Source organism: Mycolicibacterium celeriflavum, assembly GCF_010731795.1.
GTDB lineage: Bacteria > Actinomycetota > Actinomycetes > Mycobacteriales > Mycobacteriaceae > Mycobacterium > Mycobacterium celeriflavum.
In genome coordinates, this window is the sequence record NZ_AP022591.1 from 1,142,000 (window position 1) to 1,593,955 (window position 451,956).

470 protein-coding genes, 4 tRNA genes and 6 pseudogenes (2 of these 480 only partly in view) are annotated in these 451,956 nt (G+C 67.0%); 177 read left to right on the top strand and 303 right to left on the bottom strand.

What is annotated here, in order from left to right:
* The 6 genes from G6N18_RS05435 to G6N18_RS05460 all read right to left on the bottom strand — a co-directional run.
* On the bottom strand, positions 1-909 hold the 5' portion of the coding sequence (locus G6N18_RS05435; RefSeq protein WP_083001598.1) for a VWA domain-containing protein. 99 nt of this gene lie to the left of the window's left edge; 909 of the gene's 1,008 nt are visible here — the first part of the coding sequence; it begins with the start codon at positions 907-909; the stop codon falls past the left edge of the window.
* Between the two features lie 30 nt (positions 910-939).
* Entirely contained in the window at positions 940-1,887 is a 948-nt protein-coding gene (locus tag G6N18_RS05440; protein ID WP_067223635.1) for a DUF58 domain-containing protein, read from the bottom strand.
* Positions 1,884-3,035 (bottom strand): chaperone MoxR1, encoded by a 1,152-nt coding sequence (moxR1, locus tag G6N18_RS05445; protein WP_067223875.1) that lies wholly within the window; start codon positions 3,033-3,035, stop codon positions 1,884-1,886. The genes G6N18_RS05440 and moxR1 overlap by 4 nt, the downstream gene beginning before the upstream one ends.
* Before the next feature lie 135 nt (positions 3,036-3,170).
* The gene (gene ripB, locus G6N18_RS05450; protein WP_067223638.1) at positions 3,171-3,878 is read right to left on the bottom strand and encodes an NlpC/P60 family peptidoglycan endopeptidase RipB; all 708 of its coding nucleotides are present in this window, start codon (positions 3,876-3,878) and stop codon (positions 3,171-3,173) included.
* Between the two features lie 23 nt (positions 3,879-3,901).
* Positions 3,902-5,338, bottom strand: coding sequence for an NlpC/P60 family peptidoglycan endopeptidase RipA (gene ripA, locus G6N18_RS05455; RefSeq protein ID WP_083001596.1), 1,437 nt, complete (start codon positions 5,336-5,338; stop codon positions 3,902-3,904).
* A gap of 246 nt (positions 5,339-5,584) precedes the next feature.
* Positions 5,585-6,148 carry an Rv1476 family membrane protein gene (locus tag G6N18_RS05460; protein ID WP_067223647.1) on the bottom strand — a complete coding sequence of 188 codons (564 nt, stop codon included), beginning with the start codon at positions 6,146-6,148 and terminating at the stop codon, positions 5,585-5,587.
* A 160-nt stretch (positions 6,149-6,308) separates the two neighbouring features.
* Here G6N18_RS05460 and acnA point away from each other — a divergent pair, with 160 nt between their 5' ends.
* Positions 6,309-9,146, top strand: a complete 2,838-nt coding sequence (gene acnA / locus G6N18_RS05465; protein ID WP_083001594.1) for an aconitate hydratase AcnA — start codon at positions 6,309-6,311, stop codon at positions 9,144-9,146.
* 9 nt (positions 9,147-9,155) lie between these two features.
* Positions 9,156-9,725, top strand: a complete 570-nt coding sequence (locus G6N18_RS05470) for a TetR/AcrR family transcriptional regulator (RefSeq protein ID WP_067223655.1) — start codon at positions 9,156-9,158, stop codon at positions 9,723-9,725.
* Here G6N18_RS05470 and G6N18_RS05475 read toward each other — a convergent pair.
* From G6N18_RS05475 to G6N18_RS05525, 11 genes are all read right to left on the bottom strand, one after another.
* Complete coding sequence (locus G6N18_RS05475; RefSeq protein WP_067223879.1) at positions 9,722-9,916, bottom strand: helix-turn-helix domain-containing protein; 195 nt, start codon at positions 9,914-9,916, stop codon at positions 9,722-9,724. The genes G6N18_RS05470 and G6N18_RS05475 overlap by 4 nt on opposite strands.
* Positions 9,917-10,008: 92 nt before the next feature.
* A complete protein-coding gene (locus G6N18_RS05480; protein ID WP_067223658.1) occupies positions 10,009-11,637 on the bottom strand; it encodes an ABC-F family ATP-binding cassette domain-containing protein in 1,629 nt (542 codons plus the stop codon).
* 12 nt (positions 11,638-11,649) lie between these two features.
* Positions 11,650-12,486 (bottom strand): enoyl-CoA hydratase, encoded by an 837-nt coding sequence (locus tag G6N18_RS05485; protein ID WP_109749429.1) that lies wholly within the window; start codon positions 12,484-12,486, stop codon positions 11,650-11,652.
* A gap of 41 nt (positions 12,487-12,527) precedes the next feature.
* Positions 12,528-12,893: a thioredoxin gene (gene trxA, locus G6N18_RS05490; RefSeq protein WP_067223667.1), complete on the bottom strand. Its 366-nt coding sequence runs from the start codon at positions 12,891-12,893 to the stop codon at positions 12,528-12,530.
* 72 nt (positions 12,894-12,965) lie between these two features.
* Positions 12,966-13,313 carry a metal-sulfur cluster assembly factor gene (locus tag G6N18_RS05495; protein ID WP_067223683.1) on the bottom strand — a complete coding sequence of 116 codons (348 nt, stop codon included), beginning with the start codon at positions 13,311-13,313 and terminating at the stop codon, positions 12,966-12,968.
* Entirely contained in the window at positions 13,291-13,776 is a 486-nt protein-coding gene (gene sufU / locus G6N18_RS05500) for a Fe-S cluster assembly sulfur transfer protein SufU (RefSeq protein WP_067223687.1), read from the bottom strand. Before sufU ends, G6N18_RS05495 begins: the two co-directional genes overlap by 23 nt.
* A gap of 1 nt (position 13,777) precedes the next feature.
* On the bottom strand, positions 13,778-15,031 hold the full coding sequence (locus G6N18_RS05505) for a cysteine desulfurase (RefSeq protein ID WP_083001590.1): 1,254 nt from the start codon (positions 15,029-15,031) through the stop codon (positions 13,778-13,780).
* A gap of 3 nt (positions 15,032-15,034) precedes the next feature.
* Positions 15,035-15,805 carry a Fe-S cluster assembly ATPase SufC gene (gene sufC, locus G6N18_RS05510; protein ID WP_067223695.1) on the bottom strand — a complete coding sequence of 257 codons (771 nt, stop codon included), beginning with the start codon at positions 15,803-15,805 and terminating at the stop codon, positions 15,035-15,037.
* The gene (gene sufD / locus G6N18_RS05515) at positions 15,802-16,998 is read right to left on the bottom strand and encodes a Fe-S cluster assembly protein SufD (protein WP_083001588.1); all 1,197 of its coding nucleotides are present in this window, start codon (positions 16,996-16,998) and stop codon (positions 15,802-15,804) included. The genes sufC and sufD overlap by 4 nt, the downstream gene beginning before the upstream one ends.
* Positions 16,999-18,444, bottom strand: coding sequence for a Fe-S cluster assembly protein SufB (gene sufB / locus G6N18_RS05520; RefSeq protein ID WP_067223702.1), 1,446 nt, complete (start codon positions 18,442-18,444; stop codon positions 16,999-17,001).
* Complete coding sequence (locus G6N18_RS05525; RefSeq protein WP_067223706.1) at positions 18,441-19,205, bottom strand: helix-turn-helix transcriptional regulator; 765 nt, start codon at positions 19,203-19,205, stop codon at positions 18,441-18,443. Before G6N18_RS05525 ends, sufB begins: the two co-directional genes overlap by 4 nt.
* 92 nt (positions 19,206-19,297) lie before the next feature.
* Here G6N18_RS05525 and mptB point away from each other — a divergent pair, with 92 nt between their 5' ends.
* The 4 genes from mptB (at position 19,298) to G6N18_RS05545 (ending at position 23,708) form a co-directional block, all read left to right on the top strand.
* On the top strand, positions 19,298-20,992 hold the full coding sequence (mptB, locus tag G6N18_RS05530; RefSeq protein ID WP_083001586.1) for a polyprenol phosphomannose-dependent alpha 1,6 mannosyltransferase MptB: 1,695 nt from the start codon (positions 19,298-19,300) through the stop codon (positions 20,990-20,992).
* A complete protein-coding gene (locus G6N18_RS05535; RefSeq protein WP_308215035.1) occupies positions 20,989-21,933 on the top strand; it encodes an ABC transporter ATP-binding protein in 945 nt (314 codons plus the stop codon). Before mptB ends, G6N18_RS05535 begins: the two co-directional genes overlap by 4 nt.
* Positions 21,930-22,700, top strand: a complete 771-nt coding sequence (locus G6N18_RS05540) for an ABC transporter permease (RefSeq protein WP_083001583.1) — start codon at positions 21,930-21,932, stop codon at positions 22,698-22,700. The genes G6N18_RS05535 and G6N18_RS05540 overlap by 4 nt, the downstream gene beginning before the upstream one ends.
* 72 nt (positions 22,701-22,772) lie before the next feature.
* Complete coding sequence (locus G6N18_RS05545) at positions 22,773-23,708, top strand: COX15/CtaA family protein (RefSeq protein ID WP_083001581.1); 936 nt, start codon at positions 22,773-22,775, stop codon at positions 23,706-23,708.
* On the opposite strand, the gene G6N18_RS05550 is transcribed toward G6N18_RS05545, so the two are convergent.
* Positions 23,658-24,599, bottom strand: a complete 942-nt coding sequence (locus G6N18_RS05550) for an ATP-grasp domain-containing protein (protein ID WP_083001579.1) — start codon at positions 24,597-24,599, stop codon at positions 23,658-23,660. The two genes, G6N18_RS05545 and G6N18_RS05550, sit on opposite strands and share 51 nt — an antisense overlap.
* Positions 24,600-24,628: 29 nt before the next feature.
* Here G6N18_RS05550 and G6N18_RS05555 point away from each other — a divergent pair, with 29 nt between their 5' ends.
* Positions 24,629-25,600, top strand: a complete 972-nt coding sequence (locus G6N18_RS05555) for a quinone oxidoreductase family protein (RefSeq protein WP_083001577.1) — start codon at positions 24,629-24,631, stop codon at positions 25,598-25,600.
* Between the two features lie 3 nt (positions 25,601-25,603).
* Here G6N18_RS05555 and G6N18_RS05560 read toward each other — a convergent pair whose 3' ends face one another.
* A complete protein-coding gene (locus tag G6N18_RS05560; protein WP_083001575.1) occupies positions 25,604-26,560 on the bottom strand; it encodes a heme o synthase in 957 nt (318 codons plus the stop codon).
* A gap of 174 nt (positions 26,561-26,734) precedes the next feature.
* On the opposite strand from G6N18_RS05560, the gene tkt reads away from it, so the two are divergent.
* The 7 genes from tkt (at position 26,735) to G6N18_RS05595 (ending at position 34,109) form a co-directional block, all read left to right on the top strand.
* Positions 26,735-28,828 carry a transketolase gene (tkt, locus tag G6N18_RS05565; protein WP_083001574.1) on the top strand — a complete coding sequence of 698 codons (2,094 nt, stop codon included), beginning with the start codon at positions 26,735-26,737 and terminating at the stop codon, positions 28,826-28,828.
* 18 nt (positions 28,829-28,846) lie between these two features.
* A complete protein-coding gene (gene tal / locus G6N18_RS05570; protein ID WP_083001572.1) occupies positions 28,847-29,965 on the top strand; it encodes a transaldolase in 1,119 nt (372 codons plus the stop codon).
* On the top strand, positions 29,962-31,488 hold the full coding sequence (gene zwf / locus G6N18_RS05575; protein ID WP_083001570.1) for a glucose-6-phosphate dehydrogenase: 1,527 nt from the start codon (positions 29,962-29,964) through the stop codon (positions 31,486-31,488). Before tal ends, zwf begins: the two co-directional genes overlap by 4 nt.
* Positions 31,485-32,396: a glucose-6-phosphate dehydrogenase assembly protein OpcA gene (gene opcA, locus G6N18_RS05580; RefSeq protein WP_067223888.1), complete on the top strand. Its 912-nt coding sequence runs from the start codon at positions 31,485-31,487 to the stop codon at positions 32,394-32,396. The genes zwf and opcA overlap by 4 nt, the downstream gene beginning before the upstream one ends.
* Positions 32,393-33,130, top strand: a complete 738-nt coding sequence (pgl, locus tag G6N18_RS05585) for a 6-phosphogluconolactonase (RefSeq protein ID WP_083001568.1) — start codon at positions 32,393-32,395, stop codon at positions 33,128-33,130. Before opcA ends, pgl begins: the two co-directional genes overlap by 4 nt.
* Positions 33,131-33,380: 250 nt before the next feature.
* Positions 33,381-33,524 (top strand): hypothetical protein, encoded by a 144-nt coding sequence (locus tag G6N18_RS24495; RefSeq protein WP_234806144.1) that lies wholly within the window; start codon positions 33,381-33,383, stop codon positions 33,522-33,524.
* 213 nt (positions 33,525-33,737) lie between these two features.
* A complete protein-coding gene (locus tag G6N18_RS05595; protein ID WP_067223752.1) occupies positions 33,738-34,109 on the top strand; it encodes an ATPase in 372 nt (123 codons plus the stop codon).
* 45 nt (positions 34,110-34,154) lie between these two features.
* Here the strand turns inward: G6N18_RS05595 and G6N18_RS05600 are convergent, their stop codons facing one another.
* The 14 genes from G6N18_RS05600 to uvrC all read right to left on the bottom strand — a co-directional run bounded on the left by G6N18_RS05600 (position 34,155) and on the right by uvrC (position 49,923).
* Positions 34,155-34,958, bottom strand: a complete 804-nt coding sequence (locus G6N18_RS05600) for an SDR family NAD(P)-dependent oxidoreductase (protein WP_067223755.1) — start codon at positions 34,956-34,958, stop codon at positions 34,155-34,157.
* 4 nt (positions 34,959-34,962) lie between these two features.
* Entirely contained in the window at positions 34,963-35,598 is a 636-nt protein-coding gene (locus tag G6N18_RS05605; protein ID WP_083001566.1) for a TetR/AcrR family transcriptional regulator, read from the bottom strand.
* Positions 35,595-36,740 carry a sulfotransferase family protein gene (locus G6N18_RS05610; protein ID WP_083001564.1) on the bottom strand — a complete coding sequence of 382 codons (1,146 nt, stop codon included), beginning with the start codon at positions 36,738-36,740 and terminating at the stop codon, positions 35,595-35,597. The genes G6N18_RS05605 and G6N18_RS05610 overlap by 4 nt, the downstream gene beginning before the upstream one ends.
* Entirely contained in the window at positions 36,737-37,972 is a 1,236-nt protein-coding gene (locus G6N18_RS05615) for a DUF1214 domain-containing protein (RefSeq protein WP_234806143.1), read from the bottom strand. Before G6N18_RS05615 ends, G6N18_RS05610 begins: the two co-directional genes overlap by 4 nt.
* A 96-nt stretch (positions 37,973-38,068) precedes the next feature.
* Positions 38,069-40,867, bottom strand: coding sequence for a phosphoenolpyruvate carboxylase (ppc, locus tag G6N18_RS05620; protein WP_083001560.1), 2,799 nt, complete (start codon positions 40,865-40,867; stop codon positions 38,069-38,071).
* 57 nt (positions 40,868-40,924) lie between these two features.
* Positions 40,925-41,158, bottom strand: a complete 234-nt coding sequence (secG, locus tag G6N18_RS05625; protein ID WP_019348649.1) for a preprotein translocase subunit SecG — start codon at positions 41,156-41,158, stop codon at positions 40,925-40,927.
* Between the two features lie 31 nt (positions 41,159-41,189).
* Positions 41,190-41,975, bottom strand: coding sequence for a triose-phosphate isomerase (gene tpiA / locus G6N18_RS05630; protein ID WP_083001558.1), 786 nt, complete (start codon positions 41,973-41,975; stop codon positions 41,190-41,192).
* Between the two features lie 50 nt (positions 41,976-42,025).
* On the bottom strand, positions 42,026-43,240 hold the full coding sequence (locus G6N18_RS05635; RefSeq protein ID WP_067223778.1) for a phosphoglycerate kinase: 1,215 nt from the start codon (positions 43,238-43,240) through the stop codon (positions 42,026-42,028).
* A gap of 4 nt (positions 43,241-43,244) precedes the next feature.
* Positions 43,245-44,267 (bottom strand): type I glyceraldehyde-3-phosphate dehydrogenase, encoded by a 1,023-nt coding sequence (gene gap, locus G6N18_RS05640; protein ID WP_067223782.1) that lies wholly within the window; start codon positions 44,265-44,267, stop codon positions 43,245-43,247.
* A 79-nt stretch (positions 44,268-44,346) separates the two neighbouring features.
* Positions 44,347-44,991 (bottom strand): ABC transporter substrate-binding protein, encoded by a 645-nt coding sequence (locus tag G6N18_RS05645; RefSeq protein ID WP_083001556.1) that lies wholly within the window; start codon positions 44,989-44,991, stop codon positions 44,347-44,349.
* A gap of 25 nt (positions 44,992-45,016) precedes the next feature.
* Positions 45,017-45,994: a DNA-binding protein WhiA gene (gene whiA, locus G6N18_RS05650; protein WP_109749437.1), complete on the bottom strand. Its 978-nt coding sequence runs from the start codon at positions 45,992-45,994 to the stop codon at positions 45,017-45,019.
* Positions 45,991-47,004, bottom strand: coding sequence for a uridine diphosphate-N-acetylglucosamine-binding protein YvcK (gene yvcK, locus G6N18_RS05655; protein WP_067223792.1), 1,014 nt, complete (start codon positions 47,002-47,004; stop codon positions 45,991-45,993). Before yvcK ends, whiA begins: the two co-directional genes overlap by 4 nt.
* Before the next feature lie 25 nt (positions 47,005-47,029).
* Positions 47,030-47,944, bottom strand: a complete 915-nt coding sequence (gene rapZ / locus G6N18_RS05660; RefSeq protein ID WP_067223796.1) for an RNase adapter RapZ — start codon at positions 47,942-47,944, stop codon at positions 47,030-47,032.
* The gene (uvrC, locus tag G6N18_RS05665) at positions 47,941-49,923 is read right to left on the bottom strand and encodes an excinuclease ABC subunit UvrC (protein WP_083001554.1); all 1,983 of its coding nucleotides are present in this window, start codon (positions 49,921-49,923) and stop codon (positions 47,941-47,943) included. Before uvrC ends, rapZ begins: the two co-directional genes overlap by 4 nt.
* A 53-nt stretch (positions 49,924-49,976) precedes the next feature.
* Between uvrC and G6N18_RS05670 the strand changes: the two genes are divergently transcribed.
* Positions 49,977-51,947 carry a gamma-glutamyltransferase family protein gene (locus tag G6N18_RS05670; protein WP_179962368.1) on the top strand — a complete coding sequence of 657 codons (1,971 nt, stop codon included), beginning with the start codon at positions 49,977-49,979 and terminating at the stop codon, positions 51,945-51,947.
* Entirely contained in the window at positions 51,944-52,411 is a 468-nt protein-coding gene (locus G6N18_RS05675; protein ID WP_067223805.1) for a GNAT family N-acetyltransferase, read from the top strand. Before G6N18_RS05670 ends, G6N18_RS05675 begins: the two co-directional genes overlap by 4 nt.
* Here G6N18_RS05675 and G6N18_RS05680 read toward each other — a convergent pair.
* The 5 genes from G6N18_RS05680 to G6N18_RS05700 form a co-directional block, all read right to left on the bottom strand.
* Positions 52,398-52,847, bottom strand: a complete 450-nt coding sequence (locus G6N18_RS05680; protein ID WP_083001552.1) for a PH domain-containing protein — start codon at positions 52,845-52,847, stop codon at positions 52,398-52,400. The two genes, G6N18_RS05675 and G6N18_RS05680, sit on opposite strands and share 14 nt — an antisense overlap.
* Positions 52,840-53,319, bottom strand: a complete 480-nt coding sequence (gene ribH / locus G6N18_RS05685; RefSeq protein WP_067223812.1) for a 6,7-dimethyl-8-ribityllumazine synthase — start codon at positions 53,317-53,319, stop codon at positions 52,840-52,842. Before ribH ends, G6N18_RS05680 begins: the two co-directional genes overlap by 8 nt.
* Positions 53,316-54,635 (bottom strand): bifunctional 3,4-dihydroxy-2-butanone-4-phosphate synthase/GTP cyclohydrolase II, encoded by a 1,320-nt coding sequence (locus tag G6N18_RS05690; protein ID WP_067223894.1) that lies wholly within the window; start codon positions 54,633-54,635, stop codon positions 53,316-53,318. Before G6N18_RS05690 ends, ribH begins: the two co-directional genes overlap by 4 nt.
* Positions 54,636-54,757: 122 nt before the next feature.
* Complete coding sequence (locus G6N18_RS05695; protein WP_109749427.1) at positions 54,758-55,051, bottom strand: DUF732 domain-containing protein; 294 nt, start codon at positions 55,049-55,051, stop codon at positions 54,758-54,760.
* A 56-nt stretch (positions 55,052-55,107) separates the two neighbouring features.
* Positions 55,108-55,716, bottom strand: a complete 609-nt coding sequence (locus tag G6N18_RS05700) for a riboflavin synthase (protein ID WP_083001548.1) — start codon at positions 55,714-55,716, stop codon at positions 55,108-55,110.
* A 187-nt stretch (positions 55,717-55,903) separates the two neighbouring features.
* Here G6N18_RS05700 and G6N18_RS05705 point away from each other — a divergent pair, with 187 nt between their 5' ends.
* On the top strand, positions 55,904-56,605 hold the full coding sequence (locus tag G6N18_RS05705) for an LppX_LprAFG lipoprotein (protein ID WP_083001546.1): 702 nt from the start codon (positions 55,904-55,906) through the stop codon (positions 56,603-56,605).
* Complete coding sequence (locus G6N18_RS05710) at positions 56,563-58,212, top strand: MFS transporter (RefSeq protein WP_272937594.1); 1,650 nt, start codon at positions 56,563-56,565, stop codon at positions 58,210-58,212. Before G6N18_RS05705 ends, G6N18_RS05710 begins: the two co-directional genes overlap by 43 nt.
* Here G6N18_RS05710 and G6N18_RS24225 read toward each other — a convergent pair.
* Positions 58,209-58,361: a hypothetical protein gene (locus tag G6N18_RS24225; RefSeq protein ID WP_165757339.1), complete on the bottom strand. Its 153-nt coding sequence runs from the start codon at positions 58,359-58,361 to the stop codon at positions 58,209-58,211. The genes G6N18_RS05710 and G6N18_RS24225 overlap by 4 nt on opposite strands.
* Before the next feature lie 174 nt (positions 58,362-58,535).
* On the opposite strand from G6N18_RS24225, the gene G6N18_RS05715 reads away from it, so the two are divergent.
* Genes G6N18_RS05715 through G6N18_RS05725 form a run of 3 tightly spaced genes read left to right on the top strand, consistent with a single transcriptional unit; the run spans position 58,536 to position 61,206 of the window.
* Positions 58,536-59,090 carry a type 1 glutamine amidotransferase domain-containing protein gene (locus G6N18_RS05715; protein ID WP_179962369.1) on the top strand — a complete coding sequence of 185 codons (555 nt, stop codon included), beginning with the start codon at positions 58,536-58,538 and terminating at the stop codon, positions 59,088-59,090.
* Positions 59,091-59,136: 46 nt separating this feature from the next.
* Positions 59,137-60,186, top strand: coding sequence for an ABC transporter permease (locus tag G6N18_RS05720; protein ID WP_067223826.1), 1,050 nt, complete (start codon positions 59,137-59,139; stop codon positions 60,184-60,186).
* Positions 60,187-60,189: 3 nt separating this feature from the next.
* Positions 60,190-61,206, top strand: coding sequence for an ATP-binding cassette domain-containing protein (locus tag G6N18_RS05725; RefSeq protein ID WP_083001544.1), 1,017 nt, complete (start codon positions 60,190-60,192; stop codon positions 61,204-61,206).
* Here the strand turns inward: G6N18_RS05725 and ribD are convergent.
* From ribD to G6N18_RS05765, 8 genes are read right to left on the bottom strand one after another with little or no spacing between them, the layout of a single operon-like run.
* Entirely contained in the window at positions 61,187-62,188 is a 1,002-nt protein-coding gene (gene ribD, locus G6N18_RS05730) for a bifunctional diaminohydroxyphosphoribosylaminopyrimidine deaminase/5-amino-6-(5-phosphoribosylamino)uracil reductase RibD (protein WP_083001542.1), read from the bottom strand. The two genes, G6N18_RS05725 and ribD, sit on opposite strands and share 20 nt — an antisense overlap.
* Positions 62,185-62,862, bottom strand: coding sequence for a ribulose-phosphate 3-epimerase (gene rpe / locus G6N18_RS05735; RefSeq protein WP_067223906.1), 678 nt, complete (start codon positions 62,860-62,862; stop codon positions 62,185-62,187). Before rpe ends, ribD begins: the two co-directional genes overlap by 4 nt.
* A gap of 5 nt (positions 62,863-62,867) precedes the next feature.
* The gene (locus G6N18_RS05740; RefSeq protein ID WP_083001540.1) at positions 62,868-64,250 is read right to left on the bottom strand and encodes an RsmB/NOP family class I SAM-dependent RNA methyltransferase; all 1,383 of its coding nucleotides are present in this window, start codon (positions 64,248-64,250) and stop codon (positions 62,868-62,870) included.
* Complete coding sequence (gene fmt, locus G6N18_RS05745; protein WP_083001538.1) at positions 64,247-65,176, bottom strand: methionyl-tRNA formyltransferase; 930 nt, start codon at positions 65,174-65,176, stop codon at positions 64,247-64,249. The genes G6N18_RS05740 and fmt overlap by 4 nt, the downstream gene beginning before the upstream one ends.
* A 46-nt stretch (positions 65,177-65,222) precedes the next feature.
* Positions 65,223-65,759, bottom strand: coding sequence for a LemA family protein (locus G6N18_RS05750; protein WP_067223842.1), 537 nt, complete (start codon positions 65,757-65,759; stop codon positions 65,223-65,225).
* The gene (locus tag G6N18_RS05755; protein ID WP_083001537.1) at positions 65,753-67,570 is read right to left on the bottom strand and encodes a DUF2207 domain-containing protein; all 1,818 of its coding nucleotides are present in this window, start codon (positions 67,568-67,570) and stop codon (positions 65,753-65,755) included. Before G6N18_RS05755 ends, G6N18_RS05750 begins: the two co-directional genes overlap by 7 nt.
* Positions 67,571-67,607: 37 nt before the next feature.
* Entirely contained in the window at positions 67,608-69,557 is a 1,950-nt protein-coding gene (locus G6N18_RS05760) for a primosomal protein N' (protein WP_083001655.1), read from the bottom strand.
* Positions 69,558-69,611: 54 nt separating this feature from the next.
* Complete coding sequence (locus G6N18_RS05765; RefSeq protein ID WP_234806142.1) at positions 69,612-70,349, bottom strand: lysoplasmalogenase; 738 nt, start codon at positions 70,347-70,349, stop codon at positions 69,612-69,614.
* Between G6N18_RS05765 and G6N18_RS05770 the strand changes: the two genes are divergently transcribed.
* Complete coding sequence (locus G6N18_RS05770; RefSeq protein ID WP_083001536.1) at positions 70,348-71,307, top strand: alpha/beta hydrolase; 960 nt, start codon at positions 70,348-70,350, stop codon at positions 71,305-71,307. The two genes, G6N18_RS05765 and G6N18_RS05770, sit on opposite strands and share 2 nt — an antisense overlap.
* A gap of 86 nt (positions 71,308-71,393) precedes the next feature.
* Entirely contained in the window at positions 71,394-72,875 is a 1,482-nt protein-coding gene (locus G6N18_RS05775; RefSeq protein WP_083001535.1) for a flavin-containing monooxygenase, read from the top strand.
* An 85-nt stretch (positions 72,876-72,960) separates the two neighbouring features.
* On the opposite strand, the gene metK is transcribed toward G6N18_RS05775, so the two are convergent.
* The 12 genes from metK to pyrR all read right to left on the bottom strand — a co-directional run bounded on the left by metK (position 72,961) and on the right by pyrR (position 86,064).
* Complete coding sequence (metK, locus tag G6N18_RS05780) at positions 72,961-74,169, bottom strand: methionine adenosyltransferase (protein WP_067216260.1); 1,209 nt, start codon at positions 74,167-74,169, stop codon at positions 72,961-72,963.
* Between the two features lie 112 nt (positions 74,170-74,281).
* Complete coding sequence (coaBC, locus tag G6N18_RS05785) at positions 74,282-75,529, bottom strand: bifunctional phosphopantothenoylcysteine decarboxylase/phosphopantothenate--cysteine ligase CoaBC (protein ID WP_083001534.1); 1,248 nt, start codon at positions 75,527-75,529, stop codon at positions 74,282-74,284.
* A gap of 31 nt (positions 75,530-75,560) precedes the next feature.
* The gene (gene rpoZ / locus G6N18_RS05790) at positions 75,561-75,878 is read right to left on the bottom strand and encodes a DNA-directed RNA polymerase subunit omega (protein WP_067216267.1); all 318 of its coding nucleotides are present in this window, start codon (positions 75,876-75,878) and stop codon (positions 75,561-75,563) included.
* A gap of 60 nt (positions 75,879-75,938) precedes the next feature.
* Entirely contained in the window at positions 75,939-76,514 is a 576-nt protein-coding gene (gene gmk, locus G6N18_RS05795; protein WP_067216270.1) for a guanylate kinase, read from the bottom strand.
* Positions 76,515-76,523: 9 nt separating this feature from the next.
* Entirely contained in the window at positions 76,524-76,841 is a 318-nt protein-coding gene (mihF, locus tag G6N18_RS05800; RefSeq protein WP_003889986.1) for an integration host factor, actinobacterial type, read from the bottom strand.
* Between the two features lie 511 nt (positions 76,842-77,352).
* Positions 77,353-78,171 (bottom strand): orotidine-5'-phosphate decarboxylase, encoded by an 819-nt coding sequence (gene pyrF / locus G6N18_RS05805; RefSeq protein ID WP_083001533.1) that lies wholly within the window; start codon positions 78,169-78,171, stop codon positions 77,353-77,355.
* Positions 78,168-81,515 carry a carbamoyl-phosphate synthase large subunit gene (carB, locus tag G6N18_RS05810; protein ID WP_083001532.1) on the bottom strand — a complete coding sequence of 1,116 codons (3,348 nt, stop codon included), beginning with the start codon at positions 81,513-81,515 and terminating at the stop codon, positions 78,168-78,170. The genes pyrF and carB overlap by 4 nt, the downstream gene beginning before the upstream one ends.
* Before the next feature lie 98 nt (positions 81,516-81,613).
* The gene (gene carA, locus G6N18_RS05815; protein WP_109749425.1) at positions 81,614-82,744 is read right to left on the bottom strand and encodes a glutamine-hydrolyzing carbamoyl-phosphate synthase small subunit; all 1,131 of its coding nucleotides are present in this window, start codon (positions 82,742-82,744) and stop codon (positions 81,614-81,616) included.
* Complete coding sequence (locus tag G6N18_RS05820; protein WP_083001653.1) at positions 82,741-83,244, bottom strand: PH-like domain-containing protein; 504 nt, start codon at positions 83,242-83,244, stop codon at positions 82,741-82,743. The genes carA and G6N18_RS05820 overlap by 4 nt, the downstream gene beginning before the upstream one ends.
* On the bottom strand, positions 83,241-84,536 hold the full coding sequence (locus G6N18_RS05825) for a dihydroorotase (protein ID WP_083001530.1): 1,296 nt from the start codon (positions 84,534-84,536) through the stop codon (positions 83,241-83,243). The genes G6N18_RS05820 and G6N18_RS05825 overlap by 4 nt, the downstream gene beginning before the upstream one ends.
* Entirely contained in the window at positions 84,533-85,483 is a 951-nt protein-coding gene (locus tag G6N18_RS05830; RefSeq protein WP_083001528.1) for an aspartate carbamoyltransferase catalytic subunit, read from the bottom strand. The genes G6N18_RS05825 and G6N18_RS05830 overlap by 4 nt, the downstream gene beginning before the upstream one ends.
* Positions 85,480-86,064 (bottom strand): bifunctional pyr operon transcriptional regulator/uracil phosphoribosyltransferase PyrR, encoded by a 585-nt coding sequence (pyrR, locus tag G6N18_RS05835; RefSeq protein WP_083001526.1) that lies wholly within the window; start codon positions 86,062-86,064, stop codon positions 85,480-85,482. Before pyrR ends, G6N18_RS05830 begins: the two co-directional genes overlap by 4 nt.
* A 145-nt stretch (positions 86,065-86,209) precedes the next feature.
* Between pyrR and G6N18_RS05840 the strand changes: the two genes are divergently transcribed.
* Positions 86,210-87,412: a serine hydrolase domain-containing protein gene (locus G6N18_RS05840; RefSeq protein ID WP_083001525.1), complete on the top strand. Its 1,203-nt coding sequence runs from the start codon at positions 86,210-86,212 to the stop codon at positions 87,410-87,412.
* Here G6N18_RS05840 and G6N18_RS05845 read toward each other — a convergent pair.
* The 9 genes from G6N18_RS05845 to G6N18_RS05885 all read right to left on the bottom strand — a co-directional run bounded on the left by G6N18_RS05845 (position 87,409) and on the right by G6N18_RS05885 (position 96,482).
* Complete coding sequence (locus G6N18_RS05845) at positions 87,409-90,084, bottom strand: fumarate reductase/succinate dehydrogenase flavoprotein subunit (protein WP_179962370.1); 2,676 nt, start codon at positions 90,082-90,084, stop codon at positions 87,409-87,411. The two genes, G6N18_RS05840 and G6N18_RS05845, sit on opposite strands and share 4 nt — an antisense overlap.
* Complete coding sequence (locus G6N18_RS05850) at positions 90,081-90,839, bottom strand: ABC transporter ATP-binding protein (RefSeq protein WP_083001523.1); 759 nt, start codon at positions 90,837-90,839, stop codon at positions 90,081-90,083. Before G6N18_RS05850 ends, G6N18_RS05845 begins: the two co-directional genes overlap by 4 nt.
* Complete coding sequence (locus G6N18_RS05855) at positions 90,836-91,687, bottom strand: ABC transporter permease (RefSeq protein ID WP_083001521.1); 852 nt, start codon at positions 91,685-91,687, stop codon at positions 90,836-90,838. Before G6N18_RS05855 ends, G6N18_RS05850 begins: the two co-directional genes overlap by 4 nt.
* Complete coding sequence (locus tag G6N18_RS05860; protein WP_083001519.1) at positions 91,684-93,114, bottom strand: ABC transporter substrate-binding protein; 1,431 nt, start codon at positions 93,112-93,114, stop codon at positions 91,684-91,686. The genes G6N18_RS05855 and G6N18_RS05860 overlap by 4 nt, the downstream gene beginning before the upstream one ends.
* 11 nt (positions 93,115-93,125) lie before the next feature.
* Positions 93,126-93,353, bottom strand: coding sequence for a 4Fe-4S dicluster domain-containing protein (locus G6N18_RS05865; RefSeq protein WP_067216303.1), 228 nt, complete (start codon positions 93,351-93,353; stop codon positions 93,126-93,128).
* Positions 93,350-94,093, bottom strand: a complete 744-nt coding sequence (locus G6N18_RS05870) for a GntR family transcriptional regulator (RefSeq protein ID WP_083001517.1) — start codon at positions 94,091-94,093, stop codon at positions 93,350-93,352. Before G6N18_RS05870 ends, G6N18_RS05865 begins: the two co-directional genes overlap by 4 nt.
* Positions 94,094-94,292: 199 nt before the next feature.
* Complete coding sequence (gene nusB, locus G6N18_RS05875; RefSeq protein WP_083001516.1) at positions 94,293-94,805, bottom strand: transcription antitermination factor NusB; 513 nt, start codon at positions 94,803-94,805, stop codon at positions 94,293-94,295.
* Positions 94,798-95,361, bottom strand: a complete 564-nt coding sequence (gene efp / locus G6N18_RS05880; protein WP_067216314.1) for an elongation factor P — start codon at positions 95,359-95,361, stop codon at positions 94,798-94,800. The genes nusB and efp overlap by 8 nt, the downstream gene beginning before the upstream one ends.
* A gap of 17 nt (positions 95,362-95,378) precedes the next feature.
* Positions 95,379-96,482 carry a M24 family metallopeptidase gene (locus G6N18_RS05885; protein ID WP_083001514.1) on the bottom strand — a complete coding sequence of 368 codons (1,104 nt, stop codon included), beginning with the start codon at positions 96,480-96,482 and terminating at the stop codon, positions 95,379-95,381.
* 33 nt (positions 96,483-96,515) lie between these two features.
* Between G6N18_RS05885 and G6N18_RS05890 the strand changes: the two genes are divergently transcribed.
* The gene (locus tag G6N18_RS05890) at positions 96,516-97,061 is read left to right on the top strand and encodes a B-4DMT family transporter (protein WP_083001512.1); all 546 of its coding nucleotides are present in this window, start codon (positions 96,516-96,518) and stop codon (positions 97,059-97,061) included.
* On the opposite strand, the gene aroQ is transcribed toward G6N18_RS05890, so the two are convergent.
* From aroQ to G6N18_RS05960, 14 genes are all read right to left on the bottom strand, one after another.
* A complete protein-coding gene (gene aroQ, locus G6N18_RS05895; RefSeq protein WP_083001511.1) occupies positions 97,010-97,492 on the bottom strand; it encodes a type II 3-dehydroquinate dehydratase in 483 nt (160 codons plus the stop codon). The genes G6N18_RS05890 and aroQ overlap by 52 nt on opposite strands.
* Positions 97,489-98,583 carry a 3-dehydroquinate synthase gene (gene aroB, locus G6N18_RS05900; protein WP_083001509.1) on the bottom strand — a complete coding sequence of 365 codons (1,095 nt, stop codon included), beginning with the start codon at positions 98,581-98,583 and terminating at the stop codon, positions 97,489-97,491. Before aroB ends, aroQ begins: the two co-directional genes overlap by 4 nt.
* Positions 98,576-99,223, bottom strand: a complete 648-nt coding sequence (locus tag G6N18_RS05905; RefSeq protein ID WP_083001507.1) for a shikimate kinase — start codon at positions 99,221-99,223, stop codon at positions 98,576-98,578. Before G6N18_RS05905 ends, aroB begins: the two co-directional genes overlap by 8 nt.
* Entirely contained in the window at positions 99,223-100,431 is a 1,209-nt protein-coding gene (gene aroC, locus G6N18_RS05910) for a chorismate synthase (protein ID WP_083001648.1), read from the bottom strand. Before aroC ends, G6N18_RS05905 begins: the two co-directional genes overlap by 1 nt.
* A gap of 37 nt (positions 100,432-100,468) precedes the next feature.
* Positions 100,469-101,071, bottom strand: coding sequence for a TetR/AcrR family transcriptional regulator (locus G6N18_RS05915; protein ID WP_067216612.1), 603 nt, complete (start codon positions 101,069-101,071; stop codon positions 100,469-100,471).
* A gap of 17 nt (positions 101,072-101,088) precedes the next feature.
* Positions 101,089-101,523: a nitroreductase/quinone reductase family protein gene (locus G6N18_RS05920; RefSeq protein ID WP_163689811.1), complete on the bottom strand. Its 435-nt coding sequence runs from the start codon at positions 101,521-101,523 to the stop codon at positions 101,089-101,091.
* 35 nt (positions 101,524-101,558) lie between these two features.
* Positions 101,559-102,050 carry a DUF3237 domain-containing protein gene (locus tag G6N18_RS05925; RefSeq protein WP_083001503.1) on the bottom strand — a complete coding sequence of 164 codons (492 nt, stop codon included), beginning with the start codon at positions 102,048-102,050 and terminating at the stop codon, positions 101,559-101,561.
* On the bottom strand, positions 102,047-102,424 hold the full coding sequence (locus tag G6N18_RS05930) for a nuclear transport factor 2 family protein (RefSeq protein ID WP_083001502.1): 378 nt from the start codon (positions 102,422-102,424) through the stop codon (positions 102,047-102,049). Before G6N18_RS05930 ends, G6N18_RS05925 begins: the two co-directional genes overlap by 4 nt.
* A 52-nt stretch (positions 102,425-102,476) precedes the next feature.
* On the bottom strand, positions 102,477-102,905 hold the full coding sequence (locus tag G6N18_RS05935; protein WP_083001500.1) for a prepilin peptidase: 429 nt from the start codon (positions 102,903-102,905) through the stop codon (positions 102,477-102,479).
* 42 nt (positions 102,906-102,947) lie between these two features.
* Positions 102,948-103,754, bottom strand: a complete 807-nt coding sequence (locus G6N18_RS05940) for a shikimate dehydrogenase (RefSeq protein WP_083001498.1) — start codon at positions 103,752-103,754, stop codon at positions 102,948-102,950.
* Complete coding sequence (locus tag G6N18_RS05945) at positions 103,751-104,992, bottom strand: endolytic transglycosylase MltG (RefSeq protein ID WP_083001496.1); 1,242 nt, start codon at positions 104,990-104,992, stop codon at positions 103,751-103,753. The genes G6N18_RS05940 and G6N18_RS05945 overlap by 4 nt, the downstream gene beginning before the upstream one ends.
* The gene (ruvX, locus tag G6N18_RS05950) at positions 104,985-105,575 is read right to left on the bottom strand and encodes a Holliday junction resolvase RuvX (RefSeq protein ID WP_067216355.1); all 591 of its coding nucleotides are present in this window, start codon (positions 105,573-105,575) and stop codon (positions 104,985-104,987) included. The genes G6N18_RS05945 and ruvX overlap by 8 nt, the downstream gene beginning before the upstream one ends.
* Positions 105,576-105,579: 4 nt before the next feature.
* Entirely contained in the window at positions 105,580-108,276 is a 2,697-nt protein-coding gene (gene alaS, locus G6N18_RS05955; RefSeq protein WP_083001494.1) for an alanine--tRNA ligase, read from the bottom strand.
* Between the two features lie 151 nt (positions 108,277-108,427).
* Positions 108,428-108,832: a secondary thiamine-phosphate synthase enzyme YjbQ gene (locus tag G6N18_RS05960; protein WP_083001492.1), complete on the bottom strand. Its 405-nt coding sequence runs from the start codon at positions 108,830-108,832 to the stop codon at positions 108,428-108,430.
* Positions 108,833-108,929: 97 nt separating this feature from the next.
* Between G6N18_RS05960 and G6N18_RS05965 the strand changes: the two genes are divergently transcribed.
* On the top strand, positions 108,930-109,241 hold the full coding sequence (locus G6N18_RS05965) for a GlsB/YeaQ/YmgE family stress response membrane protein (protein ID WP_067216366.1): 312 nt from the start codon (positions 108,930-108,932) through the stop codon (positions 109,239-109,241).
* A 54-nt stretch (positions 109,242-109,295) separates the two neighbouring features.
* Here G6N18_RS05965 and G6N18_RS05970 read toward each other — a convergent pair whose 3' ends face one another.
* Positions 109,296-109,769: an SRPBCC family protein gene (locus G6N18_RS05970; protein WP_083001491.1), complete on the bottom strand. Its 474-nt coding sequence runs from the start codon at positions 109,767-109,769 to the stop codon at positions 109,296-109,298.
* Entirely contained in the window at positions 109,766-110,122 is a 357-nt protein-coding gene (locus G6N18_RS05975; RefSeq protein ID WP_067216373.1) for an ArsR/SmtB family transcription factor, read from the bottom strand. Before G6N18_RS05975 ends, G6N18_RS05970 begins: the two co-directional genes overlap by 4 nt.
* A 208-nt stretch (positions 110,123-110,330) precedes the next feature.
* Here G6N18_RS05975 and G6N18_RS05980 point away from each other — a divergent pair, with 208 nt between their 5' ends.
* On the top strand, positions 110,331-110,951 hold the full coding sequence (locus G6N18_RS05980) for an antibiotic biosynthesis monooxygenase (protein ID WP_067216376.1): 621 nt from the start codon (positions 110,331-110,333) through the stop codon (positions 110,949-110,951).
* Positions 110,952-110,956: 5 nt separating this feature from the next.
* Here the strand turns inward: G6N18_RS05980 and G6N18_RS05985 are convergent, their stop codons facing one another.
* From G6N18_RS05985 to G6N18_RS05995, 3 genes are all read right to left on the bottom strand, one after another.
* The gene (locus G6N18_RS05985) at positions 110,957-112,306 is read right to left on the bottom strand and encodes a replication-associated recombination protein A (RefSeq protein ID WP_083001489.1); all 1,350 of its coding nucleotides are present in this window, start codon (positions 112,304-112,306) and stop codon (positions 110,957-110,959) included.
* A 25-nt stretch (positions 112,307-112,331) separates the two neighbouring features.
* Positions 112,332-113,168, bottom strand: coding sequence for a DUF3097 domain-containing protein (locus tag G6N18_RS05990; protein WP_083001487.1), 837 nt, complete (start codon positions 113,166-113,168; stop codon positions 112,332-112,334).
* A 149-nt stretch (positions 113,169-113,317) separates the two neighbouring features.
* Complete coding sequence (locus tag G6N18_RS05995; protein ID WP_083001485.1) at positions 113,318-114,232, bottom strand: DUF389 domain-containing protein; 915 nt, start codon at positions 114,230-114,232, stop codon at positions 113,318-113,320.
* 32 nt (positions 114,233-114,264) lie between these two features.
* On the opposite strand from G6N18_RS05995, the gene G6N18_RS06000 reads away from it, so the two are divergent.
* Both G6N18_RS06000 and G6N18_RS06005 read left to right on the top strand, forming a co-directional pair.
* Positions 114,265-114,639: an MmcQ/YjbR family DNA-binding protein gene (locus G6N18_RS06000; RefSeq protein WP_067216388.1), complete on the top strand. Its 375-nt coding sequence runs from the start codon at positions 114,265-114,267 to the stop codon at positions 114,637-114,639.
* A gap of 21 nt (positions 114,640-114,660) precedes the next feature.
* Positions 114,661-115,752 carry a methyltransferase gene (locus tag G6N18_RS06005; protein ID WP_109749424.1) on the top strand — a complete coding sequence of 364 codons (1,092 nt, stop codon included), beginning with the start codon at positions 114,661-114,663 and terminating at the stop codon, positions 115,750-115,752.
* Here the strand turns inward: G6N18_RS06005 and G6N18_RS06010 are convergent.
* A complete protein-coding gene (locus G6N18_RS06010) occupies positions 115,724-116,203 on the bottom strand; it encodes a winged helix-turn-helix transcriptional regulator (RefSeq protein ID WP_083001483.1) in 480 nt (159 codons plus the stop codon). The two genes, G6N18_RS06005 and G6N18_RS06010, sit on opposite strands and share 29 nt — an antisense overlap.
* Before the next feature lie 94 nt (positions 116,204-116,297).
* On the opposite strand from G6N18_RS06010, the gene G6N18_RS06015 reads away from it, so the two are divergent.
* Entirely contained in the window at positions 116,298-117,476 is a 1,179-nt protein-coding gene (locus tag G6N18_RS06015) for a thiolase family protein (protein WP_083001481.1), read from the top strand.
* 53 nt (positions 117,477-117,529) lie between these two features.
* Here G6N18_RS06015 and G6N18_RS06020 read toward each other — a convergent pair whose 3' ends face one another.
* Complete coding sequence (locus G6N18_RS06020; protein ID WP_083001480.1) at positions 117,530-117,955, bottom strand: nitroreductase family deazaflavin-dependent oxidoreductase; 426 nt, start codon at positions 117,953-117,955, stop codon at positions 117,530-117,532.
* Between the two features lie 56 nt (positions 117,956-118,011).
* On the opposite strand from G6N18_RS06020, the gene G6N18_RS06025 reads away from it, so the two are divergent.
* The gene (locus G6N18_RS06025) at positions 118,012-118,803 is read left to right on the top strand and encodes an SDR family NAD(P)-dependent oxidoreductase (protein WP_067216404.1); all 792 of its coding nucleotides are present in this window, start codon (positions 118,012-118,014) and stop codon (positions 118,801-118,803) included.
* On the opposite strand, the gene aspS is transcribed toward G6N18_RS06025, so the two are convergent.
* Positions 118,800-120,578: an aspartate--tRNA ligase gene (gene aspS, locus G6N18_RS06030; protein WP_083001478.1), complete on the bottom strand. Its 1,779-nt coding sequence runs from the start codon at positions 120,576-120,578 to the stop codon at positions 118,800-118,802. The genes G6N18_RS06025 and aspS overlap by 4 nt on opposite strands.
* A 79-nt stretch (positions 120,579-120,657) precedes the next feature.
* On the opposite strand from aspS, the gene G6N18_RS06035 reads away from it, so the two are divergent.
* Entirely contained in the window at positions 120,658-121,545 is an 888-nt protein-coding gene (locus G6N18_RS06035) for an oxidoreductase (RefSeq protein WP_083001476.1), read from the top strand.
* Between the two features lie 79 nt (positions 121,546-121,624).
* Positions 121,625-122,128 (top strand): SRPBCC family protein, encoded by a 504-nt coding sequence (locus tag G6N18_RS06040; protein WP_067216414.1) that lies wholly within the window; start codon positions 121,625-121,627, stop codon positions 122,126-122,128.
* Between the two features lie 186 nt (positions 122,129-122,314).
* Here G6N18_RS06040 and G6N18_RS06045 read toward each other — a convergent pair whose 3' ends face one another.
* Positions 122,315-123,820: a carboxylesterase/lipase family protein gene (locus tag G6N18_RS06045; protein ID WP_083001645.1), complete on the bottom strand. Its 1,506-nt coding sequence runs from the start codon at positions 123,818-123,820 to the stop codon at positions 122,315-122,317.
* Positions 123,821-123,851: 31 nt separating this feature from the next.
* Between G6N18_RS06045 and ypfJ the strand changes: the two genes are divergently transcribed.
* The 5 genes from ypfJ to G6N18_RS06070 are packed head-to-tail and all read left to right on the top strand — an operon-like array spanning position 123,852 to position 128,723.
* Positions 123,852-124,748, top strand: coding sequence for a KPN_02809 family neutral zinc metallopeptidase (gene ypfJ, locus G6N18_RS06050; protein WP_083001475.1), 897 nt, complete (start codon positions 123,852-123,854; stop codon positions 124,746-124,748).
* Positions 124,741-126,387 carry a DUF885 domain-containing protein gene (locus tag G6N18_RS06055; RefSeq protein WP_083001473.1) on the top strand — a complete coding sequence of 549 codons (1,647 nt, stop codon included), beginning with the start codon at positions 124,741-124,743 and terminating at the stop codon, positions 126,385-126,387. Before ypfJ ends, G6N18_RS06055 begins: the two co-directional genes overlap by 8 nt.
* 40 nt (positions 126,388-126,427) lie before the next feature.
* Entirely contained in the window at positions 126,428-127,105 is a 678-nt protein-coding gene (locus G6N18_RS06060; protein WP_083001471.1) for an MBL fold metallo-hydrolase, read from the top strand.
* Positions 127,106-127,133: 28 nt separating this feature from the next.
* Positions 127,134-127,880, top strand: coding sequence for an SDR family oxidoreductase (locus tag G6N18_RS06065; protein WP_083001469.1), 747 nt, complete (start codon positions 127,134-127,136; stop codon positions 127,878-127,880).
* A gap of 15 nt (positions 127,881-127,895) precedes the next feature.
* Positions 127,896-128,723: a mycofactocin-coupled SDR family oxidoreductase gene (locus G6N18_RS06070; protein WP_083001468.1), complete on the top strand. Its 828-nt coding sequence runs from the start codon at positions 127,896-127,898 to the stop codon at positions 128,721-128,723.
* 27 nt (positions 128,724-128,750) lie between these two features.
* Here G6N18_RS06070 and G6N18_RS06075 read toward each other — a convergent pair whose 3' ends face one another.
* Positions 128,751-129,635 (bottom strand): acyl-CoA thioesterase, encoded by an 885-nt coding sequence (locus G6N18_RS06075; RefSeq protein ID WP_083001466.1) that lies wholly within the window; start codon positions 129,633-129,635, stop codon positions 128,751-128,753.
* Between the two features lie 81 nt (positions 129,636-129,716).
* Between G6N18_RS06075 and G6N18_RS06080 the strand changes: the two genes are divergently transcribed.
* The 4 genes from G6N18_RS06080 (at position 129,717) to G6N18_RS06095 (ending at position 134,183) form a co-directional block, all read left to right on the top strand.
* Positions 129,717-130,376, top strand: a complete 660-nt coding sequence (locus tag G6N18_RS06080) for a TetR/AcrR family transcriptional regulator (RefSeq protein WP_067216433.1) — start codon at positions 129,717-129,719, stop codon at positions 130,374-130,376.
* A gap of 110 nt (positions 130,377-130,486) precedes the next feature.
* Positions 130,487-131,710 carry an amidohydrolase family protein gene (locus G6N18_RS06085; RefSeq protein ID WP_067216436.1) on the top strand — a complete coding sequence of 408 codons (1,224 nt, stop codon included), beginning with the start codon at positions 130,487-130,489 and terminating at the stop codon, positions 131,708-131,710.
* A gap of 74 nt (positions 131,711-131,784) precedes the next feature.
* Positions 131,785-132,930, top strand: coding sequence for an acyl-CoA dehydrogenase family protein (locus G6N18_RS06090; RefSeq protein ID WP_083001464.1), 1,146 nt, complete (start codon positions 131,785-131,787; stop codon positions 132,928-132,930).
* Complete coding sequence (locus G6N18_RS06095) at positions 132,927-134,183, top strand: acyl-CoA dehydrogenase family protein (protein WP_083001462.1); 1,257 nt, start codon at positions 132,927-132,929, stop codon at positions 134,181-134,183. Before G6N18_RS06090 ends, G6N18_RS06095 begins: the two co-directional genes overlap by 4 nt.
* Here the strand turns inward: G6N18_RS06095 and G6N18_RS06100 are convergent.
* Positions 134,180-135,196, bottom strand: a complete 1,017-nt coding sequence (locus G6N18_RS06100; RefSeq protein WP_083001460.1) for an Rv2578c family radical SAM protein — start codon at positions 135,194-135,196, stop codon at positions 134,180-134,182. The two genes, G6N18_RS06095 and G6N18_RS06100, sit on opposite strands and share 4 nt — an antisense overlap.
* Positions 135,197-135,370: 174 nt before the next feature.
* Between G6N18_RS06100 and helR the strand changes: the two genes are divergently transcribed.
* Positions 135,371-137,548 carry an RNA polymerase recycling motor ATPase HelR gene (gene helR / locus G6N18_RS06105; RefSeq protein WP_179962372.1) on the top strand — a complete coding sequence of 726 codons (2,178 nt, stop codon included), beginning with the start codon at positions 135,371-135,373 and terminating at the stop codon, positions 137,546-137,548.
* Between the two features lie 27 nt (positions 137,549-137,575).
* On the opposite strand, the gene G6N18_RS06110 is transcribed toward helR, so the two are convergent.
* Entirely contained in the window at positions 137,576-137,995 is a 420-nt protein-coding gene (locus G6N18_RS06110) for an Rv2576c family protein (protein WP_109749436.1), read from the bottom strand.
* Positions 137,996-138,154: 159 nt separating this feature from the next.
* On the opposite strand from G6N18_RS06110, the gene G6N18_RS24325 reads away from it, so the two are divergent.
* Entirely contained in the window at positions 138,155-138,685 is a 531-nt protein-coding gene (locus G6N18_RS24325) for a hypothetical protein (protein ID WP_179962373.1), read from the top strand.
* Positions 138,686-138,703: 18 nt separating this feature from the next.
* A complete protein-coding gene (locus tag G6N18_RS06120) occupies positions 138,704-139,345 on the top strand; it encodes a carboxymuconolactone decarboxylase family protein (protein ID WP_083001458.1) in 642 nt (213 codons plus the stop codon).
* Positions 139,346-139,467: 122 nt separating this feature from the next.
* On the opposite strand, the gene hisS is transcribed toward G6N18_RS06120, so the two are convergent.
* Positions 139,468-140,733, bottom strand: a complete 1,266-nt coding sequence (hisS, locus tag G6N18_RS06125) for a histidine--tRNA ligase (protein WP_083001456.1) — start codon at positions 140,731-140,733, stop codon at positions 139,468-139,470.
* 9 nt (positions 140,734-140,742) lie between these two features.
* The gene (locus tag G6N18_RS06130; RefSeq protein WP_083001641.1) at positions 140,743-141,429 is read right to left on the bottom strand and encodes an MBL fold metallo-hydrolase; all 687 of its coding nucleotides are present in this window, start codon (positions 141,427-141,429) and stop codon (positions 140,743-140,745) included.
* Between the two features lie 103 nt (positions 141,430-141,532).
* Between G6N18_RS06130 and G6N18_RS06135 the strand changes: the two genes are divergently transcribed.
* Complete coding sequence (locus tag G6N18_RS06135) at positions 141,533-142,405, top strand: peptidylprolyl isomerase (protein WP_083001454.1); 873 nt, start codon at positions 141,533-141,535, stop codon at positions 142,403-142,405.
* Positions 142,406-142,409: 4 nt separating this feature from the next.
* Complete coding sequence (locus tag G6N18_RS06140; RefSeq protein WP_083001452.1) at positions 142,410-143,417, top strand: peptidylprolyl isomerase; 1,008 nt, start codon at positions 142,410-142,412, stop codon at positions 143,415-143,417.
* A gap of 15 nt (positions 143,418-143,432) precedes the next feature.
* On the opposite strand, the gene G6N18_RS06145 is transcribed toward G6N18_RS06140, so the two are convergent.
* The 9 genes from G6N18_RS06145 to G6N18_RS06185 form a co-directional block, all read right to left on the bottom strand.
* A complete protein-coding gene (locus G6N18_RS06145) occupies positions 143,433-143,726 on the bottom strand; it encodes a DUF4333 domain-containing protein (RefSeq protein WP_067216463.1) in 294 nt (97 codons plus the stop codon).
* 126 nt (positions 143,727-143,852) lie between these two features.
* Positions 143,853-146,204 (bottom strand): RelA/SpoT family protein, encoded by a 2,352-nt coding sequence (locus G6N18_RS06150; protein ID WP_083001640.1) that lies wholly within the window; start codon positions 146,202-146,204, stop codon positions 143,853-143,855.
* A gap of 43 nt (positions 146,205-146,247) precedes the next feature.
* Positions 146,248-146,829: an adenine phosphoribosyltransferase gene (locus G6N18_RS06155; RefSeq protein ID WP_083001450.1), complete on the bottom strand. Its 582-nt coding sequence runs from the start codon at positions 146,827-146,829 to the stop codon at positions 146,248-146,250.
* Positions 146,796-148,463: an ABC transporter substrate-binding protein gene (locus tag G6N18_RS06160; RefSeq protein ID WP_083001448.1), complete on the bottom strand. Its 1,668-nt coding sequence runs from the start codon at positions 148,461-148,463 to the stop codon at positions 146,796-146,798. The genes G6N18_RS06155 and G6N18_RS06160 overlap by 34 nt, the downstream gene beginning before the upstream one ends.
* Before the next feature lie 5 nt (positions 148,464-148,468).
* The gene (gene secF / locus G6N18_RS06165; protein ID WP_067216469.1) at positions 148,469-149,737 is read right to left on the bottom strand and encodes a protein translocase subunit SecF; all 1,269 of its coding nucleotides are present in this window, start codon (positions 149,735-149,737) and stop codon (positions 148,469-148,471) included.
* 4 nt (positions 149,738-149,741) lie between these two features.
* Positions 149,742-151,532, bottom strand: a complete 1,791-nt coding sequence (gene secD, locus G6N18_RS06170; RefSeq protein ID WP_083001446.1) for a protein translocase subunit SecD — start codon at positions 151,530-151,532, stop codon at positions 149,742-149,744.
* A gap of 78 nt (positions 151,533-151,610) precedes the next feature.
* Positions 151,611-151,946 (bottom strand): preprotein translocase subunit YajC, encoded by a 336-nt coding sequence (gene yajC / locus G6N18_RS06175; protein ID WP_067216476.1) that lies wholly within the window; start codon positions 151,944-151,946, stop codon positions 151,611-151,613.
* 176 nt (positions 151,947-152,122) lie between these two features.
* A complete protein-coding gene (locus tag G6N18_RS06180; RefSeq protein ID WP_067216480.1) occupies positions 152,123-152,431 on the bottom strand; it encodes a cytochrome P450 family protein in 309 nt (102 codons plus the stop codon).
* A 249-nt stretch (positions 152,432-152,680) separates the two neighbouring features.
* On the bottom strand, positions 152,681-153,424 hold the full coding sequence (locus tag G6N18_RS06185) for a hypothetical protein (protein ID WP_109749434.1): 744 nt from the start codon (positions 153,422-153,424) through the stop codon (positions 152,681-152,683).
* A 73-nt stretch (positions 153,425-153,497) separates the two neighbouring features.
* Here G6N18_RS06185 and G6N18_RS06190 point away from each other — a divergent pair, with 73 nt between their 5' ends.
* Together G6N18_RS06190 and car are read left to right on the top strand one after the other, a co-directional pair.
* Complete coding sequence (locus tag G6N18_RS06190) at positions 153,498-154,124, top strand: maleylpyruvate isomerase N-terminal domain-containing protein (protein WP_083001442.1); 627 nt, start codon at positions 153,498-153,500, stop codon at positions 154,122-154,124.
* 132 nt (positions 154,125-154,256) lie between these two features.
* A complete protein-coding gene (gene car, locus G6N18_RS06195; protein WP_083001440.1) occupies positions 154,257-157,775 on the top strand; it encodes a carboxylic acid reductase in 3,519 nt (1,172 codons plus the stop codon).
* An 18-nt stretch (positions 157,776-157,793) separates the two neighbouring features.
* Here car and ruvB read toward each other — a convergent pair whose 3' ends face one another.
* From ruvB to ruvC, 3 genes are read right to left on the bottom strand one after another with little or no spacing between them, the layout of a single operon-like run.
* A complete protein-coding gene (ruvB, locus tag G6N18_RS06200) occupies positions 157,794-158,849 on the bottom strand; it encodes a Holliday junction branch migration DNA helicase RuvB (RefSeq protein ID WP_067216491.1) in 1,056 nt (351 codons plus the stop codon).
* Positions 158,846-159,433 (bottom strand): Holliday junction branch migration protein RuvA, encoded by a 588-nt coding sequence (gene ruvA / locus G6N18_RS06205; protein ID WP_083001438.1) that lies wholly within the window; start codon positions 159,431-159,433, stop codon positions 158,846-158,848. Before ruvA ends, ruvB begins: the two co-directional genes overlap by 4 nt.
* Positions 159,430-159,996 (bottom strand): crossover junction endodeoxyribonuclease RuvC, encoded by a 567-nt coding sequence (ruvC, locus tag G6N18_RS06210; protein WP_059099895.1) that lies wholly within the window; start codon positions 159,994-159,996, stop codon positions 159,430-159,432. Before ruvC ends, ruvA begins: the two co-directional genes overlap by 4 nt.
* A 163-nt stretch (positions 159,997-160,159) precedes the next feature.
* Here ruvC and G6N18_RS06215 point away from each other — a divergent pair, with 163 nt between their 5' ends.
* Complete coding sequence (locus G6N18_RS06215) at positions 160,160-161,389, top strand: mechanosensitive ion channel family protein (RefSeq protein ID WP_083001436.1); 1,230 nt, start codon at positions 160,160-160,162, stop codon at positions 161,387-161,389.
* A 19-nt stretch (positions 161,390-161,408) separates the two neighbouring features.
* Here G6N18_RS06215 and G6N18_RS06220 read toward each other — a convergent pair whose 3' ends face one another.
* The gene (locus G6N18_RS06220) at positions 161,409-162,167 is read right to left on the bottom strand and encodes a YebC/PmpR family DNA-binding transcriptional regulator (protein WP_067216504.1); all 759 of its coding nucleotides are present in this window, start codon (positions 162,165-162,167) and stop codon (positions 161,409-161,411) included.
* An 84-nt stretch (positions 162,168-162,251) separates the two neighbouring features.
* The gene (locus G6N18_RS06225) at positions 162,252-162,686 is read right to left on the bottom strand and encodes a hypothetical protein (protein WP_067216507.1); all 435 of its coding nucleotides are present in this window, start codon (positions 162,684-162,686) and stop codon (positions 162,252-162,254) included.
* 82 nt (positions 162,687-162,768) lie between these two features.
* On the opposite strand from G6N18_RS06225, the pseudogene G6N18_RS06230 reads away from it, so the two are divergent.
* Positions 162,769-163,980, top strand: a pseudogene (locus tag G6N18_RS06230) (acyl-CoA dehydrogenase family protein).
* A gap of 66 nt (positions 163,981-164,046) precedes the next feature.
* Here G6N18_RS06230 and pdxT read toward each other — a convergent pair.
* From pdxT to G6N18_RS06285, 11 genes and pseudogenes are all read right to left on the bottom strand, one after another.
* A complete protein-coding gene (gene pdxT / locus G6N18_RS06235) occupies positions 164,047-164,631 on the bottom strand; it encodes a pyridoxal 5'-phosphate synthase glutaminase subunit PdxT (RefSeq protein ID WP_083001435.1) in 585 nt (194 codons plus the stop codon).
* Positions 164,628-165,464: an acyl-CoA thioesterase II gene (gene tesB, locus G6N18_RS06240; RefSeq protein WP_083001433.1), complete on the bottom strand. Its 837-nt coding sequence runs from the start codon at positions 165,462-165,464 to the stop codon at positions 164,628-164,630. Before tesB ends, pdxT begins: the two co-directional genes overlap by 4 nt.
* 10 nt (positions 165,465-165,474) lie before the next feature.
* Positions 165,475-166,383 (bottom strand): pyridoxal 5'-phosphate synthase lyase subunit PdxS, encoded by a 909-nt coding sequence (gene pdxS, locus G6N18_RS06245; protein WP_059164661.1) that lies wholly within the window; start codon positions 166,381-166,383, stop codon positions 165,475-165,477.
* Positions 166,384-166,449: 66 nt separating this feature from the next.
* Positions 166,450-167,480, bottom strand: a pseudogene (locus G6N18_RS06250) (NUDIX hydrolase).
* Positions 167,477-168,679 carry a glycosyltransferase family 4 protein gene (locus G6N18_RS06255; RefSeq protein WP_083001431.1) on the bottom strand — a complete coding sequence of 401 codons (1,203 nt, stop codon included), beginning with the start codon at positions 168,677-168,679 and terminating at the stop codon, positions 167,477-167,479. The pseudogene G6N18_RS06250 and the gene G6N18_RS06255 overlap by 4 nt, the downstream one beginning before the upstream one ends.
* Positions 168,679-169,617: a phosphatidylinositol mannoside acyltransferase gene (locus G6N18_RS06260; protein ID WP_264007128.1), complete on the bottom strand. Its 939-nt coding sequence runs from the start codon at positions 169,615-169,617 to the stop codon at positions 168,679-168,681. The genes G6N18_RS06255 and G6N18_RS06260 overlap by 1 nt, the downstream gene beginning before the upstream one ends.
* Positions 169,614-170,279 carry a phosphatidylinositol phosphate synthase gene (pgsA, locus tag G6N18_RS06265; RefSeq protein ID WP_067216643.1) on the bottom strand — a complete coding sequence of 222 codons (666 nt, stop codon included), beginning with the start codon at positions 170,277-170,279 and terminating at the stop codon, positions 169,614-169,616. Before pgsA (G6N18_RS06265) ends, G6N18_RS06260 begins: the two co-directional genes overlap by 4 nt.
* Positions 170,276-170,881, bottom strand: coding sequence for an ATP adenylyltransferase (locus tag G6N18_RS06270; protein WP_067216526.1), 606 nt, complete (start codon positions 170,879-170,881; stop codon positions 170,276-170,278). Before G6N18_RS06270 ends, pgsA (G6N18_RS06265) begins: the two co-directional genes overlap by 4 nt.
* Entirely contained in the window at positions 170,878-172,932 is a 2,055-nt protein-coding gene (gene thrS / locus G6N18_RS06275) for a threonine--tRNA ligase (protein ID WP_083001429.1), read from the bottom strand. The genes G6N18_RS06270 and thrS overlap by 4 nt, the downstream gene beginning before the upstream one ends.
* A 65-nt stretch (positions 172,933-172,997) precedes the next feature.
* Positions 172,998-173,417 (bottom strand): TIGR02611 family protein, encoded by a 420-nt coding sequence (locus G6N18_RS06280; RefSeq protein WP_083001427.1) that lies wholly within the window; start codon positions 173,415-173,417, stop codon positions 172,998-173,000.
* Positions 173,414-174,043 carry a PaaI family thioesterase gene (locus G6N18_RS06285; RefSeq protein ID WP_083001636.1) on the bottom strand — a complete coding sequence of 210 codons (630 nt, stop codon included), beginning with the start codon at positions 174,041-174,043 and terminating at the stop codon, positions 173,414-173,416. The genes G6N18_RS06280 and G6N18_RS06285 overlap by 4 nt, the downstream gene beginning before the upstream one ends.
* Positions 174,044-174,137: 94 nt before the next feature.
* Between G6N18_RS06285 and G6N18_RS06290 the strand changes: the two genes are divergently transcribed.
* Positions 174,138-174,635 carry a DUF1990 domain-containing protein gene (locus G6N18_RS06290; RefSeq protein ID WP_083001425.1) on the top strand — a complete coding sequence of 166 codons (498 nt, stop codon included), beginning with the start codon at positions 174,138-174,140 and terminating at the stop codon, positions 174,633-174,635.
* Positions 174,636-174,766: 131 nt separating this feature from the next.
* Positions 174,767-175,468, top strand: coding sequence for a GAF and ANTAR domain-containing protein (locus G6N18_RS06295; protein WP_109749423.1), 702 nt, complete (start codon positions 174,767-174,769; stop codon positions 175,466-175,468).
* A 6-nt stretch (positions 175,469-175,474) separates the two neighbouring features.
* Here G6N18_RS06295 and G6N18_RS06300 read toward each other — a convergent pair whose 3' ends face one another.
* The 3 genes from G6N18_RS06300 to G6N18_RS06310 all read right to left on the bottom strand — a co-directional run bounded on the left by G6N18_RS06300 (position 175,475) and on the right by G6N18_RS06310 (position 177,834).
* Positions 175,475-176,227 (bottom strand): alpha/beta hydrolase, encoded by a 753-nt coding sequence (locus G6N18_RS06300; protein ID WP_083001424.1) that lies wholly within the window; start codon positions 176,225-176,227, stop codon positions 175,475-175,477.
* Positions 176,228-176,270: 43 nt separating this feature from the next.
* Positions 176,271-177,146, bottom strand: a complete 876-nt coding sequence (locus G6N18_RS06305; RefSeq protein WP_083001422.1) for a L,D-transpeptidase — start codon at positions 177,144-177,146, stop codon at positions 176,271-176,273.
* Between the two features lie 235 nt (positions 177,147-177,381).
* Positions 177,382-177,834 carry a hypothetical protein gene (locus G6N18_RS06310; protein WP_083001633.1) on the bottom strand — a complete coding sequence of 151 codons (453 nt, stop codon included), beginning with the start codon at positions 177,832-177,834 and terminating at the stop codon, positions 177,382-177,384.
* 377 nt (positions 177,835-178,211) lie between these two features.
* Between G6N18_RS06310 and G6N18_RS06315 the strand changes: the two genes are divergently transcribed.
* The gene (locus G6N18_RS06315; protein ID WP_179962374.1) at positions 178,212-178,613 is read left to right on the top strand and encodes a phage holin family protein; all 402 of its coding nucleotides are present in this window, start codon (positions 178,212-178,214) and stop codon (positions 178,611-178,613) included.
* The gene (locus G6N18_RS06320) at positions 178,610-178,906 is read left to right on the top strand and encodes a DUF3618 domain-containing protein (RefSeq protein WP_083001418.1); all 297 of its coding nucleotides are present in this window, start codon (positions 178,610-178,612) and stop codon (positions 178,904-178,906) included. The genes G6N18_RS06315 and G6N18_RS06320 overlap by 4 nt, the downstream gene beginning before the upstream one ends.
* On the opposite strand, the pseudogene G6N18_RS06325 reads toward G6N18_RS06320, so the two are convergent.
* Both G6N18_RS06325 and G6N18_RS06330 read right to left on the bottom strand, forming a co-directional pair.
* Positions 178,903-179,190: pseudogene (locus G6N18_RS06325) on the bottom strand (pyridoxamine 5'-phosphate oxidase family protein); the annotation flags it as partial. The gene G6N18_RS06320 and the pseudogene G6N18_RS06325 overlap by 4 nt on opposite strands.
* Before the next feature lie 41 nt (positions 179,191-179,231).
* Positions 179,232-179,303: transfer RNA gene (locus G6N18_RS06330), tRNA-Val, on the bottom strand.
* Positions 179,304-179,581: 278 nt separating this feature from the next.
* Here G6N18_RS06330 and G6N18_RS06335 point away from each other — a divergent pair.
* From G6N18_RS06335 to G6N18_RS06345, 3 genes are all read left to right on the top strand, one after another.
* Positions 179,582-179,654: transfer RNA gene (locus G6N18_RS06335), tRNA-Gly, on the top strand.
* 27 nt (positions 179,655-179,681) lie between these two features.
* Positions 179,682-179,752: transfer RNA gene (locus G6N18_RS06340), tRNA-Cys, on the top strand.
* A 14-nt stretch (positions 179,753-179,766) separates the two neighbouring features.
* Positions 179,767-179,841 (top strand) — tRNA-Val (locus tag G6N18_RS06345).
* Between the two features lie 226 nt (positions 179,842-180,067).
* On the opposite strand, the gene G6N18_RS06350 is transcribed toward G6N18_RS06345, so the two are convergent.
* Positions 180,068-180,340: a WGxxGxxG family protein gene (locus G6N18_RS06350; RefSeq protein WP_083001414.1), complete on the bottom strand. Its 273-nt coding sequence runs from the start codon at positions 180,338-180,340 to the stop codon at positions 180,068-180,070.
* 496 nt (positions 180,341-180,836) lie between these two features.
* Here G6N18_RS06350 and G6N18_RS06355 point away from each other — a divergent pair, with 496 nt between their 5' ends.
* A complete protein-coding gene (locus G6N18_RS06355; protein WP_220096947.1) occupies positions 180,837-181,109 on the top strand; it encodes a DUF732 domain-containing protein in 273 nt (90 codons plus the stop codon).
* 46 nt (positions 181,110-181,155) lie between these two features.
* Here G6N18_RS06355 and G6N18_RS06360 read toward each other — a convergent pair whose 3' ends face one another.
* Entirely contained in the window at positions 181,156-182,118 is a 963-nt protein-coding gene (locus tag G6N18_RS06360) for an IS481 family transposase (RefSeq protein WP_083007457.1), read from the bottom strand.
* Positions 182,119-182,436: 318 nt separating this feature from the next.
* Between G6N18_RS06360 and G6N18_RS06365 the strand changes: the two genes are divergently transcribed.
* The gene (locus G6N18_RS06365) at positions 182,437-182,991 is read left to right on the top strand and encodes a thermonuclease family protein (protein WP_234806291.1); all 555 of its coding nucleotides are present in this window, start codon (positions 182,437-182,439) and stop codon (positions 182,989-182,991) included.
* A 164-nt stretch (positions 182,992-183,155) separates the two neighbouring features.
* On the opposite strand, the gene G6N18_RS06370 is transcribed toward G6N18_RS06365, so the two are convergent.
* The 3 genes from G6N18_RS06370 to G6N18_RS06380 form a co-directional block, all read right to left on the bottom strand.
* The gene (locus G6N18_RS06370) at positions 183,156-184,391 is read right to left on the bottom strand and encodes an IS256 family transposase (protein WP_234806289.1); all 1,236 of its coding nucleotides are present in this window, start codon (positions 184,389-184,391) and stop codon (positions 183,156-183,158) included.
* Positions 184,392-184,532: 141 nt separating this feature from the next.
* Entirely contained in the window at positions 184,533-185,201 is a 669-nt protein-coding gene (locus tag G6N18_RS06375) for a hypothetical protein (RefSeq protein WP_082999992.1), read from the bottom strand.
* Between the two features lie 192 nt (positions 185,202-185,393).
* Complete coding sequence (locus G6N18_RS06380) at positions 185,394-185,684, bottom strand: hypothetical protein (RefSeq protein ID WP_234806080.1); 291 nt, start codon at positions 185,682-185,684, stop codon at positions 185,394-185,396.
* Positions 185,685-185,941: 257 nt separating this feature from the next.
* Here G6N18_RS06380 and G6N18_RS06385 point away from each other — a divergent pair, with 257 nt between their 5' ends.
* Positions 185,942-186,112: a hypothetical protein gene (locus G6N18_RS06385; protein ID WP_163689813.1), complete on the top strand. Its 171-nt coding sequence runs from the start codon at positions 185,942-185,944 to the stop codon at positions 186,110-186,112.
* A gap of 81 nt (positions 186,113-186,193) precedes the next feature.
* On the top strand, positions 186,194-186,613 hold the full coding sequence (locus G6N18_RS06390; protein ID WP_082999990.1) for a hypothetical protein: 420 nt from the start codon (positions 186,194-186,196) through the stop codon (positions 186,611-186,613).
* Here the strand turns inward: G6N18_RS06390 and G6N18_RS06395 are convergent, their stop codons facing one another.
* A complete protein-coding gene (locus G6N18_RS06395) occupies positions 186,614-186,967 on the bottom strand; it encodes a helix-turn-helix transcriptional regulator (protein WP_082999989.1) in 354 nt (117 codons plus the stop codon).
* A 76-nt stretch (positions 186,968-187,043) separates the two neighbouring features.
* Between G6N18_RS06395 and G6N18_RS06400 the strand changes: the two genes are divergently transcribed.
* From G6N18_RS06400 to G6N18_RS06425, 6 genes are read left to right on the top strand one after another with little or no spacing between them, the layout of a single operon-like run.
* Positions 187,044-187,532, top strand: coding sequence for an SRPBCC family protein (locus G6N18_RS06400; RefSeq protein WP_082999988.1), 489 nt, complete (start codon positions 187,044-187,046; stop codon positions 187,530-187,532).
* Between the two features lie 32 nt (positions 187,533-187,564).
* Complete coding sequence (locus G6N18_RS06405) at positions 187,565-188,290, top strand: Clp protease N-terminal domain-containing protein (RefSeq protein WP_082999987.1); 726 nt, start codon at positions 187,565-187,567, stop codon at positions 188,288-188,290.
* Positions 188,291-188,325: 35 nt separating this feature from the next.
* The gene (locus G6N18_RS06410) at positions 188,326-188,808 is read left to right on the top strand and encodes an RNA polymerase sigma factor (RefSeq protein WP_234806079.1); all 483 of its coding nucleotides are present in this window, start codon (positions 188,326-188,328) and stop codon (positions 188,806-188,808) included.
* Positions 188,805-189,398: a methylated-DNA--[protein]-cysteine S-methyltransferase gene (locus G6N18_RS06415; RefSeq protein WP_082999985.1), complete on the top strand. Its 594-nt coding sequence runs from the start codon at positions 188,805-188,807 to the stop codon at positions 189,396-189,398. The genes G6N18_RS06410 and G6N18_RS06415 overlap by 4 nt, the downstream gene beginning before the upstream one ends.
* 56 nt (positions 189,399-189,454) lie before the next feature.
* On the top strand, positions 189,455-189,946 hold the full coding sequence (locus tag G6N18_RS06420) for a hypothetical protein (protein WP_082999984.1): 492 nt from the start codon (positions 189,455-189,457) through the stop codon (positions 189,944-189,946).
* 6 nt (positions 189,947-189,952) lie between these two features.
* Entirely contained in the window at positions 189,953-190,486 is a 534-nt protein-coding gene (locus tag G6N18_RS06425) for a GNAT family N-acetyltransferase (protein ID WP_067215196.1), read from the top strand.
* Here the strand turns inward: G6N18_RS06425 and zapE are convergent.
* A complete protein-coding gene (gene zapE / locus G6N18_RS06430) occupies positions 190,481-191,527 on the bottom strand; it encodes a cell division protein ZapE (protein ID WP_067215192.1) in 1,047 nt (348 codons plus the stop codon). The two genes, G6N18_RS06425 and zapE, sit on opposite strands and share 6 nt — an antisense overlap.
* Before the next feature lie 34 nt (positions 191,528-191,561).
* Here zapE and G6N18_RS06435 point away from each other — a divergent pair, with 34 nt between their 5' ends.
* The 4 genes from G6N18_RS06435 (at position 191,562) to msrB (ending at position 195,774) form a co-directional block, all read left to right on the top strand.
* Positions 191,562-192,344 (top strand): pyrimidine reductase family protein, encoded by a 783-nt coding sequence (locus tag G6N18_RS06435; RefSeq protein ID WP_179962375.1) that lies wholly within the window; start codon positions 191,562-191,564, stop codon positions 192,342-192,344.
* Between the two features lie 37 nt (positions 192,345-192,381).
* A complete protein-coding gene (locus G6N18_RS06440; RefSeq protein WP_082999983.1) occupies positions 192,382-193,947 on the top strand; it encodes an alpha/beta hydrolase in 1,566 nt (521 codons plus the stop codon).
* A 36-nt stretch (positions 193,948-193,983) separates the two neighbouring features.
* Positions 193,984-195,282: an arabinofuranan 3-O-arabinosyltransferase gene (aftC, locus tag G6N18_RS06445; protein WP_234806078.1), complete on the top strand. Its 1,299-nt coding sequence runs from the start codon at positions 193,984-193,986 to the stop codon at positions 195,280-195,282.
* 78 nt (positions 195,283-195,360) lie between these two features.
* Positions 195,361-195,774, top strand: coding sequence for a peptide-methionine (R)-S-oxide reductase MsrB (gene msrB / locus G6N18_RS06450; protein ID WP_082999981.1), 414 nt, complete (start codon positions 195,361-195,363; stop codon positions 195,772-195,774).
* A 70-nt stretch (positions 195,775-195,844) separates the two neighbouring features.
* Here the strand turns inward: msrB and G6N18_RS06455 are convergent, their stop codons facing one another.
* From G6N18_RS06455 to hemE, 4 genes are read right to left on the bottom strand one after another with little or no spacing between them, the layout of a single operon-like run.
* Positions 195,845-196,156, bottom strand: a complete 312-nt coding sequence (locus G6N18_RS06455) for a hypothetical protein (protein ID WP_109749345.1) — start codon at positions 196,154-196,156, stop codon at positions 195,845-195,847.
* 39 nt (positions 196,157-196,195) lie between these two features.
* Complete coding sequence (gene hemQ, locus G6N18_RS06460; RefSeq protein WP_067215166.1) at positions 196,196-196,891, bottom strand: hydrogen peroxide-dependent heme synthase; 696 nt, start codon at positions 196,889-196,891, stop codon at positions 196,196-196,198.
* 4 nt (positions 196,892-196,895) lie between these two features.
* Entirely contained in the window at positions 196,896-198,278 is a 1,383-nt protein-coding gene (locus G6N18_RS06465; protein WP_234806077.1) for a protoporphyrinogen oxidase, read from the bottom strand.
* Positions 198,275-199,339, bottom strand: a complete 1,065-nt coding sequence (hemE, locus tag G6N18_RS06470; RefSeq protein ID WP_082999980.1) for a uroporphyrinogen decarboxylase — start codon at positions 199,337-199,339, stop codon at positions 198,275-198,277. Before hemE ends, G6N18_RS06465 begins: the two co-directional genes overlap by 4 nt.
* Before the next feature lie 165 nt (positions 199,340-199,504).
* On the opposite strand from hemE, the gene G6N18_RS06475 reads away from it, so the two are divergent.
* Together G6N18_RS06475 and G6N18_RS06480 are read left to right on the top strand one after the other, a co-directional pair.
* The gene (locus G6N18_RS06475; protein WP_234783561.1) at positions 199,505-200,041 is read left to right on the top strand and encodes a DUF3000 domain-containing protein; all 537 of its coding nucleotides are present in this window, start codon (positions 199,505-199,507) and stop codon (positions 200,039-200,041) included.
* Positions 200,042-200,043: 2 nt separating this feature from the next.
* Positions 200,044-201,312: an HRDC domain-containing protein gene (locus G6N18_RS06480; RefSeq protein ID WP_082999979.1), complete on the top strand. Its 1,269-nt coding sequence runs from the start codon at positions 200,044-200,046 to the stop codon at positions 201,310-201,312.
* Here G6N18_RS06480 and G6N18_RS06485 read toward each other — a convergent pair.
* Both G6N18_RS06485 and G6N18_RS06490 read right to left on the bottom strand, forming a co-directional pair.
* Complete coding sequence (locus G6N18_RS06485; RefSeq protein ID WP_082999978.1) at positions 201,309-202,220, bottom strand: alpha/beta fold hydrolase; 912 nt, start codon at positions 202,218-202,220, stop codon at positions 201,309-201,311. The genes G6N18_RS06480 and G6N18_RS06485 overlap by 4 nt on opposite strands.
* A gap of 40 nt (positions 202,221-202,260) precedes the next feature.
* Positions 202,261-203,451 (bottom strand): alpha/beta hydrolase family protein, encoded by a 1,191-nt coding sequence (locus G6N18_RS06490; protein WP_082999977.1) that lies wholly within the window; start codon positions 203,449-203,451, stop codon positions 202,261-202,263.
* 105 nt (positions 203,452-203,556) lie between these two features.
* On the opposite strand from G6N18_RS06490, the gene G6N18_RS06495 reads away from it, so the two are divergent.
* On the top strand, positions 203,557-204,063 hold the full coding sequence (locus G6N18_RS06495) for a phosphate-starvation-inducible PsiE family protein (protein ID WP_067215136.1): 507 nt from the start codon (positions 203,557-203,559) through the stop codon (positions 204,061-204,063).
* Here G6N18_RS06495 and dxs read toward each other — a convergent pair.
* Both dxs and nhaA read right to left on the bottom strand, forming a co-directional pair.
* Positions 204,060-205,973 (bottom strand): 1-deoxy-D-xylulose-5-phosphate synthase, encoded by a 1,914-nt coding sequence (gene dxs, locus G6N18_RS06500; protein WP_082999976.1) that lies wholly within the window; start codon positions 205,971-205,973, stop codon positions 204,060-204,062. The two genes, G6N18_RS06495 and dxs, sit on opposite strands and share 4 nt — an antisense overlap.
* 29 nt (positions 205,974-206,002) lie before the next feature.
* Complete coding sequence (gene nhaA / locus G6N18_RS06505; RefSeq protein WP_082999975.1) at positions 206,003-207,280, bottom strand: Na+/H+ antiporter NhaA; 1,278 nt, start codon at positions 207,278-207,280, stop codon at positions 206,003-206,005.
* 436 nt (positions 207,281-207,716) lie between these two features.
* On the opposite strand from nhaA, the gene G6N18_RS06510 reads away from it, so the two are divergent.
* Together G6N18_RS06510 and G6N18_RS06515 are read left to right on the top strand one after the other, a co-directional pair.
* A complete protein-coding gene (locus G6N18_RS06510) occupies positions 207,717-208,160 on the top strand; it encodes a CBS domain-containing protein (RefSeq protein WP_067215128.1) in 444 nt (147 codons plus the stop codon).
* Positions 208,161-208,165: 5 nt separating this feature from the next.
* The gene (locus G6N18_RS06515) at positions 208,166-209,455 is read left to right on the top strand and encodes an ArsB/NhaD family transporter (protein WP_082999974.1); all 1,290 of its coding nucleotides are present in this window, start codon (positions 208,166-208,168) and stop codon (positions 209,453-209,455) included.
* Positions 209,456-209,620: 165 nt separating this feature from the next.
* On the opposite strand, the gene G6N18_RS06520 is transcribed toward G6N18_RS06515, so the two are convergent.
* From G6N18_RS06520 to G6N18_RS06530, 3 genes are read right to left on the bottom strand one after another with little or no spacing between them, the layout of a single operon-like run.
* Positions 209,621-210,376 (bottom strand): Rv2686c family ABC transporter permease subunit, encoded by a 756-nt coding sequence (locus tag G6N18_RS06520; protein ID WP_082999973.1) that lies wholly within the window; start codon positions 210,374-210,376, stop codon positions 209,621-209,623.
* Positions 210,376-211,116: a fluoroquinolone export ABC transporter permease subunit gene (locus tag G6N18_RS06525; RefSeq protein WP_082999972.1), complete on the bottom strand. Its 741-nt coding sequence runs from the start codon at positions 211,114-211,116 to the stop codon at positions 210,376-210,378. Before G6N18_RS06525 ends, G6N18_RS06520 begins: the two co-directional genes overlap by 1 nt.
* Complete coding sequence (locus G6N18_RS06530; protein ID WP_082999971.1) at positions 211,113-212,018, bottom strand: ABC transporter ATP-binding protein; 906 nt, start codon at positions 212,016-212,018, stop codon at positions 211,113-211,115. Before G6N18_RS06530 ends, G6N18_RS06525 begins: the two co-directional genes overlap by 4 nt.
* A 135-nt stretch (positions 212,019-212,153) precedes the next feature.
* Here G6N18_RS06530 and G6N18_RS06535 point away from each other — a divergent pair, with 135 nt between their 5' ends.
* Positions 212,154-212,681, top strand: a complete 528-nt coding sequence (locus G6N18_RS06535) for a GbsR/MarR family transcriptional regulator (protein WP_109749343.1) — start codon at positions 212,154-212,156, stop codon at positions 212,679-212,681.
* Here the strand turns inward: G6N18_RS06535 and G6N18_RS06540 are convergent.
* Genes G6N18_RS06540 through G6N18_RS06555 form a run of 4 tightly spaced genes read right to left on the bottom strand, consistent with a single transcriptional unit; the run spans position 212,597 to position 218,451 of the window.
* Entirely contained in the window at positions 212,597-213,076 is a 480-nt protein-coding gene (locus tag G6N18_RS06540; RefSeq protein ID WP_082999970.1) for an MSMEG_6728 family protein, read from the bottom strand. The two genes, G6N18_RS06535 and G6N18_RS06540, sit on opposite strands and share 85 nt — an antisense overlap.
* A gap of 9 nt (positions 213,077-213,085) precedes the next feature.
* Positions 213,086-215,194 carry a catalase gene (locus G6N18_RS06545; RefSeq protein ID WP_082999969.1) on the bottom strand — a complete coding sequence of 703 codons (2,109 nt, stop codon included), beginning with the start codon at positions 215,192-215,194 and terminating at the stop codon, positions 213,086-213,088.
* Between the two features lie 18 nt (positions 215,195-215,212).
* Positions 215,213-216,451 (bottom strand): class I SAM-dependent RNA methyltransferase, encoded by a 1,239-nt coding sequence (locus tag G6N18_RS06550; RefSeq protein ID WP_082999968.1) that lies wholly within the window; start codon positions 216,449-216,451, stop codon positions 215,213-215,215.
* Positions 216,448-218,451 carry an APC family permease gene (locus G6N18_RS06555; protein WP_197931654.1) on the bottom strand — a complete coding sequence of 668 codons (2,004 nt, stop codon included), beginning with the start codon at positions 218,449-218,451 and terminating at the stop codon, positions 216,448-216,450. The genes G6N18_RS06550 and G6N18_RS06555 overlap by 4 nt, the downstream gene beginning before the upstream one ends.
* 77 nt (positions 218,452-218,528) lie before the next feature.
* Between G6N18_RS06555 and G6N18_RS06560 the strand changes: the two genes are divergently transcribed.
* Both G6N18_RS06560 and G6N18_RS06565 read left to right on the top strand, forming a co-directional pair.
* Complete coding sequence (locus tag G6N18_RS06560) at positions 218,529-219,200, top strand: potassium channel family protein (RefSeq protein WP_067215091.1); 672 nt, start codon at positions 218,529-218,531, stop codon at positions 219,198-219,200.
* Between the two features lie 37 nt (positions 219,201-219,237).
* Positions 219,238-219,903, top strand: a complete 666-nt coding sequence (locus tag G6N18_RS06565; RefSeq protein ID WP_059099844.1) for a potassium channel family protein — start codon at positions 219,238-219,240, stop codon at positions 219,901-219,903.
* A 32-nt stretch (positions 219,904-219,935) separates the two neighbouring features.
* Here the strand turns inward: G6N18_RS06565 and G6N18_RS06570 are convergent, their stop codons facing one another.
* On the bottom strand, positions 219,936-220,640 hold the full coding sequence (locus G6N18_RS06570) for a DUF3159 domain-containing protein (RefSeq protein WP_179962376.1): 705 nt from the start codon (positions 220,638-220,640) through the stop codon (positions 219,936-219,938).
* Entirely contained in the window at positions 220,637-221,008 is a 372-nt protein-coding gene (locus G6N18_RS06575) for an OB-fold nucleic acid binding domain-containing protein (protein WP_067215083.1), read from the bottom strand. The genes G6N18_RS06570 and G6N18_RS06575 overlap by 4 nt, the downstream gene beginning before the upstream one ends.
* A 134-nt stretch (positions 221,009-221,142) precedes the next feature.
* Between G6N18_RS06575 and G6N18_RS06580 the strand changes: the two genes are divergently transcribed.
* Positions 221,143-221,841, top strand: coding sequence for an alpha/beta fold hydrolase (locus G6N18_RS06580; protein ID WP_082999967.1), 699 nt, complete (start codon positions 221,143-221,145; stop codon positions 221,839-221,841).
* A 108-nt stretch (positions 221,842-221,949) separates the two neighbouring features.
* On the opposite strand, the gene G6N18_RS06585 is transcribed toward G6N18_RS06580, so the two are convergent.
* On the bottom strand, positions 221,950-222,726 hold the full coding sequence (locus tag G6N18_RS06585; protein ID WP_082999966.1) for a DUF3710 domain-containing protein: 777 nt from the start codon (positions 222,724-222,726) through the stop codon (positions 221,950-221,952).
* Position 222,727: 1 nt separating this feature from the next.
* Entirely contained in the window at positions 222,728-223,192 is a 465-nt protein-coding gene (gene dut, locus G6N18_RS06590; RefSeq protein ID WP_082999965.1) for a dUTP diphosphatase, read from the bottom strand.
* 25 nt (positions 223,193-223,217) lie between these two features.
* Between dut and G6N18_RS06595 the strand changes: the two genes are divergently transcribed.
* Positions 223,218-223,694 (top strand): DUF3093 domain-containing protein, encoded by a 477-nt coding sequence (locus G6N18_RS06595; RefSeq protein WP_067215067.1) that lies wholly within the window; start codon positions 223,218-223,220, stop codon positions 223,692-223,694.
* 15 nt (positions 223,695-223,709) lie between these two features.
* Here the strand turns inward: G6N18_RS06595 and G6N18_RS06600 are convergent, their stop codons facing one another.
* Positions 223,710-224,012: a DUF4193 domain-containing protein gene (locus G6N18_RS06600; protein WP_066980415.1), complete on the bottom strand. Its 303-nt coding sequence runs from the start codon at positions 224,010-224,012 to the stop codon at positions 223,710-223,712.
* Positions 224,013-224,178: 166 nt separating this feature from the next.
* Between G6N18_RS06600 and cei the strand changes: the two genes are divergently transcribed.
* Positions 224,179-224,835, top strand: a complete 657-nt coding sequence (cei, locus tag G6N18_RS06605) for an envelope integrity protein Cei (RefSeq protein ID WP_067215062.1) — start codon at positions 224,179-224,181, stop codon at positions 224,833-224,835.
* Between the two features lie 38 nt (positions 224,836-224,873).
* Here the strand turns inward: cei and G6N18_RS06610 are convergent, their stop codons facing one another.
* Complete coding sequence (locus G6N18_RS06610; protein WP_067215058.1) at positions 224,874-225,722, bottom strand: inositol monophosphatase family protein; 849 nt, start codon at positions 225,720-225,722, stop codon at positions 224,874-224,876.
* Between the two features lie 136 nt (positions 225,723-225,858).
* Here G6N18_RS06610 and ppgK point away from each other — a divergent pair, with 136 nt between their 5' ends.
* Both ppgK and G6N18_RS06620 read left to right on the top strand, forming a co-directional pair.
* Positions 225,859-226,665, top strand: coding sequence for a polyphosphate--glucose phosphotransferase (gene ppgK / locus G6N18_RS06615; RefSeq protein ID WP_067215055.1), 807 nt, complete (start codon positions 225,859-225,861; stop codon positions 226,663-226,665).
* 179 nt (positions 226,666-226,844) lie between these two features.
* A complete protein-coding gene (locus G6N18_RS06620) occupies positions 226,845-228,374 on the top strand; it encodes an RNA polymerase sigma factor (protein ID WP_067215299.1) in 1,530 nt (509 codons plus the stop codon).
* 6 nt (positions 228,375-228,380) lie between these two features.
* On the opposite strand, the gene G6N18_RS06625 is transcribed toward G6N18_RS06620, so the two are convergent.
* The 3 genes from G6N18_RS06625 to G6N18_RS06635 form a co-directional block, all read right to left on the bottom strand.
* A complete protein-coding gene (locus tag G6N18_RS06625; protein ID WP_131805702.1) occupies positions 228,381-228,854 on the bottom strand; it encodes a hypothetical protein in 474 nt (157 codons plus the stop codon).
* Positions 228,855-228,993: 139 nt separating this feature from the next.
* The gene (locus tag G6N18_RS06630) at positions 228,994-229,776 is read right to left on the bottom strand and encodes a hypothetical protein (RefSeq protein ID WP_067215045.1); all 783 of its coding nucleotides are present in this window, start codon (positions 229,774-229,776) and stop codon (positions 228,994-228,996) included.
* A gap of 67 nt (positions 229,777-229,843) precedes the next feature.
* Positions 229,844-230,203 (bottom strand): DUF952 domain-containing protein, encoded by a 360-nt coding sequence (locus G6N18_RS06635; protein ID WP_067215042.1) that lies wholly within the window; start codon positions 230,201-230,203, stop codon positions 229,844-229,846.
* Between the two features lie 131 nt (positions 230,204-230,334).
* Between G6N18_RS06635 and G6N18_RS06640 the strand changes: the two genes are divergently transcribed.
* Entirely contained in the window at positions 230,335-230,529 is a 195-nt protein-coding gene (locus G6N18_RS06640) for a DUF7455 domain-containing protein (RefSeq protein ID WP_067215033.1), read from the top strand.
* 63 nt (positions 230,530-230,592) lie between these two features.
* Positions 230,593-231,618: a YihY/virulence factor BrkB family protein gene (locus G6N18_RS06645; protein ID WP_067215030.1), complete on the top strand. Its 1,026-nt coding sequence runs from the start codon at positions 230,593-230,595 to the stop codon at positions 231,616-231,618.
* On the opposite strand, the gene G6N18_RS06650 is transcribed toward G6N18_RS06645, so the two are convergent.
* Positions 231,608-231,844 carry a DUF3039 domain-containing protein gene (locus tag G6N18_RS06650; RefSeq protein WP_059099829.1) on the bottom strand — a complete coding sequence of 79 codons (237 nt, stop codon included), beginning with the start codon at positions 231,842-231,844 and terminating at the stop codon, positions 231,608-231,610. The genes G6N18_RS06645 and G6N18_RS06650 overlap by 11 nt on opposite strands.
* A 66-nt stretch (positions 231,845-231,910) precedes the next feature.
* On the opposite strand from G6N18_RS06650, the gene G6N18_RS06655 reads away from it, so the two are divergent.
* From G6N18_RS06655 to G6N18_RS06665, 3 genes are all read left to right on the top strand, one after another.
* Positions 231,911-232,312, top strand: a complete 402-nt coding sequence (locus tag G6N18_RS06655) for a DUF3099 domain-containing protein (RefSeq protein WP_234806076.1) — start codon at positions 231,911-231,913, stop codon at positions 232,310-232,312.
* 147 nt (positions 232,313-232,459) lie between these two features.
* Positions 232,460-233,419, top strand: coding sequence for a sigma-70 family RNA polymerase sigma factor SigB (sigB, locus tag G6N18_RS06660; protein ID WP_067215022.1), 960 nt, complete (start codon positions 232,460-232,462; stop codon positions 233,417-233,419).
* Positions 233,420-233,555: 136 nt separating this feature from the next.
* Positions 233,556-234,248 (top strand): iron-dependent transcriptional repressor DtxR, encoded by a 693-nt coding sequence (locus G6N18_RS06665; RefSeq protein WP_059099826.1) that lies wholly within the window; start codon positions 233,556-233,558, stop codon positions 234,246-234,248.
* A 56-nt stretch (positions 234,249-234,304) separates the two neighbouring features.
* Here G6N18_RS06665 and G6N18_RS06670 read toward each other — a convergent pair whose 3' ends face one another.
* Positions 234,305-235,345, bottom strand: a complete 1,041-nt coding sequence (locus tag G6N18_RS06670; protein ID WP_082999962.1) for a DUF4192 domain-containing protein — start codon at positions 235,343-235,345, stop codon at positions 234,305-234,307.
* Positions 235,346-235,517: 172 nt separating this feature from the next.
* Here G6N18_RS06670 and sthA point away from each other — a divergent pair, with 172 nt between their 5' ends.
* From sthA to G6N18_RS06690, 4 genes are all read left to right on the top strand, one after another.
* On the top strand, positions 235,518-236,924 hold the full coding sequence (gene sthA / locus G6N18_RS06675; RefSeq protein WP_179962418.1) for a Si-specific NAD(P)(+) transhydrogenase: 1,407 nt from the start codon (positions 235,518-235,520) through the stop codon (positions 236,922-236,924).
* Between the two features lie 214 nt (positions 236,925-237,138).
* On the top strand, positions 237,139-238,137 hold the full coding sequence (locus tag G6N18_RS06680) for a proteasome assembly chaperone family protein (protein ID WP_082999961.1): 999 nt from the start codon (positions 237,139-237,141) through the stop codon (positions 238,135-238,137).
* Between the two features lie 66 nt (positions 238,138-238,203).
* Complete coding sequence (locus G6N18_RS06685) at positions 238,204-239,226, top strand: alpha/beta fold hydrolase (RefSeq protein WP_067215009.1); 1,023 nt, start codon at positions 238,204-238,206, stop codon at positions 239,224-239,226.
* Positions 239,227-239,284: 58 nt separating this feature from the next.
* Positions 239,285-239,971 (top strand): PhzF family protein, encoded by a 687-nt coding sequence (locus G6N18_RS06690; protein ID WP_082999960.1) that lies wholly within the window; start codon positions 239,285-239,287, stop codon positions 239,969-239,971.
* A gap of 19 nt (positions 239,972-239,990) precedes the next feature.
* Here G6N18_RS06690 and nrdR read toward each other — a convergent pair whose 3' ends face one another.
* Entirely contained in the window at positions 239,991-240,461 is a 471-nt protein-coding gene (nrdR, locus tag G6N18_RS06695) for a transcriptional regulator NrdR (RefSeq protein WP_083000023.1), read from the bottom strand.
* Positions 240,462-240,620: 159 nt separating this feature from the next.
* Positions 240,621-241,073 (bottom strand): LysM peptidoglycan-binding domain-containing protein, encoded by a 453-nt coding sequence (locus G6N18_RS06700; RefSeq protein ID WP_083000022.1) that lies wholly within the window; start codon positions 241,071-241,073, stop codon positions 240,621-240,623.
* Between the two features lie 207 nt (positions 241,074-241,280).
* Here G6N18_RS06700 and lexA point away from each other — a divergent pair, with 207 nt between their 5' ends.
* Positions 241,281-241,976: a transcriptional repressor LexA gene (gene lexA, locus G6N18_RS06705; protein ID WP_067215277.1), complete on the top strand. Its 696-nt coding sequence runs from the start codon at positions 241,281-241,283 to the stop codon at positions 241,974-241,976.
* Here the strand turns inward: lexA and G6N18_RS06710 are convergent.
* Positions 241,973-244,045 (bottom strand): LGFP repeat-containing protein, encoded by a 2,073-nt coding sequence (locus G6N18_RS06710; RefSeq protein ID WP_179962377.1) that lies wholly within the window; start codon positions 244,043-244,045, stop codon positions 241,973-241,975. The two genes, lexA and G6N18_RS06710, sit on opposite strands and share 4 nt — an antisense overlap.
* A 70-nt stretch (positions 244,046-244,115) precedes the next feature.
* Positions 244,116-244,415, bottom strand: a complete 300-nt coding sequence (locus G6N18_RS06715; protein WP_133052436.1) for a hypothetical protein — start codon at positions 244,413-244,415, stop codon at positions 244,116-244,118.
* Between the two features lie 181 nt (positions 244,416-244,596).
* Between G6N18_RS06715 and mbp1 the strand changes: the two genes are divergently transcribed.
* Positions 244,597-244,857, top strand: a complete 261-nt coding sequence (gene mbp1 / locus G6N18_RS06720) for a microaggregate-binding protein 1 (protein WP_067215000.1) — start codon at positions 244,597-244,599, stop codon at positions 244,855-244,857.
* 64 nt (positions 244,858-244,921) lie between these two features.
* Here the strand turns inward: mbp1 and hflX are convergent, their stop codons facing one another.
* The 5 genes from hflX to G6N18_RS06745 are packed head-to-tail and all read right to left on the bottom strand — an operon-like array spanning position 244,922 to position 249,755.
* Entirely contained in the window at positions 244,922-246,364 is a 1,443-nt protein-coding gene (gene hflX, locus G6N18_RS06725) for a GTPase HflX (RefSeq protein ID WP_109749341.1), read from the bottom strand.
* 45 nt (positions 246,365-246,409) lie between these two features.
* Complete coding sequence (gene dapF / locus G6N18_RS06730) at positions 246,410-247,282, bottom strand: diaminopimelate epimerase (RefSeq protein WP_067214989.1); 873 nt, start codon at positions 247,280-247,282, stop codon at positions 246,410-246,412.
* Between the two features lie 4 nt (positions 247,283-247,286).
* The gene (gene miaA, locus G6N18_RS06735; protein WP_082999958.1) at positions 247,287-248,195 is read right to left on the bottom strand and encodes a tRNA (adenosine(37)-N6)-dimethylallyltransferase MiaA; all 909 of its coding nucleotides are present in this window, start codon (positions 248,193-248,195) and stop codon (positions 247,287-247,289) included.
* Positions 248,192-248,872, bottom strand: a complete 681-nt coding sequence (locus tag G6N18_RS06740; protein ID WP_083000020.1) for a class III extradiol ring-cleavage dioxygenase family protein — start codon at positions 248,870-248,872, stop codon at positions 248,192-248,194. Before G6N18_RS06740 ends, miaA begins: the two co-directional genes overlap by 4 nt.
* A 10-nt stretch (positions 248,873-248,882) precedes the next feature.
* Entirely contained in the window at positions 248,883-249,755 is an 873-nt protein-coding gene (locus G6N18_RS06745; protein ID WP_163689816.1) for a DMT family transporter, read from the bottom strand.
* A gap of 191 nt (positions 249,756-249,946) precedes the next feature.
* Here G6N18_RS06745 and G6N18_RS06750 point away from each other — a divergent pair, with 191 nt between their 5' ends.
* Positions 249,947-251,170, top strand: coding sequence for a DUF349 domain-containing protein (locus G6N18_RS06750; protein WP_163689819.1), 1,224 nt, complete (start codon positions 249,947-249,949; stop codon positions 251,168-251,170).
* A 4-nt stretch (positions 251,171-251,174) separates the two neighbouring features.
* Here the strand turns inward: G6N18_RS06750 and G6N18_RS06755 are convergent, their stop codons facing one another.
* Entirely contained in the window at positions 251,175-251,588 is a 414-nt protein-coding gene (locus G6N18_RS06755; RefSeq protein ID WP_082999955.1) for a lipoprotein LpqH, read from the bottom strand.
* 89 nt (positions 251,589-251,677) lie between these two features.
* On the opposite strand from G6N18_RS06755, the gene G6N18_RS06760 reads away from it, so the two are divergent.
* A complete protein-coding gene (locus tag G6N18_RS06760) occupies positions 251,678-252,169 on the top strand; it encodes a lipoprotein LpqH (RefSeq protein ID WP_082999954.1) in 492 nt (163 codons plus the stop codon).
* Positions 252,170-252,183: 14 nt separating this feature from the next.
* On the opposite strand, the gene G6N18_RS06765 is transcribed toward G6N18_RS06760, so the two are convergent.
* The 3 genes from G6N18_RS06765 to G6N18_RS06775 all read right to left on the bottom strand — a co-directional run bounded on the left by G6N18_RS06765 (position 252,184) and on the right by G6N18_RS06775 (position 254,543).
* On the bottom strand, positions 252,184-253,245 hold the full coding sequence (locus G6N18_RS06765; protein WP_082999953.1) for a S1C family serine protease: 1,062 nt from the start codon (positions 253,243-253,245) through the stop codon (positions 252,184-252,186).
* Positions 253,246-253,344: 99 nt separating this feature from the next.
* Complete coding sequence (locus G6N18_RS06770) at positions 253,345-253,689, bottom strand: LPXTG cell wall anchor domain-containing protein (protein ID WP_082999952.1); 345 nt, start codon at positions 253,687-253,689, stop codon at positions 253,345-253,347.
* A complete protein-coding gene (locus G6N18_RS06775; RefSeq protein WP_082999951.1) occupies positions 253,686-254,543 on the bottom strand; it encodes a SigB/SigF/SigG family RNA polymerase sigma factor in 858 nt (285 codons plus the stop codon). Before G6N18_RS06775 ends, G6N18_RS06770 begins: the two co-directional genes overlap by 4 nt.
* Positions 254,544-254,783: 240 nt before the next feature.
* Here G6N18_RS06775 and G6N18_RS06780 point away from each other — a divergent pair, with 240 nt between their 5' ends.
* Genes G6N18_RS06780 through G6N18_RS06790 form a run of 3 tightly spaced genes read left to right on the top strand, consistent with a single transcriptional unit; the run spans position 254,784 to position 258,200 of the window.
* Complete coding sequence (locus G6N18_RS06780; protein ID WP_082999950.1) at positions 254,784-255,845, top strand: glucose 1-dehydrogenase; 1,062 nt, start codon at positions 254,784-254,786, stop codon at positions 255,843-255,845.
* Between the two features lie 5 nt (positions 255,846-255,850).
* Entirely contained in the window at positions 255,851-257,668 is a 1,818-nt protein-coding gene (locus G6N18_RS06785; protein WP_083000019.1) for a glycoside hydrolase family 15 protein, read from the top strand.
* A gap of 10 nt (positions 257,669-257,678) precedes the next feature.
* Entirely contained in the window at positions 257,679-258,200 is a 522-nt protein-coding gene (locus G6N18_RS06790; protein ID WP_082999949.1) for a copper chaperone PCu(A)C domain-containing protein, read from the top strand.
* Between the two features lie 17 nt (positions 258,201-258,217).
* On the opposite strand, the gene G6N18_RS06795 is transcribed toward G6N18_RS06790, so the two are convergent.
* On the bottom strand, positions 258,218-258,814 hold the full coding sequence (locus tag G6N18_RS06795) for an Rv2732c family membrane protein (RefSeq protein ID WP_082999948.1): 597 nt from the start codon (positions 258,812-258,814) through the stop codon (positions 258,218-258,220).
* Positions 258,802-260,355 (bottom strand): tRNA (N6-isopentenyl adenosine(37)-C2)-methylthiotransferase MiaB, encoded by a 1,554-nt coding sequence (miaB, locus tag G6N18_RS06800; protein WP_083000018.1) that lies wholly within the window; start codon positions 260,353-260,355, stop codon positions 258,802-258,804. The genes G6N18_RS06795 and miaB overlap by 13 nt, the downstream gene beginning before the upstream one ends.
* Positions 260,356-260,512: 157 nt before the next feature.
* Here miaB and G6N18_RS06805 point away from each other — a divergent pair, with 157 nt between their 5' ends.
* From G6N18_RS06805 to G6N18_RS06820, 4 genes are read left to right on the top strand one after another with little or no spacing between them, the layout of a single operon-like run.
* Positions 260,513-261,241, top strand: a complete 729-nt coding sequence (locus tag G6N18_RS06805; RefSeq protein ID WP_165757331.1) for an amino acid ABC transporter ATP-binding protein — start codon at positions 260,513-260,515, stop codon at positions 261,239-261,241.
* A 14-nt stretch (positions 261,242-261,255) separates the two neighbouring features.
* Entirely contained in the window at positions 261,256-262,068 is an 813-nt protein-coding gene (locus tag G6N18_RS06810; RefSeq protein ID WP_082999946.1) for a glutamate ABC transporter substrate-binding protein, read from the top strand.
* A 27-nt stretch (positions 262,069-262,095) separates the two neighbouring features.
* The gene (locus G6N18_RS06815; protein WP_067214935.1) at positions 262,096-262,779 is read left to right on the top strand and encodes an amino acid ABC transporter permease; all 684 of its coding nucleotides are present in this window, start codon (positions 262,096-262,098) and stop codon (positions 262,777-262,779) included.
* Positions 262,776-263,657, top strand: a complete 882-nt coding sequence (locus G6N18_RS06820) for an amino acid ABC transporter permease (RefSeq protein WP_082999945.1) — start codon at positions 262,776-262,778, stop codon at positions 263,655-263,657. The genes G6N18_RS06815 and G6N18_RS06820 overlap by 4 nt, the downstream gene beginning before the upstream one ends.
* A gap of 19 nt (positions 263,658-263,676) precedes the next feature.
* Here G6N18_RS06820 and G6N18_RS06825 read toward each other — a convergent pair whose 3' ends face one another.
* The 4 genes from G6N18_RS06825 to recA form a co-directional block, all read right to left on the bottom strand.
* Positions 263,677-264,498, bottom strand: coding sequence for a TIGR03560 family F420-dependent LLM class oxidoreductase (locus G6N18_RS06825; RefSeq protein WP_082999944.1), 822 nt, complete (start codon positions 264,496-264,498; stop codon positions 263,677-263,679).
* Positions 264,499-264,507: 9 nt separating this feature from the next.
* A complete protein-coding gene (locus G6N18_RS06830; RefSeq protein ID WP_163689821.1) occupies positions 264,508-264,654 on the bottom strand; it encodes a hypothetical protein in 147 nt (48 codons plus the stop codon).
* 171 nt (positions 264,655-264,825) lie between these two features.
* Positions 264,826-265,350 (bottom strand): recombination regulator RecX, encoded by a 525-nt coding sequence (recX, locus tag G6N18_RS06835; RefSeq protein WP_082999943.1) that lies wholly within the window; start codon positions 265,348-265,350, stop codon positions 264,826-264,828.
* Positions 265,319-267,463: an intein-containing recombinase RecA gene (gene recA, locus G6N18_RS06840; RefSeq protein ID WP_082999942.1), complete on the bottom strand. Its 2,145-nt coding sequence runs from the start codon at positions 267,461-267,463 to the stop codon at positions 265,319-265,321. Before recA ends, recX begins: the two co-directional genes overlap by 32 nt.
* A gap of 294 nt (positions 267,464-267,757) precedes the next feature.
* Here recA and hypA point away from each other — a divergent pair, with 294 nt between their 5' ends.
* The 19 genes from hypA (at position 267,758) to G6N18_RS06930 (ending at position 283,827) form a co-directional block, all read left to right on the top strand.
* Entirely contained in the window at positions 267,758-268,087 is a 330-nt protein-coding gene (hypA, locus tag G6N18_RS06845) for a hydrogenase maturation nickel metallochaperone HypA (RefSeq protein WP_082999941.1), read from the top strand.
* Between the two features lie 2 nt (positions 268,088-268,089).
* A complete protein-coding gene (hypB, locus tag G6N18_RS06850; protein WP_082999940.1) occupies positions 268,090-268,881 on the top strand; it encodes a hydrogenase nickel incorporation protein HypB in 792 nt (263 codons plus the stop codon).
* A 142-nt stretch (positions 268,882-269,023) separates the two neighbouring features.
* A complete protein-coding gene (locus G6N18_RS06855) occupies positions 269,024-270,079 on the top strand; it encodes an NADH-quinone oxidoreductase subunit B family protein (protein WP_067214906.1) in 1,056 nt (351 codons plus the stop codon).
* A gap of 77 nt (positions 270,080-270,156) precedes the next feature.
* A complete protein-coding gene (locus G6N18_RS06860; protein WP_082999939.1) occupies positions 270,157-271,953 on the top strand; it encodes a nickel-dependent hydrogenase large subunit in 1,797 nt (598 codons plus the stop codon).
* Between the two features lie 3 nt (positions 271,954-271,956).
* Positions 271,957-272,907 carry a NifU family protein gene (locus G6N18_RS06865; RefSeq protein ID WP_082999938.1) on the top strand — a complete coding sequence of 317 codons (951 nt, stop codon included), beginning with the start codon at positions 271,957-271,959 and terminating at the stop codon, positions 272,905-272,907.
* Positions 272,904-273,536 carry a DUF5947 family protein gene (locus G6N18_RS06870; protein WP_082999937.1) on the top strand — a complete coding sequence of 211 codons (633 nt, stop codon included), beginning with the start codon at positions 272,904-272,906 and terminating at the stop codon, positions 273,534-273,536. The genes G6N18_RS06865 and G6N18_RS06870 overlap by 4 nt, the downstream gene beginning before the upstream one ends.
* Before the next feature lie 5 nt (positions 273,537-273,541).
* Complete coding sequence (locus tag G6N18_RS06875; RefSeq protein WP_083000017.1) at positions 273,542-274,177, top strand: DUF6084 family protein; 636 nt, start codon at positions 273,542-273,544, stop codon at positions 274,175-274,177.
* Positions 274,174-275,511, top strand: a complete 1,338-nt coding sequence (locus G6N18_RS06880; RefSeq protein WP_082999936.1) for a hypothetical protein — start codon at positions 274,174-274,176, stop codon at positions 275,509-275,511. The genes G6N18_RS06875 and G6N18_RS06880 overlap by 4 nt, the downstream gene beginning before the upstream one ends.
* Positions 275,502-275,621, top strand: a complete 120-nt coding sequence (locus G6N18_RS24880) for a DUF6893 family small protein (RefSeq protein WP_407663554.1) — start codon at positions 275,502-275,504, stop codon at positions 275,619-275,621. The genes G6N18_RS06880 and G6N18_RS24880 overlap by 10 nt, the downstream gene beginning before the upstream one ends.
* 13 nt (positions 275,622-275,634) lie before the next feature.
* Positions 275,635-276,111: a hydrogenase maturation protease gene (locus tag G6N18_RS06885; RefSeq protein ID WP_082999935.1), complete on the top strand. Its 477-nt coding sequence runs from the start codon at positions 275,635-275,637 to the stop codon at positions 276,109-276,111.
* Positions 276,112-276,114: 3 nt separating this feature from the next.
* Positions 276,115-276,369, top strand: coding sequence for a HypC/HybG/HupF family hydrogenase formation chaperone (locus G6N18_RS06890; protein ID WP_082999934.1), 255 nt, complete (start codon positions 276,115-276,117; stop codon positions 276,367-276,369).
* Positions 276,366-278,681, top strand: a complete 2,316-nt coding sequence (gene hypF, locus G6N18_RS06895) for a carbamoyltransferase HypF (protein WP_082999933.1) — start codon at positions 276,366-276,368, stop codon at positions 278,679-278,681. The genes G6N18_RS06890 and hypF overlap by 4 nt, the downstream gene beginning before the upstream one ends.
* Positions 278,678-279,400 carry a DUF6390 family protein gene (locus G6N18_RS06900; protein WP_082999932.1) on the top strand — a complete coding sequence of 241 codons (723 nt, stop codon included), beginning with the start codon at positions 278,678-278,680 and terminating at the stop codon, positions 279,398-279,400. The genes hypF and G6N18_RS06900 overlap by 4 nt, the downstream gene beginning before the upstream one ends.
* Positions 279,397-280,140 (top strand): hydrogenase assembly protein HupF, encoded by a 744-nt coding sequence (locus G6N18_RS06905; RefSeq protein WP_082999931.1) that lies wholly within the window; start codon positions 279,397-279,399, stop codon positions 280,138-280,140. Before G6N18_RS06900 ends, G6N18_RS06905 begins: the two co-directional genes overlap by 4 nt.
* The gene (locus G6N18_RS06910; RefSeq protein ID WP_082999930.1) at positions 280,137-280,811 is read left to right on the top strand and encodes a D-sedoheptulose-7-phosphate isomerase; all 675 of its coding nucleotides are present in this window, start codon (positions 280,137-280,139) and stop codon (positions 280,809-280,811) included. Before G6N18_RS06905 ends, G6N18_RS06910 begins: the two co-directional genes overlap by 4 nt.
* Complete coding sequence (gene hypE, locus G6N18_RS06915; RefSeq protein WP_082999929.1) at positions 280,808-281,902, top strand: hydrogenase expression/formation protein HypE; 1,095 nt, start codon at positions 280,808-280,810, stop codon at positions 281,900-281,902. The genes G6N18_RS06910 and hypE overlap by 4 nt, the downstream gene beginning before the upstream one ends.
* 13 nt (positions 281,903-281,915) lie before the next feature.
* Complete coding sequence (locus G6N18_RS06920; RefSeq protein ID WP_082999928.1) at positions 281,916-282,188, top strand: HypC/HybG/HupF family hydrogenase formation chaperone; 273 nt, start codon at positions 281,916-281,918, stop codon at positions 282,186-282,188.
* Between the two features lie 27 nt (positions 282,189-282,215).
* Positions 282,216-283,343: a hydrogenase formation protein HypD gene (hypD, locus tag G6N18_RS06925; protein WP_082999927.1), complete on the top strand. Its 1,128-nt coding sequence runs from the start codon at positions 282,216-282,218 to the stop codon at positions 283,341-283,343.
* Positions 283,344-283,395: 52 nt separating this feature from the next.
* Entirely contained in the window at positions 283,396-283,827 is a 432-nt protein-coding gene (locus G6N18_RS06930; protein WP_082999926.1) for a hypothetical protein, read from the top strand.
* Positions 283,828-283,832: 5 nt separating this feature from the next.
* Here the strand turns inward: G6N18_RS06930 and G6N18_RS06935 are convergent, their stop codons facing one another.
* Both G6N18_RS06935 and G6N18_RS06940 read right to left on the bottom strand, forming a co-directional pair.
* A complete protein-coding gene (locus tag G6N18_RS06935) occupies positions 283,833-284,027 on the bottom strand; it encodes a DUF3046 domain-containing protein (protein ID WP_082999925.1) in 195 nt (64 codons plus the stop codon).
* Between the two features lie 10 nt (positions 284,028-284,037).
* Complete coding sequence (locus G6N18_RS06940) at positions 284,038-285,210, bottom strand: glycosyltransferase (RefSeq protein ID WP_067214836.1); 1,173 nt, start codon at positions 285,208-285,210, stop codon at positions 284,038-284,040.
* A gap of 41 nt (positions 285,211-285,251) precedes the next feature.
* Here G6N18_RS06940 and G6N18_RS06945 point away from each other — a divergent pair, with 41 nt between their 5' ends.
* Entirely contained in the window at positions 285,252-285,692 is a 441-nt protein-coding gene (locus tag G6N18_RS06945; RefSeq protein WP_067214831.1) for a limonene-1,2-epoxide hydrolase family protein, read from the top strand.
* Between the two features lie 9 nt (positions 285,693-285,701).
* Here G6N18_RS06945 and pspM read toward each other — a convergent pair whose 3' ends face one another.
* The 4 genes from pspM to pgsA (G6N18_RS06965) all read right to left on the bottom strand — a co-directional run bounded on the left by pspM (position 285,702) and on the right by pgsA (G6N18_RS06965) (position 288,496).
* Positions 285,702-286,520, bottom strand: coding sequence for a phage shock envelope stress response protein PspM (gene pspM / locus G6N18_RS06950; protein WP_082999924.1), 819 nt, complete (start codon positions 286,518-286,520; stop codon positions 285,702-285,704).
* Positions 286,521-286,544: 24 nt separating this feature from the next.
* Positions 286,545-287,360 carry a phage shock protein PspA gene (gene pspA, locus G6N18_RS06955; protein ID WP_082999923.1) on the bottom strand — a complete coding sequence of 272 codons (816 nt, stop codon included), beginning with the start codon at positions 287,358-287,360 and terminating at the stop codon, positions 286,545-286,547.
* A 115-nt stretch (positions 287,361-287,475) separates the two neighbouring features.
* Positions 287,476-287,796 carry a transcriptional regulator ClgR gene (gene clgR / locus G6N18_RS06960; RefSeq protein ID WP_067214819.1) on the bottom strand — a complete coding sequence of 107 codons (321 nt, stop codon included), beginning with the start codon at positions 287,794-287,796 and terminating at the stop codon, positions 287,476-287,478.
* Positions 287,797-287,899: 103 nt separating this feature from the next.
* On the bottom strand, positions 287,900-288,496 hold the full coding sequence (gene pgsA, locus G6N18_RS06965) for a CDP-diacylglycerol--glycerol-3-phosphate 3-phosphatidyltransferase (RefSeq protein WP_082999922.1): 597 nt from the start codon (positions 288,494-288,496) through the stop codon (positions 287,900-287,902).
* A 41-nt stretch (positions 288,497-288,537) separates the two neighbouring features.
* Between pgsA (G6N18_RS06965) and G6N18_RS06970 the strand changes: the two genes are divergently transcribed.
* A complete protein-coding gene (locus G6N18_RS06970; protein WP_234806074.1) occupies positions 288,538-289,047 on the top strand; it encodes an amino-acid N-acetyltransferase in 510 nt (169 codons plus the stop codon).
* Between the two features lie 48 nt (positions 289,048-289,095).
* Here G6N18_RS06970 and G6N18_RS06975 read toward each other — a convergent pair whose 3' ends face one another.
* Positions 289,096-291,714: an FtsK/SpoIIIE family DNA translocase gene (locus tag G6N18_RS06975; RefSeq protein ID WP_109749337.1), complete on the bottom strand. Its 2,619-nt coding sequence runs from the start codon at positions 291,712-291,714 to the stop codon at positions 289,096-289,098.
* A gap of 17 nt (positions 291,715-291,731) precedes the next feature.
* Here G6N18_RS06975 and G6N18_RS06980 point away from each other — a divergent pair, with 17 nt between their 5' ends.
* Both G6N18_RS06980 and G6N18_RS06985 read left to right on the top strand, forming a co-directional pair.
* Positions 291,732-292,046 carry a putative quinol monooxygenase gene (locus G6N18_RS06980; RefSeq protein ID WP_082999920.1) on the top strand — a complete coding sequence of 105 codons (315 nt, stop codon included), beginning with the start codon at positions 291,732-291,734 and terminating at the stop codon, positions 292,044-292,046.
* Entirely contained in the window at positions 292,046-292,861 is an 816-nt protein-coding gene (locus G6N18_RS06985) for a mycofactocin-coupled SDR family oxidoreductase (RefSeq protein ID WP_082999919.1), read from the top strand. The genes G6N18_RS06980 and G6N18_RS06985 overlap by 1 nt, the downstream gene beginning before the upstream one ends.
* A 2-nt stretch (positions 292,862-292,863) precedes the next feature.
* On the opposite strand, the gene G6N18_RS06990 is transcribed toward G6N18_RS06985, so the two are convergent.
* From G6N18_RS06990 to thyX, 3 genes are all read right to left on the bottom strand, one after another.
* The gene (locus tag G6N18_RS06990) at positions 292,864-294,543 is read right to left on the bottom strand and encodes a ribonuclease J (RefSeq protein ID WP_082999918.1); all 1,680 of its coding nucleotides are present in this window, start codon (positions 294,541-294,543) and stop codon (positions 292,864-292,866) included.
* On the bottom strand, positions 294,543-295,391 hold the full coding sequence (gene dapA, locus G6N18_RS06995) for a 4-hydroxy-tetrahydrodipicolinate synthase (protein WP_234806082.1): 849 nt from the start codon (positions 295,389-295,391) through the stop codon (positions 294,543-294,545). Before dapA ends, G6N18_RS06990 begins: the two co-directional genes overlap by 1 nt.
* 78 nt (positions 295,392-295,469) lie before the next feature.
* Positions 295,470-296,222, bottom strand: coding sequence for an FAD-dependent thymidylate synthase (gene thyX / locus G6N18_RS07000; protein WP_082999916.1), 753 nt, complete (start codon positions 296,220-296,222; stop codon positions 295,470-295,472).
* 150 nt (positions 296,223-296,372) lie between these two features.
* Between thyX and G6N18_RS07005 the strand changes: the two genes are divergently transcribed.
* Positions 296,373-296,675, top strand: coding sequence for a DUF4193 domain-containing protein (locus G6N18_RS07005; RefSeq protein ID WP_067215235.1), 303 nt, complete (start codon positions 296,373-296,375; stop codon positions 296,673-296,675).
* A gap of 69 nt (positions 296,676-296,744) precedes the next feature.
* Here the strand turns inward: G6N18_RS07005 and G6N18_RS07010 are convergent, their stop codons facing one another.
* The 3 genes from G6N18_RS07010 to G6N18_RS07020 form a co-directional block, all read right to left on the bottom strand.
* Positions 296,745-297,968 carry a winged helix-turn-helix domain-containing protein gene (locus G6N18_RS07010; protein WP_082999915.1) on the bottom strand — a complete coding sequence of 408 codons (1,224 nt, stop codon included), beginning with the start codon at positions 297,966-297,968 and terminating at the stop codon, positions 296,745-296,747.
* A gap of 127 nt (positions 297,969-298,095) precedes the next feature.
* A complete protein-coding gene (locus G6N18_RS07015) occupies positions 298,096-298,584 on the bottom strand; it encodes a dihydrofolate reductase (RefSeq protein WP_082999914.1) in 489 nt (162 codons plus the stop codon).
* The gene (locus tag G6N18_RS07020; protein ID WP_082999913.1) at positions 298,574-299,374 is read right to left on the bottom strand and encodes a thymidylate synthase; all 801 of its coding nucleotides are present in this window, start codon (positions 299,372-299,374) and stop codon (positions 298,574-298,576) included. Before G6N18_RS07020 ends, G6N18_RS07015 begins: the two co-directional genes overlap by 11 nt.
* 43 nt (positions 299,375-299,417) lie before the next feature.
* Here G6N18_RS07020 and G6N18_RS07025 point away from each other — a divergent pair, with 43 nt between their 5' ends.
* Together G6N18_RS07025 and G6N18_RS07030 are read left to right on the top strand one after the other, a co-directional pair.
* A complete protein-coding gene (locus G6N18_RS07025; RefSeq protein ID WP_082999912.1) occupies positions 299,418-300,158 on the top strand; it encodes a dienelactone hydrolase family protein in 741 nt (246 codons plus the stop codon).
* A 57-nt stretch (positions 300,159-300,215) separates the two neighbouring features.
* The gene (locus tag G6N18_RS07030) at positions 300,216-301,139 is read left to right on the top strand and encodes an HpcH/HpaI aldolase/citrate lyase family protein (protein WP_082999911.1); all 924 of its coding nucleotides are present in this window, start codon (positions 300,216-300,218) and stop codon (positions 301,137-301,139) included.
* On the opposite strand, the gene G6N18_RS07035 is transcribed toward G6N18_RS07030, so the two are convergent.
* The 4 genes from G6N18_RS07035 to dapB are packed head-to-tail and all read right to left on the bottom strand — an operon-like array spanning position 301,133 to position 303,259.
* Positions 301,133-301,603 (bottom strand): hypothetical protein, encoded by a 471-nt coding sequence (locus tag G6N18_RS07035; RefSeq protein WP_067224948.1) that lies wholly within the window; start codon positions 301,601-301,603, stop codon positions 301,133-301,135. The genes G6N18_RS07030 and G6N18_RS07035 overlap by 7 nt on opposite strands.
* Positions 301,604-301,605: 2 nt before the next feature.
* The gene (locus G6N18_RS07040; RefSeq protein ID WP_067224949.1) at positions 301,606-302,064 is read right to left on the bottom strand and encodes a flavodoxin family protein; all 459 of its coding nucleotides are present in this window, start codon (positions 302,062-302,064) and stop codon (positions 301,606-301,608) included.
* Positions 302,061-302,525: a tetratricopeptide repeat protein gene (locus tag G6N18_RS07045; RefSeq protein WP_082999910.1), complete on the bottom strand. Its 465-nt coding sequence runs from the start codon at positions 302,523-302,525 to the stop codon at positions 302,061-302,063. The genes G6N18_RS07040 and G6N18_RS07045 overlap by 4 nt, the downstream gene beginning before the upstream one ends.
* Positions 302,525-303,259: a 4-hydroxy-tetrahydrodipicolinate reductase gene (gene dapB / locus G6N18_RS07050; protein WP_082999909.1), complete on the bottom strand. Its 735-nt coding sequence runs from the start codon at positions 303,257-303,259 to the stop codon at positions 302,525-302,527. The genes G6N18_RS07045 and dapB overlap by 1 nt, the downstream gene beginning before the upstream one ends.
* A gap of 52 nt (positions 303,260-303,311) precedes the next feature.
* Between dapB and G6N18_RS07055 the strand changes: the two genes are divergently transcribed.
* Positions 303,312-304,214, top strand: a complete 903-nt coding sequence (locus tag G6N18_RS07055; RefSeq protein ID WP_082999908.1) for an NAD-dependent epimerase/dehydratase family protein — start codon at positions 303,312-303,314, stop codon at positions 304,212-304,214.
* A 15-nt stretch (positions 304,215-304,229) separates the two neighbouring features.
* Here G6N18_RS07055 and G6N18_RS07060 read toward each other — a convergent pair whose 3' ends face one another.
* A complete protein-coding gene (locus G6N18_RS07060; protein ID WP_082999907.1) occupies positions 304,230-304,745 on the bottom strand; it encodes an HTH-type transcriptional regulator AldR in 516 nt (171 codons plus the stop codon).
* A gap of 92 nt (positions 304,746-304,837) precedes the next feature.
* On the opposite strand from G6N18_RS07060, the gene ald reads away from it, so the two are divergent.
* On the top strand, positions 304,838-305,953 hold the full coding sequence (ald, locus tag G6N18_RS07065; RefSeq protein WP_082999906.1) for an alanine dehydrogenase: 1,116 nt from the start codon (positions 304,838-304,840) through the stop codon (positions 305,951-305,953).
* A gap of 189 nt (positions 305,954-306,142) precedes the next feature.
* Here the strand turns inward: ald and bla are convergent, their stop codons facing one another.
* The 5 genes from bla to G6N18_RS07090 all read right to left on the bottom strand — a co-directional run bounded on the left by bla (position 306,143) and on the right by G6N18_RS07090 (position 312,378).
* Complete coding sequence (gene bla, locus G6N18_RS07070) at positions 306,143-307,036, bottom strand: class A beta-lactamase (RefSeq protein ID WP_067224955.1); 894 nt, start codon at positions 307,034-307,036, stop codon at positions 306,143-306,145.
* Between the two features lie 18 nt (positions 307,037-307,054).
* Entirely contained in the window at positions 307,055-308,395 is a 1,341-nt protein-coding gene (locus G6N18_RS07075) for a M16 family metallopeptidase (RefSeq protein WP_082949435.1), read from the bottom strand.
* The gene (locus tag G6N18_RS07080) at positions 308,373-310,634 is read right to left on the bottom strand and encodes a polyribonucleotide nucleotidyltransferase (RefSeq protein ID WP_067224956.1); all 2,262 of its coding nucleotides are present in this window, start codon (positions 310,632-310,634) and stop codon (positions 308,373-308,375) included. The genes G6N18_RS07075 and G6N18_RS07080 overlap by 23 nt, the downstream gene beginning before the upstream one ends.
* A gap of 290 nt (positions 310,635-310,924) precedes the next feature.
* Complete coding sequence (gene rpsO, locus G6N18_RS07085) at positions 310,925-311,194, bottom strand: 30S ribosomal protein S15 (RefSeq protein WP_067224957.1); 270 nt, start codon at positions 311,192-311,194, stop codon at positions 310,925-310,927.
* A gap of 203 nt (positions 311,195-311,397) precedes the next feature.
* Entirely contained in the window at positions 311,398-312,378 is a 981-nt protein-coding gene (locus G6N18_RS07090) for a bifunctional riboflavin kinase/FAD synthetase (RefSeq protein ID WP_067224958.1), read from the bottom strand.
* A gap of 82 nt (positions 312,379-312,460) precedes the next feature.
* Here G6N18_RS07090 and mntR point away from each other — a divergent pair, with 82 nt between their 5' ends.
* Positions 312,461-313,156, top strand: coding sequence for a manganese-binding transcriptional regulator MntR (mntR, locus tag G6N18_RS07095; RefSeq protein WP_082999905.1), 696 nt, complete (start codon positions 312,461-312,463; stop codon positions 313,154-313,156).
* Here mntR and G6N18_RS07100 read toward each other — a convergent pair.
* The 4 genes from G6N18_RS07100 to G6N18_RS07115 are packed head-to-tail and all read right to left on the bottom strand — an operon-like array spanning position 313,153 to position 316,128.
* Complete coding sequence (locus tag G6N18_RS07100) at positions 313,153-313,563, bottom strand: DUF6632 domain-containing protein (RefSeq protein WP_067224960.1); 411 nt, start codon at positions 313,561-313,563, stop codon at positions 313,153-313,155. The genes mntR and G6N18_RS07100 overlap by 4 nt on opposite strands.
* A 53-nt stretch (positions 313,564-313,616) precedes the next feature.
* Positions 313,617-314,498 (bottom strand): tRNA pseudouridine(55) synthase TruB, encoded by an 882-nt coding sequence (truB, locus tag G6N18_RS07105; RefSeq protein ID WP_082999904.1) that lies wholly within the window; start codon positions 314,496-314,498, stop codon positions 313,617-313,619.
* Positions 314,495-315,175 carry a 4'-phosphopantetheinyl transferase PptT gene (gene pptT, locus G6N18_RS07110; protein WP_082999903.1) on the bottom strand — a complete coding sequence of 227 codons (681 nt, stop codon included), beginning with the start codon at positions 315,173-315,175 and terminating at the stop codon, positions 314,495-314,497. The genes truB and pptT overlap by 4 nt, the downstream gene beginning before the upstream one ends.
* A complete protein-coding gene (locus G6N18_RS07115) occupies positions 315,172-316,128 on the bottom strand; it encodes an ACP phosphodiesterase PptH (protein ID WP_082999902.1) in 957 nt (318 codons plus the stop codon). The genes pptT and G6N18_RS07115 overlap by 4 nt, the downstream gene beginning before the upstream one ends.
* Positions 316,129-316,260: 132 nt before the next feature.
* On the opposite strand from G6N18_RS07115, the gene G6N18_RS07120 reads away from it, so the two are divergent.
* Both G6N18_RS07120 and G6N18_RS07125 read left to right on the top strand, forming a co-directional pair.
* Entirely contained in the window at positions 316,261-316,830 is a 570-nt protein-coding gene (locus G6N18_RS07120; RefSeq protein WP_082999901.1) for a DUF3558 domain-containing protein, read from the top strand.
* Positions 316,831-316,912: 82 nt separating this feature from the next.
* Positions 316,913-318,595 (top strand): CocE/NonD family hydrolase, encoded by a 1,683-nt coding sequence (locus G6N18_RS07125; protein WP_083000015.1) that lies wholly within the window; start codon positions 316,913-316,915, stop codon positions 318,593-318,595.
* 13 nt (positions 318,596-318,608) lie between these two features.
* On the opposite strand, the gene G6N18_RS07130 is transcribed toward G6N18_RS07125, so the two are convergent.
* Together G6N18_RS07130 and G6N18_RS07135 are read right to left on the bottom strand one after the other, a co-directional pair.
* Positions 318,609-319,154: a DUF1802 family protein gene (locus G6N18_RS07130; RefSeq protein ID WP_082999900.1), complete on the bottom strand. Its 546-nt coding sequence runs from the start codon at positions 319,152-319,154 to the stop codon at positions 318,609-318,611.
* A 6-nt stretch (positions 319,155-319,160) separates the two neighbouring features.
* On the bottom strand, positions 319,161-319,436 hold the full coding sequence (locus tag G6N18_RS07135; protein WP_067225123.1) for a DUF2277 domain-containing protein: 276 nt from the start codon (positions 319,434-319,436) through the stop codon (positions 319,161-319,163).
* Between the two features lie 22 nt (positions 319,437-319,458).
* Between G6N18_RS07135 and G6N18_RS07140 the strand changes: the two genes are divergently transcribed.
* A complete protein-coding gene (locus tag G6N18_RS07140) occupies positions 319,459-320,217 on the top strand; it encodes an enoyl-CoA hydratase (RefSeq protein WP_082999899.1) in 759 nt (252 codons plus the stop codon).
* Positions 320,218-320,306: 89 nt separating this feature from the next.
* Positions 320,307-320,870, top strand: coding sequence for a class I SAM-dependent methyltransferase (locus tag G6N18_RS07145; RefSeq protein WP_082999898.1), 564 nt, complete (start codon positions 320,307-320,309; stop codon positions 320,868-320,870).
* A gap of 76 nt (positions 320,871-320,946) precedes the next feature.
* Here G6N18_RS07145 and G6N18_RS07150 read toward each other — a convergent pair whose 3' ends face one another.
* From G6N18_RS07150 to rimP, 7 genes are all read right to left on the bottom strand, one after another.
* Complete coding sequence (locus tag G6N18_RS07150; RefSeq protein WP_407663555.1) at positions 320,947-322,305, bottom strand: MATE family efflux transporter; 1,359 nt, start codon at positions 322,303-322,305, stop codon at positions 320,947-320,949.
* A complete protein-coding gene (locus G6N18_RS07155) occupies positions 322,271-323,269 on the bottom strand; it encodes a DHH family phosphoesterase (RefSeq protein ID WP_082999896.1) in 999 nt (332 codons plus the stop codon). The genes G6N18_RS07150 and G6N18_RS07155 overlap by 35 nt, the downstream gene beginning before the upstream one ends.
* Positions 323,244-323,747, bottom strand: a complete 504-nt coding sequence (rbfA, locus tag G6N18_RS07160; protein ID WP_067224970.1) for a 30S ribosome-binding factor RbfA — start codon at positions 323,745-323,747, stop codon at positions 323,244-323,246. Before rbfA ends, G6N18_RS07155 begins: the two co-directional genes overlap by 26 nt.
* Positions 323,748-323,777: 30 nt before the next feature.
* Positions 323,778-326,477 carry a translation initiation factor IF-2 gene (gene infB, locus G6N18_RS07165; protein WP_082999895.1) on the bottom strand — a complete coding sequence of 900 codons (2,700 nt, stop codon included), beginning with the start codon at positions 326,475-326,477 and terminating at the stop codon, positions 323,778-323,780.
* A gap of 78 nt (positions 326,478-326,555) precedes the next feature.
* Positions 326,556-326,954, bottom strand: a complete 399-nt coding sequence (locus G6N18_RS07170) for a YlxR family protein (RefSeq protein WP_407663556.1) — start codon at positions 326,952-326,954, stop codon at positions 326,556-326,558.
* Between the two features lie 60 nt (positions 326,955-327,014).
* A complete protein-coding gene (gene nusA, locus G6N18_RS07175; RefSeq protein WP_067224974.1) occupies positions 327,015-328,058 on the bottom strand; it encodes a transcription termination factor NusA in 1,044 nt (347 codons plus the stop codon).
* Positions 328,055-328,594, bottom strand: a complete 540-nt coding sequence (gene rimP, locus G6N18_RS07180; RefSeq protein ID WP_067225124.1) for a ribosome maturation factor RimP — start codon at positions 328,592-328,594, stop codon at positions 328,055-328,057. Before rimP ends, nusA begins: the two co-directional genes overlap by 4 nt.
* Before the next feature lie 132 nt (positions 328,595-328,726).
* Between rimP and G6N18_RS07185 the strand changes: the two genes are divergently transcribed.
* Together G6N18_RS07185 and G6N18_RS07190 are read left to right on the top strand one after the other, a co-directional pair.
* Positions 328,727-329,236, top strand: a complete 510-nt coding sequence (locus G6N18_RS07185; protein ID WP_109749350.1) for a hypothetical protein — start codon at positions 328,727-328,729, stop codon at positions 329,234-329,236.
* Positions 329,233-329,703 (top strand): ferritin-like domain-containing protein, encoded by a 471-nt coding sequence (locus G6N18_RS07190; protein ID WP_067224975.1) that lies wholly within the window; start codon positions 329,233-329,235, stop codon positions 329,701-329,703. The genes G6N18_RS07185 and G6N18_RS07190 overlap by 4 nt, the downstream gene beginning before the upstream one ends.
* A gap of 3 nt (positions 329,704-329,706) precedes the next feature.
* Here the strand turns inward: G6N18_RS07190 and G6N18_RS07195 are convergent, their stop codons facing one another.
* From G6N18_RS07195 to mqo, 9 genes are all read right to left on the bottom strand, one after another.
* Positions 329,707-331,461 (bottom strand): proline--tRNA ligase, encoded by a 1,755-nt coding sequence (locus G6N18_RS07195; RefSeq protein ID WP_082999893.1) that lies wholly within the window; start codon positions 331,459-331,461, stop codon positions 329,707-329,709.
* Positions 331,462-331,488: 27 nt separating this feature from the next.
* On the bottom strand, positions 331,489-333,006 hold the full coding sequence (locus G6N18_RS07200) for an MFS transporter (protein ID WP_082999892.1): 1,518 nt from the start codon (positions 333,004-333,006) through the stop codon (positions 331,489-331,491).
* A 97-nt stretch (positions 333,007-333,103) separates the two neighbouring features.
* Complete coding sequence (locus tag G6N18_RS07205) at positions 333,104-334,696, bottom strand: MFS transporter (protein ID WP_082999891.1); 1,593 nt, start codon at positions 334,694-334,696, stop codon at positions 333,104-333,106.
* Positions 334,697-334,728: 32 nt separating this feature from the next.
* Positions 334,729-335,934, bottom strand: a complete 1,206-nt coding sequence (gene cobA / locus G6N18_RS07210; protein WP_067225126.1) for a uroporphyrinogen-III C-methyltransferase — start codon at positions 335,932-335,934, stop codon at positions 334,729-334,731.
* A gap of 22 nt (positions 335,935-335,956) precedes the next feature.
* Positions 335,957-337,363 carry a cobyrinic acid a,c-diamide synthase CobB gene (locus G6N18_RS07215; protein WP_083000013.1) on the bottom strand — a complete coding sequence of 469 codons (1,407 nt, stop codon included), beginning with the start codon at positions 337,361-337,363 and terminating at the stop codon, positions 335,957-335,959.
* A gap of 162 nt (positions 337,364-337,525) precedes the next feature.
* Complete coding sequence (gene cobO / locus G6N18_RS07220; protein WP_082999890.1) at positions 337,526-338,140, bottom strand: cob(I)yrinic acid a,c-diamide adenosyltransferase; 615 nt, start codon at positions 338,138-338,140, stop codon at positions 337,526-337,528.
* A gap of 34 nt (positions 338,141-338,174) precedes the next feature.
* Positions 338,175-339,995, bottom strand: coding sequence for a magnesium chelatase subunit D family protein (locus G6N18_RS07225; protein WP_082999889.1), 1,821 nt, complete (start codon positions 339,993-339,995; stop codon positions 338,175-338,177).
* The gene (locus G6N18_RS07230) at positions 339,992-340,438 is read right to left on the bottom strand and encodes a GNAT family N-acetyltransferase (RefSeq protein WP_067224982.1); all 447 of its coding nucleotides are present in this window, start codon (positions 340,436-340,438) and stop codon (positions 339,992-339,994) included. The genes G6N18_RS07225 and G6N18_RS07230 overlap by 4 nt, the downstream gene beginning before the upstream one ends.
* The gene (mqo, locus tag G6N18_RS07235) at positions 340,435-341,991 is read right to left on the bottom strand and encodes a malate dehydrogenase (quinone) (protein WP_082999888.1); all 1,557 of its coding nucleotides are present in this window, start codon (positions 341,989-341,991) and stop codon (positions 340,435-340,437) included. The genes G6N18_RS07230 and mqo overlap by 4 nt, the downstream gene beginning before the upstream one ends.
* A gap of 142 nt (positions 341,992-342,133) precedes the next feature.
* Between mqo and G6N18_RS07240 the strand changes: the two genes are divergently transcribed.
* Both G6N18_RS07240 and mtr read left to right on the top strand, forming a co-directional pair.
* The gene (locus G6N18_RS07240) at positions 342,134-343,096 is read left to right on the top strand and encodes an alpha/beta hydrolase (RefSeq protein WP_276060716.1); all 963 of its coding nucleotides are present in this window, start codon (positions 342,134-342,136) and stop codon (positions 343,094-343,096) included.
* A 3-nt stretch (positions 343,097-343,099) separates the two neighbouring features.
* On the top strand, positions 343,100-344,515 hold the full coding sequence (gene mtr, locus G6N18_RS07245; RefSeq protein ID WP_067224984.1) for a mycothione reductase: 1,416 nt from the start codon (positions 343,100-343,102) through the stop codon (positions 344,513-344,515).
* On the opposite strand, the gene G6N18_RS07250 is transcribed toward mtr, so the two are convergent.
* From G6N18_RS07250 to G6N18_RS07295, 10 genes are all read right to left on the bottom strand, one after another.
* Positions 344,512-345,246 carry an energy-coupling factor ABC transporter ATP-binding protein gene (locus tag G6N18_RS07250; RefSeq protein WP_082999886.1) on the bottom strand — a complete coding sequence of 245 codons (735 nt, stop codon included), beginning with the start codon at positions 345,244-345,246 and terminating at the stop codon, positions 344,512-344,514. The genes mtr and G6N18_RS07250 overlap by 4 nt on opposite strands.
* Positions 345,243-346,016 (bottom strand): cobalt ECF transporter T component CbiQ, encoded by a 774-nt coding sequence (gene cbiQ, locus G6N18_RS07255; protein WP_082999885.1) that lies wholly within the window; start codon positions 346,014-346,016, stop codon positions 345,243-345,245. The genes G6N18_RS07250 and cbiQ overlap by 4 nt, the downstream gene beginning before the upstream one ends.
* A gap of 2 nt (positions 346,017-346,018) precedes the next feature.
* Positions 346,019-346,378, bottom strand: coding sequence for a PDGLE domain-containing protein (locus G6N18_RS07260; RefSeq protein WP_082999884.1), 360 nt, complete (start codon positions 346,376-346,378; stop codon positions 346,019-346,021).
* Positions 346,375-347,052, bottom strand: a complete 678-nt coding sequence (locus G6N18_RS07265; RefSeq protein ID WP_083000012.1) for an energy-coupling factor ABC transporter permease — start codon at positions 347,050-347,052, stop codon at positions 346,375-346,377. Before G6N18_RS07265 ends, G6N18_RS07260 begins: the two co-directional genes overlap by 4 nt.
* Positions 347,053-347,196: 144 nt before the next feature.
* A complete protein-coding gene (locus G6N18_RS07270; protein WP_083000011.1) occupies positions 347,197-348,051 on the bottom strand; it encodes a class I SAM-dependent methyltransferase in 855 nt (284 codons plus the stop codon).
* Positions 348,052-348,159: 108 nt separating this feature from the next.
* Positions 348,160-348,489, bottom strand: coding sequence for an ArsR/SmtB family transcription factor (locus tag G6N18_RS07275; RefSeq protein WP_059099738.1), 330 nt, complete (start codon positions 348,487-348,489; stop codon positions 348,160-348,162).
* A 154-nt stretch (positions 348,490-348,643) separates the two neighbouring features.
* A complete protein-coding gene (locus G6N18_RS07280; protein ID WP_179962419.1) occupies positions 348,644-349,420 on the bottom strand; it encodes a 3-oxoacyl-ACP reductase in 777 nt (258 codons plus the stop codon).
* Entirely contained in the window at positions 349,417-350,781 is a 1,365-nt protein-coding gene (locus G6N18_RS07285; protein ID WP_082999882.1) for an aldehyde dehydrogenase family protein, read from the bottom strand. The genes G6N18_RS07280 and G6N18_RS07285 overlap by 4 nt, the downstream gene beginning before the upstream one ends.
* Entirely contained in the window at positions 350,778-351,503 is a 726-nt protein-coding gene (locus G6N18_RS07290; RefSeq protein ID WP_234806070.1) for a gamma-glutamyl-gamma-aminobutyrate hydrolase family protein, read from the bottom strand. Before G6N18_RS07290 ends, G6N18_RS07285 begins: the two co-directional genes overlap by 4 nt.
* Positions 351,504-351,528: 25 nt before the next feature.
* Positions 351,529-352,896: a glutamine synthetase family protein gene (locus tag G6N18_RS07295; RefSeq protein WP_082999880.1), complete on the bottom strand. Its 1,368-nt coding sequence runs from the start codon at positions 352,894-352,896 to the stop codon at positions 351,529-351,531.
* A gap of 270 nt (positions 352,897-353,166) precedes the next feature.
* On the opposite strand from G6N18_RS07295, the gene G6N18_RS07300 reads away from it, so the two are divergent.
* Positions 353,167-354,966: an N-acetylglutaminylglutamine amidotransferase gene (locus G6N18_RS07300; RefSeq protein ID WP_082999879.1), complete on the top strand. Its 1,800-nt coding sequence runs from the start codon at positions 353,167-353,169 to the stop codon at positions 354,964-354,966.
* On the top strand, positions 354,963-356,729 hold the full coding sequence (ngg, locus tag G6N18_RS07305; protein WP_082999878.1) for an N-acetylglutaminylglutamine synthetase: 1,767 nt from the start codon (positions 354,963-354,965) through the stop codon (positions 356,727-356,729). The genes G6N18_RS07300 and ngg overlap by 4 nt, the downstream gene beginning before the upstream one ends.
* 1 nt (position 356,730) lies before the next feature.
* Here ngg and G6N18_RS07310 read toward each other — a convergent pair whose 3' ends face one another.
* The 4 genes from G6N18_RS07310 to map all read right to left on the bottom strand — a co-directional run bounded on the left by G6N18_RS07310 (position 356,731) and on the right by map (position 360,446).
* Positions 356,731-357,294 carry an alpha/beta fold hydrolase gene (locus G6N18_RS07310; RefSeq protein WP_059099732.1) on the bottom strand — a complete coding sequence of 188 codons (564 nt, stop codon included), beginning with the start codon at positions 357,292-357,294 and terminating at the stop codon, positions 356,731-356,733.
* 62 nt (positions 357,295-357,356) lie between these two features.
* Entirely contained in the window at positions 357,357-358,019 is a 663-nt protein-coding gene (locus G6N18_RS07315) for a hypothetical protein (RefSeq protein ID WP_067224994.1), read from the bottom strand.
* A complete protein-coding gene (locus G6N18_RS07320) occupies positions 358,019-359,515 on the bottom strand; it encodes a cobyric acid synthase (RefSeq protein ID WP_082999877.1) in 1,497 nt (498 codons plus the stop codon). The genes G6N18_RS07315 and G6N18_RS07320 overlap by 1 nt, the downstream gene beginning before the upstream one ends.
* 70 nt (positions 359,516-359,585) lie before the next feature.
* Positions 359,586-360,446: a type I methionyl aminopeptidase gene (map, locus tag G6N18_RS07325; protein ID WP_067224996.1), complete on the bottom strand. Its 861-nt coding sequence runs from the start codon at positions 360,444-360,446 to the stop codon at positions 359,586-359,588.
* Positions 360,447-360,530: 84 nt separating this feature from the next.
* On the opposite strand from map, the gene G6N18_RS07330 reads away from it, so the two are divergent.
* Positions 360,531-360,917 carry a PaaI family thioesterase gene (locus G6N18_RS07330; RefSeq protein ID WP_067224997.1) on the top strand — a complete coding sequence of 129 codons (387 nt, stop codon included), beginning with the start codon at positions 360,531-360,533 and terminating at the stop codon, positions 360,915-360,917.
* Positions 360,918-360,927: 10 nt separating this feature from the next.
* Positions 360,928-361,374: a nuclear transport factor 2 family protein gene (locus G6N18_RS07335; protein ID WP_082999876.1), complete on the top strand. Its 447-nt coding sequence runs from the start codon at positions 360,928-360,930 to the stop codon at positions 361,372-361,374.
* Here the strand turns inward: G6N18_RS07335 and G6N18_RS07340 are convergent.
* The 7 genes from G6N18_RS07340 to dxr form a co-directional block, all read right to left on the bottom strand.
* Complete coding sequence (locus G6N18_RS07340) at positions 361,371-361,946, bottom strand: DUF1707 SHOCT-like domain-containing protein (RefSeq protein ID WP_067224999.1); 576 nt, start codon at positions 361,944-361,946, stop codon at positions 361,371-361,373. The genes G6N18_RS07335 and G6N18_RS07340 overlap by 4 nt on opposite strands.
* 21 nt (positions 361,947-361,967) lie before the next feature.
* The gene (locus tag G6N18_RS07345; RefSeq protein WP_067225000.1) at positions 361,968-363,776 is read right to left on the bottom strand and encodes a penicillin-binding transpeptidase domain-containing protein; all 1,809 of its coding nucleotides are present in this window, start codon (positions 363,774-363,776) and stop codon (positions 361,968-361,970) included.
* A gap of 141 nt (positions 363,777-363,917) precedes the next feature.
* Positions 363,918-364,577, bottom strand: a complete 660-nt coding sequence (locus G6N18_RS07350; RefSeq protein WP_067225001.1) for a GNAT family N-acetyltransferase — start codon at positions 364,575-364,577, stop codon at positions 363,918-363,920.
* 36 nt (positions 364,578-364,613) lie between these two features.
* Positions 364,614-365,468 (bottom strand): GNAT family N-acetyltransferase, encoded by an 855-nt coding sequence (locus G6N18_RS07355; protein WP_082999875.1) that lies wholly within the window; start codon positions 365,466-365,468, stop codon positions 364,614-364,616.
* Positions 365,469-365,524: 56 nt separating this feature from the next.
* Complete coding sequence (gene ispG, locus G6N18_RS07360) at positions 365,525-366,706, bottom strand: flavodoxin-dependent (E)-4-hydroxy-3-methylbut-2-enyl-diphosphate synthase (protein ID WP_067225003.1); 1,182 nt, start codon at positions 366,704-366,706, stop codon at positions 365,525-365,527.
* Positions 366,707-366,713: 7 nt separating this feature from the next.
* On the bottom strand, positions 366,714-367,937 hold the full coding sequence (locus tag G6N18_RS07365) for a M50 family metallopeptidase (protein ID WP_082999874.1): 1,224 nt from the start codon (positions 367,935-367,937) through the stop codon (positions 366,714-366,716).
* Complete coding sequence (gene dxr / locus G6N18_RS07370; protein ID WP_083000010.1) at positions 367,934-369,094, bottom strand: 1-deoxy-D-xylulose-5-phosphate reductoisomerase; 1,161 nt, start codon at positions 369,092-369,094, stop codon at positions 367,934-367,936. Before dxr ends, G6N18_RS07365 begins: the two co-directional genes overlap by 4 nt.
* Positions 369,095-369,262: 168 nt before the next feature.
* On the opposite strand from dxr, the gene G6N18_RS07375 reads away from it, so the two are divergent.
* Complete coding sequence (locus tag G6N18_RS07375) at positions 369,263-369,934, top strand: fasciclin domain-containing protein (RefSeq protein WP_082999873.1); 672 nt, start codon at positions 369,263-369,265, stop codon at positions 369,932-369,934.
* A 75-nt stretch (positions 369,935-370,009) separates the two neighbouring features.
* Here the strand turns inward: G6N18_RS07375 and G6N18_RS07380 are convergent, their stop codons facing one another.
* Complete coding sequence (locus tag G6N18_RS07380; RefSeq protein WP_082999872.1) at positions 370,010-370,885, bottom strand: TIGR03619 family F420-dependent LLM class oxidoreductase; 876 nt, start codon at positions 370,883-370,885, stop codon at positions 370,010-370,012.
* Between the two features lie 39 nt (positions 370,886-370,924).
* Between G6N18_RS07380 and G6N18_RS07385 the strand changes: the two genes are divergently transcribed.
* Complete coding sequence (locus G6N18_RS07385; protein ID WP_082999871.1) at positions 370,925-372,217, top strand: cryptochrome/photolyase family protein; 1,293 nt, start codon at positions 370,925-370,927, stop codon at positions 372,215-372,217.
* Here the strand turns inward: G6N18_RS07385 and G6N18_RS07390 are convergent.
* The gene (locus tag G6N18_RS07390; protein WP_082999870.1) at positions 372,210-373,043 is read right to left on the bottom strand and encodes a mycofactocin-coupled SDR family oxidoreductase; all 834 of its coding nucleotides are present in this window, start codon (positions 373,041-373,043) and stop codon (positions 372,210-372,212) included. The two genes, G6N18_RS07385 and G6N18_RS07390, sit on opposite strands and share 8 nt — an antisense overlap.
* A gap of 80 nt (positions 373,044-373,123) precedes the next feature.
* On the opposite strand from G6N18_RS07390, the gene G6N18_RS07395 reads away from it, so the two are divergent.
* A complete protein-coding gene (locus G6N18_RS07395) occupies positions 373,124-373,378 on the top strand; it encodes a DUF2631 domain-containing protein (RefSeq protein ID WP_067225011.1) in 255 nt (84 codons plus the stop codon).
* On the opposite strand, the gene G6N18_RS07400 is transcribed toward G6N18_RS07395, so the two are convergent.
* Positions 373,375-373,947, bottom strand: coding sequence for a hypothetical protein (locus tag G6N18_RS07400; RefSeq protein ID WP_133052435.1), 573 nt, complete (start codon positions 373,945-373,947; stop codon positions 373,375-373,377). The two genes, G6N18_RS07395 and G6N18_RS07400, sit on opposite strands and share 4 nt — an antisense overlap.
* Before the next feature lie 112 nt (positions 373,948-374,059).
* Positions 374,060-375,487, bottom strand: coding sequence for a WS/DGAT/MGAT family O-acyltransferase (locus G6N18_RS07405; protein ID WP_082999868.1), 1,428 nt, complete (start codon positions 375,485-375,487; stop codon positions 374,060-374,062).
* A gap of 106 nt (positions 375,488-375,593) precedes the next feature.
* Here G6N18_RS07405 and G6N18_RS07410 point away from each other — a divergent pair, with 106 nt between their 5' ends.
* Positions 375,594-376,271: a DUF427 domain-containing protein gene (locus G6N18_RS07410; protein WP_082999867.1), complete on the top strand. Its 678-nt coding sequence runs from the start codon at positions 375,594-375,596 to the stop codon at positions 376,269-376,271.
* Positions 376,272-376,307: 36 nt separating this feature from the next.
* Here G6N18_RS07410 and G6N18_RS07415 read toward each other — a convergent pair whose 3' ends face one another.
* Entirely contained in the window at positions 376,308-377,225 is a 918-nt protein-coding gene (locus G6N18_RS07415) for an LLM class F420-dependent oxidoreductase (RefSeq protein WP_082999866.1), read from the bottom strand.
* 102 nt (positions 377,226-377,327) lie between these two features.
* On the opposite strand from G6N18_RS07415, the gene G6N18_RS07420 reads away from it, so the two are divergent.
* Positions 377,328-378,275: an LLM class flavin-dependent oxidoreductase gene (locus G6N18_RS07420; RefSeq protein WP_082999865.1), complete on the top strand. Its 948-nt coding sequence runs from the start codon at positions 377,328-377,330 to the stop codon at positions 378,273-378,275.
* Between the two features lie 196 nt (positions 378,276-378,471).
* Here the strand turns inward: G6N18_RS07420 and G6N18_RS07425 are convergent, their stop codons facing one another.
* Complete coding sequence (locus G6N18_RS07425; RefSeq protein WP_082999864.1) at positions 378,472-379,635, bottom strand: acyl-CoA dehydrogenase family protein; 1,164 nt, start codon at positions 379,633-379,635, stop codon at positions 378,472-378,474.
* Positions 379,636-379,701: 66 nt separating this feature from the next.
* On the opposite strand from G6N18_RS07425, the gene G6N18_RS07430 reads away from it, so the two are divergent.
* On the top strand, positions 379,702-380,169 hold the full coding sequence (locus G6N18_RS07430) for an SRPBCC family protein (protein ID WP_082999863.1): 468 nt from the start codon (positions 379,702-379,704) through the stop codon (positions 380,167-380,169).
* Between the two features lie 2 nt (positions 380,170-380,171).
* On the opposite strand, the gene G6N18_RS07435 is transcribed toward G6N18_RS07430, so the two are convergent.
* From G6N18_RS07435 to G6N18_RS07465, 7 genes are read right to left on the bottom strand one after another with little or no spacing between them, the layout of a single operon-like run.
* Entirely contained in the window at positions 380,172-381,086 is a 915-nt protein-coding gene (locus G6N18_RS07435; protein ID WP_082999862.1) for an alpha/beta hydrolase, read from the bottom strand.
* A 4-nt stretch (positions 381,087-381,090) separates the two neighbouring features.
* Positions 381,091-382,593 (bottom strand): flavin-containing monooxygenase, encoded by a 1,503-nt coding sequence (locus G6N18_RS07440; protein ID WP_082999861.1) that lies wholly within the window; start codon positions 382,591-382,593, stop codon positions 381,091-381,093.
* Positions 382,590-383,318: an SDR family NAD(P)-dependent oxidoreductase gene (locus G6N18_RS07445; RefSeq protein WP_082999860.1), complete on the bottom strand. Its 729-nt coding sequence runs from the start codon at positions 383,316-383,318 to the stop codon at positions 382,590-382,592. The genes G6N18_RS07440 and G6N18_RS07445 overlap by 4 nt, the downstream gene beginning before the upstream one ends.
* On the bottom strand, positions 383,315-384,061 hold the full coding sequence (locus tag G6N18_RS07450) for an HpcH/HpaI aldolase family protein (protein ID WP_082999859.1): 747 nt from the start codon (positions 384,059-384,061) through the stop codon (positions 383,315-383,317). The genes G6N18_RS07445 and G6N18_RS07450 overlap by 4 nt, the downstream gene beginning before the upstream one ends.
* Positions 384,058-385,026: a zinc-binding dehydrogenase gene (locus tag G6N18_RS07455; protein ID WP_082999858.1), complete on the bottom strand. Its 969-nt coding sequence runs from the start codon at positions 385,024-385,026 to the stop codon at positions 384,058-384,060. Before G6N18_RS07455 ends, G6N18_RS07450 begins: the two co-directional genes overlap by 4 nt.
* 1 nt (position 385,027) lies before the next feature.
* On the bottom strand, positions 385,028-386,263 hold the full coding sequence (locus tag G6N18_RS07460; protein ID WP_082999857.1) for a cytochrome P450: 1,236 nt from the start codon (positions 386,261-386,263) through the stop codon (positions 385,028-385,030).
* Complete coding sequence (locus G6N18_RS07465) at positions 386,260-386,964, bottom strand: NIPSNAP family protein (protein WP_083000009.1); 705 nt, start codon at positions 386,962-386,964, stop codon at positions 386,260-386,262. Before G6N18_RS07465 ends, G6N18_RS07460 begins: the two co-directional genes overlap by 4 nt.
* 81 nt (positions 386,965-387,045) lie before the next feature.
* On the opposite strand from G6N18_RS07465, the gene G6N18_RS07470 reads away from it, so the two are divergent.
* Together G6N18_RS07470 and G6N18_RS07475 are read left to right on the top strand one after the other, a co-directional pair.
* Complete coding sequence (locus G6N18_RS07470; RefSeq protein ID WP_082999856.1) at positions 387,046-387,864, top strand: SMP-30/gluconolactonase/LRE family protein; 819 nt, start codon at positions 387,046-387,048, stop codon at positions 387,862-387,864.
* Entirely contained in the window at positions 387,861-388,703 is an 843-nt protein-coding gene (locus G6N18_RS07475; RefSeq protein WP_082999855.1) for a thioesterase family protein, read from the top strand. The genes G6N18_RS07470 and G6N18_RS07475 overlap by 4 nt, the downstream gene beginning before the upstream one ends.
* On the opposite strand, the gene G6N18_RS07480 is transcribed toward G6N18_RS07475, so the two are convergent.
* From G6N18_RS07480 to G6N18_RS07490, 3 genes are read right to left on the bottom strand one after another with little or no spacing between them, the layout of a single operon-like run.
* Positions 388,704-389,486 carry a MarP family serine protease gene (locus G6N18_RS07480; RefSeq protein WP_082999854.1) on the bottom strand — a complete coding sequence of 261 codons (783 nt, stop codon included), beginning with the start codon at positions 389,484-389,486 and terminating at the stop codon, positions 388,704-388,706.
* 39 nt (positions 389,487-389,525) lie between these two features.
* On the bottom strand, positions 389,526-389,717 hold the full coding sequence (locus tag G6N18_RS07485; RefSeq protein WP_067225026.1) for a ferredoxin: 192 nt from the start codon (positions 389,715-389,717) through the stop codon (positions 389,526-389,528).
* Positions 389,718-389,727: 10 nt separating this feature from the next.
* Positions 389,728-390,969, bottom strand: coding sequence for a cytochrome P450 (locus G6N18_RS07490; protein WP_082999853.1), 1,242 nt, complete (start codon positions 390,967-390,969; stop codon positions 389,728-389,730).
* A 38-nt stretch (positions 390,970-391,007) separates the two neighbouring features.
* On the opposite strand from G6N18_RS07490, the gene G6N18_RS07495 reads away from it, so the two are divergent.
* Positions 391,008-391,544 (top strand): TetR/AcrR family transcriptional regulator, encoded by a 537-nt coding sequence (locus G6N18_RS07495; RefSeq protein ID WP_067225028.1) that lies wholly within the window; start codon positions 391,008-391,010, stop codon positions 391,542-391,544.
* Here G6N18_RS07495 and G6N18_RS07500 read toward each other — a convergent pair.
* Positions 391,525-392,691 carry a CaiB/BaiF CoA transferase family protein gene (locus G6N18_RS07500; protein WP_082999852.1) on the bottom strand — a complete coding sequence of 389 codons (1,167 nt, stop codon included), beginning with the start codon at positions 392,689-392,691 and terminating at the stop codon, positions 391,525-391,527. The two genes, G6N18_RS07495 and G6N18_RS07500, sit on opposite strands and share 20 nt — an antisense overlap.
* A gap of 44 nt (positions 392,692-392,735) precedes the next feature.
* Between G6N18_RS07500 and G6N18_RS07505 the strand changes: the two genes are divergently transcribed.
* The 4 genes from G6N18_RS07505 to G6N18_RS07520 are packed head-to-tail and all read left to right on the top strand — an operon-like array spanning position 392,736 to position 396,374.
* Positions 392,736-393,839, top strand: a complete 1,104-nt coding sequence (locus G6N18_RS07505; RefSeq protein WP_083000008.1) for a phosphotransferase — start codon at positions 392,736-392,738, stop codon at positions 393,837-393,839.
* A 21-nt stretch (positions 393,840-393,860) separates the two neighbouring features.
* Positions 393,861-394,406, top strand: coding sequence for a TetR/AcrR family transcriptional regulator (locus G6N18_RS07510; protein ID WP_067225030.1), 546 nt, complete (start codon positions 393,861-393,863; stop codon positions 394,404-394,406).
* A gap of 55 nt (positions 394,407-394,461) precedes the next feature.
* Positions 394,462-395,958 carry an aldehyde dehydrogenase family protein gene (locus G6N18_RS07515; RefSeq protein WP_082999851.1) on the top strand — a complete coding sequence of 499 codons (1,497 nt, stop codon included), beginning with the start codon at positions 394,462-394,464 and terminating at the stop codon, positions 395,956-395,958.
* Positions 395,955-396,374 (top strand): nuclear transport factor 2 family protein, encoded by a 420-nt coding sequence (locus G6N18_RS07520; protein WP_082999850.1) that lies wholly within the window; start codon positions 395,955-395,957, stop codon positions 396,372-396,374. Before G6N18_RS07515 ends, G6N18_RS07520 begins: the two co-directional genes overlap by 4 nt.
* A gap of 72 nt (positions 396,375-396,446) precedes the next feature.
* Here G6N18_RS07520 and G6N18_RS07525 read toward each other — a convergent pair whose 3' ends face one another.
* Positions 396,447-397,046, bottom strand: a complete 600-nt coding sequence (locus G6N18_RS07525; protein ID WP_083000007.1) for a TetR/AcrR family transcriptional regulator — start codon at positions 397,044-397,046, stop codon at positions 396,447-396,449.
* Between the two features lie 607 nt (positions 397,047-397,653).
* On the opposite strand from G6N18_RS07525, the gene G6N18_RS07530 reads away from it, so the two are divergent.
* From G6N18_RS07530 to G6N18_RS07545, 4 genes are all read left to right on the top strand, one after another.
* Positions 397,654-399,021 (top strand): aromatic ring-hydroxylating oxygenase subunit alpha, encoded by a 1,368-nt coding sequence (locus G6N18_RS07530; RefSeq protein WP_082999849.1) that lies wholly within the window; start codon positions 397,654-397,656, stop codon positions 399,019-399,021.
* Between the two features lie 105 nt (positions 399,022-399,126).
* Positions 399,127-399,573 carry a hypothetical protein gene (locus tag G6N18_RS07535; RefSeq protein ID WP_082999848.1) on the top strand — a complete coding sequence of 149 codons (447 nt, stop codon included), beginning with the start codon at positions 399,127-399,129 and terminating at the stop codon, positions 399,571-399,573.
* A gap of 4 nt (positions 399,574-399,577) precedes the next feature.
* Positions 399,578-400,333 (top strand): SDR family NAD(P)-dependent oxidoreductase, encoded by a 756-nt coding sequence (locus G6N18_RS07540; protein ID WP_082999847.1) that lies wholly within the window; start codon positions 399,578-399,580, stop codon positions 400,331-400,333.
* Positions 400,330-400,941 carry a carboxymuconolactone decarboxylase family protein gene (locus G6N18_RS07545; RefSeq protein ID WP_082999846.1) on the top strand — a complete coding sequence of 204 codons (612 nt, stop codon included), beginning with the start codon at positions 400,330-400,332 and terminating at the stop codon, positions 400,939-400,941. Before G6N18_RS07540 ends, G6N18_RS07545 begins: the two co-directional genes overlap by 4 nt.
* Positions 400,942-401,013: 72 nt before the next feature.
* Here G6N18_RS07545 and rlmN read toward each other — a convergent pair whose 3' ends face one another.
* The 5 genes from rlmN to G6N18_RS07570 all read right to left on the bottom strand — a co-directional run bounded on the left by rlmN (position 401,014) and on the right by G6N18_RS07570 (position 405,227).
* Positions 401,014-402,147: a dual-specificity RNA methyltransferase RlmN gene (rlmN, locus tag G6N18_RS07550; RefSeq protein WP_082999845.1), complete on the bottom strand. Its 1,134-nt coding sequence runs from the start codon at positions 402,145-402,147 to the stop codon at positions 401,014-401,016.
* A gap of 27 nt (positions 402,148-402,174) precedes the next feature.
* Positions 402,175-403,053, bottom strand: coding sequence for a phosphatidate cytidylyltransferase (locus tag G6N18_RS07555; RefSeq protein ID WP_082999844.1), 879 nt, complete (start codon positions 403,051-403,053; stop codon positions 402,175-402,177).
* A complete protein-coding gene (gene frr, locus G6N18_RS07560; RefSeq protein ID WP_067225035.1) occupies positions 403,053-403,610 on the bottom strand; it encodes a ribosome recycling factor in 558 nt (185 codons plus the stop codon). Before frr ends, G6N18_RS07555 begins: the two co-directional genes overlap by 1 nt.
* Before the next feature lie 57 nt (positions 403,611-403,667).
* Positions 403,668-404,462 carry a UMP kinase gene (pyrH, locus tag G6N18_RS07565; RefSeq protein ID WP_067225036.1) on the bottom strand — a complete coding sequence of 265 codons (795 nt, stop codon included), beginning with the start codon at positions 404,460-404,462 and terminating at the stop codon, positions 403,668-403,670.
* 87 nt (positions 404,463-404,549) lie between these two features.
* The gene (locus G6N18_RS07570; RefSeq protein ID WP_082999843.1) at positions 404,550-405,227 is read right to left on the bottom strand and encodes a class I SAM-dependent methyltransferase; all 678 of its coding nucleotides are present in this window, start codon (positions 405,225-405,227) and stop codon (positions 404,550-404,552) included.
* 36 nt (positions 405,228-405,263) lie between these two features.
* Between G6N18_RS07570 and G6N18_RS07575 the strand changes: the two genes are divergently transcribed.
* The gene (locus G6N18_RS07575; RefSeq protein ID WP_082999842.1) at positions 405,264-405,698 is read left to right on the top strand and encodes a MarR family winged helix-turn-helix transcriptional regulator; all 435 of its coding nucleotides are present in this window, start codon (positions 405,264-405,266) and stop codon (positions 405,696-405,698) included.
* 20 nt (positions 405,699-405,718) lie between these two features.
* Positions 405,719-406,843, top strand: coding sequence for a glycerate kinase (locus G6N18_RS07580; protein ID WP_082999841.1), 1,125 nt, complete (start codon positions 405,719-405,721; stop codon positions 406,841-406,843).
* A gap of 6 nt (positions 406,844-406,849) precedes the next feature.
* Here the strand turns inward: G6N18_RS07580 and G6N18_RS07585 are convergent, their stop codons facing one another.
* The 3 genes from G6N18_RS07585 to rpsB all read right to left on the bottom strand — a co-directional run bounded on the left by G6N18_RS07585 (position 406,850) and on the right by rpsB (position 410,120).
* Entirely contained in the window at positions 406,850-408,256 is a 1,407-nt protein-coding gene (locus G6N18_RS07585) for an amidase (RefSeq protein ID WP_082999840.1), read from the bottom strand.
* 180 nt (positions 408,257-408,436) lie between these two features.
* Positions 408,437-409,252: a translation elongation factor Ts gene (tsf, locus tag G6N18_RS07590; protein ID WP_082999839.1), complete on the bottom strand. Its 816-nt coding sequence runs from the start codon at positions 409,250-409,252 to the stop codon at positions 408,437-408,439.
* Between the two features lies 1 nt (position 409,253).
* Positions 409,254-410,120, bottom strand: coding sequence for a 30S ribosomal protein S2 (gene rpsB / locus G6N18_RS07595; protein WP_067225042.1), 867 nt, complete (start codon positions 410,118-410,120; stop codon positions 409,254-409,256).
* A gap of 288 nt (positions 410,121-410,408) precedes the next feature.
* Between rpsB and G6N18_RS07600 the strand changes: the two genes are divergently transcribed.
* Positions 410,409-410,912: a M23 family metallopeptidase gene (locus tag G6N18_RS07600; RefSeq protein ID WP_234806069.1), complete on the top strand. Its 504-nt coding sequence runs from the start codon at positions 410,409-410,411 to the stop codon at positions 410,910-410,912.
* Positions 410,913-411,005: 93 nt separating this feature from the next.
* Positions 411,006-411,971 (top strand): LLM class F420-dependent oxidoreductase, encoded by a 966-nt coding sequence (locus G6N18_RS07605; RefSeq protein ID WP_082999838.1) that lies wholly within the window; start codon positions 411,006-411,008, stop codon positions 411,969-411,971.
* Here G6N18_RS07605 and G6N18_RS07610 read toward each other — a convergent pair.
* From G6N18_RS07610 to G6N18_RS24715, 6 genes and pseudogenes are all read right to left on the bottom strand, one after another.
* On the bottom strand, positions 411,955-412,842 hold the full coding sequence (locus G6N18_RS07610) for an alpha/beta fold hydrolase (RefSeq protein WP_083000005.1): 888 nt from the start codon (positions 412,840-412,842) through the stop codon (positions 411,955-411,957). The genes G6N18_RS07605 and G6N18_RS07610 overlap by 17 nt on opposite strands.
* A 70-nt stretch (positions 412,843-412,912) precedes the next feature.
* Entirely contained in the window at positions 412,913-413,815 is a 903-nt protein-coding gene (locus G6N18_RS07615; RefSeq protein ID WP_082999837.1) for a tyrosine recombinase XerC, read from the bottom strand.
* Positions 413,816-413,847: 32 nt separating this feature from the next.
* A complete protein-coding gene (locus G6N18_RS07620; RefSeq protein ID WP_082999836.1) occupies positions 413,848-415,008 on the bottom strand; it encodes a lactate 2-monooxygenase in 1,161 nt (386 codons plus the stop codon).
* Between the two features lie 24 nt (positions 415,009-415,032).
* Complete coding sequence (locus G6N18_RS07625) at positions 415,033-415,887, bottom strand: siderophore-interacting protein (RefSeq protein ID WP_067225046.1); 855 nt, start codon at positions 415,885-415,887, stop codon at positions 415,033-415,035.
* Between the two features lie 104 nt (positions 415,888-415,991).
* A pseudogene (gene dprA / locus G6N18_RS07630) lies at positions 415,992-417,112 on the bottom strand (DNA-processing protein DprA).
* Positions 417,109-417,207 (bottom strand): annotated as a pseudogene (locus tag G6N18_RS24715) (magnesium chelatase subunit ChlI family protein); the annotation flags it as partial. The pseudogenes dprA and G6N18_RS24715, both read right to left, overlap by 4 nt.
* Positions 417,208-417,239: 32 nt before the next feature.
* On the opposite strand from G6N18_RS24715, the gene G6N18_RS07640 reads away from it, so the two are divergent.
* A complete protein-coding gene (locus tag G6N18_RS07640) occupies positions 417,240-417,911 on the top strand; it encodes a hypothetical protein (protein WP_082999834.1) in 672 nt (223 codons plus the stop codon).
* 26 nt (positions 417,912-417,937) lie between these two features.
* Here the strand turns inward: G6N18_RS07640 and G6N18_RS07645 are convergent, their stop codons facing one another.
* From G6N18_RS07645 to G6N18_RS07740, 20 genes and pseudogenes are all read right to left on the bottom strand, one after another.
* Positions 417,938-418,846, bottom strand: a complete 909-nt coding sequence (locus tag G6N18_RS07645) for a hypothetical protein (RefSeq protein WP_133052434.1) — start codon at positions 418,844-418,846, stop codon at positions 417,938-417,940.
* A gap of 86 nt (positions 418,847-418,932) precedes the next feature.
* Positions 418,933-419,457 (bottom strand): DUF6932 family protein, encoded by a 525-nt coding sequence (locus G6N18_RS07650; protein WP_133052433.1) that lies wholly within the window; start codon positions 419,455-419,457, stop codon positions 418,933-418,935.
* A gap of 159 nt (positions 419,458-419,616) precedes the next feature.
* Complete coding sequence (locus G6N18_RS07655) at positions 419,617-420,243, bottom strand: hypothetical protein (protein ID WP_082999833.1); 627 nt, start codon at positions 420,241-420,243, stop codon at positions 419,617-419,619.
* Between the two features lie 165 nt (positions 420,244-420,408).
* Positions 420,409-421,602 carry a phage major capsid protein gene (locus G6N18_RS07660; RefSeq protein WP_082999832.1) on the bottom strand — a complete coding sequence of 398 codons (1,194 nt, stop codon included), beginning with the start codon at positions 421,600-421,602 and terminating at the stop codon, positions 420,409-420,411.
* Positions 421,603-422,163: an HK97 family phage prohead protease gene (locus G6N18_RS07665; protein ID WP_082999831.1), complete on the bottom strand. Its 561-nt coding sequence runs from the start codon at positions 422,161-422,163 to the stop codon at positions 421,603-421,605.
* A complete protein-coding gene (locus tag G6N18_RS07670; RefSeq protein ID WP_133052432.1) occupies positions 422,156-423,334 on the bottom strand; it encodes a phage portal protein in 1,179 nt (392 codons plus the stop codon). Before G6N18_RS07670 ends, G6N18_RS07665 begins: the two co-directional genes overlap by 8 nt.
* Complete coding sequence (locus G6N18_RS07675; RefSeq protein ID WP_082999829.1) at positions 423,335-424,819, bottom strand: terminase TerL endonuclease subunit; 1,485 nt, start codon at positions 424,817-424,819, stop codon at positions 423,335-423,337.
* Positions 424,820-425,021: 202 nt separating this feature from the next.
* Positions 425,022-425,357: an HK97 gp10 family phage protein gene (locus G6N18_RS07680; RefSeq protein WP_082999828.1), complete on the bottom strand. Its 336-nt coding sequence runs from the start codon at positions 425,355-425,357 to the stop codon at positions 425,022-425,024.
* A gap of 280 nt (positions 425,358-425,637) precedes the next feature.
* On the bottom strand, positions 425,638-429,000 hold the full coding sequence (locus G6N18_RS07685; RefSeq protein ID WP_082999827.1) for a phage tail tape measure protein: 3,363 nt from the start codon (positions 428,998-429,000) through the stop codon (positions 425,638-425,640).
* Positions 429,001-429,335: 335 nt separating this feature from the next.
* On the bottom strand, positions 429,336-429,509 hold the full coding sequence (locus G6N18_RS07690) for a hypothetical protein (protein WP_163689825.1): 174 nt from the start codon (positions 429,507-429,509) through the stop codon (positions 429,336-429,338).
* On the bottom strand, positions 429,506-429,667 hold the full coding sequence (locus tag G6N18_RS07695) for a hypothetical protein (RefSeq protein ID WP_163689828.1): 162 nt from the start codon (positions 429,665-429,667) through the stop codon (positions 429,506-429,508). Before G6N18_RS07695 ends, G6N18_RS07690 begins: the two co-directional genes overlap by 4 nt.
* Positions 429,668-430,232: 565 nt before the next feature.
* Positions 430,233-430,421: a hypothetical protein gene (locus tag G6N18_RS07700; RefSeq protein WP_082999826.1), complete on the bottom strand. Its 189-nt coding sequence runs from the start codon at positions 430,419-430,421 to the stop codon at positions 430,233-430,235.
* A 151-nt stretch (positions 430,422-430,572) separates the two neighbouring features.
* Entirely contained in the window at positions 430,573-430,764 is a 192-nt protein-coding gene (locus tag G6N18_RS07705; RefSeq protein WP_133052431.1) for a hypothetical protein, read from the bottom strand.
* A 28-nt stretch (positions 430,765-430,792) separates the two neighbouring features.
* Positions 430,793-430,990: a hypothetical protein gene (locus tag G6N18_RS07710; RefSeq protein ID WP_082999825.1), complete on the bottom strand. Its 198-nt coding sequence runs from the start codon at positions 430,988-430,990 to the stop codon at positions 430,793-430,795.
* 241 nt (positions 430,991-431,231) lie between these two features.
* Positions 431,232-432,092: a hypothetical protein gene (locus G6N18_RS07715; RefSeq protein WP_082999824.1), complete on the bottom strand. Its 861-nt coding sequence runs from the start codon at positions 432,090-432,092 to the stop codon at positions 431,232-431,234.
* Positions 432,073-432,390: a KOW domain-containing RNA-binding protein gene (locus G6N18_RS07720; protein WP_133052430.1), complete on the bottom strand. Its 318-nt coding sequence runs from the start codon at positions 432,388-432,390 to the stop codon at positions 432,073-432,075. Before G6N18_RS07720 ends, G6N18_RS07715 begins: the two co-directional genes overlap by 20 nt.
* A 17-nt stretch (positions 432,391-432,407) precedes the next feature.
* Positions 432,408-432,575, bottom strand: coding sequence for a hypothetical protein (locus G6N18_RS07725; protein WP_163689830.1), 168 nt, complete (start codon positions 432,573-432,575; stop codon positions 432,408-432,410).
* Between the two features lie 288 nt (positions 432,576-432,863).
* On the bottom strand, positions 432,864-434,258 hold the full coding sequence (locus tag G6N18_RS07730) for a recombinase family protein (protein ID WP_082999822.1): 1,395 nt from the start codon (positions 434,256-434,258) through the stop codon (positions 432,864-432,866).
* 19 nt (positions 434,259-434,277) lie between these two features.
* Positions 434,278-435,702, bottom strand: a pseudogene (locus G6N18_RS07735) (YifB family Mg chelatase-like AAA ATPase); the annotation flags it as partial.
* Positions 435,703-436,071 (bottom strand): YraN family protein, encoded by a 369-nt coding sequence (locus G6N18_RS07740; protein ID WP_067225049.1) that lies wholly within the window; start codon positions 436,069-436,071, stop codon positions 435,703-435,705.
* A gap of 137 nt (positions 436,072-436,208) precedes the next feature.
* On the opposite strand from G6N18_RS07740, the gene G6N18_RS07745 reads away from it, so the two are divergent.
* From G6N18_RS07745 to G6N18_RS07765, 5 genes are all read left to right on the top strand, one after another.
* Positions 436,209-437,027, top strand: a complete 819-nt coding sequence (locus tag G6N18_RS07745) for a DUF1206 domain-containing protein (RefSeq protein ID WP_082999820.1) — start codon at positions 436,209-436,211, stop codon at positions 437,025-437,027.
* A gap of 102 nt (positions 437,028-437,129) precedes the next feature.
* Positions 437,130-438,146 (top strand): iron ABC transporter substrate-binding protein, encoded by a 1,017-nt coding sequence (locus G6N18_RS07750; protein WP_082999819.1) that lies wholly within the window; start codon positions 437,130-437,132, stop codon positions 438,144-438,146.
* Complete coding sequence (locus G6N18_RS07755; protein ID WP_082999818.1) at positions 438,147-439,727, top strand: ABC transporter permease; 1,581 nt, start codon at positions 438,147-438,149, stop codon at positions 439,725-439,727.
* Entirely contained in the window at positions 439,724-440,773 is a 1,050-nt protein-coding gene (locus G6N18_RS07760; RefSeq protein ID WP_082999817.1) for an ABC transporter ATP-binding protein, read from the top strand. The genes G6N18_RS07755 and G6N18_RS07760 overlap by 4 nt, the downstream gene beginning before the upstream one ends.
* Positions 440,770-443,259, top strand: a complete 2,490-nt coding sequence (locus G6N18_RS07765) for an AMP-binding protein (protein WP_082999816.1) — start codon at positions 440,770-440,772, stop codon at positions 443,257-443,259. The genes G6N18_RS07760 and G6N18_RS07765 overlap by 4 nt, the downstream gene beginning before the upstream one ends.
* Here the strand turns inward: G6N18_RS07765 and G6N18_RS07770 are convergent.
* The 5 genes from G6N18_RS07770 to G6N18_RS07790 form a co-directional block, all read right to left on the bottom strand.
* Complete coding sequence (locus G6N18_RS07770) at positions 443,237-444,043, bottom strand: acyl-CoA thioesterase (protein ID WP_067225055.1); 807 nt, start codon at positions 444,041-444,043, stop codon at positions 443,237-443,239. The two genes, G6N18_RS07765 and G6N18_RS07770, sit on opposite strands and share 23 nt — an antisense overlap.
* The gene (locus G6N18_RS07775) at positions 444,040-445,260 is read right to left on the bottom strand and encodes a CoA transferase (protein WP_082999815.1); all 1,221 of its coding nucleotides are present in this window, start codon (positions 445,258-445,260) and stop codon (positions 444,040-444,042) included. The genes G6N18_RS07770 and G6N18_RS07775 overlap by 4 nt, the downstream gene beginning before the upstream one ends.
* Before the next feature lie 36 nt (positions 445,261-445,296).
* Positions 445,297-446,037: an HAD-IIA family hydrolase gene (locus tag G6N18_RS07780; RefSeq protein ID WP_407663576.1), complete on the bottom strand. Its 741-nt coding sequence runs from the start codon at positions 446,035-446,037 to the stop codon at positions 445,297-445,299.
* Positions 446,038-446,101: 64 nt separating this feature from the next.
* Positions 446,102-446,446: a heme-binding protein gene (locus G6N18_RS07785; protein WP_067225058.1), complete on the bottom strand. Its 345-nt coding sequence runs from the start codon at positions 446,444-446,446 to the stop codon at positions 446,102-446,104.
* A gap of 41 nt (positions 446,447-446,487) precedes the next feature.
* Positions 446,488-446,778, bottom strand: a complete 291-nt coding sequence (locus G6N18_RS07790; protein ID WP_082999813.1) for a hypothetical protein — start codon at positions 446,776-446,778, stop codon at positions 446,488-446,490.
* A gap of 369 nt (positions 446,779-447,147) precedes the next feature.
* On the opposite strand from G6N18_RS07790, the gene G6N18_RS07795 reads away from it, so the two are divergent.
* Genes G6N18_RS07795 through G6N18_RS07805 form a run of 3 tightly spaced genes read left to right on the top strand, consistent with a single transcriptional unit; the run spans position 447,148 to position 450,082 of the window.
* A complete protein-coding gene (locus G6N18_RS07795; RefSeq protein ID WP_067225060.1) occupies positions 447,148-447,708 on the top strand; it encodes a hypothetical protein in 561 nt (186 codons plus the stop codon).
* A gap of 17 nt (positions 447,709-447,725) precedes the next feature.
* The gene (locus tag G6N18_RS07800) at positions 447,726-449,051 is read left to right on the top strand and encodes a Dyp-type peroxidase (RefSeq protein ID WP_083000004.1); all 1,326 of its coding nucleotides are present in this window, start codon (positions 447,726-447,728) and stop codon (positions 449,049-449,051) included.
* Complete coding sequence (locus tag G6N18_RS07805) at positions 449,048-450,082, top strand: hypothetical protein (protein WP_082999812.1); 1,035 nt, start codon at positions 449,048-449,050, stop codon at positions 450,080-450,082. Before G6N18_RS07800 ends, G6N18_RS07805 begins: the two co-directional genes overlap by 4 nt.
* A gap of 23 nt (positions 450,083-450,105) precedes the next feature.
* On the opposite strand, the gene G6N18_RS07810 is transcribed toward G6N18_RS07805, so the two are convergent.
* Complete coding sequence (locus G6N18_RS07810; RefSeq protein WP_082999811.1) at positions 450,106-450,891, bottom strand: spirocyclase AveC family protein; 786 nt, start codon at positions 450,889-450,891, stop codon at positions 450,106-450,108.
* A gap of 192 nt (positions 450,892-451,083) precedes the next feature.
* On the opposite strand from G6N18_RS07810, the gene G6N18_RS07815 reads away from it, so the two are divergent.
* Entirely contained in the window at positions 451,084-451,746 is a 663-nt protein-coding gene (locus G6N18_RS07815; protein WP_082999810.1) for a TetR/AcrR family transcriptional regulator, read from the top strand.
* A gap of 12 nt (positions 451,747-451,758) precedes the next feature.
* On the opposite strand, the gene G6N18_RS07820 is transcribed toward G6N18_RS07815, so the two are convergent.
* A protein-coding gene (locus G6N18_RS07820; protein ID WP_082999809.1) for a cytochrome P450 crosses the window boundary here: on the bottom strand, positions 451,759-451,956 show its 3' portion. It continues 1,071 nt past the right edge of the window; only the last 198 of its 1,269 coding nucleotides appear in the window; its start codon lies beyond the right edge, outside the window — the gene reads right to left on this strand; the stop codon is at positions 451,759-451,761.

Here is a 451,956-nt window from a genome sequence, read left to right on the forward strand (position 1 = left end):
GATCGTCTCGTAGCCGATCTGCTGCTGCAGGTTGGCGTAGACCTCACGCAGCTGTTCGAGGCTGGACGCGGTGAATGCCTCACCGCCGGACAGATCGGCGATCTTTTTGAGCATTTCGTCGTCGACGGGCACCGGCTGGCGTTGGTCGTTGATCTCCACGTAGCCGTAGGGGGTGCCGAACGAGATCGTCGAGATCGGCACGCCCTGGTCCTTCGCGGTGCGGGCGGCGGTGTAGGCACCCTTGGGGTTGTCGGGGTTCGACGGCACGGTCTCCTTGCCGTCGGAGAACAACACGATGCGCGCCGGCGGCGGTTCGTCACCGCCGCCGATCACCGCCCCGACCGTGGCGATCGCCTGCAGCGCGGTGAAGATGCCCTCACCGGTGGCCGTGCGGTCGGCGAACTGCAGTTTGTCGATCGCGGCCTTGGTGGCCTCACGGCCGGTGGTCGGCGACACCAGGACGGTCGCCGTGCCGGCATACGAGATCAGCCCGAGGTTGATACCGGGGGTGAGCTCGTCGGCGAACTGTTTGGACGCCTCCTGGGCCGCGGCCATGCGGTTCGGTGCGACGTCGGTGGCCCGCATCGACTGCGACACGTCCATGACGAGCATCACCACCGCGCGGTTACGCGGTATGCGCACATCGTGCGTCGGACCGGCCATCGCCACCGTGAGGAACACCAGCGCAATCACGAGCAGAATCGCCGGCACATGCCGCCAGCGCGTAGCTCGTTTCGGCGCAACACTTTCCAGCAACTCCATGTTGGCGAACCGCAACATCCGCCGGTGCCGGGCCAGCTGGACGACGATGTAGAGCCCGACGATGCCGAGCACCGCGAGAAGGAACAGGAAGAACCAGGCGTTTTCGAAGCCCGACAGCGTCATCGGACCGAGCAACGGCAATGTCATGTGCGCCTAATCATTTCGCGACAATCCGATCTAGACACGGCCCGCCAGCGCGCCGCGTCTGCGGTTGGCGACGAACCGGACGACGTCGGCGATCCAGTCGCGGTCGGTGCGCAACGACAGCAGCGGCGCGTCACATCGTCGCAACGTCCTGGCCACCTCTGCCCGGTGGGCGGCCGCGGCCCGTTCGAAGTCGTCGCGCAACTGCTCGTCGATGGTGAACTCGCGGGTCGCACCGGTCTCGGCGTCCTGCAGGATCACGTCGCCGACCGGCGGAAGCTCGACGTCGCGCGGGTCGAGGATCTCGATGCCGAGCACTTCGTGGCGACCGGCGATCGCCCGCAGCGGCCGCATCCAGTTGATCGGGCCGAGGAAGTCGCTGATGATCACCGCCATGCCGCGACGACGCTCGGGCCGGCGCAGGGCGTCGATGGCGGCGGACAGGTCACCGCGAACGCCCGCAGGCGCCTTGGGCATCGTCGCGATCGCTCGGAGCATCTCCTGCTCGTGCATGCGACCCGACAGGGCCGGCACACGCCGCACGGTGTCGCCGTTGGCGATGATCGCGCCGATCCGGTTGCCGCCGCCGCTGTTGAGGAACGTGATCGCCGCGGCGGCGGCCACCGCGAGGTCACGCTTCTCGCAACCGGTCGTGCCGAAGTCGAGGCTGGCCGACATGTCGACCACCAACCACGTTTCCAGCTCGCGGTCGGCGATCATCTGTCGCACATGCGGGTGGGTGGTGCGCGCGGTGACCGACCAGTCCATCCGGCGCACGTCGTCGCCGGGCTGGTAGAGCCGCGACTCCCCCGGCTCCGAACCCGGGCCCGGAAGCAGGCCGAGGTGGTCGCCGTGCAGGACGCCGTCGAGCTTGCGCCGCACCGTCAACTCGAGCTTGCGCAGCGCCGCCGTCAGCGCGGGGTCACGGATCTCCCCCCGCTTGAGCGACGGCAGATCGACATTGCGTCCGGAGGTGGTCACCGATTGCTGGCCGCACCTGCGGCGGCGGGCACGACGGGTGGCACCGAATGACCTTGCTGCGGAATGGCATTCACCTGCGGCAGGGCCACGGTCTGCAGGATGCGGTTGATCACCGTCTCGGCGGAGATCTCGTCGGCCAACGCATCGTAGGTCAGCACCAGCCGGTGCCGCAGCACGTCGGGGATGACCTCGACGACGTCCTGCGGGATCACGTAGTCACGCCCGCGCACCAGCGCCAGCGCCCGGGCCGCCGCGATGATGCCGAGCGATGCGCGCGGTGATGCGCCGTAGGCGATCCACGCCTTGGCGTCGGGCATTCCGAACTTGTCGGGATGACGGGTCGCGGTCACCACCCGGACCACATAGTCGACGAGCGCGTGGTGCACGAAGTTGTTGGCCGCCACGTCCTGCAGGCGCAGCAGGTCACCTGGCGCCAGGATCTGCTTGGGCTCCGGCGGCTTGACGCCCATCCGGTAGATGATCTCGCGCTCTTCCTCGGGCGAGGGATAGTCGATGTTGAGCTTGAACAGGAAGCGGTCGCGCTGGGCTTCGGGAAGCGCGTACACGCCCTCCTGCTCGATCGGGTTCTGCGTGGCCATCACGAGGAACGGCTGGGGCAGCGGGAAGGTCTTGCCGCCGATCGAGATCTTGCGCTCGGCCATGACCTCCAGCAGCGCCGACTGCACCTTGGCCGGGGCGCGGTTGATCTCGTCGGCGAGCAGGAAGTTCACCACCACGGGGCCGAGTTCGATGTCGAACTCCTCCTTGCCCACCCGGTAGATCCGCGTACCGATGATGTCGGTGGGTACCAGGTCGGGGGTGAACTGGATGCGCGCGAAGGTGCCCCCCACCACCTTGGCGAAGGTCTCGACCGCCAGCGTCTTGGCGACGCCGGGGACACCCTCGAGCAGCACATGGCCCTTGGCGAGCAGGCCGACCAGCATGCGCTCGACCAGTTGGTCCTGACCGACGATGATCCGCTTGACCTCGAAGACGGCCCGCTCGAGCGTGTGGACCTCCTGCGCCAGACCGCCGTTGTTGGAGGCCGGGGTGGTCGCCGGCGCGGCATGCGAGCCCTGGTACCCCTGCGCCGGTGCCTGGCCGGGATAACCTGCAGCGCCCTGCGGCGGCCCACTCGGTGACGTCATCAACGTTCCTTCCACATAACTCGCTGGTCGTAGCGGCGCTGGCCGGTCCGGGCCGCACGCTCGCCGTCAACTATTCCAGGCACCGGGAAATCCGTCGACGTTGCCCGCAACGTTCAGGTTCGGCTCAGGCTCTGCTCAGGATTCGATGATGCGCGCCACGTACGGCTGCAGGCCCGAGTGACGAACCGGGCTCACCGTGACTTTCCCCGAGTTGCTCGAGGCCTCCAGCATCTGGCCACCGCCGAGGTAGAGGGCGACATGCTGGCTGCCGCCGGGCCCCCAGAACAGCAGGTCGCCGCGCTTGGCCTGCGACGTCGGCACCTTGCGGCCGGTGTCGTACTGGTCGCCTGAGTACTTGGGGATCAGCACGCCCACACCCGCGAACGCGAACTGGGTGAAGCCCGAGCAGTCGAAGCCGACGGTGTTGGCACCCGAGTCGATGCCGCGGCTGGGTCCGTTCGGCTTGCCACCGCCCCACGAGTACGGCACGCCCATCTGCGAGGCGCCCCGGCGGATCACGTACTCGATGGCCTGCGGCCCGCGGACCCGGCCCGGCGCGACGCCGGCCGTCGCCGCCTCCGGAGGCGCAAGGCCCAGCGTGGACAGGAACTTGCGGCCCAGGTTCATCGTGACTTCGGTGGCCTGCGCGGTCGCGGCGAGCGATGCGTTGGCGATCGCGAGCGGATCGCCCGGCGCGCCGGCGCTGAGCAGCTTTGGCAACGTGGGATCCCACTGACCGTCGCCGGGCGCCGAGGCGGCGGGCGTGGCCAGTCCGACAGTCAGCGCAACCGCGGCGAGCAGGAGCGCGCAACCGCCGAGGAAGCGAGTCAGCTTGGAACGCAAGGTATTCCTGTTCCTTTTCAACGTCACCATTCGATGAGACGAGTCGCGTACGGGGTCATGCCGCTGGTGCGCACCGGTGACACCTTCACCACGGAACCGGTGTAGGGCGCTTCGAGCATCTGTCCGTCGCCGAGATAGAGGGCCACATGCTGGCTGGCGTTGGGGCCCCAGAACAGCATGTCTCCACGCCGCATCTGCGAGGACGGAACCTTGCGTCCGGCGTTGTACTGCGAACCCGAGTAGTGGTCGAGCTTGATGCCGACGCCGGCGAACGCGTAGAGCATCAGGCCCGAGCAGTCGAATCCGACTGTGCCGGCGCCGGAGTCGATGCCCCGGCTCGGCCCGGCGGCGTTTCCGCCGCCCCACGAATACGGCACGCCCAGCTGCGACATGGCCCGCTTGATCACGTACTCGGTGGCCTGCCTGCCGTAGACCCGGGGAATTGCACCGTTGGTGAAGCCCGGCGAGGGGGCCGCCTCAGGAAGCAGCCCAACCGACTGCAGGAACTTGCGCCCCAGGTCCTGAGTCACCTGCGCCGAGCTCTGGGCGATACCGAGCACCGCGTTGATGATCGCGATCGGGTCACCGCTGACGAAGGCGCTGGGAATCGCGGGCAGCGTCGGATCCCACGGTCCGGCCCAGTTGCCGGTGCCCGGGTCGCGGCCCTGGGGTGCGCGGTCCCAGTTTTGGTTCGCCGGCGCCGCGGCCTGCGCCGGTGCCGCCGATCCCGCCGGCGTCGCGGGGGCGCTCGCCGCCGGCGCGGAGCTGGCGCGTGCCTGCTCGAGCTTGGCCTGAGCGGCCGCGCGCTCGGCGGTCAGCTTGTCGAGTTGGGCCTGTTGAGACCGGAACGTCTCCTGCGCATCGGTGAGCGCCGACACCGCCGAGCGCTGGCTGGCTTCGGCCTCGGCGACGGCCTTGTCGGCGTTCTGCTTGGCCAGTCGCACGGCGGAGTCACGGTTGACCTGCTCGGTGCGGGCCCGCTGCAGATCGGCGATCACCTTCTGCGAGCTGAGCGTCAACGTCTGCCCGACCGCGGCGGTCTTGACGATGTCGGCGGGGTCGCTCGCGGTCAGGTACGAGTCGGAAGGACCGTTGACGTATGTCGCGGCCGCAAACGAGTCGAACCGCTTCTGCGCCTGCTCGATCGCGATGTTGGCGTCTTGGACCCGCTGCCTGCTCGCCTCGACCTCCCGCTGTGCGGCATCGGCATTCTCGCGGGCGGTCTGCACATCGACGATCGCCTTGTTGACGCTCTCCTGCTGTTGCTGAATCGCGGCGCCGAGGTCCTGCAACTTCTGGTCCGCCTCGGCGACTTCTGCGACGAGTGCGGCGAGGCTCTCGGGGCTACTGGGCTGGGCGAGGGAAAGGCCGGGGGTGGCCAGCAGCATGACCGCCGCGAGCAGAGCCGCGCAGAACCGTTCACACGGCCGCGTGGCGGATGCGCCAGGGGTGCGTCTCATCCGACTCAGTTCTCCTATGGCTCTCAGGCGAACGTGCGGACACATTCGTCGGGTGACTGTGCGCAATAGTCACAAAATGCACATCTACAACACAGCTACCGATTGCACCGTACGTCACATCTGACACCAAAGAAACTCAAGTCACAAATTACAAGTTTGTAATTGAATGTAGTGTTATCGAGCCGTGACTTCACTACCTGCGAGGCCACCGCGCCCCAGCATCAAAACCGCTGTTGCGCTGCGCATTCAGGACTGAGCGCGGGAATTCGCGCGCCTGCTGCGAATTTGCAAAAGTCGCGTACCGATAACGGCCGCAACGACTCCCAGAACCACCACGATGGTCAATGCCGTCCACGGAAAGTCCGGCGTCGTCAACTCGCTGAGAAAATTCTTCGAACCCTGAACCGCGCCACGGCCTTCGGCGACATCCTGACCGGCCTCCAGCGTGGCCCGGTCGAAGGTGGTGCTGAACGAACCCGACTCGCTTGGGCTGAGCACCAGCACGGTCGACCCGGGAAACGCCTGGCCCACCTCGGTCGCGACATCGCGCAGTGGTGTGTCGACCGGCGGGTTCTCGTCGACAACGACGATCTTGAGGTCGATGCCCTGCTGCTGGGCCTTCGCGACCACTTCGGGCAGGCCTTCGTTCTCCGGCGTGGGCGAGGCGCTCACCCCGTCGTCGCGGACGTCGTCGATGACGAGGTTCATGCACGTGTCGACGGGGGTGGTCGCGGGATCTCGGCCGACCGGCCCACAGACGTCGGTCGGTATGTATGCCGGCAGAAACGGAAGCACATGCGGTCCGGTCACGCATGAACCGTACGTGATGGGTACCCAGCAGGGTGACAGCACGCGCAGGCGGGGACAAGACTGAAGACCGACCCTGATTGTTTTGCAGGACAAGCGTACTGTTAGAGTTGGAGCGCGGCCGACACAGCCCGTCGGCTGCGAGAACTAGCCGGGAGTTGATGTGAGCAAAGGTAATAACGCCGAATCGTCCTTGAACTCTTTTGATGCCCGCGACTCCCTGAAGGTCGGGGACAAGAGCTACGAGATCTACCGCCTCGATGCGGTGAAGGGCACCGAGAAGCTGCCCTACAGCTTGAAAGTTCTGGCCGAGAACCTGCTGCGCACCGAGGACGGCAAGAACATCACGAAAGACCACATCGAGGCGCTCGCCAAGTGGGATCCCGAAGCAGAGCCCAGTGTGGAGATCCAGTTCACCCCGGCCCGGGTGGTGATGCAGGACTTCACCGGTGTGCCGTGCATCGTCGACCTCGCCACAATGCGGGAGGCGATCGGGGACCTGGGCGGTGACCCCGACAAGGTCAATCCGCTTGCGCCGGCCGACCTGGTGATCGACCACTCGGTGATCGCCGACCTGTTCGGCCGCGAAGACGCGTTCGAACGCAACGTCGAGATCGAGTACGAGCGCAACGGTGAGCGCTACCAGTTCCTGCGCTGGGGACAGGGCGCGTTCGACGACTTCAAGGTGGTCCCGCCGGGCACCGGGATCGTGCACCAGGTCAACATCGAGTACCTGGCACGGGTGGTGTGGGAGCGGGACGGCGTGGCCTACCCCGACACCTGTGTGGGCACCGACAGCCACACCACGATGGTCAACGGCCTGGGCGTGCTGGGTTGGGGCGTCGGCGGCATCGAGGCCGAGGCCGCGATGCTGGGCCAGCCGGTGTCGATGCTCATCCCCCGGGTGGTCGGGTTCAAGCTGACGGGTGAGCGCCAACCCGGGGTGACCGCCACCGACGTGGTGCTCACCGTGACCGAGATGCTGCGCAAGCACGGTGTGGTCGGCAAGTTCGTCGAATTCTACGGCGACGGCGTGGCCGAGGTGCCGCTGGCCAACCGCGCCACATTGGGGAATATGAGTCCCGAATTCGGTTCCACCGCAGCTATTTTCCCGATCGACCAGGTCACGATCGACTATCTGCGGATGACCGGGCGCAGCGATGAGCAGCTCGCGCTGGTCGAGGCCTACGCCAAGGAACAGGGCATGTGGCACGACCCGAAGCGGGAGCCCAAGTTCTCCGAGTACATCGAGCTCGACCTTTCCGATGTGGTGCCCTCGATCGCGGGACCGAAGCGCCCACAGGACCGCATCGCGCTGAACGACGCGAAGGAGGCCTTCCGCAAGGCCATTCACAACTACGTCGAGGACGGCAACGCGCCCGCGCACACCAAACTCGACGAGGCCGTCGAGGAGACGTTCCCGGCCAGTGACCCGGCGTCGAGCCTGGCGTTCGCCGACGACGACGCCATAGTGCCGTCGGCGGCCGTGGGATCCAACGGCCGACCCACGAAGCCCGTGGAGGTCAAGTCCGACGAGCGCGGCGAGTTCATCCTCGACCACGGTGCCGTCGTGATCGCCGCCATCACCTCGTGCACCAACACCTCCAACCCGGAGGTCATGCTCGGCGCGGCGCTGCTCGCCAAGAATGCCGTGGAGAAGGGGCTGACCTCAAAGCCGTGGGTGAAGACGACGATGGCGCCCGGTTCGCAGGTCGTCACCGATTACTACGAGAAGGCCGACCTGTGGCCATATCTGGAGAAGCTCGGCTTCTACCTGGTGGGCTACGGCTGCACAACCTGCATCGGCAACAGCGGGCCACTGCCCGAGGAGATCTCCAAAGTGGTCAACGACGCCGACCTGTCGGTGGCCGCGGTGCTGTCGGGCAACCGTAATTTCGAAGGTCGCATCAATCCCGACGTGAAGATGAACTACCTGGCGTCGCCGCCGCTGGTCATCGCCTACGCGCTGGCGGGAACGATGGACTTCGATTTCGACAACGAGCCGCTGGGCAAGGACTCCGATGGTAACGAGGTCTTCCTCAAGGACATCTGGCCGTCGCAGAAGGACATCGACGACACCATCGCCTCGGCTATCAACACCGAGATGTTCACCAAGAACTATGCCGACGTGTTCAAGGGTGACGAACGCTGGCGCAACCTGCCCACTCCGAGCGGCAACACCTTCGAGTGGGCCGACGACTCGACCTACGTGCGCAAGCCGCCGTACTTCGACGGGATGCCGGCCGAGCCGGAGCCGGTGACAGACATCAAGGGCGCCAGAGTTCTGGCGCTGCTGGGTGATTCGGTCACCACCGACCACATCTCCCCCGCCGGCAGTATCAAGCCAGGCACCCCCGCCGCCCAGTACCTCGAGGAGAACGGCGTCGAGAAGAAGGACTACAACTCCTACGGCTCCCGGCGCGGCAACCACGAGGTGATGATCCGCGGCACGTTCGCCAACATCCGGCTGCGCAACGAGCTGCTCGACGACGTGTCCGGCGGCTACACGCGGGACTTCACCAACGGTGGCGAGCAGGCGTTCATCTACGACGCCGCGCAAAACTATGCGGCGCAAGATATTCCGCTGGTCGTCCTGGGCGGCAAGGAGTACGGTTCGGGCTCGTCGCGGGACTGGGCCGCCAAGGGCACCGCGCTGCTGGGCGTGCGCGCGGTGATCTGCGAGTCGTTCGAGCGGATCCACCGGTCGAACCTGATCGGCATGGGCGTGATTCCGCTGCAGTTCCCCGAGGGCGAGTCGGCGTCGTCGCTGAAGCTCGATGGCACCGAGACCTTCGACATCACCGGGATCGAGGACCTCAACGAGGGCAAGACACCCAAGACCGTGAAAGTGACCGCCACCAAAAACGACGGGGCGGGTGGCTCGGACAGCACAGTCGAGTTCGACGCGGTGGTGCGCATCGACACACCCGGGGAGGCGGACTACTACCGCAACGGCGGCATCCTGCAGTACGTGCTGCGCAACATGCTCAAAACGCAGTAGGTAGACGCGTTGCCCCGGGTCACCGACGACCACCTGGCGGCGCGTCGTCGGCAGATCCTCGACGGCGCCCGGCGGTGTTTCGCCGAGTACGGCTACGAGAAGGCGACCGTGCGGCGGCTCGAGCAGACGATCGGGCTGTCGCGCGGCGCCATCTTCCACCACTTCCGGGACAAGGACACGCTGTTCTTCGAGCTGGCCCGTGAGGACGCCCAGCGGATGGCAGACGTCGCCGCGAGGGAGGGCCTCGTCCAAGTGATGCGTGACATGCTCGCCGCGCCCGACCAGTTCGACTGGCTGGCCACGCGGCTGGAGATCGCGCGGAAGCTCCGCAACGACCCGGAGTTCCACCGTGGGTGGTCGGAGCGGTCCGCCGAACTCTCAACGGCCACGCATCAGCGGTTACGGATGCAGAAACAGGCGGGTCGACTGCGTGACGACGTCCCCAGTGCCGTGCTGCAGACCTATCTCGACCTCGTCCTCGATGGTCTGGTTGCGCGGTTGGCTTCGGGAGACGATCCCGAAAAGCTCAGTGCCGTACTGGACCTGGTCGAGGCATCCCTGCGGCAGCGGCCGGACTAGCTGGCGCGCCTACTGCGGTGGTTCGGGCCGCCGCGGCTGCGCATCCTGGTGCCCGACTCGCGCAGCATGCTGTGGATCGAACCGTACGATCGGCCGGTGGACGCCACCAGCGTGCGGATGCTCGCGCCACCCTCGTAAGCACTCCGCAACTCGTTGAGCAACTGGTCTCTCGACTTGTCCAGCTTCTTCATCAGCACCTCCCCGCTTGATGCTCCGACGCATACCCAGCGTATGAACCGGCTACACACGGCGGATCAAAATGGCGAAACGGTCTTGCGCCGGATCAAGCCAACTCGATGAGATCGCGGTATTCCTCGGACCAGAAATCCTCGGTGCCGTCGGGAAGCAGCACCACGCGCTGCGGTTCCAACGCCTCGGCTGCGCCCGGGTCATGGGTCACCAGCACGACCGCGCCGACGTAGCTGCGCAGTGCGTCGAGCACCTGCTCGCGCGACGCGGGATCGAGGTTGTTCGTCGGCTCGTCGAGCAGCAGCACGTTCGCGGTCGATGCGACCAGCCCGGCCAGCGCCAGTCGTGTCTTCTCGCCGCCGGACAGCGTGCCCGCCGGCTGCTCCAGCTGCGGTCCGCTGAACATGAACGCGCCCAACAGACCCCGAAGGTCCTGCTCGCCGGTGTCGGGCGCCGCGTGCCGGATGTTCTCCCACACTGTCGCGGTGTCGTCGAGGGTGTCGTGCTCCTGGGCGAAATAGCCGAGCTTGAGGCCGTGGCCGGGCTCCAACGCGCCGGCATCCGGAGTTTCGGCGCCGGCCAACAATCGCAACAGCGTGGTCTTGCCTGCGCCGTTGAGGCCGAGCACCACGACGCGTGAGCCACGGTCGATCGCCAGGTCGACACCGGTGAAGACCTCGAGCGACCCGTAGTTCTTCGTCAGGCCCTTGGCGACGAGCGGGGTCCGCCCGCAGGGCGCGGGGGTCGGAAACTTGATGCGGGCCACCTTGTCGGCGACGCGTTCCTCGTCGAGGGCGGCCATCATCCGATCGGCGCGTCGCAGCATGTTCTGCGCGGCAACGGCTTTGGTGGCCTTGGCGCCCATCTTGGCGGCCTGGGTGCGCAATGCGGAAGCCTTGCGCTCGGCATTGGCGCGTTCGCGGCGGCGCCGCTGTTCGTCGGTGGCGCGGGCGTCGAGGTACTTCTGCCAACCCATGTTGTAGACGTCGACCTCGCCGCGCACCGCGTCGAGGAACCACACCCGGTTCACCACATCGGCGAGCAGGTCGACGTTGTGGCTGATGACGATCAGGCCGCCGGTGTGCTGCTGCAGGAAGTCGCGCAGCCAGCCGATGGAGTCCGCATCGAGGTGGTTGGTGGGCTCGTCCAGGAGCAGCGTTGTCGAAGAACCGGCCCCGCTCTCGGAAGCGGCGAACAGGATCCGGGCGAGTTCTACCCGGCGGCGCTGACCGCCGGACAGTGTGCGCAGCGGTTGGGTCAGGACGCGTTCGGGCAGTCCGAGGCTCGCGCAGATCCGGCCTGCCTCGCTCTCTGCGGCATAGCCGCCCAGCGCCGCGAACCGCTCCTCGAGCTGGCCGTACCGGCGGACGGCCTTGTCCCGGGCGGCGTCGTCGGCCACCTCCGCCATCAGCACCTGCTGCTTCTCCAGGTCGGCCAGCAAGGTGTCGAGCCCGCGTGCCGACAGGACGCGGTCACGAGCGAGCACGTCGAGGTCGCCTTCTCTGGGATCCTGTGGCAGGTAACCGATTTCGCCGTTGCGGACGATATCCCCCGCGTAGGGCTCGCTTTCGCCGGCGAGAATGCGCAGCGTGGTGGTCTTGCCCGCGCCGTTTCGGCCGACGAGCCCGATCCGGTCGCCGGGCTGCACGCGAAGCGCGGTTCCGTCGGTGGACAGCAACGTGCGTGCCCCGGCGCGGACCTCGAGGTCCGTTGCGGTGATCACGCTGTGCTGTCCTTACTTGTCGTCGGTGAAGGCCGGGGGCCGCTTCTCGGCGCGCGCTGCCACCGCTTCTTCGAAGTTGGCGGTGAGCAACCGGACGAAGAGTTGTCCGAGGCCCTCGGCTTGCATATGCCCTTCCAGGCTACCGGCGTCCAGTCCACTCCAAAGTGTGCGCTTGGTCAACTCGATTCCCGGGCGGGAGAACGTCGCGATGCGTTCACCGAGCTGGTAGCAAACCTCGAGCAGGTCGTCGTCGGGCACCGCGCGCGACACCAGGCCGATGCGTTCGGCCTCGCCGGCGTCGACGTCGCGGCCGGTGAGCATCAACTCGAAGGCCCGCGAGGTGCCGATGGCCCGCGGCAGCAGATAGGACAACCCCAGTTCGCTGGCGGTCAGGCCGTTGTTGATGCCCGCGGCCCGGAAGTAGGCGCCGTCGGCGGCGACACGGATGTCGCAGGCCAGTGCCAGGCACAGGCCCCCGCCGATCGCGGCGCCGTTGACCGCGGCGATCACCGGCTGGTGCATCTTGCGCAGGGCCAGGATGACGTCGTCGAGCACTTCCATGGACCGCAGCGCGAACGTCGGCCGGGTCAGCCCGTCGATGTGCGGTACGGAGCCCGCCGACTTGTGGTCGGCGCCGGAGGAAAAACCGCGTCCCGCGCCGGTCAGCACCACCGCCCGCACGGAGTTGTCGTAGGTCAGCTCCTCGAGCACCTGCTTGAGCGGCACCATGACGTCGAAGGCCATGGAGTTCATCCGTTCGGGCCGGTTCAGGGTCACCAGCGCGACGCCGGGACGCGGCCGGTCGACCAGGACGAAGTTGCTCTGTTCGGTGTCTGCGCGCTCGTTCACGCAGTGCACGCTATCGCGTGCACCCCGTCAGTCCCGGCTGGTCACTCCGGCTGGCCGTTGTCCTGCGCTGCGATCGCGGCGTCGATGTCGAATCCCTTGACCTGCTGTACCAGCTCCTCGAGGGCCGCCGGCGGCAACGCGCCAGCCTGGTTGAACACCAGTTTGCCCTTCTTGAACGCCATCAACGTCGGGATGGACCGGATGTCGGCGGCCGCCGCCAGCGCCTGTTCGGCCTCGGTGTCGACCTTGGCGTACACCACGTCGGGGTGTTCCTCGGAGGACGCCGCGAACGTGGGGGCGAATGCTTTACACGGGCCACACCACGACGCCCAGAAGTCCACCAGCACGATCTCGTTGTCGTTGATGGTGTCGTTGAATTGTTCGGCGGTGATGTCTTGGGTTGCCACGTTTGAGTCCTAACGCTGGTGTTCAGCCGGGTGTTCCCCAGCCTACGGACGGCGAAACGGTGGCGGCCGGGGCTAGACCGTGAAGCCCAGCGCCCGCAGTTGTTCGCGACCGTCCTCGGTGATCTTGTCCGGCCCCCACGGCGGGTTCCACACCCAGTTGATCCTCAGCTCGTCGACCAGGCCCGCACCCACCAGCGCGGTGCGCGACTGATCCTCGATCACATCGGTCAGCGGACATGCGGCAGACGTCAGCGTCATGTCGATCAACGCGACGTTGCCCTGCTCCCCCTGCTCGACGTTGATTCCGTAAACCAGGCCCAAATCGACGACGTTGATGCCGAGTTCCGGGTCGACGACGTCGCGCATCGCCTCCTCGAGATCGAACAACATTTCCTCGTTAGGCACTGCGGTGTCGCTCATCTGGCGCCTCCTCTGTCCCGAATTCAGCGCCAGCTTGCGCCAGCGCGTCCTTGAAAGCCATCCAACCCAGCAGCGCGCACTTGACCCGCGCCGGGTACTTGGCGACACCGGCGAATGCGATGCCGTCTCCGATTACATCTTCGTCGCCCTCGACCGTCCCGCGCGAGGAAATCATCTCGCTGAACGCCGCGACCGTCTTCAAGGCGTCCCCGACGCTTTGTCCGATCACCTGATCGGTCAGGACCGACGTCGAGGCCTGGCTGATCGAACAGCCCTGGCCGTCATAGGAGATGTCGACCACCTGTTCGCCGTCGCCGGACAGCGTCACCCGCAGCGTCACCTCATCCCCGCACGTGGGGTTGACGTGTTGTACCTGCGCGTCGAACGGCTCGCGTAGCCCACGGTTGTGGGGGTGCTTGTAGTGATCGAGGATCACTTCCTGATAGATCTGCTCCAGCCGCACGTCAGTCCCTGCTGAAGAATTCCACGGCCCGGCGCACGCCCGCCACCAGCCGATCGACCTCTTCGACGGTGTTGTACACCGCAAACGATGCCCGCGCGGTGGCCGCGATGCCGAACCGGCGGTGCAGCGGCCATGCGCAGTGGTGGCCCACGCGTACCGCCACGCCCTCGTCGTCGAGCACCTGCCCCACATCGTGGGCGTGGACCCCGTCGACGACGAAGCTGACCGGCGACCCGCGGTTCTCCAGTGACCTCGGCCCGATGATTCGCACTCCGTCGAGCGCGGTCAGTCCTTCGAGCGCCGCCGCGACCAGTTCGGCCTCGTGCGCTTCGACGGCGGCCATCCCGACCTCGCGCAGATACCGCGCGGCGGCCGCCAGCCCGACCACTTGCGACGTCATCGGCGTGCCGGCCTCGAAGCGCTGCGGCGCCGGCGCGTACGTCGTCTCCTCCATCGTGACGGTCTCGATCATCGACCCGCCGGTGAGGAACGGCGGCAACGCGTTCAGCAGCGCGCCGCGGCCGTACAACACCCCGATCCCGGTCGGCCCCAACATCTTGTGCCCGGAGAAGGCCGCGAAGTCGACGTCGAGCGCATGGAAGTCGACGGGCTGGTGTGGCACCGACTGGCAGGCGTCGAGCACGGTCAGCGCGCCGACCGCCCTGGCACGCGAAACCAGTTCGTCGACCGGCGCCAGCGCACCGGTGACGTTCGAACGATGGCTGAACGCAACAACTTTGACGCGGTCGTCGAGTCGCAGCGAGTCGAGGTCGATGCGGCCGTCAGACGTGACCCCGTACCATTTCAGCGTCGCGCCGGTGCGGCGCGCCAACTCCTGCCACGGGACCAGATTGGCGTGGTGTTCGAGTTCGGTCGTGACGATCACATCGCCCGGACCGACGGCGCCCTCGAAGCGCGTGTCACCCAGCGCGTAGGACACCAGGTTGAGCGCCTCGGTCGCGTTCTTGGTGAACACCAACTCATCGGGGTCGGCGCCGACGAATGCCGCGATGTCCGCGCGGCCCTCCTCGTAGGCGTCGGTGGCCTCCTCCATCAACTGGTGCGCACCGCGATGCACGGCGCCGTACGAGGTGACCAGGAACTCGCGCTCGGCGTCGAGGACCTGCAGCGGCCGTTGCGACGTCGCCCCGGAATCCAGGTACGCCAACACGTTTCCGCCGCGCATCTGCTTCTTCAGGATCGGGAAGTCCGCGCGGACGGCGGCCAGATCCAGCGGGCGAACGGAGGCGGTCACCGGTTACGCCTCCGCGGTCGCCGTCTGGGTGAACCCGACGTAGCCGTTCTCTTCGAGTTCGTCCGCGAGTTCCGGACCGCCGGAGGTGACGATGCGCCCGTCGACGAACACGTGCACGAACTGCGGCCGGATGTAGCGCAGGATGCGGGTGTAGTGCGTGATCAGCAGCACGCCGCCGTTCTCGGTTTCGGCGTAGCGGTTGACGCCCTCGCTGACCACCCGCAGCGCGTCGACGTCAAGACCCGAGTCCGTCTCGTCCAGGATCGCGATCTTCGGTTTCAGCAGGGCCAGTTGCAGGATCTCGTGGCGCTTCTTCTCACCGCCCGAGAACCCTTCGTTGACACTGCGTTCGGAGAACGCCGCATCGATCCCGAGATCGCTCATCGCGGCCTTGACCTCTTTGACCCAGTGCCGCAATTTCGGCGCCTCACCGCGCACGGCGGTGGCAGCGGTGCGCAGGAAGTTCGACATCGACACCCCCGGCACCTCGACGGGGTACTGCATCGCGAGGAACAACCCCGCGCGGGCGCGCTCGTCGATGCTCATCTCCAGCACGTCCTGGCCGTCCAGCGTGATCGAACCGGACGTCACCGTGTACCTGGGGTGGCCGGCGATCGCATACGACAACGTGGATTTGCCGGAACCGTTCGGACCCATCACCGCGTGGGTCTCCCCCGACTTCACGGTCAGGTCGACACCCTTGAGGATCGGTATCTCGGTCTGCTCGGGCGTGATGACCGAGACGTGCAGGTCTTTGACTTCCAGTGTGGTCATGATTGGGCTGTTCTCGATTCCGTGATCGCTAGTTCTCGTTCGATTGCTTCGGTGAGGCGCTCGCGCACCGCGGGCACGGCGATTTTGGCGATGATCTCGTTGAAGAAACCGCGCACCACCAAGCGACGCGCCTGATTCTCGGGGATGCCGCGGGCCCGCAGATAGAACAACTGCTCGTCGTCGAAACGTCCGGTGGCACTGGCGTGCCCGGCGCCGACGATCTCACCCGTCTCGATCTCGAGGTTGGGCACCGAGTCGGCGCGTGCGCCGTCGGTGAGCAGCAGGTTGCGGTTCACCTCGAAGGTGTCGGTGCCGGTGGCCTCCGCGCGGATCAAAACATCGCCGATCCACACTGCGTGCGCATCGGGCCGCCCGGAGTCCGGATCCCCTTGCAGCGCACCCTTGTACAACACATCGGACTTGCAGTTCGGGTGGGCGTGATCGACCAGCAGCCGCGACTCGAAATGCTGACCGTCGTCAGCGAAGTAGGTGCCGAGCAACTTGGCGTCGCCCCCGGTTCCGGTGAAGCGGACGGTCGCCGTGGTCCGGACGACGTCGCCGCCGAGCGTGACGTTGACGTGACCGAGCACGGCATCCTTGCCCAGGCGTGCGTGATGCGCGCTGACGTGCACCATGTCGTCGGCCCAGTCGGCGATCCAGATCACCCCGAGGCCAGCCGAATCGCCGACGATGATCTCCACGTTGTCGGCGTAGGTTCCGCTGCCCCGCAGGTCCACGACGACGATCGCACGCGACAGTTCCTCGACGCGGATCTGCAGATGCCCGTAGGCCACCGCGCCCTCACCCGGGCCGCTGATGTCGATCTCGATCGGCTCGGCGACCTCGGTGTCGCGGGCCACGGTGACGACAGTCGCCGTGTCGAACGACGAAAAGGCCTGGGCCGCAACGCGGTCGGCGGGCACGCCGCCCTCGCCGAGGCGCTCGTCATCGCGGCGCACCGTCTCCACGGTGACGCCGGGTGACTCAGCGACCCGGATCTGCGCGCTACCCGTGGCGGACGCGGAGCCGTCGTGCAGCCCCCGGAGACGCTTGAGCGGGGTGAACCGCCAGATCTCGTCGCGGCCACCGGGCACCTCGAAGGCGTTTACGTCGAACGAGGTGAAGATCTCGCCCTTGTTGAGTGCGGATCCGGCCGGGGTCGGTTCGACCGCAGTGGTCAGCTCGGAAACCACTCAGCCCACCGCGCCTTCCATTTGCAGCTCGATCAGCCGGTTGAGCTCCAGCGCGTACTCCATCGGGAGTTCCTTGGCGATCGGTTCGACGAAGCCGCGCACCACCATCGCCATCGCCTCGTCCTCGGTGAGGCCGCGGCTCATCAGGTAGAACAACTGGTTCTCACTGACCTTCGACACGGTGGCCTCGTGGCCCATGGTCACGTCGTCCTCGCGGATGTCGACGTAGGGGTAGGTGTCGCTGCGGCTGACGGTATCGACAAGCAGCGCATCGCATTTCACGCTGGAGCGCGACCCGTGTGCGCCCTTGTTCACCTGGACAAGGCCACGGTAGGACGCGCGACCGCCACCGCGGGCCACCGACTTGGACACGATGTTGCTCGACGTGTTCGGCGCCAGGTGCAGCATCTTGGCGCCGGTGTCCTGGTGCTGTCCCTCGCCGGCGAACGCCACCGACAGCACCTCGCCGCGAGCGTGCTCACCGGTCATCCACACGGCCGGGTACTTCATCGTGACCTTGGAGCCGATGTTGCCGTCGACCCACTCCATCGTCGCTCCGGCCTCGGCGCGGGCCCGCTTGGTGACCAGGTTGTAGACGTTGTTCGACCAGTTCTGAATCGTCGTGTAGCGGCAGCGGCCGCCCGGCTTGACGATGATCTCGACGACCGCGGAGTGCAGCGAGTCGCTCTTGTAGATCGGCGCGGTGCAGCCCTCGACGTAGTGCACGTAGGCGCCCTCGTCGACGATGATCAGCGTGCGCTCGAACTGTCCCATGTTCTCGGTGTTGATCCGGAAGTAGGCCTGCAGCGGGATGTCGACGTGCACGCCCGGCGGGACATAGATGAACGAGCCGCCCGACCAGACCGCGGTGTTGAGCGCGGAGAACTTGTTGTCGCCGGCCGGGATCACCGTGCCGAAGTACTGCTTGAAGATGTCCGGGTGCTCACGCAGCGCGGTGTCGGTGTCGAGGAAGACGACGCCTTCGGCCTCGAGGTCCTCGCGGATCTGGTGGTAGACCACCTCCGACTCATACTGCGCCGCCACACCGGAGACCAGACGCTGCTTCTCCGCCTCCGGGATGCCCAGCTTGTCGTAGGTGTTGCGGATGTCCTCGGGCAGGTCGTCCCAGGTGGCGGCCTGCTTCTCGGTGGACCGCACGAAATACTTGATGTTGTCGAAGTCGATGCCCTCGAGGTTGGAACCCCAGTTCGGCATCGGCTTCTTGGTGAAGGTGCGCAGCGCCTTCAGCCGGGTCTCGAGCATCCACTCGGGCTCGTTCTTCTTCGTCGAGATGTCACGAACCACCGCCTCGGACAGACCGCGCTGCGCGCTGGCGCCCGCGACGTCGGAGTCCACCCAGCCGTAGCCGTACCGGCTCAGCGAGGCGATGGCCTCATCCTGGCTGAGCGGTTCGCCTACCTTGTGGACCTCGGGTGTCGTCGTCATCTCGACGCTCCTTGCTTGCTAGTTGGGGCTGTGGCGCTGATCTTGTCGTTCTTGTCGATCTTGTCGACCAGCGGTACGTGGGTGGTGCAGGCGCAGTCGCCGTTGACGATCGTGGCGAGCCTCTGCACGTGGGTTCCCAGGATCTCGGCGAACGCGTCCCGCTCCGTCTCGCACAGTTCGGGGAACTCCTCCGCGACGTGGGACACCGGACAGTGATGCTGACACAGCTGGATTCCGTGGATCGGTCCAGGCGCCGGCGTAACAGATGTCACAGTCGTCGCGTAGCCGGCCTCGGTCAGCGCGGCCGCCACTCGATCGGCCCTTGATTCAACGTCATCAGGGCCCTCGGTTACTCCCGCGAGAATCCCGTCGATACGTCGACGCGCGAACGCCCGCACGGCGTCATCGCCGCCGATCTCGCGCAACTGCCGGATCGCCGCCGCGGCGAGGTCGTCGTAGGCGTGGCTCAGTTTGGCGCGACCCGCCGCGGTGAGGCGGTACCGCTTAGCGGGCCTACCGCGCCCGGTGTGCTGCCAGGCGGCTGCGGCGCTGGCCTGCGCGTCGCCGGCATCCATCAGCGCGTCGAGGTGGCGACGCACCCCGGCGGCGGAGATTCCGAGCTGCTCGCCGATCTCGCCGGCGGTGATCGGTCCGGATTCCAGCAGGAGTTGCACGATCGCACCACGGGTGTGGCGATCGGCTCCTGCGGCGGTGCTGGATGTCGCCGCTGTGGCGGCTCCAGCCTCCGGACTGAATTTCACAACACTATTGTGACGGAATTCCGAAAGCCGTGTAAAGCAAGGGCACCCTTAGCCCGGCGGAGGCCATGCACCTCGGCGGTTACTCTGCTGAGGTGGCAGCCCGCCTCCCCTCGTTCAGCTCGTCGATCGCCCGTTGGCACGCCGACGAACCCCCGGTGGGCTCACCCCTCAACGACGCCGAGGTCATCGCGCTGCGCCGGACACGGCTGTTCGGCGCGGCCGGCACGGTGCTGATGGCGATCGGCGCGCTCGGCGTCGGGGCCAGGCCGGTGGTGCAGGACCCGACGTTCGGCGTGCGACTGCTCAACCTGCCGTCCCGCATCCAGACGGTGTCGCTGACCATGACCACCACCGGCGCGGTGATGATGGCGCTGGCCTGGCTGATGCTCGGCCGATTCGCGCTGGGAGACCGGCGCATGTCGCGCAGTCAACTGGACCGTCTGCTGTGGCTGTGGGTGCTGCCGTTGCTGATCGCCCCACCCATGTACAGCCGCGACGTCTACTCCTACCTGGCGCAGAGTCAGATCGGTATCAGCGGCCTGGACCCGTACCGGGTGGGTCCGGCGACCGGTCTGGGCCTGGACCACGTGTTCACGCTGTCCGTACCGAACATGTGGCGCGAGACACCGGCCCCGTACGGCCCGCTGTTCCTGTGGATCGGTCAGGGCATTTCGGCATTGACCGGCGAGAACATCGTGGCCGCGGTGCTGTGCCACCGGCTGGTCGTACTGTTCGGCGTGGGCCTGATCGTCTGGGCGACGCCTCGGCTGGCCCACCGCTGCGGCGTCGCCGAGGTGAGCGCGCTGTGGCTCGGCGCCGCGAACCCGCTGTTGATCATGCATCTGGTGGCGGGCATCCACAACGAGGCGTTGATGTTGGGCCTGATGCTCGCCGGCACGGAGTTCGCCCTGCGCGGTGTCAGCAGTATCGGCGCCGCCACACCCCTGGTGCCCAGGCCGCTGAGCTGGCCGCAAGACCGCGCGCAGTGGGTGCGGTGGCGGCCGCTGGCGATGCTGCTTTTGGGCGTCGTGCTGATCACGCTGTCGTCGCAGGTGAAACTGCCGTCATTGCTGGCGCTGGGCTTCGTGGCGATGGCACTGGCCTGCCGGTGGGGCGGCACGGTCAAGGCTTTCTTCCTGGCCGGCGGTTCGTTGACCGCCGTGTCGGTCGCGGTGATGGCTCTCATCGGATGGGCCAGCGGCCTCGGATTCGGCTGGCTCTTCACTCTGGGCACCGCGAACGTCGTGCGCAGTTGGATGTCGCTGCCCACCTTGCTGGCCCTGGGCACCGGCCAGGTCGGCATCCTGCTGGGCCTGGGCGACCACACCACCGCAGTGCTGGGCCTGGCCCGTGCGATCGGCGTGTTCATCATCGCGATCCTGGTGACCTGGCTGCTGCTGGCGGTGCTGCGGGGCCGGCTGCATCCGGTGGGCGGGCTCGGCGTCGCACTCGGCGTGACCGTGCTGCTGTTCCCGGTGGTCCAGCCCTGGTACGTGCTGTGGGCCGTGCTGCCGCTCGCGGCGTGGGCCACCCGCCCGGCGTTCCGCAGCACGACGATTGTGGTGACGCTGGCGGTCGGCATCTTCGGCCCCACCGCCAACGGCGACCGGTTCGCGCTGTTTCAGATTCTGCTCGCCGTGGCGGCCAGCACGGTGATCATGGCCGCGTTGATCTTGCTCACGTATAACCGGCTGCCCTGGCGGAGCGTGACGATGCGGCCGCCCGAGCAGCCGTCGCCACCGGAACCACAGCCGGTGAGACCCGACGCCTACGCTGAATCCCCGTGACCCACCCAGGACCGGGGACCTCCCCCGCCCCCGTGCGCCTGAGCGGGGTCAGCAAGCGCTACGGGTCGACGATCGCGGTGTCAGACCTCGATCTGGAGGTTCAGACCGCCGAGGTGTTCGCCCTGCTCGGGCCCAACGGTGCAGGCAAGACCACCACCGTGGAGATGTGCGAAGGGTTCATCAAGCCCGACTCCGGCACCATCGAGATCCTCGGCCTCGACCCGTTCGGCGACAACGCCCGGGTGCGCGAGCGCATCGGCGTGATGTTGCAGGGCGGCGGCGCTTACCCGGCCGCCCGCGCGGGCGAAATGCTCGACCTCGTCGCTTCCTACGCGGCCAACCCGCTCGACCCCGCGTGGCTGATGGACACTCTCGGCCTGACCGAGGCAGCGCGAACCACCTACCGGCGGCTCTCCGGCGGCCAACAACAGCGGCTCGCGCTGGCCTGCGCCGTGGTCGGCCGTCCCGAGCTGGTCTTCCTCGACGAACCGACCGCCGGCATGGACGCCCATGCCCGAATCGTGGTGTGGGAGTTGATCGATGGGCTGCGCCGCGACGGCGTCACGGTGGTGCTGACGACCCATCAACTGACCGAGGCCGAGGAGCTCGCGGACCGGATCATGATCATCGACCACGGTGTCGCGGTGGCCACCGGGACGCCCGAGGAGTTGATGCGCAGCGGCGCCGAGAACCAGTTGCGATTCCGCGCACCGCGCATGCTCGATCTGTCGCTGCTCGTCACGGCATTGCCCGAAAGTTACCGGGCGAGCGAGACGGCGCCGGGCGAGTACCTGGTGGAGGGCGCGATCAACCCGCAGGTGCTGGCCACGGTGACGGCGTGGTGCGCGCGGCTCGACGTGCTGGCCACCGATATGCGTGTCGAACAGCGGAGCCTCGAGGACGTCTTCCTCGACCTGACCGGACGGGAGCTGCGCCCGTGAATCGTTTTGCACCCGGCACGTTCTCGCCCGACCCCCGGCCGGCCACCGTGCAGAAGATGCTGGCCGCGCAGTTCAGCCTCGAACTGCGGCTGTTGCTGCGCAACGGCGAACAGCTGTTGCTGACGATGTTCATTCCGATCACGCTGTTGATCGGGTTGACGCTGTTGCCGCTCGGTTCGTTCGGACCGAACCGGGCCGCGACGTTCGTGCCGGCGATCATGGCGCTGGCGGTGATCTCCACGGCGTTCACCGGCCAGGCGATCGCCGTGGCGTTCGACCGCCGCTACGGAGCGCTCAAGCGGCTGGGCGCCACGGCACTTCCGGTGTGGGGCATCATCGCCGGTAAGTCACTGGCCGTGGTCGCGGTGGTGTTCCTGCAGGCGATCGTGTTGGGCACCATCGGTTTTGCGCTCGGGTGGCGACCGCACCTGGCCGGGTTGACGCTCGGCGCAGCGATCATCGCGCTGGGCACCGCGGGTTTCGCCGCACTTGGCCTGCTGCTGGGCGGCACGCTTCGCGCCGAGATCGTGCTGGCCCTGGCGAACCTGCTGTGGTTCGTCTTCGCCGGGCTCGGCGCGCTGACGCTCGAGGGCGGCATGGTGCCCTCCGCCGCGCAATGGGTCGCCCGGTTGACTCCCTCTGGCGCGCTGACCGAGGCGCTGTCGCGGGCGATGACGCTGTCGGTCGACTGGTTCGGCCTGCTGGTGCTCGCGGTGTGGGGTGCCGTCGCCGCGCTGTGTGCGCTGCGCTGGTTCCGCTTCACCTGAGACCACCGTCGCACCCACTACTACGGCTTGTAGTTGCGCTGCTCTACCATCGAACCCGTGCGACGCGCCTTTATGCGGCTGGTCGATCTGCTGCCACTGCCCAGCCTGCGGACCCAGCGCGTCATCGCGTTCCTCGTCATCCTGACCCAAGGCGGTATCGCCGTGACCGGCGCAATCGTCCGCGTCACCGCATCCGGCCTGGGCTGCCCCACCTGGCCGCAGTGCTTCCCCGGCAGCTTCACCCCGATGCCGCACCCCGAGGTCGCGGTCATCCACCAGGCCGTCGAGTTCGGCAACCGCATGGTCACGTTCCTGGTGGTGCTCACCGCCGCGGCCGCGGTCTTGGCGGTGACACGCGCGCGCCGCCGCCGCGAGGTGCTGATCTATGCATGGCTGATGCCGGCGTCGACGGTCGTGCAGGCGGTGATCGGCGGGATCACGGTGTTGACGGGTCTGCTGTGGTGGACGGTCGCCATCCACCTGCTGGCGTCGATGACGATGGTCTGGTTGGCGGTGCTGCTGTTCGTCAAGATCGGCGAGCCCGACGATGGCGTGCTCACCCGTCGGGCGCCAAAGCCTTTACGGCAGTTGGCTTTCCTTAGCGGCGTGGCGCTGGCGGCAGTCCTGGTGACCGGTACGTTGGTGACCGGGGCCGGTCCGCACGCGGGTGACAAGAGCCTCGACCGCACCATCCCACGCCTCGAGGTTCCCATCACGACGCTGGTGCACATGCACTCGTCGCTGCTGGTGGCCTACCTGTCGCTGGTGATCGGCCTGGGCTTCGGCTTGCTGGCGGTCCGTGCGGTCCGGCCGGCCATGGTGCGACTGGGCGTGCTGCTCGCGTTGGTGGTGGCGCAAGGGCTCGTCGGGGTCGTGCAGTTCTACACCGGCGTGCCCGCCGCCCTGGTGGCCGTCCACGTGGCCGGCGCCGCGGCCTGCACGGCGGCCACCGCGGCGCTATGGGCGTCGATGCGAGAGCGGGCCGAGCCCGAACCTCTCCAGCGCTGACTCGACGCCCAAGACGAACTCCCGCTGCTGCCGCTCCCGGGTCGGTGGGTCTAGTTGCATCCAGCCCAGCGACGGCTCGACCAGTTCCACCTCCAGCACCCGCGGGTCGGAGCGGTCGCCGACGACGTCCACCCGTGCGTAGAGCAACTCCTCGGGCGCCAGGTCGAGGTGCGCGGCCACCGCCCCGAGCGCCGCATATCCGACGTCCCAGACCTCGAAGTCGGGTTCGGCCGCGGTGAGCGTCTCGCGCGCGTACGTGCCCGACTCGTCAAACACCGGCACCTGGCCGGCCCGCCGCAGTATCGGGCCCTTGGTGAACGCGTGCGATTGCGAACCGCCGAGAAACACCAGCGCGGTCTCCCCGTTTTCGATGCGCGCATCGTAGGGCTGGATCAGCACAGGCCGCCCCGCGGCCAGCAGCCGGGCGGCGTGCCGTCGAGCGTCGTCGCGGTCCGAAAAGCGCATCGTGTCCACCGATCCCACTCCGACAGCGGGTTTGACCACGACCTCGGCACTGTTCGGCAGCCACACTGTGTCGCCCGGACCAAAGAATCGGCTCGGCACGATCGGCACCCCCGCGGCGGCAAGGTCGAGGAGATAGCGCTTGTCGGTGTTCCACGGCACCACCCTCGCGAGGTTGAGCAGGTTGCGGACCCGCCCCGCCCAGCCGAGGAACTCGTCGAGTCGATCGATGTAGTCCCACGTCGCCCGCAGGATCACCAGGTCGGCCTCCAGCGTCGCCGGGTCGTCCCAGGACAGCCAGCGGGCGTGCAGCCCGTGCTTGCCCAGCGCGGCCACCAGGCCGGCGTCGTCGCCGTCTCCCTCCGGCAGTGCAGGGCATCCGGCCAGCACGATGCGCGGATGGAACAGGTCGGGCCGCGCGAGCTTCACAACTGCAAGGATATTGGGAGGATGTGAGCATGTACGCCATCGAAGTCGCCGAGACCGGCGGACCCGAAGTCCTCACCTACGTCGAGAAGCCGCAACCCGCGCCGGGTCCCGGCGAAGTGTTGATCAAGGCGGAGGCAATCGGAGTCAACTTCCTCGACACCTACTTCCGGTCCGGGCAGTATCCAAGGGAGACGCCGTTCATCGTCGGCAACGAGGTGTGCGGCACCGTCGAAGCGGTCGGCGATGGCGTCGCCGCGCTGAAGGTCGGCGACCGCGTCGTCACCGCGCAGGCCAACGGCGCCTATGCCGAATACAGCGTTGCCCCAGCAGATTTCGTTGCTTACGTGCCGGACGGCGTGAGTCCCGAGGCGGCCGCCGCCGCACTGCTCAAGGGCATGACAGCGCACTACTTGATCAAGTCGCTGTACCCCGTGCAGCAGGGCGACTCGGTGCTGGTGCACGCGGGAGCGGGCGGCGTGGGCCTCATCCTCACGCAGTGGGCGACCAGCATGGCGGTGCGCGTCATCGCCACGGTCTCGACGCCGGAGAAGGCCGAGTTGTCGCGTCAGGCCGGCGCCGTGGAAGTGCTCGACTATCCGGACGACCCGGCGGAGTTCGGCGCCACGATCAAGGAGATGACCGACGGCGGTGTCGCAGCCGTGTACGACGGCGTGGGGGCGGCCACGTTCGAAGCCAGTCTCGCCAGCCTGGCGGTGCGGGGCACGCTGGCACTGTTCGGCGCCTCCAGCGGACCGGTCCCCCCGTTCGATCCGCAACGCCTCAACGCGGCGGGCTCGCTGTTCTTGACCCGGCCCACGCTGGTGCACTACACCCGAACCGCCGACGAATTCGCCTGGCGGGCAGGCGAACTGCTCGACGCGATCGCCGCGGGCACGCTCACTATCACGGTCAGCGAGCGCTACCGCCTTGAAGACGCAGAGCAGGCGCACCGCGATCTGCAGGGCCGCAAGACGGTCGGATCTGTGGTGTTGCTGCCGTAGCGGTCAGAACAGCGTCGGAAGCGCCAGAGCCGAGTCGATCGCCAGTGCGCAGAAGACCACGGCGAGGTAGTTGTTGGACTGAAGGAACAGCCGCAACGGTTTGACGGGTTCGCCGCGACGCACGCCGTTGTAGAGCTGGTGTGCCATCACCAGGAACCACGCCCCGGCCAGCAGCGCGACCACGGCGTACAACCAGCCGGTCGCGGGCGTCAGCGCGAGGGTCGCGGCCACCGTCAGCCATGTGTAGATCACGATCTGCTTGGTGACCTGTCGCTCGGTGGCCACCGCGGGCAGCATCGGAACGCCGGCCGCGCGGTAGTCCTCCTTGTAGCGCATGGCCAGCGCCCAGGTGTGCGGGGGCGTCCAGAAGAAGATGATCGCGAACATCGCCAACGCCGGCCAGGCGATCGTCCCGGTGACCGCCGACCAGCCGATCATCACCGGCATGCAACCCGCGGCGCCGCCCCACACCACGTTCTGGGAGGTGCGGCGCTTGAGCAACAGTGTGTAGACGAGGACGTAGAACGCGATCGTCGCGCCCGCGAGGTGGGCCGACAGCATGTTCGTCGTCCACCACAGCCAGAAGAAGGACGCGACGGACAGCGCGAGCCCGAACACCAGCGCGTGGCTGCGCGGAACCGTGGCGCGGGCCAGCGGTCTACGCTCGGTGCGCTTCATGACCTTGTCGATGTCGGCGTCGGCCACGCAGTTCAGCGCGTTGGCGCCCGCCGCCGCCAGCAGCCCGCCGACCAGCGTGTTCAGGATCAGCAGCGGGTCGACGTTGCCGCGGTGGGCCAACAGCATCGCCGGGATCGTGGTGACCAGGAGCAGTTCGATGACCCGCGGTTTCGTCAACGAGACGTAGCCCAGGAGTTTCTCGCGGATTCGCGTCCGGAACCGCTGCGGCGGCGACATCCGATCAGGCGCCCCGTCGGCGAGGTGGCCTTCGCGAACGCTCACGCAGTTACTCCTGTCGAAATGGTCGAAGCGCGGGGCTTCTACTACAGACGATGGTAGACCGCACCGCAACGGCGGCCTAATCGTCCCCCAGCAGCCTGCATCGGATGACCATCCCGCACTAGGGTGTTTAAGCGAGCAGCTGAAAAGAGCTCAACGCCGACCAGGAGTGCGCCTGTGACCACGCTCGAAGAAATCTCCGCGCTGACCCGTCCGAACCACCCCGACGACTGGACCGATGTGGACACGTTGGCGGTCGACACCGTCCGGGTGCTGGCGGCGGATGCGGTACAGAAGGTGGGCAACGGCCACCCGGGCACCGCGATGAGCCTGGCGCCGCTGGCCTACACGCTCTTCCAGCGTCAGATGCGCCACGACCCCAGCGACGTGCACTGGCTCGGCAGGGACCGCTTCGTGCTGTCCGCCGGGCACTCCAGCCTGACGCTCTACATCCAGCTGTACCTCGGGGGCTTCGGTCTCGAGCTCTCCGACATCGAGTCCCTGCGGACCTGGAAGTCGAAGACTCCGGGACATCCGGAGTTCCGCCACACCAAGGGCGTGGAGATCACCACCGGACCGCTGGGCCAGGGTCTGGCCTCGGCGGTGGGGATGGCAATGGCCTCGCGCTACGAGCGCGGCTTGTTCGACCCCGACATCCCGTGGGGAGAGAGCCCGTTCGACCACTACATCTATGTGATCGCCTCCGACGGCGACATCGAAGAGGGCATCACCAGTGAGGCGTCCTCGCTGGCCGGCACCCAGCAGCTGGGCAACCTGATCGTCTTCTACGACCAGAACCAGATTTCGATCGAACACGACACCAACATCGCGCTGTCCGAGGACGTCGCGGCTCGCTACCGAGCCTACGGCTGGCACGTGCAGGAGGTCGAGGGCGGCGAGAACGTGGTCGGCATAGAGGAAGCCATCGAGGCCGCGCGCAAAGTCACCGACAAGCCGTCGTTCATCGCGCTGCGGACGATCATCGGCTATCCGGCGCCCAACAAGATGAACACCGGCAGCGCGCACGGGTCGGCGCTCGGCGACGACGAGGTCGCCGCGACCAAGAAGATCCTCGGCTTCGACCCGGACAAGACGTTCGAGGTGCGGCCGGAGGTCATCGAGCACACCCGCAAGCTGGTGGAGCGCGGGAAGGAAGCACATGCCAAGTGGGAAACCGGTTTCGACGCCTGGGCGGAGCGCGAGCCCGATCGCAAGGCGCTGCTGGACCGGCTGCTGGCACAGGAGCTGCCCGACGGTTGGGACTCCGACCTGACCCACTGGGAGCCAGGCTCCAAGCCGTTGGCCACCCGAGCCGCATTCGGTCAGGTGCTCAACGACGTCGCGCCGAAGCTGCCCGAGCTGTGGGGCGGTTCGGCGGACCTCGCCGGCAGCAACAACACGACGATCAAGGGCGTCAAATCGTTTGGCCCGCCGTCGATTTCAACTGACGACTTCGCGGCGGACTGGTACGGACGGGTGCTGCATTTCGGCGTTCGAGAGCATGCGATGGGCGCGATCCTGTCCGGTATCGTGCTGCACGGCCCCACCCGTGCGTTCGGCGGCACCTTCCTGCAGTTCTCCGACTACATGCGCGCGGCGGTGCGGCTGGCGTCGCTGATGGACATCGACACCATCTACATCTGGACGCACGATTCGATCGGCCTCGGCGAAGACGGACCGACTCACCAGCCGATCGAACACCTCGCGGCACTGCGGGCGATTCCGAACCTGTCGGTGGTCCGGCCCGGTGACCCCAATGAAACCGCCTACGCGTGGCGCAGCATCCTGGCCCGCGGCAACGGCAGCGGTCCCGTCGGTTTCATCCTCACGCGCCAGGGCGTTCCCGTGCTGGAGGGCACGGACGCCGACGGTGTGGCCCGCGGGGGTTATGTGCTCGGCGGCGGCAACCCGGCCGACGACGCCGACGTGATCATCATTGCGACCGGTTCGGAACTGCAGCTGGCGGTGGAAGCCCGCAAGCTGTTGGCGGAGAAGGACATCTCCGCCTACGTGGTGTCGATGCCATGCGTGGAGTGGTTCGAATCGCAACCGCAGGAGTACCGCGATTCGGTGCTGCCGCCGACCGTTTCGGCGCGTGTCGCGGTCGAGGCGGCCGTCGCACAGAGTTGGTACAAGCTCGTCGGCGACACCGGGGAGATCGTCTCCATCGAGCACTACGGCGAGTCCGCCGACGCCAAGACGTTGTTCCGCGAGTTCGGCTTCACCCCCGAGGCCGTGGTAGCAGCCGCGGAGCGCTCCATAGACAACTAGCAATCGAAAGGCACAGCAATGGCTCAGAATCCGAATCTCGCAGCCTTGTCCAACGCCGGCGTGTCGGTGTGGCTCGACGACCTGTCGCGCGACCGACTGCAAACGGGAAACCTGCAGGAGCTCATCGACACCCGCAGTGTGGTAGGGGTGACGACGAACCCGTCGATCTTCCAGGCCGCGCTGTCGAAGGGCACGGCGTACGACGCGCAGGTCAAGGAACTGGCCGAGCGCGGCGCCGACGTGGACGCCACGGTGCGCACGGTCACCACCGACGACGTGCGCAACGCCTGTGACGTGCTGGCCAAGCAGTACGAACTGTCTGAGGGCGTCGACGGCCGGGTGTCGATCGAGGTCGACCCGCGGGTCGCGCACGACACGGACAAGACGATCCTGCAGGCGATCGAGCTGTGGAAGATCGTCGATCGGCCCAACCTGCTGATCAAGATTCCCGCCACGATGGCGGGTCTGCCCGCGATCACGGCGGTGATCGCAGAAGGCATTTCGGTCAACGTGACGCTCATCTTCTCCGTCGAGCGCCACCGGCTGGTGATGGACGCGTATCTGGCGGGTTTGGAGAAGGCCAAGGAGGCCGGGCACGACCTGTCCAAGATCCATTCCGTCGCTTCGTTCTTCGTGTCCCGGGTGGACACCGAGATCGACAAGCGGCTCGACAAGATCGGGTCTGAAGACGCGCTGGGATTGCGCGGCAAGGCCGGGGTGGCCAACGCGCGGCTCGCTTACGCGGCCTACGAAGAGGTTTTCGTCGGCGGCTCGCGCTACGAGGCGTTGAAGGCCGACGGCGCCCGTGTCCAGCGTCCGCTGTGGGCATCGACCGGCGTGAAGAACCCGGACTACTCCGACACGCTGTATGTCACCGAGCTGGTCGCCCCGAACACGGTGAACACCATGCCGGAGAAGACGATCGACGCGGTCGCCGACCACGGCGTGGTCACCGGCGACACCGTGACCGGTACGGCCGACGAATCACAGGCGCTGTTCGACGAGCTTTCGTCGGTCGGAATCGACCTGCCCGACGTGTTCCGGCTGCTCGAAGACGAAGGCGTGGAGAAATTCGAGAAGTCGTGGCTCGAGTTGCTCGAGGCGACGCAGGATCAGCTCGACGCCAGCAAGAAATGACCGGCTGGGTCAATCCGCTGCGCGACAAGCGCGACAAGCGGATGCCGCGCATCGCAGGGCCGTGCGGCATCGTGATCTTCGGTGTCACCGGCGATCTGTCGCGCAAGAAGCTGATGCCCGCGATCTACGACCTCGCGAACCGCGGCCTGCTGCCGGCTTCGTTCTCGCTCGTCGGATTCGCCCGACGGGACTGGGCGGACGAGGACTTCGGTCAGGTCGTCTACGAGGCGGTCAAGAAGCACGCCCGCACGCCGTTCCGCCAGGAGGTGTGGGACCGGCTCGCCGAGGGTTTCCGGTTCGTTCAGGGCACCTTCGACGACGACGCGGCGTTCGCCCGACTCGCCGAGACGCTCGAGAAACTCGATGCCGAGCGCGGGACGGGCGGCAACCACGCGTTCTACCTGTCCATTCCGCCCAAGGCGTTCCAACAAGTCTGCGAGCAGCTGCAGAAGTCCGGGCTGGCCCGGCCGCAGGAGGGCCGCTGGAGCCGGGTGGTGATCGAGAAGCCGTTCGGCCACGACCTGCAGAGCGCCCGCGAACTCAACGCGGTGGTCAACAGCGTGTTCCCCGAGGAGTCGGTGTTCCGCATTGACCACTACCTCGGCAAGGAGACCGTCCAGAACATCCTCGCGCTGCGTTTCGCCAACGAGTTCTACGAGCCCATCTGGAACAACAACTACGTCGACAGCGTGCAGATCACGATGGCCGAGGACATCGGGCTCGGCGGTCGCGCAGGGTATTACGACGGGGTCGGGGCGGCGCGCGACGTCATCCAGAACCATCTGCTGCAACTGCTGGCTCTAACCGCGATGGAGGAGCCGGCCAGCTTCGGGCCGCACGAACTGCAGGCCGAGAAGATCAAGGTACTTTCCGCCACGCAAGCCGTTCAGCCTTTCGATCAGACGACGGCGCGAGGACAGTACGCGGCGGGTTGGCAGGGCAGTGAGAAAGTGGTCGGCCTGCTCGAGGAGGAAGGCTTCTCGAAGGATTCGACGACCGAGACGTACGCGGCCATCATGCTGGACGTCGACACCAGGCGGTGGGCCGGTGTGCCGTTCTTCTTGCGCACCGGAAAGCGGTTGGGCCGCAGGGTGACCGAGATCGCGCTGATCTTCAAGCGGGCGCCGCATCTGCCGTTCGACAAGACCATGACCGAGGAGCTGGGCCAGAACGCGTTGGTGATCCGGGTACAGCCCGACGAGGGGATCACCACCCGGTTCGGCTCGAAGGTGCCGGGCACCGCCATGGAGGTCCGAGACGTCAACATGGACTTCTCTTACGGTTCGGCGTTCGCGGAGGACTCCCCCGAGGCCTACGAAAGACTCATCCTCGACGTGCTGTTCGGCGAGCCATCGCTGTTCCCCGTGAACAGGGAGGTCGAATTGTCCTGGGAAATCCTCGATCCGGTCCTGGACTACTGGGCGACACACGGCAAACCCGAGGCGTACGAGGCAGGCACCTGGGGGCCGGCGTCGGCCGACGAGATGTTGCATCGGGTCGGCCGGGAATGGAGGCGGCCGTGATTGTCGATCTGCCGGATACCACGACCAACGACATCAACAAGAAGATCACCGGCCTGCGCGAAGAGGGCGGTGCGATCACGTTGAGCCGCGTCCTCACCTTGGTGATCTCACTGGATTCCGATGATCTGCTGGAAGATTCGATCGAGGCGGCCAACTTCGCCAGCCGTGAGCATCCCTGCCGCGTGATCGTCGTCGTGCCAGGCGACCGGGGCGACGCGGAATCCCGGCTCGATGCACAGCTGCGCGTCGGCGGTGACGCCGGCGCGGGTGAAGTCGTCGCGCTGCGTTTGCACGGCGAGCTCGCCGACCATCCTTCCAGCGTGGTGCTGCCGTTCCTGCTTCCCGACACCCCGGTCGTGGCCTGGTGGCCGGCGGGCGGGCCGGATGTTCCGGCGAAGGATCCGTTGGGGCGGTTGGCGATTCGACGGATCACCAACGCGACGCAGTGCGGAGATCCGATGGCCGCGATCAAGGGTCGGCTGGAGGGCTACACCGCGGGCGACACCGACCTGGCCTGGGCGCGCATCACGTACTGGCGCGCGCTGCTGGCGGCCGCGGTCGATCAGGAACCCCACGAGCCGATCACGTCGGCGCTGGTGTCAGGCTTGCGAGAAGAACCGTCCCTCGATGTCCTGGCGGGCTGGCTGGCCGCCAGAATCGACGGTCCGGTGCAGCGAGAGGTCGGCGAGCTGAAAGTGGAACTGGTGCGCGGCGGCGAGACGATCACGCTGAGGCGGCCTCAGAAGGGTGTCACCGCGACGCTGAGCCGCACCAGCCGACCGGAAGCGCGAATTCCGTTGGCCCGCCGCGAGACCAAGGAATGCCTCGCCGAGGACCTGCGCAGACTCGATGCCGACGAGATCTATCACGAAGCCCTGCAGGGCATCGAGAAGGTGCAGTACGCATGAGCCCGACCATCGAGCGGTATCCGGACGCGGCAGCACTGGTGGCCGCCGCAGGCGATCGGCTTGTCGCCGCTATCGTCGACGCGATCGACAAGCGGGGCATGGCGCACATCGTTTTGACCGGTGGTGGCACCGGCATAAACCTGTTGAAACGCGTCGCCGAGCACAGCGACGGCATCGACTGGGCGAAGGTCCATCTCTACTGGGGCGATGACCGCTTCGTGCCCGAGGACGACGACGAGCGCAACTACAAGCAGACCCGCGAGGCGCTGCTGGACCGGGTGGACATCCCGAACGACAACGTGCACCCGATGGCCGCCAGCGGCGCGCAGTTCGGCGATGACCTAGACGCCGCCGCCGCCGACTACGCGCGCGTGCTGGCCGCCAACGCCGACGACGGCGAGCCGACGCCCGACTTCGACGTGCACCTGCTGGGCATGGGCGGTGAGGGACACGTCAATTCGCTGTTCCCCCATACCTCTGCGGTCCGCGAGACGGAGCGGCTCGTCGTCGGCGTCGTCGACTCGCCCAAGCCGCCACCGCGTCGAATCACGTTGACGTTGCCTGCGGTTCGACGGTCACGGGAGGTGTGGCTGGTTGTCTCCGGCGAGGGAAAGGCCGACGCCGTCGCAGCTGCGGTCGGCGGTGCGGACGCCGACGACGTGCCGGCGGCGGGTGCGGCGGGCCGTGAAGCGACCGTCTGGCTGCTCGACGAGGCGGCCGCAAGCAAGCTCTGATTCCCATCCGTCGAATCTCAAACTGCTGTGCGTGTTTCACCATCTGCTGAAGACGTTTTGGTGCGGCGCTGACGGGTGGTCCGATCGCCAAGGTGCAGACGGTACGGTCGTGTGGACGGCGCCCAATGGGCAGACCTACACCACCACTCCAGGTGGTGCTGAGTTCTTCGAACAGCTGGGACGACCCACCGGCGAGGTCTTGCCGGCGCCGCCTACGTGTGGGCCGCTCGACATTCATCGCGGTGCGATGATGCCCATACGTAGACGCACCCGCGCCGAAGACAAGGCCTACCGCATCGCTCTGGAACGACAACACAACGCCGCGCGCCTCCGTCGCATCCAACTTCTGCTCGCCGAGAGGCTTTCCCGGGACGACGAACCACCGCCGTTCTGACATACCGTCACCCGTGAGAGTCCGTCCGAATGTCGCGGCAACCGTCACGGAATCCAGCGTCGTAGTCGACGCTTCCGATCATCGGTTTCGACGGCGGCGTGATGCTGCGCGGATCTACCGCGCATTGCCGCGACGTGGTTTCTCGTTGGCTCACACCTATTCAGACGCAGGGTTCTGCCCAGCGGTTCCACGGCGGCGGTCATACTGATCGTCATGGCAGACAAAGGTGGCAGGCCGGTGCGCACGGGGCCGGAACGGATCAGGAAGCTCGCGCAGGCGGCGCTCAACGCCGACGTCACCGTCGAACAGGTCGACACGATCCTGGAGGGGCTGAGCGAAACCCTAGAGGACCTGAACAGTTCCACCGCCAACCTCGATACCACGCTCGAGCGGTTCAACGAGACGATCAACCAGATCAACCAGCTCGCCCCGCGGCTCAACGCGGTGGTGGACCGCATGGAGGGCATAGTCGACCGGGTCGAGCGAATCGTCGGCCTCGGTGAATCGGTGATCTCGCCGCTGGCCGCCACCGAGCAGGCGGTGAGAGGAGCCGTGAACAAGGTGCGCAAGTCGGCCGGTCTCTAACGGGCTGCCGGCCGGTGAGTTCGTGCGCTTCACGCACGGTAATGTTCAGACGAAATCGGAACCGCCGTCTACGTTGACGGTGGCTCCGGTGACGTAGCCATTACGGCGCGACGCCAGATAGGCGGTGATGGAGGCGATCTCCTCCGGCAGACCCGCGCGGCCGAGATCGCACGGTTGACCGAAATTGTTGTCGATCCAGGTCATCACGTCGGTGGGATCTGCGGCGTCCAGACCGTCGGCGGCGAGGATGTCTTTGAGCACTTCGGTGAAGCTAGCCGTGACTATGGTGCCCGGGCAGATGCAGTTCACCAGAATTCCGTCTTTGGCAAGGCTTTTCGACAGATTCTTGGTGATACTGCTCAAGGCCGCCTTCGAGGCGGTATAGGCGACAATGCGCGGGTTCTGGCGCTGTATCGAGTGGGCGGACAGCGTGACGATTCTGGCCCATTCCGCCGCTCGCAACATCGGTAGCGCCGCACGGATCGAACGCACGCCGGACATGGTCCCCAGCTTGAACGTTTCGTCCCATTGAGAGTCCGTCATCTCCTCGAAATATCCGTCGCCGGGGCCGATGGTGTGAACCAAACTGTTGACTGCACCCCACCGCTTCCCAACGATGTCGAAGCCGGCGACGATCGATTGCGCGTCGGACATGTCGACGCTGATCCCGATCGCGTCAGGCGAACCGGCGGCACGAAGAGTTTGTACCGTGTCATCGAGGGCTGCTGCGCCTCTGGCCATCACAGCGACTTTGGCGCCTTCTTCGGCCAGCGTCGTGGCGATGGCGAGTCCCATCCCCTTACTGCCACCCGTCACGACAGCGGTCGATCCTGCGAGTCCCAAGTCCATTGCTTCACCCTCCGCCGGAGAACGTGATGCCGAGTCCGCGCATGCAGAACCGCATCACCTGTTCGCGTACATGACGCCGATCGCACTCACCAGTGGCCCACTGCCGTTCGACATTCGCCCAGATCACGCCGTGGATCGAGAGGGCATCCGCGGTCGGGGCGGCATCGGGGAACAGGCCCAGAGCGCGTCCTGTTTCGAGTTGTTCGATCAGCGGTTTGAGGATCTCGCGGTACGCGTCACCGATCAACTGGGGTGCCGCGAACATCTGCGTCTGCGCCTCCAACGACATCTGCCGCAAGTCCGATCGGATCCGGTCGTTGAACGCCATGTCCAGGCGGCCGTCGATCCAGGCCACCACCGCCTCGGCCGGCGACGACGCGCCGGCCATTTTGCGCTTCAGCCTGCGGGTCTCCGATCGCGCCATCCGAAGGAAAGCAGCAGACACCAAGGCGTCTTTTGAGTCGAAATGTCGGTAGAACGCGCGGGTACTGAGCGCAGAGCGCTCGAGCACATGCGAGACGTTGACCGCCCCGACCCCCTCGGTGCGGATGATGTCGATGGCCGCGCTGACAAGCGCGTCGCGGATCGCGGGATCAGGGTCCAGCTTCTTGCGCCTTCGCTTGGCGACGGTATCCCTCATGCGGTGGCGTCGTAGGCAGCAAGGTATTCACCGAAGGACTCACGCACCTGACCGGTCGTGAGCCCGTAGTCAGCGAGGTCGTAGATGTGCTCTCCCCGCGAACCCGGTCGGTGCTCATCCGCCCATTGCCGTACCCGGCGGCGGGCCTCTTCGGTGAAGGCGAGATCGAGGTGGCGGTAGCAGTCGTCGAGGGTACCGATCGGATCGGCGTTGAGGTCGGCAAACGACACGTCGACGAAGCGGTCGTCGCCGAGTCGCTTGCGGAAATCCATCGCTCGCCGAACACCTTCGGACCAGCATTCCAGTTGCTCGGCGCCCAATTCGACAGGGTCGTCACGATCGCTGCTCCAACTGCGGACGTATTGGATCAGGCTGCACACCGACGCCAGCACCTTGGCCGGATCACGATGGCTCCACAGGAATTTCGCGTTGGGGTAAGCCTCGACAAGCGCATCGAGTGCGAACATGTGCACTGGCGTGCGCAGATGCCACAGGGTCGGCGGGCAGTGCCACTGAAGGAGCTTGAGCACCTGCCGGTGGAAGAGGTAGGTCTCGCGCATGTCGCAGTGGAGCAACCATCGAAGGTAAGCCGGGACCCGAACCACACCGTCGAAGTGGAAGGTTCGAAAACTCATGCCCATCAAGTCCTGGCATTCGGTCGCGGCCTGCGGTTCGGAATTCATCATCGACCTCATGCGGGGGAACATGCTGTTCATCATCGCGATCCCCTCTGCGGCCTGGGCAATTCGCGGATCTTCGTGCTGCGTGGCGGCCTCCGGTGGCGGCGTGCACGCTTGTGACTCCCACAGCCTCAGCGACCGGAACTGGGGATCGCTGGCCACGAGTTGGCTCAATGCCGTGGTGCCGGTGCGCGGTAGTCCGATCACGAAGACGGGTCCTCCGATGACCTCATCGTCGATCTCCGGATGCTGCTTGTAGGTCTCGATGATTCGCAGCCGCTGGATGAGCGCGTTGCTGATCGTCGCGTGCTGGATGACGCGACCCATGTCGTTCAGATCAGCCTCGGTGTTCAAGGCCTCGACGGTGCGTTCGAGGCCCTCGCGATAATAGGAGGACCCGAAGTCGCTCAGACCGATGGCGGCGCGGGCACCGTCTTCGAGTTCTTCCACCGTGAACGTCATGCGGAGAATCTCCTGTGAACCGCACGCCGACGTGCCGCGACCGTGGCTGCTCGCTGTTCGGCGGAGACCATCGCCGTATCGGCAGGAAGTACTGACGGCACATCGGTGACCTTCACCACGCGAGTGGCCGGCGTGGGGGCCGTCGCCGTTCGCACACACCGCAAGATCATGGCGCCGTTGCTGTGTCCCGCTGTATCAAGCCAATTGGCGACGCCGGGATCGCGTGAGCTGATCACTACACGCACCAGCCCATCGCTGTCGACCGTAGCCTGATGCGCATTGAGACTGGATTGATGACGGCCGTAGTGGATGGTCTCCCACCACTGATTTCCCAGCGAAAAACTCCAATAGATGCCGTCGGGAGGCTCGACCTCGAGGATCAACGCCTCATCGGGTTCGAGTTCGTAGCGCCCGATGACCGGACGGTTCTCCGCAGCGGCACCGATCTCGGTGCGGTCGATGGCCGGCATGAAGCCGTTGCGCGGCGGACCGGCGTTGAACTCCAGGAAGAATCGTACGTTTTCGTGAACGAAGTCACCCAGAGCCCGGATCTGTTGTGCCACAGCTATATCGGATATCGACACCCGGTGGTGCCGATTGATTTCATCGCCGATGCGTTCGATCTGCAGCGAAGACGGCTCTTCCGCGTCCCAGTCGTAGAAGAAATGTCGCACCACCAACGTCGGATTCTCGCCCTCGAGGCGAAGCCAGTTTCCCACCTGCTCGTCAGCCGACAGCACCACTTCGAAGTCACCGTCCGGACCGACCTCGAGGTCGTCGACCAGGCAGTTGGCGGTCGATGCGATCCCGTTCATGGTCTGCAGTCCGACGTATCGGGCTGTGCCCCGGTTACCGAAGAGTCGGTACGTTTCACCGCCTTGCAGGGTGGCACGCAGGTAAATGCAGTCGGGGCATTCCATACCCCAGGTGAGAATGTCGTCGGTACTTGTACGGGACACCGCGAGAAGCGGGTCGGGATCGGCCCGCAGTGCCTCGTCGATTCCGACCGCCAGTAGCACCAACAGGTGCCTCATACCCGACGCGTAGTCGACGCGGTTGCCGTTGGTTGCGTTGGATGCGACGAGGCTTCCGACTGCGGTCAACTGGTCCAGCAGATGCGACCACGCGGCCTGCATATCGGAATCGCCGTTGGTGGAGAACGCCGCCTCGGCGACGGAGAACGGCAGCCACGCCATCGGGTTTCGGCTGGTCACGACAGTTTCTCCGCTCATCGAAACGCACGCTTAACTGAAAATCATATTTTCAATTAATGTGCTCCGACTGTTACACGTCTCCGCCAGAGTGTCAATGGATCTGGATGATCTGAACTATCCGCTGTTGCGCAGTGCGGTGGCCAACCCGCTCATCGTGAGAAGGATCCCCCGCTGGACGAGTTCGTCGTCGTCGCCGGAACGGTAGCGGCGCAACAGCTCGACCTGAAGGTGGTTCAACGGTTCCAGGTACGGGAAGCGGTTGAACACCGAACGTGCCAGCGCGGGGTTGTCCGCCAGCAGGTCGTCCTGGCCGGTGATGAGCTTGTGCATCCGGATCGTGCGGGCGTGCTCGGCCGCGATCTTGTCGAAGACCCGGCGCCGCAACTCCTCGTCGTCGACGAGTTCGGAATAACGGGCCGCCAAACCCAGATCGGACTTCGCCAACACCTGCGCCATGTTCGACAGCACAGTGCGGAAGAACGGCCATCGCCGGTACAAGTCCTGCAGGACTTCGACACGAGCTTCCTTCTCCGGGCCCTCACCCACATACTCCTCGAACGCCGAACCGGTGCCGTACCAGCCGGGCAGCATGACCCGCGATTGGCTCCATGCCAACACCCATGGAATCGCCCGTAGGTCGGAAATCGAGGTCGTGGGCTTGCGCGACGACGGCCGGCTGCCGATGTTGAGTGCGCCGATCTCGCTGACCGGCGTCGATGCCTTGAAGTAGTCGACGAAACCCGGTGTCTCGTGGACCAATTCGGCGTACGCCCGTTGCGCACGTCCGGCGAGGTCGTCGAGCACCTCATAGGCGGGCCCCGCTGCGTCGCCGAGGCCTTCAACGTCGAGCAGTGTGGCCTCCAGGGTGGCGGCCACCAGTGTCTCGAGGTTGCGGTGCGCGATCTGCGGTTCGGCGTACTTGGCGGCGATGACCTCACCTTGTTCGGTGATACGTAGCGATCCGTTCACCGCTCCCGGCGGCTGCGCCAGAATGGCGTCGTAGCTCGGCCCTCCACCGCGGCCGACCGTGCCGCCGCGTCCGTGGAAGAGGCGCAACCGGATTCCGGTCTTGCGTGCGGATTCGACCAGGTCGAGTTCGGCTCGGTACAGCGCCCAGTTCGCCGCCAGATAGCCGCCGTCCTTGTTGGAGTCGGAGTAGCCGAGCATCACTTCCTGGCTGTCGTCACGCGCGGACACGATCGATCGGTACACCGGAAGGTCAAGCGCCGCTTCGAGGATCGACGATCCACGTTGCAGATCGTCGATGGTCTCGAACAGCGGCACGATGCCCACTGGGGCGTATGGCTTTTCAGCCGACACGTCCAGCAGGCCGGCTTCCTTGAGGAGAATGGCAGCCTCCAGCATGTCCGAAACCGACTCGCACATCGAGATGATGTAGTTCGGCACCGCCAGCGGCCCGAACACTCGTACTGCCCGCGCGGCCGCCACCACGATGTCGAGTTCTTTGCGGGCCAGTTCGGACAGGGCGGCCCCCTCGTTGACCAGCGGTCGCCGCGTCGCCAGCTCCCCTGCCAGCAATTGCACCCGCTCCGCCTCAGCCAGCGATCGGTAGTCCGGGTGCACACCGGCCCAGGCGAGAAGCTCGGCGATGACCTCCTCGTGCACTTCGGAGTTCTGCCGCATGTCCAGGCCGCACAGGTGAAAACCGAAGGTGTGCACCGCTTCTCGCAGCCGCGCCAGCCGATCATCGGCCAGCACTGCGCTTCCGTTGGCGCGCAGCGAATCATCGACAATATCCAGGTCGGCTAGCAGTTCGGTGGACGTCTGGTAGCGCTCGAGACCCAGGTCGAGTTCGTGTTCCGGCTGCTGGTCCAGGATCTCCTTGGCGGTTGACGTGAGGCGGGCGTGGATCACGCGCAGCGCTCGCCGGTAGGGTTCGTCGGCCCGCGCAGGCTCGTCGCACCGGGCGGCCAGCGCGGCGAGGTCGTCGCTGATCCGGACCAACCGCCCCGACATCGACAACTCCTCTTCCAGCGCGGTGATCTCGGCGAAATAGTGGTCCAGCGCCCTGTACGCGGCGTTGGAGGTGGCAAGGCGAACCACCTCGGCGGTGACGTTCGGATTGCCGTCGCGATCGCCGCCGATCCACGACCCGGGCCGCACGATCGGCTCGACGAGTAGTCCCGCGTCGGGCCAGCGAGCCTGTAGTTCCGCGCGCACGTCGGCATTCACCTGAGGGATGACTTCGAAGAACGCCGCCGGGTAGTACCGCAGACCGGTCTCGATTTCGTCTTGAATCTTCAACCGCGACAACCGAACCAGCGCGGTCTGCCACAGCGTGAGGATGTGGCGGCGCAATTCGTGCTCGATGTCGCGACCGTCGTCGGTGCGAACGTGGCCGTGCAGCCGCAGCCGCATCAGTTCGGTGATGCGGTGTTGCGTGTCGAAGATCGTGCGACGCCGGGTCTCGGTCGGATGCGCGGTGATCACCGGCGACACCAACGCCCCCGCAAGCGCCTCGGCGACGGCGCCCGGCTTCAAATCGACCGAGTCGAGTTTGGCGTAGGTGGCGGCCAGGCTGCTGTCCTGTGGGGGCTCGCCCGCCTCCACGTGCACGGCCCGGCGACGTTCCCGGTGAATGTCCTCGGCGACGTTGGCCAGTAGCGCGAAGTGGGTGAAGGCGCGGATGATGGGGATCGCCTGGCGGATCTCGATGCCGTCGAACATGTCGGCGAGCTCCCCGCGGTCGATCTCCGAGCGGCGCACCCGAAACGACTCGACGCGGGCGCGCTCGACGAGGTCGAACACCTGCTCGCCGTTCTGCTCGCGCACGGTGTCGCCGAGTATCGCGCCGAGCAGCCGGATGTCCTCGCGCATCGGCTCGGTGGCGTCGCGGCCCACCCGGGTGCGCTTCACGGCGCCGATCGGTTCCAGTCCGGCGACTTCAGCCATTACTCAAGTATTGACGCCGCGACAACGAGCCGCAGGGTGAGGGTGAGGGTGAGGCCGTCAGCTGTACTTGATCAGCAGCGCCACGCCGACGATCGAGACCAGCCAGATTCCGGTGACGAACAGCGTCAACCGGTCTAGGTTCTTCTCCACCACCGTCGACCCCGACAGGCTGGACTGGACGCCACCGCCGAACAGCGTGGACAGGCCGCCGCCCTTGGCGCGGTGAAGCAGCACCAGCAGCACGACCAGGACGCTGGTCACCACCAGGGTTATCTGCAGGGCCAATTCCATGGCCGCAAGACTACCTAATCGGCATGCACAGCTAGGGCAGGGGCCCGCCGGCCGCAATGGCCGCCAACGTGGCGAACTGCTCACCGTCCAGCGACGCCCCGCCGACGAGCGCCCCGTCGACGTCCTCCTGTGCGACGATTTCGCCGACGTTCTTCGCGTTCACCGACCCGCCGTACAGCACCCGGACGCCGGCCGCCAGCTGCGGCGTGGCCAGTTTGCCCAGCTCGTCGCGGATCGCCTTGCAGACTTCCTGCGCGTCGGCGGCGCTGGCGACCCGGCCGGTTCCGATCGCCCACACCGGCTCGTAGGCGATCACGGCCTGACCGATCTGCTCGGCCGAGAGGCCGGCCAGCGAGCCGCGCAGCGACTCGACGTTGTGTTCGACGTGGTTGCCGGCCTCGCGGACCTCGAGCTGCTCACCGATGCAGATGATCGGCACGAGCCCGTGGCGGAAGGCGGCAGCCGCCTTGGCGGCCACTATCGCGTCGTCCTCGTGGTGATAGGTGCGCCGCTCGGAGTGGCCGACGACCACGAAGGTGCAGCCCAGCTTGGCCAGGAACGCGCCGCTGACGTCGCCGGTGTAGGCGCCGGAGTCGTGCTCGGAGAGATCCTGCGCGCCGTAGGTCAGCAACAGCTTGTCGCCGTCGACCAGGGTCTGCACACTGCGCAGATCCGTGAACGGCGGAATCACCGTGACGTCGACCTTGTCGAAGTACTTCGCCGGCAACGCGAATGCGATCTTCTGCACCAGCGCGATCGCCTCGAAGTGGTTGAGGTTCATCTTCCAGTTGCCGGCGATCAGCGGTTTGCGGCTCACGACTCGAGCACCTCTCAGTCCTCTAGAACGGCTCAGTCTTCTAAAACGGCTCAGTCTTCTAAAACAGCGATGCCGGGCAGTTTCTTGCCCTCAAGGTATTCCAGCGACGCCCCGCCGCCGGTGGAAATGTGGGAGAAACCGTCCTCGGCAAGACCGAGTTGACGCACCGCGGCCGCCGAGTCCCCGCCGCCGACGACGCTGAACGCGCCCTTATCGGTCGCGGAGATGATCGCCTCGGCGACGCCCTTGGTGCCTGCGGCGAACGCCGGGAACTCGAAGACCCCCATCGGACCGTTCCAGAAGACGGTCTTGGCGTTGGACAGCAGCGTGGTGAACCGCTCGATCGAGCCGGGGCCGATGTCGAGGCCCATCTTGTCTTCCGGAATCCGGTCGGCGGCGACGATCTCAGCGGTGGCGTCGGCCGCGAACTTGTCGGCCACCACGATGTCGACCGGCACATGGATCACGTCGGCGTAGGTGTCCAACAATTTGCGGCACGTCTCGATCATGCCCTCTTCCAGCAGCGAGGTACCGACCGAAACACCTTGCGACGCAAGGAAGGTGAAGCACATTCCGCCACCGATGAGCAGGCTGTCGGCCTTCTCGGCGAGCGATTCGATGACCGCGAGTTTGTCGGACACCTTCGATCCGCCCAGCACCACGGCGTACGGCCGGTCCGTCGAGCTGGTCAGCTGCTCGAGCACATTCACCTCGGCGGCCACCAGCGTGCCCGCATAGTGCGGCAGCAACGTCGCGACGTCGTACACCGACGCCTGCTTGCGGTGCAGCACGCCGAAACCATCAGAGACGAAAGCGCCGTCATCGCCGACGAGTTCGACCAATGCCTTGGCCAGCGCCAACCGCTCGGCGTCGTCCTTGCTGGTCTCGCGCGCGTCGAAACGGACGTTCTCCAGCAGCAGGATGTCGCCTTCGGTCAGTCCCTCGGCACGGGCCAGTGCGTCGGTTCCGACGACGTCACCGGCCAACTGCACGTGCCGACCGAGCTGCTCGCCCAATGCCTTCGCGACCGGCGCCAGCGAGTACTTCGGGTCGGGGCCGCCCTTGGGACGGCCGAGGTGCGCGGTGACGACGACCTTGGCACCCGCATCGGAGAGCGCCTTCAACGTCGGCACCGAGGCGGTGATCCGTCCGGGGTCGGTGATGTCGCCGTCGTCGTCGAGCGGGACGTTGAGGTCCGACCGGACCAGCACGCCCCGCCCCGAAACACCCTCTGCCAGAAGGTCTTCGAGCGTCCTGATCGCCACGGCGCTACAGCGACTTGCCGACCAGCGCGACGAGGTCGACCAGGCGGTTCGAGTAACCCCACTCGTTGTCGTACCACGACACGACCTTGGCCTGGTTGTCGATGACCTTGGTCAGCCCCGCGTCATAGAGCGAGCTGTGCGGGTCGGTGACGATGTCGCTGGACACGATCGGCGCGTCGTAGTACTTGAGGATGCCCTTGAGCGGACCTTCCGCCGCGGCCTTGAACGCGGCGTTGATCTCGTCGACGGTGGCCGTCTTGGACAGCTCGGCGGTCAGGTCGGTCACCGACCCAGTGGGGATCGGCACCCGCAGCGCGTAGCCGTCGAGCTTGCCCTTCAGTTCGGGCAGCACCAGTCCGATGGCCTTGGCGGCGCCGGTCGAGGTGGGGACGATGTTGATGGCCGCCGCGCGCGCCCGGCGCAGGTCCTTGTGCGGGCCGTCCTGCAGGTTCTGGTCCTGGGTGTAGGCGTGGATGGTGGTCATCAGGCCCTTGACGATGCCGAACTCGTCGTTGAGGACCTTGGCCAGCGGGCCGAGGCAGTTCGTGGTGCAGGACGCGTTGGAGATGATTTTCTGGCTGCCGTCGTACTTGTCGTCGTTAACGCCCAGCACGATCGTGATGTCCTCGTCGCTGGCCGGCGCGGAGATGATGACCTTCTTGGCGCCCGCATCGAGATGGCCTTGCGCCTTGTCGCGCTTGGTGAAGATTCCCGTTGATTCAACTACGACATCGACCCCGAGATCGCCCCAGGGCAGCGCCGCCGGTCCCTCTTTGACCGCCAACGCCTTGATCTTCTGATCGCCGATGACGATGGTGTCGTCGCCCTCGAGGCTGATCTCCTTCGGGAACCGGCCGAGGATCGAGTCGAAGCGCAAAAGGTGCGCCAGCGAGGCGTTGTCGGTGAGGTCGTTGACGGCGACGACCTCGATGTCGGTGCTCTTGCCTTCGGCTTTCTGCGCCTCGAGCGCCCGGTAGAAGTTGCGCCCGATGCGGCCGAAGCCGTTAACGCCTACCCGGATGGTCACTGGTCTCTCCCTCAGTCGCCTCAACATGTGGTGCTCAGAGGCCAGCCTAGTGGTGTGATACCGGCCACGCGCTACCTGGTCAGTGCACGGCCAGGCTCTGGTCCGCGTACGGGTTGCCCAGCCATTCGCGGCGAATTCGTTGCAGCGTGCCGTCGGCTTCCAACTCGGCCTGTGCCACGGTCAACCGGCCGAGTAACGCCTGGTCATCCGGGACGGCGATCGCGATGTGCTCCACCGTGATGCCGCGCTGGACGACGTCGACTGCGGGCAGCGCCCTGGCCAGTGCGGTGAGGACGGGGGCAATCGCGATGACCGCGTCGCACGCGCCGATGCCGAGGTCGGTCAGCGCCGAAGCGATGGAGTCGTAATCACTGACGGCGGCGGCCTTGCCGTCGGCGACCAAACGTTCGGCGATCGACTGGCCGGTGGCGCCGCGCTGCACGGCGATTGTCAGCCCTTCGAGGTCGTCGACGCTGCGCACCTTGGGCAGCCGCCGGGTGTCGACGGCCAGCGCCTGGCCGCTGATGACGTAGGGCGGAAGCGTGTCCGTTTCCGAGGTGACGGTGGTGCCGGTGACGCAGTCGCAGGCCGGCCCCTGGCCCACGAATTCGACTGTCACACCGAGGTGTTCGCCCAGCGCGTGCATCAGGTCGACGTCGAGGCCCCCGTCGTCGCCTGCGAACGGCGGATCGGCAATGCCTAACGCGGCGCGCAACGTCTCCATCGGTCCCCCATCTCCGCGACCCCCGCTAAGCGTCTTCGAGCAGGTCCGGCGTGACGGCCGACTCGGTGTCGGGGATGCCGTCTTGTTTGGCCTTGCGATCGGCCATCGACAGCAATCGCCGAATACGCCCCGCCACAGCGTCTTTCGTCATTTGCGGATCGGCCAACCGGCCCAGCTCCTCCAGCGACGCTTGCCGGTGCTCGACGCGCAGCTTGCCCGCCGCTGCCAGGTGGTCAGGCACCGTGTCGCCGAGGATCTCCAGCGCCCGCTCCACCCGCGCCGCGGCCGCGACGGCCGCTCGAGCCGAGCGACGAAGGTTCGCGTCGTCGAAGTTCGCCAGCCGGTTCGCTGTCGCGCGCACCTCGCGGCGCATCCGGCGCTCTTCCCACGTCAGCCTGGTGTCCTGCGCGCCCATCCGGGTCAGCAACGCGCCGATCGCCTCGCCGTCGCGCACCACCACGCGGTCGGTCCCGCGCACCTCGCGGGCCTTCGCGCTGACCCCCAACCGGCGGGCCGCGCCGACGAGTGCCAATGCCGCCTCCGGGCCCGGGCAACTGACTTCCAGCGCCGAGGACCGGCCCGGCTCGGTGAGTGACCCGTGCGCCAAAAACGCTCCCCGCCAGGCGGCTTCGGAGTCGGCGACGCTGCCGCCGACGACCTGGGCGGGTAACCCGCGAACGGGTCGGCCGCGCAGGTCGAGCAGACCCGTCTGACGGGCCAGCGCCTCACCGTCGTTCGCCACCCGAACCACATACCGGGTGCTCTTGCGGATGCCGCTGGCCGACAGCACGTGCACCGCCGCGTTGTAGCCGTACAGGTCGTAGATGTCCTTGCGAAGCCGCCTGGCGATGATGCCCAGGTCGACCTCCGCCTCGACGATCACCCGCCCCGAGACGATGTGCAGACCGCCGGCGAAGCGCAGCAGGGAGGCCACCTCGGCGCGGCGAGCGCTGACCGAATTGACGATCAGCCGGCTCAACTCGTCTTTGACCTCGGCTGTCATCGCCACGGGTCGTCACCTCTCGGTCCGTTCATCGTCGGCGTCGGCACGGTCGGCGCCGGTGGTGCTGCGCCGCGCAGGCGCACCCCGTCCAGAGCCGCGGCCAACCTCGCCGGGTCATGTAAAGGTGTACCAGGTCTGGACACGTCAGCGAACTCAACTCGGGCATCGAGAATCGTCGCGGTGCGCCGCAATTGCTCGCGTTCGCGGTCACTGGGCACTCGGCTCGCGTCGACGATGATGTCGTGCACGGTGAAGGTCGGCGCGTGCTGTGACAGCACGTGGATGTGCCGCTCGACGGAGAAGCCGGCCGTCTCCCCCGGCTCGGCCACCAGGTTGAGCACCAGTGCGCGGCGCGCGGTGGTCGCCTGCAGCGCCGCCAGCATGTCGGGCACCAGCACATGCGGGATGACGCTGGTGAACCACGAGCCCGGACCGAGCACCACCAGGTCGGCGGCCATGATCGCGTCGACCGCCTGGCGGGTGGCCGGCGGGTCGCCCGGCAGCAGCCGCACCCGACGCACCTTCCCGACGGTCGTGGCGATTGCCACCTGGCCGCTGATCACCCGGCTCATCCGCGGATCGGCCTCGAGGCCGGCGACGTCGGCTTCGATACCGAGCCCCACGGGGCACATCGGTAATACCCGGCCTTTGACACCCAGGATGCGACCCAGCTCGTCGAGCGCGGCGACCGGATCGGCGAGGACTTCGCTGAGCCCCGCCAGCAGAAGGTTGCCGATCGGATGCCCGGCGAGCGCACCGCTGCCGCCGAAGCGATGCTGGAAGATCGTGGCCCACAGCCGACCGTGGGGACTGTCGGAAGCCAACGCCGCCAACGCCATTCGGAGGTCACCGGGTGGTACCACGTCGAGTTCGTTGCGCAGCCGTCCCGATGAGCCGCCGTCGTCGGCAACGGTGACGATCGCGGTGACGTGCGGAGTGAGCCTGCGAGCGGCCGACAGCGTGGCGTACAACCCGTGTCCTCCGCCGAGTGCAACGATTCGTGGGCTCATCTGTCCTCCTCGCGTGCGGGGAAGCTCATTCGCGGCCCAGATCCCGGTGCAGTACCCGCACCGTCAGGTCGTCACCCGCCTGCAACCGCGCCGCCAGCGCCTCGGCGATCGCCACGCTTCGATGTTTGCCGCCGGTGCATCCGATGGCGACGGTCATATATCGCTTCCCCTCGCGACGGTATCCGTCGATGACTACGTCGAGCAGCCGATGATAGGTGTCGAGGAACTCCCCCGCACCCGGCTGCCCGAGAACGTAGTCACGGACGGCAGCATGCTGCCCGGTGTGCGGACGCAGGTCGTCCACCCAGTGCGGGTTCGGCAGGAAGCGAACGTCCATCACGGTGTCGGCGTCCATCGGCAGCCCGTACTTGTATCCGAACGATTCCACCGTGACGTTCGTGTGCGCGACGGCCTCACCGCCGAAGGCCCGTTCGATGCTCTCCCGCAACGCAGGCACCGACAGAGTCGAGGTGTCGATGACCAGATCGGCGGACGCGCGCACCGGGGCCAGCAGCGCCCGCTCAGCCGCAATGCCTTCTGCCAGAGTCTGATTGCCCTGCAGCGGGTGACTGCGGCGGTTCTGCTCGTAGCGGCGCACCAGGATGTCGTCGGAGGCCTCCAGGAACACCACTCGCGGCGTGATGTTCCGGGCGGCCAGCTGGTTGCGCACCCAGTCGAGGTCTCCGGTGAAACCGCGCGATCGCACGTCCATCACCACCGCGAGTTGTGTGATCCGCGAACCCGCCGCGAGCCCCAGCTCGACCATCTGCGCGATCAACTCCGGCGGGAGGTTGTCCGCGACGTACCAACCGAGATCCTCCAGCACCTTGGCCGCAGTGCCGCGTCCCGCGCCGGACAGTCCGGTGACGAGGACTACGTCGATATCCGAGTCGGCGTTCGCCTCGTCGCGAAGGTCCTCGTGCATCCCTTGGTCCGTCATCCCGATACCCTGCTCCGATCATGGCCGATCGCCGCCTCGGGCGCGTCGCTTTCGGGCGGTACGCCCAGTGCGTCCAGCACGGCCTTGGCGGTGGCGACGCCGATACCCGGTACCGCGGTGATCTCCTCGATGGACGCCTCCTTGAGCCGGGCCACCGAGCCGAAATGGGTGACCAGTGCCTTGCGGCGATGCTCGCCGAGACCGCGCACCGAGTCCAGCGCTGAGGCGGTCATCCGCTTGGACCGCTTGCTGCGGTGATAGGCGATCGCGAACCGGTGCGCCTCATCCCGCACGCGCTGCAGAAGGTAGAGCCCTTCACTGTTGCGAGGCATGATCAGCGGGTCGGGTTCGGACGGAACCCACACCTCCTCCAGCCGCTTGGCCAGTCCGATCACCGCGACATCGGTGATGCCGAGTTCATCGAGAACCGACTGTGCGGCGTTGACCTGAGGGGCACCGCCGTCGACGACGAACAGGTTGGGAGGGTAGGCGAACTTGCGTGACTTTCCTTCCGGTGCAAGCTCGGTCGGGTGCTGGATATCGTGAAGGTGACGGTAGAACCGCCGCCTGGTCACCTCGGCGATCGATGCGACGTCGTCGGAGCGGCCCTCACCCGCGGCCTCCCGGATCGCGTAGTGCCTGTAATCGGACTTGCGTGGAAGGCCGTCCTCGAACACCACCAGCGAAGCCACCACGTCGGTGCCCTGGACGTGACTGATGTCGACGCATTCGATCCGCAGCGGCGCGTCGGCGAGCCCGAGCGCATCCTGAATGCTCTGCAGCGCAGCGGTTCTCGCGGTGAAGTCACCGGCACGCTTGAGTTTGTGCTGCGTGAGCGCGTCCATGGCGTTGCGGCGCACCGTCTCGGCGAGCGCGCGCTTGTCGCCGCGCTGTGGCACCCGCAGCACCACCCGCGACCCCCGCAACTGGGTGAGCCAGGCGGCCAGTTCGTCGGCGTTGCCCGGCAGGCACGGGACCAGCACTTGGCGTGGCACGGGATTCGTCGACTCGTCGGCGGCGCCGTCCAATTCGGCCTGCTCACCGTAGAACTGGGTCAAGAACTGTTCCACCAGGTGTTCCTGGCTTGTTTCGCCCGGCTCACCGGATTTCTCGACGATCCAGCCGCGCTGTCCGCGGACCCGGCCACCGCGGACGTGGAAGACCTGCACCGCGGCTTCCAGTTCGTCGTCGGCGAATGCGACCACGTCGGCGTCGGTGCCGTCGCCGAGTACCACCGCCTGCTTCTCCAGCGCCCGCTTGAGCGCGCCGATGTTGTCGCGCAGGCGCGCGGCTCTCTCGAAATCCAGCTCCTCGGCGGCCTCGTTCATCTGCTGTTCCATGTCGCGGACCAGCCGGTCGGTCTTGCCCGCCAAGAAGTCGCAGAAATCGAGGACGATCTGGCGATGTTCCTCGGCGCCGACCCGGCCGATGCACGGGGCAGAGCACTTGTCGATGTAGCCCAGCAGGCATGGCCGATCGATTTGCCTGTGCCGCTTGAACACTCCCGCCGAGCACGTACGAGCGGGGAACACCCGCGTGAGGAGGTCGAGGGTTTCGCGGATCGCCCAGGCGTGCGAATACGGACCGAAGTAGCGGACGCCCTTGCGCCGCGCTCCGCGGTACACCATCAGCCGCGGGTACTCCTCGTTGAGCGTGACCGCGAGCACCGGATAGGACTTGTCGTCCCGGTAGCGGATGTTGAATCGCGGATCGAACTCCTTGATCCAGTTGTACTCGAGCTGCAGCGCCTCGACTTCGGTGTTGACCACCGTCCAGTCGACGCTGCCCGCCGACATCACCATCTGCCGTGTGCGGGGGGCCAGGTTCACCACGTCTGCGAAGTAGGAGTTCAGTCTGCTCCGCAGGCTCTTCGCCTTGCCGACGTAGATGACCCGGCCGTGCGGGTCACGGAACCGGTAGACGCCCGGCTCAACGGGGATCGACCCGGGGGCGGGTCGGTACGTCGCTGGGTCGGGCACGGATTCCAGGTTACTGCCGCGTCACGACCTCTCCGATCCACTACCGTCGAGTGATGCGGATCTCCTCACTGACGAAGGTGATGGCGCCGTTGACGGGGATGATGTTGCTGCTGGCCGGCTGCGCCGCGGACGACGGCACCGAACCGGAAGCCTCGGGGCCGTGCGCGATCGTCGAGAATGGCACCCAGGTAGCCAAGACCACGACCGCGCCCGCCGAACCCTCCCCCGGGGCGGCCCCCACCTCCAGGGACATCTCCACCAACCCCGAGGTGGCCACGGGCTACCGCACCGACATGACGCCGGTGCGCACCAGCAGCTACTCGGTCGTGACCGCAAATCCGTTGGCCACCCAAGCCGCGTGCGAAGTGCTGCGCGACGGCGGCACCGCGGCGGACGCGCTCGTCACCGCGCAGGCCGTCCTCGGCCTGGTGGAGCCGCAGGCGTCCGGTTTCGGCGGCGGCGGCTTCCTGCTCTACTCCGACGCCGCCTCCGGCGAGGTGCAGGCCTACGACGGTCGCGAGATCGCACCGGCCGCCGCCACGGAGAACTATCTGCGCTGGATCTCCGACACCGACCGCACGGAGCCCAAGCCGGACGCCAGGGCCTCCGGTCGATCGATCGGTGTGCCCGGCATCCTGCGGATGCTCACCGAAGTACACGCCGACCACGGCAAGACGGGCTGGCGTGACCTGTTCGCGCCGGCCGTCACGATGGCCGACGACGGCTTCGACATCAGCCCGCGACTTGCCGCGGCCATCGAGGATGCGGCCGCACAGCTTAAGCGCGATCCGCAGGCCGCCGAGTATTTCCTCAACCCCGACGGCAGCCCGAAGGCCGCGGGCACTCGGCTCACGAACCCGGCGTACTCGAAGACGTTGGGCGCCATCGCCGTTGACCCGCAGGTGCTTTACACCGGCGCCATCGCCCACGACATCGTCGCCGCGGCGGCCGATAACTCCGGCGGTCGGACGCCCAGCCTGATGACCGCCGAGGATCTCGCGAATTACACGGTCAAGGAACGCGAACCGCTGTGCACCCCGTACCGCGGACGCGAAATCTGCGGAATGCCACCGCCGTCCTCCGGCGGCATCGCGGTCGCGGCCACCCTCGGGGTTCTGGAACACTTCCCGATGGCCGATCACAAGCCGACCGACGTCGATCTCAACGGCGGCCGACCCGCGGTGATGGGTGTGCACCTGATATCCGAGGCGGAACGACTGGCGTACGCCGATCGCGACAAGTACGTCGCCGACACCGATTTCGTTCCGCTGCCTGGCGGCTCACCCAACACCCTGCTCGGCAGTGACTATCTCGCCGGGCGGGCGGCGCTGATCTCCGAGCAGCACAGCATGGGCACCGCGAAGCCCGGCGAGTTCGGCCCGCCGACCGCCCCGGCACCGCCCATCCCGGAACACGGCACCAGCCAGGTCAGCATCGTCGACCCCCACGGCAACGCGGCCTCGTTGACCACGACGGTCGAATCGGCCTTCGGTTCGTTCCACATGGTCGACGGGTTCATCCTCAACAACCAGCTCACGGACTTCTCAGCCGAGCCCACCGGCCCCGACGGCGCGCCCATAGCGAACCGGATCCAGCCCGGTAAGCGACCGCGCAGCACCATGGCGCCGACGCTGATCTTCGACCAGGCGCAGGGCCGGCCGGACGAACATGGTCGCCTGTACGCCGTACTCGGGTCGCCCGGTGGTGCGGTGATCATCCAGTTCGTGACGAAAACTATTGTGGGGATGTTGGATTGGGGTCTCGACCCACAGCAGGCGGTGTCGATGGTCGACTTCGGTGCGGCGAACACGCCCAAGACGAATGTCGGCGGCGAGCATCCAATTATCGATACGGCCGACAACGGGGACCATGACTCCCTGGTGCAGGGATTGCGAGCACTCGGCCATCAGGTCGATCTGGCCGACCAGTCGAGTGGCTTGTCGGCGATCGCCCGGGATGGCACCGGCCTCGTCGGCGGTGCGGACCCGCGCCGGGAAGGGTTGGTCATGGGCGACTCCCGATGACGGTGTGCGTCGCCCGACTCGACGAATCCGATTGGCGGGTGTTCGCGGGCATGCGACTGCGGGCGCTGGCCGACGCGCTGGGTGAAAACGATCCGAGTTACCGGGACGAAGCGGCCTTCACCGCCACGCAGTGGCGACGCCGGTTGCGCGAGCATGCGCAATTCGCCGCGGTGGTCGGCGACCGGCCGGTCGGGCTGATCGCAGCGCAGCGGGAGAACCTGGAGACGGTGTATCTCTACTCGTTGTGGCTCGATCCGGCGGCCCGTGGCCGCGGGCTGGCCCGGCAACTGGTCGCGGCCGCCGTCGACTGGGCGCGTGCCAGCCGCGTCCGGACGGTGAAGTTGCGCGTCGCCATCGACAATGCCGCCGCACGGGGTGTCTACGAGAGCCTCGGCTTCACCGTCGCCGATGACCAATCAGCTTCCAAGCGCGAGGAACTCGCGATGTCGCTCAGTGTGAGTTGATGCCCTTGTAATGGTCGTACAGGGCGCGGACGCGGTCCATCGCGTCGACGGCGCGGTCCTTGTCGACGGCCTGAATCGCCATGACCGGAATGTATTCGTCGTCGGGCAGATCGACGCGGGCCCACCGCGCGCCTCGCGGAAACGAGATGTCGACGACGTCCGACCATGGAATGATTTTGTCGCCGAGCAGGTTCCGCACCGCTACACCCGGTGCTCCGACCCGCAACCGCGGCCGGGCGAACATCAGCACCACACCGGCGATGACCACGCCCAGCAGCGCGATCGCCACCTGGTCGGCGGTCCGGAAGATCACCCCGGTGGAGCCGATTTTCAACAATGCGCCGACGGTGACGTGGGCGGCGAGGATCAGCGCCGCGGCGGCGTAGGCGAAATACAGTGCCAGGCGGGGGCGTATCTCGACGTCCCAGTCATTCATGAGCGCGAAGGCCTCGCAGGGTCAGCGCCGTGGTCAGCGCCGCAGCGGCCGCCTGGGCGCCTTTGTCCTCGGCCGAGGAGGGCAGCCCGGCACGGTCCAGGGCCTGCTGCTCGGTGTCGGTCGTCAGCACCCCGTTGGCGACCGGTGTCGACGCGTCCAGTGACACCCGGGTCAGGCCCTGGGTGACCGCATCGCAGACATAGTCGAAATGCGGTGTCTCGCCGCGGATCACCACACCCAACGCCACCACGGCATCGTGGGTGGCCGCCAATGCCTGTGCCACGACCGGGATTTCGATGGCGCCCAACACCCGCACCACGGTGGGGTCATCGATGCCGGCGCCCGAAGCGACTTTGCGGGCGCCGTCGAGCAGCGCGTCGCAGATGGTCTCGTGCCATGTGCTGGCCACGATGGCCAGCTTCAGCCCCGATCCGTCGATATTCGGGAGATCGGGTACGCCCGTACCACTCACAGGGCTCCACCGAGATCGGTCGGGCGCCGGTCGCCGAGCAGATAGACGCCCTCGTCGTAGTCGGCCATGGTGGTGGCTTCGTGGTAATCGTCGAGTCCGCTCAGGTCGTGGCCCATCCGGTCGCGCTTGGTCATCAGGTAGCGGATGTTCTCCTTGTTGGCCCGCACCGGAAGCGGCACCCGCTCGATGACGTGCAGCCCGTAGCCGTCCAGGCCGACCCGCTTGGCGGGGTTGTTGGTCAGCAGCCGCATCGAGCGCACCCCGAGGTCGACGAGGATCTGGGCGCCGATGCCGTAGTCGCGGGCATCGGCGGGCAGGCCGAGCTTGAGGTTGGCGTCGACGGTGTCGTCGCCGGCGTCCTGCAACTGGTAGGCCTGCAGCTTGTGCATGAGCCCGATGCCGCGGCCTTCGTGGCCACGCATGTACAGGACGACGCCGCGGCCCTCGCGGGCGACCATCGCCATCGCTGCGTCGAGTTGCGGACCGCAGTCGCAGCGCTGGGAGCCGAAGACGTCGCCGGTGAGGCATTCGGAGTGCACCCGGACCAGGACATCGTGACCGTCGCTGGTCGGACCGGCGATATCGCCCCTGACCAGGGCGACGTGCTCGACGTCGTCGTAGATGCTGGTGTAACCGACCGCGCGGAACTCACCGTGGCGGGTGGGGATGCGGGCCTCGGCGATGCGCTCGATGTGCTTTTCGTGTTTGCGCCGCCACTCGATCAGGTCGGCGATCGAGATCAGCGCGAGGTCGTGTTCGTCGGCGAAGACGCGCAGCTCGTCGGTCTGCGCCATCGCGCCTTCGTCCTTCTGGCTGACGATTTCGCAGATCGCACCGGCCGGCTGCAGACCTGCGAGCCGGGCCAGGTCGACGGCCGCCTCGGTGTGGCCGGGACGGCGCAGCACCCCGCCGTCCTTCGCGCGCAGCGGTACGACGTGTCCCGGCTTCGTGAAGTCGTCGGCCACGCTGGCGGGGTCGGCCAGCAGCCGCATCGTCGTCGCCCGATCCGAGGCTGAAATACCCGTTCCCACACCGTTTTTCGCATCGACGGTGACGGTGTAGGCGGTGCCGTGCTTGTCCTGGTTGACCGCGTACATGGGCAGCAGACCCAGCTTGTCGCAGATCGCACCGTCCAGCGGCACACACAGATAGCCCGAGGTGTAGCGCACCATGAACGCGACGAGTTCCGGGGTGGCCTTCTCGGCGGCGAAGATGAGGTCGCCCTCGTTCTCGCGGTCCTCATCATCGATCACGACGACGGCCTTGCCCGCGGCGATGTCGGCAACCGCTCGCTCAACAGAGTCCAGCCTCGTCACCACATCAGTATGAACCACCACGGTCCAGAAGTTATTGCCGCTCCCCTGACCTGGGAAGACGAGCTCCCGGCCAGCGGTCATCGACCTCCGGCGAGAGCGGCGTCAAAGCACCTTCCGGTGGGTCAGCAGCCGAGGTGAACCACTGCGGCTCTGACGATGTCGGTTGCCGCGGTCAGCGACACGCCTAGATCTTTGTAGACCATGTCGACCGCAGTGGGAGAGTTGTTGCCGCTGCGCTCTATTTGGCACACGCGGTAACCCTCGGCGAGCAACTGCTGAGGGCTGAGATGAGTGTAGTCCGGCAGCAACTGTTCAAGATAAGTTGCTTCGTCGGCTTGCACGGGCGCTGCGGTTATTACCGCCAAAGTCGACAAGGACGCCACGCCGACGATCAGACCGCGAAATCTCGTGACCATGGTTGCCCACCTCCGGGAGAGCCGTGTAACCCAGAGCCTACGGCGCAGCGCACGTTTCAGCTGGTGAACGGATTTTCCGGGGCGAGCAACCGCTCGACATATTTCGCGATCACGTCCACCTCGAGGTTGACGTGCGTTCCGACCTCGGCGCGCCCGAGCGTCGTGAGGTCGAGCGTCGTGGGGATCAACGACACCTCGAACCAGTCGTGCCCGAGACCGGACACGGTCAAGGACACCCCGTCGACGGTGATGGAACCCTTCTCCACCACATAGCGCGACAACGCGGTCGGCAGCGCGATACGCACCACCACCCATCGCTCCGACGGCGTGCGCGCGACCACGTGTCCGGTCCCGTCGACGTGCCCCTGGACGATGTGTCCGCCGAGGCGGCTGTTGACTGCCGCCGCACGCTCCAGGTTGACACGACTACCCGTTCCGACGCGGCCGAGGCTGGACCGGTTCAACGTCTCACCGATCACGTCGGTGGTGAACACCCCGTCGGGCCACACCTCGACGACGGTCAGGCAGACGCCGTTCACCGCGATCGAGTCGCCGTGGCGGGCATCCGATGTCACGAGGGGTCCGCGGATCGCGAGCCGGGCGAAATCGCCGAGCTCCTCCTTGCCGACGACCTCGCCCACCTCTTCGACGATTCCGGTGAACACGCCGCCAGACTATCCAGTCAGCGGCCACGCACCGAAGAAGGACGAAACCGCAGTGGTGCTTTCGCCGCAGCGCATTCGATGGCAGAGGTTGAGAACCCGTCGAAACGCCAGTTCACCGGCCACACCATCGCTTCTGCCGAGGCCCCGCCGACCGCTCCCACACCCGCGGACCCTCTACGATGCACTCATGCCCAAGCGCCTCGTGCTGATCTTCATAACCCTGGCCACCGCCGTCGCGTTCCTGGCGGGGTGTTCCAAGTCGGAGGAATCCACCAAGGACCTGCCGGACGCCGCGACTCTCCTGCAGCAATCCAGCGCGACGACCAAGGCCCAGACAAGCGCGCACATGAAGCTGACGATGGAGGGCCCGTCCGAGAAGTTGCCGATCGAGATGCTCGAAGGTGATCTGAGCAATGCTCCGGTTTTCACCGCCCAAGGCAAGGTCAACCTCCTGATGATGGGCCAGCGCCTCGAAGGCGTGGAGTTCAAGGTCGTTGACGGCGACCTCTACGCCTCGCTGACTCCGGGCGCCGGCTTGTCGAATTTCGGCCCCGCCGCCGAAATCTATGACGCCTCGCTCATCCTCAACCCCGAGACGGGCGTGGCCAACGTGCTGGCCAACTTCTCTGACCCGAAGGCCGAGGGCCGCGAGACGATCAACGGTGTCGAGACTGTCCGCATCACCGGGAACGTCAGCGCCGACGCGGTCAACAAGATCGCGCCGCAGATCGGCGCGACCGGTCCGGTGCCCGGGACCGCGTGGATCGCAGAGGACGGCGACCACAAGCTGGCCCAGGTCAAGCTGCAGACCGACTCGGACACCAACATCACCATGACGCTGTCGGAGTGGGGCAAGCCGGTGACCGTCGCCAAGCCGCCGGCCGCCTGATGTCGCTTTCAGTGCCAGCGACGGACGCTGGAGCCGCGCCAACGACGACGTCGAATCGCCGGATCGCGATCAGCGCGGGCGGCCTCGCGGTACTGCTCGGCGCGCTCGACACCTACGTCGTCGTCGCGATCATCAGGGACATCATTCTCGACCTCAGCATCCCGATGAACCAGCTGCAACGGGTGACGCCGATCATCACCTGTTATCTGCTGGGCTACATCGCCGCCATGCCACTGCTGGGCCGCGCATCCGACCGGTTCGGCCGCAAATTCATCCTCCAACTCAGCCTGGCGGGGTTCGCGGTCGGCTCAGTGGTCACCGCGATGTCGAATGACCTTGTTCCAATGGTGATCGGCCGCACGATCCAGGGTGTCGCCAGCGGCGCGCTGCTCCCGGTCACACTCGCGCTGGCCGCCGATCTGTGGGCCAGCCGCAACCGGGCCTCGGTACTGGGCGGGATCGGCGCCGCGCAGGAGTTGGGCAGCGTGCTAGGCCCGCTCTACGGCATCGGTGTGGTCACGGCCCTGAATACGTGGCGCGACGTCTTCTGGATCAACGTTCCGCTGGCTGCCGTTGCCATGGTGCTCATTCACTACAGCCTGCCCGCCCGGCTCAAACCCGAAAACCCGGAAAGAGTCGACGTGGCCGGGGGCGTACTGCTGGCCATCGCGCTCGGCTTGACCGTGATCGGGCTCTACAATCCCGCTCCCGACGGCAAGAAGATCCTGCCGAGCTACGGACTGCCGGTGCTCTTGGCAGCGGCGGTGGCCCTGGTGGCCTTCTTCGTTTGGGAGCGGTTCGCCCGCACCCGGCTGATCGAACCGGCCGGCGTGCATTTCCGGCCTTTCCTGGCTGCGCTAGGTGCATCGCTGTGCGCGGGTGCGGCGCTGATGGTGACGCTCGTCAACGTCGAACTGTTCGGGCAGGGTGTTTTGGGTGAGGACCAGACCGGAGCGGTTCTTCTGCTGCTGCGCTTCTTGATCGCTCTGCCGATCGGCGCCGTGATCGGCGGATGGATTGCAACCCGGATCGGTGACCGCGTGGTCGCCTTCGCCGGCCTCATGATCGCCGCGGGCGGGTACTGGTTGGTCTCTAACTGGGGCATCGATGTGCTGTCCACCCACCACGACCTCGGCTTTGTCGCCCTGCCTGTGCTCGACACCGACCTTGCGATCGCCGGCCTCGGGCTAGGGCTGGTCATCGGGCCCCTGACCTCCGCGACGTTACGGGTAGTCCCAGCCGCCCAGCACGGCATCGCATCGGCGGCCGTGGTCGTGGCGCGCATGGTCGGCATGCTGATCGGCCTCGCCGCGCTGACGGCTTGGGGGCTGTACAAGTTCAATGTGTATTTGCAGGAGCGCCTCGACGCCCTGCCGGCGCCAACGGCAGATAGCCCTGGCGGCTTGTTGGCCGCTCAAACCGCACGGCTTTCACGGGCGACCGTGGAGGCCTACACCATGCAGTACGGGGTCATCTTCCTGGCAACAGCGGTGGTCTGCGTCGTCGGCGCCTTGCTCGGCCTACTGATCAGCGGGCGCAACGAGCATGCCGACGAACCGGCAGCCGTCGACGAGACAGCCGACGCAGACCCGGTCAGCGGCCTCTAGCAGCGCTCGAGACCGGGGCGCAACAGCGCGGGCTCTGCTGGCCGCGCCGCCTCCTCGTCGGGCTGGCCCCGGAAGGTGTCGCAGATCAACGCCTTGAGGGTGCGGGGGGCAAGTGGGCGATAGCTGAGCCAGTCCTGCAGTGCAGTCATGGGTCGTCGTCCTTCGTTCGTGCTCACCAGCGCGCAAATCGTCGGTGAAAGCGCGATTACAACGGGGCCGCCGTGGCCCGCTCTGGTACGAGTGTACCGACGCAACAGGGCTGATTGGCTCCTTGCCACGCCGGGTATGCGTGCGGTCACACCCACGTCAACGGAGAAAAGCTGATGGCAAGTTCACTGACTGGCAAGAAGATTGCGTTCCTGGTCGCACCCGAAGGCGTCGAGCAGGTCGAGTTGACCGAACCATGGAAGGCCGTCGAACAGGCCGGCGGCACCCCGGAGTTGGTGTCGACGGAAGTCGGCAAGATTCAGGCGTTCAACCACCTGACCCCGGCCGACACATTCGAGGCCGAGAAATCCGCCGATTCCGTGGCGGCGTCCGACTACGCGGGCCTGGTGCTGCCGGGAGGCGTCGCCAACCCGGACAACCTGCGCATGAACGCCGACGCGGTCGCGTTCGCAAAGAGCTTCTTCGATGCGGGCAAGCCGGTAGCGGTCATCTGCCACGGACCCTGGACGCTGGTCGAGGCGGACGTGGTGCGCGGGCGCACCATGACATCCTGGCCGAGCGTGAAGACCGACCTCGTCAACGCGGGAGCCAACTGGGTCGACGACGAGGTGGTCGAATGCTCGCGTGGGCCAAACACTTTGGTGTCCAGCCGCAAACCGGATGATCTGCCTGCGTTCTGCAACACGCTGGTGAGCGCTTTCGCCAAGTAGCCCAAACCCGGCCCGCCGACCGACGCCCCTGGGTAACGTCGCGAACATGCTCCTCGCCGCGCTTCGCGACATGCAGTGGAGAAGGCGGCGTTTCGCGATCGCGGTGCTGTCCACCGCGATCATCTTCGGGATGACACTGGTTCTGACCGGGTTGGCCAACGGTTTCCAGACCGAGGCCGAGCGTACGGTCGACTCGCTCGGGGTCGACCAGTTCGTGGTCAAGGCCGGCGCATCGGGTCCGTTCGTGGGCGCGACACCGTTCGCGCCCGTTGAATTGCGGCGCATCGCCGCCGCACCCGGCGTCGAGGCGGCCGCTCCCCTGGCCTATGCCGGTGGCACCGCGACTCTCGACGGTGAGACGCGCAACGTCGACATCTTCGGTGCGCCGGAACGCGGTCCGGGTATGCCGGCTGTGACGGAAGGGCGCCCGCCGAGAGATCCCGACGAAGTAGCGGTCTCGACCACACTGGGCCGCGGTGTCGGCGATGAAGTCGAGATCGCTTCGCGGACGCTGCGTATCGTCGGCCTCGTGGAGAACTCGACCGCGCTGGCGAACCTGCCCAACGTGTTCCTGACCACCCAGGGCGCGCAGCGGCTGATCTACGGCGGTGAGCCGCTGGTCGCCTCGATCGGTGTTCGCGGGTCACTGGAGCGGGTGCCGGACGGCTATCGCGCCGTCGACCGCGCGGGTGCGATCGAGGATCTGCTTCGGCCGCTGAAAGTGGCGGTCAACTCGATCACCATCGTCGCGGTCCTGCTGTGGATCGTCGCGGCGTTGATCGTGGGATCGGTCGTCTATCTATCCGTGCTCGAACGGCTGCGAGATTTCGCCGTGTTCAAAGCGATTGGGGTGCCGACGCGTTCGGTGATGGCCGGGCTGGCGCTGCAAGCGGTGATCGTGGCGTTGCTGGCGGCACTGGTCGGGGCGGGGCTGTCGCTGTTGCTCGGGCCGCTGTTTCCCATGCAGGTCATCGTGCCGACGCAGGCGTTCGTCGCGCTGCCGATCGTCGCGGTGGTGATCGGCCTGATCGCCAGTGCGGCGGGCCTGCACCGCGCGGTCGCCGTCGATCCCGCGCTGGCATTCGGGGGTCCGTGACCCATGGGTGATCTGTCCATCCAGAACCTGGTGGTCGAGTACTCGAGCGGCGGGCACACATTGCGACCGATCGACGGGCTGAACCTCGATGTCACGGCCGGCTCGCTGGTGATCCTGATGGGGCCGAGCGGATGCGGGAAGACGACGCTGCTGTCCTGCCTCGGCGGAATCCTGCAACCCACAAGTGGCACCATCAAATTCGGGGACGTTGACGTGACGTCGTTGAGCGCCAAAGACCTTGGGACATACCGGCGCGAGACAGTGGGTTTCGTGTTCCAGGCGTTCAATCTCGTGCCGAGCCTCACTGCGGTCGAGAACGTGATGGTGCCGCTGCGCGCCTCGGGCATGTCGCGCCGTGCCTCGCGCAAGCGGGCCGAGCAGCTGCTCGGGCGCGTGGGCCTGGAGGACCGCCTCAAGCACCGGCCCGGCGATCTCAGCGGCGGGCAGCAACAGCGGGTGGCGGTGGCCCGCGCGATCGCGTTGGACCCGCCGCTGATCCTGGCCGACGAGCCCACTGCGCACCTGGACTTCATTCAGGTCGAGGAAGTACTGAAGCTGATCCGCGAGTTGGCCTCCGGTACCCGGATGGTGGTCGTCGCGACACACGACAGCCGCATCCTGCCGTTGGCCGATCGCGTGGTCGAGATGGTGCCCGACTTCGCGTCGGTGGACCGCCCGCCGGAGAGCGTGGAGCTGGAGACCGGTCAGGTGCTCTTCGAGCAGGGCACGATGGGCGACCTCATCTACATCGTGACTGAGGGTGAGATCGAAATCGTGCGTGCACTTCCCGGCGGCAGCGAGGAGATGCTGAAGCTGGCGACCAAGGGCGACTACTTCGGCGAGATCGGCCCTCTGTTCCACCTGCCGCGGTCGGCGACCGCACAGGCGCGTACCGATGCGACGGTGATGGGCTACACGGTCCAGGCATTCCGAGAACAGCTGGGGGCGGCCGGGGTACGCGAACTCATCGAGCACCGTCCGCTGGCCGCCGAGGAAGCAGCTACCCCGGAACGAGGCTGAGCAGCACGTCGGGGCCGATCGGTTCGATCCCGTCGAACCGCCACCGCTGGGCGTGCGCGATGCTCAGCACCCCGACGTCGTCGACGGCGGTTATCGGGCCGCCCAACAGGATCGGCGCCACATAGGCCAGGATGCGGTCGATGACCCCGGCGCGCAGGAAGGCGCCCGCCAACGTGGGGCCGCCCTCGAGCAGCACATCGGTGCGATCGGAAAGCGCCTTGATGACCTCGTGCGGGTCGTGGGTGCGGATCACCATTGTGCGCGAGTCGTCGTTGAGAACCCTTGCTTCCTGGGCGATTTCACGTTCGCCCACGACGACCCGCAATGGCTGACGGTCGGCCAGCGTGCCGTCCGGCAGCCGCGCGGTGAGCACCGGGTCGTCGGCGAACACCGTGCCGGTGCCCACCACGATCGCATCGGCGACACGACGCCTGCGGTGTACGTCGGCCCGCGCGGCCTCGCTCGTGATCCACTGGCTGCTGCCGTCCGCCGCCGCGCTGCGACCGTCGACGCTCGTCGCGAACTTCCACGTCACATGCGGTGCTCCGGTGCGCTGCTTGTGCAACCACTCGCGCAGCGAGCCGCCCGCCACCGCATCGGCGAGCACACCCGCAGCGACGGTCAGCCCCGTGTCGGCAAGTCGCGCCGCTCCGCCGGCGGCAACCGGATTCGGATCAGTCACCGCGTAGACAATTGTCGAAACGCCCGCTGCGACAAGGGCGTCGACGCAAGGCGGTGTCCGGCCATGGTGATTGCACGGCTCGAGTGTCACAACGGCGGTGCCGCCGGCGGCGCGCTCACCCGCCCGGCGCAGCGCGAGCACCTCGGCGTGCGGACCACCGGAGGGTTCGGTCGCGCCCACACCGGCCACCTCGTTGTCGCGATCCAGGATCACCGCTCCCACAGGCGGATTAGGATAGGTGGCGCCCTTGACCTTGTCCGCCTGTTGGATCGCCAGCCGCATCGCGGCCTCGAGGTTCATAGCCGCAGGTGCTTGGACGCGACGGCGGCTTGACGACGCAACGATTCCACCGCAGCGGCGGGGTCCTCTGCGCTGTAGACGGCCGACCCCGCGACGAAGCAGTCCACTCCCGCCTCGGCGGCCTGCTCGATAGTGTCCGCATTGATGCCGCCGTCGATCTCGACGACGATCGTCAGCTCACCTGCGTCCACCAGACGCCGGGCCGTGCCGACCTTGACCAGCACCTCGGGAATGAACTTCTGGCCACCGAAGCCCGGCTCCACCGACATGATCAGCAGCGTGTCGAACTCCGGCAGGATTTCCAGATACGGCTCCAGCGGAGTGCCGGGCTTGACCGAGAGCCCCGCCTTGGCGCCCGCGGCGCGGATGTCGCGGGCGACGCCGACGGGGTTGTCGGTGGCTTCGGCGTGGAAGGTCACGTTGTACGCGCCCGCTTCGGCGTACGGCGGCGCCCACCGATCGGGATCCTCGATCATCAGATGGCAGTCCATCGGGATGTCGGTCACCTTCAGCAGCGCCTCCACGACCGGCTGACCGATGGTGAGGTTCGGCACGAAGTGGTTGTCCATCACGTCGACGTGCAGCCAGTCCGCACCCGGCACCGCGGCGGCTTCGTCGGCGAGCCGGGCGAAGTCGGCGGCCAGGATCGACGGCGCGATAAGCGGTCCTGCCATGCGCCTCACCCTACTTTGAGGGCGGCCGCGAACATCGCGTCGGTGCCGTGCCGGTGCGGCCACAACTGCACGTACGGCCCGGCGCCGAGGTTGTCGACGGGCTCGCCCGCCGGGAAAAACAAGGGCCGGGCGTCCAGGGCAGTCACCGGGTGTCGGCGCAGCGCGTCGGCGACCACACCGACGGTCTCGGCGAGGTGCGGCGAGCAGGTCGCGTACAACACCACGCCCCCGGGGCGCGTCAGCCGGATCGCCGAGGCCAGCAGTTCGCGTTGCAGTTTGGCGAGCGGCGGCACGTCGGATGGCTGGCGCCGCCATCGGGCCTCCGGTCTGCGCCGCAGCGCACCCAGCCCGGTGCACGGCGCGTCCACCAGCACCCGGTCGAAGCCGGTTTCCACACCGGGGTCGCGGCCGTCGACACGCAGCACCTCGACCGGAAGGCCGCGGGTGTTCTGCTCGACGAGGTCGGCGCGTACGGGCGCGGGCTCGACCGCGGTGACGCGCCCCTCACCGGCCAGCGCGGCGAGCAAGGCGGTCTTGCCGCCGGGACCCGAGCACAGGTCGAGCCACCGGCCGCCGTCTTCGCCGTCGAGTTCGGCCAACGTGAGCGCGCGCGCCACGAGCTGACTGCCTTCGTCTTGCACCAGCGCCGTGCCCTCACGCAGCGCCTGCAGTCGGCCCGGGTCGCCGCCGGCCAGATACACGGCGTACGGCGAATAGCGGCCGACCGTGCCGCCCACCTGGGTGGCCAGATCCGCCGCGGTCAACACCCCGGGCCGGGCCGCGAGGTGAACCGCCGGTCGAGCGTCGTCGCTGGCGAGCAGCGCGTCGAGTTCGCCGGCGTCGGCGCCCAACGCATCGGCGAAGGCCTGGGCGATCCAGCGTGGATGCGCGTGGACGAACGCCGTGTGGCCGACCGGATCGGTGCTCGCGTCGGGTGCCAGCTCTTCGACCCAGGACTGCTCGTCGCGCGACGCGATGGTGCGCAGCACGCCGTTGACGAAACCGGCTCGCGCCGAGTCGAACTCGATGCCGGCCTGCTCGACGGTGGTGGACACCGCAGCGTGGTGTTCGACCCGCGTGCGCAGCAACTGATAGGCGCCGAGTCGAAGCAGGTCGAGCAGGACGGCATCGATTCTGTCCGGCGGACGGTCGGCGGCCCGGCTGATGACGGCGTCCAGCAGGCCTTTCGTCCGGCACGTCCCGTAGGCGAGCTCGGTGGCGAAAGCGGCGTCGCGGCCGCTGATCCCGCGATCACGCAGGATCGCCGGCAGTGCGAGGTTGGCGTAGGCGTCCTTCTCCGAAACCGCCCGCAGCACGTCGAACGCCGCGCGGCGCGCCGGGTCGAGAGGTTGGCGCCGCTGGCGCGGACGCTTGCGGGGATGCGTCATTCGGCTCGCGCCGTGTCGTCGAGTCGGGCGCCGCGGGCCCAGTCGGCCGCGTTCATCGATTTCTTACCGGGCGGCTGGACCGTGCCGAGCAGCACGGGGGCGGACGCGGTGCCGATGCGCGCACCGGTGCGGTTGGTCCGAAGCGCGCCGGGCGGCAGGCTTTCTGATTGGTCGTCGATGCTGACGGGGCCCAGTTTGATCCGTAGGTCGCCGATCATCGTCCAGGCGCCGGGGTTCGGTGTGACGGCCCGGATGCGTCGCTCGACGACGTGCGCGGGCAGATCCCATCGCACCCGGGCCTCGTCGACGGTGATCTTCGGCGCTATCGTCACGCCCTCCGACGGCTGTGGCACCGGGGCGAGCGTCCCGTCGGCGATCCCGTCGAGTGTTGTCTCCAACAGCGCCGCACCCGAAACCGAAAGGCGCTCAAGCAGTTCGCCCGCGGTGTCGGTGGGTCGGATGGTTTCGGTGACCACGCCGTAAACAGGTCCCGAGTCGAGGGCCGGCTCGATCTGGAACGTCGTCGCACCGGTAACGGTGTCACCGGCGGCGATCGCGGCCTGCACCGGCGCGGCCCCGCGCCAGGCGGGTAACAGTGAGAAGTGCAGGTTGACCCAGCCGTGCCTAGGCACCGCGAGCAGTGCGTCCTTCATCAGGGCCCCGTAGGCGACGACGGCGCAGCACTCCGGGGCTAGCTCGGTCAGTTCGGCGACGAACTCGTCGGAGTTGGGCTTCGGCGGCCGCAGCACCGGGATGTCGTGCTCGAGTGCGAACCGGGCCACCGGCGACGGGGACGGTTTGCCGCGCCGGCCCGACGCGGCGTCGGGGCGGGTCAGCACCGCGATGACGTCGTGACGAGGCGACTCGACGAGTCGGCGCAGCGACGGCAGGGCGGGCTCGGGCGTCCCGGCGAAGACGATGCGCACCGCGCCAGTCTAGAGAGGGCACTCGGCGCCGATACCGATGCGTGTTTCAGCGCGGCGTCTGGTAGTACTCGCGCTCCGCCACCCCAGTCAGCGGCGCGACGAACATCCACGGGATCGTGGTGATCAACCGGTTCAGTGTGGCGACCGAGTCGTTGTAGTACTGGCGCGCGAACGCCAGCTTGTTCTCGCTGTCTGTGAGGTTCTCCTGCAAGTTGAGGAAGTTGTTCGACGAGTTCAGCTGCGGATAGTTCTGTCCGAGCGCCAGCAGCGGGGCCAACGCAGTGTCGAGGTCCTTCTCGGCGGTGCTGCGCTGGGCCACCGATGTACCCGCCGTCGCCGACGTCAACGCCGCCCGGGCGTTGGTGACGTGGTCGAGAATGCCCTTCTCATGTGCGGCGAAGGTCTGCACGGTGTGCACGAGGCTCGGGATCAGCGATGCGCGGCGGGTGAGCTCGACGTCGATACCGCTCAGCGCCTCGGCAACTCGCACGTCGGCCGCACGCAGCTTGTTGTAGCCGACCACGAACACGATAAACGCCAGCACCGCCAGCACCAGCGCAACCACCAACAAAAAGGTCACCATGATCCGCCTCCTCCTCCGCCCCCGCCGCCGCCACCACCGCCGCCGCCGCTGAAGCCGCCACCACCACTGCTGCCGCCACTGGACGACTGCGATGCGGTGTAGGCGCCGATCGACGACGACAACGCCGACTCGAAGCTGTCGAAGCTCGCCCCGCCGGAACCACCGACGAAGCCCACGCCGCTGGTCGAGGATGAGTTGTACCAATACGGTTGCGGTGCAGGTGTACCCGTGGCCGCCTCGTACTTCTTGGCCCACAGCGCCGCGGCGCCCGCGGCGACCGCGAACGGGACATAGGCCGAGTAGAGATCCTTGTGTGCCCCGAAGTCGAACCGCGCTTCAGCCGAGTCGGTCGTCAGCAGCCGGTGGAAACCGCCTGCGCGCGACCATAGTTCGCGGCCCGCCTCGGTTCGGCGGGTCCCCACACCCGCGGTCCACGACCGGATCGACAGCAGGAAGAAGGCGGCGAAGGGCAACGCCCACATCGTCGTCGGGAACACCCACCGGAAGATGCCGAACAGCATGAACAAGAATGCGATCGCGTTCGCGGTGCGGACCCACAGCTCCTTCCTGCGCTTGACGAGCAGCTTGTTGTCGATTGCCCACTTCTGGACGGCTTTGGCCATGTCGGTCTTGGCCTTGGTGAGCTTTTGTCCGGACTTGACGGTCTTCTTGGCTTCGAACTCGGTGCCCGGGCCCATCGCTTTCAACGCCGACCCGACCGCCACGCTGACCGGGTCGACGCCGAGCCACGCGCTGCGCTCGGCGATACCCCGGACACGCCAATGCTGGTCGCTCATCTGACGCAGTTCGATCAGCTCGCGCTCGGCGAGGTAGAACAGCGTGGCGGTGAGCCCGTTCTTGGGAACCGCTTCTGTCCGGATGTACTCGGTCTGGACCGGGCCCAGACCGGGCGGCGGCGCGTACTGCAATGGAAATCCGGGCGACGGTTCCACAGTGGTGCGGTACCACAGCAGCGCGGCCGCACCGGCTGCCACGGTCAGGGCCCCGACCAGCAGGACACCGGTCAACGACTGGCCGAGCACGCGGTCCCAGGTGTGCGTCCACGGCAGTTCGGCGCGCGGCGGGGTGGCGACTTCGACACCTGCACGCACCGTTACCGGGGTGTGCGGTGCGAGGTACTGCGCTAAGAGCTCGACTTTGTTGCCCGTGACCGTCAAGTTCCGGCACGGGGCGCCGACACCGTAGCCGACCGAGCACTGAACGTGGGCGACGTTGCCGGGCAGGCGAATCGAGATATCGGCCCGCTGGATGCGGTTGTTCCAGGCCGGCGCGATCACATTCCAGAAGAACACCGAGTCCGATGCGGCGGGCTCACCGGTCGACGAGGCGAATCTTCGGTCAGCGCCGGCGTTTCCGGGATCGAGAACGCCGTCGATGGAGTAGCGGATCTCGAACACGTGCTCGCCGTAACTGAGGTACTGCTCGGGATCGCCGATTTTGGCCACCCGGAACCGCTCCCCGTCCTCCCACAGCATCTGATACGACACCCACTCGCCGTCGAGGAGAATCGACTTGATTTTCGGCGTCTGCCGGACGTGAGGGTTGTTGGGATTGGTCACATCCCAGTACCGGAAGATCCCGTGCCTGCCGCCGGGGAAGTCCGCCGTGATTATTTCCACGGCGTCGAGTCGTCCGTTGTCGTTGACGACGAAGTCCGCGTCGTAGTCGGTGATGACAACCGGGTCGTCGACAGGCGCCGCGTCCGAGCCGCCGCCGGCGAAGATCACCGGCCACAGCAGCCCGAAGGCGAGCAGCAGCAAGGTGATCGACCACGCGAACAATCGGCGCATGCGGACCTCCTGTCCTGCCCGTTGCCGGGTGTCCGGTTCACCCTATGTGCAGCGGGTCGATCTGGATGCGAACCGGCTGTTGATCGTGGCGGGCGCTGAGCACCGCAGCCGCCCGTCGCAGGGCAGAGGACAGCGCCAGGCCGGTGACGCGGGGCACCCGGACGAGCATCCTGATCACCGTGCCGTCGGTAGGGATGCCGGGCGGCCGGCGCGCGCCGACCGGAAGATCGACCGGTCCCAACCGCTCGGCGCCGTCGGGCAGTGCTGCGGTGTCGAGCAGCGAGTGGACCGCCTCGGGGACACCGTCGATCGCGGCCATGTGCACGGCCGGCGGCAGGCCGACGTCGGTGCGGGAGTTCAGTTCAATGTCGGCGTGGCCGACCGGATCCCAGCGGATCAGCGCCTGCACCGTCGGTATCGCGGACTCGGCGACCACCGCGACCACCCCACCGTCCGCCCGACTGCGCACCCGAGCCCCTGCGGCCATCCAGCGGCGCAGGGCATCCTCCGCGGCTCGCAAGTCCTGTCGACCGAGAAGCGCCCAACTGTCCAGCAGCAGCGCGGCGCCGTAGCCGCCGCCCGAGACGGCGGGTTCCGCACCGGGCGTAGCGACCACGACCGCCGGATGCGGCGGCACTTCGGCCACCATCGCGTCGCCGCCGGAGGTGATGACCGTCGTCCCGGGGAAAGCGCGGCCGAGCTCCTCGGCGGTGCGCCGGGCCCCGACAACGACCGCGCGCACTGCGTCCGAGCCGCATCGGGCGCAGCGCAAGGCGGTATGGGTCCGGCCACACCATCGGCACACCGCGCCAGCGGCATCCCGATCCGGCAGCGACAGCGGGCCGGTGCAGTGCCTGCACCGGGCGATGGTCCGACACCGCGCGCACGCCAGCGCCGGCACATATCCGCGGCGGGGCACCTGAACCAGCACCGGCGCGCCGGACTCCAACGCCTTGCGCGCCGCCTGCAGCGCCATCGAGGGCAGCCGGGCCGACCGGGCGGCCGGATCGCGTTCCTGCTCGAAACCGCTGTCGTCGAGGGCGATCACGCGCGGGGAGGCCGCCCGCACCACCGGCCGAAGCGCGACCAGGTCGTGCGCCCAGCCGCTGCGCACGAGCGCCTGCGCCTCGGCGGTCCTGGCGTAGCCGCCGATCAATGCGGCGCAACGGAGTTGGTGCGCGCGCAGCATCGCCACCTCCCGCGCATGCGGATACGGTGCCCGGGGCTCGGCGAGCGTGTCGTCGCCGTCGTCCCACACCATCACCAGGCCGAGGTCGCCGACGGGCGCGAACACCGCGCTGCGGGTGCCGATGACGAGCCGGGCGTCGCCGCGCAACACCGACAACCAGCGTCGGTAACGTTGCGCGGGGCCGAGTCCCGCCGACAGCGCCACCACGCGCGCGTCGTCGACGAAGCGGACGGCTGCGGTGTGCAGCGCGTCGATGTCACGCTGATCGGGAACGATCACCAACACGCCACGTCCGGAGTTCACGGTGACCGCCGCGGCTTCGGCCAGTCGGTCCGGCCACGCTTCCCCGGGGAGCGCCTGCCAGACCGCGCGCGCCGCGCGGCCGTCGGCCAGCGCCGCGACGAACTGGTCGCCGCGGCCATAGGCGGACCAGGGGGCCGTGTCGACCGGGTCGGCGGTGAACGTCACCGACTCCGGTGGGTCCTGCTTCTCGACCCGGGCATGACGTGGTGGTATCGCCAGCCGCAACACGTCCGCGCGGGTGCCCGCATAGCGCGCCGCGACGGCGTCGGTGAGGCGGCGAATCTCCGGCGTCAGCACCGGCTCCGGTGACACCACCCGGTCCAACCACCCGAGCTTGCCGACATGATCTGTGTCGGAACGTCTTTCGAGAATGAAAGCATCGACCAGCCGACCGTGGAACCGTACCCGCACCCGGACGCCGGGCTGCGCGTCGTCGGACTGCTCGGCAGACACCAGATAGTCGAATTCGCGGTCGAGATGCGGCACGGTCAGCATGGGCAGCACGCGCGCGATCGGCTCGTGCTCAGCCTGCTGCCGGGGGCTCTTCACCTACGAAGTGGTAGCAGACCGCGCGGACATCTCGGCCGTCCGGCCGAAGAAGAACCCCGCCGTGATCAGCAGCAGCGACGTCGCATACGCCCACCAGATCGGCACTGCCAGCGCCTCTGAGTGTGGTGGGGTCAAGACGAACTTGCCGATGCCGATCATTGCATCGGACACCGCGAAGCACACCGCACCGAGAGCGGTCCACGGTGTCGGCAGGCGCGCCAGCAGTGCGGCGCACACCATCGCGCCGAGCACTGCGATGTACAGCGTGACAGGTACCGCCATACCGTCGTCGATCAACCGCGGCCAGAACCACACCAGCAGGGCCAGGCAGGCCGCGACGGTGATCGCCGCAGCGGCCAGCCGCGGCGCCGAAGCGGCGGCCAGGGGCCACAGGGCCGCCAGAAAGCACAGGTGCGCGACAAGGAAAGCGCCCAACCCCAGCACGAACGACGGCTCCCACCAGGGCAGCGCCAACAGGACGTCGCCCGCCGCGGAGAACAGCAGGGCAGCCACCAGCCAGCGTCGTTCGCGGACGATCGGGTGGGTCAGCGCGGCCGCCGCGAGCAGCACCGCCGCAGCCGCCTTCGCCGCGGGCTGCAGCGCGAACTGGCCGGTGAGTTCGGCGCCCGCGGGAAGCCGCACCGCGGTCACGATCAGGAAGACGCCGTAGCAGGGTCCGACAACCGCCGCCGCCACCCACAGACGCCTGGTCCAGGGGTGAACGTACGGTGTCTGCATGTCAGACGCTGAAGTAGGGCCGGCCAGCCCGGAGCCCATAGACGCCATTCTGCTGAAGGTACTTGAGAAGGTCCCGTTTCAGTTGTCAACCGAAGGCGGAGCCCAGGCCGCACGGCAGCGGTTCGATGCGCTGCCCCGTGTGGAGACCAATCCCGAGGTTCGTGCCGAGGGCCGTACGGTCGACGGGCCCGGCGGGCCGATCCCGGTACGGTTGTACCGCCCGCCCGCGGGAACCGACACCACCCCGCCGGTCGTGCTGTTCTTCCACGGCGGCGGCTGGTCGGTGGGCGATCTCGACAGCTACGACAGCACCGCGCGTCGGCACGCGGCCGACGCCGACGCGGTGGTGATCTCCGTCGACTACCGGCTTGCGCCCGAGCATCCCTATCCCGCCGCCGTCGACGACGTGTGGGCGGTGACGCAGTGGGTCGGCACACACGCCGACGAGTTGGGAGTCGACGCCGATCGAATCGCGGTAGCGGGTGATTCGGCGGGCGGCAACCTCGCCGCGGTGGTGTCCCAGCTGGCACGCGACGCGGGCGGACCGCCGATCCGCTTCCAGCTGCTGTGGTATCCGGCGACGACGTGGGACGTGTCGCTGCCGTCATTCAAGGAGAACGCCGACGCGCCCATCCTGAACTTTGCTGCGGTGACGGGATTTTCACGTTGGTACGTGGGGGACATGGATCTGCGTGACATGCCCGCGACGTTGGCGCCGGCCCGCGCGAAGGACCTCACCGGTCTGCCGCCCGCCTACATCGCCGTCGCGGGCCACGATCCGCTGCGCGACGACGGCGCCCGTTACGCCGAGCTGCTGGCCGCCGCGGACGTGCCCGTCGAACTGCACAACGCCGAAACGCTGATACACGGTTATCTCGGTTATGCGGGTGTGGTGCCGGCCGCGACCGAAGCCACCGAGCGGGGACTGTCGGCGCTGCGTCGCGCGTTGCACGGGTGATGCGGTCGAGTGTGGCCTGATGGCTTCATGATGTAGCGCCGGGCCGGTACCGTGGGCGCAACGTCATGGCATCGACGGGAGGCCCTATGACAGCGCCGGATCACGACACCGTCATCGTCGGCGCCGGATTCTCCGGCATCGGCACCGCGATCAAGCTCGACAAGGCAGGGATGGGTGACTACCTCGTCGTCGAGGCCGGCGAGGGACCGGGCGGGACGTGGTACTGGAACACGTATCCCGGTATCGCCGTTGATATTCCGTCGTTCTCCTACCAGTTCTCCTTCGAGAAGAGCCCGAACTGGACGCGGAGTTACGCGCCCGGAAAGGAGCTGCAGGCCTACGCCGAGCACTGCGTCGACAAGTACCGTTTGCGGCCGAAGATCCGGTTCAACACCAAGGTGACCGGTGCGACGTTCGACGACGAGGACAGCCTGTGGCGCGTCGAACTCGATACCGGCCAGCAGGTCACGTCCCGTTTCCTGGTCAACGCCAGCGGGGTGCTGATCACTCCGAACCTGCCCGATATCGACGGCGTCGACTCGTTCGCCGGCGTGACCATGCACACCGCCCGTTGGGACCACGGGCAAGACCTGACCGGGAAGCGGGTCGCGATCATCGGCACGGGCGCCTCAGCGGTGCAGGTCATCCCTGAGATCGCTCCGATCGTCAAGCAGCTCACGGTTTTCCAGCGCACTCCTATCTGGTGCTTCCCCAAGCCCGATGTGCCGCTCTCGCCGCTGATGCGGCGGTTGATGCGGCTTCCGGGCGGCCACACGGTGCAGCGCCTGCTCAGCCAGGCATACGTCGAGCTCACCTTCACGCTGCCCGCGCAGTACTTCACCCTCAACCCGATGGCCAAGAACATGTCCAAAGTCGGTGAGGCGTATCTGCGCAAGCAGGTCGACGACCCGGAAGTGCGCGACAAGCTCACGCCGCGCTACGCCGTCGGATGCAAACGACCCGGCTTCCACAACACGTATCTGTCCACGTACAACCGCGACAACGTCGAGTTGGTCACCGAACCGATCGACAAGATCACCGGATCCGGGGTCGCCACCGTCGACGGCGTGACGCGCGACGTGGACGTGCTGATCCTGGCGACCGGGTTCAAGGTGATGGACGTCGACGAGATGCCGACCTATCCACTGACCGGGTCGGGCGGGCTGACATGGAGCCGGCTCTGGAACGAGCAACGCCTGCAGGCCTATGAGGGCGTCAGCGTACCGGGATTCCCCAACTTCTTCTCAGTGTTCGGCCCGTACGGCTATGTCGGGAACTCCTACTTCACGCTCATCGAGACGCAGACGCACCACATCGTGCGTTGCCTGACGGCGGCCCGTCGCAAGCACGCGAAGCGCGTCGAGGTGAAGCAGGAGGCCAACGACCGCTATTTCGCCGAGATGATGCGCAAGCGGCACCGCCAGATCTTCTGGCAGGACAGCTGCCAACTCGCCCGCAGCTATTACTTCGACAAGAACGGCGACGTTCCGCTGCGGCCTGCGAGCACCCCGGAGACGTACTGGCGCAGCCGCCGCTTCCCGCTGTCGGACTACGCGTTCACGTCCTGAGCCCAATCGCCTCGAGACCGACGAAATGGCTGAAATCAGCTGCTGAAAAAGACCATTTCGTCGGTCTCGCGGATGGCGGGGAAAACTAGACGGCGGCCTTCAGCTCGTCGACCTTGTTGAGCTGCTCCCACGGCAGGTCGACGTCGGTGCGGCCGAAGTGGCCGTACGCGGCGGTCTGCGCGTAGATCGGGCGCAATAGGTCCAGGTCGCGGACGATCGCGCCGGGTCGAAGGTCGAACACCGACGTGATGGCCTTCTCGATGCGGGCCGGGTCGACGGTCTCGCTGCCGAAGGTCTCGACGAACAGCCCGACCGGAGCTGCCTTGCCGATCGCATAGGCGACCTGCACCTCGACGCGCTCGGCCAGCCCCGCTGCGACCACGTTCTTGGCCACCCAGCGCATCGCGTACGCCGCCGACCGGTCCACCTTGGACGGATCCTTGCCCGAGAACGCGCCACCGCCGTGACGGGCCCAGCCCCCGTAGGTGTCGACGATGATCTTTCGACCCGTCAGGCCCGCGTCACCCATCGGGCCGCCGAGCACGAACTTGCCGGTCGGGTTGACCAGCAGCCGGAAGTCGGAGGTGTCCATCGTGTCGTGGTTCAGGTCGGCCAGCACCGTGTTGACGACCTTCTCGCGGATGTCCGGCGTCAGCGTCGCCTCCAGGTCGATGCCCGCGGCGTGCTGCGTCGAGAGCACCACGGTGTCCAGGCGCACCGGGGTGGTGCCGTCGTACTGCACGGTGACCTGGGTCTTGCCGTCGGGCCGCAGGTAGCCGAGCACGCCGTTCTTGCGCACCTCGGTCAGCCGCCGCGACAGCCGGTGCGCGATTGCGATCGGTAGCGGCATCAGCTCCGGGGTGTCCTTGATGGCATAGCCGAACATCAGACCCTGGTCGCCGGCGCCCTGCAGGTCCAGCGGGTCGCCCGCCCCTTCCACCCGGGTCTCGTGGGCAGTGTCGACACCCATTGCAATGTCGGGCGACTGCTTACCAATGCCGATGTTGACGCCGCAGGTCTCGCCGTCGAAGCCCTTCTCCGACGAGTCGTAGCCGATCGAGAGGATGCGCGCCCGCACGGTGTTGGTGATGTCGGCGAACGCCTCCTTGGCCTCCGTCGTGACCTCGCCGACGACGTGCACCTGCCCGGTGGTGACCAGCGTCTCCACCGCAACCCGCGACCTGGGGTCGTCCGCGAGCAATGCGTCGAGCACAGAATCACTGATGGCGTCGCAGATCTTGTCGGGGTGACCCTCGGTTACCGACTCACTGGTGAACAGCCGAGCTTCGCTCACGGTGTTGATCCTCCAAAACTTAGTTCATCGAATTATATCTGTGCCCTGTTGCACATAAGCGTGTGCGCCGGTTGCGTGCAAGCTTTACACGCAGCCAGGTGCGTGATTCGAGCTACCCGCCGCCCTGCAGGAACGCCACGATCGCGTCCACGATACGGCTGGCCATCAGAGTTTTCGAACCATGTTCCAGCGCGGATTCCGTGCCGTCGGCCGCGAGCAGCCAGCCGTCGTTGTTGTCGACTTCGAACGCCCGATTCTCGCCCACGGCATTGACCACGAGCAAATCACACCCCTTGCGGCGCAACTTAGCGCGGGCGTGGTGGAGCACGTCGCCGTTCGCATCACCGGTCTCCGCAGCGAATCCCACGATCGCGCGCATATTGGGTAACTGGCCGTCGGCGCGCGCCCGCACGGTGCCCGCCAGCACGTCCTCGGTCCGGGTCAACTCGATGACCGGGGCCGCGGCGTTCGGGTCGGCGGACTTCTTGATCTTGCTGGTCTGCATCCGCGTCGGCCGGAAGTCGGCGACCGCGGCGGCCATCACCAGCACGTGAGCATCCGGGGCGTGTTTGGACACGGCGTCCTTGAGCTGGGCCGCCGACCCGATATGGACGACATCGACGCCTGCCGGGTCGATCAGCCCGATGGTGTTTCCCGCGATCAGCGTGACCTCGGCGCCGCGTTGAGCCATCACGCGCGCCATCGCGTACCCCTGCTTGCCCGAACTGCGGTTGCCGATGAACCGCACCGGGTCGATCGGCTCACGGGTGCCGCCCGCCGAAACCAGCACCTTGACGCCGGCCAGGTCGTAGGTCAGCGCGTCCGGGCGGGTCAGCAGGAGTTGGGCCAACGTGGTGATCTCCTCGGCTTCGGGCAGCCGGCCGGCACCGCTGTCGGAACCGGTCAGCCGGCCCGACGCGGGTTCGAGCACGATGGCACCGCGGCGGCGCAGCGTGGCGACGTTCTCCACCGTCGCCGGGTGAAACCACATCTCGGTGTGCATCGCCGGAGCGAACAGCACTGGACATCGAGCGGTCAGCAGCGTGGCGGTCAGCAAATCGTCCGCCCGTCCCGCCACGGCGCGGGCCAGCAGGTCCGCGGTGGCGGGCGCGACGACGACGAGGTCGGCTTCCTGGCCGAAGCGGACGTGCGGCACCTCATGGACGTCATCCCAGACCCCGGTGTGGACCGGGTTACCGGAGAGCGCTTCGAAGGTGGCGGCACCGATGAAGCGCAGGGCCGACTGGGTGGGGACGACGCGGACGCTGTGGCCTGCTTCGGTGAGCTGCCTGACCACGGTCGCGGCCTTGTAGGCGGCGATACCACCGGCGACGCCGACGATGATCCGCTTGGGCTCCATGGCGGCGGCTCCCCTATGACTCGCTGTGCTGCTACTCGCCTTCGGTGTGCTCGAGCAGGTCGCCGTGGATCTCGCGCAGCGCGATCGACAGCGGCTTCTCCTGAAGCCCGGGCTCGACCAGCGGGCCGACGTATTCGAGGATGCCGTCGCCGAGTTGGTTGTAGTAGTCGTTGATCTGGCGCGCGCGCTTGGCGGCGTAGATCACCAGCGCATACTTGCTCGACGCGCGGTCCAGCAACTCGTCGATGGGCGGATTGGTGATGCCCAGCGGCGTGTCGTAGGCGCCGGCGCCGGACGTGTCGATGTCGTCCACAGCGGCCAGCTGCGCATCGGCGTGCGGGGTGCTCACGTAGAAAATCTCCTGAAGTTCAGATGCTTTGGGCCGGTCCGCGCGTGTCGTGCGCCTTAACTAAGTCCGGTTCACCAGCAAGGATACCAATTCGGCGCAGGCAGACTCCAATTGGCTGTTCACGACGACCGTGTCGAAGTCGTCCTGGGCGGCCAGTTCGGCCCGCGCGGTCGCCAGTCGACGCTCCATCACCTGGGGGGACTCGGTGCCCCGCCCGGTCAGCCGACTCTCGAGTTCTGCCCAGCTGGGCGGGGCGAGGAACACGGTGAGCGCTTCGGGCATGGCCTTCTTGACCGCCCGCGCGCCGGCAAGGTCCACCTCGATCAGAACGGGTCTCCCGGCCGCAATGGCCTCGCGAACGGGCTGGGCGGGGGTCCCGGAGAGGTGCAGGCCGCCGTGGATCTCGGCCCATTCGAGCAGCGCGCCGTCGGCGATCAACTCACGGAATCGGTCAGCTGTCACGAACGTGTAGTCGACACCGTCGACCTCACCGGGGCGTGGGGCCCTGGTGGTCACGGACACGCTGAAGTGCAGGTCGGGAATGCGTTCGCGCAGACAGCGGACGATGGTCGACTTCCCGACGGCTGAGGGGCCGGACAGCACAACTACCCGGCCGGCCCCTCGGCCGGCGCTCAACTTCTGCGCCTAGGACTGGTCGAACTTTTCCAGCAGCGCCTTGCGCTGACGATCGCCGAGGCCGCGCAACCGGCGGGTCGGCGCGATCTCGAGTTCGGTCATGATTTCCTGCGCCTTGACCTTGCCCACCTTGGGCAACGCCTCCAGAAGCGCGGAAACCTTCATCTTGCCCAAGACCTCATCGGTCTCGGCGTCCTTGAGCACCTGCTTGAGGTTGGTGCCGCCGCGCTTGAGCCGATCCTTCAACTCGGCTCGGGCTCGACGTGCGGCGGCAGCCTTCTCCAACGCGGCCGCGCGCTGTTCGTCGGTCAACTGGGGAAGGGCCACGGGTTCCTCCGTCTCATCGCCATCGATTGTTACTGCCTCGGCTGATAGGGAAAATCCAGAACAGCCAGCGACGACGACCGTACCCACGCGGACTGACGAAAGCGAACGCCACCCCCTGGTTACGGCGTCAAAAGCCCAGCGTGTAGGGCGGTCGTGGACGCGACGTTTGAAGCGCCCCACGGCGCCCAGGGCGCGAAGTTCTCGCTTCCCGCGGCCGGAACTTCCTGCATTTCAAGGCAATTCGCGTCCTGGAACCCACGATTTCGCGCCCACGGCGCGTGACCTGCGCCACAACAGAGGGTCGTCGGAGGGTCCGAAAAGAAAATTCTCGCTGGTCATGCGGTTTCGGGCGTGTCGCGAACGCACGGGTCGGCGCCGTGCTGTGACCCCTGTTGCAGATGTTTCAGCAGTTGCCTCTGTGGTCTCACCCTCATTCGAGGCTCGCGAATCTGCGCTGAGCGTCGTGCTCCCGCGCCGATCACAGCCCTGCCGGCAGTCTCGCGAACGTGATCTAGGCCAAATATGCGACCGCGTCGCGCATCGCCTCCGCGGCGGACCGCAACGCAGCGACGCCAGGACCGGCGCGGAGCACCTCTCGGGAGACCGCGGGGAGCAACTGGCCCGGCTTGGCTCCGCCGAGGCCACCGAGCGCCTCCGGGCGCCCGCCCTGCGCCCCGACGCCCGGGACGAGCACGGGGCCGCCGAGCGCGCTGACGTCGGGTGGGTCGGCCAGGGTGGCCCCGACGACGACGCCGATCGGACCGGGTTCTTGCGAAACGGCCCGGTTGACCTCCGCGGCGGCGTCCACGATCGACTGCGCGACGGTCCGGCCGCCGGCGTCGGCGCGCTGGACGGCCGCGCCTTCGGGGTTCGAGGTGGCGGCGAGCACGAACAACCCGCGGTCGTTGGCCACGGCGGTGTCGATCAACGGCTGGAGACTCCCGAAGCCCAGGTACGGCGATGCGGTCACGGCGTCGGCCGCCAGCGGCGAATCGCCGGCCCATGCGGCGGCGTAGGCGGCCATCGTGGAACCGATGTCGCCTCGCTTGGCGTCGGCGAGCACCAGCACTCCCGCGTCGCGGAGTGCGGCGATGGTGTGTTCGAGCACCGCGAACCCGGCGGCGCCGTACGCCTCGAAGAACGCGACCTGCGGTTTGACGATCGCAAAGCCCGCGAAAGCCGTCACGCAGACGTCGCAGAACCGGCGCAAACCCTCGGCGTCCGTCGACAACTCCCACGCCCGCATCAACTCCGGATGCGGATCGATGCCCAGACACAGCGGCCCGCGGCGGGCCACCGCGGCGGCCAACCGCGGACCGAAACCGGTCACTGGCCCAGCGCGCTGTGCAGTTCCTGTAGCGACATCACGCCGATGTCGCCGCGGATACCCGCCTCGATGCCCTGCACCGCCGCGGACGCGCCCTGCACGGTCGTCACGCACGGAATGCTGTTGGCCACTGCCGCGGACCGGATCTCGTAGCCATCGATGCGGGGACCGGAGTTGCCGTACGGAGTGTTGATCACCATGTCCACCTCCCCGCTCTTGATCAGGTCGACGGCCGACGCCGCCGGCCTGCCCGCGCTCGGTTCCTGGAAATGTTTGCGCACTTCTTCGCACGGAATTCCGTTGCGCCGCAGCATCTCCGCGGTGCCTTCGGTGGCCAGCACCCGGAAGCCGAGGTCGGCGAGCCGCTTGACGGGAAAGACCAGCGAACGCTTGTCGCGGTTGGCCACCGACACGAAAACCGTGCCCTGCGCGGGTAGCGATCCGTAGGCGGCGGTCTGGCTCTTGGCGAACGCGCTACCGAAGTCGTGATCGATGCCCATCACCTCGCCAGTCGATTTCATCTCCGGTCCCAGCAGCGAGTCGATCTGCGAGCCATCGTGTTTGCGGAACCGGTTGAACGGCAGCACCGCCTCCTTGACGGCCACCGGCGCGTTTCGGGCGGTCGTCCCACCGTCGCCAGTGCGTGCCAGCACACCCTCCTCGCGCAGCGCAGCGATGGTGGCGCCCAACATGATTCGAGCGCACGCCTTGGCCAGGGGCACCGCGGTGGCTTTCGAGACGAACGGCACGGTTCGACTGGCGCGCGGATTGGCCTCCAGCACATAGAGCACGTCGTCCTTGAGCGCATACTGCACATTGAGCAGTCCGACGACTCCGATACCATGGGCGATCGCCTCGGTGGCGCGCCGCACCGCGTCGATGTCACTGCGGCCCAGCGTCACCGGCGGCAGGGCGCAGGCCGAGTCGCCGGAATGGATACCGGCCTCCTCGATGTGTTCCATCACGCCGCCGATGTAGACCTCGGTGCCGTCGCACAGCGCGTCGACGTCGATCTCGATGGCGTCCTCGAGGAAGCGGTCGACCAGCACCGGGTGCTCGGGCGACAACTCGGTGGCGCGGGTGATGTAGCCGTCCAGCGTCTCGTCGTCGTAGACGATCTCCATGCCGCGCCCGCCCAGTACGTACGACGGCCGCACCAGTACCGGATAGCCGATGTCGGCGGCGATGCGCCGCGCCTGGTCGATGCTGGTGGCCATGCCGAACTTCGGCGCCGGGAGTCCCGCGTTGGTGAGCACCTCGCCGAATGCGCCGCGGTCCTCGGCCAGGTCGATGGCCTTCGGGCTGGTGCCCACAATCGGCACGCCCGCCTTCTCCAGCCGTTCGGCCAGTCCGAGCGGTGTCTGGCCGCCGAGTTGCACGATCACCCCGACAACGCCGGGTCCCCCTGCGCCAGAGGCTTGCTCGGCGAAATACACCTCGAGGACGTCTTCGAAGGTGAGCGGCTCGAAGTACAGTCGGTCGGCGGTGTCGTAGTCGGTGGACACCGTCTCGGGGTTGCAGTTGACCATCACGGTCTCGAACCCGGCCTGGCTCAGCGTCGTCGCGGCGTGCACGCAGCTGTAGTCGAATTCGATGCCCTGACCGATGCGGTTCGGGCCCGAGCCGAGGATGAGCACCTTGGGCTTCTCGGCCTGCGGCGCCACCTCGGTTTCGGCGGCCGGATCCAGCTCGTAGCTGCTGTAGTGATACGGCGTCTTGGCCTCGAATTCGGCCGCGCAGGTGTCGACGGTCTTGTACACCGGATGGATTCCGAGGCGCTGGCGCAGCGCCCGCACGCCGACCTCGCCGGCGAGTTCGGGTCGCAGCGCGGCGATCTGGCGGTCCGACAGCCCGTGGTACTTGGCGCGGCGCAGCAGATCCGCGTCCATCACCGGCGCGTCGACGATCTCGGCGCGCAGCGTGACCAGTCCGGCGATCTGCTCGACGAACCAGGGGTCGACGCCGGACGCCTTCGCCACCTGTTCAACTGTGGCGCCCTTGCGCAGCACCAGTTCCAGGTCGTACAGGCGGCCGTCGGACGGCGTCGCGAGCCGGGTCAACAACTCCTCGACGGTGACGGTGTCTTCATCAGGGTCGGCTTTGGTCCAGAACCCGGCGCGACCGGTCTCCAGCGAGCGCATCACCTTGCCGAGCGCTTCGATGAAGTTACGGCCCAACGACATCGCCTCGCCGACCGACTTCATCGTGGTGGTCAGCGTGCCGTCGGCGCCGGGAAACTTCTCGAACGCGAAGCGAGGCGCCTTGACGACGACGTAGTCCAGCGTCGGCTCGAAACAGGCCGGCGTCTCCTTGGTGATGTCATTGACGATCTCGTCGAGCGTGTAGCCGATGGCCAGCTTGGCCGCGATCTTGGCGATCGGGAATCCGGTTGCCTTGGACGCCAACGCGCTCGAGCGCGACACCCGCGGATTCATCTCGATCACGATCAGCCGCCCGTCGACCGGGTTGACGGCGAACTGGATGTTGCAGCCGCCGGTGTCCACACCGACCTCGCGCAGGATCGCGATGCCCAGGTCGCGCATCGTCTGGTACTCGCGGTCGGTGAGCGTCATCGCCGGTGCGACGGTGACGGAGTCGCCGGTGTGCACACCCATCGGGTCGAAGTTCTCGATCGAGCACACCACGACCACGTTGTCGCGGCCGTCGCGCATCAACTCGAGTTCGTATTCCTTCCAGCCGAAAATCGACTCCTCGATGAGCACGTTCGCGCTCGGCGACGCTGCAAGTCCGTCGCCGGCCATCCGGTCGACGTCCTCGGCGGAGTACGCCATGCCCGAACCCAGGCCGCCCATGGTGAAGGAGGGGCGCACCACCACCGGCAGACCGAGATCCTCGACGGTCTCGCGGACCTCGTCCATCGTGAAACACACACGGGAGCGGGCTGATTCGCCGCCGACCTTCGCGACGATGTCCTTGAACCGCTGCCGATCCTCGCCGCGCTGGATCGCCTCGAAGTCCGCACCGATCAGCTCGACGTCGTAGCGCTCCAGCACACCGTTCTCCGACAACGCGACCGCGGTGTTCAACGCCGTCTGCCCGCCGAGTGTGGCCAGCAGACCGTCGATCTTGTTGCCGCGCTCGGCCTGCTGGGCGATGACCCGTTCGACGAACGCCGGTGTGATCGGCTCGACGTAGGTGTGGTCGGCGTATTCCGGGTCGGTCATGATGGTCGCCGGGTTGGAGTTGATCAGGCTGACCTGCAGCCCCTCGGCGCGCAGCACGCGGCACGCTTGGGTGCCGGAGTAATCGAACTCGGCGGCCTGGCCGATCACGATGGGCCCCGAGCCGATCACCAGGACATGGTTGAGATCAGTCCGCCGCGGCATCAGCTGTCCCTTCTCCCGCGAGCGTGCGTGTCTGCACACGACACGCCGCTGGTTTCCAGCAGTTTGTGCACACTCGTGACCCGGTGAGAGAGCGCCATCTACCGTTCCTCTCCGGCCATCAGGTCGACGAACTGGTCGAACAGGTAGTTCGCGTCGTGCGGGCCGGCCGCCGCCTCGGGGTGGTACTGCACCGAGAAGGCGCGTCCGTTCGCGAGCTTGATCCCCTCGACCACACCGTCGTTGGCGCAGGTATGGCTGACGACGGCCTCACCGAACGGCGTGTCGAAGCGCTCCCCCGCTTCGCCCTCCAACGCGAACCCGTGGTTCTGCGCGGTGATCGCGACGGCGCCGGTCTGATGATCGATCACCGGCACGTTGATTCCGCGGTGGCCGAACACCATCTTATAGGTCGAGCGCCCGAGCGCACGGCCGAGAATCTGGTTGCCGAAACAGATGCCGAACAACGGAATTCCGGCGCCGAGCACTTCCTGCGTGACGGCCACGATGTGGTCGGCGGTCGCGGGGTCGCCGGGTCCGTTGGACAGGAACACCCCGTCGGGTTTCAGGTCGGCAATCTGCTCGTACGTCGCGGACGCGGGCAGCACGTGGCTGCGGATGCCGCGCAGCGCGAAATTGCGCGGCGTGTTCGTCTTGATTCCGAGGTCGATCGCGGCCACGGTGAACCGTTGCGGCCCTTCGGGTTCCACGACGTAGGTGGCGTCGGTGCTGACCTCGCCGGCCAGGTTCGCGCCTAGCATCGCCGGCTGTTCACGCACCCGGTCCAACAGTTCGTCCGCGTCGGCCAGCGCCGGACCGGAGAACACGCCCGCCTTCATCGAGCCCCGACTGCGCAAGTGGCGCACCACCGCCCGGGTGTCGATACCGGCGATCCCGACGATGCCCTGGCGTTCGAGTTCCCCTTCCAGCGTGCCGGTGGCCCGCCAGTTCGACGCGCGCGGCGACGGGTCGCGCACCGCGTAGCCGGCCACCCAGATCTTGTCGCCGCGGCTCTCGGCATCCTCGTGATTCCAGCCGGTGTTGCCGATCTGCGGTGCGGTCGCGATCACGATCTGCCCGTGGTAGCTCGGGTCGGTGAGCGTCTCCTGGTAACCGGACATTCCGGTGGAGAACACCGCCTCGCCGAGCGTCTGCCCGACCGCGCCGAACGTCGTGCCGGTGAATACCCGGCCGTCCTCCAGCACCAGCAGCGCCCTGTCGGTTCCCCTCACGCTGGCTCCTTCTCCACCCAGTTCGCGTACTCCCCACGGTCATTGGCGCGGAACCCCGTGTCGATCTCGGTGCCCGACGGTAACCGCCAGCGGATCGCGAGGATGCCCTCGTGGGTCATCGCCTTCCCGGCGAGGCCTCGCTCGGTGCGGATCGCGGTGATCGACGCATCGGGGATCCAGATCGGCACTGCGCCGCTGCGCTGCAACATGATTCCTTCGGGATAGCGGGTCAACACGGCCTTTGCCCGAAAGCCCAGATCCCCGACCACGATGCGGTCGTTCCAATGCGGCGCCAGCGTGCTGCCGACATACAGGCCCTTGGTGGGGGGCACGATCGCCGGCCCGACGGTGTCCGGCAGGGCGGGCAACGTGCCGACGAGCTCGGCCTGGCGTTCGGCGCGGCGGCGCCATCCGCGCACCATCGCCTGAATCAGCACGGCGATGAGAACCACCAGAATCACCGCCATGATCAGCGACCCGACCAGGGTGCCCGTATTCATGCCGTGCACTTCCCGTCGCGCGCAGTCACCTTGCCGCGCAACATCGTCAAGGTGACTGTCGCGGGCAGCTCGCGCGCCTCGAACGGCGTGTTGGCCGAGCGACTGGCCAGCGCGGAACCCTCGACCGTCCAGGTCGCATCCGGATCGACGACGGTCAGGTTGGCCGGCTCACCGATCTCCAGCGGCCTGCCCTGATCGGGCAGACCGACGATCTCGGCGGGCTTCTCACTCATCACCCGCGCGACGTCCCGCCACGTCAGCAACCCCGGCCGCACCATCGTCTGTGCCACCACCGACAGGGCGGTCTGCAACCCGAGCATGCCGGGGCGGGCGACGGAGAACTCGCAGCACTTCTCGTGTTCGGCATGCGGGGCGTGATCGGTGGCCACACAGTCGATGATCCCGTCCGCCAGCGCCTGCCGCAGCGCCAGGGCGTCGGAGGTTTCGCGCAGCGGCGGATTGACCCGGTAGCGCCCGTCGTAGGAGGCCAGGCGTTCGTCGTCGAGGAGTAGGTGGTGCGGGGTCACCTCCGCGGAGATCGAAATTCCCTGTGCCTTGGCCCACCGCACGATCTCGACGGTGCCCGCGGTGGAGGCGTGGCAGATGTGCACCCGCGCGCCGGCGTCGCGTGCCAGCAGCGCGTCCCGCGCGACGATCGACTCTTCGGCGGCGCGCGGCCACCCGGCCAGGCCGAGCCGTGCCGCGTTGGGGCCTTCGTGGGCCACCGCGCCGACCGTGAGCCGCGGCTCCTCGGCGTGCTGTGCGACCAACACGCCGAGTCCGGTGGCGTACTCGAGCGCCCGGCGCATGATCAGCGGGTCGTGCACGCAGATGCCGTCATCGGAGAACATCCGCACCTGTGCGGCTCCGGCGGACATCATGCCCATCTCGGTGAGTTGGGTGCCTGCCAGGCCGACGGTGACGGCGCCGACGGGATGCACGTCGACCAGGCCGACCTGCTGACCGCGCTGCCAGACGTGGTCGGTGACGACCGGGCTGTCGGCGACCGGATTCGTGTTGGCCATCGCGAACACCGCCGTGTATCCGCCCAGAGCCGCTGCGGCCGAACCTGTTTCGATGTCCTCGGCGTATTCCCGCCCGGGCTCGCGCAGGTGGGTGTGCAGGTCGACGAAGCCCGGGAGCATGATCTGCCCGGTGGCGTCGACGACATCGGCATCGTCGGGGATCGCAAGCCCCACACCGACGTCGGCGATCTGCCCGTCGGACACCAGTACGTCGACCCGGTCACCTTCGCCGTAGAGCCGAACTCCCCTTATCAGCACGCTGCTCATGCGCTGATCGCCTCCTCCTCGGCACCCACGAGCAAGTGGAACAGCACCGCCATCCGGATGTGCACGCCGTTGGAAACCTGTTGCAGCACCGCCGATTGCGATGAGTCGGCGACGGAGAACGCGATCTCCATACCGCGGACCATCGGGCCCGGGTGCAACACCACCGAGGCGGCGGGGAGCAACGCCTGCCGCTTCTCGGAGAGCCCGTAGAGCACCGAGTACTCCCGGGCCGACGGGAAGAAGCCGCCATTCATTCGCTCGGCCTGCACCCGCAGCATCAGTACCGCGTCGGCTATCGGCAGTTCGGCGTCGAGGTCGTGCGACACCGTGACCGGCCAGCCGTCGACCCCGACGGGCAGCAGTGTGGGCGGTGCGACGAGGACCACCTCGGCGCCGAGGGTGTGCAGCAGCAGCACGTTCGAGCGTGCCACCCTGCTGTGCAGGACGTCGCCGACGATCACCACCCGCTTGCCCTCGATGTCGCCGAGCCGCTGGCGGATGGTGAGCGCGTCGAGCAGCGCCTGGGTGGGGTGCTCGTGGGTGCCGTCACCGGCGTTGATGACCGCCGGGCCGTGCCCGTCCTCAGTGGCCGTCCACTCGGCGAGTTGCTGCGGTGCTCCCGAGGCGGGATGCCGCAGGATCAGCGCGTCGGCACCGGCTGCGCGCAGGGTCAGCGCGGTGTCGCGCAGCGACTCCCCCTTGGACACCGACGATCCCGACGCGCTGACGTTGATCACGTCCGCGCTCATCCACTTGCCTGCGACCTCGAACGAAACCCGGGTGCGGGTGGAGTTTTCGTAGAACATCGTGATGATGGTGCGCCCGCGCAGGGTCGGCAGTTTCTTGACTTCGCGGCCGAGCAGCGCCTGGCTGAAGCGGTCGGCGTTGTCGAGGATGGCCAACGCGTCGTCGCGCGACAAATCGGCGGCCGAGAGCAGATGTTTCACCGGATCGGACCTCCGTGAGGCGCGAGAGAGATGCCGTCAGCTCCATCTATTTCGGCGAGCCGGACCTTGACGTTCTCAGTGCGGGACGTGGGCACGTTCTTGCCCACGTAGTCGGCGCGCAGCGGCAGCTCCCGGTGGCCGCGGTCGACCAGCACGGCCAGCTGCACGGCCTTCGGCCTGCCGATGTCGCGCAGCGCATCCAGCGCCGAGCGAACCGAGCGGCCGGTGTAGAGCACGTCGTCGACGAGGATCACCAGGGCCTGGTCGATACCGCCCTCCGGAATCGAGGTCTCCTCCAGCGCGCGGGGTGGCTTGAAGTCGAGATCGTCGCGGTAGAGCGTGTTGTCCAGTGCACCGTGCGCGACGGCAATACCGGAGAACTCTTTGATCTTCCCGGCGAGCCGAGTGGCCAGGGTGACGCCCCGGGTCGGGATGCCGAGCAGGATCACGCGGGGTGCATCGGGACCGTCGAGTGCGGTCTTTTCGATGATTTGATGGGCGATACGGGAAATGGTCCGGCCGAGGTCCGCTGCGGACATCAGCTCCCGGTCGGTGCCTGAGGACTCTGAATGCGCGCCCAAGCGACTCTGACCTCCTTCTCCGCCTCTCTGGACGGCTCTTTAAAGGACGTCGAAACTGCGGCGAGCTTAGCACCCGGGTCGCGCGTGTCTGAACGACGCCACGACCGCGCTGAATCCGCCCGCCCGCTCAGTAGGCTTGGCCGCGATGAAACTAGACGGCAACCAAGCGTCCATCCGCGAGGCGATCGACGCCGGACTCCTCGCCGGCGCACTGACCCTGGTGTGGCACGCCGGCGAGGTCCTCCAAGTCAACGAGTTGGGTCATCGCGACGTCGACGCCGGGCTGCCGATGCAACGCGACACGATCTTCCGCATCGCCTCGATGACCAAACCGGTCACCGTCGCGGCCGCGATGAGCCTTGTCGACGAGGGCAAACTGGCGCTCACCGACCCCGTCGCGCGGTGGCTGCCCGAACTCGGCGATATGCGGGTGCTGCTCGACCCGCGCGGTGATCTCGACAAGACCACGCCGGCCCGCAGGCCCATCACGATCGACGATCTCATGACGCACCGCAGCGGCCTGGCCTACGCGTTCTCGGTGCTCGGCCCGTTGAGCCGGGCGTACGGCAGGATGTCGTTCCGCCAGGATCAGGACCGCTGGCTGGGCGAACTGGCACAGCTTCCGCTGGTGCACCAGCCCGGTGAACGGCTCACCTACAGCCACGCCACCGACGTGCTGGGGATCGCGTTGTCGCGGATCGAGGGCAAACCGCTGGCCGACGTTCTGCGCGACCGGATCTTCGAGCCGCTGCAGATGACCGACACCGGATTCTCGGTGGGCACGGAGGGACGGCGCCGCGCCGCGACGATGTACAAGCTCGACCACAACAACGCGCTGCAGCACGACGTGATGGGGCCCGCCCACATCACCGATCCGCCGTTCTGCACGGGCGGCGCCGGCCTGTGGTCGACGGTCGACGACTACCTGCGCTTCGCGCGGATGCTGTTGGCCGGCGGCGCGCTGGACGGCGTCCGCGTGCTGTCGGAGGAGTCGGTTCGGTTGATGCGCACCGACCGGCTCACCGAGGAACAGAAGCACCAGAACTTCCTCGGGGCGCCGTTCTGGGTGGGCCGCGGCTTCGGGTTGAACCTGTCGGTGGTCACCGATCCCGCGAAATCACGCCAGCTGTTCGGGCCGGGTGGGCTGGGCACCTTCAGCTGGCCCGGCGCCTACGGCACCTGGTGGCAGGCCGACCCCTCGGCGGACCTGATCCTGATCTATCTGATCCAGAACCTTCCCGATCTCAACTTCGACGCCGCCGCGATCGCGGGCAACACCTCACTCGCGAAACTTCAAAGCGCACAGCCGAAGTTCGTCCGCCGCACCTACCAGGCACTCGACATCTAGGTCAACGCTTGGCGCGCATACGCGCGAACGTCAGCATCGCCGTCTTCGAGCGCGACGCCCAGCGCCTCGCGCGCGCCGGGTTCGCAAGCAGCCCAACGGGACAGGCTGAGCACGGCGGCCTTGCGGACGTCGAGATGTCGATCGCTGAGCGTCTTGGCCAGGATCGGTACGGCGACCGTCGGCGCCGCACCCGACAGCGCGCGGGCGGCCCCCTCACGCACCTGCCATGCCGGCTCGGTCAGCGCCTGCTGCACACCGGGTACGACGTCGTCACCGCAGCCGACGGCCCCGAGCGCGGCCAGCGCGGCTGCGCGCACCAACGGATCACTGTCGCCGAGGAGGCGTCGCACCGCACCTGCGCCGGCCCCCAGAGTCGCCAGCCCGTTGGCCGCCGCGATCCGCACTTCGCGGTTCTCGTCACCCGCGGCCGCGGCGACACCGTCCTCGTCGTCCACCGAGACCAGCGCGCGGACCGCCTCGATACGGACCCGGTGATCGACGTCGGCCACCGCCAGCCGATACGCCGACCGGTCACCCGCCCGCCGGGCGGCCAGGACATGGACCACCACCGCGCGCACCACCGGATCGGCCGAATAGCACAGCGGCGCAACGGCTTCGGGATCGGGCAGCACCTCCACCAGTTCCCGGATGCCGTCGGCCGCGACGCGTCGCACCTCCGCTTCACCGTCACCGAGCGCATCGATCAGCGGCGGCTGATACCCATCGGGCAGATGCTCGACCAGCGTCGTGACTGCGGTGCGGCGCACCGCCGGGTCCGGATCGGCGAGGAACTCGGCCAGCTGCTCCACCGACGGCGACTCGAGCGCGAGCACGGCGGCGATGCGCGGGGACGGCGGCTGGACCGCCACCGGCTGTACTCGTGTCACCGCGGTCGCCGGCGGCCGCCCGGCGGCGACAAGCGGCTGCTCGACGCGTGTCACCTCGTCATCCGACGGTAGATGCTCGAGGTCGGTCACCGCGACGAAATACGGTGCGACGGGCCGCTTCAGGAACTCCATGGTGCCGTCGGCGGCCTTGCGCAGGTTGAGGTGATAACGCCACCCTTCGTCGTCTCGCTGCGGGATGTCGGCCCTCTCGTGGTAGAGACCCCATCGTGACTCGGTACGGGTCAGCGACGAGCGCGCAGCCATCTCGGCGCAGTCGCGGATGAACGAGACTTCCACCGCTCGCATCAACTCATGTGGGGTGGTGGCGCCCATGCCTTCGATCTCGGTGCGCATGCGCTCGAAGGTCTCGACCGCGATCGACAGCTTGGTCGCGGTCTTCGGCGGCGCCACATAGTCATTGACGAACCGGCGCAGCTTGTACTCGACCTGCGGTTGCGGCGGGCCATGCGGTTGGCGCAGCGGACGGTAGACCAGTTCGTGGGCCGCCTCGAGCTGGTCCTGCGGCAACGACTGCGGCGCGGCGATCTCTCCCAGCGTCGACGCCGCATGCTCACCGGCGAGGTCGCCGTAGACGAACGCCCCGATCATGTAATTGTGCGGCACACAGGCCAGGTCGCCGGCCGCGTAGAGCCCCGGGACCGTGGTACGGGCATGCTCGTCGACCCACACCCCCGACGCGGAATGGCCACTGCACAGCCCGATCTCAGAGATGTGCATCTCGACGTCGTGGGTGCGGTAGTCATGTCCGCGATTGGCGTGGAACGTACCTCGGGTCGGCCGCTCGGTGGTGTGCAGGATGCTTTCGAGCGCGTTCAGCGTCTCGTCGGGCAGATGCGACACCTTCAGGTAGATGGGTCCGCGCGCCGATTCGATCTCGCGTTTGACCTCGGCCATCATCTGTCCCGACCAGTAGTCCGAGTCGACGAACCGCTCCCCCAGGGCGTTGACCTGATAGCCGCCGAACGGGTTGGCCACATACGCGCATGCCGGTCCGTTGTAGTCCTTGATCAACGGATTCACCTGGAAGCATTCGATCCCCGACAGCTCCGCACCGGCGTGGTAGGCCATCGAGTAGCCGTCACCGGCGTTCGTCGGGTTCTCGTAGGTGCCGTACAGGTATCCCGAAGCCGGCAGGCCCAGCCGTCCGCACGGACCCGTCGCCAGGATCACGGCTTTGGCTGCGACAGCGACGAACTCGCCGGTGCGCGAGTTCAGCGCGGCCGCGCCGACGGCGCGTCCCGTCCGATCAGTGAGGACGCGCACCGGCATCAGCCGGTTCTCGATGCGGATCTTCTCTCGCATCGAGCGTTGGCGTAGCACCCGGTAGAGCGCCTTCTTGACGTCTTTGCCTTCGGGCATCGGCAGCACGTACGAGCCCGAGCGGTGCACTCGGCGCACGGCGTACTCACCGTGTTCGTCCTTCTCGAACTTCACTCCGTAGCGCTCGAGACGTTGCACCATCGCGAATCCGCGGGTGGCGGTCTGATAGATGGTGCGCTGGTTGACGATTCCGTCGTTGGCGCGGGTGATCTCGGCGACGTAGTCCTCCGGCGTGGCCTTACCGGGGATCACGGCGTTGTTCACTCCGTCCATTCCCATCGCCAACGCTCCGGAGTGCCGGACGTGTGCCTTCTCCAGGAGGAGTACCTGCGCGCCGTGTTCGGCCGCGGTCAGCGCGGCCATCGTGCCCGCGGTACCGCCGCCGATCACCAGCACATCACAGTCGAGCCGGGCGGTATCCGCGAGATCAGGTATTTGCATCATGAATGGCGCAGGGCAGCAAGGATTTCGGCGCGGGCCTCGTGACGCGCGACGTCGTGGGCACGGGGCTCGGGGACCTCGACGAGCGCGCGCAGTGGCTGACCGACCCGGCCCAGGACCGCGACCCGGTCGCCGAGAATCAGTGCCTCGTCGACATCGTGGGTGACGAACACGACGGTGGTCGGGTGCGCCTGCCACGTCTGGATGAGCAACCGCTGCATCGCTGTCCGGGTCTGCGTGTCGAGAGCGGCGAAGGGTTCGTCCATCATCACCGCGCGCGGAGCGCCGGCCAGCCCACGCGCCAGCTGCACGCGCTGACGCATCCCGCCCGACAGGCTCTTGGGCAGGTAGTCGCCGTAGCCGGTGAGTCCCACTTCGTCGATCCAGCGCAGCGCGCGTTCGCGACGGCCTGCGCGCGGTGCGCCACGCAGTTGCAGCGCCAGCTCGATGTTGGAACGCACTGTGCGCCAGGGCAGCAGCGCGCTGTCCTGGAATACCATGCCGCGGTCGCGCGAGGTGGTGCAGACCGGCTCACCGTCGGCGAGCACCCGGCCCGAGTCTGGGAGCAGCAACCCCGTCAAGGCTCGCAACACCGTCGATTTGCCGCAGCCGGACGGTCCGGTGAGCACCAGGATCTCTTCGGGTTGCACGGTCAGGGTCAACCCGTCGACGACCGGCGCATCGGTGTAGGACAACCGCACGTCGTCGAGTTCGAGCCGCATTCCCCGCAACGCCGCAGGGGCCGGTGATGTGGTCATCGGTTGTTCTCCTCAGCGCGGGGCAGCCAATGGGTGGCGCGTCTGCCGATCAGTTCCACCGCGGCGGCGGTGGTGAATCCCAGGATCCCGATCGTGATGATGCCGACGAGGACGTCGGAATAATTGAGCACCGTATAGGCCTGCCAGGTGCGGTAACCGACACCGAGGCGACCCGAGATCATCTCCGCGGAGATCACGCAGATCCAGGCCACTCCCATGCCCACCGACAATCCGCCGAACAGGCCGGGCAGGATGCCCGGCAGCACCACGCGCCGCAGCACGTCCCATCCCCCGCCGCCCAGCGTGCGCACCGAGTCCTCCCAGATGGTCGGCAGCGCCCGTACCGCGTGCCGAGTGCTGACCATGATCGGGAAGTAGGCCGCCAGGAACGTGATGAACACGATTCCCGCCTCGTCGGTGGGGAACAACAGGATCGCGACAGGCACCATCGCGATCGCCGGGATCGGTCGCGCGAGTTCGGTGAGCGGTCCGAAGACATCGGCGAAGGCCGCCGAGCGCCCGAGCATGATGCCGGTGATCACGCCGACGACCGCCGCCAATCCGAAGCCGGTCAGGATGCGTATCAGCGACTGACCCAGATCCAGCCAGTACTCCGGGGTGCCGAGGCGATTCGCCAGCGCAACAGCGACTTCGGTGACCGTCGGCAGCGTGTCGAAACGCAACCACAACCGGACGTCGTTGGCCGTCAGCACCTGCCACAGCCCCACTGCGGCGACCACGGAGGCCAATCGTAGGAGCCGGCGCCGCCACAGCGCCGCTTGCGGACGGCGGACCGGCGCGGTTTCCACGTGCACCGGCGACTCGAGCACCTCGACGACTGCGGTCATGCCGCACCCGCCAGCGCCTGCTCGTAGTCGACTGCGGCGCTACCGGGGTGGGCTGCGATGAACCGTTGGGCACCACCGGGAGTGGCGAACGGCAAATAGGTTTGACCGTCCTTCACCCAGATCGCCTTGTCGGCGAACCACCGCGTGCCGAATTCGGTGTCTGGCACATACGCGGCCCGGACCACCGCGCCCCGTGCCTTGGCCTCCCGAACGGCCTTGAGAAGGCAGGCCGGTGAGGCCGCCGGCTGGGTTGCCTCGGCGCCGTCGAGCCACAGTTCGCCGGCTTTCGCCGGGTCCGCGACTTCGATGTGGCACACCGGATCGGTGCCCTCGATGAGCGACGGGTTCGCCGTCGCCGCCAGCGCCCTGTCGTAGTCCAGGCCACGCGCATCGAACGCCGCGCGCAGCGGGGCGTCGTGCACGAAGCCTGCCACGTCCAGGTCGGCGAAGTCGCCGATCGACTCCAGGTACGGCACATCGCCTTTCAACGCCTCGACCAGCGACGGCTTCAGCGTCGTGTCGAACGATGTGCCGCCGGGGCCGTTGTAGAGATACACCACTTCCTGCGGGAGACCGCTGTCCTCGGCGACGATGCGCGCCGCTTCCAGTGGCTTGTCGTTGAGGAAGTCGGTGGCGTCCAGCTGCGCCTGCAGGAACGCGTCGAGGACTTCGGGATGGTCGGCCGCATACGCGCGGCGTACCACCACCCCGTGCAGGGTCGGGTAGTTCCCCTCGGCGCCGTCGTAGAGCAGCTTGGCCTTGTCCTGGTAGACCAGCAGGCCCGGCCAGGCGACGAACTGCGACAGTGCCTGGACCTGCCCGGATTCCAATGCCGACGCACCGATCTGCGGCTGCTGGTTGAGGACTTCCACGCCGGTCTTCGGATCGACACCCGCGTTGGACAGTGCCCGCACCAGGGTGCCGTGCCCCGCCGAGCCGACACTGGCCGACACCTTCTGGCCCTTCAGGTCGGTGAGCGTCTGCACGGGCGAGTTCGGCGTCACCACAACCATGTTCAACGCGCCGCGCGGATGGTAGCCGGTGACCGAGACGATCTGGGTGCGGGCCCGCTCGTTGGCCTGCGTGCTGGATCCGTTGATCAGCATCGGATAGTCACCCATCGAGCCGATGTCGATCTTCTCGGCGACCATCTGCGCCGTGATCGGCGCCCCCGTGTCGTAGTCCTGCCAGTTCACCTTGTATTCGGTACCGGTGCGGTCGGTGACGCCGGAAAGTCGCCGTTCCAGAAAACCTTTGGCACGCAGCAGTGTGCCCGCGGTGACGGTGTTGATGGTCTTGGACTGGTAGCCGATGACGACGTCGACGACGTCACCGGAGGAGTTCGTGGCGGTGTCGAGCGTGCAGCCGGCGGTCGCAACGGATATTCCGGCGGCCAGCACGACCAGCCGGATCAGCGGTCGGGTCATGGTGCGGGTCCTCATCGGATCAGGTAGGGCATGTTGACGGTGACGGCGCCGGTGGGACAGCGCGCTGCGCAGGGTCCGCAATACCAGCACTCGTCGACATGCATGAAGGCCTTGCCGTTGTCGGGGTTGATCGCCAGCGAGTCGAGCGGGCAGATGTCGACGCACAGCGTGCAGCCCTCGATGCACAGCGACTCGTCGATCGTCACCGGCACATCGGCACGTTGGTTGACCAGTGTCACGGGATGCTCCTCAGCAGGTTGCCGCGCATGGTGATTCGGTCACCACGCATGCGGATGTATTCGAGGTCGACGGGCCTGCCGTCATCGAGTCTGGTGAGCCGCTCGAGCATCAGCAGCGCAGCCCCGGCGGGAATCTGCAGCGTCGCAGCCGAATGCGCGTCCGCCGCAACGGCTTCGAGCGCTAGCGAGGCGGTGCCCAGCCGCTGGCCGCTGACCTGCTCGATGAGCGCGAACACGTCGTTGGTCTCCAGCGGGTGGGCCAGCACCGCGGCCGCGACGTCCGCCACCAGATAGGTCAGGTCAAGGGAGAGCGGCAGGTCCCCCAGATAGCGCAGCCGCTCCACGAAGACGACCTGCGCTCCGGGATCCAGGCACAGCTTGCGGGCCACCGCGGGCGGTGCGGCCAAGTGCTGTACCGCCCTGACCTCATTGCGGACTTCACCGTATTCCTTGAAGGTCTCCTGCAAACCGACCAGTGCGTCGAGCCCGTGGTCGTACTTGCGCACCGCAACGTGCGTGCCGGTTCTGGGTCCGCGCTCGATGAGTCCCTCGTCCTTCAACACCGAGAGCGCTTCACGAATGGTGTTGCGCGAGACGAAGAACTCCGCGGCCAGCTCCTGCTCGCCGGGTAGAGCGCTGTCGAAGGCGCCCGCATGGATCTGGTGGCGCAGCACATCGGCGACCTGACGGGCACGGTCGGCGCGCGGTCTGCGCAGAGGCGTCGGCTCGGGCTGCGACATGCGGCTACGGTAAGGGCGTGGCGGGCCCAGCCGGGCGGCGCTGGGCGCCGGCGACCCGGACGATCCGCGCTTTGCGCCGCTTGGATCACCGGCTCACCAGGCGAAAGACCGGAACGCGAGCGGCATTGCGCCACTTGCCTACCCGCGATCGATTAACAATCGCGGTGAGCTAAAGAAACCGCGCGTCCTGCGGAGTCGCCTAACCCACGCTTTCGTCGCCGGTTCCGCGCACCGCCTGCGCGGCGGCCCGGATCTGCGGCGTCACGAGCATCACCTGGCCCAGTACACCGTTGACGAAACCCGGTGAGTCGTCGGTCGACAACTGTTTGGCGAGTTCGACCGCCTCGTCGACGGCCACCGGCTCGGGTACATCGTCGGCGTGCAGCAGCTCCCACACCGCGACCCGCAGGATCGCGCGATCGACGGCGGGTAACCGCTCCAGTGTCCACCCCTGGAGGTGCGCGGCGATCAGATCGTCGATGTGCGCGGAATGCTCAGTCACGCCCCGAGCGACCGTCACGGTGTACGGGTTCAGCGGCGCTACGTCGGACTCGTTCTCCGCCATTGCATTGCGCGCCTCTGCCACCTCCGCCGAGGTGAGCCCGCGTGCCTCGGCCTCGAAGAGCAGGTCGACGGCGCGTTTGCGGGCCTGATGGCGGCCACGGTCGGCGGGCCGACCAATCCGGCCGGAGTCACCCTTGCGGTCAGGCATTCACCCGGCCCAGATAGCTGCCGTCGCGCGAGTCGACCTTGAGCTTGTCGCCGGTGTTGATGAACAGCGGCACCTGGATCTCGGCGCCGGTCTGCACCGTGGCGGGCTTGGTGCCGGCACTGGAGCGGTCGCCCTGCAGCCCCGGCTCGGTGTGCGTCACCTCGAGTTCGACGGTGACCGGCAACTCGAGGTACAGCGGCGAGCCGTCGTGAAAGGCGATCTGCACCGGCATGCTCTCGAGCAGGAAGTCGGCGGCACGGCCGACCAGCGATTCGGGCAGCGGATGCTGCTCGTAATCCTCGGAGTCCATGAACACGAAGTCGGAGCCGTCGCGGTAGAGATAGGTCGCGTCACGTCGGTCGACCGTCGCGGTTTCCACCTTCACCCCGGCGTTGTAGGTCTTGTCGACGGTCTTGCCGGAGACGACATTCTTGAGCTTGGTGCGCACGAAGGCCGGCCCCTTGCCGGGTTTGACGTGCTGGAATTCGATGATCTGCCAGAGTTGGCCGTCGATCACCAGGACGAGCCCATTCTTGAAGTCGGCGGTCGTTGCCACAGTCGGTTGTTCTCCTGTCAGAGGATGGCCAGTTCCTTCGGGAACCGGGTAAGCAAGTCGGAGGTGTCGTCTTCAGAGCCCGCCACGACGAGCGTGTCCTCGATGCGGACGCCGCCACGGTCGGGCAGATAGACACCGGGTTCCACGGTCACCGCGGAGCCAGCAAGCAGTGTACCGGCGGCCGCGGCGTTGATCCCCGGCGCTTCGTGGATCTGCAGACCAACGCCGTGACCGAGCCCGTGTCCGAAGTTGTCGGCATAGCCGGCCTCGGCGATCACGCGACGCGACGCCGCGTCGACCTCCTTGAGCGACACCCCGGGCGCGAGCGCCTCCCGACCCGCGTGTTGCGCGGTGGCGACCAGCTCGTAGAGGTCGCGCTGCCACTGCGCGGCCGGCGCGAGCACGAAAGTTCGAGTCATATCCGAGTGGTAGCCGCTGACCAGCGCGCCGAAGTCGATCTTCACGAAGTCGCCGGCGTCCAGCACCGCGTCGGTGGGCCGGTGATGCGGAATCGCCGAGTTGGGCCCGGCCGCCACGATCGTCTCGAACGACGTGCCGTCGGCGCCGTGCTCGAGCATCAGCGACTCGAGCTCGCGGCCGACCTCCTTCTCCGTCCGGCCCGCCCGCAGCCCGCCGCCGTCGACGAGGTCCCGCAGTGCCGCATCGGCGGCCTCGCACGCCAGCCGCAGCAGCGCGACCTCGCCCGCGTCCTTGACTTCGCGAAGCGCCTCGACCGTTCCAGCGGCCCGGACCAACTCGGTCTGCTCTCCGGCGGCAGCGGTCAACGCGGAGAACGCATCGACGGTCACCACGTGGCTCTCGAAGCCGAGCCGACGCACCCCGTCGGCGGCCGCGCGACGCGCCAGGTGCGGTCCGCAGGCCCGCTCGATGACGATCTCGGCGTCGGGTGCCTGCTGCGCCGCCTGGGTGCGGTAGCGTCCGTCGGTGGCCAGCACCGGCGTTTCCGCGTCTTTCCCGTCCGCCCGGATGAGCAGGGCGGCGTTGGAGCCGGTGAATCCGCACAGATATCGCACGTTGACCAGGTCCGAAACCAGCATCGCGTCGATCCCGGCGTTGGCGAGGCGCTCGCGCAACCGGTCCCGACGCTGTGAAATAGTCACGGTCGATGACGCTACTCGCTAAGGTGAGGCCCCATGAGTAAGTGGTTGCTGCGCGGACTGGTGTTCGCGACCCTGATGGTGATCGTGCGATTGCTGCAGGGAACGCTGATCAACGCGTGGGAAACCAAGGCAGGGCTGATCAGCGTCGTGCTGGTGGCGCTGTTCGCGATCGCCGCGTTCATATGGGGGTTGATCGACGGCCGGGCCGACGCCCGCGCCAACCCCGACCCGGACCGCCGCGGTGACCTGGCGATGGTCTGGCTGCTTGCCGGCCTGTTCGCCGGGATCGTCAGCGGCGCGGTGGCGTGGTTCATCGCGCTCTTCTACAAGAGCCTGTATGTCGAGGCGCTCGTCAACGAGGTCACCACGTTTGCGGCGTTCACCGCGCTGGTGGTGTTCCTGATGGCGATCGCGGGCGTGGCGCTGGGCCGCTACCTCGTCGACCGCAAGGCCGACCAGACACCGCACCTGCACCACGCCGGCGAAGATGACCGCGCCGACACCGACGTTTTCGCGGCCGTCGGGCGTCAGGACTCGGACGGGTCCGCCGAGACCTCACCCCGCGACGACCGGGTGTAGCCGTCGGCGGCCAGGTACCGCAGAGCCAGCACGTAGCCCTGCACGCCGAGGCCGACGATCACGCCGGTGGCCACCGCGCTCAGGTATGAGTGGTGCCGGAATTCCTCGCGGGCGTGCACGTTCGAGATGTGCACCTCGATCAGCGGCGCACGCAGTTCGGCGCACGCGTCGCGCAGTGCCACCGACGTGTGGGTCAACGCGCCGGCATTGAGGATCACCGGATCACCCGCATCGGCGGCGGCGTGAATCCAGCCGAGCAGGTCGGCCTCGCTGTCACTCTGCCGCACAACGGCTTTCAGCCCCAGCTCCTCGGCCTCATGCTCGATGAGCGCCACCAGCTCGTCGTGCGTGGTGCTGCCGTACACGTCGGGTTCGCGACGGCCCAGCCGAGCGAGGTTGGGGCCGTTCAGGATCAGCACCGTCTGAGTCATGACGCCACCGCTCCTATTTCTGCGTATGCCGCCGCAAGAAGCGACGGGTCTGGTCCCTCCAGACGGCCCGGCTTGCCGAGGCCGTCGAGTACGACGAATCGCAGCACGCCCGCGCGGGTCTTCTTGTCCCCCGCCATGGCCTCCAGCAATTCGGGGAATGCGTCGGCGTCATAACTGACCGGCAGGCCCAGCGAGGTGAGCACGGTCCGGTGCCGGTCGGCGGTTCCGTCGTCGAGGCGGCCCGCGAGCCGGCCGAGTTCGGCCGCGAACACCAGTCCCACCGACACGGCGGCGCCGTGGCGCCACTGGTAGCGCTCGCGGCGTTCGATCGCATGCGCGAGGGTGTGGCCGTAGTTGAGGATCTCGCGCAGCTGTGATTCCTTCTCGTCGGCGGCGACCACCTCGGCCTTGACCGCGATCGCGCGCCGGATCAGCTCGGGCAGCACGGCTCCGGTGGGATCCAGCGCGGCTTCGGGATCGGTTTCGATCAGGTCCAGGATGGTCGGGTCGGCGATGAAACCGGCCTTGACGATCTCGGCCATCCCTGCAACGAGTTCGTTGCGGGGCAGCGTCTCCAACGTGGCGAGGTCGACGAGCACGGCGGCGGGTTGGTGGAACGCGCCGACCAGGTTCTTGCCCGCGTCGGTGTTGATGCCGGTCTTCCCGCCGACGGCGGCGTCGACCATTGCGAGCAGCGTGGTCGGCACGTGCACGATGTCGATTCCGCGCAGCCAGGTGGCGGCCGCGAACCCGGCGACGTCGGTGGCCGCTCCGCCGCCGAGGCTGACGACCGCATCCCTGCGGCCGATGCCGATGCGGCCCAGCACTTCCCAGATGAACCCGACGACCGGCAGATCCTTGCCTTTCTCGGCGTCCGGAATTTCGATGCGGTGCGCATCGACCCCGGTGTCCGCCAATGTCTTCCGGATGAGCTCAGCCGTCTGCGCGAGTACCGGCTGGTGCAGGATCGCGACCTTGTGCCTGCCCTCCAGCGCGCGTTGCAGTTCGCCGAGCAGACCGGTACCGATGATGACGGAATACGGCGGATCGACGAGCACGTCCACGGTGACCGGGTCGGTGTGTTCAGTCACGGTTGACCTTCATGTTTCGGGCTGCGACCGCCGCCGGTGACGGCGGCGCCTCGGTGCTGGGTTCGGCGGTGAGCGCCGACGGTCCGCGGCGCCAGGGCGGGCGACGCTTGCGCCGCTGCGGGTTGGGGCTACCGGGGTTCTCCAGTCGGGTGACGATGTAGCGCACCACCGCCCCGGGATTGCGCCGGTTGGTGTTGACCCGGATCGTCGCCACCTTCCGGTACATCGGAACACGTTGTGACATCAGTGCTTTGAACTTCTCATCCCGGTCGGGTCCCGCCAGCAGCGGACGCACCGTGCTGCCGCCGGTACGGCGCACCCCCTCAGCGGCGCTGATCTCCAGATAGATGACGGTATGACCGGCCAGCGCCTCGCGCACACCCGCGGTGGTGACCGCGCCCCCGCCCAACGACAGCACCCCGTCATGGGTCTGCAGCGCCGATCGGACGACCTCTTCCTCGATCCGCCGGAACTCCTGCTCGCCGTCGGTGCCGAAGATGTCGGCGATCGCGCGGCCCGTTTTCTCCTCGATCGCGGCGTCGGTGTCGAGCATCGAGACACCGAGGGCCTTGGCCAACCGCCGCCCGATCGTCGACTTGCCCGACCCGGGCAAGCCGACCAGTACTGCGCGGGGCGCCATCAGCCCGAGGCCTGCACCGGTCGCGCCGCCGGCTCGCGGTTGCGCACCGCTCGTAGGTAGTTGTCGATGTTGGCGCGCGTCTCGGTCAGCGAATCACCGCCGAACTTTTGCAGCGCCGCCCGTGCCAGCACCAGCGCCACCATGGTCTCGACGACCACGCCGGCGGCCGGCACCGCGCACACATCGGAGCGCTGATGGATCGCGACGGCCTCGTCGCCGGTGGTCATGTCCACGGTGGCCAGGGCCCGCGGCACGGTGGAGATCGGCTTCATCGCCGCGCGCACCCGCAGCGGTTGGCCGTTGGTCATCCCGCCCTCCAGGCCGCCCGCCCGGTTCGTCGAGCGCATCACCCCGTCGGGGCCCGGGTACATCTCGTCGTGGGCGACGCTGCCGCGGCGGCGCGCGGTCTGGAAGCCGTCGCCGATCTCGACACCCTTGATCGCCTGGATGCCCATCACCGCGGCCGCGAGCTGGCTGTCGAGCCGGTTGTCGCCGCTGGTGAACGAGCCCAGCCCCACCGGGAGGCCATGAGCGACCACCTCGACGACGCCGCCGAGTGTGTCGCCGTCCTTCTTGGCGGCCTCGATCTCGTCGATCATGGACTTTTCCGCCGTCTCGGCATACGCGCGCACAGGACTCGCATCGATCGCGGCCAGGTCCGCGGCCTGGGGCGGCGGGCCGTCGTACGGGTCTGACGCCCCGATCGAGATGACGTGGGACAGCACCTCGACGCCGAGCGCCTCTTTGAGGAACGCGCGGGCGATCGTGCCGGCGGCCACGCGGGCGGCGGTCTCGCGCGCGCTGGCACGCTCGAGCACCGGACGGGCGTCGTCGAACCCGTACTTGAGCATGCCCGCATAGTCGGCGTGCCCGGGCCGCGGCCGGGTCAGCGGCGCGTTGCGCGCGACGTCGAGTTCGGCCGGGTCCACCGGGTCCGGTGCCATCACGGTTTCCCACTTCGGCCACTCGGTGTTGCCGATCTCGATCGCGATCGGGCCGCCCAGCGTGACGCCGTGCCGGACCCCGGCCAGCATGGTGACCTGGTCCTGCTCGAACTTCATCCGGGCGCCGCGGCCGTACCCGAGACGACGGCGGGCCAGTTGCCCGGCGATGTCGTCCGAGGTGACGCGCACACCCGCGACCATGCCTTCGACCACAGCCACCAGGGCGCGGCCGTGGGATTCACCAGCAGTGGTCCATCGCAACACGCGTCCCATCTTCCCACGTCGGCCGCCGGGCCCCGAATCAGCCGATCACCAGCCCGTCCAGGATGCGGCCGAGCTCGGCGACGGCGTGCCGATGCGCGACCTTCTGGTCCTTCGCGCGGGCGACGATCATCGCCAACTCACAGATCGCGCCGAACAGGAAGTGGGCCAGCGGCCCGGTCGGCCGGTCGGCGATCCGGCCCGCCACGATCGCGCGCGTGATGGCCACTTCCATCATCTCGAGCAGCGGCGTCTCGAGGCGGCGCATCTGCTCCCAGCCCAGCGCGCCGAACGCGTCGAGCAACACGATCCGCTGCAGTCCTGGTTCGAGGCACTGCTCGAGAAACGCCCGACATGCGGCCGCGAACCCCTCCCACGGATCCTTCTTGCGTTGATACGCCTTCACCAGCGGCGCGGATATGCGTTCGACCTCCTGGGTGAACACTGCCTCGAACAGTTGGCGCTTGCCTTCGAAGTGGTGGTAGACGGCGCCCTTGGTCATCCGGGCCCGCGCCGCGACGGTGTCCAGCGAGGTCGCCTCGTAGCCCTCCTCGGCGAACAATGCGCGCGCCGCGTCGACAAGCGCCGACGTGGTTGCCTCGGTGCGCTCCGCCTGGGTGCGCCGTGCGCCCTTGGTCGCCACAGCCGAACGATAGCCGGTCACGACTCGGCAGGGTCGAGCGCGATCAGCGGTAGTTCCCGGTCGGTGAAATGCCGGTAGTACTCGGCTTGCGGGTATATCTCAACAAACGCCCGCCATGCGTCGTCGCGTTCGGCTGCGACCAACTCACGCGGCCGAACCACGCGGCGCACTCGGCCGATCTGCACGACGCCGGAGCCGGTGTGCTGCAGGTTCAGCCACCAGGCGGGGGTGCGGGATGACCCGGCGTTGGCGGCCATCACAACGAGCGCGTCGCCGCGACGCAGGTAGAGCACGGGAGTACGGCGACGCTCGCCGGTGCGACGACCCACGGTCTCGAGCACCATCACCGGGGCACCGGCGAACCACCGGCGCCCGACGCGTCCGCCGGTGATCCGGTAGACCCGCGCATGCACGCGGCCCATCGCGCGTTGGACGCGTGGCCACCGGGTCACGACCCGATTCGACTGCCGGGCAATCGTTTCCTGGTTCATAGCACCCGGTAGACGCGGTAGTCGACGTGATTGGGCGAGAGGATGTTGTAGCCAACCGCGACGATCTCGCTGAGCCAGGCGTAGCGGTCGTCTGCAGTGCCGAACGTGGGCGTGGTCCGCACGTAGGTCTCGTCGAAAGCGAGCACCTGACCGCGCGCCAACCGGTCGAGTCCGTCGCCGGGGACTTTGATGACCCCGGTGCTCTCGAAGTGGATGAGTACGCCGTCATGGGTGCGTAGCGTCGCGCGGACATCGACCCGGCCGCTGCCGTTGTTACCCACAAGCAGCCAATCGCCGCCGCCGGGTAGCACTTCGCCGCGCATCCGCGGACCGTCGATCGTCCCCCCGGTGGTGACGAACGTCATCCTCATTCCGAGTGGCGTCGGGATCAGTTGTGCTGGAAGCAGATTGACGTGTATGTCGAAGAGGTGCTCTGCGGGCAGGGCGTCCCGGAGCGGTAGCTGGTCGACCGCCGTTGCCGCGCTCACGCCCGCGCCTGGTTCATCGAGGCCATCAATTGAGCGGAGTCGATGAACGAGTCCTTGCGCGCGACGAGTCCGTCTGCGGTGACGGTGACCAGGTCGAGGCAGTCGAAGCGGACGCCGCCTGAGATCAACGCCCAGTCGAGCACCCAGTGGTCGTTTCCGTAGAGCACGCGATGGATCTCGAACGAGAAATCCGGAAACTGCTCGAAGAGCTTGGCGAAGGCCTCGCGTGCGGCGTCGCGGCCGACGACGGGAGGTGTGCCGGCGTGCGTCCAGAACCGGGTGTCCTGAGTGTGCAACGCCGCGATCGCCTCGGGGTCGCGCTGCGCCCACGCGGCGAAATACCGGTCCGAGAGGTGTTTCAGATCAACTTGCATACCCGCAGTATGCACTAACCTACCCACGGTATGCAACGTTTGATCGCCGCTGTCACCCGAACGTCACCAACGCGGTCACCGCGCCAGCCGAGAGGCACATCGAGAAGCCGTGAGGGACAATGGGTTCGGCCCGGCGCACTGCGGCGACGACCGCCCAGGCGGCCGTCAGCAGCGGTGCGCCGACTGCGGCAAGCGTCCAGATGTCGATGCCGAACGCACCCGTCAGCGCGCCGACGCCGATCGCGAGTTTGACGTCACCGGCGCCCATCGCCGCCGGCGCGAGCAGATGCACCGCCAGGTAAACGGTGAACAGTACGACGGCGCCCGCCAACGCCGGAAATCCGCGACCCGCCGCTGCCGCGACGGTCAAGATCACTATCGCGCCCGGCATGGTCAGCCAGTTCGGTAGCCGACGTTCCCTGATGTCGAACACGCTCAGCGACACCAACCACGCCAGCAGGACGACGCCCGCGACCCCCATCTCTGGAGGCTAACGCCGGTCCGGACCGGCTTCGGACACCAATCAGCGCACGTCGAGCGCCGCTTCCATCGCTTCCCGTGGTGCCGGGCGGCCGGTGAACTGCTCCACCTGAGCGAAGGCCTGGTGAAGCAACATCTGCAGACCACTGATCACCCGCCCGCCGGCGTCCAGGACCGCCGCCGCCAACGGCGTCGGCCACGGATCGTAGATCGCGTCGAGCACAAGCGGTGCTCCCGCGAGCGCGGTTGCGTAGCGTGCGGCAGCCTCGGCGGGAATGGTGTTGATCAGCAGGTCCGCGTCGACGACCGTGCTGCGAAGTTCGGGGCCGTCGACGTCGCACCACCGGCCGTCGGCGCCCAACCGGGTCGCCAGATCCACCAGCGGCGCGGCCTTGTCGGGGTTCCTGGCCACCACAGTGACCCGCTGCACGCCAAGCTCTGACAACCCGACGACCGCCGCCGGTGCCGTGCCCCCGGAACCGACAACGATGCCGTGCGCGGCCGCCACCTCCCCCAATGCTCCTGTCACGCCGTCGATGTCGGTGTTGTCGGCTCGCCATCCGGTTTCGGTCCGCACCAGCGTGTTGGCCGAGCCGACGAGTTCGGCGCGGGTGGTGCGCTCGTCGGCGACCTGCAGCGCCGCGAACTTGCCGGGCTTGGTCACCGAGACGCCGATCCAGTCGCGGTTGAAACCGGTGACCAGTTCCGGCAATTGCTCGGCCGTGCACTCGATTCGCTCGTAGGTCCAGTCGTCCAACCCCAGCGCACGGTAGGCCGCGAGGTGCAGCTGCGGCGAGCGGGAGTGCGCGATCGGCGAACCGAGGACCGCGGCCCTACGGCGTGCGCTCATCGCGCGGAATCGAGCACACCGTTGCGCTGGGCCAGTTCGATGTTCGCGAGGTGCTGCTGGTAGTCCCTGGTGAACAAGGTCGTGCCCTGCATGTCGATCGTGACGAAATACAACCAGTCCCCCGGCGCAGGCTGCTCGGCGGCGGCCAGCGCCGCTTGGCTCGGCGAGCAGATCGGGGTCGCCGGAAGCCCGGGTCGGACATAGGTGTTCCACTGATTGTGTTGCGCGCGATCGGAGTCGGTGGTGGCGACCTCGATCCGGTCCAGCGGGTAGTTCACCGTGGAGTCGAACTCGAGCGTGCGGTTCTCGGCCAGCCGGTTGTAGATGACGCGCGCCACCTTGGCGAAGTCCTCCGGGGTCGACTCCCGCTGCACCAGCGAGCCCACGGTCAAGATTTGATACGGCGACATCTCCATGGCCGCGGCCGTCTCGAGCAGCCCACCGTTCGCGTATTGCGTTGCGCTGGCGGAGATCAAATTCGACAGGATCTCCTGCGGCTGCGCCGACGGGTTGATATTCCACGTGCCCGCGGCGATCAACCCCTCGAGGCGACGATGGTCGTGTCCCATCGCGGTGACGGGCTCGATCGCCCAGTCGGGCACCGCCAGCGCCACCGGCGCGACGGTCCCGGCCACCTGCTCCAACGCGTCCGCCGACACACAGTGGCGCTCGCCGTCGAGGTCGACACACGTCGCGCGCGAGATCAGGCTGAGGATGCCGTCGGTGACGGCGTTGGTCTTGACGTCGCGGACGTCGTCGAGTTGGCGTCCCTCGGGGATGGTGAGCTTGCCGACCCGGTTCTGCGGATCTGCCAGGCGTTCAACGGCGTTGGCCGCCGGGATCTCGGTGCGCAGCTTGTAGAAGCCGGGCTGGATCGCCGAGATCGCATCGTTGCCCTCGGCGGCGTCGACGAACGCGCTGGCCGCCGCGACGATGTTGTGCTCCTGCAGCGTCTTGCCGATCGCGGTGGTGGAGTCGCCGTCGTGTACCTGGATGACCACATCGGCGATGCCTTCGCCCGTGAAGTCGTTGCCGCCGAACAACGAGTGCCACAGCTTCGAGCCGAGAAACACCGCGCCGACGGCGACCACGATCAGCAGACCGACCGCCAAGCTGCCCGCCAGCCGACGCCTGCGCCGGTTCCGCGCCTGCCGTATCCGGTCCGCGCGGGTCATCCGGCGCCGCGGTGGACCGACCGCAACCGGTTCGGCCCGCTCGCGGCCCCAATGGTTAGTCATCCACGACCTCTCCGTGTGCGGCAAGGTGGTCTTCTGCTCCTCGCATCCGCGGCGCCGCTCGCCGCTGGTCCAGCCAGTTCTGCAGAATGCCTACCGCCGCCGCTTGATCGATGACCGAACGCTGGCCCTTGGCCCGAACGCCGGCCTCCCGCAACGAGCGCTGAGCCACCACGGTAGTGAGTCGTTCGTCCGCGAGTCGCACGGGTGTCGGCGCGATACGCGCAGCGAGCGCATCGGCGACCGCGACGGCATCCTGAGCGGAGGAACCGGAGCGGTCGGCGAGCGTGCGGGGCAATCCCACGACGACCTCCACGGCGCCCAGGTCTTCGACCAGCCCGGCGAGTCGTCGGATGTGCCGGTCCGAATTCTTGCGCCGGTCCCGCGCCACGGTCTCGACCGGCGTCGCGAGGATGGCGTCCGGGTCACTTGCGGCCACCCCGATGCGCACGCTGCCGACATCGATGCCGATCCGTCGGCCGCGTCCCGGGTCCGGCGGGTTCAGGGAGTCTCCCGGCCGATCCGGCTGCCGGTCGCCCGATGTTCCTCGCGCAAGCTGCTCATCGCCCGTGGGTGTGGGATTCACGCGGCTAGCTCCGGTGAATCTCTGCGCGCAGCGCGGCCAATGCCGCGTCGATCCCTGCCGCCCCTTTACCGGAACCCTGTGCCAGATCGGCCTTACCGCCGCCACGGCCGTTGACCGGCGCAGCCAACTGCTTCACCAGGTCGTCGGCCCGCAGACCGAGGTCTTGCGCCGCCGGGTTGACCGCCACCACGAACGGGACGGTGTCGTTCTCGCCCTCGGCGATCAGCGCGACGACGGCGGGGTCGGCGCCGAGCTTTCCGCGGATGTCGCCGACCAGCGTGCGAAGATCACCGGCCGACATCCCGCCGGCCATCCGCTGCGCCACCAGACGCACCTTACCGACAAGCTCGGCGCCCGCGGCGGCATTTGCTGCGGCGGCGCGTGCGTTCGCCAGACGAAGCCGGTCCAGCTCCTTCTCGGCCGCTCGTAGCCGCTCGACCAGATTCGCCACTCGCGCAGGCACTTCGTCGGACGGCACCTTCAGCGACGATGCGAGGCCGGCCATCAATGCCCGTTCCTTGGCCAGGTGGCGGAACGAGTCCAGGCCGACGTAGGCCTCGACGCGACGAACGCCGGAGCCGACCGACGACTCGCCGAGGATCGTCACCGGGCCGATCTGCGCCGAGTTGTGCACGTGGGTGCCGCCGCACAACTCCAGCGAGAACGGGCCGCCGATCTCGACCACGCGGACCTGATCGGGGTACTGCTCGCCGAACAGCGCCATCGCGCCCATCGCCTTGGCCTTCTCCAACTCCGTGGTGAACGAGTGCACCTCGTAGTCGGCTTCGACGGCCTCGTTGGTGACTTCCTCGATCTGCCCGCGCTGATCCTCGGAGAGCGGACCCTGCCAGTTGAAGTCGAACCGCAGGTATCCGGGCCTGTTCAGGGAGCCCGCCTGAACCGCGTTCGGCCCCAATACCTGTCGCAGTGCGGCGTGCACCATATGAGTTCCGGAATGGCCCTGGGTCGCACCGTGCCGCCAACGCGGATCCACCGAAGCGATCACCGTGTCACCCTCGACGAACTCGCCGGACTCGACGTTGATCCGATGTGCCCACAGGGTTTTCGCGATCTTCTGCACATCGGTGACGGCGGCCTTCGCCGCGGTGGACGCGCCCGAGCCGCTGATCGTGCCTTCGTCGGCGATCTGACCGCCGGCTTCGGCGTAGAACGGCGTGCGGTCGAGAATCAACTCGACCCGGTCCGGCTGGGGGCCGCCACCATCGTGGGATACGACCGGCACCCGCTTGCCGTCGACGAAGATGCCCAGAATCCTTGCTTCCGAGGACAACTCGTCGAATCCGGTGAACTCGGTCGGCCCCGCGTCAACGAGGTCGCGGTACGCCGACAGATCCGAGTGCGCCTGCTTGCGTGCCGCGGCGTCGGCTTTGGCGCGCCGCCGCTGCTCGGCCATCAGGCCGCGGAAGCCTTGCTCGTCAACGGACAGCCCGTGTTCGGCCGCCATCTCCAGCGTCAGTTCGAACGGGAAGCCGTAGGTGTCGTGCAGCGTGAACGCGTCGGAGCCCGACAACACGTTGGCACCTTTGGCTTTCGTCGCACTGGCCGCCTCGTCGAACAACCGCGAACCCGAGGCGAGCGTGCGGTTGAACGCGGTCTCCTCGGCCACCGCGATCCGCTCTATGCGGTCGAAGTCGGCCACCAGTTCGGGGTACGACGGGCCCATCGCGTCCCGCACGGTGGCCATCAGGTCGGCCATGATCGGCTGCTCGACGCCGAGAAGTTTGGCCGCGCGGATGATCCTGCGCAACAGGCGGCGCAGCACATAGCCGCGCCCCTCGTTGCCGGGGCTCACACCGTCGCCGATGATGATCGCCGCGGTGCGACTGTGGTCGGCGATTATTCGGTAGCGAACGTCCTCCTCATGGCTGCCCTGCCCGTACCCGCGCGGCGCGCGCGCAGCCATGAGGTCGATGACGGGGCGCACCAGGTCCGTCTCGTAGACGTTGTCCACGCCCTGCAGCAGGCAGGCCACGCGCTCGATGCCCATGCCCGTGTCGATGTTCTTGCGGGGTAACGGGCCGAGGATTTCGAAGTCCTCCTTCGAGGTGCCCTCGCCGCGCTCGTTCTGCATGAAGACGAGGTTCCAGATCTCGATGTAGCGGTCCTCGTTGACGACCGGCCCGCCTTCGGCGCCGTAGTCGGGGCCGCGGTCGTAGTAGATCTCCGACGACGGCCCGCACGGCCCGGGGATGCCCATCGACCAGTAGTTGTCTGCCATCCCGCGGCGTTGGATGCGTTCCGGCGGCAGCCCGGCGACCTCCTGCCAGAGTGCTGCGGCTTCGTCGTCGTCGAGATAGACCGTGGCCCAGAGGCGCTCCGGGTCGAGCCCGTACCCCCCTTGATCGACCGGGTTGGTCAGCAGCGTCCAGGCGAATTCGATGGCGCCCTTCTTGAAGTAGTCGCCGAACGAGAAGTTGCCGGCCATCTGGAAGAAGGTGTTGTGCCGGGTGGTGATGCCCACCTCATCGATATCGGGTGTGCGGATGCACTTCTGAACGCTGGTGGCGCGATTCCACGGCGGCGCCTGCTGACCGAGGAAGTAGGACACGAACTGCACCATGCCGGCGTTGACGAAGAGCAGATTGGGGTCGTCGAGGATCACCGAAGCACTCGGCACCTCGGTGTGGCCCGCTTTCACGAAGTGATCGAGGAAACGCTTCCTGATCTCGTGTGTCTGCACGTCTGATACATCCTTGTAGTTTCGCTGGTACCTGCGACTATTCGACCGCACTACAGTACCGGTCGACGTTGTCGCGCCGAAAAGTCAACGAACGGGCGTCGCTCCCGGTGCCCCGTCAGCTTCGATCGGCTGGCGCTGCGCAGTGCCCCCTTCAGGCTGCGGCGATGAAGCTCAGGCGCACCTTACGGTGCGGGTTGTCGCGGTTGAGGTCGACGAGCACGATGCTCTGCCAGGTGCCGAGCAGGGGTTGGCCGTCCTGCACGGGCAGGGTCACCGACGGCGACACCAGCGCCGGCAGGACATGGTCGGCGCCGTGGCCGGGTGAGCCGTGCGAGTGGCGGTAGCGGTCGTCACGCGGAAGTAGCCGTTCGAGCGTGTCGACGAGATCGTCATCGGAGCCCGCACCCGTCTCGATGATCGCCACACCCGCCGTAGCGTGCGGTACGAACACGCTGCACAACCCGTCGCGGTGGCTCCCGCAGAAGGAGCGCACCGCATCGGTCAGGTCCACGATGCGGCGCTGGCCGGTGTCGATGTCGAGTACGTCGGAATCCACACCTTCGAGGGTACGAGGCGCGTCGCCGATCGACCCGGCAGTTTATTGACGTCGGTGTCGGGGTATCTCACTGGCACCCCGAGACCCTGGAGGAACAATGACCGTCACCGGTGTAATCACCGCAATCCTGATCGGCGCCGTCGTCGGCGTGCTCGCTCGCCTGTTACTGCCCGGCAGGCAGCCCATCGGCATGCTGGTGACCGTTCTCGTCGGCATCGTGTCGGCATTGATCGGCACATGGCTCGCCCGTGCACTCGGCCTGCCGACCGCCACCAGCGGAGTCGACTGGATCGAGCTTCTCGTCCAGGTTGTCGTCGCCGTGATCGGTGTCGCCCTGGTGTCCGCGCTCATGGGCCGCAGGCGCACCGGCGTGATGGGCACGCGTCGTCGCGGCGGCGTCATCCGGTAGCCAACCCACCCCGGCGATCCCGGCTGCTTCCCCCTGCAGCCGGGATCGCTTCTGTCACAAGGTTTTCAGCAGCTCATCGAGCTTCTCGTAGCCTTCTTGCATGCCGCCCTCCATGCCGGACGACAGCAGCGCGTCGCGGGCTTCGACGTTCGGGCAGATGGACCGGCCGCGCAGCCTGCTGCGGCCACCGCCGAGGTCCTCGAACCACATGTATTCGATGTTGACCTGATCCGGCGCGCCGTCGAATTCGAAGGTCTGCAGGATGAACTCGTTCTCACGCACGGTGTGGAAGGTGCCGTTGAAGCGGTACTCCCCGCTCTCGTCTCTGTGCGAATAGCGGTAGCCGCCATGGCTCTTGAAATCCCACTCCTCGATCGTCATCTCCAGATGGCGCGGACCCAGCCATTTCTTCATCAGATTGGCCTCTGCGTGTGCCCGAAACAGGGCTTCGACGGGCGCATCGAAGTCCCGGGTGAACTCCATGGCCAGGGTGTCGACGGGTGCGGTCAGATTCAGTGCACTGGTCATTTCTCGTTTCCTTTCTCTTCGGTCATGTCCGCCAGCAGGGCATCCAGCCGGCGGTAGTTGCGTTCGGCGTCAAGCCGATACCGGTCGATCCAAGCGGTCAGCCGCTCCAGCGCGGCCGCATCCAGGTGGACCGGCCGTCGCTGCGCGTCGCGGGTCCTGGTGACCAGCCCCGCCTGCTCGAGCACCTGAATGTGCTTGGACACCGCCTGTTTCGTGATGTCGAACGGCGCCGCCAGCTCGTTGACCGTGGCGGGCCCCCGCGACAGCCGCGCCACGATGGCGCGCCGGACGGGGTCGGCCAGTGCCAGAAAGGCACGGTCCAACCGGGCGTCTGCATCGTCATCACTCCTCAATTGTCAACCTTATGCTTGATCAATCGATATGTTGATTAACAAGGTAGAGACCGGTTCGCGCCCTGTCAAGGGATTCTCTCGTTTGCAGCCAGCGTCGTGAAACGCGTCCCGCGCGAGCATCCGTTGAAATGTCTGCTCTCCGGGAGGAAGCTGGGTAGATCCGGTGGCGCCACCGGGGCGCCGCCCCGATGCAGAGGGGGTTGGATCCGTGTACGCACGCTCTACGACTATCGAGGCGCAGCCGGAGTCCATCGATGCCGGAACTGCCTATGTCCGTGACGAAGTCATGTCGGCGCTAGAAGAGATGGATGGCTACATCGGCCTGTCGCTGTTGGTCGACCGGGAGTCCGGCCGCTGCATCGCCACCAGCGCCTGGGAAACCGAGGAGGCGCTGCGCTCCAGCACGCAGAAAGCGGCTTCGCTTCGGGACCGGGCCGCGGAGATCTTCGGAGGCAGCGCCACGGTCGATCCATGGGAACTCGCGGTGCTGCACCGTAACCATCCCTCGACTGAGGGCGCCTGCGTGCGGGCTACGTGGCTGAGGCTGCCACCAAATCATGCCGAGCAGGCGGTTGAGTTCTATCGGACGTCGGTGTTGTCGGCACTGGAGAACCTCGAAGGTTTCTGCAGCGCCAGCTTGTTGATCAACCGCTCGTCGGGGCGCGGGGTGTCATCGACGACGTTCGACAGCCGCGACGCCATGGAGCGTGGCCGCGAGCAAGCGCGCGAACTGAGGAACGCACGGACCCGGGAATTGGGCGCTGACGTGATCGACGTCGGCGAATTCGAGCTCGCGATCGCGCACCTGCGGGTGCCTGAGATGGTCTGACGCCATCAGGTTCTGTCGCGCTTGCGGCGGATGATCGCGCGCAACTTGTCCAGGCGACCGGCGATGTCGCGTTCATTGCCATGGGTGGTCGGCCGGTAGTAGTCGACGCCCACAAGCTCATCGGGTGGGTACTGTTGCGGCACAACGCCGTCCGGGTCGTCGTGGGCGTACTTGTAGCCGATCGCGTTGCCTAGTTTGGCTGCGCCCGAGTAGTGGCCGTCGCGCAGATGTGGCGGCACCAGTCCCGCCTTGCCGGCTTTGATGTCGCTCATCGCCGCGCCCAGTGCCGTCGTCACCGCGTTCGACTTCGGGGCGGTCGCCAGGTGGACGGTGGCGTGCGCCAACGTCAGTTGCGCCTCGGGCATGCCGATGAGTTGAACGGTCTGCGCCGCGGCGACCGCGGTCTGCAGCGCTGTCGGATCGGCCATGCCGATGTCCTCGCTGGCCAGGATCATCAGCCGCCGGGCCACGAATCGCGGGTCCTCCCCCGCCACCAGCATCCGGGCCAGGTAGTGCAGCGCGGCGTCGACGTCGGAGCCGCGGACCGACTTGATGAACGCGCTGATCACGTCGTAGTGCTGGTCGCCGTCGCGGTCATAACGGACCGCCGCCTTGTCCAGTGACTGCTCGATGGTTTCGACGGCTATGAGGCCACCGGCCCCTCCGGCTGTTTCGGAAGCCACCTCGAGCGCGGTCAGCGCGCGGCGGGCGTCACCGGCCGACAGTTGCACGAGGAGTTCGACGGCCTCGTCGGTGACGGTGACTGTGCCGCCGAGGCCGCGCGGGTCCTCGATGGCGCGACGGACCAGTGTCCGCACGGCATCGGCGTCGAGCGGCTGCAACTGCAGGGTCAGCGACCGCGACAGCAGCGGCGCGACGACCGAGAACGATGGATTTTCGGTGGTCGCTGCAACCAGCGCCACGACGCGGTTCTCGACGGCCGACAGCAGCGCGTCCTGTTGCGTCTTGGAGAACCGGTGCACCTCGTCGATGAACAGCACGGTCTGCTCGCCGTAGGCGGCCGCGCGCCGTGCCACATCTATGACCGCCCGGACCTCCTTCACGCCCGCCGACAGCGCCGACAGCGCTTCGAATCGGCGGCCGGTGGCCTGCGAGATCAACGCCGCCAACGTCGTCTTACCGGTGCCGGGCGGCCCGTAGAGGATGACCGACGCCGCGCCGGAACCCTCGACCATCCGGCGCAGCGGTGAGCCCGGTTGCAGCAGGTGATCCTGTCCGACGACCTCGTCGAGCGTCGCGGGACGCATCCGCACTGCCAGTGGCGCAGAAGCCCCGACGGGCCCGACCGCACTGGGACCGGTTTCGCCGGGGACATCGAACAGACCGTCGGACACGCCTTCTGCTTACCACGCGAGGGTGTCAGGAATCGGTCGGCGCCGTCACGAAGTCGATCAACTCCTCGACGCGGCCGATCAGCGCGGGCTCGAGGTCGGTCCAGTCGCGGACGCGGCCGCGGATCCTCTGCCAGGCCCTCGCGGTGTCGGCCTGCGAATCGCCGGGCCAGCCGAGCGCGCGGCACACGCCCTTCTTCCAATCGACGCCCTTCGGCACGACGGGCCAGGCCTTGATGCCCAGCCGTTCGGGCTTGACCGCCTGCCAGATGTCGATGAACGGGTGGCCGACGACGAGCGTGTGCTCACCGCCGGGGCTTTGACGGACCGCTTGCGCGATGCGGGCTTCCTTCGACCCCGCGACCAGATGGTCGACGAGCACCCCGAGCCGGCGGCCCGGTCCCGGCCGGAAATCTTCGACGATGGCCACGAGATCGTCGACCCCGCCGAGGTGCTCGACGACTACTCCCTCGATTCGCAGATCGTCGCCCCACACCTGCTCGACGAGTTCGGCGTCGTGTCGGCCCTCGACATAAATGCGGCTCGCGAGCGCGACCTTCGCCCGCGCGCCCTTCACGGCGACCGATCCCGACGCGGTGCGCGTCTGCTTCGGCGTCGTCTTTCTCGGGGCGGTCAGGATCACCGGTTTGCCGTCGATCAGGTAACCCGGCCCGACGGGAAAGGGCTTGCGACGTCCTCGCCGGTCCTCCAACTCCATCCGGCCGTATTCGATGCGCACGACCGCGCCGACGTACCCGGTTGCGACGTCTTCGACGACGAGCCCCATCTCCACCGGCTGCTCGGTGGAGCGGATCTTGCGATGGGGGTTGTTGGACAGGACATCAGAGCCATAGCGATCAGCCACCGCGTGATCGTAGGGTCGGCTGCGTGCTGCTCAACCGTGACACGGCCGAAGGAATTGCTAACGGGAGCGTCACGCTTGTTCTCAGGCGTCGGGATGCTCCCCGCGTGAAAGCGGAATTCGCGCGGTGGGGCGCTTCCTCGGAAGTACCACTACATCCGACGGTCGGCCAGCCGGCGCGTCCACAACACCAGGATGCCGGCCAGCACTATCGCGACGAGGTTCAACGCCAGTTGTGCAGCGGATTTGGCCGCGACGTCCCAATCGCCGACCGTCGCGGCGACGACGGCGAATCCGGCCGCGGGCACCGTTGTCACCGAGATGAAAACACCAACCAACGCAGCGGATTTCGAAGAAATCAAGGACAGCATTCCTGCGGCGCCCGCCAGGAACGCGACGACGAACGACAGCGGACCGACCCGGAAGATGAAGTCGACCTGGTCCAGTTCGCTGGTGCTGCGCAACGTGATCCAGCCGATCGCCTCGCCCGCCAGCACCACGACCGCGGTGACGATCATCGCCACGGGGAACCCGACGAACAGCGCGATCGCCGCCCGGCGGGCGAGATACATCCGACGGCGCACCAGCGACACCGCCAGCGCGGCCAGCGGACCGAATTCGGGTCCCAGCACCATCGCGCCGACGACCGTCACCGGCGAGTCGGTCACCACGCCGATCGATGCGATCAGACACGCCACGCACAGGAAGGCCAGGAACGTGACGTTGAGCGTCGACTCCTCGCGGGTGCGCACGGCGAGCTCGTCCCACACGACCGCATCGGCGGGATCCCCGACCGCCTCGTCTTCGGCGCGGTAGGCGCGAGTGGAGAGAACGGTGTCGACGAAGTCGAGCGTGATGGCCCCACGATCCTTGACCCGTAAGGCCTTCAACGCGCCCACAACGTCGTTGGCCGACTCTCTGGCGATGTCCGCGGTGATCTCGTCGCCGAGTGGTTCGAGGGCCGCGTCGCGGTGGATGACGATGTGGGTGACGCCCGGGTTTTCCCGGAGAACCGCCATGACCGCATCGCGCTGATCGGTCGGTGAGATCACCCGCAGATGCAGCACACCGGCACACTAGCGACTGAGACAATGCCCTCGTGGCGACATGGACGGACGTGGGCCGGATCGTTGCGGAACTCCCCGAGACCGCTGAGACCTCGCCGCGCACATGGCGGGTCCGCAAGAAGCTCATCGTCTGGGAACGGCCGCTGCGCAAAGCCGACCACGACGCGCTCGGGGCGGCTGCACCCGAAGGCGACATCCTGGGCGCCCGCGTCGCCGACGAGGGTGTGAAATACGCGCTGATCGCCGACGATCCGGCCGTCTACTTCACCACGCCACACTTCGACGGATATCCGGCCGTGCTGGTCCGCCTGGACGCGATCGGGGTCGAGGAACTGACCGAACTCGTCACCGAGGCGTGGTTGGCACAGGCACCCAAAACGTTGGTGAAGGCGTTCCTGGCCGATTAGTCCGTGCGCGAAGATGACCCTATGGCAACGAAGATTCCACCGGCGGGGGTCGTCAAAGCGGTGGATCGCATCCGCCACCACCTGGCGCAGCTGCATCGCAAGCTGACGCCCGCGCCGATCGCACTCATGGAGATGATCTTGGCGACCTGGTTCTCGCAGGCCATCACCGCGGCCGCGCAACTCGGTATCGCCGACGCGCTGGCTGAGCGCCCGCTGACCCGCAACGACCTGGCGCGCACAATCGACGCGGACCCCGACGCCGTCGGCCGCCTGATGCGGGCGCTGATCAGCCGTGGTGTGTTCAAGCAGACCCGTGACGGTCGATACGCACTGAACGCGCTTGGCGACGCGCTGCGTTCCGATTCTGAGGTGTCGATGAAAGGTGCCGCACTGTTCTACGGATCGCCGGAACACCGTGAGCACTGGACGCATCTCTCCGATTCAATCCGCAGCGGTCAGCCCACGATCCCGATGCTTCGCGGCAAGGAGCTCTTCGCATATCTCGAAAGCGAGCCCGAGTTCGCCGCGCTGTTCAACGACGCGATGACCAGCATTTCCGATATGAGCGAGGCGGCACTGACCGCCGCCTACGACTTCAGCCGGTTCGGCGTCATCGCCGACGTCGGCGGCGGGCACGGCGGACTCCTCGCCGGAATCCTCGCCGCCACACCGCAGGCGCGCGGAGTGCTGTTCGACTTACCGAAGGTCGTCGAGGGCGCGCCTGCGCTGCTGACCAGCCGCGGTGTCGCCGATCGCGTGACCATCGAGCCGGGTTCGTTCTTCGAGAAGGCGCCAACCGGGGTGGACGCCTACGTGATGAAAAACGTCATCCACGACTGGCCCGACGAGGACGCCGTCAAGATCCTGCGCAACATTCGCGCCGCCGCCAGCCCGAACGCCAAGCTCCTGCTGTTCGAAATGGTGATCCCCGACCACAATCGCGAATTCATCGGCAAGCTAGTCGACATGGAGATGCTGTTGCTGGGCGGCGCGAAGGAACGGACCGCGGACCAGTGGCGGGATGTGTTGTCGCGAGCGGGGTTTCGGCTGACGCGCATTGTACCCAGCGCGACGCCGCTGAGCATCATCGAGGCCGAGATCGCGCCAGCCTGACGGCCAGTTCCTCGGCGGGTACGTCGTGTCCGTCGGCGCAGCGGATCGCCACCGTCGCCGGTGCGCCGCAGTCCTTGTGCGCCAGCTGCAGCGGCGTCGGCTTGCCGAGATGGCGCTGACCCCACTCGAACATCGCCCAGACAACGGGCATGAAGTCACGGCCCGCGTCGGTCAGCACGTATTCGTCGCGGCTGCGCTGACCGGGTTCGCGGTACGGCCGACGGCTCAACAATCCGGCGTCCACCAGGTCCGACAGCCGGGCTGAGGCCGCGGCCTTCGTGATGCCGACGCGGCGGCAGAACTCCTCGAAACGAGTTGTGCCGTAATAGGCCTCACGCATGATGAGGATTGCCGATTTGGTGCCGACCAACTCCATCGTCTTCTCGATTTTGCACACGCCGACGGCCGTCCAAGCGTCCCGGTCGGCGAGTGTGCCCTGCAACACATTCACGGAATTCCCCCATATCTGAGTTGTTACCACTATACCCAGGTGGTATAGCTGGGTATAGAAGGATTTACTCAGAGTTGAGTCACAGGAGGCAGCAATGGCCGGATACGCGCGCGACGCGGTCATCGTCGGAGCGGTACGCACCCCGATCGGAAAGGGCAAGCCGGGTGGCGCACTGCACGGCGTGCTGCCCGTGGACCTGCTCGCCCACAGCCTCTCTCAACTGGTGGAGAGGACCGGCATCGACCCGCTGCAGATCGACGACGTGATCGCCGGTGCGGTCACCCAGGTCGGCGACCAGGCGGTCAACATCGCACGCAACGCGGTGCTCGCCGCGAACTTCCCCGAAACGGTGCCCGGCACCACCATCGACCGCCAGTGCGGCAGCAGCCAGCAGGCCATTCACTTCGCCGCCCAGGGCGTGATCTCCGGTGCATACGACATCGTCGTCGCCGCCGGCGTGGAGTCGATGTCGCGGGCTCCGATGGGTTCCAGTGTGCTGCCCGGCAGCGACCCGTTCGGCGCGATGGCGCAGCGCTATCCCGAAGGCCTTGTGCCGCAGGGCATCAGCGCCGAGTTGATCACCGCGAAGTGGGGCCTGTCTCGTCAGCAGCTCGATGAGTTCTCCGCGTCGAGCCACGAGAAAGCGGCTGCGGCGACGAAGGAGGGCCGGTTCGACAACGAGCTGATCCCGATCGCCGGCCTCACCACCGACGAAATCATCCGGCCCGGCACGACCGTCGACACGCTGGCCGCGCTGAAGCCCGCTTTCTACAGCCCGGCATACGAGCAGCGTTTCCCGCAGATCGGCTGGGAGATCACCCCGGGCAACTCGTCGCCGCTGTCCGACGGCAGCGCCGCGGTGCTGATCACCAGCAGCGAGGTGGCCGGGCGTCTCGGCTTGCGACCGCTGGCCCGCATCCACTCGATGACCGTCGTGGGGTCCGATCCGCTCTACATGCTGACCGGTGTCATTCCCGCGACAGAGAAGGTCCTACAGCGTGCCGGGCTGACGCTGGCGGACATCGACCTGTTCGAGGTCAACGAGGCCTTCGCCCCCGTCGTCCTCGCGTGGGCCCAGGACACCGGTGCCGATCTGGCCAAGACCAACGTCAACGGCGGCGCCATCGCGATCGGGCACCCGCTGGGCGCCAGCGGTGCGCGGATCATGACGACGATGGTCAACGCGCTCGAGCAGCACGAGGGCCGCTACGCCCTGCAGACGATGTGTGAGGGCGGCGGCATGGCCAACGCAACGATCATCGAGCGCCTCTGACCGAGCGATTTCGGTGTAGACGGTCGCGGTGAGCGCGACCACCTACACCGAAGTCACGGCTTGGCGATTTCGAAGAGCGGGATGACCCGACTGGTCTTGCTCTGGTACTCGGCGAACACCGGAGCGGCCTCGACAACCTTCGGGTAGAGGTCGTCGCGCTCGGCGGTCGGCAACTCGCGGGCGGTCACGTCGTAAGAATCCGTACCGATCTCGACGTGCGCCTGCGGCTTGGCCCGCAGGTTGTGGACCCACGCCGGGTCCCTGTCGGCGCCGGCGTACGAGCCGATGACGATTGTCCTGCCCTCGATGGTGAAGTACGCCAGCGGCGAGATTCGGCGCTGGCCGGACTTGGCGCCGGTGGTGTGCAGCAGCAACAGGTCAGCGCCCTCGAATGGGCCGCCCACCTTGCCGCCGTTGGCGCGGAACTCCTCGATGATGTTCTCGTTGAACGATTTGAGCTCGTCGGGTACTTGGGTCATGAATCAACCAGCCACCGCATGGCCGCGTGTATTCCGCATCCGCATAAGTTGTAAGCATGCGAGCGATTGTGACCGGCGGCAACAGCGGCGTCGGCAAGGCGACCGCGGCGTCCCTTGCCGCAGCGGGCCACAGTGTGCTGATCGCCTGCCGCGACGTCGACAAGGGGCGACGGGCCGCCGCGGAGATGACCGGAGACGTCGAAGTGGCCGCCCTGGATCTCGGCGACCTCGCCAGTGTGCGAGCGTTCGCCGAATCGGTGAAAACCGTTGACGTGCTGGTGAACAACGCCGGGGTGATGGGTATGCCGTTGATGCGCACCGCCGATGGTTTCGAGGCTCACATCGGCATCAACCACCTCGGCCACTTCGCGTTGACCTGTCAACTCGCCGATCGCATCAACGACCGGGTGATCTCGGTGGCCAGCGCGACGTATCTGTTCAGCCAAATCCATCTCGACGATCTCAACTGGCAGCGCCGCAAATACTCGAAGTGGGGCGCCTATGGCGAGTCGAAGCTCGCCAACCTACTGTTCGTCGCGGAGTTGGCGCGCCGCGGCGTGCGCGCGTACGCGACGGATCCCGGCGCCACAGATACCGACATCACCCGTTCTCTGGGGATGGGCGAGCACCAGCGGATCCGGCGCTTGATGCACACCCCGGCCCAGGGCGCTCGCGCCAGTCTGCAGGCGGTGACGACCGACCTACCCAGCGGCACCTACCTGGCGCCGCGCTTCAACCAAATCGGACCGCCGAAAGTGACGCGGTTGCGCCCCAAGGCGGTCGATCCGGTGATGGCCCAACGGCTGTGGGCCCTGTCGGCCGAGCTCACGGACTGCGACTCGGCTTAACCGTTCGTGTCGTCGGCCTTCGGTTTGGCGTCGATCCCGGATTCCTTGCGCTGCTGCGCGGTGATCGGCGCGGGCGCACCGGTCAACGGGTCGACACCACCGCCGGACTTCGGGAACGCGATCACTTCGCGGATCGAATCCGCGCCCGCCAGCAGCGCAGTGGTGCGGTCCCAGCCGAACGCCAGCCCGCCGTGCGGCGGAGCGCCAAAGCTGAACGCCTCCAACAGGAACCCGAACTTCTCCTCGGCCTCGGCCTTGTCCAATCCCATCACCGCGAACACTCGCTCCTGAATGTCGCGGCGGTGGATACGAATCGAACCGCCGCCGATCTCGTTGCCGTTGCACACCACGTCGTAGGCGTCGGCCAGCACACTGCCCGGGTCGCTCTCGATGCGGTCCTCGAACTCCGGCTTCGGTGCGGTGAAGGCGTGGTGCACCGCGGTCCACGCGCCGGATCCGACCGCGACGTCTCCGTGCGCCGTCGCGTCATCGGCGGGCTCGAACAGCGGCGGGTCCACGATCCAGGTGAACGCCCAGGCGTTCGGGTCGATCATGTCCAACCGCTTCGCGATCTCGATGCGCACAGCGCCCAGCAGCGCCCGCGAACTCTTCGCCGGACCGGCGGAGAAGAACACACAGTCGCCCGGCGATGCGCCGACGTGGGCGGCCAGGCCGTCGCGTTCAGCGTCGGAGAGGTTCTTGGCGACCGGGCCGCCGAGCGTGCCGTCCTCGCCGATGAGCACGTAGGCCAGCCCTCTGTGCCCGCGCTGTTTGGCGAAGTCCTGCCAGGCGTCCAGCGTGCGTCGGGGTTGGGACGCGCCACCCGGCATGACGACGGCCCCGACGTACGGTGCCTGAAACACCCGGAACGGGGTGTCCTTGAAGTAGTCGGTGCACTCGACGAGTTCGAGCGCGAAGCGCAAATCGGGCTTGTCCGAACCGAATCGGCGCATCGCATCGGCGTACGTCATCCTCGGCAGCGGCAGGGGCACGTCGTAGCCGATCAATCGCCACAGCGCGGCGACGATCTCCTCGGAGACAGCGATCACGCCCTCGGCGTCGACGAAGCTCATCTCCAGATCCAGCTGGGTGAACTCCGGCTGACGGTCGGCGCGGAAGTCCTCGTCTCGGTAGCAGCGGGCGATCTGGTAGTAGCGCTCCATGCCCGCCACCATCAGCAGCTGCTTGAACAGCTGCGGGCTCTGCGGCAAGGCGTAGAACGATCCCGGCTGCAGCCGGGCGGGCACCAGGAAGTCGCGGGCGCCCTCCGGCGTCGAGCGCGTCATCGTCGGTGTCTCGATCTCGACGAAGTCATGGCGTGCAAGCACTTCACGCGCGGCGGCATTCACCTTGGACCGCAACCGAATCGCGTGGCCAGGGCCGTCGCGGCGCAGGTCGAGGTAGCGGTATTTGAGCCGCGCCTCCTCGCCGGCCTGCTCGTCGAGCTGAAACGGCAGCGGCGCGCTCTCCCCCAGCACGGTCAACGACGTCGCGTTGACCTCGATCTCGCCAGTGGGAATCTCCGGGTTGGCGTTGCCCTCGGGGCGGATCTCCACGACACCGTCGACCGCGATGCAGAACTCGGCTCGCAACCGGTGCGCCGCCTCGAGCACACCGGCCTCGCGGAACACGACCTGCGAGACCCCCGACGCGTCGCGCAGGTCGATGAAGATGACGCCACCGTGGTCGCGGCGACGCGCCACCCAGCCGGCCAACGTCACCTTCTGACCGGCGTCGGTGGGCCGCAACGATCCGGCGGCATGACTGCGCAACACTGAAAACTCCTGAGGAAATCGCCTGACGAGACAACTGCCCAAGTGTAGAGGGACCGATTCCGCCGGTAGTTTGGCGCTCATGCCCACCCGCATCGCGCTCGTCGGACCGGGTGCGATCGGTTCCACGGTCGCCGCCCTGCTGTACGCGGCGGGCCATCCGGTGACCCTGTGCGGGCGGACACCGCGCGATTCGATCGAGGTCAGGCCGGACGACGGGGAGCCGATCGTGGTTCCCGGCCCGGTGTCGACCGATCCCGCCGACATCGACGAACCGGTCGACGTGGTGTTGCTGGCGGTGAAGGACACGCAGAACGAGCAGGCCGGCGGGTGGTTGGCGAGGCTGTGCGACGAACGCACGGTGGTGGCGGCGCTGCAGAACGGCGTCGAACAGATCGAACGCGTCGGCCGATACTGTCCCGACTCCACCGTCGTGCCTGCGGCCGTGTGGGTCTCGGCGGAGCCGGCGCCCAACGGCCACATCCGCCTGCGGACCCGAGCGCGCCTGGTACTTCCCGACACCGCCGCCGCCCGAACGTTGGCGGACCTGTTCGCGGACAGCGCCGTCACGGTCGACACGGATCCGAACTTCATCAGCGCGGCCTGGCACAAGCTGCTGGTCAACGCCGTCGTCGGGGTCATGGTGCTCAGCGGCCGGCGCGCGGGCATGTTCCGGCGCGACGATGTGGCCGCGCTGGCACGCCGCTATCTCGGCGAGTGCCTGGCCGTCGCGCGTGCCGAAGGAGCCGAGCTGGGCGACGAGGTGATCGACGAGATCGTCGACCTGCTTGCCGGGTCGCCGGAGGACATCACCACGTCGATCCTCACCGACCGCGAGGCGAACCAGCGGTTGGAGTGGGATATCCGCAACGGGGTGATCGCGCGCAAGGGCGCCGAGCATGGGTTGGCCACCCCGATCAGCGACGTGCTGGTGCCGCTGCTGGCCGCGGCGAGCGACGGGCCCGGCTAGCCGGGCGACGATCAAGCGGCGAGGCACGAGCCGTGTTGAGGAGGCCGGCCATCAGACTAGACGCCGTCCTCTACTGTGTATGGCCATGCAGCCATGTGAACGCGTCGACCTGGATTTCACCGAGAGTGCGCCGTTCCGGTTCGTCAGCGCGGTCGACCTCACGATCACGCCCGAGCAATTGTTCGAGGTGCTCGCCGATGCCGAGTCCTGGCCACACTGGGCGACGGTGATCACCAATGTCGAGTGGACCAGTCCCGAACCGCGCGGCATCGGCACGACGCGCACCGTGACGATGCGCGGTGGCATCGTCGGTGACGAAGAATTCCTGGCCTGGGAGCCCTTCAGCCACATGGCATTTCGGTTCAACGAGGCTTCGACAGGCAGCATTGCGGCGTTCGCGGAGGACTATCGGGTGGTGAAGACGCCGGGCGGCTGTCACCTGACGTGGGTGATGGCGATGAAGCCGAAGGGCGTCGCCGCCAAGCTCGGGATGACGCTCGGGCGGCCCGTCATGGCCTGGATGTTCCAGAAGTTCCTCTACAACCTGCGCGACTACTCGGCGAAACGGTTCGGCACGGTCTGATCCGCGCCGGCGCGTGTTGCTGATCCGCGCCGATCCGGCACGCGGAGTCGCGCTGTGGACACCAGGCTGTCGCACCGGACCTCAGTAGTCACAGCTTTCGACGTTTGGAGACCCGCTCCTCGCACTCTTGCTGCGAAACGTCGATCGGTGTGACGTCTGAGTTGGAAGCGACGGAGAGCGGCACGCCTAATACAGCCCGGCCCAGGCCAGGCGACGCTCGACGTCTGGGTCTTCGACAATGTCGTCGCGGGCCGACATGATGATGCGGGTGTAGCGGTGCTCGGTGTCATACACCGGCCAGTCGTGCCCGCTGGACCAGCGAATCTCGCCGGTTTCCCACTCCTTGGCGGCGAAGTCCAGCCAGGTCCGCTGCATGCGGCGACCGACTGACGGCTGCAACCGCCGGCCGAGCGGGTGCATCTTGCGGCCGAGGTACGACGCGTAGCTGTGTTGAATGTGCACGATCTCGCTGCCGTGGGTCGCGCCGAGACCGAGCATCCGAAGGCTGAAGCCGACGTGGTCGAAGCGGTACACGTGAGTCGGAGCGTGGCCACTGTAGGCGTCGGCGAACGCCCACGCCGGTCCGCCGAACATCACGTCGGAGCCGAACGCGATCAACGCCCTTCGGCGCGGATAGTCGGGATAGGCGGCCAGCACCCGCTCCTTGGCGTCCGGTGCGACGCGCGCGAAGTAGGCGTCTATCGATGCGCGGGTGGTGGGCAGCATCGGCGGTTTGGTCCACGCGAACATCGACGCTTCGTGGCTGTTGGTACCGATGATCAGCGGCACCCGCCGCACCCTGCCGTCGCGCGCCGCGTCGACCGGATGGCTCGGCAGCAGGTCGACGCCGTAGGTCAGCCCGTACGCCAACGTCGGCGTGGTGGCGGCACTTTCGAGTTGCAGGCTGCCCGCGGCGCGACGCAATCGGCGCTGCGGTAGCCGCTTGACCTCGGCGACGGGCACCCCCAGGCGGCGCAGGAACTCGTGGGCCTGCTCGGCCCGCACCTGCCGGTCGGCGATCAGCGGCAGCGCCGGGCTCTGTGCGATCGCCCGGGCGAACAAACCCTCGGCCGCGGGGCTGGCGAGCAGTGCGAGCACCGACGTGCCGCCGGCGGACTCGCCGAACACCGTCACGCGGGCCGGGTCACCGCCGAATGCCGCGATGTGGTCGCGGATCCAACCGAGCGCGGCGATCTGGTCACGCAACGCGAGGTTGTCGTCGAACCCGTCGCCGAGGTCACCGAGCTCGAAACCACCGAAGACGCCGATGCGGTAGGTGATGTTGACGACGACCACGTTGCCGTTCGCGGCCAGCCGTGAGCCGTTGTAGAGCTGAAACTGCCCGGCGCCGTAGACGAAGGCACCGCCGGGGATCCACACCATCACCGGCAGCGACGCGCTGCTGTCCGGAGACCACACCGTCAACGTCAGGCAGGCTTCGTCGCGGACCTTGGGGTCGTCGCGGCCACCGCCGACGAACGATTTTTCCTGCGGGGGCAGCGGTCCGTGCTCGACCGCGTCCCGCAGACCCGTCCACGGCCGCTTCGGTTCGGGACCGAGGAACCGGCGATCACCCACCGGTTGCTCGGCATAGGGAACCCCGCGCCAGACCCCGACGCCGCCCTCGGTGGTGCCGCGAAGATCGCCGAGGTCGGTGTGCACGACGACCGAATGTCCGACAACGACTGCCACGACCGAATCGTAGTGTGCAAAGCTGAACGTCATGACCTTCAACGAAGGTATGCAGATCGACACGAGCACCACCTCGTCGAGCGGTGGTGGGGGCGGTCCGGGCCGCGGTATCGCGGTCGGTGGCGGAGTCGGCGGCCTGGTGATTCTCGTCGTGGCGTTGTTCCTCGGCGTCGACCCCAGCTCGGTGATGCCCCCGCAGGGCCAGTACGACAGCCAGGGCGTCGAGACGCCCGGCTTCGATCTGAGCCAATGCAAGACCGGCGAGGATGCCAACGAGATCGTGCAGTGCCGGGTGGTGGCGACGGGCAATTCGGTCGACGCGGTGTGGGAGCAGTTGCTGCCGGGCGAGTACGTGCGCCCGCACATGAAGTTGTTCAACGGATCGGTACAGACCGGCTGCGGTCCCGCCGACACCAGCGTCGGGCCGTTCTACTGCCCGCCCGACCAGACTGCATACTTCGACGTCGAGTTCTTCGACGTGCTCAAGAACCAGTTCGGTTCCAGCGGTGGCCCGTTGGCCCAGGAGTACGTCGTCGCTCACGAGTACGGACATCACGTGCAGAACCTGGCGGGTGTGCTGGGCCGCTCGCAGGGTCCTGGTGCTGCAGGCGCGACGGGCGCGGGGGTGCGCACCGAGTTGCAGGCCGACTGCTATGCCGGTGTGTGGGCGCACTTCGCGTCCATCACCAAGCAGGAGGGCACCGACGTGACGTTCCTGGAACCGTTGACCGACAAGGACATCGCCGACGCGCTGTCTGCGGCGGCGTCGGTTGGCGACGACCGCATCCAGAAGCAGGCCACCGGCCGGGTCAACCCCGAGGCGTGGACGCACGGTTCCGCGGCGCAGCGGCAGAAATGGTTCACCGAGGGCTACCGGACCGGCGACCCGAAGGCGTGCGACACCTTCGCGACCAACGATCTTGGGTAGGGCCCCCACGGCCGTCGACGCCGTCGCCGAGCGCTACCTCGCGACGTTGGCCGAGCTCGACCCCTGTGCGGCAACGGAAATGGGGATCGCCGGCTACGACGACGAGATCACCGACTACTCCCCCGACGGTGTCGCCGCGCGGGCCGACGCAGCGCGCAACGCGCTGCGTGAACTCGACGGCGTCGCTGGAGCCGACGCGGTCGACGAGGTGACGGTGGCCGCGATGCGCGAACGCCTCGGCATCCTGATCGAAATGAACGACGCCGGCCTCGACGTCGGTGAAATCAACGTGATCGCCTCACCGCTGCAGTCGATGCGGGACGTGTTCGATCTGATGCCGACGGAAACCGAGGACGACTGGGCAGTGGTCGCGCGCCGGCTGTCACGGGTACCTGACCGCGCGGCCGGATACGCCGACGCGTTGCGTGCCGCGATCGCGAGCGAGCATCCGCCGGCGGTGCGTCAGGTGGTGCGGGGCATCGATCAGGCCGCGAGCATTCAGCATCTGTTGGTGGAGATGGTGGCCGACGCCGCGCCGGGTAATCCCGCGCTGCACGACGAACTGCAACACCATGCCGCCGCCGCCGCCAACGCCTACCGGGAACTCGGCAGGGTCCTCGGAGACGAGATCGCGCCGCACGCTCGTGTGGAGGACGCGGTCGGCCGGGACCTTTACCGGTTGTGGTCCCGGTCCTTCCTCGGCTCCGAGGTCGACCTCGACGAGACCTACGAGTGGGGCCTGACCCAGCTGGAAAGCATTGTCGCAGAGCAGGAAAACCTCGCCCAGCAGCTCTATCCGGGCTCGTCGATCGCCGACGCACTGCGCCGCCTGGACGGCGAAGAGCGCTATCTCGTGCACGGCGTGGACGCGCTGCAGGCCTGGATGCAGGACCTGTCCGACCGTGCGGTCGAGTCGCTCGCCGACACGCACTTCGAGATCGCGGAGCCGCTGCGGCGGCTGGAATGTCGCATCGCGCCGACCCACACCGGTGGTATCTACTACACCGGTCCGTCGGAGGACCTCAGCAGACCGGGGCGAATGTGGTGGTCGGTCCCGCACGGGGTGGAGACGTTTCACACCTGGCAAGAGACGACGACCGTGTTCCACGAGGGGGTGCCCGGCCATCACCTGCAGATCGGCCGCGCCGTCGTGCTGGCCGACCAACTCAACCGTTGGCGCAGGCTGGGCTGCTGGGTGTCGGGGCACGGCGAGGGCTGGGCGCTGTACGCCGAACGGCTGATGGCCGAACTCGGCTGGCTCGACGATCCGGGCAATCGAATCGGAATGCTCGACGCACAACGGTTTCGGGCCGCTCGAGTGGTCATCGACATCGGCGTGCACTGCGGGATGACGGCGCCCGACGGCGGCGTGTGGGACGCCGAGCGGGCATGGGAGTTCCTGGTGTCGCACAGCGCGATGAACGCGGAGCACCTGCAGTTCGAACTCGACCGCTACCTCGGCTGGCCGGGCCAGGCGCCGTCGTATGCGATCGGGCAGCGGATCTGGCAGCAGCTACGCGACGAGATGCTGGGGCAGGGCGTGTCGCTGAAGGATTTCCACAGCCGCGCACTGGATCTCGGTGGGCTGCCGCTCGACGTGTTGCGGTCCGCGCTGTCGGCCGGTTTCGCCTCCAGCTGAGTCCCTTCTTTCGCCGGCCGAGAATCTCTACCGTTAGCGCATGGAATCCGTGACCGTCACACCGAACCTCACCATGCTCGTCGTCGACGGGTGGCAGGTCTACGTATGGCGGGACGGCGATTCGGTCACGCTGATCGACACCGGCGCACCGGGATCGGGCGCCGCCATCAGCGACGCAGTACCCGGTATCGACCGAATCGTGTTGACGCACGGGCACGTCGACCACACCGGCTCGGCGGCAGAGCTCCGCGAGTCGACCGGGGCCACGGTGATGGCGGGTGCCGGCGACGCCGCCGCGATCCGCGCCGGCGCCGCCGTTGCGCCACCGGTGTTCGAAGAGTGGGAGGTGCCGATCCACGAGCGCGTCGCGGCCGGACTGCCGGCTGCGGCGGACCCGGTGCCGGTGGACCGGGAGTTCCATGACGGCGATGTCCTCGATTTTGCTGGCGGCGCCGAGATCCTGTCCGTACCGGGGCACACCGAGGGCAGCATCGCGATCCACCTGCCGCGCCACGGCGTGCTCCTCACCGGCGACACCATCGCCAACGTGGGAACGGTGATGTTGGGCACCTTCAACCAAGACCGGGCACGTACGGTGGCATCGTTTCGGCGACTCGCCGCGCTCGACGTCGACACCGCGTGCTTCGGGCACGGCGAGCCGATCGTCTCGGATGCGGGCGCCCGCCTCCGCGAAGTGGCTGCCACACTGAGCGGGTGACCTGTCCGTCACCGAAGGGAGTCCGGCCATGCGCGTCGCCGTCGCAGGAGCGACCGGAAACATCGGCGCCCGCACCGCCGCCGCACTCGGACGAGACGGCCACGACGTCGTGCGGATCAGCCGCTCACTCGGCGTCGATCTGATGACCGGTGCGGGTCTGGACGACGCGCTCACCGACGTGGAGGCGGTCATCGACGCGATCAGCGCGCCACCCACAGATCGAGAGAAGACCACCGAGTACTTCGGGACCACCACGCGCAACCTGCTTGCCGCCGAGCACCGGGCGGGAGTGCGCCACCACGTCCTGCTGTCGATCGTGGGGATCCACGGCATCGAGGGCAACGCCCACTACGCGGGTAAACGCGAACAGGAGCGCCTCGTAGCCGAGGGACCGGTGCCCTGGACGGTGGTGCCCGCCACCCAATTCCACGATTTCGCGGCCATGGTCGTCGGTTGGACCGAACACGACGGAGCAGCCACCATCGCGCCGCTTCTCGTGCAGCCGATTGCGCCCGACGACATCGCCGAGGTCCTCGCCGAGGTGGCCACCGGCCAACCCCAGGGCCGGTACGTCGACGTCGCAGGACCCGAGCCGCAAGACCTCGTCGACATGGCCCGACGCACGTTCGAGGCCCGCGGCCGCCGGATCAAGCTCATCCCGACCTGGGACGGCGTTTTCGGCCTGTCGATGGCCGGAAACGTGTTGTTACCGCGCGAGAATGCCCGCATCGCTGCGACGACATTCGACGACTGGCTCGCCGCGGGCGCCGAGTAGACAGGAGCATCCGGAGTGACGGATAACGAATTACCTCTCGCGGGCAAGGTGGCCTACGTGACGGGCGCCGCCCGCGGCCAGGGCCGTTCGCACTGCGTCCGGTTGGCCCGGGCAGGCGCCGACATCGTCGCGATCGACGCGTGCGGTCCGGTCGCTGAGCACAACGGTTATCCGCCCGCGGCACCCGAGGACCTCGCCGAGACGGTGAGCCTCGTCGAGGGGGAAGGCCGCAAGATCGTCGCCGACCGCGTCGACGTCCGCGATGCGGCCGGACAGCAGCGGGTGGTGTCCGACGCGCTCGAGCAGTTCGGTCGCCTCGACATCGTGGTCGCCAACGCCGGCGTGATGAACTGGGGTCGGCTGTGGGAGATCTCGGCACAGCAGTGGCAGGAGGTCCTCGACATCAACCTGACCGGCGTCTGGAACACGATCAAGGCGGTGGTGCCACCGATGATCGAGGCCGGCAACGGCGGGTCGATCATCAACATCAGCTCGGCGGCGGGCATCAAGGCCGTCCCGGGCGCCGGCCACTACTGCGCCAGCAAGTTCGGCGTTGTGGCACTGACCAATTCGCTTGCCGTCGAACTGGGCGAGTTCGGCATCCGGGTCAATTCCGTTCATCCGTACGGCACCGACACGCCGATGGGCAACGACACGTCGATGTGGCAGACCTTCGCCGACCATCCGACCTACATCCACAGCTTCTCCCCCGGCGCGCTGCCGACCGAGTCGCTGGCCGACCCGGGCCTGATCTCCGACATTGTGGTCTGGCTGGCCAGCGACGCGTCGTCACTGGTGACGGCCGCCCAGATCCCCGCGGACAAGGGCTATCTCAAGATTTAAGCGCCCCGCGGCTCGCCACCGGCTCGGCTAGAGCCGGGACTGTTCCTTGATCGCCGTGTCGGTCGTGCGCAGCGGCCGGATCAGCGCATCTTGGGCGAAAGATGCGATCAGCTCGCCGGATTCGGTGTGCACCGTGCCGCGAACGTAGGACATGCCCGCCCCCACCTGAGTGCTCTCGTGGCTGTACAGCAGCCAACCGTCCCACCGGAACGGCTCGTGGAAGCTGACCGACACCGTCATCGGCGCGGTCGACACGGTCAGGTGCGACTGCGCCGTGCCGATCCCCTCGTGTGCCCGCATCGTCGTCGAAATGCCCAGGTGCCCGGTGAGATACGCGATGAGCGCCTTCGCTAGCTCGTCGCGGGTCGGGACCGGGTCATAGTGCACCCAGGCGTACAGCTCCGGCGGACCCACCTCGTCGGGGCTGTTGATGTCGACCACGTCGACCAGCCGGATCTGCCTGCCCGTCATGGCCATCCGGGCGTCGTGCGCCTCGGCGGGCGGCTTGACATCGGGGCGCGGCACCGCGTGGCGGATGACGTCGGCCGTGGGCACGTCGGTCAACACCGTCACCGTCACACACCGCTTGCCGTTCTGCTTGGCCGAGACGACAGCCGTTGCGGTCGACCGGCCCTCGTTGACGACGTCGATCTCCAGCTCCAGCGGACCGGCCCCGACCATCACCGCACGCGAGAAGACCGCATACACCGAGCGCACTGATTTGCCCGCGAAGCGTTTCGCCACCGCAACGATCACCTGGGCGAGCACCTGCGTGCCCTCCACCACCTGCCGGTCCTCCTCGCCGGCGGGACCCGTCTCGGCGATAAATCGGTTCTCCCCGTCCGGCTGCACATCGAACAGGTCGAGCAGCTCCTCGACGGTCCACGGCTTCTGCGCTGAGTCTGTCGTCATGACAGGGAACAGTAACCGAGCTTCTGCAAAAGCGGTAACGTCATTACCAGCGAATCACCAATGAGCGGGAAGGTGCCGACGATGGCGAAGCCGAGCGGACGTGCGGCGGCCGGAACCGCTCGTGCCGCGACACCGGACGACCCCGCCGACTCCGAGTCCCGGCCCAAGCGCTTCATGAAGTCCGCGCTGGCGATCCTCGGTGAAACCGGCCGCACGGATTTCACGGTGCTCGAGGTGGTCGAGCGCTCCAAGACGTCGCTGCGGTCGTTCTATCAGCACTTCTCCACCAAGGACGAGTTGCTGCTCGCACTGGTCGACAAGATCATGTCCGAGTCGACGCGCCGGTGGCGCGAGGACACCGCCGGGCTGCCGGCCACCACCGCACTTCGGGTCCTGGTCGACCGCATCTGCACACCGCCGGAGACGACGACACAGGACAAGGTCAACCGCGGCCTGACCAACTACAACGACCGGCTCGCCGAGACGTTGCCTCGCGAGTACGCCCGGGTGCTCTCGCCGGTGCACGAGCTGATCAAGGACATCATCAACCGCGGGATCGCCGAGGGTGTCTTCCGCGCGGACGTCAATGTCGAGGCCCGGGCGGCGCTGATCATGCAATCCGCGCTGGGTGCGATAAGGCTGCAGGTGCTCGGCGCCGAACTCAACGGCGTTCCGATCGGCGCCGACGACATCTACGACTACTGCCTCAGCGGGCTCACCGGCCCGGCCGACCCGGCCTGACCTGCGTCGCACCGATAGAAAAACCAGCTTCTCGGCGCCGCTGTTTTCGCTGGTCCGAAAGTGGTAATGTCATTACCACAATCAGCCAAGCAGACTTCCAGGAGGCGCAAATGGCCCGCCAGCTTCCCTACCCGGTGTTCGACGCCGACAACCACTTCTACGAGCCGAAAGAGGCGCTGACCAAGTTCCTTCCGGACCACCGCAAGCACGTCATCGACTACATCGAGGTCCGCGGCCGCACCAAGATCATGGTGCGCAACCAGGTCAGCGACTACATCCCGAACCCGACCTTCGAGGTGGTCGCCCGGCCCGGCGCGCAGGAGGAGTACTTCAAGCACGGCAGCGGCGGCAAGAGCTTCCGCGAGGTGATGGGCAAGCCGATGAAGGCGATTCCGGCGTTCCGTGAGCCCGCCGCACGACTCGAGGTGATGGACGGGCTCGGCCTGGACTATTCGTTGATGTTCCCGACGCTGGCCAGCCTCGTCGAGGAGCGGATGAAGGACGATCCCGAACTGATCCTCGACGTCATCCATGCGCTCAACGAGTGGATGTATGAGACCTGGCAGTTCAACTACGAGGACCGCATCTTCTCCACGCCCGTCATCAACCTCGGCATCGTCGACCGCGCGCTCGAGGAACTCGAGTGGTGTCTGGAGCGCGGCGCCAAGACCGTGCTCGTCCGGCCCGCGCCGGTACCCGGCTTGAAAGGCACCCGGTCCTTCGGCCTGCCGGAGTTCGACCCGTTCTGGCAGGCGTGCGTGGCGGCCGGCATCCCGGTGTCGATGCACGCCTCGGACTCCGGATACGCCGAGTACCTCAACGACTGGGAACCCGCCGACGAGTATCTGCCGTTCAAACCGACTGCATTCCGCATGGTCTCGATGGGCAAGCGCCCCATCGAGGATTCGATGGCCGCGTTGGTGTGCCACGGTGCGTTGACCCGCAACCCCGATCTGCGCGTGCTGTCGATCGAGAACGGCGCGGACTGGGTGCCCTACCTGTTCAAGCAGTTCGAGGGCGTGTACAAGAAGATGCCGCAGGAGTTCCCGGAGAACCCGATCGAGGCCTTCAAGCGCGGCGTGTACGTCGCGCCCTTCTGGGAGGACGACTTCAAGCAGATGGCCGATCTCCTCGGCGTCGACCGGGTGATCTTCGGGTCGGACTGGCCGCACCCCGAGGGATTGGCCGAGCCGACGCACCTCATCGACGACCTGCAGGGCCTCGACGCGGAGGGGCAGCGGAAGGTCATGGGCGGCAACATGATCGAGCTGTTCAAGGTTCCGAACGAGATCGTCCACAACCCCGACGTGCCTGCGCTCGTCATCCCCGCCTGACCTAGAGGCACACGTCGCGAACGTGCGTGTCGATCCGTCGGCACGCACGTTCACACCACCACGAAAGCGAGCCCGTGACCGACAGCGCGAACAATCCCGAGGTGCTGCTCTTCGCCTCGACGACACAGTCGTTCCTCGAAAAGGAGGTGCCGCTGAGTCGAATACGTGAACTGCACGACGCGGGCACCGCGTTCGACCCTGCCTGGTGGCGCCGAGCCGCCGAACTCGGCTGGACCAGCCTGCTCGTCCCCGAGGAGCTCGGCGGCGGCAGCGTGTCGGGCGGCGTTTCCGGTGGCGTCAGGGACCTGGCGCTGGTGGCCGAGATCGCCGGAAAGACCGTCGCACCCGGCCCGCTGCACCCGGTCAGCACCGTACTGGCCGGTCTAACCGAGGCGCCCGACAACCATCGAGACACCATCGAAGCGTTGATCGCCGGTGAGTTGGTGGCCACCTGGGCGGTCTACGAACCCGGTGGGTCGTGGTCGCCGCTGACGCCGTCGGTCACTGCGACCCCGACCGGCACCGGCTTCCGCATCGACGGTGTCAAGGACCGGGTCGAGGCGGGCGCTGAGAGCGGAATGTTCCTCGTCACAGCGCAATCCGAGGGTGCCGTGCGCCAGTTCCTGGTGCCAGCGGATGCGCCCGGGGTGCGGGTGGAACCGCAACGCTCGATCGACATGGTGAAGAGCTACGCGCGGGTGCAGTTCGACGGTGTCGAGGTCGGCGAGACCGCGGCCGTCGGGTCGGTCGAACAAACGCCGGCGCTGATCGAGCGGCAGAGCCAACTCGCGGTACTACTGCAATGCGCCGAGATCGTCGGCATCCTGGAGACGGTGCTGGCCTTCACGATCCAGTGGGGTTTCGACCGGCATTCGTTCGGCCGCCCGCTGGGTTCATATCAGGCGCTCAAGCACAAATTCGCCGACCTGAAGATCTGGTTCGAAGGCTGTCGCGCGACGACGAACGCCGCGGTTGCCGAGGTGGCATCGCGCTCCCCCGGCGCCGAGATGGCGGTCAGCGTCGCGAAATCCTATGTGGGCGAACACGCACCTGGGATGCTGCAGCTGTGCGTGCAGCTGCACGGCGGCATCGGGGTCACCTGGGAGCATGACCTGCACTTGTTCCTGCGACGAGCCACCCTGTACCGCTCGTTGTTCGGCACACCCGAGGACCACAACCTGCGCGTCTACTCGCTGACCACGGTGGAGCAAGCGTCATGACCGACACGACATCCGCCCCCGCCACCACGCAGGAGTCGGTCGAGGAGTTCGCCGCCCGCGCCGAGCGGTGGCTGGCCGAGAACATGCCACCGATCGACCCGAACGACCCACCCGAACACGACCGCGGCGAGGAAGAGCCCTGGCAGCGGGCCCGGGAACTTCAGAAGAGGCTGTGGGACGGCGGATTTGCCGGCATCTGCTTCCCGAAGGAGTACGGCGGTCTAGGTCTGCCGATCGCATACCAGAAGGCGTTCGACAACGTATCGCGCTGTTACGAGCTGCCGGTCATCCTCAACACCCCGACGTTCACGATCTGCGCGGCCACCATTCTCGACACCGGAAGCGAGGAGCAGAAACGCCGGCACATCTCCGCCGCGCTGCGCGGCGAGGAGGTGCTCGTGCAGCTGCTGTCCGAGCCCAGCGGCGGCTCCGACCTCGCGGGCGTGATCACCCGTGCGGACCGCAAGGGCGACAAGTGGGTCATCAACGGCGCAAAGACCTGGAGCACAAGCGCATTCGCGGCCGACTACGGGTTGATGCTGGCCCGCACCAACTGGGATGTGCCCAAGCACGAGGGCCTGACGATGTTCCTGGTGCCGATCAACAGCCCCGGCATCACGTTGCGCCGCATCAAGCAGGTCAACGGTTCGGTCGAGTTCTGCGAGGAGTTCTTCGACAACCTCGAACTCGGTGACGACGCCGTCGTCGGTGAGGTCGACGAGGGCTGGCACGTGGCGTCGCGCCAGCTGTATCACGAACGGCGCGCGGTGGGCGGCGGCTCGGAGTTCGCGAGCGGCGTTGGCGCCGAAGGTAAATCCGATGTGCCGATCGACTACGTCGCGCTGTTGGAGAAGACGGGACAGCCTGACAACGAGCGCCTGCGCGAGATGGCGGGGCGGGCGCTGGTGCATCGCGCGGTCCGCGAACAGTTGATCGACCACGTGTACCACGGCGTGCTCGACGGCTCGCTTCCTCCGGCGGCGGGTTCGATCATCCGCATCGCGCACGCCGACATCCACCATCTGGAGTTCGACACCGCGTTGGCCATCACCGGCAGCGCCGGCGTGGTCGACGTCGATGGTGACCTGATCCGCTACGGCGAGCGGTATCTGTCCCGCCAAGCCGCGGCGCTCGGCGGGGGGACCACCGAGATCGCGCGCAACATCATCGGTGAGCGGGTGTTGGGCTTTCCCCGCGAACCGGCCGCCGACCGCGGTGTGCCGTTCAAAGAGGTCCGGCGCAACCGGGGTTAGAACAGCGTGGGCTGCGGCAGCTCGGCCGGCGTTGTGGGTAGTGAGTCCGTGACCCGGAACGATCGGCGGTCTGGTGCCAGCCCGTACTTGGTGACGAGTGGTGTGACCCTGTCGCGCAACGCGTTTCGGTAGTCCGGCGGCAGGTACGCCCCGCGGCGGTAGAGCTCGCGATATTTCGGCACCAGTTCCGGGTGATCGCGGGCCAGCCAGCTCATGAACCAGCCGCGCGTGGAGCCGCGCAGATGCAGCCCGAACACCGTGACACCGGTGGCGCCGGCCGCCGCGATCTGGGCCAGCAATGCATCGAGATGCTCGACCGAGTCCGTCAGATACGGCAACACCGGCGCCACCATCACATGGCAATCCAGCCCGGCATCACGAATCGCGGTGATCAAGCCGAGCCGCGCCTGCGGTGCCGGCGTACCGGGCTCGACCTGCTTGTGCAGTTCGGGGTCACCCACCGCGAGCGAGACCGCCACGCTGACGTCCACCGCCCGCGCGGCCTCGCTGAGCAGCGGCAGATCGCGTCGAAGCAAGGTGCCCTTCGTGAGGATGGAAAACGGCGTGCCGGAATCGGTCAGCGCCGAGATGATGCCCGGCATCAGCGCGTAGCGGCCTTCAGCCCGCTGGTACGGATCGGTGTTGGTGCCGAGCGCCACGGTCTCGCGTTGCCATGACTTGCGCGACAGTTCGCGGCGCAGCACTTCGGCGACGTTGGTCTTGACCACGACCTGGGTGTCGAAGTCGCTGCCGCAGTCGAGGTCGAGGTACTCATGGGTCGGGCGCGCGAAGCAGTAGCGGCAAGCGTGCGAGCAACCGCGATAGCCGTTGACGGTGAAATTGAACGGAAGGGCCGATGCGGTGGGCACCTTGTTCAGCGCCGACTTGCACAGCACTTCGTGGAAGGTGATGCCGTCGAACTGCGGCGTCCGCACGCTGCGCACGAAACCGATACGCTGCAGGCCGGGCAGCGCGCCATCGTCGACGCCGACGCCCTGACCATCCCACCGCATACATTCGATTCGAACTCATGTTCGATGGGATGTCAAGGCCGAGGTCGCTACGGCGTTTCCCTCTTCACCATATCGCGCAAGGGGGGCCTTGCGGCAAGGCCGGGGTGATGGCTCAAAATCGCTGGCCTGAGCGGAAATCCACGACCGGTGGTGAGCTGAAGAAAGTGGGGCGGCGTGCCGATCGATGGCTACGACGACGAATTGCGGTCCGAACAGCGATACGTGACCGATTTGTATGCGCGCCTCGACGCCGAGCGCACGCGAGTGCAGGAACGCTACAGCGCGGCGTTGCGCGGTGACGGCGGATCTCTCGTCGACCGGGACGCCGAGGTGCGCGCGGTGGCCAAGCGGATGAACCGCCTCAACGTGGCCGATCACGGGCTGTGCTTCGGCCGGTTGGACAGTGTCGCAGGTGAACGCCTCTACATCGGCCGGATCGGGTTGTTCGACGAGACCGACGAGTACGAACCGCTGCTACTCGACTGGCGGGCCCCGGCTGCTCGCGCCTTCTACGTCGCGACCGCCGCCAACCCGGAGGGCATGCGTCGGCGCCGCCAGTTTCACTCGCTCGGGCGGCGCATCACCGGCTTCACCGACGAAGTCCTGGGCAGACCCGCCGGCGGCGAGCGGGGCGACGCGGCGCTGCTGGCGGCGGTCAACGCGCCGCGCGGCGACGGGATGCGCGACATCGTTGCCACGATCCAGGCCGAGCAGGACGAGATCATCCGACTCGACCACCCGGGCGTGCTGGTGATCGAAGGTGGACCCGGCACCGGTAAGACCGTCGTCGCCCTGCACCGGGTCGCGTACCTGCTCTACACGCAGCGGGAGCGGATGGAACGTCACGGCGTGCTGGTGATCGGCCCGAACCCGGCGTTCCTGCGCCACGTCGGCCGGGTGCTGCCGTCGTTGGGCGAGACCAACGTCGTCTTCATGACGACCGGTGACCTCGTTCCGGGTCTGCGGGTCACTGCCGAGGACGGCCCGGACGCGGTACGGGCGAAGGGCTCGTTGAAGATGCTCGACGTGCTGGCGGCGGCGATCGCCGACCGGCAACGCGTCCCCGAGCGGCCGCTGCCCATCAAGCTGGCCGACGTCACCGTGCGCATCGATGCCGAGACCGCCGAGTGGGCCATTCAGGAGGCCCGGGAGAGCGGTCTGCCGCACAACGACGCGCGGGCGGTGTTCATCGACGTCATCACGTGGGTGCTGACCGAGCGCGCGATCGCCCGGATCGGCAAGGGCTGGCTGACGCGCGACGACAAGCAGGCATGGGAGCATCTGCGGGCCGAACTGCTCGACGAGCTCGGTGAGCACGACGAGTTCGCTGCAGCGCTTGACGGGCTCTGGCCCGAGCTGACGCCGCAGACACTGTTGGCCGAGCTATACCAATCCCGCGAAAGACTCACTGCCGCAGGCGCGGACCACTCGCTGTGGCGTGCGCAGGGCGACGCCTGGACAGTGTCGGATGTACCGCTGCTCGACGAACTGGTCGACATGCTCGGCGGTATCAAGCCCGATGTCGCCGCCGAAAAGGAACGGCAGGAGGAGGCCGCCTACGCCGCCGGGGTGCTGGACCTGATGGTCGCTCGCGAGGATCTGATGGACGACGAGGATCATCTCATCGCCTCTGACCTGCTCGAGGCCGAGGATCTCGCCGACCGCTTCGCCGAACGCGATACCCGCGACCTTGCCGAACGGGCTGCCGCCGACCGCGATTGGACGTATCGGCACGTCGTCGTCGACGAAGCACAGGAATTGTCCGAGATGGAGTGGCGGGTGCTGATGCGTCGCTGCCCGAGCAAGTCGTTCACCGTGGTCGGCGATCTTGCGCAACGCCGATCCGCGGCCGGCGCGACGTCATGGGCCGCGATGCTCGATCCGTATGTGGGCGGTCGCTGGGTCTACCGGCCGCTGTCGGTGAACTACCGCACGCCGGCTGAGATCATGGCCGTCGCCGCCGGCCTGCTGGCCGAGTTCGCTCCGGAGGTGCAGCCGCCCGAATCGGTTCGCGCCAGCGGGGTCCGGCCGTGGTCACGGCACGTGAGCGAGGACGAATTGCCCTGCGGCATCGAGGATTTCGTCCGCGAGGAGGCCGGCCGCGAGGGCACCTGCGTCGTGATCGGACCACCGGGCGTGCCGGGAACGGTGTCACCGGCCGAGACGAAAGGGCTGGAGTTCGACGCGGTTCTGGTCGTGGCGCCGGGCCGGATCCTGGCCGACGGTCCCGGCGGCACCGCCGACCTCTACGTCGCTCTGACCCGCACCACCCAACGACTCGGTGTGCTGCATTGCGAACCGTTGCCGCGGGCGCTGCGTGGACTGTCCCAGGTGGAAGCCGTGGCGGACTGACCGACCGTCAGAGGGGCAGCGAGAAATTCACCACTGGCTCAGTTGGCATTGCACGGTGTAGGGGCCGTCCTGTTGCACGGCGACCTGACCGTCGATCGTGATCTCGCAGTGCGGGTTCGGCGGGGCCGTCATCGCGTGCACGCCGGTGCTCGCGGTCAGGATCGCCCACTGCGGGTCCTCGAGCGTGGTCTCGAACACCCAGGGCACGCCCGGCGCCAGGTTCACCGTCTCCTTTTTCAGGTAGGCGTACGCGTCGGCGTTGTAGGCCTCCTTGCTCGGAGGCTGCGCCGTCAAGTAGTTGAGCTGGAAGTCTGCGGCGCCCGTCGACGTCAATGTGTACTTGACCAGATGACCGGCCGACTGAGCGTCCGCCGTCGCATGGCTGACCGCGACTGACGCCGCTGCGACCATGAAGGCCGCCCCGACCTTGGCTGTAGCTGTTCGCATGACCGTCACATCGCCGGACGGTACCAAATCGTTACAGCGCTGGCAGCCACCCTCTTGCGCGAACGCCCTCTTGCGCGAACGTGCGCGTCTGCCCACGACACGCCGCTCATTGTCGACGGTTTGCGCACGCTCGCGACGGGCGAATGGCACAGTTCACCCGTGGATAACCCAACCGAGAGCCGCGTGCTCGCCGACACCGGCGGGCTCGTCGTCACCGATGACGGCCGACGGGTGCTCCTCGTGGACCGAGGCACCGGACCCCTGACGGTGCTGGCATTCGTTCTCGGCGTTGTGACACTCGTCGTGGCGGGTTTCGGTGTCGTCGCCGTGCTCTCAGGCGTTCCATCTCGCGCGTTGGGCGCCGTGTTCGTGGCGGTCGGGGTTGCGCTTGCGGTCGTGACGTTCGTCATTGTGCGCAAGTTCCGCCGCATGCGGAGTCGACCGCTGAACGAGTGCCGGCCGGCAGCGGTACTCGACCGCAAGCTCGGACTGTTCAGCTACCGCGGCGGCGCGTTGGTGCAACTCGATCAGGTGCGGTTCGCCCGAAAATTTCAAATCGGTTCCAGCTCACCGAAACTCGTAGCGGTGACTCCGGGTGGGACGAAGGTGCTCAAGCGCGGCAATCCGTTCGACGGCGGGGTGGGCCACGTGGACGAGCTGCTGAATTCGGTTGCCCGCGGCACTGCGTGAATAGTCCAGGAGATAACCATGCCACGACTCGATCCTGTTCCGCGCGCTGAGGTCAGCGACGAATTCACGCTGAACATGTACGAATTCATGTTCGGCGACCGTGATCCGGTCGCCGAACCCGGCGCCATCGGCGGGACGACCGGGGACTGGTGGACCGTGTTCGCCCAGTCCCCTGCGGCGTTGCGGCACGCGGTGCGAGGCTTTCGGCTCTACCGCCAGGAGGTCACCATCCGGCCGGACCACCGTGAGCTGGGCCAGATTCGGGCCGGCTGGGTGGTCGGAAGCCAGTTCGTCTTCTCCCAGCACTGCAAGGCAAGTCGGTCGGCGGGGCTGTCGGAGGAGAAGATCGCGGCGATCCCGTCCTGGCAGACCGCCGACTGCTTCGACCACACCGAACGCCTACTGCTCGCCTACGCCGACTGCCTTGCTGGTCAACAGGGCCGAGTGCCCGAGCGGCTGTTCGAACAGCTGCGGGAGGTCTTCAGTGATCGGGAGATCCTCGAATTCACCTACACCACAACGATGTACGTAATGCACGCGATCATGTCGCGGGCCCTGAGGCTGGAGTTCGACGACCGCGACGACCCGGTCGTTGAAGTGAAGGCCGCCGACGGCAGCGACACACTCGACATCGGCGCCGCCACATCGGGCGACGAGTGACCATGCGCGAGAACGCACGCTCGTGACTTCGTGAGCGTGCGCAAGATGTCGAAAATCAGCGGCGCGTCGTGTGCAAACACGCACGCTCGCGGATGATCTCGCGGTTGATCTCGCGCGGGTGATCAGGCGCGGTTGAGGCGTGAAAGCACCTCGGCCAACACGCCGTCGACCGGGATGTCCGTCTGTTCACCCGTCGCCAGGTTCTTCACACCGATGGTGCCCGCCTCGATGTCGCGGTCACCGGCCACCAGCGCAAGCGCTGCACCCGACCGGTCCGCGGCGCGCATCGCACCCTTGATGCCCCGATCGCCGTAAGCGAGGTCGACCCGCACGCCCGCCGCACGCAGCCGCGCAGCCAACACCGCCAGCCTCACCTTGGCCTGCTCCCCCAGTGGAACACCGAATACGTCGGCCCGCGCCGTCCCGCCGACGCTCTTGCCCTCCGTCTTCAGCGCCAACAAGGTGCGATCGACGCCTAGTCCAAACCCGATGCCGGACAGGTCTTTTCCGCCGAGCTGCGCCATCAGCCCGTCGTAGCGCCCGCCGCCGCCGATGCCCGACTGCGCGCCCAGGCCGTCGTGCACGAACTCGAACGTGGTCTTGGTGTAGTAGTCCAACCCGCGCACCATGCGCGGATTGATGACGTACGGCACCTCCAGCGCGTCGAGATGCGCCAGCACACTGTCGAAGTGCTGCTTGGCGACATCGGACAGGTGATCCAGCATCACGGGCGCGTCGGCGGTCATCGCGCGCACCGCAGGTCGCTTGTCGTCGAGTACCCGCAGCGGGTTGATCTCCGCGCGCTGTCGTGTCTCCTCGTCGAGGTCGAGCTTGAATAGAAACTCCTGCAACAACTCCCGGTACTGCGGGCGGCAGGTGTCGTCGCCCAGCGACGTGATCTCGAGACGGAAGCCGTCGAGCCCCAGCGAGCGGAAACCGGCATCGGCGATCGCGATGACCTCGGCGTCGAGGGCGGGGTCGTCGACACCGATGGCCTCCACACCCACCTGCTGTAGCTGGCGATAACGACCGGCCTGAGGACGTTCGTACCGGAAGAACGGCCCGGCGTAGCACAGCTTGACCGGCAGCGGGCCACGGTCGAGGCCGTGTTCGATGACGGCGCGAATCACGCCCGCGGTGCCCTCGGGTCGCAGGGTCACCGACCGGCCACCGCGGTCGGCGAAGGTGTACATCTCCTTCGATACCACATCGGTGGACTCGCCGACCCCACGTGCGAACAGCGCGGTGTCCTCGAAGATGGGCAGTTCGATGTCGCCGTAACCGGCCCGCCGCGCCGTGTCGAGCAGACCGTCGCGGACGCCGACGAACTGTGCCGAGTCGGGCGGCAGGTAGTCCGGGACGCCCTTGGGCGCCTGAAAATCACTCACTGGAGCTCACTAGGTCAGGCCTTCGAGGAACGGGTTGGTGCGGCGTTCGACGCCGATCGTGGTTTTGGGACCGTGTCCCGGTAGTACCACGGTGTCGTCGTCGAGCACCAACAGTTTGTTGACGATCGAGCCGAGCAGGTCCCGGCCGCTGCCGCCGGGCAGGTCCGTACGGCCCACCGACTGCCGGAACAGGGTATCGCCCGTGAACGCCACCGAGCCGGGTCCCGCCTCGATGGCCGAGTCGACGCGGAACACCACCGATCCCCGGGTGTGGCCGGGCGTGTGGTCGACGGTGACCGTGACGCCGCCCAACTCGACTTTGTCGCCGTCCCGGTCGAGTTCGACGACCTGCTTCGGCTCCCGGAAGAGCGCCCCGAATGCGGAGCTAGCCAGCCCCCCGATGAAGCCCCGCCCGAAGTCCTTGATCGGGTCGGTCAGCATGAAGCGGTCCTCGGGATGGATGTAGGCGGGGCAGCCGTAGGTGTCAGCCACCTTCTGGGCCGACCAGATGTGGTCGATGTGCCCGTGTGTCAGAAGGACCGCCGCGGGTGTCAGGTGGTTCTCATCCAGGATCCGGCGCAACGTCCCCATCGCCCGCTGACCGGGGTCGACGACGATGGCGTCGGTCCCGGTCCGTGGGGCAAGCACGTAGCAGTTGCACGCCAGCATGCCGGCCGGAAACCCGGTGATGAACACGACCACCAGTTTCCCATCCCCGGTGACGTGGGCGGCAGCGCCACACTCAGCAACGCCTGGCACACTCGTTTCCGACCGATCGACAACGAGGAGGACACCGGCGGTGCCGACCAACGAACAGCGGCGGGCGACAGCGAAGCGCAAACTCGAGCGGCAGATGGAACGCCGCGCCGAGAAGGCACGTAAGCGGCGCCTGTACACGATCATCGGCTCGGTGGCGGGCGCGATCGTCGTGATCGCCGCGGTCGTCGCGACCGTCGTCATCACCAACAAGGATTCGGGCAGCCAGAATGCGGCAGCCTCCACCGAAACCTCCACCAGCCCCTCGCCGTCGGCAGATGGCGGCCTGCCCGAGTTCGTAGCACCGGCCGGCCTCGGCGAGAACTGCCAGTACCCGGCGTCGGCGGAGAAGGCCAGCAAGAAGGTCAACCCGCCGCGCACCGGCAAGGTTCCCACCGAACCCGCCGAGATCAGCGTCAGCATGTCCACCGACCAGGGCAACATCGGCCTGATACTCGACAACGCCAAGGCGCCGTGCACGGTCAACAGCTTTGCCAGCCTCGCCCAGCAGGGCTACTTCGACGACACCACCTGCCACCGGCTGACCACCGCCGAACAGCTCAAGGTGCTGCAGTGCGGCGACCCGACCGGCGAGGGCACCGGCGGCCCGGGTTACTCGTTCGCCAACGAGTATCCGACCAACCAGTACCAACCCGACGATCCCAAGCTGACCGAGCCGGTGACCTATCCGCGCGGCACCGTCGCCATGGCCAACGCCGGCGCCGACACCAACGGCAGCCAGTTCTTCCTCGTCTACGGGGACTCGAAGCTGCCGCCGAACTACACCGTGTTCGGCAAGATCGACGAAACCGGCCTGGCCACGCTGGACAAGATCGCCAAGGCCGGCGTTGCCGGTGGCGGTCAGGACGGTGCACCGGCCACGCCGGTCAAGGTGAAGTCGATCCTGCTGGACTGATGTCGTGACGACACCGCCGAGCGGCGGATTTCCGCCCCAGCCACCGCCGTACGGCTATCCGCCGCAGTACTACGGTTATCCGCCGCCTAAGCAGACCAACGCGCTGGCCATCGTGGCTCTGGTGTGCGCGTTCGTCTTTGCGCCACTGGGCATCCTGTTCGGCCACCTTTCGCTGTCGCAGATCAAGAAGACCGGCGAGGAGGGCCGCGGCCTGGCGATCGCCGGTCTGGTCATCGGATACCTGGTGACCGTGGTGACGGTGCTGGTCATCGTCGCCAGCGTCGTCTTCATCGCGACGGTGGCGCGCGAACTCGAGTCGCTCGACGGCACGGACTCGAGCTACCCGGACATCACGGCGACACCGGGCCAGCAAACCGACGAGCTTCCCGAATTCAAGCCGCCTGCGACCCTCGGCTCGAACTGCCAGTACCCGCCGACCTCCGAACCGGCCAGCAAGCCGGCCAAGCCGCCGCGAACCGGCCCGGTGCCGACCGACCCCGAGTTCGTCAGCGCCAGCATGACCACCAACAGGGGCAACATCGGCCTGCAGCTCGACAACGCCAAGGCCCCGTGCACGGTCAACAACTTCGCCAGCCTGGCCCAGCAGGGCTTTTTCGACGACACGCCGTGCCACCGCCTGACGACGAGCGAGGCCCTCGGCGTGCTTCAGTGCGGCGACCCGAGCGGCACCGGCACCGGTGGGCCGGGCTACCAGTTTCCGAACGAATATCCGACCAATCAGTTCCGGTTGAGCGATCCGGCGATGAGGACGCCGATCCGCTATCCGCGCGGAACGCTGGCGATGGCCAACGCGGGCGTCGGCACCAACGGCAGCCAGTTCTTCCTCGTCTACCAGGACTCGCTGCTGCCGCCGACGTACACGGCGTTCGGCACGATCGACGCGACCGGTCTGGCCACGGTGGACGCGATCGCCGAGGAGGGCGTCGCCGACGGCAGCGAAGACGGCGAGCCGGCCGCCGACGTGTCCATCGAATCAATCCGACTCGACTGACCCTCCGACTGTCGGCTACTCGCTCGGCGCGGTCTCGATGTAGAACTCGACGTCGTCACCCTCGACTTTGGTCACCCGCATGTTCGCGGTGTACTCCTTGCCCTCCGGTCCGGTGAACGTGCACTCGAACTTCGTGCCCTCCTCGGCCTCGACGCCGTCGGGGCACTTCACGTCGGTCGGCTTGAAGCCGGTCTGTTCCGAGACGAGGTCGACGACCGATTTGGCGGCCCCTTCCGGCTTGATCGTGGAACTGCAACCGACGACCACGACGCCGAGCAAAACGAGAACGACGACCAGGGCGGGACGCATCGTCGCAGTATCGCAGACCCGGCAAAAATTGACGTGTGTCATTTCAATTTGCCGGCGAGCACCGATCGCGGCTCACGCCGCTGCTGTCACGCCGCTTCTGCCCCATCGCGGCTCACGCCGCTACTGTCACGCCGCGGAAGTGACCCGGTAGACGTCGTACACGCCTTCCACATTGCGCACCACGTTGAGCACATGGCCGAGATGCTTGGGGTCGCCCATCTCGAAGGTGAACCTGCTGATCGCCACCCGATCGTTGGACGTCGTCACCGACGCGCTCAGAATGTTGACCTTCTCGTCGGCCAGCACCCGCGTCACATCGGACAGCAACCGGTGCCGGTCCAGCGCCTCGACCTGGATCGCGACCAAGAACACCGACGACGGCGACGGCGCCCACTTCACCTCGATGATGCGCTCCGATTGCTCCTGCAGCGACCCGGCATTCGTGCAGTCGGTGCGGTGCACGCTGACGCCGCCGCCGCGCGTGACGAAACCCATGATGTTGTCGCCGGGCACCGGTGTGCAGCACTTGGCCAGTTTGGTCAGGACACCCGGGGCGCCGGGAACGGCCACCCCGACATCGTCACTGGTGCGGTGGCGCACCGGCATCGTCGCAGGGGTGGAGCGCTCGGCGAGTTCATCAGAGGCTTCCTCGTCGCCGCCGACCTGGGCGACCAACCGCTGCACCACATGCCGCGCCGAGACATGTCCCTCGCCCACCGCGGTGTAGAGCGCGGAGACGTCCACATACCGCAGTTCGCGGGCCAGCGCGCCCATCGATTCGGCGTTCATCAACCGCTGCAACGGAAGTCCGCCACGGCGGACCTCGCGGGCAATCGCGTCCTTACCCGCCTCGAGCGCCTCCTCCCGGCGCTCCTTGGCGAACCACTGCCGGATCTTCGCCTTCGCGCGTGGCGACACCACGAAGGTCTGCCAGTCGCGCGACGGGCCGGCATTGAGTGCCTTGGACGTGAAAACCTCGACCACTTCCCCGTTTTCGAGCTTTCGCTCGAGTGCGACGAGGCGGCCGTTGACCCGTGCGCCGATGCATCGATGACCGACCTCGGTGTGCACCGCATAGGCGAAGTCGACAGGGGTCGACCCGGTCGGCAGCGTGATGACGTCGCCCTTCGGGGTGAACACGAAAATCTCCTGCACCGCAAGGTCGTAGCGCAGCGACTCCAGGAATTCGCCGGGGTCGGCGGCCTCACGCTGCCAGTCGAGAAGCTGTCGCATCCACGCCATGTCGTCGATCTCGGCCGACGAGTGCTGGTTCGGAACGCCGTTGCGGCCCTTGGTTTCCTTGTAACGCCAGTGCGCGGCGATGCCCAGTTCGGCGGTCTTGTGCATATCGTGCGTGCGGATCTGCACTTCCAGCGGTTTGCCCTCGGGCCCGACGACGGTGGTGTGCAACGACTGATAGACGCCGTAGCGCGGCTGCGCGATGTAGTCCTTGAACCGCCCGGCCATCGGCTGCCACAGCGAATGGACGACGCCGAGAGCCGCGTAACAATCCCGGATCTCGTCGCAGAGGATGCGCACGCCGACCAGGTCGTGGATGTCGTCGAAGTCCCGGCCCTTGACGATCATCTTCTGATAGATCGACCAGTAGTGCTTGGGCCTTCCTTCCACGACCGCATCGATCTTCGACGCGCCCAGCGTCGCGTTGATCTCGGCGCGCACCTTGGCGAGATAGGTGTCGCGCGAGGGCGCCCGGTCGGCGACCAGCCGCACGATCTCCTCGTACTTCTTCGGATGCAGGATCGCAAACGCCAGGTCTTCGAGCTCCCACTTGACCGTTGCCATGCCCAGCCGATGCGCAAGCGGAGCAATCACTTCCAGCGTTTCGCGCGCCTTGCGAGCCTGCTTCTCGGGTGGCAGGAACCGCATGGTGCGCATGTTGTGCAGCCGGTCGGCCACCTTGATCACCAGCACGCGGGCGTCGCGCGCCATCGCGATGATCATCTTGCGGATGGTTTCGCCCTCGGCGGCGGTGCCCAGCGCCACCTTGTCCAGCTTGGTGACGCCGTCGACCAAATGACCGACCTCGGTGCCGAACTCCTCGGTCAGCGCTTCCAGCGTGTACCCGGTGTCCTCGACCGTGTCGTGCAACAGCGCCGCGATCAGCGTGGTGGTGTCCATACCGAGCTCGGCCAGGATGTTCGCCACCGCCAACGGGTGGGTGATGTACGGATCGCCCGAGCGGCGCAATTGATCGGCGTGGCGCTGTTCGGCGACCTCGTAGGCCCGCTGCAACAACTGCAGATTCGCCTTGGGGTAGATCTCTTTGTGGACCGCGACCAGCGGCTCGAGAACCGGGTTGATCGCGCTGCGCTGCGACGTCATCCGGCGCGCCAGCCGGGCGCGCACGCGCCGCGACGCGCTCGCCGAGGCTTTCGGCGTCTCCGGAGTCTGCGGCTCGGCCTGCGGTGCCGGCGGCGGCGACTGCACGGCCTGGCCCGTGCCGGGTTCATCAGCCATGGTCACCTCCTCCAGCGTTGCGGCCCGACTTCGAGGATATCCCTCAGACTCGGTGCAACGACGTGACCGGCAGCGGCTCGAGCAGCCGGCGACCGTTGAGGGCGGTCAGTTCGAGTAGTACCGCTGCACCGGTCACCGTCGCGCCGGCGTGCTGCAGCAATTTGACCGCTGCGGCCGCTGTTCCGCCGGTGGCCAGCACATCGTCGATGATCAGCACGTTGCGGCCGCCGATGTCGATACCGTCGGCGGGGATCTCCAGCGTCGCGGTGCCGTATTCGAGCGAATAGGTCTCGCTGTGCACCGGCGGCGGCAGCTTGCCGCCCTTGCGGATCGCCAACACGCCCGTCCCCAGCCGCAGCGCGACCGCCGCACCGAGCAAGAAGCCGCGCGCGTCGATGCCCGCCACCAGGTCGGCGCCGCCGGCAGCTTCGGCGAGCGCATCGGTGACCGCGGCCAGCCCGTGGCCGTCGGCCAACAGCGGAGTGAGGTCCTTGAACGCGACGCCCGGTTCGGGGAAGTCGGCCACCTCTCGCATCCGCGCCGCGATCAGCGTCGAGATGTCTCCCGCCGACGACCGAGCGGGTCCATCGCTCACTGCTCGAGCACCCAACGGTCCATGTTCCATCCCGCACCCCACCGGGTCGGGTTGCTACTGACCCCGAACATCTTCTTCGACGTCAGAACGGTGCGCTGCTGTCGGTACAGCGGCAGTGTCGGCATATCGGCCCACAGCACCGGACCGCCCTCGCCGAGCAGCCGGGCCAGCTCCTTGGGGTCGTTGGTGATGGCCATCGTCGCGATGATGCGGTCGATCTGCGGGTTGGAGTACCGCGGCAGGTTGTTGCCGTTGCCGGTGTGGAACTGGTACGCATCCACCGCCGACGACCCGCTCGACCCGCTGCCAGCCGCACCGCCGGTGCTGGCGAGGAGCACATCGATCTCGTTGTTGCGCAACGACAATGGACCCACGGTGTTGCTCGCGACATCCTCCACGGTGATACCAGCCGGCGCGCATGCCTTGGCAATCGCCCCGACAGTGGCGGCCAGCCGCGCGTTGGGGCTGTGGTAGCCGATGCGCACCGTCAGCGGCCGCGCGTTGAGCGCAGCCCGTGCCGCCTCAGGGTTGGCGGCAACGAACTGCCCCGGTGCCGGCCCGCCTTCAGCCGCGCTGTACGCGTCCTCCGCGGCGGGGTTGAGACGCGAGTTGGCGATGGGCACCTCGGCGTTGCGGGCGATCTCGTCGCGCGGCGTGCACAGGGCCAGCGCCCGGCGCGCCGGCGGAGCGGCCATCAGCCCCCGCGGTGCGAAGATGAGCTGTTCGATGCCGGCCGACGGGGAGTCGGTGCGCACGTAGTCGTCGGGCATGTTCAGCGTGCCCGACGAACCGGTGGCGATGTCGACGACGTCGTAAGCGCCCTGGTTGACCTTTTCCTGGATGTCGGCCCCGCGCGGCCACACCGTCACCGTTTCGGTCACGGGTTCGGCGCCCCACCACTTGTCGTTGGCGACCAACACGACCGCGCCGTCCTCGGTCACCGCGTCCAGCTTGTAGGGCCCCGACGACGGGAACTTCTTCAGGTCGAGGTCGGGTTTGAGGGTCCACCCGGTGTTCCAGACCTGGGCGATGCGCTCCACCGCCGGACCGTCGTTCTGCAGGATGGCCTTCGTGACGCCACCGTCGCCGAGCCCGAGCTGATCGGCGATGACGTGCGACGGCATCATCGACGTCGCGGAGAACAGCTGGCCGAAGTCGACGAACCCGCGATCCGGCGCGAACGACACCCGCGCCTTCTTCTGTCCCGGCGTGCAATCCACTGACGCGATGTCGCTGTAACCGGCGCGGCTGGCGGCGTCGAAGGTTGCGAACCGGCCGGACTGCGACGCCCACGCCAGCACCAGATCGTCGCAGGTGATCGGCTTGCCGTCGGAGTACACCGCGTTGGCGTTGATCTCGTAGTCGAGCACCAGGGGTTGCCTGCCGACCACGGAAATGGTTCCGAAGTCGTGATCGCCGACGATCTGGCCGTCAGGTCCGTGGTAGTTGAATCCGGTCAGCACCCGCGCGAACGCCTGGGGGCCGCCGGAGGCGGCACCGGCGACGGTGTTGGTGTTGTAGGTGATCAGCGAGCCGTCGACGGCATAGTCGACGCTGTCGGCGGGGCTGGATGTACATGCCGACGCCAGCGCCGCGGCCAGCATCAGAACTGACGCCAGCACGCCGCAGCGCCGCGCCGGGCCCAGCCTTTTGCCGACGGTCATCTCTCCTACCGCCGCCGGGCGTCGCGCTTACCCGACGGTCGCCCGGTCCGGCTGCCGGTCGGGCGCACCGGTCGCGCACCCGGCGCCGGTTTGTCCGGCGGCGGCGTCGTGTCGGCCCGTGGGCCGGTGGTGGCGGCGACGGTCTCCGGTTCCTCGGCGGTGCCGGTTGCTTCCTCTGCTTGCGAGGCTCGCGCCGTCGCGCCCTTGCGGCGGTTCATCACCCGGCGGGTGTGGTTGCGCACCAGTTCGGTCCGCTCCCGCAACGTCACCAGCAGCGGGGTGGCGAAGTAGATCGACGAGTAGGTCCCGACGATGACGCCGACCAACTGCACCAGTGCCAGGTCCATCAGCGTGCCCACGCCCAACAGCCACACCGCCACGACCATCAGCGCCACGATCGGCAACACCGAGATGAGGCTGGTGTTGATCGAGCGCATGAAGGTCTGGTTGACGGCGAGGTTTGCGTGTTCGGCGAACGTGCGCCGCGTCGTGTGTTCGAAGCCCTGAGTGTTCTCCTCGACCTTGTCGAACACGATGACGGTGTCGTACAGCGAAAAGCCGAGGATGGTGAGCAGGCCGATCACGGTCGCCGGGGTCACCTCGAAGCCGACGAGTGAGTACACCCCTGCCGTCACCACGAGGTCGAACACCAGGGTGGCCAGTGCCGCCACCGCCATGTAGCGCTCATAGCGCACGGTGATGTAGATGGCCGCCAGGACCAGGAACACCACCAAGGCGATCAAAGCCTTCTGGGTGATCTGGCCGCCCCAGGTTTCCGACACCGCCGAATCGCTGATCGCCTGCTTGCTCGGCTGGCCGTCGGCACCCTTGGGCTTGAAAGCCTCGAACAGCGCGGTGCGCAGTTCCTCGGTCTCGGGGTTGGTCAGGTGCTCGGACCGGATCTGCACGGTGGCCGATCCGCCGCTGCCGACGACCACCACCGACTCCGGGCTCTTGCCGAGTGTCTTGCTGAACACGTCCTCGACCTGTTGGGTCGTCACGGTGCCCGTCGCTGTCGCCGTCGGCATCGACACCTTGGTGCCGCCTTCGAAGTCGATGCCGAAGGTGAAGCCGCGCAACAGCATGCTGGCCAGGCAGATCGCGACGATGACACCGCTGACCGTGTACCACAGCTTGCGTTTGCCGATGACCTCGAACGCACCGGTGCCGGTGTAGAGCCGGACGAAGAACCCGTGCCGCGGCGTTGCGGCCGCGAGGTCGGGCGCCTCCACCGCGCTGCTCTGCTGTTCGTCCGCTGACTGCTTGGCCGCCATGTGTTTAATCCCGTCCCGTCGCATGCGCGGCTGCCCGCCGCTCCCTGGCGATCTGCTGCACCGCACCGAGTCCGTTCAGTGAAGGCTTGGCCAGGGTCGGCGACTTCGACGCCATGTACACCAGCGGCCACGTCACCAGGAAGACCACCACCACGTCGAGAACGGTGGTCAGGCCCAAGGTGAACGCGAAGCCCTTGACCTGGCCCACGGCGAGGATGTACAGCACCACCGCGGCAAGCAGTGTCACCGCGTTGCCGGAGACGATCGTCTTACGCGCGCGTGCCCAGCCGCGCGGTACGGCCGACCGGAACGAACGCCCTTCGCGGATCTCGTCTTTGATGCGTTCGAAGAACACCACGAAGGAGTCCGCCGTCATGCCGATACCGATGATCAGACCGGCGATGCCGGCCAGGTCGAGCGTGTAACCGATCCATCGGCCGAGCAACACCAGAATCGCGTAAACCATTGCGCCGGAAGCGATCAGCGACAGTGCAGTCAGTACGCCCAGCATCCGGTAGTAGAGCAGGGAGTAGAGCAGCACCAACGCCAGCCCGACGGCACCGGCGATCAGGCCGGCCCGCAACGACGACAGACCCAGTGTGGCGGAGACGGTTTCAGCCTCCGACGCCTCGAACGACAACGGCAGCGAGCCGTACTTCAACACGTTGGCCAATTCGCGCGCGGTCTGCTGAGTGAACTGACCGGTGATCTGGGTGCGTCCGCCCGGGATCGCCTCCCGGATCTCGGGTGCGCTCATCACCTTCGAGTCGAGCACGAACGCGGTCTGGGTGCCGACGTTGGCGGCGGTGAAATCCGCCCAGATCTTGGCGCCCTCGCTCTTGAACTGCACGTCGACGACGTATTCGCCACGCTGCTGGTCGAGACCGGACGTGGCGTCCTCGATCTGCTCGCCGCTGAGGATGGACTTGTCCAGCAGATAGACCTGGCTGCCGTCGTCAGAGCAGGTGACGAGCGGAAGGTTCGGATCGTCGTTGCCAGCGAGGACGTCTTCCTCGTCGCACCGGGTGGCCTGGAACTGCATGGCCAGGATCTGGATCTGCTGATCGGTGCTCTGCCGCAACTGCTTCTCGTCGGCGATGCGCTGCTCCAGCGGAAGATCCTCCGGGGACTGCGGCTCAGCCTGCGTCGGCGCGGGCGCGGGAGGTGCCGGCGACGGCGCTGGAGTGGGCGGCGGCTCGGGTGCCGGTTGCGCCGGCGGTTCCTGCGGATAGGGCCGCGGCTGCGGGGCCGGCGGCACCGCCGGGGCCGCGGGCGGCGCCGACGGTGGCTCGCCTGGCTGCGTCGGGGCGCCGGGCTCAGCGGGTGCGCCCGGCGGTTGGCCGGGCATCATCGGGCCAGCCGGTGGTGCGCCCGGCGGGGCTTCTTCCGTCGGTGGCTGCTCGCCGGGCGGTTCCGCGGGGATGACGTGGATGACCGGCCGGATGTACAGCCGCGCGGTCTGGCCCAGGTTGCGGGCATCGCTGCTCTCGCTGCCCGGCACCGTGATGACGAGGTTGTTGCCGTCGATGATCACTTCGGAACCCGAGACCCCGAGCCCGTTGACACGGTCGTTGATGATCTGCTGCGCCTGGTTCAGCGCGTCACGGGTCGGCGGCGACCCGTCGGGCGTGCGTGCGGTCAGGGTGACGCGGGTACCGCCCTGCAGGTCGATGCCGAGTTTCGGCTCGGCCTCCTTGTCCCCGGTCAGAAAGACCAGGCAGTAGGCGCCGACCAGCAACACAAGAAACAGCGACAGGTAGCGGGCAGGGTGCACCGGCGTCGAAGACGATGCCACGTTTCCTCAGGTCTCCTCGAGATCGGTTCGTCAGCACCGCAAGGGTACGGGCTCTAGCTGTGTCTTCGGGCTTCGGACTCAGCCGTCGGTCTTGGTGTTCGGGCTTTCGGTGAGCTCGGTGGCCGTCGACTCGGGCTCGACATCCTCGAATTCGTCGTCCTCGGTGATGCGGTCGCGCACGGCGAGCTTCATCCAGGTGGTGACGACGCCGGGCGCGATCTCCAACTCGACTTCGTCCTCGGTGATGCCGGTGATGGTTCCGACGAGGCCCGACGTGGTGTGCACGCGGTCCCCGGTTTGGAGCGAATCGTGCAGGTCGATGGTGGCCTGCATCGCCTTTTTCTGGCGACGCGACGCGAAGAACATGAACGCGCCCAGCGCGATGAGCAAGGGCAGGAAAATGACCAGATCCATGGCAACAAAGTCTTTCGTTAGGTCTTGTGATCACGGCGCAGCGACAGTAGGGCCGCGCGCCCATAACTGACCAGTGTGCCATTGCGAGCGTCCGCGGCGATGGGCCCGCCCTCCCGAGCCCTCGCGGTTTGTGGAGTCTTAGCGGCGCTCACCGCCGGTGCGGCTCCACAAATCACTCAGAAGGTGACCGCGCCCACCAACGTGGCGACGAAACGATGGATGTCGTCGGCGGTGAGTTCGACGCCGTCGACCTCGAGGTCGATCAGGTGTGAAAGAAGGTCGTCGGTCGGCTTCCAGCAGCGCTCGGCGATCATCACATCGACGTACTGGTACAGCGCTTCTTCGTCGTGCGGCGTCATCGGACCGGCGGCCCATCGGGCGAACATCGGCCAGTCCTCTTCAGGGAAGCCGAGTGCGTCACACACCGCGGTTGCTGAATGCTGGCGTGCGGCAATGGAATCCGTGATGCCATGCCTCTCGGACATACCAGCCTCTCCTGCGAAATAAGTGAAAGTCGCCTGTCGGATGTCACCGAGGCGAGTGTTATATAGGCAGGCTAGCTTCTGTGGCGGCCCCGTTCAGTCACGCAGATCACAACGGCCTGGTGAGACTCGTCGCACGGGCGCGGATGTGGGATCTACATCACCCGAGTCCGGTCACGACGAGACGCAAAGTGCCCCGACACCCAGCGTGTCGGGGCACTTTGCGTCTGTTACAGAACCGCTCGCGCGGGATTACCGGTGCGCGAAGCGGCTTCCGCGACTCCCGCCACCGCTGCGGAACCTGTCCAGCAGGCTGCGGCGGCGCGGCGGCGGCGTGGTGTCGGCCGCGGGTTCGATGACCTCGGTTCGCTGCTCGGCCATCGCGGGCTGATCTGTCGATGTAGTGCGCTGCTCGGCCATCGCGTGCTCGCCCACAACAGGAGCCGGTTCGGCGACAGTGTGAGCCGGCTGCTCGGCAACCGCGCCCGCAGCCACTGGACGGTCCGCCCACTCGACGTCGCGGACGCTACGCACCGAGATCCGCCCCAGCGCGGCCGCGCCGAGGAACACGATCAGCGCGCCCAGCCCGTAGAAGTACGTCAACTCGAGAGCGACCTCCTTGCCCTCGGTCGCGGCGACGGGCACACCCGCATCGCCGATTCCCAAGGGTCCGGCCAGGGCACGGCCGATGATGAACCACGCGCCGCCCGCGACGGCCAGCCAACCGCCCAGCATCGCGGTCGCGCGGTTACGCGACATGAGCAGAAGCAAGCCGCCCAGCACGGTCACCACGCCCGGCAGCACCTCCAGCCAGCCACGCCCGGTCGTCCACGTCCATGCCTGATCCGGGCTGAACGCGAAATTGAACAACGGGCCGACGAATGGAGCCAGCGCGCCCCACGCGCCTAACAGAATCAACAGGAAACCGCTCATGGCACCGCGGCTGCGCGGCATCCGCATCCGCCCACCCCGCGGCCGTACACGCGTATCGGTCATCATGCCTCCTAGGTCGCTGGCTGATTACCCACGCTGACGGCCGCGTAACCGGTGTTTGGCTACCTTTGGCCGTATGCGACTCGACGGTGACGCAGCCCGCCGCGTCGTGGCCGACGCCTGGGAGCGCTGGGCACGACGATGCACGCAACTCACGGCGGAGGAATGGGCGGCCCCGACGCGCTGCGACGGATGGAATGTCGCGGCACTGCTCGCCCACGTCACTCCCGAACCGGCGATGTTCGACCGGTTCGCCGACGCGGTCATCGACGCGCCCGCCGAGATCACGGATGCGGCAGTGCTGCTACGCCGCTTCAACGAACCCGACGGGGCTGCCAACACGCAAGCCGACAGCCTCGCCGAGGCGGCGGTGTCGCAGGCAGCGGCGCTGACCCCGCAGACCGCGGCCGACCGGTTCACCGAATGCGCCCTGATCTTGCGCGCCACCCCGATGTCGGCCGACACCACGATCGCTTATCCGTTCGTCGGCAGCACCACGTTGGCGGTCGTCGCCGAGACCGCCTTGATGGAGGCGACGGTGCACCTGCTCGATCTCGCGGACGCGGTCGGCGACGTCGAACCATCCACCGAAGCGTTGACGGCGACGCGCGACCTGCTGATCGCCGTCCCGGACCCCACCGCCGCGATCGACGTGCTCGCGGGACGCTCAGCGCCGGAAGCAGCCGTCCCGGCGAACCGCTGACCAGGCGTTACGCCGGCACGGGAGACCGGTCGCATTGCCCACGGACATCAGGAATACAATTAGTTTTACTAACGATGTAATTGATGGACGCAATGGCGCGCCCCATATCCGCGCTCTTCGAAGGATTCCGTGATGACTTCCGATACCCGTGAAACAAGGCTGGCCCGCCGCATCTCCGACTTGTTCGCCACCGATCCACAGTTCGCCGCCGCACGCCCGAACGACCACATCGCCCACGCGATCGAAGCGTCCGAACTGGCGCTTCCCCAGGTCCTGCGCACGATTTTGGACGCCTACGCCGACCGGCCCGCACTCGGACAGCGCGCGGTCGAGTTCATCACCGATGCCGATACCGGCCGCAGGTCTGCGCGACTCCTTCCGCGGTTCGACACGATCACTTATCGAGAACTCTCCGACCGCGTCGACGCCGTCGCCGCTGCGCTGACGCAGAACGGCGTCCAGCCCGGTGAGCGCGTCGCCATCCTCGGCTTCACCAGCATCGACTACACCACCGTCGACATGGCACTGCTGCATCTGGGCGCGGTCTCGGTGCCCTTGCAGACCAGTGCGCCGGTCGGACAGCTGCGGCCCGTCGTCGCCGAAACCGAGCCAGTCGCGATCGCCTCGAGCGTCGACCTCCTCGACGACGCGGTCGAGGTGATGCTCACCGGCCACCTGCCGCAGCGACTGATGGTGTTCGACTATCACGAAGAGCTCGATGACCACCGCGCCGCGCTGGCGGCTGCGCGATCGCGGTTGGCCGAAACCACCGTCGCGGTCGAGACGTTGGGCGACACGCTCGCTCGCGGCCGGGACCTGCCGACTCCGACGCCGTTCGACTTCGGCGACGACGATCTGGCGCTGCTGATCTACACCTCCGGCAGCACGGGAACGCCGAAGGGCGCGATGTACCCGGCCAAGATGGTGGCGGGCTCCTGGCGTCGGTCGAGCATGGCCATGTGGGGCACCGGAGAAGCGCTCCCCTCGATCACGTTGAACTTCATGCCGATGAGCCACATGATGGGCCGCGGCATCCTCTACGCGACGCTGGGCGCCGGCGGCATCGGCTATTTCGTTGCCAGCAGCGATCTTTCGACGTTGTTGGAGGACCTCGCATTGGTGCGGCCCACGCAATTGAACTTCGTTCCGCGGATCTGGGACATGATTTTCCAGCAGTTCCAAAGCGAGGTCGACCGCCGAACCACCGACGGCATCGACCGCACCGCCGCCGAGACCGAAGTCCTGGCCGACCTACGGGAGAACCTGCTCGGGGGCCGGTTCGTTTCCGCGATGACGGGCTCTGCGCCGATCTCGGCCGAGATGACGACGTTCGTCGAATCCCTCCTCGACTTGCACCTGACCGACGGCTACGGATCGACCGAAGCCGGCGCGATTTTCGTCGACGGGCAGGTGGCGCGGCCGCCGGTCATCGACTACAAGCTCGCCGACGTCCCCGATCTCGGTTACCACCGCACCGACCGGCCGTATCCGCGAGGCGAACTGCTGATCAAGTCCGAGACCATGTTCCCGGGCTACTACAAGCGCCCGGAGACCACTGCGGAGGTGTTCGACGCCGACGGGTACTACCGGACCGGTGACGTCGTCGCCGAATTGGGCCGGGATCGCCTGGTCTACCTCGACCGGCGCAACAACGTGCTCAAACTGTCCCAAGGCGAGTTCGTCACGGTGTCCAAGCTCGAAGCGGCATTCGACACCAGCCCGCTGGTTCGCCAGATCTTCGTCTACGGCAACAGCGCTCGCTCGTACCTGCTCGCGGTGATCGTGCCGACCGATGACGCCATCGCCCGCCACGACGACGACTCGCTGAAGACCGCGATCACCGAATCGCTGCAGGACGTGGCCAGAACCGCGGGACTGCAGTCCTATGAGATCCCGCGCGACTTCATCGTGGAGACAACGCCGTTCACGCTCGAGAACGGTCTGCTCACCGGTATTCGCAAGCTCGCGCGCCCGAAACTCAAGGAGCGTTACGGCGATCAGCTCGAACAGCTCTACAGCCAACTGGCCGACAGCCAGGCCAGTGAATTGCGCGCACTGCGCCGTCACGGCGCCGACCGGCCCGTCATCGAAACCATCAGCCGCGCCGCAGGAGCGCTTCTCGGCGCCGCGGCAGCCGACGTGCAGCCCGATGCGCATTTCACCGACCTCGGCGGTGATTCGCTGTCGGCGTTGACGTTCGGCAATCTGCTGACCGAGATCTACGACATCGACGTGCCGGTCGGCGTCATCGTCAGCCCTGCGAACGACCTGACGGCGCTGGCGAATTACGTCGAGGCGGCGCGGCGAGGCTCCGTGCGGCCGACGTTCGCCTCGGTGCACGGGCGCGACGCCGTCGAAGCCCACGCCGGCGATCTTGTGTTGGAGAAGTTCATCGACGCCGAGACGCTCGCTGCGGCACCGTCGTTACCGGGTCCGGCCTCGGAGATCCGCACCGTGCTGTTGACCGGCGCGACGGGTTTCCTCGGCCGCTATCTCGCCCTCGAATGGCTCGAGCGGATGGCGATGGTCGACGGCAAGGTGATCTGCCTGGTTCGGGCCAAGGACGACGCGTCGGCGCGCGCACGATTGGACGACACGTTCGACTCAGGTGATCCCGAATTGCTCCGCCACTACCGAGAACTGGCTGCCGACCACCTCGAGGTCATCGCCGGCGACAAGGGCGAGGCCGACCTCGGGCTGGATCGGCACACCTGGCAGCGGCTGGCCGATACCGTCGACCTGATCGTCGACCCGGCCGCGTTGGTCAACCACGTACTGCCCTACAGCCAACTGTTCGGCCCCAACGTCGTCGGCACCGCCGAGCTCATCCGCATGGCGCTCACCACGAAGATCAAGCCGTTCGTCTACGTCTCGACGATCGGGGTGGGAGCGGGCATCACGCCGGGCCAGTTCACCGAGGACGACGACATCCGGGTGATCAGCGCGACGCGCAAGGTCGACGACAGTTACGCCAACGGCTACTCCAACAGCAAGTGGGCGGGCGAGGTACTGCTGCGCGAGGCACACGATCTGAGCGGGTTGCCGGTGTCGGTGTTCCGCTGCGACATGATCCTCGCCGACACCACCTATGCGGGACAGCTCAACCTGCCCGACATGTTCACCCGGTTGATTCTCAGCCTGGTTGCGACCGGCATCGCGCCGTTCTCGTTCTACGAGGTCGACGGCGACGGCGCCCGGCAGCGCGCGCACTACGACGGGCTGCCGGTCGAGTTCATCGCCGAGGCCATCTCGACGCTGGGCGCGCAGGTAGGCCACGAACCCGGTGCCGCGTTCGAGACGTATCACGTGATGAATCCCTACGACGACGGCCTCGGGCTCGACGAGTTCGTCGACTGGCTCATCGACGCGGGATATCGGATCGAACGCGTCGGAGACTACGCCACCTGGCTGCGCCGGTTCGACACGGCGGTCCGAGCGTTACCCGAACGGCAACGTCAGGCGTCGCTTCTCCCGCTGCTGCACAACTATCAGCGTCCAGAGGTTGCGATTCGCGGATCGATCGCGCCGACCGAGCGCTTCCGGACGGCGGTACAGGACGCGAAGATCGGCCCGGACAAGGACATTCCGCACGTGACCCGGGAGGTCATCGTCAAGTACGTCACGGATCTTCAGCTGCTGGGGCTGGTGTAGACCGCTCGCCGTACTCCCTCAGTCGAACAGGCCGACCTGCCCGACACCGCTCGGCGGCGTCAGGCCGAGATGCGTCCACGCCTGCGCGGTGGCGACGCGGCCGCGGGGGGTGCGCGCGAGCATCCCGGCCCGCACCAGGAACGGCTCGCACACCTCCTCGACGGTGGTCGCCTCTTCCCCGACCGCGACCGCCAGGGTCGAGACGCCGACGGGCCCTCCCCCGAAACTGCGTATCAGCGCGGACAATACGGCTCGGTCGAGGCGGTCCAGCCCGAGTTCGTCGACGTCGTAGACCGCCAGCGCCGCCTTGGCGATATCGCGGGTGATCACACCGTCCGCGCGCACCTCTGCGTAGTCGCGGACACGGCGCAGCAGTCGGTTGGCGATGCGCGGGGTGCCGCGCGAGCGACGCGCGATCTCGGCTCCCGCGTCAGCCCCCAACTCGATGCCGAGGATCCCCGCCGAGCGCGTCAGCACCCGCTCGAGTTCGGCGGGTTCGTAGAAGTCCATGTGAGCGGTGAAACCGAACCGGTCCCGCAGCGGACCCGTCAGTGCACCGGACCGGGTGGTCGCCCCGACCAGAGTGAACGGCGCGACCTCGAGCGGAATCGACGTGGCCCCAGGCCCTTTCCCGACCACGACGTCGACACGGAAGTCCTCCATCGCGAGGTAGAGCATCTCCTCGGCGGGCCTGGCGATGCGGTGGATCTCGTCGATGAACAGCACATCGTGCTCGACGAGGTTCGACAGCATCGCCGCCAGGTCCCCCGCACGCTCCAACGCCGGACCGGAGGTGACCCGCAGCGACGACCCGAGTTCTGCGGCGATGATCATCGCCAGCGACGTCTTGCCGAGGCCCGGCGGGCCCGACAACAGAATGTGATCCGGTGTGCCGCCGCGGTTCTTGGCGCCCTCGATGACCAACTGCAGCTGCTCGCGGACGCGGGGCTGGCCGATGAACTCCCCCAACGACCGCGGCCGCAGGCTGGCGTCGATGTCGCCCTCACCGACGGTCAGTGCCGAGGTGACCTCACGGTCCTCGGGTTCGGCGTCGTCGTCGGTGAACCGGCTCATTTGTTCCCCAGCATGGACAACGCCGCCCGCAATGCAGTCGACTGAGAGGCTTCGGGATCGTTGGCCAACACCTTGTCGGTGGCCTCTTCGGCCTGCTTGGCCGCAAATCCAAGTCCGACAAGCGCTTCCACCACCGGAGTGCGTACCGAATGCCCGTTCACCGTCGAGGCGCCCGACGGTGAGCTGATGCCCACCTTGTCCCGCAGGCTCAACGCCATGAATTCGGCCGTCTTCTTGCCCACCTTGGGAATTCGGGTCAGCGCGGTGATGTCGCCGTCACCGATCGCCTGGCGGAGCGTGGGACCGTCGTACATCGCCAACGCCCCGAGTGCGATGCTCGGCCCGATGCCCGAGACCCCGAGCAGCGTGAGGAACAGGTCGCGAGCGTCGGCATCGACGAAGCCGTACAGCGTCTGGGAGTCCTCGCGCACGATCATCGCGGTGATCAGACGGGCCTCGGTGCCGCGCCTCAGCGTGGCCAGTGTCGACGGGGTCGCCATCACCTTGTAGCCCACGCCTGCCGCTTCGATCACGACGTGGTCGAGTGCGATGTCGAGGACCTCGCCGCGGATGGATGCGATCATCGTGCCGCCTTCGCTTTCGCCTTGAGCGTCGCCTTGTACTTGCGTTGTTGTTCGGCGGCAAGCGCCTCGGCCGCCGCCATCCGGGCGATCATCGGAGCCCGCCAGCAATGGCAGATCGCCAGCGCCAACGCGTCGGCGGCGTCTGCCGGTGTCGGTTTGGTCTGCAGCGCAAGGATTCTGGTCACCATAGCGGTGACCTGAGCCTTGTCGGCGTTGCCGTTGCCGGTGACCGCCGCCTTGACCTCGCTCGGCGTGTGGAAATGCACGTCGATGTCGCGCCTGGCAGCGGCGAGTGCGATGACGCCGCCCGCCTGCGCGGTGCCCATCACGGTCGAGACGTTCTGCTGGGAGAACACCCGCTCGATCGCGATCACATCGGGTTTGTGCGTATCCATCCAGTACTCGACGGTGTCGCTGATCACCAGCAACCGCCGGTGCAGCGGGTCGCCTGACGGGGTACGAACCACGTCGACATCCAGCGCGATGACCTGCCGGCCCTTGCCGCCCTCGATGACGGACAGCCCGCAGCGCGTCAACCCGGGGTCGACTCCCATCACCCGCACGCCATGCCCTTCTGTGAACACTTGTTCGAGAGCTTAGCTGCCCGGGAGGTGGACGCCCGGCAGGGACACGCCCTCGCCGATCGTGATGTGACGGCGCGCGGTCCCACCGCTACCGTCGCGGAGAGAGACCCTGACCCCGATTCGTGGAGTTGACCTCATCCCCATGCCGGACGAGACCGAACTGCAGACTGCAAGCAACATCGCCGTCACCGTGGCCTGGGCGGCCGGAGCAATCGCCGCCGTGTACGTGTTCGGGGTGGTGCTGACCTGGCTGATGGCCCGGATCAGTGGCCGCAGCGCGCTGGTCAAGGACATCGAGGTGCTCACCCGCAAGCCCGTGCGGATGCTCCTGATGGTGCTCGCGGCGACGATCGCGGTGCGGCGGACGTCGGACACCGGCGACTCGTGGCGCGGGTGGGTGGATCACTGGCTGCTGATCCTGATGATCGCCTCGATCACTTGGCTGCTCATCGGCCTGGTCCGCGTCGCAGAACAGCGCATGATCGCCCGCTACGGCGGAGGTGCCGAGGAGATCTCGGACGCCGATCGGGTGTGGCGTCGGGTGCGGACACAGGTCACGGTGTTGCGCAGGCTCGCGATCGCGATCCTCGTCATCCTCGGCGGCGCCGCGATCCTGATGACCTTCCCGTCGTTCTCCGACATCGGCACCACGGTGTTCGCCTCCGCGGGGGTGTTGTCGGTGGTCGCCGGCCTGGCTGCACAGACCTCGCTGGGCGCGGTCTTCGCAGGTATGCAGATCGCATTCTCCGGTGCCATCCGCGTCGGCGACATCGTGCAGCTCGAAAACGGCCAGTGGTGGGGCCGCATCGAGGAGATCACGCTGACCTACGTCGTCGTCCGAATCTGGGACGAACGCCGGCTCGTGCTGCCGTCCACCTACTTCACCACCGAGCCGTTCGAGAACTGGACCCGCAGCGCCACCGAGATCATGGGCGCCGTGGAGTTCGACGTGGATTTCAACGTCCCGTTCAACGACATGCGCGCCGAGTTGGACCGCCTACTCGCCGAAAGTGACCTCTGGGACGGCCGGCGCGGCGTGCTGCAGGTGACCAACGCGGTCGGCGGTGTGGTGCGGGTGCGGATCGTCGTCAGCGCGCACAACGCCGGCGCGTTGTTCGACCTTCAGTGCGCGGTGCGCGAAGGCCTGGTCGACTGGGTGCAGCGCACCGGCGGCGTGGTGCCCATCCAGCGCATCGAACCCGCGGCCCCCGCCCCCGAAGCGCGCACCGACCGCGAAGTCGCCGGCGAGACCAAGCGCGTGGCGGCGGGGATGTTCTCCGGCAGCCCCGAAGCCGAGGAACGTGCCAAGGCGTTCGATCACACCATCGAGTGCGAGGACGACGAGCTCGTGCGGTCCAACGGCAGCCACTGAGCGTGGACTGTTCGACCCGTCAGTCCTCGTTGTCGAGTTCGGCCGCGACCTCGTCGGGGATGTCGATGTTGGTGTAGACGTCCTGGACGTCGTCGAGATCCTCGAGCGCGTCGACCAGCTTCATGATCTTGCGCGCGCCGTCGACGTCCAGCGGCACGGTGACCGACGGCTCGAATCCGGCCTCGGCCGACTCGTAGTCGATGCCGGCGTCCTGCAGCGCCGTGCGGACTGCCACGAGATCGCTTGGATCGCAGAGGATTTCGAAGGAGTCGTCGAGATCGTTGACGTCTTCCGCCCCGGCTTCGAGCACTGCCATCAGCACGTCGTCCTCGGTGAGGCCGTTCTTCTCCAGCGTGATGACGCCCTTGCGGGAGAAGAGGTAGGACACCGAACCGGGGTCGGCCATGTTGCCGCCGTTGCGGGTCATCGCGACGCGGACATCTCCGGCTGCTCGATTGCGGTTGTCGGTGAGGCATTCGATCAGCACCGCGACGCCGTTGGGGCCGTACCCCTCGTAGGTGATGTTCTGGTATTCGGCGCCGCCGGCTTCCTCGCCGCTGCCGCGCTTGCGGGCCCTTTCGATGTTGTCGTTGGGCACCGACGACTTCTTGGCCTTCTGGATCGCGTCGTACAGCGTGGGATTGCCCGCCGGGTCACCGCCGCCCACCCGGGCCGCGACCTCGACGTTCTTGATCAATTTGGCGAACATCTTGCCGCGGCGGGCGTCGATGACGGCTTTCTTGTGCTTGGTGGTGGCCCACTTGGAATGGCCGCTCATGCAGGTAGTACCTCTCCGTGCGCTATTCGTGCGCCAAGTTCGTGCGCTGAGTCCGCCCGACGAGTCTACGTGGATGTTTGCGCCCTACCGAACAGCGTCGGGCGACGTCAGCGCGACGACGCGGTAGTCCACAGCGGCCGGCCAGCCGAGGTAACCGTGAACGTGCAATTGGAGCCACGTCGGGACGCCCGACGGGTCGTCGGTGAACGTCGCCGCGGCGTCGACGATCGCCCCCGTCTCACCCGAGGCCCGCAGGGCAACCGAGACCGACAACGTCGGACTGCCCAGCGCTGCCCGGTCGTACGCGAGGCTGTCCGGGATGAAGAACGACACCGAGAAGTTCGGCGTACGGATGCCCTTCGGTGTGTTCGGCGGTCGGCGCAGCGCGAAGCCCGACACGATGGCCTTGCCGTCGAACCAGGCGGTTCCGGCGTATTCGGTGCGCCGCGCGTCGCCGCCGCTTGCGAGCCGCACGACCGTGTCGATGCGCGGCTGCGGTTCGACTTCGACCGTCGTCATTTTCAGGTCTCCGACTCCGCAGTGCTGTTACCTCGGACACAGTACTTCGCAGCTATCTTACTCTGGAGTAAGATGTTGCTTTATGTCTTTCTCGCTGGAGCTCTCACCCGATCTCGTCCACATCCGGGATTGGGTTCACGATTTCGCCGCCGACGTCATCAGGCCCGCCGCCGCCGAGTGGGATGAACGCGAAGAGACGCCGTGACCGATCATTCAGGAGGCCGCGAAGGTCGGGTTGTACTCGATGGAGATGTTCGCCGAGCAGGCCGCGGAGCCGTCGGGCCTCGGCATGCTGGTGTTCTTCGAGGAGATGTTCTGGGGCGACGCGGGCATCGCACTGTCCATTCTGGGCACCGGCCTGGCGGCGGCGTCACTGGCCGGCAACGGAACCCCCGAGCAGATGGCTGAATGGCTGCCGCAGATGTTCGGCACCATCAACGAGCCGAAGGTGGCGTCGTTCTGCTCGTCCGAACCGGGCGCGGGTTCCGACGTCGGCGCCATCCTCACCCGCGCCCGCTACGACGAGGCCAAGGACGAGTGGGTGCTCAACGGCGTGAAGACCTGGGCCACCAACGGCGGTATCGCCGAGGTGCACATCGTGGTCGCCTCGGTGTATCCCGAACTCGGCACGCGCGGGCAGGCCACGTTCATCATCCCGCCGAACACCCCCGGGTTCCGTCAGGGTCAGAAGTTCCTCAAGCACGGCATCCGCGCTTCGCACACCGCCGAGGTGGTACTCGAGGACGTCCGCATCCCCGGCGGGTTGATCGTCGGCGGCAGAGAGAAGTTCGAGGAACGCATAGCGCGGGTGCGCGAGGGCAAGAAGGCCAAAGGCCAGGCGGCGCTGGCGACATTCGAACGCACGCGCCCCAGCGTCGGCGCGATGGCGGTCGGCGTGGCCCGTGCGGCCTACGAGTACGCGCTCGACTACGCCCGCCAACGTGAGCAGTTCGGCAGGAAGATCGGCGAATTCCAGGCGATCGCATTCAAGTTGGCCGATATGAAGGCCCGCGTCGACGCCGCCCGGATGTTGGTGTGGCGCGCCGGCTGGATGGCCCGCAACGGCAAGGCGTTCGACAACGCCGAAGGCTCGATGGCCAAGCTGGTGGCCAGCGAGACCGCGGTGTACGTCACCGATGAGGCGATCCAAATCCTCGGGGGCAACGGCTACACCCGCGAGTATCCGGTCGAACGGATGCACCGCGACGCCAAGATCTTCACGATTTTCGAGGGCACCAGCGAGATCCAGCGACTGGTGATCGGTCGCGCGGTCACCGGCCTGGAGATCCGGTAGTCCACCCAGGGCGATTTGTGGAGTTTTGGCGGCGCTCACCGCCGGTGCGGCTCCACAAATCGACAGTTACAGCATGTCGACGAACAGCTTGTGGATGCGGCGGTCGCCGGTCATCTCCGGATGAAACGCCGTCGCCAGCCGCTTGCCCTGGCGCACCGCGACGATGTGCCCGGCCGCCTCGCCCAGCACCTCTACCCCGCGGCCGACACGTTCGACCCACGGCGCCCGAATGAACACCGCGTGCACTCGGCCGTCGACACCGCCGAGCTCGATGTCGTCCTCGAAAGAATCGACCTGACGGCCAAAGGCGTTGCGCCGCACTGTCATATCGATTCCGTTCAACGGTATGGCCTCACGGCCGGCCGCTCCGGCGTCCAGGATCTCCGACGCGAGCAGGATCATCCCCGCGCACGACCCGTAGGCCGGCATCCCGTCGGTCAACCGTGACCGTAGCGGCTCCAGCAGGTCGAGTTCGCGCAGCAGGTGACTCATCGTGGTGGACTCCCCGCCGGGAATCACCAGCGCGTCGACGGCCTCCAGTTCACCCACCCGCCGCACGGTCGAGGCCTCCGCGCCTGCTTCGCGCAGCGCGGCCACATGCTCGCGGGTATCGCCCTGCAGTGCGAGCACGCCGACATGCGGAGCGCTCACGGCCGGTAGTCGCGCTTGTAGCGGGTGAGCCCTTCCTGCATGACCGCCGCCACCATCTCGCCGTACTGGTTGAAGATCTTGCCCTGGCACAGCGAGCGGCCGCCCGACGCCGACGGCGAGGACTGGTCGTAGAGCAGCCATTCGTCGGCGCGGAACTGGCGCATGAACCACATCGCGTGATCCAGCGAGGCGACCTGCAGATGCCTGCGTTTGTCGGCGTGGTGCACCTGCGCCGAACCCAGCAAGGTGAGGTCACTCATGTAGGCAAGCGCGCAGATGTGCAGCACGTAGTCATCAGGCAGCGGGTCCCGGTGCCTGAACCACACCTGCTGCTGAGAAGCCTTGCCGGGCAGCTGGGTCAGCTTCTCCTGCGGCACAATTCGGACGTCCCACTCGGCGAACTGGTTGAAGCCCGCGTCGTCGAACGCCTTGATCTCGGTGAGCCCCGGGCAGTCCTCCGGCGGCGGCGCCACGGGCATCGCGTCCTGGTGCTCGATTCCGCTCTGGTCGGTCTGGAAGGACGCCGACATCGAGAAGATCGTCTCGCCGTGCTGGATGGCGTTGACGCGGCGGGTGATGAAGGAGCCGCCGTCGCGCAGCCGCTCGACGATATACACCGTCGGCGCCTGCGCATCGCCTGGACGAAGGAAGTATCCGTGCAACGAATGCACCTGGAAGGTCGGATCGACCGTGCGCACCGCCGAAACCAGTGACTGTCCCGCGACGTGTCCGCCGAAAGTCCGCTGCAGAAAACCGGATTCGGGGCTGAAGACGCTGCCGCGGTAGATGTTGACCTCGAGCTGCTCGAGGTCAAGGATCTGTTCGATCGCCATCTAGGAAGTCTTACCAGCCTCGTTCCGCGAGTCGGTGCGGGGCGGCGACATCCTCGACGTTGATGCCGACCATGGGCTCACCCAGTCCACGCGACACCTTGGCCAGCACGTCGGGATCGTCGTAGAACGTGGTCGCTTTGACGATCGCGGCGGCGCGCGCGGCGGGGTCACCGGATTTGAAGATGCCCGAGCCGACGAACACGCCCTCGGCGCCGAGTTGCATCATCATCGCCGCGTCGGCCGGGGTCGCGATGCCGCCCGCGGTGAACAGCGTCACCGGCAGCTTGCCGGCCCGCGCCACCTCGACGACGAGGTCGTACGGCGCCTGCAATTCCTTTGCCGCGACGTACAACTCGTCTTCCGACAGGGACGTCAGCCGGCGGATCTCCCCGCCGATCTGACGCATGTGGGTGGTCGCGTTGGACACGTCACCGGTGCCGGCCTCGCCCTTGGAGCGGATCATCGCCGCACCCTCGGTGATGCGCCGTAGCGCTTCGCCCAGGTTGGTGGCGCCGCACACGAACGGCACGGTGAACTTCCACTTGTCGATGTGATGGGTGTAGTCGGCGGGGGTGAGCACCTCGGACTCGTCGATGTAGTCGACGCCGAGGCTCTGCAGAATCTGGGCCTCCACGAAGTGCCCGATACGGACCTTGGCCATCACCGGGATGGTGACCGCGGAGATGATGCCCTCGATGAGATCGGGATCACTCATCCGCGCAACGCCGCCTTGTGCGCGGATGTCGGCGGGCACCCGTTCGAGCGCCATGACCGCCACTGCACCCGCGCCCTCGGCGATGCGAGCCTGCTCGGGGGTGACGACGTCCATGATCACGCCACCCTTGAGCATCTCTGCCATGCCGCGCTTCACCCGGGCAGTTCCGGTCTGGGTCACCGACCCATTAGGTGCGGTATCCACTGCTATCTCCTCCGAATCGCTACTGATCCAGTCTAAACGCGGTCGCAAATGTATTGATTCCGCATGTCAGCGGATCGATTGCAACTGCTGGCGCGGACCGCTCCCGCGCGCGTCGGCGAACGCGCTGGCTTCTTTCAGCAGTTCGCCGAGTTGCAGCGGGTAGACGGTTTCGCCGTTGGCGACCAGCTCTTGGATCATTGTCTCATCACACCAGCGGTGGCCGTGAATCGTGCGCCGCTCCAGCGCGGTGTGGCCACCCGTCGACGGCTCGAACCTGGTGGTGCGGTGCACGAAGAACAACTCTTCGCTGCGGATCACCGCGCCGTCGAACTCGAACACCGCCTGACGCCGCCACAGCGGACCGACGAGGTCGGCGGCGGGCACCTGTAGGCCGGTCTCCTCCGCGATCTCTCGCGCCGCGGCGTCGGCGAGGCTCTCGCCCGGCTCCACCGCACCGCCGACGGTGAACCACCATCGCGGGGCGTCGACCATCGAGGGATCCGAACCGCGCAGCAGCAGCACCGCACCGGCTTCGTCGAGCAGTACCACCCGCGCCGACGTGCGCCAGCTCACCGGCGGCCGACCTCCGGTGCCGTTTCGGGCCGCTCGACGATCTCGAAATATGTTGGCAGCGCGGCCGTTCCGCCGAGCCGCAAAACGCGCACCGCACGCCGCTCGCGCAGCGCAAGGGTGTCGCGCACTGCGTCGTTGTGGAAGCGGCGGGCCAGCACCACCCGCGCTTCAGCATCGGCCAGTTCGGTGGTCAACGGCTGCGGCAGCGACGCTGGGTCCACGATCGCCAGCGCAGCGGACAGTTCGTTCTCGGCGGACTCGCGCGCGGCCCGCGGTGCCCTCTCGGCCGCGTCGGCCAGCGCCGCCAGCCGCTTGCCTTCCGGACCGTTCCCGTAGGCGTCGACGGCGACCGCCCGCGCGACGACGGCACGGCGGGCCAACGCGCCGTCGAGCGCCTGCCAGGACAGGTCGTAGCGCACATGCAGCCGGTCCAGCCGGTTGGCGGTCTGCAATGCCCACCCGCCGATCGCGAGGATGACCACGAGCAGCACCGCGAGCGTGATCACCACGATCCAGGTGATCACCGGACGCCTCCGGTCGCCTTCCCCGTCCTCGCCGTTCTCGCCGCCCTCGCGGCCTTGGCGCTGCTGCCGCCGTCACCGCCGGCCACCCTCACCTTGGCTCCCGACCCGGAGACGGTCTCGTACACCCGCATGATCTGTCGGGCCACCACCGACCAGTCATAGCGCCGGACCGCCTGCATCGCGGCCTCGATGTAGCGCTCGCGCAGCGCATCGTCGACCAGCACCTCGATCAGCCCGTCGGCCAATGCCGATGCATCGTCGACCGGGACCAGGCGCCCGGCCACACCGTCGGCGAGCACCCGCCGGAACGCGTCGAGGTCGCTGGCCACCACCGCGGTGCCGGCCGCCATCGCCTCGACCAGCACAATGCCGAAACTCTCGCCGCCGGTGTGCGGCGCGCAGTACACGTCGACGCTGCGCATCGCCGAGGCCTTGACCGCGTCGTCGACCTGACCGAGAAAGCGCAGATGCCCCGCCAGCTCACCGGCATCCTCGCGTAGTTCGTCCTCGTCGCCGCGGCCGACGACGAGGATCTCGACGTCGGGGAACCGCTTCACCAACTTCGGCAGCGCGCGCAGCAGCACGGCCATGCCCTTGCGGGGTTCGTCGAAGCGGCCCAGGAACAGCACCGACTTGCCCGCGCGCGGGTAGCCCTCGAGTGCCGGCGCGGACGCGAACGACGCCACATCCACGCCGTTGGGGATCTCGACCGCGTCGCTGCCCAACGCCTCCATCTGCCAGCGCCGCGCAAGATCCGACACCGCGATGCGGCCGACGATCTTCTCGTGCATGGGCCGCAGGATCGGCTCGAACACGCTGAGCGTCAACGATTTCGTCGTCGAGGTGTGGAACGTCGCGACGATCGGGCCCTCGGCGATGTTGAGCGCGAGCATCGACAGGCTCGGCGCGTTGGGCTCGTGCAGATGCAGCACGTCGAAGTCGCCGTCGGCCAGCCACCGCTTGACCATGCGATGCGTGGCCGGCCCGAACCGCAGCCGCGCGATCGATCCGTTGTACGGGATCGGCACGGCCTTGCCGCCGGACACGACGTAGTCGGGCAACTCCATTCCCGGCGACGACGGCGCGAGCACGCTGACGTCGTGGCCGCGGTCGTGCATCACCTTGGCCAGCTGCAGCACGTGCGACTGCACCCCGCCGGGCACATCGAACGAGTACGGGCAGACCATGCCGATCCGCACTAGCCGGCCTCCAATTTCGCGCGCCGCGCCGCGGGCAGGTCGGCCAGCCACTGCGGTTGCATCATGTGCCAGTCGGCGGGGTGCACGGCGATATTGGGGGCGAACCGGTCCGCCAGCGCCTGGGTGATGACGGTGACGTCGCCGGACGACGTGTCGACCTCGGGATACACCCGCATGCCCCAGCCGTCGCGCTCGAACCAGCAATGCACCGGGAACAGCGCCGCGCCGGTGGCGATCGCCAGCTTGGCCGGGCCCGCGGGCATCCGGGTGGGCTCGCCGAAGAAATCCACCTGCACCCCGCTGCGGCTCAGGTCGCGGTCGGCCATCAGGCATACCGGCCGGTTGTCGCGCAGGCGATCGGCGAGCACCTCGAACGGCGGCCGGTCACCACCGGTCAGCGGAACGACCTCGAAGCCGAGGCCTTCCCGGTACGCGACGAACCGGTTGTACAGCGACTCCGGCTTGAGCCGTTCGGCGACCGTGGTGAAGCTGCCGTAGTTCTGTGCCAGCCAGACCCCGGCCATGTCCCAGTTGCCGCTGTGCGGCAATGCGCAGACCGCGCCGCGGCCCGCGTCCAGGGCGGCCCACAGGCGCTCGATGTCGTCCACGACGAGTTCGCGGCCGAGCGCCTCATGGTCCATCGTCGGCAACCGAAACGCCTCCCGCCAGTATCGGGCGTACGAGGCCAGCGAATCACGAATCAGCGCGTCCGGCACCTGTTCGGGCGGTACGCCGACGACACGGGCCAGGTTCTTGCGCAACTGGGCCGGCCCGCCGCCGCGCGCCGCGTAGAGCGCACCGGCCTCGAAAGCGTTGCGCGCCACGAATTCCGGCATCGCGCGCACCAGCCGCCAGCCCGCGGCATACCCCCAGTCGCTGATCAAGCCACCCAACGGGTTAGCGAATACCGCAGTCGGCCCCGAGGGTGTGCTGGTCACGGTTCGTTCGCCTCGGTCTCGTCGTCGGTGCCCGGCTTGGCGATCTTGTCCATCGCGCCCGGCGAGGTGCGCACGCTGTGCACCCGCTGCCCCAGCGTGATAAGGCTGGTCACCGCGAGCGTCCACATCGCGACGGGCAGCAGCCACACCAGCCCGAACAACCCGGACAGCCCCGCCCCGACCAGCACGATGATCAGCCGCTCCGGGCGCTCGATCAGCCCGCCCTCCGCCGACAGGCCGCTGGCTTCGGCGCGCGCCTTGATGTAGGAGATGACTTGCGATGTCACCAGGCAGATCGCCGTCGCGACCACCAGCGAAGTGCTCCGCAGTCCGAAGGCGGCCCACCACAGCAGTCCGCAGAAGATGGCGCCGTCGCTGATGCGGTCGCAGGTGGCGTCCAGCACCGCGCCGAACCGGGTGCCGCCGCCGCGCTGACGGGCCATCGCGCCGTCGAGCATGTCGGCGAGTACGAAGAACCATACGGCGACCGAGCCCCACCACAGCTGACCGATCGGGTACAGCGTCAGGGCGCCCAGCACCGATCCCGCGGTGCCCAGGATCGTGATGCTGTCGGGCGTGAATCCGGCCCGCAGCGCGCCCTTGGCGATGGGCGTGCTGAGCTTCTCGTAGGCCGCGCGGGTCATCAGGTAGAAGTTGCTCACCGCTGCTTCGCCCACTCCGTCGCCAGCAGTTCACGGGTCTCGCGTAGCAACTGCGGCACCGCTTTCGAGCCGCCGATGATCGTGATGAAGTTGGCGTCCCCGCTCCAGCGCGGCACCACGTGCATGTGTAGATGGTCAGCCAACGAGCCGCCCGCCGACTGGCCAAGGTTGAGCCCGACGTTGAAACCGTGCGGCCGCGACACCGACTTGATCACCCGAATCAGCTTCTGCGTGAACGAGATCAGCTCAAAACTCTCATCGGGGTTCAGGTCCTCCAGCTCGGAGACCCGCCGGTAGGGCACCACCATCGAGTGCCCCGGGTTGTAGGGGTACAGGTTGAGCACGATGTAGACGGACTCGCCGCGCGCGACGACCAGGCCTTCCTCGTCGGGCATCGTGGGGATGTCGGTGAACGGCTGCGTGGATTTCCCCGACCCCGCCGCCCCGCCCTTCATCGGCGCCTCGGCGATGTAGCTCATCCGGTGCGGCGTCCACAGCCGCTGCAGGTGGTCGGGGTCACCGACGCCGCGGTCGATTATCGTCCGCTCTTCGCGCAAGCGCTCATCGCCAATCGTCCGCTCTTCGCGTTCTTCGCGGCTCACTTCGGCGCGCCCACCTCGAGCAGTTCTGCGGTGGGAGCGGCGTTCTGCCGGCTTGCGATCCAGTCGGCGATCGCCGCGACAGCCTCGTCGCGCGGTACGCCGTTGAGTTGGCTGCGGTCACCGAAGCGGAAGCTGACGGCGTCGGCCTCGACGTCGCGGTCCCCCGCCACCAACATGAACGGCACCTTCTGGTTGGTGTGGTTGACGATCTTCTTCGCCATCCGGTCGTCGCTGGCGTCGACCTCGGCCCGGATGCCTTTCATCTTCAATTGTGTCGCAAGGCCGTTCAGATACGGGACGTGGTCGGCGGCAACCGGGATGCCGACCACCTGCACGGGCGCCAGCCAGGCGGGGAACGCGCCGGCATAGTGCTCGGTGAGGATCCCGAAGAAGCGCTCGATCGACCCGAACAATGCGCGGTGGATCATCACCGGCCGCTGCCGCGACCCGTCGGCCGCGGTGTACTCCAGCTCGAAGCGCTCCGGGAAATTGAAGTCGAGCTGGATCGTCGACATCTGCCAACTGCGGCCGAGCGCGTCTTTGACCTGCACCGAGATCTTGGGACCGTAGAACGCCGCGCCGCCGGGGTCGGGCACCAGCTCCAGTCCCGACGCGGCGCCCACCTCGGCCAGCACGTTGGTGGCCTCCTCCCACAGCTCGTCGGAGCCGACGAACTTGTTGGGATCCTTGGTCGAGAGCTCCAGGTGGAAGTCGGTCAGGCCGTAGTCGCCGAGCAGGTCGAGCACGAAGCGCAGCAGGGAGGTCAGCTCGTCCCGCATCTGCTCACGCGTGCAGTAGATGTGCGCGTCGTCCATCGTCAGCCCGCGCACCCGGGTCAGGCCGTGTACCACGCCGGACAGCTCGTAGCGGTAGACGGTGCCGAACTCGAAGAGCCGCAATGGAAGTTCGCGGTACGACCGCCCCCGCGACCGGAAGATCAGGCAATGCATCGGGCAGTTCATCGGCTTGAGGTAGTAGTCCTGGCCGGGCTTGCGCACGGTGCCGTCCGGGTTGAGTTCGGCGTCGAGGTGCATCGGCGGGAACATGCCGTCGGCGTACCAGTCGAGATGCCCGGAGATCTTGAACAGCTCCGCCTTGGTGATGTGCGGCGTGTTGACGAACTGGTAGCCGGCCTCGGTGTGCTTACGCCGCGAATAGTCCTCGAGCTCGCGGCGGATGATGCCACCCTTGGGGTGGAAAACCGCCAGCCCCGAACCGATTTCGTCTGGGAAACTGAACAGGTCGAGTTCGGCGCCCAGCTTGCGGTGGTCGCGCCGCTGCGCCTCTTCGATGAACTCGAGATGCTTGTCGAGGGCTTCCTGCGATTCCCACGCCGTGCCGTAGATGCGCTGCAGGCTCGCGTTGTCCTGAGTGCCGCGCCAGTAGGCCGCTGAGCTGCGGGTCAGTTTGAACGCCGGGATGTATCTCGTCGTCGGGATGTGCGGCCCGCGACACAGATCGCCCCACTCCCGTTCGCGCGTGCGGGGATTGAGGTTGTCGTATGCGGTCAGCTCGTCACCGCCGACCTCCATGACGTCGGGGTCGCCGGACTTGTCGTCGACCAGCTCGAGCTTGTAGGGCTCGTTGGCGAGTTCTTGGCGCGCTTGGTCTTTGGACTCGTAGACGCGCCGCGAGAACAGCTGGCCTTCCTTGACGATCTGGCGCATGCGCTTCTCCAGCGCCGCCAGGTCCTCGGGCGTGAACGCGCGTTCCACGTCGAAGTCGTAGTAGAACCCGTCGGTGATCGGCGGCCCGATGCCGAGCTTCGCCTCTGGAAACAGGTCCTGCACGGCTTGGGCCAGCACGTGTGCGGTCGAGTGCCGGATGACGCTGCGGCCCTCGTCGGTGTCGGCGGCCACCGGAGTCACCTCGACGTCGGCGTCGGGCACCCACGACAGGTCACGCAACCGGCCCTCGGTGTCGCGGACCACGACGATCGCGTCGGGCGCCCCCCGGCTCGGCAACCCCGCCTCGCGGACCGCCTCACCCGCGGTCGTCCCGGCAGCGACCCGGATCGGGGCTGCGAGGGCGGGGCGTGCGACGGCGCTCATACGGGGGCTCTCCAGTTTCGTTGTCAACAGACGCGAGGACGCGACCATGCTATCGGGGTGAGTCGTCAGTCTCCGATGCCGATCGGACTGTTCAGCCACTCGTGTTCGAACCCGACGAATTCTGCGGTCCAGTCGAGTGCGCCCAGCAACCACAGCGTCAACGCAACCACGAGGGCGGTGAACACGCCGCCGAGAATCTGCACGATGGCGTGCTGGCGGTGGAACCAGTCCATCACCTTGTCGTAGCGCTCCTTGGCGTAGGCCAGCAGCCGCCGTGCCCAGTCGAACTCGGTGGCCAGGATGCCCAGCCCGATGAACACGATCGCCCAACCCGGCCCCGGATACGGGATGGCGAGGATCCCCGCCCCCAGCACGATCAGGCCCACGACCCCGACGACGATGCGGTAGACGAACTCCGCTCGGCGACGCTCGCGCAGCCGATCGCGCCAGCGTGCCCAGCGCCGTTTGACCTCGGGGCCGTTCACGGCTGGCCCGGCTTGAGTTTGACGAACAGCGCGTGCGCTTCGGCGAGCACCGTGTCGGCGTCCAGCAGGCGCCCGGAGACGAAGATCTTGCGGCCCTCGATCCGGTCGATGCCTGCGTCGACCTGGAATTGTTTTTCGACGTGTGCGATCTTGCGGTAGTCGACGTGCAGGAAGGCGGTCCGCTGTGCCCTGCTGCCGCTGAGTTTGAACGCGGTGAAGCCGAGCACCGAGTCGAACAGCATCGCGACAGCACCGCCGTGCGCGGCGCCGTTGCGGCCGAGGTGGAAGCGGCGGAACTCGGCGGTGCCGGCGATGCGCTGGTCCTCTGTGACGTGCACGTCGAGCGGCACCGCCAGGACGTTGCCGCGGTTGGGCAGGTCCATCCGCCGGCCGGAGGGCGAGGCCCACTCGTCGGCGTAATAGGGCGCGAGCAGCTGCGACACCTTCTCAATCTGGTCCGCGGCCTCGGTGATCACCGCATCGGGCGCGTCGGCCGCGCGGGCGTGGTCTTGCAACGTGCGGACCGCTTCGACGAAGCGTCCGTAGTCGGGTCCTCCACGCTCGGTCGGCACCGGCGGGTTGAAGCCCCCACCGGGTTCCGCCGCGACGGGCTGCTCAAAGGTCACCGGACCACCGTATTGCCTCGCTCGGTCGCCGGCCGCCCCGGCGTTGCTCGTGGTCACCGCACCGACGGTACGGCGACGATGACAAGGTAGCCGGATGAAGCTGAGCGATCTCGCTGCGCTGCCGCTGACCTACCCGGAGTTGGGCGCGACCGCGCACATGCTGCCGGGCGGGTACCACCACGTGCAGAAGGAAGCCGTCATCGGCCGCGGCCGGAGCCGCTTCGAGGAGGCCGCCGCGGCGGGCATGCGATGGGGCATGCTGCGCGGCGCCGGAGTACGCGTAGAAGCGACGACGGAAATCGCGCAGGTGGGATCCGAGGTGATCGTGCACCTCGGTCCGATCGGGGCGCCGTGCCGGGTGGTCTACGTCGTCGACGAACCCGACCGTCGCGGGTTCGCCTACGGCACCCTGCCCGGACACGCAGAGTCGGGCGAGGAGCTGTTCCTGGTGCGCTACGACACGGCATCGGACGAGGTATCGGCCGTGGTGACGGCGTTTTCCCGGCACGCCACCTGGTGGAGCCGCCTGGCGTCGCCGATGACATCGCTGGTGCAGCGCGTGGTCACCGAGCGGTATCTGCGGGCGCTCTAAGGATGTAGATCTGCGGTGTAGGCCTTAATCTGCACTGACGGTTGCTTGCGTCGCCGATAATTCCCACCCGAACGCAAGATCAACCGCGGGCTCGTGCGCGTAGCCTTGAACGACTGGGAGAAGGACTTCAGATGGTGATGGCGAACGAACCCGACGAGCGCGAGGACACGCATCTGCGCATCGCGGAACTTGTGCGTGGGCTCTACAACCGGCCCGACGTGGACACGGTGATCGCAGAGTTGGCCGAACATGCGGCAGTCGAGATTCCCGGCGCCCAGTACGCGGGCATCACCATCACGCGCAAGTCCAAGAGCGTTGAGACTCCCGCGGCGACCAACCTGTACCCGATGCTGTTGGACAAGATCCAGCAACGGCACCAGGAGGGCCCCTGCCTGACCGCGGCGTGGGACGAGAAGATCGTCTACGTCGCCGACCTCGAAACCGACGACCGGTTCCCACGCTATCGCCGAGATGCTCTCGCGGAGACGCCGATTCGGTCGATCATGGCATTCCAGTTGTTCATCGAGGGCGAGACGATGGGCGCGCTCAACGTCTATTCCGAGACACCGGACTCGTTCGACGACCAGTCGAGAAGCATCGGGTTGGTTTTCGCCGCCCATTCGTCGGTGGCGTGGAATGCGGCGCGTCGCGACGAACAGTTCCAACGAGCATTGGCCAGCCGCGACATCATCGGTCAGGCGAAGGGCATGATCATGGAGCGCTACGGCGTCGACGCTGTACAGGCCTTCGATCTGCTGCGGAAGCTGTCGCAGGACTCCAACGTGCCGCTGATCAAGATCGCGACGGAATTCGTCGAGACCGCGCAATCCTGAGCCTGGTCAGCCGTCCAGGCCGAGCTTGTCGGTCAACCAGTTCAGCACGGGCGGTGCGACGTCGTCGACCGCGGATTGCGCGATGATCCAGTGCGGCAGGCCGGGATGGACCTGATGCTCGGCGTGGTAGCGTGCGGCGATCCGCCGTGAGATCCATTGTGCGACATTTCGATCGGCATCCGCGCTGACACACAGCACTGGGCAGTTGACGGCACGGGCATTCACCTTGGTGGACGACGATCCCATCGACATCTCGCGGAAGACCCGGCCCGAGTCACGAACCAGTCGAGGCAGCAGATCGTCCTGTTCGGCCCGGTCGAGCGTGCTGAGCGGGACCTCCCGCATGGTGCGCTCGGACGGAAAGAACGGCTTGCCCGCGAGGATGCGCGGCAGCAGGGGGAACAGGTGTGGCAGGGCGCGAAGTTGCGGCCAGAGCACGCCGGGCGGGATGGACGCCAACAGCACCGCAGCGCGCGGATCGCGTGCTGCGGCGATCTTCTGAGCGAGCAGGCCGCCCATGCTGTGGCCGATGACGATCGGCGTGGCGCCCAGTTGGTCGTATGCCGCCAGCGCTACCCGGAAGCAGTCCTGAATGCCGGTGCGCGCGAGCACCTCGTCATTGGTCGGGTCGCGACCGGGCAACACGGGTGCGTGGCATTCGAAGCCGGCGTTTTCGAAGAATCGCGTCCAGGGCTGCAGCAGTGACGGTCGACCGAACACGCCGTGCAGAAACAGAATGGGAGGCTTGGCCTTGTCCACTCGGGCGGGTTCCTTCCGGTCGCGGTATCGGCGCGAAGCCTTGTCAACGGGAGATTACTCGAGGAACCTCCGGGTTTTCTGGTTCGACTCTCGGCCGGGGCACCTCGATGCTGTTCTGCTGCACGATAACCGGATCCCCGACCTTCACCGTGTTGAAATACCACTCGGCGTCCTCGGGGCTGAGGCTGATGCACCCGTGGCTGACGTTCTCGAAGCCGAGTGAATTGACCGCCCAAGGGGCGGAATGCACGAAGATCCCACGTCTGGTGATCCGGACGGCCCATTCCACGTCGAGCAGGTAGCCGTCCTCCGAGTTGACCGGGATACCGACGCTGCTCGAATCCATCACCACGTCGCGCTCCTTGGACAACACGGTGAATGTTCCGATGGGCGTTGGATATTCGGGCCTGCCCATTGAGGCCGGAAAGACGCCGGGCTCGCCGAAGTGAGGCCGATGATGCGGAGCCGGCAGGATCGCGGGCGGTCCCGCCTCGACGCCGTCGATCGTCACGGTGAACGTGTGCTCGGAGACATTCGCAACCCCGACGACCGCCGGACCCGTCGCGACGTTCGTCTTCAAGTTGCCGACGGAAAGCGCGATGGTGCTGTGCGCGGGCCAGAATCGATCCGGAACCCATTGGACGGTCTCGTTGTCGAGCCAGTCGAACTTGCCGGTCATGGGGGGCACCGATGTGATGTCGAGGAACCGCTCGGCCGCACGCTTGTCGACGACGGGCGCCTCGAATGTCACCACGACGGGATGCGCCACCCCGACGATCTGGCCTTCCGCGGGCAGGATGGAGGCGATGGCGCTACGCACCGACTGGTTGGCCGCTGCCGCGCCTTCGTCGGCGGGCCCGGCCACCACACCGGTAGCGACGATGACCGCGGTAAGAACACACCTGATGACCGCACGCAATCTTGGTGCCTCCCTTGAAATTACAACGATGTCAATAATGCTAAGCGAGCCGCGGCGGATTAAGTCCAAGAGTGCGTAGGCAATTCGATTAAGTATGCGTCACGGTTGGGCCACGACCAACAGACGAGCGGCTTTCGCGACCGATTGAAACCCCTTGTCTGAGAACGGATTTGGCCCGGCGGCTGGTCGTACTCGCCGCCGGGCCCAACCCGGATGACTTGTCCTCAGCGCTCCGTCAGCGCGCGGGACCGGGTGGTGTGGGCTGACCCGGAGCGGGCGCGCCGGGCTGCGGTGAGCCGGTCGGGTCGCCCTTGCCGGCGGCGCCACCCATTGTGGTGAGTGGAGCGCCGGCTGCCACCGGAGCACCGGCCGCAATCGGAGCGCCCGCCAGCGGAGGCGCCACAGGAGGCGGCACGAGCGGTGGCACGAGGGGCGGCGGCACGATCGGCGGTACGAGCGGCGGCGGCACTACCGGCGGCGGTGCGACAGGCGGCGGACCGGGGAACGCCATCGGCACGCCGGCCATGTCGGTGAGCGGAGCGCACACCGCCCCTGCCGGCGCTTCCCCAGAGGAGGTCTGGGCACATTCGTAGCCCCCGGCCACTGCCGCCGGGCTCAACGCCATCGCCAACCCACACAATCCAGCCCCGATGGCTGCCGCGATGTTGACTCGTTCAAAGGTCGTCATCGACGCTGATCCCTTCATTCACGCTCGTACTTCCCGTTCAACTGAGGCAGCAGACCTGCATGCCGTATTGAAGCCGCGTCTCTGCGACCGCGTTAATATCAGCAGCGAATAGCCCGCGACGCACCACGCCGCACCGCACCGTTTCCAATTGGTGACCGGTTCGGAATGGTTGGACAACCGTGTGCCCCGCCGCCGACAGTGCCGGCGCGCCGCCTACCGGTCTCACCTGCGTGTTCTGTGTGGGGCGACCCCTGCACGCGTCGTTGTGCGCGCCGTCGCAGGTCTCGATGCATTCAAAGTCGCGAGGGGGTTTCGGGGTGGTTGACCACGGGCATCACTGTCGCGACAGGTCAGGACAAGTCAGAGGTTGGTATGTGATGACGGTGGAATCGAAACCTACCGCAGATGCGTCGATGGGCGAATTGATGAGTCAGTTGTCGACGCAGACGTCGCGGCTGATCCGTGACGAGATGCGGTTGGCGCAAAAGGAATTTCAGGAATCAGCAAAGCGCGCCGGGATCGGCGCCGGGTTGTTCAGCGTCGCGGGCTTGTTGGCCTTCTTCGGGGCGGCGACGTTGATCGCCGCGGCGGTGGCGGCGCTGTCCCTCGTGCTGGAGGTATGGGCGGCGGCGCTGATCGTCGCCGCAGCACTGTTCGTCGTCGCGGGTATCGCCGCGCTGATCGGACGCAAGCAGGCGCGGGAGGTCACTCCGGCGGCCCCGAAGACCGTCGAGACGGTGAAAGCCGACATCCAGGAACTGAAGGACGCCCGTTCATGACCGCACCGGATTCACGCCCAGAACCAGGCCCGGAAGCGGGCGTCGACGATATTCAGGCCGACATCGAGCAGACCCGTAACGAACTCGGCGAGACGGTCGAGGCGCTGCAGGCGAAGTTGGATGTGAAGGAGCGCGCCAAGGACAAGGCGACCGAGACGAAGGAGCGCGTCGTCGAGAAGGCGGACACCTTGCGGCATACGGCCACCGACAATCCGAAGCGGACGGTGCCCGTGGCGGCGGTCATCGCCATCCTTGCGGTGCTCGGGATCGTCGTCTGGCGTCGTCGCCGCTAGCCTTCCGACGGTCCGAACCGGAAGCGGCGGCCGGTGACCCTCGTCGGAAGTATGCGGACATAGTGCTGTTTGACCGGCGCAGTCCATGACAGCAGTTGCGCCCGTTCGGCCTCCGCGAGGTCGTCGCCGTCGCGCACCGGCCGGGCGAGGCCGCGCACCACCACACTCCAGCCTTCGGCGATGTTGTGATCGTCGGCTTCGAACACCACGTCGCGGTTGATCGCCGTGCTGACCAACTTGGTGCCCTCGGCAGTGCGAAACAACAGCGTTCGCCGTTGAACGACGAGGCGGGGCGTCAGGGTGAGTAGCGAAGGCTGTGGTGAAGTGGTCCCGGCTGGGTTCGAACCAGCGACCTTCCGCGTGTGAGGCGGACGCTCTCCCACTGAGCTACGAGACCGGAGAGTCGGCCGAATGGCCGAACGACGTCGAAGACTAGCACGGTGAGGGGTCACGACCCGAATCCGCCCGAGGCCCCAGCGGCGTCCGCAGCCCCGAATTCCGACGGGCGCCGCGCGGCCGGCTCGGTCCGCGGATTCCTCCCCTCTTGGGAGCGCTGCCAGGTGTTTTGGATTGCAAACGGGCGGAGACGCACCGGCAAACACGGAGATTTGTGCAGCTACACTTTGGTGGACTATCGTCGTGCTTCGCGACGGGCGACGATGTCGTTCGTGGCGCGCGGATGTAGCGCAGTTGGTAGCGCATCACCTTGCCAAGGTGAGGGTCGCGGGTTCGAATCCCGTCATCCGCTCGAAGGTGCAGTGGCATCAACCCCAGCGGTGGAGTGGCCGAGTGGTGAGGCAACGGCCTGCAAAGCCGTGCACACGGGTTCGATTCCCGTCTCCACCTCAACGAATGATCTGGCGCGATTAGCTCAGCGGGAGAGCGCTTCCCTGACACGGAAGAGGTCACTGGTTCAATCCCAGTATCGCGCACCACAGGTTCTCGCTTCCTTTCATTCCCGAACTGGCTTCGACGTAGGACTTGGGGTTTGCCGATGGGCGCACCCGACGGGCGGCACATGAGCCGCGAAGAGATGTTCCAGCACGCCGGTAGAACGGCTGCAATAGAACGTTCCTCCAGCTGACCTAGCGTCCGAAGCGACCGAGTCCCCCGCCAACTAGTAACACTGACGGGGGCCTCGGTCGTCTGAAAGGTGGTTGCCTAGGTGCGCGGGTTCGTAACAGTGCCGCCGCCGCGATTCGCGGGGTAGTCGGCATCCTTGCGTCGCTTCAGACCCGCGAGGCCAAGCAGACCGAGAAGACCTGCCAGCCCCCACAGGCCGTTGTCGCCGCCGTCGTCTTCTTGCTCGGCTTGCTGCGCAACGGTGGTCGTAGTCGCCGGTGCTGGGGCCGCGAGTTCGGTGGCATGAGCCACACCGGCGCCGCCGAACAACAGGGTCAGGGTGGTCGCGCCGATAACGAGAGTCTTCTTCACGATGATTGCTCCTTCAGATTCGAGTTCGAACCGAATGGAACCTGTTCGCTCAAGAGTCCCGGCTCAGAGCCCTAATACACGCATCTACCCGTAGCTAAACTCCCGAGCGGGTGAAGGCGAAGGACTTGACGATATATAGGCTGGTCCAAGCCTGCTGTGATGGCGAACACAGGGTCCCAATAGTCGTTGGGTTAGGTAACACACCAAACGCATAGATGGCCGCACCAGAAGCAGAACCTTCGTCTGCGCCAGTGACGCCTGCGCTGTACCTCGTCGGCTCTATCACAACGTAGGGAAACGCCTGATTCCTTCTTGCCGCCTCGCGCGCACACTTAACGAGTAGGCGTAACCGCTCGGAAGTCAGCGGCGCGCCCATTCAAGATCAAAAACGGGAAATTTCAAGGTGTTTCGAATCTGTCTGCGACTCTCGGCGCTAGTGATGGCAGGGGCGGCGGCTTTCAGCCTCGGCCCCGCCCCGGCCGTGAAGGCCGATGCAATGTCCTACTTGCAGTCGCTCAATAACCACGGCATGTCGGTGTACGACACCTCAGACGCACTGCGCAACGGCTATTGGGTTTGCAATGAGCTCAACTACAACACGGGTGACGTGGTCGCCGAACGGCTGTATTACCGGTACGCGAGCATGACCGTGGCTGAGGCTGCGACGATCCTCATGGTCGCCGTCTGGGAACTGTGCCCCTGGCACTACGATCCACAGGACCTGGTGCCGGTCGCGCCACCGTCCCCCCTTCTGGCGAGGGCGGAATGAGCACACCGCCTTGAATAGTCAACTTGCGGCGGCTAGATGTACTCGGTCATGAGGTTGGTTGCAGTCGGCTGATGGGCGGCAGTCCACCGAGTGCGCTGTGACGCCGTTGAGTGTTGTAGTACTTGAGCCAGGGGGCAAGGGCTGCGGCGCGTTGGCTGTTGGAGGTGAAGACGCGCTTGTAGGCCCATTCGGTCTGCAGCGTGCGGTTGAGGCGTTCCACCTTTCCGTTCTGCCAGGGGCAATGCGGCTTGATGAAGATCTGGCGAGCGCCCAGCTCAGCGCTGACTTCGCGTAGCGAGTATCGGTAGGCCCAGGCGTTGTCGGTCATGATCTGTTCGATGGCAGGGATGCCGTGGGCGCAGAAGTAGGCTGCGGCGCGGCGCAGAAACCCAGCGCAGCTGGAGCCTTTCTCGTCGGGAAGGATTTCGCTGTAGGCCAGCCGGCTGTAGTCATCAACAAGTGAGTGGATGTAGTCAAACCCGTTACGCCGGTTGACATCTAAGCCAGTGTTACCGCGCCCGTGTGCGCGCCAACCGCCTCCGTCGGGTATGCGGCCCAGCTTCTTGACGTCCATATGGACCAGTTCACCGGGCCGGGATCGTTCATAACGTACGGCGGTGGCCTTGGAGGCGCGGATAACGTGACCGGTCATCGGGTCACAGTCACGCAAATAGGGCACGTCGCGTCGGCGCAGCACACGCGACACCGTGCGGGCGCACACACCCAGCTTCGCGCTGATCTCGTCGGGACCGCAGCGGTGCCGACGCCGCCAAGCCACGATCTGATTTTCGAGGCCGTGGGTAACCCGGGTGGGCGTGGTATGCGGGCGCGAGGGCCGGTCGCACAGGCCCGCCTCGCCGTCGGTTTCGTAGCGAGTGATCCAGGTGTGTACGCACTTGCGCGACACCCCCATCGCCTTGGCGATATGGGCTTTAGCCCAGCCGGCCTGATACCGCTGCACTATCAGCAGTCGGCCGTGAAACGTCGTACGGGCATTACGGTGGGACACGAGAACCTCCGGACGGTGGTGGACCTAGACAAGCCACACCTCATCCGGAGGTTCTCCTCACATCAAGCCGACACGCCTGCTACCAACGTCCTGTCCCGGTACAGCTAGACAGCGACCACGACGGAATTGGCGGCGAGCGAAGGTAATTCGGTGAGACTACGCATCGCTGTCGCAACGTCGTTAGCGGCAGCGTCTAGCATCTTGTTCCCGTCACTGCAGACAGCGCGGGCCGATCCCGTCACAGCGACGGCAACTGTCCTGCAAGTTGTCGACGGCGACACCGTGGATATTCGCGACGACGCCAGGGGCAGGCTCCGCGTGCGCATTTTGGGTATTGACACCCCCGAGACCAAGAGGCCCGGTTACACCGTCGGCTGTTGGGGACCCGAGGCGACCGAATTCGCCAGGTCGACCTTGCTCGGGCAGCGAGTTGCTGTCGTTTCCGACCCGACGCAAGAACACACCGACCGCTATGGCCGAACCCTCGCCTACCTTGTTCGAGCGGACGGCTGGGACTATTCGGTCGAAGCTGCGCGCGCAGGTGCGGGGCGTTCATATGTGTACAACAACCGCCCTGCGAGCCGGTTCGGCTCGATCGCAGCTGCCGAAAATGAGGCAAGGGACGCTGGCCGCGGGTTGTGGGGGCCGCCCTGCAATGGCGAATCCGCGTCGAGCATCAGCGTTGCGGACGCTGCGCCACCACCGGCTCCGCTGCTTGCCGCGCCGCCCCTCGACGTACCGCCCTCAGCGGATGTCAACTACGGCGATTGTGATGCGGCACGCGACGCTGGCGCTGCTCCCCTGCGGAGAGGCGAGCCGGGTTACCGCCGAGGGCTCGATCGGGATAACGATGGCGTCGCATGTGAAAGCTAATCGACCGCGCTGGTTGCGGTGCCAAGGCAACACCCGGTGGATGCTGCAACCTATGGCCAGGACTGTGGGAAGCGGGTTTCCAATCCGGCCGTGCCCTGACGTCTATACGGGAGCCTGTCACGAATTTTGTGTAAGTCAGAGGTGATTTGACTACGAGTTGTACTCTAGCACAACGGGATTCGACCGGGGAACAGCCTAGCCAGTGTGTTCAATGCCACAGTCCAGTTGTAAGTGCCGGTGCCTGAGAAGCCTCCTCTCTCGCTGGAGATGTTGCGCAATCCCAGATACAGCAACTTCATCGCGGCGTCCTTGTCGGGAAAGTGACCGCGATTTTTGGTGATCTTGCGCAGCTGGAAGTTGATCGACTCGATCGCGTTGGTGGTGTAGACGATCTTGCGCAGCTCCACCGGGAAGTCCAGGAACGGCACGAACTCAGGCCAGGCGTTGCGCCACACATCAATCGCGCCGGGATACTGGGCGCCGAATGCGGTGTCGAAGTCCTTGAGCGCGAGTTCGGCGGCCTCCACGGTCGCCGCGCCGTAGATCGCCCGCATCGACGTCGCGACCTTCTTGCGGTCCTTGTAGGACACGAACCGCATCGCGTTGCGGATCACGTGCACCACGCAGGTCTGCACCACGGTGTCGGGGTAGCACGAGCGGATCGCATCGGGCAGCCCGGTCAGCCCGTCGCAGCAGGCGATCAGGATGTCACGGACCCCGCGGTTGCGCAGATCGATGACGACTTTCTGCCAGAATTTGGCGCCCTCGGAGTCTTGGATCCACACCCCCAGGGCATGTTTGCGGCCCTCCAGATCCACCCCAATGGCCAGATAGGCCACCTTGGTGGTGACCACACCGTTGTCCTTGATCCGCAGCCGCAGCCCGTCGATATACAGGATCGGATAGACCTCGTCGAGCGGGCGGGACTGCCAGGCCTTGATCTCATCGACGACGACGTCTGTGACATTGGAGATCAACTCCCGCGACACCGCAGCCCCGTACACCTCCGCCAGGTGGGCCTCGATGTCGCGGGTGGTCATACCGCGCGAATACAGCGACAGCACAACGGAATTGATGTTGTTGAGCCGACGGGCCTTCTTCGGCACGATCGCCGGCTCAAAGGAGCCGTTGCGGTCGCGCGGCGCGTCGATTTGCACCGGGCCGTTGACCGTGGTCACCGTCTTGGACGTGGTGCCGTTGCGGGAATTGCCCGAGCCGCGCCCAGCCGGATCACCGGACTCATAGCCCAGATGATGGGTCAACTCCGAATTCAGCGCCCGCTCCAGCACCGCCTTGGTCAACTCGTTGAGCAAACCATCCGCGCCATCGATCGGGGTACCCGACTTCACCGCATCCTTGATCAACGAATCCAACGTCTCCGCCGAGAACGTCTCGGCCAGCTGCCGCGCCGCCGACTTGTCCTCAGCCGGCACCTGCGTGGTCTTGATCACAAAACACTCCTTCTGTCCGCCCAAACGGCGGTCCGATGATGGACCACCCCGGACTTACACAGATGGAATGACACGCCCCTATACGGAGCGTCAGGCTTCTACGCCATAGCCACCGCGGAGATCCTTATGGGCGGCTTTCAGAATGGTCTTGCAGAGCGCCACCAGCTCCTCGACATCAAAGTCGGCCTCATCGCCCAGTCGCTTGAGCCACGATCCTTCTTCTTCTTTCAGCTCAGTCCATTTGCGCTCCGCATAGATCGCTTCTTCGTCGGTTGGTGCGACGTCGCCCGCCGTTTGGACCAGGCGCCTCTTGCATGCATCCAATTGCGCCAACGAATAGCCGTGCTCACGGAACTGGCGGTCCCATTCGTCAAGCATCACTTCGGTGAGGTCGCGAACCGGTTCTGCGGCGTAAATCATCAACTCAGCTATTCCGTCGTCCATCCCCAGCCGAATACGGAATTCGTACAGTTGCCTGATGGCCTCAGCCCGCCTCTGGCAGAGGCTCTGTTCGCCCGCTTCCGACCCGGCGAGTTGTTCTGCGCCGCGCTTGAGGTGCAGGGTCGCTGAAATGAGGCACTTCAGTGCAGCTTTCTTGTCCTCCCCCGCCCGCTTCTCGTAGTCCAAGACCAGAGCATGGTCTCGTTCTTGTTGCTTGGTTCGCGCGTCGATGCGCTTTGTCCAAATCGCCACGGCCGCAGTGGAAACCACTGACGCGAAAGGCACCAAAGTCGTCGAGACCACAGTTGTCAAACTCATCGCGTCGCAACTCCTTGCCGTCGCTGCGCAGACACGATTCCCCGTATTCGCACGTTGTGGTCATTCGCCCGTGTTCAGTCTGCCTGACTGCGCCGAAGCGCACACAGCTTTGACCCTCGCGCCAAATACCTACTTCACTCCGGAACTTTCCGAATGCAAGAGGTGTGCTCTGACCGCCAGTTCCAGGTGTCGTCAGAGCATCGCGGCAATGATGGCCAGCAGGGCTAGCACGACGACGATGAGCCCGACCATGACGAAAAACGCGCCGGTCGCCGTCAGCTGTTGGGCACGGCTTGCCTCGTCGTTGAGCATCTCTTTGATCGACGTCTTCATCCGCGCAAAGAGGTCTTTCCACGAGATGCGCGCCAGGCCTTTCCTGGTGGCGGCCGGCTCGCGGCCAGGTTCATCGGGAACTTGGCCGACGCCGTTGCCGTATAGCACCAGGCCGAACACGGTCATGACGGCCGCCAGGATCAGCAGCACCACCGCGATTGCAATCAATTGCCGCTCTATCCGTCGTCGAATCGAAAGCCGTTACTGCGCTGATCGTCTCATTCGCACCGAGCAAGAGCAATGACATCCGCCCCGACCCGGCAAAGAAAACTCGAACCGACGTTTCCCCCGATCGGTGGAGTCGATGCCCTCCCGAGGACGGGCCGATCAGCCGACGCCGCCAAGCCCGAAACGCCAATACCTTCATGCCCGTATCCGTCATCGCCAAACGCCCGAAAGGATCTCCTATGACCACCACGAACCTGATGCACGACCACTACAGCGTCATCAGCCGCGCTGGCGGAGTTCAGACCTCCCGCGTCGTCATCGCGGCCAACTCCGCCGACGCTGCGCAGACCCATCGTGAGCACTACCCCGGCGGCGACATCGTCCGCGTCTTCCACGATCGGCGTTCATGACCAGAAAACGCTCGGCGGTGGCGTCCCACCTACTACGCTTTGCTGCAGACCGACCGGTCATGACGACCCAAAGGGTGGGACATGATTCGCCAACTCCTCGCCGCCGCTGCGATCGCCGGCACCGCCGTCTGCACGGCCCCGTTCGCCTCTGCTGACGACACCGACTACCCCGACACCCCGGGTCGCTACGCCACCGATGTACCGGGCATGAACTACGACGCCCACCTCGCCGGCCCGTGCACCAACATGGAGCGCTTCACGTTCGGGCGCGGCCCCGGTGGCGAAGTCTTGCAGTGCCGCTGGATCGAGAACCAGTGGCCGCCGGTCTACACCGGCTTCTGGGTCGCGGCCTACGAACTGTACGGCGTGCAGGAGGTCGGTTCGCCCTGTCCCAAGCCACAAGCCGCCGCTCAGGCGCCCGACGGGCGGCCGATGCTGTGCCTGGGAGCGCGAGGCTGGCAGCCCGGCTTCTTCACGCGCGAAGGATTCTTCCCGAGATAGTCAGGCGCGTAGCGTCTCGCTCGGCGCGGTCCCGAACGTCCGCTTGTAGACGCTGCTGAATCGCCCGGCGTGACTGAATCCCCATCGGCCAGCGATCGCCATCACGGTGTCCCTGCGCGGGTCAGCGGTTTGCAGTTCGCGGTGCGCGCGATCGAGGCGCACCCGACGGAGATACTCCAGCGGAGTCATGCCGAGGTGCCGCCGAAACGCATACTGCACCGAGCGCGGTGTCACGTTGACGGCGGCGGCAATATCGCTGAGTGTTATTTCCCTGTGGGCGTTCTCGTTGATGAATGTGATCGCGCGACGCAAGACAGCAGACTGGACGCGGGCCGGATCGATCTGGTTGCGCATAGCAACTTCCGGATACCCCGGCCGCATCTGCCAAAACGACTCCCCCCAAGTTCCGCAACCTTGACATGATTTGCCAATGACCGACCGCATCGAAGTACAACGCACCATCGACGCACCTGCGTCCGACATCTTCGCGGTGCTGACCGACCCTCAAGGACATGTCGCAATCGACGCGACCGGAATGCTGCAGGACGCCGAGGGCGATCGGGTCCGCGCGGCCGGCGACACCTTCGTCGTACACATGGACCGCGAAGCGCTCAACGACTTTCCGATGGGCAAGTACGACGTCACCGTGTCGATCCGCGACTTCGAGCAGGACGCCCTGATCTCGTGGACCATCCTCGGCCGGATCCGCCCACAGATCGGCCATGTGTACGGCTATCGCCTGCAACCCACCGCCGACGGCACGTTGGTGACCTCGTTCTACGACTGGTCCGACATCGACCAGCACTGGCGTGACGCCGGCATCTTCCCCGTCATCTCCGAAAGTGCGCTACGGGCAACACTGGGCATCCTCGATCGCACGGCCAAGCGCGGATACCCGCGATCGTCAACCAACGGTTGACGCACGCACTGTCGTCAACCTAAGGTTGACGCATGACGCAGCACGCCAAGATCACCAACCCGGTACGACTCGACGACCTCATCGACGTCATCAAGCAGGTCCACTCCGAGCCCCTCGACCAGCTCACCGACGCAGTGTTGGCCGCCGACGCCCTCGGCGACATCGCCGATCACCTGATCGGCCACTTCGTCGACCAGGCCCGCCGGTCTGGGGCGTCGTGGACCGACATCGGCAAATGCATGGGCGTCACCAAACAGGCCGCCCAGAAGCGCTTCGTCCCCAAGACACCGACCGATGCCGACGCGCTCGACCCGAACGCCGGGTTCAGCCGGTTCACCCCCCGCGCCCGCAACGTCGTCGTGGAGGCGCAGAACCTGGCCCATGCCGCCGGCAATCCCGAGATCAGCTCCGATCACCTGCTGTTGGCCTTGTTCAAGGACCCCAACGGTCTGGCCGCCAAGTTGCTGGCCGCACAGGGCGTCGACCTCGATGCGGTGACGAAGGTGGTATCACTGCCGGAGCGCACTGTAGACGAGCTGCCTACGCTGATCCCCTTCAACGCCGCCGCGAAGAAGGCGCTGGAGCTGACATTTCGTCAGGCACTTCGGTTGGGGCACAACTACATCGGGACCGAACACATTCTGCTGGCGCTGTGGGAAGCCGAGGACGACGACGGTCCCCTGCACCGCGCGGGCGTCGACAAGGACCGCTTCGAAAACGAACTCGTCTCCGCCCTGGAAGCCTTCACGAAGGACTGATCTCACACCCGACGGCGCCTCGACGTCTTCATGATGTGAGAGTGCGACCGTTCGAAGAGGTGGTGGCGCAGCACGGACCCACTGTGCTGAGGGTGTGCCGCGCGGTCGTCGGCCCCGTCGACGCCGAGGACGCCTGGTCCGAGACGTTCCTGTCCGCGCTGCGCGCCTACCCTCGGTTGCCCGCGGACGCGAACGTCGAGGCTTGGCTGGTCACCATCGCGCACCGCCGCGCTCTCGACGTCGGCCGCGCCCGCTCACGTCGGCCGACGCCCACCGATCCGATGCCGGATCTGGCGTCGCCGCGCGCGAACCCAGCGGCGCGCGACCCCGACCTGTGGGATGCGCTGGCACGCTTGCCCGCCAAGCAGCGGCAGGCCGTCGCCTACCACCACATCGCAGGCCTGCCGTTCGCAGAGATCGCCGCTCTGCTGGGCAACTCCCCCGATGCCGCGCGCCGCGCTTCCGCCGACGGCATCAAGACCCTACGCAGGATCTACCGAGAGGACCGAACACCATGACTGCCAATTTGTTTGACGCTCTGCACCCCGATCCCGAGACGCTCGACCGGCTGCATCGACGTCTGGAACACGCCGCCGACGACGGTGGCGTGCTCGACATCGCCTACCGCACGATCGACAGCCCCGTCGGTCCGCTGCTACTGGCCGCCACCTCCGCCGGCTTGGTGCGCGTCGCCTTCGACGTCGAGGGCCACGACACCGCGCTGCGCCGACTGGCGGAGGTGGTCAGCCCGCGCATCCTGCGCGCCCCGAGCCGGCTGGACACCGTCGCACGCCAACTCGACGAGTACTTCGCCAAGCGTCGCACGGTGTTCGAGGTGCCGATCGACATGCGACTCACCGCGGGCTTCCGGCGCAGTGTGATCGAGCACCTGCGCGACATCGGTTACGGCCGGCGCGAAAGCTACGCGACCGTCGCCGCCGCCGTCGGGAATCCGCGCGCCGTGCGCGCCGTCGGGACCGCATGCGCGCACAACCCGCTGCCGGTGGTGATCCCGTGCCACCGCGTGGTGCGGTCGGACGGCTCGACCGGGCAGTACGTCGGTGGTCCGGCGGCCAAGTCGGCACTGCTGGATCTCGAGGCCGCCTGAGCGTGCCTGACGCGGAAGCTGCTGTAACACGTTTCAGTGTGTGCGATCATGCGGGGATGCGTCGCTGGTTCGTGCTCCTCGTCGCCGCGATGGCGACCGTCGCCGGGATAGTCGCTGCGCCTGCATCGGCGGTCACCGCTCCGATCGGCAGGCTCGGTGACACGTTGCAGGTCAAGTTCAAGGGCCTGGTCGCCGACATCACCGTGCACAGCGTGGACCCGTCCCCCATCCCGCCCGGCTTCGGCTATCCGCCGCGGCCGCCGCGCCACCAGGTGTGGCGCGCCTGGGTGACAGTGCATTCCATTCAGGTGCCGACGCCGTACGCCCAGTCGATCACCTACAGCTTCCGCGGCGTCACGGCGACGGGCGACAGCTACGAACCGCGCAACACCGATGCTCCCGACGCCTTGGCGCCCGCGCTGAACAACGCACCCGCCGGGTCGACGGTCAGCGGTGCGGTGTTCTGGGACTGCTATCGCGACCTGGTGTCCAACGTGGTGCTGCTCGACCGGGTCACCGGCGAGCACCTCGCCCAATGGAACGTGTAGTCGCCGTTGGACATTGACGTCGCAGAGGCCGTCGACACCGACCTGGCCGAAGTCGCCGACGTCGCTGCCCGCACCTTCCCGCTCGCCTGTCCGCCGGCGGCGACACCGGACAACGTTGCCGCGTTCATCGACGAGAACCTGTCCGAGGCGCGCTTTCGCGACTACCTCGCCGACGCCGACCGGGCGGTGCTCGTCGCTCGTGCTTCCGATGGATCGATCACCGGTTACGCGCTGCTGGTTCGCGGCGTACCTGACGACCCCGATGTCCAGCGCGCCGTCCAACTGCGCCCGGCCGTCGAGGTGTCGAAGATCTATGTGCTGCCCGAACGCCACGGCGCCGGGGTGGCGACTGCGCTGATGACCGCGGCGCTGCGGAAGGCCGAGGATCTGCGCGCCAAGGTGGTCTGGCTGGGCGTCAACCAGGAGAACCACCGCGCACAGCGGTTCTACGCCAAGCACGGGTTCACGGTCGCCGGCACCAAGACCTTTCGGTTGGGCGCGGGCATCGAGAACGACTACGTGATGGCGCGGATGTTATGAGCGCGAAGCTGTACCCACACCGGTGGTGCCCTCCCTCGACAGCGCGAGCAACCGCGAGATCGCGCGCAGGTACTTCTTACGGAAACCGCCCGCCAGCATGTCCTCGCTGAAGAGGGTGTCGAGCTTTGCGCCCGACGCCACCACCGGTATCCCCGCGTCGTACAACCGGTCGGTCAGCGAAACCAGCCGCAGCGCGACATTCTGATCCTCGACCGTGTGCACGCCGGTGATGAAGACGGCTCTCACACCCTCGATCAGCGTCAGGTAGCGCGACGGGTGCATGGTGGCCAGGTGCGCGCACAGCGCATCAAAGTCGTCGAGCGTCGCGCCGGCTGACTGCACGGCACGCTCGCTGACCTCGGCGTCACTCAATGGCTCCGGCGCGGGCGGCAGATCGCGGTGCCGGTAGTCCGGCCCGTCGATGCGCACTGTCTCGAAAATCGCTGCGAGAGTGTTGATCTCACGCAGGAAGTCCTGTGCGGCGAAGCGGCCCTCGCCGAGCTGCTCGGGCAGGGTGTTCGACGTCGCCGCCACCGACACCCCCCGTTCGACGAGTTGTGACAACAGCCGCGAGATCAGCGTCGTGTTGCCCGGGTCGTCGAGTTCGAACTCGTCGATGCACACCACGACGTAGTCGGCCAGCAGGTCGATGCACTCGACGAACCCGAAAACGCTTGCCAGCTGCGTCAACTCGCCGAACGTCGCGAACGCTTTCGGGCCCGGCAGCCGGTAGTACGACGACGCCAGCAGGTGGGTCTTTCCGACGCCGAAGCCGCCGTCGAGATACAGCCCGACACCGGGCAGCACCTCGCGGCGACCGAACAGCTTCTTCCTGCCCGCCCGTCGCTGCTCCGCCTGATTGCAGAACCGCAGGCAGGACTGCACCGCGGCGGCCTGCGACGGCTCCGCGGGGTCCGGGTGGTAGGTGTCGAAGCTGACGTCGGAGAACGTGGGAGGCGGGACCAGTTGAGCGATCAATCGGTCCGGTGTGACGTCGGGTTGGCGGTCGACCAGATGTTGCACCGCGCCGGACCCGTCCATGCAGGCACCTTATCGACGTGCTGCAATCGTGTTCATGCCCGATACCGCCGCTGCGGCGCAGTTCACCGTGCTGGGGACCGATGGCGCCCCGATCGACAGCGCCGACCGGCGGCTCGCCGACTTCTACGCCTACCCCGCCGACCTGCAGACCTGCTGGGTGCGCGGCAACATGATCGCCAGCATCGACGGCGGCGCGACGGCCGGCGGGAAGACCGCTGGGCTCGCCGGGCCGGGCGACCGCAGCGTCTTCGAGCTGATGCGCTATGCCGCCGACGTGATCCTGGTCGGGGCCTCCACCGTGCGCACGGAGAACTACTCCGGCACGCAGGTGCCGGTCGCAGAGCGTCGCAACCGGCAGGCGCGCGGCCAGGCCGAGGTGCCGCCGATCGCCGTCGTCACCCGGTCCGGGAACCTCGACCCCGGCGCCCTGTTCTTCACCCGCACCGAGGTGCCGCCGCTGATCCTGACGTGCACCGCCACCTATGCCGACGCCCAGCGTCGACTCGGCACGGTCGCCGAGGTGATCGACGCGTCGGGTTCGCGCCCCGACGCGGTCGACGGCCTCACCGCACTGCGGGCGCTGGCCGAACGCAAGCTGTTCCGCGTGCTCACCGAGGGCGGCCCGCTGTTCCTGAGCGAGCTGATCGAAGACGATCTGCTCGACGAGCTGTGCCTGACCGTCGCGCCGTTGCTGGTGGGCGGCAGGGCGCCCAGGATCGCGACGGGATCCGGCGAGGTACTGACCCGCATGCGGCCGGCGCACGTGTTGACCGACGACGACGGCTATCTGTACACGCGCTACGTCCGGCTGAGGTGAGCCGGCGGGTGAGCCGCGCATCAGTACTGTGGTCGGCATGAATCGGCGTGGTCAGCTGGTCCGGCTCCTTAGCCTGGCATCCGTCGCGGCGGTCGCCGCGGCGTGCTCGCCTGGCCTTGCCGCCAATCCCCGCTTCGCCACCGACGCCGGCGCGGGCCCGCAAGGCGAGCCGACGTCGACCCAGCAGGAGCAGGGCCCGCCGGCCGTCGAGGCGCCGAAGAACGACCTGGCCTGGCGGGATTGCACGGCTCGGGTGTTCAGCAACGCCGCAGTGCCTCCCGCGCCCGGGGTGACCCTGGACTGCGCGACGTACGACGCCGACCTGGACCCGATCAACGGCGTGTCGGGTTCGGTCAGCATCGGTGTGGTCCGGGCCCGCAGTCCGCAGACCCCCGCCGACGCCGGCCCGCTGGTGATGACAACCGGTTCGGACCTGCCCTCATCGACGCAGTTGCCGGTGTGGCTGTCGCGCGCCGGTGCCGACATGCTCAAGACCCGCCCGATCGTGGCCGTCGACCGGCGTGGCATCGGGATGTCCAGCGCGCTGGACTGCCGCGACCTGTTCGACCGCCAGGAGATGCTCGACCAGGCGCAGTTCCAGGCCGGCGACGACCCGGTCGAGAACCTGGGCGCGATCGTGCAGACCGCGACAACAAGCTGCACCGACACCATCGCCCCGGGTGACTCGGCCTACGACAACTCGCACGCCGCCGAGGACATCGAGCGCCTGCGCAGCACCTGGGATGTGCCCGCGCTCGCGCTGCTGGGTATCGGCAACGGTGCGCAGGTGGCGCTGGCGTACGCCGGATCGCACCCCAACAAGGTCGCGCGCCTGGTGCTCGACTCACCGCTGCCGCTCGGGATCGCCGCCGAAGCCGAGATGGAACAGCGCGTCAAAGGCGAACAGGCCGCGCTGGACGCCTGGGCCGCGCAGTGCGCAGCGACGAACTGCCCGCTGGCGCCCGACCCGAAGGCCGCGGTCGATGAACTGCTCTCGGCGGCGCGTCAAGGTCGTGGGCCCAACGGCGCCGCCGTCTCGACCGTCGCCCACGCGATCTCGACCGCACTGGCCTATCCGCGCGGGGACCGGATCGAGTCGGGCAATGCCTTGGCCGCGGCGGTGGCCGCCGCACGGGCCGGGGACACGAACCCGTTCACCGACCTGATCGCCCAAGCCGAAAGCCTGCGCAACACCGACGGTCAGTTCGTCAACGGCTGCAGCGACTCGCTTAACCGGCCGACCCCGAACCGGGTGCGCGAACTGGTTGTGGCGTGGGACAAGCTGTACCCGCAGTTCGGCACCGTCGGGGCGCTGGACCTGGTCGACTGCCTGCACTGGCCCAGCGGGACCCCTCCGCAGGAACCGAAGGACCTCGAGATCCCCGTGCTGCTGCTCGGCACGCAGAACGACCCGATCGTCGGTAACGAGGGGGTTGCCGCGGTGGCGGCCACCGTGATCAACGCCGGGTCGGCCAACAAGCGGGTGATGTGGCAGGGCATCGGCCACGGCGCCTCGGTCTTCTCACCGTGTGCGCTGCCGCCGGTGATCGGCTACCTGAACAGTGGCAACCTTCCCGAGACCGACACGTTCTGCCCTGCCTGACGCCTGATGTTGACAGAGGTCGGGTACCGTGCGGTCGTGCGCGATCTTGTGACCGCCGCCTTCGGGCCCCGCACCTCCCCGCCAAGCGTTTCGACGCTGCTGCGGACGATTCTGTGGCCGTTGGCGATCCTGTTCATCATTCACCGCTGCTACGTCCTGGCGACCAACGGCTACATCACCGACGACTACGGGCCCGTCTACCGCGCCGTCGTCAATTTCAAGATGGGCTGGGACATTTACAACGAGCACTTCGATCACGTCGACCCGCATTACCTCTACCCGCCGGGTGGCACGCTGCTGATGGCGCCTTTCGGCTATCTGCCCATCGACGCGTCGCGGTACTGGTTCATCTTCTTCAACACGGTGGCGATCGTGCTCGCCGCGTACTTCCTGATCCGGCTGTTCGGCTACACCTACCGCTCGGTGGCCCTGCCTGCGCTGCTGGCGGCGATGTTCTGCACCGAAAGTGTCATCAACACACTGGTTTTCGGCAACATCAACGGCTGCATCCTGCTGTTGGAGGTGCTGTTCTTCCGCTGGCTGCTCGACGGAAACAAGAAACACGAATGGTGGGCCGGTGTCGCCATCGGCCTGACAGTGGTGGTCAAACCCATTCTGCTGCCGCTGCTGTTGCTGCCGCTGCTGAACCGCCAGTGGCGACCGTTCGTGGGCGCCGTCGCGGTTCCGTTGGTGTTCAACGCCGCCGCCTGGCCGCTGATCAGCGATCCGATGAACTGGGTCACCCGCACGCTGCCCTACATCCTGACCACCCGCGACTACTTCAACAGCTCCATCGCGGGCAACGGCATCTACTACGGCCTGCCGATATGGCTGATCCTGTCGCTGCGCATCGGGTTTGCGCTCCTGGCGGCCTACACGCTGTGGTTGCTCTACAAGTACTACCGCACCCGCGATCCGCTGTTCTGGATGCTGACGTCCTCGGGTGTGCTGCTGATCGCATCGTTCCTGGTGCTGTCGCTCGGCCAGGGCTACTACTCGATGATGTTGTTCCCGTTCCTGATGACGGTGGTGCTGCCGAACTCGGTGCTGCGCAACTGGCCGGCGTGGCTGGCGATCTACGGGTTCATGAGCGCGGACCGCTGGCTGCTCGGACATTGGCCGACGACGGGCCGGTTCCTGGAGTACATGAAGTTCACCTACGGCTGGGGGCTGATGCTCGTCGTCGTGTTCTCGGTGCTGTACTTCCGCTATCTGGACGCCAAGGCCGAGGGCCGACTCGACGACGGGATCGATCCGTTGTGGCTGAAGAAGCCCTCGCCGGAGCCTGTCGCTTCGACAGCGCCGGCGAAGCCCACGGCCCCACCGATCAGCTGACGCTGGCTTCGACATTGCACTGATGGTCGTGACTACAGCCCTGGCTGCAATTTCGAGCATGGGGACTAGCGTGGAGGCATGACCACACCGGCTCCCAAACTGCAGCTGACCGACGACCAATGGCGCCAGAAGCTGACTCCCGAGGAGTTCCACGTCCTGCGCGAGGCCGGCACCGAGCGCCCCTTCACCGGTGAATACACCGACACCAAGACCGAAGGAATCTACGAGTGCCGCGCCTGCGGTGCCGAACTGTTCCGCAGCACCGAGAAGTTCGAATCGCACTGCGGCTGGCCGTCGTTCTTCGATCCCGCCGACTCCGACGCCGTCATCCTGCGGTCCGACGACTCGCTGGGCATGCACCGCGTCGAGGTGCTGTGCGCCAACTGCCACAGCCACCTGGGCCACGTCTTCGAAGGCGAGGGCTACCCCACGCCGACCGACCAGCGCTACTGCATCAACTCGATCTCGCTGCGGCTGAAGCCGAGCAGCTGACCGCGAACGAGAAGCCACGGTCGCGATCCGGCGGGAATCACGACGGGGAATTCTATTTCGGCGCTACGACCTACCCGGGGTAGACGGCGAACTCGGCGCGGTCCTCGGTGTCGGCGACGCACTGGAACAGCAGCGGCGCGGTCATCGCGTTACCGGAGTAACAGGTGAACGGGCCGATCACCTGGTACTTGTCGCCGTTGAGGTCGTACTGAACGGCGTAATCCGATGCCGTGATGCAGTCGATGTCGCCGGCGGTGATGTCGATGACCTGTCCGAACCGCGGAGCGCATCGCTCGCTGTCCGGTGGCTGCGCGAAGCCGCTGGGTGCTGCGACGAGCGCGGCGAAAGACATCGTTGCGGCAACCAGTGCCTTCGTCCTCATCGACCCATGATGAACGAGCGGAACCGCCGGTGTGGCCTTTTACGGCAGGCGTTCGATCAACTGCTCGGCGCTGATCCGCGGACCGGTGAAGAACGGGGTCTCCGCACGGGTATGCCGGCGCGCGTCGGTGGCGCGCAGATCACGCATCAGGTCGACGATCCGGTGCAGTTCCGGCGCCTCGAACGCCAGTATCCACTCGTAGTCGCCGAGCGCGAACGCCGGCACGGTGTTGGCCCGCACATCCTTGTAGCCCCGCGCGGCCATGCCGTGCTCGGAGAGCATGCGGCGTCGCTCCTCGTCGGGCAACAGATACCACTCGTAGGACCGGACGAACGGGTACACACAGATGTAGTTGCCGGGCTCCTCGCCGGCAAGGAACGCCGGGATGTGGCTCTTGTTGAACTCCGCCGGGCGGTGCAGTGCGACGTTGCTCCAGACCGGGTTGCTTGCGCGCCCCAACGCGGTGGTGCGACGGAAGTCGGCGTAGGTGGCCTGAAGGGCCTCGACGTTGTCGGCGTGCGTCCACATCATGAAGTCCGCGTCTGCGCGCATGCCCGCGATGTCATACAGGCCACGCACCACGACGCCGCGTTCCTCCTGCTGCTTGAGGAACCTCGCGGTCTCGTCGACGACCGCTGCGCGGTCCTCTCCCAGCTCGCCCGGCCGCACCGAGAACACCGAAAACATCAGATAGCGGATGGCGGAGTTGAGCGTGTCGTAGTCGAGTTTGGCCATAGCCCTATCGTGCCACGCGAGGGGTGACCAGCGACGCCGCCGCCCTGGTGGCCGCCGACACACACGCGGGCACGCCGATGCCGTCCAGGAACCCGCCCGCCACCGCGATCGTCGGCGGCAGCGCTGCCCGCAACTCGGCGACCAGCTGACCGTGGCCGGGTCCGTACTGCGGCATCGCGTCGATCCATCGCTGCACGTGACAGTCGACCGGCTCGGTTCTCACCCCGAACAGCGTCGCCAGATCCTGCGTAGACCACGCCAGCAGCTCCTCGTCGCCCGCGCTACGGGCCAGATCATCGCCGAATCGGCCGAAGGACAAGCGCACCAACTCGACGTTGCCGCGCGGGCCCCACTTGCGCGACGACAACGTGACCGCTTTCGACCGCAGGCGTTCACCGTTGGCCACCAACACTCCGGACTGCTGCGGTAGCGGCGTACCGCCCGGCAACGCCAACGCCACCAGCGCCGTCGAGGCCACCGGGATGCGTCGCGCGGCAGCGGCGGCACGCGGGGCGATGTCGGCGATGAGCCGCGCCAACCGCGGTGCCGGCACGGCTAGCACCAGCGCGTCCGCGTGGTGGCGGGCACCCTCGTCGTCGATCAGCTCCCAACCCTGCGGGGCCTGCTGCAGGCCCTCGGCGGTGACCTGCAGCCAGCGCACGCCCGACCGGCGGGCGAGTTCCTCGACCAGCACCGCATAGCCGCCGTCGACCGCGCCGAAGACCGATCCGGAGACCGCCGGAGGCAGCGCCTCTCGCACCGCGTCGGTCAGGCTGCGCGCACCGCGGTCCAGTACGGCGGTCAGCGCCGGAACCGCCGACCGGACCCCGATCGTCGCCGCGGAGCCCGCGTAGACCCCCGCCAGCAGCGGCTCCACCGATCGAGTCACCACCTGCGCACCGAACCGGTCACCGATGAGTTCGGCGACGGACGGATCGGCACCGGGTCGCCACGAGAACGGCCGCTGACGTTCGGCGTGTATGCGTGCGAGCGTCGCGTCGTCGACCAGCCCGGCCAGCGCCGACGCCTGCGCCGGTATCCCCTGCAACGTGCCCGGCGGCAACGGGTGCAGGCGCGCCTGGCTGTAGATCAGCGGGCGCGCGCCGGTCGTGCCGATCTGCCTGTCCGCCAACCCCAGTTCGGCCAGCAACGCGGGGACTTCCGGTCGCCGCGCGACGAACGCCTCCGCGCCCACGTCCATCGGCTGACCGCCGATCCGCTCGGTGCGCAGCACGCCGCCGAGCCGGTCCGCGGGGTCCAACAGCGTTATCGATGCGTCAGGTCCCGCCGCGACGCGCAGCCGATATGCGGCGACGAGGCCCGAAATACCGCCGCCCACAACGCAATACGACAGAACTCTTTGATGCTCCTCGCGTGCGCGGGTCACAGCGAGTGCACCAGCGCCACCACATCGGTGATGATCCCGGGGCCGGTGGCAGGCAGCACGCCGTGACCCAGGTTGAACACATGGCCGGCCGCTCCGGCGTCGACAGCGCGCCTGCCGTCGTCGACGACGGCACGTGCCGCGCGTTCCGCCACCGGCCAGCCCGCCAGCAACACCACCGGGTCGAGGTTGCCCTGCAGCGCTGTTCCGGGAACGACTCGGGCGGCCGCGTCGGGTAGCGACGTGCGCCAGTCGACCCCGACGACGGCCGGGGCGCCATGGCCGGACGCCGCCTGCGACATCGCGCCCAGCAGTTCGGCGGTGCCCACCCCGAAGTGCGTCATCGGCACCCCGGCGTCGGCCAGCGCCGCGAACACCCGGGTGCTGTGCGGCAGCACGTAGCTGCGGTAGTCGGCCAGCGACAGCGTGCCCGCCCAGGAGTCGAACACCTGGATCGCGTCGACTCCGGCGTTCACCTGCACCTGCAGAAACGCGATCGTGACGTCGGTCAACGCGGTCATCAATGCGTGCCAGGTGTCGGGTTCGCCGAGCATCATCGCCTTGGTGCGCTCGTGGTTGCGGCTCGGTCCGCCTTCGACCAGGTAGGACGCCAGCGTGAACGGCGCCCCGGCGAACCCGATCAGCGGCACGTCGCCGAGCTCGGACACCAACATTTTGACGGCCTCGGCGACGGGCGCGACCTGCTGCGGCTCGAGCGGCCGCAGGGTGGCGACGTCGGCGGCGGTGCGGATCGGATGCTCGATCACCGGGCCAACATCGGGCACGATGTCGAGGTCGATGCCGGACGCCCGCAGCGGCACCACGATGTCGGAGAACAGGATCGCGGCGTCGACTCCGTGCCTGCGGACCGGCTGCAGCGTGATCTCGGTGATAAGCCCGGCATCGAAGCAGGCTTGCATCATCGTGTTCTTCGCCCGCAGTTCGCGGTACTCCGGCAGCGACCGGCCCGCCTGCCGCATGAACCACACCGGCACACGACTGGGTTTGCGGCCGCTCGCGGCGGCCAGATACGGCGACTCGGGCAGCTCACGGCGGATGTTCATCGCTTTCAATGCTGCCATGCGGATCCCAAATCACCGCCCTCGCCTCGAGCCGGACCGTTGCCCGGTCGAATCGGCGCGCCATACGCACAGACCAGCTCAGATCGGCTAGCGTGGATCGTCGTGACCACCGCCGAACCGGCTCAGTTCCGCGAAGCGGTGGCGGCAATGACTGCCACCACCGTCCGACCGGAGATCGAGCTCGGCCCGATCCGCCCGCCGCAGCGGCTGGCGCCGTTCAGCTATGCGCTTGGCGCCGAGGTGCGCCATCCCGAAACGGTGATCGTCCCGGAGCGCTCGGAGGGCGATGCGTTCGGCCGGCTGATCCTGCTGCACGACCCGGAAGGCGCCGAGGCGTGGGACGGCACCATGCGGCTGGTCGCCTACATCCAGGCCGACCTGGACTCCAGCGAGGCGGTTGATCCACTGCTGCCCGAAGTCGCGTGGAGTTGGCTCGTCGACGCGCTCGAGGAACGGGCTGAACACGTCACCGCCCTCGGCGGTACCGTCACCGCCACCACATCCGTGCGCTACGGCGACATCTCCGGCCCCCCACGTGCTCATCAGCTGGAACTGCGCGCCTCGTGGACGGCGACGACGCTCGAGTTGGGGCCGCATGTCGAGGCGTTCTGCGAGGTGCTCGAGCACGCGGCCGGTCTGCCTCCTCAGGGCGTCACCGACCTGGGCTCGCGCACCCGCGCTTGACGATGACTAGGGCTTCATCGGAGGCATCTGGGGCCGAACACGTCGAGCCGGAAGCCACGCCGCTGCTCAGGCCGCGCGGCGGGGTGCCCGAACTGTCCAGCAGCGTCACCGAAATCCGCAGGGCCGCTGAGCTTCTGGCGTCCGGCCGCGGGCCGTTCGCGGTGGACGCCGAACGCGCATCCGGGTTCCGTTACTCCAACCGCGCCTACCTGGTGCAGATCCGGCGCGACGGCGCGGGCACCGTGTTGATCGACCCGGTGAGCCACGGCGCCGACCCGGTCGAGACGCTGGCGCCGGTGGCCGAGGTGCTGGCCACCGACGAGTGGGTGCTGCACGCCGCCGACCAGGATCTGCCGTGCCTCGCCGAACTCGGCATCCGGCCGGTCACCGTGTACGACACCGAGTTGGCGGGCCGGCTGGCCGGCTTCGAGAAGGTCAACCTCGCCGCGATGGTGCAGCGCCTGCTGGGCCTGCAACTCATGAAGGGGCACGGCGCGGCCGACTGGTCGAAGCGACCGTTGCCCGACGAGTGGCTCAACTACGCGGCGCTGGACGTCGAGGTGCTGATCGACCTGCGCGACGCGATCGCCGCGACGCTCGAGGAGCAGGGCAAAACCTACTGGGCGGCACAAGAATTCGAGCACCTGCGAAAGTTCGAGGCGGCACCGACACGCCGCGACCGCTGGCGCCGCACGTCGGGCATCCACAAGGTCCGCGACCCGCGGGCGCTGGCCGCGGTGCGCGAACTGTGGACCACCCGCGACCATATCGCCCAGCGCCGCGACATCGCGCCCGGCCGCATCCTGCCCGACTCGGCGATCATCAACGCCGCCACCGCCGATCCCGACACCGTCGAGAAGTTGACCGCGCTCCCGGTGTTCGGCGGAAACCGGCAACGCCGCAGCGCGAAGGTGTGGCTGGACGCGCTCGCGCGGGCGCGCACCACGCAGGACCTGCCGTCGTCGCAGGAGCCGTCGAACGGGCCACCGCCCGCATCCCGCTGGGCCAGGCGCAAACCCGAGGCGGCCGCGCGGCTGGAGGCGGCCCGGGCCGCGATATCCGAGGTGTCACAGCGGGTTTCGGTGCCGCCGGAGAACCTCGTCTCCCCCGACGTCGTGCGGCGGTTGTGCTGGGACTGGGAACAGGTCCAGGACACGGCCGCGGTGGTCGAGCAGTTTCTGCGCGACGCCGGCGCGCGACCGTGGCAACGCGAGTTGACCGTGCCCGTGCTGGCCGACGCTTTGGAGAACTCCGGCGAGCAACCGAGTTAGGCGGCCACCTTCTCGACGTGGGCGAGGAAGTGCCGCAACACTTCTGTGGGCGCCTCGAGTTGCGGCCAGTGACCGATGTCGTCGGCAAGCATCACCACGTCGGCATCGGGAATCACCTCGGCGTAGCGACGGGCCATGTGGGGGCCCGAATTCGGGTCGACCGGCCCGTCGATCAGGCGCATCGGCACCGCGGTTTCCCGCATCGCGCGCACCCAGCGGTTGCGATGCGTGTAGCGGTCACCGAGGAAGCGTCCGACCTTGTGCAGCACCCGTTTCCCGTCGTTGTACTCGAGGATCTGGTGGAAGCGGTCCATCATCTCGGGTGTCGGCTTGGTGTTCGGACCGAACATCTCGTTGATCGTGGACTCGAGTAGGCGCCGCGACAGCGGGCTGCCCTGCAGCGGGCTCATCAAGCCGCCCAGCGGCGTTGCCGACATCAGCTTCTGCATGGTGCGGGGCGTGTATGCCTCGTTGAACAGTCCGCCGTTGAGCCAGGTGATCGACCGGTAGTGCACCGACCCGTAGGCCTGTTCGCGAAATTCGCTGCGCGCCAGCAGCTCCTGGCCGACCGAGTCGCCGAGGTCGTGGGCCAGCACGTGGCAGTTTTCGACGTGCAGGTGGTCGAGCAGCGCCTCGTGTACGTCGGCGTGATCGGCTACCGAGTACCGGTAGGCACTCGGTTTCGCCGAGAAGCCCAAGCCGATCATGTCCGGCGCGATGACGGTGAAGCGCTCGGTGAGCGTCGGCCAGATCAGCGACCAGTCCCACGAGTTGAACGGATAGCCGTGGACCATCAGCAGCGTCGGCGCCTCGCCGAGCGGCGGGCCGTCGATTCGGTAGAAGATGTCGAAGCCGAGGTAGTCGAAGTATCGGCCCGCGGACTTCCAGCCTTCCAACTCGGCGTCCATCAGGGCAGCCTAGCTGGCAAGCACGACGCCGAGTCGGCCGTCAGCGGAACTGCTGCGCCAAGAACGGCGTGGAATCCGGCAGCGAAGCCAACACGGTGCCACTGTGGTCCTCATCGGGGTAGACCTTCAAGGTGACGTCTTGACCGTTGGCGGTGAGCCGGTCGTTGAACCGCAGCGTCAGGCTGGGCGGCACATCGCGATCGAGCAGACCGACGCCGAGAAATATCGGCCGGTCGTATCCGTCCGCAGGGATACCCATGAACGCATCGACGGCCTCGGTGGCGCCCGGAATCGACGCCAACGGCTCCGTGAAGAAGCCAGGCACCGTCATGTCGGCAACTGCCGCGGACAGTTCAGCGACACACAGGGTTTCGGCCTGATCGGCCGCGGCGCGGCCGGCCGGGGTGAGGATGTGGTTCAGGTCGAGGTCGGGGCGAGCCTCCCGCAGGGCGGCCACGATGTAGGCGGTGTAGGCGTTGGCGACCGGACCGAGCTCCGGAGGGACCGCCATGTCGGGGCCCGCCTGCTTGACGATGCTCTCGACATCGGCTGGGGTTCCGGTGGCGACGACTCCGCGATAGTCGAGACCCGTACCGGCACTGAACTCCGTGGCCCATCGGGCGGTGGCGACGGCTGCTCCACCGCCTTGCGACTGACCCACCACAGCCCATTTGGGTGACAGCGGCAGATCCATCTGGTGTGCCGCGATCACTGAATCCACCACGCCTCGCGCTGTGGTGACGCTGTTGAGGTAGCTCATCAATCCCGGGGTGCCCAGCCCGGCGTAGTCGCTACCGACCACCGCGTAACCCTGGTTCAGCCAGTGCGTCAGGTACTCGTCGTCGCGTTCACTGCGCGGCTGCGCCGACGGCGTGCAGTTGTCACCCAGCCCGACGGTCCCGTGCGCCCAGGCGATGACGGGCCAACCTTCCTGGGGCGGAGGGCTTTTCGGAGTGAAGACGACTGCCGTGCTCACCGCGGGGCGGTCATGCTGGTCGATGGTAGCGTACAGGATGCGATAGGCCTCACCGGCGCCGGCCACCGTTAGGGCAGGGTCGAGCGGGACCGACTCGAGCAAACCGCCCGGCGCCGGGATCGGACCGTCGTAGGCGCGTGCGTCGAGACCCGACCACTGCGGCGCAGTTGCCGATGCCGTGCTGGCTGTGCCCACCAGTACGACCGCACACACCAGCGCGACCGTTAGAACACGAATCAGCCCAGCGAAATTCATGCCTAGAGCGTAGACACCGCCGAGCAGACGTGAAGTGCCCGTCAACGGCGGCGTGTCGAAGGCATTTTGCGTCTGCTGCGGCTGTCCACGGCTTAGCGTGACCCAATGGCGGAGCAAGACGAGACCGAGAACGAAGAGGATCGGCAGCGCTTCGCCGACCGAGTGTTGAGCTTCGCCGAAGACGCCATCTACTGGGCGATCGCAGTGGTCCTGCTCGGCGGGTCGGCGGCACTGCTCGTCGCCCAGGTCAACGTCTTGCTGCGGCTGGGTGATGCGCCCGCCAACACGATCATGCTCGACGTGCTCGACGGCCTGCTGCTGATCTTCATCTTCGTCGAACTGCTCTACGCGGTGCGGACATCGCTGCGCTCACACGAGATCGTCGCCGAACCGTTCCTGATCGTCGGCATCCTGGCGTGCATCAAGGAGATCGTGGTGCTGTCGGTGGAAGCGGCGAAACTGCTGTCCAATGGCCCCGAGTTCGCCCGCGCGATCGTCGCGGTCGGCGTCCTCGGCGGCTTGGTGCTGGTGTTGGCCGTCGCAATCTTCGTGCTGCGCGCGCAGCGTCGCGGGGTCTCCGACGAAGCCGCCGAGATGGCTGATGACAACTAGTCGAGGCGCTCGCTGACTTCCGAATCGGTGACCGCGCTGCCCTGCGCGGCGACCCACCCGGTGATCTGGCGGGCCACGGTGCGATCGGTCAAGCCGACCTCGGCGAACACCTCGCTGCGGGACGCCTGCGCGAAGAACTCCTGCGGAAGGCCCACGTCGCGGCACGGCACGTCGATCTCCGCGCGACGCAGCGCCGCCGAGACCGCCGATCCGACGCCGCCGTTGACGCCGTTGTCCTCGAGCGTCACGACGAGCTTGTGGTCGCGCGCGAGTCCGGCGATCGCCTCCGGCACCGGTAGCACCCAACGCGGGTCGACTACCGTCACGCCGATGCCCTGATTACGCAGCAGCTCGGCGATCGCCAACGCCATTGACGCGAGCGGTCCCACCGCCACCAACAACACGTCGTCGGCGAGCCCGTCGGCGGGCGCGGCCAGGACGTCGACACCGCCGCGTCGTTCGATGGCCGAAATGTCTTCGCCGACATCACCTTTCGGGAACCGAATCGCGGTCGGACCGTCGTTGACGTCGAGGGCCTCGCCGAGTTCCTCACGCAGTCGGGTGCCGTCACGCGGCGCCGCCACCCGCATACCGGGGACGATGCCCAGCATCGACAGGTCCCACATGCCGTTGTGGCTGGCGCCGTCGGGGCCGGTGATCCCGGAGCGGTCCAACACCATCGTCACGGGCAGCTTGTGCAGCGCCACGTCCATCATGACCTGGTCGAACGCCCGGTTCAGGAACGTCGAGTAGATCGCGACCACCGGATGCAGGCCGCCCATCGCCAGCCCCGCCGCCGACGTCATCGCGTGCTGCTCGGCGATGCCCACGTCGAAGAACCGGTCCGGAAAGCGCTGGCGGAACGCGCTGAGCCCGGTCGGGCCGGGCATCGCCGCGGTGATCGCCACGACGTCGCGTCGCCTGGACGCATAGCCGATCAGCGCCTCGGAGAACGTCGACGTCCAGCCGGGGCCGGGCACCGACGTCGCCAACCCGGTCTCGGGGTCGATGACGCCGCACGAGTGCATCTGGTCGGCTTCGTCGTTCTCCGCGGGCCCGTAGCCCATGCCCTTACGGGTGACGACGTGCACGATCACGGGCCTGCTGAAGCCCCGCGCCCGGCGCAGCGCGGTCTCCACCGCGTGCTCGTCGTGGCCGTCGATCGGACCGACGTACTTCAGCCCGAGGTCGGTGAACATCACCTGCGGGGACAACGCGTCCTTGATGCCGGCCTTGATGGAGTGCATGCCCTGGTAGCACACCTCGCCGATGACCGGGAGGCCGCGCACCGCCTTGCGGCCCTCTTCGAGCACCCGTTCGTAGCCCGGCTGCAGCCGCAGGCCGGCCAGGTGCTCGGCCAGGCCGCCGATCGTCGGCGCGTAGCTGCGGCCGTTGTCGTTGACGACGATCACGACCGGCCGTCGCGCGGCGGCGATGTTGTTCAGCGCCTCCCAGCACATACCGCCGGTCAAGGCGCCGTCGCCGACGACGGCGACCACGTGCCGGTTGCGGTGCCCGGACAACTCGAACGCCTTGGCCAGCCCGTCGGCGTAGGACAGCGCCGAACTGGCGTGGCTGGACTCCACCCAGTCGTGCTCGCTCTCCTCGCGCGACGGGTAGCCGGACAGGCCGCCCTTCTTGCGCAGCGAGTCGAACTCGTGGCTACGCCCGGTCAGCATCTTGTGCACGTACGACTGGTGTCCGGTGTCGAAGACGATCGGGTCGTGCGGCGAGTCGAACACCCGGTGCAGCGCGAGCGTGAGCTCCACCACGCCGAGGTTCGGGCCGAGATGCCCGCCGGTCGCAGCGACCTTGTGGATCAGAAACTCGCGGATCTCACGTGCCAAATCGCTGAGTTGCGATTGCGTCAGGTGCTGCAGATCGGCGGGACCGCGGATCTGTTCAAGCATTCGTTCAGTTTACGCACGCCTTGTGGTGGTCAGTCGGGGCGCGCTTGGTAGATGTCGGGCACACCGTCGCGGTCGCTGTCGGCGGCTTCGATCGCTTCGATTCGGCGGTAGGCGGCGTTACGGCTCAATAGCACCACGGACGCCAGCACACCTGCGAGAACGGAACCGACAAGCACGCCGATCTTGACGTCGTCGCCCGCGGTGGTGCCGTGGCCGAACGCCAATTCGCCGATCAATAACGAAACTGTGAAGCCGATGCCCGCGAGCAAGGCGACGCCCAAGACGTCACGCCAGGCGAGCTCGTCGTCGAGGCTGGCGTGGGTGAATTTGGCCAGCAGGAAGGCGGTCAGCCAAACCCCCGCCGGCTTGCCGATGACCAGACCGGCGATCACACCGTCGGTGATCGGGTGAAGGAGCGCATCGCCGAGCCCGGTCCAGCCGCCCACCGTCACACCGGCGGCGAAAAACGCGAACACCGGCACCGCGAACCCAGCTGACAGCGGCCGAAGCGTGTGCTCGAACAACTCCGCCGTCGGATGCCCAAACCTGCCGAGGACCGGAACCGTGAAGCCCAACACCACCCCGGCGACCGTCGCGTGCACCCCGCTCGCATGCACCAGCGCCCAGGCGGCGACGGCCAGCGGCAGCAGCAACCACCAGTGGTGAATGCCGCGTTGCACCGCGAGCCCGAACAGTCCGATCGGGATGAGCGCCAGCGCCAGCGGGCCGGGCGACAGATCCTCGGTGAAGAACACGGCGATGACGGTGATCGCAAGCAGATCGTCGACGACCGCGAGCGTGAGCAGAAACGTCCGCAGCGCCGTGGGCAAGTGCGTCGACAAGACGGCCAACACAGCCAATGCGAACGCGATGTCGGTGGCGATCGGGACCGCCCAGCCGTCGAGATTCTCCGGATGACCGGCATTGATGGCGAGGTAGATGGCGGCCGGCACGATCATCCCGCCGACAGCCGCAGCGATCGGCAGCGCTGCGCGACGCGGATCGCGAAGGTCGCCGGCGACGAATTCGCGCTTGAGTTCCAGCCCGACGACGAAGAAGAAGATGGCAAGAAGCCCGTCGGCGGCCCACGCTGAGACGCTCAGATCCAGATGCAGTGACCCGGGCCCGACGGTGAACTCCGAGACCGTGCGATAGGCCGCAGACCACGGCGAGTTGGCCCACACCAGCGCCGCGCCTGCGGAAACCAACAGCAGAATCCCGCCGACGGTTTCCTTGCGCAGAATCTCGGAAAACCGTTGCGACTCGGCCCATGAGCCACGGGCGAGTAGGCGCAAATTGGTTGGCACCGGCCCGATCCTAGTGAACGCATCGACGCTTCCGGTTAATGGCTAGTGTGCGACGTCGATCAGAGGTAAGTTTGCCCTTGGAGCGCCGGGAAGTCGGGTCGGCAGTCACTAGCCCGACTCGTGAAAGGCCTCCGGTGCCCGCTTCTCCCTTGGTCCACGCAGATTCTGCGTCAAAGATCGCTGTTCGCGTTGACCGCCTGACGAAGTCGCCGTGTTCGCCACTCGCGCTTCTTGGCTCGTATTGGTCGAACCGACCAGTGGTCTGGATCCATTGGTGGAGAGGGAGTCTCGCAACTGCGCACCGGACTGGGCGCAACCGTGGGCTTCGTCGTGATCGGCGCCGGCCTCATCGCGACTGGAATATTCGGCTATTAGCGCCGCGACCGGACCACCTGAAGGGAACAGATGATGTACGAGACGGTCGTAGGGTGCTGATATGCATGCCGAAGACTTGGCTGAGGACTTTCCGGTGATAACCGTCGACTCGAACGCGCTGGACGCTGCCCGCGTACTCGCCGAACACCGACTGCCCGGAATACTTGTCACGGGCGAGTCCGGAAAGCCGTATGCGGTGCTGCCCGCCTCGCAAGTGGTGCGGTTCATTGTGCCGACGTATGTCCAGGACGACCCATCGCTGGCCGGCGTGATCAACGAGTCGTGGGCCGATCGTGCTGCGGAGAAGCTGGGCAACAAGAAAGTCCACGACGTCCTGCCGGAACACCTCACCGATGTTCCCGCCGCCAACGCCGATGACACGATCATCGAAGTGGCCGCGCTCATGGCCCGGTTCCGAAGTCCGTTGATCGCCGTCATGAAGGATGAGAAGTTGCACGGTGTCATCACCGCGTCGCGGCTCCTGGACGCCGCGCTGAGGACTTAGCACCCGTGGCTGCCGTAGCGATCACCGTCTTCGTGATCGCCTACATCCTGATAGCCAGCGACCGCATCAACAAGACGCTGGTGGCGTTGTGCGGCGGCGCGATCGTGCTGGCCCTCGGGATTGTAGAAGCCGACGACGCGTTCTACTCGCACGAGACCGGGATCGACTGGAACGTCATCTTCCTGCTGTTCGGGATGATGATCATCGTCGGCGTCCTGCGGCAGACCGGTGTCTTCGAGTACATCGCGATCTGGGCCGCCAAGCGCGCCAACGGTTCTCCCCTTCGAATCATGATCCTGCTGGTGCTTGTCACCGCCTTCGCGTCGGCGCTTTTGGACAACGTCACGACAGTCCTGCTCATCGCGCCCGTCACGCTGCTGGTGTGCGAACGGTTGGAGATCAACCCGATCCCGTTCCTGATCGCCGAAGTGCTCGCCTCGAACATCGGCGGTGCCTCCACTCTTGTCGGTGATCCGCCGAACATCATCATCGCCAGCCGAGGGGGCTTGTCCTTCAACGACTTCCTCATCCATATGACCCCGATCGTGCTGATCGTGATGGCAGTTTTCGTCGCGTTGATACCCTTCATCTTCCGCGGAAGCTTCGACGTCGATCCCGAACGTGCGGCAGACGTGATGACATTGAACGAACGCGAAGCCATTCAGAATCCTCGTCTGCTGATCAAATGCGCCATCGTGCTCGTAGCCGTGTTCGCCGCATTCATCGGCCATTCCGTGCTGCACATCGAGCCCTCGGTCGTCGCGTTACTCGGCGCAGGCGTCTTGATTCTGATATCGCGACTCGAGCAGCGTGACTACCTCGCCAGCGTCGAGTGGGAGACCTTGCTCTTCTTCGCCGGCCTTTTCGTGATGGTCGGCGCGCTGGTCAAGACGGGCGTCGTCGAGGAACTGGCACGCGCGGCGACCGAATTCACCGACGGCAACGGCTTGTTGACGACAATGCTGATCCTCGGCATCTCCGCACCAGTGTCCGGTGTCATCGACAACATTCCCTACACCGCAACCATGACACCGATTGTCAGCGAGTTGTCGGCGAGCATCACGGATCTCGCGCACCCGGATGTGTTGTGGTGGGCGCTGGCGCTGGGTGCCGACTTCGGCGGCAACCTGACCGCCGTCGGCGCGAGTGCCAATGTCGTGATGCTCGGCATCGCGCGCCGCGCCGACAACCCGATCTCGTTCTGGGAGTTCACCCGCAAAGGTGCTCTGATCACGGTGGTTTCGATTGTGCTTTCGGCGCTCTACCTGTGGTTGCGCTACTTCGTGCTCGCCTAGCGCTGCGCGTACAGCGCTCGCTCGAGCTCCGAGATCCCGTCGTCACGGCCGGCAGGCTTGAGATACCGGGACGCGTACTCCTCGGGCCCGACTTGTTCGACAGAGGCCGCGTTTCATCACGGCTTCTGCCCTGTAGTCGGAAATCGAATGCCGCGCAACCGTGCGCTACTTCGCCGGGCGCTGAGCCTTCGCCATGAAGCGCTGAAACAACACCCACGCGACGGCCACGTTGTACACGACGCCGCAAACGAGGTATGGCCACCAGAAGCCGTGATCACTGGCGACCCAGAACGCCTTGGCAGCCCAGTAGGGCGGCAACACTCCGAAGGCGAGGTTCCATGCCGAGTCGATGAACCACGGTAGGCAGGGCAGCCCGGCGACCAGCATACCGAGTGCGCGAATCATTGCGATGCCCTGAATCTTGTTGCTCGCCACCGCGACGATCAGCAGCAGCGTCACCACAGCCGACAACCCGGCCACCAGGCCGATCGGGATGAGGGCAGGAACCAGGCCGGGTTCCAAGATCCCGCTGAAGGACATGGTTGCGACCACATAGATGGTGGTCACCACCAAGACGGTGCCTGCGCGGTAGGCGAAGTAGGTGGCCAGCGGTACAGGCGTCACCCGCAGCGCCGCCATCGTGCCGCCGTCCAGTTCGTCCAACACCAACATCGCCGCCAACCCCCCGACGATGATGATGCTCGTCAACAACAGGAACGCGGTGAGCACCAACGGGTAGTACGGCACCAGGTCGAAACCGTAACGCTGCGAGAGCATCTCGGTGAACATCGGTGTCAGAAACGCCACCCCGGCGATCCAGATGGCGGGCGCCAGGACGATCATGACCAGCAGCGGTTCACGATAGGTGCCGCGAATATCGTTGCGGCCGAACGCAGCCAGTGCATTCACCGATGCGCTCATCACAGCGCACCCGACCTCTCGATGACGTACCGGTCGAACGCCGCCTTCGCCGCCCAGCACAGCCCGGCAACGCAAGCCAGGGGATACAGCACCGCGTAGAGGACTTGCCACGGCGCGAGCGTCACCTGACCGAACGCCGATCCGAGCAGCAGCAGCGGGCCCTGTGAAGGGATGAGGTACATCACGGGGTTCGGCCACACACCGGCGTAGTGGAGAATCGGCAGGCTCAACACCGCGAGCGGGATGGTCGCGGCGAGGAACCAGTCGGTCACCGATGCGAACGGCAGTGAGCTGATGAAACTCACCAGCAGCATCACCAGCGTGCCCAGCACAACACCGACGACCACCCGAACAAGGTCATAGCCGAAACCACTGGAGATCGTCGCGACGGCAACCGCCACAACGAGTGAAACGAACACCAGCACTACGAGTTTCGCAGCCAGGTACTCCCAGAACCGTAGTGGGGTGGAGACGATGGCGCCGATCGTGCGCTCCTGCTTCTCGAAGAACACGATGCCGCCGATGAAGAAGAACCCGATAATCGAGATGTCGCCGAAGAGAACATAGGGCTCGGCGACCGGGCGCAGACTGTGCGGCATCGGCAGCAACACCGCAAGCCACATCAAACCGGAGAACACGCCCGCGTGCAGGAACTTCTGCCTGTACTGCAGCGTCGCCTCGAGCCGCAGCGCACTGGTCCACCTGGTCCAATGTCGCCGGAATTCCGGCTCCGGCGTCATGTCAGCCGCCTTCCCGTGGTCTCGACGAAAACGTCGTCGAGCGTTGCCTCCCGACTGTGAATGGTTTCAACGTGTTGGTTGCGTAGCACGGCGTGAAAGCCCGGGTCGTCTGCGAGCCCGTCCATACTGAACTCGGACACATCGAGGTGTCCGGTTTCGCTGCGGTACTCCACGCGTACGCGCCGCTGGCTGCGGGCGATCTTGAGCTCGGCGGGGGTATCGAGCGCGACGATCCGGCCGTCGACGACGAAAGCGACTCTGTCGCACAGCTCGTCGGCGGTGGCCATGTCGTGAGTGGTCAAGAATATCGTTCGGCCACGCGCCTTCAACCCCAGGATGATGTCTTTGACCTTGCGCGCGTTGACCGGGTCCAGACCCGAGGTGGGCTCGTCGAGGAACAGTAGCTCCGGGTTGTTGATCAGCGAGCGGACGAATGTCAGCCGCATTTGCATTCCTTTGGAGTACTTGCCGACCCGCGTGTGCGCGGCGTCGGCCAGGCCGACGGCCTCCAGCAGTGCCATCGGATCCGCTGTTTCGCCGCCGTAGAGCGACGCAAAGAACTGCAGATTCTCCAGCCCGGTGAGCTTTTGGTAGTGATTCGGTAGCTCGAACGAGACGCCGATGCGCTCGTAGTAGTCGGGTCCCCAGGCCCGCGGATCCTTGCCCCAGACCGTGGCCTGTCCACCGTGACCCCGCAGCAGCCCGATCAGCAGTTTCTGGGTCGTCGACTTTCCCGCACCGCTGGGCCCGAGAAAGCCGAAGATCTCGCCCCGGCCTACGGCGAAGTCCATGCCGCGTATCGCCGGCTCGGCGGCCTCGGGATAGGTGAACGTCAGTCCACGGACACTGATCACGCCGGTTTTCACACCGGAGGGTGCGTTGGCCGATTCGACGATCTCCATCGCTGGTCTGATCCCTTCTGCGGACGAGTCAACAAAGATTCCGACCAGACTTCCCGGAGCGCCGCCCGCTACTATACTGAACTTTCAGAAATTTTTGAAGATAGTTGTGGGCTCGAATCTTTGAGGGGAGGTGCGGTGTCGCGAGCGCGGGACCAACAGGAGGCCGCCGAACGCCTCGCCCTGGTGCTGACCAGCCACGGTCTGCAACGGATGACGGCTCGCGTTCTGGCCACGCTGCTGTGCACCGAGCAACGGGCGATGACCGCAAGTGAGCTGGCGGATCGCTTGCAGGCGAGCTCCGGCGCGATTTCGGGCGCGGTCAAGATGCTCACGTCCGTCGGACTGGTCGAGCGCGTGCCCGTGCCGGCGAGCCGGCGCGACCACTACCGGCTGCGCGATGACGCGTGGGCCACTTTGTATACCGCACAGAATGACGTGATCGGCGCGATGCAGGCGGCGGCAGATGACGCAATCGCTGTCACCGGTCGCGACAGCACTGCCGGGCAGCGGCTGACGCAGATGCGCGACTTCTACGCCTTCCTGATGGAGGAACTTCCGGCGCTGTTGGACCGGTGGCGTCAGATCGACACCCGCCGCTCGCGGTCGGAGCCTGGCCACACGTACTCCAGATCGTCGGGCACGTCGGGGAAGAACCGGCGGTAGTGCTGCGGGTCCTTGCGCACGAGCGCCGACTGGTGGCTGCGGTGAAACGCTGGATCGCCCAGCCACGGCGGCATCTCCCCCGCGGCCGCCAGCTCGTCTTGCGTGCGCGGCGTGCCGATTCCGGTGCCGGTGGCGAGGTCGCTGACCATCGTCGCCGCGCACGTGTCGGCATGCCCCAGTCGGCACCATCTGGCGCAGATGTCGAGCCCGTAGCGGACCAGCGCCTCTTCATAGCCCGCCCACATCGCCGCGGCGGGGTGATGGCGCCATCCGTAACCCGGGACCGTCAGCGCCCGCACCACCTGGATGGCCTCCACCCGCTGCTTGCCCAGCCGCTTCGTGTCCAGGATCCTGGCGGTCTCGTCGAAGCCCGGGCAGGGCAGGAAGGTCTGCACCGCAACCGATCAGGCCGGTACAGGATCGGTCTCGCGGTCCCACGCCCGATGTTTGGCCAGCTCCGAAGCCAACGCTTCGGCGAACTCGTCGGTGAGGTCGCCGGCGGCCGCGGCGGTCGAGACAACGCCATGGGACACAACGATATTCGTGTCGTCGGCGAGTTCCTCGGGGATGCCGGCCTTGGGCAGCAGGTCGACGCCGGAACCCCAGGCGCCAACGGCCTTGAGATGCTTGTACGCCTCGGCGATGAAGTGCATCGCATACCCGTCACCGGCGAGTGCCTGCGCCGAATCCGGGCCGCAGGGCACGACCACCGCGTCGTAGAGCACCGAAGCCATCGTCGTGATCGCGCGGTCGACGGGCAGTTCGCCGCCCGAACCGCCGGACAGCGTGCCGCCCGCGACCGGCGCCAGCACCTCGACCACCGCACCGCGTTTCCGCAGCGCATCGATGGTTCGCTGGGCGCCCTCCACGTCGACGCCGTCGGCCGCCAGCACCGCGATCTTGCGGGTGGCGATGCTGTCGGTCGCGGTGTTCAGCTGCGACAGCGCCGGTGAGGCGGGCATCTTGTCGTCCACCGCCTGCTCGGCGGGTTCCGGTAGGCCCAGCTTGCCCGCGACCTGCGCGGCCAGGTCGTGGTCGATGCGGTTGATCTGTTCGACGGTGCGCGCCCGGATCTCTTCCACCTCGACCTTGCCGAGTTCGAACGCGAACGCCGCGACGATGTGCTTGGCCTCCGGAGCAGACATGCTCTTCCAGAACATGCGCGCCTGACTGTAGTGGTCCTCGAAGCTCTTGGCGCGCTGGCGGATCTTGTTGCCGTCGACCTTCTCGGTGTAGTGGCGAAACACATTCTCGTCCGCAAGCGCCGGGCAGCCGCCGCCGAGGCTGTTGGGGAAGTAACTGGACCGTCCCCGCGGGATCGAATGCTGGCCGTAGCCGTCGTGCTGGTTATTGCGGACGTCTGCCAGCGGTCGATTGACCGGCAGCTGCGCGAAGTTGGGCCCGCCCAGCCGGATCAGCTGGGTGTCGAGGTAGGAGAAGTTGCGGAACTGCAGCAGCGGATCGTTGGTGAAATCGATGCCGGGCACCACGTTGGCGGTGTGGAACGCGACCTGCTCGGTCTCGGCGAAGAAGTTGTCCGGATTCCGGTTGAGCACCATCTTGCCGACGGGCCGGACCGGAACCTGTTCCTCCGGAATAATCTTGGTGGCGTCGAGCAGATCGAAGTCGAAGTTGAACTCGTCGCTCTCGGGCACCAGCTGCACTCCGAGCTCGTACTCGGGGAACTGGCCGGCCTCGATGCTGTCCCACAGGTCGCGCCGGTTGAAGTCGGGATCCTTGCCCGCAACCTTCTGGCATTCGTCCCACACCAGCGAATGCACACCCAGGCTCGGCTTCCAGTGGAATTTCACGAAGGTGCCTTCACCGCGCGCGTTGACGAACCGGAAGGTGTGCACGCCGAAGCCCTGCATCATCCGGTAGCTGCGCGGCAGCGCCCGGTCCGACATCAGCCACATGATCGTGTGCAACGTCTCCGGCTGCAGCGACACGAAGTCCCACAGCGTGTCGTGCGCGGACTGCGCCTGCGGAATTTCGTTGTGCGGCTCGGGCTTGACGGCGTGCACGAAGTCGGGGAACTTGATCCCGTCCTGGATGAAGAACACCGGGAAGTTGTTTCCCACCAGGTCGTAGTTGCCTTGGTCGGTGTAAAACTTGGTGGCGAAGCCGCGCACGTCGCGCACGGTGTCCGCCGACCCGCGTGAGCCGGCCACCGTGGAGAACCGCACGAAGACGGGGGTCTGCTCACCGGGCGTGGTCAGGAATTTCGCGACGGTGTACTCGGCGAGTGACTCGTCGTAGGGCTCGAAATAGCCGTACGCGCCGGCGCCGCGGGCGTGCACGACCCGCTCCGGGATGCGTTCGTGGTCGAAGTGGGTGATCTTCTCCCGTGCGTGGAAGTCCTCGAGCAGCGTGGGGCCGCGCTCCCCGACCGTCAGCGCGTCGTCGGTGTGGTCAACGCGCACCCCCTGCTGCGTGGTCAGGTAGCCGGTCGTCTTGTCGAACCGGGATCCGTCGAGTTGTTCCTGCTTTGCGTTCTGGCCGTTGTCCGTCATGCCGGGCGGGTACCCAGATCAGCGGGTGAGTACCGCGATGCACTCGACGTGATGCGTGAGCGGAAACGAGTCGAAGACCCGCAGCGCCCGCACCGAATAGCCGTGCCCCCGGTACAGCCCGACGTCGCGGGCGAACGACGCTGCCTCACACCCGATATGGATCACCCGCGGCACCTCGGCATCCGCGAGCAGGTCGATCACCTCGCGACCCGCGCCGGTCCGCGGCGGGTCCAACACCGCGACGTCGGCCCGCTGAGGCTGGGCGACCAGCGCGCGGCGTACCGAGTCGGTGACCACCGACACCCAACCCATATCGGCCAACGCGGCGCGCGCCGCCCGCGACGACCCCCTCGACGTGTCGACGGTGACGACCTTGCCCGTCTCACCGACCGCTGGCCCCAGGACCGCCGCGAAAACCCCTGCCCCGCCGTACAAATCCCATGCCGTCATCCCGGCGCTCAACTGCGCCCACTCGGCGATAAGGTCGCTGTAGAGCCGCGCCGCGTCACGGTGCGACTGCCAGAAGGCGGTCACCGGTATCCGCCAGGTGCGGTCCCCGACGCGCTGGACGGCTTCGTAGTCGCCCTCGACCACCTGCGTGTGGGCCTTGCGTCCACCGTTGTGCCGCGCCCGAGGCCCGGACTGCACGACGTGGCGCGCGCCGTCGTCGTCGAGTGCGACGTGCAGGTGGGCACCCGGCGGCCAGCTCCGGTCGGCCAGCCCGTCGAGCATGCCGGCGGGTAACTGCGCACAGTCCAGCTCGGTGATCAACTCGGCGCTGTGGAAGCGGTGAAAGCCCGCTCGCCCGTCGCCGGTGGTATCCAGCCGGACCCGTGTCCGCCACCCCGTGGCACCCGCATTTCCGAGCGGTTCGGCGGTCGCGTCGGCCTCGTCGCGCCAGTGGTAGCCACCCAAGCGCGTCAACTGGTTGGCGACGACCGCGCCCTTGAGCGTGCGTACCGCCGCGGGCTCGGCGAATGCCATGTCGCAGCAGCCTGCACCGTCCGCACCGGCGATCGGGCAGATGGACGCGACCCGGTCGGGCGACGGCTCGATGATCTCGACAGCGTCTGCGTGCCAATACTTTCCGTGGTCCGCGCGCACCCGGACCCTGACCCGCTCACCGGGTAGCGCGTACCGGACGAACACGACGCGGCCGTCGTGTCGCGCCACACAGCTCCCGCCGTTGGCGGGCGGCCCGGCGGTCAGCGTGAGTTCCAACGGTGGCCCTGGCGAACCACCGGCGTCGCCGGTCAATCCAGGAATCCCCTGCGTGCGTCGCCCGGTGCGGACTGCGGCTGCAGCGTCTTGAGCCGCTCCGACGAACTCAACTGCCACGGAACCGAGGTCACCATCACGTTCGGCTCGAACAGCAGTCGGCCCTTGAGTCGCAGCGCGCTCTGATTGTGCAGCACCTGTTCCCACCAGTGGCCGACGACGTACTCGGGGATGAACACGGTGACGACAGTGCGCGGCGACTCCCGGCTGACCCGCTTGACGTATTCGAGCACCGGGCGGGTGATCTCCCGGTACGGCGAGGCGATCACCTTCAGCGGGACGCTGATGTCGCTGTCCTCCCACTTGTGCACGAGTGCCCGCGTCTCGCCGTCGTCGACGCTGACGGTGATCGCTTCCAGCGTGTCCGGCCGGGTGGCCCTGGCGTATGCCAACGCACGCAGTGTGGGCAGATGCAGTTTGGAAACCAGCACGATCGCGTGGTTGCGGCTCGGCAGCACCATGTCGCTTTCCGCGGCGGCCTGCTCCTCGAGTTCACGCGTCACGGTGTCGTAGTGCCGGTGGATCAGCTTCATCATCCCGAAGAGCGCGCCCATCGCCAGGATCGCAATCCACGCTCCAACAAGGAATTTCGACACCACGACGACCACCAGCACCGTCGCGGTGCAAATACACCCGATCGAGTTGATCACCCGCGACCGCATCATCTTGCGCCGGATCACGGGCTCGGTCTCGGTGCGCAGCAACCGCGTCCAGTGCCGCACCATGCCGATCTGGCTGAGCGTGAAGGAGACGAACACTCCGACGATGTAGAGCTGAATCAGCGCGGTGACCTCGGCGCGGAACGCCACCACGAACGCGATCGCGGCGAACGCGAGGAACAGGATGCCGTTGGAGAACGCGAGCCGGTCACCGCGGGTGTGCAACTGGCGCGGCAGATACCGGTCCTGGGCGAGGATCGATCCGAGCACCGGGAACCCGTTGAACGCGGTGTTGGCCGCCAGCAGCAGGATCAGCGCCGTGACACCAGCGATGATGAACAGCCCAGCGCTGAAGTCGTGGAACACCGCGTCAGCCAACTGTGCGATCAACGTCTTCTGGTGGTAGTCCGCCGGGGCGCCGACCAGTTGTTCGTGCGGGCGCTCGGCCATCTGCACACCGGTCGCCTTGGCCAGCATGACGATGCCCATGAACAGCGTGACCGCGATCAGCCCGAGCAGCGCCAGCGTCGTTGCGGCGTTGCGCGACTTCGGCTTACGGAACGCCGGCACCCCGTTGCTGACGGCTTCCACACCGGTCAGCGCCGCACTGCCCGACGAGAACGCCCGCGCGACGAGAAGAACCAGCGCGAAGCCGAGGATTTCGCCGTGCTCGGAATGCATCTCGAAGTCCGCGGATTCGGCCTGCAGCGGCTCGCCGAGCACATAGATCTGGAAGAACCCCCAGCCGAGCATCACGAACATGCCGACGATGAACGCGTAGGTGGGGATGGCGAACGCGGTTCCGGACTCTCGGATGCCGCGCAGGTTCAGCGCGGCCAGCACCAGGATCGCGACGACGGCGAACAGCACCTTGTGGTCGTTAATGAACGGCACGGCCGAGCCGATGTTCGACATCGCCGACGACATCGACACCGCGACCGTGAGCACGTAGTCCACCAGCAGCGCGCTCGCCACGGTCAGGCCGGCAGTCGGCCCGAGATTGGTGTTGACCACCTCGTAATCCCCGCCGCCCGACGGGTAGGCGTGCACGTTCTGCCGGTAGCTGGCGATGACGATCAACATGACCGCCGCGACGGCCACGGCGATCCACGGCGCCATCGAGTAGGCGGCCAACCCGGCGACCGAGAGGACGAGGAAGATCTCCTCGGGCGCGTACGCCGTCGACGACAGTGCATCCGAGGCGAACACCGGAAGGGCGATCCTCTTGGGCAGCAGGGTGTGCGAAAGCCTGTCGCTGCGAAACGGCCTGCCGAGGACCAACCGCCGCGCGAACCTCGATAGCTTGGACACGAGTGCCAAGAGTAAGCCCAGCGGCAAATGGCCGTCAGAAAGCTGTAGCGTTCCGACTGCGCGGGTTCGACAGGAAGGACCGTGGAGTGCGTGTAGTGGTGATGGGCTGCGGCCGGGTGGGGGCGTCGCTGTCGGACAGCCTGGCCCGGATCGGGCACGACGTCGCGGTCATCGACCGTGACAGCACGGCATTTCACCGGCTGTCTCCGGAGTTCTCCGGCGAGCGGGTGCTCGGGATGGGCTTCGACCGCGACGTGCTGCTGCGGTCGGGCATCGAGGAAGCCGGTGCCTTCGCCGCCGTCTCGTCGGGCGACAACTCCAACATCATCTCGGCGCGGGTGGCCCGCGAGACGTTCGGGGTGGAGCGCGTGGTCGCCCGCATCTACGACGCGAAACGTGCCGCGGTCTACGAGCGGTTGGGCATCCCGACGGTGGCCACCGTGCCGTGGACGACCGACCGGCTGCTCAACGTGCTGACCCGCGAAACCGAGACGGCCCGATGGCGGGACCCCACCGGCAACGTCGGCGTCACCGAACTGGCCATGCACGAGTCCTGGGTGGGTCGCCGGATCACGGACCTGGAGACCGCCACCGGCGGCCGGGTGGCGTTCCTGATCCGCTTCGGCGCGGGCCTGCTGCCCGACGGCAAAACCGTCATCCAGGCCAGCGACCAGGTGTTCATGGCCGCGATCGCCGGCCACATCGCCGAAGCACTGGCCATCGCCGCCCTGCCGCCCAGCGAGGATCTCGAGAGCTGATGAGGCGCGCCGACGACGACATGGAGGAGTGGCGCAGTTGAAAGTCGCCATCGCCGGGGCCGGCGCCGTCGGCCGATCCATCGCACGCGAGCTCGTCGACGCACACGAAGTGACGCTGCTCGAACGCAACCCCGACCACATCGACGTCGACGCGATTCCCGCGGCGCAGTGGCGGCTGGGCGACGCGTGCGAGCTGTCCCTGCTCGAGTCGGTGCAGCTCGAGGAGTTCGACGTGGTGATCGCCGCCACCGGCGACGACAAGGTCAACGTGGTGGTCAGCCTGCTGGCCAAGACCGAATTCGCGGTGCAACGGGTGGTGGCGCGAGTCAACGACCCTCGCAATGAGTGGCTGTTCGACGAGAGCTGGGGAGTCGACGTGGCGGTGTCGACGCCGCGCATGTTGGCCTCCCTGGTGGAGGAGGCCGTCGCGGTCGGCGACCTGGTGCGGTTGATGGAGTTCCGCAAGGGGCAGGCCAACCTCGTCGAGATCACGCTGCCCGACGACACCCCGTGGGGCGGTAAGCCCGTCAAACGCCTCGAATTGCCGCGCGACTGCGCGCTGGTGACGATTCTGCGGGGGCCGCGGGTGATCGTGCCGGAGTCCGACGAGCCGCTCGAGGGCGGCGACGAGTTGCTGTTCGTGGCCGTCGCCGAAGTCGAAGATCAGTTGCAGGATCTGCTTCTGCACCCGCAGCCGCGCTGACTCCGGCGTGGCCCACGGCCCGGCAGGTGTTCTCAGCGGCTGTCCGGTTGGGCCGCGTCGGGCACCGCGTCGCGGAGGTCCTCTGAAGTCTCGGTGCCGGTGAGGGCTTTCTGCGCCGTCCGGATGGCCAGATAGGTCACCAGCGCGGCGACCGCAGTCAGCGGCCACCCCATGGAGATGCGCGCGACGCCCAGCCAGCCGGTTTGGCCGGCGTCGTAGAGGTGCTGCTGCACGACGAAGCGGGAGGCGAACACCAGCACCCAGAACAGGGTGGCGATGTCGAACGCCGTCATCGCCCTGCGCACCCGGCGCCACTCAGTGCCGCCGCCGCTGACCCAGCTCCACACGTAACCGACGACGGGACGCCGGACCAACACCGAGACCGTGAATACCGTCGCCCACAACAGCGACATCCAGATGCCCCACAGAAAGTAGCCTTCCGACTCCCCGGTCACGTAGGCGATCAACGCGCAGATTCCCACCCCGAAGAAGCCGGAGACCGCCGGCTGGGTGGACTCACGGCGGGCCAGTCGCCACGCCAGAATCACCGTCGCCACGCCCAGCGCCGCGATGATCGCGGGCATCAAGCCGAAGATCTGGGAAACCGGGACGAATGCCAGCACCGGCAGCGAGGAGTAGATCAGGCCGCTGACGCCGCCCATCTGTTGCAGGACGGCGTGGGCCTTGCTGGTCTGCTCGGTGGAGGGCTTCCCCGGTTCGGTTCCGGGATCGCTCACTTCTGGATCTCGTAGTGGGGGTTGTAGATCGCCTTGGCGCCGCTGTCGAGCTTGCCGACGCGGCCATGCACCTTCAGCGTGCGGCCCGACTCGATGCCGGGGATGCGCCGCTGGCCGAGCCAGACCAGCATCACCGAGTCTGTACCGTCGAACAATTCGGCCTTCACACCGCCGGCGCAGCCCTTGCCGTTGCATTCGACGCTGCGCAGAGTGCCGACCATTGTGACTTCCTGACCGCGTTGACAGTCGATCGCCTTCTGGGCGCCGGTCGAGGCGACTTCGTCACTGAGTTCCTCGACGTCGAGCTGCTCCGGGTCTTCTGTCAGCCGCCGGGTGAGCCGGCGCAGATACCCTTCGGCCGTTGCCATGGCCTCTCCTGACCTATCGCAGATCCACCATGGATCTACCCAATCCAACGCCACGCTAGACCTCTTGGTTCCGATATGCCACGCGGGGTCGGGTCGGCGCGCCGAGCGGTCGCCGGGCCGGGCACGATCAACGCATGACGGTCAATCTGCGCGGCGTTCCGACGGTGCTGTTGCCCGGCACGGGTTCCGACCATGACTTCGTCTACCGGGCGTTTTCCCCCGCGTTGCGCGGTCACGGCGCGACGGTCATCACCCCGGCGCCGCAACCACACCGCCTCGTCGAGGGTTACCGCGCCGCCCTCGATGAGGCCGCCGCCACCGGGCCCATCGCCGTGGGCGGAGTGTCGATCGGCGCCGCCGTGGCCGTCAAGTGGGCACTGGCGCATCCCGGTCGGGCGGTGGGGGTGCTGGCCGCATTGCCGGCGTGGACGGGCTCACCGCACCGGGCGCCCGCAGCGGCCGCGGCGCGGCATTCCGCAGAGGTGCTGCGTCGCGACGGGCTGGCCGCCGCCACCGCGGCGATGCAGGCGTCGAGCCCGCAGTGGCTGGCCGACGAGTTGACCCGGTCGTGGCTGGCCCAGTGGCCCGCGCTGCCCGACGCTATGGAGGAGGCGGCGAGCTACGTCGCACCCACTTGTCCGGAGCTGGAGCGGTTGACCGTCCCGCTGGGCGTCGCCGCGGCGACCGACGACCCGGTGCATCCCCTCGAGGTCGCGGTCGAGTGGGTGTCGGCGGCGCCGAAGGCGGCATTGCGCACGTTCACACTCGATGAGATGGGCGCCGATCCTGCAGTGGTCGGCACGGCATGTGTAGCGGCCCTACTGCAGGCCTAGCGAGCGGGCAGCGGCGGCAACGCGCGCGGTCGGTCGGGTGGCACTAACCGGTGGATCGCATGCACCTGGTGCGTGGGATCAACCCGTTAAAGCGCGAAGTCGGACGGGTCAGCCGCCTGTGATGGTGCGCAACTGCTGCATCGCCGAGCCCTGAGCGCTGCGTCGCGCGACGGGCTGTGCGGGCGGCTCCTGTTGTCCGGCCTCCTGAGCTTGTTGCGCCTGTTGGGCGGCCTGTTCGGCGGCGGCGCGCAGCTGGTTGGCCATGGGCTCCGGCAATTCGACCGGCAGCGGAGTACGCACCGGCAACGGGGTATCACCGCGACGAACCACTGTGTCGGCCAACGCTTCTCGCGCTTCGGCTGCGAGCGCGTCGAAGTGTTCCTGGGGACCGTTGACGACGCAGCGGATCATCCAGCGGTAGCCGTCGACCCCGATGAAGCGCACCATGCCGGCCTGAGCTTGCTGCGCCGCGTCGGCCTGCTGCGCAACTCCGACGACCTCGCGGCCCCACGGCCCGTCCTGGATCGACACCTGGGCGCCGTCCTTGCGCAACGAGTCGGCCAGTTCGGCGGCGATCTCGCGCCACAGGCCGGCGGACTTCGGAGCGGCGTAGGCGGCGACGGTGAACCGACCGTGCCGTGTGACGACCCACACGGCGCTCGGCACTCCTTGTTGGGTGAGCTCGACCTGCACCTGACCCGCCTCGGGCAGCGGGATCAGCACTGAGCCGAGGTTCAGCCGGCCGGTGGCGGCCGCCTCGGGGTCGTCGAAGTCCTCGATGTCGAAGGGGCCGTCCAGGTCGCCGTCGACCTCGTCGCCGGTCCCCTGCCCTGCGCCGTTTTCATCGACCTGGTCGTCGTCGCTCTTGTGTTTTCCTAATGCCATTTCACAAACTCGCATGTCCGCCGGAGGAGCCGTGGCCGCCGTCGCCACGGGATGTATCACCGAGACCGGCCTCGTCGAAGGACGTGACCTCGACCAGCTCGAGCAGCTCGACCCGCTGGACCAGCAACTGCGCGATGCGGTCCCCGCGGTGCACGATGATCGGCACCTGCGGATCGAGGTTGATCAGCGCCACCTTGATCTCACCGCGGTACCCCGCGTCGATCGTCCCCGGGCTGTTGACGATCGAAAGCCCAACGCGGGCGGCCAAACCCGAGCGCGGGTGCACCAGGCCGACCATCCCGTGCGGAATGGCCACCGCGATGCCGGTCGGTACCAGCGCGCGCTGGCCGGGGGCCAGTTCGACGTCGAGCGCACTGAAGAGGTCGATGCCCGCGTCGCCGTGATGGGCACGGCTGGGCATCGGCAGATCAGGGTCGAGGCGGACGACCGCCAGGGTGGTGGGCACGACGTCAGAGATTACTCTTGGCCGCGTGTCCGACACGCGCGCCACGTCGCAATCCGTGCGCTACCGCGAGCGACTCCGGGTGCCGTGGTGGTGGTGGCCGCCGGGCCTCGGCCTCGCGGCGTTGATAGCCGTCGAAATCCAGATGGGCGTTCCGGGCGTGCCCGGATGGCTGCCTTACGCACTGCTTCTGCCTGTCGCGGCCGTTGTGCTGCTGTGGCTGGGCCGGACCGAGGTGCGGGTCGTCGGCGGACCGGACGGCACCGAGCTCTGGGCCGGTGCCGCGCACCTACCTGTCGAGGTGATCGCGCGCTCGGCCGAAGTGCCGCGCAGCGCCAAATCCGCCGCGCTGGGCCGTCAACTGGACCCGGCCGCCTACGTCGTACATCGGGCGTGGGTGGGCCCGATGGTTCTGGTGGTGCTCGACGATCCCGATGATCCGACGCCGTACTGGCTGGTCAGCTGCCGGCATCCGGACCGGGTTCTGGGGGCGCTCCGCGGTTGAAGTGGAGTACCGCGACTAGGCCGCGCAGTCCGAGCAGATCATCACGCCGTTCTTCTCGCTGGCCAGACGACTGCGGTGGTGTACCAAAAAGCAGCTCGAGCAGGTGAACTCGTCGGCCTGTTTGGGGATCACCCGCACCGACAGTTCTTCGCCGGACAGGTCGGCGCCGGGCAATTCGAAGTTCTCGGCGGACTCTGACTCGTCGACATCGACAACCGCCGACTGGGCCTCGTTACGCCGCGCCTTCAACTCCTCGAGCGAGTCTTCCGAGACGTCATCGGTCTCGGTCCGCCGTGGGGCGTCGTAATCGGTAGCCATCCTCGTCCCCTCCGAATAAAGCTTGTGCGACAGAGCTTTGTACCAGCGTCGAACGCATCCGCCAAATGATTCGTGCCCGTATTGATACCCGTTCCACTGTGATTTATGTCACAGCTCGCATCGTGCCACGCGAACAATGCGGCACCTGGGGCTTTAGAGTGCACTCGTGGTCGCGCAAATCACTGAGGGAACCGCGTTCGACGAGCACGGTCGTCCCTTCCGCCGGCGGTACTACCTGCCGGGGATCGTGTTGTTCGTCGCGCTGTCGGTGGTGACGTTGTTCGTCTGGGTCATCGCGCTGAACCGTCCTGCCGACGTGCAAGAAGCGGCCATCTGCAATCCGCCGCCGGCGCCCGCCGACCCGGCCGCGCCGGCCCCGACCGTCGGTGAACAGGTGTCGCGCGCCGAGATGGTCGACGTGGCGCCCGCCCGCCTCGCCGATACGAAGATCAAGGTGCTCAACGCCAGCGGCCAGGGTGGACAGGCCGCCGAGGTGGCCAGTGCATTGAAGGATCTTGGTTTCGCCGAACCGACCGCGGCCAACGATCCGCTCTATGCCACCGCCCGCCTGGAGTGCCAGGGCCAAATCCGGTTCGGCGAGGCCGGGCGCGCCGCGGCGGCAGCGGTGTGGCTGGTCGCGCCGTGCACCGAACTGTTCCAGGACGGCCGCGGCGACGACAGCGTGGACCTCGCCCTCGGTACCGAGTTCACCGAGTTGAGCAGCAACGACGACATCGAGGCAGTGCTCGCCAGCCTGCGTCCGGATGCCACCCAGCCGGCCGATCCAGATCTGCTGTCGGAGATCCACTCGGGGGCCTGCTGAGCGGATAACCGGCTGTCCGGCAACCAGTTAGCGAAGACCTACGGCGCGCCCGCGCGGCGAAGCGCGGCGTCCAGATCGGCCGCGACGGCCGGCGCTGCGGCCACGATGAACCCGGGACCGCCTTCCGACCCTTCCCCCGGCGGCAGGCGCAGTGTGGCGCCCGCTTCGGCGGCGATGAGCGCCCCGGCCGCCCAGTCCCACAGGTGCACACCGTCCTCGTAATAGGCATCGAGTTGACCTGCCGCCACCATGCAGAGGTCCAGCGCGCAGGATCCGATGCGGCGCACGTCGCGCACCGCGGGCAGCATCCGGGTCAGCACCTCGGCCTGTCGGGCCCGCTGCTCGCGGTCGTAGGAAAAACCGGTGCCCAACAACGACATTGACAAGTCGTCAGCACTGCTCGTGCGCAGCGGCGCGGTCACGTCCGCATGTCGCCGATGCGCGCCGTGGCCGACAGCGGCCGAGTACACCGCGCCGGTCGGCACGTTCGCGACGGCACCGGCCAACGAAACACCGTCGCGTTGCACGGCGACCGAGACCGCATACGCGTCCAACCCGTAGACGAAGTTGACCGTGCCGTCGATCGGGTCGAGCACCCAGGTCAATTCACCCGGTCGCGCGGGTGCCCCGCCTTCTTCTTCACCGAGCACATGTTCGCCGGGACGCAGCACGGCAAGCCGGTCGCGGATCAGCCGTTCGGTCTCGGTGTCGACGATGGTGACGGGGTCGGTGGGCGAGCTCTTGGTCCATACGCCGGGCGTCTCCGGTGCCGAGGCGGCGTCGCCGAAAACCTCTGCGCGGCGGTGCAGCACGAAGGCGGCCGCCTCGGTGGCCAGTTGCTCGGCGACCGAGCGCAGCAGGACGGGATCGGCGTCGTTGTCGGGCATTGACCCATCGCAGCACGTCCGGCCGACGTTGTCGCGGCCTGCTCGCCCGACAGCCACGCGCGGCTTTCCGCGAGCCACTAAGGTGTGGGGCGCACGAATTGGCTCGGGCACGCCTGGCTGAACTGGAGGAGCGCTCATGACCGCGACCGATTCATCCTCCGTCGCGCCGAGCACCACCGAGAGCCAACGCCGCGGATTCGGCATCGATGTGGGCGGCAGCGGCGTCAAGGGCGGCATCGTCGACCTGGACACCGGCCAATTGATCGGTGAGCGGTTCAAGCTGCCCACGCCCCAGCCGGCGACGCCCGACGCGGTCGCCGAGACCGTCGCCGCTGTGGTCCGTGAGTTCGGTTGGACGGACAAGCTGGGGGTCACCTATCCCGGCGTGGTGACAGACGGGATCGTGCGGACCGCGGCCAACGTCGACAAGCGTTGGATCGGCGTGAACGCCCGCGATGTGATCGTGGACCATCTCGGTGGACAGCAGGTGACGGTTCTCAACGACGCCGACGCGGCCGGGTTGGCCGAGGAGAAGTTCGGCGCGGGCCGCGACAACACGGGCGTCATCGTGCTGTTGACCTTCGGCACGGGCATCGGTTCGGCGGTCATCCACAACGGCGTCCTGCTGCCCAATACCGAGTTCGGCCACCTCGAGGTCGGCGGCAAGGAGGCCGAGCACCGCGCCGCGTCGTCGGTCAAGGAACGCAAGGGCTGGAGCTACGAACGCTGGACTGTCGAGGTGACAAAGGTGCTGGTAGCGGTCGAGAACGCGATCTGGCCCGACCTGTTCATCGCGGGTGGCGGCATCAGCCGCAAGGCCGAGAAGTGGGTCCCGTTGCTGAAGAACCGCACGCCGGTGGTCGCCGCGGCGCTGCAGAACACCGCGGGCATCGTAGGTGCCGCGATGGCCGCTGAGGTGGACGTCACAGCTACTGCCAAGTAGCCACGCCCGGAACCTGGGATTTGCCGCTCGAGGCGGCGTTATCCCACACTGTCGTTACAATGGTCGACGGCGGCCGCAGCCCGGATAGCGGCGATTATCAACCGCCAATATTCGACAGCCGACGCTCCTCGATGGGGACACCCATGCCCACCGACGAGTAGCACAAGGAAAGGGTGTACGTGGCAGCGACAAAGGCAAGCCCGGCAACCGATGAGCCGGTGAAGCGCACCGCTACCAAGGCCGCCCCCGCCAAGAAGACAGCGGCGAAGTCCGCCAATGCGACGGCGCCGGCCAAGAAGGCCGCCAAGGCGCGTACCGCCACCAAGGCGCCGGCGAAGAAGGCCGCCAAGCCAGCGGCGAGCCGCGAATCGGGTACCACCGCGACCAAGGCACCGGCCAAGCGAGCGACGAAGGCCGCGAAGACAGCCGCCCCCCGCGGTCGCGCCAAGAAGGCCACCGCCGCCGATCCGGAGGCCACCAAGACCGACGTCGAGACCGACGAACTCGAGGCCGACGAGCTGGAAGCCGAGCCCGGCGACGACCTCGCGGTCGAGGAGGCCGACATCGACCTTGCGGATCTCGAGGTCGCCGTCGAGGAGCCTGCCGAGGAGGTTGCCGCGGTCGCCGAGGGCGACACCCCCGCGGCGGAGTCCACGGATGAGGCCGCCGCTGTCGAGGACGACGAGATCGCCGAGCCGTCGGAGAAGGACAAGGCCTCCGGCGACTTCGTCTGGGACGAGGAGGAGTCCGAGGCGCTGCGCCAAGCTCGCAAGGACGCCGAGCTGACCGCGTCGGCCGACTCGGTTCGCGCCTACCTCAAGCAGATCGGCAAGGTCGCGCTGCTCAACGCCGAGGAAGAGGTCGAACTAGCCAAGCGCATCGAGGCCGGTCTGTATGCCACCCAGCTGATGGCCGAGATCGCCGAGCGCGGCGAGAAGCTGCCCGCCGCGCAGCGCCGCGACATGATGTGGATCTGCCGCGACGGTGACCGTGCGAAAAACCATCTGCTGGAAGCGAACTTGCGTCTGGTGGTGTCGCTGGCCAAGCGCTACACGGGCCGCGGCATGGCGTTCCTGGACCTCATCCAGGAAGGAAACCTGGGCCTGATCCGTGCCGTCGAGAAGTTCGACTACACCAAGGGCTACAAATTCTCCACGTACGCCACCTGGTGGATCCGCCAGGCGATCACCCGCGCGATGGCCGACCAGGCCCGCACCATCCGTATTCCGGTGCACATGGTCGAGGTGATCAACAAGCTCGGCCGCATCCAGCGCGAGCTGCTGCAGGATCTGGGGCGGGAGCCGACGCCCGAAGAGCTGGCCAAAGAGATGGACATCACGCCGGAGAAGGTGCTGGAGATCCAGCAATATGCGCGTGAGCCGATCTCCCTGGACCAGACCATCGGTGATGAAGGCGATTCCCAGCTCGGTGATTTCATCGAGGACTCCGAAGCTGTGGTGGCCGTCGACGCGGTGTCGTTCACGCTGCTGCAGGATCAGCTGCAGTCGGTGCTGGAAACCCTGTCGGAGCGTGAAGCAGGCGTAGTGCGGCTGCGGTTCGGCCTCACCGACGGCCAGCCGCGCACGCTCGACGAGATCGGTCAGGTGTACGGGGTGACGCGCGAACGCATCCGCCAGATCGAATCGAAGACGATGTCGAAGTTGCGCCACCCCAGCCGTTCTCAGGTGCTGCGCGACTACTTGGACTGAGCGCCTCTACGTCGGCGTCGGCGCGGGTCCGGTCTTGGTCAGCATCAAATCGTTGTAGCCGTTGTACGCCTCACCACATAGCCCGGGTTCGTAGAAGGACTGCACGGCCTCACCCGTCGCGGCGTCCCATGCGTAGTTCATCGGCAGATCGTGCTTCGAGCCGTCCTCGCACATGAGCGCATCACGGGTCGGGGCTCCCCTGGCGATCCACCAACCGACCTGCCAGTAGGCGTTTGCACTCCATACCGGGGACTTCCGCTCGGTGTCATCCGGCTCGTACTCGGTGACGTGTACACACTGAAACGCGTCGCCCTCGCACGGTGTGACGACCCACGTCTTGGTACCCCACTCGTATTCGGCGTCGTATGTGCCGACCGCGTTCGCCGTGATCTGGTCCGTGCCGTACGCGGGAGCGGCGAACGCCACCGCGACGACACCCGCCGCGAGAACCGACGCCGCAGTTACTCCCCTGAATCCCATGGCGCTCCTCGATCTGCCGGCGCGTAGAGGGAAGTATGCAACACGGGCAAGCGATCCCGGACCGAACTCACGAGTGTCGGGTTGTGTGACGCGATCTCGCTTCAGGCGTGCGACGACTGGGTGCCGGTTCCGATCGGGATCATCGCTTCTTGTCGCGCACCTTGTACGTCGACGGCCAGGACTCGCGGGTCTCGTCGCCGGTCAACGGCACGCCCTTGCTGCCGATCTTGATGTCGTAAGCCTCCTTGCCGGGGCCGACCTCGCGGTTGGCGTGTTCGGTGGCCAGATACATCAACTGATCGATCTCGGCCTCCGAGAACGCGACGAACGACGTCTTGCGGACGATGTCGTCCGCGCCGGCGGCGATCCGGTCCGGTAGCACCCTGGTCGCAAACGCCGCCCCGGCCAACAACGCGAACGGGATCACCCAGTAGCAGATGAACGACAGCGGGGTCTTGGTGTCCAGGATGGTCGCATCGCCGTACACGATCGGCGGGATCGCCGACGACAGCGTCATGCCGCCGAACGCCGCCACCCAGATCCAGGTCAGCAGCGAGGTGATCTTCGCAAAGAGGTCGCTGTTGACAACGTGCGGTGGCTGGCCGACCTCGGCGAACTCACGCACGAACGGCTTGCCGACCAGCACGCCGGTGAGCGCCACCAGAAAGATGCCGGCGTTGCTCAGCGGCTGCATCCACTGTTCCATGAATGACTGGTCGAGCGTAAAGGTCAACACTGTCAGTACCAAAAATGTTGCCAGCGCGCCGATTTCGAGTATCCGACCCGGTCCGCCGCGCACCTGCCCCAGCACGAATGCCGCGACCGCGACCGCCAGGGCGATCAGCACCGCGACGGTGAACGGAACGTTGCCGATGAGCACCCAGTAGACGATCCAGGGTGCGAGACCTAACAGAATGCCCACGATTTGTAAGTGTACGTAGAAGCCTTCCGGCCGTGGACGGCGATCACCACCGGCGGGAGCGACGGACCTACGGTGCGAGCGGAGCGAACCGACCGTCCGCACCGGGCCGATACGGCGTGACGCTTATCACAGCAGCGGTTGGCAAAGGCCCATACAGATGTGGGAACACCATTCCCACTGGATCAGCGGGCATACCGGGTTCCCAGCGAACGGGAGAGGACAGCTGTGCGGCGTCGATGCGCAGCAGCACCAGGTCGGTGCGACCGGCGTAGAGCCGGTTGGCCGGCAGGTGCACCTGCTCGGGCGTCGAGAGGTGGACGAACCCGTTCGCCCCGAGCGAATCGGGGCGATGCTCGCCGCGCGCTTGTGCCGATCGCCACTCCTGCGTGCTACACAGGTGGACCAGCACCGGCGACGAGTGGCTCATATCGCCAGCCTGCCGTGTCGGCAACTCGAGGTAACGGTGAGACACGACACACCGGTAAACCCCTTGGGAACAACGCCGGAAGCCAATACGTCTGAGACAGTAGATGCACGCGAACAGTACGGAGGTCCGCAATGACGAACGCAACGCTCACCAGTCCCCCCTTGAGCCGGGCTGACCGCTGCGATCGTTGCGGTGCCGCGGCCCGGGTTCGCGCGAAGCTCCCGTCGGGAGCGGAGTTGCTCTTCTGCCAACACCACGCCAACGAGCACGAGACCAAGCTGATCGAGTTGGCCGCGGTTCTGGAAGTCAGCCCGGTGGAGGCATAACGCCCGACACGGCGCAGGCCGCACTGGGCAGGAGCACGCTTCGTCAGGAATGCTGGACTGGTCATGAGTGACCAGCCCCAGCCGTTGCCGATGAAGCCGTCGCGCCACCACATTCGACACCTCGTGCGGCGCACCTTGTCGAAAAGCTGGGACGATTCGATTTTCTCGGAGTCGGCGCAGGCCGCGTTCTGGTCGGCACTGTCACTGCCGCCGCTACTGCTCGGCATGCTGGGCAGCTTGGCGTACATCGCTCCGCTGTTCGGTCCGGAGACTCTGCCGACCATCGAGACCCAGATCATCGACACGGCGGGGAGGTTCTTCTCCACCAATGTCGTCGCCGAGATCATCGAGCCGACGATCCGCGACATCGTCAAGGGCGCCCGCGGCGAAGTGGTCTCGGTCGGCTTCGTGATCTCGCTGTGGGCGGGCTCGTCGGCGATCTCGGCGTTCGTCGACTCCATCACCGAAGCTCACGACCAGACTCCGCTGCGCCACCCGGTCCGCCAGCGGTTCTACGCGCTCGGGCTCTATGTGGTGATGTTGGTCCTCGCGATCCTGACCGCGCCCTTCATCGCTTTGGGTCCCCGCAAGATCGCCGAGTACCTACCCGACAGCTGGGACCGCGTCCTGCAGTTCGGCTACTACCCGGTGCTGATCCTGGGGCTCGTCGTGGCGGTCAACATCCTCTATCGGGTGTCGCTGCCGAAACCGTTGCCATCGCACCGGCTGCTGCTGGGCTCCGTGCTGGCCACCGCGGTATTCCTGGCGGCGACGTTCGGGCTGCGCTTCTACCTGACGTGGATCACCGCGACCGGCTACACCTACGGCGCACTGGCAACGCCGATCGCCTTTCTGTTGTTCGCGTTCTTCCTCGGGTTCGCAATCATGATCGGCGCCGAACTCAACGCCGCCGTGCAGGAGGAGTGGCCGGCATCTGCGACCCATGCGAAGCGGTTCCGGTGGTGGCTGAAGGAGAAGGCCGAGACCCGCAACGGCGTCGCGGCCGCGGAACGCCGGGCGGCAGCCGCGACGCTGGGCCCACGCGAAAGCCGGGCACCAGAGACGGCAGCCGACGGAATTACTTCTTGAGCTTCTCGTAGATGCGCTTGCACTCCGGGCACACCGGCGAGCCCGGTTTGGCGGACTTCGTCACCGGGAAGACCTCGCCGCACAGCGCGACGACGTGGGTACCCATCACTGCGCTCTCGGCGATCTTGTCCTTCTTGACGTAGTGGAAGTACTTAGGGATGTCGCTGTCGGTCCCGTCGTCGACGCGTTCGTCGGTGTCGGTGCGCTCGATCGTCTGGGTCTGCATGACAACCATTTTGCCCGTAAGGAAACCGACCCGTACAGCGGAGCGACAATGTGCGACAGTGGAGGTATGAAACACGGCCCCGAGCTGAGTTTCGACGACGAGGGCCGGCCCGTCCTGATCACTCGCGCCGCTCCCGCCTACGAGGAACAGCACCGTCAACGGGTCCGCAAGTACCTGACCATCATGTCGTTTCGGATTCCGGCGCTGATCCTGGCTGCGGTCGCGTACGGCATCTGGCACAACGGCTTGATCTCGTTGGGAATTCTGGTGGCCTCGATTCCGCTGCCGTGGATCGCCGTGCTCATCGCCAACGACCGTCCGCCGCGGCGCCCCGAAGAACCCCGGCGGTACGACGCGCAGCGCCGCGCTGCGCAGTTCCCGACCGCCGAACGGCCGGCCTTGGAACACGGCATCGTCTCCCCGCCGCAACCCGACGGACGCGCCTGCAACGGCGATGTTCCCAGTTGAGCCGCTTCTGTTCCTTTTCTAAGGACATTCTCAGGTCGACGACGAGAAACCGCTGATCAGAAGGTGTGAACCGGCCGACCGCCGGGAACTCTTAGAACCTCGTGGGCGTTGTAGCTCATGACAGTTCGACTTGATCAGGAGGCCGTCATGGCAAATGCCAGCACTATCCGCGTCGACCACGACCTGGACGCGCAGAGTCCAGCGGCTGACCTCGTACGCGTGTATCTCAATGGCATTGGCAAAACGGCCTTGCTCAACGCCGCCGACGAGGTCGAGCTCGCAAAACGCATCGAGGCAGGGCTTTACGCGAAGCATCTGCTCGAAACACGGAAGCGCTTGGGCGAGAACCGCAAACGTGATCTTGCTGCGGTGGTCCGCGACGGCGAGGCGGCGCGACGCCATCTGCTGGAAGCCAACCTGCGTCTGGTGGTGTCGCTGGCGAAGCGCTACACCGGCCGCGGCATGCCCCTGCTGGATTTGATCCAGGAGGGCAATCTGGGCCTCATCCGCGCGATGGAAAAGTTCGACTACACCAAGGGATTCAAGTTCTCGACGTACGCCACGTGGTGGATCCGGCAGGCGATCACGCGTGGGATGGCGGATCAGAGTCGCACCATCCGGCTTCCGGTGCACCTGGTCGAGCAGGTGAACAAGCTCGCCCGAATCAAGCGGGAGATGCACCAGAATCTCGGCCGCGAGGCCACCGACGAGGAACTGGCGGCCGAGTCCGGCATTCCCGTGGAGAAGATCACCGATCTGCTGGAACACAGCCGCGACCCGGTGAGCCTCGACATGCCGGTGGGCAGCGACGAGGAAGCGCCGCTGGGCGACTTCATCGAGGACGCCGAGGCGATGTCCGCCGAGAACGCCGTGATCTCCGAACTGCTGCACACCGACATCCGGCACGTGCTGGCCACCCTCGACGAACGCGAGCAGCAGGTGATCCGGCTGCGCTTCGGTCTCGACGACGGTCAGCCGCGCACCCTCGACCAGATCGGCAAGCTTTTCGGCCTCTCCCGTGAGCGGGTGCGACAGATCGAGCGCGAGGTCATGGCCAAGCTGCGCAACGGCGACCGAGCCGATCGGCTGCGGTCTTACGCCAGCTAGTCCATCGATGACGATTCCCCGCCGGGACGACCGGCGGGGACGCGTCTTCATCGTGCGCGAGCCGCGGTGTCGCGGACGTAACAACGCAGTTCAGGCCCTCAGGCCGGTAGACTCATCGCTGACGGAGGGTTAGCGCATGAATGATCTAGTCGACACCACAGAGATGTACCTGCGGACGATCTACGACCTCGAAGAAGAGGGCGTGGTGCCATTGCGTGCACGCATCGCGGAGCGTCTGGATCAGAGCGGCCCCACCGTCAGCCAGACCGTGTCCCGGATGGAACGCGACGGCCTCCTGCACGTCGCCGGCGATCGCCACCTCGAGCTCACCGACAAGGGCCGTGCCCTGGCCGTGGCCGTCATGCGCAAGCACCGACTCGCCGAGCGACTGCTTGTCGACGTGATCGGCCTGCCCTGGGAGGAAGTGCACGCCGAGGCCTGCCGGTGGGAACACGTGATGAGCGAAGACGTCGAACGCCGACTCGTGCAGGTCCTCAACAATCCCACCACCTCGCCGTTCGGTAACCCGATTCCCGGGCTCTCGGAGTTGGGCCTGATCAACTCGTCGCCGGGCGACGGATTGAACCTGGTCCGGCTCACCGAGCTGCCGGCCGGTATGCCCGTCGCGGTCGTGGTGCGGCAGCTGACCGAGCACGTCCAGGGCGACGTCGATTTGATCTCCAGGCTCAAGGATGCGGGCGTGGTTCCCAACGCCCGCGTGACCGTGCAGACCAACGAGCACGGCGGGGTGATGATCGTGATCCCCGGCCACGAGCAGGTCGAGCTGCCCCACCACATGGCGCACGCCGTCAAGGTCGAGAAGGTCTGACCCGCCATCTGATTCGCCGCAGCGAGTGCCCAACGGGCCGGGTCGACCGGGCGCGGTCAACCGGCCCGTCGACCGAACACCCGTCTCGGCGGTAACCGCACTCCCAATTGGTCGGCCAACCGGTAGCCCGTGGTGGCCAGCTCACGAATTCGTTCCGGTCGCAGACCCGATTGCAGCGCGGTGTCGAGCATGCCCGCCATCCGATGCGTGCCGTCGCACCGAAGCGCCGCCTCCAGCGACACCCCCGCCAACGGACCGTCACCGCGCGAATACGCCGAAAATGCCAGAAGCACAAGGGCTTCCACCCGCCACGGGTCGGGCAGCCGCCGCGACAGCTCGGCCCACAACGACTCTGCCTGTGTCGCGCTCTCCCCGACCGCCAGCGCGTAAAGCGTGTCGCGCACCTGCAGATCGGTCAGCGCGGCCGCGATCCGAGCCACGACGGGATCGGGCAATTCCTCACCGTCGGCGACCCGGGCGGCCGTCGCGATCACGGCCTCGATATCGCTGCCGGCGTCGGCGTGCGATCGACCGGACTGCGCGTCGGCGATGGGTACGGCCAACGCCGCCGCGCGGGCGGAATCGGTGACCGCGATGACGTCCTGAAGCTCGGCGCGCCGGGCATAGAGCCTGCGCCCGTCGAGAACGGCGGCCATCGCGAGCGGCGATGCCGACGGGTCTTCCACGATGCCCGCCTCGCCGCAACCGTCGGCGCAGTGCCATCGCCCTCCGGCCGCGACCCGGTCGACAACATGCGCGGCGAGCAGTTCGATGCCGCGTTCGGCCAGGGCGGCCGCCAACATCGCGGCGAGTTCGCCGTACTCGTCGTTGCACAGGCGGCAACCGGCGCCGTCCTCGTCGACGATGACAGCAATCGCCGAGTCCGGTCGCGCCGCTGCGGCCACCTCGGCGATGTGGTCGACCGATTCGGGCAACTCATCGGAGAGGTCCACGCGCATGACGCATCCCAGCGTGCCGCGCTCCACGGTCACGAGCACGAGGGATTTCTCCGGGACGAAACCCAGGACGGCGGGCAGGGCCGCGATGAGGACTGCGGGACGGTTCAGCTGGAAATCGGGTGATGGTGAGGTCGTCATGGGGCGACCCTCCCCGGCGGCTCGGACGGCGGGCGCCCGTCGAGGGTCGCGGCCGGCGAAGCTGTGGATCAATTCGAGGTTGGGGATGAAATTCGCTTCCGGTTGCCGCCTGTCGGCCTGCGGAATCCGGCCAACCGGCGTACACCTTGTTGCTATGGGTGCCTTGGGTTCCATGCTGGAGTACGACCTCGTTGTCCTCGGTTCCGGTCCCGGCGGGCAGAAAGCCGCGATCGCCGCGGCGAAACTCGGCAAGACGGTCGCCGTCGTCGAGCGCGGCCGGATGCTCGGCGGTGTTTGCGTGAACACCGGAACCATTCCCTCCAAGACGCTTCGGGAGGCGGTCGTCTACCTCACCGGCATGAGCCAGCGCGAGCTGTACGGCGCGAGCTACCGCGTCAAGGAGAAGATCACGCCGGCGGACCTGCTCGCACGCACGGCGCACGTGATCGGCAAGGAGCAGGACGTCGTCCGCTCGCAGTTGATACGCAACCGCATCGACCTCTTCCAGGGCCACGGTCGGTTCGTTGACCCGCACACCGTGCTGGTCGAGGAGCCCACCCGCGGTGAGCGCACCACGGTCAGCGGCGATTACGTGGTGATCGCCACCGGCACCAAACCGGCCCGGCCGGCCGGCGTCGAGTTCGACGAGGACCGCGTGCTCGACTCCGACGGGATCCTCGACCTGAAGTCGCTGCCCGCGACGATGGTCGTGGTCGGCGCGGGGGTGATCGGGATCGAGTACGCGTCGATGTTCGCCGCGCTCGGCACCAAAGTCACCGTGGTGGAGAAGCGCGACACCATGCTGGATTTCTGCGACCCCGAGATCGTGGAAGCCCTCAAGTTCCACCTGCGCGACCTCGCGGTGACATTCCGGTTCGGCGAGGAGGTGACGGCCGTGGACGTCGGCGCGGCGGGCACCGTCACCACGCTGGCCAGCGGCAAGCAGATCCCCGCCGAGACCGTGATGTACTCCGCCGGCAGGCAGGGCCAGACCGAACACCTCGATCTGGCCAACGCGGGCCTGGAAACCGACGCGCGCGGCCGCATCGACGTCGACAGCAACTATCAGACGAAGGTCGACCACGTCTATGCCGTCGGCGATGTGATCGGCTTTCCGGCGTTGGCCGCCACCTCGATGGACCAGGGCAGGCTGGCGGCGTACCACGCGTTCGGCGAGCCCGCGAAGGGCATGACCGATCTGCAGCCGATCGGCATCTATTCGATTCCGGAGGTGTCTTACGTCGGCGCCACCGAGGTCGAGTTGACCCGCAACGCGATCCCGTACGAAGTCGGGGTGTCGCGCTACCGGGAGTTGGCCAGGGGCCAGATCGCCGGCGATTCCTACGGCATGCTCAAGCTGCTGGTCTCGACCGACGACCTGAAGCTGCTCGGCGTGCACATCTTCGGTACCAGCGCCACCGAGATGGTGCACATCGGTCAGGCCGTCATGGGCTGCGGGGGTACCGTCGAATACCTGGTCGACGCGGTGTTCAACTACCCCACCTTCTCCGAGGCCTACAAAGTCGCCGCGCTGGACGTGATGAACAAGCTGCGGGCACTCAACCAGTTCCGCACCTAGCCGCGCGACGATCAAGCGGCGAGGGACGAGCCGCGTTGAGGAGTGCGGCCGTGAGCCGAGCCGCATCGGCCATGGCCGTCGAACGGAGCCGGCAAACAATCTGCCCGATCGGGCATGGGATGCCCGGCAACGGGAACGCAACGTGCGCGAGACTAGTTGTCACAGGTACGAAGGCATTGATTGTCTTGGCACCACCGCGAGGAGGCGAGGCTCGATGGCTGACAGCCCAGAACACCCTGGTAACCCCGAACAGCGCTACCAGCCGGAACAATCCGGCATGTACGAGCTGGAGTTCCCCGCACCCCAACTGTCCTCGACGGATGGCCGGGGCCCGGTGCTGATCCATGCCCTCGAAGGGTTCTCCGATGCCGGACACGCCATCCGGTTGGCCGCCCAGCATCTCAAGGACACGCTCGACACCGAGCTGGTGGCGTCGTTCGCAATCGACGAGCTGCTGGACTACCGGTCCCGGCGTCCGTTGATGACCTTCAAGACCGATCACTTCACCCACTACGAGGACCCCGAACTCAACCTGTACGCGATGCGCGACAGCGTCGGCACCCCATTTCTGCTGCTCGCCGGGCTCGAACCCGACCTTCGCTGGGAGCGGTTCATCACCGCCGTGCGGCTGTTGGCCGAACGGCTCGACGTGCGCCGGGTCGTGGGACTGGGCACCATCCCGATGGCCGTGCCACACACCCGCCCCATCACGATGACGGCGCACTCCAGCGACAAGGAGCTCATCGCCGACCACCAGCCGTGGGTCGGAGAAGTACAGGTTCCCGCCAGCGTGTCGAACCTGCTCGAGTTCCGGATGTCGCAGCACGGGCACGAGGCCGTCGGGTTCACCGTGCACGTACCGCACTACCTCGCGCAGACCGACTACCCCGCCGCGGCAGAGGCGCTGCTGGCCGAGGTGGCCAGGAACGCGTCGCTGAACATCCCGCTGGACGCCCTGGTGGCAGCCGGCGCGGAAGTGCTGACCAAGATCAATGAGCAGGTCGAGGAGAGCCCCGAGGTCGCACAGGTGGTGGCCGCGCTCGAGCGCCAGTACGACGCCTTCATCGCCGCCCAGGAGAACCGGTCGCTGCTGGCCAGCGATGAGGACCTGCCCAGCGGCGAAGAGCTCGGCGCGGAGTTCGAACGGTTCCTCGCCCAGCAGGCCGAAAAGAAGTCCGGGGATCCGTTCCAGGACGGCGACGACACCGGTTAGCCCACGTCGCTTGACATTGAGCGTCAATAATTAGCGCGTCTCGCGAACGCCAGCTAAGTTGACGCAATGGCCGCGCGAAAGCCGAACCTACGCCCGGTACGGGAACTGACGCCGATCCTGCAGCACCGCACCATCCACGGTTATCGCCGGGCGTACCGGGTGGCGGGTTCTGGGCCCGCGATCCTGCTGATCCACGGCATCGGCGACAACTCCACCACCTGGAATGCGGTGCAGGCGAAGCTCGCCCAGCGGTTCACGGTCATCGCGCCCGATCTTCTGGGCCACGGAAAATCCGACAAACCGCGCGCGGATTACTCGGTCGCCGCCTACGCCAACGGCATGCGCGACCTGCTGAGCGTCCTGGACATCGACCGGGTGACGGTCATCGGTCATTCCCTCGGTGGCGGGGTGGCCATGCAGTTCGCCTACCAGTTCCCGCAACTGGTCGACCGGCTCATCCTGGTCGGAGCCGGCGGGGTCACCAAGGATGTCAACATTGCGCTGCGATTCGCTTCGCTGCCGATGGGCAGTGAGGCGCTGGCACTGCTGCGTCTGCCGCTGGTGCTGCCGACACTGCAGGCGGTGGGCCGCATCGCCGGCGGGATGTTCGGATCCACCGGCCTGGGCCGCGACCTGCCCCAAGTGCTGCGCATTCTCAATGACCTACCCGAACCGACCGCGTCTTCGGCGTTCGCCCGCACTCTGCGCGCCGTGGTGGATTGGCGCGGTCAGGTCGTGACCATGCTGGACCGCTGCTACCTGACGCAATCGGTTCCAGTGCAGTTGATCTGGGGTAGCGGTGACGCCGTGATACCGGTAAGTCACGCCCGGATGGCGCACGCCGCGATGCCTGGTTCGCGGTTGGAAATCTTCGAGGGCTCCGGTCATTTCCCGTTCCACGACGACCCCGATCGCTTCGTCGAGGTGGTGGAGAAGTTCATCGACGGCACCGAACCAGCGGTCTACGACCAGGAGTACCTGCGCGGGCTGTTACGGGCGGGCGTCAACCAGGGCACGATCTCCGGCTCGGTCGACACCCGGGTCGCCGTGCTCGACGCGATCGGCGCCGACGAGCGCAGCGCCACCTGACCGCCGCATCGACTGCGGCGGCGCCGCTGTGACGCCGCTAAGAAGTAGCATCGGCCCCATGGCCATCGACGTCACCGTGCTGCGGGTCTTCACCGACCCCGACGGCAACTACGGAAACCCGCTGGGCGTCGTCGACGCCAGCGCCGTCGACGCGGGCGCCCGGCAGCGGATAGCCGCCCAATTGGGTTACAGCGAAACCATATTCATCGACCTACCGTCGCCCGGCACCAGCACCGCGCACGCCCACATCCACACGCCGGCCGTCGAATTGCCCTTCGCGGGGCATCCGACGGTCGGTGCGGCCTGGTGGCTTCGCGAACGAGGCACTCCAATTCACACGCTGAGGGTTCATGCCGGCATCGTGCAGGTGTCATACACCGACGACCTCACCTCGGTCAGGGCGCGGGCGGAGTGGGCGCCGGAATTCGCCGTCCACGACGTCGCCTCCGTCGACGACCTTCTCGCTGTCGACCCGTCCGATTACCCGGACGACGTCAACCACTACCTGTGGACGTGGGTCGACCGGGAACAAGGGGTAGTGCGGTCACGGATGTTCGCGACCGACCTCGGCGTGCCCGAGGACGAGGCCACCGGCGCCGCCGCCGTCCGGATCACCGACTACCTGAGCCGCGACCTGACGATCGTTCAAGGCAAGGGTTCGCACATCCACACGGAGTGGAGCGCCGACGGCTGGGTCCGCATCGCCGGCCGCGTCGTCAGTGACGGCGTCAAGCAGATCGATTGAGTTTCGCCTCCGCGGCCGCTCAGCTGGCGGTCGGCTGCGGTGAATTGCGGTGCGCGCGCAGTGCCTCGATTTCGCGCTCGAAGTCCTCCGCCGAGGTGAACCCGCGGTATACCGACGCGAACCGAAGGTACGCCACTTCGTCGAGGTCCCGCAGCGGCCCCAGAATGGCCAGGCCGACCTCATGGCTGGGCACCTCGGGTGAACCGGCGGCGCGCACACTGTCCTCGACCTGCTGCGCCAGCAGATTCAGCGCATCGTCGTCGACCTGCCGACCCTGACAGGCTCGACGTACGCCTTTGATCACCTTTTCGCGGCTGAACGGCTCGGTGACACCGCTGCGTTTGACGACAGCCAGCACCGCGGTCTCCACCGTGGTGAACCGCCTTCCGCATTCGGGACAGGAACGGCGCCGTCGGATCGCCTGGCCTTCGTCGGTTTCACGCGAGTCGACCACTCGTGAATCGGGGTGACGACAGAACGGACAGTGCATCACCGCTCCTTCGCCGCGCCAACAAACGACCAACTCGAACCTCTCTGAGCGTACCTGCGGCACGTTCCGGAAGCCCATGACCGGGGCGATCGGCACGTAGGCCGACGATCTTTCGGTGAACACGATTGCGCGGCAGGCCTTCCGCGAGCCGGCCGACGGTCAGCCGACCGGGGCGATGAGCGTCTGCCCGGCATCCAGTGCAGCCGAGTCGAGCTGGTTGAGCTCGCGAATCCGGTCCGCCACCTGACCCACTGGGGCGTCGGGCGCCACCCGCTGCGCCACCTGGTGCAGGCTCTCTCCGCTCTGCACCTGAACCACCGCGAGCCGATCCGGAACGGCGGCCGGGCTGGTGCCGACCACGCCGCCGAACTGTGCGACCAGGCCGAGCCAAACCGTGATCCCAGCGGCCACCAACGCGAGCAGCACCGTGGTGCCCGGGGTGATCGGCCGCCGGCGGTGCGACGCGCGCGACATCAGCACGCCTGTACCGCTGTAACGCACCGATGCTCCGCCAGGGCAAGTGGACCGCGACCGCCTGCGATCGTAGGCAGGCCTGATACGGGGCCTGGCCGTCGGCGGGGCCTGAACTTCCGGGGTTTCGAGAATCGTCATCGTGATGCCTTCCGGTCCGCTGCTTTCGCTCTTGTGTTCGAACATACTCGCTCATGCGTTCGATTTATAGAACATGTGATCGAACTGTTGCAGACGATAAAGCACCCCACCGACAGAAAGATCCGTCGTGCTGCGCACGACTTCGGCAGCCGACACACCTCGAACACATGTTTGATTAATCGGGTGCTGAGGGTTACATTCGGCGTCATGGACTCCAGCAGCGGTACTCCGGACGGCACCGGCGGGGGGCGGGCACTTGACCCTGGGCTCACCGAACGCCAACGCACAATTCTCGATGTGATCCGGTCATCGGTCACAACACGCGGCTATCCCCCGAGCATCAGGGAGATCGGCAACGCGGTCGGGCTGACTTCTACATCATCGGTGGCGCACCAACTGCGCACCCTGGAGCGGAAGGGTTACCTGCGGCGTGACCCCAACCGCCCGCGCGCCGTCGACGTGCGTGGTGCCGACGAGGCAGTGACCGCGATCGTCGCCACCGATGTCGCGGGCTCCGACGCGCTACCGGAGCCGATGTTCGTGCCCGTGCTCGGGCGGATCGCCGCCGGTGGGCCGATCCTCGCCGAAGAGGCTGTCGAGGACGTGTTCCCGCTGCCGCGCGAGCTGGTCGGTGAGGGCTCGCTCTTCCTGCTGAAAGTCGTCGGCGACTCGATGGTCGACGCGGCGATCTGCGACGGCGACTGGGTGGTCGTGCGTCAGCAGAACGTCGCAGACAACGGCGACATCGTGGCCGCGATGATCGACGGTGAGGCCACGGTCAAGACGTTCAAACGCACGCGTGGTCAGGTGTGGCTGATGCCGCACAACCCGGCCTTCGATCCGATCCCGGGTAACGACGCCGCGGTGCTCGGCAAGGTCGTCACCGTCATCCGGAAGATCTAGTCGGCTTTGACGAAACCGTTCGTGCGCGCGAAGTCCTCGCTGGAGAACCAGATTTCGGCGCGCACCTCGTCGTAGCCGGCGGTGCCGGGCAACCAGTACCGGCCGGACTGGGTGTCGGCCTTGATCGCGTATCCCTGGGGCGCCTCGTCGGAACCGCCAAGCGGTAGGCGGAACGCGGGACTCGGCACTTCCGGTTCGTCGACGATGATCTTGGCGTGACGGCCGGTGTCGGTCAGTGCATCCCGTTGGAAGGGTTCCGGTTCCGGTTCCGGTTCGGGTTCCGGTTCCGGTTCGGGTTCGTGTTCGACTGGTTCGGCGAATGTATCGGGCTCGGCGGAGGTCTCGCCCTCGATCGGTCCACCGGTCGTATCGCGCTCGACGGCCGTCGGTATCAGCGTCGGCGCTGTATCGACGTTGTCCGGGTTCTCCTCTGGCTCGTCAGTCCGTTCGCCAAGGCCCTCGTCGATGTGGTCCGGCGCTGCCGCATCGTCACCGCGTTGCGCCGCTCCCCAGGGGTCGACAGCCGAGCTGGCGGGCTCCCCCGGCGGCGAGAGCGCCCCAAGCCCTTCGCTGGCATAGCGGTCGCCGAACATCGCCGCCGAGTAGTCGCCACCGCTGGACGCCTGCTCCCCCGCCCCCACCGTGCTGTAGACCTGCTCGCCGTCGCCGCCGTACCGGCCGTAGTCGTCGTCGAAGCCGGGATGATCGTCGGCACCGCGGCGGCGGTTGCGCATGGCCGCGAACGCCACCAGGGCGACGAGCACGAGCACCGGGACGATCGCCAGCAGCCACCACCAACTCCACTGGAACCAGCCGTTGTCGCCGGCGGAGTCCGAGGCCTGTGGCGCGCCGGGTGTTTCGGGGGTCTGCTGGGCGGGCACCTCGAGGCCGGCCAACCCGGCCGCCAGATTGGCCGGCTCGGTGCTGAATTCGCCGGACGACCGGTCCCAGGAGACCACCCCGCCGGTGAACCGCTGCGTGACGACATCGCCCTTCTCGGTCTGATCGGCCACCGGTGCGCCCAGCTTGCCCTCGGCGCCGTCGAGCTTGTCCCAGGCTGCGCTCATCGCGCCGCGCACCAGGACCGCGCCATGGTCCGGCGTCCAGAAGATCACCGGCTTGTCTTCGGCGGCGAACCTCGCCACGCGACTTGCGGTGGGTAGTCCTCCGTCGGCCTCGCTGGACACCGGAAGCCCGAGCTCTCCCTCGGGCCCGCCCAGACTTTCGTACTTGGCGAGAACCTGGCCCGTGACCACCCGCGCGCCGGTGGCCGGGCTGTAGAAGATCTTGCCGCCGGCGAAGTTCTGCCCGAGGCCGTCCTCGCCGATCTGATACGGCGGTCCTTCCGCGGCGCCAAGCGGTCCCAGCGGGCCACCGGCCGCGCGGCGGGCCGCGTTGATCTGCGAGATCGGATCGCCTGGCACCTGCAGACCGGTCAACTGCTCTGCGAGTTCGGGTGGCACGGTGGTGAACGTCTTGTCGCGGGTGTTGTACGTCAGCTCGCCGCCGGTGAACTTCTGGGAGATGAGGTCACCGCGGTAGGTCTCGTCGCCAGCGGGCACTCCCAGCGCTCCCGTCGAGCCGCCCAACTTGTCCCACGCAGCGTTGATCGCGCCACGCACCACCCTTGCGCCGGTCTCCTGCGTCCAGAAGATCACCGGCTTGTCGCTGGCGCTGAACGTGGTGTTGAAGCTGCCCGGAGCGCGCCCGGGCACGTCATCGATGGTCGGGAAACCCAGGTCGCTGTCCGCGGGCCCGCCGAGCGATTCGTACTTCTCCAAGATCGCGCCGCGCATGTAGTGCGCGCCGGTGTCGGGCGTGAAGAACATCTTGCCGCTGGCGAAGTTCTGCGCGAAGCCCTCACCCGCCGGGTACACATCACCCTGTTTGGGACCCAGCGGGCCACCGTCGCCGCCGCTGGCTTCCCAGGCGGCCGTGATGGCGGCGTTGGCGGCATCGGATTCCGGCGTGGCGCTGGCCACCGGCGCCAAGACCAGGGCTACGGCTGCGAGCAGACCGATCACCATCCGGCCCCACACCGTCGTGCCCCGGCTGTTCTGCCCGATCATTCGTCCTCCCTGGTCGGCACGAAATTTCGCTCGAAGATTTCGCGCCCGTCAACTGTGTTGTCAGCAGACGTCAATAACCAACGAACACGCCGATCTCGGAAAGAAAATACCCGCCAATAGCCCGTTCGCTATGGATAACCCCGCCGTGCCGCTCGGATTTGTCTCGGAACAACCATGGCCCGCGGCCGATGAGTTCGCCCATCCACCGTGATGTGCAAACCACAAATAGTTTGCGCGTGCCGTTCGATGGTGGCTCTTGCCACGCGATATCGCTCATATATGCGTAGCCAGCCAGCAATTTCGGGTCGCCGATGATCAATTCCGCATGCGTTTCTGACGAATACGATTTCGGCCACGGCGGTGCGCTCATCTGATCGACGTCGTCCGTCCGGCGACGCAGACGATCGCCGACGCGGCAAGCAGAAACCGGGACAGCGGAATGGTTCGACATCCTGCGGCAAGGGCGTGTGACCTAGCCCACTCTTCGTTTGGCGGACAACGTCGTCAGGGAACTCCGAGGCCACTACTGAACCGAAGGGGAGGAACCCGCAGTGTCCGACAAGAACAACAGTGGACCCGAGGAAGCCGTCAAGGGCGTCGTCGAAGGAGTGAAGGGCAAGGCCAAAGAGGTGCTCGGCGCCGTCGCGGGCCGTGACGACCTGTACCGCGAGGGGCAAGCGCAGCAGGACAAGGCGGATGCCCAGCGAAACGCCGCTCAGAAGGAAGCCGAAGCCGAGAGCGCCCGCGCCGCGGCAAAAACCGCTGAGAAGCGTCAAGAGGCCGAACAGCGGCCAGACGGCGAACGGGACTAGTTCGTACCACAGGAAAGGCGCAGAGGGGTGAATCCCTCTGCGCCCTTTCGCGTGTGAGAACGGTTCAGAATGTCGCGTAATCGCGCAGGGCGGCGGCCAGCGGGACCGGCACCCGAGCCTTGATCCGAGTGCCCTCGGCGGTGTGCTCTGTGGCGTCCACCCGCCCATCGGCGTGCACCCGGTTCACCAGATCGCCGCGGTCGTACGGGATCGTCACGTCGACCGTCGTGTCCGTCGGCGTGATCAACTCCGCCATCCGCTGCTCTAGTCGGTCCAACCCGTCACCGGTGCGCGCGGAAACGAACACGGCATCGGGCAGGGCGCGGCGCAACTGCGCCAGCGTAAGACCGTCGGCGGCGTCGATCTTGTTGACCACCAACAGTTCCGGCGCAGGGGTGCCGTCGTGGTCGGCCCCGCTCGATGTCGCCGGAGCGGCTCCCACGACGTCGTTGACCACTTCGCGCACCGCGTTGATCTGGGCGAGCGGGTTGGCATCGGACCCGTCGACGACGTGCACCAGCAGATCGGCGTCGACGACCTCTTCCAACGTGGAGCGGAACGCCTCCACCAACTGGGTCGGCAGATGGCGGACGAAACCTACCGTGTCGGTCAGCACGAACGGCCTGCCATCGGCGAATTCGCCTCGGCGCGTTGTCGGTTCGAGGGTGGCGAACAACGCGTTCTCCACCAGCACCCCGGCGCCGGTCAGCGCGTTGAGCAGACTCGACTTGCCCGCGTTGGTGTATCCGACGATGGCGATCGACGGGACCTCGCTGCGGCGTCTGCCACTGCGCTGCGTATCGCGGATCTTCTTCATGTCCTTGATGTCTCGGCGCAGCTTGGCCATCCGCTCGCGGATGCGGCGACGGTCCGTCTCGATCTTGGTCTCACCGGGACCGCGCGTACCCACGCCGCCGCCGGCCCCGCCGGCGCGACCGCCGGCCTGCCGGGACATCGACTCGCCCCAGCCGCGCAGCCTGGGCAGCATGTACTCCATCTGCGCCAGCGTGACCTGCGCTTTGCCTTCCCGACTGGTCGCGTGCTGGGCGAAGATGTCGAGGATGAGCGCCGTGCGGTCGATCACCTTGACCTTGACCGCCTTCTCCAGCGCCGTCAGCTGGGCGGGGCTGAGCTCACCGTCGCAGATCACGGTGTCGGCGCCGGTCGCGAGCACGATCTCGCGCAGTTCGGCGGCCTTGCCCGAGCCGATGTAGGTCGAGGCGTCCGGTTTGTCGCGTCGCTGAATCAGTCCTTCGAGCACCTCGGAGCCGGCGGTCTCGGCGAGCGCGGCGAGCTCGGCCAGGCTGGCCTCGGCGTCGGCCGCACTGCCTTCGGTCCAAACCCCCACCAGCACAACGCGTTCCAAGCGCAGTTGGCGGTACTCGACCTCGGAGACATCGGCGAGTTCGGTCGACAGACCGGCCACGCGGCGCAGCGCCGTGCGGTCTTCGAGGGCCAGCTCACCCGCGCTCGGGGTGTCGCGGATCGGGAAATCGGGATACGTCATGGGCGAATAGAGATTCGCACGGAGATCACTTTTCATGCACCCCAATTAACGTTGCGCAACGCTCCACCATTCCTCGGACAGCTCCCCGTGCGCCACCAGGATCGACGGTCCACGCAGGTAGCTGCTGGCATCGGTGATGGTGACGCAGACCTCGCCGCCCGGAATCCGCACGTCGAGGGTGCCGGCGGTGGCACCGGAGAACGCCAGCGCCGCGACGGCGGCCGCGACGGTGCCGGTACCGCACGATCGGGTCTCCCCGACGCCGCGCTCATGCACCCGCATCGACACCGCGCCGTCCACCGGGGCGGTCAGCACCTCGACGTTCACCCCTTCAGGGAACTGCGCCGCGTCGAACGACACCGGCGCTGCGACATCGAGTGCGAGCAGCTCCTCGAGCGTCATGTCCGGGTCCACGCAGGCCAGATGCGGGTTGCCGACGTCCACCGCCAAGCCTGCGAACGGCCGTCCGCCGACGATCGCCTCGCCGCCACCCAACTGGTTCACCTTGCCCATCTCGACAGTGACGTCGGCGCTCGTCGTATCCCAGTCGTGCAGTACCACCGGCCGCGGGCCCGCCAGCGAGCCGACCACGAACTCATCACTGGGCTCCAGGCCGCTGGCGCGCAGGTAATGGGCGAACACCCGCACCCCGTTGCCACACATCTGCGCGATCGAGCCGTCGGCGTTTCGGTAGTCCATGTACCAGTGCTCGGCGGCGATGCCCTCCGGCAACTGCGCGAACAAACCGGCCCGCTGTGCCGCTTCGGCGGTGGTCACCCGCAGCACACCGTCGGCGCCCAGACCGCGGCGCCGGTCGCACAGCGCGGCCACCACCGCCGGGGTGAGCTGCAGCTCGAAGTCGATGTCGGGGAGCAGCACGAAGTCGTTCTGCGTGCCGTGTCCCTTGGCGAACTTCACGTGTTCAGGGTACGTCCCGCCACACCCGCAGCGTGTTCTCGACGAGATCGGACGCGGCGGGGTCGAGCCAGGTGATGCGGTGGTCGCGGCGGAACCACGACCGCTGCCGCCGGACGTAGCGCCGGGTGCCGATGAACGTCGGCTCCCGGGCGGCGGTGCCGTCGCCGCCGGCGTCGAGTTCGGCGAGCACCTGTGCGTAGCCCAGCGCCCGTGATGCGGTGACACCCTCGCGCAGCCCGCGCTCCAGCAGCGTTCGCACCTCGTCGACAAGCCCGTCGGCGAACATCTTGTCGGTCCGTTGTGCCAACCGGTCATCCAGAGATTTTGTCTCCCAATCGAGCCCGATGATCACGGTGTCCCAGCGCGGTGTGCCGATCGGCGGGAACGACGCCGCGAACGGCCGGCCGGTCAGTTCGACGACCTCGAGCGCGCGCACAATGCGACGCCCGTCGGTGGGCATGATGGCGGCGGCAGCGTCGGCGTCCACCCGCGCCAGCTCCTCATGCAGCCCGCTCGCCCCGACCTCTGCGAGCCGCTGCTCCCACCGGGCGCGCACCGCCGGGTCGGTGGCCGGGAAGGTCCACTCGTCGAGCAGCGACTGGACGTACATCATCGAGCCGCCGACCACCAGTGGCACCGCACCTCGGTTCCCGACCGCCTCGACGTCGGCGGCGGCCGCCTGCTGGTAACGCGCGACGCTGGCCGTTTCCGTCACGTCGAGCACGTCGAGCTGGTGGTGCGGGATGCCGCGACGCTCGTCGACCGTCAGCTTCGCGGTGCCGATGTCCATGCCGCGGTACATCTGCATCGCGTCCGCATTGACGATCTCGCCACCGACCCGCTCGGCCACGGCCAGCGCGAGCGCCGACTTGCCGGTGCCGGTCGGGCCGACGATCGCGATCGGCCGGCTCACGGCTGCCAGACGCCGGCGAAATACCCGACGCCGTAGGGCGCGCCGCGGTAGAGCTCCTTGGCTGACCGCGGTTCCGCCAGACCGGCGAGCACCTGGTAGGCCACCCGGCCGACGACGCTCCCGGGCAGCCGCGCCAACGCCGCAGTGTCGCCGGTCGCCAACGCCCCGTCCAGCGCGGTCTGCACGAGAACGGATTCGGGGTCGAAACCGCCGGGAGCGGACGGGTTCAAGGTGTTCAGTCCGTCGGCGACGACGAGCACCCCGATCGCGTCGGCCGCCCCGTCGATCTCGTCCCGCAACCGCCTGCCGTGGGCCTGTGCGGTGTAGCCGTCGTGTGCATCGGCGTAGACCCGCACGTCGGCGCAGGCGTCGGCGCGCGCCGCACCGCGCACCCAACCGGTGATCAACGCGCACAACGGCAGCGCAGCCGGGTCGCCGTCGGCGCCGGGCGACAGCGTCACTCGCACGTCGACGCCGTAGCCGGCGAACGTGCCGACGTGGTCGGCGCCGATGACGGCGTCGGTCTGCCCCACCCCGACGGCGATCCAGCGCTGCGGCAGCCCGGCCACCGCCGCGAAGACGGCGTCGCGGAGGTCGGCCAGCTCAGGTGCGGCGCCCGCGGCCAGTTCGGGCACCATGACCGGTGGCGACGGAACGATCGCGATGGCGCTCAGCACGCCGTCCACGCTAATGCGGGGCGACGGCCCGGTCCGCGCTGACCGCCTCACCGCGGGCCAGCGCGGCCGTCGCCACGACCATCACCGTCACGGCCGCGATCAACGTCAGCCAACCCGCCTCCCCCGGCCGCAGCGCCTCCCCCAGCACGACGACGCCGAGCACCGCCGCGACCATGGGTTCGGCGACCGTCATCGCCGGCAGCGAGGCGGTCAGCGAACCCGCGCGGAACGACGCCTGCTGCCACGCCGTCCCGGCGACGGCGACCAGCGCCCACACGTACAACTCGGGCGTGCGCAGCAATGCCCACAGCCCGTCGTCGAGCCGGTCGACGACGCCCTTGGTCAGCACCGCGAACAGGCCCCACAGCGCCCCTGACACCAGCGCGAGCAGTACCGCGCTCACCGGGCCCTTCCAGATGCTGGCGCCGATCACGCACAACACCAGCGCCGGGCCCAGCACGGCGACCACCGCCCCCCACGTCTCCCACGAGGCGCGGGATTGCCCCTCGGTCGGGTTGCCGACGGTCACGATCACGGCGACCGACGCCGCCAGCAGCGCGGCCCAGGTCCACTCCCAACGCGTCACCCGGCGCCGTTCCTGCCGGGCGTGGATGGGCAGCGCGAACAGCAGCGAGGTAACCAGCAGCGCCTGCACGAGCAAAACCGAACCGAGGCCCAGGGCCGCCGCCTGCAATGCGAATCCGCCTGCCGCGACGGCGCTACCGAACCACCATCGCCGATCGCGGAGCAGCCGCGTGAACAGCGCCATGTGGCTGACCGTTTCGTCGGTCACCCCCTGCGCCTGGCGTAGGTGGATCACATCCCCGATCGCGACGAACAGCGCCGCCCCCAGCGCGAGCAGAGCAGCGAGGTCAGCGGTCATCGCAGTTCAGTCGAAGAGCTTAGGCAGGTCATGGCGAAACCCGTGCGCACGCGTGCCAGCGACCTGTTTGAATAGCGTTCGACAGCGATCAGGCGCCGCGGTGCGCGGCAGGTGCGCGGCGAGGTTAGGGACATGACGACCGCGCTCCGCCGCGGTCCGCGTCCCGTCGGCCGGGGCGCCCCGCGCCGACGGTGGCCGCGCCGCCGTCCAGCGATCCGCACCGGTTCGGCCGCGTCGACCCCGACGGCACGGTGTGGCTGATCACCGGCTCGGGCGAGCGGGTCATCGGCTCCTGGCAGGCCGGGGACACCGAGGCGGCGTTCGCGCACTTCGGTAGGCGCTTCGACGACCTGCACACCGAGGTGGCGCTGATGGAGCGCCGATTGGAGTCGGGCACCGGCGACGCCCGCAAGATCAAGGCGGCCGCCCAGGGGCTGGCCGAGACGCTGCCGACCGCCCATGTGCTCGGCGACGTCGACGCGATCGCCGCCCGGCTGCAGGCGATCATCGCCCACGCCGACGAGACCGCGCAGGCCGACAAGGCGCGCCGCGAGGAGCACCGCGCCGCCCAGACCGCCCGCAAGGAGGCGTTGGCCGCCGAGGCCGAGGACCTCGCCGCGAACGCGACCCAATGGAAGGTGGCCGGCGACCGGCTGCGCGAGATTCTCGACGAGTGGCGCACGATCAGCGGATTGGACCGCAAGACCGACGACGCCCTGTGGAAGCGCTACTCGGCGGCGCGCGAGCAGTTCAACCGAAGGCGCGGTTCACATTTCGCCGAACTCGACCGTGAGCGCGCGGGCGCCCGGCAGGCCAAGGAGGCGCTGTGCGTGCGCGCCGAGGAGTTGGCCGATTCGACGGACTGGGGCCCGACGAGCGCGGCCTTCCGGGAACTGCTGACCGAGTGGAAGGCGGCAGGCCGCGCGGCCAAGGATGTCGACGATGCGCTGTGGCAGCGGTTCAAGGCGGCGCAGGACAAGTTCTTCACCGCCCGCAACGCGCTCACCGCCGAACGCGACGCCGAGTTCCGCGCCAACGCCGAGGCCAGGGAGGCGCTGCTGGCCGAGGCGGAGAAGATCGACACCTCCGATCTCGACGCGGCACGCGCCGCCCTGCGGGTCATCGGCGACAAGTGGGACGCGATCGGCAAAGTGCCCCGCGAGCGCGGCGCCGAGTTGGAGCGGCGACTGCGCGCGATCGAGAGGAAGGTGCGCGAGGCGCCGACGCACGGCGTGGACCCGGAAGCGCAGGCGCGCGCCGACCAGTTCCGTGCTCGCGCAGAGCAATTCGAGCGCCAGGCCGAAAAGGCGGCCGCGGCCGGGCGGGACAAGGACGCCGCGGAGGCGCGGGCCAACGCCGAGCAGTGGCGGCAGTGGGCCGACGCGGCCGCCGAGGCCCTGAGCAAGGGCCGCTGAGCGCTCAGCAGTCGGTGGAGATCTCGAACGGCGCGGTGGTGCGTTCGCCCGGGTCGTCGTGGAAGAACCCGACCGCCGTGCCGGTGATCGTGAACTTGCCGTCCACCAGGCTGGCTTCGGCCTCACCGGTGGTCTTGTCCCAATAGCTGCCCGTGAACCCGCCCAGATTGTTGATCTGCACCGACCGCGCGACGACCGGATCTCCGGTGCGAACCTGGGCGATGAGGCCGGGCGTCTGCTCCAGCGTCTCGAGGTTCCACAGCCACCCCACCTGGGTGCACTCGACGAAATGCCCGCCGGCGTCCTTTCCGTCGATGCTCACGTGAACGAGGTGCTTGTCCAGCAAGGTCGGGCCCGACGCGCATGCTGTCGGGATCATCAGCACGGCTGCTGTTGCAACGGCGAATCGTTTGTTCATGGTGCCGCCTCGATGACTTCCGGCTACTCGTCTTCGCCGGGCGTTGACTTTGGCATTCCCCGCCCAGATTTGCTGTATACGTCCGGCGTATGACCGGCGGCCATTGCGGGTATCACCTTGGCCCGACTCCCGAAAGCCCGATCATGGTCGAAGACCTCAGCGTCATGCGCACGGCGGCAGCGCTGTTGCTGACCGCTGGTCTCTCGGGGTGCTCCTCGCCACCGCCGGCATCACCCGACACCATGGGTGGCACCGCGACGGTGTCCATCAACTCCCAGCCCGCCGGCGAACGGTCCTACGTCAGCTGCCACAAGGTGAAGTGGCTGCTGACCATCGAAAGCGGGGACGAGGACAAAGGATTCACGGCCATCGTCGATACCGACGACGGTCCCGACGCCGCGGTCGTCAAGATCCGCGATCTCGGCGGGTTCACCGGTTCCGCGTGGACAGGTGGCGTCGGAAAACTGCGGGCGACCCGCGACAACGGCCGCATCACGATCAACGGCACCGGCTACGGGTTCTTCGCCGAGGACCCTCACCGGACCGCAACCGCGCCGTTCAGCATCACGGCCGCGTGCTAGTCCGGGCGCAGTCGTCAGCCCGTTCGCGAACCGATCGTCACAGTCGTTTGCTCACGGTCACCGCCGCGCATGAACACCATCGATTGCTCGGAACCCGGTTGTGTCTGTCGCAACCCACCCAGTAGGTCCTCGACGGCATCGATCGGCTTGCCGGCGAACTCGACGATCAGGTCGCCTGGCCTCAGCCCCGCGACGGCGGCCGGTGCGCCCGGATCGACGCTGGTCACCAACGCGCCACGGTCGACCTGCACGCCCCGCAACTGCTGGATCGCCGGGGTCAACCGGCCCAGCGAGATACCGAGATATGGGTGCGTGGCTTCGCCGTCGGCGAGAAGTTGATTCGCCACGTCGAGCACGGTCGCCGCGGGGATCGCGAAGCCCAACGACACGGCGCCCACCGCCGGCGGGATGTACGCCTCGTTGATCCCGACGACCCGACCGGCGGCGTCGAGCAAGGCGCCGCCCGAGTTGCCCGGCGAGATGGGCGCGTCGGTCTGGATCAGATCCACCAACGACTGCGTCTTCGCCGCCGAGCCGGGGATGTCTCGGTGCAAGCCCGAGATGACGCCGGCGGTGACGGAGTTCTGGAACCCCAGCGGACTGCCGATCGCCACGGCGATCTCGCCGGGGCGGGGCAGGTCTTCGCGGAACTGCGGCACCGGCAGGTCCGGGCCTTGCACGCGGACCACCGCAAGGTCGGTCACCTCGTCGGTGCCCACCACCACGCCGGGCAAACGTTCCTCGGCGGCGGTTATGACGGCCACCTCGCGGGCATCGCCGACGACATGCGCATTGGTCACCACGACGTCGGGGCGAAGTACCACACCGCTGCCGGCGCCGCCGTCGCGTTCGACGGTCACCACGCTCGGGCTGACGCGCTCCACCAGATCGGCGTAGCCGGTGCGGTCGAGCGCCGAAGGCGGGGAAGGCTGCGTCAAGGACGACGCTGCCGGTGTCGACGTCGCTCCCGGTGCCGATGTCGTCGCGTCCTGCGGACTCGACTGCGCGGTGCACCCGGCGACCGCCACGAGCGCTGCCGCGGCGGCCGATCCGACACGGAAATGTCTGCGCTGCAAAGGTTTACCTCCTAAGTTCAGTATGCAATCGTCACCGGTCCGCGCGACGATGTGAAAGCGGCGGTTCGGACTGTGACGCCGACGCGGTGGACGGGCCGGCTACGGTGACCGCTCGGCTCGCTTCCGGCGGGCACCCAGAACGAGCGCACCGACAGCGGCGACGAGTCCGGCAACCGCCAGCGTGATCGTCCATATCCGCCGATCTTCGAGATTCATCTCACACAGCCGCGTGTAGTCGATATCGGCGACCACCCCACCGGGAACCGGGATGTTGGCCGCGCTGCCGTCGTCGTGGGCGCGGGCGGCGGACAGATCGGGCGCCACCGCGCTGCCGCACTCGAGTGTCCGATTCTCGGGCGATGCCGAGACGGGAGCGAACAAGCCGACGATGCCGACGATCACCGCGACGACCCCGGCGAAAAGCACTATCCGTAGCACAATCATGCGACTGACATACCCATTGCCGCGGATTCCTCGCGGCAAGACTGCCGCAGCCGCTCCAGCGTCGCGGCCAGCAGCCGCGACACCTGCACCTGCGACACGCCGAGGCGCCGGCCGATCTGGCTCTGCGGCAGGTTCTCACAGAACCGCAGGCGCAGGATCAGCCGCTCACGCTCGGTGAGCGTGCTCACCAGTCCGGCGACGGTCATTGCGTCCTCGACACTGCTGTAGCGCGGGTCGTCGAGCCCTTGTCGGGCCACAACCGGTTCGGATTTCCGATCACCGGATTCCGCTGCGTCAAGCGACGACGGTCGGTACGCGGCGGCCGCATCCACCGACTGCACCACCTCGTCGCGGTCGACACCGAGTTCGGCGGCCAGTTCGGTCGCCGTCGGAGCCCGGCCGAGACGCTGTGCCATCGGGCCGATCGCGGCGCGCACGCGCTGACGGGTGTCCTTGATCCTGCGGGGCACGTGCATGACCCACGTGTGGTCGCGGAAGTGGCGTCGAACCTCGCCCATGATCGTCGGTACGGCGTAGCCCAGAAACGGGCCCTTATCCGGGTCGTAGCGGTCGATCGCCTTGATCAGCCCCAGCCGGGCCACTTGCCTCAGATCGTCGGCCGATTCGCCGCGACCGACGAAGCGGCCCGCGATGTGGTCGGCCAATGGCAAACATCTGGTGATGATTCGGCAACGAAGCGAATCCCGTCGCGCCCCCTCAGGTGTGCGGCGCAGCTCGCAACACTGCGGGCCTACGTCGTCGTAGTCGTCCTCGTGAGTTCCCGCCGCATCCGCGTCACCCACCGGTTCCACGAAATCGACGTGATAGTCAGCCTCCAGCAGGGCCGATACCATGACGGCCTCCCTCTCGGTATTGACGTCCGGCCGGAGCGCCCACCGTTCGGCTAGGCGTTGTCGACCGGCCTGATATGTGCAGACTATCGGGGCAGGGGTACCGCAACCTGAAAGGAAACTGATAAGACCCCGTGAACCCGGACTCACAATTCCAGCAAACAAGCTAGGCGGGCGTCGTCGCGAGACGCCGACCGGGCGCCGGACGTATAGGGAAGCGGTTCGCGGGGAACACGTCCCTGCATGCAAGCCCTCACCGTTGACCCGACCAAAGCGCAATCGCTGCGAGTGGAGGACCTCGCAGATCCCACTCCCGGTCCTGACGAGTTGTTGGTGCAAGGGCTGGCGATCGGTATCTGCGGAACCGACAAGGAGATCGTGCGCGCCGAGTACGGCTGGCCGCCGCCGCACCGCGACCGGTTGGTGTTGGGCCACGAGTCGCTCGGCCGGGTCGCGCAGGCACCCGAGGGCAGCGACTTCCGCGAAGGCGACCTGGTCGTCGGAGTGGTGCGCAGGCCCGACCCGGTGCCCTGCGGGGCGTGTGCGCGCGGCGAGTTCGACATGTGCCGCAACGGGCGCTACACCGAGCGCGGCATCAAGGCGCTCGACGGCTTCGGCAGCGAATTCTGGTCCGTGGAAACCGATTACGCGGTGAAGCTGGATCCCGGGTTGGCCGAGGTCGGTGTGCTGATGGAACCCACGACCGTGGTGGCCAAGGCGTGGGAGCAGGTCCGCCTGGTCGGCGAGCGCACATGGTTCGAGCCGGAGCGGGTGCTGGTCACCGGTGCGGGGCCGATCGGGCTGCTCGCCGCGCTGCTGGGCGCGCAACGGGGCCTCGACGTCCACGTGCTCGACCGCGTCACCGACGGTCCCAAGCCCGCGCTCGTGGCGGCGCTGGGCGCGACCTATCACCACGCCGATGTCGACGAGGTCGCCGGCGGTCTGCAACCCGATGTGGTGATCGAAGCCACCGGCGCCAGCAAGGTGGTCTTCGATGCCATCGCCAACACCAGTGCCAACGGCGTCGTCTGCCTGACCGGGGTGTCGGCGGCCGGACGAACGCTGCGGGTGGATGCCGGGAGCATCAACCGCGAGATCGTTCTCGAGAACGACGCGGTGGTCGGGTCGGTCAACGCCAACCTGCGCCACTACCGTCAGGCCGCCGAGGCGCTGGCCAAGGCCGATCCGACGTGGCTGTCCGGGTTGATCACCCGCCGCGTGCCGCTTGCCCGGTTCGCGGAGGCCTTTTCCGCCCAGAGCGACGACGTCAAAGTGGTCGTCACGCTCGACCAGGGCCAGAGGTGAGCGGCGTGCCGCCCATCGAGGACTACGCGCTGCTGGGTGATCTTCAGACCGCTGCGCTGGTCTCCCGCGAAGGCGCGATCGACTGGTTGTGTCTGCCGCGCTTCGACTCGCCGGCATGCTTCGCCGCGCTGCTCGACGACGACCCCGCGGGCACGTGGCGAGTGGCGCCGGCCTCCGGCGGGCCGGCAACCCGGCGGGCCTACCGCGGCGACTCCCTGGTACTCGACAGCGAATGGGACACGCCGGACGGGACGGTCCGCGTCATCGACTTCATGCCTCCACGCGACGAGTCCGCCGAGGTGGTGCGGATCGTCGAAGGAGTCACCGGCCGGGTGCCGATGCGCATGACGCTGCGGCTTCGTTTCGACTACGGGCACGTGGTGCCCTGGGTGCGCCGACGCGGTGACGACCTGTCCGCTGTCGCCGGGCCCGACGCGGTGTGGCTGCGCACGCCCGTGCCCACACAGGGACGGGAGCTGACCACGTTCGCCGAATTCGACGTGACGGCCGGGCAGCGCATCCCGTTCGTGCTCACCCACCAGCTGTCACACCTGCCGCGACCGCAGCCCGTCGCCGCCGGACAGGCCCTGCACGACACCGAACGGTTCTGGACCGAATGGATGTCGCGGTGCTCCTACACCGGACCGTGGGAAGGCGCGGTGCGCCGCTCGCTGGTGCTGCTCAAAGCGCTGACCTACGCCCCTACCGGAGGCATCGTCGCCGCCGCGACCACGTCGCTGCCCGAGGAGATCGGCGGCATGCGCAACTGGGACTACCGCTACTGCTGGCTGCGCGACGCCACGTTCACCCTGCAGGCGCTGCTCGGCACGGGGTTCGTCACCGAAGCCCGCGAGTGGCGGGAATGGCTGGTGCGCGCGGTGGCCGGGGACCCGGCGCAGCTGCAGATCATGTACGGGCTCGACGGCCGGCGCCGGCTGCCCGAGATGTCGTTGCCTTGGCTGTCGGGCTACGCGGGGTCCGCACCGGTGCGGGTGGGCAACGGCGCCGCCGACCAGTTCCAGCTCGACGTCTGGGGCGAGGTGCTCGACGGACTCCATTTGGCCCGCGACGCCGGTCTGCCCTCGAACGACACCGCATGGGACGTTCAGCGCGCGCTGCTCGACTACCTCGAGGGGAACTGGCGCCAGCCCGACAACAGCTTGTGGGAGGTGCGCGGCCCGCAGCGGCAGTTCGTGCACTCCAAGGTGACGGCGTGGGCCGGCGTCGACCGCGCGGTGCGCAGTGTCGAGGAGCAGGGTCTGGACGGGCCCGTCGACAAGTGGCGCGCGTTGCGCGACGAGATCCACCGCGAGGTGTGCGCCAACGGATTCGACGCCGACCGCAACACCTTCACCCAGTCGTACGGCTCCGATGAGCTCGACGCCGCGCTGCTGCTCATCCCCCGGCTGGGGTTCCTGCCGTGGGACGACCCGCGGGTCGCCGGCACCGTCAACGCCGTGCAGGCCGAGCTCAGCCACGGTGGGTTCGTGCTGCGTTACCGGCCGGAGAAAACCGATGACGGGTTACCCGGGGGGGAAGGCGTCTTCCTGGCGTGCAGCTTCTGGCTGGCCGACGCGCTGGCGGGCATCGGCCGCATCGAGGCGGCCACCGATCTGTTCGAGCGGCTACTCGGACTGCGCAACGACGTCGGGTTGCTCAGCGAGGAATACGACCCGGTGCACGGCAGGCATCTGGGAAACACGCCGCAGGCCTTCAGCCTGGTGGGCTTGATCAACACCGCGCGTCAGCTGCGCGGCAGCCGCACCACCACCTCGGCGGCTCCACAGGACCAGAACCTCAGCCCCACAACAGATCCGAGATAGGTAACGCAAGATGAAGACATGTACCGTTTCACGGCGTCGCGCTGCGGCGGCCGGTTTGGTGACCACCGTGCTGGTAGCCGGTTGCGGCGGCGATCCGAACATGGACTCGTCGAACCGGGGCGCGGGTTCGGAGACCGAGACGACGTCGGTCGAGAACGCGTTCATCGTGCCGCGCTTCATACCCGGGTCGTGCGCCATCCAGATCGGCGACGCGGCGGCGCTCACGTTCACGGTGACGAACAACAGGATCACCGAGCCGGAACGCCTGCTCGGCATCGACACACCCGCCGCCGAGGCAATTCGCCTCTCTCCCGACGCGACGCTGCAGATTCCGCCCGAGACCACGATCGCCGCCGGTCAACCGATCGAAGACGTCGGCGATGGCGCCGTAGATCGGCCCTTCACGGCCAGCGTCGAGGGGCTTCGGGAAACCGCCAAACCCGGCAAGTCGGTGGACATGACGTTCCACTTCGAGAAGCAGGGCGACCTCGCGATGAAGGTTCCGATCGAGGCCTGTCCGACCCAGAAGTAGGCGGTCCGGCGTAGCGGTCAGCTCTCGGTTGAACCGTCGGCGTCGTCGAAGCCGTCGAGCAGCCCCTTCTTCTGCCGCTCGGCGGCCGCCCTGCGGCGTTCCTCCTCGGCGGCCAACTGCAGCGCGGTGCGCGACCACACGGCGCGAGCCCAGTGAAAGGTCACCAGCGCCACCGCGATCCACGCGAGGATGAGCCCGATGCCGGGACCCGGATAGGGTTCGGCTGCGGTCTGGCGGGACCACACCGCCAGCAGGCCGAGCAGCGTCGCCACCGTCGACCCGGCCAATGCGACCCACGCGAGCGCCCACCGCCGGGTGAGAAGCGCCAACATCGAGAATCCGACCCCGAATACCAGTACCAGCCAAGCGAACACGCGCGACGGCAGGGAGATCCCCTCGCGGGCCGCCGTTTCGCCCCCGATGAGTACGTCCCACCCGCGGGCATCCCCGGTGTGCGGCAGTATGAACGACACCAGCAGCACGAAGACGCCGATCGCGATGACCAGAGCCCGCGCGCCGGGGTCGATCTCACCTGCGACGCGGCGTTCGGCGGCTTCGATGTCGCTCTTGTACTCCTCGAAGCCGTTGTCGTCGGACGACGTCATCGCGCACATCCTGTCGCTGTCGGCGTTTCGGTAGGCGCACCGACGCCCGGCATGCCGAGTCCCACGCCGGTGCGCGGTCGCCGGCCGGCGGCCTGGGCGTCGCCCGCGCGGGTGCGCCGGTGACTGTGTACGCCCGCGTCGGCGATGAGGTGATGCGGAGCGGCGCCGGTCACCGTCGTGGTCACGACGTCGCCGGGCCGGATGTCGAGCCGCTCCGGGTCGAAGTGCACCAGGCGGCCGTCGCGGGCGCGGCCCGACATTCTGGCCGTGCTGGCGTCCTTGCGTCCCTCGCCGGTGGCGACCAGAACTTCGACGGTGCGTCCGATCTGCGCGCGGTTCTCCTCCAGTGAGATCTTCTCCTGAAGGTCGATCAAGCGTTGATAGCGTTCGGCCACAACGTCTTTGGATACCTGGTCGGGCAGTTCGGCGGCCGGAGTACCTGGCCGCTTCGAGTACTGGAACGTGAAGGCGCCGGCAAAGCGAGCCTGCGCGACGACGTCGAGCGTGGCTTGGAAGTCGTCCTCGGTCTCTCCGGGGAATCCGACGATGAGGTCGGTGGTGATGGCGGCGTGCGGGATCGCGGCGCGCACCCGCTCGATGATGCCGAGATAGCGCTCGGCGCGGTACGACCGTCGCATCGCCCGCAGGATCCGGTCCGACCCGGACTGCAGCGGCATGTGCAGCGTCGGACAGACATTCGGCGTCTCGGCCATCGCGGCGATGACGTCGTCGGTGAACTCGGCGGGGTGCGGCGAGGTGAACCGCAGCCGCTCGAGTCCGTCGATGCGTCCGCAGGCGCGCAGCAGTTCGGCGAACGCGCCCCGGTTTCTCGGCTCGGCGGGATCGACGAACGAGACGCCGTAGGCATTGACGTTCTGGCCGAGCAGCGTCACCTCGAGAACGCCTTGGTCGACCAGGGTCTTCACCTCGGCGAGCACATCGCCCGGGCGGCGGTCGACTTCCTTGCCCCGCAGCGCGGGCACGATGCAGAACGTGCAGGTGTTGTTGCAGCCCACCGAAATCGACACCCACGCGGCGTACGCGGATTCGCGCGCGGCCGGCAGCGCGGACGGGAATTCCTGCAGCGCATCAACGATCTCGACCTGGGCGGCCCGGTTGTGTCGGGCGCGTTCCAGCAGCGTGGGCAGCGATCCGATGTTGTGGGTGCCGAACACGACGTCGACCCACGGCGCGCGGCGGAGCACGGCGTCGCGGTCCTTCTGCGCCAGGCAGCCGCCGACGGCGATCTGCATGTCGGGATCGGCTTGTTTGCGAGGCGCCAGGTGACTGATGTTGCCGTAGAGCTTGTTGTCGGCGTTCTCCCGTACAGCGCAGGTGTTGAACACCACCACGTCGGCGTCCTCGCCATCGGCGGCCCGGTGGTACCCCGCGGCTTCCAGCAATCCGGCAAGCCGCTCCGAGTCGTGCACATTCATCTGGCAGCCGTACGTGCGCACCTGGTAGGTGCGCGCCGGCGCCTGCTCGCGCGCGGACTCGCCGGTCGCGTCGTGGCGAACGGCCCGGTCAGCCGCCGCCTCTCGCGTCACCATCGAAGTCACGGGCCCATGGTACGGGCTGGTCAGTATGGCGATCCGGGCGGATTCTCGAGTTCCGGGCACGCTGCACAGTCGCTGGGTAAGGTCTGCACCCATGGAGACGAGCGGGTCGGATGGCGAGCAGGCCAATCCGACCCCCTCGACCGCGCCGATGATCTCCATGTCGGGCGTCAACAAGCACTTCGGCGCCCTGCATGTGCTCAAGGACATCAACCTCGACGTGAACCGCGGCGAGGTGATCGTGGTGCTCGGGCCGTCGGGCTCGGGCAAGTCGACGTTGTGCCGCACCATCAATCGGCTCGAGCCCATCGACTCGGGCACCATCGCCATCGATGGTGAGGTGCTGCCCGATGAGGGACGCAAACTCGCGGAGTTGCGGTCCGATGTGGGCATGGTGTTTCAGTCCTTCAATCTGTTCGCCCACAAGACGATCCTGGACAACGTCACGTTGGCGCCGATGAAGGTGCGCAAGAAGTCGAAGGCCCAGGCCCGCGAGAAGGCAATGGAACTGCTGGAGCGGGTCGGCATCGCCGATCAGGCTGACAAGTACCCGGCGCAGCTGTCCGGTGGCCAGCAGCAGCGGGTCGCGATCGCACGGTCTCTGGCGATGAACCCGAAGGTGATGCTGTTCGATGAACCGACCAGCGCCCTGGACCCGGAGATGATCAACGAAGTGCTGAACGTGATGACGTCGCTCGCCAGGGACGGCATGACGATGTTGGTGGTGACGCACGAAATGGGTTTCGCCCGTGGCGCAGCCAACCGCGTGGTCTTCATGGCCGACGGTGCGATCGTCGAGGCGGCCGAGCCCGATGAGTTCTTCACCAACCCGAAAAGCGACCGTGCCAAGGACTTTCTCGGCAAGATCCTTCACCATTAGTCGAAAGGAAACCGATGCCATCAATCTCGAAGCGCGTTCTGGGGGCGCTCGCGCTCGTCGTCGCGCTGCCGCTGGCGGCGACGGCATGCGGCGGCGGTGCCGACGGCGACACGATCGTCATCGGCACCAAGTTCGATCAGCCCGGCCTCGGACTCAAGAATCCCGACGGCACCATGAGCGGCTTCGACGTGGACGTGGCGAAGTACGTCGCGCAACGACTCGGCTACGGCGAGGACAAGATCGAGTGGAAGGAAGCGCCGTCCGGACAGCGCGAGACCCTGATCCAGAACGGCCAGGTGAAGTTCATCGTCGCGACCTACTCGATCACCGATGCGCGTGAGGAAAAGGTCGACTTCGCCGGGCCGTACCTGATCACCGGGCAGAGCCTGCTGGTGCGCGAGGACAACACCGACATCACCGGCGAGGCGTCACTGGAGAACAACAAGAAACTCTGCTCGGTGTCGGGATCGACACCGGCGCAACGGATCAAGGACAAATTTCCCGGCGTCCAGTTGCAGCAGTACGACACGTACTCGGCGTGCATCGAAGCGTTGAGGAACGGTGCCATCGACGCGGTGACCACCGACGAGGTGATTCTGGCGGGTTACGCGGCGCAGAGCCCGGGCGCATTCAAGGTAGTCGGCGGCACCTTCTCCGAGGAACGCTACGGAATCGGTTTGAAGAAAGGCGATTCCGAACTGCTGACGCAGATCAACGACGCGCTCGCCAAGATGGAGCAGGACGGCTCCTGGAAGAAGGCGTGGGACGCCAACCTCGGCGCGGCAGGGATTCCCGCCCCGCAGCCACCGCAGATCACCCAGAAATGACAGGCCTCCGCCCTCGGAGGAGGTGAGGTGGAGGTTCTTCCCGGCTACCCCGTCGGCCAGGTCGTCGAGGCGTTCTGGACGACGATTCAGCTGACGGTCTACTCCGGCATCGGGGCATTGGTGCTCGGCACGGTGCTGGCCGCGATGCGGCTGGCGCCGATGCCGGTGCTTCGCTGGCTCGGAGCGACATACGTCAACGTGGTGCGCAACACTCCGCTGACGTTGATCATCCTGTTCTGCTCGTTCGGTTTGGCGGGCACCATGGGCATCACGCTGGCGGATCCCAATTCGCTGACGTCGATCGAGGACAGCAACTTTCGCCTGGCGGTGCTCGGTCTGGCGTTGTACACCGCCGCGTTCGTGTGCGAAACGGTGCGTTCTGGGGTGAACACCGTGCCGCTGGGTCAAGCCGAGGCGGCGCGGTCGCTAGGGTTGACGTTCGGACAGAACCTGCGAATTATCCTGCTGCCGCAAGCTTTTCGCGCGGTTATCATTCCGCTCGGGTCGGTGTTGATCGCGTTGACCAAGAACACCACGATCGCCTCGGCGATCGGAGTGGCCGAGGCCGCGTTGTTGATGAAGGAGATGATCGAGAACACCGCGGCGATCCTGACCGTCGGAACCATCTTCGCCGCCGGTTTCGTCGTCCTGACACTGCCGACGGGGCTCTTCTTCGGATGGCTGGGTAAGCGGATGGCGGTCACCAGATGAGTTCGGCGTCGGTTCTTTTCGACGCGCCCGGTCCACGCGCACGGATCCGTAATTGGGTGGTGTCGGGGATCGTCATCCTGATCACTGCGCTGGTGCTGCTGGTCGTGTTGTTCCAGATGGCCGCCAAGGGCCAGCTCGCGTGCGCCATGTGGGAACCGTTCCTGACAGCGGATCTGTGGCGGACCTACGTGCTGCCCGGCGTGCAGGGCACGTTGACGGCCGCCGCGGTTTCGATCGTGTTGGCGTTGGCGCTCGGTTTCGTGCTTGGCGTGGGCCGACTTTCGACGCACAACCTGATTCGCTGGGTGTGTGCGGTGATCGTCGAGTTCTTCCGTGCGGTACCGGTGCTGATCATGATGCTGTTCGCGTTCGCGCTTTACGCGGCCTATGACATGTTTCCGTCCAAGCATCTGGCGCTCGCTGCCGTCATCACGGGTCTCACGCTGTACAACGGCGCCGTAATCGCCGAAATCGTGCGCGCCGGCGTCCACGCGCTTCCCCGCGGGCAGTCCGAGGCGGCCTTCGCGCTCGGATTGAGCTGGGGCCAGACGATGCGCTCCATCCTGTTGCCGCAAGCGATCACGTCGATGCTGCCGGTGCTGATCTCGCAACTCGTCGTGGTGCTCAAGGACACCGCGATCGGTTACGTCATCACGTTCCTCGAACTGGTGCGGCAGGGGGTGCAGATGGGTACGGCGTACAGCAATCTCCTGCCGGCGCTGATCGTGGTGGCCGTGTTGATGATCAGTGTCAATTTCACGCTGTCCTGGGTGGCCACTGCGGTGGAGGCGCGAATGCGGCGGTCGCGTCGCGGTCCGGCGCCCCTCGACACGGAATCCGTCGAGCAGGAAGGCGCACCGGGCGCAAAAGCCGTGTGACGTCGATTCTTTCAGACCGCTAAATCAGCTCCGCGCATCGGCGTAGCAGTGAGTCGTCGGGCGGCTGGTAGAAGGACAGCACGACGTGCTGGCAGCCCAGCCGCGCGTACTCGGCGATAGAGTCGAGTTGGCCATCGACCTGATCCGGTTGGTTCGGGTGCAGGAACAGCTGCACTCCTCGTCGGATCGAGGAAGGATCGCGGCCTTCTGCTTCGCAGGCGGCGTCGAGTCGGCTACTGGCCGCCGCCCATTCCTGCGGACCGGTGCTCGGCATGTTCCACTCGTCGGCGTGCCGGGCGGCGACGCTGAGCATCTTGGGCTGCGACGCGCCGACCACGATTGGCGGATGCGGCCGCTGGACGGGTTTCGGGTCGCAGCGCGCTTGTCGGAGCGTGAAGTAGCGGCCGCCGAAATCGACGGCGTCCTCGGTCCATAGTCGGCGGATGACGGTCAGCGCTTCGTCCACCATCGCGACGCGCTGCCCCGGTGACGGGAAGTCGATGCCGTAGCCGCGGTGTTCGTCCTCGTGCCAGCCGGCGCCGATCCCGAAGTCCATCCGTCCACCGCAGATGTGATCGACGGTCACCGCCATCTTCGCCAGCACCGCGGGGTTGCGGTAAGTGACGCCGGTGACCAGGCAGCCCACTCGGGCGCGTCGTACCACCACGCCCATCGCGGCGAGACTCGTCCACCCTTCGAGCGTGGGCGTCGTCGGGTCGACGAGTCCGTAAAAGTGGTCGTAGTTCCATACGGCCGGGAACCCGAGTTCGTCAGCCGTCCGCCAGAACCGCTCGAGGACGGGATAGTCGAAGGTGGGTGCCAGCTTGGCAGACAACTGCATGATCGCAAGTTACCCGTTGTCCGTCCGCAGCCGATCCAGAGTTTCGGCTGCGTCGTGGTCGAGATCGTAGTGCTCGACGATTACCTCGATGCCGGGCTTCACGCCGGCGAGTGCTGGAAGCAGATGGTTCATCACTTGTTCGGCGGTCGCCGGCATCCTGCGGCCGCGGGTGGTGACCTTCGTCCACCGCTGTCCGTTGCGGAAGTAGCGCTATTCGCCCGAGTTGAACCGCAATGTCACCAGATAGCAGTCGTTGGTCAGCCGCATGGCTTCACGGTCGCACATCTTGTCGTCACGCATCAGGCCCTAGGTTGACTGCGCCGGGAACTACACCCTTCGGCGTTCGCGTTCGTTAGCCAACGCCACCTTCACAACATCGAACGCCAACTTCTGGCCGTAGCCGCGGCGCGCGAGCATGCCGACCAGGCGGCGGGTGACCTTGACGTCGTCGGCGTCGTGGTCGAGCTTCTCGCGGCGCAGTTTGTCGGCGACGAGACGCTCAGCGCGCGCGCGTTCGGCGCCGGGTTCGTCGTCGGCCAGAGTCGCCTCGATGATGTCGTTGTCGACCCCTTTGGTCCGCAACTCGGCGATCAGCGCCCGTCTGCCTTTCCCGGCGCTAACCCGTCGGGATCGAACCCACTGCTCGGCGAAGTCGGCGTCATTGATGAGGCCGACCTGTTCGAGCCGATCGAGCACCCGGGTGCTGACATCATCTGGGTATCCCCGTTTGGCCAGCTGTCCTTCGAGTTCGGCCCGGGTACGCGCCCTCACGGTGAGCAGGCGCAGACATACGTCGCGCGCCTGCTCCTCGCGAGAGGCCTCAGAAGTCGACGGGGGCGGGGAGGACTTCATCTTCGGTCGGGCCGTCGGTCAGCACGGCGCCGATGCCGAGCTTCTCTTTGATCTTCTTTTCGATTTCGTTGGCCACGTCGGTGTTCTCGAGCAGGAAATTACGGGCGTTCTCCTTGCCCTGACCCAGCTGCTCCCCTTCGTAGGTGAACCAGGAGCCGGACTTGCGAACGAAGCCCTGCTCGACGCCCATGTCGATGAGCGAGCCTTCCTTGCTGATCCCCTTGCCATACAGGATGTCAAACTCAGCTTGTTTGAAGGGGGGGCTGCACTTGTTCTTGACGACCTTGACCCGAGTGCGGTTACCGACCGCGTCGGTGCCGTCCTTGAGGGTCTCGATCCGCCTTACGTCCAGCCGGACCGAGGCATAGAACTTCAAAGCCTTTCCGCCCGTTGTTGTTTCGGGCGAATTGTGCACCATGACACCGTCCACGAAGTAATTGTGGTTGCCTTCGACCTCAATGTCGAAGCGACTCATCGAGCGGGTGTGCGGCTTGACATGAACATCGAGGATCCGCGCCGGCACCAGCCGCTGGGTGGGTTCGACGAACTGCGGTGTCACCGTGCACTGGCCGCGGAATCGAGGTAGCAGCTTGTACTCCATCGAGGGTGCGATGTATGGCGCAACGAGTTCCTGGAACTTCGCGGTGGCCGCCGTGGAGAACACCAACACGGCCTTCCCAGCCGCGCCGGACTGCCGCAACCGCACGTCCAGGTCGTGGGTGTCGCGCAGGTAGTCACGCAACCGAATGCGAGTGCCCTCACTCATGGCCTCAACACAGATTTCAATTCGCCCGCTGCCGCCGACGGTGCGCTCCTGCAGTCCCTTCGAACGGACGGTGAAGGCTCCGTCATCCATGTACCAGACGGCCAGCGCCAGCGGCGTAAGCGCCTTGAGGTACTCCTCGGAGAGGAACTTCTTACCGTCACCGAGATACACCGCCCGCTGAAGCTCAGCCAACTCGGGCAGCGGCGTGAAGTCGACAAACATTGCGCCCTTGTCATTTGTCCGGGTCGAATGTTTGATGTTGCCCAGGAGCGTTGTCTTCCAATGCAAGTAGTCGACCTGCTTGGCGCCGTGTCCCATGCGGAACCGCACACCGTTGCGATCTCGCCGGTTTGGCGACAGATTTCCATCACCCATCAGAGAACCAAGAACAACCTGAAACTGCTGATCGCTGAGTCGATGCGGTTCCGCAGCCATCACCCGATCACCAGCGATGATGTCGCCAGCTTCCGCCCACCCACCGGGTGTGCGGATCAAGTGATTGGGCGTCGCGGCGAACTGCGACTTGCCATTGCCGCCTGACTTTTCGACCGTAAACTGAAGGAACTGTTCGGCGGGACCGTTATTGAACCAGTTCACCACCTTGCGTGGCACAACCCGATCGGTGTCTGGGTCATAGGACAGCACCTCAACATCCATCTTCTGGTTAACAATCTTGCCGATCTTCTCCGTGGTGCCGTCAGCCAGCTGGACGCGGGTGCTGTAGTTGAAACACCCGAACATCACACCGATTTTTTCGCGAAGCTGGTTGATGAAGATCGCAGTGGTGCCCGAATTGCTCAGTGCGCCAGTGATCTTACGCAGTGCCTGGCTCATCAGCCGGGCCTGCAGGCCGACGTGGCTGTCGCCCATCTCGCCCTCGATCTCGGCGCGTGGCACCAGCGCCGCCACCGAGTCGATGACCAGGATGTCCAGCGCGCCGGAGCGGATCAGCATGTCGGCGATCTCCAGCGCCTGCTCGCCGGTGTCGGGCTGGCTGACCAACAGTGCATCGGTGTCCACCCCGAGCTTCTTGGCGTACTCCGGGTCCAGCGCGTGCTCAGCGTCGATGAACGCGGCGATGCCGCCGGCGGCCTGCGCGTTGGCCACCGCGTGTAGGGCGACGGTGGTCTTACCCGACGACTCCGGGCCATAGATCTCGACGACCCTGCCGCGCGGCAAGCCGCCGAGGCCGAGCGCCACGTCCAGGGCGATGGAACCGGTCGGGATGACCGAGATCGGCTGGCGAACCTCTTCGCCGAGTCGCATCACCGAGCCCTTGCCGTGACTCTTCTCAATCTGCGCGAGAGCCAGTTCGAGGGCCTTCTCGCGGTCGGGTGCCTGCGCCATGGTGGTCTCCGTCCTTCGGATGTCTAGCTGTTCGGTGATCGGTTTCGATCAGTTGGCCGTGACGCTAGAGGCAGCCACCGACAAGTCGGCCTGACCAGCATCTAGCCGTCGAACACTCCCCACAGTAGACGAACACCTGTTCGACTCAAGTCTGACACGCCGTGATCCGGTGAGTTGAGTCCGCACATGCGCAGAAGGTCGCCCCACTGCGCGCAGTCGAGAAATCTTGCGTCTACTCCCTGCGGATCCTCCGGCGGCCTATGGTGAAGTCATCCCGCCCGAATCGGGGTCCGCGTGCACGAGATGGCGATAACACAGAGCGTCGTTGAAGCGGTGTGCGAGCACGCCGCGGGACGCCGGGTGCTCTGCGTCAAGCTGGAGATCGGCGCTCTCTGCGCCCTCGTGCCCGACTCCATGCAGTTCTGCTTCGAACTCGCCACCGCTGGCACGGTCGCCGACGGCGCCCGTCTCGACCTCGACGTCCAACCCGGCACCGCGCGCTGTCACACCTGCGGACAGAACTTCGAACTGCCCGACCTGTTTCTGTTGTGCCAGTGCGGCAGCGCGGATGTCGAGGTGACCGCGGGGCGGGACTTGAAGATCCTCTCTATGGAAGTGAGTTGAGCATGTGCGCAACCTGTGGCTGCGGCGAGGACGGGGCAACCGTCACGCTGCCGGGACACGGCCACACTCACGAGCACCCCCACCCGCACCACGACCACGACCACGACCATCACCACGAGCATGATCACGTTCACACCGAGACGATCACGCTCGAGCAGAAGGTGCTCGCGAAGAACGACCAGCTCGCCGAGCGCAACCGCGCATGGCTGGCCGAACGCGACATCCTGGCGTTCAACCTCACCAGTTCCCCGGGAGCGGGCAAAACGACGCTTCTCGAGCGCACGATCCGCGAGCTCAGCCTCAATCGGCCGGTGGCGGTCATCGAGGGCGACCAGGAGACACTCCTCGACGCCGAACGCATCAAGGCCGCCGGTGCACGCGCAGTGCAGGTCAACACCGGTGCGGGTTGCCATCTCGACGCCGCCATGGTGCACCGCGCACTGCAGACGCTCGACCCCGAGCCAGGCTCACTTCTGTTCGTCGAGAATGTCGGGAACCTGGTCTGCCCCGCGCTCTTCGATCTGGGCGAGCGCAGCAAAGTCGTCGTCATCTCCGTGACGGAAGGCGACGACAAACCGTTGAAGTACCCGCACATGTTCGCCGCCGCGGGGCTGGTGATTTTCAACAAGATCGATTTGCTGCCGCATGTGTCTTTTGATCTTGAAAAGTGTTGCGGCTACGTACGATCACTGAACCGAGACACGGAAATAGTCGCGATGTCCGCGGCCACGGGTGACGGTAGCGCGCATTGGTACGACTGGATCGACGATCGCGCAAAGGCGTTGGTTCCCTGACACCCGTTGACAAGAGATAGCCCCCGGAGTAAACCCAGACTCAGCGTCAAAAATTCGGCGCCACGACACAACGTGATATGGGAGCCCCAGCCCGGCTCCCGGTCGTGAGGGCCCCAGCCCGGCCCCCAGGAAGCTGTGACCTATGCCATTGGAGGCAGCAGTCAAAGCAGAAGAGGCCTTGATCCACGTTTTGTGGATCAACGCCGGATTGAGTTGTGACGGTGATTCGGTGGCGTTGACTGCCGCCACCCAACCCAGCATCGAGGAGATCGCCCTTGGCGCGCTTCCCGGGCTGCCGAAAATCGCCGTCCATTGGCCGCTGATCGATTTCGAGTGCGGACCGAACGGAGGCGCCGACGATTTCCTCGAGTGGTTCTTCAAAGCCGATAGAGGCGAGTTGGAACCATTCGTTCTGGTCGTCGAGGGGTCGATCCCGAACGAGAAGATCAAAGCCGAAGGCTACTGGTGCGGGTTCGGCAATGACCCGGCCACCGGCCAGCCGATGACGACTAGCGAGTGGCTGGATCGGCTGGCACCCAAGGCGACTGCCATCGTCGCGGCGGGAACGTGTGCGACCTATGGCGGTATTCATGCGATGGCCGGTAATCCGACCGGAGCCATGGGGGTGCCCGACTATCTCGGCTGGGATTGGAAGAGCAAGGCCGGCATTCCGATCGTCTGTGTGCCCGGCTGTCCGATTCATCCCGACAACCTCTCCGAGACACTGACGTACCTGCTCTACATGGCCACCGACCAGGCCCCGATGATTCCGCTCGACGATGCTTTGCGGCCCCAGTGGCTGTTCGGCGCCACCGTGCACGAGGGTTGTGACCGAGGTGGCTACTACGAGCAGGGTGATTTCGCGACCGAATACGGATCACCGAAATGCATTGTGAAGCTTGGCTGCTGGGGACCGGTCGTCAAGTGCAACGTGCCCAAGCGGGGCTGGATCAACGGCATCGGCGGTTGTCCGAATGTCGGCGGCATTTGCATCGCTTGCACGATGCCTGGCTTCCCGGACAAGTTCATGCCGTTCATGGATGAGCCACCGGGCGGCAAGGTCTCCACGACGGCGTCGGGCCTCTATGGATCCGTTATCAAAAGCTTGCGCCACATCACCGGCCGCACGGTCGACAAGGAACCGAAGTGGCGGCATCCCGGTACCAAACTCACGACCGGAGCGACCCGCACCTGGTAGGTGATGGGTCTTCCGGGGCGTCTGCGGGCTATGGAATGCCCTGTGACGCTTCTCATTAGAGGAAAGAGCAAAGTTCCATGACAACGATCATCCCCGAGCCGTCACACGTGAAGCGGGACCCCGGCCAACTCGTGGAGATGGCATGGGACCCGATCACCCGCATCGTCGGTAGCCTCGGCATCTATACCAAGATCGACTTCGACAACCGAGAAGTCGTCGAGTGTCACAGCACCTCCTCGATCTTCCGCGGCTATTCGATCTTCATGAAGGGTAAGGATCCCCGCGACGCGCACTTCATCACCAGCCGCATCTGCGGCATCTGCGGCGACAACCACGCAACATGTTCGTGCTACTGCCAGAACATGGCTTACGGCGTGCAACCGCCGCATCTCGGCGAGTGGCTCATCAATCTCGGCGAGGCCGCCGAATACATGTTCGACCACAACATCTTTCAAGAGAACCTGGTCGGCGTGGACTATTGCGAGAAGATGGTTTCCGAGACCAACCCGTCCGTGCTCGCGAAGGCTGAGAACACCCAGGCGCCGAATGCCGCTGCGCACGGATACCGCACCATCGCCGACATCATGCGCTCGCTCAACCCGTTCACCGGCGAGTTCTATCGCGAAGCGTTGCAGGTGAGCCGAACGACGCGGGAGATGTTTTGCCTCATGGAGGGCAGGCATGTCCATCCGTCGACGCTGTATCCCGGCGGTATCGGCACGACCGCAACGGTTCAGCTGATGACCGACTACATGACCCGGCTGATGCGTTACGTGGAGTTCATGAAGAAGGTCGTGCCGATGCACGATGACCTCTTCGACTTCTTCTATGAAGCGTTGCCCGGTTACGACCAGGTGGGTCTACGACGCACGCTGCTGGGCTGTTGGGGTTCCTTCCAGGACCCCGAGGTGTGCAACTTCGCCTACAAGGACATGGAGGACTGGGGTCGCAAGATGTTCGTCACTCCGGGCGTTGTTGTCGACGGTAAGCTCGTGACGACGTCGCTGGTGGACATCAATCTGGGACTCCGAATCCTGCTGGGCAGCTCGTATTACGACGACTGGACCGACCAGGAGATGTTCGTCAAGAACGATCCGCTGGGCAACCCGGTGGACCGGCGGCATCCGTGGAACCAGCACACCAACCCGAGGCCGCAGAAGCGCGACTTCGATGACAAGTACACGTGGGTGATGTCGCCGCGCTGGTTCGACGGCAAGGACAACCTGGCGCTGGATACCGGCGGCGGCCCGTTGGCGCGGCTGTGGGCGACGGCGCTGGCCGGCTTCATCGACATCGGCTATGTGAAGGCGACGGGTAACAGCGTCCAGATCAACCTGCCCAAGACCGCACTGAAGGGCCCCGTCGAACTCGAGTGGAAAATACCGCAATACGGCAGTAACACCCTCGAGCGAAACCGTGCGCGGACGTACTTCCAGGCCTACGCGGCCGCGTGCGCACTGCACTTCGCGGAGAAGGCGTTGGTGGAGATCCGCGCCGGCCGCACCAAGACGTGGGAGAAGTTCGAGGTGCCCGACGAAGGCATCGGCTGCGGCTTCACCGAAGCGGTGCGCGGCGTGCTGAGCCACCACATGGTCATCCGCGACGGCAAGATTGCAAATTACCACCCCTATCCGCCGACACCGTGGAACGCCAGTCCGCGCGACAGCTACGGGACGCCGGGACCGTATGAGGATGCGGTACAAGGCCAACCGATCTTCGAGGAGAACGACAGGGAGCACTTCAAGGGCATCGACGTGATGCGCACAGTGCGCAGTTTCGACCCGTGCCTGCCGTGCGGGGTGCACATGTATCTCGGCAAGGGGAAGGAGCTCGACTTGCTTCACTCCCCCACACAATCCGTAACCGGGGAATAGGATATGGCCCCGCCAACACTGCCAGACCCGGACCAAACCCAGGACGACTCGCAGTGGCGCACGGCGGGCGATCGGATACAGACCCTGCTCGACGCGTCCGCCGCGGGCGGCGCTGCTGCCCACGAGCGGGCGGTGCAACTCGTCGGTGAGGTGACCGATCTTTACGGGGCCGGCCTCGGGCGGATGCTGCGCATGGCGGTGAGCGCCGACCCGCAGCTGGCCGAACGGTTCGCCGCCGACGATCTCGTCGCCAGCCTCCTACTGGTGCACGGGCTACATCCGCATGACGTCGAGCGTCGGATCGAGGACGCCCTGGATCGTGTCCGCCCCTACCTCGGTTCACACGGTGGCGACGTGACACTGCTGGAAGTCGTCGACGATGTGGCCCGCCTTCAATTCGCCGGCAGCTGCAAGAGCTGTCCGTCCTCGGCGGTAACGCTGGAGCTCACCGTCGAGGATGCAGTGCGGGCGGCGGCACCGGAGATTGCCTCGATAGAGGTCATCGCCGCCGAAGCGGAGCCGAATGTCAGTGTGATTCCAACCGAGTCACTGCTGCGTCGCGTTCGCCAGGGCGATCATGGCCCCACCGATTGGCACCCCATCCCCGATCTCGCCGACCTGGTACCAGGGGACGTCGGAGGGTTCAGCGTGGCGGGATGCACCGTGCTGGCGTGCCGCGTCGGCGATGAGTTGTTCGTTTACCACGACCGGTGTGGCAACTGCGGAGAATCGCTGGCCGGCGCCGTCCTGCATCGACCCATGGGGGCGCCCGTGGGCGACGCGATCCTGCGTTGCCCGCGGTGCCGCGCACACTTCGACGTGGTACATGCCGGGGCCTGCGTAGACGGAAATGCCGACCCGGGTAGGCATCTCGAACCAATTCCGTTGCTCGTCCGTGACGGAGCGTTGTCCATCGCGATAGCGACCGAGCAGGCTGGGGCGGGAATGGCATGACAGGTGCGTACGACGTACTGGCGCGGATCAGGGCCACCCGCAGCGCTCCCCAGCCGGCAGGCGAGCGCTGTGAAATGTGCTCGGAGCGGATCGCTGACGAGCACCAGCATGTCGTGAACGTCGAGGGCCGAGCGCTGATGTGCGTATGCCGCGGCTGCTACCTGCTCTTCACCGACACCAACGCCGAACTACGCTTCCGCGCGGTGCCCAACCGCTACCTGTCCTTTCCGGAATTCGCGCTCGGCCGCCGGGAATGGCAGCTCCTTCAAATCCCGGTCGGGTTGGCGTTCTTCTTCCGCAACTCGGTAATGGACCGCACGGTGGCGTTCTATCCAGGTCCTGCTGGGGCGACGGAATCCGAACTGGATCTGTCCGCGTGGCAGGATATTCGGGCGGCCGATCCTCGGGTAGACCTGCTAGCCGACGACACCGAGGCGCTGATCGTGCGGGTGCCCGACGACGACGCCCAACCGCCCGAATGCCATTTGGTGCCGATCGACGCCTGCTACGAGTTCGTCGGTCGGCTACGCACGCTGTGGCACGGCTTGGACGGCGGCCAGGACGTTCGTGAATTCATCGACGAGTTCTTCGAACTCGTCGCCGCGCGCGGCAAGGTGGTAACGCCGTGACCGAGATGACGTTCGCGGTGCTCGACGTGGTGCCCGAACCCTATGCGATGACACCAATACTGACGGCGCGGGTCGGTATCGGCGCCGACGGCGACGATCCGGTGCACGCCATCGCATTGCGGTGCCAGGTGCGTATCGAGCCCCTACGTCGCGGCTACACCGACGAAGAGGCGGCCGGACTGCTCGACCTGTTCGGCCCACGCGAACGCTGGAGCGCCACCCAACGCAACTTCCTCTGGCAGCACAGCAGCACGATGGTTCAGGGGTTCAGCGGGACCACGCAGGTCGATCTCCCGCTCGAGTGCACCTACGACTTCGAGGTGACGGCGGCAAAGTACTTCCATGCTCTCCGCGACGGCATGATCCCGCTGCAGTTCCTCTTCAGCGGAACCGTTTTCGCCAAGGGGGAGCGGAACCTCTCCGTGCATCAGGTGCCGTGGGACCGCGAAGACCATTACGACCTTCCGGTATCGGCGTGGCGCGACCTCATGCAGATGCACTATCCGAATACCGGCTGGTTGCGCTTGAACCGCGACACCCTCGACGCGCTGGCGCAATTCAAATCGGCCCGTGGGTTACTGGGTTTCGACGACGCCGTCACCTCGTTGTTGACCGCGCATGCTGCGCAGGAGGTGCGATGACCGCTGACTGGGATCATGCGCGCGCCGTCGCCGATGCGGTGCTCTACGAGGGCTACCTCCTCTACCCCTACCGCGCCAGTTCGAGTAAGAACCAATCGCGTTGGCAGTTCGGCGTCCTGGGCCCTTCCGGCGCGGCGGAAGGCGGAATCGGTGAGGACTCATCGCTGTCGGCTCAGGTGCTGATCGCTTCGCAAGGCAGGCCAGTGGTGTCAGGGGTGGTGCGATTCCTGCAGTTGCAGCACCGCAGCGCCGAACGCGACCTCGGTGGCGGCCGCTTCGAGAGCGTCGAAGAACTTGTCGCCGGATCAAGTACGTGGGTCAGCTGGGACGAGGCTGTGGAGTGCGAGGTCCGAATCGACCCGATTCCCGTCACGGGTCTGCCTCGTAGCGTTGATATCTCGGTCCCCGCAGGCACCGACATAGAGTCAGTCGACGGCGGCAGGTTGGTCCGCAGCCGACGACCGCTGCACGGTCGGCTCGACATCTCCGCAGAGCAGGACGGAGATCTTCTCCGGCTCACCTTCGACGTGCACAACTCCGCTCCACCCGCCGCAGACAAGGATGAGGCGATCGCAGTATCGATGATCGGCGCCCATCTGCTGCTGGAGGTCACCGATGGCGATTTCGTGTCATTGCTAGAACCACCGGATACCGCCGCCGATGCGGTCGCGCGGTGCATCCAGCACCGGTGCTTCCCGGTGCTGGCCGGTCCGTCAGGTAAGCGCGACCTGGTGTTGGCCTCGCCGATCATCCTTTACGACCACCCCGAGATCGCCGAACAGAGCATGGGTGCGCTCTATGACTCCACCGAGATCGACGAGATCCTCACTCTACGGATCATGACGATGACCGACGAGGAGAAGGCGCAGGCCCGTTCTACCGACCCGCTCGCCGCGGCGATCATCGACCGCTGCGACTCGATGTCCCCGGAGGCCATGCTCGACCTGCACGGCGTGCTGCGCAACCCGCATGTGCCGAGCCAGGGCCCGGGACTGATACCGGAGATACCGGCGGACGTCGACTGGTGGGATCCTTTGGCGGACACCGCAGTACGCCCGGATCTAGACGCGGTTCTGGTCAACGGGACCGCCATCGCCCGTGGAAGCCGGGTCCGCTTGCGACCGTCCCGGCGGGCCGACGCCCAGGACCTGTTCTACGTGGACAAGATCGCCCGTGTCACGTCGGTGCACGAGGATGTTGACGGCGACCAGCACATCGGCGTGGTGATCGAAGACGATCCCGCCGCGGACATGCACGACTGGTACGGGCGCTACCTGTACTTCGCCCCAGATGAAGTTGAACCACTCACCGAAGGGAGTTCGAAATGGAAGTAGTGGGTTGGGTCGCCGTAGGCGTTGTCGCCGTTGTCATTCTGGGGGGAGCCGCGCTGGGCGTTCGCTCGATTCCGGATGCCCGCAGGTACCTGAAGATACGCAAGATGTGAGAACGGGAGTGATATCACGTCTCGAATTCTGGTAGCCGGTATCGGCAACATCTTCCTCGGCGACGACGGCTTCGGTTCCGAGGTGATCCGCCGTGTTCCCGACCTTCCGAATGTCGACTCAGTCGACTACGGCATCAGAGGCATGCACCTGGCGTACGACCTGCTCGACGGGTGCGATGCGCTGGTGCTCGTCGACGCGATCCCCAGCCGGGGCGCCCCGGGCTCCCTTCATGTCTTCGAGGCCGACCATGAAAGCCTGGCCGCCGCTTCGGGTCTGGATGCGCACGCGATGGACCCCGGTGCAGTGTTCGCCAGCCTGAACGCACTGGGCGGCACTCCGCCGCACACGGTGATCATCGGGTGCGAGGTCGACAGTGTCGAGGAGGGCATCGGGCTTTCGGACGCCGTCACCGTAGTCGTTCCCGAGGCGGTACAGGCCGTGCAGAGCGTGGTGGCCGCCCTGTCGGCGCGATCGCCGGCGGAGGGCTGAGCCATGTGTCTTGGCATTCCCGGGCAGGTGGTTTCGATGCTGGAGGGCTACGGCGGTCAGCTGGCGCTGGTCGACGTCGTCGGCGAGCATCGCAAGGTCAACGTCGGCATGCTGCCCGAGGAAACATTCGCACCCGGCGACTGGGTGATCATTCACATGGGTTTCGTCGTGGAGAAGACGGACAAGGCCGGCGCCGACGCCGCCATGGCCGGCCTCGAGCTGATGGGCAGGGGTCAAGGCATCGAGGACCCGCCATGACCACGAGACGCCGGCTTCGCGTATGCGTGCGCGGCGTGGTGCAGGGCGTGGGTTTCCGGCCGTTCGTCTATGTGACCGCTTCTGAGCTCGGCTTGGCCGGCTGCGTGCGCAACGACACCTCCGGCGCGGTCATCGAGGTCGAGGGCGACGCGGACGACCTCGACGAATTCCTGCGTCGACTGCGCGAGCATCCGCCTCCGTTGGCCGTCGTCGAATCCATGGACACGCAACGCCTTCCGGTGGTCGGCGGAACCGGCTTCGTCGTTGCCGACACCACACGAACCGACGGCGGACGCACGCTGACCTCGCCGGACGTCGCGATGTGCGCGGCCTGCGCCGCTGAACAGCGCGACCCCGGTGACCGGCGCTACCGGCACGCGTTCGTCAACTGCACCAACTGCGGCCCGCGATTCACGATCATCGGCACACTGCCGTATGACCGCCAGTCCACGACGATGGCGCCCTTCCCGATGTGCGCCGACTGCGCGCGCGAATATCACGATCCCGCGGATCGGCGGTTCCATGCTCAGCCGATCTGCTGCCCGAACTGCGGTCCGACGCTGACATACCACGATCAAATCGGCCGCACGCCGGGCGGCGAGTCCGCACTGCGAACCGCACGACGGTTGTTGCGCGACGGTGGCATTCTCGCCGTCAAGGGCATCGGCGGCTACCACCTCGCGTGCGACGCCACCGATGAACGCGCCGTCACCGAGATGCGAGCGCGAAAGCGCCGCGGCGACAAGCCGTTCGCCGTGATGGCGGCCGACCTCGCGACTGCGCGCCGCATCGTCGAGATCGGCGACGCGTCGGCGCGGCTGCTCTCGGGGCCGCAACGCCCGATCGTGTTGATGCCACGCCTGTCCGGCGCCCCGGTCGCCGCTGCGGTGGCGCCGCACAACCCCGACCTGGGCGTCATGCTCGCCTACGCGCCCCTGCACGCGCTGCTGTTCGGACTGCCGGGCGACGAGTTGGGGCCACAACTGTTGGTGATGACGTCGGGGAACCTGGCGGGCGAGCCGATCTGCTATACCGACGACGCTGCGCTCGAACGCATTTCGCATCTCGCCGACGGCTGGCTGACGCATGACCGCGAAATCCTGGTGCCGTGCGACGACTCCGTGATGCGGGTGGCTTCCGTCGGCGGTACCGACAGTCGGAGCGAACCCCACGAGTTGCCGATTCGGCGCTCCCGTGGATACGCGCCGCTGCCGATTGCGTTGCCGGTGCCGGTACCGCCGACGCTCGCGGTCGGCGCCGACCTGAAGAACACCATGGCGGTCGCGGATGGCAGGTACGCCTGGCTGAGCCAACACATCGGTGACATGGACGATCTGGCAACGCTTTGCGCGTTCGACTCGGCGCAGCAGCACCTGCAGGAGCTGACGTCGGTCGCAGCGGAGGTGCTCGTCGCCGACGCGCACCCGGCGTACCGGTCCACTGCATGGGCGAACCGGAACGCCTCGGGGCGACCCGTGCGGACGGTGCAGCACCATCACGCACACATCGCGGCTGTGATGGCCGAGCACGGACTCGACGGATCCTGCCCAGTGCTCGGATTCGCCTTCGACGGCACGGGATATGGACCTGACGGTGCGGTGTGGGGCGGCGAGGTGCTGCTGGCCACCTACAAGGGTTTCCAACGGCTCGCTCAGCTGAAGTATGTTCCACTTGCGGGTGGCGACATCAGCGTTACGCGCCCCTACCGGATGGCGCTGGCGCATCTGTGGGCCGCGGGGATCCACTGGGCACCCGACCTCCCGCCGGTGTCGGCGTGCCCACCCGCAGAACGGGAAGCACTAGCCCACCAGCTCGAAACCGGCTTCGGCTGCGCTCCGACGTCGAGCATGGGCCGGTTGTTCGACGCGGTATCGGCCCTTGCCGGCGTTCGGCAGGTGGTCGACTACGAAGCGCAGGCGGCCATCGAGTTGGAGGGTCTGTCCCGCGGCGTCGACTGCGGGGTCGACACGTACGCGTTCGAGGTCCACCGCGACGACGCGACGACGATCATCGACCCCGCCCCGGTGCTCCGCGCGGTGGTCCGCGACCGCCGCACGGGCGTGGCCGGACCTGTGGTCGGGGCGAGATTCCACCGCGCGCTGGCCGATCTGATCGTGGATCTCGCCGACGCACACCGCGACGCATCACAGACGGCCGCGCTGTCCGGTGGTGTCTTCCAGAACCCGCTGCTTCTCGAACTGACACTGACCGGACTGCGGTCCAGAGGGATCGAGGCGATCACACATCGCAAGGTGCCGCCCAACGACGGCGGCATCGCATTGGGACAGCTGCTGGTGGGTAACTGCCTATGAACGCCTTGACGAGCGGCCAGATACTTTTCGGTCGGTATGCGTATCCGCCGAACGAGCTCGGTTACTGCGGTCCGACGGATGTCGGCGGCACATCCGGCCTCGCCTCGCATGCGCGCGAATTCGACGGCGCGTGGCCGTATCTGGCGGCGATCGCCGATGCCGTCGGCGCCTCGGATGCGCTCGACGAGGACGTCGTTGCCAGCTATTGGATCGGCGGCCCGGCGCTGTCCAAGGTCGCCCCGGCGGAGCTGCTCGGCCGGCTTCGCGCCGCGTTCAAGGGCCAAGTCACCGGTCTGCTCGATGCGGTCTCCCCCACCTCAGAAGTGCTGGCGCATCACAGCTTTCATGTCTTCGTCGTGTACCCCTGGGTACGGTTCCTGCGCCGTGACGCGCCGACCGCATTGCGCGTCATGCAGGACTGCCGCATCCGATGGGGAACGGTCGAATCGGTCGACGGCGAGCACGCAGTGCTGTCGTCGCGGCCGCTGCGACTCGACGACGGCAAGCTCACCCTGGGTCCACCGGAAACCGAGAGAGTCCGGTGGCGCAAGGGCGACCTGTCGCTCGCGCCCGCCCCGACGCCCGGTACGAGTGTCTCAGCCCACTGGGACTGGATATGCGGGACCCTCGTCGAAACCGAATGCGATTCATTGGCAGCGGCGACTCAGTCCACGCTCGATGTGGTCAATTCATCCGTAGAACAAGGAGTTCGGTCATGACGGCTACCGCAACACCGGGTGGTGCCTACGTCAATGCTGAATTGTCCGCCGACCTCGCAGCGGCCGCCCTGGACATGGCCCGCCGCTTCCATGACGGTGCCACGCTGTGGGTCGTCTCCCCGCAGTGGGCGCCGCACGCCCACCACGTCGCCGTCGAATTCGTCCACCCGGTCATCATGGGTAAACGCGCGCTGCCGTCGGTAGCGCTCGTCGAACCGGACCCGGTCGCGCAGGCGAGGGTCGCAAGCCGGCCGGGAGACCTGCTGATCGCCGTCGCGTCCGCGGACGAACCGGCGGTGATCGACGCGATGCGCCGCGCGCAGGCGTGGGGCGTCCTCACCCTGTGGATCGGCTCGGGCCCACGCCCTGCCGCGGGTGCGGCCAACCACATCCTCTGGATCGACTCCGACGATCCGATGGTGCCGGCCACCGGCACCTTCGTGCTGATGTACCACCTGCTGTGGGAGCTCACCCACGTCTGTTTCGAGCATCCCGGTCTGCTGACGGCGGCCGGCGAGCGCACCGACGTGTGCATCACGTGCAGTGACGAGGGTCGGATCGGTGAGGTGCTGCTCGAACCGGCCGACTCCGCGAGTTCGGCGTTGATCCGTACCGCCAACGGCGAGGAATGGGTTGACGTCACGATGCTCGGTGACGTCGCCGCCAACGATCTCGTGCTAGTGCACGCCGGCGCGGCGATCACGCGCATCGACGACATCGGTCAGGAGGTGAACCGATGACCCAGCCGGAAAGCACCGGCTTCCTGTACCCGTTCATCGAGTCCGAGGAGACCGACGCGACGAGCCTGCTCGACGACTTGGCCGCATCGGCGCGGGGCAAGGCAGCCGAAAGCGTACGCCTGCAGACGGAGTCGCTCGACGAGTACGGCGACGCGTTGGCAGCGGCCGGGTCTGAAATGGCCGAGCGGTTCCGCCGCGGCGGCCGGCTCTACACCTTCGGCAACGGCGGCAGCTCTACCGACGCGGCCACGCTGGCGTCGCTCTTCAGCCGGCCTGCGCGCGGGCGCCCGGTGGCGGCCTGGTCGTTGGCCGCCGACGAAGCGGTCGTCACCGCGTTGGGAAACGACGTCGGATTCGAGCTGATCTTCAAGCGCCAGATCATCGCCCACGCCCGCGACCACGACGTCGCGATCGCACTCTCCACGTCGGGCAACTCGGAAGACCTGATGACCGCGATCACCGAGGCGAACGAACGAGGACTGCTGACGATCGGGTTCTCCGGTCACGACGGTGGCCGGATGGCCGTTGCCGAAGATCTCGACTTCTGCTTCACCGTGCACAGCCAGAGCATTCACCGCATCCAGGAAAGCCACGCCATGCTCGGCTACCGACTCTGGTCGGTAGCGCAAGAACACATGGCCCGTCAACGCAACGGAGCCCGTGCACTATGACCAAAGCAATGTCGTCAGCCGAGCGCGAAGACCGTGTGCTGGAACGCATCGACAAGTTCCGGCAGCGACGGCCACGCCTGCTCGACGACGTGGTGACGCTCGCGCACGGGGCTGGCGGCAAGTCGTCGGCGGCACTCGTCGACGCGGTCTTCCTCGAGGCGTTCCGCAACGACGAACTCGAGCAACTCGGTGATGCGGCAGCGCTTCGAACCCCCTCGGGCGATCGACTGGCGTTCTCCACCGACTCGTATGTCGTTTCGCCGCGGCGCTTTCCGGGCGGATCCATCGGTCACGTCGCGGTGCACGGGACCATCAACGACCTCGCGGTGTCCGGTGCCCTTCCGCAGTGGCTGTCTGCCGCATTCGTGATCGAGGAAGGCTTCCCGATCGCTGAACTGCGCGAGATCGTCGCCGACATGAGCGAGGCGGCCGCGAAGGCGCGAGTGCAGATCGTCACCGGCGACACCAAGGTCGTCGGCAAGGGCGCCGCCGACGGCGTGTACATATCCACCGCCGGGGTCGGTGTCATCCCCGACGGCAGGCGGCTGTCTCGCGACCTCGTGCAAGCGGGCGACATGGTGGTGCTGTCCGGGACGATCGGTGAGCACGGCATGGCGGTGATGCTGGCCCGCGGCGATCTGGCTATCGACGCCGACATCGCTTCGGACACCGCGCCCGTGCATGAAATGGTGGAAGCCCTTCTGCAGGCGGCGCCGTCGACGCGATGGATGCGCGACGCGACGCGCGGCGGCGTCGGCACCGTGGCCAATGAACTCGTCAAGGACTCGCCGTTCGCGCTGATCCTCGACGAAGAGAGACTCCCGGTGCAGCCGCAGGTGCTCGGCGCATGCGACATGCTTGGCATCGACCCGTTATACGTGGCGAACGAGGGCAAATTCGTCGCCATCGTGCCTGCGGACGAGACGGCAGCGGCCATCGACGCGCTGCGGGCACATCCGCAAGGCGCCCACGCCGCGGTCGTCGGCGAGATTGTTCCCGGGCCACCCGGAATCGTCGCGCTACGAACATCTTTCGGAGGCAGCAGAATCGTCGACATGCTCGTCGGCGACCCGCTGCCGCGAATCTGCTGAGAGGAGATTGACGATGTGTCTGGGGATTCCCGGCCAGGTGGTCGACATCGTCGACGCCCAACAATCGCTGGCCAAGATCGACGTCAACGGCGTGCGCCGCAACATCAGCGTGCGATTGCTGGCCGACGACAACCTGCAGATCGGTGACTGGGTGTTGGTGCACGTCGGCTTCGCGATGGCCAAGATCGATGAACGCGAGGCGAAACTGACGCTCGACCAGGTGCAGAAGATGGGCGCCGACTACGCAAATGAAATCGAAGCATTCACTTCATCTGAAATTCGATGATGTCCGAGATCGCCTGAGAGGCATGTCATGAAGTTCGTCGACGAATTCCGCGACCCTGCGGCCGCACGCGCGTTGGTCAGATCGATCACCGAACTCTCCTCCGGCGACGACTTCAAGTTCATGGAGGTCTGCGGCGGCCACACCCACACCATCTACCGCCACGGCATCGAACACCTGCTGCCGGAGACGGTGGAACTGGTGCACGGCCCCGGCTGCCCGGTCTGCGTGATCCCGATGGGCCGCGTCGACGACGCGATGTGGCTCGCCGAACAACCGGGTGTCATCTTCACGACGTTCGGCGACATGATGCGCGTACCCGGGTCCAAGGGAAATCTGATCGAAGCCAAGGCATGCGGCGCGGACGTGCGGTTCGTGTATTCCCCGCTGGACGCGCTCAAGGTCGCCGTCGACAACCCCGACCGCCACGTCGTCTTCTTCGCAGTCGGTTTCGAGACAACGGCGCCGTCGACCGCGGTGACGCTTGTGCGCGCCCGCGCGCTCGGGGTGACGAACTTTTCCGTGTACTGCAACCACGTCACGATCGTGCCGCCGATCAAGGCCATCCTCGAGTCGCCCGACCTGCGGCTGTCGGGGTTCCTCGGGCCCGGCCACGTCTCGACCGTCGTGGGGTTGCGGCCCTACCGGTTCGTTCCCCACGTGTACCGAAAGCCGATGGTGGTCGCGGGATTCGAACCGCTGGACATCCTGGCTTCGGTGCACATGCTGCTGCAGCAAATCCGCGACGGACGCTGCGAGGTCGAGAACCAGTACACCCGCGTCGTGCGGCCGGATGGCAACACCCAGGCGCTGAAGCTGATGGCCGAGACATTCGAGTTGAGACCGCACTTCGAATGGCGCGGGCTGGGCTTCATCTCGCAGAGCGCTCTCAAGGTGCACCAGGACTACGCCGAGTTCGACGCCGAGGTCAAGTTCGAGATGCCCGGCGTCCGAGTGGCCGATCCCAAGGCGTGCCAATGCGGGGAGGTGCTCAAGGGCGTCATCAAGCCGTGGGAGTGCAAGGTTTTCGGCACCGCCTGTACGCCGGAGACGCCGATCGGGACCTGCATGGTCTCTCCCGAGGGCGCGTGCGCGGCCTATTACAACTTTGGCCGGTTGCACCGCGAAACCGCGCTCGTGCTCGGCCAGCGGGCCTAGACCACAAACAACGTCGCCGCATCCGATGTGGCGGGGGTGAGGAGGAAGAGTCATGACGAAGCCGGAAGAACGGGGATCGCGCGGCACCGGATCCGATGAACCGTCAGGCGGGCCGGCAGATCGGCCCTCCGGCACCTATGAGGGTGACGAGTCCGTTCCGTCGTATGACGACGGCGGCAAGCCCGACTTCGAGACGGGTTTCACGAACGAGCCACCGGGGGATGTCGAGTCTGAGCTGCCGCCCTACGAGGGGCGGCAAACGTCGGCGAAGGCGGACGCCACAGATGCGGGCGGCGCACGGACTGGTGGAGCGGTCAAGCCCGCCACCGATGCCGGCTACAAGGGCCCTACGCCCGGCGGCGGGTCGACCGCATCACCGGCCGAGGAACAGCCGGCGGCACAGATGCCGGAGTCCGACCGCGGCGATGACCGGGTGGGCCCGTCACACACCGCGGGAACCGGTCGCGCCGAGGACAAGCAGTAGCGATTTCACCACTGATCGCGCGGGACGTCGAAGTCCGAGCACAGCGCGCGCCAGACGTCCCGCGGGTCGACGCCGTCCTCGATGGCCCGCGCGGCGGTCCGCCCCCCGAGCCCGCTCAACACATGATCGACGAGCAGTGATGCGCCGCGCACCGGGCCGAACTGACCCTCGACGAGTTCATGGAATTCCGTCAACCGCACGAGCCCAAACCTACGCGGAAGACATCAACGCCTCATGGCACACCCGTACCGGATCTTCGACGTCGGCAACCGTCGCTCCGCCCCGCCGCGCAGCGTCCCGGTAGCCGGGTTCGGCGAGTACTTCGCGCACCGCCCGCGCCAGCGCGTCCCGGTCCAGAGGGCGCACCAGCCGCGCGCTGCCCTGCCGCACAACGCGATTCGCTATCTCCCATTGATCGCCGCCACCAGGCACCACCACCATCGGGACCCCGGCGAGCAGCGTCTTGGCGACCATGCCGTGTCCCCCGCCGCAGATCACCAGGTCGGCATGCGACAACAGTTCGTCCTGCCTGCCCAGCCCGATGACCGCCCAGGGCGGTACCGCGACGTCCGTGCCGCCGAGGCGCGACACCACCACCCGAGATCCCGGCGGCAACACCCGTCCCGGTGTCAGTGCCTCCAGCGCGACCTCTGCCAGGCCGCCGGCGCCGGTGGTGGCGGTGGACGGCGCGACGACCACCACCGGGCCGGTACCCGCCGGGACGTCCAGCGTCGTCGACGTCGGCTCGAAATGCAGGGGGCCCACCACCACGGCTTCGGCCGGCCAGTCGGGCCGTGGCACCTCAAGGGCGGGCAGGGTGGCGATCAGCCGTCGGCGGGGACCGGTATCGGTTGCCGGCAACCCGATCTCGGCCCGCGCCGCCGCGCGCTGGCGGATGCCTTCCCGCCAGGACCGGGCCGAAAGCGTACGCAGGACCGCGTCGCGCAGCCGGCCGCGGACACCCACCCCTGGTGCCAGCCCGCTGCCGATAGGTGGCAGTCCTTTCGACGGCCGGTACAGGGGATGCGGGTTCAACTCCACCCACGGCAACCCGAGAAGTTCGGCGCACAACCCGCCGGCCGTGGTGATGACGTCGGAGACCACCAGATCTAGCCCGATCTCGCGCAGTTGCGGCGCATTGAGCACCGCCATCCGGGCGCCGCGCCGGTGGATCTTCGCGCCCGCGTCAGCGTCGTCGTCGCTGTCCGTCGGGTCCAGCCCTAGCAGCTCGACGGCGGGCACCCCGGCATCGCGGGCGGTTTCCAACCACTCCACACCGGTGAGCAGCGTCGGTGAATCGCCGTTGGCCAGAAAGCGAAGGCACAGCGCGATCGCCGGAAAGGCGTGCCCCGGATCCGGTCCGGCAACAACCGCCACACGCATTGGGCTACCTTGCCACAGCGCATCAGCACTAGGCTGAGCCCATGACCGACCAGGCTTCCGGACTGAAAACCGACGTCGACAACATCCGGGCAGTGGAGACCTTCCTCTACGCCCTGCAGGACGAGGACTTCGCAACCGCCGAGGGCTTGCTCGCCGACAACGCCGAATGGCAGAACGTCGGGTTTCCGACCATCCGCGGGCGTCAACGCATCATCGGCATGATGAGACGGGCAGAGGGCAAATACGGCTTCGAAGTCAAGATCCACCGCGTCGCCGGGGAGGGCAACGCGGTGCTGACCGAGCGCACCGACGCACTGGTCTTCGGACCGGTCCGGTTGCAGTTCTGGGTGTGCGGGGTGTTCGAGGTCCACGCCGGCCGAATCACGTTGTGGCGCGACTACTTCGACATGTTCGACTTCGTCAAGGCGACGCTGCGGGGAATCGCCGCGACGGTGTTCCCGTCGCTGCGGCCCTCGATGTAACTCCGGCGGTTACGCGCCGCGGACGTGGCCGAGTTCGTCGAACGCCTGAGCCCAGCCGAGGAGGCGATCGGTGGCATTGGACAACTCGTCGCGGTAGCGCTGTTGCCACAGCGGCGAGGTGGACGTCGGTCCGGCGTTCGCCGCAGACACTAGTTGCGCTGCGGCGCCGACCATTTCGTTGTACTGCCGCGCGCCATGATCGAGTTGCGTGGTGAACGCCGCAATTGTGGCGGCCAGATGGGCGCGTGACTGCGGCGCCGACCGGATCGCCCGCTCCATCGACACCACTTCGTTCGCGGTCGCGGCCATGGTCACAGCGGTCTGATTGGCCGCGGCGGTCAACTCCCGAAGCTCGTCCGCGGGCAGCATCCGTCCGCGCTCCATCACACCCAGCAGTGAGAACAACCCGCGCTCAGAGGCCGCCAGTGCCGCCATCGGCTGGCGGGCGGCCGACCCCCACGGCGGAAGCCGGCGCGTGGTGCGGGATCGTGGCGGCGGCAGCGGCTCGCGTCGCAGCCAGCGGTACCGCAGGAACGCCAGCGTGGCCAGGAACGCCGCACCGACCGCGATCGGAGACGGGATGAGCAGCGCCCAGGCGGGCGTGTCCCACGCCGCGACCAATCCCGTCACGCCGATCCAGAACACGCAGGAAACCGTGAAGAACAGGGTGAGCCGCAGCGCCCAGCGCCGCTTGCGCAGCAACTTCGCGCGCGGATCCGCGGCGGCGTTCAGCTTGGCGGCCAACACGTCGGACCACTCGGCGGCGGTGTCCACACCCCGCTGAACCAGCGAGCGCCACGGCTCCGGTCGACTCGTTCGCGAACTCACTGGTTACCTCTACGAAGTCTTTGGCTATTGGGACAGCGGATTTTCCGGCGCCGCCTGCTGCGGATTGGCCGCCGGGGTAGCTGGCCGCGCCGCGGCATTGCCGCCGGCAGGCAACTGCTCGCCGCGCATCGAGGCGCGGATCTGCTCCAACCGCGAGTGGCCGGCCATCTGCACGCTCGCCTGCTGGACCTCCATCATCCGGCCCTGCACCGAGTTCTGCGCAAGCTCGGCCTCGCCCATCGCGTTGGCGTACCGGCGTTCGATCTTCTGCCGCACCTCGTCGAGGCTCGGCGTGCTGCCCGGCGCGGACAACTCGCTCATCGACCGCAGCGACGAGCTGACCTGCTCCTGCATCTTGGCCTGTTCGAGCTGGGACAGCAGCTTGGTGCGCTCGCCGATCTTCTGCTGCAGCATCATCGCGTTCTGCTCGACGGCCTTCTTGGCCTGGCCGGCCGCGTTGAGCGCCTGATCGTGCAGGGCCTTGAGATCCTCCACGCTCTGTTCGGCGGTCACCAGCTGCGCCGCGAACGCTTCGGCGGCGTTGTTGTACTCGGTTGCCTTGGCGGCATCGCCCGAGGCAACGGCCTGATCGGCCAGCGTCAGCGCTTGCCGGACGTTGACCTGCAGCTTCTCGATGTCCGCGAGCTGGCGGTTGAGCCGCATCTCCAGCTGGCGCTGGTTCCCGATCACCTGGGCGGCCTGCTGCGTCAACGCCTGATGCTGGCGCTGGGCTTCCTCGATGGCCTGCTGGATCTGCACTTTCGGGTCGGCGTACTCGTCGACCTTGGAGCTGAACAGCGCCATGAGGTACTTCCACGCCTTGACGAAAGGATTGGCCATGTCAGTTCACTCCGCCTTCGTGTCGTTGTCTCGGACTCGCCGGCCCGGCTTACCGTGCTGCCCAATCTATCGGGTCAGCGCGCATCGCCACACCCACTCGGTGTCGGACCAGGGGTCAGGCGACCGCCATCGACACGACCTGCGGGATGACCACCTTGGTGGTGGCGTCGATGTTGGCCGCGCCGGCGAACGCGGCACGCTCCACGCGCTCCATCTCCAGACCGGCGTCGGAGAGCACTCGTGACAGCGGGATGTCGAGAGCGCCGCAGATCGCGCTGAGCAGTTCGCTCGAGGCTTCCTTGCGCCCGCGTTCGACCTCGGAGAGGTAACCCAGGCTGACCCGCGCAGTATCGGACACCTCCCGCAGGGTGCGTCCCTGGTCGACGCGGGCCCGACGCAGCACGTCGCCGATCACCTCGCGAAGCAATGCCGTCATCGTGCTCTCCCTCCGGAGTCAGTGAATAAGCCTCGTAAAGGGCAACGCTGCACGCGGGGCGGTTGGTTCCCGAATGGCGCAGATCACTGTCGTGCCGGCGTCGTCACCGATCAGCGGGCCGACCCTTGGAATCCTTGATCGCGGAAACGACGTAGTCGACGCCGGTGACCACCGTCAGGACCAGCGCCGCCCACATGATCACCCAGGCCGAAGACAGCCACGCACCGGACAGTGGCAGCACGAAGAGGCCGATCGCCACCGCCTGCACCAAGGTCTTGAGCTTGCCGCCCCGGCTGGCGGGTATCACCCCGAACCGCAACACGGCGAACCGCAACACGGTGATGCCGATCTCCCGGATCAGAATCACCGCGGTGATCCACCACGGGAGGTCGCCCAGTATCGAAAGCCCGATCAGCGCCGCACCGATGAGGGCCTTGTCGGCGATCGGATCGGCCAGTGTGCCGAATTCGGTAACCATGCCGTAGCTGCGGGCCAGCGCCCCGTCGAACCGGTCGGTGATCACCGCGACGCTGAACACCACGAATGCCACTATGCGCCAGAATGTTTCATGACCATCACCGACGAAGATCACCACCAAAAAAACCGGGACCAACGCCATCCGCACGCCGGTGAGCACGTTCGCGATGTTCGCTACGCGGGCGCGCGGGACCAGCGGATCAGTATGAGGTGGGCCCGACACCGCAACAGAATATCGGTTGCTCGAACGGATACTCTCCACCTGTGAGCGCAGAATCCTGCGAGGTCGTCGTGCGGCGTGCGCGAACCTCGGATGTCCCCGCCATCAAAGCTCTGGTCGACATCTACTCCGGCAAGATCCTGCTGGAGAAGAATCTGGTGACGCTCTACGAAGCCGTGCAGGAGTTCTGGGTCGCCGAGAAAGACGGGGAACTGATCGGGTGTGGCGCGCTGCACGTGCTGTGGTCCGACCTCGGCGAGGTGCGCACCGTCGCGGTGCACCCGAAGGTCAGGGGCCACGGCGTCGGGCACGCGATCGTCGACCGGCTGCTCGACGTGGCCCGCGAGTTGCACCTCGAGCGGATCTTCGTGCTCACCTTCGAGGTCGAGTTCTTCAACAAACACGGATTCCAGGAGATCGACGGCACGCCGGTCACCGCTGAGGTCTTCGAGGAGATGTGCCGTTCGTATGACACCGGTGTCGCGGAGTTCCTCGACCTGTCGTTCGTCAAACCCAACATCCTCGGCAACACGCGAATGCTGTTGACGCTGTAGTGACTCGGGTGTAATTGGTCGCGGCTGCCGCAACCGACGACACCGAAATCACTCGTCGTCGTCGTCGCTGCCGGTGTCCGAACCGCGGATCGACGCGAGCGTGGCGGCCAGCTCGTCGGGTTTGACGAGCACCTCGCGGGCCTTGGAGCCCTCGCTCGGCCCGACGATGTTGCGCGTCTCCATCAAGTCCATCAACCGGCCCGCCTTGGCGAACCCGACCCGCAATTTGCGCTGCAACATCGACGTGGATCCGAACTGGCTGGACACCACGAGTTCGACCGCCTGCAGGAAGACGTCCATGTCGTCGCCGATGTCGGGGTCCACATCGGTGCGCTCACTGGTGGTCTTCGCGGTCGTGACGCCCTCGGTGTACTCCGGCTCGGCCTGTGCCTTCGTCGCCTCGACGACGGCGTGAATCTCCTCGTCGGTGATGAAGGCGCCCTGAAGCCGGATCGGCTTGTTGGCTCCCATCGGGATGAAGAGCCCGTCGCCCATGCCGATCAGCCTCTCCGCGCCCTGCTGATCGAGGATCACCCTGCTGTCGGTCAGTGACGAGGTCGCGAACGCCAGTCGCGACGGAACGTTGGTCTTGATCAGTCCGGTGACCACGTCGACCGATGGCCGCTGCGTCGCCAGCACGAGGTGGATGCCGGCGGCACGCGCCTTCTGGGTGATCCGCACCACCGCATCCTCGACGTCGCGCGGTGCGGTCATCATCAGGTCCGCCAGCTCGTCGACGATCGCCACCACATACGGGTAGGGCTTGTACTCGCGCTGGCTGCCCAATGGTGCGGTGATCTCCCCGGAGCGCACCTTCTTGTTGAAGTCGTCGATGTGACGCACCCGCGACGCCTGCATGTCCTGGTAGCGCTGCTCCATTTCCTCGACCAGCCAAGCCAGAGCGGCAGCGGCCTTCTTCGGCTGAGTCACGATCGGCGTGATCAGGTGCGGAATGCCCTCATACGGCGTCAGTTCCACCATTTTTGGATCGATCAGGATCATCCTGACCTCTTCGGGGGTGGCTCGGGCGAGCAGCGAGATCAGCATCGAGTTGATGAAACTGGACTTGCCCGAGCCCGTGGAACCGGCCACCAACAGATGCGGCATCTTCGCGAGATTCCATGAAATGTACTCGCCCTCAATGTCCTTGCCCAGCGCGATCACCAGCGGGTGGTGGTCGCCGCGCGTGGACGGGTCGGTGAGCACGTCGGCCAGGCGCACCATTTCCCGGTCGACGTTGGGCACCTCGATCCCGACGGCGGACTTGCCCGGGATAGGGGCGAGCATTCGCACGCTTTCCGTAGCCACCGCGTACGCGATGTTCTTCTGCAGCTGCGTGATCTTCTCGACCTTCACACCAGGACCGAGTTCCACCTCGTAGCGGGTGACGGTCGGTCCACGGGTGCAGCCGGTCACGGCGGCGTCGACCTTGAACTGCTGGAGCACCTCGGTGATCGCTTCGGCCGTGCGGTCGGTAGCGGAGCTGCGCCGCTTCGGCGGATCGCCCGCGATCAACAGATCCAGCGAGGGCAGCGTGTAGGGTCCGTCGACTACGCGATCCAGCGACAGGCTCTGCTGTCTGGCCGGCTTCTTCTTGCGGGACTTGGCGGTTGGCTCGGGAACCGTCGGTGCCTCGTCCTCGATGGGATAGTTCTCCATCGGCGTGCCCGCGGGCCACGCGCGCGCCGCATCGTCGCCGGGCGGGTACGAGTCGTCGTAATAGCCGTCGGAGAAGTCCTCGCGCTCAGCGATGACAGCGGTGTCCTCGTCGTCGTAATCGTCGTAGCCGTAGTCGCCGAAGCCTCGCGCAGAGAACATCGTTCGCACCGTCGACGGCACTTCGCGGATCGTGGTGCCGGTCACCAGCAGTACGCCGAACAGAACACCGATGAACAGCAGCGGCGCGGCGATCCACGGCGTCAGCCCGTCGGAGAGCGGACCGCCGATGGCGAAGCCGAAGAAGCCCGCGGCATGTTGCCGGTCAGCCGGAGCCTCGGGCGAGCCGGCCCACAGATGCCACAACCCGAGCGCGGGCAGCGCGATCATCGTCGAGCCGAGAATCAGCCTCGGCCTGGCGTCCGGGTCCGGTTCGGTGCGCATGAGCGTGATGCCGACCGCGGCCACTGCAAGCGGGACAAGCACGACGGCAGCGCCGATCAACGTCCGCAGGAAGCTGTCGAGCCACTCGCCCACCGGTCGCGCGGCGCCGAACCACGAACTCGCCGCGACGACGACGGCGAGGCCGAGCAGCGCAAGCGCGATCCCGTCGCGGCGATGGCCGGGTTCGAGATCGCGGGCACGACCGACCGAACGCGCGGTGCTGCCGGCACCCTTGGCCAACATCAGCCACCCCGCCCGCACCCCGCGACCCACCGTGGCGCCGGCCGACGAAATCGGCGACGCGGTACGACGCGGCGCCGGCTTACGACGGGGCGCCGTCCGGCTGCCCGATCGCGAACCGGCCTTTGACCTGCTCGAACGGTTCCCGGAGCGGGCGGCGGTCTTACTAGGCATGCCTGTAAGACTAGTCCCTTGGGCCCCAGATTCACCATCTGCCACACAAGTAACAACTGCATATAGATTGATGCCGTTCTGCGACCAGCCAGACGGTGCTCCCGATCGTCGCACTGCGCGTGGGTAGGCTGCTCTCGTCCTGCAGACACTCATCGAGGAGTCCCCCCGTCATGCCCGTTGTCGTCGTCGCCACCATGACCGCCAAGTCCGAATCCGTTGACGCCGTTCGGGAGGCGTGCAAGAAGGCCATCGAGGCGGTGCACGAGGAACCCGGGTGCCAGCTCTACGCCCTGCACGAATCCAACGGCACCTTCGTGTTCGTCGAGCAGTGGGCAGACGAAGACGCGTTGAAGACCCACAGCACCGCGCCCGCGATCGCAACGCTTTTCGGCACGGTGGGCGAGCATCTCGACGGTGCGCCTGACATCAAGCTGCTGCAGCCGGTCGTCGCAGGCGATCCGAGCAAGGGAGCACTGCGTCCCTGATGGCTCCGCTCGACGGCAAGGTCGCCTTCATCACCGGCGCTGCGAGGGGCCAGGGCCGGGCAGAAGCCCTCAAGCTGGCCTCCGACGGCGCGAACATCATCGCCGTCGACATCTGCGAGCAGATCGCGTCGGTCCCGTACCCGCTGGCGACTGCAGACGATCTGGCCGAGACCGTGAACCTCGTCGAGGACACCGGTGCGCGAATAGTGGCACGGCAAGCCGATGTTCGCGACCGCGAATCGTTGGAGCAGGCGCTGCAAGCCGGATTGGACGCCTTCGGCGGCCTGGACATCGTCGTCGCCAACGCGGGAATCGCCCCGATGCAGTCGGGTGAGGCCGGTTGGCTCGACGTGATCGACGTGAATCTTACCGGCGTCTTCCACACGATAGAGGTGACCCGCTATCCGCTGACCGAGCGCGGCGGCGGGGCGATTGTGCTGATCAGTTCGGTGATGGGCTTGGTGGGCGGGGGAAGCGACGACTCAGGCTCGATCGGCTACGCCGCCGCCAAGCACGGCATGGTCGGCCTGATGCGGGTCTACGCCAATCTCCTCGCGCCACACGGTATTCGAGTCAACTCGATACATCCGGCGGGTGTCGGGACCCCGATGATCGAGAACGAGTTCATTCAGCGGTGGCTGCAGGACGTCGTCACGCAGACCGGCAAGCCCGTCGACATGGGCAACGCGTTACCGGTCGAAATCCTCGACCCCGATGACACCGCCAACGCGGTCGCCTTCTTGGTGTCCGACGCCGCGCGCTACATTACCGGCGTGACGCTGCCCGTCGACGCGGGCTACATCAACAAGCGCTGAGGCTAGACCTCGATGACCGTCGGCACGATCATCGGCTGACGGCGGTACGTCTCGCCCACCCACTTGCCGACGCCCCGCCGCGCGGCCTGCGCGATGCGATTGAGGTCGGTCACCCGTTCCGCGGCAAGGGCTTCGAGCGCCTCCTCGACTTTACGAGTAGCGGGCTCCAGCGCCTTGGGATCCTCGGAGAATCCGCGCGAGTGCAGATGCGGCGGCGCCGCGGGCTTACCGGTACCGCGCTGGACGACGATGGTGATGCCGATGAATCCCGAAGAGAGCGTGAGCCGGTCGCCGACCACGGCGTCGCCCACATCCCCGGTGACCAGACCGTCGACGAACATCTTGCCCGTCGGTACCGCACCGGCGATCGATGCCCGGCCCGCCACCAGGTCGACGCTGACGCCGTTCTCGGCCAGCACGATGTTTTCTTCCGCAACACCGGTGCGGGCCGCAAGACCCGCGTTGGCCCGCAGCATCCGCCAGGTGCCGTGCACGGGCATCACATTGCGCGGTCGCACGCCGTTGTAGAGGAAGAGCAGCTCACCGGCGTATGCGTGTCCGGAAACATGAACGCGCACTTGCGCATTGGTGACGACACGTGCGCCGATCTTGGCCAGCGCGTCCAGCACGCCGAAGATCGCTTCCTCGTTGCCCGGTATCTGTGACGACGACATGATGATGAGGTCACCCGCCGTCAGGGTGATGCTGCGATGCTCACCCCGCGACATCCGTGACAACGCCGCCATCGGCTCGCCCTGTGTCCCCGTGGTAACCAGCACGACCCGCTCTGGCGCCATCATCTCCGCGGCGCCGATGTCGATGATGTCGTCATCGTTGGTCAGCGTCAGGTAGCCGAGCTCCTTCGCGATCCCCATGTTGCGGACCATCGACCGGCCGACGAATGCAACCTTGCGGCCCAGTGCCACCGAGGCGTCGATGATCTGTTGCACGCGACCGACATTCGACGCGAAGCAGGCCACGATGACGCGTCCCTGAGCGCTGCGGATCAGCCGATGCATGTTCGGCCCGATCTCGCTTTCCGACGGTCCTACACCGGGGATCTCCGCGTTGGTCGAGTCGCACAGGAACAGGTCCACCCCGGCATCGCCCAGTCGCGACATCCCGGGCAGATCGGTGGGCTTGCCGTCGGGCGGAGACTGGTCGAGCTTGATGTCACCGGTGTGCAGCACGGTGCCGGCACCGGTGTGTATTGCGATCGCCAGACACCCGGGAATCGAGTGGTTGACCGCGAAGTACTCGCATTCGAACACGCCGTGTCTGGAGCTCTGGCCCTCGTCGACTTCTACGAACACGGGCTTGATCCGGTGTTCACGACACTTCTCGGCGATCAGCGCGAGCGTGAATTTCGAACCGACCACGGGGATGTCGTGTCGTAGCTTCAGCAGGAAGGGGATGGCGCCAATGTGGTCCTCGTGCGCATGGGTGAGCACCAGGGCTTCCACGTCGTCGAGGCGGTCCTCGATCAAACGCAGGTCGGGCAAAATCAGGTCGACGCCGGGCTCGTCGTGCGTGGGGAACAACACTCCGCAGTCGACGATCAGCAGCCGGCCCAGATGCTCGAAAACGGTCATGTTACGGCCGATTTCGCTGATCCCGCCGAGCGCGGTGACCCGCAATGCGCCGGGGGCCAGCGGCCCCGGTCGGTTGAGTTCTTCGTTCACTACCGCAGCACCGCGGCCGCCCGCATATCGGCGACCAGCGCGTCGAGTTGTTCGGCCGTTGCGGGTATCTGCGGCAGCCTCGGGTCACCGGCCTCGAAACCCTGCAGCCGCAGACCCGCCTTCGACAGCGTCACTCCGCCCAGATGTGTCTGAGCGTTGTTCAGCGGCCCCAGCGTGACGTTGATCTTGCGGGCCGTCGCGATATCGCCGGACTGGAAAGCCGACAACATGTCCCGTAGCTGGCTGGCAGCCAGATGAGCCCAGACACTGACGAAGCCGACCGCCCCCATCGCGAGCCACGGCAGGTTCAGCGCATCGTCACCGGAGTAGTACGCCAACCCGGTTTCGGCGATGATCTGGCCGCCGCCGTGCAGGTCCCCCTTGGCGTCCTTGACGGCCACGATGTTGGGATGCTCGGCAAGCCTGCGCATTGTGTCCCACGTGATCGGGATGACCGACCGCGGTGGGATGTCGTAGAGGATGACCGGCAGATCCGTCGCATCGGCGATCGCGTTGAAGTGGGCGACCAGGCCGGCCTGCGGCGGCCGCGAGTAGTACGGCGTCACCGCCAACAGACCGTGGGCGCCCTCAGCGGCGGCGAGCTTGGCTCCGCGCACACTGTGGGCCGTGTCGTATGTGCCGACACCGGCGACGATGCGCGCGCGGTCGCCGACCGCCTCGAGCACCGCCCGCACCAGCGCAAGCTTCTCTTCGTCGGTGGTGGTCGGCGATTCACCGGTGGTTCCCGACAGGACCAGGCCGTCACACCCGGAGTCGACGAGTCGATTCGCCAACCGGGCCGCGGCGTCGGTATCCAGCGAGCCGTCGGGCTTGAACGGAGTCACCATTGCGGTCAGCACAGTGCCCAACTGGGCCGTTACGTCGATTCCGCTGGTGCTCACGGGGCTCAGATTACTCGCTTACCGTCACGCTTCAGTGGCCAGAGGGGACGTGGCGACCTCGGTGCCGTCGGCCAGCGCATAGATTTCGAAGTCGCTGAACACCTGCGGTGCGACATCGACGAGTCGGCGCAGGCATTCGATGGCCAGCCGACGAATCTCCACGTCGGCGTGCTCACTGGCCCGCATCGCGATGAAGTGCCGCCATGCCCGGTAGTTGCCGGTGACGACGATGCGGGTCTCGGTGGCGTTCGGCAGCACCGCCCGCGCCGCCTGGCGCGCCTGTTTGCGCCGCAGGACCGCGTTCGGCTGATCGGCGAATTTGGCCTCGAGACGGTCGAGCAGTTCGTTGTAGGTGGATCGGCTGGCGTCGGCGGCGGCGGCGAAGATCTCCGCCAGTTTGGGGTCGTCCTCGATACCCGGTGGCACCACGACCTGAGCGTCGCGCTCGGGAACGTAGCGCTGAGACAGCTGGGAGTAGGAGAAGTGCCGGTGGCGGATCAGCTCGTGGGTGCACGACCGAGAGATTCCGGTGATGTAGAAGGAAACCGACGCGTGCTCGAGCACCGAGAAGTGCCCGACGTCGATGATGTGCCGGATGTAGGCGGCATTCGTTGCGGTGCGCGGATTCGGCTTGGACCAGCTCTGATAGCACGCACGACCGGCGAACTCGACCAGGGCCGGCCCGCCGTCGGCGTCGGTGCTCCACGGCACCTCCGGCGGCGCGGTGAACTCCGTCTTGGCGATCAGTTGGACGCGCAGCGGCGTGGTCTCGGCCACGGCTCACCCTAACGTGGGCCGCCGACCAGGCCGTGGTGTGGCGCGTTGCAGGAACGTGCAGATGCGAGGTTTCGACCGTGGGCCCGCAGGGAACAAACCCGTTCTCAATCGGTGTTACCCAAGGACCGATCTTGAGAGGGAGTGTGACTGATGGCTACCGATTACGACGCACCCCGCGTTAAGGAGAGCGACGAGGCGGTCGACGAGTCGCTCGAGGCGATCGCCGCCAGGCGCCGCGGACAGGCCGATGTGGCGGTGCTCGACGTCGACGACGGCGACCCGGTCGACTCGATCGACCTGCCGGACGTCGATCTGTCGGGTGAGGAGCTCACCGTGCGGGTCATCCCGAAGCAGGCCGACGAGTTCACCTGCTCGAGTTGCTTCCTGGTGCAGCACCACAGCCGGCTCGCCCTGCAGTCCGGCGACCGGACGATCTGCGCCGACTGCGTCTGAGCAGGCTCGACCGATTCGTCTTTCGCCGAGCGTCGGGCTGCGTCTCTAGGACCTCGCGCGAGACGTACATCAACCCGACGCCCGGCGCAAAGCACACACCAGGTCGCCATTCTCGCCGACCGTAACGTCTCCTAATCCGAGCCATGACGCCATCGACCGCAATTCGCCCGCCAGCGCCGGTGCTACTACCGATCGCTCTGCGTCTGGCTCCGTGAACGCACCCACCACGTGTAGAACGCCCGCCGTCCGATCAGCCTTCAAATCCACACGCCCCACCAGTTCGCCGTCGAGCAGAAACGGCCACACGTAATAGCCGTACTGGCGCTTCGCCGCGGGAACGTAGATCTCGATGCGGTAATGAAATCCGAACAGCCGCTCGACCCGGGGCCGGAAGAAAATCAGCGGATCGAACGGACACAACAGCGCCGTCCCCCGGTTACGCCGCGGAATGATCTGTCCCGCCCGCAGATACGCGGGGCCCTTCCATCCGTCAACCTCGACCGGTTCCAGCGCACCGTCGGCGACCAGCTTCGCGATCGCGGGTTTCGCCTGACTCGGTGACAGTCGGAAGTAGTCGCGGAGGTCCGGCTCGGTCGCCACGCCCAGTGCACCGGCCGCGCGCAGCACCAGTTCGCGCACGGCGTCGTCGTCGTCGACCTCACGCGCCAAGACCTCCGCCGGCAACACCCGTTCGGTCAAGTCGTAATGCCGCGCGAAACCGACCCGCGTCGCCGTCGTCAACACGCCCGACGACCACAGCGCCTCGGTCACCCACTTCGTGTCGCTGCGGTCCCACCACGGACCCTTGCGGCCGCGCTGTTCGGCTCCCAGATGCGCTTCGATCTGCCCAGCCGTCGACGGGCCCAACTCCGTCACCGCGGCGACGACCTGCTCGGCCAGCTTCTCGTTTCGCTTGACAATGTGCGTGCCCCACCGGCCGTGGGTGTACTCGCGCATGCGCCAGCGCAGCAGCGGCCAGTCGTCGACGGCCATCAACGCGGCCTCGTGCGCCCAGTACTCGACCAGCAGCCGCGGAGAACGGGCCGAATGGCTCCATGCCGCCCGGTCCAACACATCGCGGTCGTAGGGCCCCAGCCGGCTGAACACCGGCGCGTAGTGGGCGCGCACCGACACCGACACCGAGTCCAACTGCAGCACCTGAATCCGTGAGATCAACCTGCGCAGGTGCGCACGGGTGACCGCACCGTTCGGCTTCGCATCGGCGAATCCCTGCGCCTCGACGGCGACACGCCGCGCCTGATCGGCCGTGAGTCTGGTCGGCACGCACCCCATCGTGCAACACGGCACCGACAAATCCCGCGCGAGTCTCGGCAGTCACATCGCGCGACGATTCGCAGGCAAAGCTCGGGTACAGCTCTGCGAAACGTCGATCGGTGTGACTGGTGCGCAGCCGACGCGCTCAGGCCCGCCGGTAGCTGTAGAACCGGTAACGCTGCCCCGACGTGCTGGTGACCCAGTCCCCCGCCACGCCGAGCCACGATTCGTCGAGCACCGGCGCCATCACGTCGGCATCCTGACGCGGCAGGTCGATCTCGATCTCGGTCACCTCGCAACGCGTGGCGATCGGCAGAGCCGCCGCATAAATCTGCGCGCCGCCGATCACCCAGACTGAAGCGTCGGTCAACGCGTCCTCCAGCGACGCCACCACGTCCGCCCCGTCGGCCGCATAGCCAACCCGGCGGGTGAGCACGACGTTTCTGCGTCCCGGCAGCGGCCGCACCTTCGCCGGCAGCGACTCCCACGTCAGCCTGCCCATCACGACCGTGTGGCCCATCGTCAGGTCTTTGAACCGTGCCTGATCCTCGGGCAGCCGCCACGGGATGCCGCCGCCACGGCCGATGACACCCGAAGTCGACTGAGCCCAGATGAGCCCTACCTCAGACCGCAACCGGGGCCTTGATCGCCGGGTGCGGATCGTAGTTGAGGATCGCGACGTCTTCGTAGGTGTATTCGAAGATCGAATCTCGCGGCGCCAGAACGAGTTCCGGATACGGCCGAGGCTCGCGGCTGAGCTGCTCGGTCACCTGCTCGACGTGGTTGTCGTAGATGTGGCAGTCCCCGCCGGTCCAGATGAACTCGCCGACATCCAGCCGGGCCTGCGCGGCCATCATGTGGGTCAGCAACGCATAGCTGGCGATGTTGAACGGAACCCCCAGGAAGAGGTCGGCGCTGCGCTGATAAAGCTGGCACGAAAGCCTGCCGTCCGCGACGTAGAACTGGAAGAACGCGTGGCACGGCGGCAGCGCCATCTGCGGGATCTGGCCGACGTTCCACGCCGAGACGATGTTGCGCCGCGAGTCCGGATCGGACTTCAGCAGCTCCAGCGCGGCACTGATCTGGTCGATGTGCTCACCCGACGGGGTCGGCCACGACCGCCACTGCACCCCGTAGACGGGTCCGAGATCCCCTGTCGGAGAGGCCCATTCGTCCCAGATGGTGACTCCACGCTCCTGCAGCCAGCGCACGTTGGAGTCGCCACGCAGAAACCACAACAATTCGTAGACGATCGACTTGGTGTGCACCTTCTTGGTGGTGATCAGCGGAAAGCCGTCCGCCAGGTCGTATCGCATCTGGTGGCCGAACAGGCTGCGGGTGCCGGTGCCGGTGCGGTCCGACTTGGCCGTCCCACGCTCCATCACCAGCCGCAGTAGATCTTCGTAGGGCGTGGCGATCGGCACGCCGCCAAGCTTACGTCCAGAGCCGACGAGTAGAACGGAAGCCATGCCGAGCATCTCCGCCACCGTCAGCACCGCTGACGGCACCTGCCCTGTCACCCTGCACACCCCCAACGGCACCGGACCGTGGACCGGCGTCGTGATGTACGTCGACGCCGGTGGCGTGCGCGACACCTTCCAGGAGATGGCGGCTCGCCTGGCCGGCTTCGGCCACGCGGTGCTGCTGCCCGACGTGTACTACCGCCACGGCGACTGGGAGCCCTTCGACATGACGACCGCGTTCACCGACCCGAAGCAGCGCAAGCGACTGTTCCGGATGATCTCGTCGATCACGCCCGACATGATGGCCGCCGACGCCACGGCATTCTTCGACTTCCTGGCCGGCCGTCCTGAGGTCAAGGGCGACACGTTCGGCGTCTGCGGCTACTGCATGGGTGGCCGGACGTCGGTCATCGTCGCCGGCCGGGTGCCTGACCGCGTCGGCGCAGCGGGCTCCTTTCATGCCGGCGGTCTGGTCACCGACGATCCCGCCAGCCCGCATCTGCTGGCCGACCGGATCAAGGCCACGGTGTATGTCGCCGGCGCCTCCAAGGACCGCGGGTTCACGACTGAGGATGCCGAGACCCTCGACAAGGCGCTGACCGCGGCCAACGTCTCCCACACCGTGGAGTTCTATCCCGCCGAACACGGGTTCGCGGTGCCCGACAATGCGCCGTACGACGAAGAGGCCGCCGAACGTCATTGGATCGCGCTGCAGGAACTGTTCGAATCCGCCTTGCCCAATTAACGCCCAATTGCCCCTGTCCGAGCACGCCACGCGGCGTTGATACGCAACGATGATCCGATGGACGGTTTGGAACCCGACACTCACCAGGAACACGACGACGTCGGCTCGCGTATCGACCCGGTGCTCGCCCGCAGCTGGCTCTTGGTGAACGGGGCACAGTACGAGCGGTTCGCGCCCGCCGTGCGGTCCCGAGCGGACATCGTCGTCCTGGACATCGAGGATGCGGTCGCCCCGAAGGACAAGGTTCTGGCCCGCGAGAACGTGGTCCGCTGGCTCGATGAGGGAAACACCGACTGGGTCCGCATCAACGGGTTCGGCACACCATGGTGGGCAGACGATCTCGACACTCTGGGAAAGACATCGGTCGGCGGAGTGATGCTGGCGATGGTCGAATCCGTCGACCATGTCACCGAAACCGCCAACCGGCTGCCGAACGTGCCGATCGTCGCGCTGGTCGAAACGGCGCGGGGGCTCGAGCGAATCACCGCCATCGCCGCGGCGAAAGGGACGTTCCGATTGGCCTTCGGTATCGGCGATTTCCGGCGCGACACGGGCTTCGGCGAGAGCCCGACCACGCTGGCGTATGCGCGGTCGCGGTTCACGATCGCCGCGAAAGCCGCCCACCTGCCGAGCGCGATCGACGGCCCGACAGTCGGTTCGAGTGCGCTCAAGCTCAGCGAGGCCACCGCGGTTTCCGCCGAGTTCGGCATGACCGGCAAGATCTGCCTGACCCCCGAGCAGTGCGCCACCGTCAACGAAGGACTCTCCCCGTCACCCGAGGAAATCGCTTGGGCCAAGGAGTTTTTCACCGAGTTCGAACGCGACGGCGGCGAGATCCGCAACGGCTCGGACCTACCCCGCATTGCGAGGGCCAACAAGATCCTCGAACTGGCCCGGGCATACGGCATCGAGGTGTCCGCGTTCGACGACGTCGACGATCCGGCACACATTCCGGCGCCGTCGGACACCTACCACTACTGAGGCTTTTCGGGCTCGCTCTCATTGCGGTGCAGGAAGCGGCGGACGGCGCGCAAGATGCCCCTGCCCGCGTAGATGCCCGCCGCGACGGACACCACGATCATCGCGATGAACATCACCAGCCAGTTGGACCGGCTGTGACTGACATTCCACCAGATGAAGGTGAACAACAGAGCGCAGATGAACACCACGATGTCGCGCCAATTGCCTTTGTACGACATTGCCGCCTCGCGCAATTGGCGACTGCGTTCGCCGGCCGAGATCAGATCGTCGATGCGCTCGTCGATGCTGGCTTGCAGACGGGCGCGGCGCTCCACTTGATCTGGCGGAATTCGTTCCAGCAGGTCGAGATCCTTGATGATCAAACCGCGGACGTCGGGCGGTTTGAGATTTCCTGCGATCACACCCAACATGGCACCGCCCGCGATCGGCGCTGCGCCTAGGGCGAGATCGGCAATTCCCGGCATGCCTAGTCCTCCATCAGGGTCGCGGCCAATGTGCCGCCCAATTCGTAGGCTCGCTCACGGACACCGGCGTCAACGGGTCCGACGACCTCGAGCACATCCGCCACCTTGGACAGTGCCAGCCCCGCGGCGAGCTTGTCCACCGCGTTGACTGCGCCGACGGTGTCGTTGTTGCCGTGCACCCACATCCCGTACGGGCGTCCGCCGACGTGGTCGAGGCTCGGGTAGTACACGGTGTCGAAGAAGTGCTTGAGCGCGCCGCTCATGTACCCGAAGTTGGCGGTCGTCCCGAACAGGTAGCCGTCGGCGTCGAGCATGTCGGGCAGGGTTGCGGCCAACGCCGGTCTGACGACGACGTCGACACCGGTGATCTCGGGGTCCTTGGCGCCGTCGACCACGGCCTCGAGCAACTCGCGGGTGCCCGGCGATGGGGTGTGGTGGACCACCAACAGCGTCTTGCTCATCGGCGTTCCTCCAGTTCGACGGCCTTCTTCATCGCTTCCCGCGCGCGGCTGCGGTCACCGGCGTAGTCGTACGCCCGTGCCAGTCGATACCACCGCCGCCAGTTGTCCGGGTCGTTCTCCAATTCTTCACGCACGGTCGCGAACAGCTCATCGGCGGCGTCCCGCTGGATCCGTCCCGACGGCATCCGCGGCAACGCGCTGACGTCGAGCTCCAGGCCCTCCTCTCGGACGATGCGCGCGAGCCGCTGATGCGTCAGGCCCGCGCGCAGCGTGCTGAGCATGGCCCAGAGCCCGATCACCGGCAGGATCATCAGCGCCAAGCCCAGGCCGACGGCGGCCGCCTCCCCCGTGGCGACGAACGCCATCGCGATGCGTCCGAGCAGCACGAAGTAGACGACCAGCGCAACGCACATGAAGCCGATCAGCAGTTGAACGCGCACTGCGCGACCGCCGTCGGCCATTACAGATCGAGAAGCGGCTCGATACCCACGGTGAGCCCGGGCCGCTCGGCCACGCGTCGCACGGCGAGCAAAACGCCGGGCACGAACGAGGTCCGGTCCAGGCTGTCGTGCCGAATCGTCAGCGTTTCCCCCTGCGTGCCGAACAGCACCTCCTGGTGGGCGACGAGCCCCGCCAGGCGCACGGAGTGCACCGGAACACCGTCCACGTCGGCACCGCGGGCGCCTTCCAGACCGGTGCTGGTGGCATCTGGATTGGGAGGCATATCTTTTCGTGCCTCGGCGATGAGTCGCGCGGTGCGTGCCGCGGTGCCGGACGGCGCATCGGCCTTGTGCGGGTGGTGCAGTTCGATGACTTCGACGGACTCGAAGTAGCGAGCTGCCTGCTGCGCGAAATGCATCGACAACACCGCACCGATCGCGAAGTTGGGCGCGATGAGAACCGCAGCGCCCGGTTTGGCGTCCAACCATTGACGGACCTGTGCTAACCGCTCGTCGGTGAAGCCGGTGGTGCCGACGACGGCGTGTATTCCGTTCTCGACGAGAAACCGCAGGTTGTCCATCACGACTTCGGGATGGGTGAAGTCGATGACGACCTCGGTCTGGGCGTCGACAAGCCGGCTCAACGGGTCGTCGGCGTCGACTCCGGCCGCGAATGTCAGGTCATCGGCGGCCTCGACGGCCTCGACCATCGTGGTGCCGACCTTGCCCCTGGCGCCAAGAACTCCGACTCGCATGCGGTCACCCTATCCGCCCACGGCACAGCCGCCCCTCCCCTACCATCGGCGCATGCAGGACGCCAAGATACTGATCACCGGTGCGACGGGTCAGGTCGCGGCTCCCGTCGCCGAGGCTCTCGCCGCCGACAACGAGGTCTGGGGCATCGCCCGGTTCACCGATGCCACGGCCCGCGACGGGCTCGCAGCGGCCGGGGTGCGCTGCGAAGCCGTCAATATGGCGGCAGGGGTTTTCGACTCCCTGCCAAGAGATTTCGATTACGTGCTCAACTTCGCGGTAGCCAAGAGCGGCCGCTGGGACAAGGACCTCGGCGCCAACGCGGAATCGGTCGGCCTGCTGATGGCCCACTGCCCCGACACGAAGGCGTTCCTGCACTGCTCCTCGGCCGCGGTCTACGACCCGCCGCACGACGAGCCGCGAACCGAGAACGCCGCTCTGGGCGACAACCACAAGCAGCTGTTCCCGACGTATTCCATCTCCAAGATCGCCGGCGAGGTCGTCGTCCGGTCCATGGCCCGCGCACTCGGCGTGCCGGCGACGGTCGCCCGGCTCAACGTCCCCTACGGCGACAACGGAGGGTGGCCGTTGTTCCACCTGGAGATGATCCTGGCCGGGACGCCGATCCCGGTGCCGCCGGGCCCGCCGGCGCTCTACAACCCGATCCACGAGCACGACATCATTGCGACCGTTCCGAAACTGCTTGCGGCCGCATCTGTTCCGGCGACGACCATTAACTGGGCCGGTGAACAGATGATCAGCGTCCAGGAGTGGTGCACCTACCTCGGCTCGTTGGTGGGCCGCGAACCGGTGTTCGAGGTGGACGGGAATGCGTTGCGCGGCAACCCGGTTGACGTCAGCCGAATGAGAGAGCTCGTCGGCACCACCACGGTGGACTGGCGCGACGGGCTGCGCCGCATGGCGGCCAAGTGCCACCCGGATCTCGTCGACGTGTGACACCGCTCGGCGAATCTACAGCGGCGAGGCGCCCCGCAAATGCTCGAAGATCAGCGAGGTCTGGGTGCCGGCGACGTCGGCGTCGGCGTTGAGGTTCTCCACCACGAACGACCGCAGGTCATCGGTGTCTCGCGCGGCGACATGCAGGATGAAGTCGTCGGCACCCGCGAGAAAGTACACGTTCATCACCTGCGGCATGCGCCGGATCTGCTGGATGAAGCTTCCGATCTTGCCGCGTGCGCTGGACTGCAGGCTCACCGAGATCATCGCCTGCAGCGGCAGACCGATCGCGGCCGGGTCGATGTCGGTGTAGAAACCGCGGATCACCCCCAACTCCTGGAGTCGGCGCACCCGGCCGTGGCAGGTCGACGGCGCGATTCCCACGGCGTCGGCGAGCGCGTGGTTCGACATCCGCGCGTCGCGATGCAACGCGGTCAGGATCCGGCGGTCGACATCGTCGAGCGCGTACGGCCGAACATCCTTCGGCTGCTCTGCCGCCCCCCGCTGCTTGGCCGAAGAAGACGTCGTCACACAGCGACAGTACAGAATTTTCCGCTCATTTGTTGCCGGTAAACCGAAGTTTCTTCAAACTGGAGGTATAAGGTTCAACCCGAGGAGCGGCCATGCGCGTCGGCATCCCGAGCGAGATCAAGAACAACGAGTTGCGGGTCGCCATCACCCCGGCGGGTGTCGCGGAGTTGGTGCATCACGGCCACGAGGTGATCATCCAGTCCGGCGCGGGCGAGGGTTCGGCGATCGCGGACGCCGACTTCAAGCGCGCGGGCGCCCAGGTGATCAACTGCGCCGACCAGGTGTGGGCCGAGGCCGAACTGTTGCTGAAGGTCAAGGAACCGGTCGAAGCGGAGTACCACCGGATACGCCGCGGCCAGACCCTGTTCGCCTACCTGCATCTGGCGGCCTCGCGACCGTGCACCGATGCGCTGATGGCTTCCGGCACAACGTCGATCGCGTACGAAACGGTCCAGACCGCCGATGGTGCGCTTCCGCTGCTGGCCCCGATGAGCGAAGTGGCCGGGCGGCTGTCGGCGCAGGTCGGGGCGTATCACCTGATGTCCAGCCACGGTGGCCGGGGCGTGGTGATGGGAGGTGTGCCGGGTGTGGCGCCCGCCGACGTCGTCGTGATCGGCTGCGGCACCGCCGGCTACCACGCCGCGCGGGTGGCCGCCGGCATGGGCGCCCACGTCACCGTGTTCGACGTCAACATCGACAGGTTGCGCGAAATGGACGCCGAGTTCGGCGGCCGGATCGAGACCCGCTACTCGTCGATCCTCGAACTCGAGGACGCCGTCAAACACGCCGACCTGGTGATCGGCGCGGTGCTGGTGCCGGGCGCCAAGGCGCCCAAACTGGTGACCAACTCGACCGTCGCCCACATGAAGCCGGGCGCAGTGCTGGTCGACATCGCGATCGACCAGGGCGGTTGCTTCGAGGATTCCCGACCGACCACCCACGACGACCCGACGTTCGCCGTGCACGACACCAATTTCTATTGCGTCGCCAACATGCCCGGCGCCGTGCCCCGCACCTCGACATACGCGCTCACGAACGCCACCATGCCCTACGTGCTGGCGTTGGCCGATCAGGGCTGGCAGGCGGCCTCCCGGGCGGATGCTGCGCTGGCCAAGGGCCTGTCCACGCATGCCGGGGCGCTGCTGTCCGAACGCGTCGCGGCCGATCTCGGCCTGCCCTACACCGATCCGGCGTCAGTGCTGGTCTGAACGCTGGGCGCGCGGTTGTGCGCTGGGCGCGCTTCCGGTGTGGCCCCGAAATGATAGGGATTCGCCCGATTCCTCCCCCGCCGTTGGTGCCATAGCGTTGACGTCAGCGGCTGGCGTCGGGGGCGCATGGGGGGACAGCCGCTCCACCGGTCGCCCCGGCCGCGGGGAGTCGGGGCGGTTCGGGGGCGTTCAGGCGAGCAGCGCAGCAACAAGCAGCGCGGCCAGCTCGCCGATCAGTGGTCGCATGTTCGGTGCATTCGGGTCATTCCCGGCCGATCGCGTCATCAACGCCAGCAGCAGCCGTCGGCCGTCGGGACCATAGGCGACGCCCACGTCGTTGGTGCTGGCGTAGTCGCCGCTGCCGGTCTTGTCGGCCGTCGTCCACCCCGGCGGGAGCGCCGGTCGCACGCTCGACGTCTGGTTGGCCCGCATCCAGTCCTCGAGCTGCCGGCGTTGCGGCTCCGCGAGCACGGCGCCGGTGAGCATCGAGCGGTAGCCGCCGCCGATGGCCTCGGGTGTGGTGGTGTCGCGGGGGTCGCCGGGGACTGCCGCGTTGAGCTCGACTTCCCACCGGTCCAGCCGTGATCGTTGGTCGCCGATGCTGCGGGCGAAGTCGGTGATTGCGGGCGGTCCACCGATCGCACGGAGCAGCAGATTGCCTGCGGCGTTGTCGCTTCTCTGCAGGGCGGCTTCACACAGTTCGGCAAGCGACATCGTCTGCCCGACCCGGGTCTGGGTGACCGGCGAGTTGGGCACGATGTCGGTCTGGTCGATGGTGACGCGATCCGAGAGCGCGAGCTCATCGCGCTCGGCTTTCTGCAGGATCCGCGCGGCGGCGTAGCCCTTGAACGTCGAGCACATCGCGAACGGCTCCTGCGCGCGGTGCCTGATGGTCTGTCCGGTGTCCAGGTTGACTGCGAAGACCCCGATGAGCGCGTTGTGCTGGCGCTCGAACTCGCCGATTCGGGCGTCGATCGGCGGTACGGACCGGGGATCGGCGGCCGCTTGCCTTTCGGTGCAGGCGGCGAGGGCTGCCAGCGTCAAGCCACCGATCAGGACATGCCGCCGCGACAGTCGAGTCATCGACCCAACGGTAGACGATCAGCTCGCGATGGACCGAAGCGGCTGCGGCAGCGACCTTTTCGACCTTTGCGGGCCCAGCACCGCGCCGCCGTATGGCCGGCTCAACAACCGACGGGCGACCGCGTTGACCTCGTCGAGCGTCACCGCATCGATGTTGGCCAGGGTCTGTTCGATGGTGCGGTGTTCACCGAAATGCAGTTCGCTGCGGCCGATGCGGTTCATCCGCGAGCCGGAGTCCTCGAGGCCGAGCACCAGTCCGCCCCGCAACGAGCCTTTCGCGATCCGGCATTCCGCCTCGCTGATGCCGTCGCGGGCCACCGCCTGCAGCACATCGGTGGTCACCCCGACGACCTCGTTGAACCGTTCCGGCAGACAACCGGCGTAGACCGACAGCGCCCCGCTGTCGGAGAACGTGTCCACCGCCGAGTACACCGAGTACGCCAGCCCGCGGGTCTCGCGGATCTCCTGGAACAACCGCGAACTCAGACCCCCACCCAGCGCGGTGTTGAGCACCGACAGCGCCCACCGGTGTTCCCAGTGACGCCCCGGCGTGCGCACACCCAGCGTCAGGTGGGTCTGCTCGGCGTCGCGGCTGACCAGATGCAGGCTGGGCCGCCCACCCACCCTGCCGGTGCCCTTGCGGGGCGGCACGGACGTGCGCCCACGGACCAGTCGAGCCCCGAAGTACTCGCGCGTCAGCGCCACCACTTCGTCATGGTCGACATTGCCAGCGACTGCCAGCACCATCCGCTCGGGCGTGTAGCGCCGGACGTGGAACGAGTGCAGTTGCGCGCGGGTCATCTCCGAGATCGACTTCACGCTGCCGATCACGGGACGGCCCACCGGATGAGAGCCGAACATCGCCGACAGGAACACGTCGCCGAGGGTGTCCTCGGGATCGTCGTCGCGCATCGCGATCTCCTCGAGCACCACGTCGCGTTCGACCTCGACGTCCTCGACTGCGCACTGTCCGCGCAATACCACGTCGGCGACCAGGTCGATGGCCAGCTCCAGGTCGGAGTCGAGAACGTGCGCGTAGTAGCACGTGTGCTCCTTGGCGGTGAATGCGTTCAATTCACCGCCGACCGCGTCGACGGCCTGGGCGATTTCCACCGCGGACCGCGTCGGCGTGGACTTGAACAGCAGGTGCTCTAGGAAGTGCGCCGCGCCCGCCACGCTGTGGCCCTCGTCGCGCGAACCGACGTTCACCCACAGCCCGACCGATGCCGAGTGCACCGACGGGATGTACTCCGTGACCACGCGCAGGCCACCGGGTAACACGGTGCGGCGCACCGCCAATGACGACCCGTCGCCGCGTTCGCCGCGGCGCAACTCCCTAGCTGCTCGCCGTGGCGGCATCTGCTGGTGCAGTGTCGGCCGACCCTGCTGCCTCTGCTGCGTCTTCCTCGGCGACCAGGATCAGCGAGATCTTGCCCCGGTTGTCGATGTCGGCGATCTCCACGCGCAGCTTGTCACCCACCTTGACGACGTCCTCGACCTTGGCGATCCGCTTGCCGCGGCCCAGCTTCGAGATGTGCACCAGCCCGTCCCGGCCCGGCAGCAGCGACACGAACGCACCGAAATCGGTTGTCTTGACGACGGTTCCGAGGAACCGCTCGCCGACCTTGGGCAGCTGCGGGTTGGCGATCGCGTTGATGCGGTCGATCGCCGCCTGGGCCGATGGTCCGTCGGTCGCGCCGACGAACACGGTGCCGTCGTCCTCGATCGAGATCGACGCGCCGGTCTCCTCGGTGATCTGGTTGATGATCTTGCCTTTCGGCCCGATCACCTCGCCGATCTTGTCCACCGGCACCTTGATCGTCGTGATCCGCGGTGCGTACGGGCTCATCTCGTCGGGCCCGTCGATCGCCTCGGCCATCACCTCGAGAATGGTCAGCCGGGCGTCCTTGGCCTGGCTCAGCGCGCCGGCCAGCACCTGCGACGGGATGCCGTCGAGCTTGGTGTCCAACTGCAGCGCAGTGACGAACTCCTTGGTGCCCGCGACCTTGAAGTCCATGTCGCCGAACGCATCCTCGGCGCCGAGGATGTCGGTCAGCGCGACGAAGCGGCGCTCGGTCTTGCCGTCAACTTCGATGTCGTCGGAGACGAGGCCCATGGCGATGCCCGCGACCGGCGCCTTCAGCGGCACACCGGCGTTGAGCAACGCCAGCGTCGACGCGCACACCGAGCCCATGGAAGTCGAACCGTTGGAGCTCAACGCCTCCGACACCTGGCGGATCGCGTAGGGGAACTCCTCGACGCTGGGCAGCACCGGCATCAGCGCCCGCTCCGCCAGTGCGCCGTGGCCGATCTCGCGGCGCTTCGGCGAACCAACGCGGCCCGTCTCACCGGTCGAGTACGGCGGGAAGTTGTAGTGGTGCATGTAGCGCTTGCTGGTCTCGGGTCCCAGCGAGTCGATCTGCTGGGCCAGCTTCATCATGTCCAGCGTGGTGACGCCCAGGATCTGGGTCTCGCCTCGCTCGAACAGCGCGCTGCCGTGTGCCCGCGGGACGACTGCTACCTCGGCACTCAGTGCGCGGATGTCGGTGATGCCACGACCGTCGATGCGGAAGTGATCAGTCAGAATGCGTTGCCGCACAAGCTTCTTGGTCAGCGACCGGAACGCGGCACCGACCTCTTTCTCGCGGCCCGCGTACTGCTCGGCAAGCCGCTCGAGCACCTCGGCCTTGATCTCGTCGGTGCGGTCGTTGCGCTCATGCTTGCCCGCGATGGTCAGCGCCTCCGACAGTGCGTCGGTGGCCACCGAGGCGACGGCGTAGTAGACGTCCTCGCCGTACTCCGGGAACACCGGGTAGTCGGCGGTCGGCTTGGCGGCGCGCTCCGCCAGCTCCTGCTGGGCGGCGCACAGCGCCGCGATGAACGGCTTGGCGGCCTCCAGGCCTTCGGCGACGACGCTCTCGGTGGGCGCCTGCGCACCACCGGCGATCAGCTCGACGACGTTGTCGGTGGCCTCGGCCTCGACCATCATGATCGCTACGTCGCCGTCCTCGAGCGAACGACCGGCGACGACCATGTCGAACACCGCACGCTCGAGCTGCTCGACGGTTGGGAACGCGACCCAGGTGCCGTCGATCAGCGCCACGCGCACACCGCCGACGGGGCCGGAGAACGGCAGGCCGGCGATCTGGGTGGACGCCGAGGCAGCGTTGATCGCGACCACGTCGTACAGATCCTTCGGATCCAGGCTCATGACGGTGACCACGACCTGGATCTCGTTGCGCAGGCCGGCGACGAACGTCGGCCGCAACGGACGGTCGATCAGCCGGCAGGTCAGGATCGCGTCGGTGGACGGACGACCCTCGCGACGGAAGAACGAGCCGGGAATGCGACCCGCGGCGTACATACGCTCTTCGACGTCGATGGTCAGCGGGAAGAAGTCGAAGTGGTCCTTGGGGTTCTTGCTGGCCGACGTGGCCGACAGCAGCATGGTCTCGTCGTCGAGATAGGCGACGACGGCGCCGGCGGCCTGTTGGGCGAGCCGGCCGGTTTCGAAGCGGATGGTGCGGGAGCCGAAGCTTCCGTTGTCGATCACGGCGGTCGCCTCGTACACGCCGTCTTCAATTTCAACTACAGACATGGGTGTCCGTATGGCCTCTCTGGGTTCAGTGCTTGCACTGTTCAGCTGTTTTCGCGTCGTCACAGCTTTCGAACCACCGGCCCCGATGCGGCTACGGCCATCGATCGAAGCTGCCGGCAATTCATCCGGCAGCCACTACCGAAGACCGCGCGATCGAGCGGGTCCTGGTTATGACGCGCGGGAACGGTGCTCGCGGAACTGCGAAGACCGCACCCAAGGTCGTTCGAGCCGAAACGGCAGTCGAACGATGCCATCGTACTCTGCCGCAGGTACGGGGCCGAAATCCCGCGTCAGCGGCGCAGGCCGAGCCGCTCGATCAGCGAGCGGTAGCGCTGCACGTCGACCTGGGCCACGTACTTGAGCAGCCGGCGCCGACGGCCGACGAGCAGCAGCAGACCACGTCGCGAGTGGTGGTCGTGCTTGTGCACCTTGAGGTGTTCGGTCAGGTCGGTGATCCGCTTGGTCAGCAGGGCCACCTGAGCCTCCGGCGAGCCGGTGTCGGTGTCATGCAGGCCGTACTCGCTCAGGATCGACTTTTTCTGCTCGGCAGTAAGCGCCACGAAACAAACTCCATCTTCTCAGTTCGCGGGGAAGGGGCGTGCGCCCCCGGAAAGGCGTGGCCGCCGCGAACTGCAGCGCACACCAGGTCGGCGAGGAGTCTAACAGCGGCTGTGCGGTGCGGCGAAATCGCGCGAGCGCTCACCTATGCACGCTTGTTCACCCGTCGTCCTGGGGTTTCGTGTTCGAGACTGAGCGCTCGGCGTCACCGCGACAGGATCGTGCGGGCGTGCTCGGTGTCGGCGCCCATCTGCTCGACGAGGTCCTCGACGTTGGTGAACTTCTCCTGGCCGCGCAGCCGGGTCACGAAGTCGACCGCCACGTGCTGGCCGTACAGGTCGGCGGTGGTGTCGAGCACGAACGCTTCGACCGTTCGGGTGCGGCCGGAGAACGTGGGATTGGTGCCGACTGAGACCGCGGCCTGATACCGCTCACCTGGGACGACGCTGCCGGTGATCGGCCCGTGGCCCAGCACGGTGAACCACGCCGCATAGACCCCGTCGGCGGGAATCGCCGAATACATGGGCGGCGCCACGTTGGCGGTGGGAAAGCCGAGCACCTTGCCGCGTCCGTCGCCGCGCACCACAACGCCCTCCACGCGATGTGGCCGGCCCAGCGCCTCGGCGGCGGCGACGACGTCACCGGCGTCGACGCAGGACCGGATGTAGGTCGACGAGAACGTGACGGTCTCGTCGTGTGTGGGCTCTGCTACTTCAGAAACCAGAGCCATCCCCTCGACGGCGAAACCGAACCGCTCGCCGGCCTTGCGCAGCAGGGAGACGTTGCCCGCCGCCTTCTTGCCGAAGGTGAAGTTCTCCCCCACCACGACCTCCACCACGTGCAGGCGTTCGACCAGGAGTTCGTGGATGTAGCGCTCGGGAGTGAGTTTCATGAAATCGGAGGTGAACGGCATGACCAGGAAGACGTCGATGCCGAGTTCTTCGACCAGTTCAGCGCGCCGGGTCAGCGTGGTCAGCTGGGCGGGATGACTGCCGGGGAACACGACCTCCATCGGATGGGGGTCGAACGTCATCAGCACCGTCGGCACTCCACGCGAACGGCCGGCCTTGACCGCGTGGTTGATCAGCTCCTGATGACCGCGATGCACACCGTCGAACACGCCGATGGTCACGACGCATCGGCCCCAGTCGGTCGGGATCTCGTCTTGTCCCCGCCAGCGCTGCACGAGGGCAAGCCTACGGCGAATCGTGGGTCGGGCGCTTCGCTGGATGTCCAGATGAGGTGACCATTGCCTAAACTTTGCAACTGTGAATCCTGCCGGCGATGCGCGTGACCTGACGACCGTTGCCCAGGACTACCTGAAGGTCATCTGGACTGTGCAGGAGTGGTCGCAGGAGAAGGTCAGCACGAAGCTGCTGGCCGAGCGGCTGGGCGTGTCCGCGAGCACGGCCTCGGAGTCGATCCGCAAGCTGGCCGACCAGGGGCTGGTCAACCACGAGAAGTACGGCGCCGTGACGTTGACCGAGGCCGGCCGGGCCGCGGCGTTGGCAATGGTGCGCCGCCACCGGCTGATGGAGACGTTCCTGGTCCGCGAGTTGGGCTACAGCTGGGACGAGGTGCACGACGAGGCCGAGGTGCTCGAGCACGCGGTGTCGGACCGGATGCTGGACCGCATCGACGCGAAGCTCGGTCACCCGATCCGCGACCCACACGGCGACCCGATCCCCGCCGCCGACGGTCAGGTGCCCACCCCGGACGCCCGCCAGTTGTCGGCCTGCCACGACGGCGACACCGGCACGATCGCGCGCATCTCCGACGCCGATCCGGAGATGCTGCGGTACTTCGACAGCGTCGGCATCAGCCTGGACTCGCGGCTTCGGGTGCTGGCCCGGCGGGACTTCGCGGGAATGATCTCGGTGGCCATCGAATCGTCTGACGGCGACGATACGACGGTCGACCTGGGAAGCCCTGCGGCAGAAGCGATCTGGGTCGTCGCGAGCTAACGTCGCTCGAGCGTCGCCGGTTCGGACCGCGTGAGCCCGGAGGCCCGCACGAGCACCGCCAGCAGGATTGCGCCCAACAACAGCGCGGGTACATCGCCAAGGAGATGGCCCATATCGTGCTCGCCCCGCACCGATTGGACCGCCATGATCGCCGCGTGGACGACGCTGGACCACACCGCGAACCAGATCAGGCTGAGATGATTTCGCGGGTCGCGCGCCGCGTACAACAGGAAGACACCGAGCGTGACATAGAGGCCGACGATCATCATGAAGTAGTCCGAATGGTGCGGCGGCCCCGGATGCCATGCCCAACCCGAGGGCCAGAGCGCGGCCAACGGATATAGACAGATGGCGACCACTCCGAACACGGCGAGTGCGATTTGAAGAGCCTTGTATGGAGACGGCATTTTCGGCTCCCATCTGAAGAACGGGATGTCAGTATGCGCGCCAATGCGGTGGCCTACAAGGTCGCCGGGCGCAGCACCACCACGGATTTCGTGCGCTCCGAATGGTCTCTCAGCAACGCGATGACGTGCCCGTCCGGGGCCGTCGCCGCGTAAGTACCGGCGATACCAGCCGCTTTCAGCGGCCGACCGTGGCGGGTGTCCTCTGCCTCGCCCGCGGACAGCTCCCGCCGCGGAAACGCCAGAAGGCATGCGGCGTCGAGACTGTGGGACAGTCGCGGCGCGTCGGCGAGATCGTCGAGCGTGCGGGCCTCGCTCAACCCGAAGCCGCCGACCCGGGTGCGCCGCAACGCGATGAGGTGACCGCCGACTCCCAACGCGGCGCCCACGTCGCGGGCCAACGCGCGGATGTAGGTGCCGCTGGAGCAGTCGACTTCGACATCCACATCGACGAGTCCGGGGTGCCGGCGGACATCGAGCACATCGAACCGGTCGATGCGGACGCGGCGCGGCGCCAACTCGACGGCGCTTCCCTCCCGGGCGAGCTTGTAGGCGCGCTGACCGTCGACCTTGATCGCGCTGACTGCGGACGGAACCTGTTCAATCTCCCCTCGGAGTTCGGCGACCGCCCGGTCGATCTGCACATCGGTGACCTTGTCGGCCGAAACCTCCTGCAGGACTTCACCTTCAGCGTCATCGGTGGAGGTGGCCTGCCCCAGCCGGATCGTCGCGGCATACGCCTTGTCCGTCGCTGTCAGCAGGCCGAGGATCTTGGTGGCGCGTCCGATGCCGACGACCAACACCCCGGTCGCCATCGGGTCCAGCGTGCCGGCGTGGCCGACCTTGCGGGTGCCGAAGAACCGGCGGCAGCGCCCGACCACGTCGTGGCTGGTCATGCCCGCGGGCTTGTCGACGATGACCAGGCCGGCCTCGGTCACAACACGATCGCAGTCAGCGCGATGCCGTCGCGAACCGACCACCGGCCCGACAGCGTTTCCAGCGGCGGCCCGTGCTCCGCGGCGGGATCGATCAGGACGCGCGAGACGAATGCACCCGAGGTACCGCTGTCGTCGACGTCGAAGACGATGTGCGCGTCCTCGAAGCCCAACCAGCGCCGGGTCACCGGAAACCACGCCTTGTATGTTGCTTCCTTGGCGCAGAAGAGAATTCGGTCCCAGTGCAGACCGGCGGGCAGCTGCTTCAGTTCAGCTCGCTCGGCGGGCAGGCTGATCGCGTCGAGCACCCCGTCGGGCAGCACACCGTGCGGTTCGGCGTCGATGCCCACCGAACGCACCTCGCTGCGGCGGCCGACCACCGCACCGCGGTAGCCGTCGCAGTGGGTCAGAGAGCCGACGACGCCGTCGGGCCAACGGGGTTCACCCTTCTCGCCCTTCAGGATCGGCACCGGCCCGATGCCGAGGTCACCGAGCGCCTGCCGGGCGCAATACCGCACGGTGACGAATTCGTTGCGGCGCTTGGCCACCGACCTGGCGACGAGTGGTTCCTCTTCGGGCAACGGCGCCAGATCCGGCGGATCACCATAAAGTTCCGCCGCAGCGAGCGAATGCGTCGTCGCGGGCAACACACCGGACAGCAGTGATGCGGCGATCGTCATCGCGCGGCCTGCCTGTCGCGGATCCGTTGCTGCATCTTCTGGGCGTTGTCCCGCATCTCCTGGGTGATCTGGAAGTGGCCGCCGAACTCGTTGAGGTATCCGGGCGGGTACTGCGGATCCGGCAGGATCTGGCGCATCCAGCGATACGGCTTGCGGCGCCGCCACTCTCGCGGATAACCGACCGACACCTCCTCGAACCGCACGCCGTCGTACCACGTGGTGCGCGGGATGTGCAGGTGCCCGTACACCGAGCAGACCGCGTTGTAACGGGTGTGCCAGTCAGCGGTCGCGGTGGTGCCACACCACAGCGAGAACTCCGGATAGAACATCGCGTCGCAGGGTTCGCGCACCATCGGGAAATGATTGACCAGCACCGTCGGCGTCATCCAGTCGAGATCCTCGAGCCGCTTGCGGGTGTAGGCCACGCGGTTGCGGCACCATGCATCCCGGGTCGCATACGGTTCGGCCGAAAGCAGGAACTCGTCGGTGCCCACGACATTCTTCTCCCGCGCGATCGCGAGCCCCTCGGCCTTGGTGGCCGCGCCGGCGGGCAGAAATGTGTAGTCGTACAGCAGGAACATCGGCACGATCGTGGCCGGGCCGCCCTCCTCGGTCCACACCGGGTACGGGTGCTCGGGCGTGATGATGCCCATCTCGTCGCACATGTTGACCAAGTAGTCGTAGCGGGCCTTGCCGAAGATCTGCATCGGATCCCGGTTGGTGGTCCACAGTTCGTGGTTGCCCGGAATCCAGATGACCTTGGCGAACCGCTTGCGCAGCAGATCCAGCGCCCAACGAATCTCATCGGTGCGTTCGGCCACGTCGCCGGCGACGATGAGCCAGTCGTCGGGAGAGGCCGGATACAGCGACTCTGTCACGGGTTTGTTGCCGGTGTGACCGGTGTGCAGGTCGCTGATCGCCCAGAGGGTGGGCCGCCGGCCGTCGCGTGTCACAACTGACCAGGGTACTTAAGCGGATCTCGACGGCTCGCCCGGCAACTAGAACAGGTTCTCGCTTCCTGTCCGGCCGCTGGTGACCGCCCGCTAGACTCCCCGCAGGGTCGGACCGACGGACAAAGGGGTGTGATGGTCGCCAAGCTGCGCCTGGTGTCGGTGCTGTGCGCAATGGTCGCCGCGGCGGTCGTGGTGTGGCAGACCAATCCGGCGGGTGCCCCGCAGGTCGATGCGAAAGACATTCCGATGACCAACGTCACCACGTCGATCAAGTGGCCCGTCATCGAGACGACCGACCCGTCCCCGTTCAACCCGTGCAAGGAGATCCCGCTCGACGCGGTGCAGGCCATGGGTCTGGCGTACACACCGCCGATTCCCGAGGACCAGCTGCGCTGCAAGTACGACGCGGGGAACTACCAGATGGCCGTCGAGGCGATCGTCTGGCGCACCTACGAGCAGACGCTGCCCGCCGACGCGGTCCAACTCGACATCGACGGGCACCGCGCCGCGCAGTACTGGATCATGAAGCCGACCGACTGGAACAACCGGTGGTGGATCACCTGCATGATCGCGTTCGACACGAGCTACGGCGTGCTGCAGCAGTCGCTGTTCTACTCGCCGATCTACTCGAACCCCGACCCTGACTGCATGCAGACCAACCTGCGACGCGCACACGAGCTGATCCCGCACTACGTGTTCTGAGGTTTGACGGCTCAGCCGCTCACTCGATTTGACGGCTCAGCCGTCGTGCTCGATGTGGTCCATCGGACTCGAGCGCTTCAGCATGCGTAGCCTCGACGGGGTGACCTCCGTCGCCGTTGCTGCCTCCAGCCCCAAGACCGCGCGGCTCGCCGGACGCACGCTGTCACGTCTGCTGCGTCTGCCACCGCACACGTGTGATTTCGAGATTCACAAGGAACGTGTGCCGATGCGCGACGGCGCCGAGCTGAGGGCCCACCATTACGCGCCCGCGACAGCAAATCCGGCAGGCACCCTGCTGGTTCGCAGCCCCTACGGCCGAAACTTTCCGATCGCCGCGCTCTACGCCCGCGTCTATGCGTCGCGCGGCTATCACGTCGTCTTCCAGAGCGTGCGCGGCACGTTCGGCTCCGGCGGCGACTTCGAGCCGATGGTGAACGAGGTATCCGACGGCGCCGACACCGTCAAGTGGCTGAGGGATCAGGAGTGGTTCACCGGGTCGTTCGGCACGATCGGGTTGTCGTATCTGGGCTTCACGCAATGGGCGTTGCTCACCGATCCCCCGCCGGAGATGAAGACCGCCGTCATCACGGTCGGCCCTCACGACGTCAGCGGGCCGCGGTGGGGCACCGGCTCCTTCGGGTTGAGCGACTTTCTCAGCTGGAGCCATCTGGTCGCCTACCAGGAGGACCGGAACAGATTGCGGGCAATGCTGCGGCAGGCGCGGTCGCGGCGGCTCGTCACCCGCGCGACGAGGGGGCTGCCCGCAGGCGAGGCCGGCCGGGCACTGCTCGGTGCCGGCGCGTCGTGGTGGGAGTCCTGGCTCGAGCACCCGGAAGCCGACGATCCGTTCTGGACGTCGATGAACATGCGCGAGGCGTTGGACCGCACCGATATTCCGGTACTGCTGATCGGCGGCTGGCAGGACTTGTTCCTCGAGCAGACGATCGCCCAGTACCGGCGACTGCATGAGCGCGGGGTGGATGTCGGGTTGACCGTCGGCCCGTGGACGCACACCCAGCTGTTGACCAAAGCCGCGCCGACCGTCATCCGCGAGACACTGGACTGGTTGGGAACGCATCTCGATGGCGGGACGAGCGCGCGACGTCAGCCGGTGCGCGTCTTCGTCGCCGGCCGCGGTTGGGCGGACCTGCCCGAGTGGCCGCCGGCGATGCCCGAGGTGGTGCGCTACCTGCAACCGGGCGGACGCCTCGGCGACGCGGTACCGCCGGAGACCGCAGCGCCGTCGACGTTCACCTACAACCCGGCGCATCCGACGCCCACCGTGGGCGGCAGGTTGCTGTCGCGCGAGGGCGGTTACCGCAAGGACATCAGCCTGGCTCAGCGTGCCGACGTGCTGAGCTTCACCGGTGACCGCCTGCCCGCCGACCTGTACGTCGTCGGGACGCCGGTCGTGGAACTGTCGCACTCCTGCGACAACCCGCACAACGACGTGTTCGTGCGCGTGAGTGAAGTTGACGCGAAGGGACGGTCCCGCAACGTCAGCGACGGCTACCTCGGGTCGGCCCCCGATTCCGGCGTTGTGCGCATCGAGTTGGATCCGGTCGCACACCGGTTCCGCGCCGGTTCCCGCGTCCGGGTGCTGGTGGCCGGCGGGTCGCACCCTCGCTTCGCCCGCAACCTCGGCACCGGCGAACCGCTCGGTACCGGCAGTAGGTTCGCGTCGGCGACGCACACCGTGCACCTCGGCGACGGCGCATCCCGGCTGCTGCTGCCCGCTGGACCGCAACCGCCGTCGGCCGACTGAGCGGCGCCCTTACTCAGCCGACCGAGCGCCGCACCCGCTCGGCGACATCGTGCAGCGTCGCGTCGTCGTGCACCGGCGGCGCCCACTCGGGGTCGACAGGCAGTTCCAACCAACTGGTACAACCCGCGTAGTCGGGCGTGCGCGCCAGGCGCAGCGGCCGCACCAGCGGGCTGGCCTGCACGACGAGTGCGGTGAGCCGATGCCTGGGACGAAAGTCGAGCCGGTCGGTGCGCACCGACTCGTTGGTCCAGATATGCAGCGGTGCAATGGATTCCAGCATCTGCGGACGGTTCACCTCGACGGCGGCGACGACTCGGGCGCCCGCGCGGATCACCACTGCGTCATCGCCACTGTCGAGCGCCGCGGCGTCCAGCAGGTTGCGGTGCTCGGCGCGCACCCGCTCGGTATGGCTGTGCGCGACCGTCGGAAACAACAGGAAGCGTGACGCGGTCACGGCGAAGCGCTTCTCGCGGATGCCGCCCTTGCGCAGCAGCATCGTCTGCCGACCGTCGAGCAGCGCCAGCACCGCAGCGCTCCACTCCTTGAGCGCGGTGGTCATTCGGGACTATCGCGCCTTGGCGGCGTCGATGCGGGCGCGCACCTCGGGCCGGCGCAGCGGCGGAACGGTCTTGGGCGGTTGGCGCCGTGGCGGCAGCGCGGCGAGCAGTCGTCGGGTCGTGGCGGTGACGTCGGCGACGGCCGCCTCGAAGACGTCGACGTTGGCGGCGGTCGGCCGGGTGATACCGCTGACCTTCCGGATGTATTGGCGAGCGGCGGCCTCGACCTCCTCGTCGGTCGCCGCCGGCTCCAGCCCGCGTAGCTCGGTGATGTTTCGGCACATGGCTCCACGATAGGTTCGGTTGGTGACCGACGACGACATCCTGCTCATCACGACACAAGACCGGGTGCGCACGCTCACCCTGAACCGCCCTCAAGCGCGCAATGCGCTGTCGGCCGACCTGCGCAGGCGGTTCTACCGCGCGCTCGGCGACGCCCAAGGCGACGACGCGGTGGACGTCGTGATCGTCACCGGCACCGACCCGGTTTTCTGCGCCGGCCTTGACCTCAAGGAACTCGGCGACACCACCGAGTTGCCCGACATCTCGCCCAAGTGGCCGCCGATGACCAAACCGGTGATCGGCGCGATCAACGGCGCCGCGGTCACCGGCGGCCTCGAGATCGCGCTGTATTGCGACGTCCTGATCGCGTCCGAACAGGCCAGGTTCGCCGACACGCATGCCCGCGTCGGGCTGCTGCCGACCTGGGGCCTCTCGGTGCGGTTGCCGCAGAAGGTCGGTGTCGGCATGGCCCGCAGGATGAGCCTGACCGGCGACTACCTCTCCGCCGAAGAAGCCCTGCGCACCGGCCTGGTCACTCAGGTGGTGCCGCACGCCGAGCTGATGCCGACGGCCCGACAGGTGGCGGCGTCGATCGTCGGCAACAATCAGCGCGCCGTGCGCGCGCTGCTCGCGTCCTATCACCGCATCGACGAGGCGCAGACCAATGAGGGGCTGTGGATCGAGGCGGCGTCGGCGCGGGAGTGGATGCGCACCGCCAGCGGCGAGGACATAGCCGCCAACCGCGATGCCGTGCTGCAGCGAGGCCGCGCCCAGGTCCGCTGACCGTCTTCCCTTGTTTCGCGAGCGTGCGGGTTTGCACTCGACACGCCGCAATCCCGCTGCAGGTTGTGCACGCTCGTAGGCTGACGAGCGTGAACGAAGCGCACGAGTACTGCGGCAGCGACGAGTGGCGCCAGTTGATCCGCGAGGTCATCCTGCCGTGGGCGCTGGGTGAGATCGACCTCGGCGACGACGTGCTCGAGGTCGGGCCCGGCTACGGCGCGACGACCGATGTGTTGAGCGAATCGGTGGCGCGGCTGACATCGGTGGAGATCGACGACGAACTGGCCGCGATGCTGCACGACCGGTTCGCCGACGTGCCGACTGTCGATATCGTGCGCGGTGACGCGACGGCGCTCTCCTACGACGACGACCGCTTCAGCGGCGCAGCGTGTTTCACGATGCTGCACCACGTTCCCACCGTCGACATGCAGGACCGGCTCTTCGCCGAAGTCGCCCGGGTGTTGCGGCCCGGCGCGGCGCTGGTCGCCAGCGACAGCCTCGGCAGCGACGAGTTGGCCGTCGCGCACGAGGGCGACACGTACAACCCCGTCGACCCGGCGACGCTGCCGGGACGCTTGACGGCCGCCGGTTTCGGTGACGTACGGGTGAAGGTGACCGACTACGGTTGGGCGGCCGTCGCGCGCGCACGCTGAGTCGGCGGCGAGCGTGCGCGAAGTGCTGAGATTTTGCGGCGTGTCGTGCGCAAGCACGCACGCTCACCGCAAGCTGCTAGCCCGTGCCGGGAACCAGCCAACGTCCGGAGAACGCGCGCCAGCCCACGAAAACCAACCGCAGCACCATGAACGTCGACAGCCCCGCCCAGATCCCGACGAGCCCCCAGCCGAACACCAGCGACAGCCAGATCAACGGCAGGAAGCCGGTCAGCGCGCTGGCCAGCGTCGCGTTACGCATGAACTTCGCATCGCCCGCGCCCAACAGCACCCCGTCCAGCGCGAAAACGATTCCGGCAACCGGCAATTGGGCCACCATGAACCACCAGGGCACCCCGATCGCGTCGAGCACGGATCGGTCGTCGGTGAACACGCTGGGGAACACCGACGCGCCGACGGCGAACACCGCCGCAAGCACGACCGACGCCAGCGTCGAGAAGATCGTCACCCGCCAGGCCACCGACTTGGCGTGCGCCAGCTGGCCGGCTCCCAGCGCCGCGCCCACCAGCGACTGGGCGGCGATGGCGAGCGAATCCAGCACCAGCGCAAGGAAATTCCACAACTGCAGCACGACCTGATGGGCGGCGACGGCGGCCGCGCCGAATCGGGCGGCGACGGCTCCGGCCGACACGAAGCAGGCTTGGAAGGCCAGGGTGCGCAACACCAGATCGCGGCCCATCACCACCTGCGCGCGTAACACCTGCGGCTGCACCTGCAACGGCACCCGTTCAATCAGCAGGGCACGGCAGAACAGCAGCGCCGCCAACCACTGCCCCACCAGGTTCGCGACGGCCGAGCCTGCCAGCTCGAGCCGGGGCATTCCGAGCCAGCCGTACACCAGCAGCGGACACAGCAGTGCCGAGACCGCGAACCCGAACACGACGAACTTCAGCGGCCGCACGGTGTCCTGCACCCCACGCATCCAACCGTTGCCCGCCGCAGACACCAGGATTGCGGGCACACCGACGATCGCGATGCGCACCCACGACAGCGCCTCGTCGGCGATGTCACCAGGACCAGCCAACGCCGACACCAGGGGCACACCGAACAGCTGAACCGCCGCGACGATGACGGTGCCCAAACCCAGGGCCAGCCACGTCGCCTGTACTCCCTCCCCGACGGCCGCCGCGCGGTCCCCGGCGCCGAAGAAGCGGGCCGAGCGCGCGGTGGTTCCGTAGGACAGAAACGTCATCTGCGAGCTCAGCGTCGTCAGGATCAGCCCACCGATCGCCAGCCCGGCCAGCGCCAGCGCGCCGAGCCGGCCCACCACCGCAAGGTCGAACAGAAGGTAGATCGGTTCCGCGGCCAACACCCCGAGCGCAGGCAGCGCCAGCCCGGCGATGCGCCGGCCGTCGACCGGTGCGTGGGGCGGCGGTGCGGGCTCAGCCAAGGGCCGCGTGCAACGCCTCGACCACATCCTCGGCGGACCCGGTCGCCGAGTAACCGGCCGCCAGGCGGTGCCCACCACCGCCGAATCCGCTCGCCACCGGTGACAAGTCGTAGGTCTTCGCGCGCATCGACACCGACCAGTGCGCGGGCTCGATCTCCTTGAACACCGCGGCCACTTCGGCCTGCTCGGTGGTGCGCACGATGTCGACGATGCTCTCGACCTCTTCCGGTCGCGCATCCGCCCATTCCTGGTATCGGACCACCGCGTACACCAGGCCGCGACCGCCGACGGCCTCGGGCAGTAACTCCGCTGAGGACAGCACCCGCGACAGCATCGGCAGCCACGCGAACGGATGCGTGTCGAGCAGCGTGCGGCTGATCGCGGCGTTGTCCACGCCGAGTTCGACGAGCCGTGCCGCCAGTCGGTGCGCCCGCGGGCTGGCCCACCGGAACGAGCCTGTGTCGGTGGTCAACCCCGCGTACAGGCAGTGCGCGACGCCGATGTCGATCGGCTTGTCCCAGGCGTCGAAGAGGTCGGCCACCAGCATCGTGGTGGAGTCCGCCGAGGGGTCGACGTAGTTGGCGCTGCCGAACAGTTCGTTGGAGGCGTGGTGATCGATGACCAGCACTTCGCGGCCGGGGTCGGCGAGCTCGCGCAGCGCGCCGAGCCGGTTGACGCTGGGGATGTCGACGGTGACCACCAAGTCGGGGTCACGGCGCATCGAGTCGGGGCCGACCAGGAGGTGTCCACCCGGCAGTGACTGCAGTGATTCGGGCAGATTCGCCGGCGCGGCGAAGCTCACCTGAACACTCTTGCCGACCTGGTCGAGCACCAGGGCCAACGCCAAGCCGGCACCGATCGTGTCGGCGTCGGGATACACGTGGCAGACCACGCCGACCGACGAGGCCGCCGAGAGGAGTTCGGCGGCGGCGTGGGCGTCGACCCGATCGCCCACTTCGGGAACGTCAGTCGTCTTGTCTATCGCGGTCACCGATGTCCTCAGAGTCGTCAGGCCCCCCGGAAACTGCCTCGCCCTCCTCCTCACTGACACGGTACGGGTCGGTGTCCCCCGCGTGCTTGGCACCTTCGCGAACTCGTGCCAAATCCTCATCCGCGGCACGGGCGCGGGCGAGCAGTTCTTCCATCTTGACCGCCGCGTCGGGAACGGTGTCGCGCTCGAACGCCAGCGTCGGCGTGAAGCGGACACCGAGGCTGGCGCCCATTTTGGACCGCAACACACCCTTCGCCTTGTCCAGCGCCGCCGCGGCTGCGTCGTAGTCCGGCTCCTCGGACAGCGACGAGCCGAGCACCGTGTAGTACAGCGTCGCGTCGTGCAGATCGTTGGTGACCTTGGCGTCGGTGATCGTCACACCGGCCAGCCGCGGATCCTTGATCTCGTATTCGATCGCCGAGGCGACGAGGGTGGAGATGCGCTTGGCCAGCCGGCGTGCTCGTGCCGGATCAGGCACGATTCTCCTCCCGCGAGCGGTCGTCGGCCATTACACCCTTTCCTTCTCGACCAACTCGTACGTCTCGATGACGTCGCCTTCCTTGATGTCGGAGTAGGTCAGCGTCAAACCGCACTCGTAGCCCTCGCGGACCTCGGTGACGTCGTCCTTCTCGCGGCGAAGTGACGACACGGTGAGGTTCTCGGCCACCACGACGCTGTCACGCAGCAGCCGCGCCTTGGCGTTGCGGCGCATGATGCCCGACTGGACCAGGCAGCCGGCGATGTTGCCGACCTTCGAGGACCGGAAGATGGCGCGGATCTCGGCGCGGCCGAGCTCGCGTTCCTCGTAGACCGGCTTGAGCATGCCCTTGAGCGCGGCCTCGATCTCGTCGATCGCCTGGTAGATGATCGAGTAGTAGCGGATCTCCACACCCTCGCGGTTGGCCAGCTCGGTGGCCTTGCCCTCGGCGCGGACGTTGAAGCCGATGATGATCGCATCCGAGGCCGACGCCAGGTTGACGTTGGTCTCGGTGACCCCACCGACGCCGCGGTCGATGACCCGCAGCTCGACTTCGTCGTCGACCTGGATGCCCAGCAGGGCCTCCTCGAGAGCCTCGACCGTACCGGCGTTGTCGCCCTTGAGGATCAGGTTCAGCTGGCTGGTTTCCTTCAGCGCCGAATCCAGGTCCTCGAGGCTGATGCGCTTGCGACTGCGGGCTGCCAACGCGTTGCGCTTGCGCGCGCTGCGCCGGTCCGCGATCTGCCGTGCGATGCGGTCCTCGTCGACGACCAGGAGGTTGTCGCCAGCACCGGGCACCGACGTGAAACCGATGACCTGGACGGGCCGCGACGGTAGCGCCTCGGTGACGTCCTCGCCGTGCTCGTCGACCATGCGGCGGACGCGGCCGTAGGCGTCGCCGGCCACGATCGAGTCGCCGACCCGCAGCGTGCCGCGCTGCACCAGCACCGTGGCCACCGGGCCGCGACCGCGGTCCAGGTGTGCCTCGATCGCCACGCCCTGGGCTTCCATGCCGGGGTTGGCCCGCAGATCCAGGGCGGCGTCGGCGGTCAGTACGACCGCTTCCAGCAGCGCGTCGATGTTGGTGCCCTGCTTGGCCGAGATGTCGACGAACATCGTGTCGCCGCCGTAGTCCTCGGGAATGAGCCCGTACTCGGTGAGCTGACCGCGAATCTTGGCCGGGTCGGCGCCTTCCTTGTCGATCTTGTTGACCGCCACCACGATCGGCACTTCGGCGGCCTGCGCGTGGTTGATCGCCTCGACCGTCTGCGGCATCACGCCGTCATCGGCGGCGACCACCAGGATCGCGATGTCGGTGGCCTTCGCACCGCGGGCACGCATGGCGGTGAACGCCTCGTGACCCGGGGTGTCGATGAACGTGATCGGCCGGACGTTGCCGTCGAGGTCGACCTGCACCTGGTAGGCGCCGATGTGCTGGGTGATGCCGCCGGCCTCGCCCTCGCGGACGTTGGCCTGACGGATCGTGTCCAGCAGTCGGGTCTTGCCGTGGTCGACGTGACCCATCACGGTGACCACCGGCGGTCGCTGCTCGAGATCCTCCTCGCCGCCCGAGTCTTCGCCGTAGGACAGGTCGAAGGACTCCAGCAGCTCGCGATCCTCGTCCTCCGGGGAGACGACCTGAACCTTGTAGTTCATCTCGCTGCCGAGCAGCTCGAGAGTGTCGTCGCCGACGGACTGCGTGGCGGTGACCATCTCACCGAGGTTGAACAGCGCCTGGACCAGTGCGGCCGGATTGGCGTCGATCTTCTCGGCGAAGTCGCTCAGCGACGCACCGCGCGCCAGCCGGATGGTCTCACCGTTGCCGTGCGGCAGCCGGACACCGCCGACGACGGGTGCCTGCATGTTCTCGTATTCGGCGCGTTTCGCCCGCTTCGACTTGCGACCCCGCTTGGGGGCGCCGCCGGGACGGCCGAATGCACCGGCCGCACCGCCACGCTGGCCGGGACGGCCACCGCCGCCGGGCCGGCCGCGATAGCCGCCACCACCGGCCGGAGCGCCGCCGCCGGCGCCGCCACCGCGGTAGTTACCGCCGCCGCCACCGCCGGGCCGGCCGCCCTGGCCCGCGCCGGGACGAGGACCGCCGCCGGGGCCCGGTCGTGGGCCGCCGCCCGGACGCGGGGGCCGGGGCCCACCGGGACGCGGTGGCATGTTGCTCGGTGACATACCGGGGCGCGGAGCACCGGGCCGCGGGCCACCGGGCCCGGGTCGGGGGCCTTGAGGACGCGGAATCGGCCGGTCCACCGGCTGCTGAGACGAGAACGGGTTGTTACCGACGCGCGGGACGCGGGGCGCCGGCTTGGGCGCGCCCGGCGCGGGGCCGGGCCGGGGGCCGGGTGTCGGGCCCGGACGGGTTGGCGGTGCAGCGGGCGCGGCCGGCGGCGCGGCCGCTGCCGCGGGAGGCGCAACGGGCGGAGCCTCGGCCGGGGGAGCCGCAGGTTTGGGGGCTGGTGCTTTCGCGGGCTCCTTGGGCGCGGCGCTCTTGGTGGCGGCCGGCGCGCCGGCCGATGAGCCATTCCCGTCGGCCTTGACCTTCTCGGCGGCCGGTTTCCCGCCGCCGAAGGATTCGCGCAACCGGCGCGCGACCGGCGCCTCCACCGTGGAGGATGCGGACTTGACGAATTCGCCCTGTTCGCTCAGCCGGGCGAGAACTTCCTTACTGGTGACACCGAGTTCCTTGGCCAACTCGTGTACACGGGCCTTACCTGCCACTACATCTCCATCTCTAGAGGCGTCAGCGGTGGTAGGCGCCGCGCCTCGGGTTAGCTATGACGCATGGTCATCGGGACTTCACGGTGTGCTCATGTTCTTCGCTACCTGTTCTGTTGCCGGGCGGCTGGGCGCTTCCGCGCTGCTCACAGCGCTGACGTGCTCGACCACCGCGGATACGTCCGGTGAACCGGTGATGCGCAGCGCTCGACCGAAGGCTCGCCGCCGAATTGCTGCGTCGAGGCACTGTGGAGTGGGATGCAGCCACGCACCCCGCCCCGGCAGCTTTCTCGCCGGGTCGACGGTCACGGCGCGAACACCATTTCCGCCGCCGACAGCGACCACTCGAAGCAGTTCGACGGCCAGCTCTCGTTTTCGGCATCCAACGCAGGTCCGCACCGGTCCGACAGGTTCGTCGGGGCTGCGTCGTTGCGCCGAAGCCGAAGTCTCGCGCTGGATCACAGGTGAGTCTACCGTCACTGTCGCTGGTAATTGAAATGGCTGTGCGCTGGTCGGCGTGGACGCGTGCGCCGGCCGGCCTCAGCGGTCGCCGACGGGCCCGCGCGCCGCGTCCTGGTCGGCGTCCGCCTTGCCCGCGGGGGCCGCGTCGCTGCGGATGTCGATGCGCCAGCCGGTGAGCCGGGCCGCCAGCCGCGCGTTCTGCCCCTCCTTGCCGATGGCCAGCGACAGCTGGAAGTCGGGCACCACGACGCGTGCCGCGCGCGCGGTCTCATCGATGACCGACACCGAGACCACCTTGGCCGGCGAGAGCGCGTTGGCGACGAACTTCGCCGGATCGGGGTCGTAGTCGATGATGTCGATCTTCTCGCCCGACAACTCGCTCATCACATTGCGCACCCGCTGACCCATGGGTCCGATGCAGGCCCCCTTGGCGTTGAGGCCCGGTACCCGGGAGGCGACCGCGATTTTCGACCGGTGGCCAGCCTCGCGGGCGACGGCCACGATCTCCACGGAACCCTCCGCGATCTCGGGCACCTCCAGCGAGAAAAGCTTGCGCACCAGGTTCGGGTGCGTACGCGACAGCGTGATCAAGGGTTCACGCGCGCCGCGGCTCACGCCGACGACGTAGCAACGCAACCGGTCACCATGCTCGTAGCGTTCACCGGGCACCTGCTCAGCGGTCGGGATGACGCCCTCCGAACCCTTCGTCTCGCTGCCCATCCGGACCACTACGAGGCCTCGCGCGTTGGCCCGCGCGTCGCGCTGGATCACCCCGCCGACGATGTCGCCTTCGCGGGCCGAGAACTCCCCATAGGTCTTCTCGTTTTCGGCGTCGCGAAATCTCTGCAGCATCACCTGGCGTGCCGTGGTGGCGGCGACGCGGCCGAATCCCTCTGGGGTGTCATCCCATTCGGTGATCGGATTGCCGTCGTCGTCGACTTCGGTGGCGATCACCTTGACCTCACCGGTCTTGCGGTCGATCTCGATGCGCGCCTCGGCGGCATGTCCCTGGGTGTGCCGGTAGGCGGTCAGGAGCGCGGACTTGATGGTTTCGACGAGTTCGCCCACCGGGATGCCCCGGTCCACTTCGATGGCGTGCAGTGCGGCCATGTCGATATTCACGCCGAAGCCTCCTTCCCGGATCGGCCGACCAGCTCCAGCTCTCGCGGGTTGGGAGGCGAGAATTCCACTTGCACAACGGCTTTCGCGATACCTTCCAACGGCAATTCACGAACCGAGTAGTTGGCCCCTCGGCCGGCGCGAACCACCAGACGCACCACGCCGCCGGTCGTTTCGCCGAGCCGGCCGGTGAGCTGCGTGCCGTCCGACAGCGTCAACTCGACCTTGCGACCGCAAGCCCGGCGGAAATGCTTCTCGGCGGTCAGAGGTCGCTCCACCCCCGGGGAGGTGACCTCGAGGACATACGGCGCAGACCTGGCGTCGACCTCGTCGAGCAATGCCGACGCCGCCCGGGACAGCGCGGCGATCGACTCGAGGTCGAGGCCGTCGTCCCCGTCGGCCACCACCGTGATGCGCGGCGGATGCGCGGCGGCGTCGACGATGACGTCATCGATTTCGTAACCTGCGCGCGCGAACTCGCCGTCGAGTAGCTCGATCACCTCTTTCTGCGACGGCAATCCCGCAGAACGCTCCGTCACGGCGAGCTCCTCGTCTTGAGTTGTCCGGACCCGATTCCGCGGCACAACCGCAGAACCAACACTCAACGATACGCCAGCGCCGCCGACGTAAACCCCAAACTCGCGCCGATGCGACGAGACGGCGATGGCAAGATGTTGCTCGTGCCGAGCACTCCGCCGACCATCAGCAGGCGACGCGTACTGGCCTCGGCCGCGGCGTTGGCCCTACTCGGCGCGACCGCGAGTGCCTGCGGGTCATCGCCACCGCCGCCGGAGGTCGACGAACTCGCCGCACAACTCGACCGGGCGCGGGCCGACAGCCAGCTGGCCACCGATGCGGCCGCCGAGGAGCGCGGATCCGTCGTGGAGGCGCTGACCGCGGTCGCCGCCGAACGCGCGGCCCACGCCCAGGCGCTGTCCGATGAGCTGGTTCGGATGCGCGGCGCCGAGGCACCCACCACGACACCCTCCAGCACCACCGCCGAGCCGGCGAAGCCACCCACCGTCAAGGACGCCGCCAACGCGCTGCGGGCATCGGCGGCCAGCGCCAGCGAGCTGGCGGCCAAGCTCTCGGGTTACCGCGCCGGGTTGATCGCGTCGATCGCCGCGGCGTGCACCGCCGCGTACACGGTGGCCCTCGCCGAGCCGAGGAGGCCGCAATGACGTCGGTGGAGCCGACCGGACCGACGCGGCCGTCTAACCCCGCGGACGGTGCGCTGTTCGACGCGATCGCCACCGAACACGCGACGATCTACGGGTACGGGCTGGTGTCGGCGCGTTGCACGCCGGACGTCAACGACCTGGTGTCGAAGGCGATGGCCGAGCACCGCGAGCGCCGCGAAAAGGGCCTGGCCATGCTCAGCGGCCGGTCGGTCGAGGGCCCGCTGCCTGCCGCCGGATACCAATTGCCGATGAAGGTCGACACCCCGGACGACGCCGCGAAGCTCGCGGTCCGCATGGAGGAGGACGCGGCCGTCGCATGGCGGGCGGTCGTCGAACAGGCCACCACCGAGCAGGACCGCGCCTTCGGCGTGGCAGCGCTGACCCAGTGCGCGGTGACCGCCGCGCGCTGGAGCCGGGTGCTCGGCTCGACGCCGGTCACGGTCGCGTTCCCCGGCGGAAACGAGTAGCGCTCAGCGCACGTTCGGCGATGCAAGCGCCGCCGCGATGTCGGCTGCCGCGGCGTCGACGGGAATCTCGCGCGTCTCCCCCGTGAACCGGTTGCGAAGCTCCACCACGCCGTCGGCCCAGCCGCGGCCGACCACGACGATCCAGGGCATACCGAGCAGTTCGGCGTCCTTGAACTTGACCCCGGGCGAGGCCTGCCGGTCGTCGAGCAGCACTTCGTGTCCGAGCCGATCGAGGTCGGCCGCCAACTCCTCGGCGCCGGCGCGCGCGGCGCTGTCCTTGTTGGCGATCACCACGTGCACGTCGAACGGCGCCACCGACGACGGCCAGCGCAGCCCGATCTCGTCGTGGTGTTGTTCGGCGATGACTGCGACGAGTCGCGACACCCCAACGCCGTAGGAGCCCATGGTCAATCGAACCGGCTTGCCGTCCTCGCCGAGCACGTCGACCTCGAACGCGTCGGCGTACTTGCGGCCTAACTGGAAGACGTGGCCGATCTCGATGCCGCGGGCGGCCACCAGCGGCCCGGCCCCGTCCGGCGACGGGTCGCCTTCGCGGACCTCGGCCGCCTCGATCGTGCCGTCGGGGACGAAGTCGCGCCCCGCGACCAGGCCGACCACATGCTTGCCCGGCTCGTCTGCGCCGGTGATCCACGACGTGCCGTCGACGACACGCGGATCAACGAGGTAACGAACGCCGTTGGCCAACAACGCTTTCGGGCCGATGTACCCCTTCGCGAGGAACGGGTACTTGGCGAAGTCGGCATCGTCGAGCAACGCGTACTCCGCCGGTTCCAGCGCCGCGCCCAGGCGCTTGTCGTCGACCTCCCGGTCGCCGGGCACACCGACGCCCAGCAGTTCCCATTCGCCGCCGGGCTCACGGACCTTGAGCATCACGTTCTTGAGGGTGTCGGCGGCCGTGACGGTGCGCTCCAACGCCGAGTTGGCCCAGTCGACCAGCGTGGCGATCGTCGGGGTGTCGGGGGTGTCGTAGACCTTGGCCTCGGGTTGGCCCTCGATCGGCAGCGCGTCCGGCACGGCGGTGATGACGGCCTCGACGTTGGCGGCGTACCCGGATTCGAGGCAGCGCACGTAGGTGTCCTCACCGATCTCGCTCTCGGCGAGAAACTCCTCGGAGGCGCTGCCGCCCATCGCGCCCGACACCGCCGAGACGATCACGTAGCGCACGCCGAGACGCCCGAAGATCCGCTGATACGCCTCGCGGTGGGCGTGATAGGCCTTCTTGAGCCCGTCGTCGTCGACGTCGAACGAGTACGAGTCCTTCATCAGGAACTCGCGGCCGCGCAGGATGCCGGCGCGCGGCCTGGCCTCGTCGCGGTACTTGGTCTGGATCTGGTACAGCCGCAGCGGGAAATCCTTGTACGAGGAGTACTCGCCCTTCACCGTGAGCGTGAAGAACTCCTCGTGGGTGGGCCCCAGCAGGTAGTCGTTGCTGCGGCGGTCCTGCAGCCGAAAGAGCGCGTCGCCGTACTCGGTCCAGCGGTTCGTCGCCTCGTACGGCCCGCGGGGCAGCAGCGCCGGGAACAGGATCTCCTGCCCCCCGATGGCGTTCATCTCGGCGCGCACGACGGCCTCGATGTTGCGCAGCACCCGCAGTCCGAGCGGCAGCCAGCTGTACAGCCCGGGCCCGACGGGTCGGACGTAGCCGGCGCGGATCAGCAGTTTGTGGCTGGGCACTTCGGCGTCGGCCGGATCGTCGCGCAGGGTGCGCAGGAACAGCTCCGACATGCGGGTGATCACAGTCGACAACCTTACTGATGGCCTCGGTTACAGCTCGCCGGCCTCCACGGCTTCTCGAGTGTGCTGCGCGGTGGCGATCTGGCGCGCCGAGAAGCCGATCCAGAACGCGGCGATGCCGACGATCACCGCTACGCCGGCGACCCACAGCAGCGAGTAGGTGTAGCCGTGGCCGAGCGCGTCGAGCTGGGCCGGCGTCATGTCCTTGACCGGCCCGGTGGTGCCGCCCAGATACAGCGTGCGCGAGGTCTGCACGGCCTGGATGACGACGAGTACCAGCGGGCCACCGAGGTTCTGCACCATCAGCGTGATCGACGACACCGGGCCGATCTCGCCCGGGCCCACCCCGGCGATCGCGCACAGCGGCAGGATCACCGCGATCGCCCCGATGCCGAAGCCGCCCACGACGATCGGCGCGAACAAGTCCGGGAAGTACGGGATGCTGCGGTCCAGGGTGGAGCCGTACAGCATCGCGCCTAGCACGAACAGCCCGCCGCCGAGGATCAGCCAGCGCGGCGCGACGTGCGGGGCCAGCCGGGCCGCGACCGCGGTGCCCACCCCGAACGCGAGCGCAAACGGGATGAAGCAGATGCCGGCCTGCAGCGCCGAGTAGCCCAAAACGTCCTGCACCAGCAGCCCGATCATCACGGTCAGGGTCAGCAGCACGCCGCCCGCGAGGAACAGCGCGACGAACGTCATCACCCGGTTGCGGTTGTCGAACACCGAGAACGGGACGATCGGGTGCTGCGCGGTGCGCTCGACGAGCAGGAAGCTGATGAAGAAGATCGCCGACGCCACCGCGGCGCCGATCACCAGCGGATCGATCCACCCGCGCGGCGGGCCCTGCGTGAAGACGAGCACCGCAGATGTGCAGCCCAGCGTGGCCAGCGCCGCGCCGGTGACGTCGAGTTTGAGTCTTTCGTGCTGGGTCTCGGCCAGCCGGGTGACCGCGATGACGATGATCACGATGCCGATCGGCACGTTGATCAAAAAGGCCAGCCGCCAGGAGATCACGGTGAGCGCGCCGCCGAGCACCAGCCCCATCACCGAGCCGATGCCCTGCATGGCCGCCGATATGGCCAGGGCGCGGTTACGCGCCTGCCCGACCGCGTACGTCGTCGCGATCAGCGCGAGGCCGGTGGGCGCCGCGACTGCCGCGCCGGTGCCCTGCACCGCTCGGGCGACGATCAGGGTGGCCGGGTCCGTGGCCAGTCCGCACACCAGCGAGGCGATCGTGAAGACGCCGACGCCGGACAGGAACGCACGCTTGTGACCGATCGCGTCGCCGACGCGCCCGCCGAGCAGCAGCAGGCCGCCGAACGCCAGGACATAGGCGGTGATCACCCAGCTCTTGCTCGCGTCGGTGAGGCCGAGATCCGCCTGCATCCGCGGCAGCGCGACGATCACGATGGTGCCGTCGAGGGTCGACATGAGCTGCATGCCGGTGATCGCGATGATCGCCGGACCCAACACCGACGAAGCCAGCGGTAACGCGGCGGGCGGCGCCGGGCGGTCTGTCGGTCCGGAGGAACCACCGACGGCAGACATGGACAGCCACCCTACCGAGTGCGATTTCGGTGTAGTCGGTAACGCTGAGCGCGACCAGCTACGCCCGAATCACAACTCTCCGGAGTCGAATGTCGAGCTAAAGCTCTCCGGAGTCGATCGCGTCCTTGACTTCCTGCGCATGCGCGACCTGCGATGCGCTGTAGCCGATGAACAGCGCTGCACCGCCCACGATCACCGCGACCGCGGCCACCCACAGCAGGCCATATGTGTAGCCCTGATCGAGGGCATGCAATTGCGCGGCGTTCATGTCGTTGACCGGTCCGGTGGTGCCGCCCAGATACAGCGTGCGCGAGGTGATCACGGCCTGGATCACGGCGAGCACGACGGGGCCGCCGAGGTTCTGCAGCATCAGCGCGATGGCCGACACCGGGCCGATCTGGTCGAAGCCGACGCCTGCGATCGCTGACAGGGTCAGCGGAACGACGATCATGCCGATACCCATGCCGCCGATCGTGATCGGCAGCACCAGGTTCGGGAAGTACGGGATATTCGCGTCGAGCGTGGAACCGTAGATCATCGCACCGAGCACCAGCACGCCACCGGCGATGACCAGTATCCGCGGCGGGAACCGCGACACCAGGGCCGACGACAGGCCGAGGCCGATGCCGAGCGCGATCACGAACGGGATGAACCCGATGCCGGCGCGCAACGCGCTGTAGCCCATGATGTCCTGCACGTACAGCCCGATCAGCACGGTCAGCGTGAACATGACGCCGCCCGCGAGGAAGATCGCCGCGAACGTGGCGACCCGGTTGCGGTCCTTGAACAGGTCGAACGGCATGACGGGGTTGGCGGCGGTGCGCTCGACGTAGAGGAACGCGAGCAGCGCCGCCGCTGCGGCGAGCCCGGAACCCAGCGTGATGGGCGACAGCCAGCCCTGCTCGGGCCCCATCGAGAACCCGAACACCGCGGCGGTACAGCCGAGGGTGGCCAGGATCGCGCCCGTGGCGTCCAGCTTGAGCCGCTCGCGGCTGGTCTCACGCAGCGTCCTGCGGGCCAGGTGGATCATCACCAACCCGATCGGCACGTTGATCAGGAACGCCCACCGCCACGACACCTCGGTCAACGCCCCACCGATGATCAGACCCATCACCGAGCCGATACCCGTCATCGCGGCGAAGATCGCCGTGGCGGCGTTGCGGGCGGGACCCTTCGGGAAGGTGGTCGCGATCAGCGCCAGCGCGGTCGGTGACGCGATCGCCGCGCCTACGCCCTGCAGCAGCCGGGCGACCACCAGCGTCGCCTCGTTCCACGCGAGGCCGCACAGGATCGAGGCGATGGTGAACAGCGCGACGCCGACGATGAAAGTGCGCTTGCGACCGATCGTGTCGCCCAGCCGTCCACCGAGCAGCATCAGCCCGCCGAACGTCAGCACGTAAGCCGTGATGACCCAGCTGCGGCCGGCGTCGGACAGGCTCAGCTCGTCCTGGATCTTGGGAAGCGCGACGATGGCGACGGTGCTGTCCATGGTCGCGAGCAGTTGCATGCCGCCGATCGCGATGACCGCGGCGATGAACCGCCGCGACGGCAGCCACGCCGGATACCTGCTGGTTCGATCCCCCGCGGACCGCACAGCGCTCTTCTGCGGGCGTAGTGAAAACGGTTGGTTTGCCCCACCCTCGGCGTCACGGCGCATGGCAGCACGCTCTGCGTCATTGAGAGCCGTCATGCGGGTTACCTTACAGTACTCTTAAGAATCCTTTAACCGCCGAAGGCGGCCACGGGGCCGATCACGATGATCGCCGGCGGCCGAATTCCGTCGTCCCGAATGCGTTCTGCCGCATCTGCCAGAGTGGCACGCAAAGTGCGTTGCGCCGCCGTCGTGCCGTGCTGCACCACCAACACCGGTGTATCCGCAGGTCGTCCGCCTTCGAGCAAGACATTGGCGAAAAGCTCGATGCGTTCGACCGCCATCAGCAACACGATGGTCCCGGACAGCTGGGCAAGGGCATTCCAATTCACTAACGATTCCGGATGTCCGGGCGCCACGTGGCCGCTGACCACCACGAACTCATGCGTGACGTGGCGGTGGGTGACCGGGACACCGGCCAGCGCGGGCACGCCGATGGCGCTCGTCACACCGGGCACGACCGTGACCGGGATTCCGGCCTCGGCGCACGCGAGCACCTCTTCGTAGCCGCGCGCGAACACGAACGGGTCGCCGCCTTTGAGTCGGACGACGAACTTGCCGGCCTTCGCGCGGTCGATGAGGATGCCGTTGATCGCCTCCTGGGCCATGGCCCGGCCGTACGGGATCTTGGAAGCGTCGATGACCTCGACGTGTGGTGACAGTTCGGCCAGCAGTTCCTGCGGCGCTAGGCGGTCTGCCACGACGACCTCGGCGTGCGCCAGTAGCCGGCGGCCGCGGACGGTGATCAGCTCCGGGTCGCCCGGACCGCCGCCGACCAGCGCCACGCCGCCGTGGACGACATCGGGGGTCGCCGACATGTCCGGTGCGATGAGCCCTCGTTGCATGGCCTCGTGGATCGCCGACCTGATCGCCGCTGACCGTCGGTGCTCCCCGCCGGCGAGCACGCCGACCGACAGCCCCTCGTACTCGAACGACGCCGGGGTGACCGCGGTGCCCTCGACGGCGACATCGGCTCGCACACAGAAGATGTGGCGGCGTTCGGCCTCGGCGACGACGGCGGCGTTGACCTCGGGATCGTCGGTGGCCGCGATCGCGTACCAGGTGCCTTCGAGGTCGCCGGCGCGAAACTCGCGCAGCAGCAGTGTGATTCCGGCCATCGCCTCGACCACCGGGGTGACTTCGCGGGCGATCACGTGCACGTCGGCGCCGTTGGCCACCAGAAGCGGCAAGCGACGCTGCGCCACGCTGCCGCCGCCGACGACGACAACCTTCCTGCCCGTCAGGCGCAGGCCGACGAGGTAGGCGTTCTCGGAAATCACACTGCTCCTCGCGTCCGCGTCACTGGGTCCGATCCCCTTCGCGCAAGCGGCTCATCGGCGCGAGCTTAGAGGTTGCCGCCGCGGCCACGAAGCGGCTGATCGCTTGCGGGTGGGCGACGGGATGGGTGTGCAGGTAGCCGGCGTGCACGCCGCCGGCCACGGCGCCGTCCTGCGTCCGCGTTACCCCGGCTTCGGAGAAGATCCAGGCGGGCGCGTAGCTGTTGACGAAAGTGACTGCCGTGCGGTGGAATTCGTGCCCCATCACCCGGTCGCCGATGCAGTGCAACGGCGAATCTGCGACTACGACCGCTTCGCGGTACCCGAGGGTGAGGCGGTCGGTGAATGTCGCCGACCCGGACAACACACCGCACATGGGATGGCCGTCGAGGTCGTCGACGAGATAGGTCAGCCCCGCGCATTCGGCATGCACCGGCGCACCCGATGCAGCCAAGTGCCTGATCTGCGTACGCGCGACGTCGTTGGCCGACAGGTCGGCGACGAACTCCTCGGGGAAACCACCGGGTATGACGAGGGCCGACGTGCGTGGGGGCAGCGGATCGGTCAGCGGGTCGAACTCGGCGACCTCGGCACCGGCCGCGGCGAGCAGTTCGCGGTGCTCGGCGTAGCTGAAGCTGAAGGCCCGGCCCGACGCCAGCGCCACCGTGGCGTTTCCGCCGACGGGGGTCACCTCCTCGGCGTCCCACGGATCGTCCATGACCCGGCTGCCGGCCAGCGCGGTGATCCCGACGAGGTCGACATGGCGGCCGACGAGCGCGGTCATCGCCTCGACCGCCGCATGCGCCCGATCGCCGTGTTCGACCGCGGTGACAAGCCCGAGATGCCTTGACGGGACGGACAATTCGTCGGTCCGCGGGATCGCGCCGAACACTCGGACGCCCGCATGTTCGCAGGCCTGCCGCAAGGCCTCCTCGTGGCGCGGCGATCCGACCCGGTTTAGGATCACCCCGGCGACGTGAACCGATGGGTCGAACGTCGAGAACCCGTGCAGCAGCGCGGCGATGCTGTGGCTCTGCCCGCGCGCGTCGACGACCATGACGACCGGCGCGCCGAGCAGCGCGGCCACGTGCGCGGTGGAGCCGAACGTCGAGCTCCGCGAATCCTCGGCGATGCGCCCGTCGAACAGCCCCATCACACCCTCGATGACCGCGATGTCGGCGCCGGCAGTGCCGTGGCGGTACAGCGGCCCGATCAGTCGCTCACCCTGCAGCACCGGGTCCAGGTTGCGGCCGGGCCGGCGAGCGGCCAGCGAGTGGTAGCCGGGGTCGATGTAGTCGGGGCCCACCTTGAACGGCGCGACGGCCCGGCCCGCGCGCCGCAGCGCGCCCATCAGACCCGTCGCCACGGTGGTCTTGCCGCTGCCCGAAGCGGGCGCGGCGATCACCACAGCGGGCGTGGAGCGCGTCACGCCGGCCACCTCGGCCCGCGAGCGTGCGTGTTTGCACACGACACACCGCGGAAATTCAACACTTTGCGCACGCTCGCGCCGGTGTGAGCGTGCATTAGCGGCCTACTTCGCCGGGCGTGTTGTGTACAAACACGCACGCTCGCGCAGAAGGGCAAAAGCGGGTCACCACTCGATGCCTTTCTGCCCCTTACGGCCGACGTCCATCGGATGCTTGACCTTCGTCATCTCGGTCACCAGATCCGCGGCGTCGAGTAGTGGCTGCGGCGCGTCGCGGCCGGTGATGACGACATGCTGCGTGCCGGGCCGGGTGCGGATCGCCTCGATCACCTCTTCGACGTCGATCCATCCCCACTTCAGCGGGTAGGTGAATTCGTCGAGCACATAGAAGTCGTGACGCTCATCGGCGAGCCGCCGCGCGATCTCGGCCCAACCATCGGCCGCGGCGGCGGCGTGGTCGACCTCGTTACCGTGCTTGCGGGTCCACGACCAACCGGACCCCATCTTGTGCCACTGCACCGGTCCGCCGACGCCGTGCTCGTCGTGCAGCTTGCCGAGTTCACGGAAGGCCGCTTCTTCGCCCACTTTCCATTTGGCGCTCTTGACGAACTGGAACACCGCGATGTCGAAGCCCTGGTTCCACGCGCGCAGCGCCATCCCGAACGCCGCAGTCGACTTGCCCTTGCCGGCGCCGGTGTGCACCGCGAGCAGCGGAGCGTTGCGGCGTGCGCGCGTGGTCAACCCGTCGTCGGGGACGGTGAGCGGCTGGCCTTGAGGCATGACGTGACTTCCCCTACTTTCGTCTGCGCCCAGATCAGGCGGCGGTGCGGACCACGTCGGTGAGGCTCTCGGCCCGCAGCTCGGCCAGCCGCACCGCCGGGGCGCCCAACTGCTTGGCGAGCTCTTCGGCCAGCCCCAACCGCACATATGAGGTCTCGCAGTCCACCACCACCGCGGCGGCGCGTTCGGCGACCAACCGGGCGGCGGCCTCGCGCGCGCGGCCCAACGGGTCGGGGCCACCGGTGGCCCGGCCGTCGGTCAGCACGACCACCAGGCTGCGCCGGGCGCGGTCGCGTGCCTTCTCGCGAACGACGAGGTCGCGGGCCGCCAACAGCCCCTGCGCCAGAGGCGTCCTGCCGCCGGTGTCGAATCGGGCCAGGCGCCTGCTCGCGATGTGGACCGACGACGTCGGCGGCAGCAGCACCTGGGCGGCCTGCTGGCGGAAGGTGATGACGGCGATCTTGTCGCGCCGTTGGTAGGCGTCACGCAGCAGCGACAGCGTCGCGCCGCCGACCGCGGACATCCGGTCCCGCGCGGCCATCGAACCCGACGCGTCGACGACGAAGATCACCAGGTTGCCTTCGCGTCCTTCGCGGATCGCCCGCCGCACATCGCCCGGCGCGGGCCGGGGCCGGCCCGGACCGCGCTGGCGCTCCACGGCAGCCAACAGCGTGCCGAACACGTGTACGCCGTGACCGCTCGCCTCGTCGCTGGTGGCCGCGATCGTCTTGCCCGTGCGGTTACGCGCACGCGACCGTCGGCCAGGCGCTCCCTCACCCACGCCGGGGACGACGAGCGACCGGGTGCGGAAGACCGCCGACGGCGGGGCACTCGGTCGCGAGGCCTCACCCGAAGACTGTTGGGCCGCTTGGCCATCCGAACCATTCTCCGGTGTGCCGCCGCTCGGCGGGTCCGGCTCGGGTTCGGGATCTCCGTCGGCGGCCTCGTCGGCCTGCGCCATCGCGTCGTCGAGTTGTCCGGGGTCCAGGCCGGGGTCGTCGAACGGGTCGCGTCGCCGGCGGTGCGGCAGCGCGAGTTCGGCGGCGACGCGGATGTCCTCCTCGGCCACCGTGTCGGCGCCGCGCCACGCGGCATGCGCGACGGCGGTTCTGGCGACCACCAGGTCGGCACGCATACCGTCCACGTCGAAGGCCGCACACAACGCCGCGATGCGCCGTAACTCGCTGTCCGGCAACGAAATCGAGCCGACCGCGGCGCGTGCGGCGGCGACGCGGCGGGCCAGCTCGGTGTCCGCATCGGCGTAGCTCTGCGTGAACCCGGCCGGATCGGTCTCGTACGCCATCCGCTGACGGATCACGTCGACGCGGACGTCGACCTCGCGGGACGCCCGCACGTCGACGGTCAACCCGAACCGGTCGAGCAGCTGCGGACGCAGTTCGCCCTCTTCGGGATTCATGGTTCCGATCAGGACGAACCGGGCGTCGTGGCTGTGCGAAACCCCGTCGCGTTCGACGTGCACCCGGCCCATCGCCGCGGCATCGAGCAGCACGTCGACCAGGTGGTCGTGCAGCAGGTTGACCTCGTCGACATACAGCACGCCGCCGTGCGCGCGGGCCAGCAGTCCCGGCGAGAACGCGTGCTCACCGTCGCGCAGCACCTTCTGCAGATCCAGCGACCCGACGACACGGTCCTCGGTGGCGCCGATCGGCAGCTCGACCAGCGCGGCTCCGTCGACCGCCTCGAGCACTTTGGCCAGACCCCGCACCGCGGTCGATTTCGCGGTGCCCTTCTCGCCGCGGATCAGCACCCCGCCGATGTCGGGACGGATCGCGCACAGCAGCAGCGCCAGCCGCAGGCGGTCGTGTCCGACTATCGCGCTGAACGGGTATGTCACGGCTTCAGCATAGGGACGTGCGGAATGCCGTCCTCCAGGAACTCCTCACCGTCGCGGACGAAGCCGATGCGGGCGTACATGTCGGCCAGGTATGTCTGCGAGTCGATCCGGCAGGGATAGTCCCCCACCTCGGCCAGCGCGGCCTGCAGCAGCCGGGTGCCGTGCCCGTGCCCGCGGGCCTCCCGCTTGGTGCACACCCGCCCGATCCGGAAGCCCTTCTGCCCGCCGGGATGTTCCTCCATCAGCCGCAACGTCGAAATGACTTCGCCGGTGGGGGTTTCCAACCAGAAGTGCCGTGTCTCGGCCAGCAGGTCACGACCGTCGAGTTCGGGGTACGGGGTGGCCTGCTCCACCACGAACACCTCCACCCGCAGCTTCAGCAGTTCGTAGAGCATTGCGGCGTCGAGGTCGCGCGACCAGCTGCGGCGCAGCGCAACCGTCATCCGGCGGTCACCGCCGAGGATTCGTCGAGCCGCAGCACCCGGGTCCCGTGCGACCACACGTCGTCGAACAGCGCCGGCTCCGAGGACAACTCATGGCCCAGCGACGGCACCATCTCCTGCAGTTTGGGCAGCCACGCCTGGTAGCGCTGGGCGAAGCAGCGCTGCATCACGTCGAGCATCGCGGGCACCGCGGTCGACGCCCCTGGCGATGCGCCGAGTAGTCCCGCGATGGTGCCGTCGCCGGCGGCCAGTACGGTCGTGCCGAAGTCCAACACACCCTTGCCCTTGGCGCCGCAGATGACCTGGACCCGTTGCCCGGCGACGTTAAGCTCCCAGTCCGATTCCCTTGCGCTAGGCGCGAATTCGCGAAGCGCGTCGATTCGTTCGGCGTCGGACAGCATCAACTGACCGACAAGATACTTCAGCAACCCGAACTGGGTGAGCCCGACGTTGACCAGGGATGCGACGTTGGTCAGCGTGATGGACTCGGGCAGGTCGAAGACGTCGCCCTGTTTGAGGAATTTCGGAGACCAGCCCGCGAACGGCCCGAACAGCAACCACGATTTGCCGTTGATCATTCGGGCGTCCAGGTGCGGAACCGACATCGGCGGCGCGCCCACCGGAGGCTGGCCGTACACCTTGGCCCGATGCGCCGCGGTCAAGCTCGATACGTCGGTGCGCAGGAACTTGCCGCTGACCGGGAAGCCGCCGAAGCCCTTGGCCTCCTTCATGCCCGCCTTCTGCAGCAGGTTCAGCGCCCCGCCGCCCGCACCGACGAAGACGAACTTGGATTTGAGCTTGCTGGTCCGGCCGGTACGCAGGTTTTCCACCTTCAGCGTCCACGAGCCGTCGGACTCTTGGCGCAGGTCACGCACCTCATGCCCGAATCGGGTGGTCATGCCGCGCTGTGCGACGTAACCGATGAGTTGGCGCGACAGCGCACCGAAGTCGACGTCGGTGCCCTGCCGAGTCCAGTTCAGCGCCACCGGTTCGGAGAAGTCGCGCTTCTCGGCCATCAGCGGCAGTCGCCGGGCGAACTCGCCCTCGTCGTCGATGAACTCCATGCCGGCGAACAGCGGATTGGTCACCAACGCGTCGTAGCGGCGCCGTAGGTACTTCACATTGGCCGCGCCGTGGACGAAGCTCACATGCGGAACGGGATTGAGGAAGCTGCGCGGATCGCTGATCAACCCGTTCTCCACGGCATACGCCCAGAACTGGCGGGTCACCTGGAATTGTTCGTTGACCCGCACCGCTTTGGAAATGTCGATCGAGCCGTCGGGTTTCTGCGGGGTGTAGTTGAGTTCGCACAGCGCCGAGTGGCCGGTGCCCGCGTTATTCCACGCATCGCTGCTTTCGGCTGCCGCCCCGTCGAGGCGCTCGATGAGCGTGATCGACAGATCCGGCTCCAGTATCCGCAACATGGCGCCCAGCGTGCCGCTCATGATGCCCGCCCCGACGAGCACGACATCCGTCCTCTGGTCGTCAGCCACTGTCAGTCCCCCAGACGCTGGACGCGGTTGTCCTTCTTGGTCGCGGTCATGGTCGGTCATGAGGTTAGCCCGCAGACGGGCATCTCAATCCCCGCGCACGAAGTGGGACTGCTTCACCGCAGAAGGCTCGGCTGCGCCGACTATCGTTGCTGTCGTGCCCGACTGGAAGGCCGACGTACTGCCGGGCTACTGGCAACACACGATGGCCCTCGGCACAGACCCGGACGGCGAGGGTGAACTCGTCGCGACACTGGTCCGCCGCGGTGAGCCAGATCCGTCGGCCACCCGTGCGGTGCTGTTGGTGCACGGGTTCACCGACTACTTCTTCAACACCGAGCTCGCCGACCACTTCGCCGTGCGGGGATTTGCCTTCTACGCCGTCGACCTGCACAAATGCGGCCGGTCGTGGCGGGAGGGCCAGACCCCGCACTTCACCACCGACCTGACCCGCTACCACGTGGAGCTCGAGCGCGCGCTCGACATCATCGCCTCGGTGTCACCGGCGGAGGTGTTGGTGTACGGGCATTCGGCCGGTGGACTCATCGTGTCGCTGTGGCTGGACCGGTTGCGCAGCCGCGGGCTGACCGGCCGCAAACGCGTCGGCGGTCTTGTGCTCAACAGCCCCTGGCTGGATCTGCAAGGGCCCTCGATCCTGCGGGCCGCGCCGACCCGCGCCGCGCTGGGCGCGGTCTCGCGGTTTCGCAAACGGCTGGTGGTGCGCCCACCGACCGAGGGTGGATACGGCACCACACTGCACCGCGACTACCACGGCGACTTCGACTACGACCTGAGGTGGAAGCCGATCGGCGGCTTTCCGGTCAGGACCGGCTGGATCCACGCCATCCGCCGGGGCCACGCGAAACTGCACCGCGGGCTCGACGTCGGCGTGCCCAACCTCATCCTGCGCTCGGACCGCAGCGTTCGCGAGGCCCGGGATCCTGACTCGATCCAGCGCGGCGACGCGGTGCTCGACGTCAGGCAGATCGCCCGGTGGGCCGGATGCATCGGCAATCGGACCACGGTCGTGCCGATCGTCGACGCCAAGCACGACGTGTTCCTGTCGATGCCCGAACCGCGGCAGGCCGCCTACGACGAGCTGACCGGCTGGCTCAACTGGTATCTCACCCACCGCTCCGATACCACCACCCAATCCCGAGGAGGCTGACCCATGACGCACTTCGACCTCGCGATCATCGGAACCGGCTCCGGCAACACGATTCTCGACGAGCGATACGTCGACAAGAAGGTGGCGATCTGCGAGCAGGGGATCTTCGGCGGCACGTGCCTCAACGTCGGGTGCATCCCGACGAAGATGTTCGTCTACGCGGCCGGCATCGCGCAGGACGTCAGGGAGGCATCGCGGTACGGCGTCGATGCCCATGTCGACGCCGTGCGGTGGCCCGACATCGTCTCGCGAGTGTTCGGGCGGATCGACCCGATCGCGATGAGCGGGGAGAACTACCGCCGGTCCTCGCCCAACGTGGCGGTGTTCGGCAGCCACGCGAGGTTCCGGCCGACTCGGCCCGACGGCCGCTACGTGATGCGCACCGACGACGGTGAGGAGTTCACTGCCGACCAGGTGGTGATTGCCGCCGGTTCGCGGGCCGTGGTCCCCGACGCGGTCGCGGAATGTGGTGCGCCGTACCACACCAGTGACACGATCATGCGCATCACCGATGTGCCCGAGCACCTCATCATCGTCGGCGGCGGGTTCGTCGCCTGCGAGTTCGCCCACATCTTCTCCTCCCTGGGCAGCCGCGTGACGCTGCTGATCCGCGGCAGCACGCTGCTGCGCGGTCACGACGACGACATCGCCATGCGCTTCACCGACATCGCCGCCAAGAAGTGGGAGGTGCGCAACCATCACGAACTGGCGGATGCCCGTGAGGTCGGCGGAGGAGTCGAGATCACGTGCCAGGACGGCTCGAAGCTGCGCGGCGACGCGCTGCTGGTGGCGACGGGCCGCGTTCCCAACGGCGACCTGCTCGACGCCGAGCACGCCGGTGTGAAGGTCACCGCCGGCGGACAGGTCGTCGTCGACGAATATCAACGCACCACGGCGCGAGGCGTTTTTGCGCTCGGCGACGTGTCTTCGGACTTTCAGCTCAAGCACGTCGCCAACCACGAAGCACGCGTCGTCAAGCACAATCTGCTGCAGGACTGGGACGACACGGATGCGCTGGTGGCGGCCAACCATCGCCATGTGCCCTCGGCGGTGTTCACCGACCCGCAGATCGCCAGCGTCGGCTTGACCGAAAACGAGGCGCGCGCAAAAGGATTCCGGATCAAGGTCAAAATTCAGGACTACAGTGACGTCGCCTACGGCTGGGCGATGGAGGACACCACCGGTATCGCCAAGCTGGTCGTCGACGACGACACCGGCCTGCTGCTCGGCGCACACATCATGGGCCATCAGGCGTCGTCGCTGATCCAGCCCATCATTCAGGCGATGGCCTTCGATCTGCCTGCCCAGGACATGGCGCGCGGGCAGTACTGGATTCATCCCGCGTTACCGGAGATCATCGAGAACGCGCTGCTGGCGCTCTGCGGTGAACCGCCGTGGCCGCCGTCCAAACGCCACTAGGGCGCCGGCACCTCGAAACCCCAGGGCAGTTCCAGGCGGTGTGCGGCAAGAAGTTCCGCATCCGAGAGGACGTCGCGGATCGGCCCGTCGGCCACAATCGCGCCGCGGTCCATCACCACCGCCCGCTCGCACAGTTGGGCGGCGTACGGCAGGTCGTGCGTGACGATCAACATCGTCGCCTCGAGGCCGGACAAGGTTTCGGCCAGTTCGCGGCGCGCTACGGGATCGAGGTTGGCCGACGGTTCGTCGAGCACGAGAATGTCGGGCGCACATGCCAGCACGGTCGCCAATGCCGCGCGGCGACGTTGGCCCGCCGACAGGTGGGTGGGGCTGCGGTTGGCCTGTTCGGTGAGCGAAACGGTCCGCAACGCCTCCCGTACCCGCGCGGCCAACTCCTCGCCGCGCAACCCGAAGTTGGCGGGGCCGAATGCCACGTCCTGGGCGACGGTCGGCATGAACAACTGGTCGTCGGGGTCCTGGAAGACGAGCCCGACGCGCCTGCGAACGTCGTGAATGGTCTTGCGCGTCAACACCGCATCGCCGATCCGTACCGTGCCCGACGTCGCGGTGAGCACACCGTTCAGATGCAGCATCAGCGTGGTCTTGCCGGCGCCGTTGGGCCCCAACACCGCGATGCGCTCTCCATGTGCGACGGCAAGGTCGACGCCGTCGAGAGCCACCTGGCCGTCCGGGTAAACGTGGCGCAGTGCCTCGATGGTGACCGCGTTCATCGCAGCACCCACGCCGCCGTCGCGATCGCCACCGCAGCGACGGCGGGTGTCATTGCGACCACCCACTGCGACGCGGCCGCCCGCGGCGGTGCCCCGATCACCGCCAGATCTGGTGCGCTGCCGTCGAACCCGCGTGACAGCATCGCCACGTAGACCCGCTCGCCGCGTTCGTAGGAGCGCAGGAACAATGCCCCGATCCCCTTGGCTATCGCGCCCGCCTGATGCAGGGCACGCGGCGAGTCGCCGCGCGAGAGGCGTGCCATCCGCATGCGGCTGGCCTCGCCGGTGAGCAGATCGACATAGCGGATCATCAGCACCAGCACCGAGGTCACCACGGCGGGCATTCCCAGCCTGCTCAACGCCATCGGCAGCTCGGTCGTCGACGTGGTGGCCGCCACCGTCAGCGCGGCCGCCACCCCCAACGTGCCCTTGATGACGATGCCCCACGCCGCCCAGAGTCCGGTGACCGAAAGCTGCAACCCCGCCACGTCGACACGCTCGCCGCCCTCGGCGAACGGCAGGAGCACCGCCAGAACCAGGAACGGCGTCTCGATCAGCATCCGCGGCAGGATCCATCGCAGGGGGATGCGCGCGAGCCGCCAGACGACGACGACGATCGCGGCGTAGACGGCGAAGGGCCAGAACATCTCCCGCGGCGTCGCGACCACGGCGAGCACGAACACCAGCAGGCACACGATCTTGACCTCGGCCGGGGCACGGTGCACGACGGAGTCGTCGTGCCGGTAGAGCGGATGGGCACCCGCGCCCATGGCTAGCGCCGGCTCCCGCTACTGTCGCCCGCCTTGCGGCTGCGGGCGATCAACCAGAAGACCGAGCCCGCGAGCACCACCGTCGCCAGCACGCCGATGATGCCGGCGACTCCGCCGGTCCCGTCGCGCCCTTCGATCGCGTAGTCGGCCAACGGCGAGGCCGCAAGGCTGTGTTCGTCGGCGTGCTGGGCGATGCACTCGCCGGTCAGTTCCTCGCCATCGGCGGTCTCGACGATTTCGCAGCCTCGCAGGGTCGCCGAGTCGAGCCCGTCAGGGCTCGAGCTCGCGAAGTAGGACACCACGCCGGCGATCAGCAGGGTGGCGGCGGCGAACACGGTCCAGAACCGCCAGCGTGCGCTCATGCCGCAACCTCCTGTCGGGTCCGTCGCAACAGGTACACCAGGTCGGGACGCGACCGCGCGACGGCCATCACGGTGACCGCGGTGATCAGCCCCTCGCCGACCCCGATCAGCGCATGAGTGCCGAACATGTATCCGGTGATGGCGCCCATCGACGTCGCTGTCGCGCCGCCGATCGCGTACTCGAGTACGAATCCCATTGCCGCACAGATCGTTCCGATCAGCGCGGCGAGGAACGCGATGACACCGAGTCCGCCCACCGGGACGTCACCCCGCCTGCGGGCCGCGGCGTAGAGCAGCACAGCCGTCGAATATCCGGCGGCCACCCCGATCACGGCCATGTTGGTGATGTTGGTGCCCAGCGCGGTAACCCCGCCGTCGGCGAACAGCAGCGCCTGCACCACCAGCACGATCGCGATGCACAGCGCCCCGGTGTAGGGGCCGACCAGGATCGCCGCGAGGGCGCCGCCGAGCAGATGTCCGCTCACCCCCGGCAAAATCGGGAAGTTCACCATCTGCACCGCGAAGATGAATGCGGCCACCAATCCGGCCAGCGGCACCGTGCGTTCGTCGAGTTCGTTTCGCGCCTTGGACGCGCAGAATGCGACGGCCACGACGGCGATGAGGCCGAAGATGACGGAGGTCGGTGCGTTGACGATGCCGTCGCTCATGTGCATGGCGACGTACTGGTAAGCCACTCCGCAACCCTAGAACCTGGGTCGACACCTGTCTAGCTGAACAGATGTTCAGCTGGAGGCGCCTTGGAGGTGATTTCGGTGTCGCCGGTCGCGGTTAGCGCTACCAACGACACCGAAATCGCCTCACCGCTTGACGGCGGTCACCAGCAGGTACTCGGCCTCCCAGAACGCCCGGGTGTCGTCGCCGTTGTTCCACTTCTCCAGGAACGCCAGGAAGTCGGCGTCCAGGGCCTCGACGCGCTGGGGGTCGTCGGCGTTGAACTTGTACGCGGCGATGGTCGGCCCGTAATTGCGCTTCCAGTACTCGCGAAACTCGGCGGCCGTCGCGCAGTGCTCGAGACGCACGGTCTGCCTGCGCATGTTCTCTTCGGCGACCCGATCGCCGAACAGCCCCCGGACATGCTCCTCGTCGCCCCACCGCGGCGGCGGGCTCGCGCCAGGGGGTGGCGGCGGCGCGTAGGGCTTCATCGTGGCGAAGAGGTTGCCGATGAAGCCCTGCGGGGTCCAGTTGATCATCCCGATGGTTCCGCCGGGTCGGACGACACGGACCATCTCGTCGGCGGTCTCCTGGTGATGGGGGGCGAACATCGCACCGACGCAGGACATCACGATGTCGAAACTGTCGTCGGCGAACGGCAACGCTTCTGCGTCGGCTTCCACCCACTCCAGGTCCACTCCGCGTTCGGCGGCGATGCGGCGTCCGGCGTCGAACAACTCCGGGGTGAGATCGCTTGCGGTGACGACCGCGCCGAGCGCCGCAGCGGGGATCGCCGCGTTTCCAGAACCGGCCGCGACGTCGAGCACCCGATCGCCGGCTCGCACCCCGCAGGCGCGGACGAGTTCGGGCCCCAGGCCGGGGATCAGTTCCGCGGCCACGGCGGGGTAGTCGCCGGATGCCCACAGCGCACGGTGTTTGGCTTTCAACTGCCGATCGGCATCCTGATCCGCCGCGTCGGGTTTCGGCTCTGCCGTACTCATCCACCAAGGCAACCAGCCGACGGCGAGCGGCAAGACCGCATTGACCAAAGTTTCTTCGTCGATCCGTCACGCAACGCCGTTCGGCGGCGGACGGGGGAAATCGCCGGGTCAGCTGTGGCGGGCGCCGATCCAGTGCAACAGGTCGTGCACGGTCTGGTCCTGCAGGCGGTAGCTGACCGTGCGCCCGACCCGCGTGGACGACACCCAACCCTGCTGGCGCAGTACCCGCAGCGCTTGCGACACGGCGTTCTCCGACCGGCCGAGCGCGGCGGCCAGATCGCCGACGCAGATGCCCGGCGCCCGGTGCAGCACCAACAGAATCTCGAGCCGGTTCGGGTCGGAGAGCAGGTCGAAGCGCACCGTCCAGCCGGTCGTGTCGACGTCGGCTAAGGCGGACGTCACATCCTTGGCTTCCGTTCGGCTACCGGACCGGACCATGGTGCGCAGTTTATCGAGGAAGCTGCACGAAAGCGCCGAAGCGATCTTTCGCGCCGCTTTTGCACGCTCGCGAGTGCACGAGCGTGCGCAAGTGTCTGAAACTCAGCGGTGTGTCGGCGACAGACGCGCACGCTCGCGCAGAAATAGTGCTCGCCTACAGCGGGGTGACGTAGTGACCGCTGATGCCGCCGTCGACAAGGAAGGCCGAAGCGGTGACGAACGACGCGTCGTCGCTGGCGAGGAACGCGACCGCGGCCGCGATCTCCTCGGGTTCGGCGAACCGGCCGACCGGGACGTGCACCAGCCGCCTCGCTGCCCGTTCCGGGTCCTTGGCGAACAACTCCTGCAGCAGCGGGGTGTTCACCGGCCCGGGACACAGCGCGTTGACCCGGATGCCCTGCCGCGCGTACTGCACCCCGAGCTCGCGCGACATCGCGAGCACGCCGCCCTTGGACGCGGTGTAGGAGATCTGCGAGGTGGCCGAACCCATCACCGCAACGAACGACGCGGTGTTGATGATCGACCCCTTCTGCCGGGGCACCATGTGGCGCAGTGCGGCCTTGCAGCACAGGAACACCGATTTGAGGTTGACATCCTGCACCCGCTGCCAGGCGTCCAGCCCGGTGTTCTCGATGAGGTCGTCCTCCGGAGGAGAGATACCGGCGTTGTTGAACGCGATGTCGACGGCGCCGTGCGTCTCGGCGGCGGTGTCGAACAGCGCGTCGACCGCCGCGACGTCGGAAACGTCCACCGGTATGAACGTCGCCTCCAACTCGTCGGCCACCTTCTTGCCGGCTGTCGGGTCGACGTCGCCGACGACGATGGTGGCACCCTCGGCGCGCATGCGCCGCGCGGCCGCCAACCCGATCCCACTGCCGCCGCCGGTCACCACGGCCACCTTGCCGGCGAGCCGCCGCGTCAGATCCATCAGGCCTCCCGGACAGCGACGAAGACGTTCTTGGTCTCGGTGAACGACAGCGGCGCGTCGGGGCCGAGTTCGCGGCCGAGGCCGGACTGTTTGAACCCCCCGAACGGCGTGTTGTAGCGCACCGACGCATGCGAGTTGACCGACAGGTTGCCGGATTCGATCGCGCGCGATACCCGCAACGCCCGCGACAGGTTGTCGGTCCAGATCGACCCGGACAACCCGTAAGGGGTGTCGTTGGCGAGCGCGATCGCATCGGTCTCGTCGTCGAAGGGCAACACGGTGACCACCGGCCCGAAGATCTCTTCGCGCACCGTGCGGTCGGTGCGCTGCGGCGTCAGCACGGTCGGCGGGAACCAGTACCCCGGGTCCGACGGCGCCGACCCCCGGAATGCGACGGGCGCCTCGTCGGGCACGAACGAGGCGACGGAGTTCCAGTGCGCCTTCGACACCAATGGGCCCATCTCGGTGTCCTTGGCTCGCGGGTCCCCGACGACGACGCCCTTGACGGCGGGCTCGAACAACTCCATGAAGCGGTCGTAAACGCTGCGCTGCACCAGGATCCGGCTGCGGGCACAGCAGTCCTGGCCGGCATTGTCGAACACCCCGTACGGCGCGGTGGCCGCCGCCTGCTCCAGATCGCAGTCGTCGAACACGATGTTGGCGCTCTTGCCACCCAGCTCGAGCGTGACGCGCTTGACCCGACTGGCCGCGCCCGCCATCACCCGGGTGCCGACCTCGGTGGACCCGGTGAACACGATCTTGCGTACGTCGGGATGGCTGACGAACCGCTCGCCGACCACCCCACCCTTACCGGGCAGCACCTGCAACAGGTCGGCGGGTATCCCCGATTCGATGGCCAACTCCCCCAACCGGATCGTGGTGAGCGGTGTCCACTCGGCCGGTTTGACCAGCACCGCGTTTCCCGCGGCAAGTGCGGGCGCGAAGCCCCACGACGCGATCGTCATCGGGAAGTTCCACGGGGTGATGACGCCGACCACCCCGAGCGGCTCGTTGAACGTCACGTTGATGCCGCCGGCGACCGGAATCTGCTTGCCCGACAGGCGTTCCGGTGCGGCGGCGTAGAACTGCAGCACGTCGCGGACGTGGCCGGCCTCCCATTCGGCGTTGCCGATCGGATGCCCGGAGTTCGCGACTTCCAACGCCGCCAACTCGTCGACGTGCGCGTCCACCGTCGCGGCGAAGGCGCGCAGCGCGGCCGCCCGGTCGGCGGGAGCCCGACGCGCCCAATCCCGTTGCGTCGCTTTCGCTCGCGCGACCGCGTCGTCAACCGCGGCTTCGTCGGTCTGCTCGACGGTTCTCAGCAGCTCCTCGGTGGCGGGGTTGATGACATCGGATGCGGTCACGCCTGTGCCCTTTCGTTCGCGTACGTGCTCGCGGCCTCGACGACCGCGGCGAACAACCGCAGGTCGTCGAGGCGCTCTTCGGGATGCCACTGCACCGCCAGCACCCAGCGATCCGGGACTTCGACCGCTTCGATGACCCCGTCGTCGTCGCGGGCGCTGACAACCAACCCGTCGCCGAGTTCGTCGATCGCCTGGTGGTGGTAGCACTGCGCGTCCGACGACTCGCCGATCAGCGCGGCCAACCGGCTACCCGGCAGGGTGCGCACCGTCGAGGTGGTGAACACCGCATCGCCCTGCTGATGGCGGCGGTGGCCGATGACGTCGGGCAGGTGCTGGTGCAGCGTCCCGCCCAGCGCGACGTTGAGCACCTGGGCTCCGCGGCAGATGCCCAGCACCGGCATGGCGCGCCGCATCGCACCCCGCACCAACGCGAACTCGAACTCATCGCGGCGCCGGTTGTCGGCGACGTCCTCGTCGGTGGCCGGGTGCGGCTGCTGACCGTAGTGCGCGGGCACGACGTCCCGGCCGCCGGTGAGAATGAGTCCGTCGATGCCGTCGAGCACCCGCTCGGCGATGTCGTCGTCGATCCGTTGCGGAGGAAGCAGCATCGAAATGCCCCCCGCCAATTCCACGCCCTCGGAGTAGATCGCGGGCAGGAAGCTCGCCCGCACATCCCACACCCCGGTCTGCGCCTGCTGCAGATACGTGGTCAACCCGAGCACCGGCCGCACCTTCTCTGCGCGAGAACTAGAGCCGCTCAAAGCCTCGCACCCTCTCCCAGTCCGTGACGGCGGCATTGAAGGCGGTCAGCTCGACGCGCGCGTTGTTGAGGTAGTGCTCGACGACTTCATCGCCGAACGCAGCCCGCGCAACCTCGGACTTCTCGAACAACGCCGCCGCTTCGGCGAGCGTCGTCGGAAGCCGTTCGGCGCCACTGGTATACGCGTTCCCCTCGATGGGCTCGGGCAGCTCGAGCTCCCGGTCGATGCCGTACACCCCGCCGGCGATCAGGGCCGACACCGCGAGATACTGGTTGACATCGCCGCCGGGCGCCCGGTTCTCCATCCGCATGCCATGACCATGGCCGACGACCCGCAGCGCGCAGGTCCGGTTGTCCAACCCCCACGCGATCGCGGTCGGGGCGAAACTGCTGTCGACAAACCGCTTGTAGGAGTTGATGTTCGGCGCGTAGAACAGCGTGAGCTCACGGAGCGTTGCCAGCTGCCCGGCAATGAAGCTGCGGAACATCGACGACATGCCCACCGGATCGTCATCGTCGGCGAACACCGGGCTGTCGTCGTCTCCGCGCAGCGAGATGTGGATGTGGCAGCTGTTGCCTTCTCGCGCATCGAATTTCGCCATGAACGTCAGGCTCTTGCCGTGCTGGTCGGCGATCTCCCTGGCGCCGTTCTTGTAGATCGTGTGGTTGTCGCAGGTGACGCGGGCATGGTCGTATCGGAACGCGATCTCCTGCTGGCCGAGATTGCATTCACCCTTCACGCCCTCGCAGTACATGCCCGCGCCTGCCATGCCGAGCCGGATGTCGCGCAGCAGCGGCTCCATCCGCGTCGAGCCGAGCATCGCGTAGTCGACGTTATAGTCCGAGCCCGCCGTCATGTCCCGGTAACCCTTCGCCCAGGCCGCGCGGAAGCTGTCGTCGAACACCATGAATTCGAGTTCGGTGCCGACGTAGGGCACCAGGCGCCGCTCGGTGAGCCGATCGATCTGGCGGTTGAGAATGCTGCGCGGGGCCTGCTGGACCGGAGTGCCGTCGTGCCAGCCGAGATCGGCCATCACCATCGCCGTTCCGGGCAACCACGGAATCAGCCGCAACGTCGAGAAGTCGGGCGTCATCACCATGTCGCCGTAACCGGTCTCCCAGCTCGACATCGAATATCCGTCGACCGTGTTCATGTCGACGTCGACCGCCAGCAGGTAATTGCAGCACTCGGCGCCGTGTTCGGCGACTTCCTCGACGAACAGCCGGCCCGATACCCGCTTCCCGGTCAGCCTGCCCTGCATGTCGCAGAACGCGACGATCACCGTGTCGATGTCTCCGGCTGCCACCAGGCGCTCGAGATCGGCCTGCGACAACATGCCTGATGTGACGCTCATTCCGCTGCGGGGCCCTTCCTCGAAACCAGAGATGACGGGTAGTCAACCATTGCCGGTGGTTCGCTCCGGCGTTCGCAGCGAACACTTCTACAATTGTCACTCCCGAACGACCCGGCTCGTCGATGGACGCGAAGTCCTGCACCTCTCGGTGTTCTGGTTGTTGCTCGCCGAGGGACTCCCCGCCATGGCCTAGGGCGCCACCAGCGTGGGTAGAGGCAAGTCACACCCGTCACGGGTTTCGCCAGCTTCCACAAGGGTAAAGTCCTTGGCGTGTGTGGAGCCACCGGCGAGGTGCGTCTCGACGGCCGGGTGCCTGACGTCACAGCTGTGTCAGCCATGGCCGAGGCGATGGCGCCACGGGGTCCGGATTCGGCGGGCGTGTGGTCTGCGGGCCGGGTCGCGCTGGGACACCGTCGCCTGAAGATCATCGATCTGTCCGAAGCGGGCGGTCAGCCGATGCTCGACTCCGAACTCGGTCTGGCGGTCGCCTGGAACGGCTGCATCTACAACTACAAGCAGCTGCGCCGGGAGCTCAGCGAGTACGGCTACCGGTTCTTCTCCCACAGCGACACCGAGGTCCTGCTCAAGGCTTACCACCATTGGGGCGACCGGTTCGTCGACCGGCTCTACGGCATGTTCGCGTTCGCGATCGTCGAGCGTGACAGCGGTCGGGTGCTGCTCGGCCGCGACCGGCTGGGGATCAAACCGCTGTACGTCAGCGAGAATCCCGCCCGCATCCGTTTCGCGTCGTCGCTTCCGGGGCTTTTGGCGGGCGGCGATGTGGACACCCGCATCGACCCGGTCGCCCTGCATCACTACATGACTTTCCACTCGGTGGTGCCCGCACCGCGCACGATTCTGCGTGGGGTGACCAAGGTGCCTCCGGCGTCGCTGATGGCAATCGAACCGGACGGCAGCCGCAGCACCCGGACTTACTGGGAACCGGACTTCACCCGGCACGCGGACCGCGCCGACTGGTCCGAACGTGACTGGGAGGACGCGGTTCTGGCCGCGCTACGCGTCGCGGTCGACCGCCGGCTGGTTTCCGACGTTCCGGTCGGCTGCCTGCTCTCCGGCGGCGTCGACTCCAGCTTGATCGTCGGGCTGCTCGCCGAGGCCGGTCAGCACGGGCTGGCGACGTTCTCCATCGGCTTCGAATCGGTGGGCGGCGTCGCAGGCGACGAGTTCAAGTACTCCGACATCATCGCCGAGCGCTTCGGCACCGACCATCACCAGATCCGCATCGGCACCGAGCGGATGCTGCCCGCGCTCGACGGCGCGATCGGCGCGATGAGCGAACCGATGGTCAGCCATGACTGTGTCGCGTTCTATCTGCTCAGCCAGGAGGTGGCCAAGCACGTCAAGGTGGTGCAATCCGGCCAGGGCGCCGACGAGGTGTTCGCCGGATACCACTGGTACCCGCCGATGGCGGGCGCGGCCTCGCTCGACGAGTCGGTGGGGATTTACCGCGACGCGTTCTTCGACCGCGACCGCTCCGGCTACGAGGCGCTCGTCTCGCCCACATTCGCCACACCCGACGACCCCAGCCTGCGCTTCGTCACCGAGAACTTCGCGCGGGCGGGCGCCGAGACCGGCATCGACCGTGCGCTGCGGCTCGACACCACCGTGATGCTCGTCGACGACCCAGTCAAGCGCGTCGACAACATGACCATGGCGTGGGGCCTGGAGGGCCGGGTTCCGTTCCTCGACCACGAGCTCGTCGAGCTCGCCGCGACCTGCCCGCCCGAGCTGAAGATCGCGCACGAGGGCAAGGGCGTGCTGAAGCAGGCCGCGCGACGGGTCATCCCGGCCGAGGTCATCGACCGGCCGAAGGGCTATTTCCCCGTTCCCGCGCTCACCCACCTGGAGGGTCCGTACCTGGACATGGTGCGCGACGCGCTGTACGCACCCGCCGCCAAGGAGCGCGACCTGTTCCGTCCCGCGGCGATCGACCGGCTGCTCGCCGACCCGAACGGTCGGCTCACCCCGCTGCGCGGCAACGAACTCTGGCAGCTCGCACTGCTGGAACTGTGGCTACAGCGGCACGGGATCACAGGGCCCGCGGCATGACGGCAACCGGTCCCGAGACCGACCAGACCGAAGCCATCACCCTCGGCCTTCACCACGCTTCGCCCCAGCACCTCGTCGATGCGATGGCCGACGATGTGGTGATCGAAATGGGTTGGGGCCGACTCATTTTCGGGCAGACGTTTGCCGACCCCCAGAAGCTCGCCGAGGTGTTGCGCCACGAGGGGCCAGGCCGTCGCGACATCTGCATCTACGCCCGCGAACCCCATGTGCTGGTGTCGATGGCCCCCGCCGAACTGTTCATCGATCCGAGCCACACCTACCGGCTGAGATTCACCGAAGACCACGAACCGGACCCGACACCGACCGGGTTCTCGGTGCGGGCTCTGCAGAGCGCCGAGGACGCCGACGAGATGAACCGCGTCTACGTGCGCTGCGGCATGGTGCCCGGGCCGGTCGAGGTGTTGTGGCAGAACCACCGGACCCAGGACGCGCTCGACTACCTGGTCGCGGTGCGTGACGACGACGGCGCGGTGGTGGGCACCGTCACCGGCGTCGACCACAAGCGGCTGTTCTCCGACCCGGAGAACGGCTCGAGCCTGTGGACCTTGGCCGTCGACCCGACCACCAGCCTGCCCGGCGTCGGCGCTGCGCTCACCCGCGCGCTGGCGACGATCTACCGCGACCGAGGCCGGGCGTACATGGACCTGTCGGTGAGCCACGACAACGTGGCAGCGATCTCGCTGTACGAGAAACTCGGGTTCGAGCGCGTCCCGGTCATGGCCGTCAAGCGCAAGAACGCGATCAACGAACCGCTGTTCACCCATCCGCCGGAAACCGTCGAGGACCTGAACCCCTACGCGCGCATCATCGCCGACGAGGCCATGCGCCGCGGTATCTGGGTGGAGGTGCTCGACGCCGAGGCCGGTGAGATGCGGCTGTCGCACGGCGGCCGCAGCGTCCTCACCCGGGAGTCGTTGTCGGAGTACACCTCCGCGGTGGCGATGGCGCGTTGCGACGACAAGCGGCTGACCCGCCGACTCGTGGCCGAGGCCGGTATCGCGGTGCCCAAGGGGCGGCTGGCCACCTTCGACGAGAAGGACCACGCGTTCCTCGAGGAAGTCGGCGACGTCGTGGTCAAGCCCACCCGGGGCGAGCAGGGCAAGGGGATCACCGTCGGGGTCAGCGGCCCGGAGGAACTGGACGCCGCGCTGGCCCGCGCCCGCGAGGAGCATCCGCACGTGTTGATCGAGCAGCGGGCGCCCGGCGATGACCTGCGCCTGGTGGTGATCGACGGCAAGGTGGTGGCCGCCGCGTTGCGTAGGCCGGCGGAGGTCGTCGGGACCGGGCACCACACCGTGCGCGAGCTCATCGAGGCGCAGAGCCGGCGACGGGCGGCGGCGACCGGGGGCGAGTCCCGCATTCCGATCGACGCGGTCACCGAGGCGACGGTCACCGAGGCGGGCTGGACCTTTGACGACGTGCTACCCGAAGGGCAACGGCTGCGGGTGCGCCGGACCGCAAACCTGCACCAGGGCGGCACCATTCACGATGTGACGGCGAAGGTCGACCCTCATCTGTGCGAGGTCGCGGTCAAGGCGGCCGATGCGATCGGCGTCCCGGTGACCGGTATCGACCTGTTGGTGCCCGATGTCAGCGAACCGGAGTACGTCTTCATCGAAGCCAATGAGCGGCCGGGGTTGGCCAATCACGAACCTCAGCCCACCGCAAAGGCTTTCGTCGATTTTCTGTTCCCGGGAAGTCCCGCGCTGCCGCAGGCCTGGACACCCGAAGAGGCGACCTGAGCTACCAGGTGCTGGTGCGCATCACGATCTCTGCGGCCAGCTGCGCGGTCGATTCGTGAGCGTTGCGCCTGCCCAGCAGGTCGACCATCCGATAGTCGCCGTACACGTAACGCTGGCTGGCCCGGGCGATCGCGCGGGCGGCGGGGGTGCTGACCAGCGCGGTGGTGTTCATCTCCACCGGCGGGCAGTGCTCGTCGCGGATGACGCCGGCGGCGTCGGCGACCCGCGGATGTCCGCGGTCGATGACGACCAGCCCGATGAACCGGTCGAGTCGGGTCGCGGCGAGTTCCCACGCCAGTTCCCCACCGATGCGGTCGCCGACGAGCAGCGCCCACTTCACGTCGAGCGCGTCGAGGATGGCCACGACCGACTTGGCGGTCAGCCGCGGATCGGGAGGAACGACGACGGTGCGCAGCGACGCCGTGTGCAGCCGCTGACAGACCGCGTCGTAGGCGGCGGTCGACTGGTGCGCCGCGCCGAGCACCACCACGACAGAGCCCTTGTCGGGACCTGCGACATCGACGGGCACGCTGATTCCCTCAACCGTGACCGTGGTGGATGGCATTGGGACACGCTACAGCGGTCGATGGGCCGCCGCGGTCGTTTCGCGGGTAGTGAACGCCGCCGTCAGCCGGTCGGGACGCGCTCGGCCTGTCGGGCCGCGATGTCCAGAAAGGTCTGCGGCAGCGCGGCTTTGACCGGAATCGTCGGATTCGGTACCGGAAACGCGACGCCGTACACACCCATGTTTCCGACGTTCTCGAACGAGAAATACACGCGGCTGTCGATCCCGCTCAGGCGCATTGTCTGCTCGTAGACGAGCGCGTCCGCGCGGGTGGTGTCCATCTTGGTCGTCGTCATCGGGATGCCCGGCGAGAACGGGTCGAAGAACGTCTGGAAGCGCGCGCAGCGTTGCGCGGTGGCCGCCAACTTGTCGAGATCGAGATGCCAGGTCAACACCGTCATCACGATGCGGGCACCGTCGTAGCCGACGACGTACTCTGCGGCGCTGCCCGGCCCCCGTTCGGCCGACTCGGCGATGACCCGGGTGAGCCCCTCCGAGCAGCCCGCGGGACGCGACAGCATGGCCGGCGGCGGTCCCGCGCCGTCGCCCCGCCCCGGGTCGCGGACGACACGGTCGTACTGCACCCCCTGCGGGAAGTCGGCGGCGGTGAGCAATGCGCGGTCCAACCGGGCGCCGGGCCAGGTCGCGGTGCCCGCGACCTGGTGCGCGCATCCGGTCAGTGTCACCGCCGCGAGGACGGCCACCATTCCGTGCCGCCAGTTCATCAGCGCAGTCCGGTCACGACGGTGGGCCGGGCCGGGGGGCCGTCGTCCAGCAGAGCGAGGACCGCGTCGAGGTCGAGATGGCTGGTCAGCAGGTCGGCCATCAGGTCGAGTTGGGCGTCGCGGCGGGCGCTGACGTCGACGTCGTCGGCGACAACGAACCCGGCGCGGCCGGCAGCGGCGGCGGCCTCGGTCAGCCACGCGCGCCGCACGGCGTCGTTGTCGAGCAGCCCGTGCCAGTGTGTGCCGTACACGGCTCCGCGGTGAAGGCCCACTGAAATGCCAGAGCCAAGCCACTCGCCCTCCGTCGAGCGGCTGACCTGGCCGTGGTGAATTTCGTAGCCGGACAATGGTTCCTGGTGACGCCGCAAGGTCTTGGTGTCGTTGAAGACGATGTCCGCGTCGAGTAGGTTCAGGCCCGCCACGACGCCGGCGCGTGACTCCACCGGATCGTCGATGCGCGCACACAGCATCTGGAACCCGCCGCATATGCCGAGCAGCGGCCTGCCGCGGGCGGCGTGCGTGTCCAGCGCTTCGGCCAGGCCGCTGCGGCGCAGCCAGTCCAGGTCGGCGACGGTCGCCTTGCTGCCGGGGACCAGGACGACGTCGGCGTCGGCGAGATCTGCGGGGTCGGTGACCCAGCGCACCAGCACGCCGGGCTCGCACGCCAGTGCCTCGACGTCGGTCGAGTTGGAGATGCGAGGCAGCCGGATCGCGGCCACCCGCAACCACTCCTGCCCGCGCGGTGGCGCCGGTTCGCCGACCACGCGATGCGCGACCACCGAGACGGAGTCCTCGGTGTCGAGCCACAACCCGTCGGCATAGGGAATGACACCGTAGGTCGGTCGCCCGGACAGCTCCTGCAGCTGCGCCAGTCCCGGCGCCAGCAGCGACGGGTCGCCACGAAACTTGTTGACGACGAACCCGGCGATCAGCCGTTGGTCCTGCGGGTGCAGCACCGCGACCGTGCCGTACAGGTGGGCGAGCAATCCGCCGCGGTCGATGTCGCCGACCACGATCACCGGAAGATCCGCCGCGCGTGCCAGCCCCATGTTCGCCAGATCGGTTGTGCGCAAGTTGATCTCGGCAGGAGAGCCGGCACCCTCGCAGAGGACGACGTCGAAATCGGAGCGCAGCTGCGCGAGTTCGTCGGCGACCACCGCGGCGAGGCGCTCGCGGTGGGTGAAGTAGTCCTTGGCGCTGACGGTGTCGACGACCTTGCCGCGCACGACCAGTTGGGAGCTGCGGTCGCTGCCCGGTTTGAGCAGGATCGGGTTGAAGCGTGTGTGCGGTGCAAGGCCTGCAGCACGGGCCTGCATCGCCTGCGCGCGGCCGACCTCGCCGCCGTCGATGGTGACCGCGGAGTTGTTGGACATGTTCTGCGCCTTGAACGGCGCGACGCGAATACCCTTGCGCGCCAACAGCCGGCACAGCCCGGCCACCACCATCGACTTGCCGGCGTCCGACGTGGTGCCTGCGACCAGCAGCGCGCCGGTCATGGTAGTGCCGAATGTGAATTTGGCGACGGAAATCCGCGCCTCGGCGTCGTCGGATTCACAATCGAGCGCCCTATTCGGCGAGGGTCAGGATCTCGGCGCCGTCGTCGGTGACCACCAACGTGTGTTCGAACTGCGCGGTCCACTTCTTGTCGGTGGTGGCGACGGTCCAACCGTCGTCCCAGATCTCGTAGTCCAGCCCACCGAGGTTGATCATCGGCTCGATGGTGAACGTCATACCGGGTTCCAGCACCGTCTGCACCGCCGGCTGGTCGAAGTGCAGCACGACCAGGCCGTTGTGAAAGGTGGTGCCGATGCCGTGGCCGGTGAAGTCGCGAACGACGTTGTAGCCGAACCGGTTCGCGTACGCCTCGATGACCCGGCCGACAATCGACAGCTGGCGGCCCGGTTTGACGGCCTTGATCGCGCGCATCGTCGCTTCGTGCGTGCGCTCGACGAGCAGGCGATGCTCCTCGGACACGTCACCGGCGAGGAAAGTCGCGTTGGTGTCGCCGTGCACGCCATCGATGTAGGCGGTCACGTCGATGTTGACGATGTCGCCGTCCTCGATGACGGTCGAGTCCGGGATGCCGTGGCAGATGATCTCGTTCAGCGAGGTGCAGCAGGACTTCGGGTAGCCCTTGTAGCCCAGCGTCGACGGGTAGGCGCCGTGCTCGACCATGTACTCGTGGGCGATGCGGTCCAGCTCGTCGGTGGTGACACCGGGCGCAACGGCCTTACCGGCCTCGGCGAGCGCACCCGCCGCGATCCGGCCGGCCACCCGCATCTTCTCGATCACCTCGGGGGTCTGCACCCAGGGTTCGTCGCCCTCCCGCGCCGTCGACCTACCGACGTATTCGGGCCGGGCGATCGAGTTGGGCACCGGCAGCGTGGGCGATACCACACCGGGGCGAAGGGCGGTACGAACAGGCATGACGCCAAGGATAGCCATGAGAATGGCAATCTCCGTAGCGGAGAACAATGCTAACGTATAGCCATGCTAAGCGAGTCGGTGCCCATGGAGGTCACACCAGGCCATCTGCTCGGTCGGCTGGGCATGCGGGATGTGGTGGAGACCGACGAGCGGCTGGTCATCGAGATGGACAACCGGCCCGACCTGACGAATATCCGTGGGGCCCTGCAGGGCGGCTTGGTGGCGACGCTGATCGATATCGCCGCCGGCCGGCTGGCCGCCCGCCACGTGGGGTCGGAACAGAGCGTGACGACCACGGACCTCAACGTTCACTTCGTCGCGCCGATCGTCGTGGGGCCCGCGAGGGCGCAGGCCACCATCGTGCGCGCCGGCAAGCGGCTGATCGTCACCGCCGTCGACGTCACCGATGTCGGCCGCGACCGCCTGGCGGCCCGTTCGACGTTGAGCTTCGCGGTGCTCGATCCCCGCTAGCGTTTGAGCCATGACGATCGACGAAGTTGACGACGAGTTCGCCACCCGGTTCGCCGAACGGTTCGCCGACACCTGGCGCACCCCGGATCTGGCGAAACACGAGGCGCTGTGGAGCGACGACATCGTGTTGGTCCAGCCGATGATGGGCCGGCTGCGCGGCAAGCAGGCCTGCCTGGAGTCGTTTCAGCGGCTGTTCGCGCTGGTGCCCGATCTGCACGCCGACGTGCATCGCGTCGGCCACGGCCGCCACGAGGTGTTCATCGAGTTCACGCTGAGCGGAACCTACGGCGGCAAGCCGATCGCCTGGGATGCGGTCGACCGGTTCACGTTCACCAAAGGTTTGATCGCCGAACGTGTTTCGTATTTCGACTCCGCGCCGTTGGCGGTGAAACTGGCGGGTCGCCCCGCCGGCTGGGGACGGCTGGCCCGCACCGGAGCCGCGCTGTTTCGGCGTTAGCCCCGCTTGAACCAGGATTTGCGAGGCCCTCGGATGTCCACCGAGCCGCAGACCACCTTGCCGGTCAAGATGACGTGCGGCGTGCCCTCGGCGGGCGCGTCCCGGCGATGGTCGTGCGCGCTGCCGACGGCGACCTCCACATCGTCGATCGAGGCGCTGGCGCCGTCGGGTAGCCGCAGTTCGAGGCCACCGAACTTCAGGTCGAGTTCGATGACGACCATCGGTCCGGCGAACCGCGCCCTGGTGAGGTCCAGATCCACCGAACCCATCCGTCTGTGCAGCGCGAGTCGGCTGGGGACCGTCCATTCGCCGTGTCGCTTGAGCGAGCCCAGCACACCGCGCAACTCCACCCGGTCGGCTGCCGAGGTGACGATTGCGCCCGGCCCCGGCAGGTCGCCGACGAGCGCGTCGAGGTCGGAGTGCAGCCGCGCCCGGGCCACCGCCGCCGACCGCTCCTCGAACTCCTCGATGTCGATCAGGCCCAGGGCGACGGCGTTGTGCAGCCGCCGCAGTGTGCCGTTGCGGTCGGCGTCGGAGACGCGCATCACGTCGTGCTTCTCGATACCGGTCATGGCCTTGTAGAAACAGGTTACTCAGGCCAGATAGTCCGGCGGCAGCCCGTCGAGCATGCCCTTGATCATCCGTACGGCGTACTCCGAGGAGCCGCCACCGACGATCAGCGCGGCGAACGCCATGTCGCCGCGGTACCCCGCGAACCAGGAGTGCGACCCGCCCGCGAACTCCGCCTCACCGGTTTTGCCTCGCACGTCGCCGGCACCCTGCAGATCCTCGGCGGTGCCGTTGGTCACCACCAGCCGCATCATCGGCCGCAGCCCCTCGAGCATTTTCTGGCTGATCGGCTCCGGCGCATCGTGTACCACCGTCGGCCTGCCCTGAATGAGTTGCGGCACCGGTGTTTCCCCGGCCGCGACGGTCGCTGCGGCCATCGCCATGCCGAACGGGCTGGCCAGCACTTTGCCCTGCCCGAAGCCGTCTTCGGTGCGCTCGGCGAGGTCGACCGTCGGCGGCACCGACCCGGTCACGGTCGTGAGCCCCTCGATCTCGTAATCGGTGCCGATGCCGTACTTCGCCGCGGCCTTTGTCAGACCGCGCGGCGGCATCCGGCTGGCCAGTTCGGCGAACGTGGTGTTGCACGAACTGGCGAAGGCCCGCGACATCGGCACGGTGCCGAGGTCGAACCCGCCGTAGTTGGGCACCGTGCGGTGGCCGATGTCCATCGTGCCGGGGCACGGAAGCAACGTGTTGGGGGTGGCCATGTCGCGTTCGATGGCCGCCCCGGCGGTCACCATCTTGAACGTCGATCCCGGCGGATACAGGCCGTTGGTGGCGATCAGGCCCTCGGTGTCGGCCGACGCGTTCTGCGCCACCGCGAGGATCTCGCCGGTGGACGGTTTGACGACGACGATCATCGCCTTCTTGCCGGTGAAGTCAACGGCGTTCTGCGCGGCGTTCTGGACCGCGCGGTCGAGGCTGATCGTGATCGAGGGGGCGGGCTCGCCCGGCACCTCGTTGAGCACGCCGACGTCGACGCCGTTCTGGTTGACGGTGACCACCCGCCAGCCCGCCTGACCGCTGAGTTCGCCGACCACCGCCTTCTTGACCTCGCTGATGATCGCGGGCGCGAAACTCTCGTCGGTGGGCAGTATTTCGGCCAGCGGCGTGATGACCACACCGGGTCGGGACCCGATCGCGGCGGCCACCCGGTCATGGTCGGACTTGCGCAGCGTGATCAGGTTCAGCGGCTGCTTCGACGAGCTGGCCTGCTCCGCGAGCCGCTGAGCGTCCAACGTGTTGTCGAACGGCCGCAGTGCGTCGACGACGGCGCGCGCGGTCGGCATCAGCTCTTCGCCTGCCGCGCCGGCGTCCAACGCGTAGCTGTAGTGGTAACCGGGCACCAGCACCTCGGTGCCACCACGCTCGATCACCGAGGCCCGCGGCGGTTCGTCGGCCCGCAGCGCGAAGGTTTGGTTCTCGCCGAGTCTCGGGTGCAGTCCGGTGGTGCTCCACCGCACCTCCCACCGGCCCTCTTCGCGGACCATGTTCAGCTGCCCGTCGTAGGTCCAGGTGCGGTCCTTCGGCAGATGCCAGGTGTATCGGTAGGTGACGCTTCCGGTGTCCTCGGCGTACTCGGAGCCCAGGATCTGGGTGTCCAAGTGGGTGGCCTGCAGACCCGCCCACGCCGCGTTGAGCGCTTCGCGCGCCTCGGCGGGCCGGTCGCTGAGCTCGGCCGCTCGGGTGGTGTCGCCGGTGGCCAGCGCGGCGAAGAATTTCTCGGCGGCCGGTTCGGGTCCAGCGGGCTTGGGCGTACAGGCGCTGTTGAGGCTCACGACCACTGCTCCAACCACCAGCAGGGCTGCGACACGTGATGCTGTAGTTGCCATTGGGGCAGATGTTACGAACTCGAGACCTGCAACCGCGGGAGGCGCACCGGTTTCTGCCCCGTCAGTCGGCTTAACGGGTGGATCGCCCGCACCCGCTGCATGCGATCAACCCCTTAGTGGGCGGACGCGGCCAGAGAGCGGCTAGGAACCCGCCGCCGGTGCCCGCACCACCAACGGCACCGCCGGGAAATAGGCGGCCATTTCCGACCGCGACTTGCGCAACGCGGCGGTGCCGTACCCCTGCTTGCGGTAGTCGGGGTGGATCCAGATCCGCACGTTGACCTCGCCGCCCACGAGGTCGCCGAACACCATGCCGACCTTCTCGGTGCCCTGCACCGCGACCAGCCAGGCGGCCTCCTCGGCGTCGACGCGCCGCAACCCGATGCGAATCTCGTCGTCGAGGTCGCCCGCCGGGGCTCGCGACCCGTCGCCGGCCTCGCGGACATCCTGGGTGCGGGCGGCGAAGATGTCGCGGTCGGCTGCCGCGAGGAACGGACGCAGCACCAGGCTGTCGGCCGTCCGGACGGGTTCGCCCATGGTGAAGCTCAGCTGATTGTTGAGGTCCTCGAGTTCGGCGGCGATTCGGCGCCGCGACACCTTGGTCAGCCGGTCGAACGACAAGCGCAGCACCGCTTCGGCGGCCACGTGCGACGCGCCGAGCATGTCCGCGATCGCCTCGATGGCCGCGTCGTAGTCCTCGGAATCCACGATGATGTCGAGGAGTTCGTGCCGCCGCTCCAGCGCCCGGACCATCGTGTCGGCGATCTCTCTGCGCGCGATTGTGCGATCGTCGTCAGCCATGACGTGAGCGTAGGACAGACGGGCGGGGAGGAACCGTCAGTCGAGCAGAACCGTCGCGAACGTTCCCACCTGACGGAAGCCGACGCGGTCGTAGGTGGCTCTGGCGACCGCGTTGAAGTCGTTGACGTACAAGCTCGCCGTGCGACCGGACCGCACCACGGCCGACGCCAAAGTGGCGGTACCCGCGGTGCCCAGACCGCGGCCACGCCAGTCGGGGTGCACCCACACACCCTGAATCTGCCCGACGGACGGCGACTGCGAGCCGACCTCGGCCTTGAACACCACCTCGCCGCGTTCGAAGCGGGCCCAGGCGCGGCCGGCGGCGATCAGCCCGGCGACGCGGCGACGGTAACCACGACCGCCGTCGCCGAGGCGCGGGTCGATGCCGACCTCACCGATGAACATGTCGATCGAGGCGACGAGGTATGCGTCGAGTTCGTCGGCGCGCACCTGGCGTACGGCCGGATCGAGGGCGCATTGCGGCGGTGTGCTCAGCGCCATCAACGGCTGATGCTCGCGCACGTCACGCGCGCTGCCCCAGGCCGGCTCCAGGCGACGCCACATCGGCAGCACCAACTCGGCCCGCCCGACCAGCGACGAGCAGCGCCGCGCGGTGCTCATCGCCTTCTCGGCGAACGCGTATAGGTCACTTGCCGCGCCGCGCAACGGAATCAGGTTCGCGCCGGCGTAGCACAGCGATTCGGTGGGCCGGCGCCGCGTCCACAGTTCGCCGCCGATCGCCGACGGCTCCACACCGTGTTCGGCGACCCGGCAGGCGACCATGCAGGATCCGACCGGATCCTCGTCGAGGACCCGCATCACCGCGCCGACGTCGCGCACCACGGAGACCCGTCGCTCGTCGACGTGACGAAACAGCGGCGGTGCCGACATGGGAACTCTTTCTAACCGACGCCGGGCGGGGAGTCACCCAGTGTGTGGGATCACACTCAGCTTACGGTCACGACCGGCGAACCGCTGGTATCTGTTCCGGGCTCTGTGTTCATCTGGTCGGCCAACCGCATCGCCTCTTCGATCAGCGTCTCGACGATCTGCGCCTCGGGGACGGTCTTGATCACCTCACCCTTGACGAAGATCTGCCCCTTGCCGTTGCCCGACGCGACACCGAGATCAGCTTCCCGAGCCTCGCCCGGGCCGTTGACCACGCAGCCCATCACCGCGACACGCAACGGAACCTCCATGCCCTCGAGTCCGGCGGTGACTTCGTTGGCCAGCGTGTAAACGTCGACCTGGGCGCGTCCACACGACGGGCACGACACGATCTCCAGCGACCGCGGACGCAGGTTCAGCGATTCGAGTATCTGGTTGCCGACCTTGACCTCCTCGGCGGGCGGCGCAGACAGCGAGACGCGGATGGTGTCGCCGATCCCCTTCGACAGCAGCGCACCGAATGCGACCGCCGACTTGATGGTGCCCTGGAAGGCCGGGCCCGCCTCGGTGACACCGAGATGCAGCGGATAGTCACACTGCGCGGCCAACTGCTCGTAAGCGGCCACCATCACGACCGGGTCGTTGTGCTTGACACTGATCTTGATATCGCCGAAGCCGTGCTCTTCGAACAGCGACGCCTCCCACAGCGCAGACTCGACCAGCGCCTCGGGCGTGGCCTTGCCGTACTTCTCCATGAAACGCTTGTCCAGCGATCCGGCGTTGACGCCGATGCGAATCGGAATGCCTGCGGCGCCTGCGGCTTTGGCGACCTCGCCGACCCGGCCGTCGAACTCCTTGATGTTGCCGGGGTTGACGCGCACGGCGGCGCAACCGGCGTCGATCGCGGCGAAGATGTACTTCGGCTGGAAGTGGATGTCGGCGATTACCGGGATCTTCGACTTCTTCGCGATGGCCGGGAGCGCGTCGGCGTCCTCCTGGCGCGGGCACGCCACCCGGACGATGTCGCAACCGGATGCGGTCAACTCCGCGATCTGCTGCAGCGTGCTGTTGACGTCGTGGGTCTTGGTGGTGCACATGGACTGCACCGCGATCGGGTGGTCGCTGCCGATGCCGACATCGCCGACCATCAACTGGCGGGTCTTGCGCCGCGGGGCCAGAACCGGTGCCGGTGGGGCCGGCATACCGAGGCCTATCTGTTGCCCAATGCTGCCGACGGACATAACTCTCCTACTGGAAGATTCTGATCGGGTTGACGAAGTCGGCGGTCACGGTCAACAGCATGTAGCCGGCCACCACGACGAGGATCACGTACGTGGCGGGCATCAGCTTGAGGTAGTTGACCGGACCCGCGGCCACCATGCCGCGTGCCGACCGGATCATGTTTCGGATTTTCTCGTAGAACGCGATCGCGATGTGGCCACCGTCGAACGGCAACAGCGGAACGAGGTTGATCGCGCCGAGCACGAAGTTCAACTGGGCCAGGAAGAACCAGAACGCCACCCACAGCCCCTGGTCGACGGCGTCGCCGCCGATGATGCTGGCGCCGACCACGCTGATCGGTGTCTCGGGGTCGCGTTCCTCGCCGGCGATGGAGCGCACCAACGCACCCATCTTGGTCGGCAGCTTGGCCAGCGACTTGCCGATCTCCACGGCGAGGTCGCCGGTGAACGCGAACGTGCCCGGCACCGCCGTCAGCGCGTTGTACTGGGTCGGTCCGAACCGTGCCGCGGTGATGCCGACCGAGCCGACCGGCTCGGGCGCGGACGTGTCACCGTCGGTGACCCAGCGCTGGGCCGGGACGACGTCGACGAGCGTGGTGAACTCGCTGCCATCGCGTTGCACCGTGAACTGCGTGGGCTCGTCGAGTTTGCGCACAGCGGTGACCAGCTCGTCGAAGTTGGCCACCGGGGTGTCACCGATCTTGACCACGGTGTCGCCGGCCTCGATGCCGGCGGCGGCGGCCGGCGAGGGGGCCAGGCAGTCGCCGAGCTGGCCCTTGCTGACTTCGGCCTTCACGCACGACGTCTCGCCGACGATCGCGGTGGTCGGCGCATGCAGGTTGGGCAGTCCCCAGACGACCGCGATGCCGTAGATCAGCACCAGGCCGATGACGAAGTTCATGGCGGGGCCTGCGCCCAGCACCGCGGCCCGCTTCCAGGTCTTCTGCTTGTACATCGCGCGGTCCCGTTCGTCGGGCGCGAGTTCCTCGATCGACGTCATGCCCGCGATGTCGCAGAACCCGCCGAGCGGGACCGCCTTGACGCCGTATTCGGTCCGGTCGCCGAGCTTGTTCGTGCGCCAGGTGGACCACAGCGTCGGGCCGAAGCCGACGAAGTAGCGGCGCACCTTCATGCCGGTGGCGCGCGCCACCCACATGTGGCCGCATTCGTGCAGGGCCACCGACACCAGGATGGCCAACGCGAACAGCGCGACACCGATGAACCACATCATCTGGTGGTGATTACCTCCCGCTCGACCGCGCGCTGCGCGCGGTCACGTGCCCACTGCTGGGCATCAAGTACGTCTTCCACGGTAGCCGGTTCGGCGGCCCACTGGTCGGCAGCGCGCAGCACGTCGCCGATGGTGCGCACGATGGCCGGGAAACGGATGCGCCCGTCGAGGAACGCCGCCGCCGCTTCCTCGTTGGCGGCGTTGTAGACCGCGGTCAGGCAGCCGCCCGCTTCGCCCGCCCGGCGAGCCAGGCTCACCGCCGGGAACACCTCATCGTCGAGCGGCTCGAAATCCCAGGTCGACACGGTGGAGAAGTCGCAGGCCAGCGCGGCCGCGGGGACCCGTTGGGGCCAGCCCAGCGCCAGCGCGATCGGCAGCTTCATGTCCGGCGGACTGGCCTGTGCCAGCGTCGAACCGTCGGTGAAGGTGACCATCGAGTGCACGACCGACTGCGGGTGAACCACCACCTCGATGCGGTCGTAGGGCACCCCGAACAGCAGGTGGGTTTCGATAAGCTCCAGCCCCTTGTTGACCAGCGAGGCCGAGTTCAGCGTGTTCATCGGGCCCATCGACCAGGTGGGATGGGCACCGGCCTGCTCAGGGGTGGCCGCTTCCAGCTTGTCTGGGGTCCAGCCGCGGAACGGGCCACCCGACGCGGTCAGCACGATCTTGGCGACCTCGTCCGGGGTGCCGCCGCGCAGGCACTGGGCCATCGCGGAGTGTTCGGAGTCGACGGGCACGATCTGGCCCGGCTGGGCCGCTTTGAGCACCAGTGGTCCACCGGCGACCAAGGATTCCTTGTTGGCCAGGGCCAGCCGCGCGCCGGTCGCCAGCGCGGCGAGCGTCGGTTCGAGCCCCAGTGCGCCGACGAGCGCGTTGAGCACCACGTCGGCCTCGGTGTTCTCGACGAGTCGGGTGACGGCCTGCGGTCCGGCGTAGGTGACGTCGCCGACGCGCGCGGCGGCGCTTTCGTCGGCTACGGCGATGTTGGTCACACCGGTCGCGGCGCGCTGGCGCGCCAGCAGGTCCGGGTTGCCGCCGCCGGCGGCCAGGCCGACGACCTCGAAGCGATCGGGATTGGCGCCGATGACCTCCAGCGCCTGGGTACCGATCGACCCGGTGCTGCCGAGGATCAGCACGCGTCGTCTTGCACTCACCGAACCATTGTGCCGCCTGCGCACGGCGCGACGTCACCCGGCGAGTCAGCGGCGCACCCGAATGTGACGCAAATCTGACGCAATCCATCCGCCTTGCGACGTGGATCCGAATCTTCGGGTGTCACAGCAGAGGGCGGCACCGGCCCGTCCGCGACAAGGGAGCAGCGCATGAATATCGAGTTCCGCAAGTCCGTCACGGCGGCGGGGGTGGCCGCGGCCGCGATCCTGACCTTCTCGGCGTGTTCGAACGACACCACCAGCCCGGCGCCCACCGCCGCCGCGCAGACCACTGCCGGTGCGACCAGCGTCGCGCCCACCCCGATGGATCGGCCGATGGACCCGGCCGCCGGTCTGGTCGGTCCCGGATGTGCCGACTACGCCGCCCAGAACCCCACGGGCCCGGGATCGGTGTCGGGGATGGCGCTGGATCCGGTGACCGTCGCCGCGGCGAACAACCCGATGTTGACCACGCTGACCTCGGCGCTGTCGGGCAAGCTCAACCCGGACGTGAACCTCGTCGAAACCCTCGACAGCAGCCAGTTCACGGTGTTCGCCCCGACCGATGACGCATTCGCAAAGCTCGATCCGGCGACCATCGAGAAACTGAAGACCGACTCGGATCTGCTGACGAGCATCCTGACCTACCACGTGGTGCCCGGCCAGGCAGATCCGGCGCAGGTGATCGGCACGCACAAGACGGTGCAGGGCGCCGAGGTCGACGTCACCGGTGGCGGTGAGGCCATCAAGGCCAACGACGCCAACGTGGTGTGCGGTGGCGTGCGCACCGCCAATGCGACCGTGTACCTCATCGACGCGGTGCTGATGCCTCCGATGAATTGATCCGCGGCACAACAGGACTGGAGGGCAGCCCGATCCCCCAACGGGCTGCTCTCCCTCCCGCTCGGTGGCGCAGCCTCAGGTCCGCACCCTCGCGATGATGTCCTCGGCGAACCTCTCGATGGGCTCCTTGTACCGCTCGACACCACCACCGGACGCCAGGTCCATCCCCATCCACGGACTGCACATGACCGCGGTGATCCCGGCGTCTCCGGCCCGCTTGTACAAGTCCGGCGACGGTGGTTCCAGCAGCGCCAGCATGATGGCGAACGGTTCGCCCTCGCGGCCGTACTCGCGCAGCAGCGAGCGCAACTTCTGCGCGTAGCCGACTGCGTCGTCCCACTTGTAGGCGTAGCCCACCCAGCCGTCACAGAGTCGTGCTGCGCGACGGAGTGCCGCCTCGGACTCCCCTCCGCACAGAATCGGCACCGGCGCGACGGGATGAGGTTCGATCATCATCTCCGGCACCTGGTAGTTCTCACCGCTCCACGACACCCAGCCGCCCCGCCACAGCGCCCGCAGCGCGGGGATCATCTCGTCGAGGCGCTTGCCGCGGTTGCTGAAATCCTGGCCCATCAACTCGTATTCCTCGCGCATCCAGCCGACGCCCGCGGCCAGCGACACCCGCCCGTCGGACAGCACTGAGGCCGTCGCGACCTGCTTGGCCACCTCGAGCAGCGGACGCGCCGGCGCAATGTAGACGGCGTTGGAGAACCGCAACCGCTTCGTCACCGCCGCCATCGCGCCGATCTGCACCCAGCAGTCCGGCCAGGCGGTCTCGGGCGCCCACATCGGCTTGCCGGTCGGTGAGTCGGGATACGGCGAGGCGAGCTCGCGGGGATAGATCATGTGGTCCGAGCAGACCATCCCGTCGTAGCCGGCCTCGTCGAAGGTGCGTGCGAGACCGAGAATTTCTGACGTTTTCATGAACGCGGTGCCGGACCAGAATTCCATCCTGTTTCTCTATCGCGAATTCCGGGCAGCATCAATGCCATGCCCACGTTGTTGTGGTTTCGTCGCGATCTGCGGTTGCACGATCTGCCGCCGCTGCTCGACGCGGCCGCCGCCGACGGCGAGGCCCTCGCCTGCTACGTCCTCGACCCTCGGCTCGAAGCATCGGCAGGACCACGTCGACTGCAATACCTCTACGACGCGCTACGCGACCTGCGCGACAACCTCGACGGCAAGCTGCTGGTGACGCGAGGCCGACCCGAGCAGCGAATACCGTTGGTAGCCAAGGCTATCGACGCATCAGCGGTGCACATCTCCGCGGACTACTCGCCGTTCGGCCGGCAGCGCGACGACGCGGTTCGGGCGGCGCTCGGCGAGGTGCCGCTGGAGCCGTCGGGTTCGCCGTATCTGGTTTCGCCCGGTCGGGTCACCAAATCCGACGGCACCCCGTACAAGGTGTTCACACCGTTTTACGGCGCCTGGCGCGACCATGGCTGGCGCGCACCCGCCGCATCGGGGCCCACCTCGGCGCGCTGGGTCGACCCGTCCGAGGTACCCGGCGCAGTGGAGATTCCCGATACCGGGTGCGAACTCGATCTGCCCGCCGGCGAGACGGCTGCCCGCAAGCAGTGGAAGACGTTCGTGGACAACGGGCTTGAAGATTACGCCGACGACCGCAACCGCCCCGATGTGGACGCCACCAGCCGGATGTCGGCGCATTTGAAGTTCGGCGTGATCCATCCGCGCACCATGGCGGCCGACATCGGCCGCGGCAAGGGGCCGCAGGCCTATTTGCGGGAGTTGGCTTTTCGCGACTTCTACGCCGCGGTTCTCAACGAGTGGCCGCAGAGTCTCTGGTGGAACTGGAACTCATCGTTCGACGGGATGAAGCTGGACGACGGACCGCAGGCCGAGAAGCGGTTCGAGGCGTGGAAGGCCGGCCGCACGGGGTTTCCGATCGTCGATGCGGGCATGCGTCAACTGGCCCAGACCGGTTGGATGCACAACCGGGTCAGGATGATCGTCGCCTCGTTCCTGGTCAAGGACCTGCACCTGCCGTGGCAGTGGGGGGCGCGCTGGTTCCTCGATCAGTTGGTCGACGGCGACATGGCCAACAACCAGCACGGCTGGCAGTGGGCCGCGGGCACCGGGACCGACGCCGCGCCGTACTTCCGCGTCTTCAATCCGACCACCCAGGGCGCCAAGTTCGATCCCGACGGCAGCTATGTGCGGCGTTGGGTGCCCGAAATCGACGACGCCGACTATCCCGCGCCGATCGTCGACCACGCCGCCGAACGCAAGGAGGCGCTGCGCCGGTACGCCGCGCTTACTTGACCGCCAGGCCGGCGTCGACCGGCAGCGCGACCCCTGTCAGGTACCGGCCCGACGCACCGCACAGATACACCATCGCGTCGCTGACGGCCTCCGGTGTCACCAGCCCGTCCGGCAGCAGCGGAATCTGCGATTCACCGAACTTCGGATGGTCGGTCAGGAAGCCGGCGACCGCGTCGTTGAGGATCATCGGTGTGGCGACCCCGCCCGGATGCACGGAGTTGACCCGGATATTGCGCTCTGCCAACGAGGTTGCGTAGTACCGCATGAGGCCGACGACACCGTGTTTGGAGGCGTTGTAACCGGCCGCGCCGTGGCTCATCGTGTCGACACCGGGGCTGACGGACTTGAACCCGGCTGCGCTGCTGGTGATGACGATCGTCCCGCCGTCGCCGTGGGCCAGCATCGCCGGTAGCGCGGCCTCGATCGTGAAGTGCACGCCCTTGAGCATCACGTCCACGGCGTCGACGAACGCCGCGACCTCGCCGCGATGCTCGCCCATGGCGGGCAGCACCCCTGCATTGGCCAGCACGAAGTCGAGGCGGCCCAGTTCGGCGACGCCGTGCGCGACGATTCCCTGTAGCCGCTCGAAATCGCGGACGTCCCCGTGTTCGGCCACTATTCGGCGGCCGGTCTTCTCCACCAGGTTGACGGTCTCGTCGAGGTCTTCCGGGGTGGCCATCGGGTAGGAAACGCTGTCGATCTGCTCGCACAGGTCGACCGCGATGATGTCGGCGCCCTCCTCGGCGAATCGGACCGCGTGCGCACGGCCCTGCCCGCGTGCGGCGCCGGTGATGAATGCGACCTTGCCGTCGAACTGATGGGTCATGACGCATCACCCTACGGCCGCGCGTAGTAGGCCTATGCCAGAATGTGGGCGAGTACCAAGCCCGACCGTGAGGAGCAGCCGTGGCCAGCACCGAGGTGCAGCGACACACCGGAGTCGACGTCGAAGACGTGCCGTCCGCGGAATGGGGCTGGTCGAAGGAAAACCCGAAGTTCTTTCACATCGGCGGACTGCTGGCGGCCCTGTTTCTGGTGGCGCTGATCCACGGCAACCACGTCGGTCACGTCGAGGACTTCTTTCTGCTCGGCTTCGCCGCACTGATCGTCGCCGCGGTCATCCGCGACTGGTGGCTGCGCCGGCGCGGCTGGATCCGCTAGACCAGGCACAACGGCCGCGACGACGACTCGGCCCCCAGGTCGAAGAGCGTCTCGGTGGCGCTGACAGCCGGCGCCAGTTCTGCGGCGGCCAGCGCCCGGGCCTTGAACGCGCACGCCGCGACGCTCAACCGGTGCTCCGTGGCGTCGACTTGGCCACCCAGCTGCTCCGGCCAGACTTCGCCCCACGCCATCACCTCGACGTCGCCGCTCTTCACCAGTTCGAGAACGCGGGCGTGGACGCGCGAATCCTTGCTCAGCAGTTCCGCGCTGACCGCCAGGGCGCTCCCAGGGGCCAGGTCGCACAGGACGGTTTCGGTGGACTCGTCGACCACGTTGGCGCCCAGGATCATCAGCGGCCGCAGATCGCGGCAGCCCTCGACTCGGACTGTGACGTCCCACCCGGCCCGCGCCCGGTCGAACAGCCAACCGCCGGCCATGCCGACCACGTCGGCCAGGCTCGCGGCCAGGATGATGAGTTGATGCTGGTTGATTCGGCCGTCGGCGGCCGGCGCTGGATCGGCCAACACGAAGTCATCGGCGAAGGGTCGAGTCGGCAGTCGAGTTGGCATGGTTCCTATCCGATCAGATCAGCGAGCCGGTCAAGGGGCTGTCACGGCGCCCTTAGAGCGTGACACTCTTGTGTTGATCTGTAAAGGTCTCTTTTGGCCCGACCGAGGCCGCTCAGCTCGTCGCGCCGGCCAACGGCAGCGCCGAGTCCACGGAGGCCAGCTCGCCGGGCAGGCCGGCGGCGCGGCGTATCTCGGCGAACGAGTCCAGCAACGCGTCGGTCGCCTCGTGCGGGTCGTCGAGCGTGCGGTCGTCGGTCAGCACCGAGATGGCGAGTTGGTCGACGTAGCTCCAGACGGTGATGTTCAGTCCGCTGCCGGTGACGACGGGCCCGACCGAGTAGATCTCGCTGACGACGCCGCCGGCGACCTGCCCGCGTTCGCGGGGTCCCGCCACGTTGGAGATGGTCAGATTCATCACCGCGCCGGACTCCATCCGGCGAGCCTGCATCCGGAAGAATCGGGGCGCCAACGCCGGCGGCAGGTAGGACATCCACGCCGGCAGCACCGTCGGCCCCAACAGCTGATGGCTCTCCTTGGCGATTTTCGTCGCGACCGACGTGAGCCGGACCCGTTCCAGCGGATCGGGTATGTGTACCGGCAGTGACGGCATCATGTACGTGAACTCGTTGCCGGTCAACCGATCCGGCGACGGGTCGGTACTCACCGGGACGCCCGCGATCAGCGGCGCGTCGGCGCGTCCGTCGTAGCGCAGCAGCAGTGTGCGCAACGCGCCGGCGGCCGTCGCCAACACGATGTCGTTGAGCGTCACGCCCAGTTGTCGGCCGGTCTGCTTGACCTCCGCCAGGTTCAGTGGTGCGGTCGCGAACCGCCGTCCCGGCGACACCACGTGGTTGAGGAAGGTCTGCGGCGGGGCGAAGTTGCGGGCCAGATCGGGATGCCGGCCCCGCTCCCTGGCGCGCCTGCGGACCCGCGACACCCCGGCGGCGGTCTCGTTGATCAGCCTGGGCAGCCGGCGGATGAGGTGCGCGTGGTCGCGCCCGGCGGCTTTGAGCAGTTGCGCGGTGGTCCGCGCGGCGGGATCGGGAACGGCCCTGACCGGCGACGGCTCGCCGGGTTCGAAAGCCTTGGCGATCTGATTCGCCGATGCGACGCCGTCGGCGAGCACGTGATGCACCTTGTGAACGATCGCGACGCGGTCGTCGGCGAGTCCCTCGACGACGTACATCTCCCACAGCGGACGGCTGCGGTCCAACGGCGTGCCGGCGATCTCGCCGATCAGGTTGTCCAGTTCGCGGCGCCCGCCCGGTGCCGGCACGCGTGCCGACCGGAGGTGGTAGTCGAGGTCGATGTCGGGGTTCTCCCACCACATCGGATGGTGCAGCTTCAGCGGGATGTCGACGAGCTGATAGCGCAGCGCCGAGAGCCCCATCAACCGCGGATACGCCACCTCCCGGAACACGTCGAAGCTGTAGCCGTCGACGCCCGACACGTCGAGGATGCCGATCTTGAGCGTGTGCATGTGGATCTCGGGCGTCTCGCTGTACAGCATCAACGCGTCCACCCCGTTGAGTCGCTTCATCTCACCCCTCGCGAGCCGGCTGCTATCGGTTTCCCAATTGCCCGCATTTCCACGCAAGTTCGGCGAAGAAGTGACGATGCCGTCGAGATTTGTAAAGCTGTGCGGCATGAGTCTCGTCGCCGCCCGCGGCCCGCTGAGCAAAGATCCGGCGGGCTGGTTCACGCCGCCCCTGCCCGCCGACGTGGTGTTCATCGAGCCCCATCCGCGACGTGTGCAGGCACTGCGCGACGGCCGCGTGGTCATCGACACGGAGCGGGCGCTGATGGTGCACCGTCGCGATCACCCGCTCAGCTATGCGTTTCCGGTAGGTGAGGTCGGCGATCTCCCGAACGAACCCGTAGCCGAGGCGCCAGGATTCGTTCGGGTGCCGTGGGACGCGGTCGACACCTGGCTGGAAGAGGGCCGCACACTGGTGCACTACCCGCCCAACCCGTACCACCGGGTGGACTGCCGGCCGACAAGTCGTCGACTACGGGTGACGGTGGCGGGCGAACCGCTGGTCGACACCACCGACACGGTGATCGTCTTCGAGACGTCGCTGGAACCACGCCTCTACATCGATCCGTCGCATGTGCGGACCGACCTGCTGCGGCCATCGCGGACCACCAGCTACTGCAACTACAAGGGCTACGCGACCTACTGGTCGGCGGCCGTCGGCGACGCGGTGGTCGAGGACGTCGCGTGGAGTTATCCGGACCCGCCGCCGGAAACGCTGCCCGTCAAGGACTTCTTCAGCTTCGATACCACGCGCGCCGAGGTGCTGGCGGAACTCCCGGGCATCTGAGTCGCCCAGCGGGCGAACGCTCGTCGACCGCGACGGTCACGCCGCCGCGATCACCGACTTGCCGAACCGCTCGATGGTCTCCAGCACATGAGCGAGGCTGTCGCCCGGCAAGCCGACCTGCACCCACGTCACGCCTGTCGCGGCCAACTTCTCCAGGCCGGCGAGGTATGCGTCGGCGTTGAAGTCGTCGCTGCCCGGGCTGCCGCCCTCGGGGTTGGTGAACGTGATGTCGATGCTCGACCAGTCGCGCCCGGCCTCGTCGAACCGGCGACGGAGATCGTCGATTCCGGGCGTGAGGGTCTCGGCGTCCATCGTCGCGGTGCGCGCCGTCTGTGCCAGCAGGGCAGGCGCCGGGAACGGACACCATCCGTCGCCGTAGGCCAGAACGCGCTTGCGTGCCGCAGCGGTGTTGCCGCCGATCCAGATCGGCGGATGCGGATCGCTGACGGGCCGTGGATGCGCGGTGATACCGCTGGCGGTGAAATGCCGCCCCTGATACGAGAAGTCGTCGGTGGTCCAAATTCCGCGGATCACCTCCAGTGCTTCTTCGAACAGCGCAGCCCGTTCCTCGAAATCGACTCCGAGCGCGGCGAATTCCCGTTTGAGATAACCCACGCCGACTCCGAGGGTGAACCGCCCCTCCGACAGCAGATCCAACGTGGCGCCGGCCTTGGCGACGACGAACGGATTGCGGTAGGGCAGCACGACGATGTTCGGGATGAGCCGCAGGGTGGTCGTGGTCGCGGCCGCATAACCCATCGCCACGAACGGGTCCACCGCGTCGTGTCCGCCGGCCTCGAGCCAGCGCTGCGTCGGCGCCGGGTGGTCGGTGAAGCCGAATCCGTCAAATCCGGCGGCCTCCGCGGCGGCCGCGACCGTCGCAATCCCCTTACCGGTGACCAATTCCGGGTTGTACGGGTGAGTGTGCATCGGGTGGGTGAAGGTGAACCGCATGTGAGTATCGTCCCGTCCTAGAACATTCTTCTCGAATTCTGAGAATGTCGTTACCATGCGAACCGCGGAAAGTACAGCGTCGCCGACGATTGGACTGCGAACATGACTCACGCCGGACCGGCCAAGCCCGAGATCGGCGTGTACCTGCCGCAGATGGGCTTCACCTACGAGCAGATGTTGCACCGCACCCGGCGGTGCGAGGAACTCGGCATCGACTCGCTGTGGCTCTACGACCACCTCTACGGGCCGGGCGCACCCGACTACCCGTCGCTGGAGGCATGGACGCTGGCGACCGCGTTGCTCAGCAACACCGAGCGCATCCGGATCGGACATATGGTGCTGTGCAACCAGTTCCGTCATCCGGCGGTGCTGGCCAAGATGGTCACCACGCTCGACCAGATCTCTGCGGGGCGGCTGCAGCTCGGACTCGGCAGCGGGTCGATCGAGGACGAGCACGACCGGGTCGGGTTGCCCTGGGGGACCTTCCGCGAGCGTTCTGAACGGCTCGGCGAGACACTGGAGATCCTGACCCAGGCTTTCACCGACGAGCGAATCGACTTCACCGGCAAGCACTTCACGGTCACCGACTTTCCCGTCAAGCCGGGCGCGGTTCAGCAACCGAGGCCGCCGATCGTGGTCGGCGGTGTCGGCGAGAAGTACACCCTGCCGCTGGTCGCCCGCTACGCCGACGTGTGGAACGTGCCCACCTATGCGCTCGGCGAACTGGAGTCCAAAGTTTCTGCGCTGCGGTCCATCTGCGAGGACGTCGGCCGCGACCCGTCGACCATAGTGCTGTCGGTCGAGGCGGTGATGGCGCTGGCACCCGACGACGCGTCGCTGCCACACGTGCGTCGGCTCGCCGAGAAGCGGTTCGGCGCACCGGCGTTCGGTCTGGCTGAAGGAGGGCTGGTCGGCACACCCCGGACGGTCGTCGACCGCATTCACGAACTGCAGTCGCAGGGTTTCTGCCAGATCGTGCTGTTCACCCACGACCGCGGCTCCGACGAGACATTGGACCTGTTGGCTTGCGAGGTGATCCCACGGCTCTAGTGTCCTGAGTCGTTACTTCGTCGTCTTCGGCTTCCTATGCTCGAGATTGCACACACGGCTGTGGTCGTCTTCTCAGATCAGCACAACCCTGAATGCAATCTCGGCGCTAGGACCATTTCGCAGACCAGCACCCCCATGCCACGAAATCACAGTCCTCAGCGCAAAATTGAGCCACCGTGCGGCTCAAAGCGCGGCCCTAGCGCTTCACGGGCGGCGCATAGGCAGGGCGGCCGAGCCCCAGCGCCTGCTGGGCGATCATGTTGCGGAACACCTCGAGGGTGCCACCGTAGATCCCGGTCGGCCCGGCCAACCGGAACATGTACTCCGCTCCCCCGCCGTCGGCGGCGCCCCCGACCCCGACGGGCAGGGCCGCGGCAGCGCCGAGTAGGTCCATCAGATCCGGGGCCACATCGCGCATCGTCTGCGCGATCGCCACCCGGCCGAACATCTCCGGCGTGCTCGCCGCGGCCTCCATCCGGGCGACCGTGCGTCCGAGACGGTACCGTGCCGAGTCCTCGTCGCTCGCCACCGCCGCGACGCGGTCGACCGCCTCACTCAGCAACAGCAGATGCTCGCTCATCGCCGCCAGCTTCTGCAGCCCCTCGTCGTCACGCTCGACGGTGCCGTGTTCGGCGTTGAGCGCCTCGCGCAACACCGACCAGCCGCCGTTGACCTCACCGATCCGGTACTTGTCATCGACCCGGACGTCGCTGTAGTAGGTGATGTTGGTGCGATCGCCGTCCACGGTGCGGATCGGCTGGATCTCAACACCCTGCGAGGCGAGCGGCACCAGAAACATGGTCAGGCTCTGGTGCTTGGGCGCATCGGGGTCGGTGTTGGTGATCAGGAAGACGAACTGAGCGTTCTGCGCGTTCGACGTGAACATCTTGGAGCCGTTGATGATCCACGCGTCTCCCGAGGCCTCGCGCACCGCGCGGGTCTTACAGGTCGCGACGTCCGAGCCGCCCTCGGGTTCGGTGTAGCCGAGACACAGCCGGTAGTGCCCCGACAGCACTTTCGGCAGCACCTCCTGTTGCAGTTGCGGCGAACCGAACAGCTGCACGCAGCGCGCGACCATGGCCGTCGTCCCCCAGTGGAACCACGGCGTGTGGGCCTGGCCGACCTCCAGTTCCCAGATGCGGCGGCGCACCACGCTGAAACCGCCCTCGGACTCGGCCTTGAAGTCGGCGGCGAGATAGCCCGCCGCTCCGAGCGCGAGATGCACTCCCTCGTCGAAGTTCTCGCCCGTCTCGCGATCCCGACGGATGACCTCGTCGGTCACGAGGGAACGCAGGAAACTGCGGAGCTCGTCGCGGAACGCCCGGTCGTCCTCGCTCAGCTGTACGCGGGAGAAGTCCACCTGGACACCGTGACACTATTGCGCTTGGTTGTAAAGTCTCATCGAGACCGAACGGAAGGCAGCACGTTGGGCGTCGTCACCACAAGCTCGGAAACCGTGTTTCAGCACGCGCCCGAGACCGTCTACGACTTCGTCACCAACCCGGCGAACTGGCCCAAGACCTACCCCAGCAGCGTCACCATCGGCGGGCTCGGAGACGCCCTGCCGCTGAACGTCGGCGACACCTGGACCGAGACGGGCCCCGACGGTGGCCGCATCTTCACCTGGCACCTCGCCATCGCGATGCGGCCGACCATGTGGGTGTTCAACTCGGTCGGCCGACTCGGGCACGACCGCGACGGCAACGGCGGCATGGAAGGTCGCATCACCGTCCAATACCACTTCACCCGACCGGGCGCCGACCTCACACTCTTCACCAGGACCATGACGATCGAGGCGTACCGGCACGCTCCGCTGCCCGACGGGTTCTTCCGGACCGTCAACCCCGCGCACATCGACGCCTATCACCTCGCGATCGCGCGCGAACTCGGCTGAGCTCACATCCGGTGCAGCGCGCGCCGCAACGCCGCACCCTGGAGCTCGAACAGCCGGACGCTGGTCTCCCACTGCGGCAGCAGCGAGTCGAAGCCGTGACAGGTGCCGGGGAACACGTGCAATTCGGTGGCGACCTCGGCGCGCATCAGCCGCAGCGCATAGTCCACCGCTTCGTCACGCAGCGGGTCGAGGTCCGAGCAGCTGACGAACGCGTCTGGGACGCCCGACAACTCCACAACCCGGCCCGGCACCGCAGCGGCGCACGCAGCCGTGTCCCCCAGATAGTGCCGCCACATCAACTCGACCGCCGGCCCGTCGAAGCCCGGCGTCGTGTCGAACTCCTTCTTGGAGTCTGTGGGCCGATCGTCCAGCACGGGTTGATGCAGCAACTGGAACACCACCGGCGGCGCCGATGCCGCTGCCGAGCGCTGCGCGAGCCCCGCGGCCAGCGCCGCACCTGCGCTGCTTCCCCCGACCGCCAGCCTGGCGGCATCGATTCCGAGTTCCGCCGCGCACTCCACCACCCAGTCCAGCACCGACAGCGCATCGTCGAGCGCAGCGGGATACGGGTGTTCGGGCGCAAGCCGGTAGTCGACCGAGATCACCGTGCAACCACCGCGCCTGGCGAACTCGACACACTGCAGATGGTCGGTGTCGAGGTTGCCCAACACGAATGCGCCTGCGTGGCAATAGATCACTGCGGGCGCAGGCGCGGGTGCGCCGCGGTAGATCCGCACCGGAACCGAGTGAGCGACCCGATTCTCGATTTCGACGCCGATGTCGTTGACCGCCTTGACCGTTTCGGCCCGGCGCTGGTTCAGCGAGTCGCGGACGACGCCGAGAAGCCCGGGCGACAGATCGGTGCGCGCCTCGGCGAGCTGGCGTAGCGCGGGGTCGAGCCGGTCGGCGATGGTCACGGCGTCAGCGTCTCGCGACCGTCTGAGTTTCGGCCTGGCCGACCCTCGACCGCTCGGGCGGGTCGAATGTGTAATCGGAGGCCTTGAAGCGCCGTGTCATCGCCCAGAACGCGCGTGCGCTGCGCGGCCACTGGGTGACGACGCGACCGTTGGCTGCGCGAAAGTAGTTGCTGCATCTGGTCAGCCACACCGTGCCCGCCATCGCGCGGTCGATGTCGGCGAGAAATGCCGCCATTGCGCGCGGCCGCACCGCCACATACGATTTGCCCTTACGCCGCAGGTACTTCAGTGCACGGACTATGTAGTGGGCCTGTGCCTCCAGCATGAAAATGACGCTGTTGGAGCCGACGTTCGTATTGGGCCCGTACAGCATGAAGAAGTTCGGGAAACCGGGCACCGTCATCCCGAGGTACGCGAATGCCCCGTCGCTCCACGTCTCGCGCAGTGTCGTTCCGTTCTCGCCGACGACCTCGATCTGGCCGAGGTAGTCGGCGGCGGCATACCCCGTCGCGCACAGCACCGCGTCGACATCGAGTTCGGTGCCGTCCTCGGTCACCAGCGTGTTGGCGCGCAACGCCCGTGCGGGGCTGGCGATCACCTCGACGTGGGGTCGGGTGAGGGTCTGCAGGTAGTCGTTCGCGAACACCAGCCTCTTGCATCCGAACGGATGGTCGGGGGTGAGCTTGCGCCGCAGTTCGTCGTCGGCCACCGTGGCTTCCAGCACCTTGAGCGCGCTGCCCTTGAACTCCTGGGTCTTGTCGCTGCCGTGCTCGATGACCGAGATGTTCGACTCGCTGCGCAGCCACAGCCGCGTCCGGTAGATCTTCTTCGCCAGCGGGATGTGGCGAAACACCCACTTCTCGCGGTCGGTGTACGGGCGGTCGGGTTTGGGCAGGATCCAGGTCGATGAGCGTTGCACCGAATACACCTTCTCCGCGACCTTCGCGACCTCGGGAACCAGTTGGGCCGCCGTCGAACCCGTGCCCAGTACGGCCACCCGCTTACCCGTGAGGTCGACGGAGTGGTCCCAGCGCGCGGTGTGCATCACGGTGCCGGTGAAAGGTTCCTCCTCGATCAGGTTGGGCATCACGGGACGGGTGAACAGGCCGACCGCCGAGACCACCACGTCGAACGTGTACTGCTCGCCGGTAGCGGTGGTCAGTTGCCAGGTGTCGTCGACCCAGTGGGCCGAGGTGATCTCGGTGTTCAGCTCGAGGTTGGGCGCGAGTTCGTAGCGCTGTGCGCAACGCTCGAAGTACTCGAGAATCTCGCGTTGCCCCGACCACAGCCGCGACCAGTCCGCGTTCAGGTCGAAGGAGTAGGAGTACAGATGCGACTTCACATCGCAGGCCAGCCCGGGATAGGTGTTGATCCGCCAGGTACCGCCGACACCGTCTTCCCTGTCGAATATCGTGAAATCGCGAAAGCCCGCCTTACGCAGGAAGATCCCCAGCGCGAGCCCACCGGGCCCGGCGCCGATGATGCCTATGGTCATCCCATTCCTCATCCCAGACGCAGGCATTGCCCTCCGTCCACGACGAGCTCGGCGCCGGTGATGAACGACGCGTGGTCGCACACGAGGAAGGCGATGACGTTGGCCACCTCGACAGGCTTGCCGAGGCGGCCGAACGTGGCGGCCAGCCTGCTCTGGGTCGTTTCATCGAGCATCGGCGTCTCGATCGGACCGGGGAACACCGCGTTGACGCGGATGCCCGCTGGGGCGAGTTCGGCCGCGACGATCTGGGTGAGCCCGCGCAACGCCCACTTCGACGAGCCGTAGGCGGCATGGTTCGGGAAAGGCCGGATGGCGCCGGTACTCACGGTGTTGACGATCGCGGCACCGTCGGCTCGCCGCAAATGTGCAAGTGCCGCTTGGATTCCCAGGAACGGGCCGAGGCAGTTGAACCGCCAGCTGCCCTCGAAGCCCTCGGGGGTTTCCTTGTCCAGTGCCGCACGGTGCAGCACGCCGGCGTTGTTGATCAGCGTGGTCAGCGAGCCGAAGCGATCGACGACGGTTTGCACCGCCGCCGTCCACTGCTCGGGCGACGTCACGTCGAGCGGGACGGCAATGACGCCGTCGTCGCCGAGTTCTTCGACGTTCGCTTGCAATTCGTCCACCCGCACGTCACAGGCGCCGACGCGAACTCCGTCCTCGAGCAGCTTTCGAACGATCGCCGCGCCCTGTCCCCGTGCGGCGCCTGTCACCACGGCGACGCGGTCCGTCGACGTCATCGCGCCTCCCGCAGGATCTCGGCCGCGCCGTGGCGCAGGGCCTGTGACTCCGACGCAAGCGTCAGCATCCGAAAGCCCAACTCGGCCGCCATCTTCGCGGGCTTTCCGGCCCCGGCGTGGACACCGGCGATGAGCCCGGCCGCCGTGGCGCTGTCCGCAATGCGTGCAATCGCCTCCTGTACCACCGGAGCGGTCCAGGCGTCCGCGGGCCGATGTCCGAGCGACAGCGCCAGATCCGCCGGTCCGACATAGACGCCGGCCAGACCACCTACGGCACAGATCTCGTCGACCGCCGCCAGCGCCTGGGCACTCTCGATCATCACGAAAACGTCCACCCGCGCTTCGTGTTCGGCGGGCTCGCGGCCGAGGCCGGCCCGCAGCGGTCCGTAACTGCGCACGCCCGCAGGGCCGTATCGTGTCGCGGCGACCGACGCGGCGGCCTGCTCGGCCGAATCGACCATCGCGACGATCACGGCATCCGCGCCCGCGTCGAGGACCCGGCCGATCGGCGCCGGATCGGTCGACGGAACCCGCACCGCGGTCGCGATCGGCACGTGTTCCATCCGGCGCAGCAGCAGCGCGACGTCCGCGTCGTCAAGGTAGCCGTGCTGGATGTCGAACCCGACGTAGTCGTACCCGGCCGCCGCGAACTCTTCGGGGCCGATGATGGTCGGCCCGACGACCCACCCGCCCCACACCCTCTCGGTGCCTGCGAGGGTGTCCTGCAGCCTGCTCGCGGTCATCCGACGATCGCGATCTTGACGCGGTCGGGCACCGGCCGGCAGGCGGTCTCGAAGGCGGCCTGGGCGTCGTCGACACCGAATGTGTGAGTCACATAAGCGGATAACAGGTCCCGATGGCGTCGCGCGAACTCGTCGGCGGCCGTCAGCATGCGTCGCCGGTCGAGTGTCACGCCCGACTTGAGCGTCAGGTTGTTGCGCAGCATGGTGCGCATGTTGATCGGGTAGCTGTCGTCGTCGGGCACTCCGAAATAGAAGACCGTGCCGCCCGGGGCGGCGGCTTCGATCGCGTGGCTCAGGGTGGCGACCTGATGGCCGACCGCTTCGATCACCACATCGGGCCGGTCTCCGGGTTCGAGGTGGCTCACCCAGCGGTCGCTGGTGGCCCGCACGATCGTGTCCACGCCGAATTCCTTGGCCACCGCGTCACGGTCGACCGGATCCACCCCGGTCACCCGCCGGGCCCCGAAAGCCTTGGTCGCGTAGGAGAACAGCAGGCCGATCGACCCCTGGCCGATGACCGCGACGTGCAAACCCTTCAGCTTGGGCAGCTGTTCGATCGCGTAGAGCACGCATGCCAGTGGCTGCAGTGCGACCGCATGCTGCGGGCTCAGATGGTGGTCGTAGGGTGCGAGCCCGTCACCGTCGGCGACGACGAATTGCATCAAGCCGTCGAAGCCCGACGCCCAGCCGACGACCCGGCTGCCCACGCCGTGGCTGCGGTGCCTGCTGGCGACCACCTCACCGACGACCTCATGAATCGGAAAGCCGGGCATCTCGGCCGCGCTCAGGCCCCGATCGCCGGGAATCTTGCCGCGCACCCCGCGAAACGGCGGCAGGTCACTGCCGCAGATGCCGGCGGCCTCGAACCGCAGCAGCACCTGTCGGTCGCCCAGCGACTCGGGCGTCCGCTCCACAATGTCGGCTCTTTCCAACGTGTACGGCGCAACCAGTCGATACGCCCACATCTCACACCTCCACCGGGACCTCGACGGGAACACTGTTCCAGCCCCACTGAAAACTCGACGGTGGCCGCGATGCGGCAGTGTCGTCAATGCGCCATTCGGTGACGCGGTCGAGCCATTCGTTCACCAGGATCCCGATCTCCAGCCGCGCGAGGTGCACACCGAGGCAGAAGTGTTGTCCGCGGCCGAAAGCCAGCAACCGCTCGATGGGCCGGTTCCAGATGAACGCGTCCGGGTCGGGATACTCACGTTCGTCGCGGTTGGCCGATGCCAGCAGCGTGATGACCCGCTGACCGGGACGGATCGTGGTGTCGTGGACCGTGAACGGCTTGCGGACCGTGCGTGCGAACCACTGTGCCGGTGCGCAGTAGCGAATCATCTCCTCCCGCGCCACGGGCACATTCGCGTCGGGATCTGCACGGACGGCAACCAATTGATCGGGTCGAAGTCCCAGCTCCCACAGGCCGTGTGCGACGATCTTCGGCACGGTTTCGGTTCCTCCGATGAAGATTCCGAGCATCTGGGTGGCGGCCTCGATGTCGCTGAACGCCGATCCGTCCGGCAGACGGTAGTCGATCAGGTTGTCGGCGATCGGGTTCTGTCCGGCTGCGGCGCGACTGCGACCGACGATCGGCACGAGGTACTCCAGATATCCCGGGCGGGCGTTGGCCACCTCCACGCCGCTGCCCGGCTGCGCGAGGCTGCCGGCGTTGACGGTGGCCAACACATCGCCCGCGAGATCGGCAGGCAGGCCGAGCAGTTCGCAGACCACGGTCGCGGCGACGATCCCGCCGTAGTCCTGGGTCAGGTCGAAGGTGCCGCGCGGTAGAAGCTCGTCCAGGCGTTCGTTGGCCAGCGTCCGGATGCGGTCGGCCAGCTTGGCGACCGATTTCGGCCGCAACGGCGGCGAGGTGCAGCGGCGCACGGTGTCGTAGATCGGCGCATCGAAATTCGCGTGGAACGGCATTGGGTGCAGCGGCGGGTCGGGTACCGGGCCGTCGTTACGCTTCGCCAGAACCGTTGCGGCGGGCAACGTTCCCTCCGACGCCACGAAGGTGCCGTCGTTGACCTCCAACACCCGCCAGATGTCGTCGAACCGCGACAGCGCGTAGGTGTCCCACTTGCCGAGGTAGTACACCGGATGTTGATCGCGCAGTGTCCGGTAGTACGGGAGCGGGTCGGCCATCACCGCGGGGTCGAACGGATCGTAGGTGAAGCCTTGCAGCACTGTGCTCCTCATTGCAGCGGTGAAGGAGGTAGGGCCGCCAGGATGGAATCTTCCCAGCCGTCACGCAATGCGGGCGCGACACTCATCCAGGTGACGATCTCGGGGGGCGGACTGTCTTTCCATGACGGGTAATGGTTGGCGAAACAGTCCCAGTCGTCATCCAGCGCCCAGTAATGGATGACCTCGTTGGAGCGGAACGTGGTGATGAACGAACCGAGCCAACGCTTTCCGGTGCGCTCGGACCACGGGACGTAGAGGCGTTCCAGCTCCCGGATGTAGTCGTCCTGACGGCCGGGCTTGGTCTGCATGCTCTCCTGGATCACCAGGCCGGCGCCGAAATTCGCTTCGCGCAGCTGCGCAAGTGTCCGGTTGTACTTGCCCGCGTACATGATGCGGCCTTCGCCCGACGCGCCGATCTCGGCGAGGAACGTCGACCATTTCGCCGCCACCGCCTCATGCGAGCCGCCCCGGGCCTGCGCCTTGCCGATGCGGGCGTAGTCGGCGAACTGGTCGATCTCCCAGACGATCGTGACCTGCGGCCAATGCCCGTTGTACGGCGTCGTCTCCCAGATCGCGAACAGTCGCGCGCCGAGCTCGGCCATCATCGGCTGGTAGAGCTCGCTGAACGCCTCAGTGAATTGCTCGGCGCGTCCCGAGCCGAGCGCGATGGTTTCATGCAAGTAGAGCAGCGTGTGACCGTAGAACTTCTTCAAGACCTGCACCCATTTGACAGTGGCACCCTGCGAGCGTGACACTTATCGCGTGTTTTGTAAAGGTGTGAGGACGGCGGCCGGATGACGCTGACGCCTTTGGCGAACGGGCTCTGCTTCGGTGAGGGCCCACGGTGGTTCGAGGGCCTGCTCTGGTTCTCCGACATGCTCGGCGAAGCGGTGCACACCGTCGACCTGCACGGTGACATGACGACGCTGCCGCTGCCCGGCCATGCCCCCGCCGGGCTGGGCTTTCGCCCCGACGGGTCGCTGCTGATCTCCTCCACCGAACAGCGCCAAGTGCTTCGTTATGACGGCGAGAACGTCGCAGCCGTCGCCGATCTGTCCGACTCGGTGCCGGCCGCCCTCGGCGACATGGTCGTCGACGACGGCGGCCGCGCCTACGTCGGATCGCAGGCCCGCGAAGGCGGGGTGATCGTGCGACTCGATCCCGACGGTTCGTCCAGCGTCGTCGCCACCGACCTGGACTTCCCCAATGGCATGGTGATCGCGCCGGACGGCACGACGCTGATCGTCGCGGAGTCGACCGGTAGGCGGTTGACCGCGTACTCCATCGCCGCGGACGGTGCGTTGACCGGTCGCCGGACGTTCGCCGACGGGCTCGACGGGCCGCCGGACGGCATCTGCCTGGACGCCGAAGGCGGCGTGTGGACGGCGATGACGCTGGCTCACGAGTTCGCGCGGATCACCGACGGTGGCACCGTCACCGACCGCGTCGACATCGGTGAGCGCATCGCGATCGCCTGCGCACTCGGCGGTCCCGGACGCCGCACGTTGTTCCTGCTGTCCAGCACCGATGCGTATCCGCAGCGGCTCATCGGCACCAGGCTGTCCCGCATCGACGCGACCACCGTCGACGTCCCGGGAGCGGGATTACCGTGAGCGACGCCTACTACGAACTCGTCGACGACGCCGATCCGCTCGGCGAGAAGTTCCGCGCTACCGATCTCGTGCGCAGCACCTGGTCGGCCGCGATCCAGCACGGTGCGCCGGTGTCCGCGCTTCTGGTGCGGGCGCTCGAGCGCTGTGAGATCCGCGACGACACCCGGTTGAGCCGGGTGCTGATCGACCTGCTCGGCGGTGTTCCCGCCGAAGGAGACCTGTGGGTGCGATCGCGAATCGAGCGCGCGGGCAAGCAGATCGAACTGGTCAGTGCCGAACTGCTGGCTTCGCGCCCCGACAGCGAGCCCCGACCCGTCGCGAAAGCCAGCGGGTGGCGGTTGAAGACCATCGACACCCGCGCGGTGCAGCATGCGCCGGCGCCGCCACTGCGCCCGCTCGCGGAGGCGAAAAGCCGTGACATGAAAAAGGACTGGGACCGCAACTACGTCCACAGCCTGGACTGGCGGTGGCTGACCAGACCGCTGGACGACGGCCCGGGCGAGTCGTGGATCAGGCCCGAGGTCGACCTGGTCAACGGTGAGACCATGACGCCGCTGGAGCGGCTGTTCGCGGTCGCCGACGACGCCAACGGCATCGGCACCAAACTCGACATTCGCAAGTGGACATTCATGAACACCGACCTCGCCGTGCACGTGCACCGGATTCCCGACGGTGAGTGGATCGGCATCCGTGCCGAAACGAGTTACGGGCCAGACGGTATCGGCACCACGCTCGGCACTCTGTTCGACGAACGGGGCGCTGTCGGCGCGATCCAGCAGTCGGTGTTGGTGCGCCCGATGGGCGGCGTTGGGGTGGGAAACAGCGAGCCCGACCGGTGATCAGGCGATGACGCAGCCGCCGGTCTCGACGGGCTGGCTCGCGCCGACACCTTCGAGCATCAGCGCGTAGATCTGCTTGGCGGTGAGCACGAACCCGGTGTCGGGCTCGTCGACCGCCGCCCCGAAGCTGATGCCGAGCACGCGCCGGTCGAGGCCGAGCAGCGGTCCGCCGGATTCGCCCTGCCGGATAGCGCCCCGGATGACGTACACCTCGCGCTTCAACGTCGTGGTGCGGTAGATGTCCGGTCCCTGAAGCTCGATGACCTCGCGAATCCTCGCAGGCGTGGCCGTGAACGGCCCACCACCCGGGTATCCCAGCACCACGGCGTCGGTGCCGGTGATGGCGGGTTTGTCGGCGAATGCCAGCGGCGGCGCGTGCAAGTCGGGCACGTCGAGCACCGCGATGTCCATATAGGGGTCGAAAACCACCACGGTGGCGGGCTGCTCCCGGTCGCCGACCCAGACGCTGACGGTGCCCGCGCCGGCGACGGCGTGCGCGGCCGACATCACCTTGTTGGGCGCGATGACGACTCCGCTGCCCGCCAGCGTCTTCTGGCACGACGGCGCCAGGGTTTGAATCCTGACCACGCTGCGCGCAGCGTCGGCGACGACCGCGTTGTCGGCCAGCGTGGCGTCGGGTGCGGCGACCGAGACGATCGGGACGGCATCGGTCGGTTCGGCGTCGACGGCGACGTCCAGGGATTGTGTGAACTTGCCGCAGCCAGGCACGCCGATCGACAGGGCGGTCGCGAGCAGGCAGACCGCAAGTCTTCTCGGCCTCATGGCGGAAACGATAGCCGCCCGGCATCGCGACAAGGGCAGTCAGTCGACCATTCGCAATGCCGCGACGGGGCACTGTGTCACAGCCTGCTGCATCCGGTCGCGGTCGGATTCGGGCCGGTCCGGCTCGTGAATCAACACGACGCCGTCATCGCCGACCTCGAACACCTCCTCGGCGATCGATTCGCAGATTCCATGTCCGGTGCACTTGTCGAGGTCGACCGCGACACGCATGCTCACTCCCCTAACGAACGACGGCGGGCAGCCGTTTGACGCCGTGCACGAAGCTGCTGTACAGCAGGTCGGGCTCGGAGAACTCGATGGTTTTCAGCCGAGTCAGCAACTCATGGAAGAGGTTTCGAAGTTCCGCTTTGGCCAGCTGACTGCCCAGGCAGTAATGCGGGCCACCGCCGCCGAATCCCAGGTGCGGGTTGGGCGAACGGGTGAGGTCGAATGTGTCGGGAGCATCGAACACGGCCTCGTCCCGGTTCGCGGAGCAGTAGAACAGGCCGACCTTGTCGCCGGCCGCGACCGGATGACCGTTGATCTCGGTGTCCTCGGTGACAAAGCGGGCGAACTGCAGCACCGGCGACGACCAGCGGACGAATTCCTCGATCGCCGAACCGATCCGACCGTCGAAGTCAGCCATCAACCAGTCGCGCTGTTCGGGGTGTTCGACCAGGGCCATCATCGCATGCGTCGTCGCCTGCTTGGTGGTGTCGTTACCTGCCGAGGCGAGCAGGATCAGGAAGGCGCCGATCTCTTCGTCGGTCAGCCGGTGACCGTCGACCTCGGCGTCGACGATGCTGGTCATCAGGTCGTCGCCGGGGTGGGTGCGCCGGAACTTCGCCAGTTCGACGCCGGTGTTCGACAGCAGCGCGATCTGTGCGACGGGGTCGGCCAGGCGTTCGTCCTCGGTGGCGTACTCGTCGTCGCTCATGCCGAACAGCTTCTCTGCGGCATAGGCGACGGCGGGCTGGTCGGCGCTGGGTACGCCGAGCATGTCCATGATCGTCAGCATCGGCAGCTTTGCCGAACACGCCGACACGAACTCGACTTCGCCCGCACCGACGAGGTTTTCGACGATGGTGACCCCGTTCTTGTGGATCTGTTCCTCGATCAGGCGGATGTTGCGCGGGGTGAACGCCGAACTGATCAGCCGGCGGTACACGGTGTGCTGCGGCGGATCCATGGTCAGAAAGAAGGAGGCGAATCGCTGGATCTCGGCGGGCATCGGATTCAGCGCCACCCCCTGCGCGGAGGTGAACAGTTCGGGATGCTGGCTGACGTAGACGATGTCGGCGCGCCGCGTCAACGCCCAGAATCCGGGCTCCTCGATCGGGAACATCGACGGCAACGGCGGGTGCCAGGTCAACCCGTCGGCAGCACGCAACCGCGCGAACGTCTCGTCGCGAACGGCGAACGGCCGGCTCCAGAACTCCTCCGACGTGATGTCGACCGCGCTGTGTTCACGGGCTGATGTCACCGAATTAGCGTGACACTTCCTCGAAAATTTGTAAAGCTATGACGGTGCCGGTAACCGACGCGGACTCTTCGACGCGGGAACGCATCCTGGCCGCGACCGCGGAGGTGCTCGGCCGCCACGGCATGACCAAGCTCAGCCTCTCCGAAGTTGCCCTGCAGGCGCAGGTTTCGCGGCCCACGCTTTACCGCTGGTTTGCCTGCAAGCGTGACCTGCTCGACGCGTTCGTGGTCTGGGAGCGCCAGTACTACGAACGCGCGGTCATTGTGGCGACCGCGCACCTGCCGCCGGGTGAACGACTCGACGCGGCGCTGCGGGTGATCGTCGAATACCAGCAGTCCTATCCGGGGCTGCGCATGATCGACATCGAACCCGAACAGGTCATCAAGCGACTCGCCCGCGTCATCCCGTTGATGCGGCAGCGGCTGGAACGGCTCTCGACCGGTCCCGACCCGGCACTCGCCGTGTCGACGGCGGTGCGCGTCGCGGTGTCGCACTATCTGGTGCGCAGTGACGATGACGACGACTTCCTCGCGCAACTGCGCCATGCCGCGCGGGTCAAGCATCACGCGCCTTGAGTTCAGCCAGAATTTCGTCGGTGTGCTGTCCGAGCTTCGGTGCGGCCGACCGCGGCTCCCATGGGGTGCCGTGGAAGTCGGCCGGTGTGGCGACCATCGGTGTACTGCCGTCGCCGTCGGGCACGTACACCACCCCGCCGGCGGCGTGGAACTGCTCGTCGCCGACCACGTCTTCCAGCGTGTTGATCGGCGACCAGAACAAGTCCGGTTCGGCGGCAAAGGTTTCGGACCACTCGTCGAGCGGCTTGGTCGCGAATACCTCGTCGAGTGCGGCGATCAGTTCAACGGCGTTGGCGGCGCGGGCCTGCGGGGTGTCGAAGCGCGGATCGGTCAGCCACTCGGGCCGTCCGACAGCGCGGCACAGCGGCGGCCAGTGCCGGCCCGCCTGCAGACCCACGATCCAGAACCGGCGCCCGTCGGCGGCCACGTAGTTGTTCATGCACGGGTTGCCCATGGTTTCGCGCTGACCGATCGCGATGGTGTTTCCGGTGAGCAGGAACGTGTTCAGGTCGAAGCTGACGGTGTAGGCCCCCTGGCGGTACAGCGACGTGCTGACCAGCTGCCCCGCGCCGGTGCGGGCGCGGGCGACCAGCGCCGCACACACCGCCCCGGCGAGCGTCATGCCCGCCATGTGGTCGCCCATCCCACCGCGTTGGAAGGGTGGCGTGTCACCGGGACGGGTGAGCAGATGCGCCAGTCCCGACCGCGCCCAGAACGCCGCGACGTCGTAGGCGGCCCTGTCGGCATCCGGCCCAATCTCGCCGTAACCGGTGATCAGCCCGTAGACCAGCCGCGGATTGGCCGCCGTCACCGCCGCGAAGTCCAGCCCGATGCGCTTCAGCGTCGCGGGCCGCACGTTGGTCAGGAAAACGTCTGCGTCAGCGGGTAATTCGCGAACGGCCGCGGCACCGGCGGCCGACGTCAGCTCGAGCACGATGCTGCGCTTGCCGCGGTTGTCCATCTCGAACGGCGGGTTCGATTCGCCGTCGACGCCCAGCATCCGACCGAACATCCGGCCAGGGTCACCTGCCGGGGGTTCGATCTTGACGACGTCAGCACCCCAGTCGGCGAGTATTCCCCCGGCGGCTGGTCCGGCCACCCACACGCCGAGTTCGACGACCCGCACGCCCTCCAGTGGACCTGCCATCGACACCTTCTTTACATTCAAGCGGCGATTTGTAAACTGGCGTGGTGAAGAACGCCCCGCCGGCCGTGGGCCTGGCAGCACATCTGGGCCGCGGGATACAACGTATCGCCACCGACGCCGCCATCGGTCGTCGGCGATCACTTCCGCGATCCGTGTCCGAACTCGACGAGCCCGCCATGTCGCGGATCATCGGACGTCGCGTCACGTCGGTGTCGGTGCTGGGCGGTGACGCCGGCACGTCGTCGCGCGCCCGGCTCGCCCTGGTCGGTGACGACGTCCCGTCGACGGTGTTCGTCAAAATGGCCGCCGAGACGGTCGCCACCCGCCTGATGGGCGAGATGGGTCGACTGGGGGCGACCGAGACACGCTTCTACCGCGAGTTGTCCCCGCGGCTGACCGGAGTTCCGGTCTACTACGGCTCGGCGTTCGACTCGATGACCGGGCGTTACGTGCTCGTGCTGGAAGACCTGTCCGCCGACGAATGCGAGTTCCCCGACACCCTTCATCCGATCGGTGCCGACCGGGCGGCGAAGATCGTCGAACTCCTGGCCAGGCTGCACGCGAGGTTCTGGGGCCGCGTCCCCGCCTGGCTGTATACCGCGTCCGGGGACACCGCGTCGTTGCTCACGGGGTCGCTGCTGAAGACGTCGGCGCGCCGCCTCGCCGAACGGATCGACATCGACGTCGCCGCCGGTCGCTTCATCGACGACAACTACCGCGCCGTCGCCCGTCTCATCGACGAACCGCCCCACACCGTCATGCACGGCGACGCCCACCCGGGCAACGTTTACTTCCGAAACGGCGCGGCCGGGCTGTTCGACTGGCAGGCGGTGCGGCGCGGCCATCCCGGCAGGGAACTGGCCTACACGCTGGTCACGAGCATGACGCCCGACGACCGCCGCGCACACCAGGGTGAATTGCTCGACCTGTACCGCCAGGCGCTCGCCGCCTCCGGTGGGCCGCCCCTCGACCGCGATGAACTCTGGCATCGCTACTGCCAAGGGGCGCTCTACGCCTATGTCGCCGCGCTGATCACCGCCGGAATTGGCGGAATGCAGGCCGAGGACATCGCGCTCGAAGGCCTGCGCCGGAGCGTGGCGGCGCTACAAGATCTCGACACTGTCGCCGTCCTGCAGAAGTCCATGTGAGGAAGGATCTACGATCGGCACGTGAACGAACCGCTGCGCGACACATCCGGAATCGAGGACACCTCGACGCGGCACCGGATCCTCGTCGCCACAGCGGAGGTGCTGGCCCGCAGCGGACAGACCAAGCTCAGCCTCTCGGAGGTTGCCTTGCAGGCGGGGGTGTCCCGGCCCACGCTCTACCGCTGGTTCGCGTCCAAGGGTGAACTGCTCGACGCGTTCGGCGTCTACGAGCGCGACCTGTTCGACAACGGCATCAGCAAGGCGACCGCCGGTCTGCGCGGCACCGAGAAACTGGACGCCGCCCTTCGGTTCATCGTCGACTACCAGCACTCGTATTCGGGTGTGCGGTTGGTCGACATCGAACCCGAGGTCGTCATCGCTCAACTGACGAAGATCATCCCCGTGATGCGCGCACGGCTGCAGAAACTGCTGAGTGGTCCGAACGGAGCGGTCAAGGCGGCGACCGCAATTCGCGTCGCGATCTCGCACTACATCGTGCGCAGCGACGACGACGATCAGTTCCTCGCCCAGCTACGGCACGCCGCCGGACTCAAGCCGCAGGGCTGATTCTCGGCTCCGCCGAAAGGCTGACACTCGCGCAAAAATTTGTAAAGCTGTCCGCATGACCCAGGTACAGACTGACAGCGGTGTGTTGGCCGGCGACGAGCGGATGTTGATCGACGGCGAGTTGCAGACCACCGCCAGCGGAGCGACGTTCGAGGTGATCCATCCGGCCAGCGAGGAGGTCGCGGGCCGGGCCACCGACGGAACGGTCGAGGACATGGCGCGCGCGGTCGGCGCGGCGCGGCGCGCGTTCGACGAGACCGACTGGTCGCGTGATCTGGAGTTCCGTTACCACTGCCTGACCCAGCTGCACGACGCCCTCGAGCGGAACAAGGAGAGGTTGCGCCGGGTCCTGATCACCGAGGTCGGCTGTCCGGTCTCGGTGACCGGCAGCCAGATCGAGAGCCCGATCGAAGAGGTTAAGCACTGGGCCGAGCACGGACGCGCGTTCGACTATCTGGTCGACAACGGTGTGCACGACACCCCGCTGGGCCCGGCGCGGCGCAAGATCCACTACGAGCCCGTCGGCGTGGTCGGGGCGATCACGCCGTGGAATGTGCCGTTCTATCTCAACGTCGCCGAGACGGTGCCGGCGTTGATGGCCGGCAACACCGTGGTGCTCAAGCCCGCGCAGCTGACGCCGTGGTCGGGCAGCGAGTACGGACGCATCGTGGCCGAGGAGACCGACATCCCCGCCGGCGTGTTCAACGTCGTGGTGTCGAATGCCAACGAGGTCGGCGCGGCGCTGTCGGCGGATCCGCGCGTCGACATGATCACGTTCACCGGGTCGACGGCGACCGGGCGGGCGATCCTGGCAGCGGGTGCACCGACGGTGAAGAAGACGCTGCTGGAGCTGGGCGGCAAGTCCGCACACATCGTGCTCGACGACGCCGATTTCAATTCGGCGTTGCCGATGGCCGCGATGATGGCGTGCGTCATGAGTGGGCAGTCCTGCATCCTACCGAGCCGGATCTTGTTGCCGCGCAGCCGTTATGACGAAGGTGTCGAGGTCCTCAAGACGATGATGGAGGGCTTCCCGGTCGGCGACCCGTGGACGCCGGGCAACATGCAGGGCCCGCAGATCAGCGAGACCCAACGCCAGAAGGTGTTGGGTTTGATCAAGAGTGGCATCGACTCGGGTGCGCGGTTGGTCACCGGCGGCGGCATCCCGGAGAACCTACCGACCGGCTACTACACCCAGCCGACACTGCTGGCCGACGTCGACCCCAATTCGCAAGTGGCGCAGGAGGAGATCTTCGGCCCCGTACTCACGGTCACCCCGTACGACACCGACGACGAGGCCGTCGCGATCGCCAACAACACGATCTACGGCCTGTCCGGCGAGGTGAGCAGCGGCGACGTGGACCGCGCGTTCGCGGTGGCCTGCCGGATGCGCACCGGCAACGTCACGATCAACGGCAAGAGCCACTTCGGCATCGCAAGCCCGTTCGGTGGCACCAAGCAGAGCGGTCTGGGATACCGCAACGGCGAAGAGGGTTACAAGGAGTACCTGGAAGCGAAGACCATCGGCATGCCGGACACGGTTGAACCGTGAATCAGGCCAAGAGTGACGAGGCCGAGATCGCTGCTCTGCTGTACCGCTACGCCCGCGCCGTCGACACCAAGGACTGGGAGTTGTACCGCTCGGTGTTCACCGACGACGCGGTGATCGACTACTCGTCGGCGGGCGCCGTCGTGGGTAGCCGCGACGAGGTGGTCGACTGGTTCTCCGCGAATTTCGGCGTAATTCAGTGGAGCATGCACTACATCACCAACATCGAAGCCGAAATCCACGGCGACGCAGCCAAAGTCAGGGCGATGTTCTACAACCCGATGCAGCTGCCCGGCACGACCGAGCCCAGTAGCTGCGGCGGCTACTACCACCACGAATTGGTGCGCACCTCAGACGGTTGGCGCAGCCGCAACCTGCGCGAGGAAAACGTCTGGTTCGTCAACGGCCCCGCTCAGTAACGCCCAGACAGACGTTTTGGCGGAAAAGTGCGGGCAAAACCCGCCAAAGCGTCGGTCTCGACGCGGAACCGCTCAGCCCTGCGCGACGATGCTCCCCACAATCAGCTGGAGATACGGACGGTAGAGGTCCGCCCCGTCCAGATGGCTGCCGAGCGTCACGCCGTCGTTGACCGCGAGGATCAACTGAGCCAACGAATCGGCGGGAATGGTGAGTTTTGCGCCCATCCGGGCGACGTTCTTGCTGATGAACTCTGCCAGCGATCGAACGGTTTCGCGCCGTTGCGCATCGAGTCGTTCGCGAGCCTCCGGATTCCGCAGCAGATAGAGCGTGAGTTCGTAGTTCAGGGCCGCTCGGTTAGGGTCGCTGCCCACTTGGCGCCACCGCTCGGCGAGTTCGTCGACGCTGAGTTCGTCCAATCGAGCGAAGGACTGGATGATGTCGTTGAAGCCGTCGAGGAATCGCTGCCGTTGCCGGTCCACGACCTCCAAGAACAACTCCTCCTTGGCGCCAAAGTGCGAATAAATCGCGCCGCGGGTGTAGCCGGCCACGTCCGCGATGTCTTCGAGCGCGGCGCCGGTCAGACCCTTGCGGGCGAACACATCCTCGGCGGCGTCGAGCAGCAGGTTGCGCGTGTGCTCGAGACGTCGCTCCCTGGTCCACCGCTCCGGCATTCGCCGATCCTCCCACAGCACTGCACAAGTTCGGATCGTCACGGCGACGCCAAAGCCGATGGCTGGATGTGCGCGAATTCTCGCGGCACCAAGAGGTTTGATGACGCACCAAGCCAGAACGTCTCGAGATCGGCGGTAGGCGGCAGACCGGCGGCGAGTAACGCCCGCCTTGAAGGCGCGCGCGGCGCGGCTGACGCGATGACGCACGCAGCCGTGCCGGTAGCTGACCGCGCCGTGTACGACCAGCGCATCGACCTCGACGGTCGACGCGCGAGTGGTCAAACCGAGGATCGACAGGCTCCGCGCATAGTCGAGCGTCGGAACCCACACCGTCACGGTCCAACCGGCCATCGCGCGGTCGCAAAGCCAGCCGCCCGCGACCCTGATCAGCTCCGCCGCCTCCGCGGCCTCGATGTCGAGCACAGAGTCCATCGCCGGTTCCTTCCTGTCGGGCCGGGGCACCAGACCGCGAGGTATGTGACCCAAACCACTTTGATACATTGTTGTATATCTAATACATCAATGTATATGGTGACTGTCGTCACAGCTGCAGCGCGTGCATGTGCAGCTCAAGCCCAGTGAGCATCCGGTGACCAGGAGGTTGGCAATGACACAGGTAATCCGCTCCGGCGAGTGGCTCAGACCGGATTCAGGTATCGGCCTCGGCCTAGACGACGTCGAGCCGGGGACGTTCAACATGAGCATCTCAACGGACCGTTACACCTGCCCCGAGTACGCTGCGCTCGAACGCGAACGCATCTGGTCGCGGGTGTGGCAGGTCGTCGGGCGCGTCGACGACTTGCCCAAGGTCGGCGATTGGAAGCGGTATCAGATCCTCGACCAGTCCTACGTCATCGTCCGCGGTAAGGACGAGAAACTGCGGGGCTTCGTCAATGCATGTCGGCACCGCGGAAACATGCTGTGCATGACGAACACGGGAAATGCCAAGCGTGGCTTACTGTGTCAGTACCATTTGTGGTCCTACGACTTGGAAGGCAAGCTCCGCGGTGTGCTGCGGGAGAACTTGTCCGGCCAGATCGACAAGAGCGATAACTCGCTTTTGGCGGTCTCGGTGGACACCTTCGGTGGGTTCATCTTCCTCAATCCCGACCCCGATGCCCAACCCCTTCGGGAATACCTGGGCGACAAGGTGATCGAGCTGATCGAGCCTTACCGCCTCGACCAGATGACCACCGTGATGGACGTCCGTGAGGCCTTAGACTGCAACTGGAAAGTCGTCATGGACGCTTTCGAAGAGGGCTACCACATCAACGGAATCCACCCGCAGTTGCTCGCCGTCCTCAACATCGACCCGGCGACGACCCGCTACCAGTTCTTCGAGAACCACAGCGTCGCCGTGGCACCGTTCGAAGTGCAAGGCGCCGGCGCACAGAAGCAGGTCGACGGCATCATGGCTCTGCCGGAGACGTTTCCGGGCACGGCCGCGGTGATTCCGCGTTTCCAGGAGCTCGTGGCGCCCTACCAGAACGCGGACGGTGAGGTGGAATTCCCCGAGAGCGTGACGGCACGGAGCCTGCTGCAGCAGGCTACCCGCGACACCCTCACCGGCTTCGGTCTCGACGTCAGCGGACTCACCGATGACCAGATGAGCGACAACCAGGGCTGGGTGCTGTTCCCGAACTTCTTCATGACTGTCCGGGCCGGCGAATGCCACATCATCATGGCGGTGCCACATCCCGACGGCGACCCGAACCGCTGCATCTGGCACGTCAGCAGCTACATGTTCCTGCCCGCCGAACACCGAGATGCCTTCCGCGCGGATCTGATCGAGGTCGAAGAGCCCGGGAGCTACAAGTACTTCGAGGCGCTGCACCAGGATTACGTCCAGATGCCCCGCCAGCAGAAGGGTTTGCGCAACAACCGGCTCGATCACATGTCGCTGGTGAAGGAGGAGGTCGTGATCGGCCACTTTCACTCCGTCATCGACCGATACATGGCCGAAGCCACGTCTTGACCGCGAGCACCAACCCGAAAGGAAGGCAATGACTCCCGACGATCGAATCGCCACCAGGATGGCCGAGCCGGCGGGACGCCGCTCGGCTGGCTTCGGGGTGACGGCGTGACGACCCTCGATGAAGCCCTCGCGACGGCGACCGGTCGGTCTCGGATTGTGTTGGGGTACAGCCAGACCACCAAACGCCTCGTCGATGCCGCCAAGGATCCCGAGTTCACGTCGGCGGGTTGGGCGCCGCTGGCCGAGTTGATCGATGTCGACAACTTCGTGCGGGTGGGGCCGTTCAAAGAGGTGATGGATTGGGTTTCCTATGCGGAGTTCCTGACCAACTGGGCGAAGTCGTCGGAGTGGGATTGCACGTTTCAGCGCCTGACCGAGACGCCGGACGTAGTGTTCCTCGAACTCGAGGAGCGCAGCCGCGTCGGCGATTTCACCAGCGTGGTGAACACCGTTTCGGTCTACGAATTCAACGCCGACAACAAGGTTGAACGCATCGCCGTCTACCTGCAGATGGAACTGCCCAACACCGGCTCGGTGCCGAGTTTCGACTGACACCATGTCCTTTGAAGACACCACCGCCGTCGTGACCGGTGGCGCGGCCGGCCTGGGGCTGGCGATCACCGAGGCACTTGCCGCCCGCGGCGCCAAGGTCGCGATTTTCGACATCGCCGCGGAGCAGATCGACACACAGGTCGACCGTTTGCGCGGCGAAGGCGCGAAGATCGCAGGTTACGTCGTAGACGTCTCGAACCGAACTGCGGTCGAAGCTGCCGTGGCGCAGGTGCGGGCGGATCTGGGCCCCGTACTGATTTTGGTCAACAACGCCGGCATCGAGCAGTTCGGCAAGTTCGCCGAGATCACCGACGAGCAATGGGACCATGTCATGGCGGTCAACCTGCGCGGGCCGTTCATCTGCACGCAGGTGGTGCTGCCCGACATGATTGGGGCCCAATGGGGCCGCATCGTCAACATCTCCTCGTCGAGCGCACAGGGCGGGCAGTCACGCATGGCCGCCTACGTCAGTTCCAAGGCCGGCGTGATCGGGTTCACCAAGAGCCTCGCGCTCGAACTCGGGCCGAAAGGCATCACGGTCAACACCATTCCACCCGGCATGGTGGTCACTCCGATGCTGGAAAAGGCGATCGAGGAAGGCCGGTTCACCGCGTCACTGGAGCACTTCGCCAAGATCACCCCGGTCCGCCGCGCGGGCCGGCCCGAGGACATCGCCAACGCGGCTATCTTCCTGTGTCAGGACGAATCCGACTACATCACCGGCCAAGTCATTCCCGTCAACGGGGGGCGCCGGACATGACCTCAACCCACAACACCAGACCGCTCCTCACGCCGCTGACGGCTGACGAATGGGGCGACGACGAGTACGCCGCGTTCGGCGCGCTACTGGGCCTCCCGGGCGAGAAGGTTCCGCGCGCTGGTTCAGGCCATGCCGCCGACCCGCTCAACTTCGACATCATCGGCCTGCTCGCTCGTCACCCAAAGATGGCCCGCCACTTCCTGACGTTCAACGGCTGGCTGTTGCAGCGCGGCGAATTGCCCTTGAGGTTGCGCGAATTGGCGATCCTGCGCGTCGCTCAGGCCCGCCGGTCCGCGTTCTTCTGGGCCGAGCACTCCAAGGTCGCCACCGAAGGTGGGCTACCCTCCGACGTTATCGACCACTTAGCCGAGGGCAACGACGGCTTCGCCGGTGTCGACCGGTTGGTGCTCGAGGCCACCGATCAACTGCTGACTCAGGGCCACGCCGACGCTGCGACGTGGCAACGCCTCGCCGACGAACTGGGTACGCACCAGGCGATGGAACTCGTCTTCGTGGTCGGCACCTACGCGATGCTGGCGATGGCCTTCAGCACATGGCAGTTGTCGCCCCCGGCCGACAGTCCGCTCTTACCCGAACCGCGGAGTTGAGCGTCGAGACTGCGCACAGATCGCAAACTCGCTCGAGAGCGCGATCTCACCGCAGTTTGGACGAACAGAGGCTCAGCCCTGGGCCGCCAATTGCCCGCAGGCGGCGGCGATCTCACGGCCGCGGGTGTCACGCACCGTGCACGAGACGCCCCGCTCGCGCACGCGGCGAACGAACTCGCGCTCGGCGGGTTTGGGACTGGCGTCCCACTCACTGCCGGGCGTCGGGTTCAGCGGAATGACGTTGACGTGCACCAGCGGGCCGAGCGCGCCGTGCAACCGCTTCCCGAGAAGGTCTGCGCGCCAGGGCTGATCGTTGACATCGCGAATCAGCGCATACTCGATGGACACTCGCCGTCCGGTCACGTCGGCGTAATACCGCGCGGCGTCGAGCGCCTCGGACACCTTCCACCGATTGTTCACCGGGACCAGCGTGTCGCGCAGTTCGTCGTCGGGGGCGTGCAGCGACAACGCCAGCGTGACCCCGAGTCGTTCGTCGGCGAGCTTGCGGATCGCGGGCGCCAGCCCGACCGTCGACACGGTGACCGAGCGGGCCGAGATGCCGAACCCGTTCGGAGGCGGCGCGAGGATTCTTCGGACCGCGGCCAGCACCCGGTTGTAGTTGGCCAGCGGCTCCCCCATGCCCATGAAGACGATGTTGGACAGCCGCCCGCCGCGGGCCGCAAGCGCGATCCCGTCACCATCGCGGTCGCGTAACTCCACCGCGGCGGCGCGTACCTGCTCGAGGATCTCGGCGGTCGACAAGTTGCGCTGGAGCCCGCCTTGGCCCGTCGCGCAGAACGGGCAGGCCATGCCGCATCCCGCCTGCGAGGAGATGCACACGGTGTTGCGCTGCGGGTAACGCATCAGCACCGACTCGAACGTGGTGCCGTCCACCGCGCGCCACAACATCTTGCGCGTCTCGCCCGCATCGGTCTCGATCTCGCGCACCGCATCGAGCAGCGCCGGGAACAGCGCATCGGCAACGTGGTCGCGCACCGCGGCCGGCAGGTCGGTCATGGCATGCGGGTCGGCGATCAGCCTGCCGTAGTACTGGTTGGCCAACTGCTTGCCCCGGAACGCCGGCAGTCCCAGTTCGCCGACGGCGGCGGCGCGGCCATCCTCGTCGAGGTCCGCGAAATGCCGCGGCGGCATTGCGCGGCGCGGCGGATCGAAGACGAGCGGCAGGGCCGCAGGAGAGTCAGCCATGGTGTCTCACCAGTATGCCGGGCCGGGCTACGCCAGCAGCGTCAGCACAATCCAGCCGGCCACCGCAGACGGGAGCATCGCGTCGATGCGGTCCATGATGCCGCCGTGCCCCGGGAGCAGCGTGCCCATGTCCTTGATCCCGAGGTCGCGTTTGACCTGCGATTCGACCAGGTCGCCGAGGACCCCGGTGATCACCAGCATCAGGCCCAGCGGCACCCCGACCCAGGCGGGCTTGTCCATCAGGAACGTCACCGACAGCACTGCGGCGGTGACGCCGAACACCAGCGAGCCGCCGAGACCCTCCCACGACTTCTTCGGGCTGATCGCCGGCGCCATCAGGTGTTTACCGAACAGCACCCCGGCCACATAACCGCCGATGTCGGCGAATACCACGGTCACGATCACCGTGAACACCCGGCCGCCGCCGTGGTCCTGGAAGATCAGCAGCGCGCTGAAGCTGGCGAAGAACGGCACCCACGTCGCGAGCAGCACCGAGGCGGAGATGTCGCGCAGGTAATTGACCGGCTGTTTACGCAGGCCCTGCCCGACGAGGCGCCACACCATGCAGACGACGATCGTCCCGCCGTAGGCGCCGAGCAGACCGACCGCGCCGAACGGCCACGTCAACCAGATCATCGCCTGGCCACCGACCAGCAGCGGGACCGCGGGCAGTGCGTAACCGGAGTCCCGGAGCCGGCGGATCACCTCTCCCGTGGCGACCGGGATGAAGACCGCCAGCACCGGCAGCCACCCGATCGGCGCGAAGAGAAGGACCCCGATCGCCATCGCGCCCAGCAGCACACCGACCGCGATCGCCGCGGGTAGGTCACGGCCCGCCCGCGACTTCTTCTTGGGCGGTTCGTCGACCGGCGTCTCTGCCACGGGACCCTTGCGCTGTTCGGTCACTAGACCTCCAGCAGCTCGCCTTCTTTGTGCTTGACCAGCTCGTCGATCTGCGCGCTGTAGGTGTGGGTCAGCTTGTCGAGGTCCTTCTCCGCGCGGGCCACGTCGTCCTCGCCCGCCTCGCCTTCCTTTTTGATGCGGTGCAACTCCTCCATCGCCTTACGACGGACGCTGCGGACCGACACCCTGGCGTCCTCGCCCTTCGCCTTGGCCTGCTTGACCAGGTCGCGGCGCCGCTCCTCGGTCAGCTGCGGAATGGCGACGCGGATGACGTTGCCGTCGTTGGTCGGGTTGACGCCCAGGTCGGAGTTGCGGATCGCATCCTCGATATTGCGCAGCTGGTTGGCCTCGTAGGGCTTGATCACCACCATCCGCGCTTCGGGAACGTTGATGCTCGACAGTTGCGTGATGGGCGTGGCGGACCCGTAGTAGTCGACGTTGACGCGCGCGAACATGCCGGGGTTTGCGCGGCCGGTGCGAATCGACGACAGGTCGTCACGAGCCACAGACACCGCCTTCTCCATCTTCTCCTCGGCGTCGAAGAGGGTTTCGTCGATCACGGTGCTTCTCCTTCATCCGCGTGCGCGTCTTCGTCATGCTTCTCGCGTGCACTGCCCTCAGGTGGTGACCAGTGTTCCGATCTTCTCACCCGCGACCGCTCGCGCGATATTGCCATCTGTGAGCAGGTTGAACACCAGGATCGGCATGCCGTTGTCCATGCAGAGGCTGAACGCGGTGGCGTCGGCCACCTTCAGGCCGCGGTCGATGATTTCGCGGTGACTGATCGCGGTGAGCAGTTCGGCATCGGGGTGCTGGCGCGGGTCGGCCGTGAAAACGCCGTCGACGGCCTTGGCCATCAGCACCACCTCGGCGCCGATCTCCAGCGCGCGTTGCGCGGCGGTGGTGTCGGTGGAGAAGTACGGCAGGCCCATGCCCGCTCCGAAGATCACCACGCGGCCCTTCTCCAAGTGCCGCACCGCCCGTAGAGGGATGTAGGGCTCGGCGACCTGTCCCATCGTGATCGCGGTCTGCACCCGGGTGTCGATACCTTCTTTTTCCAGGAAATCCTGCAGGGCAAGGCTGTTCATGACGGTGCCCAGCATGCCCATGTAGTCGCTTCGGGCTCGCTCCATGCCGCGCTGCTGCAATTGCGCACCGCGGAAGAAGTTGCCGCCGCCGATGACGACGGCAACCTGCACACCGCTGCGGACCACTTCGGCGATCTGGCGGGCCACCTGGTGCACGACGTCCGGATCCAGGCCTACATCCCCGCCGCCGAACATCTCGCCGCCGAGCTTGAGCAGGACGCGGCTGTACTTCGGGCGGATCGCTCCGTTGGGACCGGTTGCTGCCACCGCGCCGGCGACATTGGAATCAGGAACTGCCGCGCCGGAGACATTGGGGTCCGCCATCCGACTCCTTCGAGGTCCTCGCTGAGATGCCCCTCATCCTGCCTCATGGTCGGCCCTACAGCCGCCTCCGGGTCACGACTCGCCGGGTCAGCCCGGCAGGTGGGCGCTCAGCAGCCAGGCGGGCACCGATTTGCGCCCTTTGGGCTCGTCCCGGACGTCGGTCACCGGGAAGAACTCCTGGAAGCCGTCCGGGAACACTGCGTGGATGCGCGCGGGCCTGATCTCGTCGATCGTCCAGTACTTCGAGACGACGTCGCGCAACTCGTCCTCGGTCACCGGGAAGGCCGGACCACCGGGCATGCCCGCCTTGTCGAAAACCAGCACGAAGTACGAGGCACCGGGAGCCGCGGCCCGCACGATCGAGCGCAGATAGCCCTCGCGCAGTTCGATGGGCATCGAGTGGAACAACGTCGAGTCGACGATCGTCCCGAACCGCCCGTCGTAACCGCCGAAGTCGCTGATATCGGCCACCTCGAAGCTGGCGGTGGTCAGCCCGCGATTCGCGGCCTCTGCTCTGGCCAACTCGATCGCCGTGGGTGACTGGTCGAGACCGACTGTCGTGAAGCCCCGCTCGGCCAGGTACAGGGAGATGGCGGCCTCGCCGCACCCGGCGTCGAGCACGTCACCGTGGAATTTGCCCTGTTCGATCAGGGTGGCGAGCTCGGGCTGCGGTTCGCCGATGCTCCACGGCGGTTTCGCGCCGCTCATCTCGGGGGCCTCGCCCTTGTAGGCGCTGTCGAACATCTCATTGGTGGGTTCGGTCATGACTCGTTGATATCAATCTGGTTGATATATGTCAATATGGTTGATATGGACAGGCCGCTCGCAGAACAGCCGCTCGGTTTTCTGCTCTCCCGGGTGGCGAACGCACTGCGCGCCGAGGTCACCACGACGGTGCTGGAACCGCTCGATGTGGCTTTCCCGCAGTACCTGTGCATGCGGATCCTGTCGCAGCACCCCGGTCGGTCCAACGCCGAACTGGCCCGCGACTTCAACGTCTCGCCGCAGGCGATGAACATGGTGCTGCGCGGCCTGCAGGACCGCGGGCTGGTCAGCCGGCCCGCGAGCGTGTCGTCGGGACGATCACTGCCGGCGCAACTCACCCGCGAGGGCCGGGAGTTGTTAAGACGCACGGACTCCGGGGTGCGCGCGGCCGAGGACAAGTTGATGGCCAATCTGACGCAGCGACAACAACGGGAGTTCAAGCAGATCCTCGCGGCGCTCGGTACGGATTGAAACCCTGCGAGACTGAGACGGTGAAGATCGTGCTGGCGCCGGACTCGTTCAAGGAGTCGATGACCGCATCCGAAGCGGTCGCCGCGATGCGTGCCGGCGTGGCGGCGGTGCTGCCGGACGCCGAAGTCGTCGGCGTACCGATGGCGGACGGCGGAGAAGGCACCGTCGATGCCGTCGTCGCGGCTTTGCACGGCCAGCACCTGGACGTCCCGGTGTGCGATGCGCTCGGGCGAAGGGTCACCGCCAGGTACGGCTATGTGCCGCTGCGTCAGCTCGCGGTGATCGAGGTGGCAGCCGCCGCGGGCTCGGAACTCATCCCCGTCGGTCAGCGGGATGTCCTGCGCGCCAGCACATTCGGCGTGGGCGAATTGATTCGGTCCGCGCTGGATCGCGGCGCCGAGGATTTCCTGATCGGATTGGGCGGGTCGGCGACCAACGACGGCGGGACCGGCATGCTCACCGCGCTCGGAGCGGAATTCCTCGACGCCGACGGGCGGCCGCTGGGACCCGGCGGCGCGAACCTCGAGCGGCTCGAACGCATCGACCTCACCGGACTCGATCCACGCCTGCGTGACGTGCGTATCCGCGTGGCCTCCGACGTCACCGCGCCACTGCTCGGCCCCAACGGTGCCACCGCGGTGTTCGGGCCGCAGAAGGGAGCGAGCCCGGCCGACGTGGCGCGACTGGAGTCGGGATTGTCCCGGCTGGCCGCTGTCGCGTCCGCGACGCTCGGTGGCACGCGGCCAGCACTGCCAGGAGCGGGCGCCGCGGGCGGCCTGGGGTTCGCACTGGTCGAATTCCTCGGCGCAACAAGCAGATCCGGTGTCGAAGAGGTGGCCGAAACCGTGGGCCTGGAGCGGGCGCTGCACGGCGCCGACTGGGTGTTCACGGGCGAGGGCAGCGTCGACGCGCAGACCGTCATGGGTAAGACCCCCTTCGGCGTCGCTGCGGCCGCGGCGCGCGCCGGCGCGCGGGTGATCATCTTCGCCGGCCGGGTCGCAGCGGACGCCGCGGTGTTACTGGATCACGGCGTCGAACGACTCGTCGCGATCACCGCCGATGGCACGCCGATCGAGCGGGCGCTGCGTGACGGCGCCGAGTCGCTGACGCGCGCAGTGGCCGACATCTGCCGCGACCTTGCCTAGTGAAACTCAGTCCTGGATGCGTCGCCAGGGGCGGGCGTGTTCGAGCTCGTACGCCAATTGGAGCAGTCGGCCCTCATGGCCCCACGGCGCGGCGAACATCATGCCGACCGGCAGACCCGACGCGGACTCCGCGAGTGGCAGCGAGATGGCGGGCTCGCCGGTGGCGTTCTGCAGAGGGGTGAAGGCCACCCACTCAACGAGCCGGTCGATGATCTGCTGGTAGTCCAGGGTGGGGTCGAGGTGCCCGATCCGCGGCGTGACGTCGGCCAGCGTCGGGGTCAACACCACGTCATAGGACTGGGTGACCCTCGAGGTGATCCGGCGCATCCGCGACAGCCGCGCGATCGCCGACGGCAGCCGGTGCAGGTTCCGCGACGCGTAGCGGTCGAGCCCGAGCGTCAGGTTGTCGAGACGCCCGCGGTCGAAGCTGGGGCCCAGCGTGCGGCGTCCACTGCGCACGAGCGCGAACGCCAAAAAGGACCAGTAGAGCAGGAAGTCGTTCATGAAGCGTGGCGGCACAGGATTGTCGATCGTGGTGACCTTGTGGCCCAACTCCTCGAGCAGCGCGGCAGTCTTCAGCGTGAGCTCGCGCACCTCCGGGCTGGCTTCCCTCGTGATCGACTGGGTGCACATCGCGATACGCAGCCGCTGCGCACCGGGCCCCGTGACGTCGCCGATCGCCGGCAGCCGCGGGGTGCGATACACCCGCTCCATCTCGCGGTAGAACGCCGCGGTGTCGCGCACGGAGCGGGTGACCACGCCGTTGGCGACGATGCGCAGCGGCATCTGCCGCAATTTGCGGTCCAGCGGCAAGCGGCCACGCGACGGCTTGAGACCCACCAATCCATTGCAGGACGCGGGAATCCGGATCGAGCCGCCACCGTCGTTGGCATGCGCGATCGGCACCGCCCCGGCCGCGACGAACGCGGCGGAACCCGACGACGACGCGCCCGCGGTGTGCTCGGGATTCCATGGATTACGCACGGGGCCGAGCCGAGAGTGTTCGGCCGACGCGCTGAAGCCGAACTCGGACATCTGCGTCTTACCCAGCGGGGCCAAACCCGTTGCGAGGAACGAACGCGCGAAGTCGCCGTCGCCCCGCTCCGGGCGCGGATTCCACGCGTCGGTGCCGTTCATCGTCGGCATGCCCTCGACCGCGACATTGTCCTTCAGGTAGGACGGCACGCCGTCGAAGTAGCCGCCGTAGGGCTGTGCCGCGGCGGCGCGGGTCCTGGCCCGGTCGAACGCCTCGTACGCCAGGCCGTTCAGCGTCGGGTTGACGGCCTCCGTGCGGGCGATCGCGGCCTCGACGAGTTCGCTTCGCGAGACCGCACCGGCGGCCAACTGTTGGACGAGACCGACTGCATCAAAGTCGCCCAGGGCGTCGTCGCCGAAGGCGGATATGCGATTCATGCGCCAGACGGTACCAAGTCGTACCACCTCGCTGAGCCGGAGTGCCGGCATTGCTTCCTATGCGCGAGATTGCATCCAGGGCCGTGGCTCGGCACCAGCCGTGGATGCAATCTCGCCCGTAGTCCGGAAACGGGAAAGACCCCCAGAGTCCCGGGGGTCTTTCGCGCAAGCACGCGAGGCTTACGCCTGGCCGACCTCGAAACGGACGAACCGGGTCACGGTCACGCCGGCCTCGTCCAGCAGCGCTTTGACGGTCTTCTTGCTGTCAGACACCGACGGCTGGTCGAGCAGCACGACGTCCTTGTAGAAGCCGGTGACGCGGCCGTCGACGATCTTCTGCAGCGCCTGCTCGGGTTTGCCCTCGTTGCGGGCGGTCTCCTCGGCGATGCGGCGCTCGTTGGCGACGACATCGGAGGGTACGTCCTCGCGGGTGAGGTACTTGGCCTTCAGCGCGGCGATCTGCAGGGCGACGGCGTGCGCCGCCTCCTTGTTGTCGCCGGTGTACTCCACCAGCACGCCCACCGCCGGCGGCAGGTCCGCGGCGCGCTTGTGCAGGTAGGCCTCGACAGTGCCGTCGAAGTAGGCGACGCGGCGTAGTTCGAGCTTCTCGCCGATCTTGGCCGACAGGTCGGCGATGACCTGCTCGACCGTGGTGTCACCCACCTTGGCGGCCTTGAGCGCGTCGACATCGGCGGCCTTGGCGGCCGCCGCGGCAGCGACGATCTGTTCGGCGACCGACTGGAACTCCGCGTTCTTGGCGACGAAGTCGGTCTCGGAGTTCAGCTCGATCAGCGCGCCGTCCTTCGCGGCGACCAGGCCCTCGGCGGTCGCGCGCTCGGCGCGCTTGCCGACATCCTTGGCGCCCTTGATGCGCAGCAACTCGACGGCCTTGTCGAAATCGCCGTCGGCCTCGACGAGGGCGTTCTTGCTGTCGAGCATGCCGGCACCGGTCAGCTCCCGCAGTCGCTTGACGTCGGCGGCGGTGTAGTTGGCCATATCAGCTCTCCGTGCTTTTCGGTTCGGTCTGGACATCGGCCTCTGGAGTGCCGGGCTCGGCACCCGCGGCGGTGGGCGAGGCGGAAACGGTGCTCGTCGCGGTCGCCAGCAGCTCCTGCTCCCACTCTGCGAGCGGCTCCGCGGCGTCGGCGTCCGGCTTGTCGCCGTCGCGGCCCACACCGGCGCGGGCCTGCAGACCCTCGGCGACCGCGGCGGCGATCACCTTGGTCAACAGCGCGGCCGAGCGGATCGCGTCGTCGTTGCCCGGAATCGGGTAGTCGACGAGATCGGGGTCGCAGTTGGTGTCGAGGATCGCGATGACCGGGATGCCCAGCTTGCGGGCCTCGCCGACGGCGATGTGCTCCTTGTTGGTGTCGACGACCCACACCGCCGAGGGCACCTTGGCCATGTCCCTGATGCCACCCAGCGACCGCTCGAGCTTGTTCTTCTCGCGGGTCAGCATCAAGATTTCCTTCTTGGTGCGCCCCTCGAAGCCGCCGGTCTGCTCCATCGCCTCGAGCTCCTTGAGGCGCTGCAGCCGCTTGTGCACGGTCGAGAAGTTGGTGAGCATGCCGCCCAGCCAGCGCTGGTTCACATACGGCATGCCGACACGGGTGGCCTCTTCGGCGATCGACTCCTGGGCCTGCTTCTTGGTGCCGACGAACATGATCGTGCCGCCGTGCGCGACGGTCTCCTTGACGAACTCGTAGGCCTTGTCGATGTAGGTCAGCGTCTGCTGCAGATCGATGATGTAGATGCCGTTGCGGTCGGTGAAGATGAACCGCTTCATCTTGGGATTCCAGCGACGGGTCTGGTGCCCGAAGTGGGTGCCGCTGTCGAGCAGCTGTTTCATGGTCACAACAGCCATGAGTGCATGGTTCCTTTGTGTTGTCGGTTGACGCCGGCGTCGGGTGACGCCGAGCCCTGGTGACTGCTCGGAATGCCAGACCCGTCCGGGGACGGGACCGACGGCATCCGGGATACGACCTTGCAAGAACCGGGTCGTGGTGCAGACACGCGAAGTCAGCCCGCGCAAGCGAGCTGCGGTTAGCAGTTTACACCGTGCACAGGGGTGGTTTTTCCACAGTGACCTGGCGATCCACAGATCGGCGCCCTGGGCTGGCGTCGATGGCTCTCGGTGCGCTGAGCTGGGCAGATGCGATGCCTCATGCTTTTCGTCGTCGCGCTGGTCCTCGGGCCGGTGTGGGCGGCGCCCGCGGTGGCCGCCGGTGATCGGCTCGACTGGCCGCTGCGGCCGCGCCCGGAGGTGACGCGGACATTCGACGCGCCGTCGCCGAACTGGACACCCGGGCATCGCGGTGTCGACCTGGCGGCGGCGCCGGGTCAGTCGGTGTACGCGGCGGCGGAAGGGACGGTGGTGTTCGCCGGCGAACTGGCCGGCAGGCCCGTCGTCTCGGTCGCGCACCCCGGCGGGCTGCGGACGAGCTACGAACCGGTCCGTCCGACGGTTCGGCCGGGCCAGCGCGTCGCGCCCGGCGCGGTCATCGGTGTGCTGCAGGCGGGCCATCGCGGCTGCCCCCGGCAGGCCTGCCTGCACTGGGGCGCGATGTGGGGGCGCGCCGCGAATGCCGACTATGTCGATCCACTGGGCCTCGTCGCCAGCACCCCGATCCGCCTGAAACCCACCCGGCCCAGTTAACGCGAGCGGGCGTGTTTGCACACGACACGCCGCGACTAATCAACATTTTCCGCACGCTCGCACGAGGACGAGCGCGCACTTACCGTCGGAATTATGACCACGGATGCTCACCGCTCCCGCCCGATCCGCTTCGGATTGACCGCCGGTCTCCCGCGCCCCGGGCCGCAAGCGCGAGATTTCGCCCGGGCGGTCGAGGCCGCCGGGTTCGACGTGCTGACCTTCGCCGACCACCTGGGGCCATTGGCGCCGCCGTTCAGCAGCGCGACAGCCGCGGCGATGGCAACCGAACGCCTGCACGTCGGAACACTGGTGCTCAACAACGACTTCCGCCATCCCGTCGAGACCGCCCGCGAAACAGCAGGTCTGGCACTCGTCTCCGACGGACGGTTCGAACTCGGCATCGGCGCCGGCCACATGAAATCCGAGTACGACGCCGCCGGCATCCCGTTCGACGGCGGTGGCGTGCGGGTGTCGCGGTTGGCGGAGGCCGCCGGGCTGATCCGCAGATTGCTCGACGGCGAGCCCGTCGACGTCGACGGCAGGCACTACCGTGTGCACGCCGACGCGGGTCAGCTCCTGCCGCAGCCAACGCGAAAGGTCCCAATGCTGATCGGCGGCAACGGGACTCGCGTCCTTCAGCTCGCTGGACGGCTCGCCGACACCGTCGGCCTCGCGGGGATCACCCACAATCGCGACGCCACCGAGGTTCGGCTGAGCCACTTCGGCGCGGCGGGGCTCGAGAACCGCGTCGCGGTGGTCCGAGAAGCGGCGGGCCAACGATTCGAGGAGGTCGAACTCAACGCGCTGATCCAGGCTGTCGTCGTCACCGACAAGCCGCGGCAGGCCGCCGAGGAACTGGCCACCGCGATCGGCGGTGCCTCGCCCGCCGAACTTCTCGACTCGCCGTTTGTCTTGATCGGCACACACGAGCAGATGGCCGAGCAACTCGCACAACGACAGCAGCGGTTCGGCGTGAGTTACTGGACCGTGTTCGACGAGTTGCCCGGACGGGCCTCAACGATGCGGGATATTGCCGAGGTGATCAAGCTTCTGCGTTGAGCGTGTCGAGGAACTCGAGCATCATGGGCACGACTACGTCGGGCCGATCCCGTTGCACCCAATGTGCGGCACCTTCAACCACTTCGAGGCGTACATCCGGCATGAGATCGGCTGCCGCCCGCGCCGCCGCGACGGGCACGCTGGTGTCGTTGTCTCCGTGGATGACAAGCGCGGGGCGCGGAAACGTCGCGAGCCGGGCGCGGTAGTCGGTGGTAAGCCGGTTCCATCGGACCTGATCGCGTTGCCACTGCCCGAACGCATCGAATGCGTGGTCCGCTCGGGCCGCCGACAGTATCTCGTCGACCAGCTCGGGCGTTCGTTGAGCGGGGTCGCCGATCAACGCCGGCATGATCCACGCCATGGCACGCCTGCTTCGCCCCGACCACCGGCTCACGGCGCCCAGCAGACCGGTGCGCAGCATGGCCCAGGTCATCGCCTGCCGAGCACCGGACAGCGGTCCTTCAGAGAGCCGGGACATGAACCCGTAGCTGCCCAATAGCATTGCCCCCGTGACCGTTTCCGGACGGTCCAACACGTGCCCGATCGTCATGCCGCCACCGAGCGACAATCCGCCGATCGCGTAGCGGTCCAAACCGAGCGCGTCGACGAAATCGCCCACATAGCCCACCAACTGATCCTGGGTCGACGGCCACGGCGCCGGCGGGCTCTGGCCGTAGCCCGGATGGTCGGGGGCGAGCACGCGATAACCGCCCGCCGCCAGTCGCGGTCCGACGCCATCCCAAGACAGCGAGGCGCTATCCACGCCGCCGCCGTGCAGCAACAACACAGTCGGTGCGCTGCCGGCCTTCTCAGGCGCCCACTTGAGATACGAGACGGCGCCCCACGACAGCTCGACTGTCGACCTGCTCACGTGTCCTCCTTCAGTGATTTCGGTGCCCGCCGTCGCGCTCAGCGCAACCAAGGACACCGAAATCGCCAAATTACGCCCGCGGGTGCGCCTGGTCGTGCACCGCCCGCAGTCGGGCGACCGTGACATGCGTGTAGAGCTGCGTGGTGGCCAGCGTCGAATGGCCGAGCAGTTCCTGAACCACGCGCAGGTCTGCCCCGCCCTCGAGCAGATGGGTCGCGGCGCTGTGCCGCAACCCGTGCGGCCCGATGTCCGGCGCGCCGTCGACCGCGCCGACGGTTTGATGCACGACGGTGCGGGCCTGCCGCGGGTCGAGCCGACGCCCGCGCGCACCCAACAGCAGGGCCGGTCCCGAATCCGCCGTCGCGAGCCGGGGCCTGCCGTCGTCGAGCCACGCCGTCAGCGCCGCCTGCGCGGGCACACCGAACGGCGCGGTGCGCTGTTTGTCGCCCTTGCCCAGCACCCGCAGCAGGCGCCGCGACGTGTCGATGTCATCGACATCCAGCCCGCATAGCTCGCTGACGCGAATTCCGGTGGCGTACAACAACTCGACGATCAACTGGTCGCGAATCGCCAGCGGATCACCCTGCTGCGCACCGGATTTCGCGGCTGCCATCGCGTCGAGCGCCTGGTCTTGGCGCAGTACGGCGGGCAGCGTGCGGCGAGCTTTGGGCAACTGCAGCCGGGCGGCCGGATCGCTCGTCGTCAACCCACGCCGGACCGCCCACGCGGTGAACGTCTTGACCGCCGACGTTCGCCGCGCCAGCGTCGTGCGCGCTGCGCCCGCGGCCGCCTGAGCGGCCAGCCAGGACCGCAGCAGCGGCAGATTCAAACCCGCCGGTCCGGCCTCTCCCCCGCTGTCGGCCACGAACTCGAACAGCGACCGGAGGTCACCGAGATAGGCGCGGCGGGTGTGCTCGGAGCGGCCTCGCTCCAGCGCGAGGTACTCGTCGAACTCCTCGAGGACGGCATCCACGTCCTCACCGTCGCAGAAGCCGACCGCAACGCTCAGGTGACGCGCCGCAGTGTGTCGGGAGTGAGATCGGCCAGCGTGGGATAACCGTCGACGGCCATGGTCAGGTCAGCCTCGGCGAGCAATGAGCGCAGCACATGCACGACTCCGTCCACCCCGCCGAGTGCGAGCCCGTACGCGTACGGTCGCCCGATCCCGACCGCGGTGGCGCCCAGCGCGAGCGCCTTGACGATGTCGGCGCCGCTGCGGATACCCGAGTCGAACAGCACGGGCATCCCATCGACCGCCTCCACCACGCCCGGCAGGCAGTCGATGGCCGCCAGCCCGCCGTTGGCCTGCCGTCCACCGTGGTTGGAGCAGTAGATCGCATCGACGCCGCCGTCCTTGGCGCGCCGCGCATCGTCGGGATGGCAGATCCCCTTGACGATGAGCGGCAGGTCGGTCAGCGAGCGCAGCCATGGCAGGTCGTCCCATGTCAGCGGATTTCCGAAGAGTCCGACCCAATGCAGGACGGTCGCTTGCGGGTTTTCCTCAGGCGGCTGTTGCAGTCCGGCGCGGAAGACCGGGTCGCTGGTGTAGTTCGCCAGGCAGCGGCCGCGCAGCTGCGGGAAGTTCGACGTGGACAGGTCGCGGGGCCGCCAGCCGGGCACCCAGGTGTCGAGGGTGACGATGATGCCTTTGTATCCGCCGGCCTCGGCGCGGTGGACGAGGCTGGCGGCCAATTCGCGGTCAGTGGGTGTGTACAGCTGGAAAAAGCCTGGCGTGTCGCCGAATTCGGCCGCGACGTCTTCAAGCGGGTCCTCGGTGAGCGTCGAGACGACCATCGGCACGCCGGTGCGCGCCGCGGCGCGAGCGGTGGCGAGGTCACCGTGCCCGTCCTGCGCACAGATGCCGATCACCCCGACCGGCGCCATGAACACCGGGGACGGCAACGTCATGCCGAACAGGCTGATCGACAGGTCGCGTTCGCGGGTCGCGCGGAACATCCGGGGCATCAGACCCCAGCTGTCGAACGCGCTGCGGTTGAGCCGCTGCGTGCGCTCGTCGCCCGCTCCGCCCGCGACGTAGGAGTACACCGACGGCGGCATGGCCGACTCCGCCTTGGCCTCCCACTCCGCGAACGTCATCGGCAGCTTCGGCACGATGCCGGACAGGCCCTGCAGATAGATCTCGAACTGGTAGTTACCGAACGTCATGCGGTCAGCGTGCCAGGCGGGGTCTCATGCGTTGGCCCCTTCTTCGGCCTTGGCCAATTCTGCCTTCCACTGGCGGAAGGTCTCCTCGGTGCGGCCACGGCGCCAGTACCCCGAGATGGACGACGCCCACTTGGCCGGCACGCCGCGTTCCTTGCGGATGTAGGGCCGCAGGTTGTGCATGACGGTCTGTGCCTCACCGTGGATGAAGACCTGCACCTGACCCGGCAGCCATGGCGTCTCCTTGACCGCGGCGATCAGCGGGGCGTGGTCGCCGGCCTGATCCTCGGGCACCAGGTCGGCGCGGCCGCCGCGGTAGATCCAGCGCACTTCGACGCCGTCGGGTTTCTTCAGCGGGATCTCGTCGTCGGGTCCCGCAACTTCGATGAACACTCGGCCAATCGCATTGTCGGGCAATGCTTCCAGTGCCGTACTTATCGCCGGCACGGCTGCCTCGTCGCCGGCCATCAGATGCCAGTCCGCATCGGGGTCTGGTGCATACGCTCCGCTGGGTCCCATCAGATACGCGGGTTGACCGGGCATCGCCGAGGCCGCCCACGGTCCGGCCACACCGTGCTCTCCGTGCACCACGAAGTCGATGCAGATCTCGCGACGCTCGGAGTCGACGTGACGCACGGTGTAGGTGCGCACCGTCGGCCGCTGCTCCGCCGGCAGCGACGAGAAGCTGTCCATCGTCAACGGCTGCGGCAGGCTCGCGACGTCGATGTCGGAGTTCACGATCGCGATCTTGACGTAGGCGTCGGTGAACTCGTTCGGAGTGAACGTGTCGAATCCCCGGCCACCCAGCACCACCCGGATGAGATGCGGTGTCAACTGCTCGGTTCGCACCACTTCGAAGGTGTGTATCGGACGCCCTGCCACGTGAAATCCTCCAAACTCGACCGGTCGTCAATTAGCCGGTCTTATCGACTATACGAGCGGTTTTCGCAGGCCGGGGTGCTACCTCGCCCGGGGGCCTGTGCACTTCATTGCGGCACCAGTTTCCACCTCCCATCCCGGCACACCACCAGGCCGGAAAGCTCGAGGTTCGCCAGCGGACCCAGCACCTGACGAGCCGGCAGCCCGGAGGTCACCGCGATCTCGTCGGCCGTCCGTCCCCCACGGCGCGGCAGCGCGTCGTACACCCGTTTGTCGGTTTCGGTCAACGCGTCCAGCGGCGAGACGGCGCGCTGCTCGTCGGGCGCCAGCTCCCCGATGCTTCCGACCAGTTCGACGACGTCCTCTGCGCGCGTCACGATGTGCGCTCCATTGCGAAGCAGGGCGTGGCATCCGACCGAGGCCGCCGACGTGACCGGGCCGGGCACCGCGCATACCGCACGTCCCAGGGAACGTGCCCAGGCCGCGGTGTTCGCCGCACCGCTGCGGGCCCCCGCCTCCACGACCACCGCGGCCCCGCCAGTGCGGCGACCAATCGGTTGCGGGTCAGGAACCGGTGGCGCGCGGGCCGCACGCCGGGCGGATATTCGCTGAGCAACAAGCCGTGTTCGGCGATCCGCCGCAGAAGCGTTGCGTGCCCCGCGGGATACGGGACGTCGATACCTCCGGCGAGCACCGCAACGGTCAATCCGTCGGCGGCCAGCGCCGAGCGGTGTGCCGCGCCGTCGATGCCGAATGCGCCACCGGATACCACCGCGACGTCGCGCTCCGCGAGACCCGTGGCGAAGTCGGCCGCGACGTATTCGCCGTACGCGGTGGCCGCCCGGGTACCGACGACCGCCGCCGCCCGCCAGGCGACGTCGTCGAGAGCCGCCGGCCCGACGGCCCACAACGCCATCGGCGGGTGCGCCTGCGGTCGCCGTTCGCCGATCCCGGCGAACCCCGTGAACGCCAGCAGCGGCCACTCGTCGTCGTCGGCGGTGAGCAGCCGTCCGCCGAGTCGCGCCAGCACGGCGAGATCGTCTGCGGTGCAGTCGATGTCACGGCGAGCCTCGGCGTAGCGGTTGATCTCGTCGCCCGCTCGGCCGCGCCGCACCCGCTCCGCGGCCTCCACCGCGCCCACCCGCTGCACCAGCGCCGCCAGCGCGGGACACGGCGGTTCGACCACTCGCGAGAGGTACGCCCAGGCTTTGGCGAGTTCGTCGGTCATCTCACACCTCCGGCCGGTCGGAAACTCAACGCGGTGGTGACGTCGTCCAAAGTCGGCGACGTCCGGCCGGCGAGGTCGGCGAGCGTCCACGCCACCGCATGGACTGCCCAATAACATAGGAGAAACTATGACGACGAGCCGCCGCGCTATCGCCGCCCTCGCCCTCACGGCCGCAGCGCTGACCGGATGCTCCGCCGCGGTGGACGAAAAGACCCCGCCGCGGATAAGCCCCGCTGTCACGCATCGCTGCCAAGAAGCACCGCCGGATATCGTCGCTGCGATAAGTGAGGCGTTCACCGGCGGGGAGCGACTGGTGAGCGCGCAAGCCGTGTACGCACCCGGCGGGATATACGTCGGCGGGAATATCGACGCCAACGGGCAACGGGTGTCCTCTGGCGATGTGTGGATTGCCCAACGCGGTCAGGTGTTCGCGCTGTCTAGCGATGCGCGTCGGCGGACTCTGTTTCCGGATGGTCGAGACTTCGCCTCGGCCGGCGATGAGTACGGCGCAAAGCGGTGCAGGCCTGCGTTGCCAACGACCGCACCCGCTAGGGGGTTCGACATGCAGAAGGCTACGCAACCCGAAAGCTGGTACGACTACGCCCACTTGCTCACGCCCGAGCAGATCACCGATTTGCAGCGCTGGGACGACGCCATCACGTTGCAACTGCTGTACGGCAGAGGACTGAACTACCAATTCCTGTCGCAGTTCCCAGACCCCGAGGACGCGCACCGGCGGCGGATGATCACAGTCGCGCGGGACTGCTACGGCGCGCTCGGGCCGGGGAGATTGAACTGAACTGTACTGGCGACGCCCCATCCCATCTATCGCCCGGATCGGGACGTTTCGTCGGCTCCTATTGTCAGTTGGCGACCTACGCCGATGCGCCGAATTGATTGCACGGATCGGCTGCGGCGGGGGTGGGTCTTGTCGCCCGGTAGGTATGACTCAATGACTTCGAAGACCACTTCGACCATTAAATCTGGCTCCGAGAAGAGGTCGGTAATAGCCGCCGCGATTTCGGGATCAAATACCGCAGCCTGGATGATCCGAGCAGAATTCTCGGGTTGGAAATAGAGAGTCGACAGGGAACGACGGAACCCGTCGATATTCCCGGCCATCGTTTCCTCGGTGCGACTTTCGACTTGAGCATCCAGACCTTGACGAAGCCGAAACGCTCCTTGTGGCGTAAGGGCTACATCTTCGGCACCGACGTTGCGCTGGCGAATGCTGCCCCTGATATTCCAGCCCGCTTCGTTCGTTGTTTTGGTGGCGCGCTTGAGGCCTCGCCTCGCTTGGGGCGGCAGGTCCAGTAATTCGGCCACCAGTGGGCTCTCGTCGTCATCGCTGCTCGCGTGCGTAAGAATGGCGACAATAGAACGCAAAGCGTCTGAATCAACCGATGAGGCTGATATCTCGTCGATTGGCCGGTCCCCTTCGGGGACAGTCGGTGTCGGCGCTCGCAACACAACCCTAACGGAGCCGGGGCCTACACCCTCTATTAGGAGATGCTCAGAGTATCGGCCTTTGCCGGCTCGGGCTTTAGCCGTTTCCTTTACGGCATCGCTAATACCGCTGACGAATTGAGCAAAGTACTTGGCGTTGGTAGCGTGGTTTTCTACCCCAGGGCCTTCCAAGTGGAGATCTACCTCCGCCTGGTCCGGACCCGCGATCCGTTCGAAAATGTCTACCAGCACTGGGTTATCGCCGACGATTCCGGTGCGGATATTCATCCTCGTAAATGCACTTGCGGGCGAATCGTCAAGGGCGCTCTGAAGTGCCCGTGTCACCAGACTCGCTAGTTCACCGCTAGGTTCTGTCACAGCTTCACCTCCAAAAACCCCTTCCGAGTCGTGTCGGGCAAGAGGTTGCCATCCTCGTCGTTCACTAACGACCAGCGGTAAGCCCATACGTCCGAAAGGGTCGGATCGTCGGAGATTATGAATCCGTCGATTAAACCGGCCATTGGTTGTATGCGCCCGATTCGTCCACCGCCCGTGGAGGGGTCGGACACAATGACCCCTTGGAGCGTGATGTAGGTCCAGACGCTAGGATTCGAACACACGTTCGGATAGTGCGCCTGGGGTACGACAACTACGACGTCCGCATCTTTCGGCGCGGCCCAGCTCTTGTGTGTTATAAACCCTCCATTTACCCATAATGCCAGGCCAGGGCACAGATTGGCCACGATTTTGGCATACAGCGTCAACGCTTCGAAGATGACTTCACGGTCATCGCGGAACGGAGCATTCTCAACAAATGCTTCGTAGACCTGCTCAAAGGTCGCCTGATGCCGTCCTACTGGCAAAGTCGCGTACCGTCCACCGGTCGGTGGAATCGCCACTTGGTTCCTCCCCACGGCTCGGTACGTCGCCCCCCGGCGTCGCTTTCAGCGATCAGCCAGATAGTAGATGCACGCCGGTATGCCTCGCCCCCGCGTTGACCAAGTTGCAAACCGTCCGTTATCGCACCGGCGCACAAGTCGGCGTTGGTCGTTCGAACCTCACACCGCGGCCCAAAGCCGCCGATACCCCGCGATAGTGGTCAGCACGTCGGGGTCCAAATCCTGGATCGCACTTGCGGCCCAAGCCATGCTGACGTCATCGACTTGCTTGCTAGTCAGCGTTCCGCCGATCCCGTTGCGGCGGTCGTAAAACCGCGCAGCCTGAACCAAAGTGGCGTAGCGGATGGCGCTTGGAATCGCCGACCATCCCCACCGTGCCGACACCCGCACGCCGTTCCGCAAACCGTTGGGCTTCACCGCAGATGACGGCAGAACCTCTATCCGAGTCCACGGCCGGCCGATAGCGGCGGCGTTGATCGGGGTGAGCTTGTAGGCGGTGATCGCGGCTTCAGGGGTGCCGTCCCGGTCGACCTCGATGACGAGTGCGTCATCGCTCATCAGATCGTCAATGTCGATCAGCCATCGGTCCCGGTAGAACTCGGGGGTGTACCAACGAGTTTCGTTGCTGGCCACCTGACCGAAACATCGCCCGGTCGCCTTGTCGATGGCGCGGGAAGCGGCCTCGACAGCGAGGGTCAATTCAGCCTCGTTCTCGACCGGGTCGATAGATTCCGAATGCCACGCGGCGAGTTCGTCGGCGGTGACATATTGCGGTGCCCATGCCATAACTGCCCCTTAGCTTTTGACTCTGGTGCGCCTCTTCGGCGCAGGCTTTGCGGGCGGGTCGACCTGTCCGGCCCGCGCGGCGATTTCCGCGCGGACCTCGGACAGTTCGGTGACCAGCTCAGCCTCGCGCGCGGCGAGTTGTGCAATGGTCCTGGTGGGCATCCTTTACGCCACGTCCTCCGTTGCCAGCACCACGTACGCCTTCCGGTTCTGGATATTGCCGTCCGCGCGTTCCCAGGCCACGTACTCGACCTGGCCGTTATTCATGCGCGTGTACGGGTTCACCACCACCGTCAGCGGAGCAACCCGGCGAATCACGTAGGCTTCCCGAAGGTCGCCCAGCACAGTGAAATTGGCGGAATCGCCAGCCGGACTCGGGAACGACTGATCCAGCACCACGGGGTAGCCCAGCAGGGTCTTCTGCGGCGCCTGACCGGCGCCCGATGCGGCCTGATCGAAGATCAACGGACGGCCGTTGTCGTCTACCAGCTTGCGTACCGCGGTCCACGTTGCTTTGTTGAACACCCATTTCGCGTTCTGCTCGTAGGCCGGATCAAGTTTGGCTTCCAGGTCCAGCAGATCGGCATAGGTGATGGTGGTCGTGGTGGCCAGTTCGTGGTCGTGAGTCAGACCGGCGTGGCAGATACCGAAGGGCAATGTAGTTCCGGTGCCGATGGCCCAGTCGCTTGCCTGCTTGCGCATGATGCGCTCACCGAGCTTGCGCGCCACAAGGCCCTGAATGTCGAACTCGGCATCCTGCAACAGTTCAACGCTCACCCGCAGCGGAGTGGTCGTGCCCGCGCCAGAGCTGGTGTACTTGAACGCGCCAAGGTTCACCGTTCCGAACGTCAGATCGGCACCATCGGCGAATGCGGCCTCTTCCGCGGTGATGCTGCCACTGTTGGCCGTATCATCGAGAGTCGGATACTCGATGGCGCCGCCCTTTTCGGTGGTGAAGGTGTCGACCTCGTTGGCCAAGCCGCCGAATGCCTTCTGGACCTCGACCAGCTTTTGGCGGAAGCCGGGGCTGACCAGATAGCCGCCCTCGGAGTCGGTGCCGACTTGCTGCGCGCGAAGCTCCTGAATGTCCTGATTGGCCCTGCCGGTGCGCAGGTAGCTTTCAAAGGCGCGGTCCAGGGTGTCATCCTGCTTGACGGTAGCCACGTTGACAGCGGCAGCAACAGAGGCGTTCGGGGCCATATATGCCGACTGGCGGGCGCGAAGCTCCTGAGTCTTCTGGGCGGCCTTCAGTTGGCCTTCCAGTTCCTCGTAGCTCTGGACCTCGTCGTCTGTCAGCGAACGGGTTTCGCCTGCGTCGGCGATTTCCTGAAGCTTCGCCAAAATCTCTTCGATAGACAATTAGTGAGTTACCTTTCGGTGAGCCCGCGCCTTTGCACGGATGATTTGGGTTTGGCCGTTGGGTCTGGCCGGGATATCGCTCAGAGAGCGGAGTTGTACTGATGTGCCCGCATAGGCGGGCTGGCTGACCGGACTTACCTCGATCAAGCGAGCCACGCTGGTGTGGGTACGTAGTTCGCGCCCGTCTGGTGTGTGGCCCCAGTCCTCTTGTCCCGCGATGAATCCGAAGGACATGCCGGTGAGGTCACCGCGCTTGACTAGCTCGCGTAGGTCCCTGCCGTCGCTGGTGTCGGGGATATCCAACTCGAAATGGAGTCCCGTGCTGTCGGTGCTCAGTCGGAGCGTGCCCGACGATTGGCGACCCAGCAGCCGTGCCGAGTCGTGCTGATAGAACGAACGCACATCGGTTGCCGGATCGGCTAGCGTGGCGTCGAACGCGGTGGTCGCCAGCGTTTCTAGGTAGCTGCCGAAGTCGGCGTATTGGCTGAACACCGCCGCCCGGCCGGTGAGTTTGTCGCCGGTGATTTCGGATCGGAGTTCGACATTGAAGTGGCTAAGCATCGTCGCCCTCGGGTAGCTCTTGTGAGACTTGCGGCATCGCCGGCCGATTCAATATCTGGCGAGCCTCGTCAACGGTGAGGATCGGTTGGTTGCCGGTCTGCTTCATCAGCAGCTCAATCTCTTGGTCGGGCGTTCCTGCGAACAGTTGCCGAAAATCGAACTCGACCTTGCGGCTGCCGTCGAACAATCGGGATAGCCTCGCCTCGATGCGCGAGGTCCATTGCTGTAGAGTGAATTTCTGAAACGCCAAAGTTTGTTCTGTAATTCCACTTCCCCAGCTCGTGGAGCGCTCCACGTCGCCGATAAGGTGTGGGGGCACTCCGAACCATCTCGCTACTTCGGAGGTGGAGAATTTTCTACTTTCCAAAAATTGGGCATTGACCGGGTCCACCGACCATTGGGACACGTTGAGCGCCTTGGAAAAGACCGCCATCGATCCGGCGTTGCGTTCGCCACCGACAACGCGGTCCAGGGTGTCGCGCACTACCTCGGCCTCGTCGGAAGTGAGGTCTTCGGTCGGTGTGACAATCGCGCTCATCAGCGCGCCGTTGTGGAATAGCCTTCCGGCCGAACGCTCCCCGGCGATGGCGGTGCCAAGGGATTGGCGGGCAATGGATATCGGCGAAACGCCGCGTACTCCGTCCAGGCTCAGCCCGGGGATATGCAGAATCTCGCGGTCGGTGAGTTCCTTGGACGTGCCGTTTTCCAGTTGGACGCGGTAGACCTTGCGGCCGTTCTTTATGTCGATACCGACACACTGCGACGGTAGCGGCTGTAGAGAGTGCAACACGCCAGCGCCGTTGAACACCTTCAGCGCGTGGAAGTTTCCTCGGAGCAGCAGCGCCACCATCAGGCCCTCGATGAACTCGTGGGCGGTCGGCCCATCGGGGCCGGCAGGGTTGTCCAGCCACGAACTGACGCGCCGTGTGGTGCCGTCAGCGTCGGTGTGGACGGTGCGCAGCGGCAGGGTGGCGATAGTCCCGCTGAGCAGTTGAACGCATCGGTAGACGGCTGATAGCCCCATAGCGGATTGCTCAGTGACGCTGACGCCGGAAAGGGCTGGCCCGCCGCCGAACAAGTGGGCGGCGAAGGGATCGGCGATGCTCCAATCGCGCGTTTCGGGCGGTTCGTACGGTTCTGGGATTCGGAATAATCGGGAAAGGAAAGACAACTAGCGGACTCCTGCGATGAGGGCAACAAGGGGGTGACGTTTCGGTGCCGGATGCGAAGCGCGGTCAAAGCACATCGCCAGCGCGGCGGCGGCGTCGATCTTGCCGCGGGATTTGTTCTTAGCCAGCAGAAAACCCCGCTCGTTATAGCGGGGTATCGCGTTTAAGACTTGGCGGGTGTACAGCTCGTCACCGTCATGGGAGACGGTGCCCGTAACGATGGCCTCGTACAAGGCGACGTAAGCCGGCGACATCCGCTCCAACGACTGGGGAAACTCCACCATCGGCATCCCTTCATCGGCGAGCATCTGGCCCGGTATTTCAAACAGCCGCGGGTCATAGGCGCACTCCTGGAGGTCGTACTGGCTGTCCAGTTCGCGGAGGAATTGCATCACCGACGACAGGTCTATGGTTTCGGCTTTGGTCGGTGTCCAGATTCTCGCGGTGGTGTGGAACTTCCCATCGGGGCGGTGCTGGCCGTAGACAACGGCGGTGGTATCTCGTTTGATGCCCACGTCGATGCCGACCCAAGTGGGTGCCTTGGGCTTGGGCTGGTAGTCGCTCTTCAGGGCGCCCCAGATGGTGCGCCCGTCCGGCCCTAGCCATGAGTCAACGCCGTCGACCCAACGCCCAAGGTGGAAGATTTCAAAGTGCGACAGCGGTGAGGTCTCGATGGCCACCCGTAGCGCGTCGATGGACTGATACCCGGCGTCCAACGCGGGGCACGCATGACGCCACGTCTTCTCGTCGTAGGGGTCCATCTCGTCGGGAGCGGAATACTCGGTGAACGAAAACCCCGGCGGGCGCCTACCGTCCAGCCAGGCGCTCCGCAGATGCCATAGTGCGTTTTCGCGGTCCAGTCCCGGCGTACCAATGGCAACGATCACCGAGCGCGACCGTTTACCCGACGCCAAGACCATTGACGACCACGACTCGACCGGCTGGAAACCGATTTCATCGACCACTGCTACCGGGCCGGGGTCCAACCCCTGCAACCCATCGGGATCATTCGCGACCGGGAAGCAGACCCCGCCGCTGTATCCGACGACGAACCGGCTATCACCGATGGCGGTGTAGCGGATCGAACGGTTGGCTAGCTCCGGTTCGGCGTTGATCATCGCCACCGCCACGTCGTAGACCGAGCGCTTAGCCTGCCCGACAGTCGTGGCCATCACCGGCACCTGTGGCGCGCCGTCCTCGTAGCGGTCGAACGTCGCCCACACCGCCAGCGCCGCGAGAAGAGTTGATTTCCCCTGCCCGCGCGGGCATTGCAGGACGGCCTGCCGAACGACGGGCGAGAGGATTTCGGCTATCCAATCCTTCTGAAACCGGGCCAGCTTGAGCGGCTTACCGTGGCCGTGCCCCTTCGGGCTTCTGCAGTAGGTCTGGATGAACCGGATGGCCCGCTGTGCGGTGTCCTTCTCACGCCAGCGATACCAAGGCGGCTCGGAGAGGTCTTCGAACCTACTTCGGGCATTGCCGTTCATTGACCTCCCTTCCGAGGCGTTGCGTTACATCCGCGACCTGCGCGTTTGCTGGCTACGTACGATGTTGTTGCACGCGCGAAACGCCCGCCTACCAGCGGGTTTGCTGTGGAAGTCGGGTTTCGTTATAAGCGTGCGAGACGCCCGAAGGGTCGGCGAGAGGCGGCAGGTTGCGAACTTTTAGCCCTCTGACCTGAGGCCATGCCTACTCGCCGGTTCCGCCGTACCGGAATGCGGTGCGCAGGAACGGCGCGTGCGCGGGGGTATCGCCCGTGCCGTGCTCGATAAATGGCGCGGCAGGGTCATCGCTGTACACCTCGCCAACCTGAACGCCGCTGCCTTTGTCGATGCCGTTGAGCCGGCCGCTCTTGCGAGCCTTGATCGAATTGCGAAACTTGCCAGTATCAACAGGGGCGAGGGAGCGCACGGTCTCGGCTACTTCCTCGACGAACTCATCAAGCTCACTGCGAACGGCGCTGCTGCTCTTGGCCTCTTCGGCGATGGCCTTCTCAATCTCGCGTGGGTCGATGCTCACCTTCATTGGGGTCGCCCGCCTTTCGCTGAGTTGCAGAAGATGCACGCAGGCGCCAAGTTCGCTCGGGCGTGGTTGCGGGCATCCCCGTCAAGGTGGTCATACGACGTAGCCACACCCGTGCACTTCGGCGATATGCGCAACGTGCACCCACCCCGCGGTTTCGGTAGAGCGCGGTAGCTCGGATGCTCGTACCTCTGTGCGCGCCAAGTGCGTTCACATCCACGGCACCGCGAGCCACCAGGGCGGGCCATCCGCGGGCAGTCGAGGCACGGGCGTGGGGGCTGCCTCATCGCGCCCCCGGCTGGGCATTCATCGCCTGCGTATGGTGCGAGACATCACTAGCGAGGTCGGGGACCTTCGAATTGTCGATGTTGACATTGACCTGCGGCGGTCCCGGCGGCTGACCGTTGCCTTGGTGCGCCTGCTGAGCCTCTTTCGCGGCGACCTGCTCGGCGCTCAACGGCTTATCGCCGTTGCCCTGCAAGGCATCTGTCAAGCTGCCTGCGAGATTTGGAGCAACGGGCTTGACGCCCGCGATGCCGCCGAGAATCCGGCCGGCCCATCCACGAGCCGGGTCGGCCAATTGGGATTCCACGGGTAGGAACGTCTCGGCGAGTGCTTCGACACCGATTGCGGTGAGTTCAGCACCGGCTTGGACGGCCCTATTAATCTCGTCAATGGCGATCTGAGCCCCTTGTCCCGCAACAGCACCCGCTGCACCGCCACCGGGGAACATGCCTCCCGCTGCACTCATGGCCGCACCGGGCAATGACTGGGCAAGGCCGATCAAGCCACCACCACTCAGACCAAAACCCTCCTGCGCGGGCTTGCCCTCCGCGTAAGCGCGACCCATCACGGGTGTTGAGGCGGTGCCGGTGGGACCGGTTGGGCCGAACGGCTGTGTCGCCGGCGCCATACCAGGGGTACCGGGAACGGGACCGGGCGCTGGACCTAATCCCATACCCGAGGCGGGAGTACCGAACGGCGCACCCATCGGCGAAGCGCCGGGGATACCCATCGGTGTGGCACCGAAGCCCGGTGTGTAGCTGGAGGGCGGCGTGGTCGGTGCACCCGACGAGTACGGTGCGGTCGGCGTCGTCCCGCCGGGAAGATAACCCGTGATGCTCGGAAGAGTACCGAACATGCTCTGGCGCGGCGAAAGCATGCCCAACAGACCGGAACCCGGCCCAGCGGTGCCGAATACGTTTGTCGCGCCGGTCAATGCGCCAATCGCGGGGGCCATCGCCGTATTCGCAAGCACCTTGAAGATGTTTGAGAAGACGCCCGGCATTCCTTGCGAGAAACCGAAATCGGAGTCTATCGGTGCGCCGATCTGCTGCTGCACAGGCTGCGCGCTGGTCGCGGCACCGGTTGCAGAGTCAGCGAAGGCCGCGTGATCCACACCTTGCAGATAGACAGGCACGGCGCCGTCCGTGAGCCCACCAGGTACGGGCAGGCTCCAATGTTCGCTGAACTGCGGATCAAGCGCACCAACAGCGGCGCCGCCGTAGGTTGCGCCTTGCCCTGTCCCGCCGCCCGATTCAAAGTTGACCCCGCTCGGCAGGGTGGCGGCCATGTGCTGCGGATTGATACCGATATTCAGGTTGCCGGGAACGTAACCGCGGGTTGCGCCGAGCGATTGGAGGACCTGGCCTGCCGTGTGGGTGGTGAACAGTCGACTCGGGTCGGTCTCGCCCTTGATCAGCAGCTCAACCAAGTCGCTGACCGCGCCCGAACAGTCACTGAGTCCCTTGACCAGATCGGACGCGCCCCAGTCGTACTGACCGCCGCTGCTGGACCGCGCCAGCGATTCGAGCGCTGTTGCGGGACCATAGGGTGAGTACGGGCCGGTGATACCGCCCTGGTCGAATCCACGGACGCCCAAGCGTCTACCCGTCTCAGCCCAGATCGCCAGGGAGCGTTGCCCGCCGTTAAGGGGAATGAAGGCCTCACCGCCCGTTGACGGTTCGGCCCACTGCACCAAACCCTCGGTTGCCGGCTGGATCACCGCGGAAGTCGGCAGAGTGCCGAAGATGCCGCCCTCGGCGCGGGGTACAGGCGCGAAGACGTCAAGCGGGTTTCGTTGTTGCGACGGCGCTACCGGCGTAGACGGCTGAATCGCCGGCCCGCCGTCCTCCGAGGTCGACGGCACCCCGGGGACACCGGGTGCGCCCCGTGTCCGTTTCGGCACGGAATCGAAAATGTCATTGATGGCGCGGGGGATGTCCTCGAACCACTGATCCATATTCAAGCTGTCGCGAATGCTGGCGATGACGCTTTGAATATTCCGCCCGGCGGTCTGCCATTCGTTAAGAGAGTTGCTGACCGCTGTGTCAGCGGCCCGCTTGGAGGCACCTTCGACTTGGCCGAATGCGTTTACGGCGGTGGACAAGTCGAATCGGGACATCGCCCCCTTCAAGTCCTCGGCCTGAGTTCCGAAGAGTTGCACCGCGACCCGTGACTGCTCAACGGGGTCCTGAATCGCTCGGATTTTGTCGACGACTAGATCAAAGGCCTCGGCCGATGCTCTGCCGCCTTCGCCGAACCTACGGGCCATATCGTCGGCGTTCAGGCCGAGAGCGGTAAAGGCGTCGGTCGTCGTCTTGCTGCCATCGACGGCCCTGATCGAGAACTCTTTAAGGGCATCGGCGGCGATGTCGGTGTCGCGGGCACCGCCTTGAATGGCCTGAGTCATCAAGCCGAACGCCTCGGCGCCGGTCAATCCGAGCGAGCGAAACTCAGTCGAATACTCGTTGATCGTGTCCAAAAAATCTTGACTGACGTTCAGGCCGCGCTGCTGGCCCGCGGTGATCAGATCGAAAGCGTTGGTCACGTCGGTGGCCATCCCCGTTTTGATCATCTGCGATGCCGAGCGCGCCACCGCGGGGATATCCTCACCGAGAATCGTGCTCACCGACGTGAGTTGTTCGATGGTCTTCTGCAGCGTGCCAACATCGGCGTTGGGCAGCACCAAGCCCGATTGAATTGCCGCCGTGGCGGTGCCAAGGTTCTCCTCGACGCTCGCGCCAAAATTCTGCGACCACGCCTTACCCGCGGCGGTGGCAACATTCGCCATCGATTCGGCGTTGATACCCAAGCGGGCCTGGGTCAGGTCAACCGCAAGTTCCTTAGACATGGCCGCCTGCATCTGCGGCCCAACGACTTTGATAGCAGCCGTCACGCCCCCGATGATCGCCATCGCGATTGGCCCGCCTTTACCGGCGAGCTTCGACATGGCGCCCGCCCCGGCGAATCCGCCGAGAAAGCTATCCGCGGCGTCATCACCAGCGCTCGCGGCGGATGACCGTGCGTCGATGTCGACAGTGGGTTTCGCGATCCGCTCAAAGGACCTCTGAAAATCGCGGGCAGCCTCACGGCCGGCGCGGTCGAAATCACCATTGCGCAACCCCGCAGCGGCGTTGGAGCTGAACCGCCGCCCGGCATCGGTGCCTGCGTCGGCGAAGTCGCGCGCGGCTCGTCGTGCCGGATCGGAAGCGTCGATGTTCCTTAGCGGTTGCTCCAGCTGGCGGCGGAACTGCTGCCCAGCGGTTTGCCCCGCATCCTGAAACTCGTTGGAGAGTTGGCGGGCCGCAAGGGCCGCGGCACGGCGGTCCAGTGCGGCCTTTACGTCGATGCTGATTTCAGCCAAGGTCAATCCTTAAGGGTGGAAGTTTGGGAACGACGCCGCGCCCGCCGTCTCGCGTGCGCCTAAGGGCAGCTACAGCGAGGGCACTCGGCGGGGCGCGGGGCAAGAAAGGAGTAAAGAACCCCGCTTAACGCGGCGTCGTGTGACCGGGCCGAAGGAGAAGGACCGGCCGCGGTCAGTCTTTGTGGTGAGTGCTACAGCAAATGCTCACTCGGTGGAATAAGCGTTATTGCAATCTCAGTAGGATTCTGAGCAAATTAGATGGCTCGGCCGGTACCGTCTAGCCGGAAGCGGCCCGTTCGTCGCGCTGTGTGCTGCTGACGCGGCAGCCGGGGGCTTTAATCCTGCTGCTCGACAAAGTCGACAATCGCGTCACAGACAGTGAGGGCGGCGGTCCGGTCGAAGATGATGAAATGCTCGGTCCCGCGTACCTTGCGGCTAAGCCTGATGAGTCCGGTTCGGGTGAGGCCGATTGTGTATGGCTCACCAACGGCGGCGGCGATGGTGGTCACTGATCAGCCGGGTAACGCATGATGTACGGCCGACCGCTGACAATGCGCGCCAGTTCCTCGGCCTCGGCCTTATTGAGTCGGAACTGGCGGTAACCGACCGTGACGAGCCAACCGCCGTCGTGCTCGGTGACGGTGAACGGCCTGCAATAAGCGGTCAAACTTGCTCCCCTATTAGAAGTATTTATTAGCAGGACTAGACAAGCGGAATGTCTTGTTTCAGGCGTACCAGTAAGGGCGGAGCTGGCATCGCCGTGCCGAAACCCCTGATCTACTTCGCCGGGCGAACGGTTCGACAAAAAAGCGAGTAGCTCCGCAACGGGGTTTTTTTCGAACGCCCCAAGGGCAAAATCCACACAAGGTGAGTAGTTCCTCAACTGGAGGTTGCTACCTCCCGAAGGAAAGTAATCACGTGGGTGAGTAGTCCCTCAACGGGAGTTGCAACCTCCCGCTAGGTAGCGAACCACCCAGTTACCAGCCCACTCGGGTTACGGGGCCTACCGCGCCACCGCGCACCGGGGTTGGGTTTTTCGTCACTGGATACGAACCGTCGAACCGGTTCCTCGGCGGGCTACCTGGTACGCATGAGAGAGAGTCATATGAAGAACGTGCCCCGTCGCAGGTCAGAGGGCATAGCCGTAACACTGAGTATTACCGGCGTAACACTGAGTGTTACGGAATACGGCAAAGTCGCAGGTCGCCGCCTACCGGGCGTAACACTGAGTGTTACGGGTGCAGCTTGCACTCCGAGAGGTGGTGGCCCTCGGCGCCACCGCAAATCTCATCCGGCAGCACCAGGCACATGATGTTCGACTCCGCGGCGAGGAATCCGAGCCCTATCGCCCGCCTGATCTCATTTTGTAACTGGCGCTTGCCTTTGCCGAGCACTTCGGGCAGTACGGATTCGCCACCCATCCGAAATGGGGCATGGCCATTCTTTCGGTGGTGGCTGTAGGCCAGCGCAACAATGCGCAACCAAAGCGGTAGTTTCTCTTTAGCCCGGTCGCTCCAAAATGAGTGAAAGTGTATTGCGGCCGGATCGCCTCGACCCATGTCTGAAGGTCGCTTACGTGTGGATTTCAACCTTGCTCACCGTATCTGCCCGCTCTGGGCCATCATCTTGTGAATCAATGATTTTCTGCGCATCGGCTATCAGGCCTATCGCCTCATCGCGGTCGAGTAGAATGAAGCTGCGCCCTTGAGCGATCTGCATTCCCCCGCAGCGGCGGCGCGAGAGCCTGATCGGATTCCTCGCCATTCGTTCCCCTATCTCATCCCTAAAAGGCTCAGACCTTCGCCGCAAGCCCGCCATTCAACGCCATCGCGCCGGCCAGAATCTCGCGGCCTAAATCGTCGGCGGTATCGGGATTAATCGGGACGATGAATTTATCGCCCTCAATCGAGCAGATTTCCAAGATGATGGCCCGCCCGCCCTGGTCGGAAAGGCGGACAGTGAAGTCCGCGCCCGGGATTTTATAGATCATGTTTTTACTTTCTGATGAGTTTGGATCGCCGCCGCTCGATATCGCGGAGAAGCGCCATTGCAGATTTGCGGCGCACGTCGTAGCGGTGCTGACGTTCGTTGAAGCACGGGCGGCACTCGCTGCCGATGTAATCGGCCGGAACCCGCAATTCGTGCTCACCCCTTTTGCACAGCATGGTTCCCCCTATAGGGTTACGGATGGTTGCCAAAAATTTTGAGGGCTGACTCCCTCTACCTATATGTCATTTGCGACACCATAAGCAGCCGTCCTCCGGTGAATAATCGGTGTGATTCTCACCACAATCGCATTTCATTAAGCACGACCGCCCGCATTCGGCATACCGCAGGCAAGTACAGTGCGCGCATTTGCGCACGGGCATGTCAGGTAACGGTAATTCCTCGGCCCGTCCGCGCCGTCTACGCCGCCGCGCATTGGCGGCGTCGCGTTTGCACCCATCCGCGCAATAACGCGGTTGGGTACCGGGCCTGCGCTTAATCCCGCTGAGGCATCCGTTGCAATGGCATGCCTCGAAATACTGAAACCAGAACATCGGAGATTCCGGGAACTCGCACGCCGGCTCCCATGCGAGCGCCAGCGGCCACCCGCACCGCACGCACACTTCCAGCAACCGACTTGAGGTCTGCTCGCTCCGGTGCTCGTACTCGGAGACGAAATGGAAACCGCCCGGTTCGTCGGCGGTGAAATCCTCGCCCTCATCCGGCAGTTCGGCACTGGGGTCGGCCCCGTCAGAGTCCCTGGCGTATTCCGTGGAGCTGTCCCCTCTGGAGGCGGCGAGGATTTCATCGACATTGTTAGTCAGGCCTTCGTCCGCTACCGCCAGCATCGAGAGCGCCGACGTCGGCTTGCGATATTGCCGCTGCTTGTCTGACTGCCGCCAGCACCGCCCCGCTGTCATATCCGAGCCGGACCCGATGCCCCTGTTCGGCTTCGGCCGCTGTACGACCTCGGCTAGCTCGGGATGCTCCGCTGTGAATTCGGCCCACCGCTTCGGGTCTTTGCAGGCGCCGTCGTCGTGATGGAAGTGTCGGTACGCGGAGCGCGCCGCGGCGACGAGGTCGGCGTCAGTGCTGATGCCCGTCACCGCACCACCCCCACCCCGGTGCGTCTGTGCCGTCAGCGTGGCGCTGAGGGGCCAGCGCCACCGTCACCACAAGCTCGTACGGCTTGAACCATGTCGTGACGTCATCGCCGTGAAGCGAGCCGTCCGGCCTTCTACGCACCCTTCCGAACGCCACCCCGTACTCCGTCAGGTGCGGACGCTTGCGGTCCTCGTTGATCTCCACCACGGTTCCGGTCTGGCCGCGGAATTGGAGCCAGGTGCCCTTCGACAGATAGCGGTTCTCGTCGCGCTCGATGCGGACTCGGTCGCCTACCTTCATGCTCGCGCACCGCCCGGTCACCCGACCAACCCCCACCCCGACGAATCTGTGCCGTCAGCCGCGCGGGCAGCATTCAGGATGGATGCGATCCGGTCCCGCTGGTCGGGCGTCATGGGCGGCGCCGCCGCCACGACCTCGGCCACCTGATCGGCAAACTCGTAAGACTCCTCAGTCAAAACTTCCATTCGGCATTTCCCCTTTTAGACATAAAAATGCGGCGGCGGTCGGAACCGTCGCCGCTGAAGTCAGCAAATAAAAATGCAGCCTGCCAGAATGGCAGGCTGCTGGTGTTTTCAGTTCAAGCTATTTGGTGCAATTTTGCCGACCCGGCCCCGTCCGCGGGATTCGCACGCGCGATGGGGTACAAGCTACGGGTCGAGCTGATGTGGTTATCTTCGCCGGTCGTCACGCTTCCCAGCCCCCAGGCTGACGGGTGCTCCGGATCGTTTTGCTGCTTCGAGTGTAGCCCAGGCTCAGACAGGCACCCTCCACCGGATTTCGACCGTCTCGGGTCTGAACGTTCGGGTACCCCGTCCAGGCAGGTGCAGGACTGGCGTCATCAGTGAGGCGATGATCCCGCGGCGCTGAGCATTCGACAGCGTTGCCCAAGTCGCACGTACGTTCTCGGCGGCGACGATGGCAAGCGGCGACGACTGGCCCGCCGTCGCAATCTGCGCCTCCACATCGGCTAGCCGGGAAGCTACGCGCCCGTTCATCGCGCGGAATCGCGCAGGCGAGAGGATGCCGTCCGCGTAGTCCTGATCGATGTCGCTGCGCCGCCGCCGCAACGTGTCCGCCTCGGCCATCAGTGCTTTAGCGTCGGCCAGTTCGGGCGTCCACAGTTGGGCGGCGTCCGGTTGAGTGAGCCTGTCCAGAGTGACTTCGGTGACGTACTCGTCCACCGGGTCCGCCATGCGGGAGACGTGCCGGCCACTGGTGCATCTATACGTCGCCGTACCAGGTCTGGCGGCGGCGCCCCCGTGAACCGGGGCCTCGCACACCCCGCAGACGGCCACACCGGTCAGCAGTCGCTTAGCACCGTTGGGCCTGCGCCGCGAAGGGTCGCACAGAATCCGAACTGCGGCGCGCCAGGTGGTTTCGTCCACGATGGCGGGCCACTTCGCCCGTCCGGTGATCCCCAATTCGGGGTTCTGCCGGATCGCGCGACGATCCTCTTGCGGCCGGTGTCGGCGCATTCCGGCGTTGCGCGGGTTGGTGAGAACGTCTTTCACAGCTTGCCGTTGCCACGGCCCGCCCTGGGTCGTGATGAAACCGGCGGCATCCCAGCAGCGCGCGATTTCGGCGAGTGAGTCCCCCGCAAGGACCGCCGCGTAGCCCTGCCTGATTAGTGCGGCCTCGTTCTCGCGCACGGTGACGCCATCCGGCTCGTACCCGAAGGCTCTGCGACCACCAACCCAACGGCCTTGCTCTGCGGCCTGTTGGACGGCCGAACGCTGGCGGGCGCCCTTGCGTTCGACTTCTCCCTGAGCAACCGACGAGAGGATGCGGGCCACCAATCTGCCTGCATCCGTTGACGTGTCGACGCTATCGGCGGCCGTGACTATGTACGTCTTGTGTCGCTCGCAGCGCTCTAAGACGCTTTCCAGTTCGGATACGCGACGTAGAAGGCGGTCCATGTGGCGCGCCACGATCACGTCGAAGTCACCCTCGTCCACTCGACGCATCATCGCGTCGAATTGCGGTCGCGGCTTGCGGCTCGTTGCCGACACATCGTTATCCACGAACTCGGCGGCGATAGACCAACCGCGCGCAGTAATGAGCCGTTGGCAATCCTGCCGCTGGCGGTCGATACCGAGCTGGTCGCCTTGTCGGTCCTGGCTTTGTCGGAGGTAGACAGCGACACGCATGCGACATATGCTAGCATGTGGTCCACGCGACGCGCAGTGTGCGGTCCATTCCGCGGACGCTGAGCGTGCCACGATTGAGCGCCGCCTCGAACGGTTTCATCACGGTCGGGGGCAGCCGGAAGTTGCGGCGCAGCAGCGAACCGCTGACTTCGACGTTGGTGCCGATGCCGTAGGACCGCCATCGTTCGGCGGCGGCTGCTCGCGCTGTGGCCACCCGCTCGCGCACCACTTCCGTGGATTCGCCGTCCTTGGCCACGATCGCACCCGCCCGCAGTGAGTTCATTCGAACGTTGAGGTCCACCCGGTCGAGCAGCGGGCCGGAGAGCTTACCGAGGTAACGCCGCTTCTCGTGGCCGCTGCATACGCAGTCCCGAGGGTCGGGCCGCGCGCACGGGCACGGGTTCGCGGCCAACACCAGTTGGAACCGCGCCGGGTATCGTGCGACACCGTCGCGGCGGGCGAGGCGAATCTCGCCGTCTTCCAACGGTGTCCGAAGCGCCTCGAGCACACTGCAACCGATCTCGGCGCATTCGTCGAGGAACAGCACCCCGCGGTGCGCGCGGCTGACCGCGCCCGGCCGCGCCATCCCCGTGCCGCCGCCGACCATCGCCGCCACGCTCGACGTGTGATGTGGCGCGACGAACGGCGGCCGGGTGATCAACGGGGTGTCCTCGGACAGCAGGCCGGCCACCGAGTGGATCGCCGTGACTTCCAGCGCCTCACTCTCCGACAGCGGCGGCAGCAAGCCCGGAAGGCGTTGCGCCAGCATCGTTTTCCCCACGCCGGGCGGCCCGGTCAACATGAGGTGGTGACCACCGGCCGCGGCCACCTCGACGGCGTATCGCGCCTCGGTCTGTCCGACCACATCGGCGAGGTCGGCCGTGGGTTCGGGCTGCGACGACGGCGACGCAATGCGGGATTCGAGTTGCCCCTTGCCTTTGATCCACGATTTCAGCTGACCCAGGGTGCGCGCTCCCCACACCTCGATGTCGTCGACCAGGCTGGCTTCGGCGAGGTTCTCGGCAGGGACGACGACCGTGGGCCAGCCCTCCCGCTTGGCGGCCAGCACCGCCGGGAGGATGCCCTTGACGGGCCGGACCCGTCCATCGAGGGCCAACTCGCCGAGCAGCACGGTCTTCTCGAGCCGTGCCCAACGCTTTTTCGCCTGCGCCGACAACACCGACAACGCCAGCGCCAGGTCATACACCGACCCGACCTTGGGCAGCGTCGCCGGCGAGAGCGCCAGCGTCAGCCGGGACTGCGGCCAGTCGTCGCCGCAGTTGGTGATCGCCGCGCGGACCCGGTTGCGCGACTCCTGCAGAGCCGCGTCCGGCAGGCCGACCAGGTACACACCCGGCAGACCGGAGGAGATGTCGGCCTCGATCTCGACGATCCGACCGTCCAACGCGGACACCGCGACCGAGAACGCGCGCCCCAACGCCATCTACCCCACCCCTTGGAGATGGGTGATTTCCGGTGTGCGGCGCCGGCCGATCCGCACCCCGACGACGTCGATGCGCACCTGCGACCATCCGGTGTCCTGGGCCGCCAGCCACAACCCGGCGAGCCGCCGCAACCGGCGCACTTTCTGCGGGGTGACGGCCTGCGCGACGCCGCCGAACTGATCGCTCGTGCGGGTCTTCACCTCGACGAACACCACGATGCGGGCCGTGTCGTCGACTGCGATTACATCCAGCTCGCCATACCGGCACCGCCAGTTGCGGCCCAGCACCCGCAGCCCCAGTGAGCGCAGGTGATCGACCGCGAGTTGCTCTCCCAGCGCGCCGATCTCGGCGCGGGTCAGTGAAGTCATGCCATCACCGTCGAGTAGGCGACCGACACCTCGGCCGCATTCGGGCGCCGTTGCCCGCACTCATCCCCAACCAGCGATTCATCCACAGATCGGATTCGCGTTGTTTCGCCGGCGTCAAATCTGGGGTACACGCCGCCATGACCGACAAGTCGTTACACGGTGTTGCCGACCGAGCCACCGACAGTGATGCGTTCGAATACACCGCGCGTGCCGGTTTCGCGATCAGCGGCGTGCTGCATTTGCTCATCGGCTATCTGATTCTGCGAATCGCATTGGGCTCTGGCGGCAACGCCGACCAGTCCGGGGCGCTGGCGACGCTGGCACAACAGACCGGCGGCGCCGTGCTGTTGTGGGTGGTCACCGCCGGACTGCTGGCGCTCGGCCTGTGGCGGATCGCCGAAGCGGTCGTGGGCGCCAGACCCGGAGAGGGGTCCGGACCGCACAACGACGACACCCCGGCGTGGAAGCGGGCGAAATCGCTCGGCCTCGCCGCGGTCAACGTCGCCATCGCAATCTCAGCAGCGCGCTTCGCCACCGGCAGTGGACAGCAGAGCAGTCAGCAGAACGCCGGGCTCAGCGCACAGATAATGCAGTCCGGATGGGGCAAGGCCGTGCTGGTCGCGGTGGGCCTGGGGTTGATCGCCGTCGGCGGCTATCACGTCTACAAGGGCGCGACAAAGAAGTTCCGCAAAGACCTGCGCGTCTCCGGTGGCACCGGCGTCACCGCTGTCGGGGTCACGGGCTATGTGGCCAAAGGTCTGGTCCTCGCCGGCGCCGGGTTGCTCGTGATCGTGGCCACACTGCAAGCCGATCCCGCCAAGGCGGGCGGGCTCGACGCGGCGGTCAAGACGCTGGGGCAGGCGCCGTTCGGCAGGATCCTTCTCGTGCTCGCGGCCGTCGGTATCGCGGCGTTCGGCGCCTACAACTTCGTGCGGGCTCGGCACGGGAGGATGTAGCGCTCACTCCATCGGAAGTGCAAGCGCGGGCCGAAACGGTATGTTCATCAGGTAACCCTCAAGTGCGATCTGACCTGCGCGAACGGCGAAAGGATCCCCTGAATGCGACTACAGTGGAGGCGGATCGCCGCAGTCCTCTCGGCCCTCGCCGTGGCGGCCGCGGCCACCTCGTGCTCGGATTCGGGCGACACCGACGAACTGCTGGTTTACAACGCCCAGCACGAGTCGTTGACCAACGAGTGGATCGACGCCTTCACCGAGGAAACCGGAATCAAGGTCACCTACCGCCAGGGCGGTGACACCGAGCTCGGCAATCAGCTTGTGGCCGAAGGGGAAGCCTCGCCGGCCGACGTGTTCTTGACCGAGAACTCGCCGGCGATGGCGGCCGTCGAGCGCGCCGGCCTGTTCGCTGACCTCGAATCCGAGACTCTCGAACAGGTTCCGCCGCAGTACCGTCCGCCGACCGGCAAGTGGACCGGGGTGGCCGCACGCAGCACCGTGTTCGTCTACAACACGGACAGGTTGCAGCCCGATCGACTGCCGAAGTCGCTGCTGGACCTGCAGCAGCCCGAATGGAAGGACCGATGGGGCGCGCCGCCCTCCAAGGCGGACTTTCAGGCGATCGTCTCGGCACTGCTCGAGTTGAAGGGTGAAGCCGCAACCGCGCAGTGGCTGGCCGCGATGAAAACCAACGCAAAGCTGTACAACGACAACATCGCCACCCTCAAGGCCGTCAACGCCGGCCAGGTCGACGGCGGTGTGATCTACCACTACTACTGGTTCCGTGACCAGTCCAAAACCAAGGAGATGAGCGGCAATACCGCGCTGCACTACTTCAAGAACGAAGATCCCGGCGCGTTCGTCAGCCTGTCCGGAGGCGGGGTACTGGCCTCCAGCGACAAGATGGACCAGGCCCAGCGGTTCATCCGGTTCATCACCGGCAAGGCGGGTCAGGAGGTGCTCGAGAAGGGCACCTCGTTCGAATACCCCGTGGGCAGCGGTGTACCGGCGAATCCCGCTCTGCCGCCGCTGGACACGCTGCAGGCGCCCAATGTCGATCCGTCGAAGTTGGATGCGCAGAAGGTGACCGACCTGATGACGAAGGCTGGCTTGCTGTAGGTGGTCGCCGCCGCCCCGCCCGTTCCACCTCCCGCGGCCCCGGTCTCGCGGTCCGACAAGACGGTCCGCCCAGGTCCCCTGGTTTCGGTGACCGTCGCCGTTCTGGTCGCGGCGACCTTCATACCGCTGGGATACGTGGCGTGGGCGGCAGTTTCGGTCGGATGGACGCGGGCCTATGAACTGATCGTGCGGCCGCACGTCGGCGAACTGCTCGTCAACACGATCGCACTGGTCTGCATCACCGTTCCGCTGTGCGTGGTGATCGGCGTCGGGGTTGCTTGGCTGGTGGAACGGACAGATGTACCCGGCAGGGCGCTATGGCGACCGTTGTTCGTTGCACCGCTTGCCATTCCGGCGTTCGTCAACAGCTACGCCTGGGTCGGCGTCATACCGTCGTTGCACGGGTTGTGGGCCGGAGTGCTGGTCACCACGTTGTCCTACTTCCCGTTCATGTACCTGCCGGCAGCTGCGACGTTGCGCAGGCTCGATCCGGCCCTCGAAGAGTCGGCGCGGGCGTTGGGATCGGGCTCGGCCGGGGTGTTCTTCCGGGTTGTGCTGCCGCAGTTGCGATTGGCGATCCTGGGTGGCGCACTGCTGGTCGGTGTGCACCTGCTCGCGGAGTTCGGCGCGTTCGCGATGGTGCGCTTCGATACGTTCACCGTCGCGATCTTCCAGCAGTTCCAGGCCACCTTCGACGGCGCGGCGGGCAGCATGCTCGCCGGCGTGCTCGTCCTGTTGTGTCTGGCGTTGCTCACGGCCGAGGCCGCGGCTCGAGGCAGCGCCCGCCTCGCCCGGACCGGGTCTGGCGCCCCGCGCGCTGCGGTGCCGATCGATCTGCGCCACAGCAGAATTCCAGCTCTCGCAGTGTTGCTGGCGGTGGCGGTGCTCGCCATCGGCGTTCCGGTGTGGACGATCCTGCGCTGGCTGTGGCTCGGCGGTGCCGAGGTGTGGATCGTCGACGAAATCGTGACCGCGCTCGGGCAAACCATCGGGTTGGCATCCGCTGCAGCGGTGCTGACGACCGTGCTCGCGTTCCCAATCGCATGGGTGGCAGTGCGCTCCAGCGGTTTTCTCGCGCGCGCCGTCGAAGGCGCCAACTACGTCACCAGTTCTCTACCGGGCATCGTCACCGCCCTCGCGCTGGTGACCGTCACCATCCACTTCGCCCGTCCGCTCTATCAGAGCGTGGCGCTGATCGTGTTCGCCTATGTTCTGCTGTTCATGCCGCGTGCACTGGTCAATGTCCGTGCCGGCCTCGCTCAGGTACCCACGAGCCTCGAGGAGGCGTCCCGGTCACTGGGCAGGTCACCGACCGCAACGTTCCTGCGGGTTACGCTACGCCTGACAGCGCCCGCCGCGGCGGCCGGAGCCTCGCTGGTATTCGTCGCCGTGGCAACGGAATTGACCGCGACGCTGCTGCTCGCGCCGACCGGCACCCGCACGTTGTCGATGTTGTTCTGGTCGTTCTCCAGCGAACTGGACTACGCCGCGGCCGCGCCGTACGCGCTGGCGTTGGTGGTTCTCGCGATACCGGTCACGCTGCTGCTGTACCGCCAGTCGACGAAGGCGGCGGCGCTATGACCATCCTGCAAACCCGCGGACTGGCCAAGTCGTTCCACGGCCACACCGTGCTGGACCACATCGACCTCGATCTGCGCGAGGGCACCGTCACCGCGGTCGTCGGAGCATCGGGCTGCGGCAAGACCACGCTGCTGCGGTTGATCGCCGGCTTCGAGAATCCCGACGCCGGCACGGTCACCATTGCCGGGCGGCAGGTGGCCAGTCCCGCGGCTGCGGTCGCGCCGCATCGCCGTGCGGTCGGCTACGTCGCGCAGGACGGCGCGCTGTTCCCCCACCTGACGGTCGGCCAGAACATCGCGTACGGCCTGACCGGCTCACTGCGTCGCGCCGACGTCCGCAACCGGGTAACCGAACTGCTCGAAACGGTTTCGCTCGACCCCTCCTACGCCGCGCGCCGACCCGATCAACTATCGGGTGGACAGCAGCAGCGCGTCGCGCTGGCCCGGGCGCTGGCCCGCAAACCGGTGGTGATGTTGCTCGACGAACCGTTCACCGCACTCGACACCGGTTTACGCGCGTCCACCCGAAAGGCTGTAGCGCGCCTGCTCACCGACGCCGGCGTCACCACACTGCTGGTCACCCACGACCAAGAGGAGGCGCTGTCCATCGCCGACCAGGTCGCGGTGATGCGCGACGGGCGGTTCACCCAGGTCGGTCCGCCACAGCAGGTGTACCGCGAGCCCAACGACCATTTCACCGCCGTCTTTCTCGGCGACTGCATCTCACTGCCCTGCACCATCAGTGACGGCGTCGCCGATTGTGCGCTCGGTCGCATCCCCGTACGCGGCGGCGAACCAAGCACCGCCGGTCCCGCCACTCTGCTGTTGCGACCTGAACAGGTTGTCGCAACGGTGGTTTCGGATATCGAGCGACACGAAGGAGTCGCGACCGTCCTGGCCGTCGAGTTCCTCGGCCACGACGTGCTGCTGACCGTCGACCCCGCCGGAAACGCGGACCCGTTCATCGTGCGCCAGCACAGTCTCGATCCGCCCCCTGTCGACGCGAAGGTGCACATCGAGGTCATCGGCAGCGGAGTTGCGCTGTGACCGGACACCTCATCGACCACCTGCGGGCGTACGGCGAAACCGTGGCCGTCTACACCGATTCGCAGACGTTGACCTATGCCGAACTGGCCGACCGGGTGCAGGCAGCGGCAGCGACTTTCGGCGACCGCCGACGGTTGATACTGCTCGAGGCCCGCAACGACGTTTTCACACTCGTGCAGTATCTCGGCGCGCTGGCTCATCGCCATGTCGTGCTGCCCGTCCCCGCCGGCCGCAAGCACGACACCTTGCTGCAGACCTACGCTTTCGACTCGATCGTCGGCGACGGTGTCGTTCACCACCGCCGCGCAGAGGGCACCCACCGATTGCACGACGACCTGGCCATGCTGATGTCGACGTCGGGCAGCACCGGCTCACCGAAGTTGGTGCGGCTTTCGCGCACCAACCTGATCGCCAATGCGCTCGCCATCTCCGACTACCTCGGGATCGGCGAGACAGACGTTGCCGCAACGACATTGCCGATGTCGTATTGCTACGGATTGTCGGTCATCAACAGCCATTTGATCCGTGGCGCCGGCCTCATGCTCACCGACCACTCGGTCACCGACGCGCGGTTCTGGCGGTTGTTCCGTCGACACCGCGGCACCTCCTTCGCCGGTGTGCCCTACACGTTCGAACTGCTCGAACGGATCTCGTTCGAGGCACTGGAGCTGCCCGATCTGCGCTACATCACCCAGGCCGGCGGGCGGATGCCGCCCGAGCGTGTCCGTCGATTCGCCGAACTTGCCCGCGACGGCGGCTGGCAGCTGTTCGTCATGTACGGGGCGACTGAAGCCACCGCGCGAATGGCCTACCTCCCACCAGAACTCGCGTTGTCACATCCCGAAACGATCGGTAACCCGATACCCGGCGGATCGTTCACCGTCGAGCCCCTCGAGAACGGATCCGACGAAGAGGTCGGGGAACTGGTGTACCGCGGGCCCAACGTCATGATGGGCTACGCCCACGGACCGGCCGACCTCGCGCTCGGCAAGACGGTGGAGTCACTGCGCACCGGCGACCTGGCCCGCCAGACCTCCGATGGGCTCTATCAGATCGTCGGGCGCACCAGTCGCTTCGTCAAGATGTACGGCCTGCGCATCGATCTGCAGCGCGTCGAATCCACGCTGAGCGCCAAGGGAATCACCGCATTCTGCACCAACGACGACGACCGCCTGCTCGTCGCGGCGACGGGCGCGGTCGCCGGCCACGACGTCCAGCGCATCGCAGCCGAGGCTGCCGGTGTCCCGGCCTCGGCGGTGCGCGCCGTCACCGTCGACGAACTGCCGCTACTCCCGTCGGGCAAACCGGACCATTCCGCGGTGCGCGACCGTGCGCACCAGCTTGACGAACGACCTCCGGCGAACCTGCGTGAACTGTTCGCCGACGTCCTGCAATTGGCTCGGGCCGACATCGACCCGGCCGCGAGCTTCGTCGACCTGGGTGGCAATTCGCTGACGTACGTCGCGATGTCGGTGCGGTTGGAGCGCGCGCTGGGGCAGCTGCCCGCCGAGTGGCACCTGCGGCCGCTACGCGAACTCGAGTCGATTTCGAAGCCGGCGAGGCGACGGCGGCGGTTTCGGACCGCGACGCTGGAAACCAGCGTCGCGTTGCGCGCCGCCGCGATCGTGCTGATCGTCGGCTCGCACGCCGGACTGTTCGAGCTGTGGGGCGGCGCTCACCTACTGCTCGGCATCGCGGGATACAACTTCGGCCGATTCTGCCTGACACCCTTGCCTCGCACGGAACGGGTTCGCCATCTGCGCAACACCATCGGCTGGATCGCGGTGCCCTCGGTGCTGTGGGTCGTTATCGCGCTGGTGATGACCGACGATTACACCTGGACCAACCTGCTGTTGGCCAACAAGATCCTGGGTCCGCCCGATAGCATGACGGCGGGCCGGCTGTGGTTCGTCGAGGTGCTGGTGTGGACACTGGTCGCGCTCGCGCTGCTGTTCTGGATTCCGGCGATGGATCGCGTTGAGCGACACCGGCCTTTCGCCGTCGCGGCGGTGTTCCTGGCCGTCGGCTTGGCGTTGCGTTACGACGTCCTCGGGCTCGACATGGGCCGCGAGGCATGGTTCACCATGCTCGCGTTCTGGTTCTTCGCGATCGGATGGGCGGCTTCGAAAGCCACCACGGCAGTCCAGCGTGCGCTGCTGACGGTGGTGTTGGCGGTCGCGCTGCAGGGCTATTTCGACAGCATGACGCGCGCACTGCTGGTGTTCGGCGGTCTCGCACTGGTGATTTGGCTGCCGACGATCCGCTGTCCAGCCGCGCTGACCGTCGTGGCCGGCGTCCTCGCCGAAGCGTCGCTCTACACCTACCTGGTGCACTATCAGGTGTACGCGCTGTTCGAGGGCCACCCCGCGATCGGAATGGCCGCATCACTGGGCGCGGGGATCCTGCTCACACACCTGCTGACGATGCTGCGGCGCCGGGTACGCAGCGGTTCGCCCGACTCGGTCATGGTTCCCGCTCGGCGATAAGTCCTTCCTGCGCCAGGGTGGCGGCGACGACACCGTCTGCGCGGATCAGGCTGGCGGTCACCACACCCCGTCCCCGGGCCGCGGCGGGCGAGGTCGATTCGAGCAGGTTCCATTGATCGGCGAACACCGGCTGGTGAAACCAGATCGCCGAATCCGTTGTGCCGCTGCGGTGTGTCCGCGCCTGCATCGAGTGGCCATGGACCTGCAGGGCGGGATCGATCATGTAGACGTCGCAGACGTACACCGCGATCAGGGTGTGCATCAGCGGGTCGTCGGGAAGCGGCACGGTCGCGCGCCACCACAGCCGGCGGACGAACTCGCCGGTCGACCTGTCGTCGGCGATTCTGATGTCGAGTTCCTCGAGCGGCATCGACGGCGCCGGACCGGCGGGCCCGGTCTTCGGCAGCGAGTCCGGATCGTGCGGCGCCGCAGCCCCGTGCCCATGTTCCGGGCCTCGGGCAGGCAATGCGAACGACACCGTGGCCGTCGTCAACAGCCTTCCCTGCTGGCGGGATTCGATTCGCCTGGCCGATGACGTGCGGCCGTCGAAAACTCTTGTGACGCGGTACTCCACGGCGGCGCCGGCCTCACCCCCACGCAGGAACTGCAAGTGCATGTTGGTGGGCAACCGATCGGTGTCGACGGTGCGGCATGCCGCAGCGAGGCTCTGCGCGACGAACTGCCCGCCGTAGGCCCGCTTCTCCGGCGGACCGCTCGCCGGGCCGATCCAGGACTCGGCATCGGAACCCGCCCGCAGATTGAGCAGGGTGAGCAGGGCGCTCACTCGGCATTTCCTGCCGCCACGGTGCCCGCCCGCACCAAGCGGTCGACCTCGTCGGCGGACATACCCAGCCAGTCGCGCAGCACGTCGACGGTGTCATCGCCCAGCGCGGGTGACGCAGCGGCGGGCGGATAACTCCCGCCGATCGACATCGGCAGGCCCGGCGCAAGATAGGTGCCGATCCGCGGTTGATCCAGCGATGTGAACAACGGGTTCGCGGTGACCTTCTCGTCGGTTGCCGCTTCGGCGAAAGTGCGGTAGCGCTCCCACAACACCGAGGTGGCCGACAGCGCGGCGGTGATCTCCTGGGCGGTGTGCATGCCGAACCACTCGCCGAACAACCCCGTCAACGCCTCGCGGTGCTCGAATCGCTGCCCTTCGTCGGTGAAGTCGGCCCCGAGCGTCTGCTCCAGCGCGGTAACGGCTTTCGTCGTACCGGTGAGCTCTGCGAGGGCGCGGAAGTGCCTGCCGGTGAGCGCGACGATCATGAACGAGACGCCGTCGCTGCTGAGGAAGTCCTGACCGTACTGGCCGTACACCGAGTTGCCGATGCGCTCACGCGCCGTGCCGTTGACCATCACCTCGGTGAGGAAGCCGAGGTTGCCCGCCGTGGCCAGAGCCACGTTCTCCAGCGGAATACTGATTCGCTGCCCTTGGCTCGTCGCATCCCGTTGCCGCAGTGCGGTCACCACGGCCAGCGCCGTGTAGATTCCGCATGCGACATCCCAGGCGGGCAGCACGTGGTTGACGGGCGTACCGAGTTCGGCCGGACCGGTCACCATCGGAAAACCGATGCCCGCGTTGACCGTATAGTCCACCCCGGTGCCACCGTCGGCGCGCCCGGAGACCTCGACGTGTATCAGATCGGGCCGCAGCCCGCTCAGGGTGTCATACGAATGCCACTGTCGCCCAGCGACATTGGTGATCAGCACACCGCCGCCGGCGATGAGCCGCTGGATCACGGCCTGGCCCTCTTCGGAGCGCACGTCGGCGGCGACCGATCGCTTGCCCTTGTTCAAGCCCGCCCAGTAGATGCTCTCGCCGCCGTCGGTGACCGGCCAGCGGTGATAGTCGGCGGCACCGCCGATCGGGTCGACGCGCGTCACCTCCGCCCCGAGTTGGGCCAGAGTCATCCCAGCGAGCGGAACCGCGACGAAGCTGGAGATCTCGACGATGCGCACGCCGGCCAGTGGCAGCGTCGCGTCGGGTGTGTCGGTCATCGGGCACAGTGTAAGCAGTGGCTGAATCGGCGGCGATCACACCAGTTCGATGGCTTCGGCGATGGACGGCAGGACCCGGCTGGGCCGGAAGGGGTACCGTTCCACCTCCTCCACTGACGTCGACCCGGTCAGCACCAGGATGGTCTCCAAGCCGGCCTCGATACCCGCGACGACGTCGGTGTCCATCCGGTCGCCCACCATCACCGTGCTCTCCGAGTGTGCCTCGATCCGGTTGAGCGCGCTGCGGAACATCATCGGATTCGGCTTGCCGACGAAGTACGGCTCACGCCCCGTCGCCCTGGTGATCATCGCGGCGACCGAACCGGTGGCCGGTAGCGGCCCCTCGGCCGACGGTCCGGTCACATCGGGATTCGTCGCGATGAACCGGGCGCCGGCGAGGATCAGCCGGACAGCCTTGGTGATCGCCTCGAACGAGTAGGTGCGGGTTTCGCCGAGCACCACGAAGTCGGGATCGATGTCGGTCATCGTGTATCCCGCCCCGTGCAGAGCCGTGGTCAGCCCGGCCTCACCGATGACGTAAGCCGACCCGCCGGGTAGTTGATCGTTGAGAAATGCCGACGTCGCCAGGGCCGATGTCCAGATCGACTCCTCGGGCACGGTCAGGCCGCTGCGCCGCAGCCGGGCCGACAGGTCGCGCGGCGTGAAGATCGAGTTGTTGGTGAGTACCAGAAAAGGCCGGGCACGGTCGCTCAATCGCTGCAGGAACTCGGCCGCGCCGGGCAGCGCATGCTCCTCACGGACGAGCACACCATCCATGTCGGTTAGCCAGCACTTCGGGGTGTCGCGCACTCCCCAAGTGTGTCAGTTCCGCACTCGATCGTTAGCGCATCGGCAAGTCGGGCATCGCCACGTTGCAGCGATCGCGGAAGTCGGCGGCCGGCTGTCGAACCGCCCTCAGCTCGTCGCGGACCCGCGGGTTCGCGTCCATGTACGCCTGGATCTCCGCCGTCATCTGCTCCCGCGGCTTGCCTTTGAGACCGGTGAAGAATGCGTTGACGTCCGGATGCGTGAACAAGTACGACGACGTCCCCGCCGACACGCCGGCCATGACGCCGGCGAGATCGGCGGCCGTGCAGTTCGGCGGATCGGCGGCGGCGGTGGCCGCGGTGCCGAAGAGCATCGCGCCGGAGACCAGGCTTGCGCCGATTGCCTTACGGGTCAACATATGGACTCCTCACTCGGATGGTCGACGAGAATGGTTGGTGCTCAACGCGGTCCGCGGCCACCGCCGTCGGGACGATCGGGACGGTCGGGACGGTCGATGACGATGTCGATGCCCCAGTCATCGTTGCAATACCAGGGGTCAGCGCAGTATCCCGGGTAGACCGGCCCGGCATGAGGCGCATCTGGACCGCCACCACGCACGGATCCCTGTGCGCACACGGTGGCGGCACCTGCGTTCGTGCAGTCCGCTGACGCGACTGGAGCAAATGCGACACCGATCGGCATCAAGGCCGCAATTGGCGACAACACCAGCACGGTGTAACGCGCTCTCATGGCCCCTCCCCTCTCGTGATCGGATGGCGTGCCCCTGCGTTTCCCGGCGGCGCTCCGGATTACCGGAATATCCGCAGCGTAATTCGCCGCGGATTCGTCCGTGGGAAAATTCGTAGGTCCGCGTCCAAATTCGGCAGTCTCCTCTTATCCGCGATTTTTCGCGATCTGGATTGCTCTGCTAACCAGCGCAGCACCAGATCGGGTCGAGCAACCCCGCGTTTCTGCAGGTTGTGCTACGACCACATCGCTGTATTCTCGGCGAATAGTTCGGCGGAAGTCTTTCAAATTTGTGCGATTCGGAGAAAACTGAGACCTCAGCAATCCTGAGCGGCGCTTAATCTCTTCTTGGGCTTGAAAGAGGGAGACTTGATGGCAACGAACAACGGAGAATGGACGCGACCGGCGGCCATGGCCATCCCCAAAGAGGGTTACTTCGAGCTCGAACGGGGCCGCTATGGCCCGGTGTTCCCCAGGACGCCGGCCTGCTACGGATTCTCGATCATCGCGAAGGTCAAAGAAGGCTGCGAAGCGGCCGTACGCGCGCACGGAAAGCAGATCGAGGAGGCCGTCGCGGGTACCCCCGACGTCCTTGCACCACTGCGGCTGCACTACCTGCGGTGGTTGTTGTTCGACGTCGGGGCGGGCCTGCATTTTCAGTATCAGGGCATTTTCGACACCGACTTCGACAAGTACACCGAGGACGCGGTGCAACTGTTCAGTCAGACGGGGATTACGACGGTGTTCACCAACCTCGAGGGCTTCCCCGAGGACTGGAAGGAAAACCCTGATGCCTTCGTGAAATTTGTTCGGGATCATCACGTTCCGAGCTTCCTGGAGTACGGTGAGTATCCCTTCGTCACGTCTGACGAGATCAAGAAGGCACTGCGTTTGAAGGCGGCGTTTTCGACCATGCTCGACCAGATGCAGTAGCGTTGGGACCCGCCCAGATGCTCGAACTACACGACATTCAGCACATCCTGCTGACTCGGACGCCGGCGATCACCGGACGGTACGAATTCCTCACGTTCGACACGCCGTCCGGCGGCAGGTCCTGGCTCGCCGCGTTGCTCGAGAAGGTGCAGTCCGCCGCGGATGTCCGCGCCACCATGGACACTTCGGACCGCTGGGCGACCCTCGCCTTCACGTGGCAGGGTCTACGCGCGCTCGGAGTGCCCGCGGAGTCGCTGGCCACGTTTCCCGAGGAGTTCCGCGAGGGCATGGCTGCACGGTCGACCATCTTGGGCGATATCGGAGCAGCCGCACCTGACCACTGGCTCGGGGGGCTCGGCGGTGACGACCTCCACGCGATCGCAATCTTGTTCTCCCGCACCGACGAGCAGTGCCGGAGATCCATCGGCGAACACGACAAGCTGCTCGCACGCACCGGCGGGGTACGCAGCCTTTCGCACCTCGACCTGAATGCGACTCCACCGTTCAACTACGCCCACGACCACTTCGGCTTCCGCGACCGGTTGTCTCAGCCGGTGATCGAAGGCTCCGGTGAAGAGCCGACGCCGGGCTCCGGAGACGCTTTGGCAGCGGGCGAATTCATCCTCGGTTACGCCGACGAGAATGGGCCTGTCCTGGATCTGCCCGAGCCCCAATCTCTGTCACGCAACGGCAGTTACATGGCCTACCGCCGACTCGAGGAACACGTCGTGTCGTTCCGCACCTATCTGAAGGAGAACTCCACTGACCCAGCCGGTGAAGAACTCCTCGCCGCGAAGTTCATGGGCCGTTGGCGAAGCGGCGCGTCTCTGGTTCTCGCGCCCGAGAAGGACGATCCCGAACTAGGCGCAGATCCAATGCGCAACAACGACTTCAACTATGGGGAGATGGACCCGTTCGGGTATGCGTGCCCTCTCGGCTCGCATGCCAGGCGGCTCAACCCGCGCGATACCGCGCACTATATGAACCGGCGGCGAATGATCCGTCGCGGCGCGACTTATGGCCCCGCGCTGCCCGACGGTGCAGGTGACGACGGGGTCGAGCGCGGCATCGCCGCGTTCATCATCTGCGCAGACTTGGTGCGACAGTTCGAGTTCGCACAGAACGTCTGGATCAATGACAAGACATTTCATGAACTCGACAACGAGCACGACCCAATCTGCGGGACGCAGGACGGCACACTCGACTTCACCGTGCCCAAGCGACCCATCCGGAAGGTGCACAAAGGCATTCCGGCATTCACGACCCTGCGGGGAGGCGGCTACTTCTTCATGCCCGGCATCCGCGGCCTGAACTACCTCGCCACTCTGGAAGAGACATCATGAGCCTCGCGGCTCGCACATACAACCAAGGCCACATCTCGCGTGGACACGACGGCCGCAGACGGATCAGCATCTACTGGACGTGGAGCTACCCGTGGGAAGCGCAGCGCGACCCGGGCGAGATGTACAACCGCTTCTCCACGATGACCGAAGTGCGGAACGCACTGTGGCCCAACTACGAAACCGTCGAGTACGACCAAGCCCACTTCCTTCAGGGCATCGCCGGGACTCTCGAGCTCTTCCACCGCTCAACGTTGGCCTTCCAGGATCTCGCCGGTGAGGCGACGGGCCACCCCGTCGCGGTGTTCCAACGCATCGACCAGGCCGGCTACCTGCTGCCGATCGATGACCGGATCCTCGCCGACACCGACACGCTGATGGTCTTCGGTCTCGACCACATCCTCTCCGAACAGGAAGCGACGGCAGACGAAATCGCGGCGATCCGCCAGTGGCTGCAGCGGGAGGGAACCTGCCTGCTTCTCGCGCCGCACCACGACGTCGGCTTCACCGACGACTTCGACCAGCGAGCAATGGAATTCGCGCACCACGGTGATCCACTGGTGCCTCGGCAACAGCGATTCGGCCAGTACACCCGGTCGCTGATGAGGGCACTCGACGTACCGGTTAACAACACCTGGGGTTTGCGTCCGGCCGTCGTGGACGGCACCCGGGAGATCGCGCCAATCACAGGTTTCCGCGACCTCGACACCGCCAGACTTCTCGACAACGTCACCACCTTCAACTTCCATCCTCACCTACCGCACTACGAGCTCACCGCTGCCGAAGGTGACGGACTGCGGGTGCTGGGCCGTCAGCGGGTCGACCTCAGTCGGCCACATCCATTCACGTCGGACGGCAACACCGAGTTCAACGCGCTGATATGGATGCCACCGTCGGGCGCCCGCGCCGGCGACATCGTTCTCATCGACTCCACTCATTTCACTACGTTGTTCGGTGGCACGGACAGCTTGCGCAATCTTTGGCACAACCTGGCGACCATGAACACGGAGTGTCATACGAGCCGCGGACTCTGAGCCCGTGCACTCGGTCTGACAACCTATCTCGGTTGATTCGGTACACCGGGGAACAACTGCACGCTTGGACCCGACGTCACATAGCCCAGCTGTTTCGTCAGGAGGTGCGGTGCGAACACAGCACCGTAGAGGACGTTTCCGACGACGACGACGGAAACAATGGACACGATCGCCGCCTGGACCCGTGTCTTCGACACCTTGTCGGCCAGCATCTCGATCACATTTCGCCCCTGCGAATCCGTGCGGCCGAGCAGGTACGTGAACACCATCATCTGAATGCCCATCGCGATGGCGTCATAGATCGGGTACTGGTGCAGCGTCCCCTCGAACAGCCCGAGTCCGGGAATCACGTAGGCGTAGTAGAAGACGCCGAGCCGGGCGCCGAGGCCACCGTTGAACAGCAAGGCCCAACAGAAGCCCACGGCGAAGCCGACACTCAAGAGCGTGATCGGCGCGCGCCATCGAAACCGCACGCTCACTCGTCGGCCGAGCGCTGCACCGACGACGGCCGGAATGCAGAAATAGCCGATGTAGCCCAACGGGACCGACGACGGCAGCCCACCCCACGTCATGTTCAACGACCACCAGGACGGCATGCGGGGAAGCGCGGGCGGGAACTGCGCGTACATCGCCCAGTCGTAGGGCGCCTCGATCCAGGAGAACGAAATCGCCGAAATGCACAGCAGCAGTAGCGGGTGCAATCGCCCGCGGCGAACGCTCAAATAGATTCCGGCGACGGTGAACCCGATGCCACTGAGCCACCCGAAAGCGTTGGCCGCTGCCAGTAGCGGCGTCAGCTCGGTGTTCATCGGTCGCGATCGTCACCCGCGGCGCCGCGCGCTTCGGGATCGAAGTAGAGGACCAAGCCGAAGATCAGGACGATCAACCCGAAGAGCGTTCCGAGCATGATGAGTTGGCCCACGGCCACACCCCTTCCGTACGACGGTTAATAGTGCACACTATTACAGCGGCGAGGTCAAGGACCGCTATCGTGATCACCGATGCCCCAGCGAGGTTCGCCCAAGAAGTCGGCCAAGTCCGCAGGGTCGCCGACGTCCGTTCGTCGGCCCCGAGGCGAGGCGCGCCGGCTCCTGCTCGACGCCGCCCGCGAACTGTTCGCTCGCCAGGACTACCGGGCCACGACAACTCGTGAGATCGCCGAGGCCGCCGGAGTGACCGAGTATCTTCTGTTCCGCCACTTCGGCTCCAAGGCCGGCCTGTTCCGCGAAGCGCTCGTGCTGCCGTTCACCGAGTTCGTCGCCGACTTCAGCAAGACGTGGCAGGCCGTGGATCCCGAGACAACCGACGAAGAGGAACTGTCGCGGCAGTTCGTCGGGCGTCTCTATGACGTCCTCGTCGACCACAAGGGTCTCTTGCTCACCCTCGTCGCCTCCGACGGCCTCAGTGAGGAGGAGAGCGAAGGCGCCGGTATCGCCGACATCAGGCGAGCGCTGGCCCTGCTGGGCCAGATCAGCGCAGAAGGTATGCACCTTCGCGGAATGCACTCGGGTCAGCCGGATCTGCCGGCTCACTCCACGGTGGCGATGATCGTCGGGATGGTAGCGCTGCGGTCGACCTTCTTCGGGACCAAGCCGCCGCCACGGGAGGCGATCGTCGACGAACTCGTCCAGGCGATCCTGCACGGCTTCCTGCACCGACCGTAGCTCGTGCCGACGTCAGGCGATCGGTGTGAAGGTGATGTGGAGTTCGCTGAGCCCCCGCATGATGAAAGTCGGCTCGTAGGTGTAGCTGCGGTTGTCGGCCGGGCCGTGGTGTTCGGCGGAGATCGTGATATCGCGCATCCGGTCGAGGATCCTGTTCAACGAGATTCGTCCTTCGGCGCGAGCCAGCGGCGCCCCGGGGCAGCTGTGCAC

Coding starts and splice junctions, on each gene's coding strand:
- G6N18_RS06795 (WP_082999948.1), bottom strand. CDS start 258,814: ATGTGCGCGATGACGTCGTCCGACGACAACGGCTTCGAGGAGTACAAG.
- dapB (WP_082999909.1), bottom strand. CDS start 303,259: ATGCGAGTCGGAGTTCTTGGCGCCAGGGGCAAGGTCGGCACCACGATG.
- G6N18_RS07125 (WP_083000015.1), top strand. CDS start 316,913: ATGCGTAGCCTCGACGGGGTGACCTCCGTCGCCGTTGCTGCCTCCAGC.
- hemQ (WP_067215166.1), bottom strand. CDS start 196,891: ATGGCCAAACTCGACTACGACACGCTCAACTCCGCCATCCGCTATCTG.
- G6N18_RS06745 (WP_163689816.1), bottom strand. CDS start 249,755: ATGACCGCTGACCTCGCTGCTCTGCTCGCGCTGGGGGCGGCGCTGTTC.
- G6N18_RS06095 (WP_083001462.1), top strand. CDS start 132,927: ATGACCGACACGACATCCGCCCCCGCCACCACGCAGGAGTCGGTCGAG.
- G6N18_RS06645 (WP_067215030.1), top strand. CDS start 230,593: ATGAGTGACCAGCCCCAGCCGTTGCCGATGAAGCCGTCGCGCCACCAC.
- G6N18_RS06575 (WP_067215083.1), bottom strand. CDS start 221,008: ATGGCAACGGCCGAAGGGTATCTGCGCCGGCTCACCCGGCGGCTGACA.
- hflX (WP_109749341.1), bottom strand. CDS start 246,364: ATGACGTATCCCGATTTCCCGATCCGCGACACCCCGAGCGCGGGTGAG.
- G6N18_RS06295 (WP_109749423.1), top strand. CDS start 174,767: ATGGTGATGGCGAACGAACCCGACGAGCGCGAGGACACGCATCTGCGC.
- G6N18_RS06825 (WP_082999944.1), bottom strand. CDS start 264,498: ATGCAGTTGTCTGCCAAGCTGGCACCCACCTTCGACTATCCCGTCCTC.
- G6N18_RS06985 (WP_082999919.1), top strand. CDS start 292,046: ATGGCTCCGCTCGACGGCAAGGTCGCCTTCATCACCGGCGCTGCGAGG.
- G6N18_RS05725 (WP_083001544.1), top strand. CDS start 60,190: ATGGGTGATCTGTCCATCCAGAACCTGGTGGTCGAGTACTCGAGCGGC.
- G6N18_RS05605 (WP_083001566.1), bottom strand. CDS start 35,598: ATGAGGGATACCGTCGCCAAGCGAAGGCGCAAGAAGCTGGACCCTGAT.
- G6N18_RS06625 (WP_131805702.1), bottom strand. CDS start 228,854: ATGGGATTCAGGGGAGTAACTGCGGCGTCGGTTCTCGCGGCGGGTGTC.
- G6N18_RS06770 (WP_082999952.1), bottom strand. CDS start 253,689: ATGATTGTGCTACGGATAGTGCTTTTCGCCGGGGTCGTCGCGGTGATC.
- hypD (WP_082999927.1), top strand. CDS start 282,216: ATGAAGTTCGTCGACGAATTCCGCGACCCTGCGGCCGCACGCGCGTTG.
- G6N18_RS07265 (WP_083000012.1), bottom strand. CDS start 347,052: ATGCACATGAGCGACGGCATCGTCAACGCACCGACCTCCGTCATCTTC.
- G6N18_RS06975 (WP_109749337.1), bottom strand. CDS start 291,714: ATGAGTGTCTGCAGGACGAGAGCAGCCTACCCACGCGCAGTGCGACGA.
- G6N18_RS07605 (WP_082999838.1), top strand. CDS start 411,006: ATGACCACGGATGCTCACCGCTCCCGCCCGATCCGCTTCGGATTGACC.
- G6N18_RS07075 (WP_082949435.1), bottom strand. CDS start 308,395: ATGCCGCCACGGCGAGCAGCTAGGGAGTTGCGCCGCGGCGAACGCGGC.
- G6N18_RS07720 (WP_133052430.1), bottom strand. CDS start 432,390: ATGAAGGTAGGCGACCGAGTCCGCATCGAGCGCGACGAGAACCGCTAT.
- ppgK (WP_067215055.1), top strand. CDS start 225,859: ATGACCGCGACCGATTCATCCTCCGTCGCGCCGAGCACCACCGAGAGC.
- G6N18_RS07040 (WP_067224949.1), bottom strand. CDS start 302,064: ATGAGCAAGACGCTGTTGGTGGTCCACCACACCCCATCGCCGGGCACC.
- G6N18_RS06810 (WP_082999946.1), top strand. CDS start 261,256: ATGCCATCAATCTCGAAGCGCGTTCTGGGGGCGCTCGCGCTCGTCGTC.
- G6N18_RS07485 (WP_067225026.1), bottom strand. CDS start 389,717: ATGCGTGTCGCGGTCGACCTCGACAAGTGCACCGGACATGGAATCTGC.
- hemE (WP_082999980.1), bottom strand. CDS start 199,339: ATGAACATCCGCCGTGAGCTGCCCGAGTCGCCGTATCTGGCCGCCGCG.
- G6N18_RS06415 (WP_082999985.1), top strand. CDS start 188,805: ATGACTGCCAATTTGTTTGACGCTCTGCACCCCGATCCCGAGACGCTC.
- G6N18_RS05890 (WP_083001512.1), top strand. CDS start 96,516: ATGAGTAAGTGGTTGCTGCGCGGACTGGTGTTCGCGACCCTGATGGTG.
- G6N18_RS06640 (WP_067215033.1), top strand. CDS start 230,335: ATGACGAACGCAACGCTCACCAGTCCCCCCTTGAGCCGGGCTGACCGC.
- pptT (WP_082999903.1), bottom strand. CDS start 315,175: ATGACGATCGCCGCATCACTGCTGTCCGGTGTGTTGCCCGCGACGACG.
- G6N18_RS07420 (WP_082999865.1), top strand. CDS start 377,328: ATGACTCACGCCGGACCGGCCAAGCCCGAGATCGGCGTGTACCTGCCG.
- G6N18_RS05555 (WP_083001577.1), top strand. CDS start 24,629: ATGTACGCCATCGAAGTCGCCGAGACCGGCGGACCCGAAGTCCTCACC.
- G6N18_RS07200 (WP_082999892.1), bottom strand. CDS start 333,006: ATGTCTGCCGTCGGTGGTTCCTCCGGACCGACAGACCGCCCGGCGCCG.
- G6N18_RS06855 (WP_067214906.1), top strand. CDS start 269,024: ATGCCATTGGAGGCAGCAGTCAAAGCAGAAGAGGCCTTGATCCACGTT.
- rlmN (WP_082999845.1), bottom strand. CDS start 402,147: ATGGCTGACTCTCCTGCGGCCCTGCCGCTCGTCTTCGATCCGCCGCGC.
- clgR (WP_067214819.1), bottom strand. CDS start 287,796: ATGACGGCATTGCTTCGCGAGGTGATCGGCGACGTGCTGCGTCGGGCC.
- G6N18_RS06440 (WP_082999983.1), top strand. CDS start 192,382: ATGAATCGGCGTGGTCAGCTGGTCCGGCTCCTTAGCCTGGCATCCGTC.
- rapZ (WP_067223796.1), bottom strand. CDS start 47,944: ATGACGGACCAAGGGATGCACGAGGACCTTCGCGACGAGGCGAACGCC.
- G6N18_RS06395 (WP_082999989.1), bottom strand. CDS start 186,967: ATGCGCAACCAGATCGATCCGGCCCGCGTCCAGTCTGCTGTCTTGCGT.
- G6N18_RS07620 (WP_082999836.1), bottom strand. CDS start 415,008: ATGACGTTCGGTAACTACCAGTTCGAGATCTATCTGCAGGGCCTGTCC.
- G6N18_RS06545 (WP_082999969.1), bottom strand. CDS start 215,194: ATGACGGACAACGGCCAGAACGCAAAGCAGGAACAACTCGACGGATCC.
- G6N18_RS07805 (WP_082999812.1), top strand. CDS start 449,048: ATGAGCCTCGCGGCTCGCACATACAACCAAGGCCACATCTCGCGTGGA.
- pgl (WP_083001568.1), top strand. CDS start 32,393: ATGAGCCCGACCATCGAGCGGTATCCGGACGCGGCAGCACTGGTGGCC.
- G6N18_RS06655 (WP_234806076.1), top strand. CDS start 231,911: ATGAAACACGGCCCCGAGCTGAGTTTCGACGACGAGGGCCGGCCCGTC.
- G6N18_RS07455 (WP_082999858.1), bottom strand. CDS start 385,026: ATGTGGGCGTATCGACTGGTTGCGCCGTACACGTTGGAAAGAGCCGAC.
- G6N18_RS06790 (WP_082999949.1), top strand. CDS start 257,679: ATGAAGACATGTACCGTTTCACGGCGTCGCGCTGCGGCGGCCGGTTTG.
- G6N18_RS05545 (WP_083001581.1), top strand. CDS start 22,773: ATGCGGCTGGTCGATCTGCTGCCACTGCCCAGCCTGCGGACCCAGCGC.
- G6N18_RS05765 (WP_234806142.1), bottom strand. CDS start 70,349: ATGCAGACACCGTACGTTCACCCCTGGACCAGGCGTCTGTGGGTGGCG.
- G6N18_RS06405 (WP_082999987.1), top strand. CDS start 187,565: ATGACGCAGCACGCCAAGATCACCAACCCGGTACGACTCGACGACCTC.
- G6N18_RS06755 (WP_082999955.1), bottom strand. CDS start 251,588: ATGAACAAACGATTCGCCGTTGCAACAGCAGCCGTGCTGATGATCCCG.
- G6N18_RS06040 (WP_067216414.1), top strand. CDS start 121,625: ATGGCCATGCAGCCATGTGAACGCGTCGACCTGGATTTCACCGAGAGT.
- G6N18_RS05775 (WP_083001535.1), top strand. CDS start 71,394: ATGACAGCGCCGGATCACGACACCGTCATCGTCGGCGCCGGATTCTCC.
- G6N18_RS07525 (WP_083000007.1), bottom strand. CDS start 397,046: ATGCCGGAGCGGTGGACCAGGGAGCGACGTCTCGAGCACACGCGCAAC.
- G6N18_RS07500 (WP_082999852.1), bottom strand. CDS start 392,691: ATGGCAGGTCCACTGGAGGGCGTGCGGGTCGTCGAACTCGGCGTGTGG.
- G6N18_RS05715 (WP_179962369.1), top strand. CDS start 58,536: ATGGCAAGTTCACTGACTGGCAAGAAGATTGCGTTCCTGGTCGCACCC.
- G6N18_RS05755 (WP_083001537.1), bottom strand. CDS start 67,570: ATGCGCCGATTGTTCGCGTGGTCGATCACCTTGCTGCTGCTCGCCTTC.
- G6N18_RS06475 (WP_234783561.1), top strand. CDS start 199,505: ATGACTGCCACCACCGTCCGACCGGAGATCGAGCTCGGCCCGATCCGC.
- G6N18_RS06480 (WP_082999979.1), top strand. CDS start 200,044: ATGACTAGGGCTTCATCGGAGGCATCTGGGGCCGAACACGTCGAGCCG.
- G6N18_RS06150 (WP_083001640.1), bottom strand. CDS start 146,204: ATGGCTGATGAACCCGGCACGGGCCAGGCCGTGCAGTCGCCGCCGCCG.
- G6N18_RS06900 (WP_082999932.1), top strand. CDS start 278,678: ATGAACGCCTTGACGAGCGGCCAGATACTTTTCGGTCGGTATGCGTAT.
- G6N18_RS05930 (WP_083001502.1), bottom strand. CDS start 102,424: ATGCAAGTTGATCTGAAACACCTCTCGGACCGGTATTTCGCCGCGTGG.
- G6N18_RS06525 (WP_082999972.1), bottom strand. CDS start 211,116: ATGACGCCGGAGCCGGAATTCCGGCGACATTGGACCAGGTGGACCAGT.
- G6N18_RS07460 (WP_082999857.1), bottom strand. CDS start 386,263: ATGAGGAGCACAGTGCTGCAAGGCTTCACCTACGATCCGTTCGACCCC.
- G6N18_RS05475 (WP_067223879.1), bottom strand. CDS start 9,916: ATGAAGAAGCTGGACAAGTCGAGAGACCAGTTGCTCAACGAGTTGCGG.
- G6N18_RS07775 (WP_082999815.1), bottom strand. CDS start 445,260: ATGACCGACACACCCGACGCGACGCTGCCACTGGCCGGCGTGCGCATC.
- G6N18_RS06805 (WP_165757331.1), top strand. CDS start 260,513: ATGATCTCCATGTCGGGCGTCAACAAGCACTTCGGCGCCCTGCATGTG.
- G6N18_RS05615 (WP_234806143.1), bottom strand. CDS start 37,972: ATGAGCGGAGAAACTGTCGTGACCAGCCGAAACCCGATGGCGTGGCTG.
- G6N18_RS06400 (WP_082999988.1), top strand. CDS start 187,044: ATGACCGACCGCATCGAAGTACAACGCACCATCGACGCACCTGCGTCC.
- hypF (WP_082999933.1), top strand. CDS start 276,366: ATGACCACGAGACGCCGGCTTCGCGTATGCGTGCGCGGCGTGGTGCAG.
- G6N18_RS06580 (WP_082999967.1), top strand. CDS start 221,143: ATGACGGTCAATCTGCGCGGCGTTCCGACGGTGCTGTTGCCCGGCACG.
- coaBC (WP_083001534.1), bottom strand. CDS start 75,529: ATGGAGCCCAAGCGGATCATCGTCGGCGTCGCCGGTGGTATCGCCGCC.
- G6N18_RS05935 (WP_083001500.1), bottom strand. CDS start 102,905: ATGGGGGTCGCGGGCGTCGTCCTGCTGGCGTGGTTGGTGTCGCTGAGC.
- G6N18_RS06490 (WP_082999977.1), bottom strand. CDS start 203,451: ATGAATTTCGCTGGGCTGATTCGTGTTCTAACGGTCGCGCTGGTGTGT.
- G6N18_RS07675 (WP_082999829.1), bottom strand. CDS start 424,819: ATGAACGGCAATGCCCGAAGTAGGTTCGAAGACCTCTCCGAGCCGCCT.
- G6N18_RS07570 (WP_082999843.1), bottom strand. CDS start 405,227: ATGACCGAACCCACCAATGAGATGTTCGACAGCGCCTACAAGGGCGAG.
- G6N18_RS05750 (WP_067223842.1), bottom strand. CDS start 65,759: ATGGTGACCTTTTTGTTGGTGGTTGCGCTGGTGCTGGCGGTGCTGGCG.
- G6N18_RS05675 (WP_067223805.1), top strand. CDS start 51,944: ATGACGGTGTGCGTCGCCCGACTCGACGAATCCGATTGGCGGGTGTTC.
- G6N18_RS06870 (WP_082999937.1), top strand. CDS start 272,904: ATGACAGGTGCGTACGACGTACTGGCGCGGATCAGGGCCACCCGCAGC.
- secG (WP_019348649.1), bottom strand. CDS start 41,158: ATGGAATTGGCCCTGCAGATAACCCTGGTGGTGACCAGCGTCCTGGTC.
- G6N18_RS07530 (WP_082999849.1), top strand. CDS start 397,654: ATGACACAGGTAATCCGCTCCGGCGAGTGGCTCAGACCGGATTCAGGT.
- G6N18_RS07470 (WP_082999856.1), top strand. CDS start 387,046: ATGACGCTGACGCCTTTGGCGAACGGGCTCTGCTTCGGTGAGGGCCCA.
- G6N18_RS06860 (WP_082999939.1), top strand. CDS start 270,157: ATGACAACGATCATCCCCGAGCCGTCACACGTGAAGCGGGACCCCGGC.
- ribD (WP_083001542.1), bottom strand. CDS start 62,188: ATGAACCTCGAGGCCGCGATGCGGCTGGCGATCCAACAGGCGGACAAG.
- G6N18_RS07390 (WP_082999870.1), bottom strand. CDS start 373,043: ATGACCCATCAGTTCGACGGCAAGGTCGCATTCATCACCGGCGCCGCA.
- G6N18_RS07400 (WP_133052435.1), bottom strand. CDS start 373,947: ATGCCAACTCGACTGCCGACTCGACCCTTCGCCGATGACTTCGTGTTG.
- G6N18_RS06185 (WP_109749434.1), bottom strand. CDS start 153,424: ATGACCGATACGCGTGTACGGCCGCGGGGTGGGCGGATGCGGATGCCG.
- mqo (WP_082999888.1), bottom strand. CDS start 341,991: ATGACCGACCATGACCGCGACCAAGAAGGACAACCGCGTCCAGCGTCT.
- G6N18_RS07600 (WP_234806069.1), top strand. CDS start 410,409: ATGCGATGCCTCATGCTTTTCGTCGTCGCGCTGGTCCTCGGGCCGGTG.
- ispG (WP_067225003.1), bottom strand. CDS start 366,706: ATGTCCGTCGGCAGCATTGGGCAACAGATAGGCCTCGGTATGCCGGCC.
- G6N18_RS06145 (WP_067216463.1), bottom strand. CDS start 143,726: ATGCGTCCCGCCCTGGTCGTCGTTCTCGTTTTGCTCGGCGTCGTGGTC.
- G6N18_RS07645 (WP_133052434.1), bottom strand. CDS start 418,846: ATGAATATCCGCACCGGAATCGTCGGCGATAACCCAGTGCTGGTAGAC.
- G6N18_RS06760 (WP_082999954.1), top strand. CDS start 251,678: ATGACCGGCGGCCATTGCGGGTATCACCTTGGCCCGACTCCCGAAAGC.
- pspA (WP_082999923.1), bottom strand. CDS start 287,360: ATGGCCAATCCTTTCGTCAAGGCGTGGAAGTACCTCATGGCGCTGTTC.
- G6N18_RS06015 (WP_083001481.1), top strand. CDS start 116,298: ATGGCCGGATACGCGCGCGACGCGGTCATCGTCGGAGCGGTACGCACC.
- G6N18_RS05840 (WP_083001525.1), top strand. CDS start 86,210: ATGAAACTAGACGGCAACCAAGCGTCCATCCGCGAGGCGATCGACGCC.
- G6N18_RS07515 (WP_082999851.1), top strand. CDS start 394,462: ATGACCCAGGTACAGACTGACAGCGGTGTGTTGGCCGGCGACGAGCGG.
- G6N18_RS06920 (WP_082999928.1), top strand. CDS start 281,916: ATGTGTCTGGGGATTCCCGGCCAGGTGGTCGACATCGTCGACGCCCAA.
- G6N18_RS05670 (WP_179962368.1), top strand. CDS start 49,977: ATGCGGATCTCCTCACTGACGAAGGTGATGGCGCCGTTGACGGGGATG.
- G6N18_RS05905 (WP_083001507.1), bottom strand. CDS start 99,223: ATGGCGCCCCGCGCAGTACTGGTCGGCTTGCCCGGGTCGGGCAAGTCG.
- G6N18_RS06520 (WP_082999973.1), bottom strand. CDS start 210,376: ATGAGCGCATCGGTGAATGCACTGGCTGCGTTCGGCCGCAACGATATT.
- G6N18_RS07375 (WP_082999873.1), top strand. CDS start 369,263: ATGAATATCGAGTTCCGCAAGTCCGTCACGGCGGCGGGGGTGGCCGCG.
- G6N18_RS07035 (WP_067224948.1), bottom strand. CDS start 301,603: ATGCCGGGAATTGCCGATCTCGCCCTAGGCGCAGCGCCGATCGCGGGC.
- G6N18_RS07345 (WP_067225000.1), bottom strand. CDS start 363,776: ATGGCAACTACAGCATCACGTGTCGCAGCCCTGCTGGTGGTTGGAGCA.
- G6N18_RS06685 (WP_067215009.1), top strand. CDS start 238,204: ATGGCCGCGCGAAAGCCGAACCTACGCCCGGTACGGGAACTGACGCCG.
- G6N18_RS07445 (WP_082999860.1), bottom strand. CDS start 383,318: ATGACGTCGACGGACCGCGTCGCCGTGGTGACAGGCGCCGCACGGGGA.
- G6N18_RS06085 (WP_067216436.1), top strand. CDS start 130,487: ATGGCCCGCCAGCTTCCCTACCCGGTGTTCGACGCCGACAACCACTTC.
- msrB (WP_082999981.1), top strand. CDS start 195,361: ATGACCACACCGGCTCCCAAACTGCAGCTGACCGACGACCAATGGCGC.
- recA (WP_082999942.1), bottom strand. CDS start 267,463: ATGGCGCAGGCACCCGACCGCGAGAAGGCCCTCGAACTGGCTCTCGCG.
- G6N18_RS07545 (WP_082999846.1), top strand. CDS start 400,330: ATGACCTCAACCCACAACACCAGACCGCTCCTCACGCCGCTGACGGCT.
- G6N18_RS06160 (WP_083001448.1), bottom strand. CDS start 148,463: ATGACCGTCGGCAAAAGGCTGGGCCCGGCGCGGCGCTGCGGCGTGCTG.
- G6N18_RS07230 (WP_067224982.1), bottom strand. CDS start 340,438: ATGACGGTTGCGCTGCGCCGCAGCTGGTCGCGCGACCTCGACGCCGCA.
- G6N18_RS06585 (WP_082999966.1), bottom strand. CDS start 222,726: ATGGCATTAGGAAAACACAAGAGCGACGACGACCAGGTCGATGAAAAC.
- G6N18_RS06190 (WP_083001442.1), top strand. CDS start 153,498: ATGCGACTCGACGGTGACGCAGCCCGCCGCGTCGTGGCCGACGCCTGG.
- G6N18_RS05845 (WP_179962370.1), bottom strand. CDS start 90,084: ATGATGCAAATACCTGATCTCGCGGATACCGCCCGGCTCGACTGTGAT.
- G6N18_RS07055 (WP_082999908.1), top strand. CDS start 303,312: ATGCAGGACGCCAAGATACTGATCACCGGTGCGACGGGTCAGGTCGCG.
- G6N18_RS07150 (WP_407663555.1), bottom strand. CDS start 322,305: ATGTGGTCGAGGCGTTGCACGCGGCCCTTGGCTGAGCCCGCACCGCCG.
- ruvA (WP_083001438.1), bottom strand. CDS start 159,433: ATGATCGCATCCATCCGCGGCGAGGTCCTCGACATCGCACTCGACCAC.
- rpsB (WP_067225042.1), bottom strand. CDS start 410,120: ATGGCTGTTGTGACCATGAAACAGCTGCTCGACAGCGGCACCCACTTC.
- yvcK (WP_067223792.1), bottom strand. CDS start 47,004: ATGAGCCCACGAATCGTTGCACTCGGCGGAGGACACGGGTTGTACGCC.
- G6N18_RS06690 (WP_082999960.1), top strand. CDS start 239,285: ATGGCCATCGACGTCACCGTGCTGCGGGTCTTCACCGACCCCGACGGC.
- G6N18_RS07025 (WP_082999912.1), top strand. CDS start 299,418: ATGCCGAGCATCTCCGCCACCGTCAGCACCGCTGACGGCACCTGCCCT.
- G6N18_RS07320 (WP_082999877.1), bottom strand. CDS start 359,515: ATGACCGGCGCGCTGCTGGTCGCAGGCACCACGTCGGACGCCGGCAAG.
- G6N18_RS06980 (WP_082999920.1), top strand. CDS start 291,732: ATGCCCGTTGTCGTCGTCGCCACCATGACCGCCAAGTCCGAATCCGTT.
- G6N18_RS07585 (WP_082999840.1), bottom strand. CDS start 408,256: ATGAATCGCATATCCGCCTTCGGCGACGACGCCCTGGGCGACTTTGAT.
- yajC (WP_067216476.1), bottom strand. CDS start 151,946: ATGGATCTGGTCATTTTCCTGCCCTTGCTCATCGCGCTGGGCGCGTTC.
- G6N18_RS07130 (WP_082999900.1), bottom strand. CDS start 319,154: ATGACCACCGCGCTCAAGGAGTGGAGCGCTGCGGTGCTGGCGCTGCTC.
- G6N18_RS05680 (WP_083001552.1), bottom strand. CDS start 52,847: ATGAATGACTGGGACGTCGAGATACGCCCCCGCCTGGCACTGTATTTC.
- G6N18_RS06375 (WP_082999992.1), bottom strand. CDS start 185,201: ATGAGTTTGACAACTGTGGTCTCGACGACTTTGGTGCCTTTCGCGTCA.
- G6N18_RS06290 (WP_083001425.1), top strand. CDS start 174,138: ATGAAGCTGAGCGATCTCGCTGCGCTGCCGCTGACCTACCCGGAGTTG.
- whiA (WP_109749437.1), bottom strand. CDS start 45,994: ATGACAGCCGAGGTCAAAGACGAGTTGAGCCGGCTGATCGTCAATTCG.
- G6N18_RS07725 (WP_163689830.1), bottom strand. CDS start 432,575: ATGGAAGTTTTGACTGAGGAGTCTTACGAGTTTGCCGATCAGGTGGCC.
- sufC (WP_067223695.1), bottom strand. CDS start 15,805: ATGACCACACTGGAAGTCAAAGACCTGCACGTCTCGGTCATCACGCCC.
- G6N18_RS07365 (WP_082999874.1), bottom strand. CDS start 367,937: ATGATGTGGTTCATCGGTGTCGCGCTGTTCGCGTTGGCCATCCTGGTG.
- G6N18_RS06905 (WP_082999931.1), top strand. CDS start 279,397: ATGACGGCTACCGCAACACCGGGTGGTGCCTACGTCAATGCTGAATTG.
- ruvB (WP_067216491.1), bottom strand. CDS start 158,849: ATGAGCCGGTTCACCGACGACGACGCCGAACCCGAGGACCGTGAGGTC.
- G6N18_RS06880 (WP_082999936.1), top strand. CDS start 274,174: ATGACCGCTGACTGGGATCATGCGCGCGCCGTCGCCGATGCGGTGCTC.
- G6N18_RS06220 (WP_067216504.1), bottom strand. CDS start 162,167: ATGAGCGGCCATTCCAAGTGGGCCACCACCAAGCACAAGAAAGCCGTC.
- G6N18_RS05970 (WP_083001491.1), bottom strand. CDS start 109,769: ATGACCAGTGCACTGAATCTGACCGCACCCGTCGACACCCTGGCCATG.
- G6N18_RS05820 (WP_083001653.1), bottom strand. CDS start 83,244: ATGAATACGGGCACCCTGGTCGGGTCGCTGATCATGGCGGTGATTCTG.
- G6N18_RS06420 (WP_082999984.1), top strand. CDS start 189,455: ATGCGTCGCTGGTTCGTGCTCCTCGTCGCCGCGATGGCGACCGTCGCC.
- G6N18_RS06100 (WP_083001460.1), bottom strand. CDS start 135,196: ATGCGGTGGGATGGTCAGGGCGTCGGCGTCGACGATGGCGCGCTGCCC.
- carB (WP_083001532.1), bottom strand. CDS start 81,515: ATGCCGCGGCGGACTGATCTCAACCATGTCCTGGTGATCGGCTCGGGG.
- G6N18_RS07315 (WP_067224994.1), bottom strand. CDS start 358,019: ATGAACTGGCGGCACGGAATGGTGGCCGTCCTCGCGGCGGTGACACTG.
- G6N18_RS07275 (WP_059099738.1), bottom strand. CDS start 348,489: ATGGTCCGGTCCGGTAGCCGAACGGAAGCCAAGGATGTGACGTCCGCC.
- dapA (WP_234806082.1), bottom strand. CDS start 295,391: ATGGTGACTCCGTTCAAGCCCGACGGCTCGCTGGATACCGACGCCGCG.
- G6N18_RS06435 (WP_179962375.1), top strand. CDS start 191,562: ATGCCCGATACCGCCGCTGCGGCGCAGTTCACCGTGCTGGGGACCGAT.
- G6N18_RS07005 (WP_067215235.1), top strand. CDS start 296,373: ATGGCTACCGATTACGACGCACCCCGCGTTAAGGAGAGCGACGAGGCG.
- thrS (WP_083001429.1), bottom strand. CDS start 172,932: ATGAGCGCCGTCGCACGCCCCGCCCTCGCAGCCCCGATCCGGGTCGCT.
- G6N18_RS06650 (WP_059099829.1), bottom strand. CDS start 231,844: ATGCAGACCCAGACGATCGAGCGCACCGACACCGACGAACGCGTCGAC.
- G6N18_RS06385 (WP_163689813.1), top strand. CDS start 185,942: ATGACCACCACGAACCTGATGCACGACCACTACAGCGTCATCAGCCGC.
- G6N18_RS06530 (WP_082999971.1), bottom strand. CDS start 212,018: ATGGAGATCGTCGAATCGGCCAACGCACCCTCCGGTGTGAAAACCGGC.
- G6N18_RS06110 (WP_109749436.1), bottom strand. CDS start 137,995: ATGCGAACAGCTACAGCCAAGGTCGGGGCGGCCTTCATGGTCGCAGCG.
- mtr (WP_067224984.1), top strand. CDS start 343,100: ATGACGCACTTCGACCTCGCGATCATCGGAACCGGCTCCGGCAACACG.
- lexA (WP_067215277.1), top strand. CDS start 241,281: ATGGACTCCAGCAGCGGTACTCCGGACGGCACCGGCGGGGGGCGGGCA.
- G6N18_RS06390 (WP_082999990.1), top strand. CDS start 186,194: ATGATTCGCCAACTCCTCGCCGCCGCTGCGATCGCCGGCACCGCCGTC.
- G6N18_RS07795 (WP_067225060.1), top strand. CDS start 447,148: ATGGCAACGAACAACGGAGAATGGACGCGACCGGCGGCCATGGCCATC.
- G6N18_RS06510 (WP_067215128.1), top strand. CDS start 207,717: ATGCATGCCGAAGACTTGGCTGAGGACTTTCCGGTGATAACCGTCGAC.
- pyrH (WP_067225036.1), bottom strand. CDS start 404,462: ATGGCGGACCCCAATGTCTCCGGCGCGGCAGTTCCTGATTCCAATGTC.
- G6N18_RS05595 (WP_067223752.1), top strand. CDS start 33,738: ATGGCAGACAAAGGTGGCAGGCCGGTGCGCACGGGGCCGGAACGGATC.
- moxR1 (WP_067223875.1), bottom strand. CDS start 3,035: ATGACGTCACCGAGTGGGCCGCCGCAGGGCGCTGCAGGTTATCCCGGC.
- G6N18_RS06025 (WP_067216404.1), top strand. CDS start 118,012: ATGCGAGCGATTGTGACCGGCGGCAACAGCGGCGTCGGCAAGGCGACC.
- G6N18_RS05965 (WP_067216366.1), top strand. CDS start 108,930: ATGACCGTCACCGGTGTAATCACCGCAATCCTGATCGGCGCCGTCGTC.
- G6N18_RS07480 (WP_082999854.1), bottom strand. CDS start 389,486: ATGAGGCCGAGAAGACTTGCGGTCTGCCTGCTCGCGACCGCCCTGTCG.
- G6N18_RS06710 (WP_179962377.1), bottom strand. CDS start 244,045: ATGATCGGGCAGAACAGCCGGGGCACGACGGTGTGGGGCCGGATGGTG.
- G6N18_RS06775 (WP_082999951.1), bottom strand. CDS start 254,543: ATGGTATCGGCCCTGCTGGAGGCTGACTATCACGTCGATTTCGTGGAA.
- tal (WP_083001572.1), top strand. CDS start 28,847: ATGGCTCAGAATCCGAATCTCGCAGCCTTGTCCAACGCCGGCGTGTCG.
- G6N18_RS24225 (WP_165757339.1), bottom strand. CDS start 58,361: ATGACTGCACTGCAGGACTGGCTCAGCTATCGCCCACTTGCCCCCCGC.
- nusB (WP_083001516.1), bottom strand. CDS start 94,805: ATGCCTGACCGCAAGGGTGACTCCGGCCGGATTGGTCGGCCCGCCGAC.
- car (WP_083001440.1), top strand. CDS start 154,257: ATGACTTCCGATACCCGTGAAACAAGGCTGGCCCGCCGCATCTCCGAC.
- cobO (WP_082999890.1), bottom strand. CDS start 338,140: ATGCCTCAAGGCCAGCCGCTCACCGTCCCCGACGACGGGTTGACCACG.
- G6N18_RS07340 (WP_067224999.1), bottom strand. CDS start 361,946: ATGACCGGTATCGAGAAGCACGACGTGATGCGCGTCTCCGACGCCGAC.
- G6N18_RS07330 (WP_067224997.1), top strand. CDS start 360,531: ATGGAGGTCACACCAGGCCATCTGCTCGGTCGGCTGGGCATGCGGGAT.
- G6N18_RS07135 (WP_067225123.1), bottom strand. CDS start 319,436: ATGTGCCGAAACATCACCGAGCTACGCGGGCTGGAGCCGGCGGCGACC.
- G6N18_RS05945 (WP_083001496.1), bottom strand. CDS start 104,992: ATGACTAACCATTGGGGCCGCGAGCGGGCCGAACCGGTTGCGGTCGGT.
- G6N18_RS06700 (WP_083000022.1), bottom strand. CDS start 241,073: ATGACGATTCTCGAAACCCCGGAAGTTCAGGCCCCGCCGACGGCCAGG.
- G6N18_RS06455 (WP_109749345.1), bottom strand. CDS start 196,156: ATGAGGACGAAGGCACTGGTTGCCGCAACGATGTCTTTCGCCGCGCTC.
- map (WP_067224996.1), bottom strand. CDS start 360,446: ATGCCTGTTCGTACCGCCCTTCGCCCCGGTGTGGTATCGCCCACGCTG.
- G6N18_RS07410 (WP_082999867.1), top strand. CDS start 375,594: ATGAGTCTCGTCGCCGCCCGCGGCCCGCTGAGCAAAGATCCGGCGGGC.
- G6N18_RS05770 (WP_083001536.1), top strand. CDS start 70,348: ATGTCAGACGCTGAAGTAGGGCCGGCCAGCCCGGAGCCCATAGACGCC.
- G6N18_RS06035 (WP_083001476.1), top strand. CDS start 120,658: ATGCCCACCCGCATCGCGCTCGTCGGACCGGGTGCGATCGGTTCCACG.
- G6N18_RS05610 (WP_083001564.1), bottom strand. CDS start 36,740: ATGACGTTCACGGTGGAAGAACTCGAAGACGGTGCCCGCGCCGCCATC.
- G6N18_RS06080 (WP_067216433.1), top strand. CDS start 129,717: ATGGCGAAGCCGAGCGGACGTGCGGCGGCCGGAACCGCTCGTGCCGCG.
- G6N18_RS05740 (WP_083001540.1), bottom strand. CDS start 64,250: ATGACGCATCCCCGCAAGCGTCCGCGCCAGCGGCGCCAACCTCTCGAC.
- G6N18_RS06910 (WP_082999930.1), top strand. CDS start 280,137: ATGACCCAGCCGGAAAGCACCGGCTTCCTGTACCCGTTCATCGAGTCC.
- G6N18_RS07800 (WP_083000004.1), top strand. CDS start 447,726: ATGCTCGAACTACACGACATTCAGCACATCCTGCTGACTCGGACGCCG.
- G6N18_RS07190 (WP_067224975.1), top strand. CDS start 329,233: ATGACGTCGGTGGAGCCGACCGGACCGACGCGGCCGTCTAACCCCGCG.
- G6N18_RS07575 (WP_082999842.1), top strand. CDS start 405,264: ATGGTTGATATGGACAGGCCGCTCGCAGAACAGCCGCTCGGTTTTCTG.
- G6N18_RS07640 (WP_082999834.1), top strand. CDS start 417,240: ATGACGACGAGCCGCCGCGCTATCGCCGCCCTCGCCCTCACGGCCGCA.
- zapE (WP_067215192.1), bottom strand. CDS start 191,527: ATGGACGGGTCCGGCGCGGTGCAACATCTGGTCGACCGCCAACCCGAC.
- G6N18_RS07270 (WP_083000011.1), bottom strand. CDS start 348,051: ATGAGTACGGCAGAGCCGAAACCCGACGCGGCGGATCAGGATGCCGAT.
- G6N18_RS07810 (WP_082999811.1), bottom strand. CDS start 450,891: ATGAACACCGAGCTGACGCCGCTACTGGCAGCGGCCAACGCTTTCGGG.
- G6N18_RS07495 (WP_067225028.1), top strand. CDS start 391,008: ATGACGGTGCCGGTAACCGACGCGGACTCTTCGACGCGGGAACGCATC.
- G6N18_RS07030 (WP_082999911.1), top strand. CDS start 300,216: ATGGACGGTTTGGAACCCGACACTCACCAGGAACACGACGACGTCGGC.
- G6N18_RS07750 (WP_082999819.1), top strand. CDS start 437,130: ATGCGACTACAGTGGAGGCGGATCGCCGCAGTCCTCTCGGCCCTCGCC.
- G6N18_RS07540 (WP_082999847.1), top strand. CDS start 399,578: ATGTCCTTTGAAGACACCACCGCCGTCGTGACCGGTGGCGCGGCCGGC.
- G6N18_RS07205 (WP_082999891.1), bottom strand. CDS start 334,696: ATGACGGCTCTCAATGACGCAGAGCGTGCTGCCATGCGCCGTGACGCC.
- ngg (WP_082999878.1), top strand. CDS start 354,963: ATGACGGCAACCGGTCCCGAGACCGACCAGACCGAAGCCATCACCCTC.
- G6N18_RS06680 (WP_082999961.1), top strand. CDS start 237,139: ATGGCTGACAGCCCAGAACACCCTGGTAACCCCGAACAGCGCTACCAG.
- G6N18_RS05645 (WP_083001556.1), bottom strand. CDS start 44,991: ATGGAGACGTTGCGCGCCGCGTTAGGCATTGCCGATCCGCCGTTCGCA.
- G6N18_RS05940 (WP_083001498.1), bottom strand. CDS start 103,754: ATGAGCGCACGCCGTAGGGCCGCGGTCCTCGGTTCGCCGATCGCGCAC.
- G6N18_RS07335 (WP_082999876.1), top strand. CDS start 360,928: ATGACGATCGACGAAGTTGACGACGAGTTCGCCACCCGGTTCGCCGAA.
- G6N18_RS07355 (WP_082999875.1), bottom strand. CDS start 365,468: ATGTCGGCACCGCCGCTGTTTCGTCACGTCGACGAGCGACGGGTCTCC.
- dxs (WP_082999976.1), bottom strand. CDS start 205,973: ATGCTTGAACAGATCCGCGGTCCCGCCGATCTGCAGCACCTGACGCAA.
- ald (WP_082999906.1), top strand. CDS start 304,838: ATGCGCGTCGGCATCCCGAGCGAGATCAAGAACAACGAGTTGCGGGTC.
- tsf (WP_082999839.1), bottom strand. CDS start 409,252: ATGGCCAACTACACCGCCGCCGACGTCAAGCGACTGCGGGAGCTGACC.
- G6N18_RS07080 (WP_067224956.1), bottom strand. CDS start 310,634: ATGTCTGTAGTTGAAATTGAAGACGGCGTGTACGAGGCGACCGCCGTG.
- G6N18_RS06715 (WP_133052436.1), bottom strand. CDS start 244,415: ATGAGCGCACCGCCGTGGCCGAAATCGTATTCGTCAGAAACGCATGCG.
- G6N18_RS07440 (WP_082999861.1), bottom strand. CDS start 382,593: ATGAGGAATGGGATGACCATAGGCATCATCGGCGCCGGGCCCGGTGGG.
- G6N18_RS05705 (WP_083001546.1), top strand. CDS start 55,904: ATGCCCAAGCGCCTCGTGCTGATCTTCATAACCCTGGCCACCGCCGTC.
- G6N18_RS06155 (WP_083001450.1), bottom strand. CDS start 146,829: ATGGAACATGGACCGTTGGGTGCTCGAGCAGTGAGCGATGGACCCGCT.
- G6N18_RS07185 (WP_109749350.1), top strand. CDS start 328,727: ATGTTGCTCGTGCCGAGCACTCCGCCGACCATCAGCAGGCGACGCGTA.
- G6N18_RS06930 (WP_082999926.1), top strand. CDS start 283,396: ATGACGAAGCCGGAAGAACGGGGATCGCGCGGCACCGGATCCGATGAA.
- G6N18_RS07380 (WP_082999872.1), bottom strand. CDS start 370,885: ATGGAATTCTGGTCCGGCACCGCGTTCATGAAAACGTCAGAAATTCTC.
- G6N18_RS06020 (WP_083001480.1), bottom strand. CDS start 117,955: ATGACCCAAGTACCCGACGAGCTCAAATCGTTCAACGAGAACATCATC.
- G6N18_RS07785 (WP_067225058.1), bottom strand. CDS start 446,446: ATGTTGACCCGTAAGGCAATCGGCGCAAGCCTGGTCTCCGGCGCGATG.
- G6N18_RS07760 (WP_082999817.1), top strand. CDS start 439,724: ATGACCATCCTGCAAACCCGCGGACTGGCCAAGTCGTTCCACGGCCAC.
- G6N18_RS05720 (WP_067223826.1), top strand. CDS start 59,137: ATGCTCCTCGCCGCGCTTCGCGACATGCAGTGGAGAAGGCGGCGTTTC.
- G6N18_RS06890 (WP_082999934.1), top strand. CDS start 276,115: ATGTGTCTTGGCATTCCCGGGCAGGTGGTTTCGATGCTGGAGGGCTAC.
- G6N18_RS06120 (WP_083001458.1), top strand. CDS start 138,704: ATGCCACGACTCGATCCTGTTCCGCGCGCTGAGGTCAGCGACGAATTC.
- G6N18_RS05695 (WP_109749427.1), bottom strand. CDS start 55,051: ATGGTCACGAGATTTCGCGGTCTGATCGTCGGCGTGGCGTCCTTGTCG.
- G6N18_RS07405 (WP_082999868.1), bottom strand. CDS start 375,487: ATGAAGCGACTCAACGGGGTGGACGCGTTGATGCTGTACAGCGAGACG.
- G6N18_RS05760 (WP_083001655.1), bottom strand. CDS start 69,557: ATGCTGACCGTGCCGCATCTCGACCGCGAATTCGACTATCTGGTGTCT.
- G6N18_RS06215 (WP_083001436.1), top strand. CDS start 160,160: ATGCCGGACGAGACCGAACTGCAGACTGCAAGCAACATCGCCGTCACC.
- G6N18_RS07310 (WP_059099732.1), bottom strand. CDS start 357,294: ATGCCATCCACCACGGTCACGGTTGAGGGAATCAGCGTGCCCGTCGAT.
- G6N18_RS06315 (WP_179962374.1), top strand. CDS start 178,212: ATGACGGTGGAATCGAAACCTACCGCAGATGCGTCGATGGGCGAATTG.
- G6N18_RS06820 (WP_082999945.1), top strand. CDS start 262,776: ATGAGTTCGGCGTCGGTTCTTTTCGACGCGCCCGGTCCACGCGCACGG.
- G6N18_RS06665 (WP_059099826.1), top strand. CDS start 233,556: ATGAATGATCTAGTCGACACCACAGAGATGTACCTGCGGACGATCTAC.
- ypfJ (WP_083001475.1), top strand. CDS start 123,852: ATGACCTTCAACGAAGGTATGCAGATCGACACGAGCACCACCTCGTCG.
- G6N18_RS06180 (WP_067216480.1), bottom strand. CDS start 152,431: ATGTCCGAGAGGCATGGCATCACGGATTCCATTGCCGCACGCCAGCAT.
- G6N18_RS06670 (WP_082999962.1), bottom strand. CDS start 235,345: ATGACGACCTCACCATCACCCGATTTCCAGCTGAACCGTCCCGCAGTC.
- G6N18_RS07250 (WP_082999886.1), bottom strand. CDS start 345,246: ATGAACGCGGTCACCATCGAGGCACTGCGCCACGTTTACCCGGACGGC.
- G6N18_RS07780 (WP_407663576.1), bottom strand. CDS start 446,037: ATGGATGGTGTGCTCGTCCGTGAGGAGCATGCGCTGCCCGGCGCGGCC.
- G6N18_RS07665 (WP_082999831.1), bottom strand. CDS start 422,163: ATGCTTAGCCACTTCAATGTCGAACTCCGATCCGAAATCACCGGCGAC.
- G6N18_RS06610 (WP_067215058.1), bottom strand. CDS start 225,722: ATGCCCGACAACGACGCCGATCCCGTCCTGCTGCGCTCGGTCGCCGAG.
- zwf (WP_083001570.1), top strand. CDS start 29,962: ATGACCGGCTGGGTCAATCCGCTGCGCGACAAGCGCGACAAGCGGATG.
- G6N18_RS07745 (WP_082999820.1), top strand. CDS start 436,209: ATGACCGACAAGTCGTTACACGGTGTTGCCGACCGAGCCACCGACAGT.
- G6N18_RS06945 (WP_067214831.1), top strand. CDS start 285,252: ATGACCGACCAGGCTTCCGGACTGAAAACCGACGTCGACAACATCCGG.
- G6N18_RS06065 (WP_083001469.1), top strand. CDS start 127,134: ATGCGCGTCGCCGTCGCAGGAGCGACCGGAAACATCGGCGCCCGCACC.
- G6N18_RS07740 (WP_067225049.1), bottom strand. CDS start 436,071: ATGACTTCACTGACCCGCGCCGAGATCGGCGCGCTGGGAGAGCAACTC.
- G6N18_RS07260 (WP_082999884.1), bottom strand. CDS start 346,378: ATGAGCGCACGCTGGCGGTTCTGGACCGTGTTCGCCGCCGCCACCCTG.
- G6N18_RS07710 (WP_082999825.1), bottom strand. CDS start 430,990: ATGATCTATAAAATCCCGGGCGCGGACTTCACTGTCCGCCTTTCCGAC.
- ppc (WP_083001560.1), bottom strand. CDS start 40,867: ATGGCTGAAGTCGCCGGACTGGAACCGATCGGCGCCGTGAAGCGCACC.
- G6N18_RS06830 (WP_163689821.1), bottom strand. CDS start 264,654: ATGCCGGCGACCGCCGAACAAGTGATGAACCATCTGCTTCCAGCACTC.
- G6N18_RS07730 (WP_082999822.1), bottom strand. CDS start 434,258: ATGCGTGTCGCTGTCTACCTCCGACAAAGCCAGGACCGACAAGGCGAC.
- G6N18_RS06495 (WP_067215136.1), top strand. CDS start 203,557: ATGGCGGAGCAAGACGAGACCGAGAACGAAGAGGATCGGCAGCGCTTC.
- G6N18_RS05850 (WP_083001523.1), bottom strand. CDS start 90,839: ATGACCACATCACCGGCCCCTGCGGCGTTGCGGGGAATGCGGCTCGAA.
- G6N18_RS07700 (WP_082999826.1), bottom strand. CDS start 430,421: ATGGGTGGCGAATCCGTACTGCCCGAAGTGCTCGGCAAAGGCAAGCGC.
- G6N18_RS06600 (WP_066980415.1), bottom strand. CDS start 224,012: ATGGCTACCGATTACGACGCCCCACGGCGGACCGAGACCGATGACGTC.
- sufB (WP_067223702.1), bottom strand. CDS start 18,444: ATGACGACGACACCCGAGGTCCACAAGGTAGGCGAACCGCTCAGCCAG.
- G6N18_RS07010 (WP_082999915.1), bottom strand. CDS start 297,968: ATGGGGTGCGTGCCGACCAGACTCACGGCCGATCAGGCGCGGCGTGTC.
- G6N18_RS24495 (WP_234806144.1), top strand. CDS start 33,381: ATGCCCATACGTAGACGCACCCGCGCCGAAGACAAGGCCTACCGCATC.
- G6N18_RS06060 (WP_083001471.1), top strand. CDS start 126,428: ATGGAATCCGTGACCGTCACACCGAACCTCACCATGCTCGTCGTCGAC.
- G6N18_RS07240 (WP_276060716.1), top strand. CDS start 342,134: ATGGCCCTCGGCACAGACCCGGACGGCGAGGGTGAACTCGTCGCGACA.
- G6N18_RS07295 (WP_082999880.1), bottom strand. CDS start 352,896: ATGAGCGTCACATCAGGCATGTTGTCGCAGGCCGATCTCGAGCGCCTG.
- G6N18_RS07415 (WP_082999866.1), bottom strand. CDS start 377,225: ATGCGGTTCACCTTCACCCACCCGATGCACACTCACCCGTACAACCCG.
- hypE (WP_082999929.1), top strand. CDS start 280,808: ATGACCAAAGCAATGTCGTCAGCCGAGCGCGAAGACCGTGTGCTGGAA.
- G6N18_RS06635 (WP_067215042.1), bottom strand. CDS start 230,203: ATGAGCCACTCGTCGCCGGTGCTGGTCCACCTGTGTAGCACGCAGGAG.
- G6N18_RS07705 (WP_133052431.1), bottom strand. CDS start 430,764: ATGGCGAGGAATCCGATCAGGCTCTCGCGCCGCCGCTGCGGGGGAATG.
- sthA (WP_179962418.1), top strand. CDS start 235,518: ATGCTGGAGTACGACCTCGTTGTCCTCGGTTCCGGTCCCGGCGGGCAG.
- G6N18_RS06485 (WP_082999978.1), bottom strand. CDS start 202,220: ATGGACGCCGAGTTGGAAGGCTGGAAGTCCGCGGGCCGATACTTCGAC.
- hypB (WP_082999940.1), top strand. CDS start 268,090: ATGTGCGCAACCTGTGGCTGCGGCGAGGACGGGGCAACCGTCACGCTG.
- G6N18_RS06075 (WP_083001466.1), bottom strand. CDS start 129,635: ATGACGACAGACTCAGCGCAGAAGCCGTGGACCGTCGAGGAGCTGCTC.
- G6N18_RS06780 (WP_082999950.1), top strand. CDS start 254,784: ATGCAAGCCCTCACCGTTGACCCGACCAAAGCGCAATCGCTGCGAGTG.
- nrdR (WP_083000023.1), bottom strand. CDS start 240,461: ATGCACTGTCCGTTCTGTCGTCACCCCGATTCACGAGTGGTCGACTCG.
- G6N18_RS07790 (WP_082999813.1), bottom strand. CDS start 446,778: ATGAGAGCGCGTTACACCGTGCTGGTGTTGTCGCCAATTGCGGCCTTG.
- G6N18_RS05600 (WP_067223755.1), bottom strand. CDS start 34,958: ATGGACTTGGGACTCGCAGGATCGACCGCTGTCGTGACGGGTGGCAGT.
- G6N18_RS06355 (WP_220096947.1), top strand. CDS start 180,837: ATGTCCTACTTGCAGTCGCTCAATAACCACGGCATGTCGGTGTACGAC.
- tesB (WP_083001433.1), bottom strand. CDS start 165,464: ATGGCGATCGAACAGATCCTTGACCTCGAGCAGCTCGAGGTCAACATC.
- G6N18_RS07350 (WP_067225001.1), bottom strand. CDS start 364,577: ATGGCTGACGACGATCGCACAATCGCGCGCAGAGAGATCGCCGACACG.
- G6N18_RS05495 (WP_067223683.1), bottom strand. CDS start 13,313: ATGAGCGACACCGCAGTGCCTAACGAGGAAATGTTGTTCGATCTCGAG.
- ripA (WP_083001596.1), bottom strand. CDS start 5,338: ATGAGACGCACCCCTGGCGCATCCGCCACGCGGCCGTGTGAACGGTTC.
- G6N18_RS07045 (WP_082999910.1), bottom strand. CDS start 302,525: ATGGCCGACGGCGGTCGCGCAGTGCGCGTTCAACTGCTGATCGGCTTC.
- G6N18_RS06310 (WP_083001633.1), bottom strand. CDS start 177,834: ATGACGACCTTTGAACGAGTCAACATCGCGGCAGCCATCGGGGCTGGA.
- G6N18_RS07120 (WP_082999901.1), top strand. CDS start 316,261: ATGGTCGCCAAGCTGCGCCTGGTGTCGGTGCTGTGCGCAATGGTCGCC.
- rpe (WP_067223906.1), bottom strand. CDS start 62,862: ATGGCAGGACCGCTTATCGCGCCGTCGATCCTGGCCGCCGACTTCGCC.
- aroQ (WP_083001511.1), bottom strand. CDS start 97,492: ATGACTCAGACGGTGCTGATCCTGAACGGCCCCAACCTCGCTCGGCTG.
- G6N18_RS07385 (WP_082999871.1), top strand. CDS start 370,925: ATGCCCACGTTGTTGTGGTTTCGTCGCGATCTGCGGTTGCACGATCTG.
- G6N18_RS05855 (WP_083001521.1), bottom strand. CDS start 91,687: ATGACCGCAGTCGTCGAGGTGCTCGAGTCGCCGGTGCACGTGGAAACC.
- G6N18_RS06320 (WP_083001418.1), top strand. CDS start 178,610: ATGACCGCACCGGATTCACGCCCAGAACCAGGCCCGGAAGCGGGCGTC.
- bla (WP_067224955.1), bottom strand. CDS start 307,036: ATGACTCGACTGTCGCGGCGGCATGTCCTGATCGGTGGCTTGACGCTG.
- G6N18_RS24880 (WP_407663554.1), top strand. CDS start 275,502: ATGGAAGTAGTGGGTTGGGTCGCCGTAGGCGTTGTCGCCGTTGTCATT.
- G6N18_RS06875 (WP_083000017.1), top strand. CDS start 273,542: ATGACGTTCGCGGTGCTCGACGTGGTGCCCGAACCCTATGCGATGACA.
- G6N18_RS07450 (WP_082999859.1), bottom strand. CDS start 384,061: ATGACCGCGAGCAGGCTGCAGGACACCCTCGCAGGCACCGAGAGGGTG.
- G6N18_RS05825 (WP_083001530.1), bottom strand. CDS start 84,536: ATGAGCAGCGTGCTGATAAGGGGAGTTCGGCTCTACGGCGAAGGTGAC.
- G6N18_RS07655 (WP_082999833.1), bottom strand. CDS start 420,243: ATGGCATGGGCACCGCAATATGTCACCGCCGACGAACTCGCCGCGTGG.
- secF (WP_067216469.1), bottom strand. CDS start 149,737: ATGGCGGCCAAGCAGTCAGCGGACGAACAGCAGAGCAGCGCGGTGGAG.
- cbiQ (WP_082999885.1), bottom strand. CDS start 346,016: ATGGGCGCGGGTGCCCATCCGCTCTACCGGCACGACGACTCCGTCGTG.
- G6N18_RS07815 (WP_082999810.1), top strand. CDS start 451,084: ATGCCCCAGCGAGGTTCGCCCAAGAAGTCGGCCAAGTCCGCAGGGTCG.
- recX (WP_082999943.1), bottom strand. CDS start 265,350: ATGAAGTCCTCCCCGCCCCCGTCGACTTCTGAGGCCTCTCGCGAGGAG.
- G6N18_RS07680 (WP_082999828.1), bottom strand. CDS start 425,357: ATGAAGGTGAGCATCGACCCACGCGAGATTGAGAAGGCCATCGCCGAA.
- sigB (WP_067215022.1), top strand. CDS start 232,460: ATGGCAAATGCCAGCACTATCCGCGTCGACCACGACCTGGACGCGCAG.
- G6N18_RS05860 (WP_083001519.1), bottom strand. CDS start 93,114: ATGACCCGACCGCTGATCCGGCTGGTCGTGCTGGCCGCCGGAATATCC.
- G6N18_RS06940 (WP_067214836.1), bottom strand. CDS start 285,210: ATGCGTGTGGCGGTTGTTGCCGGACCGGATCCGGGGCACGCCTTTCCG.
- miaB (WP_083000018.1), bottom strand. CDS start 260,355: ATGGTGACGCGAGAGGCGGCGGCTGACCGGGCCGTTCGCCACGACGCG.
- G6N18_RS05870 (WP_083001517.1), bottom strand. CDS start 94,093: ATGTCGCAGCCCGAGCCGACGCCTCTGCGCAGACCGCGCGCCGACCGT.
- G6N18_RS07100 (WP_067224960.1), bottom strand. CDS start 313,563: ATGCCGTCTCCATACAAGGCTCTTCAAATCGCACTCGCCGTGTTCGGA.
- G6N18_RS06865 (WP_082999938.1), top strand. CDS start 271,957: ATGGCCCCGCCAACACTGCCAGACCCGGACCAAACCCAGGACGACTCG.
- G6N18_RS06005 (WP_109749424.1), top strand. CDS start 114,661: ATGGCAACGAAGATTCCACCGGCGGGGGTCGTCAAAGCGGTGGATCGC.
- G6N18_RS06225 (WP_067216507.1), bottom strand. CDS start 162,686: ATGACGACGGTCGAAGTCGAACCGCAGCCGCGCATCGACACGGTCGTG.